This is a genomic window from Sphingomonas guangdongensis (genome assembly GCF_900199185.1).
GTDB lineage: Bacteria > Pseudomonadota > Alphaproteobacteria > Sphingomonadales > Sphingomonadaceae > Sphingomonas > Sphingomonas guangdongensis.
In genome coordinates, this window is record NZ_OBMI01000003.1 from 333354 (window position 1) to 779254 (window position 445901).

Genomic DNA, 445901 nt, shown 5'->3' on the forward strand with positions numbered 1-445901 from the left:
CCTATGAGGTGCTGCGGGCGGCCGAAGAGCGGCGGGAGTGGAAGCCGGCGTGAAGGATCACGTCCGCGCCGACTGGACGGGCGCGATCCTGGTGTGCGGCAAATGCTCCAAGAAGCTCGGCGGCGGCTTCGGGCCGAAGGGTCGCACCCCGCTCGGCAAGGCACTGCGCCAGCTCTTGGGGCTCAAGCGATCGCGCAAGGCTGGGCTCGGCGTGGTCGAGGTTGGCTGCTTGAAGGTGTGTCCGAAGGGCGCGGTAACGCTGGTCGATACAGGGGCGCCTACCCGCTGGCATCTGGTCCCTGCCGGAATGCCGGTCGAGCAGCTCGCCCGCGACCTGGGGATCGCTCAGACGTAGCGGGCGGCCGTCTCGCGAATGAGCCCGATCATGTTGGGGATGCCCTGCGTCCGGTTGGAGCTGAGCTGTTTCTGCAGGTCGAACGGCGCCAATGCGTCGGTGACGTCGGTCGCAAGGATGTCGCGCGGCGCGCGGTCCTGCACGGCGGTCAGCACCAGTGCGATGATGCCCTTGGTGATGGCGGCGTTGCTGTCGGCCAGGAAGTGGAGGGTGCCGTCATCCCGCACCGTTGGATAGACCCATACCGCTGCGGAACAGCCCCGGACCAGCGTGGCGTCGGTCTTCAGCGCCTCCGGCATCGGCTCCAGCGCCCGACCGAGATCGATCAGCAGGCGGTAGCGGTCGTCAGGGTCGAGGAAGCCGTACTCGTCGGCGATGTCGGACAGCGTTGCCATACCCGACCCGCTACCGGCACGGCCCTTACAGGTCCACCCCGGCGGCGATCGCCTCCAGCTTGCGGATGCGCTCGCGCAGGTCCGCCATCTCGATCCGGTTGCCGGCGCTGGCGACCGGGCCGGCCGGCGTGCGCTCCTGCCGGTCGGCCTCCAGCTGCTCGCGCTTGAGCTGCAACCACCCGCGCCATCCCGACAGACTCGCCGCGGTGACGATGCCGAGGCCGGCGAGCCCGGCCGAGGCAATTGTGATGTAGAGGTTAGGATCGGTCATGATGCTCACTCCTCAGTTCTCGCGGGGACCGCGCAGCTTCTCGATCTCGCGATCGAGGCGCAGGCTGCCCTCGTTGTCGGTGACCACGCGCTCCAGCACCTGGATGCGCTCGCGCAGGTCGGCGATCTCGCCTTTCAGGCGGTGGTTTTCGGCCGACACCGCGGCGTCGTCGCGAACGCTGTACCCGCGCTCGCCATGCGGGCCGTACTTGCGGTGCCGGATGCCCCTCTTCGCCTTGATGATGCTGCTGAACATCACGATCGCGACGATCAGGACCACCATGAATTGACCACCGGTCATGTTCTCAACTCCCCTTTGTCTCGTTGCCGGCTATTCGGCGGGCAGCAGGGCTGCCTCGCGGGCGGCGCGGCGGCGCGGGCGGTCACGGCGCTCGGTGATGAAGCAGCCGATTCCGGCCACCGCCACCATGACGGCGATGAAGATGGTCATCGATGTTGTCCTTGTGTCTGCTTTGTCGGGGCGGAGAGCTGTCCGCCGCAGTATTTCGTCAGTTCAGCGGGCGGAGATCGCTCCGCTCGTCCCGCAGCCGCTCGATCTGATCGGCGACCGCGATCCCGCGATCCGTCACGATCCGCTCCAGCACCTGTACCCGCTGCTCCAGCCGCTCGGTGTGCGCCGCGTACTGCGCCGCCTTCTCCGCGGTCTGAGCATTGAGCGCCGCTGCCATCACTTCCTTGTGCTTGAGCCAGCGCTTGAACATCTCGCTACCGATCCCGAGGATTACCGGCAGTCCGACAACCACGAAGGCGAGCATGAAGATGGTGAAGCCGTTCATCGTGCAGGTTCCTTCCAGGCTCAGCGCAAGGCGTCGATCTCGCGGGCGGTGCGGGCGGCGGGATCGGTTGCGATCCGTTCCAGCACCGCGATCCGCTCCTCCAGTCGGCTGACCTGGCCGACCAGCCGCTCGTTCTCCGACGTCAGCAGCCGGACGGTGCGATCGGTCTCCGGGCTGCTCTTGTGCGACAGGCCGCTCCACTCGTTCTCGACCGGATAGCCGTGGCGGGCGCGGATCCAGTTGTTCACGAGCCAACCGACGGTCGAGATCGCGACGATTGCGATGACGAAGCCGGGTCCGTGCCAGTCCATCGTTCAGGTCCCTTTCGCGTGCAGGCTGCGGCTCAGCGCAGCGCCTCGATTTCGTCTGCCAGTCGCGTGTTGCGGCTGGTGTAGTGGGTTTCGATGTCGGCCAGGCGCCGGTCGAGCTCGCGGAACTTCGAGCGGACCTCCGCCGTGCTGCGCTTCGGGTTTGATCGCACGCCCTGCCAGAACTTCTGGTCCTCCGGCGTGTCGTAGAGACCCGACGGCTTGGGCGGCGCCAGCATCCCTGCTGCGACGTAGGCGATGATGGTCAGGCCGCTCACCGCGACCGTCAGGACGACCAGTCCGACGCGGATCACCGTGGTGTCGATCCCCGTGTAATCGGCAATCCCGGCGCAGACGCCCATCCACTTTCCATTGGCCTTGTCGGTGTAGAATTTCGTGCGGCTGGCGGACATCTCAGTTCCTCCGGGAATATTGGTAGTCGATCTCGCTGACGCTGGCCGACGGGGTGGGTGCCGAGAGCTGGCGAAAGTCGGGGTTGTCGGCAGCGACGATGCGCTCCACCGTCTGCACCCGCTCCTCCATCCGCCGCGCGAAGTGGTAGAGCTCGTCGAGAAGCTTCTCGTCCTCGTCGGTAATCTTCGGCGCCTGCTTCCACTTCGTGACGTAGTGGAAGATGAGCCAGGGCAGTCCGATGAAGATCGAGACGATCGCGATGACCGGGATCAGCTCACCCATCTCAACCCTCCTTGCTCAGGCGGGCCTTCAGCGCGGCGAGTTCGGCGTCGACGCGGTCGCTGGAGCGTAGATCGGCGATCTCGTCCTCCAGCGTCCGCACCGCACCCAGCCCGGCGGCCTCGGCGCGGCCCTCCGCCTCGTCGACCTTCCGCTCCAGCACATCGAAGCGGGAGAAGGCCTCCGCCGTCTTCGGTCCCGCGTACATGTCACGCAGGCGGAAGCGGTTGTTCGCACTCTCCAGCCGGGTCTCGACCGAGTTCTGGCGGGCGCGTGCTTCGCTCAGCTTCTTCTGGAGCTTGGCGATGTCGCCCTCCGACGCGCGCAGCGCATCCTCCAGCACCGCGATCTCCGCATTCAGCTGGTCGCACATGTCGGTCGCCTTCTGGCGCTCAACCAGCGCCGCCTTGGCGAGGTCCTCACGGTTCTTGGACAGTGCGAGCTCGGCCTTCTCGGTCCAGCTGGCCTGCAGCGCCTCCAGCTTGGTGACGTGGCGGCGCATCTCCTTCTGGTCGGCGATGGTGCGGGCGGCCGACGCGCGGACCTCTACCAGCGTGTCCTCCATCTCGGAGATGATCATGCGGACCATCTTGGCCGGATCCTCGGCCCGATCGAGCAGGTCGGTGACGTTGGCTGCGATGATGTCCCGCGTCCGGGAAAAGATGCCCATGGAAGTCGAACTCCTTCACTCTCTCATCTGGTTGCCGGGGCGGGGCGAGGGATTCCGCCCCGGCGCGCCGACCAGGGGAGATCGGCGTATGCCAGAGACTATGCACAGGCCGTGCCAATCTCACCAACGGCGGTTTTCCCACCTTTTCTAAGATGCCGCGGTGTGGTCACGCTTTGGGGCTTGCCAACCTTTGGTGGATTGCGCCAATCCTCCGCGCCATGGAGCGCACGACCCAGGTCATCGGCCAATCAAGTGTCTTCCTCGATGCGCTGGAGCGGGCGAGCCGCGCTGCGGCACTCGACCGCCCGGTGCTGGTGATCGGGGAGCGCGGCACCGGCAAGGAGCTGGTGGCGGAGCGGCTCCACCGCCTCTCGCCGCGCTGGGACCAGCCGCTGGTCGTCATGAACTGCGCGGCGCTTCCGGAAACGCTGATCGAGGCCGAGCTGTTCGGGCACGAGGCCGGCGCCTTCACCGGCGCGACCAAGGCGCGTGCCGGACGGTTCGAGGAGGCGCACGGGGGCACGCTGTTCCTCGACGAACTCGGCACGCTGTCGTCGGCGGCACAGGAGCGGCTGCTGCGCGCGGTGGAATATGGCGAGGTCACCCGGATCGGCGCGTCGCGTCCCATGCGGGTCGACGTCCGGATCGTCGCCGCCACCAACGAGCATCTGCCAGAGCGGGTGGAGAAGGGCACGTTTCGCGCCGACCTGCTCGACCGTTTGAGTTTCGAGGTGGTGACGCTGCCGCCGCTCCGGGCACGACCGAGCGACATTCTGGTCCTGGCCGACTTCTTCGGGCGCCGCATGGCGTCGGAGGTCGGGCGCGACAGTTGGGTCGGCTTCGGCCCCAACGCGATCGACGCGCTGTCAGAATACCGTTGGCCGGGGAACGTCCGCGAGCTGCGCAATGTGGTGGAGCGCGCCGTCTATCGCTGGGAACAGCCCGGACCGATCGACGCGATCGAGATCGATCCGTTCGCCTCCCCGCATCGCCCGGGTGCGGCCTCGAAGCCGCTCGCGAGCGAGCCGCCGCGTGCGGGAAGCAACGTGCCGACCGAGGAGCCGGTGGTCGCGTGCGAGGAGGGGCCGTCCGACTTCAAGGCGCGCGTCGCCCGCTTCGAGCGCGAGCTGCTCAGCCGCAGCCTGGCCGAGCATCGCTTCAACCAGCGCGCCGCCGCCCAGGCGCTCGGCCTCAGCTACGACCAGCTGCGTCACGCGCTGCGCCGCCACGAGTTGATCTAGCGCAGCTTCTGAACCATCTGGCTCCCGCGACGTTTGCCGCGCAAGGGAGACTGACATGACACATCCGCGTCGTACCGTGATCGCCGGCATCGGCGCGCTTGTCACGGCGGCAGGGTTGCGACTCAACCTCGTCCCCGGCGCGCTCGCCGCGCAACGCAAATCCAAGGAGAAGACAATGGCCTTCGAACTGCCGCCGCTGCCCTACGCCTATGACGCGCTGGAGCCGACGATCGACAAGGAGACCATGACGCTCCACCACGACAAGCACCACAAGGCCTATACCGACAAGCTGAACGAGGGCGTCGCCGCGGACAGCAAGCTTGCCGGCAAGTCGATCGAGGAAATTCTGGCCAACGTCTCCAGCCAGCCCGCGCTGATCCGCAACAACGGCGGCGGCTACTGGAACCACGACTTCTTCTGGAAATCGATGAAGGGCGGCGGATCGCAGCCGTCGGGCGCGCTGAAGTCTGCGATCGAGGCCAAGTGGGGCTCGGTCGACGCGATGAAGGAGAAGTTCAACGCGGCCGGCGTCGGCCAGTTCGGGTCGGGCTGGGTGTGGCTGATCGTCGGCCAGAACGGCGAGCTGGAGATCACCTCGACCCCGAACCAGGACAACCCGCTGATGGACGTCGCGCAGGTGAAGGGCACGCCGATCCTGGGTAACGACGTGTGGGAGCACGCCTACTACATCACCTACCGGAACGTTCGTCCGGACTATCTAAAGGCGTGGTGGAACGTCGTCGACTGGGATGTCGCGAACCAGCGCTACGAGGCGGCGAAGAAGTAAGGTGAGCGGGCGGGTGGCTCAGGTCACCCGCCCCCGTGCTCCCGCCCAGGCGGGAGCCTAGAGCCGCGAACGGCTCGCTTGGATACCCTGAGCTCTCGCCTATGCGGGATAACCATAATTGACGTATCGGATTACTGCTCCGGCGGTACCTCGACCGGCGCTTCCGCCATCAGCCCGTGTCGAAGCAGCATGGGGATGTTCGCAAAGGCGAAGATCAGCGTCGCCGGGGTGACCGCCCATAGCTTGAAGGCGGTCCAGCGGGTCAGGTCGTCGCCCGGCGCCATCGTCCGCCACGCGACCTCGTTCACCACCGCCATCACAACAAAGAACACCGCCCAGTTGCGCGTCAGCTTGCGCCAGCCGGTCGCGTCCAGGCCGGGGTAGGCTGCCTCCAGCATCATCTTTAGCGTCGGTCGCCCGCTCGCCAGCCCATAGCCGAGCACGGCGGCGAACATGGCGTAGACCAGCGTCGGCTTTACCTTGATGAAGGTGGTGTCGTGAAACCACAAGGTCAGCGCGCCGAAGACGATCACCAGCCCGCCCGAGAGCCACAGCATCGGCGAGATGTGGCGCAATCGCACCCACGACACCGCCATCGCGGCCAGGATCGCGACCATGAACGCCGCGGTTGCGATCAGCGCGCGCGCGATCTGCGGCCCGCCCGCGAGCTGGTTGGCTGCGAAGAACACGGCGATCGGGCCGATGTCGATCGCCAGGCGAAAGAGGGTGGAGGGTTCTTTCTTCATGCAAAAGCATCCGTTCGTGCTGAGTAGCGGCTGAGCTCGTCGAAGCCGCGTATCGAAGTACCGTCTGCCCCGAAGTCCTTCGATACGCCGTTTCGACCACGCCCAACGGCTACTCAGGACGAATGGAGCGGGGCTAGAGCAGCTCCTCCACCCCCGCGATGATCCGCGCGACTTCCATCGCGTCGAACGGGCGAAGGTCGTCGACCTTCTCGCCGACCCCGATCGCATGGATCGGCAGGCCGTATCTCTCCGCCGCCGCCACGAGGACACCGCCGCGCGCGGTACCGTCGAGCTTGGTCATGACCAGGCCGGTCACGCCCGCCACCTCCTTGAACACCTCGATCTGGCTTAGCGCGTTCTGACCCGTCGTTGCGTCGAGCACGAGCACCACGTCGTGCGGCGCCTCCGGATTGAGGCGGCCGAGCACGCGACGGATCTTGGCGAGCTCGTCCATCAGCTCGCGCTTGTTCTGCAGGCGTCCGGCGGTGTCGACGATCAGGACATCGATGCCCTCCGCGGTCGCCCGCTTCACCGCCTCGTAGACGATGCCGGCCGCATCGCCGCCCTCTGCCCCGCTGACGATGGGAACCCCGATCCGCTCGGCCCAGGTGCGCAGCTGGCCGATCGCGGCGGCGCGGAACGTGTCGCCGGCCGCGACCATCACGCCATAATCCTGCTCCAGCAGCAGGTTGGCGAGCTTGGCGATGGTGGTGGTCTTGCCCGATCCGTTGACGCCGATGACGAGGATCACTTGCGGCCGCGGGAAGGCGTCGACCTCCAGCGGTTCGGCGACGGGCGAGAGCGCGCGGGCGACCTCCTCCGCGACGACCAGGCGGATGCCGAGCTCCTCCATGTTGCGTTCGAACTGGCCTTCCGCCAGCCGGTGGCGGACGCGCGCGGCGGTCTCCGGCCCCAGGTCGGAGGCGATCAGCGCTTCCTCGATCTCGTCGAGCGTCGCCTCATCGAGCCGCGCGCCGCCGAGGCCGGCGAGGTTGCCGGCGAGCCGGTCGGAGGTGCGCTTGAAGCCGCCGAGCAGCCGCTGGTGCCAGGAAGGGGTCGTGCTCATGCGGGTGTTCCGATCAGGGTGGTGCCGTCGCTCGCGCTCACGTCCACGTCGACGAGCGTGCCGATAGGAGAAGAGGTTGCGAGCGCGACGGGCGCGAAGTTGGCGGCGTGGCCGCGCGTGCCGGGTGCCTCGACCAGCACCTGCTGACGCGTGCCGATCAGGCTGCTGAGCCAATGGCGGCGGGCTACGTCGGCGCGGTCGCGCAGCTCGGCGGCGCGCGTCTTCACCACCTCACGCGGCACTTGCGGCATCCGCGTGGCGGGCGTGCCCTCGCGGGGCGAGTAGGGGAAGATGTGGGCGTGGACGATTTGCGCGTCGGCGATCAGGGCGGCGGTGTTGGCGTGAGCCGCGTCGCTCTCGGTCGGGAAGCCCGCGATCAGGTCCGCCCCGATCGCGATTGCCGGCCGCCTAGCGCGGAGCCGCTCGACCAGCGCGACCGACTGTGCGCGGCTGTGCCGGCGCTTCATGCGCTTCAGGATCAGGTCGTCGCCGGCCTGGAGCGACAGGTGGACGTGCGGCGCAATCCGCGGCTCACCGGTCACGAGGTCGAACAGGCGGTCGTCGATCTCGATCCCGTCCAGCGAGGAGAGACGCAGTCGGGGCAGGTCGGGCACGAGCCGCAGGATGCGCTCGACCAGCAGGCCGAGCGTCGGCGCACCCGGCAGGTCGGCGCCGTAGCTGGTCAGGTCCACCCCGGTCAGCACGACTTCGCGGTGACCCGCTGCAACCAGCTCCTGCACGCGCTCCACCACCGAGCCGGCCGGGACGGATCGACTGGCGCCCCGACCAGTCGGAATGATGCAGAAGGTGCACGCGTGGTCGCAGCCGTTCTGCACCTCCACCAGCGCGCGGGCGTGACCGGCGAACCGCGCTGGCGGCGCGGGGGCAGGCGCGTCCCAGGCTGCGGGCGTGAGTTTCTCCAGGTTGGTGACCACGCGGTCGACCTCCGGCAGCGCGGCGAGGCCGGCCGGGTCGATGGTCGCGGCGCAGCCGGTAACCACCAGCTCGGCGCCCGGCCGCTCGCGCCGCGCCCGGCGGATCGCGGCACGGGACGCCTTCAGCGCCTCCGCGGTCACCGCACAGCTGTTCACCACTGTCACGTCGCGGGAACCCAGCAACGCGCGGATGTGTTCGCTTTCGGCGATGTTGAGCCGGCAGCCGAGCGTGATCACGCGAGGGCCGACATGAGGGGCAGACATGGTCGAGCACTTAGGATCAGGTACCGGCGAAGTCTATGACGCGGCGCAGGCGGTGCTGGACTTCTGGTTTAAGGAGGTGCCCCCGGACAAGCAGTTCGCCAGGGACGAGGCGCTAGACCAGGAGATCAACCGGCGCTTCGGCCAGTGGCGGGACGATGTCTTTGCAAACGACGCGCTCGGCTGGCGCAGCGAGCCGGAGACGCTGCTTGCGGCCATCATCCTGCTCGACCAGTTCTCCCGCAACATCTACCGCGGCAGCGCCAGGGCGTTCGAGGCCGATCCGCTCGCGGAGTCACTCGCGCACGAGGGGATCGAGCGCGGCTGGGACCGGACGCTGCCGCCCGAGCAGGCGGCGTTCCTGCTCATGCCGCTGATGCATGCCGAGCACGTCGACGCCCAGGCGCTGAGCGTCGCCAAGTTCGAGGAGCTCGGGATCGAGGAGAACCTCCATTTCGCGCGCGAGCATGCCGCGGTGTTCGAGCGGTTCGGGCGCTTTCCGGGACGTAACGAGGCGCTCGGGCGGGGATCGACGCCGGAGGAGGAAGACTATCTGAGCCAGCCCGGCGCCGGCTGGTAGCACCGCCGACGGGCGGGTTGCGAAATCGGCAACCTGCGCGTATAAGCGCGCCCACGTTCCTGCGGGATACGTGACGCATCTGCCGCTCCGAGGGGCGACGCCGGCCGACGAGGTTTCGTCCGCCGGCGTTTTTCGCGTTACGTGGTCGCGGGGCAAAGGAGTTAGTGCATGTTCGACAGTCTGAGCGACCGGCTGGGAGGCGTCTTCGACCGTTTGCGCGGCCGTGGCGCGCTGACGGAGGCGGACGTGCGCGCGGCGATGCGCGAGGTGCGCGTCGCGCTGCTGGAGGCCGACGTCGCGCTGCCGGTCGCCCGTCAGTTCGTCGACGAGGTGACGGAGAAGGCGGTCGGCCAGAATGTCCTGCGCTCGATCACGCCGGGGCAGCAGGTCGTCAAGATCGTCAACGACGCGCTCGTCGCGATGCTCGGGTCGGAGAACGCGGGCCTCGCCATCGACGTGACGCCGCCTGCGGTCGTGATGCTGGTCGGCCTGCAGGGCTCGGGCAAGACGACCACAACGGCGAAGCTCGCCAAACTGCTGTCGGGCCGAGACCGCAAGAAGGTGCTGATGGCGTCGCTCGACGTCAACCGCCCGGCCGCGCAGGAGCAGCTGGCGGTGCTGGGCACCCAGATCGAGGTCGCGACGCTGCCGATCGTCGCCGGGCAGCAGCCGGTCGACATCGCGCGGCGGGCGCTGTCGGCGGCGAAGCTGCAGGGCTTCGACGTGCTGATGCTCGACACCGCGGGTCGCCTCCACGTCGATCAGGCGCTGATGGATGAGATGCGGGCGGTGTCCGACATCGCCTCGCCGGCGGAGACGCTGCTCGTCGTCGACTCGCTGACCGGCCAGGATGCGGTGAACGTCGCGACCAACTTCTCTCAGCAGGTGCCGCTGACCGGCGTCATCCTGACCCGCATGGACGGCGATGCGCGCGGTGGCGCCGCGCTGTCGATGCGCGCGGTCACCGGCAAGCCGATCAAGTTCGCCGGCGTCGGCGAGAAGCTCGACGCGCTGGAGCCGTTCCACCCCGGCCGGGTCGCCGGGCGCATCCTCGGCATGGGCGACGTCGTCAGCCTGGTCGAGAAGGCGGCGCAGTCGATCGAGACCGAGGACGCCGAGCGGATGGCCGCGCGGCTGGAGAAGGGCAAGTTCGACCTGAACGACCTTCGCGCGCAGCTCGCGCAGATGCGCCGCATGGGCGGTTTGGGCGCACTCGCGGGCATGATCCCGGGCATGAAGAAGGCGCAGGCCGCGATGGCGGCAGGCGCGGTAGACGAGAAGATCCTGCTCCGCATGGACGCGATGATCGGTTCGATGACGGTGAAGGAGCGCGCCAAGCCGGAGCTGATCAGCGCCAAGCGCAAGATCCGCGTGGCGAAGGGCAGCGGGACGACCGTGCAGGACGTCAACAAGCTGCTCAAGATGCACCAGGAAATGGCCACCGCGATGAAGCGCATCAAGAAGATGGGTGGCATGAAGGGAATGATGTCCTTGCTCGGCAAGGGCGGCATGGGCGGGCTCGGCAACGCACTCGGCGGTGCGGGCCTGGGCGACATGATGGGCAAGCTCGACGGCCCCGGCGGGCTGCCGGGACTCGGCGGCGGCGGGATGCCGCAGCTGCCCCCCGGTTTCGAGAACTTCGTCAAGAAGAAGTGACACACGCGCCGCCCCGCGGAGGCCGGGGCCGCCACATGGCAGGCGCTCAATCGAACAAACCGTCCGGCCTCCGCCGGGCACCTGATTAGAGAAGAAGGACTTATATCATGGCAACCAGCATTCGCCTGTCGCGCGGCGGCTCCAAGAAGCGCCCTTACTACCGCATCGTCGTCGCCGACGCGCGCTCCCCGCGTGACGGCAAGTTCATCGAGAAGATCGGCACCTACAACCCGCTGCTCGCCAAGGACGATGCGAACCGCATCGTGCTCGACAGCGACCGTGCCAAGCACTGGCTCAGCGTCGGCGCGCAGCCGACCGACCGCGTTGCCCGCTTCCTCGATGTGGCCGGCGTGAAGGAGCGCGCGGCGCGCAACAACCCCAAGAAGGCGGAGCCGGGCGAGAAGGCCAAGGAGCGCGCCGAGGAGCGGGCCGAGAAGCTGAAGGCGCAGCAGGAGGCCGAGGCAGCCGCGTCGGCTGCGCCGGCAGAAGAGGCTCCGGCGGCCGAGACCGATGCTCCGGCCGAGGCGACCGCCGAGCAGTGAGGCGGAGCCGGCCTGTGGTGCGTTGGACTCCCGACACGATCAGGAGGACTGCGCACCATGACCGCTTCCATGCCCCCCGAGACCCCGGTTAATGACCAGGACGACGCCGAGAACGAAGGCGTCTCGGCCACAGAGCCCGCCGAAGGGGCCGACGACGCCCCCGCAGGAGACGACGGCTCGCCCGAGCAGTGACGCGCCCGCGTCGACGGTCACCATGGCGGTGATCGTCGGCGCGCACGGCATCGCGGGCGAGGTGCGGCTGAAGGTCTTCGCCGAGGACCTGTCGTCGTACCGTAGCTTCAACGGCGGTACGCTGACTCTGCTGTCCGCCCGCGCGGGCAGCAACGGCACCATCGCGCGCTTCGCCGAGGTGGGTGACCGGAGCGCCGCGGAGGCGCTGCGCGGGACCGAGCTGACGCTGCCGCGCGATGCGCTGCCGCCGCTTGGCGAGGGCGAATACTACCACGCCGACCTGCTCGGCCTCGCCGCGGTCGGCGAGGACGGCGCCCCGATCGGCCGGGTCGTTGCGGTCGACAACTTCGGTGCCGGCGACGTGATCGAGATCGAGCGCGCGGGCGGCGGTCGGTTCATGGTGCCGATGACCGAGGCTGCCGTGCCCAGGTGGGGCGGGGGCGAGTTGGTCGTGGCTGAGGGTTGGGCAGATTAACCTCAAGCAGAACGTGCAGAGTATCAAGCCATCCCGTTCGTGCTGAGTAGAGGCTGAGTAGCTGCGCAGCAGCGTAGCGAAGGCTCGTATCGAAGCATCCTTCGATACGCCGCTTCGACTTCGCTCAGCGGCTACTCAGGACGAACGGTGTGGGCGCTTGCGAGGATGCCCTCCTCCAAGCAAAACGCCGTCACCCCGGGCTTGATCCGGGATGCATCTCACCACAAGCGCTGTCGCCAGCGGGGACATGGATCCCGGATCAAGTCCGGGATGACGATGTTGGTGGATCACTCCGCCGCGATCGCCAGCCCCTCGTCGACATCCGGCTCATCCTCCGCCGCCACACCCTTCTCCAGCCGCGCCTCGTCGGCCGCGAGCGCATCCGCGTCGTCGGCGGTGATTCCGAACCGAGCCGCCACGTCGGGCGCGAACCGAAGCAGGTCGGGACGGAGGCGCAGCAGGCTCAGGTCCTTGGACTTGCCCTCCATCATCACGTCGAAGAACAGCCCGTCGGCCATTCGCATGAAGGTCGCGAACTCGAACGGGTTGGTGAAATCCGCGTGCCCGGTCCAGATCGGCGGGCGCAGCACCGTCTTGATCCGCGCCGTCGCCTTGACCGGCGCCTTCAGCAGCTCGCCCTTCTTCGCCTTGCCCGTTCCAGCCTTGGCAGCGGCGCGCTGCTTAGGTGTGATCTTCTGCTTCACTTCGCGGAGTTCGGTTCGCGGCGAGGAGAAGTGCATCTTTGGCCGTACGCCGGCCGGCCAGGTCGCCAGGAAGCGCTCCAGCGTCTCGCGCATATCGAGCCGCTCGGGGTTGAGGCACCAGAAATGCTGGTAGTCGAACACCAGCCGCACGCCCGTTCGCTCGTGTATCCACAGCGCGTCGGCGGCGGAGAAGCGGATGTCGTCGTTCTCCAGCACCAGTCGGCGGCGGACGTGCTCCGGGCACTGCTCCCACCCCTCGATCCAGCGCGCGCGGCTCGCCTCATGGTCGTCGTAGACGCCCCCGACATGGGTGATCATCACCGCTTCGTCGTCCAGCTCCATGCGGTCGAGCATCTCGGCCTGACTCGCCAGGTCCCAGATGCTCTTCTTCGTCAGCTCCGGGTTTGGCGCGTTCAGCAGCACATACTGCGACGGGTGGAACGACAGGCGGATGTCGTACGCCTTCGCCTTCGCCCCGAACGTGCGCAGCTCCGCATCGCTCTCCGCCACCATGTTGTGGAACTGCGGCATGTCCGGGTGGGTCGCGTAGGGCGCGATGTCCGAGGACAGCCGGTACATGTCGAGCTTCTCGGCGTGCAGATAGTCGAGCACCTTGTCGAGATACTCGAGCGAGCATTTGAGGTGCGGGTTCTTCTGCCAGCGCCGGGTGTCCTGCGTCTTCATGCCCTGCTTGCCCATCACCTTGACGGGGAAGCCCAGGCGGAGCGGGCGGCTGTTGTCGGTCATGCGGGCACCTGAGCTTGGGGGACGCCGATCGAGGCGGCGAAGTGGTTCCAGTCGGAAAGGCGGAGCGCGCCGCCGGTGGCCTGGGCGTGGCCGTTGCCGAATCGGTCGTCGGCGCCGGGCGGGCGGTGGTCGGCCAGGAAGGCGATCAGGTCGCGACCGCTCGCCGAGCGCGTCGCGAAATGGACCCAACCGGCGCGGTAGCCACGGTTGGCGGCGATCACGATCTTGTCCTTCAGCCGCCCGCGCCACTGCTGCGCGATCAGCGGGTGGATCTGGCAGGCGGAGTCGAGCGGCACGAGCGCGACGTCACCGGCGACGATGGGTGCGGCGCGCTTTGCCACGTCCATCTCGGCGCGCACCTCGGCACGGGCGGCGTGGAGCGCCTGTGCGTCGGCGCTCTCGCCCTTGGTGATCGCTTTCGGTCCGTCGCTTTCGAGCAGCAGGCGGAGCGCCGGCGCGGCGTCCGCGGCCGCGGTACGGCGCGGGGCGTTGAGGAGCACAACCGCATCCTTGAGCGCGGTCTTGCCGAAGCGCTGTTGCGCGTCCGCCAGTTCGGGAAAGCCACGATCGTCGGCCATGTCGCCGATCAGCCCGATCGCGGCGAGCCACAGCAGCGATTCGTCGGGCGCCAGCGCCTGCACCGCCCACCACGCGATCAGCGCAGTGGTCGGCTCGGGCTCAAGGCCATTGCCGCTGAGCGTGATCGCGTCATCCGGTGCACCGGTCGGCACGTGATGGTCGATGATCACGGTGGGACAGCCGGGCAGGACCGGATCGGCGCGGGTGCCGAGATCGGCGACGATCAGCCCGCCGGGATCGTGCTCGCGCAGCCGCGCGGTGACTGCCGGATCCCACGGGGTCTCGCCCTTGCCGACCAGCACCGGAGTCGCCCGCCAGCTCGCGGCGGTGAGTGCCCGGACGAGGATCGCTGCCGCCGACAGTCCGTCCGCATCGAAGTGGCAGAGCACAACAACCGGACGCGTCCGATCGAACGCCGCAAGGCCGTCTTCAAACGCAGCACGCGCGGCCGCGCGCGGATCATCGACATGGGCGAGGCGACCGAGCATCAGGGGACAACGCCCGCGCGGTCCGCCGGCTCCCTAGCCGATCAATCGGGTCGTCGTGACGTAGAGCGTCGCGATGTCGCAGTCGGCCGCCCAGGCGAGTCCGGTGCTCTCCGCCTCGTCGATGCTGTCGAAGCGCAGTTCGGAGACGAGCGCGACCGACTCGTCGGGGCCGAGCAGCGACCCGGTCAGCGCGAAGCTGCCGTCGGGCTGTTCATCGATACTGATGCAGTCGCTCTCCACCGGGGCACGTTCGCCGACCGGCAGCTTGATGATCTCCACGGCAGCCAACTCCTTGTCGTGTCGGCAGCGAAACGCTCGTGGATCAGGACAGTTGCGCGCGCGTCGCGGTGAGCGGATCACTGGCGGTCGGCACCGCGGGGATGTCGATCAGCACCAGCGACATGTTGTCGCTGCCGTCGCGGTCGAAGGCGCCGGCCATCAGCGTCGCGGCGAGCGGCTCCAGCGCGCGCGCGTCGAGGTCGGCGGCGTCCAGCGATCGGGAGAGTCCGTCCGAACACAGCAGGAAGCGATCGCCCGGCGCACAGGCGACGATGTGCCGCTCGATCTCGCAGGCGGTATCGACGCCGAGCGCGCGGGTGACGACGTTCGCCTGTGGGTGGCGCTCCGCGGCGGCGGGAGTGAGCAGGCCGGCGTCGACCAGCTCCTGAACCAGGCTGTGGTCGCGGGTGAGCTGTTCCACGGCGGCGCCGAAGCGGTATGCGCGGCTGTCGCCTGCCCAGGCGAGATGCGCCCGGCCCTGGTGCAGGCAGAGCGTGATCACCGTCGCTCCGGCCTGCTCGCCGGCGGCCGCGTTCTGGCCGAGGATGGCGGCGTTGGCGCGCAGCAGCGCCGCGATCACGGCATCTGGCGAGACAGCACCGCCACCGACCGCCAGTTCACGCAGCGCGTCGATCACCGACTGCGCCGCGCGGTCGCCGCCGCGGTGCCCGCCCATGCCGTCGACCACCGCCCACAGCCCGCGTTCCGGACAGTCGAAGACGCGGTCCTCGTTGATCGTCCGCACCCGCCCGACGTGGCTTCGCGCGACCGAGCGGACGCCTGTCGGCAGATCGGAAGCAAGCGTGCTCACCGATCGATCTCGGACTCGGCGCGGTCATAGGCAGCGGTGAAGGCCCGGTCGAGCGAGCCTGGCTCCCCCTCCAGCTGGCGGGTCAGGTCGGCGTGCCGCGCCGCGACCTCTTCGGCTTGCGCCGCGACCTTGCTCTTCAGCAGCGACGCGCGAGCCGCTGCCGCCTTGTCCAGGTCAGCGGGCTCGAAGGTCGAGATCGCAGCGCGCAGCGAGCCTTGCAGCCCGGCGAAGGTCGCGATCAGGTGACGCTTGATGTCGCGGAACGAGGCCTGCAGCGCGGCCGGGCCGGACAGGAAGGTGCTGGAGCCGGCGAGCAGCAGGTCGACCGCCAGGCGCTGGGTCGGTGCCCATTTGAACGGATTGTTGTCGGCGCCGCCGATGGTGGTGCGGGCCAGGTCGTACTGGCTGCGCGCCCGGTCCCGTTCCGTCATCAGGTCGCCGATGCCGAGCACCATCTGCCGGTACACCGCGCCCGCCCGGCGCATGACCTCCGCCGGTTCCTCGCTGGCGAGCAGGGAAGCGTCCAGCCCCGCACCCTCGCAGAAGGCGTCGAGCAGCGTGCCGGCCGTCGTCGAGGGCGGCGGTGCGGGCGGCGCGTCGCTCCAGTCGCTCGGCACTGCGGCCGATCGACCGAGCGGCGGCGTGAGCACCATGGTCCGCGCCATGTCGGCGGGCGCATCGCCGTGCGGCGCATGATTGGCGCGCAGGCGGAAGCGACCGAACCGCAGGGTTGAGGGCACCGCGACCGGAGTGGCGAGCGCGTCGGGAAAGCGCTCCCCGCTGCCGGCGTCGAACACGCCGTTGGTGCCGAGCGCACGCAGCGACAACCCGCCATCGACGATGCTCAGCTCGCAGTGCGCGCGCGACAACTCGTAATCCGGATCGGGGATCGACCAGTCGGCGGCGCTGTCGCGGCCGATCTTGATCGTGCCTTCGCGCAGGAGGCGGGCGTCGATCGGCTGCACCTCATCGGCGCGATCGAAGAGCTGAAGCAGGTACAGGGGACTTCTCCCTTACGCGGCGGCGCGCGTGGGGCGCGCGATGCGGGTCGCCAGCACATTCTCGACTGCGGCGGGCGGTGCGGCCTCGACGCGCGCCTCGATCGTGGCGGCGGCGCGGTTGAAGGCGTCGAAGGCAGCGCCGAACTCGTCACGGCGGCGATGGGAGATGCGCAGCGCGAAGCCGCTGCGTGCGGCATCATCGAGCGCGCCGCGCAGCCGGGCGAGCGGCCGGGCGACCATCGCACCGCTGAGGTAGCCGATCACGAGCACCACCAGCATGACGATCCCGGCGAGGATCAGCAGCGAGGTGCGTGCCGCATCCATCGCGGCGTCGAGCGCCGTTCGCTTCATGACCAGATCGACCGTACCGAAGTTCGCACCGGCATAGGTGATCGGCTGGACGAAACGGATGCCCGCACCATGGCCGACGTCGCGTGCGGCGGTGGCCGGCCGTGCGCCGGAAAGCGCCGGCTCACCGTACGGACGGGCGTAGCGGGTGCCGACGAGGCGCGGGGTCGAGGCCGCGCGAACGACGCCCGCGGCATCGACGACGACCAGATCGCGGATGGTGTTGTCGCGCGCCGCTGCCGCTGCGAATGCCTGGAGCGCGGACCAGTCCTGCTGTTCCGCCGGCAGCCCGGCATTGTCGGCGGCAAGCACCGCGGCGTTCTGCGTGACGAAGGTCGCTGTGGTCGATCCGGCCGCAATCGCCAGGCGCTCCAGTGCGTCCTTCTCGCGCTGCAACCCGAACAGGATGCAGGCAGAGAGCGCGAGCGCGGTGACCAGCGCGAGCGCCGCTGGCAGCTTGACCCGTAGCGGAAGTCCGCGGCGCCCGATCGGCGCCTCGGCCTGCGCCGCGATCTCGCGCGCGAGTGCCGCCTCCAGCGCCAGACCATCGGCGAAGCGCGCTTCCGGCTTCTTGGCGAGCAGCTTATCGATGATGAAGCGCATGCCTGGCGGACAATCGGCGGCCGAGCGGTCGATCGGCTCGACCTTCTCCTGCGCGATCTGGATCGCGAGCGTGGCGATGGAGGTGCCCGGGAAGGCGACCTTGCCCGTCACCATCTCGTAGAGCACGACCCCCAGCGAGAACAGGTCGGAGCGGTGATCGACGGGCAGGCCGAGCGCCTGCTCGGGGCTCATGTACCGTGGCGTGCCGATCAGCTGTCCGACCTGGGTGCGGCCAAGCTGCTTCTCCGCGCCGCCCTGGTCGAGGTCGCCGACCCGCGCGACGCCGAAGTCGAGGAGCTTGGCGGTGCGCCCGTCCGCGGACACCAGGATGTTCGACGGCTTAACGTCGCGGTGCACCACGCCGCCGGCGTGCGCATAGGCGAGCGCGCTGGCGAGCTGGCGCCCGATCTCCAGCACGCGTTCATAGGGCAGGCGGCCGTTCGCCTGGAGCAGCGCATCGAGCGGTTGTCCCTCGATCAGCTCCATTGCGATGTAGGGCGCGCCTTCTGCCTCCCCAACGTCATAGATGGTTGCGATGTTGGGGTGGCTCAGCACGCCGGCCGCCCGCGCCTCGCGCAGGAAGCGTGCGCCGAGCTCCGGATCGCGCGAGTATTCGGGCTTGAGCACCTTGATCGCGACGGTGCGCCCGATGCCGGGATCGTGCGCGCGGTACACGTCCGCCATCGCGCCCTCACCCAAGCGGCCGTCGATCCTGTACCGTCCCAACATCGTCTTCAACGCGGCCTCTCCCGGCGCAAGTCCAGCCCGCCGTGTAGCGTCAATGACTTAACGCATTGCTGCACGGCTAAGCATTCAGCGTCGTGCGCGGACCGTCGCCGCGATCCGCTCGGCGCGGGCCAGGTCGCGGGCGACCAGCGGATTTCCCGGGTCGGCGGCGGCGGCGCGGCGCAGCAGGCCAACCGCCTGCTCGACCTTGCCGCTGTTGAGCGCGGCGAGGCCGGCGGTCCGCAGCTGGCGCGACAGCGCCGGATTGGCAGCGCGAGGACCCGGCTTTGCGGCGACCGGCGGCTTGGGCGCAGCGGCCTTGGGCGCCGGGCGCGTGGCCGGACGATCGGGCGAGCGGGAAGGGGCGGGATCCGCGCGGCGGACGGGATCGGGTCGCGGAGCGGTTCCCGGGATACGCAGGACCTGGCCGGGCGTCAGCGCAAAGGGCGCGGTCAGCTTGTTGTAGCGACCGAGCTGATACGCCTTCAGCCGGTTGCCGAGCAGTCGCTGGGCGAGTGCGGGAACGGTGTCGCCCGCCTTCACCGTGTAGGGATAGCTGGTCGGGCCGAGCAGTTCCTCCGGATCGCGCTCGATCGAATCGCGCAGCAGGAGGGCGGAAGCGTTCAGCGGCTCGCGCTTCAAGAGCTGGCGTAGCAGCTTGCGCGCGTCATCCACGTCACCGGCGATCAGGAGCGCCTGGACCTGGTCGACACCGCTCTCCGCCGTCGGCGCGGACGGTGCGGGCAGGTTGCCCGGCCGCTCGGGCTTGCCCGAACAGGCAGCGACGCTCAGCGCCAGCACGGCGACGGTCGCGCGCAGGTAGGATGTCATGCGGTAAGCCTCTCGATGATGCGGCCGTGATCGAGGCCGGTGGTCAGCAGCGCCTCCAGCGCCGCCGTGTCGCGCACGCGCGCGACGAAACTCTCGCCGTCGCCCGGGTGGCCGAAATAATAGCCCTGGAAATGATGGCAGCCGTGCCGGCGCAGCCACGCATATTCGGCGTGGGTCTCGACGCCCTCGGCCAGCACGCGGATGCCGAGCCCGCGGCCGAGCGCGATGATGCTCTGGCAGATCGCCTGGCTGTCGCCGCGGCTGTCGACGTCCGTCACGAACTCGCGGTCGATCTTGATCTTGTCGAAAGCGAGCGTGCGCAGCGAACTGAAGCCCGAGTAGCCGGTGCCGAAATCGTCCACCGCCAGCTTCACGCCGAGCTGGCGGAGCGCGCCAAAGACGCGGCGGCAATGATCGGTGTCGCTGGTGGCGATGCTTTCCGTCAACTCGAGCTCGAGCTGGTTCGCGCCCACGCCGTGGCTCTGGAGCGTGCGCGCGACCAGGAGCGGCAGGTCGTCGCCCTCCAGCTGAAGGCTGGAAACGTTGACCGCGACGCGCAGCCGGCCGAACCCGAGCCGTCGCCACTCGGCCGCCTCGCGCACGGCGGCGTTCAGCACCCAGGTGCCGATCTCCCCCGCCAGGCCAAGTTCCTCCAGGATCGGCACGAACTCGGCCGGCGACACGGTGCCGCGAACCGGGTGGTGCCAGCGCAGCAGTGCCTCCGCACCGCCGATCGTGCCCTGCGCGGCGTCCACCAGCGGCTGGAAGTGCAGTCGAAGCTCGCGCCGGTCGACCGCGTGGCGGATGTCCTGCTCGAGCACGAAGCGGTCACGCGCCAGGCTGGTCTGGTCGGTCGGTCGCGCAGCGGCCGGGCTTGGCGCGCTGCCCGGCACCACGCTGAACGATGCGATGGTGCGCGCGATGAACGCCGTGGGGGAAAGCTCCTCCGTCTCCGCAAAGCGGGCTAGGCGGACGGCAACCTGCGGGATGATCTGGGTATCGCCGTCAACGAGCACGTCGCCGAGGGCGTAGGCGATCGCGTCCAGTTCGGCCCAGGCCGCATCTTCGCTCAGCGCCGGGCCGAACCATAGGCCGATGTGGCCGCGGTCGATCTGCGCCACGAACCGCCCGCGTGGCAGCATCGCGCCTAGCCGCGCGGCGGAGGCCGCGAAGATGCGGTCGGCGAGCTGGGGATCAAAGGCGGTAAGCCGGTCGAAGTCGCTGAACACGAGGGCGCCGAGCAGGCCGCTGCGATCCTCCTCGATCCGAGCCACCAGCGCCTCGCGGACGGGCAGGCCGCTGACCGGATGCTGCTCGACCAGTCGGTGGCGGACGGCGTCGAGCTGCTGTTCGAGCAGGGGCCCGCCGGTCGTATCCGCAGGCCGCTGCACCACCATCATCCATCCAGCCAGGAGCGCGGTGGTGCACAGCGCGACGATCAGGGAAACGGACGGCGCAAGAAGCAGTGCCGCAATCAGCGCGATTGACCCGACCAGTGGCGGTATGCACCGGTCCGCGGCCAACTGCCTGATTGTCAACGCCTTACGCATGGTGACGCGGCGTAGCGCCTAAGTGATACCGGGCGGTTAAGGCCCGCGGCGCGCCGCTTCAGATGGAGGGCGTCTCGCAAATCAGCCGCTGGACCTCGGCCCGAAGGGCGTCGACGCGGTAGGGCTTCTGCAGGAAGGAACCTTCGTCCGGGATCTGTTCGCGCGTCGGCAGCGTGTCGCCAGACGTCAGTAAGATGCGGATGTCAGGCCAGCGCTGACGGACCAGCTCGGCGAGTGCCAGACCGTCCATGCTGCCGGGCATGCGGATGTCCGTGAAGAGCAGGTGAACCTCGCCGCCGCCCTCCAATAGCTTGACCGCCTCGTCGGCGGTCTCGGCCTCCACCACCGTGTAGCCGGCATCGCTCAACGCGTCCGAGCCGATCAGGCGGACGAGCATCTCGTCTTCAACCAGGAGGACCACGCGATCTTGCTTCGTTGACACGGCATTGACTTCAATCAAGCTGCAGGGACTGTCATAACCAGCCTGGTCCGGCCCGGTTCCTGGTAAAGCGACAGGATCAGCCGCGGGTGCGCGAGCGGTCCGACATGGCGAGCGCTTGCTCCACCGCCGGCAGCATCGCATCGACGACGGCCCCGATCGCGCGCGCGTTGGGGTGAATGCCGTCGATCAGGACCATGGCCGGGTGACCCAGGATGCCCGGCGGGAAGAAGGAGTGCCGCACGGCCCCGTGGGCCAGCGCCAGGTCGGCGTGGATCGTGGCATAGCCGCGGGCGCGGGCGCGCAGCACGGGCGGCGGATCGACATGGGCGAGCAGCACCGGAATGCCGCAGCGGCCGAACTCACCCAGGATTTCGCCCAATTGCGCGCGCGTGCGCGCCGGCGGCACACCGCGCAGCACGTCGTTGGGGCCGAGCTGCACGATCGCAAGATCAGGCCGCGCCGCCAGCGTGCTGAGGACGCCGGGCAATCGTCGAACCGCATCACCGGTGGTGTCGCCCGATCGGCCCGCGTTGATGACCCGCGCCTGCGGAAGGTTAGCACGAAGCCGCTGCTCGAGCCGGGCGGGGAAGCTCTGGTCGGCGGGCAGGCCGTAGCCCGCGATCAGGCTGTCGCCGAACGCCAGGATCAGCGGGTCGGAAGGCGTCATCGGCTTCTATATGGGAGCGGGATCGCGGTTCTGCAGCGCCAGCACAGCGTCGAGCAGCGGCACCTGGCTCGGCAGCATGTGGGTGCGGGCGTCGTCGGCCGCGAACCAGCGCGCTTCCTCCACCTCCGGGAAGTCGCGTAGCTGGCCGCTCCTGGGTGGCCACTCGAGCGAAAAATGGTTGCTGCGCACCGCCGCCACGTCGATGTCCTGCGTGCCGGTGAACGCCTCCACCCGCTTGCCGCCGGCCTGACGAATCGTGGCGAGCGGCGTTAGAGCGCAAGTGAGGGGGACGCCGAGCTCCTCCTCCACCTCGCGCCGAGCGGCCATCTCGCTCGTCTCGCCGAAATCAATGCCGCCCTTCGGGATCTGCCACGCACCGACGTCCTTGCCGCGCCAGAACGGACCGCCCGGCCTGACCAGCAGCACCTGAGATCCACTTTCGTGATGTCGAGTGAGCAGGACGCCCGCGCTGTGGTTTGCTCGTGATTTGGCCGTCATGACGCGCTGAACGCGCGGACGGGGTATCGGCTGCCGATCTGTTTCGCAACTTAGCGGAGGTGCGACGCGAGTTTTGCTATTATTCGCTTCCGACCGCACCGGGGCGACGGTAAGGCCGGCGCGCTCACCTTGTCCGACGCGGCCTGTGGCATGAGATAGGACCGATGAACCAAGCCCACCGCCAGCCGCTCTCCGGCACGCCTCACCATTATTTCGATACGCGCACCGCGGTCGAGGCGATCCGCTCCGGTGCCTATGATACGCTCCCCTATGTGTCGCGGGTGCTCGCCGAGCAATTGGTGCGCCGCTGCGATCCCGCGCTGCTGCCGGCCGCGCTGGAGCAGATTGTCGAGCGCCGGCAGGATCTCGACTTCCCGTGGTACCCGGCGCGAGTTGTGTGCCACGACATCCTCGGCCAGACGGCGCTGGTCGACCTGGCGGGCCTGCGTGACGCGATCGCGGCGGAAGGTGGCGACCCGGCCAAGGTCAATCCGGTCGTGCCGACGCAGCTAATTGTCGACCACAGCCTCGCCGTGGAGCACGGTGGCTTCGATCCCGACGCGATCGCCCGCAACCGGGAGATTGAGGATCGCCGCAACGCCGACCGCTTCCACTTCATCGAGTGGACCAAGCGCGCATTCGACAACGTCGATGTGGTGCCGGCCGGCAACGGCATCATGCACCAGATCAACCTGGAGAAGATGTCGCCGGTCATCCAGGTCCAGGACGGCGTCGCGTTCCCGGATACCTGCGTCGGCACCGACAGCCACACGCCGCACGTCGATGCGCTGGGCGTCATCGCGATCGGCGTCGGCGGGCTGGAGGCGGAGACGGTGATGCTGGGCCGCCCCTCCATGATGCGGCTGCCGGATATCGTCGGGGTTGAACTGACCGGCCGTCGCACGCCCGGCATCACCGCGACTGACATTGTGCTGGCGCTGACCGAGTTCCTGCGGACCGAGCGCGTGGTCGGGGCATGGCTGGAGTTCTACGGCGAGGGCGCGGACAGCCTGTCGATCGGCGACCGCGCGACGATCAGCAACATGTGCCCGGAATACGGCGCGACCGCCGCCATGTTCCACATCGATTCGCAGACGATCGACTACCTCCTGCTCACCGGTCGAGACCCGGAGCAGGTGCGGCTGGTCGAGACCTATGCCAAGACGGCCGGCCTCTGGGGCGATCAGCTTCGCACCGCCGAGTACCCGCGCGTGCTCCGCTTCGACCTGTCGAGCGTCGAGCGGACCATGGCTGGCCCGTCCAACCCGCACCGTCGCCTGCCGACCAGCGCGCTCCACGAGCGCGGCATTGCCAAAGACCTGGAGGGTGCGCGGGCGCAGGAGCGTGAGGGGCTGATGCCCGATGGCGCGGTGATCATCGCCGCGATCACCAGCTGCACCAACACCTCCAACCCGCGCAACGTCGTCGCGGCCGGGCTGGTCGCCAAGAAGGCGAACGCGTTCGGGCTCACCCGCAAGCCGTGGGTCAAGACCAGCTTCGCGCCGGGATCGCGCGTGCCGAGCCTGTACCTGGAGGAGGCGGACCTCTTGCGCGAGCTGGAGCAGCTCGGCTTCGGCATCGTCGGCTTCGCCTGCACGACCTGCAACGGCATGTCGGGTGCGCTCGACCCCGTCATCCAGCAGGAGATCGTCGATCGCGATCTCTACACGGTCGCCGTGCTGTCGGGGAACCGCAACTTCGACGGGCGCATCCATCCTTACGCCAAGCAGGCGTTCCTCGCCTCGCCCCCGCTGGTCGTCGCCTACGCGATCGCGGGCACGGTGCGGTTCGATATCGAAAAGGATGTGCTCGGCACCACGCCCGACGGTCGCGAGATCCGGCTCAAGGACCTGTGGCCGACCGACGAGGAGATCGACGCAATCGTCTCCGAGCACGTCCATGCCGAGCAGTTCCGCAACATCTACGAACCGATGTTCGCGCGCTCGCTGCACGGTGGCGCGCCGGTCAGTCCCTTGTACGACTGGCGACCGCAGTCGACCTACATCCGCCGCCCGCCGTACTGGGACACGGAGGGGCTGGGCGCGCTCGCTGCCAGCCCACGGACGCTCAAGGGCATGCGCCCGCTCGCGATCCTGCCGGACAATATTACGACCGACCACCTGTCGCCCTCCAACGCGATTCTGCCGACATCCGCGGCGGGTGAGTATCTGACGTCCATGGGCGTGCCGGAGGAGGACTATAACAGCTACGCCACCCATCGCGGCGACCACCTGACCGCGATGCGCGCGACCTTCGCCAATCCGCAGCTCGTCAACGAGATGGCAGTGGTCGACGGCGCGGTGCAGAAGGGCAGCCTGGCCCGCGTCGAGCCCGACGGCACGGTGATGCGGATGTGGGAGGCGATCGAAACCTACCTGGGTCGCCGCCAGCCGCTGATCATCATCGCCGGCGCCGACTACGGCCAGGGATCGTCGCGCGACTGGGCGGCGAAGGGCGTGCGCCTGGCCGGCGTCGAGGCGATCGTCGCGGAGGGCTTCGAGCGTATCCACCGCACCAACCTGATTGGCATGGGCGTGCTGCCGTGCGAGTTCACCCACGGCACGACGCGGCTCGGCCTCAAGCTCGACGGCACCGAGACCTACGATGTCATCGGCACGCCCGCGCCCCGCGCGGAGCTGACGCTGGTGATCAACCGCAAGGACGGACGGCAAGAGCAGGTGCCGGTCACCTGCCGGCTCGACACGGCGGAGGAGGTGTCGATCTACACCGCCGGCGGCGTGCTCCAGCGCTTCGCGGAGGACTTTCTCGCGAGCGAGGCAGCGGCCGCGTGATGCACGCGTCTGTCACCCCGGCGCAGGCCGGGGTCCAGCAACGGGCCGCTCGCAACTGGGCCCCGGCCTTCGCCGGGGTGGCGGTGAGATGAAACAAACCCGCATCCCCGCCACCTACATGCGCGGCGGCACCAGCAAGGGCGTCTTCTTCCGCCTCGAGGACCTGCCCGATCGCTGCCGCGAGCCCGGCCGGGCCCGCGACCGCCTGTTCCAGCGCGTGATCGGCAGCCCCGACCCGTACGCCGCGCACATCGACGGCATGGGCGGCGCGACCTCCTCCACCAGCAAGTGCGTGATCGTCTCGCCCGCGAGCGTGCCCGACCACGACGTCGATTACCTCTACGGTCAGGTCGCGATCGGCGAGGATGCGGTCGACTGGTCGAGCAACTGCGGCAACCTATCGACCGCGGCGGGGGCCTTCGCGATCCACGCCGGCTACGTCGATGCCGGCCGGGACGGGGTGCGCACGGTGCGCATCTGGCAGGCGAACATCGGCAAGACGATCGTCGCCCACGTGCCGGTGGAGAACGGCACGGTGCAGGAGCTCGGCGACTTCGAGCTCGACGGCGTGACCTTCTCCGCCGCGGAGATCGTGCTGGAGTTCGCCGACCCGGCCGCGGGCGAGGGCGCGCTGTTCCCGACCGGCAACCTCGTCGACACGATTGAGGGCCCCGATGGCCCGGTACAGGCCACGCTGATCAACGCCGGCATCCCCGCGGTGTTCGTCCGCGCGCGCGACATCGGCTACACCGGCACCGAACTGCGCGAGGCGATCAACGGTGATCCGGCCGCGCTGGACCGGTTCGAGGCCCTACGCACCGCCGGCGCCGCCGCGATGGGAATCGACAAGACCGGCCGCGCGCCCGCCATCGCCTTCGTCGCGGCCCCCGCCGGTCACGTCACCTCCAGCGGCAAGCAGGTGGCGGCGGGCGAGATCGACCTGCTCGTCCGCGCGCTGTCGATGGGCAAGCTCCACCACGCGATGATGGGCACCGCCTCCGTCGCGATCGCGACCGCGGCGGCCGTGCCGGGCACGCTGGTCAATGAAGCGGCGGGCGGAGGCGCGCGAACCGCGGTCCGCTTCGGCCATCCCTCCGGCGCGCTCCAGGTCGGGGCGGAGGCGCGGCAAGTGGACGGCCGCTGGACCGTCACCAAGGCGATCATGAGCCGCAGCGCGCGCATCCTGATGGAGGGATGGGTGCGCGTGCCGGAGGATAGTTTCTGACGAGCCACCACCCGTCACCCCGGCGCTGAGCCGGGATCCCGCTTCTTCAAGAGCGGACGGGAGAGACAACAGCGGGACCCCGGATCAAGTCCGGGGTGACGAAGGAGAGAAAAGTGACCGACACGACCACGCCGACTTTCAAGCCCAAAAAGTCCGTCGCCCTCTCGGGCGTCACCGCGGGCAACACGGCGCTCTGCACGGTCGGGCGCACCGGCAACGACCTCCACTATCGCGGCTACGACATCCTCGACTTCGCGGAAACGGCCGAGTTCGAGGAGATCGCCCACCTGCTCGTTCACGGCTGGCTCCCCAACCAGGCCGAGCTGACCGCCTACAAGGCGAAGCTGAAGGCACTCCGCGGCCTGCCGCTCGCCGTCAAGGAGGCGCTCGCCGCCATTCCCGCCAACGCCCACCCGATGGACGTGATGCGCACCGGCGTCTCCGCGCTCGGCTGCGCGCTGCCCGAGAAGGACGACCATGCCACGCCGGGCGCACGCGACATCGCCGACCGGCTGATGGCGTCGCTCGGCTCGATGCTGCTCTACTGGTATCACCTGTCGAACAACGGCCGCGAGATCGAGGTGGAGACCGACGACGACAGCATCGGCGGCCACTTCCTCCACCTGCTCCACGGCGAGCGCCCGAGCGACAGCTGGGTGCGCGCGATGCACACCTCGCTGATTCTCTACGCCGAGCATGAGTTCAACGCCTCCACCTTCACCGCGCGCGTCATCGCCGGCACCGGCAGCGACATGCACTCGGCGATCACCGGCGCGATCGGCGCGCTGCGCGGCCCCAAGCACGGCGGCGCCAATGAGGTCGCGTTCGAAATCCAGAAGCGCTACCGCAACCCCGACGAAGCCGAGGCGGACATCCGCCGCCGGGTGCAGGCCAAGGAGGTCGTGATCGGCTTCGGTCACCCGGTCTACACCGTCAGCGACCCGCGCAACGTCGTCATCAAGCGCGTTGCCAAGCAGCTGTCGGACGAGGCGGGCAGCACCAAGATGTACGACATCGCCGACCGGCTCGAGTCGGTGATGATGGACGCCAAGAAGATGTTCCCGAACCTCGACTGGTTCTCGGCCGTCTCCTATCACCTGATGGGCGTGCCGACCGCGATGTTCACGCCCCTGTTCGTCATCGCCCGCACCAGCGGCTGGGCCGCCCACGTCATCGAACAGCGCGAGGATAACAAGATCATCCGCCCGAGCGCGAATTACGTCGGGCCGGAGGATCAGACGTGGGTGCCGCTGGCGGAGCGGGGGTGAGGTTAGTGGCGTTCGAACCGTTCAGCTTTAGCGATCGCTGGTACGACAAGGTTGGGAGGGGAACCGTCAGTCTGAGGACGTTCGCGATCTTGTGCGCTGCCGTCGCCGTATTGCTGATCGGATCGCACCTGCTGTGACATGCCGAACGACCGTCACGTGCGTCCCCACTGCCTTCTTCTCGTCACCCCGGGCTTGACCCGACGTCCCGCTGTTGTCGCACCGAATGAGTTACGAACGCGGCGGCTGGGTCTACATCATGGCCGATCGCTACCGCGGCACCATGTACGTCGGCGTCACCGCTAACCTCGCCGCCCGCATCCTCCAGCACCGGACCGGCACCGGTTCGGACTTCTGCGCCCGCTACGGCCTCACGCGGATGGTCTGGGCCGAGCCCGGCGACACGATGGAGGCCTGCATCGAGCACGAAAAGCGCGTCAAACGCTGGCGGCGCGAGTGGAAGTTTTCGCTGATCGAGCGTAGCAATCCGGAGTGGACCGACATCAGCGGCTCGATCGTCTGAAGAAGCGGGACCCCGGATCAAGTCCGGGGTGACGAGCTGCCAAAACTAAGGAGCCCCATGCCCTATCTCCTCGCCTCCGACCTCCCTACCGAACCCGCCGGCAAGCGCTTCCGCGCCGCGCTCGCGCGTCCCGGCATCTATCAGCTGCCCGGCGCCCATAACGGCCAGGCCGCGATCCAGGCGCGCAACGCCGGGTTCGACGGGCTGTACCTCTCCGGCGCGTCGATGACCGCCAGCATGGGCCTGCCCGATCTCGGCATCATTACGGTCGACGAGGTCGCCTTCTTCATCCGCCAGATCGTCCGCGCCTCGGGCCTGCCGCTCTTGGTCGACGGCGACACTGGCTACGGCGAGGCGCTCAACGTCATGCACATGGTCCGCACCTTCGAGGATGCGGGCGCGGGAGCGGTGCACCTGGAGGACCAGATTCTGCCCAAGAAGTGCGGGCACCTGAACGGCAAGAGCCTGGTCGCGCCGATGGACATGGCGGCGAAGGTCGCGGCGGCGAAGAAGGCCGCGCGAGACCTGGTGATCATCGCCCGCACCGACGCGGTTGGGGTCGACGGCTTCGACGCGGCGGTGGAGCGCGCTAAGCTGTATGTGGAGGCGGGCGCCGACGCGATCTTCCCCGAAGGGCTGACCAGCCGCGAGATGTTTGCGCGCTTCCACGCCGCGATGCCTGACGTGCCGCTGCTCGCCAACATGACCGAGTTCGGCAAGACCCCGTTCTTCACCGCGGCCGAATTTGAGGCGATGGGCTACAAGCTGGTGATCTGGCCCGTCTCGTCACTGCGCGTCGCCAACAAGGCGCAAGGAGAGCTCTACGCGTCGATCAAGGCGGAGGGCGGCACCCACAAGATGATCGACCGCATGCAGACCCGCCAGGAGCTGTACGACACGATTGGGCTGCACGACTTCGAGGAGCTGGACGCCAGCATCGTGCGGACCATCGTACCGCAGGGCATGCCGCAGGACGCCTAGCTCAGAACAGCGCCTGCCAGGCCGCGCGAACCCCGATCACCACGGTCGATCCACCGATCGGCGCCAGCAGCGAGAAGAGCAGAAAGGCGAGGATGAGCCGGGTCAGGTTCCGCTCCTCCGCCTGGCTCAGCTTCGGCGGCCTGGCCGGCGGCGGCGGCGTCCAGCGCGGCGGCGGGGTCTGGTCGCGGAAGTCCATGAACATGGGCGTTCATTCCTCGGCCGGTGGGCAGCGCGCCCGCGATGCGCTATGCGCGCGCGCATGACAAGCGTCGATCGTCCCGTCCTGACCCCGCCCGATGGCCACAAGAAGGTCCTGCTTCACTCCTGCTGTGCGCCGTGCTCGGGCGAGGTGATGGAGGCGATGACGGCGAGCGGCATCGACTACACGATCTTCTTCTACAATCCGAACATCCACCCCAAGGAAGAGTATCTGCTGCGCAAGGAGGAGAACATCCGCTTCGCCGAAGCGCACGGGGTGCCGTTCGTCGACGCCGACTACGACACCGCCAACTGGTTCAAGCGGGCGAAGGGCATGGAGTGGGAGCCGGAGCGGGGCGCGCGCTGCACCATGTGCTTCGACATGCGCTTCGAGCGCACCGCGCTCCACGCGCACGAGCACGGCTTTCCGGTCATCACCTCGTCGCTCGGCATCAGCCGGTGGAAGGACATGAACCAGATCAACGGATCGGGCGAGCGCGCGGCCAGCCACTACCCGGACCTCAGCTACTGGACGTTCAACTGGCGAAAGGGCGGGGGGGCCGCGCGGATGATCGAGATCTCCAAGCGCGAGCGCTTCTACCAGCAGGAATATTGCGGCTGCGTCTACTCGCTCCGGGACTCGAACGCCCACCGCGTCAGCCAAGGCCGGCCCGAGATCGCGATCGGCCAGCTCTACTACGGCGACGACACACCCGATCGCTGAGCCGCCTCGGCCGCGAGTCGGCGCAGATAGCGCTGGTGGTCGGCCGCGGTGCCCACGAAACGCTTCAGGCGCGCCAGCCGCTCGGGCGGCAGGTCGCGCTCCTCCTTGACCAATTGATCCGCCATCGCCGCCGCGTTGAAAGGGGGAACGCCGGCGCGCTCCAGGTTGGCGGCGCGGCGTACCGAGTCGCCGCTGCACAAAAGCAGGATCCAGCCCGCGCCATTGCGCTCGAACAGCGCCCGGCCGCCATAGTCGCCCTGCGTCCAGTCGGCGATCGCGTGATCGCCCGACAGAACCACCGGACCGACGTCGATCGGCAGCAGCGGACTGCCGAAATGGAGCTCGGTCGCCTCGCGCACTTTGGCGTCGTCCACCACCGGGTTGGAAATGCCGCAGCCTGCGAGCAGCAGCGCGAGCACCACGGCGCTACGCAATGATCAGTCGCCGGAGCTGCGCCACCGCCTCCCGCTCCGGCGCGGCGGCGTCCATCGCGCCCGCGTAGCGCCCGTTCCGGTCGAACAGCATAATGCGGGCGGTGTGATCGATCGTATAGTCGCCGTTCGGCAGCGGCACGCGCTCGACGTAGACGCGGTACGCCTTCTCCGCGGCCGCGAGCTGCGCCGGCGTACCTGTCAGCCCGATCGCCGGCACGTCGAACATCGACAGGAAGCTCGCGATATCGGCCGGCTTGTCGTGCTCGGGGTCGACCGAGACGAAGACCGTGTTTAGCCGCGTGGCCTCCGGCCCCAGCCGCTTGTGCAACAGCGCGAGCCTGGCCAGCGCGGTCGGGCACACGTCCGGGCAGCGCGCGAAGCCGAAGAAGATGGCGTAGGGCTTGCCGCGCAGGCTCCGGTCGGTGACCGTTCGGCCGTTCGTATCGGTGAGGGTGAAGGCGCCGCCGGGCTCCGTCTGGACGGCTGCCGGCGGCGCACTGCCCGAACATGCCGCCAGCGGCGCCAAGGCGAGCAGGGCGGGGAGGCGGATCACGGCCTGGGTCCGCTCGCGCCCGCGGCAAGCACGCGGAGCATGACGGTGACCGGCCGCGCCTCCTGGAAGCGGAAGGTGACGGGCACGCGCTCGCCCACGGCCAGCGGCGCCTTCAACCCGACCAGCATCAGGTGGTTGCCGCCGGGTGCCAGCCGAACGGTCCCGCCCGACGGTATCGCGATGCCCCCGGTAATCTGGCGCATCCGCATGACGCCGCCCGCCATGGACATGCTGTGGATCTCGACTCGCGCCGCGCGGGGGGAGGTGACGCCGACTAACCGGTCGGCGCGCCGTCCTTCGTTGCGGATCGTCGCATACCCCGCGCCGGTCGCTGCGCGTGGCGCGGTCGCGCGCGACCAGCCGTTGCTTACCCGCAGCTGCGCGGTCGCCGGCAGCGCGGCGGTGAGTGCGACGGCGATCAGGGCGGGTCGGAGCATGGCGACCGGGTACGCCGGTCCACCCGGTGCTGTCACTCGGACAGATTGTCCTACCCTTCGCGAGCACGCTCCGCCTAGAAGCGTGGCGGAGAGAGGAAGCGGCGATGAGCGAGATGGAGGCGGCCCGGTCCTGGCTGTTCGTGCCCGGCGACAGCGAGCGCAAGATGGCGAAGGCCTTGGCGAGCGAGGCCGACATCGTCCTGCTCGACCTGGAGGACGCCGTTGCAGAGGCTGCCAAGCCGGCGGCGAGAAGTGCGGTGCGCACGTTCCTGGCCGACAATGCGGCCGCCGGCGCGCGCCTGTGGGTGCGGATCAATCCGCTGGACGGCGCGCACGCGCTCGCCGATCTGGCCGCGGTGATTTCGGGGGCGCCGGGCGGCATCATGCTGCCCAAGGCGAACGGCCGCGCCGATGTCGAGCGGCTCGATCACTATCTGTCCGCGCTTGAGGCGGCGAACGGGCTCACGCTCGGGCAGACGCGGGTGATCGCGCTGGTCACCGAAACGGCGGCGGCGATGTTCCGGACCGGCGACTATCGCCGCGCGCCGCGGCTCGCCGCCCTGACCTGGGGTGCGGAGGACCTGGCCGACGCGATCGGCGCGAGCACCAACCGGGACGCGAACGGCGCCTACGGCTTCACCTACGAGCTCGCGCGGAGCCTATGCCTGCTCGGCGCGGCGGCGGCGGGTCTTGCGGCGGTCGAGACGATCCACGGCGACTTCCGCGACCTCGCCGGGCTGGAGGCGCGCGCACACAAGGTGCGGGCGGATGGCTTTACGGGAATGCTCGCCATCCACCCGGACCAGGTCCCGGTCATCAACCGCGCCTTCGCGCCCGACCCCGCCGAGGTCGCCGAGGCGGAGGAGATCGTCGCGCTGTTCGCGGCGCAGCCGGGCGTCGGCGCGATCGGCTACAAGGGCGGCATGCTCGACCGCCCGCACCTGTCGCGGGCCGAGCGGGTGCTGGCGCGCGCCAGCCGAAGCTGACGCGCGCCGCCCGAGATCAGAAGGTCAGGCGAACGCCGAGCGCGTAGCGCGGGCCATAGGTCTCGTAGGTGATCACCCGCTCCGGATAGATCGAGTAGTTGTAGGTCTTCTCGTTGAAGATGTTCAGCCCTTGCGCGAACACCGTCACATTGGGTGTGACCGCGTAGTTGATGCTCGCGTCCGCGATGCCGTAGGCGGCGACGTTGACCGGCTGGCCGCGGTTGCCGCGCTCGGTCAGCTCGTACGCCTCGCGGTAATTGTACGCGAGCCGCATCTGGAGCGGACCCTTTTCGTAGAAGCCGACGATGTTGTAGGTGTTGCCTTCCTCGCCGACGAAGCTCGCGTTGCCCTGAACGCCGAAGCCGTCGAACGGTGCGGGCAGGCCGGTGAAGGTGTACTGGCCGCCGATCTCGACCCCGCGGATGCGGTCGTCACCGATGTTCTCCGGCCGCGTCCGGCGGAAGTCGAAACCGAGGATCTGGATGGTGCTCGTGACCGACTCGGTCAGGTTCTTCAAATCCTTCTGGAACCCGGCGATGCTGATGTAGCTCGACCGGTCGATGTACCAGGTCAGCGCCACGTCGTAGTTCCAGCCGATCAGCGGCAGCAGCCCGGGGTTGCCGTCGGTGATCTGGCGCTCGCGCTCGCGCGCGTTGATGTTGCGGATGAGCAGCAGGTCGGAGAGCGTTGCGCGGGTCAGCGTGCGCGCGGCCGCGGCCTGGAAGATGACGTCGTCGACCACGTCGATCTTGAAGTTGGCGCTCGGCAGCCACTCGTCATACTCGCCGGTCTCGCGCAGCGGCTGCGCGGGCGACAGGTTGACCACCGGGTCGCCCCCGGTCGGCGGGGTCACGATGCTGATGATCTCCTGACCGAACCCGGTCGAGGTCACGTCGGTGCGGGTATAGCGCAGCCCGATGTTGCCCGACCAGTTGCGCGTCCCGAACTCGCCCCCGAACGACGCCTGGGCGAAGGCGCTGTAGGTCTTCTCGCGCGCCGTGCCGCTGTTGCCCGGCACCGGGATCACGTTCAGCGTCCCGCCGTTCGCCGCGAGCGCGGCGCGTACGGCGGTAGGATTAGTCGTTTGGTTGATCGCGGCATCGGTCAGGAGGAAGGCGGCGATGTCGCCGGCCGAGTAGGCGGGAAAGCCGCCCGGGAACATGTTGGTCCCGAAGAAGCTGCCCGGTTCCGCGATCGCGCCGAACAGGTTCTGCGGCACGCGCACGCCGTTGAAGGCGTTCTGGAGCGCGTCGGGCGTCTTGGTCGACTCGCGGCCCTTCTCTCGGTCCGAGAAGTTCAGGCCAACGCTGATCCCGCGCAGCAGCCCGTCGGTCGACTCGTACTTGGCCTGGGTGTTCACCTGAAACACTTCGTCGCTGACGCTTACGCCCTCATAGGTGATGTAGCCGAGCCGGGCGTTGGTCGTGTCGAGGAAGTTGCCGAGATTGGAGTAGACCGGCAGGTTGTTCGGGCTGAGGCTGAACTGCGCGGTCCTTGGCGAGTAGCCGACGGCGGACAAGTTCGATTCGAACCATGCCTGGTTGCCACCGGTATCGTCGGACGCCTTCGACCAGGACACGTCGACGAAGCCGGAAAAGCCGTTGCCCGGCTTCCATTCCAGGTTTCCGCCGACCTGATAGGTCTCGGCCAGGCGCGGACGCACCTGATTGGTGATGAACGGACCGGACGCGATGCCGGTGAAGCTGGTCACGCTGTTGTTGCCGTTCACCGTCGCGGCGGTGATGTCGCCCGGACCGCCGTAGACGAAGAACACCTTGTTGTCGTCGTTGACGTCGAGCTTCGAGTAGAGCCCGTCCACCGTCAGCTGCAGCGTGTCGGTCGCCTTCCACTGCAGCGTCGCGAGGCCGGACAGGCGCTCACGCGTGGTGCTGTTGACGCCGTACTCGGTGTAGGTCGGGAGCGACACGCCGGTGAACTCGGCAGGGCCGGTGCGGTCCAGATTGAGGTTCTGGTTGGCCTCCCAGCCGTCGGTGAAGATGCGGCGTCCCTCGATCTGGCGATCGATGTAGGAGAAGGCGGCAAGGACGCCGAAGGTGTCGTCGGCGAAGGTGGTGCTGAAAAGACCCGATACCTGCGGCGAGATCTTCCCGCGCAGCTTGTCGTAGTTGCCCTGCGCCGAAAGCGTGGCGCGGGTCTCGCCGAAGTCGAAGGGGCGGGCGGTGTACATGTCGACGGTGGAGGCGATGCCGCCCTCGAACTGAGCGGCGGTCGGCGTCTTCGAGATGTCCACCCGGTTGATCAGCTCGGCCGGAAGGATGTCGAACGAGAATTCGCGGCCCTGGTTCTCCGTCGCGAGCACGCGGCCGTTGTAGAGCGCGGTGCTGAACGCCGGGCCGAGGCCGCGAACGGTAATGAACTGCCCCTCGCCATTGTCGCGGCTGATGGTCACGCCCGGAATGCGCTGGATCGCCTCCGCGATGTTCTGGTCGGGCAGCTTTCCGATGTCGTCCGCGACGATCGAGTCGACGATGTTGGGGGCGGAGCGCTTGATGTCGGTGGCGCGGCGCAGACTCTCGCGCAGGCCGGTGACGACGATGTCCTCGCCGCCCTCCTCGGCGATCGGTGTGCCAGTCTCGGTCTGTCCGGCCGCAGGCTCCGCGGGCTGATCCTTGATCTGCGCATCCTGCGGCTCGGCGCGGCGTTCCTGCGCTGCGGCACCGGATGCGGCCAGTCCAACGAAGATAGTCGCCAGCCCGGTCATGCAGACTCGAGACCACCGTGCACTCATGACACCTCTCCCCAGCAAGAGTCCGGCTTCATCTGTAGCGAAGCCTCAGACTCGGAAGTGGCTGCGTTTAACGATCAACCACTAGCTAGGCAATGGCCGAGCCACCGGCGTCGAACAGCAGGGCGCGGGCGGGATCGGCGTGGAGGGTGAGGGTGCCGGGCAGTACCACCTTGTGATGGCCATCGAGCTTGGCGCGGAACTCGGTTCCGCCTGCGATCGTGCCGTAGAGGAAGGTCGAGTGGCCGAGCGCCTCGACTGCGTCGACCTGCATCGGCAGCGTGATCCCGCCGGCGAGCGGCTCGATGCGGAAGTGCTCCGGGCGCAAGCCGACGGTCAGCCGGTCGCCAGACCGGAGCGTGCCCGCAGGCACCGCGAAGCGCACGCCGCCGGCCAGCGCGATAACGGCCGACGCGCCGTCGGCATCGACGACGCTCGCCTCGAGCAGGTTGATCCGCGGGCTGCCGATGAAGCTTGCCGTGAACACGTTCGCAGGCCGCTCGTAGACCTGGAGCGGCGTGCCGACCTGCGCGATCCGGCCGGCGTCTAGCACCACCAGCCGGTCGGCCAGCGTCATCGCCTCGACCTGGTCATGCGTCACGTAGATCATGGTCGCACTCAGCCGCTTGTGGAGGGCGGCGAGCTCGTGCCGCATGCGGACACGCAGGTCGGTGTCGAGGTTGGAGAGCGGCTCGTCGAACAGGAACAGCGTCGGATCGCGCACGATCGCGCGGCCGATCGCGACCCGCTGGCGTTGCCCGCCGGAGAGCTGCGCGGGCAGCCGGTCGAGCAGTGCGTCGAGCTCCAGGATGGCGGCGGCGTGCGCGACCTGCCGCGCGATCTCGGGCTTGGGCGTGCGGATGTTGCGCAGGCCAAAGCTGAGGTTCTCGCGCACCGTCATGTGCGGGTAGAGCGCGTAGGACTGGAACACCATGGCGACCCCGCGCTGCGCAGCGGGCACGCGGGTGACGTCGCGGTCGCCGATGACGATGGCGCCGGAGGTGACATCCTCCAGCCCTGCGATCATCCGGAGCACGGTCGACTTGCCGCAGCCCGACGAGCCGACGAGCACCACGAACTCGCCGGCCGCCACCTCCAGGTCGATCCCGCGGATCGTCTCGGTGCCGTCGTACGACTTGCGGAGGCCGGCGAGGGTAAGCGCGCTCATCGCGGTGCGTCGGCGGGCGCGGGACCGCTGCTGTCACCGACCACGAACTCGGCGTCGATCGACACCGTCCGGACCTCGCGCCCATCCGGCATGAGCAGCATCTCGGCGGCGCGGCGACCCTTCTCCACCGCATTCTGGCGGACGGTGGTGAGCTGCAGTGGGCTGGGGGCGCCACCCGGCGGATCGATTCCGTCGAAGCCGGTGACCGAGAGTTGCGTCGGCACCGCCCGGCCGAGCGCCGTCGCGCCGGTGACGGCTCCGTGCGCGAGCCGGTCGGAGAAGCAGACCAGCGCGGTGAGCTCGGGCCGGCGGCGGAGCAGCCAACTGGCCGCGCGCGCGCCGCCGTCCTCGCTGTTGACCGTCTCGCATACCAGCACCGCGGCGCGCGGCACCCCCGCCGCGTCGATCGCGTCGCGACAGCCCTCGATCCGCTCATGAACGACGTGGCTCTCGTCCGAGAAGTCGTCGGCGAGCGAGCCGATCTCGCCATTCCCCTCCTCCCGCGGGAAGGTAACGATGGCGATGTGCCGGTGCCCCAGCGCAAGCAGGTGATCGACCACCGCGCGCATCGCCGCGCGATCGTTGGTCAGGATGCTCGACAGGTCGGGGGCGTCGAAGTCGACCACCACGGTCGGAAGCCCGCGCGCGAGCGCCGCGCGGATCGTCGGATGGCTGCGGTAAGGCGCGTTCAGGATGAACCCGTCGACGATCGCCGCCAGCTGGTCGCGCTGCGCGGGCCGCTTGTCCTGCAGCGGGATCAGGACGATGTTTGCGCCCTCCTCCTCGCACACCGACGAGATGCCGCGCAGAAAGGCGATGTCGTGCGGGTCGGTGAAGGCGTAGCTTAGCTGATCGTTGAACAGCACACCGATCGCGCCGCAGCGCCCGGTCCTGAGGGATCGTGCGGCGGGGTTCGGCCCCTCGTAATTGACGGATTGCGCATGCGCGATGATGCGCTCGCGCAGCGCCTTCGATACCTTGGCGGGGTTGTTGTACGCATTGGACACGGAGGTGTGGGTCACGCCCAGGTCCGACGCGATCGATTTCAACGTGGCGCGCTTGATCCGTGCCATGACCCTCTCCCGTCCTCTAGCTTCAAGTCCTTAGCGGCGCGGGTTGACACGCACAACCAGCGATGTTTATCGATAAACCGTCACGAGAACTCTCGGGCACGAGGAGGGCGATCCGCTTCTGATGGCACGCGTAACAACAGCCCTGCTCGGCGGTTTTCTGGCGTTTGCCCTGGCCGTGCCCGCGCCGGCGGCTGCCGGACAGGTCCGCGCACCTGCGGCGACCAGCGGCGTTGTCAGGCAGCGAGTAAACCTGGCACACTTCGACCATCTCTTCGCCGAGGCGACGGTCGAGGGCGAGCGCGTGGGCGTGCTTCGGATCTACAGCGAGGCCCCCGACTACCGCTTCGCGATCGAACCGCGGGAGGGCGACGCCTGCGTCGACGATGTCGCCCGCGGCATGGTGCTGCTCGCGGCAATGCCGAGGCTGGACCCGGCACGGTTGCGGCAGCTCGACCTGCTGACCCGCTTCGTGCTGCGGCTGCAGGCGGACAACGGTTATTTCCACAACTTCGTCTGGAACGACGGGCGGATCAACCGCGAGTACCGGACCTCGCTCGCCGAGCTGAACTGGTGGTCGCTGCGCGCGCTGTGGGGCCTGGAGGCGGCGTTGCAGAAGCTGCCGGCGGACTCCACCACGGCGCGACGGGCCCGGCAAGCGGCGGACCGGCTGGTTGCAAACCTCAAGCGTGACCTGCCAACCGCGAACACAGCGACCGCGACGTTCGATGGAGTCGATGTGCCCGGATGGCTGCCGTTCGGATCGGGCGCCGACGCCGCGTCGACCGCACTGCTCGCGCTGGTGCCGCACTACCAGCGGACCCGCGACGCGGGCACGCGGGCGCTAATCGTCCGGCTGGGGGAGGGGCTCGTCAGGATGCAGGCCGGCGACGCCCAGACCTTCCCGCACGGCGCGCATCTGAGTTGGCGCAACCAGTGGCATGGCTGGGGCAATGCACAGGCCTATGCGCTGCTGCGCGCCGGGGCGTTGCTCGGCCGCCCGGACTTCACGAAGAGCGCGCTCGCGGAGGTGGATGGTTTTTACCCGTACCTCCTGCGCACCGGCATGCTCTCCAGCTTCACGCTTGCGAAGACGGGCGGGCGGAGCGAGCCTCGCGATGTGCAGCGCTTCCCCCAGATCGCCTACGGGATCAGCCCGATGGTGCTCGCCGCGAACGAGGCGTTCCGCGTCACCGGCGAGCGCCGCTACCGCGACCTGGCGCACGATCTCGCGCGCTGGTTCGCGGGAAGCAATGACGTCAAGCGGCCGATGTACGATCCGGCGACCGGCCGCGCGTACGACGGCATCGTCGCGGCCGGTCGCGTCAACAGGAACTCCGGCGCGGAGTCGACGATCGAGGCATTGTTCGCGCTGACGGTGCTGCAGGGCACCCCGCTGCCGTGATCGCACGGCGCGACCTGCTGCGCTTGGGCGCCGCCGCCGCGCTGCTGGCGGGCTGCGCCCCGACGAAGAGCGAGCGGCGCGACGACCGTATCCGGCTGTGGGTTGCGCCCAATGCCGCGGAGGAAAGCTTCTGGAAGATCGCGGTGGCGCGCTGGAACGCGGCTGGGCGCGGGTTGCCCGTCAGCTTCACGACTATCCCCACTGCGGGCAACTCCGAGGACACGGTGCTGTCGGCACTGGTCGCGGGGACGGAGCCCGATCTTTCGACCAACATCTTCTCGGGCTTCGCGGTGCAGCTCGCGACGCTCGGCCAGGTCGAGGACCTCGCCGCCATGCCCGGCTATGCCGACCTGATCGCGCGCCGGCACATGGCCGCGATCATGCCCGGCTGGACGCAGAACGGCCGGGTACCCGCGATGCCGATCTACTCCAGCCCGACGCTGCTGTGGTGGCGCGCGGACATCCTGGAGGCGAACGGTCTTGGCGCGCCGCCCGAAACCTACGAGCAGGTCTACGCCTTCTCCGATCGGTACGGGGCGGGGCGGCGTGCGCGCTATGGGATGCAGGTGATCGCCGGGCGCGCGTGGCAGGATCGTTGGTTCGACTTCATCCCCTTCTACTACGCCGCATCGGGCGGGCGGCCCTATCTCGACGCCACCCGCGCGCTCTACGCCAACGCGGCGGGCCTGCAGGTCGCGACGTTCATGAACCGGATGTTCCGTCAGGGCTGGACCGCGCTCGACTTCGACGCGGAGGAGCCGCTCGTCTCCGGGCTGGCCGCGGGTGCCGTGCGCGGGCCGTGGGATGTCGAGCGTTTCGCCAACATCTATCCCGAGACGCTGGCGCGCATCGCGGTCGGACCGATGGTCGCCGCGACGCCGAGCAGCGGCCCGGCCGCGACCTTCTCCGACAGCAAGGGCGTCGTCATCTTCCGCTCCAGCCGGGTCAAGCGGCAAGCGTTCGACTTCCTAAGCTGGGTGCTCGGCGACGAGGCGCTGAATCTGCTCTGGCTCCAGCAGACCGGCCTGTCGCCGGCGCGCGCTGACCTGCTGGAGAACTCCCGGTTCGCGCCCTATTACCGCCGCAGCGCGCTTGGCCGCGCCTACGCGGAGCATGTCGCGAGCGCGCGGCCGCCGGCACTGTCGGAGTACACGATCGACGTGCAGAAGATCATGAGCTCGCAGCTGATCGAACCGGTAATGACCGGCCAGCGCGCGCCCGCCGCCGCGCTGCGCGACGCGGTCGCCGCGACCGACCGGATGCTGGAGGCACAGGCGTGATCCGCCGGGCCGCGATTTCCCGCGAGGCGATCGTCGGGCTGACGCTCGTCGGCGTCTACCTCGCCTATACCGCGGTGTTCTGGGCCTATCCGTTCTTCTGGCTCGCCAAGCTGTCGGTCACCCAGTGGCGTTTCTTCGACGATCCGGTGTTCGTGGGCGCGCGCAATCTCGTCCGGATCGTCCAAGACCCGCAGTTCCTCGGCTCGCTTTGGAACGTCGTCCGCTTTCTCGCCTTCTACCTGCCGCTCGCCTTCGGGGGATCGCTGCTGGTCGCCTTCGGGTTGCAGCAGGTCGGGCGCGGCCGCGCCTTCGTCGCACTCTGCTTCCTGCTGTCGAACGTGTCGTCGGGCGTGGCGCTCAGTCTCGTGTTCCTGAAGATCTTCAGCACGACCGGGCCGCTCAACAACACGCTCTACGACGCGGTCGGCATTCGCATCCCGTGGACCAATCACCCGACGCTGGCGATGCTGGCGATCGCGCTGGTGGTCGCGTGGAAGTTCGTCGGCTACTACGGCCTGATCGTCTATTCCGGGCTGCTGACGGTGCCCAAGGAGCTCTATGACGCCGCTCGGCTCGACCACGCGGGCGTATGGCGGCGGCTGGTCAACATCACGCTCCCGATGCTCAACCCGCAGCTGATGATGGTGCTGACCTTTGCGATCCTTGTCTCGTTCGGACTGTTCACCGAACCGTTCCTGATCACCGGCGGCGGTCCCGCCGACAGCACGGTGCCGCCGCAGATGGTGATCTACGAGACCGCGTTCCGCCGTCTGCAGCCGAGCCACGCCGCGACCATGAGCATCATCATCTCGCTAGCGTCGTACCTGCTGGTGGTGCTCGCGCGGCGGCTGTTCGAGCGCAAGGTGGTGATCGCGTGACGCCGCGCCTGCGCCGCCTGTTACAGGCCAAGACGCCGGGCGGCTGGGTCGCGACGATCGGCATCTACGCGCTCGCGCTCACCTGGCTCTATCCCTTCGTGTGGATGGTGGCGGCGTCGCTCAAGCCGACCGCGCAGATCTACAACACCGCGCTGTTCGCCGGCGACTGGACGCTGGATAACTTCCGCTTCCTCTTCGCGACCGCCGACAAGCTCGACCGTCCGTTCCTCCAGGCGCTCGGCATTTCGGCGCTGGTGACTGGCACGGTCACGGTGTCGGTGCTGATCACCTCCGCCTTCATCGCCTACGCGCTCGCGCGGCTACGCTTCCCCGGCCGCAAGCTGTTCAACGACTTTCTGCTGCTCCAGATGGTCATCCCGACCGCCATGTTCATCCTGCCATTGTTCGTGCTGGTGAAGGAGCTCGGGCTGCTCAACTCGCTCTCCGCGCTGATCCTGCCCTCGGCGATGTCGGGGTGGGGCATCTTCATGATGTCGCAGTCGTTCCGCGCGCTGCCGGAAGAGTATTTCGACGCCGCCCGGCTCGACCGCGCGAGCCTGTGGCAGACGGTGACCCGGATCGTGGTGCCGCTCAACACCTCCATCATCGCGATCGTCGCGCTGTTCACCTTCACCGGCACCTGGGACAATTTCCTGTGGCCACTGATCGCGATCTCGGACGCGGAGCGGATGCCGCTCTCCGTTCTGCTCGCGACCTTCAGCAAGCAGTACGGCGGCTATGCCGGTCCGGTCATGGCCGGCGCGGTGCTCCAGACGCTGCCGCTCGCGCTGCTCTTTCTCCTGTTCCGACGCCAGTTCCTCCAGGGCATGGCGCTCAGCCTCAAGTGAGTAACCCGATGACCACCCCACCCGATCTGCTGCGGCGCTTTCCCGGCAACCCGCTGATCACCCCGGAGCAGGTGCGGCCGAGCCGTCCCGACTGGCGGGTAGACTGCGCCTTCAACGCCGGGGTCGCCCAGGCCGGCGGCGAGACGATCATGCTGCTGCGGGTGGCGGAGAGCGTGCCCGTCGCGGATGCCGGTACCGTCTGCGTCCCCCTGCTCGAGGCGGACGGGGCGGTCTGGCGCTGCACCACCAAGACGCTGCGCACCGACGATCCCGACTACGACTTCGCCGACCCGCGCATGATCGCGCTGCGGGCGGACCCGGCGCAGGTCTATCTGACCTCGCTGTCGCACCTGCGCCTCGCGCGCAGCAGCAACGGCACCGACTTCACGATCGACGACGAGCCGTTCCTTTTCCCCACCACCCGCTACGAACGGTTCGGGTGCGAGGATGCGCGGCTGACCGAGATCGAAGGTCGCTACTACATCAACTACACCGCCGTATCCGAACTTGGCATCGCGACCGCGCTCGCGGTCACCGACGACTTCGCCGGCGTCGAGCGGCTCGGGCTCATCTTCTCGCCCGACAATCGCGACGTGTGCCTGTTTCCGCGGCGGATCGGCGGCCACTACTGGTGCCTTCACCGCCCCGCGCCACGACACCTCGGCACGCCCGAAATCTGGATCGCGCGGTCGCCCGACCTGCTCCACTGGGGCCATCACGAGCGCCTCGCCGGCGCAGTGCCGGGCGGGTGGGAAGCGAGCAAGATCGGCGGCGGCGCGCCGATGCTGGAGACCGATCGCGGCTGGCTGCAGATCTACCACGGCGTCGACGCCGACCAGCGCTACAGCCTGGGGGCGCTGCTGCTCGACCGCGACGATCCACGGATCGTTCGCGCGCGCCTGGCGCCGCCGCTTGCGCAGCCGAGCGAGCCGTACGAGCTGACCGGCTTCTTCGGCAACGTGCTGTTCAGCTGCGGTGCCGTCATCGTCGGCGACGAGCTGCGCGTCTACTACGGCGCGGCCGACCAAGTGATGGCGCTCGGCACCGTGCCGGTTACCGAGCTTTGGGCGGCGATGGGCGTCTAGCCCAGCCGCGCCACCGATCACCGACCTCAGGAGACCATTGTGACCCGCGAGAGCATCCCCCGTGTCGAGACGCTGTTCGACGCCTGGTCCGCGACCGCCGAGCCGACACCGCCGACCGGCAAGCTGCACTTCGCAGGCGTCGGCGACCGCGACGTCTACAACATCACCGCACCCTTCTGGTCCGCCGGGCGGCGGGTGATCGGCGGCCGCGTCGAGGCGCGCGACAGCGAACACAGCACCGTGATCTTCTTCGAGGAGGACGGTGAGCGCTGGTTGCCGATCGCGGACGCGCCGCGCTTCGCGCTCCAGGATCCCTTCGTCACCCAGATCGGCGACGAGCTGGTGTTCGGCGGTGTCGAGGTCGATTTCACCCCTGCCGAGCCGGTCTGGCACACCGTCTTCTACCGCGGGCGCGACCTGTTCGAGCTCCGGCCCTTCTTCGCCGGGCCGGTCGGCATGAAGGACATCCGCCTCTGCGCGCTCGCCGACGGCCGGGTCGCCGTGTTCACCCGACCGCGCGGGGCGAAGGGCGGGCGCGGGACGATCGGCTATACGGAGGTGGATACGCTCGACGCACTGTCGATCGCGGCAATCGAGGCGGCGCCGATGCTGGAGGGAATGTTCCATCCGCTCGACTGGGGCGGCGCCAACGAGGCGCATCTGCTCAGCACCGGCGAGATCGGCGTGATCGCGCACGCCGCCTTCTTCGATCAGGACATTCTCTACGGCATGCGGCGCTACTATGCCGTGGCCTTCGTCTTCGATCCCGCCGCCCGGGCGTGGCGCGACTATCGCATCATCGCCGCGCGCGGCCAGTTCGCCCCCGGCGCCGCCAAGCGGCCCGACCTGATCGACGTCGTGTTCTCCTCCGGGATCGAGCAGGCAGCCGGATCGACCCGGCTCTATGCCGGAACGTCGGACGCGGAGGCGCAGTGGGTGGAGATCGACTATCCCTTCGACGCGCCGCTCGCGCGCGGGCTGTCCCGGGCGGCGGCGCAGCCGACGGACGTCCGGCTCAGGGCCTAGTCAGGTCCGCGAACTGCCGCCGCAGATAGTCGAGCTTCGGATCGATATAGCGGCGGCAGAACGGCCGGTCGGGATCGGTACGGTAGTAGTTGCGGTAGCGCTCCTCGGAGGCTTGGAAGCCGGCAAGGGGAAGCACGAGCGTGCGGGGCGCTTCGTCGCGCTCGGCGGCAACGGCGGCGATGACCTCCCTGGCCACCGTCGACTGCGTCGCGTCGAAAATGTAGACCGCGCTGCGGTACCGCCCGCCCGGCGAGTAGGTGCCGCTGCCCGAGTGGGTGCGCAGGTGCACCTCGACCAGCGTCGCCAGGCTGATCGCCGCGGGATCGAAGTGCGCGACCACGCCTTCCGACCACGCGTCCCACGGCGAGGTCGAGGACAGAAAGCCCTGGTCGACCTGATCGACGCCCTTCAGCGCCTGGAACACGCCCTCCGTGCACCAGTGGCAGCCGCCGCCGAGTCCGATCCGCTCGACGGTCACCGCCAGCCGAGCGCGGGCGCGACATGGGTCAGGATGCTCTCGATCACATGCGCGTTATGATCGACGCCGAGCTGGTTCGGGACGGTCAGCAGCAGCGTGTCGGCCTCCGCGATCGCCTGGTCGCCGCGCAACTGATCGATGAGGCGATCGGGCTCGTCGGCGTAGGTACGCCCGAACACCGCGCGCATGTTGTCGATCACGCCGATGTGGTCGCCACTCTCCCCCCGGCCGAAATAGTCGCGGTCGGTTTGATTGGTGATCGCAAAGATCGAGCGCGAGACCGACACCCGCGGCTGGCGCGTGTGCCCGGCCGCGGCCCATGCTTCCCGGTACAACCGGATCTGGCGCGCCTGCTGGATGTGGAGCGGCTCGCCCGACTCGTCCTGCTTGAGCGTCGAGCTCTGGAGGTTCATGCCGCGCTGAGCTGCCCAGACGGCAGTGGCGTTCGATGCGGAACCCCACCAGATCCGGTCGCGCAGGCCCGAGGCGTGCGGCTCCAGCCGGAGCAGGCCCGGCGGGTTGGGGAACATCGGTCGGGCGTTCGGCTGAGCGAAGCCTTTGCCCGCCAGCAGATCGAAGAACTGCTCGCCGTGGCGGCGACCCATGTCGGCGTCGCTCTCGCCCGCGGCCGGCGCATAGCCGAAGTGGCGCCAGCCCTCGATCACCTGCTCGGGCGAGCCGCGGCTGATCCCGAGCTGGAGCCGGCCGCCGCTGATCAGGTCGGCCGCACCCGCATCCTCCACCATGTAGAAGGGATTTTCGTAGCGCATGTCGATCACCCCCGTTCCGATCTCGATCCTACGGGTGCGGGCACCGACCGCGGCGAGGAGCGGAAACGGGGAAGCGAGCTGCCGCGCGAAATGATGCACGCGGTAGTAGGCGCCGTCCGCGCCCAGCTCCTCCGCGGCGACCGCGAGATCGATCGACTGGAGGAGCACGTCGGCGGCCGAGCGCGTGGCGGAGTAGGGCGTATCCGACCAGTGGCCGAACGAGAGAAAGCCGATGTTTTTCATGGGCTGAGAGATGGGCGCCTTTCGCTCGAACAGTAAGCGCCGGCCGTAAAACGGATCGTTTCGTCCCGCCGTGGCACGGCGCGTTCGCGTACCGATGCTTCGATAGGTGCCTATGCTGCTTGGGCTCGACAGGACTGTCTTCGGATCGTCATATCCGCTCCCTAACGCAGATCATCCGACCCGCGGTCCCGCGGGTGATCGCACCTCGTCGATGGAGCCGTCCGATGGCCAACTTCACTGCCGGAAATCTCGTTGTCTATCGCGTCGGCACCGGAACGGGCGCGCTGTCCAACGCAGCGACCGCGGTTTTCCTCGACGAATACACGGTCACCGGTACGCTGGTGCAGTCGATCGCGCTTCCCGACACCGCTACCGCCACCGTCAACGCCCTCACGCAGAGCGGGACCGCGACTTCCAACGGGCTCCTGACGCTGAGCGCCGACGGTCGGTACCTGCTGCTTGGGGGCTATGACGCAAGCGTAGGCACGACCGGCGTGACCAGCTCTGCCGCGACAACGGTCTCGCGCACGATCGCCCGGGTCGGCGCGGACGGGATCGCGGACACCAGCACCTCGCTGACCGACGCGTTCACCGGCGACAACTTCCGCGGCGTCGCCAGCCTGAACGGCAGCAGCTTCTACGTGTCCGGCACCGGCGGCACCGGCACCAACGGCGTACGCCTGGCCGAGTTCGGCGCGAGCACGTCGACGTCGATCGCGACCACGCCGATCACCAACATTCGTGCGATCGATATCTTCGACGGGCAGGTCTATGTCAGCGCAAGCTCCGGCGCGATCCGGATCGGCACGGTGGGTACGGGAACGCCGACGACCGGCGGTCAGACGATCACCAACTTGCTTGGGTACCCGACGTCGGGCGGCTCGCCGTATGAGTTCTTCTTCGCTGACCTGACGACCACAGTCGCCGGCGTCGACACGCTCTACGTGGCCGATGATGCCGCCGGGCTGTCCAAATACTCGCTGGTCGGCGGCAGCTGGACGCTGAACGGCACGATCGCGGGTGCGATCCGCGGGCTGGCCGGGGCGACCAGCGGCGGTACGCAGGTGTCGCTCTATGCGACCACCGCGACGGCGGCGGGCGTTCCGCAGCAGATCGTCTCCTACCTCGACACCTCGGGCTACAACGGCGCACTGAGCGGCTCGTCGACCGTGGTCGCGACGGCCACCGCCAACACCGCGCTGCGCGGCATCGCCTTCGCACCGCAAGCGGCGAATGCAGGGGCGACGCTCAGCGTCAACGACGTTACCGTGGCGGAGGGGAATGCGGGCTCGACGCTGCTGACCTTCACCATCACCTCCAGCGTCGCGGCGAGTGCGGGCGGGATCCAGGTGAACTTCGCGACGGCGGACGGGACCGCGCTGGCCGGCAGCGACTATGTCGCGACCAGCGGCACCGCCAGCATCGCGGCGGGCGCGAACAGCACGACCGTTTCGGTGACGGTCAACGGCGACACGGACGTCGAGGGCAACGAGACGCTTTTCCTCAACCTGTCCTCGCCGGTGAATGCGACGATCGCCGACGCGCAAGGGGTCGGCACGATCCAGACAGACGACACGACCATCGCGATCAGCGACGTGTCGATCGTGGAGGGCGATGCGGGCACCCGCACGCTGGTCTTCACGGTCACCGCCAGCGCTCCGGCACCGGCGGGCGGGATCAGCTTCACGGCCGCGACCGCGGATGGCACGGCGACAGGGGGCAGCGACTATGTCGCGCTCAGCACGACGGCCACCATCGCTGCAGGCGCGACCAGCACGACCGTGCGGGTGACGCTGAACAGCGACACGGCCATCGAAGGCAACGAGACGGTGCTGGTCAACCTCAGCAACGCGACCGGCGCGGTGATCGCGGACGGGCAGGGCGTCGGCACGATCGTCAACGACGATGCCGGGGCGACCGTCGGCGGCATCCTGATCAACGCGGCCTCGCCGTCGCTGCAGGGAGCCAGCATCACGCCGACCGCGACCAACGCGATCGCGCTGACCCGGCTCGGGGCGAGCACCGTTCTCGGTGCGGAGGGTGCCGAGTCGATCGCCTATGAGTCCAATGGGACGAGCACGCGGCTGTACGTCACCAATGCCCGCACGGGCGCGGAGCGCGTCGACGTGTTCACCGTCGGCGCCGACGGCACGCTGACCGCGGCCGGCAGCATCGCGCTCGGCGGTCTGGTCAACTACGGTAACGTCAACTCGGTCGCGGTGCGCGGCGGCGTCGTCGCGGTCGCCTACAACGCGGCGGCCGGCGACCAGCCCGGCTATGTCGCGCTGTTCGACGCGACCACGCTCGCCGCGCGCGGCGCGCCGATCCAGGTCGGCGTGCTCCCCGACCAGGTGACCTTCAGCGCCGACGGCTCCCGCGTGCTCGTCGCCAACGAGGCGCAGAACACCGCGACGGTCTCCACCCCGGGCTCGATCAGCATCATCGACGTCGCGACCGGCGCGGTCACCAACACGATCGACTTCGCCGCCCTGAACGGCAGCGAGGCGATCCTGCGCGGACGCGGGCTGCCGATCCTGCCAGGCCAGCTCGCCAGCACCGACATCGAGCCCGAGTACATCAGCGTCATCGGCACCAAGGCCTATGTGACGCTGCAGGAGGTCAATGCCGTCGCGATCGTCGACCTGACGACCAACAGCATCACCGCGATCCAGCCGCTCGGCGGAGTCGATCACTCGCTTGCCGGCAACATGTTCGACCCGAGCGACCGTGATGGCGCGGGCAGCACCGCCGCGATCAACTTGGTCAACGCGCCGGTTACCAGCCTGCTACAGCCGGACGCGATCGCGACCTATACCGTGGGCGGTGTCACCTACTTCGTCACCGCGAACGAGGGCGACGCGCGCGCGCTGGCGCCGAACGACGCGGACGTCGGTGAGGTGGTGCGCCTCAGCAGTGCCGGTTACGTGCTCGATCCGACCGCTTTCCCCAACGCTGCGGCGCTCAAGGCCGATGCCTCGCTCGGGCGCCTGAACGTGCTGACCACGATCGGTGACACGGACGGGGACGGCGACTTCGACCAGATCTACAACATCGGCGGGCGCGGCTTTTCGATCTTCCGCGACAACGGCGACGGTACCGTCACCAAGGTGCGCGAGAGCGGCGGCGAGTTCGAGGCGATCCTGGCGCGCGACTATGCCTCCGTGTTCAACGTCAACCAGTCGCTGGCCGCCAGCTCGCTCGACACCCGCTCCGACGACAAGGGGCCGGAGCCGGAGGGCGTGACGATCGGTGCGGTGGGCGACCGCACCTACGCCTTCATTGCGCTGGAGCGGGTCGGTGGCGTGATGATCTACGACATCACGAATCCGGCTGCGGCAAGCTTCGTCGGCTTCACGCCCGCCACCGCGAACGACTTGGGGCCGGAGACTCTGGTCTTCATCCCGGCCGCTCAGAGCCCGACCGGCACCGCGCTGCTCGCCACCGCCAACGAGGTGTCGGGCACGGTGACGCTGTACCGCGTCGCGGTGCCCCAGAACGGCAGCCTGTCGATTGCGCCGGCGAGCGGCGCCGAGGGGAACAGCGGCACGGGCGCCATCACCTTCACCGTCTCCCGCTCGGGCGGCACGGACGGTGCGGTGTCGGCCAGCTACACCGTGACCAACGGCAACACCGACGCCGCCGACTTCGGCGGCACGCTGCCGAGCGGCACCGTCACCTTTGCCGCCGGGGCGAGCACCGCCACCATCACCATCCCGGTGACGGGCGACACGGCGTTCGAGCCGGACGAGACCTTCACGGTGACGCTGTCGGCACCGCAGGGCGGGGCGACGATCGCTGCGGCGAGCGCAACCGGCACGATCACCAACGACGATGCCGCGCCGACGCTCTCGATCGGCAACGCAACGGTGGTGGAGGGTGACAGCGGCACCACGACGCTGGTCTACACCGTGACGTCCAGCGCGCCGGCGGGCGCGGGCGGGATCGGCTTCTCGATCGCGACCGGCGGCGGCACCGCGACCGCCGGCACCGACTATGTCGCGCAGGCCACCACCGGCCAGATTGCCGCGGGCCAGTCCAGCACGACCTTCTCCGTCGTCGTGAACGGCGACACCACCTATGAGCAGGCGGAGACGGTCGTCGTCACGATCTCCAATCCGACCAACGCCACCATCACGACCGCCCAGGGCACCGGCACGATCACCAACGACGATCCCGTGCCGACCAGCGGGCGGATCTTCGCTGAGAATTTCACCGGCTTCACCGCCGCCGGCTTCGCGCCGACACCGGGTGTCGGGCAGCTCGACTCCGATGTCTGGCGTGTCGTCGGGCTGAGCGATAACACCAATCCGGCCTATGGCTTCACCGCGGCGACGGGTGACTTCGCGCGCGGCACGATCGCGGGCACCGCCGATCCGCTCACCGCCGGCGTCTACTCGCCCTCCACCAACGGCGCGCTCGTCGTTCAGCCGACCGGCGCCGAGATCGACGTCGGCGGCTTCATCGAGGCGCGCATCCAGAACACCAGCGGGCTGACCGCGACCAGCTTCACCGTCGCGTTCGATTGGGCGTTCCGCAACAGCGGCGCGCGCTCGAGCAACCTCCAGCTCTCCTACTCGACCGACGGCACCAACTTCACGGTCGCGCCGGACACCAGTTTCGCGACTCCCGCGACCGCCGACGCGTCGATCGCCACCAGCTTCACGCTGACCCCGGAGGCGGCGACGCTCACCGGGCTGACGGTCGGTGACGGCGGCTTCCTGTTCCTGCGCTGGACGCACCTCAACTCGAGCGGCGGGGGCAACCGGGACGAGGTCGGGATCGACAATCTGACCGTCGACGCGACGCTCAGCACCGACGGCGTCTTCGTGATCAACGACGTGAGCGCGGCCGAGGGTAACGGCGGCACCACGCTGGTTACGCTCACCGTCACCCGCACCAGCGGGACCGGCGCGGCGACGATCGATTTTGCCACCGCGAACGGCACCGCGACCGCCGGCAGCGACTATGTCGCGCAGTCGGGGACGCTCAGCTTCGCCGACGGCGAGACGTCGCGTACCATTACCATCAGCGTGACCGGAGACCTCGCCAACGAGGCGGCCGAGACGCTGTTCGTCAACTTCAGCAACCCGGTCGGCGCGACCCTGCCCGACGCCCAGGCGCGCGTCACGATCACCAACGACGACACCGGCCCGGTCGCGATCTACGACATTCAGGGTGCCGGGCACCGCTCGGGCTTCGTCGGGGCGAGCGTCACCACCACCGGCGTGGTCACCGCGATCGATGACAACGGCTTCTACATTCAGGATCCGACCGGCGACGGCAATATCGCGACGTCCGACGGCATCTTCGTGTTTACCGCGAACCGGCCTGCGCTCACCGTCGGGAATGCGGTAAGCGTCACGGGGACGGTCAGTGAGTTCACCAGCACCACCGCCGGCAGCCTGTCGCTGACCCAAATTACCGCTCCGACGATCCAAGTGACGGCGCAGAGCGTCGCGTTGCCCGCGGCGGTGGTGATTTCCGGCAACGGCACGGGCGATCGCACCCCGCCGACCGCCAACATCGACGATGACGGACTGACCAGCTTCGATCCGGTAATGGACGGACTCGACTTCTACGAGTCGCTTGAGGGCATGCTGGTCACGGTCCAGACGCCGCTGGTCGTCGGCAACACAAACGACTTCGGCGAAACCTACGTCGTCGCATCCGGCGGCGCGGGCGCGACCGGAATCAACAGCCACAGCGGGATCACGCTCGGCGCCGGCGACAACAACCCCGAGAAGATCCAGATCGACGACGATGCCGGCATCTTCGCGGGCTACACGCCCGGGCACACCCAGGGCGACCTGCTCGGCAACGTCACCGGCGTGCTCAACTACGCCTTTGCCGAGTACGAACTGCTGGTGACGGCGCCGGTCACGGTCACGACCGATGTCACCCAGGTGCGTGAGACCACCAACCTCGTCGGCGACGCCTTCAACTTCACCTATGCGAGCTTCAACGTCGAGAATCTCGCGCCGGTGCCCGACAGCACCAATCCCGAGCGCGACACGCAGCCGGAGGTCGACCTCGCCTTCACCCGCCACGCGACGGAGATCGTCACGGCGCTGAAGTCACCCGACATCATCGGCCTGCAGGAGATCCAGGACGCCGATGGCGCCGGCGCAGGCGCGAACCTGTCGGGCGCCGCATCGGCGCAGAAGCTGATCGACGCGATCGTCGCGGCGGGTGGACCGCGCTACACCTATGTCGAGGTCGCGCCCACGGTCGCCAACTCGACCGGCGGCCAGGCCAACGGCAACATCCGCAACGGGTACCTCTACAACGACGCGCGGGTCGACTATGTCGCCGGCTCGGCCCGGCTGCTGGAGGATCCGGCCTACAACGGGTCGCGTCGGCCGCTGCTGGCTGACTTCAGCTTCAACGGTCAGGTGTTCACCGCCGCCAACGTCCACGCGACCTCGCGCGGGGGCTCCGACCCGCTGTTCGGCGCGACCCAGCCGCCGGTCCAGGCCGGTGAGAGCTCCCGGAACGCGCAGGCGGCGGCGCTCAAGGCCTATATCGACGGCCAGCTCGCGCTCGATCCTGCCAAGAAGTTTGTGGTCAACGGCGACTTCAACGGCTTCCCGTACGAGACCGCCGTGCAGACGCTGACCGGTGACGGCCGGATCGTCGATCTCTACCAGACGCTCGCCCCGGCCGAGCGCTACTCCTACTATTTCGGCGGCAACTACCAGGCCTTCGACTATGTCATGGTGTCGAGCAGCCTAGCCGCGAACACCAGCTTCGACGTGGTCCACTACAACGCCGGCTTCACCGACGGCCTGTCGGCGACCGACCATGACCAGGCGGTGGCACGCATCCAGCTGGTCGCGGCGGCTTCGGCTGGAAACGATACAGTGGCGGGCGGAACCGGCACCGAGATCTTCAACCTCTCGGCCGGCGGCAGCGATACGGTGAGCGGGGGCGGCGGCTCCGATGGCTTCTTCTTCGGTGCGGCCCTCGACAGTGGCGACCGGATCACCGCAGCCGCGGGCGGCGACGACCAGGTGATCGTGCAGGGCAACTACACCGGCGCGACCGCGATCAACCTTGCCGGTCAGGTGTTCACCGGTGTCGACACGCTGGCGATCCAGCCCGGCAACGACACGCGCTTCGGCGACACCTCGGGCGCGCTCTACAGCTACGACGTCTCGATCGCGGACGCCAATATCGCCAACGACGCCACGCTGATCGTCAACGCCAACCGGCTGCGCGCCGGGGAGACGCTGTCGTTCAACGGATCGGCGGAGACTGGCGGTGCGATCTGGTTCTACGCCGGGGCAGGCAACGACACGCTGGTCGGCGGCGGCGGCGCGGATCGCTTCTACGGCCGGGCCGGCAGCGACACGCTGACCGGCAATGGCGGCGGCGATACCTTCTTCTACCTCGCGGCGAGCGAGTCGGCGGCAGGCTCGCTCGACCGGATCACCGACTTCACGGCCGGCGACCTGATCAACGTGGCCGGCATCGATGCAATTGCCGGCAGTGCGGGCGTCAACGACACCTTCACCTTCATCGGCGCGGGCGCGTTTACAGGCGCCGGCCAGCTCCGGGCGGTCAACACCGGCGGCGCGAACTGGACGGTGGAGGCCGACATCGACGGCGATCTGGTCGCCGATCTGATCATTTCGGTGACCACCACCGGCGGTCACGCGTTGGTGGCCGGCGACTTCATTCTTTAGGAGGATCTTATGAACGACCTGAACCGCATGGGCGTCGCCCGGCCGGCACGCACGCCTTGGCAGCGTCCGAGCGTCAGCACCATCGCGCTGCGCGAGGCACGCAATGCGCCGACCCCGATCAATGCGGACGCGTCCGGCACCTTCGGTTCCTGATCAGCGTCTACGATCGGTCCGCGCCGGAACCGCGAAGTTCGGTCAGCGGACTGGCAGCTCGAAGGGACCGGCGGGCAGCGCCGCGGCGTCGACCAAGTTGACCCGCGGCGTATCGGCCCAGGCGTAGCGTACGCGGGTCACCGGCTGGCCATCGCCGGCGATCGTCACCTCCGCACCGCCGGCACGGGCGACCGCGTAGCGGCAGGTTCCGGCGGCAGCGCCGCACAGCTCGAACCCCAGCGCGGTTGCACCACTTTCCGTGCGCAGCGCGCCGTCCACATCGGCAAAGCGGACGACCACCTGGCCGTTCGTAACAAACGTGGCGCTGGTCGCGCGCGGGCCGGACGGTGCGACCGGGTCGCGATAGACGAGGCGGCGCATCGCGCGGGCGAGCCGGCGGCCGACCTCCGCCTTCTCGCCGGGGTGGATGTCGTACGCGTCGCCCAGGTCGAGCGTGATCGCCACGGCGGCGTTGCCGTCGCTCTCCGCCACCTGTCGCTGCGCGTCCCGGACGTAGGCGGTGCCGCTCTCCCCGGGCGCGGTCGCGGGCCGGCCGAACGGCGCCAGCGAGACTAGCGCAAAGGGCAGGTCGGCGCGGCCGAACTGCCGTCTCCAGTCGGCCATCAACGCGCGGAGCCGCGTGGTATAGCCCGGCATCCCCGTGTCCGATTCACCCTGGTACCAGGCAACGCCCGCGAACGCCGTCGGCCCGAGCGGCGCGATCATGGCATTGTGGAGCGTGCCTGAACTGGTCGTGTCGCCCCACGGCACCGGCGGCGTGGTACCGGGATCCTTGTCGACGACCGCGTAGCGCCAACCTGTGCCGAGCGGGATACTCGAGCCGTCGGCAAAGGTCAGCTTCATCGCGTCCGCCGGGCCGGCGAGGCCGCCGTGCGAGTAGGCGTTCTGGTTGTTGACGACCAGGACGTTGCGGCCCGGCACCAGCATGCCCGCGGGGACGGGATAGACGCGCGGCTGCCAGTTGCTGGTCCCGCCGACCGGCTTTCCGTTGAGCCAAGTCTGATCGACATCGTCGATCAGCCCGAGCTGGAGCGTGGCCGCCTGGCGCGCCTGTTCGGGCGTCAGCGTCACCTCCAGTCGATACCAGAGCATGCCCTTGTAGGTGGCGAATTTCGGATCCGGCCACGTCTCGTAGAAGCCGATGCTCGGCACCGGCGTCCAGTCGAGCGTCGCGCCGGGCTGCCACGGCTCACGACCCGGCGCATCACCGGACTTCTCGCGCCACCACGCCTGCCAGCGCTGCGCCGCCACCTGGACGGCGGCGGCGGGGTCGCGGGCGTAGAGCTTCAGCAGGTCGGCCTCGGCCGCGCGACCGGCGGCGCGCTGGGCGGCGTCGCTCATCCAGGCGGTGATCTGCGATCCGCCCCAGCTCGAATGCACCGCCCCGATCGGCACCTTGGCGGTGCGACGCAGTTCCTGCGCCATGTAGAAGCACGCCGCCGAGAAGTTGGGGGAAGTCTGCGGCCCGGCCGCTACCCACTGCGGCTGCTGCGCGAAGCGCGCGAGCGGCGTCAGCCCGGTGTTCTTTTCTATTGTCAGCAGGCGGAGCTGATCGTCGCCCGGTGCGCCTTGCACCGCGCCGGCGTTCTGCGACTGCGCGACCGTCATCTCCATGTTGCTCTGGCCCGAGCACAGATAGACGTCGCCGACCAGCAGGTCGCGGAGCACGCTGACGCCGCTCCGGGCGGACACGATCAGGTCAAACGGACCGCCAGCCGGCAGCGGCGGCAGCGCTACTCGGAAGACGCCGTCCGCGCCCGCCCGGGCGGACCCGCTCGCCGGGCCGAGCACGACGCTGACGGTCTCGCCCGGTTGGGCCGTCCCGGCCACGACGATCGCCTGGTCGCGCTGCACGACGGCCCTGTCCGACAGGGCACCGGCAACCCTGGGTGCCGCAAGGGTCGGCGTCGCGCTCGCCAGGATCACTGCGCCGACCAGTAACTTCATGCCGCCTCTCCCATTCTGCCTTACTGCTACCCGGATCGACGGCGGCGAGGGAAGGGGGCGGATGAGGCTGTCAGCGCGGCGCGTCGCCCGCGATCGTCACGCGCTCCATGCGGCGCCGGGCCGGCCAGTAGTCCGCGACCGGATAGTGCTGGGTCGAGCGATTGTCCCAGATCGCGACCGCATTTGGCGTCCAGCGGAAGCGGACCTGGTACTCGGGCGTCTTGAACTGGTCGAGCAAGTGGCGGAGCAACGCCGAACCCTCCGCCTCGTCCATGTCGTCGATGTGGGAGGTGAAGCTCGCGTTGACGAACAGCACGCGCGCGCCGGTCTCCGGATGGATGCGGACGATCGGGTGATGCTGCGGCGGGAACTCGGCCGCCATCGCCGCGCGTCGCTCGGGTGCGATGCGGTCGCCGAAGTCGAAGAGCAGGTCGTGGGTGGCGGTGCGCTCGTCGATCAAAGCCTTCACCTCGTCCGACAGGCCGGCATAGGCCGCCGCGGCATCGCACCACAGGGTGTCGCCCCCGATCGCTGGCAGCTCGCGCGCGCGCAGTACTGCGCCAAGGCTCGGGCAGGCGCGGAAGGTCACGTCCGAGTGCCATTTGTCGAGCGTGCGGAAGCGGCGATCTCCATCGGCGTCTTCGACCCGCCCCTCTGCGCCGCGAATATCGAGGATTTCCGGATAGCCGGGAACATGGGCGATGACCGGGTGCCCCTCGAGCGGACCGAAGACGCGGCCGAGCGCCAGGTGCTGCTCGTGGGTGAGGTCCATGTCGCGGAGGAACAGCACCTTGTGCTGGTTGAGCAGCGCGCGCAGCGTCGCGGCGATGTCGGGATCGACCGTGTCGCCGATCCGCACACCCCGCACCTCCGCCCCCAGCACGGGACCGCAGGGTTCGACGGTCAGCTCCTGTCGCTCCACCGCCAACGCCGTCGCCATCACCATCTCCTTCGCGGCGCCTTCAAGCACCGGTCGGCTGCCGGCGCGACATCGTCGCGCTTGCGCCGCGCGCAGAAAAGCTATCGGGCAGGGTCATGTTCCGCTGCTGGCGCATCATAGCGATTGCGCGCGGCGCGAAACGCCGCGCCATTGTCGATGATCCACGTCCATAGCGGCATGGTGCCGACGAGCAGTCCGCGGCCGAGCGGCGTCAGCGCGTAATCGACGCGCGGGGGGACCTCGCCATGATCGCGGCGGGTGATAAGGCCATCGCGTTCGAGCTGGCGGAGCGAGCGGGTCAACATGCGCTGTGTCACGCCGGGCAGCTGTCGCGAAAGCTCTGCATGGCGAAGCGTGCCCCCGGTGCCGAGCGCGTAGACGATCCCGAGCGACCAGCGGTTGCCCGCATGCGCCAGCACGTCTCGCTTCAGCCCGTCATCCTCGTCGCTGAGCGCGTTGCAAAGTGCGCGTGAACGCTCGATCGCGAGGGTAAAGTCGGGATCAGCGGGCGGGATCATCGATGTGCCTTCTTCTGCGATGCGAGCCTCCTGCTCATCTTGCATGCCTGTGAGGAGGAAGTGATGACGGGATTGAACGGAAGCAAGACGGGCACGCTGGTGATCGGCGCGGGCGAGTTGGGGCAGGCGGTGATCGACGGCCTGCGCGAACGCGGTTCGGGGGCCGCAGGATCGCTGAGCGTGCTGCTCCGTCCACCGGTTGCTGGCATCGAGTCCGATGCCGCGGAGCGTTGTCGCGCGACGGGCGTGGCGGTGGTCTACCGCGATCTGGCCGTCGCCTCTCGCGACGAGCTCGCCGCGACCTTTGCTCCCTTCCAGACGATTATCTGCTGCACCGGCTTCGTCGGCGGCGCGGGCACGCAACGGAAGATCACTGCGGCAGTGCTCCAGGCCGGGGTTCCCCGCTACGTGCCTTGGCAGTTCGGCGTCGACTATGACGTGGTAGGACGCGGGAGCGGGCAGGAGGTGTGGGACGAGCAGGCCGACGTCCGCGCCATGCTCCGCGCGCAGGACGCGACAAGCTGGATCATCGTCTCGACCGGCATGTTCACGAGCTTCCTGTTCGAGGACGCGTTCGGCGTTGTCGATCTGGGCGCTGGCATCGTGCGCGCGCTCGGCAGCTGGGACAATCGACTGACCGTCACCACCCCGGGCGACATCGGCCGGCTCACCGCCGCCATCCTGGCGCACCAGCCGCCGATCATGGATCAGGTCGTCTATGTTGCCGGGGACACCTTCAGCTATGCCGAGCTTGCCGTCATGATCGAGACGCATCTCGGCCGGCCGGTCGCACGCGTACTGCTCGACGACGCCCGGCTGCGCGGCGATCTTGAAACACAGCCAGGCGACGTCATGGCCAAATATAGGCTCGGGTTCGCCCGCGACACGGGCGTCGCGTGGGACAAGGCCGATACCTTCAACGCAGCGCTTGATCTGGACGTGACCGACCTGCCGAGGTGGCTGTCGCAGCGATCCGCTGGCGGCTGAGCAATACGCCAGGTCAGGCGCTCGCCGCCTCCAGGTAGCGCTCGAGAGCGTCGCTGCCGCCGACCTGCTCGTCCCCGATTAAGACGACGGGGGTGGTCGCCACGCCAAACCGCTCCTTGGCGTCCTCCACCTCCTCGCGGGTGCGCAGCACCTGGTCGTCGATGGTGTAACCGTGCTCCTCGAGCAGCGACTTGGCGTGGACACCGAAGGGGCACTCGTGGTCGGGCAGGACCATGCGGTAGAGCGTTGCGGTGCGGTCGTCGGCCATCAAGCTATCCTCCGGTCGCGGCGGTCGCGCGCGCGATGTCGTCTAAGCGTGAGGCACCCGGATCGGTTCCGACCCGGACAGATGCTCGCTGCCGCTTGCGCGCATCCCGCGGCTGGGGGAAGGCGCGCCGATGACGACCAGCGATCTCGCCGACCTCCTGATTGCGCAGCTGCTGAAGCGGGAGGGCGGAACCAAGCGTCGCTGGCGACAGGTGGTAGGCGCGGTCCGCTGGCACGATCCCGCGACCCACCCGCACTGCAACTGGTCGCTCGAGCCGGGCGGCAGCGCGCGGGAGAGCGAGGCGGTCGAGACGCTGCTGGACGAGCTCCGGCTACGCCACCCGATAGTGACGCAGGGCTAGCGCCGGATCGGCTGCTGTTCCGCCAGCAGGTTGCGGATGGTGGTGGCGGCGACGCCGGCCTCTCCCATCGCGTGGCTGATCTGATCGAGGCCCTTGACCACGTCGCCCGCCGCGAAGAGCCCGGGGATGGAGGTGCGCTGGTGATCGTCGACCTCCAGACAGCCCTCGTCGGTCGCGCGGGCACCGGCCGCGACCGCGAGTTCGGAACGGATGACCGAGCCGAGCGCGGGATAGACGCTGTCGAAGCGTTGCTCGCCCGCGGCCGTGTTCACGACGATCTCGTCCCCGTCGACCCGGATCGGCGTGCAGGGACCGTCGAGCCGCACGATCCCGGCATCGTCCAGCGCCGCGCGGCAGCTGTCGGACAGGTCGTGCGCGCCGCCGTCCGCGATCAGCGTCACGTCGCGGGTGTAGCCGCGCAGGAATAGCGCCTCGCGCATGCCGTGGTCGCCAGTGCCGATCACGCCGACGCGTTTATCCGTCACCTCGTACCCGTCGCAGATCGGGCAGTAGCGGATCAGCCCGCGCCCGAGCGCCTCGGCATGGACGAGCTCGTCCATGTCCGGCCGGTTGTTGATGACGCCGGTGGCGAGCAGCACGGTGCGCGCGGCGAAGCTCCGCCCGTCCGCGTCCACGACGAAGCCGCCGTCCTGCGGCTGGATGCGGGTGACCTTTACCGCCTCTCGCCGCGCGCCGTACTTCTCGGCCTGCGCGAGCATCAGCCGCAGGAGCTCGGTCCCGGCGATCCCGTCGGGGTAGCCGGCGTGGTTGTGGGTGCAGGGGATCGACGCCGCGCGGCTCGATCCGCAATCGAACAGCCGAATGGAAAGGTGGAAGCGCGCGAGATAGATGGCGGCGGTCAGCCCCGCCGGTCCTGCGCCCACGATGATGCAGTCGTCCGCGTCCATGCCCTGCGCAAAGCCGCGACTCGCGCACCGGTTCCGCTTGGCGGCCTGAGCGGCGCTGGTTATCGCTGGGCGGAGGCTGGGAGACGCGAGCATGAAGCGATTGATGATGGCGGCGGCACTAGCTGCGCTGGTGCCGGGAGAGGCATGGGCGCAGGCAGCGCCGACGTCGGTGGCGACGCTCGCGCCGCAGGTCGACACGATCTTTGCCGACTGGATGCGCGCGCAGCACGTTCCCGGGCTGGTCTACGGCATCGTCAAGGATGGTCGCCTCGTGCTGGTCAAGGGGCTCGGCACGCAGGACCAGGACGCGCGCGCGCCGGTCACCGCCGACAGCCGCTTCCGCATCGCATCGATGTCAAAGGCGTTCACGGCGCTCGCCATCCTGAAGCTGCGCGACGCGGGCAAGCTGTCGCTGGAGGCGCCGGCAGAGACCTACGTCCCCGAGCTGAAGGGCTGGGCCTATCCGACCAGCGACAGCCCGCGCGTCACGGTGCGTGACCTGCTCCACCACACCGCCGGCTTCGTCGAGGACAATCCCTGGGGTGACCGGCAACAGCCGCTGCCGGAGGCGGAGTTCACCGCGATGCTGCGCAGGGGACCGGTGTTCGCGACGACCCCGGGCACGCGGATGGAGTATTCGAATCTCGGCTACGCGATCCTCGGCCGCATCGTCTCCAACGTCTCCGGCACCCGCTACCAGGATTATATCTCACGCGAGATCATGGCGCCGCTCGGCATGAGGGCTACCGGGTACGACGTGCTCAAGTCGCCGAAGGGTGCCCGCGCGATCGGCTATCGCTGGCAGGACGAGGCATGGGTGCGCGAGCCCGACATGGCGGACGGGGCGTATGGCGCCATGGGGGGCGTCGAGACGACCGCCAATGACTACTGGCGCTGGGTGTCGTTCCTGCTTGCCGCCTGGCCGGCACGCGACGGCGTCGACAGCGGACCGGTGAAGCGCGCGACCGTGCGCGAGATTGTGGAGGGCGCGGGCTTCGCGAGCGCGTCGAACCGCAGCGCCGCGGCGGGTACGCCGTGCCGGCAGGCGGGCAGCTACGCGATGGGCTGGCGGGTAATCGACGATTGCGACCTGGGACGGATCGTCACGCACACGGGCGGCTATCCCGGCTACGGCTCGGTTGTCATGCTGCTGCCGGACGCGGGCCTTGGCGTGTTCGCCTTCTCCAGCCGCACCTACGGCGCGCCATCGCTTCCGGCGCTTCAGTCGCTGCTCGCGATGAAGGCGGCGGGAGCGGTGACGGACCGCCCGATCCCCGTCTCTGCCGAACTCGCCCGCGCCTATGAGGTAGCGAAGACGGTGTGGACGAGTGGCGATCCGGCCCGCGCGACGCTGGCGGTCAACGTGCCGCTCGACCGCGATCTCGCGCGGCGCAGGCGAGAGATCGTCGACGCCAAGTCGCGGGTCGGCGTCTGCGCGATGAACGAGGCCGTTCGCCCGATCTCCGCACTGGAGGGGACATGGGAGTGGACCTGCGCCACTGGCCGCATCCAGGGTCGGGTGCAGCGCTCGCCACTGCCCGACGGCAGCCTGCAAGTGATCGACTTCCGCCCGGTCGGCTGATGACCTTCAACGCCAGCGTCCTGACCCTTTACCCGGAGATGTTTCCCGGGCCGCTCGGCACGTCGATCGCGGGGCGGGCACTGCGGGAAGGCGCATGGGCGCTCGATACGGTGCAGATCCGCGACTTCGCGACCGACAAGCACCGCTCGGTCGACGATACGCCGGCCGGCGGGGGCGCGGGGATGGTGCTGCGCGCTGACGTGCTCGCCGCCGCAGTGGACAGCATCTGCGGCGGGGTTCCGATGCTCGCCATGAGCCCGCGCGGCAAGCCGCTGACCCAGGCACGGGTGCGGGAGATCGCGGCCGGGCCGGGCGTCGCGGTTCTCTGCGGCCGCTTCGAAGGCTTCGACGAAAGGATCTTCGAGGGTCGCGCGGTCGAGCCGGTGTCGATCGGCGACTACATCCTCTCGGGCGGGGAGATGGGCGCCTTGGTGCTGCTCGATGCTTGCATTCGGCTGCTTCCCGGCGTAATGGGCGCGCCTTCCAGCGGAGTCGAGGAAAGCTTCGAAAGCGGCCTCCTCGAATATCCGCACTATACCCGACCAGTCACATGGGAAGGGCGCACGATCCCCGAAGTGCTGCGATCGGGGGATCATGCGAGGATCGCGGCCTGGCGCAAGCAGATGGCCGAGACCGACACACGGCTACGGAGGCCGGACCTGTGGGAGCGCCATGTCGGCGCTCGGGTCAAGCCTCCCTCTGGCGCGCGGCACCCGTCAGAGGACGAACAGTTATGAACCTGATCCAGACGCTCGAAGCCGAGCAGATCGCCAAGTTCAACCAGGCCAAGAGCCTGCCCGAGTTCCGCGCGGGCGACACCGTGCGCGTCGGCGTCCGCGTCGTCGAGGGCGAGCGGACGCGCGTTCAGGCTTATGAGGGCGTGTGCATCGCGCGCTCCAACAAGGGCATGGGCAGCAACTTCACCGTGCGCAAGATCAGCTTCGGCGAGGGCGTGGAGCGCGTCTTCCCGCTGTATTCGCCTAACATCGATTCGATCGAGGTCGTGCGCCGCGGTGTCGTGCGCCGCGCCAAGCTCTATTATCTGCGCGGCCGGACCGGCAAGTCGGCGCGCATCGCCGAGCGCCGCGACCAGCGTCCGGCCAAGGGCGAGGTCGCCGCGGCCGAGTAAAGGCTTTACGCTTCATGTCTTGGAAGGCGGTCGCTCCAGTGCAGCGGCCGCCTTTTTTGGTTGCGGGCTGACGCCGGTGTGTTAAGTTGATGCAACACTCGGGGGAGCGCATGACAGCAACGACGATCGACACGGCGGTGACGTCGTCCAAGGAGCCGGACGGCGCGCCGCGGGTCGCCAACCTGGACATTCTTCGCGGGCTCGCGATCCTCGGCATCCTGTTCATGAACATCAACGACATGGGTCAGTCGATGACCGCGTCGTTCGGCGACATCCGCCATCTCGGCTGGACCACCGCCGACCAGGTCGCCTGGGCGATCCGCGAGGTGCTGGCGAACGGGACCGCGCGCGGGCTGCTCCAGCTGCTCTTCGGCGTCGGCATGGTGATCCTGACCGATCGCGCGGCCGGCGCCGCGGCGACGCGCTGGCAGCTGCTGCGCGGCTACTGGTGGCGCAACCTGGTGCTGTTCGTGCTGGGGGTCGCCCACATGTACCTGCTGCTGTGGCCCGGCGACATCCTTCACACCTATGCTTTGGCGGCGATGGTCGCCGTGCTGTTCCGCCGGCTGCGGCCGCGCTGGCTCCTCACGGTCGGTCTGATCTTCGCGGTCCTCCAACTCGTCGGAGGCGGGTTCTTCGGCTATTACCGCACGGTGCAGCTGGAGCGTTCGGTTGCGACCGCGCAGGCCGAGCAGCGTGCCGGCCGGACGCTGTCGGCCGAGCAGAAAAAGGAGCTGGCGGCGGCGGCCAAGTCGGAGAAGGCATCGGCCCAGCGCGACGCCGAACGGGCGCAAAAGATCGCGACCGAGGACAAGGGCCGTCTGGGCTCCGCGCGCGACTGGGCGTTGGCGCAGACCAACGTGTCGCTGACCCGCTTCCCGACCTTTGAAGAGATCTTTTCCGTCTGGGAGTCGCTCTCCTTCATGCTGATCGGCGCGGCGCTGTGGAAGCTCGGCATCCTGGGCGGCGCGCGCTCGCGCGGCTTCTACGTCAGGCTGGCCGCGGTCGCCTATCTGATCGGCGTGCCGCTGCGCGCGATCGGCGCGTGGGAGCAGATGCAGTTCGGCGACGGGCCGTACCTCTACTGGGCGACCAACGAAGTCGCTCGGCTCGCGATGACTCTTGGCCACGTCGGGCTGGTCTACGCGCTGCTGGCGAGCGCGCGAGGGATGCGGCTGCTGCGGCCGTTCGAGGCGGCGGGACGGACCGCGCTCACCATCTACATCGCGCAGACCCTGATCTGCCTGTGGGTGCTCTATCCGCCGTTCGGTCTGCACCTCTACCGCGAGCAGGGCTGGGCGGCGCTGATGCTGACCGCGCTCGCGCTCAACGCCGCGCTGTTGTGGGGCGCCAACTGGTGGGTGCGGCACTACCGCATCGCGCCGGTCGAGTGGCTGTGGCGCTCGATCGTGGAAGGGCGCCGTCTTCCGTTCCGCAAGCGGGCGCCGCTAGGCAAGGGGAGCCTGCCGTTGCCGGCCTGACAAAATCGTTACAATGCGGCAACAATGTGGTAGGCGTAGCGATCATCACTCCGGGGGGAGAGACAAGGATGACCAGCACCAGCATGACGACCGCGGCCGAGCCTGATGGCGCGCCGCGGGTAGCCAGCCTCGATATCCTGCGCGGGATCGCGATCCTGGGCATCCTGTTCATGAACATCAACGCCATGGGCGGCGCCATGGAATCGGGGTGGGAGGATCTCTGGCGCTACGGTCACAGCCGGGCGGACGAGGTCGCCTACTTTCTGCGCATGACGCTCGCCGACGGCACCGCGCGGTGCCTGCTCGAGATGCTGTTCGGCGCCGGCATGGTGATCCTGACCGATCGCGCCGCCGCTGCCGCCGAAGCGTCGGGGCGGAGCGGGCGGCTGTGGCGGATCGGGCACCGGCTGTTCGGGCCATTGGCGGTGCTCAGGGCCTATTACTGGCGCAACTTCGTCCTGTTCCTGTTCGGCGTCGCGCACATCTTCATCCTGCTGTGGGCGGGCGACATCCTCCACACCTATGGCTTCGCGGCAATGATCGCGGTGCTGTTCCGCAAGCTCGGGCCGAAGATGCTGCTGGCGCTCGGGCTGACCATGGCGCTGCTCCAGCTGGGCGGGGGCGCCTACAGCTACGTCGATCGCACCGCGGAACTGCAGCAGGTCGCCGCGATCGAAGCCAAGCAGAAGGCCGGCACCGCCCTGACCGCGCCTGAGCGCAAGATGCTCGCCGACGTCAAGGATCGCAAGGTGAAGCGCGACAAGCGCGAGGCGGACGCGAATGCGCGCATGGCAAAGGAGGATGTCGCTCGCTCGGCCGAGACCGGCACGTTCCTCAGTTGGGCGGGCGCGGCGTGGTCGATCACCGGCTTCATCCAGGCGAAGGGGCTGGAAATCCTCTTCGTGTGGGAGGCGGCGGCGACGATGCTGGTCGGCGCCGCGCTGTTCCGCTGGGGCGTGCTGCAGGGCGCGCGGTCCAGCCGCTTCTACATTATCACGCTGATCCTCGCCTACGGCTTCGGCCTGTCGACGCGCGGGATCGGAGCGGTCGAAGAGATCATCGGTCACGTTGGTCCGTCGATCACGTGGGCGACGATGGAGGTGGCGCGGCTCGCGACCACGCTCGGCCACGTCGCGCTGGTTCACCTGCTGCTCCGCACGGTCGCGGGCACACGCGCGCTGAAGCCGTTCGAGGCGGCGGGGCGGACCGCGCTGAGCGTCTATATTGCCCAGACGATGGTCTGTCTGTGGGTGCTCTATCCGCCGTTCATGCTGGGCCTGTACGGGCAGCAGGGGTGGGCGGCATGGATGCTGACCGCGCTCGCCGTCAACGCCGCCCTGCTCTGGGGTGCCAATGTGTGGGTCCGCCACTACTCGATCGCACCGGTCGAGTGGGCGTGGCGCTCCATCGTCGCCTGGCGGCGGCTGCCGTTCCGCCGCCGCGACGTGCCGTCGGTGGGTCCGGCGGTGCCGGCCGCGGCATGAGGCTTGGCGTGGGGGCGGGTCGCCGATAGACCCGCCCCATGCTTCGCACCCTAGCCGCGGCGCTCGCCGCCTCTGCCGCCGTCCTCATGACCGTTCCCGCCCACGCCGACGACCTGACGCTCGAACGTGTCTTCGCGAGCCCCGATCTCGCCGGCGAGCAGCCGCGCGCGCTGCGCCTGTCACCGGACGGGAAGCTCATCACCTCGCTCCGCCCGCGCGCGGACGAGAAGGACCGCTACGACCTGTGGGCGATGAACACCGCGACCGGCCAGTGGCGGATGCTGGTCGACAGCAAGAAGGTCGGCACCGGCGCGGAGCTATCCGAAGCGGAGAAGATGCAGCGTGAGCGGGCGCGGATCGGCGGGCAGCGCGGGATCGTCGCCTACCAGTGGTCGTCCGACGGCCGCTCGATCCTGGTGCCGCTCGACGGTGACCTCTACCTCGCCACCCTCGACGGCAAGGTGACGCGGCTGACCAACACGCCCGGTGGCGAGCTCAACCCGCTGGTCAGCCCGAAGGGCAACCTGCTGTCGTTCGTGCGCGACCAGAACCTCTACGTGTCCGACCTGAATGGCGGTCAGCCACGCAAGATCACGCCGGACGGCGCCGGCACGGTGCACTGGGGCGAGGCGGAGTTCGTCGCGCAGGAGGAAATGGATCGCTCGACCGGTTACTGGTGGTCGCCCGACGAGCGCTACATCGCGGTCGAGCGCTTCGACGAGGCGCCGGTCGGCACCGTCACGCGCGCCGCGATCGGCGCGGACGGCACCAAGGTGTTCGAGCAGCGCTACCCGGCCGCGGGCACGCCCAACGTGCTGGTCGACCTCTACGTCATGCGCCCCGACGGCACCGGATCGGTCAAGGTCGACATGGGGACGGACCGCGACATCTATCTCGCGCGGGTCAAGTGGATGCCGGACGGTTCCGCGCTGCTGGTCCAGCGCCAGAGTCGTGATCAGACACGGCTGGACGTGCTCAAGGTCGACCCGACGACCGGCAAGTCGAGCGTGCTGTTCAGCGAGCAGGCGGGCGCGAAGAGCTGGGTCAACCTGTCCAACACGTTGTCCGTGCTGAAGGACGGGAGCCTGATCTGGTGGTCGGAGCGGGACGGTCACGGTCACCTGTACCGCTACGCCGCGAACAAGTGGACGCAGCTGACCAAGGGACCGTGGGAGGTGGCGGAGCTGACCGGCGTCGACGAGGACGGCGGTCGGTTGTTCTTCACCGCCAACAAGGACGACGTGCTGGAGCGGCACCTGTACTCGATGCCGCTGAGGGGCGGTGCGATCACGCGCCTGACCGAGGCTGGCTACTGGAACGCGGCGAGCGCCGACACCAACGCCAGCCGCTTCATCGTCTCACGCTCCAGTCCGACTCAGCCGACCCAGATCTATCTGGCGGACGCTACCGGCAACCGAGTGTCGTGGCTGAACGAGAATGCGTTGAAGCCAGGTCACCCCTACCAGCCCTATCTCTCCAGCCACGCCGAGACGAAGTTCGGCGAGCTCAAGACCGCCGATGGCGCAACTCTGCACTGGGAAATGCTGACGCCGCGGCTGGAGCCCGGCCGCCGCTACCCCGTGTTCTTCGAGCATTACGGCGGCCCGCACAGCCAGACGGTCAGCCGTAATTGGGGCAATCCGCTGCACCAGTATCTGGTCGACCGCGGCTACGTCGTGTTCATGATCGACAATCGCGGGTCGGCCAATCGCGGCAAGGCCTTCGAGGACGCGATCTGGCACGCCATGGGCTCGATCGAAGTGCGCGACCAGCTGGCCGGTGCCGAGTATCTGAAGTCGTTGCCCTTCGTCGATCGGAAGCGGATCGCGACCTATGGCTGGTCGTACGGCGGGTACATGACGCTGAAGATGCTGGAGGCGAACCCGGGCGTGTACGCGGCCGGCATCTCCGGTGCGCCGGTCACGCGATGGGAACTGTACGACACTCATTATACCGAGCGTTACATGGGCGCGGACCCGAAGGGACGCGATGCGAAGGCGTACGCGGCATCGGCCGCGATCGAGGACGGGCCGAAGATCGCCGATCCGCTGCTGCTGATCCACGGCATGGCCGACGACAACGTCGTGCTCGACAACTCGACCGCGTTTGCGGCCAGGCTGCAGTCGGCAAACACGCCGTTCGAGATGATGATGTACCCCGGCAAGACCCACTCGGCCGGCCGGGACATCCACGTCTGGACGACGATCCTCGGTTTTCTCGATAGGACGGTCGGGGCCGGCCCCAAGTAGCGCTTGGCTTGTGTAGCCAGGTCGGGACCCCTAGTCGGCCGTTGTAACTCCATCGCCACCCCGGCGCAGGCCGGGGTCCAGAGCGCAAGCGCCATCGCTCGTGACTCTGGATCCCGGCCTGCGCCGGGGTGGCAGAAGAAGGCTAGGACAGATGGGCTATCGGATCGTGGTCGCGGGCGCGACGGGGAATGTCGGGCGCGAGGTGCTGGCGATCCTGGCCGAGCGCGAGTTCCCGGCGGACGAGATTGCGGTGCTCGCCTCCGCCCGCAGCCAGGGCGACGAGGTCGACTATGGCGAGACCGGCCGCAAGCTGAAGATCCAGAATATCGAGCATTTCGATCCCGCCGGCTGGGACATGGCGATCTTCGCGATCGGGTCGGAGGCGACCAAGCTCCACGCGCCGCGCTTCGCGGCGGCGGGCTGCACGGTGATCGACAATTCGTCGCTGTACCGGATGGACCCGGACGTGCCGCTGATCGTGCCGGAGGTGAATCCGGAGGCGATCGACGGCTATCGGGCCAAGAACATCATCGCCAACCCCAATTGCTCCACCGCGCAGATGGTCGTCGCGCTAAAGCCGATCCATGACGCCGCGCGGATCACCCGCGTGGTGGTCGCGACCTACCAGTCCGTCTCGGGCGCAGGAAAGGCGGGGATGGACGAGCTGTTCGAGCAGAGCCGCAACATCTTCGTCGGCGACAGCGCGGAGCCGAAGAAATTCACCAAGCAGATCGCCTTTAATGTGATCCCACACATCGACAGCTTCCTGGACGACGGGTCGACCAAGGAGGAGTGGAAGATGGTGGTCGAGACCAAGAAGATACTCGATCCCAAGATCAAGGTGATCGCGACCTGCGTGCGCGTCCCCGTCTTCGTCGGCCATTCGGAGGCGATCACGATCGAGATGGCCGAGGAACTGTCGGCCGAGGACGCGCAGAAGATCCTGCGCGAGGCGCCGGGCGTCATGCTGGTCGATAAGCGCGAGGATGGCGGCTACGTGACGCCGGTGGAGGCCGTCGGCGACTACGCGACCTATGTCAGCCGCGTCCGCGACGACCCCACGGTGGAGAACGGCCTGGCGCTGTGGTGCGTCAGCGACAACCTGCGCAAGGGCGCTGCACTCAACGCCGTGCAGATCGCCGAGCTGCTCGGGCGGCGCCACCTGAAGAAGGCGGCGTGATCGCGGGCGGGGCACCGATCGCGCATCCGCCCGTTCCCTGAACCATGGACGAGACTCCCCTCATCACCACGCTCAAGTGGATCGCCACCGGCACCGGCGTGACAGCCGCCTTCATGGTTTCGCTCGACAGTGGCCGCCGCGTTACTGGCTGGGGGTTCGTGATCTTCGTCTTCTCGGCGGTCTGCTGGATCAGCGGCGCGGTGCTGACCGAGGACTGGGCGCTCACCTCCCAGAACTCGGTGCTGCTCGGGATCAACCTGTTCGGCGTCTACCGCTACCTCATCCGCAAGAAGGATGTCTGACGCCGCGCTCTGGGGCGCGCTGCTCGGCCTGCTCGGGCTAGTGTTGGGAAGCTTCATCGCGACGGTGGTTGTCCGCTTCCCCGGTGGGCGCTCGGCGCTGGTCGGGCGGTCGGCATGTGACGGCTGCGCGCGACCGCTGCGCGGCTGGGAACTGGTGCCGCTGCTGAGCTGGGTGGTGCTGCGGGGCCGCTGCAGCAGGTGCGGCGCCGGCATCGCCGCCCTCCATCCCGCGGTGGAGTTGGCCGGCCTGGTTATCGGCGGCGGGGCCGGGTTGCTCGCGCCGGGGGTCGCCGGGGTCGCGGGGGCATGCTTCGGCTGGTTGCTGCTTCTGCTCGGCGCGATCGATGGGGTGGCGTATCGGCTGCCCGATCCGCTGACGCTGCTGCTCGCGCTCGCCGGCCTCGTCGCCGGCCTGTTCGACGTTCCGCCGCCGCTAGCCGATCGCCTGATCGGCGGCGTTGCCGGCTATGCGAGCCTCTGGATCGTCGCGGTCCTCTACCGACGCATGCGGGGCCGGGACGGCCTGGGCGGCGGCGACCCGAAGCTGTTCGCGGGCATCGGCCTGTGGCTCGGCTGGCGGGCGCTGCCGTCGGTGCTGCTCGTCGCCAGCATCGCAGGGCTTGCCGTGGCGCTTGCGCGGCGGCAGTCGATGGATGACCGGCTGCCCTTCGGAACACTGCTCGCACTCGGCGCGACGCTGACCTGGGCCTGGCGGACAGGAGGGGGCGGGTGGTGACGAGATTGCGGCTGCAGGACTTCCTGCCCTATCGCCTGTCGATCGCGTCCAATCTGGCCTCCGACGCCATCGCCGATACCTATCGCGCGCTGTTCGGACTGCGGATCCCCGAGTGGCGGCTCGTCGCGCTGCTGGCCGAGAGCGACGGCCTCACCCAGCAGGCGCTCGGGCAGGCGTCTCGGATGGACAAGGTGACGGTCAGCCGCGCGGCGATCGCTCTGGCCGAGCGCGGGCTGGTCGAACGGGCGCCGCACCTCGGTGACAAGCGCTCCCACCTCCTGGCGCTCACGCCCAGCGGTCGCGCCCTCTATGCGGAGGTCGCCCCGAAGGCGCTGGAGATGGAGGCGCGGCTGTTTGCCGGCTTCACCCGTGAGGAGCTGACGGCGTTCCGCGCGATGCTGGCCCGCGTGGAGCAGGCGGCGCTGACCGTCGATGCCGAGCATGACCTCGATCTATCCGATTGAGCGAACCGAGGTTTTTAGCGGCATGAGGGAGCCTTCTTCCGGTCGGCTCGTTTGTAGCGGAACCGGAACAGTCCGAACAAGCGGGCGCACGGCATCAGGGGGCGCTCTTGCGGCGTAGCGGTTGGGGTTCAAGGTTGCCGTTGCTGGCCGGCGTAGCGTTGCTGCCGCTGACGGCGAGTGCCCAAGTCAATACGCCGAAGCCAGGGCAGGGTGCACCGTCGAGCCTGCCGACGCCGGCGACGCCGTCTGCTGCCACGCCCGGCTCTGACCCGACCACGACGGCACCGTCGCAGGACAGGCCGATCGTGCCGGATGCGCAGTTCGATCAGGAGGTGCCGACGCTCTCCGACGATCTCACCGCCCCGCTCGAGCCGATCGAGGGCTTCACCGCGCCCGCGCCAGCGCCATCCGGGGCTCAGCCACCGGTGCCGGTGGCTCAGCCACCGGTGCCGGTGGCCGCCGATCCCGAGCTTGCCCAGCCGCTGACGCCGCTCGGCAGCTTCGATGCGACCCCGGTGGAGGTCGCCGGTGTTGACGATGGCGAGCCGGTCGAGATCAAGTACGAGACCCGCGTGGTCGGCCTGGACGAGGTCAAGCTCACCGACCGCTTCGAGGCGCTCTCGGCGCTGAAGAAGGATGATGACGCGCCGAACGCCGCAGTCGTCTCCGCCCGCGCGCGTGAGGACGAGCAGCTGGCGGTGCGCCTGCTGCGCGCGGTCGGCTATTATGACGGCACGGCCACGGCGGCTATCGAGCAATTGCCGGGCACGCCGGGCCGGGTGCGTGCGACGATCACCGCGGTGCCGGGCACGCTCTACACGCTGGGATCTGTCAACGTGCGCGCGGCGCCGACTGTCCCACCGACCCTGATCCGCGACTCGCTGCCGCTCAGGGTCGGCGAGGCGATTGACGCCGAGCGGATCCAGGCAGCCGAAGCGAACGTCAGCCTGCAGCTGCCGCAGCGCGGCTACGCCTTCGCCGAGGTGGGGCAACGTGACGTGCTGCTCGACGAGCAGAGCTTCAGGGGCGACTACACCCTGCCGGTCGAGACGGGGCCGCGTGGCAGCTTCGGCCAGATCCTGACCAAGGGCGATCCGGTGTTCGCGGTCGACCACATCGAGGTGTTGCGCCGCTACAAGCCGGGCGAGCTGTACGATATCCGCAAGGTCGACGACCTGCGCCAGGCGTTGGTCGGGACCAGCCTGTTCTCCTCTGTCGCCGTCGAACCGCAGCGGACCGGTCGGGCCGGCCCGGACGGGACGGAGGCGGTCGACCTGCTGGTCACCCAGAACAAGGGCCCGGCGCGGACGCTGGCGGGCGAGATTGGCTACGGCACCGGCCAGGGCATCCGGCTGGAGGGCAGCTGGACCCACCGCAACCTGTTCCCGCCCGAAGGCGCGCTGATCGTGTCCGGCGTCGCGGGCACGCAGGAGCAGGGGCTCGGCGTCACCTTCCGCCGCTCCAACGCTGGGCGGCGTGACCGCACGGTGACGCTGACTGCTGCTGCCAACCGCTCGAACTACGACGCGTTCGAGGCGTTCACGGGCACGCTGTCCGGCCGCATCAGCTACGACTCGACTCCGATCTGGCAGAAGCGCTGGACCTATTATTACGGGCTGGAGCTCGTCGGGACGAACGAAGATACATACGACTTCGCGCGCGCCGATCGCGTACGGCGGACCTTCGGCATCGCCGCCGCCCCGCTGTTCCTCGGCTACGATACGTCGGACGATCTGCTCAATCCGACCCGCGGCTTCCGCCTGAAGCTCAACCTGTCGCCGGAGGCATCGGTCCAGGGATCGGCCCGGCCCTATGTCCGCTCGATCGTGGAGGGGACGGCCTACTTCCCCGTCACCGGGAGCCTGGTGCTGGCCGGCCGCATTCGCGGGGGCGCAATCAACGGCATCGGTCGCGACGACCTCGCACCATCGCGCCGCTACTATGGCGGCGGCGGCGGATCGGTGCGCGGCTTCGGGTTCCAGGAACTCGGCCCGCGGGGCGAGGAGCCGAACCCCGATTTCGACCCGACCGATCCGGAAGAGGAGGACTCGCCAACGCGGTTCCGGCCGATCGGCGGGCGCAGCTTCAACGAATTCGCGCTGGAGGCACGCTACCGGTTCGGCAACTTCGGCGTGGTGCCGTTCGTCGATGTGGGTCAGGTGTATGAGAGCGAGCTGCCCAAGGGCTCGGACCTGCGGGTCGGGCTCGGCCTCGGCGGGCGATTCTACACGAACTTCGGGCCGTTCCGGATCGACGTCGCGACTCCCCTCAATCGCCGCGAAGGTGAATCCAAGGTCGCGCTGTACCTCTCGATCGGCCAGGCCTTCTGATGGCGGACGAAGCGACCGACGCGCCGCAGGCGACGACCACCGTCGTGGTCGAGCGCCGCCCGCTGTGGCAGCGCATCGCCAAGTGGGTGCTGATTGCGCTGGCCGGGTTGATTCTGCTCGCGATCGTGCTGGTGCTCGGCATCAACACGCAGCCGGGTCGCCGCTTCCTGGTCGACCGGATCAACGGCTACACGCTCGCCAACGGCATCAACGTGCGCATCGGCCGAATCGACGGGTCGATCTACGGCGCCATGACGCTGCGCGACGTTCGCGTGCAGGACACCCGTGGCACCTTCCTGACCTCGCCCGAGCTCAGGGTCGACTGGCGGCCGTTCGCGTTCGTTCGGAACCACGTCGACGTGCGTTCGCTTACGACGCCCCTCATCAGCATGAGCCGCACTCCGGTGCTGAAGGAGACGCCACCCGGCGATCCGAACGCGCCGCTGCTGCCCGATATCGACATCGACGTGAACCGGCTGGCGATCGACCGCATCGACTTGGCTCCTGCGGTCAGCGGGGCGCGGCGGATCGCGCGCTTCGCCGGCAGCGTCCACATCGCCGATCGCCGCGCGCAGATCGTGGCGAGCGGCGGCACGATCGCGGCGGCCGGGGTAGCGGGTGGCGACCGGGTGACGCTGCGGCTCGATGCGGTGCCCGACGACAACCGGTTCGACGTCGACCTGAAGCTCGCGGCACCCGCGAACGGGTTCGTCGCCGGCATGGCGGGGCTCAAGCAGCCGCTGACGCTTACGGTTGATGGTCGCGGCGACTGGGCGCGCTGGAGCGGACGCGCCGTGTCGACGCTCGGTGGCGGCGAACTCGCCAACCTCGGCATCGAGGCGCGCAACGGCACCTTCAAGGTGCGCGGCGCGACCCGGCCGGGGCTGTACCTGCAGGGTCCAGTCGAGCGGCTCACCGCGCCGCGGCTCGACGTTGCCATCGACGCGGCCGTCGCCGAGCGACTGGTCGACACCAAGCTGCAGCTGCGTTCGAGCGCGCTGCAGGTGCTCGGCGACGGCAAGATCGACCTGGCCAAAAGCCGCTTCGGCAACTTCAAGCTGGATGCCGCGCTGCTCACGCCGGGTGCGATCGCACCGAACCTCAGCGGCCGCTCGGTTCGCGCATCGGTGGCGCTCGACGGCGCGTTCGCAACCCCGGTTGTCGACTACAAGCTCAGCGCCGACGCAGTCGCGTTCGGTGCGATGGGCGTCGAGGGACTCTATGCCGAGGGGCGCGCGCGGGTGAACGCCGACCGCATCCTGGTGCCGGTCGCGGCCCGCGCGCGGCGCGTCACCGGGCTCAACGCCGCCGCCGGCGGGCTGCTGACCAACGTGCGGATCGATGGCGACCTGGCGATCAACGGCGGGACGGAGATCCTGTCCGACAACCTCCGCCTGCGCTCCGACCGGATCGACGCAACCGCGATCATCGCCGCCAATCTTGCCACCGGTCGCTACGCCGGCGCGCTAAAGGGCCGCGTCAACGACTACCGGGTCGAGGGTTTCGGCATCGTCAACCTCCAGACCGACGCCAGCCTCTACACCGCGCCTAACGGCGGCTTTGGTATCCGCGGCCGGGTGGTCGCGCGGACGTCGCGGATCTTCAACACTGGCGCGCGCGACTTTCTGGGCGGGAACGCCATCGCGCGGGTCGATCTCGACTATGATCCGCGCGGCGTGATCAATTTCTCCGGCCTGCGGGTCACCGCGCCGCAGTTTCGGGTGACGAACGGCTTTGGCCGTTACGATCCGGCGGGACCGCTCCTCGTCAACGCCGACGCCTACTCCACTCAGTACGGCCCTGTGTCAGCGCGTGTAACGGGGACGCTCGCTAACCCCGTCGCGGTGATCCGCGCCGCGCGCCCGAACCTGGGCGTCGGGCTGAACAACGTCCAGGCGACGATCCGCGGCAACGGCACCCGGTACGCGATCGTTGCGCGCGGCGGGTCGAACTACGGGCCGTTCAGCGCCGATCTGCTGCTGAGCGTCGGCGCCCCGCTCACCGCCGACATCCGTAACGCGCGGTTCGCCGGCATCGACTTCCGCGGGCGGGTGCAACAGACTGCCGCCGGGCCTTTCGCGGGCCGGCTCGCATTTAACGGCTCGGGGGTCAACGGATCGGTCGCGCTCGCGTCGCAGGGCGGGGTACAGCGCGCCGACGTGAACGCGCGGGCGGTGAACGCGGTGATCCCCGGCACCGCCGGCCTGACGATTGGTCGCGCGATCATTGTCGGTAGCGCCGTGCTCTATCCGAATGCTCCCGCGATCACCGGTGACGCACAGATCGCCAACCTCAAGATGGGCGAATTCCTGCTTCGTGCCGCGCGGGCAAAGGTCAACTATCGCGGCGGCAACGGCACGGCGCAGGCTTTTGCGGAAGGATCGTCGGGCGTTCCGTTCCGCGTCGGCGCGAACGTCCGGTTCACGCCGCGGCTGTGGCTCGCGGCGCTTCGTGGCCAGGCGAGCGGGATCAATTTCCGCACCGCCAACCCAGCTCGGATCGAGCCGGTCGCCGGCGGCTATCGTCTCCAGCCAACCCGCATCGACTTCGATCAGGGCTCGATCCGGCTGGCCGGTGCCTATGGCAGCACGACGCAGCTGCTCGCCCGGCTCGATCGCCTCGATCTCGCGATCGCCAACGCCTTTGTGCCCGGCCTTGGCCTCGGCGGCACGGCGACCGGCAGCATCGACTATCGCCAGGCGGGCGCCGCCTTCCCGAGCGCGCAGCTGCGGCTGAACGTCGCGAACTTCACGCGCTCCAGCCTTGCGTCGGTGTCGACCCCGGTGAACATCGTCGCCGCGGGCGCGCTCGGCAACGACGGTGGCGACGTCCGGGCGCTGATCAAGCGTGGCACGACCACCGTCGGGCGCGTGCTCGCGACGCTGCGCCCGGTCGGTCCGGGGGCGGGCAGCTGGACCAGCCGCCTCGCCGCGGCGCCGCTCGGCGGCGGTATCCGCTACAACGGGCCGGCCGGTGTGCTGTTCTCGCTCGCGGGTCTGTCGGGGCAGCAGCTGAGCGGACCGATCGGGGTGGCGGCGGACTTCGGCGGTCGGCTCTCGGCACCGCGCCTCGCCGGCGTCGTCCGTGCCTCCAACCTCACCTACGAGAATGAGGTCTACGGCACGCGGTTGACCAACATGCGGATCAACGGCCGCTTCACCAACGACCGCTTCGAGCTGGTCGAGCTTGCCGCGCGGGCTGGCGACGGGACTGTCAACGCCGCGGGCTCGGTCGGCCTGGCGGCGGACAGCGGCTTCCCGATCGACATCCGCGCGCGATTGAACGACGCGCGGCTGGCGCGCAGCGACGCACTCGGCGCGACCGCAACGGGTGAGATCCGCGTGACCAATTCGGCGCAGGCCGGTGGGCTGATCGAGGGCGAGATACGCCTGCCCGAAGTTCGCTACCAGATCGTCACGCAGGGGGCCGCCGACGTGCCCGAGCTGACCGGCGTCCGCCGCAGGAGCGACGCCGCGCGTGCCGCAGCAAACGCGGAGCAAGCCGGTGCCGCGCCGCCGGGCCTGTTCCGCTTGGCGTTGCGCATCCGCGCCGACAACCGCCTGTTCGTTTCCGGCATGGGGCTTGAGTCGGAGTGGGAGGCCGACCTGCGCGTCGGCGGGACGTCGGCGGCGCCGCAGGTCAGCGGTCAGGTCCGGATCGTCCGCGGCACCTACAGCTTTGCGGGTAAGCGCTTCGACGTGACGCGCGGGCTGGTTCAGTTCCAGGGCAACCAGCTGACCAACCCGACGCTCGACATCGCCGCCACGACGACCACGCAGGGGATCACCGCGACGATCGCGATCGGCGGCCGCGCGCAGGCGCCGCAGCTGACCTTCACGTCCACGCCCAACCTGCCGCAGGACGAAGTGCTCTCGCGGCTGCTGTTCGGCAGTTCGGTCACCAATCTCTCGGCGACCGAGGCGATCCAGCTCGCCTCTGCCCTCAACTCGCTGCGCGGCTCAAGCGGAGGCGGGCTCAACCCGCTCGGCAAGCTGCGCTCCGCGACCGGCATCGACCGGCTGCGGATCCTGGGCGGCGACGAGGCGACCGGACGGGGCACCGCGCTTGCCGCCGGCCAGTATCTGACCGACGACATCTATGTGGAGATCATCACCGACGCGCGCGGCTTCACGGCGACCCAGCTCGAGATCGCGCTGACCAGGGCATTGAGCCTGCTTTCTTCGACCGGATCGTTCGGCGGATCGAACGTCAACCTGCGCTACTCGCGCGACTATTGACGCTGGCGCCTCCCGCTACTTACTTGCCTGTAAGTAGCGGGAGGGTCGCGTGACCGAGCATCTGGATGTCCTGATCGTCGGTGCCGGACTGTCCGGGATCGGCGCGGCCTACCACCTGCAGACGCTCTGCCCCGACCGAAGCTACGCGGTGCCGGAGGCGCGCGCGGCGAGCGGCGGTACGTGGGACCTGTTCCGCTATCCCGGGATCCGCAGCGATTCGGACATGCATACGCTCGGCTACCGCTTTCAGCCGTGGCGCGAGGCGAGGGCGATCGCCGACGGACCGTCGATCCTGCGCTACATTCGTGACACCGCGGTGGAGCACGGCATCGACGCGCACATCCGCTACCACCACCGGGTTGTTGCCGCCGCCTGGGAGAGCAGCACCGCGCGCTGGACGGTGACGGTCGAGCGCGGGCCGGATCGCGCGCGCGTGACGCTAACCTGCGGCTTTCTGTATCTGTGCCCGGGCTATTACGACTATGAGCGCGGCCATGCTCCCACCTTCCCGGGGCAGGAGCGGTTCGCCGGCCGCATCATTCACCCGCAGTTCTGGCCGAAAGATCTCGACGTCGGCGGAAAGCGCGTGATCGTGATCGGCAGTGGCGCAACCGCCGTCTCGCTGGTCCCGGAGCTCGCGAGGACGGCCGCGCACGTCACCATGCTCCAGCGCTCACCCTCCTACGTCGTCGCGCGGCCGAGCGGCGACAGGATCGCGCAGGCGCTGCGCCGGGTACTGCCGGCGGGACTGGCCTATGCCGCGACCCGTTGGAAGAACGTGCTGCTCGGCGGCTTCTTCTACCGCCAGATGCGCCGGTATCCTGCGGCGGCGCGGAAGCGGCTGATCGGCTGGGTGCGTGATCACCTGGGTCCCGACTACGACGTCGACCGCCACTTCTCGCCGCGCTACGATCCCTGGGATCAGCGACTGTGCCTGGTGCCCGACGCCGACCTGTTCACCGCGATCCGGGGAGGCCGCGCGAGCGTCGTTACGGGCACGATCGACCGTTTCGAGGCAGAGGGAGTCGTGCTCGCCTCCGGGCAGACGATACCTGCCGACGTGGTGGTGACCGCGACCGGATTGTCGCTGAAGCTGCTCGGCGGCATCGCGCTCAGCGTCGACGGGGCGCCGGTCGAACCGGCCCGGCACTATCTCTACAAGGGGATGATGGTGTCCGACGTGCCGAACCTCGCGCTCGCGTTCGGCTACACCAACGCGTCCTGGACACTGAAGGCGGACCTTACCAGCGCCTATGTCTGCCGCCTGCTCAACACGATGCGGGCGCGCGGCCTGCGGCAGGCAACGCCGCGGATCGCGGATCCGACGGCGATCGGAGACGAGCCGTTCCTCGATTTCACCTCCGGCTACGTCGAGCGCGCGCGGCACCTGCTCCCGAAGCAGGGCGCGCGGGCACCGTGGCGCCTGCACCAGAGCTACGCCCGCGACCTGCTGCTGCTCCGCTTCGGCTCGGTCGATGACGAGATGGAGTTCACCAACCCCGAGCCGGCGCGGACGGCCGCTTAGAAGCTCGCGAGCGCCGCCTCCGCCGCCGCGATCCCTGTCGCGAGTGCGCCATGGGCGGTGGAGAAGTCGGCGGTCGAACAGGCCTCGCCCGCGAAGAACAGCCGATCGTCGAGCGGGCGGGCGAGCATGTCTCGCGCGTCGTGCTGCCCAGGCAGCGCATGGCTGTACGATCCCCCGACGTAGGTCGTGCGTGCCCAGGCCGAACCCGCGATCAGCCGCAGGCGAGGGCGCATCGCGCTGCCGAGCAGCGCCACCAGCTCGTCGATTGCGAACGCCGCGGCGCCGTTCAGCCCTTCGCGCTCCAGCGCCTCGGCGCTGCAGCCGCCGTAGAAACACTCGATCACCGGCCGGCCAAACGGGCGCAGATAGTAGCTGCCCGTGTTCGCGCTGCGGGGATTGCCGAGCAGGTGCTTGTCGGCAGCAATGTCGTCCGGCTCGTCCAAGGCCAGGAACAGCTTGTCGGCAAGGCCAAGCGGCAGCATCGCGGCCGCGTGGCGATGCTGATCGAGTGCGGCCGGCCAGCGGATCGCGTCCGACGCGAGCACCGTCGTCGACACGGTAACGATGACGCGTGCCGCCTCGATGGTGCCGCGCGGTGTGTCGAGCCGGACGGTTCCGCCACTCAGGTCGAGCGCGGTCACCGGACACGCGAGCACCAGCGGCACCGGCGGCAGCGAGCCCGCGACCAGCGTGCCGTAGCCGCCCGGCAGCCGCCAGTTCACCTCGCTCGCCGCGTCGTCGTACGCCAGATAGTCGCGGACGCTCAGCGCCGACAGGTTGGCGCCGTTGATGTAGCCAGACAGCGCATCGATGAAGCCGTTCCACACGCCGCCTGGCTCCAGCGCGTCGGCAGCGCGGTCGCTGGCGAAGGGCGCGCTGCGAAGTCGCTGCTCGAACGCGTCATAGGCCTGGCCGGCGGCAGCCTGGTCCGCGGGCGCGAAGCCCAGGTCGCGGTACTGCTCTCCCCAGCTGTTCGGGCTGCGGTCGATCGCGTGCCCTGCCGCCTCCGCGACCGCGACCCACGGGTTGCGCTCGGCCGAATGCAGCCAGCCGCAGCCCATATCGTGCGGGTGACCATCGAGCGTCACGGTATGCGCGCGCCCGCCAACCCGGTCGCTCGCCTCGATCAGCAGGATGGATTGGCCGCTTGCCGCGAGCGTCCGGGCGGCGCCGACCCCGGCGGCTCCCGCCCCAATGATGGCGACGTCGACGTGCGTCACAACGCCCGGTCGTGCGCCTCCGGCGTGTCGCTCAGCCGCTGCGCCTCGGCAGCGGCGTCGGCGGCACCGGCATCATGCGGCACTGGCGCGTCGGCGGGCGTGTTCGGGGTCCTGGCGCCCTGCGGCGCGGCGGCGGCGTCGGCAGCCCCGCCGGGGTCACCGCCGTCCGGTGTCGCTTCGGCGGCGATTACGCCGGCGGCAGTCACATCGTCACGGACGTCGTCGGGCAGGTCGTCCGGCGCATTGTTCGGCTGGTCGGTCGGCATCGCTGATCTCCTCAGGTCGCGGGAACGCGCGAGCGCAGCAGTGCGCTCCGCAGGCAGTCGCACACGATCTCGTCGCGCTGGTTGTGGAGCTGGTGGCGAAAGGTCACGATGCCCTGTCCCGGCCGCGATCGGGACGGGCGAAGTTCCACCACCTCCGTGCGCGCGCGCAGCGTATCGCCGATGAAGACGGGGTGCGGCATAGTCACCTTGTCGTAGCCCAGATTGGCGACCAGCGTGCCGAGCGTGGTGTCGCCGACCGACAGTCCCACCATCAGCGCAAAGGTGAAGGTGCCGTTGACGAGGATGCGGCCGAACTCCGACGCGCGTGCCGCCTCCGCATCGAGGTGAAGCGGCTGGGTATTGTGCGTCATGGTCGAGAACAGGAGGTTGTCCGTCTCGGTCACCGTGCGCCTGAGGTCGTGGGTCAGCGTGTCGCCGACCTGCCATTCATCGAAGAAGCGTCCCGCCACCGTCCAACCCGCGCTGTCTGACGCGTAAGTCTATGCGGCAGCTCAGCGGGTGGGGCAATCGGTCGTGCGCTGCGTCCAGGTGAGATTGAGCACCTTCCACCCCGCGCCATCGCGGACCAGGTCGATGTGGTCGGTGCCGCAGTGGCTCAGCTTGCCGTCGCTCGTGAAGACGTAGGGGCTCCAGACCATCGCGATGTCGCCGTCGATCTCCACGGCGGGGCCGGTCAGGCGTTCCTCCAGCCGCTCGGTACCGGCGGGCAGGCGCGCGACGAACTCGGGCCAGCTGCGGTTCGCCACCGTCTTCGTGCCGTCCGCGCGAGTGACGACCGCCGTCGCGCGGCCCTCCGGGCGCGTCTGCGCGAGCAGCGCGGCGCCGTCGCGGGCCGTGAGTGCTGCGAACATGCGCTCGATCGGTGCGAGCACCGCCGCGGTCTCGAAATCGGGCGGCGGCAGCGGCTCGGCCCGCGGCAGCGGCTGCACCGGCGTGACCTGGGCAAGGAGAAGGGCGAGGAGCATGACGGTCCTTTATTGTTGGTTGCCAGACTGGTGCGGGCAGCGGCCGATCACTCCTTCGGCACGGTTGATACGGTTGGTGGCGGCGGCGTCCGGCGGGCCGGGTCCGCCGGCGTGACCTCGGCCGGCCCGCTCATCGGCACAGCCGCCGCCGGATCGCTGCGGCGCCGCACGCCGGTCAGCGGATCAGGTTCGGCGGGTGCCGTGGGCAGCGCCGCGGCGATCCCCTTCAGAGCGGAGCCAGGGGTCGCGTCATAGCTGAAGCTGGTCGGCGGCGGTGCCGCCATGGTGATCGACAGCTGCGCCTTCATGCACTGGGTCGGCTCCGGACGCTTGAACTCCTGGCAGTTCCACAACGCCTTCTCGAAGCCGAAGGCCTGGTCGCGCAGGTAGCTGAACGACATCGCCCGCTGCTGGACGGGCGTGACCGGCAGCGCAGCGGGGGTCGCCGCCTTGCTGGTCCACGCCATGAACTTGCAGTAGGGCCGCTCGCCGCACGCCCGAGCCGCCAATGCCGGAAAGGTCTCCGCCGCCTGCCGCTGATCGAGCGTCACAAGGAAGGTGTTGGTGTCGGCAGCGAGCTCCTTCGGCAGCGCGGCGTCCCCCAGCAGCGCCGGATCGAGCGTCGCGGTCAGCAGCCCGGCCGCTTCCGCGCCGCTGCGATGCGCCTCCGACAGCCGCGCAAGCTGCGGTACGACCGGCTCCGTCCCCGTATAGCGATCGCGGAACGCGCCGGGCGTTCCCCACCAGCCGGTCCAACGAAAGAAGAGGTGGGTATGCACCTCCGTGATCTTGTCGAGGCTGGAGCTCCAGTAGGGCACCACCCAGTCGGTGTGATAGTGGGTCGCGTGACCGACCCGGCGATCGACCTGCCCGGTGAGCGCCGCGCGTGCGATCGCACGCGCCCGGCCCCATGCCTCCGGCCGCACCGCGCGCAGGATCGCGCCGTCGCAGGTGAAGGTGAACTGGCAGCCGGTTCGACGCTCCGCGCCCTGGAAAACCACTGCGCAGACGCTGTTGGGAAAGGCCGGATGACGGACACGGTTGAGCACGACCTGTGCGACTGCGCGCTCCCCCGTCGGATCGTCGCCCGCTTCGTAGAGGACCGCCGCGGCCAGGCAGTCGAGCGCGCGCGCGCGGTTCGCCTCATCGCCGAAGAACGCGAACGGCCGCGCCGCGGGGTTCGGCGCGGTCGAAAAGGGGATGGAGGCGTTGAACGCGCGCGCGTCGGTCGGGGCGAGGTCCTGGAACGCGATCGGCTCGACGGGCGGCAGCTCCGCCGGCGGCACCACGCGCTGCGGGCGAACGACCCGACGGGCAGTGGGGATCACGTCGGGCGCGCGGGACACGATCAGCACGGGCACGAGGATCGCGAGTGCGGCGAGCAGCAGGAGGATCGCGCCGATCCAGCGCGGCTGAGTGGGGGATGGTTGCGTCATGCAGCGGGGGTCGCGGGTGTCGCAGCGGCGGCGGGCACCGGCGATCAGAGGCTCCGGGTGGTCAGATCGGGCGCGCCATAGCGCAAAGCCGGGCAGAGGTGAAATCGCGTGCGACTACCCGAGGATCAGCGCGGCTCACTTTCCTTGGTGAGCTGTCCGGCCGAGATCCGCCAGCCATCGGCGGCGTGGACGGCGACCAGGATCATCGCGCGTTGAAAGCCGGGTAGCGGCTTGCCATCGGCGAGGAAGTCCATGTGGAAGAATACGGTGGCGACATCCGGCGTGACGCCATGCACTTCCGCTTCACCGCGACGGGCGATGGTCGAGCGGGCGGCCCAGCCATTGGCGCCGTGCACCTTGCCGAACTCGCCGACGATCGCCTGCCGTCCATGGGTCCGCTCTTCCGCCACGGGCACCCAGATCGCATCGGGCGTGTAGAGCGGAGCGAAGCTTGCGGGGTCATGGCTGTTCCACGCGGCCACGAAGCGATCGGCAAGCTGCTCGGGTCGCGTGACCGGAGCCGCGGTCGGTGCTGCACCGGCAAGCAGGAAGGCAGTGAGGCCGAAGACCATGATGCGCTGCGCTCCTCCGCGATTGATCAGGCCGGCCAGAACCCCGTCGCCTCGCACACGTCCGCCGCATCGGCGACCGCGGCACGGCAGCTCTGGTCCGCGCAGACGGCGTTGGTGCGCTGATAGCGCCGCGTGCAACTTTCACCGGGACGGGCAGCAAGCCGCGGTAGGACCGCTGTGAGTGGCTGCGATAGAGGCGCCGGGCGCAGGATCGCCGGCGCGGGGACCGCCATAGTCACGCTGGGCGATCCACGCTGTTCGACGAGTGGCGTGGCTGGCGACCGGCCGAAGGCGGCCGGCCAGACGGTCAGCAGCGTCAGCATGGTGCCGACGCAAATCGCGGCGTAACGCATGGGTCCCCACCCTGATCGCGGAACGGCGCCGAATCACTGTCCCGTGAGTAGGCAGCCTAGCAGCGGCGTAGCCGGCTTCAATCGCCAGCGCGGCTGTGCGCGCCTGTCCGCCGCGCACAGCCTTCGCTTGGCCGCAGATCAGTTCTCCGGCAGGAAGTCGGGCACCGACAGGTAGCGCTCACCCGTGTCGTAGTTAAATCCGAGCACGCGCGCGCCGTCGGGCAGGTCCGGCAGCTTCTGGAGGATCGCGGCGAGCGTCGCGCCGGACGAGATGCCGACCAGCATGCCCTCCTCGCGCGCCGCCCGGCGAGCCATGTCCTTTGCGACATTCGCATCGACCTTGATGGTCCCGTCGATCGCCTGAGTATGCAGGTTCTTGGGCACGAACCCCGCGCCGATCCCCTGGATCGGGTGCGGGCCCGGCTGCCCGCCGGAGATGACCGGCGACAGCTCGGGCTCGACCGCGAAGACCTTCAGGTCCGGCCACTCCTGCTTCAGCGTCTCGGCGACGCCGGTGATGTGGCCGCCGGTGCCGACACCGGTGATGATCACGTCGATCGGCGCGTCGCGGAAGTCGGCCAGGATCTCCTGCGCCGTGGTGTGGACGTGGACGTCGATGTTGGCCGGGTTCTCGAACTGCTGCGGCATCCACGCACCGGGCGTCTGCTCGATGATCTCCAGCGCGCGTTCGATCGCGCCCTTCATCCCCTTCTCGCGCGGGGTGAGGTCGAAGGTCGCGCCGTAGGCGAGCATCAGGCGGCGACGCTCCAGGCTCATGCTCTCCGGCATGACCAGGATCAGCTTGTAGCCCTTCACTGCCGCGACCATCGCGAGACCAACGCCGGTGTTGCCGCTGGTCGGCTCGACGATGGTGCCGCCCGGCTGGAGGTCGCCCGATGCTTCCGCCGCCTCCACCATCGCGAGCGCGATGCGATCCTTGATCGACCCGCCGGGGTTGGCGCGCTCGGACTTGATCCACACCTCCGAGTCCGGGAAGAGGCGGGCCATGCGGACGTGCGGCGTGTTTCCGATAGTCTGCAGGATCGAGTCGGCTTTCATGGCGCCTTCCTTTCGGGATCGTTCGGAGCAGGATTGGGGACGGTTTCGTCGCGCATCAAGGGGGCGGGCGGCGGATCGAAGGTGCGGGCGCGGCGGAGCTCGGGAAACAGCCGCGCCCAGGTGAGGGTGACGAGGATCGCGCCGACGCCGCCAGCGACGACGGCGGCGACCGGACCGATCAGCGCGGCGAGGAAGCCGGACTCGGCTTCGCCCAGCTCGTTCGATCCCGACACGAAGAGGGTCGACACCGCGCCCACGCGCCCGCGCATCTCGTCAGGGGTATGGAGCTGGATCAGCGAGGAGCGGACATAGACCGACACCATGTCCGACGCGCCGACAACGAACAGGCAGGCGAGCGCGAAGACGACCGCCGGTGCGGTGTCGCTGCCGACCGCGCCCGAACCAAGGAGCGGCAGGAACAGCGGCGCGGACAGTCCGAACAGGGCAGAGGCTACGCCGAAGATCACGACGGCGCCGAGCATCTTGACCCCGACGTTGGTCTTGAGCGGTCGCCAGCCGAACACCAGCGCCATGGCGACCGCGCCGAGCGCGGGCGCCGCGCGCAGGTGACCCAATCCCTCTGCTCCGACCTTCAGGATATCGCGGGCGTAGACCGGCAGCATCGCGGTCGCTCCGCCGAGCAGCACCGCGAACAGATCCAGGCTGATCGCGCCGAGCACCAGCCGATTGCGACGTACGTAGTGCAGCCCGTCGACCATCTGCACCCACGGACTGGCGCTCGCGCTCACGATGGTGCTGCGCGCTACCGGAGAGATCAGGAGAAGCATCAGCAGTGCGAAGCTGAACAGGCAACCCGAGACGAGATACGGCAGCCACGAGTTCGCCGCGTAGAGGTAGCCGCCGAGCGCCGGGCCCAGCACCGAGGCGGATTGCCACGCGACCGCGCTGATCGCGATAGCGGTCGGCAGCACCGCCTTGGGCACCAGATTGGGTGCGAGTGCGGAGAGTGCGGGCCCGGCAAAGGCGCGCGCGACACCGAGCAGCGCGGCGATGCCGAACAGATGGGGGAGCGCGATCGTGCCGCTCCACGTCAGCCAGGCAAGGCTGAGCGCGCAGCCGGCCTCCAGCAGCACTGCCGCCCGCGCGATCCAGCGGCGGTCAAGCCGGTCGGCGACCCAGCCGGCGAACAGCGACAGGAACAACAGCGGCACGAACTGCGCGACGCCGATCATCCCGAGCTGAAAGGCGGCTTCCTTCACGCTCATCGTCGCGCGGGCGAGGTCATAGACCTGCCAGCCGATCACGATCACCATGGCCATCTGGCCGAGCGTGGTTGCAAACCGCGCCAGCCAATAGGCGCGGTAGTTGTGGATGGTAAAGGGATGGGGCGTCGCACTCATCTGCGACGCCCCTTAGGCAGTGTCACGCAAGCGGCGCAACAAGACCTGTGTTATCGACCAAGAAAGGTCAGCAGGTCCTTGGTCAGGCGGTCCGACGCCGTCACGTTCAATCCGTGCGGCTCGCCGTCATACTCGATCAGCTGCGACCGGCTGATCCCCTTGGCGGCCAACCGCGCGGTGGCGTCGATCGGGACGGTCTGATCCTTGGTGCCGTGAATGATCAGCGTCGGCACGTTGAAGTGAGCGAGATCCGAGCGGAAGTCGGTGTGACCGAACGCCTGCGCCGCTGCTAGCGTCGGGTGGAGCCCGGCGAGCAGCGCGGTGGTCGTGGACTGATCGAGCACGTCGTCGCTGACCGGGCTGCTGATGTAGCCGACGCCGTAGAACTGCGGAAAGAAGGTGTGGCGGAAGAACTTGGCGCGATCCTGCTTGATGCCGTCGGCGATCTGCTCAAACTGGGTCTCCGGCACGCCCTCGGGATGGTCGTCGGTCTTCAGCATGTAGGGCACGACGGAAGCGACCAGCACCGCGCTCGCGACGCCTTCGCCGCCGTGCCGCGACATGTAGCGGGCGACCTCGCCGCCACCCATCGAGAAGCCGACCAGCGTCACGTCGCTGGTCGCGCCCGTCGCCTTCATGACGTCGGCGAGATCGTCGGCGAGGGTGTCGTAGTCGTAGCCGCTCCACGGCTGCCCCGAGCGGCCGAACCCGCGCCGGTCATAGGCAATCGCGCGGAATCCGTTCTCCGCCAACGCAAGCGCCTGCGCGTCCCAGCTGTCGGCCGAGAGCGGCCAGCCGTGGATCAGGATGACCGGCGGTCCGCTGCCCCAATCCTTCACGTACAGGTCGGTGCCGTCGCGCGTCTTGACATAGGGCATGGTTAGTCTCCTGAGGGAACGTCCGCGGCAACGGACGGCGGGTTGCTCCGTTCCCCGGTCAATCGTACAAAGCCGTTCTGCTTCGTGGCGGAACGGGCCTTCGCAAGCTTCGTTCTTGCTGCGATGCAGCATAGAAGGTAAAGCGAAGTTGATGTATCGTTCAACTTCCCCGGATGAGGACGCCGCCGTGCCAACAGGCCCGGTTCCGAAGGTATTTGAGGCAATCGTGAAGCGGTTGTGCCTCAATGCCACCTGGAACCGCGACAAGGTCGTGCTGGCGCCGCACGTCGTCTACACCCGTCACGGCGACCTGTTCGTCGATGCGATCACGGTTGCTCGCAACGGCATGCTCCCGCGCGAGGAGAAGCTCGGCACCTACAAGCTCGCCGGGCTGGGCGATCTAAGGCTGACCGGCCGTGCCTTCACCAGGAGCGCCTTGTTCGAGCCGGAGGCCGAGAAGTACGACGGCGTCACGCTGATCGCGGTGGAATAGCGCGCGGCGGGACGGCAGCGGTCTGGACAGGAGCCGCTCGCCCGTGTTCTCCTTCCGAGGGACGGGACGGGTGAAGGGACCGATGCTCGGCCCGAGCCTTCGCTCGCTCGCGGCGACCGTCGCAGCCGTAGCGCTCGCGGGTGAGGTGCTGTTCTTCCTGGCTCACCTGCGGGCGACCGGCTCGCTCCGCACCGTGGTGTGGCTGCTGCTCGCCTATCTGACCGACTGGTCCAACCTGCTGGTCGCTGCCGTGTGCGCCAATTGAGCGATCCGGTCGCGCTGGCTGGATGGCGCCCGCTGGTCGTTGGCCGCTGTCACCGCCATCACGCTGGTCGCGGTGGTGTTCGGCGCACTGGGCGGCTGTTTGGTAGTGCTGCAGCAGGGCGCCAGCACCACGATAGCGCACGATCGCCTTTGCCGCGGCCGACCGGCGGCTTGCCAGTAGCGGCGCCTAATCGACGGGCCGCGGACCCTCCATCGTGTAGACCGATCCCTGCTGCCGCGCCCAGAACTGGTCAGCGACGGGCTGGTCGCGCGCGTACAGCGGCTGCCGCTCGGTGCGCGCCGCAAGATTGGCACGATACGCATCGACATCGGAGAGCGCCCACCGCGCCAGTCCGGCCCCGCTCGCGGTCACGCCGGCGAGGGTCAGCAACGCCAGCGCCACCCGCCGCAGCGTCGCGTCGAGCTCGACGGCGCTCGCGCGAGTGCGGCGGCGCCGGGCGGTCATGCGTGCAGCGCCTTCGCCAGCTGCTCCTTCGACATCTTCGATCGGCCCGGAATATCGCGCTTTTTCGCTGCTTCGTACAGCTCTGCCTTGCTGCGGTGATCGCGGAAAGGCGCGGCCTTGTCGGCAACATCCTTCGGCTGCTTGCTGTGCTGCTTGCCCTTCTTTGTATCGGCGCGCTTCTTGGCCGTCGTGCGGGCGTACTCCTTGTCGGTCAGCGCCTCGCGCGCCTTCTTGGGCAGGTAGCGTTCGTGCGTGTCGCCGCTCTTCTTGCCCGACTTGGTACCCCAATCCTCCTCGCTCCACTGGTGGAGCGAGTTGTCGGCGTCCTTCTCGCCCTTGTAGCCGCCGCCCTGCTTCTTGTACTCCGCGACCGCCATCTGCGCCTTGCGGGCGGACCATTCGCCCTTCTCGCCGCCCTTGTCGCCGGCGATGATCTTCTTCTTCACCTTCTCCCACAGCTTGGGGTCGGTGCGCTCGGCGGTCTCGGACATGGGCAGATTCTCCGCCTGCCCGAACGGTGAGAAAGGCAGGCGAGTTCCGCCATCTCAGCCAGCGGTGACGAAGCTGTCCATCACCCGCTTGCGCCCGGCCTGCTCGAACTCAATCTCCAGCTTGTTGCCCTCCATCTCGGCGATGGTGCCATAGCCGAACTTTTGGTGGAACACGCGCTGCCCAAGCGTCAGGTCGCTGCGCCCGGCATTGCCGATGCTGACGGCAGAGCGGGTCGCCTCCTTCACGCGGGCGGGCTCGCGAGTGAAGGTGCGGGTGGTGAAGCTGCCGCCGGGGTTCTTGAGGTCGACGCCCGCCGCGCGCTGCCAGCCGGGCCCGCGGCCGGTCCCGCGCGCCACGTCGGCGAACGGATCGGCGCGCTCGCTCCAGTTGGCGCGCCACAGGCTCTCGCCGCCGGACATGGTCGTCTCCTCGTCGATGTGCGGCTTGGGCAGCTCGGCGACGAAGCGCGACGGGATGGAGGAATTCCACTGGCCGTAGATGCGGCGGTTGGCGGCGTGGAGGATGACCGCGCGGCGGCGCGCACGGGTGATCGCGACATAGGCGAGGCGGCGCTCCTCCTCGAGGCTTGCGGTGCCGCCCTCGTCCAGCGCACGCTGCGAGGGAAACAGCCCTTCTTCCCAGCCGGCCAGGAACACCGTGTCGAATTCCAGCCCCTTGGCGGCGTGGATCGTCATGATCGTCACCTTGGCGCCGCCGTCGTTGCCCTCATTGTCCATGACGAGGCTGACGTGCTCCAGGAACGCGCCGAGCGACTCATACTCCTCCATCGCTCGGACGAGCTCGTTCAGGTTCTCCAGCCGTCCCGCCGCCTCGGCCGAGCGATCGGCCTGTAGCATGGCGGTGTAGCCGCTCTCGTCGAGCAACTGCCGCGCGAGTTCCGGATGCGGCAGGTCGTTCGCCTTCTGCCGCCACGAGGCGAAATCGCCGACCAGGGCGCCGAGCGACTTTCGGGCAGCCCCGGTCAGCTCGTCGGTGTCGAGGATGCGCGCCGCCGCTTCGGAGAGCGGGACGCTCAGCGCCCGGGACAGCTGATGGAGGCGCGCGACCGCCTTGTCGCCCAAACCGCGCTTGGGCACGTTGACGATCCGCTCGAACGCCAAGTCGTCGGCCGGCTGCGCAACGACGCGGAGGTAGGCGAGCGCGTCGCGGATCTCCGCGCGCTCGTAGAAGCGGAAGCCGCCGATGATCCGGTACGGCATGCCGATCGCGATGAAGCGGTCCTCGAACTCGCGGGTCTGATGCTGGGCGCGGACCAGGATCGCGATGTCGTCGAGGCTCTTGCCGGCAATCTGGCAACCCTCGATCTCGGTCCCAACGCGGCGGGCCTCCTCCGGGCCATCCCAGACGCCGATGACCTTGACCTTCTCGCCGTCGGCATGCTCGGTCCACAGCGTCTTGCCGAGCCGTCCGCCGTTGTTGGCGATCACGCCGGATGCGGCGGCGAGGATGTGCGGGGTGGAGCGGTAGTTCTGCTCCAACCGGATCACCGCGGCGCCGGGGAAGTCGCGCTCGAACTTCAGGATGTTCTCCACCTGCGCGCCGCGCCATGAATAGATCGACTGGTCGTCGTCGCCGACGCAGGCGATGTTCTTGCGCTCCTGCGCGAGCAGGCGAAGCCACAGGTACTGGACGCTGTTGGTGTCCTGATACTCGTCGACCATGATGTAGCGGAAACGCTGCTGATACTGCTCCAGCACCGCGCGGTCGGTCCGCAGGATCGTCAGCGTGTGGAGCAGCAGGTCGCCGAAGTCGCAGGCGTTGAGCGCGCGCAAACGGTCCTGGTACGCCTGGTAGAGCTGCTGACCCTTGCCGTTCGCGTAGAGCTCGCTCTCGCCCGCATCGAGGTCCCTGGGGGTCAGCCCCTTGTTCTTCCAGCTGTCGATGAACCCGGCGAGGCTCCGCGCGGGAAAGCGCTTCTCGTCGACGCTCGCTTCCGAGATCAGCGTCTTCAAGAGGCGCAGCTGATCGTCGGTGTCGAGGATCGAGAAGTTGGACTGGAGCCCGACCGCCTCGGCATGGCGGCGCAGCATCTTGGCGCCGATCGCGTGAAAGGTGCCGAGCCACGGCATGCCCTCCACCGCGTCGCCGACGTGGCGACGGACGCGCTCGCGCATCTCTCGCGCGGCCTTGTTGGTGAAGGTGACGGACAGGATCTCGGAAGGGTAGGCGCGGCGTGTGTAGAGCAGGTGCGCCAGCCGCGCGGTCAACGCCGCGGTCTTGCCCGTGCCCGCGCCCGCCAGCACCAGGACCGGGCCGTCCGTGGTCAGCACCGCCTCGCGCTGGGGTGCGTTCAGGCCGCGCAGGTAGGGCGGTTCGTCGTCGTGGGCTGGCGCGGTCATCGGCGAACAGTTAGGGAACGGGAAAGGGCAAGGCAACCGGGAGAGCAGCGATGGCGGTGACGGGCGGGTGCATGTGCGGGGCGATCCGCTACCGTGCCGAAGGCGAGCCGGTGCACAACGCGCTGTGCCACTGCACCGACTGCCGCCGCGCGGCCGGCGCGCCGATCGTCGGCTGGGCGCTGTTCCCGGTCGCGGCGGTTGAGATCACCGGCACGCCCGTCACCTACAACTCGTCGGGCGACGTGGAGCGGCAGTTCTGCGGGACGTGCGGGACCGGGCTGTTCTTCCGGTCGGCCAGCGTCTTTCCGGGGCAGGTCGACATCCAGACCGGCACCTTCGACGATCCGGATGCACTCGCGCCCGGCGCGTGCATCCAGACGGCGGACGCGCCGGCGTGGCTCGCGACGATGGCGGAGCTCCCGACCTTCCCGCGCTATCCGGGCGTGTAGCGCGTCAGAAGCGGAACGCGACGCGCCCGACCAGGCGGTCGCCGCTGTGGCGCAGGTCGGCGAGCGGCAGGCCGGGGCCGCGCTGGTCGATGTCGGTGCCGACATAATCGACGCCGATCAGCAGGGGGCCGGTAATGTGCTCCACCCCGACCCGCCAGTCGGTATAGTCGCCCGCGGGACGAAGCCGTGCCGCGCGGAACGGATCGTCGGTGCTGCCGGTCGTGCGCCCGACCGCGGCGGAGACGGTGAAGGGCGTGGCTGGAATGCCAAGCGACGCGCCCGCGTTCAGGTATAGATTGTCGCCGCCGATCGCGTGCTGATCCGGCGCGTAGGTCGCGCGCGCCGTGACGCGGGCCGGGCCGAGCAAATAACCCGCCCCGACCGCGACCTCGCCGTAGTCGGCCCCGATCGCCGAGCCGGCGAAGAAGTGTCCGATTGCTCGCGCCTCCAGCTGGAGCGGGCCGACGTCGGCGATGTAGCCGCCCTCCACATCAACGACCGCCTCGGCACCCGCGTGACGCGCGCTGTCGCGGGTCGCCGCGACCCGTGCGCCGAGCGCGAGCGCGCCGCGGTCGAGCCGGATGCTTGCCGCCGGGGCGACGCGCCCCTCGCTCCAGCTGATCCCGCGGCGGCTCTCGTCGCTCGCCACCTCCGCCTCGATCGTGGGGCCGGACTGGCCGAGGGCAGGGGCGGCGAACGCCACGGCCGACAGACACATCAACGAGGCACGACTAACCACCAAACCCACGCGCGGAACCTTCCAGCTCGGCGATCAGCACCGCCCGGTCCTGTGCCGCAACGGCGAGGCGGTGGCGCTCGATCGCATCCTGGCGCGCTGCTATCTCCTCGGCGATGCTCTGGCGAACATTGTCGCACCAGCCGTGGCGAACGCCGGACAGCACGTCGGCCGGCGGCCAGTCGCGCGCCAGCCGCGCGCCGCCCGCGCCGCGAGCATCGCGTGAGACGGTGGCGGTCGCCGTCCAGTGACAGCGCAGCGTCGGTGCGACGCCCGGCGGGGTCGCCGCGCCGACCTGGCGATAACGGACCGCAGTCGCGCTGCGATACGTCGCCTCCACCGAGCCGCCCGCGTGCGGCACCGCGACGCTGTGGCTCTCGGCTGGGCCCGACGCTGCGAGCCCGATGGCGATGATGGGAATCATGTCCTGCTCCTGTATGTAATCGTCGGTTCTGCGACCGACTGCGCGTCCGATCTTTGGGCAGGCCTCATCCCCGCAAGCGCCCGAACCGTTAGGAATTGTTGCGGGGCGCGCGTCGGCGTGGCTAGATGGGCGGTGCAAGGGGGATCGGCCGAATGAGTGTCCTGAGACACCGTCGCGTGCTGCTGGCCAGTTTCGTCGGGACGGCCATCGAGTTCTACGACTTCTATATCTACGCAACCGCCGCCAGCCTGGTGTTCGGCGCGATCTTCTTTCCGGCGAGCGATCCCGGGCTGCAGCAGATGGCGGCGTTCGCGACGCTGGCGGTCGCCTTCTTCGCGCGGCCGGTCGGAGCGGCGTTCTTCGGGCACTTCGGCGACCGGATCGGGCGCAAGTCGACCCTGGTCGCGTCGCTGCTGACGATGGGCGTGTCGACCACGCTGGTCGCCTTCCTCCCAACCTATCAGAATGCCGGCTGGATCGCACCGGCCGCGCTGTGCGTGCTGCGCTTCGGCCAGGGTTTCGGCCTGGGCGGGGAGTGGGGCGGGGCGGCGCTGCTCGCGGTGGAGAATGCGCCGCCGGGCTGGCGCGCGCGGTTCGGCGCGGCACCGCAGATGGGGGCGCCGGCGGGCTTCATCGCGGCGAACGGCCTGTTCCTGCTGCTCGGCCTGTGGCTCACCCCCGAGCAGTTCGCGGGCTGGGGCTGGCGCATCCCGTTCCTGATCAGCGCGCTGCTGGTCGCCGTGGGCCTGTGGATCCGCCTTAAGCTGACCGAGACGCCCGAGTTCGCCCAGTCGCTGAAGGAAGCGCCGCCGCCCGCGGTGCCGCTGGCGGAGCTGGTGCGCCAACACGGCGGAATGCTGGTCGGCGGGACGGTCGGGGCGATCGCCTGCTTCGCGACCTATTACGTCGGCACCGCCTTCCTGCTCGGCTACGGCACCAAGTCGCTCGGCTTCACCATGCAGCAGTTCCTCTCGCTCCAGCTCGGGGCGATCCTGTTCATGGGCGTCGGCATCTACCTCGCGGCGTGGGCCGCCGACCGGCACTTCGACGAGCGGCGCGTGCTCGCGGGCGGGTGCGTCGCGACCATCCTGCTCGGCTTCACGATCGCGCCGCTGATGCAGGCGGGGCTGGGCGGCGCCTTTGTCTTCCTGTCGGCCACGCTGCTCGCAATGGGGTTCGTCTACGGACCGCTCGGCGCCTGGCTGCCGGGACTGTTCCCGCCGCGAGTGCGCTACACCGGCGCGTCGATGACCTTCAACATCGCCGGCGTGCTCGGCGGCGGGCTGACGCCGCTGATCGCGCAAGCGCTCGCGCTGCGCGGCGGCCTGGCGCCCGTCGGCCTGTATCTGAGCGGCATCACCGCCGTCAGCCTCGTCGCGCTGCTCGCGTTGCGCCCACGCCCTGTCGCCCCCGTTCCGATGGAAGGACCCTGACCGATGTTCCTGCTGCCGATCGCCCTCATCGCCGCGCCCGTTCAGGCGGCTCCCGCTCCCGCGACCGAGATCGCCGCGGCGGTGCGCGCCGACTACCAGAAGAGCCTGGGATCGCTGTTCGACTGGTTCCACCGCAACCCTGAACTGAGCTTCAAGGAAGTGAACACGGCCGCGCGGATGGCGAAGGAGCTGCGCGCAGCGGGCGCGACGGTGACGGAGAAGGTCGGCGGCACCGGCGTCGTCGCGATCCTGAAGAACGGAACCGGGCCGACCGTGCTGATCCGCGCCGACATGGACGGGCTGCCGGTCAGGGAAGCCTCCGGCCTCCCCAACATGTCGGTGGCGCGGCAGGTAGGGGTCGACGGGGTCGAGAATCCGGTGATGCACGCCTGCGGGCACGACACCCACATCACCGCGCTGGTCGCGACCGCGCGGCGGCTACAAGCGATGAAGGATCGCTGGAAGGGCACGGTGGTGATGATCGTGCAGCCGGCCGAGGAGCGGGTCGGCGGCGCCAAGGCGATGGTCGCCGATGGGCTCTACACCCGCTTCCCCAAGCCCGACTACGCGCTTGCGTTCCACGTCAGCGCGCAGCAGCCGACCGGCACCGTGTCCGCCTCCACGGGCATCCAGTATTCGTCGTCGGACTCGGTGGAGATCGACGTGCCGGGCGTCGGCGCGCACGGCGCCTCGCCGCACGCGGGCAAGGACCCCGTGTACATGGCCAGCCAGCTCGTCATCGCGCTCCAGGGGCTGATCAGCCGCGAGCGCCCGCCGCTCTCGCCCGGTGTGATCACGGTCGGCTCGTTCCACTCGGGCGCCAAGCACAACATCATCTCCGACATGGCGAAGCTGCAGGTGACGGTGCGCGCCAACGACGAGAAGACGCGCGCGCAACTGATCGCCGGGATCAAGCGCGTGGCGGAGAGCGTCGGGCGGCTGAACGGCATGCCGGACGACAAGCTGCCCAAGGTAACGGTGAGCGAGGGCACGCCGACGACGATCAACGACGCCGCGCTCGCCACCCGCCTGAACGCAGCCATGGTCCGCTCGCTCGGCGCCGACGCGGTGACCCCGTTCGAGCAGAACGGGATGGGGGCGGAGGACTTCGCCTACCTCGTCCAGCCCGACAGCGGCGTGAAGGGCTACTACTTCGCGGTCGGCGGGACGCCCAAGGCGGCGCTGGATGCCGCGGCCGCCGGCGGGCCGCCGGTCGCGTCGCACCACAGCGCACTCTTCAAGGTGGAGGCGGAGCCGACGATCGTGACCGGCGCCACTGCGATGACGGTGGCAACGCTGGAGTTGCTCGGCGGTGGAGCGGCGCGCTAGCCGACCATCCTGAGCAGCGTCAGCTTGGCCTTGCCATAGACCCGCTCGGCGTCGACCGCGAAGCCGGTGACCGCGACATCCTCGGTCTTGGCAGTCTCGATGCTGACCCAGGTCGCGGGCGACGTCCAGCCGAGCCGCGCGAGCTTGTCGAGCGCGACGTTGCCGGCGCCCGAGCCGTAAGGCGGATCCATCAGGATCACGTCGAGCGGCGCGCGTGCCGGCCCGAGCGCGAGCACAGAGGAGGCGCGGACGTCGGCGGCCCGGGTGCCGAGCTTCGCGACGTTGGCCCTGAGCGCGTCGATCGCCGCGCGGTCCTGCTCGACGAACAGGCAGGAGCCCGCGCCGCGCGACAGCGCCTCCAGCCCGAGCGCGCCCGAGCCGGCGAAGAAGTCTCCGACCGCCAGCCCCTCAAAGCTGCCGATCCGGCTGGCGAGTATGGAGAACAGCGCTTCCCGCGTGCGATCGGCGGTCGGGCGCGTCGCCGCGCCCGCGGGGGCGACAAGCGGCCGTCCGCGCCACTCGCCGGCGATGATCCTCACGAGCGCGGTCGCCGCGGCTTGGTTGGGCGCGCCTTCGGCTTCGCTTTCGCCCAGCCAACGCCCTTCTTGGGTCGCGGCGCGCGAGCCGTAGGCTCGCCGGCGACCGGGCGCGTGTCGAGTTCCTCACGCACCTCCGGCTTGCGGACCGGACCACGCGCCCGGCTGGCCGAAGGCGCGGCACCCCCGGATTTTTGAAGTGTAGCCGCCGTGGCTGGGCGAGGCGGACGCTCGGGCCGCGCCGATGCCTTCTGTGTCCCAGCGGATGGTCTTGCAGGGCGCGGCGTCGGCGTGGCCGGACGCGGCGCGCGTTCGCGCGGCGGCTGCTCGGGCCTGCTGCGCGGCAAGCGCGCCGGTGCGCCGCCCTGCACCGCGATCGGCTGCTCCCGCGCGACTTCTTTTGCGCGACCACGGCCCAGGCTCTGCCGGAACGCGACCAGGTCGTGCTGGCGCACCTCGCCAATCGCGCCCTCGGGCAGGTCGGCGAGGACGAACGGGCCGTAACGGGTGCGGATCAGTCGACTGACGCGCAGCCCCAGGAACTCGAGCACGCGGCGCACCTCGCGGTTCTTGCCCTCGGTCAGGATCATCTCGATCCAGACGTTCGCGCCGGTCCGCCGCTCCAGGTTGGCGTCGATCGGACCGTAGCGGACGCCCTCGATCTCGACGCCTTCGATCAGCGATTCGAGCTGCTCCTGCGTCACCGCGCCATAGGCGCGCGCACGATAAGCGCGCTCGACGCCGGTCGAGGGCAGCTCCAGCTGGCGCTTGAGCTCGCCGTCGGTGGTCATCAGCAGCAGCCCCTCCGTGTTGAGGTCGAGGCGGCCGACCGGCATCAGCCGCGGCAGGTCGGGCGGCAGCCGATCGTAGATCGTGGCGCGACCGCCCGGATCGCGCGCCGCGGTCAGCACGCCGGCGGGCTTGTGGAACAGGAACAAGCGGGCGAGGGCGGCCGCCTGCACCGCCTCGCCATCCACGGTGACGCCGTGGAGCGAGGTCAGCAGCGTCGCGGGCGTATCGATCACCGACCCGTTGACCGCGATGCGTCCTTCGGCGATCATCCGCTCGATATCGCGGCGAGAGGCGACTCCGGCGCGCGCCAGCAGCTTGGCGATCCGCTGCGGCTCTCGTGATCCTGTTTGTTGCACGTTCGGGGCCTTAGCGCGGCGACACGGGGCAGACAAAAATTCTTTGCGTCACCACCTTGGGTCAAGCGTTACGGGGTCGTCAGGATCGCTTCGTGTGTCGGGAGCGGCGGAGGAGTCGTCGATGTTGTTCGGGAAGAAGGAACGCCGGATCAGCCGCATCCTGATCGTCGAGGACGAACCGCTGGTCGCGTTCGACACCGAGCATTTCCTCTCGAGCGAGGGGTTCGAGATTGTCGCGACGCTCGACACGGTGGCGGATGCGCAGGCGGTGATCGGAACCGGTGTCCCGATCGACCTGGTGCTGGTCGACGTCAACCTGTCGGACGGCAGCGGGGTCGAGGTTGCGCGGCTCGCGCACGGTCGCGGGATAAAGGTGTTGTTCGTGACCGGCACCTGCCCGGGCGACGCCCGCGCGCTCGCGGCAGGATGCCTCGCCAAACCCTATCCGCAGCGCGACCTGCTCGCCGCCGTCGGTGCGATCGAAAAGGTGCTGGCGGGCAAGGCACCCAAGCGCCTGCCGCAGAGCTTCAGCCTGTTCCTCGCCGCCGCCTGACGCGTCGCCCCTTTCGCGTCCGCCAATTTCCGCTACCGTCGCCGGCTTTGGCGGGGAGCGCGCATGAGTGAAGCGACGGTGCGGGGACGGTGGGGCGGCGTCCGCCCTTATTTTGAGGCGGCGCCGCTCGCGACCTTCTTTCTCGGCATCTCGTCGGGACTGTGCTTCACGCTCATCGGCGCGACGCTGACCAGCCGCCTGGCGCAGAGCGACATCGACAAGAAGACGATCACCGCCTTCACGCTCGCGTTCCTCGTCTACAATCTGAAGCCGCTGTGGGCGTGGCTGGTCGACGGCGTGCGACTGCCCGTCATCGGCCGGCTCGGCCAGCGCGTATCCTGGCTGCTGTTCGCGGGCGGGCTGGTGATTGCGGCGGTCGCGAACCTGGCGCGGGTCGATCCGGCGACGCAGCTCGGCGCGACGGTGACCGCCGCGATCCTGGTCGGCATCGCGGGTGCCACCTACGACATCGTCATCGACGCCTACCGGATCGAGATCCTGAAGCCCTATCAGCTCGGCGTCGGATCGGGGATGATCCAGTACGGCTGGCGCGTCGGATCGGTCCTGGTCGGCGCGATTGCGCTGGTGCTCGCCGCGCGGGTCGGGTGGAACGCCGCCTATTTGATCTGTGCCGTCTTCGCGCTGCCGGCCATGGTCGTGGCGCTGCTCTTTGGGGAACCGGAGCGGCACCGCCCCCCGACCGAGCGGCGCGGCATGGGTGAGATCGCCGCGTCCATCATCGGGCCGTTCACTGAGTTCTTCCGCCGCGCCGGCGCCGGCCTCGTCCTCGTCTTCATCCTTATCCACAAGATCGGGGACACGCTGGGGCAGCTGGTGCTGCGCCTGCTGCTCGACGACCTCGGCTTCACCAACGACGAGATCGCGCTTTACGACGTCGGAGTCGGCTTCTGGGCTTATCTGATCGGCATCTTCATTGGCGGCGCACTCTACGCGCAGCTCGGGCTTAAGCGGTCGGTGCTGATCAGCCTGCTGCTGATGGCGGTGTCGAACGCCAGCTTCGCGCTGCTGGCTGGCGCCGGGCATTATCCGCTCGGGCTTGCCGGGACGATGGCGTTCGAGAACATCGCGAGCGGGATCGGCAGCGTGACGGTGGTTGCCTACTTCTCCGCGTTGTGCGACCTGCGCTTCACCGCTGCCCAGTACGCCCTGATCTCGTCCGCCGCGAGCATTGTCGGCCGCTTCATGAACGTCGCCGTCGCGAGCGATCTGGTGGACGCGTTCGGCTGGGCGGGCTTCTACTGGATCACGACGCTGGTCGCGTTCCCGGGCGTGCTGCTGTTCTGGTGGATGAGCCGCTCCGGCCTGATCGACCGTTCGATCGGCACGGCGGGCACGGCGGGGGAGGGCGACGCTCGCGCCGGTACCTCAGCCTAGCGGCAGCCCGAGGTCGGCGCACGCGGTTGCGAGCGCCGCTGCAGTGGCGAGCGGGCCGCTGGCGTCGCGCACCGCCAGCAGATCGGCGAGGAGCAGCCCGGCCGCAGCCTCGTTGGTCAGGCAGCGCGTCAGCACCGCGACCAGCGCCGCTTCGGACGCGGTCATCCTGGGGCAGCACCACGGCGCGATCTGGATCGGCCGCGACGATACCTCGGACAGCTCGAGCATGAGGGTGCGCAGCAGCGTCAGCGGGCGGCGGAAATCCTGACCGAAGCCGGTCAGGAACGCGTGCGCGGCCGCCGCATCATCCAGCCCGTGCGCGCCCATCTGCCGCACGCCGAAGATCACTAGCCGAAGCGCGGCGTCGTCGGGCTGCACGTGCGGCAGGGTGGCGGTGAGACGGTCGTGCGATAACATGGGGCGGTCTCCGCTTCGGACCGCAACATCGTCGTACAACGTCTAATGATAGTCAATCGCAACAAAGGTCAGTCAGGGCGCTCGTCGTTCTGACGGAGCGCTTCGCCGGCGAGATAGAGCGATCCGAGGATGGCGACTGATCCCGCCGGACGCTGCGCCACGGCGTGGAGCGCCGCCGGCAGGTCTGTCGCCACGTCCGATTCGATCCCGAGCGATCGGCCGAGCGCCGCTAGGCTCGCCGGCGCGTGGTGATCATGATCGGGGACCGGAACGGCGGTCAGCGAGGCGGCTTGCGGCGCGATCGGTGCGAGGAATCCGGCCGCGTCCTTGTTGGCGAGCATGCCGAGGATCAGGTGCAAGGGCTCGGCGGTCGTCTCTGCCAGCGCGGCGGCAACCGCCGCGGCGGCGGCCGGATTGTGTCCGCCGTCCAGCCACACCGCGGTACCCGCCGGCACCAGATCGACGAGCGGACCCGGCGACAAGCGCTGCATCCTGGCCGGCCAGCGAGCGGCAAGGGCAGCCGCCTTCATCGCTTGTTGCGATACCGGGACCCGGTCCTGCGACCGTAGCATCGCGACCGCCAGCGCCAGGTTCCCGACCTGGTGCTCGCCATGGAGCGCCGGCCACGCGGTCATGAACGTGCCCGATCCCGCCGGCCAGTCGTGGAAGACCTTGGCCAGCGTGGCGTTCGCCCCGTGGCCCCAGTCGGTGCCATGGACGCGGATCGGCGCGCCGGCGGCCATGGCGACGCGGCCGACCACGTCGTTGACTTCGTCGCCATAGTCGAGCGTCACCAGCGGCCGTCCGGGCTTCGCGATGCCCGCCTTCTCGCGCGCGATCGCGTCGATCGTGTTGCCGAGGAACGCCTGGTGGTCGATTCCGAGCTGCGCGATCCCGCACGCCGCCGGATTGACGACGATGTTGGTCGCGTCGAGCCGCCCGCCGAGCCCAACCTCGATCACGCACGCGTCGGCCGGCACCTCGGCGAAGGCCAGAAAGGCGGCGGCGGTGGTGACCTCGAAGAAGCTCGCGCCGAGGTCCCCGGCGATGTCGAGGACACGCGCGAGGAGCGGCGCCAGCGCGGCATCCTCGATCAGCGTGCCCGCCATTCGGATCCGCTCGTTGAACCGGACGAGATGGGGCGAGGTATAGGCGTGGACTCCATACCCTTCCGCCTCCAGCGCGGCGCGAAGGAAGGCGCAGGTCGATCCCTTGCCGTTGGTTCCGGCAACGTGGAACACCGGCGGCAGGCGTCGCTCCGGGTTGCCCAGCCGGTCGCACAACGCCTGGATGCGGGAGAGCCCAAGCACGTCGGCCCCCGGCGACAGCGCGGTCAGCCGATCGAGCTGTGCCTGCACGGCCGGATCAGTGGATCGCGCGTGATCCATGCCCCGGCGCTCAGGCGGCCTTTCGCTCCGTGCAGAGGAAGGCGGCAAGGCGGCCGAGCGTTTCCTTCAGCTCGCGGCGATGCGTCACCATGTCGATCAGGCCGTGGTCGCGGTAGTATTCGCTCGTCTGGAAGTCGTCGGGCAGCTTTTCGCGAATGGTGTTCTCGATCACGCGTCGGCCGGTGAAGGCGAGCGTCGCGCGCGGCTCCGCGATCTGGACGTCGCCCAGCATCGCATAGGCCGCCATCACCCCGCCGGAGGTCGGATCGGTCAGCACGACGATGTAGGGCAGGCCGGCGTCATGCAGCATCTCGATCGCCACGGTGCTGCGCGGCATCTGCATGAGCGACAGGATGCCTTCCTGCATGCGCGCGCCGCCGCTCGCGGTGAAAACGATGAAAGGCGCGTTCTCGCGAATCGCCGCCTCGCACCCCGCGACGAACGCCTCGCCGACCGCCTGGCCCATGGAGCCGCCCATGAAGGCGAAGTCTTGCACGCCGATCACCGCCCGATGACCGTCGATGGTGCCGACCGCGTTGACGAAGGCGTCCTGCTCGCCCGTCTGCGCGCGCGCCGCCTTCAGCCGGTCGGCATAGCGCTTCGAATCACGGAACCTCAGCGGATCTTCCGGCACCTTTGGGCTCGGCAGCGTCCGCCAGGAACCCGCATCGAAATGGTATTCGAAGCGCAGCCGCGGCCCGATCCGCTCATGATGCTCGCACTTGGGGCAGACGTGGAGGTTTTCCTCCAGCTCCTTCACGAACACCATCTGCCCGCAGCCCTTGCACTTGTGCCACAGGTTGTCGGGGGTCTCGCGCTTGGCGGCGAACGGGATCGCGTTGCGGACGCGGTCGAGCCAGCTCATGCTGCTTGGTCCTTGGTTGCGCCGCGCACCGCGGCGGAAAGGGTTGCTACATAGGCGCGGACCGGCTCGGCGGCGGCTGCACCATGCTGCGCGACCAGATCGACGATTGCCGAGCCGACGACGACGCCGTCGGCGACGCGCGCGACCTCGGCGGCTTGTGCGGGCGTGCGGATGCCGAAGCCGACCGCGACGGGCAGGTCGGTCGACGCCTTCAGTCGCGCGACCGCGTCCGCGATCGACGCCTGTGCGGCCTGCTGCAAGCCGGTGATGCCGGCGACGGAGACGTAGTAGAGGAAGCCGCCTGCGCCCGCGAGCACCGCGGGCAGGCGGCGCGCATCGGTGGTGGGCGTGGCGAGCCGGATCGATGCGACGCCGGCCCCGCGCAACGCGACGCCGAGCGCGTCGTCTTCCTCGGGCGGCACGTCGACGCAGATCACGCCGTCGACACCAGCTTCAGCGCAGGCGGTGGCGAACCAGTCGGGTCCGCGCCGCAGCATCGGATTGGCATAGCCCATCAGCACCAGCGGCACGCTCGGATGCCGCGCTCGAAAGTCGCGTGCGAGCGCGAACACCTGCGCGGTGGTGATGCCCGCCGCCAGGCTGCGGATGTTCGCCGCCTGGATCGCGGGGCCGTCGGCCATCGGGTCGGTGAACGGCATCCCGAGTTCGATCACGTCGGCGCCGCCCGCGACCATCGCGTCGAGGATCGCTGGGGTGGCGGCGACACTCGGATCGCCGGCGGTGACGAAGGTGACGAGCGCCGGCCCCCTGGTGAACGCCGCGGACAGCCGTGTCATCGCCGCAGCCGCCGGCGCCACTGGCGCGACCAGACGATGGCGATGCTGACCAGGATGACCGCGACGAGTTCGCGCCAGGTGAAGGCCAGCACCCGCCCGTCCGGCATGATGCGGCTGATCACGAAGCCGAGCCCGACCAGGATCAGCACGAGCGCTGCGACCGACAGGATCGCCTTGATCGACTGCGGCATCAGATCGCGACTCCCAGCGCGTGGGCGACGGTGAAGATGTCCTTGTCGCCGCGTCCGCACAGGTTGGCGAGGATCACCTTGTCGCGCGGCATCGCCTTCGCGCGGGGCGCAACGGCGGCGATGGCGTGGCTCGGCTCCAGCGCAGGGATGATTCCCTCCGTCCGGCACAGCAGCTGGAATGCGTCGAGCGCCTCCGTGTCGGTGACGGCCGTGTACTCGACTCGACCGATCTCCTTCAGCCAGGCGTGCTCGGGGCCGATCCCCGGATAGTCGAGCCCCGCGGAAATCGAGTGCGCCTCCGTGATCTGCCCGTCGTCGTCCTGGAGCAGGTAGGTGCGGTTGCCGTGGAGCACGCCCGGCACGCCGCCGGCCAGGCTCGCGGCATGCTTGGCGTCCAGTCCTTCGCCAGCCGCCTCGACGCCGAGCATCGCGACCTCGGCATCGTCGAGGAACGGGTGGAACAGCCCGATCGCGTTGGACCCGCCGCCGATCGCCGCGACCAGCACGTCCGGAAGCCGACCGGTGCGCGCCAGCATCTGCGCGCGCGCCTCGCGCCCGATCACCGACTGGAAGTCGCGGACCAGCTCCGGATAGGGGTGCGGGCCGGCCGCGGTGCCGATGATGTAGAAGGTGTCGTGGACGTTCGCGACCCAGTCGCGCAGCGCCTCGTTCATCGCATCCTTCAGCGTACCCGCGCCGCTCGCGACGGGGCGGACCTCCGCACCCAGCAGCTTCATGCGGAACACGTTCGGCTGCTGCCGCTCGACGTCCTTCGCGCCCATGAAGATGGTGCAGGGCAGGCCGAAACGTGCGCAGACGGTCGCGGTCGCGACGCCGTGCTGGCCCGCACCCGTTTCCGCGATGATCCGGGTCTTGCCCATGCGGCGCGCGAGCAGGATCTGGCCGACGCAATTATTGATCTTGTGCGCGCCGGTGTGGTTGAGTTCGTCGCGCTTGAACCAGACCTCTGCGCCCATGCCCTCCGGCGCGGACGCCCGCAGCGCCTCCGTCAGCCGCTCGGCATAGTAGAGCGGGCTCGGACGGCCGACGTAATGTTCCAGGAGGTCGTCGAACTCGGCCGCGAACGCCGGATCGGCCTGCGCCGCGCGATACGCTTGCTCCAGCTCCAGGATGAGCGGCATCAGCGTCTCGGCGACGTAGCGTCCGCCGAACGCGCCGAAGTGGCCCCGCTCGTCTGGTTGGGCGCGATAGGAATTGAGTGCATTCATCGTCATTCAGCCCGTTGCGGCAGCCGCTTGGAGGAAGGCGGCGACCTTGTCCACATCCTTGACCCCGGGTGCGCTTTCCACCCCGGATGACACGTCGACCAGCGGCGCCCCGGTGCGGGCGATCGCTTCCGCCACATTGGCCGGATCGAGTCCGCCGGAGAGGGCCCACGGCAGCGGGTGAACGAACCCGTCCAGCACTGCCCAGTCGAAGCGCAACCCCATTCCGCCGGGGAGCGCGGCGTCATCCGGCGTTTTCGCGTCGTAGAGCAGCCGATCGGCCGCGCCAACGTAGCCGCGCGCGGCCTGGAGGTCGGCGCGCACCTTGACGGGCACCGCCGCCCAGGTGTCGAGCTCCGTCAGCCGGCGCAAGTGCGCGACCTTGCCCGGTGCGGTCTTGTGGAGCTGGATCGTGGCGAGCCTACCCGCCTGCGCCGCCTGCTCGACCAGCTGCTCGTCCGGGTCGACGAACACGCCGACAATGCCGACGTGGGAGGGCACCCGTGCTGCAAGCGCCGCCGCGCAATCCCAATCGACATGGCGCGGGCTGGGCGGGAAGAAGACCAGCCCGACGTGCGACGCGCCGCCGCGCACCGCCGCGTCGACTGCCGCTTCGCTGGTCACGCCACAAATCTTAACCGCTGCCATGCGATCGTCGCCTACCGACGATTGCGTGCGGGCGAAAGGGCGGCGGTGAGAAGCGGACGCAGGCAGATGAGGTTCGGCGAAGCACCGGTCAGCGGCGCGGAACGCTGGGCGATCGGCCATCTGATCGGCTGGCGGATCCTGGCGACGGCCGCGATCGGGCTGATCGCCTCGCGCGCGATCCTCGGCTGGCTCCACGTGCAAGGCATCTATGGGGTCGCCGCGCATGTCGCGACCTTCCTCGTCATGAACGCGCTGTTCTTCGGCGTCTGCGCCAAGGCATGGTTCCGGGCCGAGCTGCCGATCGCGCCCGCCGGCTGGCGCGAGGGGCCGCGAGCGCGCATCGCGGTCGCGCTGCTGATCGTGAAGGCGAGCCTGTGGGCGCTGCTGCCGCTCGAAGTGCAGCTCTTCATCTCGTTTCTGATCGCGGCCGCACGCCTCTAAGGCCGTGGCTAGCGGAGCGCTTTCTCCAGCACCACCATCTCGAGCGGCGGGTCGAGCGGGATTGGGAACGCGCGCCGCTCGCCAGTGAGTTGGTAGCCGCGACGCTCGTAATAGGCGATCAGTTCCGTGCGGACGTCGATCACCGTCATCTCGATCCGCTCGGCGCCGAAGCTGGCGGCGGCCAGCGCCTCACCCTCGTCGAGGAGCAGCCGGCCGATCCCCGCCGCCTGATGCGCCGGATCGACGCAGAGCAGCCCGAGGTACGCGCGGTCATCACTCAAATCCGTGACCTGAACGCAGCCGATCAGCCGATCCTCCGTTTCGACGACGAGCAGCCTCGCGGCCTCGTCTTCGAGAATGGTTTCCAGCGTCGCAAGATCGATCCGTGCGCCCTCGATCAGGTCGGCCTCGTGGGTCCAGCCGCCGCGCGCCGCCTCGCCGCGGTACGCACGTTCAATCACGAGGTGGAGGTCGGGCAGGTCCTCCGCCTCAGCCAGGCGGATGCAGTATTCGGTGTCGTCCACCCGCCTCACATAGCGCAGGTCAGGCGGGGAACAAGCCGGGCACGACGCCGCGGGCCCCGATCAGAGCGTCGCCTCGATCGCCCGGGCGGCGGCGTCCGGATCGTCGGCCTGGGTGATCGGACGCCCGATCACCAGGATCGATGCGCCCGCGTCGAGCGCCGCGCGCGGCGTCACCACACGCTTCTGATCGCCGACGTGGCCGTTCGCCGGCCGCACGCCCGGCACCACGAAGAAGCCATCCCGCCACGTCCTGCGCGCGGCGGCGACCTCCTCGCCCGAGCAGACGATGCCGTCGATCCCCGCCGACCGGGCGAGCTCGGTCAGGCGGACGACCTGCTCGTGCGGGTCCGGTGCCAGCCCGATGGAGGACAGGTCCTGCGCGTCGAGGCTGGTCAGCATCGTCACCGCGACCACCTTGGTGCCCTCTGGTGCTGCCGCCTTGGCGTCCTCCAGCATCGCGCGACCGCCGGTGGCATGAACGGTCAGGATCGCGGGTTCGAGCGGGCGCAGCGCCTGGATCGCCTTGGCGACCGTGTTCGGAATGTCGTGGAACTTGAGGTCGAGGAAGACCGGCAGGCCGACCTCCGCCATCTCGCGCACCCCGGCGCGACCGTTCGCCATGAAGAATTCCAGGCCCAGCTTGATGCCCCCGACATGGTGGCGAACCCGGGTCGCAAGCGTCTTCGCGCGGGCGAGGTCCGGCGTGTCGAGTGCAACGTAGACGCGCGTCGTCACGGCCGGGGATCGTCGATCAGCGGCGGCGCCGCCGAAGGCGGCGGCAACGGTGCGCCATCCGCGGGCCACACGGTGCCGGTCGATGGAGTCGGGGGAGGGGTGGCAACGGCGAGGCGCAGGTCCTGCACCGCGCGCTCGCTCGACTGCAGCCGCTGCTTCAATCGCCAGCGCACCGCCTGATGCCAGAAATAGGTCGGGAGCAGCCCGGCGAGGAAGCAGATCAGCAGCAGCAGCGGCAGGTTGATGTCGATCAGCAGCCCGCCCCACAGGCGGACCGAGACCACGTCCCAGTTGTTGAACGCGAAGCCCACCGCGAGCGCCACGGTGAACACGACCAGCAAGGTCTTCAGGAACTGCATGGGGGCAGCTTATGCAGTTCGGGCGGCCTTGGCCACCCCGGCCCGGTCAGCCGAGCTCGGCGCGCAGCTGATCGAACAGGCCCGAGACGGCCGTGAGCCGTTCCTCCTCCGCATCAAGGATCGCGAGGAAGGCCAGCCGCTTGATCGCGGCGACCCGGCCCGGCTTCAGCCGGCTGCCCGACGGCATGGTCGACACCACGACGTCGATCAGCCGGTCGGCACCGTGCAGCCGTCCCCAAAGATAGTCGTTCTCACGGTAGGCGCGGCTGAAGAATGCCCCGAAATTGTGGAACTTCGTGCCCTTGAGGGTGGCCGCCGCGCCACCGGCGCGGATCGCGGTAGCGTCGTCGGGCGAGATGCGGTCGACCTTGACCGGATCGAATTCGTCCAGGCCCTCGCCCTGCAGCACCGGCAAGGTCGCGATGTCGAAATAAGGAAAGCCCAGATAGGCCAGCAGCAGCGGCCGGCGAAGCTCGCGCGGCAGCTGCGAGAGGGCGGCGGAGAGGCGGGCGTCGACCTGCGTATCGATCGCGGGCAGGTCGGTTGCGGTCGCTAGTCTCGCGAGCAGCGGGGCGGCGTCGTTGCCGAACTCGCGGATGGCGGGACGCAGGTCGTGCAGACGGTCGGGGCGCTGCAGCTCCAGATAGTCGGCAAGCGAGGCGTAGATCGCCTCCCGCGCCGGTGCGAGCGCCGCCTCGTTCACGCCCTCGTCCATCTCCGACAATCGTCGTGCGAGCAGGCGCAGGCGCCGGATGCGGAACGGCAGGTCGTGATCGCGCAGGAACGCGATCATGTCGGACTTGGGCGACTTCTCGGCCGCTGCCTCGGCGGTGATGCCCTGCCGTGCCAGCGTGTCCGTGATGCAGCGGTTGAGCCGGCGGCGGTGCTCCGCGTTGCTCTCCCCGACGGCGTGCTGGAGCAGGCGGACGATCTCGCTCACCACATCTACCAGCTTCAGGCGGGCGTAGGCGGAATAGGCGAAGCCCGCGTCGCGTGCGGCGGCGATCTGCGCGCGGCGGCGCCAGGCGGAGAGGCGCGCCGGTGTCGGATAGTCGAGGAAGAGGGTGTAGCCGAACTGGCGGACGACGTGCTCCTCCACCTCGTCGCGCAGCCCGGCCAGCATCGCGCGGAGCCGCTCGATCCGCTCGGTGCGCGCCTCGATCGCCTCCAGATTGTCACGGATCGGCTGCGCACGCGGCAGCTCGGAGACCGCGCCGATGATGGTCTGGAGAAATCCAGGTGCCTCCGCTTTCGCGACGCCCAGGTTGAAGTGGTAGCCGGGGACCGGATCGATGTAGACGAAGCGCCGGTCGATCTGGCGCTTGGCGGGGCGATCGCGGAGTGCATCCAGCGCCGGGCGGAACGGCGCGTTGGCGAGCACCGATCCGTCGATCAGCACCGCGTCCTGCGCCCCGTTGATCGCCGCGTGACGCGGCAGCACCCGGGCGAGAAACGGGTCGCGGGTCGGCCAGGTGGTCCCGCGTTCCGCCACCACCTCGTCGATCTCGCCGAGGGTGACGGGCGGGAATGCACCGGGGAAGCTGGAGGTGGCGCGCGCGGCGAGCGCCAGCTCGACCGGCTCGCCGATGTTGGCCGGCCCGCCGCCCGCGTCCCGAAAGGGAAAGATCAGGCGATGCTCGGTCTCGACCACCTCATCTGGCGAGTGGAGCCGCAGCCGCTCCGGATGGCCGCGGAAGTCGGTCACCGTCACGAAAAGGTCGAGCGGCTGGCCCGGCGGAAGCAGCCGCTCGCCCGAGGGCTCGCGCGCCATCGCATCGATCGCGTCCAGGACCATGTGGGTCAGCCGCTTGCCCCCGAACGGCGGCTCGAACCAGCGCGAGCGTACGAACCGGCGCAGCTTGCGACCGACCTCCTCGCGGGTGTCGGCATCGACCGACGGGTCGGTGTTGCCGCGGTCGGCGAGCAGCCACGCGAGCGGCGTCGCCCACAGCTTGGAAAAACGGTCCGGCGCCGCATCGGGGGAGAGCAAAGCCTCGATATCGGCATAGTCGAGCCACAGCCGGGTCAGCGGCTCGAGCGACTGGCCGCTCGCGATCGCCTGGGCCAGGAAGATGCCGTTGATCCCGCCCGCGCTCGCGCCCGCGATGATGTCGACCAGCACCCGCACGCGGGTGTTGCTCGCTTCCGCAATCTCGCCGAGCAGCAGTTCGTATACTGCCTCCGTGCCGCCGGTGCTCGGATCGCTCTCGTGGAACGCACGGGACGCGCGGGCGAGGCGCCAGATTTCTCCGGTGATCCCGTGCATGTAGACGGCCAAGCTGATCCCGCCGTAGCAGACGAGCGCCAACCGCAGTTCCTTGTCGCGCACGCCCGCTCAGCCAATCTCGAGCGTCGCCCAGACGGGCAGGTGGTCGGATGCGGTGCGCGCGGCCAGGCTGGCGTGAACGCCGCAGGCGACGATCCGGCACTCGCGCGACACCAGGATGCGGTCGAGCCGGGCAATCGGGCGACGGGCGTGAAAGCTGGGACCGGTCTCCGCACTCGTGAAGTCGCGGCAGAAATCGCGCAGGCAGCCGCCCTGCCGGCTCCACTCGTTGAGATCGCCCATCATCACGGTCGGGTAGGCGTCGGCAGCGGAGGCGACATGGTGCAGGATTGCGCCCGCCTGTCGCCGCCGCCACAGCCCGGACAGATCAAGGTGCATACCCAGCACGCGCAGCATGATGCCACGAACGCGGACGTCGGCCATCACCGCGCCGCGCGGCTCCAGCGCGGGAAGGTGGATCGGCTCGCGATCGACGATCAGCGCATCCTTGCGCACCAGGAGCGCATTGCCGTGCCAGCCCATGCTGTGCGCCCGCACGCCGAACGGCACCGCCTTCCAAGGCGAGTGTTCCTCCAGCAGGTGGAGCGGAATGACGCCCGCGCGCGCACCGAATCGTCGATCCGCCTCCTGGAGCGCGATCACATCCGCGTCGATCTCGCGCAGCACCTCCAGCGTCCGCTCGGGACGGCGACGACGATCGGTGCCGATCGCCTTTCGCATGTTGTAGCTCGCGACGGTGATCCGCCGGCCGGGGTCGCTCATCCGACGCAGTATCAGCCGGGCGGGGGCGTTTGTCGACGTGCCTCTCTGGCGGCCGCGACCAGGCTGGCGGCGGTCGCCTCCGCCGAGTCCGGAGTCATGGTGACGGCAAGCCCGTTTGGCCCGTCGAGCATCACGGTACCCTGTTCGGCGGTTGCCACGCCGCCGCCTTTCACCGGGACCGGTTGGTTGATCATACAAGACTCCACGCCACGTGAAGCGTCGAACGGATTGCCCGCCGTGTGGTTTCACGCGGGCGTGCCGCGCGGCAGCAGCATGACCGCGGCAAGCCCGCCGCCCTCCCGATTGGCGAGGGTCAGCGTTCCGCCGGCTTCCTCGACGATCGCGCGCGCGAGCGCCAGACCGAGCCCGATGCCACCCGTTCCGCGATTGCGGGAAGTCTCGACGCGGATAAAGGCGTCGAAGACCGTGTCGAGCCGGTCGGCCGGGATCCCGGGCCCGCGATCGAGCACGGCCACGCGGGCGCCACCGTTCGCAGCTCCGCTCACGCTCACCTCGGCGGCACCGGCGTACTTGACCGCATTCTCGATGAGGTTGCGGACCGCGCGACGCATCAGCAGCGGCCGCAAGCGAACCGGCAGCCGTGCGACGTCGTCCAGCGTCACGTCCGCGCCCAGGTCGCGGAAGTCGTCCACCACCGCATCGACCAGCGCCGCCAGGTCGACCTCGACCGGCGGCTCGCTCGATCGTCCGAGCCGAGCGAGCGACAGTATGTCCTCCAGCGTCCGCGCAATCTCGTCGATGATGTCGGCCATGCGGGCGCGGTCGCCCTCGTCCTCGACCGATTCGATCCGCACCCTGAGCGCGGCGAGCGGCGTGCGAAGATCGTGCCCGATCGCGCCCAGCATCCGGTCCTTCTCGTCCAGCATCGCGGTCACCCGGGTGCCGAGCGCATTGTAGGCGGCGATCACCGACCGGACGTCCTCCGGTCCTTCCTCCCTGACCGGCGCTGCATCGCTGCCGGGTCGGAAGCCGCGCGCCGCGGCGGCCAGCGAGCGGAGCGGGCGGGCAATGCGGTGGCCGATCCAGAAGACGGCGAGCAGGACGATGCCGTACAAGATCAGCGTCTGGGCGATAAGCTGCGCCACTACGCCGCGATCGGCCCGCACCCAGGGCACGCTGAGCGTCAGCCAGCCGCGCCCGGGCTGCTCGACCGCCACGAGCAGTTCCTGCATGCCTTCACGCCGGCGAACCCCGCGAGCGACCATCGAACGGCGCCGTGCCGTATCGCGCGACATCGGCTGCAACGCCGTTTCGACTCGTGAAAAGCGTAGTCCGGCGTCGCTCAGCCCGCTGCGGATCGCCTCCTCCGCCTGGCGCACCTCTGGCCGCCCGGCCGGGATCGGCGAAGTCCGGCTCAACCGGACGCGGTTGCGCGGGCGATCCGCGGGAAGGTTTCGTCCGGCGTCGAGCCGCTCGCTCGCGTCGATCAGCCGGACGATCGCGGGGTTGGTGGCGCTCGCCAGGCGCAGCTGACGCCGCTCACGCAGCAGCAGGGCGAAGTTGATTGCCTGCGCGACGAACAGCGCGATCGCGACCAGCAGGGCGATCTGGCCCGGCAGGCTGGTCGGCCAGCGCCGCCGCATCAGAGCCGGGTTACCTCGGCCGCCAGCGTGTAGCCGCCGCCCCATACGGTCTTGATCAGCGTCGGGTTGCGGACGTCCGCCTCCACCTTCTTGCGCAGGCGGCTGACCTGATTGTCGATTGCGCGGTCGAACGCCGCTGCCTCACGCCCCTGGGTGAGATCGAGCAGCTGGTCGCGGGTCAGCACCTGGCGCGGGCGAGTGACCAGCGCCAGCAGCAGGTTGTACTCGCCCGTGGAAAGCGGCACGGACACGCCCTCCCGGTCGACCAGCGCGCGCTCGCCGGTCTTCAGCACCCACCCGGCGAACGCGAAGCTGCCGCTATCGGGAGCGTGCTGACGCGCGCCGCCCCCCGCCATGCGGCGCAGCACCACCTTGATCCGCGCCGCCAGCTCGCGGGGAGAGAAGGGCTTCACGACGTAATCGTCCGCGCCCATTTCCAGCCCGACGATCCGGTCGGTCTCCTCCGTCTTGGCGGTGAGCAGGATGACCGGGGTCTCGCTGGTCGCACGGATGTGCCGGCACAGCGACAGGCCGTCCTCGCCCGGCATCATCACGTCGAGGATGACGAGGTCGATCGCATAGGCGGTGAGGCGGGTGCGGGCGGCCTCCGCATCCCCGACCTGGGTAACGCGAAAGCCCTGCTTGGTGAGATACTGCGCGAGCGGCTCGCGGATCGAGCGCTCGTCGTCGACCAGCAGGAGGTGCGGTTGCTCGGCGGACATGTCCATCGCGGTACCCTCAATATCGTGGTAGAACCAGCGCCGGGACCGGAGAAACCGCCCCGGCGCTCGGGCCTCAGCTGCCACTTGGCGCCGGTGTTGCCGCAGGTGCGTCACCGCGGTTGCGCATCGCTGCCAGCTCCGCCCGCTCAAGGAAGCCGTCGTTGTTGCGATCGAGGCGCGAGAAGCGCGCGGCGGTACGCTGGTCAAAGGACGCGCGGTCGGGCGCGGCCGTGTCGGGCCTCGCGCCCATCCGTTGCCAGCGACGCTCGGCGCCGGTGGCGAACTCGGCCCGGCTCAGCTTGCCGTCGCCATCGGAGTCCAGTCGCTGGAGCGCGCCTGCCATGCGCCGGCCGCGATCCGGACGCCCGGCCCGCCGCTCGTCGCGGGACAGCGAGCCGTTCCGATCGGTGTCGATCCGCGCAAACCGAGCTTCGGCGCGCGCCACGAACTCGGCACGGCTGACGGCTCCGTCGCCGTTGGCATCGGCTCGTACCCGGGGGGAGGTTTGCTGTGCCGTGGCGGCAACGCCGCCAACAATGGTGCCGATCGCAACTGCGGCTGCCAAGAGGTACTTCATGGTCGTCATCTCCGTCGATACGGCGGGCAATGCGCCCACCCCGACGACCTGTGTCGCCGCGGACGGTCGCGACGCTATGTCGCGGGAGCCTTTACTTTGTCGCGAAGTGTCGCAGCGCTTCAACCAAAGATCGCGACCGCCTGCATGGCGTGGACGACGGGGACGCCGCCGGCGTTCCACAGCGTCATGTGCTGGCTGCTGTGCCCGGCGACCGCCCGCTCGGTTCGCGTCTCCATCAGCCACCAACCGTCGTGCGTCGTCGGAGCGGGGTGGAGCAGATTGACCATCCAGGTCAGCGACGACATCGCGCTGGCACCGCGATTGAGCCGGAAGGCGGCGGGCGGCAGCGCGTCGGCGATCGTCATCACCGCGACCTCGGCGTCGAGTCCCCGCCACTCGTTCAGCCGCACCCAGCGGCGCCAACCTGCCGCCATCGGCGCCGACGGTCCGAACTCCAGGTTGCGGGTGAAGTGCCCGTCAGGACCGTGGCCGGTCTCGATCGGCAGCGGGTCGGTTGCCGGAGGGAGTGTGTCGTGGGCGAGGTTGCCGCCGAGATCGGCCATGAAGACGAAGGTCGCGCGATAGCCGAGCCCCGCCTCGCTGCTGATCTCCACTTCCACGAAGGCGGCATTGCGCCCCCGCCGCAGCCGCCGCGCGCGCGCCTTGACCACGCCCGCGAGCGGCCCGACGAAGGCGACCAGCGCGGATCGGAGCGGCGGCAGATCGGCCTCCGACGCCTTGGCGACCTGAAGTGCCAGCGCCGTGGAGAGCCCACCGAAGGCGGTGCGGCCCTGCAGCCAGTCGGCGGGGATCGTCGCCGACCAGCCGTGATCGTCCTGAACGGCTGCGGCAAGGAATCCGGCAACCGACGTCACGCGAGCACGCGCGCGTCGAACAGCCCGAACATCACGGTCGAGGCGTAGAAGGCGACCGCGCGCTCGCGCGGCATGGTGCCGGCCCATTTTCGCATGTCGAATGCCGCGTTCTGGAGCGCCATCAGCGCCTGGCTGGCGACCAGCGGGTCGACCGCGTGCACCGATCCTTCCGCGATGCCGTCGGCGATCATCCCGGCGAAGCGCCGCGCGATCCGGTTTGAGCGGTCGATCATCACTTCCCGCTCGCCCGCCGGGAGGCCGGAGAGCGCCGTCGTCCGCAGCAGCGGCCCGCGTTCGGAGAACTGGACGTCGAGCAGGGTCGCGACAACGTCCGACAGCATCTGCCACACGCTGCCCGAGCCGTCGTGCGCGCGCGCCTGGGCATCGGCGATGATGTCGAAGCTCCGGCGGTAGCATTCGGCGACCAGCTCGTCCTTGGCGTCGAGATGGTGGTAGAAGCTGCCCTTGGTAACGTTCAGCTCACGCGCGATCTTCTGGACGGAGGCGCCGCGGTAACCGAGCTGGTTGATCAGGGTGGTCGCCGCACGCAGGAAGGCGGCGCGGCCGGGTTCGCGCTCATCATCGTCGAGCGTCAGCAGGTGCGGCGCCCAGCGCGCGCCGGGCGCCGCCAGGCCGCCGCGGAACACGTCCATCAGCCGCGCCTCGACGCGCGGGTACTCGTCGAGCTCGTAGCGGGTCAGCCAGGCGGAGAGCCAGAAGGTGTTCTCCAGAAGCACATGGGCGCGGGCACCGTTCAGGTCCTTGGCCGCACGCTCGGCCGGGTCGCCCCATAACAGGCGCGTATTGCGGAACACGCGCTGCCACCCGGCCATCAGCTTGCCGCGGAACGGCTCCTCCATCGCGCGCAGGTCGGACAGAACGGCAAAGGCGGTCTCCTCGCCGCGCTGAATGCGCGCCAGCCGGTCGAAGTTGATCCGGAGGTAGCGGGCGACGCGCGCTTCCGGCGTCGGCTCGATCATGGCCTCGTCGAGCATCGCCTGAAGGCTGGCGAGCGTATGCTCGAAGCAGGCGGAGGCGAGATCCTCCTTGCGCCGAAAGTAATAGGTGACGCTGGTGGTGTTGAGCCCGACCCGGCTCGCCACGTCGGCAAAGGTCATGCCCTTCGCGCTCTGGTCGTTGATCGCCTCCGCCGCGGCCGCCAGGATCGCGTCACGCTTGGCCGCGAACCGCTTGGTGGATCGGGAAGCGGGGTCGGTCGGGTCAGACGAGGCAGGCATCGCCCGCGATCGTAGCGGCAGGCGTTTCGAAGGCAAAGTGGGTTTCGCCGGCTCAGCCTCAACAAGGACAAAGGCGCGAACTCACCGCTTTACCGAAAAACCGGTATGCCCTAACCAGCGCGGAGGAGAGTTGGAGAGGTGCCTCAGTGGACTTCACGCTGAACGAGCGCGAGACCTATTTCCGCGACCGGGTGCGCGCCTTCATCGCCGCCGAGATCGCCCCGCGCAACCACGAGTATCACCAGCAGCAGCGGGTGGGAGAGCGCTGGAAGGTGCTCCCGGTGATTGAGGATGTTAAGGAGCGCGCCCGCGCCGCCGGCCTGTGGAACTTCTTCATGCCGCCTCACTCGGGCCAGACCCCTGTCGACGACAGCTTCGCGTTCGAGGGTACGCAGCTCAGCAACCTCGAATATGCGCTCTGCGCGGAGGAGATGGGGCGGATCGGCTGGGCGAGCGAGTGCTTCAACTGCTCCGCCCCTGACACCGGCAACATGGAGGTGCTCCACCGCTACGGCACGCGCGAGCAGAAGGAACGCTGGCTGCGCCCGCTGATGGACGGGGCGATCCGCTCCGCCTTCCTGATGACCGAGCCGGCCGTTGCCTCGTCCGACGCGACGAACATCGAGACCAGCATCGTCCGCGACGGCGACGACTACCTTATCAATGGGCGCAAATGGTGGTCGTCGGGGGTGGGCGATCCGCGCTGTGCGGTCGCGATCGTGATGGGGAAGACCGATCCGGACGCCCGCAAGCACGCACAACAGAGTATGATCCTGGTGCCACTCGACACACCTGGTGTGCGGATCGAGCGGATGCTGTCGGTCTACGGCTATGACCACGCGCCGCACGGCCATGGCGAGGTGGTGCTGGCGGACGTGCGGGTCCCTGCCGCGAACCTGCTGCTGGGCGAAGGCCGCGGGTTTGAGATCGCACAGGGACGGTTGGGCCCCGGGCGCATCCATCATTGCATGCGCACGATCGGGGTCGCGGAGTCCGCGATCGAGGCAATGGCGAAGCGGCTGCTCTCACGCGTCGCGTTCGGCAAACGGATCGCCGACCATTCGATCTGGGAACAGCGGATCGCCCGCGCGCGGATCGACATCGAAATGACGCGCCTGCTCTGCCTCAAAGCCGCCGACATGATGGACAAGGCGGGGAACAAGTCGGCGCAGCTGGAGATCGCCATGATCAAGGTCGCAGCGCCGACGATGGCGCTGCAGATCCTGGACGATGCGGTACAGGCGCACGGCGGTGGCGGTGTGTCCGACGACTTTCACCTGGCGCACGACTGGGCCGCGATACGCACGCTGCGCTTCGCCGACGGCCCCGACGAGGTCCATAACCGTGCGATCGCTCGGGCGGAGTTCGGGAAACATGCCGATCCCCAACTGACGCGGTAGGCGAACGGATGGGACCCATCTTCAATCCTGTCCTCGTGCTTGCGGGCTTGTTCTGCTGGTGCGCAGCGCTGTTCTTCGGGCGAACAAAGCGGACCCGGGAACGGCTTGCATTAGGGGGACTGCTCGCGTTCGCGCTGTTCGCTGCAAGCAGCATCACTGACGGCGGCTTTGATCTGTAGGAGGTACGGTGAGGGCAGCTGTCCTGTTCGAAGCCAAGACGCCGCTCCAGATCGAGGAGGTGAGCGTCGCAACGCCGCGCGCGCACGAGGTGCTGATCCGCACCGCCGCGGTCGGGGTCTGCCGATCGGACCTTCACTTCGTCGACGGCGCCTATCCGCATCCCGTGCCGACCATTCCGGGCCACGAGGCGGCGGGGGTTGTCGAGGCGGTCGGCAGTGAGGTCACGACGCTCCGCGCCGGCGACCACGTCGTCACCTGCCTCAGCGTCTATTGCGGCAGCTGCGAGTTCTGTGTCACCGGCCGGCTCTACCTGTGCCTCGGCGCGGGCACCCGTCGCGGCAAGGCGGTGGCGCCGCGCCTCATGCTCGGCGACAAGCCCGTCGCGCAGATGCTCAACCTGTCCGCCTTCGCCGAGCAGATGCTGGTGCACGAGCATGCCTGCGTGGCAATCGACCGCGACATGCCGCTCGATCGCGCGGCGCTGATCGGGTGCGCGGTGACGACGGGGGCTGGAGCGGTGTTCCACTGCTGCGACCTGTCACCCGGCGAGACGGTGGCGGTGGTCGGCTGCGGCGGGATCGGCCTCGCTGCCGTGAACGCTGCCCGGATCGCTGGCGCCAGCAGGATCATCGCGATCGATCCGGTGCCAGAAAAGCGCATCCTGGCTGAGCACTTGGGCGCAACCCACAGCGTTGACGCGCTAAGCGACACCGCCGCCGACGAGGTGGTGGAGCTCACCCGCGGCGGCGTCCACCACGCCATCGAGGCGGTTGGCCGCCCGCAGTCCGCCGCCACCGCGGTCAAGGTGCTGCGCCGCGGCGGTACCGCGACGATCCTCGGCATGATGCCGCTGAAGGAGCAGGTCGGGCTGTCGGCGATGGACCTGCTCGCGGGCAAGAAGCTGCAGGGCGGCCTGATGGGCGGCAATCGATTCCCGGTCGATATTCCGCGGCTAGTCGACTTCTACCTGCGCGGGCTGCTCGACCTCGACAGCATCATCGGCGAACGGCTGCCGCTCGAGCGGATCAACCACGCCTTCGACGAGCTGCGCCGCGGCGACGCAACCCGCAGCGTGGTGGTGTTCGCGTGAGCGACGTGCCGCAAACGGTGGAGGTGGCCGACAAGGACCGGCTCGACATGGCGGCGCTGACTGCGTGGATGCACGCCAACGTGCCCGGCTTCACGGGGCCGCTCACCTACGCCAAGTTCGCGGGCGGGCAGTCGAACCCGACGTATCGCCTAGACAGCCCGTCAGGCGCCTATGTGCTGCGCCGAAAACCGTTCGGCGCGCTGCTGCCGTCCGCCCACGCGGTCGATCGCGAGTACCGGCTGCTCGTCGGACTTCACCCGACCGGCTTCCCGGTCGCGCGACCATTCGGCCTCTGCACCGACCCGGCTGTGATCGGGGCGATGTTCTACGTCATGGACTATGCCGGCGGGCGCAATCTGTGGAACGGCACGCTGCCGCAGCAGTCGCCGGCCGAGCGTACAGCGCTCTACAACGCGATGTGCGACACGCTCGCCGACCTGCATGCCGTTGATCCCGCCGCCGCGGGGCTCGGCGACTATGGCAAGCCCGGCAACTACTTCGAGCGGCAGGTCGCCCGCTGGACCAAGCAGTACCGGGCGTCGGAGACCGAGCATATGCCCGAGGTCGAGCGGCTGATCGCCTTCTTGCCCGCGACGTTGCCGCCGCAGGAGCGCACCAGCATCGTCCACGGCGACTACCGGATCGACAACCTGATCTTCGCGCCCGACCGGCCGCAGGTCATCGCGGTGCTCGACTGGGAGCTCTCCACGCTCGGCGATCCGCTCGCCGACTTCAGCTACTTTCTTATGAACTGGGTGACGCCGCCGGAGGGTCGCGCGGGGATCGCTGGCTGCGACGGTGCGGACACCGGCATCCCGACGATGGCCGAGATGGTCGAGCGCTACTGCGGGCGCACCGGCCGCGCGGGCGTTCCCGACCTCGACTGGTACTTCGCCTACAACCTCTTTCGCCTGACCGGGATCGTTCAGGGTGTGAAGAAGCGGATCGTCGATGGCACGGCCTCCAGCGCGCAGGCGGCGGCGACCGCGGCGCGGGTCGGACCGCTCGCCGCCGCGGCGTGGTACTTCGCGGAGCGCGCCGGCGCATGACCGCGCGCTTTGCGGGCCGGACGGTGATCGTCACCGGCGCCGCGTCGGGAATCGGCCGCGCCGCCGCGCAACTGTTCGCGCAGGACGGAGCCCGGGTCGTCTGCGCCGACGTGAGCGAGGAAGTGGCCGCGACCGCCGCGGCGATCGGCGAGGCGGCCAGCCCGCTTCGGGTCGACGCGGGCCACGAGGCCGACGTGGTCCGGATGGTGGATCACGCGATCGCCTGGACCGGGCGGCTCGACGTCATGGTCGCGAACGCCGGCATCTCGGGCGGTCTCGCCACCATCTTCGATACCGATGTGGCGCTGTTCACGGAGGTGCTGCGCGTCAACCTCCTCGGGCCGTTCCTCGCGATTAAGCACGCCGCGCCGCGCGTTGCCGAGGCGGGCGGCGGTGCGATCGTGCTGACCGCGAGCGTCGCGGGGCTGCGCTCGGGCGCGGGTTCACCTGCCTATTCGGCGTCGAAGGCGGGGGTGATCAATCTGGCGCAGGTCGCCGCGCAGCAGCTGTCGGGATCGAACGTCCGGGTCAATGCGATCTGCCCGGGTCTGACGGAAACCGGCATGACCCGGCCGACCTTCGATTACGCGCGCGAGGTCGGGAAGGCGGATCGGCTCGGTCGCCTCAATCCCCTGCGCCGGGGTGGTCAGCCGGAAGAGCTGGCGGAAGTCGTCACCTTTCTCGCATCCGACGCCGCGAGCTACGTCAACGGCCAGGCGATCGTCGTCGACGGCGGGCTATCGTCGAGCCATCCGATCACGCGCCAGGAGTACGGCAAGACCACGGTGTGACTTGAGCGCGTCATCTCATGAGCGCATAGCTCGCTCATGATCGCGCTGCTGCTGATGGCCCAGGCGGCCGTTGTTCAAGTTCCTCACACCCCACCGGCACCGCCGGTCCCGCCGCCGATAGGCACGTCACCCCCGTCGATCGGCCCGTCGCTTATCGATTTCCGTGCCGGACCGGTGCGGTGCGCCGGGCAGGAGGTTGCCGCAACCGCGCCGATCCGGCCGATACCGGCGCTCGGCACCGTCCGAACGGAGACGACGATCGCGCCGTTCGCGATCGAGTTCGACATCGGCGCGGACGGTCGGACCCGTTCGATCAGGCCTGCCACCCGACCGCAGCCCACGCCCTTCATCGCAACGGACGACCTGCAACCGGCCGTCGCCGCCGCCCGCTTCGCCCCAGGGTTCCCCCGTACCCGCTGCAACGTCCAGTTCGAGGTCGTCGCCGTGCCCGTCGAGCAAGCGCCCATCGCGCTGATACACCGCTACTATTCACTGCCGCATCAGCGTGGCTACGGGGAGCAGGCGGTCGAGCGGCGCATCCGCGATGAGCTCGCGACGTGCAATGCCGGCGGGCCACCGGTTATGCTGCTGCGCGCGTTTCCCGATTTCGAGCGCATACCGCAAGCGCCGGGCGCCCTGTCGATGACGATGGTTGGGTTCGACATCGGTCGCGATGGCCGCCCAACTCGGGTTCGAACGGAGACCAGCGACGGCAACCCGGCGCTTGATGCGGCAGGACGGTCGGCGGTTGCGCAATCCCGCTTCCGCGCCGGGGCGGCCAGGACCGGCTGCACCTATCCCTACCACCGCCGTCAGACGGAGCCGGTCGCGGCTCCCTCGCTTCCAGAGCTGGCCAGCTATCGTCCGGCCGGTTCTACGTGCGAGGCACTGGACGAAGACTGGACGCTACCGCCCCGCATGACCTTTCCCGCACCGTTCGGGCGTCGCGCGATCGAAGGGGTAGCCGTGGTCCGCTACGATGTCGCACCCTGGGGCCAGACCGGCAACGTCGTCGTCCTCGCGAGCGAACCAGCCGCCGCCTTCGGCACGGAGGCGCAACGCATCGTGCAGCAGGCACGGCGCGCGCCGAGCGCGACCGGCGCCACCGGCTGCGTCGAGCGAGTCGTCTTCAAGCTGCCGGGACGCGGGACCGACGCGCCGGTCGACTGACCGCTAGCGCCGCCGCATCAATCCTTCCTGCGCGGTGCTCGCGACCAGTCGCCCGTCGCGCGTGAAGATGCGGCCGCGATTAAAGCCGCGGGCGTGGCCGGACCAGGGGCTGTCGGTCGTGTAGAGCAGCCATTCGTCGGCGCGAAACGGCTCATGCAGCCACACCGCGTGGTCGAGGCTCGCGGTCTGGATGCGGTCGGTCAGCCAGCTCACCCCGTGCGGCAGCATCGCGGTCCCGAGCAGCGCGAAGTCGGACGCGTAGCTGAGCGCGGCGCGGTGCAGGACCGGATCATCGGGCAGCGTGCCGCACACCCGAAACCAGCTGTGCCACACCGGCGCCGCCGGTTCCGGGTGCATCAGCAGCCGCGGCGAGACGGGGCGCAGTTCGATGGGACGGGCGCGGAGCAGGAAGGGGCGGAGCTTTTCCGGCAGCTCGTCGACCTGCTGCTGGCGCAGCGCACGTTCGGACAGCAGATCCTCAGGCGGCGGCACGTCGGGCATCGCGTCCTGATGGTGCAGGCCATCCTCCGGCACCTGAAACGACGCTGCCATATTGAGGATCGGTCGGCCGCGCTGCATTGCGATCACGCGCCGCGTCGCGAAGCTGCGCCCGTCGAAGTCGCGCACCACGCGGAAGATGATCGGCAGCTCCTCCTCCCCCGCGCGCATAAAATAGGCGTGGAGCGAGTGTGCGACCTTGTCGTCCTCGACCGAACGCTGCGCCGCCTGCAGCGCCTGCGCGATCACCTGCCCGCCGAAGACGCGGCCGACCCCGCCCGGCTGGCGCGCGCCGCGATACAGGTCGGTGTCGATCGCCTCGACGTCGAGCAGCGCGACGAGCTCGGCAACCAGTTCGTCAGGCGTGCGGTCCGGGTAATGTGCCATGGGGCGCCTGTGGCCCCCGCCGGCGCTGCCGGTCAATATCCGCTCTTGCGGGCGAGCAGGTCGGCGTGGAAGTTCGCGTCGCCGAACATTTCCGCGAGCACGCGCGCGCGCTTCATGTAGAAGCCGATGTCGTACTCGTCGGTCATGCCGATCCCGCCGTGCATCTGGATGCCTTCCTGCACCGCCAGCGTGGTTGCGAGCCCGGTCATCGCCTTCGCGACCGAAACGGCTCCGTCCGCACGATCGTCGCCGGTATCGAGCAGCTGCGCCGCCTTCAGGACCGCGGCCCGCGCGACCTCCATCTCGGCGTAGAGGTGCGCCGCGCGGTGCTGGAGCGCCTGGAAGCTGCCGATCGCGACGCCGAACTGCTTGCGTTCCTTCAGGTAGCCGACCGTCATGTCCATCGCGCCGCCGCCGACGCCCAGCAGCTCGGCCGAGGCCCCCGTGCGTCCCGCGGAGAGTAACCGGTTAAGCGGCGCCCAGCCGCCGTCCACCTCGCCGATCACCGCGTCGGCATCGACCTGCACATTGTCGAACGTGACGCGGGCGGCGATGCTTGAGTCGGCGAGGCGCTCCGGGCTGGCCGTCAGGCCGGCGGCATCCTTCTCGACGGCGAACAGCGTCACGCCGTCCTGCTCGCTCGCGGCACCGCCCGTGCGGGCGGCCACGATCAGCAAGTCGGCGACGTGGCCGTGAGTCACGAATTGCTTGGCGCCGGACAGGGTGAAGCCGTTGCCGCTGCGGGTCGCGGTCATGACGATGTCGGTGCGATGCTTCGCGCCCTCGTCGATCGCGAGCGCGGCAACCGTCTCACCGGCGACGATACCGGGGTACCAGCGCGCGGCGTGGGCCGTGCCCTTCAACGCCTCAACCGCCGCGACCGCAGTGGTGAGAAAAGGGGAGGGCGACAGGTTCCGGCCGATCTCCTCCAGCACGATGCCCGCCTCGACATGGCCGAGCCCGAGCCCGCCCGCGTCCTCCGGCACGAGGATGCCGGTGAAGCCCATCTCCGCGAACTGCTTCCACAGGTCTCGGCTGAAGCCGGTCGGGTCGTTGCTGTCCCGCAGGCTCCGCAGGTGGCTGACCGGCGCGGCCTCGGCGACGAAGTCCTTCGTCGTGTCGCGGAGCATTGCCTGTTCGTCGTTGAGGAAAAGGGGCATTTCACGTCCGTTCGTCATCCAGGCGACGGCCGGGATCCAAGGTCCCGAACGACACCGCTTGTGGCTCCGGACTCCGGCCTTCGGGCCCCGTCAAAGTAGTAGTTTGACGGGGAGCCCTGCGCCGGAGTGACGGCTTAAGAAGGCAGTTCCAGGATCCGCTTGGCAATGATGTTGAGCTGCACCTCGCTGGTGCCGCCCTCGATCGAGTTGGCCTTGGTGCGCAGCCACTGGCGCGCCGCGGCGCCGCCGCGCGAGGCTTCGCTCTCCCATTCGAGCGCGTCCGACCCGCGCGTCGCCATGATCAGCTCGTGGCGCGCCTTGTTCAGCTCGGTGCCGTAATACTTCATCGTGCTCGGCTGCGCGGGGTGCGCGCGGCCGGCCTTGAGCTCGTCGATGAAGCGCTCCGACATCGCCGTGAACGCCCGCGCCCGGACCTCAAAGGTCGCGATCTGCGCGCGGAGCAGCGGATCGGCGAGGCGACCGTCGGCGTCGAGGCCGATCGTGGCGATTGCGCCCTCGATCAGCGGATTGCCGCCGGTGCCGCCCAGGCCCATGCCCGAGATCATCTCACGCTCGTGGCCGAGCAGATACTTCGCGACGTCCCAACCCTTGTTAAGCTCGTGGACCAGGTTCTCCTTGGGCACCTTCACATTGTCGAAGAAGGTCTCGCAGAAGGGGGAATAGCCGCTGATCAGCAGGATCGGCTTGGTCGACACGCCCTCGCTCGCCATGTTAAACAGGACGAAGCTGATGCCTCCCTGCTTCGACTTTTTGGACGTGCGGACCAGGCAGAAGATCCAGTCGGCTTTGTCGGCGTAGCTGGTCCATACTTTCTGCCCGTTGACCACGAAGTGGTCGCCCGCGTCCTCGGCCCAGGCCTGCAGCCCCGCCAGATCGGAGCCCGCGTTCGGCTCCGAATAGCCCTGACACCAGCGGATCTCGCCGCGCGCGATCTTCGGCAGGTGCTCGAGCTTCTGCGCCTCGCTCCCATACTTCAGCAGCGCCGGGCCGAGCATCGAGATCCCGAAGCTGTTGAGCGGGTTGCGACAGCGCAGGCGCGCTATCTCCTCGCGCAGAATCTTGGTTTCGGCGGCCGACAGCCCGCCGCCGCCGTACTCCTTCGGCCAGTCGGGCACGGTCCAGCCTCGCGCAGCCATGCGGTCCATCCACGCCTTCTGATCGGGCGACAGCATCGACTGATCGCGCCCACCCCAAACGGCGTCCTTCTCCGAACGCACCGGTTCGCGCATCGAGGGCGGGCAGTTCTCCTCCAGCCAGGCGCGGGTGTCAGCGCGGAAGGTGTCGAGGTCAGTCATGGCATCCTCTCTCACGCCGTTCGTGCTGAGTAGGGGCTGAGCGAAGTCGAAGACCCGTATCGAAGTACTGACACCTATCCTTCGATACGCCGGTTCGACTTGGCTCAGCGGCTACTCAGGACAAACGGAACTACTTGTTGAACCGCTCGCCCTTCTCCGCCTTGTCGCGGAGGAGCTTCGACACCTCGAACCCGTGCTTCTCCAGCCCGGCGACGATCGTCTTCAGCCCGACCGTGTCCGCCCAGAACATCGGACCGCCGCGGTACGGCGGCCAGCCGTAGCCGTAGATCCAAACCACATCGATGTCCGACGCACGCTGCGCCTTGCCTTCCTCCAGGATGCGGGCGCCCTCATTCACCATGGTGTAGAGCGTGCGCTCGACAACCTCCTCGTCGGTGATCTCGTGCTGCGGCGTGTTGGTCTTCGCGCGAAAGTCGTCGATGATCTCGGTGACTCGCGGGGAGGGCGAGGGGGTGCGCTTCTCATCATAGTCGTAGAAGCCGGCGCCGGTCTTCTGCCCCCAACGGTTCTCGGCGGCGAGCGCGTCGCGGATGTTCTCGATCCGGCTAGGATCACGGTGCCAGCCGATGTCGACGCCCGCCAGGTCGGCCATCTGGAACGGACCCATGGGCATGCCGAAGTCGACGTGGACCTTATCGACCTGCGCCGGCGTCGCGCCCTCGTGGAGCAGCTTCATCGCCTCCATCTGGCGCGGGATCAGCATGCGATTGCCGATGAAGCCGTAACAGACGCCCGCCACCACCGCGACCTTCCGGATTTTCTTGGCGAGGTCCATCACCGTCGCGAGCACGTCGGGCGCGGTCGCGTCGCCACGCACCACCTCCAACAACTTCATGACGTTGGCGGGCGAGAAGAAGTGCATGCCGACCACGTCGCCGCGTCGCTTGGTCACGCTCGCGATCTCGTTTATGTCGAGGTAGCTGGTGTTGGAGGCGAGGATCGCGCCCGGCTTGGCGATGCCGTCCAGACGCGTGAAGATGTCCTTCTTGACACCCATCTCCTCATACACCGCCTCGATGATGAGGTCGCACTCGCCGAGTGCGTCGAAGTCGAGCGTGGGGGTGAGCAGGCCCATCGCCTGCTCGACCTGCTCTGGCTTCAAGCGACCCTTGGCGGCGCTCGCCTCGTAGTTCTTGCGCATCACGCCGGCGCCGCGGTCGAGCGCCTCCTGCTTCATCTCCACGATCGTCACCGGGATGCCGGCGGACAGGAAGTTCATGGATATACCGCCGCCCATGGTGCCGGCGCCGATCACGCCGACCCGCTTGATCGGGCGCAGCGTCGTGTCCTCGGGCACGTCGTCGATCTTGGACGCCTTGCGCTCGGCGAAGAAGATGTGGCGCTGCGCGGCAGACTGCACGCCCATGATCAGCTTCATGAAGCTCTGCCGCTCGCGCTGGACACCCTCGACGTAGGGGAGGGCCGCGGTCGCCTCGATCACATCGATGATCTCAGCGGGCGCGTCGTAGCCGCGGAAGCGCTTGGCGTTGGCGGCGCGGAACGTGTCAAACACGCCCGGTTCGACGGTCATCGGCTTCTCGCTGGCGCGTGGCAGCGGGCGAGTATCGGCGACGTCGCGGGCGAAGGCGACCGCGTCGGCCAGCAGACTGTCCTCGCCCGCGAGCCGGTCGACCAGCCCGGCAGCCTGCGCCCTAGTGGCCGGGATCGATGCGCCCTTCGTCGCGAGTTCCAGCGCGACCTCGACGCCCGCCACACGCGGCAGGCGCTGGGTGCCTCCGGCGCCGGGCAGGATGCCGAGCTTGACCTCGGGCAAGCCGAGCTTCGCGGACGACACCGCGATCCGGTAGTGACAGCCGAGCGCCACTTCGCAGCCGCCGCCCAGCGCCGTGCCGTGGATCGCCGCCACGATTGGCTTGTCCGCTGCCTCAATCTGGTCGACCAGGGTTGGCAGCATCGGCTCCTGCATCGGCTTGCCGAACTCGCTGATGTCGGCGCCGGCGAAGAAGGTGCGGCCGGCGCACGCGATCACCATCGCAGTCACGTCAGGGTCGGCGAGCCCCTGCTCAACCGCGGCGGCCAGCCCCTGGCGCACGGCGGCGCCAAGCGCGTTCACCGGCGGGTTGTTCGACGTAATGACAAGGACGCTGCCGTCCTTCGCCGTCGTGATCGGATCGGTCATGCATTCCCCTCACAGCCTTGGCGCGACCCATACCCCCGTTTCGAAACATTGCCCCGACCCGAGGTGGGTAGATGCGCGACTCTATCGCCTTGAGCGCGGGTGTAATCAACTCTAAACCGGTCACACAACCGGCCTTTGCGCCCAAACCCTATATTCAACTGGAGAGCAACACCGTGGCCGACGAACCGCTTATCCCGCTCGATCCGGCCTGGCCGCACCTGTCGCTTGAGCAGGTCCGCGCGGCACTCTGCGCGCCGGGGCAGATGTTCGAGATGGAGACGGTGGCGGTGAATGGTGTGCCCACCCGCGTGTGGAAGAACGCGCCGGCCAACCTCCAGCTAATGATCCAGCTCGCCCGCGGCTTCGGCACGCAGCCGTTCGCCGTCTACGAGGAGGAGCGCGTCAGCTACGAGGCGCTGTACCGTGCAGTAGCGGCGCTGGCGCGCCGGCTGCAGGCGATGGGTGTGGGAAAAGGGGATCGCGTCGCGCTCGCGATGCGCAACCTGCCTGAGTGGCCGGTGATCTTCTTCGCCACCGTGTCGATCGGCGCGATCCTGGTGCCGCTCAACGCTTGGTGGGCGAGCGGCGAGCTCGAGTACGGGATCAACGATTCGGGCGCTCGCCTCCTGTTCGTCGATGCGGAACGTCACCGCCGATTGGCGGACTGCTACGACCGACTGAACGGCGTCGAGCGGGTGGTCGCCTCACGGCTGAGCGAGGAGCCGGGCGGCAAGGCGGTGTCGCTTGAATCGCTGATCGGCGCTGCCGGCGACTGGAATGGCCTCGCTGACGAGGGCTTGCCGGAGGTGGCGATCGCGCCCGACGACGACGCCACCATCTTCTACACCAGCGGCACCACCGGATCGCCGAAAGGCGCGCTCGGCACCCACCGCAATCTCGCTACCAACATCCTCTCGTCGGCTTATACCGCAACGCGGGCTGTGCTTCGCCGCGGCGAGCCGGTGCCGCCGCCCTCGCCCAAGGTGGCGCTGCTCGTCATTCCGCTGTTCCACGTCACCGCGTGCAGCGCAATGATGACGGTGGCGATCGCGACCGGCAGCACGCTGGTCTTCATGCGCAAGTGGGAGCCGGAAGCGGCGATGCAGCTGATCGAACGCGAGCGGGTGACGCTCACCGGCGGCGTCCCGACCATCGCGTGGCAGCTGATCGAGCATCCCGCGCGCGCCAGATACGACCTTTCTTCGCTGGAGGCGATTTCCTACGGCGGCGCCCCGTCCGCGCCCGAGCTGGTCAAGCGCATCCACCAGGAGTTCGGCGCGCTGCCCGGCAACGGCTGGGGCATGACGGAGACCATGGCGACCGTCACCCAGCACATGGCCGAAGATTATCTGAACCGCCCGACCAGCGCCGGCCCGCCGGTTGCGACCGCCGACCTGAAGATCATGGACCTGGACGGGACCCGCGAGCTGCCGGTCGGGGAGGTCGGCGAGCTGTGGGCGCGCGGGCCGATGGTCGTGAAGGGCTATTGGAACAAGCCGGAAGCGACCGCCGCCACCTTTGTCGACGGCTGGGTCCGAACCGGCGACCTCGCGCGGCTGGACGAGGAGGGCTTCCTCTACATCGTCGACCGCGCCAAGGACATGATCATCCGCGGTGGCGAGAACATCTACTCGTCGGAGGTGGAGGATGTCCTCTACGCTCACCCGGCGGTCACCGACGCGGCGCTGGTCGGTATTCCCCACCGCTCGCTGGGGGAGGAGCCGGCGGCGGTCGTCCACCTGGCGCCCGGCCATCAAGTGAGCGAGGCGGAGCTCCAAGACTGGGTCCGTGCGCGGCTCGCCGGCTTCAAGGTGCCCGTTGCGATCCGTTTCAGCGACACGGTCCTGCCGCGTAACGCCAACGGCAAGATCCTGAAGACCGAGCTGAAGACGATGTTCGCGGACCGAATCGCGGCGTAACTCCACGCAGTCGGTCGTGCTGAGCTTCTGGGAGCACGTTCGCGCTGCGCATGCCCTCCGACAAGCTCAGGATGCGCTGATCACAGCGTGATCTCGTATTCGATTGGCTTGAAGCTTCCGTTGTTGGACTGAAGCGCCGAGCAGGCGGTCAGGCCGATGATCAGGTCCATCTTCGCCACGAACGCTATCCGATCGCCCGCGCGGCTGCGTGGCGGGTCGACGCTGATCGCGCCGGTCGCCCCGTCCACCGCGACGTTCATGAAGCAGTTGAATGCGGTCGGGATCGCGTCGGGGTGGATGCCCCACGGCGCCAGGGCCGCGGCCAGGTTCCCGAAGCAGCCGCGATGCGGGTCGGTGTCGCCGTAGATGATGCGGAACGTGTCCTTGGAACACGGCGTCAGCAGAAAGTCGTGACGCCCGACCGTATCGTCGAGGATCTCCAGCATGACCTTGCTGCGGTTAGAGTAGAGCGGGTCGCCGGTCGTCAGGTAGATGCGGCTGGCGTAGTCGAGCGTGCGCCCCGACGAGATCACCTCCGCAGGGTCGGCCAGGTTGTAGGCCAGCAGGTCGGCGACCTGCTCGCCGCGCGGATCGTAGACGGTCAGCGTCTCGCCCGCCTTCAGCTCAAACCCCGCGCCTGATCGCGGCGCGATCTCATGCCGCATCGTCGACCGCCCGGCGTCCGCTGAACGGGCAGCGCCAGCCGTCCTCGACCGCCCGGCCGCTGTACTGGCGCGCCTCGGAGATCGATCCGTGGCGCGCCAGCATCGGGTTCTCCGATCCCGCCAGCGCCACGTCGCGGGTGAGGATCGAGTCGCGTAGCTTCTCGTACCTGCCTTCTGCCCGCAGCCGCTCGAACTGGTCGTGGAGGTTGAAGACGAGTGCCGGGACATGGAAGCGCCGCGCCGGGCGGCTGGCGGCGGGGTGGAGCCCGACCACAAAGAATCCTTCGCCCGCAAAGCTCAGCGAGAAATGGGGATCGTCGGGATCGTCGCTGACCCGCGGATCGGGCTCCTGGCCAAGCCAGTCATCCTTCTGCGACAAGGAGCCGAGGCGAGCCCAAAGATGCTTCTCGAACGTGGCCTCGTCGTCCGGAACCCCGCCCTCGAACAGCAGCACAAACGAGCGGAATAGTTCCGGGTTGTCGCGGTAATCGCCCACGAACCGGTACAGCGCGGAATAGATGCGCAGGTCGTCCCACGCGGAGGTGAGGTCGCGCGCAACCACGAAGCGCATATTGCCTCGCGAAAGCGCCGACTTGGCGCCCACGCAGGGGAAAGCGGGATCGCGAATGAATTGCTGGAACTCGATGGCGAGCGGATGGTCTTGCTGGAACTGAGCGGGCAACATGGCCGCTATATCGTTCGCCCGGCGGATTCGTTGCGTCCTCCCGCCATGACTCTAACGTGGATCAATGACTATCGTTGATCCCCGGCCTGCGGGAGATTGCCGGATGAAGAGTGGATTGTTCCTACGCGGGCGGCGGCGGCAGCAGCTGAGCGGGGAGGAGCAGCGTGCGCTGGAAGACGCGATCAGCGACGTGAAGCGGGTACCCGCGCGCACCCTGCTGGTGCGGGCAAACGATCAGCTGCAGCAGAGCATGCTCCTGCTATCCGGCTTCGCCTGCCGCTACATGGATGATCGCACCGGTCAGCGGCAGCTGCTGTCCGTGCACGTTCCCGGCGATTTCCTGGACCTCCACGGCTTTCCGCTCGTGCGACTCGACCACGACATCGCGACGCTGACCGCGGTCGAGATCGCAACCGTCCCGCACGCCCGCCTGATGCAGCTTGTGCAGCGCTTCCCGCACCTCGCGCGGCTGCTATGGTTCAGCACGCTGCTGGATGCCGCCATGCACCGCGAGTGGATCTTCCGGCTCGGCCGCCTCGACGCCGCCGGGCGGGTCGCGCACCTGCTCTGCGAGACGCATGAGCGGCTGCGCGCGGTCGGGATGGCGGCGGACGACAGCTTCGATTTCCCCCTCACCCAGCAGGACATCGGCGAGGCGTGCGGCCTCACCAGCGTCCACGCCAACCGGACGGTCGCCCGGCTGCGCACCGAAGGTCTGGCGACGGTCGCGCGCCGCAAGGTCCAGGTCCATGATCAGGCGCAGCTGCTCCGCCTGGCGGAGTTCGCCCCCGACTATCTCTACCTGGACGACCTCGGCGGCGAAGCGGTGGAAGCCTAGGAGCGCGTTCGCTCGACCGCCGCACGCCAGCCCGCGAGCCGCGCGATGCGTGTCTCCTCGGTCATGCGCGCCTCGAAACGCTCAACCGCCCCCCGCATCGCGGCCGCCTCCTCCAGCGTCCGGAACAATCCGCACCCGACGCCCGCCAGCATCGCTGCGCCGAGCGCCGTCGTCTCCACGAAGGCCGGCCGCTCGACCGGCAGGGCCAGCACGTCGGCCAGGTCCTGCGCCATCCAGTCGTTGGCGACCATGCCGCCGTCGATCCTGAGCGTTGCCCAGTCGGCGCCGTCGGCGGCGAAGGCGCGCTTCAGGTCGGCCGCCTGGTGCGCCATCGCCTCCAGCCCGGCCCGGACGATGTGCGCGCGCGTTGCAGCAAAGCTGAGCCCGGACAGCGTGCCGCGCGCGTCCGGGTCCCACCAGGGCGCACCAAGCCCGGCCAGCGCCGGAACCAGGTACACGCCCGCGGTGTCGGAAACGCTGCGCGCCAGCGCCTCGCTCTCCGGCGCGGCGTCGAGCAGGCCGAGCGCGTCGCGCAGCCACTGCATCAGGCTGCCGGCGACGAACACCGATCCCTCCAGCGCATACGCCCGGCGCCCGCCGATCTGCCACGCGACGGACGCGAGCAGGCGGTGCTGCGACACGGGGACGCGCGTGCCGAACTGGGTCAGCACGAACGCGCCGGTGCCGAACGTCGCCTTGGTGTCGCCGGGGTCGAGGCAGGCCTGGCCGATGGTCGCCGCCTGCTGGTCGCCCGCCAGGCCGCAGATCGGGATCGATCCGCCGAACAGCGTCGTCCGCCCGACCTCACCTGCGCTGTCGACGATCGTGCCGAGGCTCGCACGTGGCACGTCGAACAGCGCCAGCAGCCCGTCGTCCCACTGCCCGCTGCCGAGCCCCATCAGCAGCGTGCGCGACGCGTTGGTGGCATCGGTGACGTGGACGCCGCCGGTCAGATTCGAGACGAGCCAGCTCTCCACCGTCCCGATCGCGAGCGCGTCCCCCGCCTCGCCAAGTGCGGGCCAGTGCGCGCGCGCCCAGGCGATCTTGGTGCCGGAAAAGTAGGGGTCGAGCAGCAGCCCGGTACGCGCCTGCACGCCCGGTTCTTCCCCGGCCTCCTTCAGCCGGCGACACAGCGCGGCGGTACGGCGGTCCTGCCACACGATCGCGGGGGCGAGCGGCTCACCGGACCGCTTGTTCCAGAAAACCACCGTCTCGCGCTGGTTGGCGATCCCGATCCCGGCGACGCGCTCAGGCCCGCCCACCGCGGCGATCACCGTCGCGACGCACGCCTGCGACTTTGCCCAGATCTCCGCCGCGTCATGCTCGACGTGGCCGGGCGCCGGATAGGACTGGGTTAGCGGCAGCGCTTCGGCGGCCAGCAGCGTGCCGGTCGGCGCAAAGGCCATCGCCCGCGTCGACGTCGTCCCCGCGTCGATGACCAGCAGCACCTCTCCCATCACCGCCGACACTATCCGGGATTACACGTCGGGGGAATAAGCGTAGGATCGCCGGATCACGGGAGGGCAGGGGCAAATGGATCAACCGCGGACCGGGCAGATGAGCATCGACGAGGAGCCGGCGACCGCGGAGGAGCTGCGCCGTGATCGGCTGCTCGCCGCACTGACGCTCATCGCCGGGGCCGGACTGCTGCTCGCCATGCCGTTCGCGCTGCAGGCCGGGGCGACCTTCTTCCTGCCGACCACGGCCGCGATCGTGATCTCGATTGCGATGGTGCCGATGCTGGAGTGGATGGAGCGGCGCCGGGTGCCCTCCGGCCTGGCGGCGCTGCTGTGCGTGCTGCTGTTCCTCGCGGCGGTGAACGTGGCGCTCGCCTCCATCGTCGTGCCCGCATGGCAGTGGGTCCGCATCCTTCCCGAGCGGATCGACCAAATCCAGACCAACCTCTCGCCGCTGATCGACCTTTATTCCAATCTGGAGCGGTTCGTGAACAAGACGCTGCGCCAGATGGCGTCGGCGCCGCAGCGGCAGCAGGTCGCCCCGGTGGCGCCGCCGCGCTCGATCGTGGAGCTGTTCGCGACCTCCGCGCCGTCCGCGTTCATCGAGATGTTCTTCGCGGTGCTGGTGATCTACTTCTTCCTCGCCGGCTGGACCCGGACGCGCCGGGCGGCGATCACGCGGCGCTCCAGCTTCGGCGGCGCGATGGCGACCGCGCGCGTGATCCAGGACGTGGTCGACGACACGTCGGCCTATCTCGGCACGATTACGCTGATCAACCTGACCCTCGGGCTGATCGTCGCGGCGCTGCTCTACCTCATCGACATGCCGACGCCGCTGATGTGGGGCGGGATCGTCGCGCTGCTAAATTACATTCCCTATTTCGGGCCAATCCTGGCGGCGGCGCTGCTCGCGCTGGGCGGGCTCATGACGTTCAACGACATCTGGTGGGCGCTGCTGCCCGCCGCGATCATGGCGATCGCGCATCTGATCGAGGCGAACGCGATCACCCCGTTCGTGGTCGGTCACCGCCTGACGATCAGCCCGATCCTGATCCTCATCTCCTTGAGCTTCTGGGGCTGGGTGTGGGGCACGCCCGGCGCGCTGCTGGCCGTGCCGCTGCTCATCATCATCCAGACGGTGCTGGGCGCGGCGGGCAAGCCGGACATCGCCGGCTTCCTGTTCGAGCACGGCACGCTGGTGAAGGATCCGCGCGACACGGTGCCGCTCCACGCCATCCGGCGCGAAAATGATGCGGATGCGTAATTTGTGGAAAGGGCGTGTTGACACCCCCGGAGGCCCCATCTAACAGCCGCGCTCTCGCAAGCGAGCGGGTGTAGCTCAGTTGGTTAGAGCGCCGGCCTGTCACGCCGGAGGTCGCGGGTTCGAGCCCCGTCACTCGCGCCACTTGTCCCCTAGGACGATGGCTTTTTCCGCCGCTTGCGCTGCCCGGACTCAGCCGCGCCAGCGCCCCGTTTCCATCCACCGGAGCGCCGGCCCGAGCGGCAGGATCCAGATGATCCCGGCAATCAGGTAGATCAGCGCCTGGACCAGCGCCGGCAGGCTGCCGACCACGCGCGAGAAGCTTGCGATGACCACAATCCAAGCGGTCAGATAGGCTAGGATGCCGAGCGCGCCGGCGGGCTTGCGCCAGCTCGGCGTCACTGAACCATCCCGCGCTCGGTCACGACAGCGTGTAGCGGCACGTCCCACGCCTCCGTCTCGAGCTGGAGCAGGTGCTGCGCCGACCACGCGACGCCCAGCCGCCAGGCGTCGGGAAAGCGAGCAAAGGCGCGGTCATAGTGACCGGCACCCTGGCCCAGGCGGTTGAGCCGATCATCGAAGGCGACCAGCGGGGTCAGGATGATGTCGGGCGCGACCTCCGGCGCGGCGGCGTCCGGCTGGCGCAGCCCGAGGGCACCGACCGGCAGCGGATCGGCTTCGCGCCACAGCAGGAAGCGCAGCGGCGCGGTCCGGCTCTCCACGTGCGGGAGGACCAGTGTGCAACCGGCGAGCCGCGCGGCCGCGGCAAGCGGGGCCGGATCGGCCTCGCTCCCGACCGCAATATAGGAGGCAACCACGCTGTCGGCGGTCAAACGGTCGAGGAAGACCGCCGGCGGCGCGATCATCGCGTCGCAGGTCATGGCGAAGGCGTCCCGCTCGGCCCGCATCCGCGCGCGCAGAATCCGCTTCTCGTCGCTCACAACAGGGAAGGACCAGGTGGGGTGGCGGGACCACCATGGCCGTTTGCCGGGTTATCCACTGACGCACGGTACGTCAGGTGGGGACCATGTGCTTTGGACCAGGATCCTAGCAGGGACAGCCCCCTTGGATGATGAATAGCCTCAGGGATAATAAGGGCTCGTACCGGGCAGTGCCCGCCGTTTGACAACTTAGGCAGGCGCCACGTCTTTCTCAAGGGCGGTCGCGAGGCTCTCCAGCCGTCCCGCGATTCGTTCCAGGACGGCGGCGCTGACCCCGCCACCCGGCGCGCGTTCCGCCTCGGCGAGCTGGTCGGCGAGCAGCAGCGCGACGAACAGCATCATGCGCTCGCCTCCCGGCGCACCGGCGGCGCGCGCGGCGTTCGCTGCATGCGCGTCGAGCCGGCGGCCGAGCGCCTCCAGCGACGCTTCCTCGCCGTCGCGGCAGGCGACCTGGTGGGCGCGCTCGCCCACCCTCAGCGTGACCATCGCCATTACGCTTCCTCCGCCAGGATCAGGGCGTCGAGCGTCGCGATCGCCTCCGCGACGCGCGTGCGCAGCGCGTCGTTGCGGGCCTCGCTGGCGCTCAGAAGGTCGCGGTAGCGCGAGGCGGCCGCCTCGATGCGGGCAAGCGCGCTGTCGATCCGGTCGAGCGCGTCGGTGGGCGGTGCATCCGTCATCGACCCCGATTAGCACGGCTTGCGGACCGGACAAGCCGCGGCCCGCCCGGTTGACGCGGGGAGGCGACGATGCGCAAAGGCGCCGTCGCGCGACGACTCCGTTGCTCCGCGCCAATGGTTTTTTCCGGGATGCCCCGGCCGACATGCGCGCGGCCTGCGTGTCCTCGCCACGCTGACAGGAGAACAGGCATGACGAAGGTTGCGATCAACGGGTTCGGACGGATCGGTCGACTGGTCGCCCGCGCGATCCTGGAGCGGCCCGACTGCGGGCTGGAGCTCGTCACGATCAACGACCTCGCCGATGCCAAGTCGAACGCGTGGCTGTTCAGCCGCGACAGCGTCCACGGCAAGTACCCGGGCGCCGTCTCGGCGGAGGGCAGCGACCTGGTCATCGACGGCAAGCACATCAAGGTGACGGCCGAGCGTGATCCCGCCAACCTGCCGCACGCGGCGAACGGGGTCGAGCTGGTGCTGGAGTGCACCGGCTTCTTCACCGACCGCGCCGCGTGCGAGAAGCACCTGGCGGCGGGTGCCAAGAAGGTGCTGATCTCCGCGCCCGGCAAGAACGTCGACCTGACCGTCGTTTACGGCGTCAACCACGACAAGCTGGAGGCTGGGCACACGATCGTGTCCAACGCCTCGTGCACCACCAACTGCCTGGCGCCGGTCGCCAAGGTGCTGAACGACGCAATCGGGATCGAGCGCGGGCTGATGACCACGATTCACGCCTACACCAACGACCAAAAGATCCTGGACCAGATCCACCCGGATCTGCGCCGCGCGCGCGCCGCGGCCATGAACATCATCCCGACCACCACCGGTGCCGCGCGTGCGGTGGGCGAGGTGCTGCCCGAGCTGAAGGGCAAGCTCGACGGCTCCGCGGTACGCGTGCCGGTGCCGGACGGCAGCCTGGTCGACCTGACCTTCACGCCCAAGCGCGACACCACCAAGGAGGAGGTCAACGGCCTGCTCAAGGCGGCGGCCGAGGGCGCGATGCAGGGCGTGCTCTTCTACAGCGAGGACCCGCTGGTCTCGATCGACATCGTCCACACGCCGGCGTCGTCGACAGTCGACAGCCTGGAGACGGCCGTGCTCGACGGCAAGCTGGTGCGGGTCGTCAGCTGGTACGACAATGAGTGGGGCTTCTCCAACCGCATGGTCGACACGGCTGGTGTCATGGCGAAGCTGGGGTAAGTCCGGTCCATGCACCCACGCCGTTGGTGTCGAGTAGGAGTCGAGCGCAGTCGAGAGCCCGTATGGAGACAGGGCTGTTCTCGATCCGCCATCTCGACAAGCTCGACGGCTACTCGAACCGAACGGAGGTGCTAGGGATGGGCACCCTGATCGGCATCGCACGCCACGCGCGCCCGAAGGCGGCGATGGAGCTGGTCGATCACGTCCGCGTCACGCGCGAGGCGGGGATCGCCGGCGACTTCCGCGGCGCGATGCGGGGCAAGCCGTACAAGCGGCAGGTGACGCTGCTCGAGCGCGGGGACTGGGACGCGGCGATGGCGGAGGTGGGGCACACGCTGCCCTGGCAGGAGCGGCGATCCAACCTGCTGGTCGAGGGTGTGGACCTCCCGCAGGTGCCGGGCGTGCGGCTGCGGATCGGGGCCGACCTGGTGCTGGAGATCACGCGCGAGACCGATCCATGCGAGCGGATGGAGGCGCTGGCCGAAGGATTGCGTGCCGCGCTGCTGCCGGACTGGCGCGGCGGCGTGTGCGCGATGGTCGTAGAGCCCGGCACGATCGCGATCGGGGATGCCATTGTGGTCCTTTCCCAATCCGTTCGTGCTGAGTAGGGACTAAGCCCAAGGCGAAGGCCCGTATCGAAGTACTGCAACCTGCGGGTTTTTCGATACACCGTTTCGACTTCGCTCAACGGCTACTCAGGACGAACGGAGTGTTTGTGGCGCGACCCTTCAAGACGCTGGACGACATGGGCGAGATCGCCGGCAAGCGCGTGCTGGTGCGCGAGGACCTGAACGTGCCGATGGCGGACGGCAAGGTCACCGACGACACCCGCCTGCGCGCGACCTTCGCGACGGTGACCGAGCTGTCGGATCGCGGCGCGGTCGTGCTGGTGCTGGCGCACTTCGGCCGGCCCAAGGTGCCCTCGCCCGAGCACTCGCTGGCGCTGGTGACCAAGCCGTACGAGGCGGTGCTCGGCCGCCCGGTGCGCTACATCGACTGGGAAGCCACGGAGGCGGTCGACACGCTTCAGCCCGGCGACATCGGCCTGCTGGAGAACACCCGCTTCTTCGGCGGCGAGGAGCGCAACGATCCGGCCGTCGTGGAGCGGTTCGCGGCGCTCGGCGACCTCTACGTCAACGATGCCTTCTCCGCCGCACATCGTGCCCACGCTTCGACCGAGGGCCTCGCCCACAAGCTGCCGGCGTTCGCGGGGCGGGCGATGGAGGCGGAGCTCGATGCGCTCAACAAGGCGCTCGGCAGCCCGGAGCACCCGGTTGCCGCGGTGGTCGGCGGCGCCAAGGTGTCGACCAAGCTCGACGTGCTGAAGCAGATGGTGAGCAAGGTCGATCACCTGATCATCGGCGGCGGCATGGCCAACACCTTCCTGGCGGCGCGCGGGGTGAACGTCGGCAAGAGCCTGGCCGAGCACGACCTGACCGGCACGGCCGAGGAAATCCTGGAGGCGGCCGAGCGCGCCAACTGCACCGTGCATCTGCCCTATGACGTGGTGGTCGCGACCGAGTTCCGCGCCAACCCGCCGGTGCGCACCGTCAACGTCCACGAGGTCGCCGCCGACGAGATGATCCTCGACATCGGCCCGGCCGCGACCGAGGCGCTGGCCGACGTGCTGAAGACCTGTCGCACACTGGTGTGGAACGGCCCGCTCGGCGCCTTCGAGACGCCGCCGTTCGACACTGCCACCGTTGCGCTCGCGCGAACGGCGGCGGCGCTCACCAAGGAGGGGTCGCTCGTGTCTGTCGCCGGCGGCGGCGACACGGTGGCGGCGCTCAACCAGGCCGGGGTGGCGGATGCCTTCACTTTCGTGTCGACGGCGGGCGGCGCCTTCCTGGAGTGGATGGAGGGCAAGGACCTGCCCGGCGTCGCGGCTCTGATGCGCGCCGACTAAACGGCCGGCGCCTTCTCGTTCAGCAGCGGTATGACGTGCCCGTTGAGCTCGTCCAGCGAGAAGGCGCCGGCCGCCGCGTAGCGAATCCGGCCGCTGCGATCGATGATGATGTTATACGGCACGGCAGTGACCGCGCCGTACGGTCCCTTGATCGATCGTGCGGACGGGATCGCCATGGCGGCGAATAGCGGCTTCAGCCGGTAGAGCGGCAGCGAGTCCTCCGTCGTGATCGCGTAGACGCTCAGGCCATGCTTGCGGGCCGCGCGATAGTAGGTGTCGAGGAGCGGCAATTCGGTGCGGCACGGCACGCACCAGGTCGCCCAGAAGTTGATGATGACGACTTGCCCGCGCAGCGCGTCGCGGGTGACTTGCGTCCCGTTCATCAGCTTGAGCGTGAAATCCGGCGCGAGCTTGTCGACCTGGATGGAGCGCGGCGCCTTCTCCTCGACCGGTGTCGCGCCGAGCGAAGCCAGCGCTACCATCGCGGCAACGATCCTGATCGCGCTCGTCATCCTGCTCTTGCCCCCATTTGCCCCGGACGGAACAGAACACAGCGATTTCCATGCGGCAAGCGCTACGCGCGGACGGTGATGAACCTGAGGCGGGACTCGCCGGCGCGCACCTCCGCGTTGCGGGGCAGGTTGACGGGTTCGCCGTCGAACAGCGCCGGGATGGTTCGGCGCGCGGCGAGGCGAAGCGCGGTGACGTCGGCACGGGAAACCGCCGGATCATGCCGCCAGTCATCGGTAAGCCAGGCAGCGCCGAGCCGCAGCAGCGAGAGCAGCCGGGTGGCGGTGATCGCCGCCGCCTCGAAGTGCTCAGCGTCGCCGGGCACCGCGATCAGCGCCTGGTGCGCGCCGCCGAGCCGCTCGGTGCCGAGGACGCGGACCCGGCGGCGGCGACTGAAGCTGCGCTGCCAGGCGAGCCGCGCCGCCGCTACCATCCGGCGCAGCCGGCCGTGGCGAGCGGCCTCGCGCGCGCTGCCCCACTGCGCCGCGGGACCGATGATTGCGGCGACGAAGGCACGGTGCGGGCCGGCCTCGACCAGCGGCAGGCGGCGCGTCCGCTCCTGCTCGTGCGCCGCGGCGATGATCGTCGCCGCGTCCGCGTCGCCGTGCAGCACGCGCGCCAGCATGTTCATGGTGCCGCCCGGCAGGATCAACGCCGTCCCTTCGAAACGATCAAGTGCGCAGGCGGCGGCATTGATCGTGCCGTCGCCCGCGAACAGCACCACCGTGTCCACTCCTGCCGCCGCCAGCGCGGCTGCGTCCGGCAGCGCCTCCACCGGGAACAGCGTGCGCCCGACGAGCGCCAGCCCGCGCTCATGCATGATCGCCTCGATCGCGTCGCAATGCGCGTCCGACGTAGAACCGGAGCCAGGATTGGTGATGAGCCAGATTTGCTGCACCCGCGGCGTGTAGCCGGTTTGCGGATCGGCGGACAGCCATGCTGCGGTGCAGCTTGCGTGTTGCGATCTTGAACCGTCCCGCTATGTTAAACGCGTTAAACGGAGACGATGATGCTCGGCGTTCGGCTCGACGATGAACTGGAAGCGCGGTTGGCCGCCGTTGCGCGCAGCCAAGGTCGCAGCAAGAGCGACATCGCGCGCGACGCGGTGCGGCGCTACGTCGAGCTGCACGATGCTGCCTTCCGGGCGGAGGCCCGGCGCCAGTCGGAGCGAGCGGCGGCGCGCGACGACGCGGCCGACTGGGCGTTCTTCGACGCGGTCGAGGCGGCGGACGGCCGGTGGAGATAGTCCGCGGCGCGCTGGTGCTGGTCGAGGGACCGGACATGCTTGCCACGAAGCGGCGGCCGTTCCTGGTCATCCAGTCCGACCTGTTCAACGAGGCGCACGCCTCCGTCACGCTCTGCCCAGTCAGCAGCCTGGTCGGCGGGGAGGCACTGTTCCGCGTGCCGATCGCGCCGTCGCCGGAGCTCGGCCTGTCGGTCGAGAGCGAGGCGCAGGTCGACAAAATCAAGACGCTGCGCCGCACGCGCATCATCCGCGTGCTCGGTCACGCGCCCGCAACGATCATGGAACAGGTCGATCAGGCGCTCCGGCGCTGGCTCGCGCTCTGACAACGAGAACCCCGAGGAGGATACGCATGAACACCGACGAGATGACCGCGAAGATCGCAGGCGGGCAGGGCTTCATCGCCGCGCTTGATCAGTCCGGCGGCTCCACCCCCAAGGCGCTCCTGGGCTACGGTGTCGGGGAGGATGCGTGGAGCAGCGAGGCTGAGATGTACGCGCTGATCCACGACATGCGCAGCCGGATCATCACGGCGCCCTCCTTCACCGGCGACAAGGTGATCGGCGCGATCCTGTTCGAGCGGACGATGGACGGCCAGGTCGCCGGCAAGACCGCGCCCCAGGCGCTGATCGACCGCGGCGTCGTGCCGTTCATCAAGATCGACAAGGGGCTTGAGGCCGAGGCCGACGGCGTCCAGCTCATGAAGCCGATCGACGGCCTCGATGCGCTGCTCGACCGTGCCAAGGAACTGGGCGTGTTCGGGACCAAGGAGCGCTCGGTCATCAACCTCGCCAACAAGGACGGAATCGCCCGGATCGTGTCGCAGCAGTTCGTGATCGCCGATCAGGTGATCGCCGCCGGACTGGTCCCGATCCTGGAGCCCGAGATCAACATCAAGTCGCCCGAGCGCGGGGCCGCCGACCTGATCCTGCGCGACGAGCTCCTGGCGCAGCTCGACGATGATGCGGACGGGCCGCTGGTCATGCTGAAGCTATCGATTCCGGAGGTGCCGAACAGCTTCGACGTGCTGGTCGATCATCCGCGCGTGCTCCGCGTCGTGGCGCTGTCGGGCGGCTATGCGCGACCGGAGGCGTGCGCCGAGCTGGCCAAGAACCGGGGCATGATCGCAAGCTTCAGTCGCGCGCTGCTGGAGGATCTGCGCCATGGCATGTCGGACGAGGAGTTCGACCGCGCGCTGGGCGCCGCGATCGACGAGATCTACGCGGCGTCCGTCAACAAGGCGGCCTGAGACCACACGCGGGCATCGTGAAAGGGGCGGTACGCGTCCGGCTTGATCGGGCGTGTACCGCTTGTGGCTTCCTCGACGGCTTGGCGGCGCCCCGGCACCGGGGTAGGGCGCCGCATGACCGATGAAGACGATCCGCTAGGCCCCCTCGACCCTGATTTCGCCGCGCAGTTCGTGCGCGACGATCGCCGGCCGCCATGCCAGCTCTACCTGATCTCGCCGCTCCAGGTCGGCGGTGGCTTCCCCGACCGGCTCCGGCGCGCGGTCGGAGCAGGGCCGGTCGCGGCGTTCCAGTTCCGGGTCAAGGACGTCGACCAGCACGAGGCGGCACGGCTCGCCGACCCGCTCCGTCGGATCTGCGCGGACGCCGACATCGCCTTCATCGTCAACGATTCGATCAGCCTTGCCAAGCGGGTCGGCGCCGACGGCGTGCACCTGGGTCAAGGGGACGATGACCCGCGGGAAGCGCGCGCGGTGCTGGGCCCGCAGGCGCAGATCGGCGTCACCTGTCACGACAGCCGCCACCTGGCGATGGAGGCCGGCGACGCGGGTGCGGACTATGTCGCCTTTGGGGCCTTCTACCCGACCGGTACGAAGGAGACGCGGCATCGGCCCGAGCCGGTGATCCTGTCGTGGTGGCACGCCCTGTTCGAGCTGCCGTGCGTCGCCATCGGCGGGATCACGCCCGCCAACGCCGCGCCGCTGGTCGCGGCCGGCGCCGACTTCCTGGCGGTCTCCGGCGCGGTGTGGAACGGCGACGAGGTAGCCGCGGTGCGGGCGTTCGGCGAGGTGCTGGCGTAAGCACACGGCCACAGGAAACCCCATCCGGCTCCGGGCGTTAGCAACAGGAACGTAGGCGTAACGGAGTTGAGCGATGCGGTGGACGACGCTGGTCTTGGTGGGAACCGTTCTGGCCGGGGCGGCTCCCCCGCCGCCTGCGGCCAGGCCGGCGGGTGCGGCCGCTGCCTTGCCGAGCGTCGACCGCGACATCCTCCACGTCCAGGTAATCCTCGACAAGCTCGGCTTCGGGCCCGGTGTCCTCACCGGGCGGATGAACGCAGTGACCAAGGCGGCACTGCGCGGCTTTCAGGAGAGCCGCGGCCTCGACACCACCGGCGCGATCGATGCCGCCACGCTCCGCGGGCTGTACCAGTACCGGGCGTGGCGTCCGACCAAGACGATTGTGCTGACGCCGGGGATGCTCGCCGGGCCGTATCTCGGCACCATTCCCAAGGATTATGAGCAGCAGTCGAAGCTTCCGGCGCTCTCCTACCGCTCGCCGCTCGAGAAGCTGGCCGAGATGTTCCATACCACGCCGCAGGTGCTGGTCGCGCTCAACAGTCGCGAGACGCCGCTGCGGCCGGGCACGCAGGTCGTCTTCCCCAATGCGCTGCCGGTCTCGCGCAACTACACGATCGACGATGCGAAGTGGCGCTCGACCGTCGCCAATCTCAACGTCGATGCGCAGCAGCCGGCCGCCGACCACGTCGTGGTCGACGAGTCGGAAGGCGTGCTGAAGGTTTTTGACAAGGACGACAAGCTGGTCGCGCAGTTCAGCGCCACCATGGGCTCGGCCAAGTTCCCGCTGCCGATCGGCACGTGGGAGATCAAGGGCAGCGCCTACAACCCCGACTGGAAGTTCGATCCGGACCTGATCGCCAACACCAAGCCCGGGGCCAAGGAAGCGGTGGTGCCGCCCGGGCCCAACAATCCGGTCGGCGTCGTGTGGATGGACCTGTCCAAGGAGCATTACGGCATCCACGGCACGTCCGAGCCGCAGAACATCGGCCAGACGGAGTCGAACGGGTGCATCCGCCTGACCAACTGGGACGCTGCGCGGCTGGCGCTGATGATCAAGCCCGGCACGAAGGCGGTGTTCCGGGCGTGAGCTGGGCCACATCGCTCGGGCGCTTCCGCCGCGTCCGCCCGTCGGCGGCAACGCGGGCGGGCGTCGGGCGACCGCGCGGGCGACGGCGGCGGAATCTGCTGCTCTACCTGCTCGCGTTCGTGATCATGCTGCTGGTCGCGGCCGGGTCGCTGGTCCGCTTTACCGGGCCGCAGCAGCCAAGCGTGGTCGCCGACGTGATCGCCCGCGCGAAGGCGCCGCGTGCCGCTCCGCCAAGCGGGCTGACAATCCCGGTCGCGGGCGTGCGTGCCGACGCGCTGGCCGACAGCTGGGGCCAGGCCCGTGAGGGCGGCGCGCGCGCGCATCAGGGAATCGACATCATGGCGCCGCGCGGCGTGCCCGTGGTCGCCGCCAGTGCCGGCACGGTGGAGCGGCTGTTCACGAGCGGCGCGGGCGGCACCACCGTGTACGTCCGCTCGCCCGATCGGCGCTGGACCTATTACTACGCGCACCTCGCCGCCTACGCTCCCGGTCTGGCGGAGGGCGCCGCCGTGCGCGCCGGGCAGCAGCTCGGCTATGTGGGAGACACCGGCAACGCAGGTCCCGGCAACTACCACCTTCACTTCGGCATGTCGCGGATGCGCCTGGGCGATGGCTGGTGGGAGGGGGAGGCGGTCAATCCCTTTCCCCTGCTTGTCGGAGGCGCGAGGCGGAGCTAAGGGGCGCGGCCATCGGGACGCGGGCACGCGTCTCCTCGCTCTTTCCAGCAGGTAAGCTCCCCATGAAGATCAGCGGCGTCGATATCCGTCCCGGCAACATCATCGAGTATGAGGGCGGCATCTGGCGTGCCGTGAAGATCCAGCACACCCAGCCCGGCAAGGGCGGGGCGTACATGCAGGTCGAGCTGAAGAATCTGCGCGACGGCCGCAAGAACAATGTCCGCTTCCGCTCGGCGGAGACGGTGGAGCGGGTCCGGCTCGACACCAAGGATTTCCAGTTCCTGTTTGCCGACGGCGACAACCTGGTGTTCATGGACAAGGACACCTACGACCAGACCAGCCTGCCGCGCGACCTGCTCGGCGACGCCGCCGCGTTCCTGCAGGACGGCATGGACGTGGTGATGGAGCTCTACGACGAGGAGCCGATCAGCGTCCAGCTGCCCGACACGATCGAGGCGGTGATCGTGGAGGCCGATGCGGTGGTGAAGGGCCAGACCGCCTCGTCGAGCTACAAGCCCGCGGTGCTGGAGAACGGCGTCCGCGTGATGGTGCCGCCGCACATCGCCGCCGGCACGAAGATCGTGGTCGACGTTTACGAGCAGACCTATGTCAGGCGAGCCGACTGAGCCGCGATAGCCGAGCTATCGCGCACAGCCGGACGACCCGGCCGGCGGGCTTAGCCCGACCGACGACGCGGGCTTTGCCCGCGGCCCGACAAGCAACAAGCCCGAGGATGGGCCAGGAACAGAACATGGCAGCCCAATCCGGCCTCATCACCGTCATGGAGCGCGCGGTCCGCAAGGCGGCACCGCGCCTGCGCCGTGACTTTGGTGAGGTCCAGAACCTGCAGGTCAGCCGCAAGGGGCCGGCCGATTTCGTCTCCGTCGCCGACAAGCGCGCGGAAGAAGCGATCGTCGAGGAGCTGCGTCGCGCCCGGCCAGACTGGGGCCTGCTGCTGGAGGAGGGCGGCGAGGTGAAGGGTGATCCCGACCTGCCGCGCTGGATCGTCGACCCGCTCGACGGCACCAGCAACTTCCTGCACGGCATCCCCCACTTTGCGATCTCGATCGCTGTCGAGGACCCGCGCGGCGCCGGCGGGCGGCCCGAGATCACGCACGGCATGGTCTACCAGCCGCTGACCGACGAGGGCTTCTGGGCGGAGAAGGGCCGCGGCGCGTGGGTCCAGGGCAACCGGCTGCGCGTGTCGTCGCGCCGCGATCTGGCGGACTCGCTTGTCGCAACCGGCATCCCCTTCCTGGGTCACGGGAACTTCGCCGAGTGGAGCCGCATCTTCGGCGCAGTCGCACCCGAAGTGGCCGGCATTCGCCGCTTCGGCGCCGCCGCGCTCGACCTCGCCTGGGTCGCCGCGGGCCGCTTCGACGCGTTCTGGGAGAGCGACCTGAAGCTGTGGGACATTGCGGCCGGCTACCTGCTGGTCAAGGAAGCCGGCGGCTTCGTCACCGACTATCGCGGCGCCGACCGCGCACTCGAGAAGTGCGAGGTACTCGCCGCCAACGACCAGCTCCACTCGCGCCTCCACAAGCTGGTCGCATCCGCGCTGCGGTGAGCCTGCTAAGTCGTTGAATTGTTGCACCCCTGCGGCTTGTTGCAGGGGGCACTACCCCCATCTGCAGCGCGACGATCCGGTATGGTACGCAACGATTTGCGAGTCATTCTCACGGGGTCAAACCCTTGCCCGGTGTAGGGTAGGGGTCTAGAGCCCGCGTCATCCTTTTGTTCGCACTTGCGAGAGCGCCTTTGGTCGACCTGTCGCACTATCTGCCGATCCTCATGTTCCTCGGGATCGCACTGCTTCTCTCCGGCGCTTTCGTGGTGCTGCCGATGGTCGCCGCGCGCTTCACCGGTGCCCACAAGCCGACGCCGGAGAAGCTGACGGAGTATGAGTGTGGCTTCCCCGCCTTCGAGGACAGCCGTTCGCAGTTCGACGTGCGGTTCTACCTCGTCGCGATCCTGTTCATCGTCTTCGATCTGGAGGCGGCGTTCATCTATCCCTGGGCCGTGACCGTCTTCGATCTCGGCTGGGTCGCCTGGGGATCGATGATGATCTTTATCGCCGAGCTAGCGCTCGGTCTCGTCTACGCATGGAAGAAGGGAGCGCTGGATTGGGAGTAGATCTCGACGCCGCGCCGCAGAAGCCGCTCGGCGGCAGCATCTCGCTCGATCGGGCGCCGGCCCCGGGCACGCTGCCTGACCAGGGTTTCTTCAACGACCTGAACGGCGAACTCAACGACAAGGGCTTCCTGGTCACCTCGACCGAGGAGCTGTTCCAGTGGGCGCGCACCGGCAGCCTGTGGTGGATGACCTTCGGGCTCGCCTGCTGCGCGGTGGAAATGATTCACGTCAACATGCCGCGCTACGACCTGGAGCGCTTCGGCGCGGCCCCGCGTGCGTCGCCGCGCCAGTCGGACGTGATGATCGTCGCAGGAACCCTCTGCAACAAGATGGCTCCGGCGCTGCGCCGCGTCTACGACCAGATGTCTGAGCCCAAGTACGTGATCTCGATGGGATCGTGTGCGAACGGCGGCGGCTATTATCACTACAGCTACAGCGTCGTGCGCGGCTGCGACCGGGTGGTCCCGGTCGACATCTACGTGCCCGGCTGCCCGCCGACTGCCGAGGCGCTGCTGTACGGGATCATGCAGCTGCAACGTAAGATCCGCCGCATCGGCACGGTGGAGCGGTGAGGGCGCCCGCCCCCCGCTACGCCGCCAACGACGGCGTGATCGAGCATGCGGCCGCTGCGCTCGGCGACCTCCTGGTCGAGGCGAGCGACCTAGTCGGCGAGGTCTCGCTGACCGTGCCGCGTGAGCGGCTGGTGGACGTGATGACGCGGCTGCGCGATACGCCGGGCCTGGAGTACCAGCAGCTGATGGAGATCGCGGGCGTCGACTATCCGTCGCGGCCCGAACGGTTCGACGTCGTCTACTGCCTGCTGTCGCTCACCCGCAACCATCGCATCCGCGTGCGCGTGACGACGGACGAGGAGCAGCCGGTGCCGTCGGTGACCGGTATCTGGCCGGTCGCCGGGTGGCTGGAGCGCGAAGTGTACGACATGTACGGCGTGCTGTTCTCCGGCAACGCTGACTTGCGCCGCATCCTGACCGATTACGGCTTTCGCGGGCATCCGTTCCGCAAGGACTTCCCGCTCTCGGGGTATGTCGAGATGCGCTATTCCGAGGAGGAGAAGCGGGTCGTCTATCAGCCGGTCAGCCTGGCGCAGGACTTCCGCAACTTCGACTTCATGAGCCCGTGGGAAGGCGCGGAATACGTCCTGCCAGGCGACGAGAAGGCGCCGACGCCGGCACCTGCCGCGACCCCGCCGACGCCCAAGACCGCCGAGCCCTCGACCAATGTCGCGGCCCAGCCGCAGGCGAAGGGCGCGCAGTCGCCGGTCACCGCCGACCAGTTGCGGAAGGCCGATGCCGAGGCGGCGGAGAAGGCGAAGGCCGACGTCGACAAGCCGAAGGTGAGCGAGGACACGGGCGATACCGGCGCGGGCAAGCCGCACCCCGACGATGGTCCTGCGCCCGCCGATCCCGATGTGGTGCCCACGAAGGGCGAGGGACAGAACCAATGAGCGAGTTTCTCGACGAACTGGAGGGCCGTACCGACGCGGCCGATCCGACGTCCGGCGACGCCGAAATCCAGAACTACACGATCAATTTCGGGCCGCAGCATCCCGCGGCGCACGGTGTGTTGCGCCTCGTGCTGGAGCTCGACGGTGAGATCATCGAGCGGATCGACCCGCACGTCGGACTGCTTCACCGCGGCACCGAGAAGCTGATCGAGTACAAGACCTATCAGCAGGCGCTGCCCTACTTCGACCGGCTCGATTACTGCTCGCCGATGTGCATGGAGCACAGCTACGTGCTCGCGGTCGAGAAGCTGCTCGACCTGGAGGTGCCGCTCCGCGCCCAGTACCTCCGCGTGTTCTTCGCCGAGCTGACCCGCATCATGAACCACATGCTGAACCTCGGTTCGCACGTGATGGACGTGGGCGCGATGACCCCGAACCTGTGGCTGTTCGAGATCCGCGAAGACTGCATGGGCTTCTACGAGCGGGCGTCGGGCGCGCGCATGCACGCGAACTACTTCCGCGTGGGCGGCGTTCACCAGGACGTGCCGCTGAAGCTGCTCACCGACATCTCCGACTGGCTCGACACGCGCCTGCCGCGGCTGTTCGAAGACGCGATCAGCCTGGTTGCCGAGAACCGCATCTTCAAGCAGCGCAACGTCGACATCGCGATCGTGAGCCGTGACGACGCGATCCGGTGGGGCTTTTCCGGCCCGATGATCCGCGGCGCCGGCATTCCGTGGGACATCCGCAAGTCGCAGCCGTACGACGTCTACGACCGGATGGAGTTCGATGTGCCGGTCGGAACCCGCGGCGACTGCTACGACCGGTTCATGGTGCGCGTGGAGGAGGTCCGTCAGTCGGCGCGGATCATGAAGCAGTGCCTGGCCGAGATGCCGGAAGGCCCGGTCATGACCACCGACCGCAAGGTCGGCCCGCCCAAGCGCGGCGAGATGAAGCGGTCGATGGAAGCGCTGATCCACCACTTCAAGCTCTACACCGAGGGCTACCACGTCCCCGCGGGCGAAGTGTACGTCGCGACGGAGAGCCCCAAGGGCGAGTTCGGCGTGTACCTGGTCAGCGACGGCACCAACAAGCCGTACCGCTGCAAGATTCGTCCGACCGCGTTCAGCCACCTTCAGGCAATGGACTTCATGAGCCGCGGGCACATGCTGGCCGACACCACCGCGATCCTCGGCGCGCTCGACATCGTGTTCGGGGAGTGTGACCGGTGAGCGAGCCCGTCAGCACCGACCTGATCTACGCCGTGCTGCAGAAGATGCAGGGTGACTTGGCCGAGCTAAAGTTCGACATGCGTGATCTGAAAATCCGGGTGACCGCTGCCGAAGAGCATATCGGCAGCCTGGTGATCGCGGTGTCGGGCACCAACAACCGCCTTGATCGCCTGACTGACCGTATTGAACGGATCGAGGCGCGGCTTGACCTCACGGATGCACACTGATGGCTGACGCACCGCAGATCCCCGACGAGGCAGAGGTCCGCGCTCGCTGGAACGGGTTCGCTTGGACGGACGAGAACCAGCGCCGCGCGAACGAGATCCTGGCGCGCTATCCCAAGGGCCGCGAGCAGTCCGCGTCGATCCCGTTCCTCGACCTGGCGCAGCGGCAGGTGGGGGCGGAGACCGGCACGCAAGGGTGGCTGCCGATCCCGGTGATCGAGTTCGTTGCGCGCCAGATCGGCGTTGCCTACATCCGCGTGTACGAGGTTGCGACCTTCTACACGATGTTCAACCTGGCGCCGGTCGGCCGCTACCATGTGCAGGTGTGCGGAACGACGCCGTGCCTGCTGCGCGGGTCAGACGACGTGCTGGCGGCGTGCAAGAACAAGGGCCTGAACAAGGGCAAGACGACGCCCGACGGCCTGTTCACGCTGACCGAAGTCGAGTGCCTGGGCAGCTGTGCCTCGGCGCCGATGGTCCAGATCAACGACGACAATTACGAGGACCTCGACTACGATCGCACCATGGCGATCCTGAACGCGCTGGAAGCGGGCGAGAACCCGAAGGCCGGCACGCAGGAACCAGGTCGCCACACCGTCGAGCCATACGGCGGCGTGACCACGCTCACCGCGATGGTGGACGAGAATCACGATTACCGGTCGGAGTGGGCAGCGTGAGCAAGAACACGCTCGTCACGATTTTGGCCGTGATCGGTGCGGTTGTCGTACTTGGCTGGGTGCTGAAGCTCAGCTTCAAGCTGCTGGGCCTCCTGATCGGCGGCGCCATCGTCATTGCGATCCTGGCCGGCGGCCAGAAGCTCTTGGGGAACGGCAAGTGAGCCTCGCGGACAAGGACCGGATCTTCACCAACCTCTACGGTTTCCAGCCGTGGAACATCGACGCTGCGATCGGGCGCGGTGACTGGGACAACACCAAGGACCTGCTGGCGCTCGGCCCCGACACGATCATCGACCGGATCAAGGCGTCCGGCCTGCGCGGGCGCGGCGGGGCAGGGTTCCCGACCGGCATGAAGTGGAGCTTCATGCCCAAGGAACCGCGGCCCGACCGGCCGAGCTTTCTGGTCATCAACGCCGACGAGTCCGAGCCGGGATCGTGCAAGGACCGCGAGATCATCCGCCACGATCCGCACAAGCTGATCGAGGGAGCGCTGGTCGCCGGCTTTGCGATGCGCGCGCGGGCAGCGTATATCTACATACGCGGCGAGTATATCCGCGAGGCTGAGGTGCTGTTTGCGGCGATCGCGGAGGCGTACGACCGCGGGCTGATCGGCAAGAACGCGTGCGGCTCGGGCTACGACTTCGACGTGTTCTGCCACCGGGGCGCGGGCGCCTACATCTGCGGTGAGGAAACCGCGATGCTGGAGAGCCTCGAGGGCAAGAAGGGCCAGCCGCGCCTCAAGCCGCCGTTCCCGGCCGGCGCGGGGCTGTACGGCTGCCCGACCACCGTCAACAATGTCGAGAGCATCGCGGTCGCCCCGACCATCCTGCGTCGCGGGCCGGAGTGGTTTGCCTCCTTCGGCAACGAGGGGAACAAGGGCACCAAGCTGTTCCAGATCAGCGGCCACGTCGAGCGCCCGACGGTCGTCGAGGAGGCGATGTCGATCCCGTTTCGCGAGCTGATCGAGAAGCATTGCGGCGGCATCCGCGGCGGATGGGACAATCTGCTGGCGGTGATCCCGGGCGGATCGTCGGTGCCGCTCGTGCCTGCGGCGCAGATCATGGACGCGCCGATGGATTTCGACGGGCTCAAGGCGCTCGGCTCCGGCCTCGGCACCGCGGCGATCATCGTCATGGACAAGTCCACCGACATCGTCCGCGCGATCAGCCGCCTGTCCTACTTCTACAAGCACGAGAGCTGCGGCCAGTGCACGCCGTGCCGCGAGGGAACGGGCTGGATGTGGCGGGTGATGGAGCGGCTCCGCACTGGCGACGCGGACATCAGCGAGATCGACACGCTGCACCAAGTGACAAAGCAGGTCGAGGGCCACACGATCTGCGCGCTCGGCGATGCGGCGGCATGGCCGATCCAGGGCCTGATCCGCCACTTCCGCCCCGAGCTGGAGCGTCGCATCACCGAGCGCCAGGGCACCGGTGGCATGGCGCCGATGCAGGAGGCGGCGGAGTGAGACGGGTCTCCACGCTGCTGCTGGAGGTGGCGCTGCTGCTCTCGGCGGTGGCGGCGCTGTTCTATCTGGTGCGGATGATCCTGGCGCCATTCATGCGGCACGACTGGTTCTGGGGCGGGGCGGTCGCGTCTGTCGCAGGGCCGGTGCTGATCGCCGCTGCATTGCGGCTGCTCGGTGAGGACCCCGCGCGAGCACTCCTGCGAGATGGGGAGATTCCCAGATGATCGCCTTGTTCATTGCCTTGGCGGCGACGGCAACGACGCCACAGGGTAAGCTGATTCCGAAGCAGGTCGTCGTGGCCGAATTCGGCGACTGCTTGGTCAGGACGGCTCCGCGTGCGACCGGTCGACTGCTGATGACGCCGCTCGGCAGCAGCGAGGAAGCGCGGCTGGCGCATGAGGTTTCGCGGGCTGGACGAACCTGCCTCGGCGGTCGTCCGGGGCTGTCGCTGCGGACCGGTGCGATCCGCGGAGCAATCGCGGAGGCAGCGCTGGCGCGCGACGGGGCGGTAGCGGCGCGGGCTCGCGCGCTCACGGCGACGGTCGCCGATCGACCCGCGCGGGCGAACGGCCGCGCCTTCGTCATCGCCTATGCGACCTGTCTCGTACACAGCGACCCCGCCCGCTCGCTGACGCAGCTCGGGCAGGCGATCGCCAGCCAGGAGGAGCGCGCGGCCTTTCTCGGCTTCGGCGACGCCCTGACGCGGTGCATGCCGGAAAAGGTCCGCTACAACGTCGACGTCACCGACGTGCGCAATCACATTGCGGCCGTGCTCTACCAGGATGCGCGCGGTCGAACGGAAGCCGACAATGCCTAAGCTGAAAGTAGACGGGATCGAGGTAGAGGTACCGCAGGGAGCGACCGTGCTCCAGGCGTGCGAGGCGGCGGGCAAGGAGATCCCGCGCTTCTGCTACCATGAACGGCTGTCGATCGCCGGCAACTGCCGGATGTGCCTGGTCGAGGTGAAGCCGGGGCCGCCGAAGCCTCAAGCGTCGTGCGCGCTGCCCGCCGCCGACAACCAGGAGATCCGCACCGACTCCGCGATGGTGAAGGCGGCGCGCGAGGGCGTGATGGAGTTCCTGCTCATCAATCACCCGCTCGACTGCCCGATCTGCGACCAGGGCGGCGAGTGCGACCTCCAGGACCAGTCGATGGCCTATGGCCGCGGCCATTCGCGCTACACCGAGAACAAGCGCGCGGTGACCGAGAAGTACATGGGCCCGATCGTCAAGACGGTCATGACCCGCTGCATCCAGTGCACCCGCTGCGTCCGCTTCGCGGAGGAAGTCGCGGGCGTCGAGGACATCGGCGCGCTGTACCGCGGCGAGAACATGCAGATCACCTCCTACCTGGAGCACGCCGTCCAGTCCGAGCTGTCGGGCAATGTCGTGGACCTGTGCCCGGTCGGGGCGCTCACCTCCAAGCCCTATTCGTTCGAGGCGCGGCCGTGGGAGCTGAAGAAGACCATGGCGATCGACGTCATGGATGCGGTCGGGACCAACATCCGGCTCGACGCGCGCGGGCGTCAGGTGCTGCGCGCGCTGCCGCGGATCAACGAGGACGTGAATGAGGAGTGGGCGCACGACAAGACGCGCCACGCCGTCGACGGGCTGATCCGCCGCCGGCTCGACCGGCCGTTCGTGCGGCGTGACGGCAAGCTCCACCCTGCGACATGGGACGAGGCGTTCGACGCGATCGCGGCGGTCGCCAGAGAGGCCGGCAGCAGCGTCGCCGCCGTCCACGGCGACCAGGTCGACTGCGAGACGATTTTCGCCGCCAAGGCGCTGCTGAAGGAGCTCGGCTCCCCGCTTCACGAGGGGCGGCAGACCGGGATGGACTATGACGTCTCCAGCCTCTCGGCCGTCAACTTCAACACGACCATCGCCGGGATCGAGGACGCGGACGCGATCCTGCTGGTCGGCACCAACCTCCGCTGGGAAGCGCCGCTGGTGAACACCCGCGTGCGCAAGGCGATCAAGCGCGGTGCCAAGGTGTTCGCGATCGGGCCGGAGACGGACCTGACCTACAAGGCCGAGTGGCTCGGGACCGACCTGTCGCTGCTCGGCGACCTGCCGGAAGCGGCGGCAAAGGCGTTCGCGGATGCCAAGGCGCCGGCGGTGATCGTCGGCGGTGCGGCACTGAAGGGCGGCCACGGCGCGGCGCTGGCGCTCGCGGACAAGCTCAACCTCGTACGGACGCTGGAGGACGGGACGGCCTGGAACGGCTTCAACGTGCTCCACATGGCGGCATCGCGGATGGGATCGCTGCTGCTCGGCTTCACCAGCAAGGGCGGGGTCGGGGAGCTGGTCGCTGCTGAGCCCAAGCTCGTCTTCTTCCTCGGCGCGGACGAGGTCGATCACCAGGCCTTCGGATCGGCGTTCAAGGTGTTCATCGGTCACCACGGGGACGCGGGCGCGCACCACGCCGACGTGATCCTGCCGGGGGCGGCGTTCAGCGAGAAGCCGGGCACCTACGTCAACCTGGAGGGGCGCGTGCAGCGCGGCGATCGCGCGGTGTTCCCGCCGGGTGACGCGCGCGAGGACTGGGCGATCCTGCGCGCGCTGAGCGAACGGATCGGCCATACGCTGCCGTTCGACAGCTTTGCCGAGCTGCGCGCCGCGATGTTCAGCGACACGCCGGCGCTTGCGCAGGAAGGGCTGGCGACGCTCGAGTGGAACCCGCCGGCGCTCGACGCGGCCGCGAGCGGCGCCATCAGTGGCTATCCGATCACCGACTTCTACCTGACCAACGCGATCTGCCGCGCGTCGCCGACGATGCAGCGCTGCTCGGCCGAGATCGTCCATGGTCAGGATTTCGCGGAGGCGGCGGAGTGAGCCGCAACGTTGTCATCCCAGCGCAGGCTGGGATCGCGTGCCGCACGGGCGCGCCCTTTCACGAAGCGACCCCAGCATTCGCCGGGGTGACGGAAATGTGCAGATGACGTCTTTCTTCGAGAACTCGGTCGGCATGCCCTACGGCTGGGCGTGGTTCACCGCGACACTGATCGGCATCCTGGTCATTGCACTGCCGCTGATGCTGGCGGTCGCGATGATCATCTACGCCGATCGCAAGATCTGGGCGGCAATGGCGCTGCGGCGCGGACCGAATGTCGTCGGCCCGTTTGGCCTGCTCCAGTCCTTTGCCGACGGGCTGAAGGTCTTCCTGCAAGAAACGATTGTCCCCTCGTCGGCCAATCGCGGGCTGTTCCTGCTGGCGCCGGTCATCACCTTCACCGTCGCGCTGATCGTGTGGGCGGTGGTGCCGTTCGCGCCGGGCGCTGTGGTCGCGAACATCAACGTCGGCCTGCTCTACGTGCTCGCGGCGTCCAGCCTCGGCGTCTACGGCATCATCATCGCTGGCTGGGCGTCCAATTCCAAATACCCGTTCTTCTCCGCGCTCCGCGCCGCGGCGCAAATGGTCAGCTACGAGGTCGCCATCGGCTTCGTCCTGATCTCGGTCGTGCTCTGGGCGGGCAGCTTCAACCTGTCGGAGATCGTAACGGCGCAGACCGGGCACGTCTTCGGACTGCTGAACGGCTTCGGCTTCAATCCGCTGCTGTTCCCGATGGCCGTCGTCTTCCTGATCTCCTCCATGGCGGAGACGCAGCGCGCGCCGTTCGATCTGACCGAGGCGGAGTCGGAGCTCGTCGCGGGGTATCAAACCGAATACAGCTCGATGAGCTTTGCGCTGTTCTGGCTCGGCGAATACGCCAACGTGCTGCTGATGTGCACGCTGAATGCCACGCTGTTCTGGGGCGGGTGGCTGCCGCCGCTCGACTGGGCACCGCTCTACTACGTGCCGGGGATCATCTGGCTCTTCGTCAAGATCCTGCTGTTTTTCTTCATCTTCAGCTGGGTGAAGGCGACGGTGCCGCGGTACCGCTATGACCAGCTGATGCGGCTGGGCTGGAAGGTGTTCCTGCCGCTCTCGCTCACCTTCGTGTTCCTGGTTTCAGGATACCTCATGCTTCAGCGGGTGCCGCTATGAGTCTTGCCCAAGTCGTCCGGTCGTTCACGCTGTGGGAGTTCATCAAGGCGCACGCGCTGACGCTGCGCTACTTCTTCAAGCCCAAGGCGACGATCAACTACCCGTTCGAGAAAAACCCGCTGTCGCCGCGGTTCCGCGGCGAACACGCGCTGCGCCGCTATCCGAACGGCGAGGAGCGCTGCATCGCGTGCAAGCTGTGCGAGGCGGTGTGCCCGGCCTTGGCGATCACGATCGAGGCGGAGCCCCGCGACGACGGCAGCCGCCGCACGACGCGCTACGACATCGACATGACCAAGTGCATCTACTGCGGACTGTGCCAGGAGGCATGCCCGGTGGACGCGATCGTCGAGGGTCCGAACCTCGATTTCTCGACCGAGACGCGCGAGGAACTGATCTACGACAAGGCCAAGCTGCTCGAGAACGGCGATCGCTGGGAGCGGAGCCTCGCGGCGAACCTTGCCGCCGACGCACCCTACCGGTAAGCGCCGCGGCAACAGTGGGGAACGCCATGAAGTATCGATCGAGGCTGCTCGGCTCCGGCACGGGCACCGGCGCCTTTGGCGCCTTCGCACAGGCGGCGCGGCGGACGCCGGCCGTTGTCGACGCGAACGGCCGCGCGCTGAGCCCGTGTTGTGCGGCGGGCACGTGCGACGGGGACGCGCACCAGTGATCCAGGCTATCGCCTTTTACCTGTTCGCGGGCGTGGTGATCCTGTCGGCAGGCCTCACCATCTCGTCGCGCAACCCGGTGCACAGCGTGCTGTGGCTGATCCTCGCCTTCTTCAACGCGGCGGGGCTGATGGTGCTGTGCGGTGCCGAGTTCATCGCGATGCTTCTGGTCATCGTCTATGTCGGCGCGGTTGCCGTGCTGTTCCTGTTCGTCGTCATGATGCTCGACATCGACTTCGCCGAGTTGCGCGCCGGGTTCGTCCGCTACGCCCCGGTCGGGGTCGCGCTGGCGCTCGCGTTGGCGGCGGAGGTGGTGATCGGCTTCTTCGGCTACACCGCCGGTGGGGTCGAATTGGCGGTCAAGGCCGCTCCGCTCGACCCGACCATTCCGAACATCGAGGGAATCGGGCGCCTGCTCTACTCGCGCTACCTGTTCGTGTTCGAGGGTGCCGGGCTCGTCCTGCTGGTCGCAATGATCGGTGCGATCGTGCTCACTTACCGCGAGCGGGGCGGTGTGCGCCGCCAGTCGATCAGCAGCCAGGTCAACCGCCGCGCCAAGGATTCGACCCGCAACATGCAGCCGGCGGTCGGCCAGGGGGTGGAGCTGTGATTGGATTGACCCACTACCTGGTGGTCGCCGCCATCCTGTTCGGGATGGGGGTGTTCGGCATCATCGCCAACCGCAAGAACCTGATCCTGATCCTGATGGCGATCGAACTGATCCTGCTCGCGGTGAACATCAACCTGGTCGCCTTCTCCGCCTATCTCGGCGATCTGGTCGGACAGGTGTTCGCGATGTTCGTCCTGACCGTCGCCGCCGGCGAGGCGGCGATCGGGCTGGCGATCCTGGTGATCTACTTCCGCGGCCGTGCGACCATCTCGGTCGACGACGTCAACCGCATGAAGGGGTGAGCGGATGATCCAGCTGATCGTCTTTCTGCCGCTCCTCGCGGCCGTCGTCGCAGGGCTCGCCAACCGCGCATTCGGCACCGCGCTGCCGAAGCTTGTGACGACGGGTGCGCTGTTCGTCGCCTGCGCGCTGTCGTGGCCGATCTTCATCGGGTTCCTGACCGGCACGGCTGAGGCGGGCGTCACACCCGTCTCCAACTGGGTGACGTCGGGCACGATGGTGTTCGACTGGGCACTGCGCGTCGATGCGCTCACCGCGGTCATGCTGGTCGTGATCACGTCGGTGTCTGCGCTCGTCCACCTCTATTCCTGGGGGTACATGAGCGAGGACCCGGATCAGCCGCGGTTCTTCGCCTATCTGTCGCTGTTCACCTTTGCGATGCTGATGCTGGTGACGGCAGACAACCTCGTACAGATGTTCTTCGGCTGGGAGGGCGTCGGTCTCGCCTCCTACCTCCTGATCGGCTTCTGGTTCCGCAAGCCGTCGGCCAACGCCGCCGCGATCAAGGCATTCGTGGTCAATCGTGTCGGCGACCTGGGCTTCATGCTCGGCATCTTCGGCACCTATCTGGTGTTCGGCACCGTCTCGATCCCCGCAATCCTTGAGGCGGCACCTGGCATGGCCGGATCGACGATCGGCTTCCTCGGCGCACGCTTCGACACGATGACGGTGCTGTGCCTGCTGCTGTTCGTCGGTGCGATGGGCAAGTCGGCGCAGCTCGGGCTTCACACCTGGCTGCCGGACGCGATGGAGGGTCCGACCCCGGTATCGGCGCTGATCCACGCCGCGACCATGGTGACCGCCGGCGTGTTCATGGTGTGCCGCCTGTCGCCGATGTTCGAGACGAGCCCGACGGCGCTCGGCGTCGTAACCTTTGTCGGCGCCGCGACCTGCCTGTTCGCGGCGACGGTCGGCACCGTCCAGAACGACATCAAGCGGGTGATCGCTTATTCGACCTGCAGCCAACTCGGCTACATGTTCTTCGCCGCCGGCGTCGGCGCGTACGGCGCGGCGATGTTCCACCTGTCTACCCACGCCTTCTTCAAGGCGCTGCTGTTCCTCGGCGCCGGCTCGGTCATCCACGCGATGCACCATGAGCAGGACATGCGCTTCTACGGCGGGCTCCGCCGCTCGATCCCGGTGACCTTCACGGCCATGCTCCTAGGCACGCTGGCGATCACCGGCGTCGGCATCTACGAAGTTGGCGGGTTCGCGGGCTATCACTCGAAGGACGCGATCATCGAGGTCGCTTGGGCGGCGGGTCCGGGCGGGCAGATGGCATCGGTGGTCGGCATGGTCGCCGCGCTGCTGACCAGCTTCTATTCCTGGCGGCTGATGTTCCTGACCTTCTGGGGCAAGCCCCGCTGGATCAACAGCGAGCACATTCAGCACGCGGTGCACGACGCTCATAACCACGGTCACGATCACGGCCACCACGAGGGCGCTGACGCGGCCCACGGGCACCACGGCGAGGCGGCCGAAGAGGGCGCGGGCGCCACTCCTGACACCCATGCGCCGGGCGCGCACGAGGTGACCGACGGCACCGGTGGCTACCACCCGCACGAGAGCCCGTGGTCGATGCGCCTGCCGCTGATCGTCCTGTCGATCGGCGCGGTCGTGGCGGGCTTCGTCTTCTTCCCGTTCTTCATCGAACCCGAGTCCAACCGCTTCTGGCAGGGCTCGATCGCGTTCAACGAGCATCTGATGCACGCGATGCATGAAGTGCCGCTGCTGGTGAAGCTGTCGGCGACAATCGTGATGCTGACCGGGCTGCTGATCGCCTGGGCAAGCTACATCCGCTCGCCCGGCTTCCCGGCGAAGTTCGCCGACACCTTCCGCGTGCTCTACGACTTCCTGCTCAACAAGTGGTACTTCGACGAGCTGTACAATGCCGTGTTCGTCCGGCCGGCGTTCGCCGTCGGCCGCTTCTTCTGGAAGCGCGGTGACGAGGGCACGATCGACCGCTTCGGTCCCAACGGATCGGCAGCGCTGGTCGGGCTGGGCAGCCGCGTCGCGGGCCGTGTCCAGACCGGATATCTCTACACCTATGCCTTCGTCATGCTGCTCGGCCTGACCGCGGCCGTCACCTGGGCGATCACGCGATGACCGGCTTTCCGATCCTCTCCGTCATGCTGGCGGTGCCGCTCGTCGCGGCGATCGCGTGCCTGTTCCTTGACGCGCGCACCGCCCGCTGGCTGGCGCTGGCGGCGACGCTGGTCGATCTGGCGCTCGGCATTCTCCTTTGGGCCAACTTCGACGTCGCCGGCCCGGCCGCACAGTGGCAGTTCACCGAATATCACGAGCTGTTCCCGCGCTTCGCCTATGCGCTCGGGATCGACGGTTTTGCGCTGCTGCTGATCATGCTGTCGGTGTTCCTGATGCCGATCTGCATCGGGGCCTCCTGGGAAGCGATCACCGAGCGCGTGCCCGAGTATATGGCCGCCTTCCTGCTGACGGAGGTGCTGATGATCGGCACCTTTGCCGCGCAGGACCTGCTGCTGTTCTACATCTTCTTCGAGGCCGGCCTCATTCCGATGTATCTGATCATCGGCATCTGGGGCGGCGCGAACCGGATCTACGCCAGCTACAAGTTCTTCCTCTACACGCTGCTCGGCTCGATCGTGATGCTGATCGCGATGCTGTGGATGGCGAGCCCGCTCGGCGCCAACACCACCTACATTCCGGACCTGATGAGTCATGACTTCCCGGTCGGGGCGCAATATTGGCTGTGGCTCGCCTTCTTCGCGTCGTTCGCGGTCAAGATGCCGATGTGGCCGGTCCACACCTGGCTCCCCGACGCGCACGTCCAGGCGCCGACCGCGGGATCGGTGATCCTCGCGGGCGTGCTTCTGAAGCTCGGTGGCTACGGCTTCCTGCGGTTCAGCCTTCCGATGTTCCCGGAAGCGTCGGCCGCGCTCGCATGGCTGGTGCTGGTGCTCTCGGCAGTGGCGGTAGTCTACACCAGCCTGGTCGCGCTGGTGCAGTCGGACATGAAGAAGCTGATCGCCTATTCCTCGGTCGCGCACATGGCGATCGTCACCATCGGCCTGTTCGCCTTCAACCAGCAGGGGATCGAGGGTGCGATGATCGTGATGCTCAGCCACGGGCTGGTGTCGGGCGCGCTGTTCCTGTGCGTAGGCGTCATCTACGATCGGCTGCACACCCGTGAGATCAGTCGCTACGGGGGCCTGAGCATCAACATGCCGCGCTACGCGGTGCTGTTCCTGCTGTTCACCATGGCGTCGATCGGCCTGCCGGGCACCAGCGGGTTCGTTGGCGAGTTCCTGAGCCTTGCCGGCACCTACCAGATCAACACCTGGATCACGCTGGTGTGCACCACCGGCATCATCCTGGGTGCCGCCTACATGCTCTATCTCTACCGCCGTGTGGCATACGGCGACATCGTCCACGACGACGTGCGCTCGATGACCGACCTGTCGGGTCGGGAGATCGCGCTGCTGGCGCCGGTCGCCGCGGTGGTGCTGTGGATGGGCGTCTATCCGGAGAGCTTTCTGGCGCCGATGCGCGCCGACGTCGCGACGCTGCTCGCCCGCGTCGAGCGGACCAAGCCGGTAAGTGACTCCAAGCCGACCCCGGGCAACCCTGCCTTGGCCGCCGCCCATGGTGCCGCCGCCCACGCTACTGCCGCGTCGGGAGGGGCGCACTGATGAACGGTTCGTCTGACCTGGTACTGATCCTTCCCGAACTGGTGCTGACCGTCGGCGCGCTGGTGCTGATGCTTGTCGCCGCCTGGGGCGGTCAGGCGTCGACGCGCGCGGTCAGCTGGGCCTCGGTCGCGGTGCTGATAGGTGCCGGGATCGCGCTCGCCGGTCCCGCCAGCAGCGGGGCGGACGCATTCGACGGCCTGTTCCGCGCCGACGCGTTCGCCGCCTATGCGAAGGTGCTGATCTACGTCGCGACTGCGGTGTCGATCATCGTCGCGCCCGCCTTCTTTGCCCGCACCAGCGGAGACGATCTCCGGCCCGAATACCCGGTGCTGATGCTGCTCGCGGCGGTCGGCATGGGGATGATGGTGTCGGCGGGCGACATGCTGGTGCTCTACGTCGGGCTCGAGCTTCAGAGCCTCGCGGCCTACGTGCTGGCGAGCTTCATGCGGCGCGACACCCGCTCGGCGGAGGCGGGCCTCAAGTATTTCGTGCTCGGCGCGCTCGCGAGCGGGATCCTGCTCTACGGCATCAGCCTGGTGTATGGCTTTTCGGGCTCGACCGAGTTCGACCTGATCGCCGCTGCCTATGACGCGACGCCGGGCACTGGGCTGCTGATCGGGCTGGTCTTCGTGTTCGCCGGCATCGCCTTCAAGATCGCGGCGGTGCCGTTCCACATGTGGACGCCCGACGTGTATGAGGGCGCTCCCACCCCGGTCGTGGTAAGCTTTGCGACCGCGCAGAAGGTCGCGGCGGTGGCGCTCGCGCTCCGTGTCGCGCTCGACGCGATGGGGCCGGCGCTGCTGCAATGGCAGCAGATCGTCATCTTCGCCTCGCTCGCGTCGATCCTGTTCGGCGCGGTGGCGGCGATCGGGCAGACCAACATCAAGCGGCTGCTTGCTTATTCCTCGATCAACAACGTCGGCTTCGCGCTGATGGGGCTGGGCGCGGGGACGAGCGAGGGCGCGGCCGCCGTGCTAAGCTACATGACGGTCTACGTGGTGATGACGCTCGGCAGCTTCCTGGTGGTGCTGCAGATGCGCGGCGCCGATGGCGAGCCGATCGAGAGCATCGCAAGCCTGTCCGGACTGTCGCGAACGCGCCCCGGCCTCGCCGCGGCCTTCGCCATGTTCATGTTCTCGCTGGCCGGCATCCCGCCGCTGCTCGGCTTTTATCCGAAGCTGGCGGTGTTCTGGGCGGCCACCGACGCCGGGCTGTTCGGCTTCGCAGTGGCGGGTGCGGTTGGATCGGTGGTCGGCGCCTATTACTATCTCAAGATCATCAAGACGATGTACTTCGATCCGCCCGCCAATGAGATCGTCGGGCGCGATGCGTCGAGCACGCTCGACTACGGCCTGATCGCGGTCGCGGCGCTGGTCATCTCGCCGCTCGGCTACCTGCTGATCAAGCCGCTGGCTCCGGTCACCGCGGCGGCGGCGAGCGCGCTGTTCTGAAAGACCTGGCGACGGTCGCCGCGACCGGATCGACCAACGCCGACGTCCTCACCGCCGCGCGGGCGGGTGCGCGGGAGGGATGGTGGCTCCGCGCCGATCGCCAGGAGGGCGGGCGCGGGCGGCATGGCCGCCATTGGGTGTCGCCCAAGGGCAATCTCTACGCGACGACGCTCGTGCGGCACCGCGCCGTCGATCCGCCGGCGGCCGGACTGGCGCTGGTCGCCGCCGTTGCCCTGCACGAAACGATCGCCGTCCACGGTGTCACGGCCACGATCAAGTGGCCGAACGACCTGCTGGTCGGTGGCGCCAAGCTGTCGGGCATCCTGCTCGAGCGGGAAGGGGAGGCGGTGGCGGTCGGCTTCGGCGTGAATTGCGCTCACGCACCCGACCTGCCGGGACGCGCGACGACCAGCCTTGCCGCCCAGGGCTGCCTCGTCACGCCGGCGACGCTGGTGGAGACGCTGGCCGAGCTGTTCGCGCGCTGGCTCGCTCGCTGGCGGATGGAGCGTCTCGCACCCGTGCGGCAGGCGTGGCTCGCCAGCGCGCACCCATCCGGCACTGCACTGTCGGCGCTCCTGCCGGACGGCACGGTGGTCGACGGGCTCTTTGTCGGGCTGGACGGCGGCGGCGCGCTCAACCTCCGCTTGGCCGACGGCACCACCCGTGTCATTCACGCCGCCGACGTGTCCCTCCTCTGAAGGCGCCCCATGCTGCTCGCGATCGATGCCGGCAACACCAATGTCGTCTTCGCCGTCATGGACGGTCGGCAAGTTCGGGCGCGGTGGCGGATCGCGACCGATCCCCGGCGTACGGCCGACGAGTATGTCGTCTGGCTGAGCCAGTTGCTCGCGCTGGAGGGGATCGAGCGCGCGGCGGTTACGGAGGTGGTGATCGGCACGGTGGTGCCGCGCGCGCTCCACAACCTGCGCACACTCAGCATCAAGTATTTCGGCGGCGAGCCGATCGTCGCGGGCGCCGACGGCTGGCCGCTGGTGCTCGACGTCGACGAGCCGCAGAGCCTGGGCGCCGACCGCGCGCTCAACGCCATCGCCGCGCACGCGGCCTACAGCGGCGACCTGATCGTGGTCGATTTCGGCACCGCGACCACCTTCGACGTCGTTGATTACACCGGCGCGTACAAGGGCGGGATCATCGCTCCGGGTATCAACCTCAGCCTCGACGCGCTGGTGACCGCCGCCGCCAAGCTGCCGCGGATCGCGATCGAGGCGCCGGAAGATACCCGCGTGATCGGCCGCAACACGGTCGACCAGATGCACATCGGCATCTTCTGGGGCTATGTCGCCATGCTGGAAGGGCTGATCGCGCGGTTGAAGGCCGAGATCGGCCGCCCGGCGCGGGTCATCGCGACCGGCGGCCTGGCCGTGCTGTTCGAGCAGCATACCGACTGCTTCGACGCGGTGGCGCACGACCTGACCCTCACGGGACTGGCGATGATGGCGGAGCGCACCCATATGGCGAGGTGAGCGGCGGGCGTCCTGCCCGGGCCTAGAATTCTCACCGCCACCAGGCGGTTCAAGCGGCGCCGGGCGTATCACGCAGGTGCCTTCACTCTACAGAAAGTACCAAGTGACCAATCCCAAGAACGAATTGCTCTTCGTCGCGCTCGGCGGCTCGGGCGAGATCGGCATGAACGTCAATCTTTACGGCTGCAACGGCAAGTGGCTGATGGTCGATTGCGGCGTCACCTTCGCCGATCCCGATTACCCCGGCGTCGACGTGCTGCTGCCCGACCTCTCCTTCGTCGAGGAGCGGCTGGGCGACCTGCTCGGCATCGTCATCACGCACGGGCACGAAGATCATATCGGTGCGCTGCCCTACCTCGCCGCCGACCTGGGGGTGCCGATCTACGCGACGCCGTTCACCGCCGGCCTGATCCGCGAGAAGCTGGAGGAGGAGGGCGTTGCGAACGACGTCAAGCTGAAGCTGGTGCGGGAGAACGAGCCGTTCCAGCTCGGGCCGTTCGACCTGTCCTATGTTCCGCTCGCACACTCGATCCCGGAGGGGAACGCGATCCTGATCGGCACGCCGCACGGTCGCATCCTGCACACCGGCGACTGGAAGATCGACGAGGAGAGCGCGATCGGCGGTGCGTCGACGGAGGCGGAGCTGACCGCGATCGGCGACAAGGGCGTGTTCGCGCTGGTGTGCGACTCCACCAACGTCTTCAACCCGGAAGCGTCGGGCACCGAGGCGCAGGTGCGCGAGGGCTTGGACGCGGTGATCGGCAAGGCGAAGGGCCGCGTGCTCGTCACCACCTTTGCCTCCAACGTCGCGCGGCTGGAGACGCTGGGACAGGTCGCGCGCGACACCGGTCGGCAGCTGGTGGTCGCGGGGCGCTCGCTCGACCGCATCGTCCGCGTGGCCAAGGCGGTCGGCTATTTGAAGAACTTTCCGCAGACGGTCGACTGGGACGCCGCGCAGAAGCTGCCGCGCGACAAGGTGCTGATCGTCGCGACCGGCGGTCAGGGCGAGCCGCGCGCCGCGCTCGGCCGCATCTCGGAGGGCACGCACCCGCTGAAGCTCGACCGCGGCGACTCGGTGGTGTTCTCGTCCCGCCAGATCCCGGGCAATGAGACCGCGATCGGCGCGATTCAGAACCGCCTTGCCGCGGCGGGAGTGGAGATCGTGACGGAGCGGCAGGCCTTCGTCCACGTTTCCGGCCACCCGGGCCGTCCCGAGCTGGAGCAGATGTATCGTTGGATCCGTCCGGAGCTGGTGATGCCGGTTCACGGCGAGATGCGGCACCTGTCGGAGCACGCCCGCTTCGCGATCGCGAGCGGCGTACCCGGCGCGGTCATCCAGAAGGATGGTGACATCATCCGCCTGGCGCCCGGCACGCCGCAGAAGATTGGCGAGGCCACGGTCGGTCGGCTCGCGGTCGACGGCGACGTGATCCTGCCGGCCGACGGCCAGACGCTCAACGAACGCCGCAAGCTCGCCCTCTACGGCCAGATCTCGGTTGCAGCGGCGATCCGCAAGGACGGTTCGCTGATCGGCGAGCCGGAGGTGCGGCTCCAGGGTGTGCCGGTCGAGGAGGACCGCGATCCATTCCTCGACGAGGCGATCGATGCCGCCGAGGAGGCGATCAGAAGCATCCGCGGCAAGGATCGCGATAAGCTGCGCGAGGCGATCCGCCTGGGCGTCCGCCGCGTCGCGACCCGCTGGACCGGCAAGAAGCCGATCGTCGATGTCCTGCTGATCGAGGCGTGAGCGCGGCCGGCGGTTAGGCCGGCTGCCCGCCGCCGCCGGTCGCGCCGAAGATCTGTCCGGTCGAGAAGCTCATGCCCGGGTCGGCCGCGGCGACGTACAGCCCCGCGATCTCCGCTGGCTGTCCCGGCCGGCCGAGCGGCGCGGTGCGGCCGAAGCTCTGCTGCTTCTCGGGCGTCGCGCCGCCCGACACCTGAAGCGGCGTCCAGAAGGGGCCTGGTGCGACCGCGTTGACGCGGATGCCCTTCGGCGCAAGCTGCTTGGCGAGGCTCTTGGTCAGGTTCAGCACCGCCGCGCGGGTCATGGCATAGTCCATGATGTCGGCCGACGGGTCGCTCGCCTGTTCCGACGAGGTGAAGACGATCACGCCGCCGGCCTGCATCCGCGCAACCGCCGCCTTGGTCAGCCAGAACGGCGCATAGACGTTGGTCTTCATGGTCGCGTCGAAATCCTCCGACGTGATCGCCGCAATTTCCGGCCGGGTCTGCTGACGCGCGGCGTTGTTGACCAGGATGTCTAGTCCGCCGAGCTCGCGCGCGGCGCGCTCGATCAGCTGGCGGCAGAAACTCTCCTCGCGCAGGTCGCCGGGGATCGCCACGGCCTTGCGCCCAGCCTCGCGGATGAGCGCCACGACCTCGCGGGCGTCCGGCTCCTCGGCGGGCAGGTAGTTGATTGCGACGTCAGCACCCTCGCGCGCGTAGGCGATCGCGGCGGCACGGCCGATCCCGCTGTCGCCGCCGGTGATCAGCGCGCGCTTTCCGGCCAGGCGGCCGGACCCGCGATAGCTCTTCTCGCCACTGTCGGGACGCGGGTTCATCTTGGACTGAAGCCCCGGCCAGGGCTGGCGCTGCACGGGGAAGGGCGGCTTGGGATAGGCGGCCGCCTGCGGTGTCGTCGGCGCTTGCGGGGGCGGCGGCGTCTCCTGCGCGAGTGCCGGCACCGCGCTGGCGGCGGCGGCGAGGCCGGCAGCGGTGACGATCGTGCGGCGGGTCGGATCGATGTCGGTCATGGCGCGCTCCGGCAGGGGTTCGCCGGTCAACCAGCCATGGCGGAGCGTTGTTCCCGCTCAGCGCCCCTTTGTACGGGCGGCGAGATAGGCGTGGAGCACGCGAATGTCGCTTTCCGGCATGGCGGCGAGCCGCTGGCGCGACGCCTTTGACATCTCGCCGACCTCGCGCCCGCCCGGCGCCTTGCCGGTGCGCAGCAGGGTGCGGAAGCCATCAAGCGTGTAGCTCGCCGCGACGGCGAGGTCGGGCGGGTCGCCGGGCTGCGGATCGCGCAGACCCTTGAGGTCGGGCTCATGGCAGCCCGCGCACTGCGTCCGGGCGATGTAGCGGCCGCGCTCCAGCGCCGGGCCAAGCGCGGGCGGCGGCGCGGCGAGCGCCGCAGCCAGCGTGTCCGCGGCCGGCTTCAACCGCCCGGCGGCGACGGCCTTGTGCCAGCGGGCGCGGGCCTGCACGCGCGGATGCGCCACTCCGCTCGGCTTGGCGGTCCGCAGCCACGCGATCAGGTCCTGCATGTCGCGGTCGTTCATCACCGCATAGGGCGCGGCGTCCATATACCACAGCTTGCTGCCATCGGGCCGGATGCCGGTCCGCAGGGTCCGCTCGAGCGCCGCGTCCGAATAGCGCGGCAGCGTCTGCGACAGGTTGCTGCTCCACAAGGTTGCGATGGTCGGATCGTCGACGATGACCTTGCCCGCGAGCCGCGCGCCGTGGCAGTCGGTGCAGCCGAGCGCGCGCGCGATGCCCGCGCCCCGTGCAGCGGACCCGCGCGGTGCCGCGGCGATCAAGACAGGTACGGTGAGCGTGAGCAGCACGCCCGCGACGATCCCTAACCGCATACAGGCCCCCTGTGTCGATCAGGGTCGAGGCGAACCGCTAAATTGTCAATGGTCGCAGCTGCCTCGCTCGGCTAGGCGGGCGCGATGAAGTGGCAATCAGCGCTCGCCATCTACTTCCTGTTCTGGACCTTCTGCGTCTTCCTGGTGCTGCCGTTCGGCGTCCGCACGACGGAGGAGGCTGGCGGCACGCGCGTGCCGGGTCAGGCCGACAGTGCGCCGCACCACTTCCCCGCCGGCCGCATCGCGGTCCGCGTCACGGTAGTGGCGACGATCGCCTTTGCGCTGTTCTACCTGAACTACACCTATGGCTGGATCACGCCCGAGATGCTCGACTGGATTCGGTAGGATTTTTCCTCGTTCCACTATTGTTCCTGTGGAACAGATGCGATACATGGATGCTCTAGCGATTGAACGGCGGGCGATCATGCCCTAGCGATGGAGCTTCCCAATGGCAGCGAACCTGAAGGTCATCGACAGCGGCATGGCGACGGCGAACACGGATAGGCAGAAGGCGCTCGACGCCGCCCTGGCGCAGATCGATCGCGCCTTTGGCAAGGGCTCTGCGATGAAGCTCGGTCAGAAGGAGGCGATGCAGGTCGAGGCGATCTCGACCGGGTCGCTCGGGCTCGACATCGCACTCGGGGTCGGCGGCTTGCCGCGCGGGCGCGTGATCGAGGTCTACGGGCCGGAAAGCTCGGGCAAGACGACGCTGGCGCTCCATGTCATCGCGGAGGCGCAGAAGAACGGCGGCACTGCCGCGTTCGTCGACGCCGAGCACGCGCTCGACCCGGTTTATGCCAAGAAGCTCGGCGTCAACATTGACGAGCTGATTGTGTCGCAGCCCGACACGGGTGAGCAGGCGCTGGAGATCACCGACACGCTGGTGCGCTCGAACGCGATCGACGTGCTGGTGGTCGATTCGGTCGCGGCGCTGGTGCCGCGCGCGGAGATCGAGGGCGAAATGGGCGACAGCCACGTCGGCCTGCAGGCGCGGCTCATGTCGCAGTCGCTGCGCAAGCTGACGGGTTCGATCAGCCGCTCGCGCTGCATGGTGATCTTCATCAACCAGCTCCGCATGAAGATCGGCGTGATGTACGGCAACCCGGAGACGACGACCGGCGGCAACGCGCTGAAGTTTTACGCCTCCGTCCGGCTCGATATTCGCCGGACCGGACAGATCAAGGACCGCGAGGACATCGTCGGCAACGCGACCCGCGTGAAGGTGGTCAAGAACAAGGTCGCTCCGCCGTTCAAGCAGGTCGAGTTCGACATCATGTACGGAGAGGGCATCTCCAAGATCGGCGAGGTGCTCGACCTGGGCGTCAAGGCCGGGCTCGTGGAGAAGTCGGGCGCGTGGTTCTCCTACGACTCGGTCCGGATCGGGCAGGGACGCGAGAACGCCAAGACATTCCTCAGAGAGAATACCGAACTGGCTGACCGGCTAGAGCGCGCGATCCGGGCGCGGACCGACAAGGTCGCCGAGGAGATGATGACCGGTCCGGACGCCGACGACGATCTCTGACCGGATCGATGCACCGTTGAAGACGAGGAGCCCGCCGGTCGCTCGGTGGGCTTTTTCGTGTGCGTTGGTCGACGTCGACGACGCTGCTGCCGCCGCCTACGGTCTCGAAGGCGGAGGTGCGGATGACGAGCGGCGCGGAGTGGCAGGGGCCGGTCGGGCAGAGTTGGGCCGACGAGTGGCAGCGCACAGAGCGCGCGATGGCGGGCATCGGAGACGTGCTGGATGCCGAGATTGCGCGTGTTGCACCCGTCGCGGGTCGCGCGCTCGACATCGGCTGCGGCGTGGGCAGTACCTCGCTGGCACTCACCCGGTCTGCGCCTGCGCTGGAGGTGGTCGGCGTCGACCTGTCGGCGGCGCTGGTGCGGGTCGCGCGGGAGCGTGCCGCGGCGGCAGCGGCGCTGACCTTTGAAGCAGGCGACGCGATCGGCGTTGCGGAACGGCTCGCGCCGAACGACCTTATCGTGTCTCGTCACGGCGTGATGTTCTTCGACGACCCTGCCGGTGCCTTTGCGAGGCTCCGCGCCGCGGCGCGTCCAGGCGCGCCACTCGTCTTCTCCTGTTTCCGAAGGCGCGAGGAGAACGAGTGGGCTCGCGTCCTCGACGCGGCGGCAGGCGTGGTGCCGCTGGAGGCGAGTGGCCCCGGTCCCTTCAGCCTCGCAGATCATACCGCCACGACGGACGTCTTGTCTCACGCCGGCTGGTCCGACGTGACTGCCGTCCCCCACGACGTCGGTTACGTTCTGGGCGACGGCAGTGAGCCGGTCGAGGAAGCGCTTGCCTTCACCCGGCGGATTGGCCCGGCGGCGCGAGTGATCGCGGAGGCGGGTGCTGCCGACCGTAGTCGGATCGAGGATCGGTTGCGCGCCGCCTTCGCTTCCCGCGTCACGGGCGGTCGAGTAAGCCTGTCCGCCAGCGTGTGGATCTGGACCGCGCGCGCCGGAGACGCGCCATGACCCTGATCGTCCACCACCTGGAGAACTCCCGCTCCCAGCGCGTGCTGTGGCTGCTCGAGGAGCTCGGGCTTTCGTACGAGGTCAGGCGGTACGAGCGGAACAAGGCGACGATGCTCGCCCCGCCGGACCTTCGCCGCATCCACCCGCTCGGAAAGTCGCCGGTGATTGAGGACGGCGAGCGCGTCGTCGCGGAGACGGGCGCGATCGTCGAGTATCTGGTGGAGCGCGGCGATGGGCGGTTCGGGCCGCCGGCTCACCGGGAGGAGGCGCTGCGCTACCGCTACTTCCTCCACTATGCTGAAGGCTCGCTGATGCCGCCGCTGCTCGTCAAGCTGGTGCTCGGGCGCGTGCCGCTGCTGGGCCGCCGTGCGCAGGCGAGAATTCAGCCGATGATCGACGTTCACCTAGACCATGTCGAGGCGGAGCTGGCGAGCCGCCCCTGGTTCGCCGGCAGCGAGATGAGTGCGGCCGACATCATGATGAGCTTTCCGCTGGAGGCGGCGCGCGCCCGCGGCGGGCTGGACAGCAATCGTCCGGCGACGATCGCCTGGCTTCAGCGCATCCATGCGCGTCCCGCCTATCAGCGTGCGCTGGCGGTCGGTGGCCCCTACGCCTACGCCTGAACGGCGCGCTCAGACCCGATCGAAGCTGTCGACGTCGCGTGCCGGCCCGCCGCCGCTCGGCGCGACTCGCGCGGTCACGTCCGGGCTCTCCGCCGGATCGAGCCGCCGCGCCTCCCACTTGGCGATGACGGTCGCCGCCACCGCATTGCCCACGACGTTGGTCGCCGACCGCCCCATGTCGAGGAAATGGTCAATCGCGATGATCAGCAGCAGTCCCGCCTCCGGGATGTCGAAGAAGGATAGCGTGCCGGCGATCACCACCAGGCTGGCGCGCGGCACGCCGGCGATCCCCTTGGACGTGATCATCAGGATCAGCAGCATGGTGATCTGCTGCCCGAGCGTCATGTCGATGCCGTAGGCCTGCGCGATGAACATGGTCGCGAAGGTCATGTAGATCATCGATCCATCGAGGTTGAACGAGTAGCCGAGCGGCAGCACGAAGCTGGCGATCCGCGGCGGCACGCCGAACCTGTCGAGCGCCTCCAGCGTGCGCGGATAGGCGGCCTCCGACGAAGCGGTGGTGAAGGCGAGCAGCAGCGGATCGCGGATATAGCGAACGAGCTCGCCGGTACGTGGGCCGACGATCACCCGGCAGATCGCGATCAGCAGCACCCATAGCAGCGCCATGCCGATGTAGAAGGTGAGCATGAAGTAGCCCAGGCTTCCAAGGATCTCCGGGCCCCGCTCGGCGATGGTGCCGGTCACCGCCGCGAAGACCGCAAAGGGAGCGAACCGCATCACGTAGTTGGTGACCTGCAGCATGACCTGCACGAGCGATTCGATGCCGCGAACCAGCGGCGCCGCCTTGTCCCCGACGGCGGTGATCGCGACCCCGATGAAGACGGAAAAGACGACGATCTGCAGGATCTCATTATTCGCCATCGCCTCGATCCCGGAGGCGGGAAAGATGTGGCTGACGAACTGCTTGAAGTCGAACGCCGCCTTGTCGACGCCGCTTGCCGCATCGGCGGGCGGGATCGGGATGTCGAGCCCGACCCCCGGCTGGAACAGGTTGACCAGGATCAGGCCGAGCGTGAGTGACATCAGGCTCGCGCCGATGAACCACAGGATCGATCGCCCACCGACCCGCCCGAGTGCGGCGGTGTCGCCCATGTGCGCGATCCCGACCACCAGCGTCGAGAAGACGAGTGGCGCGATGATCATCTTGATCAGCCGCAGGAACACGGTGGTGACGATCGACAGATAGTAGGCGACGCTGGTCAGCGTCGCGCTGCCCGGGCCGCCATTGTCGGCGTAGATGGCGTTCAGGATCAGTCCGGTGGCGATGCCGAGCACCAGTGCGGCGATGATGTAGTAGGTCAGGCGCTTGGCCACGCAGCGGGTCCCTCTCAGTTGACGGGGACAGGACCCGATTGCGGGGGCCGGGTCAAGCGCGGGAGCGCTTCGCTGTCATCCTCACCTGCGCCGGCATGACCGGCGGGATCAGCTCAGCGATCGCCGAAACGAACGCGCGTCACCGTGCCACGCGGCGATCGCGCGGCGCGCCTCGGCCTGCGCCGCCGCGCGGCGGCCGAGCGCCGAAAGCGCGCGGGCGCGCACCGCCACCGTCATCGGGTCGGCGGGCAGGACCGCCAGCACTCTGTCCGCCTCAACCAAGGCCTTCTCGGGTCGGCGCAAGCCCAGCAGCGCTTCCGCCATGCTGCGCCGCACCGGGTACCACCAGAGCGGCGGGTCGGCGAAGTTGGTGAAGGTCGCCTCCTCCTGCAGCCTGGCCGCCCGCGTGAACGCGGCCAGCGCGAGCTTCGGCTTGCCCTCGATGGTCGCGGCACGGCCGGTCAACACCAGCTGGGCGATGCGCGCCATCTGCGCCGCCACGCCGGCGGCCGGGTCAGACGTCTTCGCGAAGGACGTTGCGATCGCGGCGGCTTCCGCACGCACCGCCGCGGCATTGCCGAGCCGCGCCTGCGCCTCGCCGCGGGCATATTGCCAATAGGCGGTAAGATACGGCAGCGTGGGACTCGGCAGCGCCAGAACCGCGGCGGGATCGGCGTAGCGGCCGTGCGCGGCATAGCCCATGCCGGCCACCATCTGGCGGAACGCGCGATCACCGGTCGCCGTGCCCGCGCGGCGCACCAGCGGCTCGGCGAGGAAAAGCGCGGCCTCGGCATCGCCCGCCATCATCGCGCCGCCGATGCCGAAATGAACGTTGTGCGCGTGGTAGCGGACGTCCCAGACCGCGTCGGGCGTGGTGGGGGCGAGCCGCGCCGCCTCCGCCTGACCGAGCCTCGCCGCCTCCGCCTGACCGAGCCTCGCCGCCGCGACATTCGCCCGCGCCGCGTCCTGGTACCGGCCGGTCCAGTAGTAGGTGTGCCCAGGCATGTGGAGCAGGTGGCTGGCGGCCGGTGCGAGTGCGGCGAGGCGGTCGGCGTAGCGTGATGCACGCCCCGGCTGGCGGACGATCTCGGTCGCATGGATGTAGAAGTGGATGGCGGGCGTATAGTCCGGATCGCGCGCCAGCACGCCTTCCAGCAGCGCGATCGAGCGGTCGATCTCCGGGCGCTTCAACGACGCGCCCTCGAGCGACGCGATCAGCCACGCGTCGGCGGCGAGCGTGTCGAGCGCGTTGCTGCCCGGATGCGCGCGCACGACGGCGTCGAGCGCCCGGGCGTAGGCAAGGTTAGCGGACGCGTCCTTCGCGTCGGGCTGGTAGCGCAGCACCAGCGCGTCCGCGAGCGCGCGCTCGAGCACGGAGCCGTCCGCGGCCAGCCGCCGTGCCGATTGTGCGCGGGCGAGCAGCGCCGTCTTCTCCGCCGCCGACTTGCCGTAGTTGATCGTCGGTCCGCCCGCCCAGGCCTCTCCCCACACGCACATCGCGCAGGCCGGATCGCGCCTGACCGCCTCCTTCATCGCGGCGATCGAAGCATCATGGGCGAAGGCGGCGCCGAGCTGCATGCCGTTGTCGAAGAATGCCTGCGCCGCGGGGACGCGGGTGGCGATCGCCCAGCCGCCCTTGCCGAAGCCGCTTAGCAGCTCGGGCGTGGCGGTCCGCACCGTGTCACCGCCGCAGATGGCCGCTGGCATATCGGTCGCGGGCGCCGGTGGCGCGTCCTGCGCACCGAGGCCGGTGAGCAGCGGCAGCAGCATCGCGGTGACGATCAGGCGCATGGTCCAGGACTCCCCCAAGCCACCGCAAGCTTAGCACAGGCGACGTGTCCCGGCGATGCTTGAGTGCGGCCCGGTGCTCGCCTAAGCCGCAGGCCATGACCTCGACCAACGATATCCGCCGCAGCTTCCTCGACTATTTCGCGCGGGCCGAGCACCAGATCGTGCCGTCGGCGCCGCTGGTGCCGCAGAACGACCCGACGCTGATGTTCGTCAACGCCGGCATGGTGCCGTTTAAGAACGTGTTCACGGGGCTAGAGAGCCGGCCCTACTCGACCGCGACGTCCAGCCAGAAGTGCGTGCGCGCGGGCGGCAAGCACAACGACCTGGACAATGTCGGCTACACCGCGCGGCATCACACCTTCTTCGAGATGCTCGGCAACTTCTCGTTCGGCGATTACTTCAAGGAACAGGCGATCACCCACGCCTGGACCCTGCTGACCAAGGAGTGGGGGCTGCCGGCGGAGAAGCTGACCGCCACCGTCTACCACACCGACGATCAGGCATTCGATCTGTGGCGCAAGATCGCGGGCCTGCCCGAAGAGCGGATTATCCGCATCGCGACCAAGGACAATTTCTGGGCGATGGGATCGGACGGACCGTGCGGGCCGTGCTCGGAAATCTTCTACGACCACGGCGACCACATCTGGGGCGGCCCTCCGGGGAGTCCGGAGGAGGACGGCGACCGCTTCGTCGAGATCTGGAACCTGGTCTTCATGCAGTTCGTGCAGGAGGCCGATCAGATCGTCGGTGATCTGCCGCGCCCGTCGATCGACACCGGCATGGGCCTGGAGCGCGTGGCCGCGGTGCTGCAGGGCGTCCACGACAACTACGATACCGACACGTTCAAGGCGCTGATCGCGGAGAGCGGCGCGCTGACCGCGACCGCGACGACCGGCGACAATCAGGCGAGCCACCGCGTCATCGCCGATCACCTGCGCTCGGCAGGCTTCCTGGTCGCGGACGGCGTGCTGCCGGCGAACGAAGGGCGCGGCTATGTGCTCCGCCGCATCATGCGCCGCGCGATGCGGCACGCGCACCTGCTGGGCGCAAAGGAGCCGCTGATGCACCGCCTGGTGCCGAGCCTGGTCGCGGAGATGGGCGGCGCCTTCCCCGAGCTCGTCCGCGCGCAGCCGCTGATCGAGGCAACGCTGCTGCAGGAGGAGACCCGCTTCCGCCGGACGCTCGCGAACGGCCTCAAGCTGCTCGACGAGGCGACCGGCGACCTGGGCGAGGGCAGCACGCTGCCCGGCGCGACCGCGTTCAAGCTCTACGACACCTTCGGCTTTCCCTACGACCTCACCGAGGACGCGCTCCGCCCGCAGGAGATCGCGGTCGACCGCGCCGGCTTCGATGCCGCGATGGCCGAGCAGAAGGCCGCTGCGCGGGCCGCGTGGAAGGGTTCGGGGGCGAAGGCGTCCGACGACATCTGGTTCGACATCGCCGAGGACGGCGCGACCGAGTTCACCGGCTACGCCAACGACACCGGCGAAGGCCAGGTGATCGCGCTGGTCAGGGACGGCGCGCGCGTCGACAGCGCGAGCCAAGGCGATACGGTCGAGGTGCTGGTCAACCAGACACCCTTCTATGCCGAGAGCGGCGGGCAGGTGGGTGACGCCGGCACGATCGCCGGCGACGGTGTCAAGGCGACCGTCACCGACACGCAGAAGCATGTCGGCAAGCTCCACGGCCATGTCGCGACGATCGACACGGGCACGCTGAAGGTCGGCGACACCGTCAAGCTGTCGATCGACCTCGACCGGCGGCGCGCGATCCGGGCCAATCACTCGGCGACGCACCTGCTTCATGCCGCCCTTCGTGAACGCTTGGGCACGCACGTCGCGCAGAAGGGGTCGCTGGTGGCGCCGGAGCGGCTCCGCTTCGACGTGTCGCACCCGTCCGCCATGTCGAGCGCCGACCTGGCGCTGGTCGAGGCCGACGTGAACGCGCAGGTCCGCGCCAACACGCCCGTCTCCACGCGGCTGATGACCCCCGAGGACGCGATAGCGGAGGGCGCAATGGCGCTGTTCGGCGAAAAGTACGGCGACGAGGTCCGCGTCGTGTCGATGGGCACGGAGGACGGCGGCCGCACCTACTCGGTCGAGCTGTGCGGCGGCACCCACGTCGGCGCGCTGGGCGAGATCGGGCTGCTCAAGATCGTCGGGGAGGGCGCGGTGAGCTCGGGCGTGCGCCGGGTCGAGGCGCTGACGGGCGAGGCGGCGCGCCGCTACCTGGCGGCACGCGACGACAAGCTGAAGGAAGCGGCCGCCGCGCTGAAGGCGACTCCGGACGAGGTGCCCGCACGCGTTGCGGCACTGCTCGAGGAGCGGCGGCGGCTGGAGCGCGAGCTCGCCGAGGCGAAGAAGGCGCTGGCGATGGGCGGCGGCACTGCCGGGGCACCGGCCGGACCGGAGCAGGTCGGCGACGTCGCTTTCATCGGCCAGGTGCTCGACGGCTTCGAGGCGAAGGGGCTGCGCGGCGCGGTGGACGAGGCCAAGGCGCGGCTCGGCTCGGGCGTGGCGGCGCTGGTCGCCACCAACGACGGGCGGGCAACGGTGGCGGTCGGGGTGACCGATGACCTGGTCGGTCGCGTGAGCGCGGTAGAGTTGGTCAAGGCAGCCGTCGCCGCGCTCGGCGGGCAGGGCGGCGGCGGCCGGCCCGACATGGCTCAGGGCGGCGGGCCCGAGGCGGGGAAGGCGCCGGACGCGCTCGCGGCGGTCCGGACCGCGCTGATCGGCGAGAAGGCCGCGAACTAGGCGATTACTCTGCAGAGCGGCGGTCGCGGCGATAACCGCGACCGCCGCCTCAACTCACTGCGCCGGCTGCGCTGGTGCCGCCGGCTGCGCGGCGCTGAGCGCCTGGGCGAACTGCTCGGCGGTGAAGCCGATCACGACGCCGCCCTGCGGATCGACCGCGAAGATGTTGCGCGGCAGCGACACGTCCTGCCCGGCGGCGGTGGTCAGGACGATGCTGTCCGCGGCGACCGCCTTGATCTTGCCTGCCTCGGCGGCGCCGTTGCGGGTCTTGACCGCGGCACCCGTCACCAACGCCGCCGCCGTCTTGGCCGCCTGCTCCGCGTAGAAGCCGTCGAGTTGCGCCTTGGTCAGCGCGATGATCGGACCCTTCGGCCCCGGCGTCATCGACGTGAGCGGATACGGTGCCTTGTTGGTGCCGGTGTTGATGATCGCGGTGCCCTCTGCGATCGTCTCGATGGTGCCGACGGGTGCGCCAGCCGTGTCGACCACGGTCGCGCCGACCGCGGGCTGGACTGGCTGACCGGCCGCGGCGGGCGCGCCGGACTGCGGCGTCGCGGCGGGCGTCGCAGGCGTCACTTGGGCTTGTGCTCCCGTGGCCGTGAGTGCGGTCGCGAGGGCAAGGGTTATGAACGGCATGGGTGATCCTTTCCGATGTGGTTGCGAAACGAACGCGCAACCGCCGCGGCAGGTTTCCCCGCGTTTTATCCAAAGCGTTGATCGGTCGTGACGTCATGGCGTCACGTCGGCCTGACGCAGACGGCGGATGCGCGGATCACGGTCCAGGTTCGCGTCCTGGCGGATCATCTGGCGCATCTCGTCGCGCTTCTCGTGGATGGAGGCGATCACCGGTCCCATCGCGACACCGATGTCGACCAGCACTGCCTCCGACAGCTGGAGCGAGCTCTCCAGCGTCTCCGGGACCGCGTCCGTCACGCCCGCCTTGTACAGCTCGCTCGCGTGGGCGCCGTCGCGGGCGCGGGCGATGATCGGCAGCGTCGGCAGCCAGCCGCGCACACGCCGGGCGAGCGCCACCGTCAGTACCGGATCATCCATCGTCAGGATCAGCGCGTCCGCGTGACCCAGCCGCAGCCGATCGACCAGTTCGCTGCGCGCCACGTCGCCGAAGATCACCGGATAGCCGGCGCGCTTCGCCTCGTTCACCACGTCGATGTCGGCCTCCACCGCCACGAACGGCTTGCCGTGCACGGCCAGCATGTCGGCAACGGTGCGTCCGACCCGGCCGAAGCCGATGATGACGGTACCGGGCCGGTCGGCGTCCACGTCCGGGTCGGCGATGCGCTCCTGCCGGTCGATCCGGCGCGCGACCGCCTGGCCCGCCTTGGCGAGCAGCGGCGTGATGGTGAGACCGATCGCGGTGACCGTCGTCCAGAAGGCAGCCGTCGATGGCAGGATCAGCCCGGCGGCGAGCGCCGCGGCGAGCACGATCAGCGTGGTCTCGGACGGGCTCGACATCAGCACGCCGGCCTCCGCCGCGGTGCCCGTACGCGTGCCCGTGAACTTGAGCAGCGCGGTGGTGACCCCCGCCTTCACCGCCATGACCGCGATGATCGCGGCGAGCAGCTGACCCCAGTTCGCGAGCACCAGCGAAAGATCGAGCCGCATCCCGATGGTGAGCAGGAAGACGCCGAGCGCCAGGCCCTTGAAGGGCTCGGTCATGACCTCGACCTCGCGGGCGTACTCGGTCTCGGCGATCAGCACGCCGGCCAGCAGCGCGCCGACGATCGGCGACAAACCGGCCGCTGCGGTGGTGAGGCTCGCGACGATCACGACCAGCAGGCTGGCAGCGAGGAACAGCTCCGGGCTTTTGGTGCGCGCGGCCTGGGCGAACAGCCGCGGAAGGACGAAGCGCCCGGCCGCGAACAGCGCCGCGACCGCGATCGCGCCGCGCAGCGCGACGTTCCAGATCCCCTCCCACCCGCCGGCCGCGGTCGGTGCCATGGCGCCCAGCGCAAAAATGATGGGGACGAGCGCCAGATCCTCGAACAGCAGCATGGCAAAGGCCGGCCGCCCGACCCGGCTCGCCGCCCCGACCAGCGGCAGAACGAGCGCGGTGGAGGAGAGCGACAGCGCGAGCCCCAGCCCGATCGCACCGCCCCACGCCTGACCGATCAGGTGCAGGCCGATCGCGATCAGCACCGCCGATCCGAACAGCTCGACCGCGCCCAGCCCGAACACCAGCCGCCGCATCGTCCAGAGCCGCTTCAACGATAGTTCCAGCCCGATCGAGAACAGCAGCAGGATGATCCCGAACTCGGCGAACGGCTCGATCGATGCGGGATTGCTGATCGTCAGATAGTAGAGCCACGGCACCTGCGGCACGAGCCCGCCGAGCGCGGCCGGACCGACCAGCACGCCGACCAGGATGAAGCCGATGACCGGGCTGATCCGAAAGCGGGCAAAGGCGGGTATGACGATCCCGGCCGCACCCAGGATGACGAGCGCGTCCGAGAAGCCGCTGTTGTGCAGGTTGAGCGCCATGCCAGGCACCATAGGGTCCGCCGCACGGCTTTGTCATGACGCAATGGCGATGGCCGCGCATTGTTGTAGAGAGCGCCGTCCATCCGGAGAGCAGTTCCATGAAGACCCGTGCCGCCGTCGCCTTTGCGCCCAAGCAACCGCTGGAGATCGTCGAGCTCGATCTGGACGGCCCCCGCACCGGCGAGGTGCTCGTCGAGATCATGGCGACCGGCATCTGCCACACCGACGCCTACACGCTCGACGGCTTGGACAGCGAGGGGCTGTTCCCCTCCGTGCTCGGCCACGAGGGTGCTGGCATTGTGCGGGAGGTCGGGGCCGGCGTGACCAGCGTGGCGCCCGGCGACCACGTCATTCCGCTCTACACGCCCGAGTGCCGCCAGTGTAAGTCGTGCCTGTCGGGCAAGACCAACCTGTGCACCGCGATCCGCGCGACGCAGGGCAGGGGGCTGATGCCCGACGGTACCACCCGCTTCAGCCACAAGGGGCAGCCGATCTTCCACTACATGGGCTGCTCGACCTTCTCGAACTTCACCGTGCTGCCCGAGATCGCGGTCGCGAAGATCAGGACGGACGCGCCGTTCAAGACGAGCTGCTACATCGGCTGCGGCGTGACCACCGGCGTCGGCGCGGTCGTCAACACCGCCAAGGTCCAGGTCGGCGAGAACGTCGTGGTGTTCGGGCTGGGCGGGATCGGGCTCAACGTCATTCAGGGCGCGCGGCTAGCGGGTGCGGCGCGGATCATCGGGGTCGACATCAACCCGGAGCGTGAGGCGTGGGGCCGCCAGTTCGGGATGACCGACTTCCTCGACAGTCGTGGGCTCAGCCGCGAGGAGACGGTCGCCCGCGTGCTGGAGCTGACCGACGGCGGCGCGGACTACAGCTTCGATGCGACCGGCAACACGGAGGTGATGCGCACCGCGTTGGAGGCGTGCCACCGCGGCTGGGGAACGTCGATCATCATCGGCGTGGCGGAGGCGGGCAAGGAGATCGCGACCCGTCCCTTCCAGCTCGTTACCGGTCGCAACTGGCGCGGCACCGCCTTTGGTGGTGCCAAGGGCCGGACCGATGTGCCCAAGATCGTCGACTGGTACATGGAGGGCAAGATCGCGATCGATCCGATGATCACGCACGTGCTGAGCCTGGACGAGATCAACCGCGGCTTCGACCTGATGCACGCGGGCGAGAGCATTCGCTCGGTAGTGGTCTACTGATGGACAAGGTGAACCTTGCGGACAAGTTCGCGACCTTCGCCGACCACTGGGCGCCGCGGCTGGTCGCCAGCTACAACGGCAACGACGTCCGTATCGTGAAGGTCGAGGGCGAATTCGTCTGGCACGCCCATGCCGATACCGACGATTTCTTCCTGGTGCTGGACGGCGAGCTCGACATCGAGCTGCGCGACCGCACCGTAACGCTGGGGCCGGGCGAGCTGTTTGTGGTACCACGCGGCGTCGAGCACCGCCCCGTTGCGCGACGCGGCGAGGTCAGGATGATCAACATCGAACCCGGCGGCACCAACAACGTCCGCGAGGGATCGCCGCAGCAGCCGGTGGTGGCGGCGTAAAGGAGGAGAGTTGATGTTCAGTCACGTAATGCTCGGCACCGACGACATGACGGCGAGCCGCGCCTTCTACGATGCGACGCTGGGGGCGCTCGGCGCCCGACCCGGTCGCGAGGACCCGAAGGGGCGCGTCGTCTACCTGCACGACGGTGCCATGTTCATGCTGACTCGCCCAATCAACGGCGAGCCGGCCTGCCACGCAAATGGCGGCACGGTCGGGTTCCGCTGCGCCAGTGCCGAGCAGGTCGCAGCCTGGCACGCGGCCGGCGTTGCCCACGGCGGCACCGCGATTGAGGACCCGCCCGGCGAGCGGCAAGGCCCGTTCGGCGCGGTGCACCTCGCCTATCTGCGCGATCCTGCCGGCAACAAGCTGTGCGCGGCGTTCCGGCCCGCGTGATGGAGACGGTTGCCACTGCGAAGTCGCACGGCGGCGTCCAGGGCGTCTACCGGCACCCATCCACGGCGACCGGCACCGACATGACCTTTGCCGTGTACGTGCCCCCGCACGCGCCCGGCACGCGCCTGCCTGTGCTGTGGTACCTGTCCGGGCTGACCTGCACCCACGCCAACGTCACCGACAAGGGCGAGTACCGCCGGGCGTGCGCGGAGGCCGGGATCATCTTCGTCGCGCTGGACACATCGCCGCGTGGCGAGGGCGTGGCCGACGATCCGGCCTGGGACATGGGGCAGGGCGCCGGTTTCTACGTCGATGCGACGCAGGCGCCCTGGACGCCGCACTTCGCGATGTGGCGGTACGTGACGGAGGAGTTGCCGGCGCTCGTCGCCGGGGCGTTCCCGGTCGACATGGCGCGGCAGGGGATCACCGGCCACTCGATGGGCGGCCACGGCGCGCTGACGATCGCGCTGACCTGTCCGGAGCGTTTCCGATCGGCCAGTGCGTTCGCGCCGATCGTCGCGCCGTCGCAGGTGCCGTGGGGTGCGAAGGCGCTCGGCGGCTACCTGGGTGCGGACCGTGCGGCGTGGCGCCGGCATGATGCGGTGGCGCTGATCGAGGATGGCGCGCGGCTGCCCGAGCTGCTGGTTGACCAGGGCGCGGCGGACGCGTTCCTTGCCGAGCAGTTGCGGCCCGAATTGCTGGCTGCGGCGTGCGCGGCGGCTGGAATCCCGCTGACGCTTAGAATGCAGCCGGGCTACGATCACAGCTACAATTTCGTCTCGACCTTCATGGCCGATCACGTCGCCTGGCACGCCGCGCGGCTGCGCTGAGGCTAGGAAGAGGATGGCGGCGCGGTGAGGCGCCGCCACCTGACATGGCTTACTGCCAGCTGCCCATCTTGGTCTCCAGGTTGACGCGGACCGCTTCGAAGAACTGCTCCGTCGTCATCCACGGCTGCGCCGGGCCGATCAGGATCGCCAGATCCTTGGTCATCTTGCCCGCTTCCACGGTCTCGATGCAGACCTGCTCCAGCGTCTCCGCGAAGCGCGTGACCTCGGGCGTGTCGTCGAACTTGCCGCGGTACTTGAGGCCGCCGGTCCACGCGAAGATCGAGGCGATCGGGTTGGTGGAGGTGGCCTTGCCCTGCTGGTGCTGGCGATAGTGGCGGGTCACGGTGCCGTGCGCCGCCTCGGCCTCGATCGTCTTGCCGTCCGGCGTCATCAGCACGGAGGTCATCAGCCCGAGGCTGCCGAACCCCTGCGCGACCTGGTCCGACTGGACGTCGCCGTCATAGTTCTTGCACGCCCACACGAACTCGCCGTGCCACTTGAGCGCGGAAGCGACCATGTCGTCGATCAGGCGGTGCTGGTACTCGATCCCGGCCGTCTTGAACTGGTCGGCGAACTCGGTCTCGAACACCTCCTGGAAGATGTCCTTGAAGCGGCCGTCATAGGCCTTGAGGATCGTGTTCTTGGTGCTGAGATACACCGGCCAGCCGCGGCCGAGGCCGTAGTTCATGCTGGCGCGGGCGAAATCGCGGATCGACTCGTCCAGATTGTACATCCCCATCGCGACCCCGGCAGCCGGGAAATTGAAGACTTCCTCTTCGATCGTCTCGCCGTTGGCGCCTTCCCACTTCATGGTGAGCTTGCCGGCGCCCGGCACCTTGAAATCGGTCGCCTTGTACTGGTCGCCAAAGGCGTGGCGCCCGACCACGATCGGGTGGGTCCAGCCGGGGATCAGGCGGGGCACGTTCTTGATGACGATCGGCTCGCGGAAGACGACGCCACCCAGGATGTTGCGGATCGTGCCGTTCGGCGACTTCCACATCTTCTTGAGGTTGAACTCCTCGACGCGGGCCTCGTCGGGGGTGATGGTGGCGCACTTCACGCCGACCCCGTACTTCTTGATAGCGTTGGCGCTATCGATCGTGATCTGGTCGCCGGTCTGGTCGCGCTTCTCGACACCCAGGTCGTAGTAGTCGAGCTCGATGTCGAGATACGGCTTGATCAGGCGCTCGCGGATCCACTCCCAGATGATCCGCGTCATCTCGTCGCCGTCGATCTCCACGACGGGCGTCTTCACCTTGATCCTGGTCGCCATGCTGTTCTTGTCCTGCCTGAGAGTGCGTGGCTGAGGCTCCTACGAGCGCGCGCGCGCCCGATCAACCGCCGCCGCGGCGTTGCCCTGCGGCAAGCGGTGGGGTAGGTGCGGTCGGATGACTTCGCTCGACAAGCCGCCCGTCGTCACGACGACGGTCAAGTGGCGGTTCCCCGGGGTGCACCCCGAAGGCCGCAAGTACGTCTGGATCGCCGGCGGAATCACGCTGCTGCTCACGATCGTCAGCAAGGTACTGTTCTGGCCCATGGTCGGCGTGACGATCTGGGTCGCGACCTTCTTTCGCGATCCTGTCCGCACCACGCCGCAGGGCGAGGGGCTGATCGTCTCCCCCGCCGACGGGCTGGTCACCATGATCGAGCGGGTGCCGCTGCCGCCCGAGCTCGCGGGCCCCAATGCGCTCGGAAGCGAGCCGCTGGTGCGCGTTTCCATCTTCATGTCGGTATTCGACGTCCACATCAACCGCACCCCGATCTCCGGCACGATCCGCCAGGTCGTCTACATCAGCGGCAAGTTCCTGAACGCGGACCTCGACAAGGCGAGCGAGGAGAACGAGCGCCAGCACTTCGTGGTGGAGGGAGGCGACGGCACCCGCGTCGGCTTCACCCAGATCGCGGGACTGGTCGCGCGCCGGATCGTCACCTTTGCCAAGGTCGGCGACATCGTCGCGGTCGGCCAGCGCATCGGCCTGATCCGTTTCGGCAGTCGCGTCGACGTGTACCTGCCCGAGGGATCTGAGCCGCAGGTGGCGCTTGGCCAGCGAGCGATCGCGGGAGAGACGATCATCGGCCGTCCCGGTGTGGCAAGGGCGGTCGGCGTTGCCCAGTGATCCGGTCCGCGACGCACCTCGCTTCGCGCGGCTGCGGCGGCGTCGCGCTGGTGGCGAGCACGGCATCCCGCTGCGCGCGGTCGCCCCGAACGCCGTCACCGCGCTGGCGCTCTGTTCCGGCCTGACCGCGATCCGCTATGCGATCGGGGGCGAGTGGGAGCGGGCGGTCGCCTTCATCATGGCGGCGGGCGTGCTCGACGGCATCGACGGCCGTGTCGCGCGCATGCTCCATGGCGAAAGCCGGTTCGGCGCGGAGCTCGACTCACTGTCCGACGCGATCAGCTTCGGCGTGTCGCCCGCGCTGGTGCTCTACCTTTGGTCGCTCATGTACGCGCCGCGGGTCGGGTGGATCTGCGCGCTGGTCTATGCGGTGTTCTGCGCGCTCCGGCTTGCACGGTTCAATGCGCGGATCGACGTCGCGGACCAGCCGCACAAGTCGGCCGGCTTCCTGACCGGCATTCCGGCGCCGGCCGGAGCGGGGCTGGCGCTGCTCCCGCTCTACCTGTCGTTCTTCGTTGAGGAACCGCTGCTGCGCTCCCCATGGCTGGTCGCGCCCTGGATCGCGCTGATCGCGACGCTGATGGTGTCGAGCTTCGCGACGTTCAGCTGGTCGTCGCTGAAGCTGCGCCGCAACATCCGGTTCGAGGCGATTGTTGTGGTTGTTGCGGTCGGTGCAGCGCTTATCTCGGCGCCATGGCAGACCTTGAGCGTCGTCTGTCTGCTCTACCTCGCGACCTTGCCGCTCAGCATCCGGTCGTACGCCCGGGTCAGGCGGCAGCGCGCCGCGCCGCTGGCGAGTACGCCGCTCGGGGCGTGACGTTGCGCACACGGCTGCGCCCCGGCACCAGCGCGGGCGCAAGCGGCGTCACTACCGGACCGTTCAGCAGCAGGTCGGCGATGCGATGAGCTTCCGGCCACGCCGTTGCGACGAGCGTCCAGACCGCTGCCGCGAAAGCCGCACCGAACACGATAAACGAGATAACCGACATCACCTTGGCTCCCAAGCCTGGATCAATTTCCACTTGATCCAATGATTCCAGACGCTTGTTCGGCAGCTGAGTTCCCGTCTGTACGGAAGCTCGCGCTTGTTCACGCCTGAGTTCCCTTATGTTCTGTCTACGTTCCGGTTGTCAATCCTGTTTTGTTCCGAAAACCCGGCTTGATCCGGCAGCCGGGTTCGTCTAAGGGGCGCGCCTCAACCCGCATGGGAAGCACATATACCGGTGCCCGGTGGCGCTTTGAGCGCCTGAAACCTGGTCATCGCTTCCCAGAGGCTCAACCGGAAGGAGATATCCCTATGGCGGCACCCGTCGTCACCATGCAGGCCCTGCTCGAGTCGGGCGCACACTTCGGCCACCAGACCCATCGCTGGAATCCGAAGATGAAGCCGTACATTTTCGGCGACCGCAACGGCGTCCACATCCTCGACCTGTCGCAGACCGTGCCGCTTTTCGCGCGCGCGCTGGAGTTCGTGTCGTCAACGGTGGCGAGCGGCGGCAAGGTGCTGTTCGTCGGCACCAAGCGCCAGGCGCAGGAGCCGATTGCCGAGGCCGCGAAGCGCGCCGGGCAGTTCTACGTCAACCACCGCTGGCTGGGCGGCATGCTCACCAACTGGAAGACGATCTCGGGTTCGATCAAGCGCTTCAAGGCGCTGGACGAGCAGCTCTCGGGCGACACCGCGGGTCTCACCAAGAAGGAAGTGCTGCAGCTGACGCGTGAGCGCGACAAGCTGGAGCTGTCGCTCGGCGGCATCAAGGACATGGGCGGCGTGCCCGACATCATGTTCGTGATTGACGCCAACAAGGAAGAGCTCGCGATCAAGGAAGCCAACACGCTCGGCATCCCGGTCGTCGCGATCCTCGATTCGAACGTCAGCCCGGACGGCATCGCCTTTCCGGTGCCGGCGAACGATGACGCGAGCCGCGCCATCCGCCTGTACTGCGAGGCGATCGCGATCGCCGCCACCCGTGGCAACCAGCAGGGCCAGCAGAACCGCGGCGTCGATATCGGCGCGATGGATGCCCCGCCGTCGGAGGAGGCCCTGTCGGCCGACCCGATCGTCGAGCAGGCGTCCGCACCGATGGACGAGCAGCAGCAGGCCGAGGGCGAGCAGCCCGTCAGCGCCTGACGCCGCGTCGCGAGACGGTAACACCGGCGGGGCAGGGCGCATGACATCGCCCCGTCCCGCCGACTTGTATCAAGACTAGAGGAACCAAGAACATGGCCGAGATCACTGCCGCTGCCGTGAAGGACCTGCGCGAGAAGAGCGGCGCGGGCATGATGGACTGCAAGAAGGCGCTGGCGGAGACCGGCGGCGACATCAACGCCGCCGTCGACTGGCTGCGCACCAAGGGCCTGGCCGCCGCCGCCAAGAAGTCCAGCCGCACCGCGGCCGAGGGGCTGATCGGCGTCGCCGTCGCCGGCACCAAGGGCGCGGCGGTCGAGGTCAACTCCGAAACCGACTTCGTCGCGAAGAACGAGCGCTTCCAGGACTTCGTGCGCGAGGTGACGCAGGTCGCCCTCGCCGAGGGCGACGACATCGCCGCGATCAAGGCGGCCAAGATGTCGGGCGGCACGACGGTCGAGGACACGCTCACCAACAACATCGCGACGATCGGTGAGAACCAGACGCTGCGCCGTGCCAAGCGCCTTGAGGTGACGCAGGGTGCGGTGATCCCGTACGTCCACAATGCGGCGGCATCGGGCCTGGGCAAGATCGGCGTGCTGGTTGCGCTCGAATCGGACGCAGGCGTCGACGTGCTCGAGCCGCTCGGCAAGCAGGTCGCGCAGCACATCGCGGCGGCCTTCCCGCTGGCGCTCGACGAGACCGGTCTCGACCCCGAGATCCTGGAGCGGGAGCGCGCGATCGCGACCGAGAAGGCACAGGAGAGCGGCAAGCCGGCCGACATCATCGCCAAGATGGTCGAAGGCGGCGTCAAGAAGTTCGCCAAGGAGAACGCGCTGCTGAGCCAGCCGATCGTCCACGACGGCAAGACCCCGGTCGCCGACGTGGTCGCGAAGGCCGCCAAGGATGCCGGCACGACGATCGTGCTGAAGGACTATGTCCGATTCCAGCTCGGCGAGGGCATCGAGAAGGAAGAAAGCGACTTCGCCGCCGAGGTTGCGGCCACCGCCGGTCTCACCAAGTAGGATCGGCCGGGCCGCGCGATCGACGCGTGGGCGGAAGCAGTTGGCAAGGCGGCGCGGCCCTACTAGGGTCCGCGCCGCTTTCCCGTTCATCGTACGAGTAACGCCGCCCCATGAGCACGCCCCGCTACAAGCGCATTCTGCTGAAGCTCTCGGGCGAGGTGCTGATGGGGGAGGGCGGGCTTGCGATCGATCCGGCGGTGACCGCGCGGGTCGCGGGCGAGATCGCGGACGCACGCGGCGCCGGGCACGAGCTGTGCGTCGTGGTCGGCGGCGGCAACATCTTTCGCGGGCTCTCCGCTGCCGCCAAGGGGATCGAGCGGGCGACCGCCGACTACATGGGGATGCTCGCGACCGTGATGAACGCGCTCGCGGTCCAGAACGCGCTGGAGCAGATTGGGGTGGAGACGCGGGTTCAGTCGGCGATCCCGATGGCAAGCGTCTGCGAACCCTTCATCCGGCGGCGCGCCGAGCGTCACCTGGCGAAGGGTCGCGTGGTGATCTTCGCGGCCGGTGTCGGATCGCCGTTCTTCACGACCGACAGCGGGGCGGCGCTGCGCGCGGCCGAGATGAAGTGCGATGCGCTGTTCAAGGGCACCTCGGTTGACGGCGTCTACGATGCCGACCCGAAGAAGGTCGCGACTGCCACCCGTTATGAAACAGTCACTTACGACAGCGTGCTGTCGCAGAACCTGAAGGTCATGGACGCGAGCGCGATTGCGCTGTGCCGTGACAACGACATCCCGATCGTCGTCTTCAACATTCGCGACCACGGCAATCTCGCCGCGGTGCTGCGCGGTGAGGGCGTGTCGACGACGGTCACGAACCGGAACTGAGAGGATCTCCATGCCTGCCTATGACAAGTCCGACCTGGAGCGCCGCATGGCGGGCGCCGTCGAGGCGCTGAAGCACGACCTGGTCGGGCTGCGCACCGGTCGCGCGTCGACCACGCTGCTCGATCCGGTCACCGTCGAGGTGTACGGCGCGCAGATGCCGATCAACCAGGTCGCGAGCGTCTCCGCCCCCGAGCCGCGGATGCTGTCGGTGCAGGTGTGGGACAAGTCCAACGTCGGCCCGGTCGACAAGGCGATCCGCTCGGCCGGGCTGGGGCTCAACCCGATCGTCGACGGCCAGACGCTGCGCTTGCCGATTCCCGACTTGACGGAGGAGCGCCGCAAGGAGCTCGCCAAGCTCGCCAACCAATATGCGGAGAAGGCCCGGATCGCGGCACGCAACGTTCGCCGCGACGGCATGGACAGCCTCAAGACCGACGAGAAGAAGGGTGTGTTCGGCGAGGATGATCGCAAGCGTCACGAGGGCGAGGTCCAGAAGCTGACGGACGCGACCATCGCCGACATCGACGCCGCCGCCGCCGCCAAGGAGAAGGAAATCCTTGGAAAGTGATGCGCGAACGGCGCGACGCGCTGTTCAGGTCGTGCCGGGGGCATGACCGGCGCATCACTCCCGGAGTAACGATCGCGTGACCGCCCCCCTGCACGTCGCGATCATCATGGACGGCAACGGTCGCTGGGCGAAGGCACGCATGCTGCCGCGAATCGCCGGGCATCGCCGCGGGGTTGAAGCGGTGCGCCGGGTCGTGCGCGCGGCGGCCGACCTCAACATCGGCACGCTGACGCTCTACGCCTTCTCGTCGGAGAACTGGCGGCGTCCGGCCGACGAGGTTTCCGACCTGATGGGGCTGCTTCGGCGCTTCATCCAGAGCGACATCGACGAGCTTGTCGGGGAGGGCGTCCGGCTCGCGGTGATCGGCGACTATCGTGCGCTCGCGCCCGATCTGGTGGCCCTCATCGACGATGCGATCGCCCGCACGCTCGCCAACGACGGGCCGCTGCTGGTGATCGCGCTCAACTACGGGGCGCAGGCCGAGATCGCAGCCACCGCGCGCCGGCTGGCGAGGCAGGTGGCGAGCGGCGAGCTCGCGGCGGAGGCGATCGACGAGCGGGTGTTCGAGGGCGCGCTGCCGTCCGGCGGGCTGCCGCCGGTCGACCTGCTGATCCGGACCTCGGGCGAGCAGCGCCTGTCCAACTTCCTGCTGTGGCAGGCGGCCTATGCCGAGCTGCTGTTCGTCGACACCCTGTGGCCGGACTTCGGGCCCGACGAGCTGGCCGGAGCGGTGAGGGCGTTCGGCGCGCGCCAGCGGCGCTTCGGCGGGTTGTAGATGGGCGACCTTCCCAAGCGCGCCTTGAGCGGCGCGATCCTGATCGCGGTGGCCCTGGCGGCGCTGTGGCTGGGCGGGATCGCCTTCTGGCTGCTGGTGGTGGTGGCCGCGCTGCTGATGATGGCAGAGTGGTCGGAACTGCACGGCGTCGATGCCCGGACCAAGCGGGTGGGGCAGCTCGCCATCTCGGTCCCGCTCGCGATCCTGGCGCCGATCGCGTCGGGACCGACCTTTCTCGTGCTCGGCCTGGTGGCCGGCGCCGGCTTCTTCATCGCCGCGACCACCCGGCGGAGCGAACTCGGCTGGGGTACGGCCTATGTCGGGCTGCCCGCGCTCGCGCTGGTGCTGCTGCGTGCGCAGGATAATGGCCTGTTGCTGGCGAGCTGGGCACTGGCGCTGGTGTGGGCGACCGACATTGGGGCCTATTTCGCCGGCCGCAGCATTGGCGGTGCGAAGCTGGCGCCGCGCATCAGTCCCAACAAGACCTGGGCCGGGCTGATCGGCGGGGTCGTGGCGGCGACGCTGTTCGCCTTTGCGCTGCACGTGTGGGCAGGGCTGCCCTTCCGGCTGGTCATGGCGACGCCGGTACTCGCGGTCACCGCGCAGGCCGGCGACCTCTACGAGAGCTGGCTCAAGCGTCGCGCGGGCGTCAAGGACTCAGGGAGCCTGCTGCCGGGGCACGGCGGGGTGCTGGATCGGCTCGACGGGCTGGTACCGGTGGCGGTGCTCGCGGCCCTGCTGGTCGAGGTGCCGCGGTGGCTGTGAAGCGCGTCACGATCCTGGGTGCGACCGGATCGGTCGGCACGTCGACGCTCGACCTGATCGAGCGCGAGCCTGATGCCTTCGAGGTGATTGCGCTCACCGCCAACTGCGACGTGGAGAAGCTCGCTGCCGCCGCGATCCGGACTCACGCCCGCCGCGCGGCCGTCGCCGACCAGCGCTGCCTGCCTGCGCTGGAGGCGGCGCTGGCCGGCACCGGGATCGAGGCCACGGGCGGTGCGGATGCGGTTTGCGAGGCCGCCGCGATGGACGCCGACTGGACGATGGCCGCGATCGTCGGCTGCGCCGGGCTGAAGCCGGTGATGGCCGCGCTGGAGCAGGGCCGCACCGTGGCGCTCGCCAACAAGGAGGCGCTGGTTTCCGCCGGTGACGTCATGACGGCGGCGTCGCAGGCGAGTGGCGCGACGCTGCTCCCAGTCGATTCCGAGCACAACGCGATCTTCCAGTGCCTGGAGCCGGCCAACCGCACCCGGGTCCGGCGTATCATCCTGACTGCGAGCGGCGGACCCTTCCGGGACTGGCCGATCGAGCGGATGGCGACGATCAGCCCGGCTCAGGCAGTGGCACACCCGAACTGGTCGATGGGCGCCAAGATCTCCGTCGACAGTGCGACCATGATGAACAAGGGCCTGGAGCTGATCGAGGCGCATCACCTGTTCGGCGTCGCCCCGGCGCAGCTGGAGGCGATCGTCCACCGCCAGTCGGTGATCCACTCCATGGTCGAATATGTCGACGGATCGACGCTGGCGCAGCTCGGCCCACCCGACATGCGGGTCCCGATCGCGCACGCGCTCGCCTGGCCGGCGCGGATGGCGACGCCGATGGCACCGCTCGACCTGGCGGCAATCGGACGGCTCGACTTCGAGGCAGCGGATCCGGAGCGCTTCCCCGCGCTGGCGCTCGCCAAGTCGGCCATGGAAGCGGGCGGCGCACGCCCGGCGATCCTCAACGCGGCGAACGAGGTCGCGGTCGCCGCCTTTCTCGACAATCGGATCGGCTTCCTCCAAATTGCCGCAATTGTCCAAGATACGCTGGAGGCATATGATCCGGGTGCGCCGGACAGTCTTGATGCCGTGCTGGACGTCGATGCGGGGGCGCGACGGATCGCCGCGGATCGCGTAGCGGCCAGTGGCCACAGGATTGCCCCGTGATCGAAGCTCCCGGACTGCTCCTTACCGTTATCGCCTTCGCGCTCGTGCTGGGGCCGCTCGTGTTCGTGCACGAGCTCGGCCATTATCTCGCCGGGCGCTGGTTCGGGGTAAAGGCTGAGGCGTTCTCCATCGGCTTCGGGCACGAGGTCGCCGGCTTCACCGACAAGCGCGGCACACGCTGGAAGTTCGGCTGGCTGCCGCTCGGCGGCTACGTCAAGTTTGCGGGCGACATGGGGCCGGCGAGCCAGCCCACCGCCGAGTGGCTGCAACTGCCCGCCGCGGAGCGCGCGCAGACGTTTCAGGCGAAGCCCGTTTGGCAGCGCGCGATCATCGTCGCGGCGGGCCCGGCGATCAACTTGGCTCTCGCGGTGCTGATCCTCGCCGGCTTCGCCTACGCCTACGGCCAGAGCACCACCCCGCCGGTCATCGGGCTGGTAGCGGAAGACAGCGCGGCGTCGCGTGCCGGCCTGACCCACGGTGACCGGATCACGAGCATCGGCGACAAGTCGGTCGCGCGCTTCGACGACCTGCGGCTCTATGCCGCGATGCGCCCGAACGAGACGGTGCCGCTGACGATCGTGCGGGACGGGCAGACGCGCACCCTGCCGCTCACGATCGGGCAGCTGCGCGAGGCGGATCGCTTCGGCAACCAGTTCCGGGTCGGGCGGATCGGCATCGGTCCGGCGGCGCCGGTCTGGTCTCCGGTCGGCCTGCTGGAGGCGCCCGTAGTCGGCGTGCGGCGGACCGGCGAGATCATCGGCATGATGGTCGACACGATCGCGCAGATCGTCACCGGACGCCGCTCGGTGGAGGAGCTCGGCGGACCGTTGCGGATCGCGCAGGTCTCCGGCCAGCAGCTGGCGATCGGCTGGCCGGAGTTCGTGTCGCTAATCGCACTCATTTCGATTAACTTGGGGTTCATCAACCTCTTGCCAGTTCCGATGCTCGACGGCGGACACCTGTTCTTCTACGCGATCGAGGCGGTCCGGCGCCGGCCGGTCGGCGCGCGAGCGCAGGAGTGGGCCTTCCGTGGCGGGTTGGCCGCGATCCTGGCGCTCATGCTGCTGGTGACGATCAACGATCTCGGCGCCTTCGGCCTGTGGCGCGGCATCGCGTCCTTGATCGGCTGACGCGGTTCGGGCAGGGCGACGCGCGGGGCGCGCGGATCATTTCTCAAGTTGGCGTTTGGGGTGGGTTGGTGAAGTCAGTGAAGGCGAACAAGACGTCCGCGCGTGCGGCTGCGGTGCTGATGACGGGCACGATCCTGTCCGGGCTGCCGCTGACGGCGCAGGCGCAGACCGCGCCTGGCGCGCCGCCCGTCCGCCGTACGACGGCACCGACGCAGGCGGCGCCCGCCCGGACGACCCCCGCCACCGCGCCAGCCCAGGCGCCCGCCGCCACGCCTGCCGTGACTCCAGGACCGACGGGGACCGTCCGCTCGATCCGGGTCGAGGGATCGCAGCGCGTGGAGCAGGACACGGTGCTGTCCTACACCAAGCTGCGCGTCGGCCAGCCATACAGCAACGAGATCGTCGACCAGGCGATCAAGGACCTGCTCGCCTCCGACCTGCTCGCCGACGTGTCGATCGCGGGCGTGGAAACGGGCGACCTCGTGATCCGCATCCGCGAGAACCCAATCATCAACCGCGTGGTGCTGGAGGGTAACAAGCGGCTCAAGAACGACAAGATCGAGAAGGAGCTGAAGCTCCGCCCGCGCCAGATCTTCACCCGGACCGCCGTCCGCGCGGACGTCGCGCGCATCGTCGAGCTCTACCGTCGCCAGGGCCGCTTCGCCGCGATCGTCGAGCCGAAGATGGTCAGCCTCGACCAGAACCGCGTCGACGTGATCTTTGAGATCCGGGAAGGGCCGAAGTCGAAGGTCCGTCAGATCAACATCATCGGCAACGAGGTGTTCGACGACGGCGAGCTCCGCAAGGAGATGGCGACCAAGGAAGCGCGGCTGCTGACGCTGCTGTCCTCCAACACCAGCTACGATCAGGACCGTCTGGCGTACGACCAGCAGAAGCTGCGCCAGTTCTACCTGACCAACGGCTACGCCGACTTCCGCGTGATCTCGGCCGTCGCCGAGCTGACGCCGGACAAGCGCGACTTCATCATCACCTACGTGGTGGAGGAGGGGCCGCGCTACAAGTTCGGCGAGGTGACCGTCGACAGCGCGATCCGCGACTTCAACAACACGACGCTCGCCGCCTCGCTGCCGATGAAGAAGGGCGACTGGTACGACGCGAAGAAGGTCGAGGACTCGGTCGATCAATTGCAGGAGGCGGCGGGCCTGTTCGGCTACGCCTTCTCCGAGGTTGATCCCGAGTTCCAGCGCGACCGTGACTCGCTCACCATGACGCTGAACTTCAACATCAAGGAAGCGAACCGCACCTATATCGAGCGGATCGACATCACCGGGAACACGCAGACCCAGGACAAGATCGTCCGCCGCGAGATGCGGGTGGCCGAAGGCGACGCCTTTAACACCTTCCTGGTCAAGCGTTCGACCGACCGCATCAACTCGCTCGGCTATTTCCAGGACAAGTTCGAGATCGAGCAGAAGCCCGGCTCGGCGCCTGACCGGATCGTGCTCGCGGCGAACGTCGAGGAGAAGGCGACGGGCGAGCTCTCGCTCTCCGCCGGTTTCTCGAGCCTCGAACGTTTTATCCTCCAGGCGTCGATCCGCCAGCGCAACTTTCGCGGCAAGGGGCAGGATCTGCGCGCGTCGGTCAACTACTCGAGCTATTCCAAGTCGGTGGAGCTCGGCTTCACCGAGCCGTACCTGTTCGACAAGAACATCGCGCTCGGCGGCACGATCTTCCGGCGCGACTACAACGCGTTCCAGTTCCTCGGCAACGATCGCCAAACGACCTACTCGCAGGTGTCGACCGGCTTTCAGATCGCGGCCGGCATCCCGCTAACCGAATATTGGACGCTCTCGGCGCGGTACAATCTGACCCAGGACGAGGTCGGGCTCGACCAGTCCACCTTCTTCACCAACGGCGTGTGCGACCCGCTCCGTGCCGGCCGCTACCTGTGCGACGCGCTCGGCAATCGCCTGACCTCCTCGGTCGGCTTTGGCGTGACCTACGACAGCCTCAACAGCCGACTGCGCCCGACGGCCGGCCAGCGGCTGTCGCTGGGCGTCGACTTCGCGGGTCTCGGCGGCGACGTGAAGTACGTCCGCGGACGCGCGGAAGGCTCCAAGTTCTGGGGGCTCGGCAGCGGCTTCATCTTCTCGGTCCTGGCCGAGGGAGGGTACATCCACAGCCTGGAGGACAGCCGCGGCGAGGGCATCGATCGGATCCGAATCACCGATCGCTTCTACCTGGGCGAGCCGCAGTTCCGCGGGTTCGACATCCGCGGCGTCGGCCCGCGCATCCAGCGGATCCAGTACACCGGCGATGCCGCCAGCGGCACGCAGGCGCTCGTCACTGACCGCGATCAGATCATTGATGACCCGCTGGGCGGCCGGGCCTATTACCTCGGCCGCGCCGAGCTGGAGATTCCGCTCGGCGCCGGTGCCCGCGAACTCGGGCTGCGGCCGTCGATCTACGTCCAGGCCGGCGCGTTGTTCGGCGTGACCCAGCCGCGCGCGACGCTTCAGTTCCCGCAGGCGCGCAACGCCGACGGGTCGCTCCGTTTCAACGCGGACGGCTCGCCGACGCTGCTGCCGTTCACCCAGTATCTGAAGGACAATCAGGGGCGGCAGCTCTACATCGTCAACAATTCGGACTCGACCATCGCGACGACGACCTGCTCGGTCGGTACCTCGCCGACCAACGGTGGCCCGTGCGTCGGCAGCCAGATCAACACGCCCGCGACCAGCGAGACCCCGGCCTTCTTCGAGCGGTTCACCGGCGACTCGGCCAAGCCGCGCCTGTCGATCGGCATCGGCGTGAACTGGAACTCGCCATTCGGCCCGCTCCGCATCGATCTCGCCCGCGCGCTGCTGACCCAGCCGGGCGACGACACCAAGCTTTTGACCTTCAACGTAGGGACCCAGTTCTGATGACTTCTCTCAAGATGATGATGCTCGCCGCGGCGGGCACGATCGCCCTCGCCGCGCCGGCGTCGGCACAGGTGAACGGGATCGCCGTCGCCAATCCGGAAGCGGCCGTGGCCCGCTCCAGCGCGTGGACCGCGGCCCAGAGCCAGATCCAGACGCAGTACAAGACCCAGCTCGATCAGGCGAACGCGCGTCGCACCGCGATCGAGAACGAGCTGCGGCCGCTCTACACTGCGTTCGAGACCGCGCGCGCGGCACCCAACGCCAACGAGGCGGCGCTGCGCACCCAGGCGCAGACCATCCAGACCCGCCAGCAGGCCGGTGAGCAGGAACTGCAGCGGCTGACCGCCCCGGCATCGCGGGCGCAGGCCTATGCGCTGGAGCAGATCCAGCGTCAGATCGGTGCCGCGGTGCAGGCTGCGGTCGCGCGCAAGAACGTGCAGATGCTGCTCCGCCCCGACGCGGCGCTGTTCGCGCAGCCGGCGACCGACATTACCGCCGACATCACGACCGAGCTGAACCGTCTGGTGCCGAGCGTCAGCATCGCCGTGCCGGCCAACTGGCAGCCCGGTCAGCAGCAGGCCGGTGCCGCGGGTGCGCCTGCGACCACCCCGGCGCGGCCAGCGACCACCACGCCCGCTCGGCCGAACACCGGCCGATGAGCGAAGTGCCGGCGGCGGCGCCCGCCATCGGCCCGCTCGACTGGAGCCGGGTGATGGCGGCGCTGCCGCACCGCTATCCCATGCTGTTGGTCGACCGGGTCGAGGAGCTCGTTCCCGACCAGTCGATCGCCGCGATCAAGGCGGTGACGATCAACGAAGGCTTTTTCCAGGGCCACTTCCCTGGCCGCCCGATCATGCCGGGCGTGCTGATCGTGGAGGCGCTGGCGCAGGCCGCTGGCGTGCTCGCGGTTGAGAGTCTGGGGCTCGCGGGCACGGGCAAGCTCGTCTACTTCATGGCGATCGACGAGGCGAAGTTTCGCAAGCCGGTCGAACCCGGCGTGCTGCTCCGGCTTGAGGTTGCCTTCGTCCAGAAGCGCGCGACCGTCTGCAAGTTTGCGGGCGTCGCCAAGGTCGACGGCCAGGTGGTCGCGCAGGCGAATTTCACCGCCATGATCGCCGACCCGCCTGCGACGACCTGACCGCAATCGAACACTTTGACTTATCAACGCGCAGCGGCTAACCGCGCGCGCTTCCAGGCTGGTCGGAACCAGCCGCACCCAGGAGCATAATCATGAAGGCCGAGACTCACCCCGACTACCACATGATCAAGGTCCAGATGACCGACGGCACCGTGTTCGAGACCCGCTCCACCTGGGGCAAGGAAGGCGACACGATGCAGCTCGACATCGATCCGCTGGCGCACCCGGCCTGGACTGGTGGTCGCGGCCAGATGCTTGACCAGGGTGGTCAGGTTGCCCGCTTCAACAAGCGCTTCGGCGGCCTCTCGCTCGGCAAGAAGTAAGGCTAACTTTGCTTTAACCTTAGAGGACGTAGCTTCCGCGCATGATCACATCCGCGGAGCCCGTCCTGTTCGCCGCCGAGTTTGAGCCGGCCCACTATCTCGGCCGGCGGCGCGCGCCGCGGCGGCCGGTCTCGCTGGATGCGAGGCTCGGCCGCGGCGGGCTCGACCGCACCTTGTGCAAGGTGACGGACGTGTCGATCCACGGCGCGCGGCTGCAGACCTACTCCGCGATCAAGCGCGGCAGTGACATTTGGCTGACCCTGCCCGGCGTAGGTCAGGTCAGCGCTACCGTGCGCTGGTCCGACGATTTCGAGGCCGGCTGCGAGTTCCACGAACCGCTCAGCAACGCAGCGCTGCGCACCCTCATCGACCTGTAGCCTCATCCTGGCGCACCGCGTCTCTCACGGCGCTTGCACCGAACGGTAAGACTCGGCAGCTTATCAGGCATTCACTTGGCTGAGGGGCGGTGGATGCTGGCGTGGTTCTCCGGGGGCGCGGTTCTGATGGCACTCGCGGTGCCCGGCGGAGGCAGGCCGGCGCTGCCGCTGCAGGCTCGCCAGCCGCTTGTGCTACCCGCCAACTTCACGCTCAATCCGGTCCGCAGCAGGCTGGCGGTGATGCCGCCGCTGGTCGCGCGCTACTCGCCCCGTCTCGAGGGTGCCAGCCGGTCGGCGCGCGATCCGGCCCAGTTCGCCGCATTGCGGGCGATGCCCGTGGACCGCGGCGGCTTTCGCGGATCGCCGATCAACGCCAAGCTCGAGTGGAAGCTGTCGGGCGACCTCGGCGGCATCGACAGCCAGCTCGGCGTCTCCGGCGTCCCCCGCCTGATCAGCCGCGCGCTGCTGCGCTGACCCACGCCTGTCCCGAGCGCTGGCGGAAGAGGTGGGATTCGAACCCACGGTGAGCGTGAACCCACGGCGGTTTTCAAGACCGCTGCCTTAAACCACTCGGCCACTCTTCCCTGTTCCGCCGCTTAAGCCGGCCGCGATCATCTGTGCAAGGCCCGGGACGATTACGCCTTCGCGCGCCCGAACGGCTGTGGCATCAGCGCTGCCATGTGGGGAAAGCGTATGCGGCGGCGGTCGGGGGCCCTTGGGCTCGGAATGGTTCTCATCGCCGCAGCCGTCCCGGCCTGCGCGCAGGAGGAGGACGGGTTCCAGGCGTTCCTGCGCGGTCTCCGGCCGCGAGCGCTGGCCGAGGGGATCCGGCCGACGACATATGACAGCGTCGCAGCCTCGCTCACCTTCAACCCGCGCGTGGTGGCACTCGACCGGCAGCAGCCCGAGAGTGCCCCGAATGCGCCGATCCCCAACTTTGCGCCCTACCGCGTGCAGCACGTCGATGCGGCCAGGATCACGCGCGGTCGCGCCGCATACCTGCGCGAACGGCCGCGGCTCGCGCGTATCGAGGCGGAGACCGGCGTGCCGGAGGAGATCATGGTCGCGATCTGGGGCCATGAGACCAATTACGGCAGCTACACCGGCGACTTCGACCTGCCGCGCAGCCTGGCGAGCCTCGCTTATGAGGGGCGTCGCCGCGACCTGTTCACCGGCGAATATCTGGCAACGCTCAAGATGATCGATCGCGGTGTGCCGCGCGACCGGCTCAAGGGAAGCTGGGCGGGGGCCTTCGGCTATCCGCAGTTCCTTCCCTCCGTCTACCTCCGCCTGGCGCGCGATGGTGACGGCGACGGCCGGGCCGACATCTGGTCGAACCCGGCCGACACGCTCGCCTCCATCGCCAACTACTTCGTGGACGCCGGGTGGCGTCCGGGCCAGCCCTGGGGCTTCGCCGTCAGCGTACCGGCCAGCTTCGATCGTGGCACGCTTCGAACCCGAACGCTCAGCCCGCGCTGTCCCCGCGTGCACGAACGGCACAGCCGCTGGCGCACGATGGCGGAGTGGCGCGCCGCCGGGATCGTGCCGCAGGGTCGCGGCTGGCCCGCCGACACGGTACTCGCCAGCCTGATCGAACCCGACGGTCCCGGCCGCACCGCCTATCTGTTGACCGGCAATTACCGCGTGATCCTCGATTATAACTGCTCGAATTTCTACGCGCTTTCGGTAGGACTGCTCGCCGATGAAATCGCCCGCTGACCTGTTTGCGCTCCTGATCGCCGCGTCGCCTGCACAGGGCGGCGTTGTCGCCTTTCAGGGCGTGGTCGGCCCGCAGGAGCCGCAAGCCGCCGGCCCGCGCGGATCGTCCGAGCCGATAGCCGGCGAGCGCAGGATCGACCTGGTGGACCGCGCCACCGTCATGTCGACGCCCGGTGTCGTGGTGGTCGCACCGGGACTGGCGCCCGGCGAGATCGCCGAAGTGACCAGTCTGGACAGCGGCCGCACGATCCTGGCGCGGGTGGAGGCGGGCACAACGCTGGCGATCTCAAGCGAGGCCGCAGCGGCGCTGGGGCTGGAGGGGCCGCGCATCCCCGTACGGGTGCGACGTACCGTTGCGCCGCCGCAGGAAGCATCCGCGCTGCTGCGGGGGGAAGCCGCGCCCGCGCGCCCGGACGCGCCGCCCGCGCTGCTGACGGCGCTCCGTCGCCGACTGGCTCCTCCGGTCGAGACCTCGCCGGCGCGTGCCGCGCCTCCGCGTTCGAGAAAGCGGCCGGGTCCCGTCCAGCCCGCGACCGCGGCCAGGTCGACCGCGGTTCCGCGCTCGGGTCCCGGCGTCCAAGTCGCGGCGCTCTCCGATGCGGCGCGGGCGCGGGCGCTCGCGACCGAGCTCGGCGGGCAGGTCGTGAGCGGGGGTGGTCTGCACCGCGTGCAACTCGGCCCGTTCGCGACGCCCGCGCTGGCACAGGCGGCCCGTGCCACCGCGGCCCGCCGCGGCTATCCCGATGCCCGTCTCATTACCGTTGTTGGTCAGTAAGTTAGTACCGGAACATGACACCCATGCTGAAGCCTGTCGCCACCATTGCCGCCGCCACTGCGGTGCTGCTCTCCTCGACTGCCGCCGCGCCGCCGTTCCAGACACCGGCGCCGGTTGCCTATCTGGAGGACCTGTTGACCGGCGCGGTGCTGTACGCAAAGGACGCCGATCGCCGGATGCCGCCCGCGTCGATGGCCAAGATGATGACGGCCTATGTCGCTTTCGACCTGATCAAGAAGGGCGAACTGAAGCTCGCCGACACCGCGACCGTCCGCCCGGAAACGTGGCAGCGCTGGCATGGGCCGCAGGCCGGCTCCACCATGTTCCTGTCACCGAACGAGCAGGTCAGCGTCGAGAACCTGCTGAACGGCATCATTGTCCTGTCGGGCAACGACGCCTGCGTCGTGCTGGCGGAGAAGATCGCGGGGACGGAGGAAGCCTTTGTCGCGCTGATGAACCGCAAGGCCGCCGAGCTGGGCCTGAGGAACAGCAATTTCGGCACGTCTAACGGGTGGCCTGACGGCGGCGTCACCTATGTGACCGCGCGTGATCTGGCGCGGCTCGCCGATGCGACGATCAAGCAGCATCCGCAGCTCTACAAGAAGTTCTACAGCCGTCGTGAGTTCACCTGGGGCAAGACGCTCGGTGCCGGTGCCGACATCACGCAAGGAAACCGCGATCCGCTGCTCGGGCGGGTGGCCGGCGCCGACGGACTCAAGACCGGGCACACGGAGGAGGCGGGCTACGGCTTCACCGGCTCGGCGGAGCAGGGCGGCCGCCGGCTGGTGATGGTCGTCGCCGGGCTCACCAGCTTCAACCAGCGTCGCGAGGAGTCGGTGCGCTTCATGGAGTGGGGCTTCAACGCGTGGAGCGCGAAGCCGATCGTTGCCAAGGGCAAGCGCGTGGCGACCGCCGCCGTACAGCTTGGCGATGCGGGTGAGGTCGGCCTTGTCGCGCCGCAGCCGCTCGCGATCACGATCCCGAAGGGCAGCTCGCCCGACCTGCAGGCGCGCGTCGTCTATCAGGGCCCGATCAAGGCGCCGATCAAGGCCGGCCAGCACGTCGCCGATCTGGTCGTGACCACCAGCGGCGGGCCGGCGCAGACCTTGCCGCTCGTCGCAGAGGCGGACGTGGGTGAGGCCGGCTTCTTCGGCCGCGCCTGGGCGGGCCTCACCTCCTTCTTCGCGTGACGCCCGGCCGCTTCCTGACGCTGGAGGGAGGCGAGGGCGCGGGCAAGTCCACTCAGCTGCGGCGGCTCGCCGCGGTGCTGGCGGATCGCGGGCTGGACGTGGTGGTCACTCGCGAGCCCGGCGGCAGCGAGGGCGCGGAGGCGATCCGGTCGTTGCTGATGGACGGCGCGGCCGACCGCTGGAGTGCCCGCGCGGAGGCGCTGCTCTTTGCAGCGGCACGGGCCGACCATATCGAGAGGCTGATCCGGCCGGCGCTCGACCGCGGCGCCTGGGTGCTGTGCGACCGCTACGTCGATTCGACCCGTGCCTATCAAGGGGCGCAGGGCATCGACGACGCGGCGATTATGTCCCTCCACCGCTTCGGATCGCAAGGACTGCTGCCCGACCGCACCCTTGTGCTGCGGATCGATGTGGAGGAGGGCGCCCGACGGGCCGAGGCGCGCGACGCGGGTGCGCTCGACCGGTTCGCGCAGCGCGGGCGCGACTTTCACGAGAGCGTCGCAGCGGCCTTCGCCCGGATCGCGGCCGGCGAGCCGGAGAGGGTCCGCCTGATCGATGCGAGCGCCACGCCGCAGGTCGTCACCGACCGACTGCTGGCGGCGATCTCCGATCTGCTGCCATGACGTCACTGGTCGGTAATGGCATGGCAAGGGCCGCCTTTGACGCGGCGCTCGCGCACGGTGCGCTCCATCATGCCTGGCTGATTGCCGGGCCTGAGGGGGTGGGCAAGGCGCGCTTTGCGCTCGATGCGGCAACGCGGATGCTGGCGCAGGCGTCCGGGGCGGCCGAACGGACGCAGGCGATGATCGCGGCCGGCTCGCACCCCGACCTGCGAGTCCTGACCCGCAAGCCCAAGGACGAGAACAAGCCGGACAGCGACCTCGCGCGGTCCATCAAGATCGATCAGGTTCGCGCGCTTCAGCCGCTGCTCGCCACCAAGCCGTCGATGTCGGAGCGGCGTGTCATCGTGATCGATGCCGTCGACGATCTGGAACGGCCCGGCGCCTCCAACGCCCTGCTGAAGAACCTGGAAGAGCCGCCCGCGGGCACGATCTTCCTGCTCGTCAGTCACGCGCCAGGCCGATTGCTGCCGACGATCCGCTCGCGCTGTCGCCTGCTCCGCTTCGATCCACTCAGCGACGAAGAGGTCCGGGAGGTCCTAGCCGGGCAGGTTCCGGACGCCACGCCAGCCGAGATCGCCGCGCTGGTCCGCGCCGCCGGTGGCTCACCGGGGCGCGCGCTCCGCTTCGCAGGGCTCCAACTCGCGGTGCTGGAAGACGATCTTGCGGCAATTGCGCGCGACGGCGATCCGTCGAACCGGCGGCGCGTCAAGCTTGCCAAGGCGCTTGGTACGAAGGCGGCGCAACCACGTTACGAGGCGTTCCTCGAGCGGGTGCCCGCCTTTATCGCCGAACAGGCGGGGCGGCTGACCGGGCCGGCGCTGCGCGACGCGCTGGAGGCGTACGATGCCGCGCGGGGTCTGGCGGCGGTGTCGCTCGCCCAGTCGCTCGATGCCGGGACCACCGCGTTCGAGCTTGGCGGGCTGGTGGCGCGACTGGCGAAGCGCAGCTGAAGCGGGTAGGGCCGACGCATGGCCGATCCCTATTACATCACGACCGCGATCCACTATCCGAACGGCCGCCCGCACATCGGCCACGCCTATGAGATGATCGCCGCCGACGCGATCGCGCGCTTCCATCGGCAGACCGGCCGCCCGGTCAGATTCCAGACCGGGACGGACGAGCATGGGCTGAAGATGGTCAAGACCGCGCGCGACCGCGGCATAGCCGTGCGCGCGCTTGCCGATGAGATGTCGAGCTATTTTAACGAGATGGCCGATGTTTTGAACATCAGCTATGATCGTTTTATCCGGACGGTCGAACCGGATCACTACCGTGCGAGCCAGGCGATCTGGGCGGCGATGGCCGAAGCGGGTGACCTTTACCTCGATCGCTACGAAGGGTGGTACTCGGTGCGCGACGAGGCCTTTTACGAGGAGAAGGAGCTGGTCGCCGGCCCCGACGGGACCAGGCTATCGCCGCAGGGCACGCCGGTCGAATGGACTGCGGAAGAGACGTGGTTCTTCCGCCTGTCGCGCCACCAGCAGCCGCTGCTCGACTTCTACGCCGCCAACCCGGACTTCATCCGTCCGGAGAGCCGCCGCAACGAGATCCTGCGCTTCGTTGAGGGTGGGCTCGCCGACCTGTCCGTCTCCCGCACCAGCTTCGACTGGGGCGTGCCGGTGGAGGGATCGCCGGGGCACGTCATGTACGTCTGGGTCGATGCGCTGACCAACTATCTGACCGGCGCGGGCTACCCCGATGATCCGGCGGCGATCGAGCGCTGGTGGCCGGCGGACCTGCACCTGATCGGCAAGGACATCGTCCGCTTTCACGCGGTCTACTGGCCGGCGTTCCTGATGTCCGCCGCGCTGCCGCTGCCCAAGCAGGTATTCGGGCACGGGTTCCTGCTCAATCGCGGCGAAAAGATGTCGAAGTCGGTCGGCAACGTCGTCGACCCGATGGAGCTTGCCCGCCTTTACGGGGTCGACGCACTCCGCTACTTCCTGCTCCGGGACGTCAGCTTCGGGCAGGACGGCACCTTCTCGGACGAGGCGATCGTGACGCGCGCTAACGCCGATCTCGCCAACAGCTTCGGCAACCTCGCGCAGCGCACGCTCGCCTTCATCGCCAAGAACCTGGACGGGCGGCTGGACGACCTGGGCCGCGCTGATCCGGCGGACGCGGCGCTGCTCGGCGAGGTGAAGTCGGCCGCCGACGACTTCGCGGCGGCTTTCACCGACCTGGCGCTCAGCCAGGGGATCGAGGCGTGGATGCGCGGTGTGTTCGCGTGCAATGCCTATATCGACACGCAGGCGCCCTGGACGCTCCGCAAGACCGATCCCGAGCGGATGCGCGCCGTGCTGGCGACGCTGGTGCGGGCCATCCGCGATCTCGCCATCGTGATCCTGCCGGTGGTGCCGGATGCAGCTGGCCGCATCCTCGATCAGCTGGGCGTGGAGACGCGCGACCACGCGGCGCTCCGCGATGCTTGGAACGCCACGGCGATCGCACTCGACCCGCCGAGCCCGGTCTTCCCGCGGCTGGAGCTGGCCGCCGCATGAAGCTCGCCGACAGTCACTGCCACCTGAACTACAAGGGGCTGGCCGAGCGGCAGCAGGAGGTGCTGGCGTCGGCGCGCGGAGCGGGGGTCACCGCCATGCTCAACATCGCGACGCGCGAGTCCGAATGGGATGACGTGCTCGCAACAGCAAAGGCCGAGCCGGACGTCTGGGCAACCGTCGGGATCCACCCGCATGAGGCCGACGCGCACGCCCATGTCGACACGGCCAAGCTGGTCGAGCGCGCGCAGCATCCGCGCGTCGTCGGCATCGGTGAGAGTGGGCTAGATTATTACTACGACCACTCGGACCGCGAACGGCAGCAGGGCAGCTTCCGCGCGCACCTCGCCGCTTGTCGCGAGACCGGCCTGCCAATCGTCGTCCACACGCGCGACGCCGAGGACGATACCCTGATGATCCTGCGCGAGGAGCTGGGCAGGGGGCCGTTTCCCGGCGTGCTGCACTGCTTCACCGGCAGCGACGCGCTGGCCGACGCGGCGCTCGAGCTGGGCTTCTACATCTCCCTCTCGGGCATCGTGACGTTCAAGAGTGCACGCGCACTGCAGGACACGGCCAGGCGCCTGCCGATCGACCGATTGCTGATCGAGACGGATGCGCCGTTCCTCGCGCCTGTGCCGAACCGCGGCAAGCCCGGGGAGCCCGCGTTCGTCGCCGACACCTGCCGCTTCCTCGCCGATCTGCGCGGGGAGGGTGCCAATGAACTGGCGGAGCGGACCCGGCTGAACTTCCACACGCTGTTTGAAAAGACGCTGGCATGCGCCTGATTTTGCTTGGTTGCGGCACCTCGTCTGGTGTGCCGCGGATCGGCAATGATTGGGGGCAGTGCGATCCGGCCGAGCCGCGGAATCGGCGCACGCGGGTGTCGATCATCGTGGAGACGGAAACGACGCGGGTGCTGGTCGATACCGGACCTGACATGCGCGAGCAGTTGCTCGCCGCCGACATCGCGACGGTCGACGCGATCATCTGGACGCACGACCACGCCGATCATTGTCACGGCATCGACGATGTCCGGCAGCTGTTTCATGCGAGCGGCAGGCCGATTCGCGGTCTCGCACGCCAGGCGACGCTGGACACGCTCCATGACCGGTTCCGCTACGCAGTCGAGGGGCGCAACGGCTATCCCGCGACGATCGCCGCCGAAGTGCTTGCGGACGAGGTCCACGTCGGCGACCTGCAGATAGAGGTCGTCGATCAGCCGCACGGCAGCATCACATCGGCAGGGCTGCGGTTCACACACGGTCAACGTTCGATCGTCTATGCCACTGACTTCAATGAACTTACGTCATCGATGCGCGACCTTTACAGCGGTGCCGACGTCCTCGTGATCGATGCGCTCCGACGCGCCCCGCATCCGACACATCCGACCCTCGACCAGGCGCTCCGCTGGAGTGCCGAATTGCGGGCAGGCCGGTCCATCCTGACCCACATGGACCAGTCGATGGATTACCGGAGCCTCTGCGCCACGCTGCCGACAGGGGTCGAGCCGGGCTATGACGGCATGGTCGTCACCCTGTGAGCGATGACAATGCCACGGTGCTGTGGCTCGTCGGCGCGCTGGTGCTGGCACTGAGCGCGCTGACCGCGCGGCGACTGTCGATCGGCGCCGTCATCCGCTCGCTGCTCGGCTGGCTCGTCATCGGCGCGCTCGCGTGGCTCGTCATCACCAATCGCGACGGGTTGGAGCGGCTGGCGAGCAGTGTCGGCGAACGCGCCGGGATCGGCACGACCGAGATGCAGGGCGACACCGTCCGCATCACCATGAGTCCGGACGGGCACTTCTGGGCGCGCGTACGACTGAACGGCTATACCCAGCGCATGCTGGTCGACAGCGGTGCGACGATCACCGCGATCTCGGCCGAAACCGCACGCAACGCCGGGATCGAAGCGATCGGCGGAGGTCTGCCGGTACTGATCAACACCGCCAACGGCTCGATCACCGCCCAACGCGGCCGCGCCGAGACGGTGACGCTCGGCACGCTGGAGACGCGCGACCTGTCGGTCGTGATCTCGCCGGCGTTCGGCAACGTCAACGTGCTCGGCATGAACTACCTGTCGCGATTGGGGTCGTGGCGGGTGGAGGGACGGACGTTGATCCTCGAGCCCAAGCCCAATGCTACTAATCGGTAGTTTACATAATGTATATTATCGAACTGACGTCTAGATCAAGCAGGAGCCCTCTCTGATGATCGAGCAACTGGTATCGATCATGGCCAGACTGCGCGATCCGGAGCGCGGCTGCGAGTGGGACGTCGCGCAGACCTTCGCGACGATCGCCCCGTACACGATTGAGGAAGCCTATGAGGTCGCCGATGCGATAGCCCGCGACGATGTGGCCGACCTCAAGGACGAACTCGGCGACCTGCTGCTCCAGGTCGTCTTCCACAGCCGGATCGCCGAGGAAGCCGGCGCCTTCACCCTGGCGGACGTGATCGCGGCGATCAGCGACAAGATGGAACGGCGCCATCCGCACATCTTCGGCGATGCTGCAGTCGGCGGGCATCACTTGTGGGAGCAGATCAAGGCCGAGGAGCGCGCTGCCAAGGCGGACGCGAGCGCCGTCGGCGGGGTCGCGCTCGGCTTGCCCGCACTGCTGCGCGCCGAGAAGCTGCAGAAGCGCGCCGCGCGCGCCGGTTTCGACTGGCCCGACGCGAGCGGTGCCCGAGCCAAGATCGACGAGGAACTGGCGGAAGTCGCAGCGGCCGGCAGCGACGCCGAGCGCGACGACGAGGTCGGCGACCTGCTGTTCGCGGTGGTCAACTGGGCGCGCAAGCTTGGCGTTGATCCCGAAGCCGCTCTACGCGGCGCCAACGCCAAGTTTGAGCGCCGCTTCCGCGGCATGGAGGCGCTCGCCGACAACGTCGCGGCACTTACCCTCGATGAGCAGGAAGCACTCTGGCAGCAGGTGAAGCGCGACGAGCGCGCCTAGCGCATCGGTTCAGCCGGCGCGCGTCATGAAGCGCTCGTAATCGGCGGGGGCGAGCCGCACCTGATAATGGGTCCGCTCGCCGTCGACTGCCTGCTCCAGCACCTCGCCGTGCGCGTGGAGCCAGGCCGCGCCCGCCCCGTCGCCGGCGTCCAGCGCGATCGCGTAGCGCTGGTGCCCGGCCGTCAGACGCGCGGCAACCGTCTCGATCAGCGTGTCGACCCCCTCGCCCGTCAGCGCCGAGATCACCACGACGTCCTCGCGTCGCTGCGCATCGGCGACGAGGTCCAATCGTAGGTCACCGGCAAGCAGGTCGAGCTTGTTCCAGGCCTCCAGCCGCGGCGTTCCCTCGCCCACGCCGATCTCGGCGAGCACCGCCTCGACATCGGCGCGCTGCGCCGCGCTGTCGGGGTGCGCCACGTCGCGGACGTGGATCAGCAGGTCGGCCGAGATGACCTCCTCCAGCGTCGCCTTGAACGCCGCGACCAGCTGCGTCGGCAGGTCGGACACGAACCCCACCGTGTCGGACAGGATCGCCTTGTCGATGCCGGGCAGGCTGATCTGGCGAAGCGTCGGATCGAGGGTGGCGAACAAGAGGTTCTCCGCCATGACGTCGGCCCCGGTCAGGCGATTGAAAAGTGTCGACTTTCCGGCATTGGTGTAGCCGACGAGCGCGATCACCGGCCAGGGTGCCCGCTGGCGCCGGTCACGATGAAGCCCGCGGGTTCGGGTCACTCCATCGAGTTCGCGGCGCAACCTCGCCATGCGGTCGCGGATCAGCCGGCGGTCAGCCTCGATCTGCGTCTCGCCGGGGCCGCCGAGGAAGCCGAAGCCCCCGCGCTGCCGCTCCAGGTGGGTCCAGCTCCTGACCAGTCGCCCGGCCTGGTAGTCCAGGTGCGCGAGCTCGACCTGCAACCGGCCCTCCGCCGTGCGCGCGCGCTCGCCGAAGATCTCCAGGATCAGCCCGGTCCGATCGATCACCTTGCAGCCAAGCCCGGTCTCCAGATTGCGCTGCTGTACCGGGGTGAGGCTCGCGTCGAACACCGCGAGGCCGATCCCCTCCTCTTTCACAAACTCGGCGAGCTGTTCCATCTGGCCGCTGCCGATCAGCGTCGCCGGCTTGGCCGCGCGGACGCGAAACGCGACCTTGCGGCACACCTCGACTCCGATGGCGAGCGCGAGCCCCGCCGTCTCCTCCAGCCGCGCCTCGGCGTCGCGGGTCGCGCCGCCCTGATCGGGCAGGACGACGATCGCGCGGGCGCCGCGGGCGAAATCCTCGACATCGCGGTCGAACCCGCCGCTGGCCTCGCTCATCTCAGGCGTCGCCTGCCGCCTGCTCGTCGGCGAGGTTCAGCGGATGCGCCGGCTGGACGGTCGAGACCGCGTGCTTGTAGACGAGCTGCGACATGCCCTCGCGCTGCAGCAGCATGCAGAACAGGTCGAACGCGACGATCCCGCCCTGGAGCATGACGCCGTTGACCAGGAACATCGTCACATTCTCTTCCTGACGACGAACCGCATTCAGGAAGATTTCCTGCAGTCCCGGGTTCTTGCTGCCGTTTTCGCCAATGGAATCGACGATCCCTTCCACGTCCAGCGGTCCCGACGGCATGATGGTCGAGATCGCGTGCTTGTAGATCAGCTGCGACTGCCCGTCGCGGCGGAGCAGGACGGAGAAATTGTCGAACCAGGTGACGATGCCCTGGAGCTTCACGCCCTTGACCAGGAACATGGTGACGGGCGTCTTGGATTTGCGCAGCGCGTTCAGGAACAGGTCCTGGAGCGAGGTCTGCTTGTCGGCCATCGATGGCTCCTTCGGTTCTTGGCGGGATCTGTCCCGCGATGCGCCGCTGTCCGGCGTCGATCGCCGCGCATCACCTCGATGCCGGCGATGTGAAGGTAGGAGCACGAAAGACGCGCGTCTAGGTCACCCGCGACCTAGTCCTCCCGCGTCTCCGTAATCCCGAGCAGCTTCAGCTTGCGATGAAGCGCGGAGCGTTCCATGCCGATGAAGCTCGCCGTGCGGCTGATGTTGCCGGAGAACCGCCGGATCTGGACGCGCAGATACTCGCGTTCGAAGCTCTCGCGCGCCTCGCGCAGCGGCGAGCCCATGATCGCGGTGGTGGCGCGGCCGTCACTCTCGCCGCTGCCTAGTACTTCAGGCGGCAGCAGGTCGACGTCGATCCGGCCGATCCGGTTGCCGGGCGCCAGGATGACGGTGCGCTCCACCACGTTGCGGAGCTGGCGGACGTTGCCCGGCCACTCGTAGCTTTGCAGCGCCACCATCGCGTCGGGCGCGACTTCCGGCGTGGGCACCCGCCGCTCACTCGCGTAGTGGGCAACGAAATGCTCGACCAGCGGCGGGATGTCCTCGCGCCGCTCGGTGAGCGACGGCAGGTGCACGGGCACCACGTTGAGGCGGTAGTAGAGATCCTCGCGGAAGCGCCCTTCGGCAATCTCCGCGGTCAGGTCCCGCCCGGTGGCGGACACCACGCGCACGTCGACCTTCACCACGCGGGTGCCGCCGACGCGGGTGAAGCTCTGGTCGGTCAGGACGCGCAGGATGCGCGCCTGGGTGGCGATCGGCATATCCGCGATCTCGTCCAGGAACAGCGTGCCGCCGTGGGCCTGCTCCAGCAGCCCGGGCCGAACGAGGTCGCCCCCCTCCTCCACCCCGAACAGCTCTTCCTCGACCCGCTCGGGCGTCATGCGCGCCGCGCTCACGATCACGAACGGCGCCTGCGCGCGGCCGCTCCAGCCGTGGAGCAGCCGCGCCGCCACCTCCTTGCCCACGCCCGCCGCGCCGGTGATCAGCACACGGCTGCCGGTCGCGGCGACCCGCTTCAGCGTCGCGCGCACGCCGTTGATCGCGTTGGAGCTGCCGGTCAGGTCGTCCTCGCGGGCGACGGAGGCGCGGAGCGACGCGACCTCGCGGCGCAGCCGCTCCGTCTCGGTGGCGCGCTCCACCAGCAGCAGCAGCCGCTCCGCCTCGAACGGCTTCTCGATGAAGTCGGACGCGCCCCGGCGGATCGCGGCGACCGCGGTGTCGAGATTGCCGTGGCCGGAGATCACCAGCACGGGGACGGAGGGATCGCGCCGCTTGATCTCGTCGAGCAGGTCGAGCCCGTCCAGCCGGGAGCCCTGTAACCATACGTCGAGCAGCACCAGGCTCGGACGCCGCGCCGCGATCGCTTCCAGCGCGGCATCGCTATCGGCGGCGCTGCGGGTCTCGTACCCCTCATCTTCCAGCACACCCGCGACCAGTTCGCGGATGTCGTGTTCGTCGTCGACAACAAGTATATCGATGGTCATGAAATCGTCCGGCTTCGGGTCAGCATGGCGGGGCTGGGATCATTGGCGGGGTCGCTCGACAGGTCGGGCTCGGCCAGCTTGGCAAGCACGGCCGCGTCGAAGGTGAGCGAGACGACGGTACCGCCGCCGTCGCGGTCGGCAAAGGCGATGGTGCCGAAATGCTCGTCGATGATCTTCTTGACGATGGCGAGGCCGAGGCCGGTGCCGCGCGCCCGGGTGGTCATGTACGGCTCGACGATCCGGTCGCGCTCGACCGGCAGCCCGACCCCGTTGTCCGCGATCCTGACGGCCACCGTCCGGCCCTCCCCGCCCTCGATCACGATCGTCACCTCACCCGGCGACAGTTCCTCGCCGGTCCGCGCCTCGATCGCCTCCACGGCATTCTTGACGAGGTTTGTCAGTGCCTGGCCGAGCTGGCGCCGGTCGCACACGAGGCCGGGCACCGGGTCCTGGTAGAACAGCGCGAAGCGGATGCCCGGGTGCGCGACCTCGTGGAGGAACAGCGCCTGGCGAGCGAGGTCGACCAGCTGCTCCTCGCGGAAGACGGGCTTGGGCATGCGGGCAAAGGAGGAGAACTCGTCCACCATCCGGCGCAGGTCGCCGACCTGGCGGACGATCGTCTCCGTCAGGCGGGCAAAGGTCGTATCGCCTTCCTCCACCAGCTTGCCGTAGCGGCGCTGGAGCCGCTCGGCGGCGAGCTGGATGGGGGTGAGCGGATTCTTGATCTCGTGCGCGATCCGGCGTGCGACGTCCGACCAGGCGGCGCGGCGCTGATCCGTCAACTGCTGGGTGATGTCGTCGAAGGTCAGGACGTGCCCGCCCTCGTCCCGGGTGATCTTGACCGCGAGTGTCCGGGCCTCGCCGCCCGTCGCGATCTGGACGATGCCGTCGCGGGCACCGCTCAGCAGCAGCTGGTCCAGCTCGGGCGAGACCTCGGCGAGCGGCTGGCCGGTGAGCGACCGTCCGCCGGGCGCGACCAGCGCCTGGGCCGAGCTGTTCAGCAGCCGCACGCGGCGATCCGCTTCCACCGCGACCACGCCCGCGCTGACGCCGGAGAGCACCGCCTCGATCAGCACGCGGCGGCTTTCCGCCTCAGCCGTCGCCTCGACCAGCGCGCCGGTCTGCTCGCCCAGCCGCTCGGTCATGCGGTTGAAGGCGGTGGCGAGCGTGCCGACCTCATCACGCGTACGCGGCGCCGGCACCCGCGCCGACAGGTCGCCACCCGCCACCCGCCGCGCCGCGTCCACCAGCTCGCCGACCGGACGGACCAGCCGATCGGCGACTGCGAGCGCGACGAATACGGCGAGGCCGACGATCAGCAACGATACCGCGAGCAGCGCGGCGTTGAACTGCAGCTGGAGCGAGCGCGAGCGACTGACCAGCGTGCGATAGTCCGCGAGCACGGCCTCGGCCCGTCGCGACTGTGCCGCCATCTCCCCCGTATCGGTCACCCGAGCGCCGTAGAGGTAGAGATTGGGCTGGCTGCCGACGCGCGTGATCGACCAGATGCGGTCGCCGGTCGTGTTGGTCACGCTCCGTGTCGTGCGGGTGAGTTGGCCGATGACCTGGGGATTGATCTCGCTGGTCAGATCACGATCGTACGGATTGACGAGCGCGATCGACAGCACCTCACCACGCGGTGAGATCGAGAAGAGAAGCCCTTCCGACAAGTTGCGGAAATAAACCTGCGAGAAGAGGAAGCGGGCGAACTCCGGATTGTCGAGGGTAGTCTGCTGCAACGCCTCGTTGATGTCGCTCGCCATTGTGATGGTCTCGCGATCGACCCCGGCGATGATCTGACGGTAGCTCTGCGTCGCGAGCGCGTTGGCGTTCTCCAGCATCCCGCGTGCGCGGTCGGACGACCAGAACTCCACCCCGTACTGAAAGAGCAGCGAGGCGAAGATGGTGACGAGCAGCGTCGGAACGCTCGCCAGCACGGAAAAGAGCGCCACCAGGCGGACATGGAGCCGCCCCTCCCCGCCGACCGGCGAGCGCTGGGCGCGGCGAATCGCGATCCGGCGACCGATCAGCACCAGCAGCGCGATGCCGGGGATCAGGTTGGCGGTCAGCAGCAGTGCCACGAGCGGCGGGGTGAGCAGCCGGGTCGGCTGGCTGGTGCCCGAGATCACGCGCCAACTGACGATCGCGATGACGACCGCAACGGCGAGGACGATGACCTCCAGCGCCGGCGTGACCGACCGACGGCGGGCTGGCGCCCCGCCCTCGGTCATCGGCACTGCGGCAACGGTCATCGTGGCACGGTTACACGCAGAGTGTTGCAGGGAAAACACATATTTTGGTTCGTCAGCGTGCCCCGCGCCCGGTCTGCCGTACCTCCTCGGTCATGATGCCCCACTCGTCGAGGCGCTTGCGCAGCGTGTTGCGGTTGATTCCGAGCGCGCGGGCGGCGCGGAGCTGGTTGCCGCCGTGCCGGGCGAGCATGGCCGCGATCAGCGGCCGTTCCACCTCCGCTATGACCCGGTCGTAGAGCGTGCCGTCGTCGAGCGCCGCCGGCGCTTCCCGCGCCAGCGCGTCGAGCCGGGCGAGCACCGCGGCCGCGATCCCGGGATCGTCGGCGGGCACCGGCGCTGCCGCCTGCCCCAGCAGCCGCGCGATCTCCGCCGCGCCGATCCACTCGTCGCGGCTGAGCGCGGCGAGGCGACGCATCAAATTCTCCAGCTCGCGGACGTTGCCCGGCCAGTCGTGCGCGCGCAGCGCCGCCACCGCATCGTCGTCGAGCAGCTTGCGCGGCAGGCCGTCGGCAACCGCGCGCTCCAGGAAATGCCGCGCGAGCAGCGCCACGTCGTCGCGCCGCTCGCGCAACGCCGGCAGCGCGACCGGCACAACGTTCAGGCGGTAGAACAGATCCTCGCGAAAGCTGCCGCTTGCGACCTGCGCGGCCAGATCCTTGTTGGTCGCGGCGACGATGCGGACGTCGGCGCGGATGGTGCGGGCGCCGCCCACGGTCGTGAACTCGCCCGACTGCAGCACGCGCAGCAGCCGGGTCTGCGCGTCCGTCGGCATGTCCCCGATCTCGTCCAGGAACAGCGTGCCGCCCGCCGCCTGCTCGAACTTGCCGGCGACGCGGGCCTGCGCGCCGGTGAAGGCGCCGCGCTCGTGCCCGAACAGCTCGGCCTCGATCAGGTCGCGGGGAATCGCCGCCATGTTGAGCGCGACGAACGGTGCCCGCCGGCGCGGGCCCAGATCGTGGATCGCGCGGGCGACCAGTTCCTTGCCGGTGCCGGACTCACCGGAGATCAGCACGGTTAGATCGTTGGAGACGACCCGCGCGATCACCCGGTACACATCCTGCATGGCGGGCGACCGGCCGATCAGCGGCAGGTTCTCGTCGCTCGGCGCCAGGACGTCGCCGGGGCCGCGCCTCAGCCCCGCCATCGCCGCCCCGACGGCGGCGGTCAGCGTGTCGAGGTCGAACGGCTTGGGCAGATACTCGAACGCGCCCGCCTCCGTCGCCCGCACGGCGGTGGAGAGCGTGTTCTGTGCCGACAGCACCACCACCGGCAGGCGCGGGTGCTCGGCCAGCAGCGCGGGGACGAACTGAAGTCCGTCACCGTCCGGCAGCACCACGTCGGTGATGAGCACATCCGGCGCGCCACGGCGGAGCGCCGCGCGCAACTCGGCGAGGCTGCCGGCAAGCGTGACGTCGTAGCTCTTGCGGCGCAGCGCCTGCGACACGACGGTGCGGATCGCCGCGTCGTCGTCGCACACCAGGACCCTGCCCGACGTCATGCGGCCCGCGGCAGCAGCAGGCGGAACACAGTCACGGGCGGCTCTCCTTCGCGTGAGTAGGTGACGAGCCCGCCCATGTCGCGCACCAGCTTGTCGACCAGCGGCAGGCCGAGGCCCTGCCCCTCGGCCTTGCCGGACACGAACGGCTCGAACAGGTGATCGGCAATGTCCGCCGGCGCGCCCGGGCCGGTATCGATCACGGAGAGCTCGATCGGCAGCGGGCGGCGCGGGCGACCCTGACCGGGGCTGGCCGACATGCCGTGGCGATAGGCGGTGGCGAGCACCACCCGCCCGTCGGGCACCCCCGCCAGCGCCTCGCAGGCATTCTTCAGCAGGTTGATGACGATCTGGGTAAAGGCATCGCGGTCGATCATCGCCGGCGGGAGCGACGGATCGAAGCGCTCCTCGATCGGCACGCCGCGCGCGAAGCCGGCCTCCGCGATCCGCCGCGCGTGGCCGAGCAGCGGGTAGACGTTCTCGGCCGACAGACGCGGCGGGCGCGTGTCGGTGAAATCCTGCATCCGGTCGATCAGCGCGGCGACCCGGTCGACCTCGCTGGTGATCAGCCCGGTCAGCTCGGCCGCGTCGTCCAGTCCCTCGCTCAGCAGCTGCGCCGCGCCGCGAATGCCAGACAGCGGGTTCTTGATTTCATGCGCAAGCATCGCGGCGGCGCCGATCGCCGCCCGCGCCCCGCCCGACCGGTCGGGCGCGTGGCCGCGCGGGTGCTGGCGCAAGGTCACGATCGTCCAGCCCGAACGATCGGGCACGTCGCACTCGATCAGGTCGACTCGCGCCCGGCCGATCCGCCCGATCCCCACGTCGGCGTCGTAGGCGGCGAAGGTGCGGCCGCCGCGCCGCTCGGCCCAGCTGCTCGGATAGCGGACCAGCAGGTCGACGTCCTGGCCGATCATGGCGCGCTCGGAAAAGTTGAGCAGCGTCTCCGATGCGGCGTTCGCGTGCGCGATCTTGCCGGCCGGATCGACCACCAGGGTCGCGACCGGCAGCGCCGAGAACAGCTCGGCGAACCCGGGCCCGGCCGCGCTCACGCCGCTGCGCGCGTGGTCCAGGGCGCGTAGAATTCGGCCAGCATCGCCTTCACCACGTCCGGGTCCGGCACCTGGTTGACACGGTTGCGGAACTCGGCGGAACCGTGAAGGCCGCGCGTGTACCAGCCGAGGTGCTTGCGCGCCATGTTGACGCCCGTCTCCCTGCCGTAGAGCGTCAACATGTCGTCGTAGTGCGCTGTGATCGTTCGATATTGTTCGTCGATCGACGGATCGGCCCGCGGTGTCTGGTCAGCAAGCGAGTCCATGACCTGGCGGAGCAGCCAGGGCCGGCCATAGGCGCCGCGCCCGATCATGACGCCGTCCGCGCCAGACTGCGCGAGGGCCGCGTGCGCATCAGCCGGTGAGCAGATGTCGCCGTTGACGATCACGGGCACGCCCACCGCTTCCTTCACCCGTGCGACGAACCCCCAGTCGGCGCTTCCCTTGTACATCTGGTTGCGGGTGCGGCCGTGGACCGTGACCATCCGGCAGCCGAGATCCTCCGCGATATGGGCGAGTTCGGGCGCGTTGAGGCTCGCGTGATCCCAGCCCATCCGCATCTTGAGCGTGACCGGCACGCTCACTGCGTTCACCACCGCCCGGATCAACTCGGCGGCGAGCGGCAGGTCGCGCATCAGCGCGGAGCCGGCGTCGCCGTTGGTCACCTTGCGGACCGGACAGCCCATGTTGATGTCGACGATCGCGGCGCCGCGATCCTCCGACAGCCTGGCCGCCTCCGCCATCTCATAGGGTGTGCAGCCGACGAGCTGCATGGAGACGGGGTCCTCGATCGGATCCCAGGCGAACTTCTGCAGCGACTGACGGGTCTCGCGGATCGCGGCCTGGCTCGCAACCATCTCCGTGACGTTCAGGCCGGAACCGTAGCGGCGCACCACCCGCCGGAACGGCAGGTCGGTCACGCCGGTCATGGGCGCGAGCAGCACGGGTGTGTCGATCCGGACCGGACCGATCTGAAGCGGAGCGAGCATCACGGGTTCTGCCTGAAAAACAGGCACGCCATAGGAGGAAAGACGCCGAGCGGCAAGGCTGGCGGCGGCGCCCCGCGTCGGCTAGGCGGCGGACGTGACTGCCACTGCTCGAACCGCTGCCCTGATCGTCGCCGCCGGCCGCGGCGAGCGCATGGGCGGCGCTGTGCCGAAGCAGTTCGCGCCGCTGGGCCGCTCCACGGTGCTCGCCCACGCGGTCGCCGCTTTCCAGGCGCACGGCGGCATCGATCAGGTACTGGTGGTGATCGGTGCCGGTCACGAGGCGCAGGTGCCCGCGGGCGTCCGAGCCGTGATCGGCGGGATCGAGCGGCGTGACTCCGTGCGCGCGGGCCTCGCCGCGCTCGACTGCACCCACGTGCTGATCCACGACGCCGCGCGCCCGCTGCTTCCCGCGCCGGTGATCGATCGCCTGCTCGCCGCGCTCGGCACGGCGGCGGGCGCAGTGCCGGTGCTGCCGGTTGCGGATACGCTGGCGCACGGTGATGCGCTGCTCGGCGCGGTGGTGCCACGGGCCGGCCTGCTGCGCGTGCAGACGCCGCAGGCGTTCCGCTACGACGCGATCGTCGCGGCGCACGAAGCGTGGGACGATGCCGCAACGCCGACCGACGATGCCCAGGTCGCGCGGGCGGCAGGATACGACGTCGTGACGGTAGAAGGCGATAACGCGTTGGAAAAGCTGACCTACCCGCAGGATTTCGCCGCCGCCGAGGCGCGTCTGGCCGCTCGCCTGGTGTCGCGCAGTGCGACCGGCTTCGACGTCCACCGGCTGGAGGCGGGCGAGGAGCTGTGGCTCGGCGGCGTGCTGATCCCGCACGACCGCGGGCTCTCCGGTCACAGCGACGCCGATGTCGCGCTCCACGCGATCACCGATGCGCTGCTCGGCACGATCGGCGCGGGCGACATCGGCACCCACTTTCCGCCGAGCGATCCGCAGTGGCGCGGCGCCGCCTCCGACCAGTTTCTGGCCCACGCCGCATCGCTGGTCCGGGCGGAAGGCGGCGTGATCGACTTCGTCGACCTGACGCTGATCTGCGAGGCACCCAAGATCGGGCCGCACCGTGCCACCATACGGAGCCGGATCGCCGCGATCCTCGGGGTTCCGGAGCAGGCGGTGAGCATCAAGGCGACCACGTCGGAGCGGCTCGGCTTCACCGGTCGTGGCGAGGGGATCGCCGCGCAGGCGATCGCCACCGTTCGCGTGCCGGGCGCGTAGGCGATGGTGCGCGGCGCCCTTCCGATTGTCCTGCTGGCGCTCGGCCTTGCGCCGGCCGCGTCAGCGCAGACCGCATCGTGCTTGCCTGTGCGGGAGGCGGAGGCGCTGGTGCTTAATCTGGGTCCGACCTTGATCGATGCGACGGTGACGACCTGTACGCCCGCCCTGCCGGCGGGCGCCTATCTCAGGCGCTCCGGCGCGACGCTGTCCGCCAGGTTCGCCCGGCAGAATGACGCGTCGTGGCCGCTCGCCAAGGAGGCGCTCCGCAAGATTGTCGGCCCGAGCGGCGCGTCGCTGCTCGACAGCGAGATCGCGCGGTCGGTCGTACCGGCGATGGTCGCGCCGCTCGTCACGCAGGAGATCAAGGCAAAGGACTGCCCGGTGATCGATCGGCTGCTCGGCCAGCTCGATCCGCTTCCGGCCGCTAATACCGCCGCGCTGCTGGTCACCGTCATGCAGCTTGCCCAGGCCGAGCAGCGCACCCGCCCGGGTCAGCCGCGCATCTGCCCGCCCGGAGAAACACGATGACCGATCGTCTGGAAACGCTGCTCCCGGCCGATGTCGTCGCGCTGGCGACGCGGGTGGTGGAGGCGAACCGCGCCGCCGGGCGCCGGATCGCGGTGGCGGAGAGCTGCACGGCCGGGCTGGTGTCAGCCGCCATCACGGAGGTAGCGGGCTCCTCCGACGTGTTCGAGGGCGGCTTCGTCACCTACTCCAACGAGGCCAAGGCCAAGCTGCTGAAGGTAAGCGGTGAGGTGCTGGAGACGTTCGGCGCGGTATCGGTCGCGACCGCGTGGCAGATGGCGCAGGGCGCGCTCCGGCTCTCGGACGCAGACGTCGCGGTTGCGATCACCGGGATCGCGGGCCCGGGCGGCGGATCGGACAAGAAGCCGGTCGGGACGGTCGTCTTCGCCCGCGCCGAGCGAGGCGCCGATCCGAACCACATCGTCGCCGACCGCAAGCAGTTCGACGACAACGGGCGCGGCGGGATCCGGCTTCAGGCGGTGTTCTGCGCGCTCGAGCTGCTGCTGCCGGAGGCGGCCCCGCCCGCCCCGTAGAGCGCGCGGGCGCGGTCCTCGAACGCGCCGATCATCTTGCGGAGCGCGCGGTCGAAGACCTGGCCTGCCAGCATCTCGAACATGCGATTGCGGAACGCGAAGTCGACCGCGAAGTCGACGAAGCAGCCGCCCTGCCCGTCGCTGCGGAACACCCAGTCATTGGTGAGGTGCGACAGCGGCCCTTCCAGATAGTCGACGTGGATACGCTCGGGCCGCGTCTTCTGCACGCGGGAGGTGAAGCTCTCGCGCAGCCCCTTGAAGCCGACGATCAGGTCGGCGACCATCTCCGTCTCGCCGTTCGATCTGACCCGGACCGCGCTCACCCAGGGCAGGAACTCGCCGTAGCGGCCGACATCGGCGACCAGGTCGAACATCTGCTCCGGCGAGTAGGGAAGCTGCCGGGTCTCAGCGTGCTTGGGCAAGCTTCGCCTCGCGCGCCGCGCGCATCCTCGCGAAATCGTCGCCGGCGTGGTAGCTCGAGCGGGTGAGCGGCGACGAGGCGACCAGCAGGAAGCCCTTCGCGCGGGCGATCGCGGCATAGGCGTCGAACGCGGCCGGGGTCACGAAGTCCTGCACCTTGGCATGGCGCGGCGTCGGCTGCAGGTACTGGCCCATCGTCAGAAAGTCGATGTCGGCGCTGCGCATGTCGTCCATCACCTGATGGACCTCCAGCCGCTCCTCGCCCAGCCCCAGCATGATGCCCGACTTGGTGAAGATCGACGGATCCAGCTTCTTGACGCTCTCCAGCAGGCGGATCGACGCGTAATAGCGCGCCCCCGGCCGGATCGTCGGGTAGAGCCGCGGCACCGTCTCCAGATTGTGGTTGTAGACGTCGGGCCGCGCCGCGACGATCGCCTCAACCGCCGCCTCGTGCTTGTTGCGGAAATCGGGCGTCAGGATCTCGATCGTCGTGGTCGGGTTGGCGCGGCGGATCGCCTCGATCACCCGGACGAACTGCCTGGCGCCGCCATCGGGCAGGTCGTCACGGTCGACGGAGGTGACGACGATGTGCTCCAGCCCCATCTGCGCCGCCGCATCGGCGACGTTCTGCGGCTCCATCGGATCGACGGCGCGCGGCATGCCGGTCTTCACGTTGCAGAAGGCGCAGGCGCGGGTGCAGGTGTCGCCCAGGATCATGACCGTCGCGTGCTTCTTCGACCAGCACTCGCCAATGTTGGGGCAGGCTGCCTCCTCGCACACGGTGGTCAGGCTCTTTGACCGCATCAACGCGCGGGTCGCGGCGAAACCGGCGGAGGTCGGCGCCTTGACCCGAATCCAGTCGGGCTTGCGCTGGCGCGCTTCCGACCCGGCCGGCCGGGCGAGCGGACTCATCTCGTTCATGGCCGCCAGATAGCCAGTGACGTCACCGTAAACAATGGTTGCTGGCACCGCCGGCGGTCTGGCGGCGTTTGTCGGTCCTGCTCTAGACGCCCCCCAACCCATCAACCGACGAGGATCTGTCATGACCGGTTTCACCAAGCTGATCGACGGCTACTACAAGTTCCGCGGGACCGAGTGGCTGGAGGAGCGTGAGCGCTGGAGCGAGCTCGCGACCGGCCAGTCGCCCAAGGTCATGATCATCTCCTGCTCGGACAGCCGCGTCGATCCGGCGACGATCTTCGGCTCGCGCCCGGGCGAAGTGTTCGTGGTCCGCAACGTCGCCGCGCTGGTTCCGCCCTTTGATCCGTCGGGCGGCCTCCACGGCGTGTCGGCGGCGATCGAGTTCGCCGTCACCAAGCTGAAGGTCGAGGAGATCGTGGTGCTCGGCCACGGCGCGTGCGGCGGCGTCAACGCGGCGCTCACCAAGAGCCTCAAGGACTCGAAGCCGGGCGAGGGCGGGTTCGTTGCCGAGTGGATCAAGCTGCTCGACGGCGCCCGCGACAAGGTGCTGGCGGAGCACGGCGCCACCGACAAGGGTCAGGCCGCGCTGGAGCAGGAAGGCGTCCGCGTCTCGATCGAGAACCTCAAGACCTTTCCCTTCATCCAGAAGGCGCTCGACGACGGCACGCTCAACATCCACGGCGCGGTGTTCGCGATCGCGGACGGCAAGCTGCGGGTGCTCGACGAAGAGAACCACTTCACGCCCGCCTGACCGCGCGGCGGTGGCGCCGTCTCAGGCGCGGCGCCACCGCCACAGGAGCAAGGGCCGGCAGAGCAGCAGGCCCGCGAGGAAGCCGCCGATATGCGCGGCCGCGGCGATCGGCATGCCGGCCTGGACGCTGAGCAGCCCGATCGCGAGGTTGAGCACCGTCCACGCGGCGAGCAGCCACAGGACGTGGAGCAGCCAGCCGGGCACCGGCCCGATGTCGCGGGTGCGGGCGCGGCCGTAGAGCAGCGCATAGGCGCCGACGAGGGCCGAGGCCGCCCCGCTCGCGCCGATCATCGGCACGCTCGAGTGCGGCCCGGCCGCCCACTGCGCCGCGCAGGCGGCATAGGCCCCGACGAGGTACAGCACGAGCGCGCCGCCCGACCCGGTGACGCGCTCCACCGCCATGCCGCAGAAGATCAGCGTGATGAGGTTAAAGGCGAGGTGCATGACCCCGCCGTGGATCAGCGTCGCGGTGAGCGGGGTCAGCAGCCACGAAACCAGGCCGGCACCGTCGCCGGCGGCGAGCAGCGTCGCGCGCAGCGGCATGAACCCGCCGGCGACCGCCGCCTGATCCTCCAGCCCGCCGATGCTGATCGCGGCACTGACCAGTGCGGTCAGCACCGCCAGCGCCAGCGTGGCCGGCGCCACGCGCGCCGCCTGCCGTCCGATCAAATGAACTCGATTCTGCTCACGAGATAGTAGCGGTCGCCCGCCGGCACCGACACCTCCACCTCGTCGTCGACGCGGCGGCCGATCAGCGCGCGGCCGAGCGGCGAATTGTAGCTGATCCGCCCGGTCTTGGCGTCCGCCTCGGTCTGGCCGACGATCTGGTAGCGGACCGGCTTGTCGTCCTCATCCATCAGCGTCACGGTCGCGCCGAACACGATCTTGTCGCCCGACAGCTCGGTCGGATCGATGATCTGCGCGCGGCTCAGCTTGTCCTCGATGTCGGCGATCGACGCCTCGATCTGGCCCTGCCGCTCCTTGGCGGCGTGATACTCGGCGTTCTCCGACAGGTCGCCGTGCGCGCGCGCTTCCTCGATCGCATCGACGATCTGCGGGCGCTCTTCCTTCAGGCGCTTCAGGTCGGCGTGGAGCTTCTCGTAGCCCTCGGCCAGCATCGGCATCTTCTCGACCGTCGCCATTTCTTGCTTGTCCTCTACGCCCCTAGCCCCAGACGACCTCCCTGAAAGGCCGCCCGCACAAACAACCGAAAATGTCGGGGATCAGCTGTGCGACTGCGAATAATAAGCCTGCAGCGGGCGCACTTCAAGGGAGGTGGTCGCGGCCTGCGCGATCGAGCGTGCCGCCGCGACACTGGCTGAGGCGGTCGTGAAGTACGGCACCTTCTGCGAAAGCGACGACTTGCGGATCTCCTGGCTGTCCTTCAGCGACTGCCAGCCCTCCGTCGTGTTGAAAACGAGCGCGATGTCGCCGTCGACGATCCGGTCGACGATGTTGGGGCGCCCCTGCGCCACCTTCAGCACCGTCTCCACCGTCACGCCGTTCGCGCGGAGGTAGTCGGCGGTGCCGCTGGTCGCCACGATCGTGAAGCCCTGCTCGGCGAGCAGCTTGGCGGCGGGCAGGATCACCGGCTTGTCGCTCGGCTTGACGCTGACGAACACCGTGCCGCCGGTCGGCAACACGGTACCGGCGCCCAGCTGCGCCTTCATGAAGGCGGTGGCGACGTCGCGATCGATGCCCATCACCTCGCCGGTCGACTTCATCTCCGGCGACAGCACCGGATCGACGCCGGGGAAGCGGTTGAACGGGAACACCGCTTCCTTGACCGCGATGTGCCCGTCGATGCGGTTGATCTTCGGCAGGTTCGCGAGCTTCTCGCCCGCCATCACCCGCGCCGCGATCTTGGCGATCGGGCTGCCGACCGCCTTGGCGACGAAGGGCACGGTGCGGCTGGCGCGCGGATTGACCTCGATCAGGTAGACGATGCCGTCCTTGACCGCGAACTGGATGTTCATCAGGCCGACCACGCCCAGCGCGCGGGCGAGTGCGTCGGCCTGCCGCTCGATCTCCGCGACGGTCGCCGCGTCCAGGCTGTACGGCGGCAGCGTGCAGGCGCTGTCGCCCGAGTGGACGCCCGCCTCCTCGATGTGCTGCATGACGCCCGCGACCACCACGTCGGTACCGTCGCAGATCGCGTCCACGTCGACCTCGATCGCGTCACGCAGGTAGCTGTCGATCAGGACCGGCGACGTGCCGGACACCTGCACCGCGGTCTGGATATAGTCGTCGAGCTGCGCAGGCCCGTCGACTACCTCCATCGCGCGGCCCCCGAGCACGTAGCTCGGCCGCATCAGCACGGGGTAGCCGATCCGCTCCGCCACCGCGATTGCCTCGTCCCGGCTGCGCGCGATGCCGTTGGCAGGCTGGGTCAGCCCCAGCTTGGCAACGAGTGCCGCGAACCGCTCGCGGTCCTCGGCCAGGTCGATCGCGTCCGGGCTGGTGCCGAGGATCGGGATGCCCGCGTCCTCCAGCGCCTGCGCGAGATTGAGCGGGGTCTGCCCGCCGAACTGGACGATGACGCCGACCAGTTGCCCACGGCTCTGCTCGACGTGGAGGATCTCCAGCACGTCCTCGGCCGTCAGCGGCTCGAAATAGAGCCGGTCGCTGGTGTCATAGTCGGTGCTGACCGTTTCCGGGTTGCAGTTGACCATGATCGTTTCGTAGCCCGCGTCCGCCAGCGCGAAGCAGGCGTGGCAGCAGCAGTAATCGAACTCGATCCCCTGCCCGATCCGGTTCGGCCCGCCGCCCAGGATGACGATCTTGCGCCGGTCGGAGGGCTGCGCCTCGTTCTCCGGCTCACCGAATGACGGCGCCTCGTAGGTCGAGTACATGTAGGGCGTCTTGGCGTCGAACTCGGCGGCGCAGGTGTCGATGCGCTTGAACACGGGCCGGACGCCGAGCTTGTGACGCAGCGCGCGCACCTCGGCCTCGTTGGTGCCGCCGGTCATCGCTTTGGCGAGCTCGTGGATCAGCCCGCCGCGCGCCTGATAACGGTCGCGCAGCCCCGCGGAGGTGAGCGCGAGATAGGCGAGCCGCTTGTCGCTGAACCCCATCGACTTCAACCGGCGCATCCCGGCCGCGTCCTGCGGCAGGCCGTTCTCGATCACGCCCTGCTCGGCCGCGATGATCTCGGCGATCCGCTCGAGGAACCAGGGATCGAACTTGGCGATCGCGTGGACCTCCGCGACCGTGAAGCCTTCGCGCAGCGCCTGCGCCGCGACCAGCAGCCGGTCAGGCGTCGCGACCGCGAGCGCCGCCTCGATCTCCGCGCGGGGGCGCCCGGCGAGGCGATCGACTGTGTTGAATCCGGAGAGACCCGTCTCGAGCCCCCGCAGCGCCTTCTGCATCGATTCGTGAATGTTGCGGCCGATCGCCATCACCTCGCCGACCGACTTCATCGCGGTCGACAGCACCGCCTCCGCGCCCTTGAACTTCTCGAACGCGAAGCGCGGGATCTTGGTCACCACATAATCGATGGTGGGCTCAAACGCGGCCGGGGTGGCCCCCGTGATGTCGTTCTCGATCTCGTCGAGCGTGTAGCCGACCGCGAGCTTCGCCGCGACCTTGGCGATCGGGAAGCCGGTCGCCTTGGAGGCGAGCGCGGAGGATCGCGACACGCGCGGGTTCATCTCGATGACGATCAGGCGGCCGTCCTTCGGATTGACCGCGAACTGGACGTTGGAGCCGCCCGTCTCCACCCCGATCTCGCGCAGCACCGCGATGCTCGCGTTGCGCATGATCTGATATTCCTTGTCCGTCAGCGTCAGCGCCGGCGCGACGGTGATGGAGTCGCCGGTGTGGACGCCCATCGGATCGATGTTCTCGATCGAACAGACGATGATGGCGTTGTCCGCGCGGTCGCGGACCACCTCCATCTCATACTCCTTCCAGCCGAGCAGCGATTCCTCGATCAGCACCTCGGTAGTGGGTGATGCGTCCAGCCCCTTGCGGACGATGTCCAGGAACTCCTCGCGGTTGTAGGCGACGCCGCCGCCCGTACCGCCGAGCGTGAAGGACGGGCGGATGATCGCAGGGAGCCCGACCTTCTCCAGTCCCTCCAGCGCCTCCGCCTCGGTATGAGCAATGGCCGAGCGGGCGGACTCGAGCCCGATCTTGTCCATCGCCGCCTTGAACTTCTGGCGATCCTCGGCCTTGTCGATCGCCTCGGCATCCGCGCCGATCATCTGCACGCCGTACTGGTCCAGCGTGCCGTCGCGCTGGAGCGCCAGCGCGGTGTTGAGCGCGGTCTGCCCACCCATCGTCGGCAGCACCGCGTCCGGGCGCTCCTTGGCGATGATCTTGGCGACGATCTCCGGCGTGATCGGCTCGACATAGGTCGCGTCGGCCAGGTCCGGATCGGTCATGATCGTCGCCGGATTGGAGTTCACCAGGACGATCCGGTAGCCCTCCTCCTTCAGCGCCTTGATCGCCTGCGTGCCCGAATAATCGAACTCGCACGCCTGCCCGATAACGATCGGCCCCGCGCCGATGACGAGGATGGAGGAGATGTCGGTGCGTTTGGGCATCTACTTCTTTTCTTTGGGTAGGACTTCGTTGCCGATGAAGCCGAACTTGAAGCCGAGTTGCTCCGTGTCGATTGCTGCCATGGCGTAGAAGAGGCACTCGGCGGCGGGCTGCATCGGAACAGTCAGGAAGTCGCGTCTGACCGACACCAAGCCCGGATATTGCTCCTCGAAAGCCGTACCCGGCTTGATCCCGCAAAAAGCTTCGACCTTGGCGATCGCAGACGAGGCTGGCTCACCTGGGGAGAAGCTTGGCATACGGTCGAGCATACCTTGCTGAGCAAACCAGGCGCGAGCAACAGCACGCCCGTCTGCGCGACCTACTTCATCATCGAAGGTACGATATAGCTGATCTAGCTGACCATCCTCGAAGCTCACGTCTGCCTTGCCCCAAGCTGCCTGACGGATGCACGAAAAACGCGATACATCGACCTTTGCCGATCGATTGATCGTTACGATCGTTGATTGAAGCTCATCGTCGTAGCGGATCGCCACGTCCTTTCCGGTCAAGCCGCACGGCCGCAGCTCGGCTACGACTGGCGACTGTACCGTCGCGTCAATCACCGGAGTCCCCCTACGAACCGCTCGAACAGATAGAAGCTGTCCTGTGGCCCCGGGCTCGCCTCCGGGTGGTACTGCACGCTGAACGCAACTCGATCCGTAAGTTCCAGCCCCGCGTTGCTGCCGTCGAACAGCGACACATGCGTCTCGCGGGCGTTGGCGGGCAGGCTCTCGCGCTCCACCGCAAAGCCGTGGTTCATCGACGTGATCTCGACCGCGCCGTCGCTCAGCCGCTTGACCGGGTGGTTGGCGCCGCGGTGGCCCTGGAACATCTTGGTGGTGCGCGCGCCGACCGCGAGGCCGAGCAGCTGGTGGCCGAGGCAGATGCCGAACAGCGGCTTGTCCGTCTCCAGCAGCTGGCGGATCACCGGCACCGCATACTCGCCGGTCGCGGCGGGATCGCCCGGGCCGTTCGACAGGAAGATGCCGTCGGGGGCGAGCGCCATGATCTGGTCGTAGGTCGCGGTCGCCGGTACCACCGACACCTTCGCTCCAGCCTCAACAAGGTTGCGGAAGATGTTGTGTTTGCTACCATAATCTATCGCGACGACGTGCGGGCGGCCGGAATCGGCAGCATCACTTTCGCCTAACTTTTCGTGGTAGCCGAAGCCGAGCCGCCACACCCCGCCGTCCCAGCCGCCGTGGGTCTCGCGGGTCACGGCCTTCGCCAGGTCCATGCCCTCCAGCCCCGGCCAGGCCCGCGCCATGTCGAGCAGCTGCGCGACGTCGAACACCCCGTCCGGCGAGTGGGCGATGACGCCGTTCGGTGCCCCGCCCTCCCGGATGCGGCGGGTCAGCGCGCGGGTGTCGATGCCCGCCAGGCCGATCCGCGCGTGCTTCTTCATCCAGTGCGTCAGGTGCTCGGCCGAGCGGAAGTTGCTGGGCTCGGTCACGTCCTCGCGGACGATCATGCCGAGCGCGTGGGGCTGGTCCGCCTCCACGTCGTCGGGGTTCGCCCCGACGTTGCCGATGTGGGGAAAGGTGAAGCAGATCATCTGGCCCGCGAACGACGGGTCGGTCATGATCTCCTGGTACCCGGTCATCGCGGTGTGGAAGCAGACCTCTCCCACCGCCTGCCCCTCGGCCCCGAACCCGCGGCCCCAGACGACGTCTCCACTGGCGAGAACGAGAACTCCGGTGGCACCTTCAGGCACGGCAAGGGGATCGGCGGCGGCCATGGTCGGGCGGTCACTCCAGTGCAGGTTCAGCTATGTCGCTAAGCCGCCGCCGCTAGGCCCCCTCGCCCCTCCCGTCAACCGGCGCTAGAGCCCGACGCCATGATTCGAGATGACATCAAAGCCGCCCAGATCGCCGCCATGAAGAGCGGCGACAAGGACGCCCGCGCCGCCATCGGCCTGATCCAGGCCGCCATCAAGAACCGCGACATCGAGGCGCGCACCGGTAAGGCCCCGGACAGCGACGACGCGCTGGTCGTCGAGGTGCTGCAGAAGATGGTCAAGCAGCGCCGCGAATCGATCGACATGTACGAGAAGGGCGGCCGCCCCGAACTCGCCGCGGCGGAGGCGAACGAGGTCGCGGTGATCGAGCGCTTCCTGCCGCAGACCCTCTCCGACGACGAGACCCGCGCCGCGATCGAGGCGATCAAGGGCGAGCTGGGTGCGAGCGGCATGAAGGACATGGGCCGCGTCATGGCCGAGCTGAAGGGCCGCCACGCCGCCGTGCTCGACATGAGCAAGGCGAGCGGGCTGGTAAAGGCGGCGCTCAGTTGATGGTTCGTGCCGGGTTGGCCGTGGCCGCGCTGTTAGCCGCGGCCCCGGCGCTGGCAGAAGACGACGTTCAGGCCTGGAGCGCCGCAACTGCGACAGTAACTGTTAGCGACAGGGTGGTGGTTTGGCTGGAGGGGCAGGCACGCACGTCGAACGACGTGTCGCGGCTCAATCAGGTGCTGCTGCGGCCCGGCGTCGGTTACCGCGTGTCGCCGACCACCACGCTGTTCGTCGGCTATGCGCACGTGTTCACCAATCCGCCGGGCCCCGCACGCACCAACGAGCACCGGGTCTGGCAGCAGGCGACCTTCCGAATCGCTGGTGATGGCAAGGGCGTGACGCTCTCCGGCCGCTCCCGGCTCGAGCAGCGCTCGCTGGTGCAGGGTGAGGACACGGGTGTGCGCTTCCGGCAATTGCTGCGGCTGACTGCGCCTGTGGGGGACCAGGGGGTACAGGCGGTCGGCTGGTCCGAGCTGTTCCTGGGACTGAACCGGACCGATTGGGGCCAACCGACCGGCTTTGACCGGGCGCGAAACTTCGCCGGCCTTTCCGTTCCGCTGTCGCGCACGCTCCGCGCAGAACCTGGTTACATGTACGAGCCCATCCGTCAGCGCGGGGCGGATCGGCACAACCACATTGCGAGTGTCACGCTCAATCTGACATTGTGACGCGGTGAGTCTCACCCCCGCCTTCCTCGACGAACTTCGCCATCGCACCCTGCTCTCGGGCCTGATCGGCCGCACCACCAAGCTCCAGCGCGCCGGGCGGGAGTTCCGGGCGTGCTGCCCGTTCCATGACGAGAAGACCCCGTCCTTCTACGTGAACGACGACAAGGGCTTCTATCACTGCTTCGGCTGCGGAGCGCATGGCGACGCGATCCGGTGGATGACCGACCAGCGCGGGCTGCCCTTCATGGATGCGGTGAAGGAACTCGCGCAGGCCGCGGGCATGGAGGTACCGGCCGCCGACAAGCGCTCCGCCGAGCGGGCGGAGAAGGCGCGCGGGCTACACGAAGCGATGGCGGACGCCACCGCCTGGTTCACCGAGCAACTGCACGGCATCGCCGGCGCGGAGGCGCGGGGCGTGCTGGAGAAGCGCGGGATCTCGGCCGAGACCGCCCGTAGCTTCGCGCTCGGTTTCGCACCCGATTCGCGCGGCAAGCTGAAGGAGGCGCTGAAGAGCTACGGCGACGCGATACTGGTCGAGGCCGGGCTGCTCATCGCCGTGGACGAGAAGGCGCCCTACGACCGCTTCCGCGGGCGCTTGATGATCCCGATCCGCGATCCCCGCGGACGCCCTGTAGCGTTCGGTGGCCGCATCATCGGCGCAGGCGAGCCAAAATATCTCAACTCGCCCGAGACCCCGCTCTTCGACAAGGGGCGGACGCTCTACAACCTCGACCGGGCGCTGCCCGCCGCCCGCAAGTCGGGTCGCGTCATCGCGGTCGAGGGCTACCTGGACGTGATCGCGCTCGCGCAGGCGGGCATCGCGGAGGCCGTCGCCCCGCTCGGCACCGCCCTCACCGAGCATCAGCTCGAGCGGCTGTGGCGCATCGCCGACGTGCCAATCCTGTGTTTCGACGGTGACGCCGCCGGGCAGAAGGCGGCGATCCGCGCCGCCACGCGCGCGCTGCCGCTGCTCGCGCCGGGGCGGAGCCTATCGTTCGTCACCCTGCCGGATGGGCTCGATCCCGACGACCTCGTCCGCCAGCGGGGGGCGGCCGCAATGGAGGCGCTGCTCGCCGCCGCCGAGCCGCTGGTCGACCGCCTGTGGGCGCATGAGCTCGCGGCCGAGCCGGTCGACACGCCCGAGCAGCGCGCCGGGCTGAAGGCGCGGCTGGCCGCGCTCGCCGGCACGATCGGCGACGGGAACGTCAAGTACGAGTATACCGCCGAGTTCCGCCGGCGCGCCGACGCGCAGTTCGCCCCCGCGCCCCGCGCCTTCGTGCCGCGCGTGGCCCGGAAGCCGGGGCAGAAATGGACTCCTCCGCCCGAGCCGCCCTCCCCGAGCGCCCGTGCGCTCAACGCCAGCGGGATCGATCCCGTGCTCGCCAAGGCGGTGATCGCCGGACTGATCCGGCACCCGGCGGAGATCGCGCGCCACATGGAGGTGCTCGGATCGCTCAAGCGGGCGGGCGGCTCGCTCGGCCGGCTGTTCGAGGCGGTGATCGACGTTGCCCTTGAAGATCAGGTGCTTGATAGCACGCACCTCCTCACCATATTGGCGCGGTCCGGCTTCGATACCATTGCCACCGATCTGCTTCGTGCCGACTCGCTGCCGTTCAGCTTTACGCAGCGTGACGCGGATGAGAGCCGCGTCCGCGCCGATCTGGACGAGGCGATCGCGGTGCTGGTTGCCCGCCCGGCGGTCGACGCAGCGCTTGCGGAGGCGACTGCGGCGGTGGCGGCGCGGTGCGACGAGGATGCCTTTGCCGCGCAGGTTGCGCTGGTGAAGGAGCGTCAGGGCTTGGAAGCGCGGCTTGCAAATCTGATGTTGGACGACAAAGAGCAGTAGGCACGTACTCGAGGGACTTTGATGGCGAAGGCTAATCTGGCGGACGCGACGGACACGCAGGAAACGGGCGACGCGCCGCTGATCGACCTCAACGAGGGCACGATCAAGAAGCTGTTCGCGCGGGCGAAGAAGCGCGGCTACATAACCTACGACCAGCTGAACGAGATGCTGCCGCAGGACCAGCTGTCCTCCGAGCAGATCGAGGACGTGATGGCCGCGCTCAACGACATGGGTGTGAACGTCGTCGAGAACGAGGACGCGGGCGAGGACGCAGAGCCGGAGGACGATTCGGTCGACGAAGCGGAGGCGAATGAGGACGGCAGCGACGCCGCCCCCGCCTTCGAGGTCGCCAAGAAGAAGGAGACGGTTGATCGCACCGACGATCCCGTCCGGATGTACCTGCGTGAGATGGGGGCGGTCGAGCTTCTGTCGCGTGAGGGCGAGATCGCGATCGCCAAGCGGATCGAGGCCGGTCGAGACACGATGATCCTGGGCCTGTGCGAATCGCCGATCACCTTCAACGCGATCATCGCATGGTCAACCGCGCTCAACGAAGGCACGATGCAGCTTCGCGAGATCCTTGATCTCGACGCGATGCTTTCCAAGGATCCCGCACCCGAGTCGCTCAGCGACGAGGAGGAAGGCGACGGCGAGATCTCCGAGAAGACCGCCGGTCCCTCCTTCAAAGAGGAGGACGAGCCGGAGGAGGTTGCCGAGGAGGATGACGAGGAGTCGATGACGGAGCGGCGCGCGCCGCGGCCATCGGACGACGAAGAGGAGGACAACACCCTCAGCCTCGCGCAGATGGAGGAAACGCTCAAGCCGGCCGCGCTGGAGAAGTTCGCCAACATCACCGCCCTCTACAAGAAGTTCTCCAAGGTGCAGGAGCAGCGGCTGGGCGCGATGGCGGCCGGCGGCGAGCTGGCGGGTGCCGAGGAGCGCAAGTACCAGAAGCTGCGCGAGGAGCTGACCGCAGAGGTCGAGAGCGTCCAGTTCCACAACGCCAAGATCGAGTACCTCGTCGACCAGCTCTACAGCTACAACCGGCGCCTGACCGCGCTTGGTGGCCAGATGCTGCGCTTGGCTGAGCGCCACAAGGTGCCGCGCAAGTCGTTCTTGGATGCCTACGTCGATCACGAGCTCGACGAGAACTTCCTCAGCGCCAACGCCAAGAACGACAAGAAGTGGGCTGCCTTTGCGGCGAGCGAGGGCGCCGCGGTCGACCGGATACGCGTCGAGATCGCGGAGATCGCGCAGCAGACCGGCATGGCGCTTGCTGAGTTCCGCCGCATCGTCAACATGGTGCAGAAGGGCGAGCGCGAGGCACGCATCGCCAAGAAGGAGATGGTCGAGGCGAACCTGCGCCTAGTGATCTCCATTGCCAAGAAGTACACCAATCGCGGCTTGCAGTTCCTGGATCTGATCCAGGAGGGCAACATCGGCCTAATGAAGGCGGTCGACAAGTTCGAGTATCGCCGCGGCTACAAGTTCTCGACTTATGCGACCTGGTGGATCCGCCAGGCGATCACGCGGTCGATCGCCGACCAGGCACGGACGATCCGAATCCCGGTCCACATGATTGAGACGATCAACAAGCTGGTCCGCACCAGCCGCCAGTTCCTCCACGAGCAGGGCCGCGAGCCCACGCCCGAGGAGATGGCGGAGCGCCTGAGCATGCCGCTCGAGAAGGTGCGCAAGGTGATGAAGATCGCCAAGGAGCCGATCTCCCTCGAAACGCCGATCGGCGACGAGGAGGACAGCCACCTGGGCGACTTCATCGAGGACAAGAACGCCGTCATTCCGGTCGACGCTGCGATCCAGGCCAATTTGAAAGAAACGGTCACGCGGGTCCTTGCCAGCCTCACCCCGCGCGAGGAGCGCGTGCTGCGGATGCGGTTCGGGATTGGGATGAACACCGATCACACGCTGGAAGAGGTCGGTCAGCAGTTCTCGGTGACCCGCGAGCGTATCCGCCAGATCGAGGCGAAGGCGCTCAGGAAGCTCAAGCACCCGAGCCGCAGCCGCAAGATGCGCTCCTTCCTCGACCAGTAAGCGGCATTCGATCGACAGGGCCGTGGCGGGCGACCGCCGCGGCCCTTCGCGTATCAGCGTGTCTCCCTGTAGGCAGGCACGGTCGGCGCGATCGGATCGAGGCGCACCCAGAGCGCGATGCCGAGCGCGACGCTCAGCAGCACGGCGGCACTTCTCCTCGACCACTGCGGTGAGGCGGCGGCGGGCACGAGCGGCAGGAGCAGCACCATGCTGATCGCGAGCGGCAGCGCGGCGATCATGGGCAGCCCGGGGCCGACCGCCTGCATCACGAAGAAGCCGAAACCGAGCATGTAGCCGACGCCGAGCGCGGCGGCGGCCACCAGCGCCGCGGTGCCCCCGGCCCTGCTCCACCGCGCGATGGCCAGCGCAATACCGCCGAGCATGAGCGGTACCACGATGACGTAGGAAGCGGTCGGCGCCAGCGCCTGCGCGACCACGCCGAGCACCAGCAGCGGCAGCGCCGCGCCGATCGCGGTCGCAACGCTCCCCGCCAGCCAGCGGTGCACTAGCAGGGCCGCGCCGACGCAGACCAGCAGCGCCTGCACCTGCAGGCGCGGGATGGCGGCGAGCCGGTCGTAGTAGTTGACGCGCCCCCACCCGCCCGACACGCCGTTGACGAGGTAGAGCAGCACGGCCGCGAGCAGGATCAGCACGACGATTGCGCCCGCCCCGCGCGCGATCGGGCCGATCCGCGCCTGCCCGCGTCCGGCGATCGCGTAGCCGGCACAGGCGACCGCCAGCAGCAACCAGCCGAGCGCCGTCGGGTAGCTGACGAGCGCGATCCCGTACGCGTCATAGAAGGTGCGGTCCGCTGCCGGGCCAGGCAGCGTCGCGGCGTTGAGCAGTCCGCGGGTCAGATCGAGCACCTGGCGGCCGAGGTCCTGGAGCGCGCCCTGGTCGAGCCGCTCGGGCGTGGCCAGCGGCGAGTGGTAGAGCGCCGGGCGGCCGATGAAGGCGAAGTTATATCCGGGCACGCCGCGGCGCTTGGCGATCGTATAGTCCGTCGAGTTCGGCAGCCGCTGGTAGATGAAGGTGCTGAGCGAGGTCGCGACCGGCCGGCGGACATGGGCGGCGAACAGCGTCATCATGCCGCCGCTCGCCGCACCCGTCTCGAACATCGTCGCGCGCCCACCACCGCCGCGGGTCTCCAGGTTGACGATCGCACCGATCGGCGGATGCGGCCGCGCGAAGAAGGTTCGGGCACCTTGCAGCCCGAGTTCCTCCGCATCGGTCATCAGCACGATTAGGCTGCGCGCGGGCACGCCGTCGCCGCGCAGTGCGCGCACCACCTCCAGGATCGCCGCGACGCCCGCCGCATCGTCGGCGGCACCCGGCGAGCCCCAGACGCTGTCGTGGTGCGCCATTAACAGAATGGCTGGTGCGCCGGGATCGCGACCGGCAAGCGTGGCGACCAGGTTGACGATCGGCGGTGTCGCCGGCGCGCCGCTCCACCGCGCGAGCCGCTCCCGTCCCCTCGCGTCGAGCGTTCCACGCTGTTCTTCTACCCGGAGCCCGAGTGCGCGCAGCCGTCGCGCGAGATAAGTGCGCACCGCGGCGTTGGCGACACTGCCGGTCGGACGCGGCGCCCCAGCGACCACGCGCACGTCCGCCATCGCGCGCGCGGCGGAGAAGCTACGCGCGGGCGCATCGCTGCCGACCGGCCGCGGCGGCGTGGTGGCAAGCACGGCGAGGAGGATCGCTCCCGTGAGCGCAAGCAGCAAGGCTGATGCGCCGGATGGCGAAACGGCGCTCTGGCGCTTCGAAAGCGCGGGCTCAGGCAGCGGCCGGGACCGTACCGTGCGGACGCGCCCCCGCCCGCCGCCCGAACGGCAGCGCGCGTCCGGATGCGAGCGAGCGCCAGGCCCACTCGGCCGGCGCCAGGTCGAACCGCCTTACCCACGAGACCGCGAGCGCGAGCAGCATCGCATCGACGATCGCCGCGGTCAGCATGAGCCCAGCCCAGCCCTGACGCGCGAGCAGGCCTAAGCCCCAGCCCGGATAGATGACCCACAGGCAGATGATCGTCTGGAGCAGGTAGATCGAAAGCGCCGTCCGCCCGGCCGCCGACAGCGGTCGCAGGAGCGCGCCACCCTTCGTCGTCGTCAGCAGAAAGAGGATCAGCCCGACGTGGCCGAGCGTCATGGCGATCCGCGTCCACTCGTTGAACGCCCAGAGGATCGTCACCGTGTCGTCGACCCGTCCGGCAACGATCGTCGAGATGACCCGCACCGGCAGCGCCAGCCCGTACCAGCCGAGCGCCATTCGTGCGTAGTAGCGCGGCGAACGCCGGCCCTGGAGAATGTCGAGCTTGAACAGCGCCGCGCCGAGAAGGATCACGCCGAGTGAGGTCGTGTAGTTCATCAGGATGCCGCGCCAGCGCTGGTAGCGGCTCAGCCACTCCCCGCGCATCACGCGCGCTTGCCCCGCCAGGTTGCTCCGCCGTACCGCGACCTCTTCCGCGTGTTCGCGCCGGCCGTCGGCCAGCTGACGGTGCCACCCCTCCAGCCCTTCGAGAGCCTTCTTCTGCTCGGCGGTCGGCTCCCGGCCGGCCTCAAGCGCGCGCCGAGCCGCTGCAACGTCGCGGTTGCCGCGGATCGCGCCGCTTGTGCCCATGAAGCTCATGAAGGTGCCGTAGCCGCTCAGCACCAGCGCCAAGAGGATCAGCCAGCGCGGGCGGAGCCGCCTGAGCGGATAGGCGAGCATCGCGCAGAGCGCGTAGACGTGCAGGATGTCGCCCGCCCACAGCAGCACCCAGACGTGGAACAGGCCAAAGGCAAGCAGCACAGCGTTTCGCCAGTAGAAGCGCGCGGCGGCGGACCAGCGGGCGCCGCCCGCGGCGACCCGGTCGGTCAGGATCACGACCCCCGCCCCGAACAGCAGCTGGAGCAGCCCGCGCGCCGTGCCGGTCGCCAGCACCTCCCGCACGCCCCACGCGGCGCGATCGAGCGCGCTCCAGCCGAGTAGGTTAGGCTGCGACGAGTGCGCCGCCGCCCAGGTGCCGCCCATCTGCGCGATGTTCATGAACAGGATGCCGAGGATCGCGACCCCGCGCAGCACGTCAAGCGCCGCGATCCGAGACGTGCCGTCGATTCTGGCGTCTGCCGCTGCGTCGTCCCCCATCGTTCCCGCTCCCCCCAAAGCCGAACGATGCGAGCCTATCAGGTCCACGCGCCTCCGCAACCTGGGTGAAGACGCCATAAACCGGGTCTTTACGTGCTTCGGTATAGGTGTCGGACACAGGGTGTGGCGGGCGCGGCCGGTGCCGCTGCACGACCCAATCGCGAGCTGAGGTGCCATGGCGTTCGGAACAGTACAAGACGCACGGTATGGCGAGGCCTGGGACGCGCTGACTACTCTGGTCGCCGATGAGGGGACGGCCAGGCAGCCCCACGCCGCCGCGCTGATCGCGCCGGGTGCGGCGGGGCGCGACCTGGCGGATGCGGTCCACTGCTTGTGCATGCTCCACGGCCGTCACCCGGGCATCGTCGAGTTCGCCGCCGACCGCGCCGCGCACCCCGTCGCGGCGGCATGGATGGCGGAGGCGGTCGCCGCCTTCGCCGCCGAGCGGGCGAGGCTGGTCCGGGTGGTCGCGCACGCCGGGCCGCTGCCCTCCACGCCCGGCCAGGCTGAGACCGAAGCCGCGATCGCGGCGCAGCGCCACGCGCTCGACATGATTGCGGCATCCGACCGTTCGGGCTGCCCGCTCGGCGCGACCATGGCGCTGATGCTCGACTGGCCATCTATCCGCCGAGTACTGGACGCCGTCGCCGAGCGACTCGGGCTTGAGGTCGAGCCGCCACGCCTGCCGGTGATCGGCGACGCCGCGACCGTCGTCTCGACGCTCGCGGCGACCCCCGCGTTCGAACGCGCGATGCTGTTCGGCGCGCAGCAGACGCTCGCGCAGCACCGCGCGCTGTGGCACCTCCTTGAGGCTCGCAGCGACGCGCGCACTCACGCCTGATCACCTTGGCGGCGGCACCGCCGACCGCTACGGCTGTGGCTCCGGCGGGAGAGCAGGTGTGCGGTTCGAGGGTACGAAGAACTATGTCGCGACCGATGACCTGAAGGTCGCGGTCAACGCCGCCGTCACGCTCCGGCGGCCGCTGCTGGTGAAGGGCGAGCCCGGCACCGGCAAGACGGTGCTGGCGCAGGAGATCGCCGCGGCGGTCGGCGCGCCGCTGATCGAGTGGAACGTCAAGTCGACCACCAAGGCGCAGCAGGGATTGTACGAGTATGACGCGGTCGCAAGGCTGCGCGACGGCCAACTCGGCGACCCGCGGGTCCACGACATCGGCAACTACATCCGCCGCGGCAAGCTGTGGGACGCTTTCACCGCGCCGCAGCTTCCCGTGCTGCTGATCGACGAGATCGACAAGGCCGACATCGAGTTTCCAAACGACCTACTCCAGGAGCTCGATCGCATGGAGTTCCACGTCTACGAGACGGGGGAGACGGTGCGCGCCGCCGAACGGCCGATCGTGGTGATCACCAGCAACAACGAAAAGGAGCTGCCCGACGCTTTCCTGCGCCGCTGCTTCTTCCACTACATCAAGTTTCCGGACCGCGAGACGATGCAGGCGATCGTCGACGTGCACTTCCCCGGCATCCAAAAACTGCTGGTCACCCGCGCGATGGAGGTCTTCTACGAGCTGCGCGAGGTGCCGGGCCTCAAGAAGAAGCCGTCGACCTCCGAGCTGCTCGACTGGCTGAAGCTGCTGCTCCACCAGGACTTGCCGCTGGAAGTGCTCCAGAACCGGGATCCGACCAAGGCAATTCCGCCGCTGCATGGCGCGCTGCTGAAGAACGAGGCGGACGTGATGATGTTCGAGCGGTTGGCCTTCATGGCGCGGCGGCCCACGGGACGATAGCGGACCTTCTTCGTCACACCGGCTCAGGTCCGGGGTGACGACTTGATGGTGGCTAGCGGTTAACCACGTCGCGTGCATGATGCGTGCGTGACGCCGCCCCCTCCCCGCTGGCTCTGGCCCGTCGTCTGCCTGATCGCCGCCCTCGCCGCGGCCCTGCGCATCGCCGCGGCGCAGGGCGGGTTGTGGCTCGACGAGGCCTGGTCGGCGGTGTTCGCGCGCGACGTCGGCGCGCCCGCGGGCGTGTTCCTCCGTATCCACCACGACAACAACCACCATCTGAACACGCTGTGGTTGCAGCTGGTCGGCTTCCATGCCGCGCCGGTGCTCCAGCGCGGACTGTCGATCGCGAGCGGCGCAGCGACCGTGCTGGTCGCCGCCGCATTCGCGGCGCGGCGCGGCAGCGTGGCGGCGATCGTCACGGCCGTCCTGTTCGCGGTATCGCCGATCCTCGTCACCTACGGCAGCGAGGCACGCGGCTACGCACCCATGGTGCTGGCGCTGCTCGGTGCGGTTCTGCTGATCGATCGCTGGCTGGCGGATCGGCGGGAGCCCCCGCTCGCGGTGGCGCTTGCCGTGCTGTTCCTGTTCGGACTGCTGGCGCAGCTGACCTTTGCCTTTTCGATCCCGGCGCTCGGCGGCTGGGTGGTGCTGCGGATCTGGCGCGAGGGTGGCCCTGCTGCCGCATTGCGCGATGCAGCCAGATTGCTGATCCTGCCGCTGCTGACCGCCGCGGCGACGCTCGCAAGCGTGCTGATCCTCCTGCCGGGTGCCGGCGGGTTCCAGATGGGCGCGTTCACGCCGTTCACGCTGACGGAGCTCGGCCATGGCTACGGTACCATGCTCGCCTACGCCTTGGGCTTGCCGCTGCCGGCCGCGGCGGTGATTGCGGCGGCCGGCGTCGCGGCGGCCGTGCTGGTGCGCGATCCCGTGATTGCGTCGCGTCGGCCCTTCTACCTGCTGGCGATCGTCGCGGCACCGCTGGCTATGGCGACGCTTCGGCTCGGAAACACGGGGATGCCGCGCTACCACCTGCTCGCGGCCGTCGCGCTGCTGCTGCTCGGCGGTGATCTCGCGGCGATCGCGCGGTTGCGGCGTGCGCGCCTGCTCGCCATCGGCTCGCTCGCGTTCGTCACGGCAGCTTCTCTGCTCGGCGCCGTGCGGCTCGTGGCGGACCAGCGCGCCGATCCTGGCCGCGCGCTTGCCATTATGGCCGTGACCACGCCGCAGGACCTGTCGGTCGCGCTCGATCGCGAGCGGGCGTCCGCGGTGATCGAGGCTGCCGCCGCGGCTCATGGCGCACCTGTCAGGTTCGATCGCTGCGGGCGCTGGCTGTTCGTCGACCGCGACGGGACCGAGCCTTTCGCCGCGCGCCCGGTCCGCTGCGGCCGCTACTACTCGCCGGTCACGGAAGCACACCCGACCGGGCTGTCGGGTACGCACTGGCGGCTCTACCGTCGCCTGTGACGTTGCGCGCACGCGCGCGGGCAGGCATGCCGGCGCCATGTTCCTCGCCTTCCTCGACGCGCTCCGCTCGGCCGGAATCCCGGCGAGCCTCAAGGAGCACCTGCTGCTGCTCGATGCGCTCGACCAAGAAGTGATCGAGGAGACACCGGAGGCCTTCTACTATCTCGCACGCGCCACTTTCGTGAAGGATGAGGGGCTGCTCGACCGCTTCGATCAGGTGTTCGCGCGGGTGTTCCGCGGCGCGCTCGCCGGACAAGCTCTGCCCGGGGCCGAGATCCCAGACGCATGGCTACGCGCCGTCGCGCAGAAGTATCTCTCGCCAGAGGAGATGGCGCGGATCGAGTCGCTCGGCAGCTGGGACGAGATCATGGATACGCTGAAGCAGCGCCTGTCCGAGCAGCAGGGCCGACACCAGGGCGGCAACAAGTGGATCGGCACCGGCGGCACCAGCCCGTACGGCAACGCCGGTTACAACCCCGAGGGAGTCCGCATCGGCGGCGAGAGCGTCCACAAGCGCGCGCTGAAGGTCTGGGAAGCGCGCGAGTTCCGCAATTTCGATTCCACCCGCGAACTCGGCACGCGCAACATCAAGGTGGCCTTGCGCCGCCTGCGCCGTTTCGCGCGCGAGGGCGCCGCCGACGAGCTCGACATCGCGGGCACGATCGACGGCACCGCGCGGCGAGGCTGGCTTGACGTCCGGATGCGCCCCGAACGCCACAACGCGGTCAAGCTGCTGCTGCTGCTCGACGTCGGCGGATCGATGGACCCGTTCGTGACGCTGGTGGAGGAGCTGTTCTCCGCCGCCACCACCGAGTTCAAGAACCTGGAGTTCTTCTACTTCCACAATTGCCCGTACGAAGGGCTGTGGAAGGACAATCGCCGTCGCCATGCCGAGCGGACGCCGACCGCGGACGTCCTCCACAAGTTCGGACACGACTACAAGCTGGTGTTCGTCGGCGACGCGGCGATGAGCCCGTACGAGATTACCCATTCCGGCGGATCGGTCGAACACATGAACGAGGAGTCGGGAGCAACCTGGCTCGGGCGACTGACGGCGACCTACCCGGCGGCGGCGTGGCTAAATCCGATGCCGGAACAGTACTGGCAACAAGGCCAGTCGATCGGGATCATCCGCGGCTTGATGAACGATCGCATGTACCCGCTGACGCTCGCCGGGCTGGACGACGCGATGCGCGAGCTGTCGCGCAAGCGCTAGACGAGTTTACAGCCGGTCGACGGCCCGCCGCAGCTTGCGCAGGGTCTCGGGATCGCCGACCGGGGCGCTCGCCGCCTCCCCCGCCATCGCCATCAGCCGCACCGCACCGAAACTCGCCGCCAGCCCCTTCAGCCGCAGCGCCGCGTCCTTCCAGGTCGCGGCATCCTCCGTCCGGGTCAGCGTCTGCAGTCCGGCCTTGGCGCTCTCGAGAAAGGCGAGGCGCAGCTCGGCGATCAGCACGGGTTCGTCGCCCACCGCCGCCGCCAGGGTCGCATCGATTGCACCGGGATCATAAGCCATGACCTGTGGGTACCGGCGACGTACTTACCAACAGGTTGCGGCGAGCCGCTCTATCGTTGCCGGCCAAACGTGGTACTGTCCCGAAATGAACGGGGGTTCGCGCATTCACGGCTTGCGTCCGGCATCGGACGCCGAAAGCGACATCGATTCGGGGCCGATCGCCATCGACCCGGTAATGGAGGAGGCCGTCTTCGTCTATGACGAGCCGACGCCGCGCTTCGGCTGGCTGATCCCGACCGTCGGCGTGGTCGCCTCGCTGGCTTGGATCGCGACCATGCTGTGGTTTGCGCGAAACGCCTTTCCGCTGCCGCCGGTCGCCTTTGTCCAGTTCGCCGCGGCGCTGTGCGTCGTGCCGACGCTGGTCACCGTGCTGTGCCTGCTCGCGCTCAGGACCAGCCGGGCGGAGGCGCGGCGCTTCGGCGCGACGGCGCGCGCGATGCGGGCGGAGGCGGCGGCGCTGGAGCAGACGGTGCAGCTGCTCGGCCAGCGGATCGAGGCCAATCGCCGCGCGCTGTCCGAACAGGCGCAGTCGCTGGTTGCGATCGGCGAGGCGGCCTCCGATCGCCTCCGCGCCGCGACCGGCGAGCTCTCGGCGGAGGCGCGCGTGCTCGACACCGTTGCCGCTTCGCTGGTCCGCTCCGCCGAGCAGACCGAGGCGAGCCTCGTCACCGTCTTCGACGCGCTCCCCAAGGCGCAAGCGGATACCGCCGCGCTAACCAGCGGCCTAACCTCACTCGGCCTGGCGGCGGGCGAGCGCGCGGCCGAGCTCAATGCGGCGCTCGCCGGGCTGGCGGAGCGCGGGCGGGTGGCGGACGAGGTTGCGGGTACGGCGGCTGCCAAGCTCGGCGCGCACATCGCGCGGATGGAGAGCTCCAGCGACAATGCCGCCCACCGGCTGGAAGCGGCGGCCGCGGAGATGTCGAGCGCGATAGACGGTGTGCTCGACCGCGCGGCGCAGGCGGTCGATGAGTCGCGAAAGGGGATCGCCGCACAGGGCGAGGCGATGCTTGCCATGCTGTCGGCGAGCCAGGCCGCGCTCGAGAAGTCAGGCCGTGACGGTGCGGAGGCGCTGGGCGAGCGACTGGTCGCCGTCGAGGGTGCAATCGAGCGCATCGCGTTTCGGCTGAACGACGAGCAGGGCCGCACCGATACGCTGTTCGAGACGCTGGCAGTCGGGGTCGAGGGCGCATCGGACCAGCTCGACCGGCTCCACACGGAGGGCGTCGCCAAGAGCCAGGCGCTCGCCGCCGCGATCAGCGCCCTCACCTCCTCCGCCGAGGCGATGACGGAAACGATGCGGGTCGGCGACGGCACGGCGCGGACGCTGATCGGTACGGCCGAGAACCTGCTGCTCGCGCTCGACAGCTCGGCGCGCGAGATCGACGAGACGCTCCCCGACGCGCTGCTGCGGCTCGATGCGCGGATCGCGGAGAGCCGGCGCCTGGTCGGCACTGCGAAACCCGAGCTGCTGTCGCTCGTGACCGCGGCGGAGAGCACCCATGTCGCGGTGGAGGCAGTCGCCAGCCTGGTCACGGCCGAGCGCGAGAAGCTCGCCGACATCACCCAGACTCTGACGGAAGCGCTGGACGTCGGGCAGGACAAGGCGGCGACGATGGACGCGGTGGTCGGCGACGCGATCGCCAAGACCCGCCGCTTCGCCGAAGATGCAGCGCCGCAGCTGGTCGAGGCCCTGACCCGTATCCGCGAGACCGCGGAGCGGGCCGCGAACGGCGCGCGTGCCGTGCTAGTCGACGTCATTCCGGACGCCGCCGCGTCGATTGAGGCGGCAAGCACCGATGCCGTCCGCCGCGCCTTCGCCCGCGCGCTGCCGCAGCCCTTGCACGAACTCGCCGGCGCCTCGGAAGAGGCGGTCACCGCCGCGACCCGCGCGTCCGAGCGCCTGGCGCACCAGCTGATGACGATCGCCGAGTCGACCGCCGCGATCGAGCAGCGCCTCGACGCCGAGCGGGCCGAGCGGGAAGCGAGCAACCAGGACAATTTCGCGCGGCGCGTTTCGCTCCTGATCGAGGCGCTCAACTCGGCCTCGATCGACATCAGCAAGACCTTCTCGCACGAGGTCACCGACAGCGCCTGGTCGGCCTACCTGAAGGGGGACCGGGGCGTCTTCACCCGCCGCGCAGTGCGCCTGCTCGACACCGCACAGGCGCGCGAGATCGCCCGGCTACACGAGGAGGACCCGACCTTCCGCGAGCATGTCAATCGCTACATCCACGATTTTGAAGCGATGCTGCGCCAGATCTTGGCGCTCCGCGATGGCTCACCGCTCGGCGTCACGCTTCTATCTTCGGACATGGGCAAGCTCTATGTGGCGCTCGCCCAGGCGATCGAGCGGCTGCGGACCTGACCGCGGCGGCGCCGAAGCGCCGTCAGGTTCAGCCCTGGAGCTTGCTCAGCGCCTTCTCGACACCGTCCATCGTGAACGGCTTGGGCAGGAGCGGTCGATCACGGTGATCGTCGGCGACCGTGTCGCCGGACCCGCCGGTCGCGAGCAGGAACGGAATGTCGGCGGCCGCCAACGCATCGGCGATCGGCCAGCTCTGCTCCCCACCGCGCAGGTTGACGTCCAGGATCGCGGCGTCAATGCCGCCCTCCCCGACCAGCCGCAGCGCATCGGCGACGCTGTCGGCGGTACCGGCGACCTGCTTGTCGAGCGCGTCGAGGAAATCCTCTAGCATCATGGCGATCAGGGGCTCGTCCTCGACGATGAGGATGCGCTCGGGAAAGGACATGGGTTCGCCCTTTAGGCGATCAGCTTGAGCTACGCCAACTCATTTCGTGCCGAGAACATCACGCGCCGCTTCGGCAAGTTGCTGCACGGAAAAGGGTTTCGGCAGGAAAGCGACGTTGTCGAGATCGATCGAGCGGCGCAGCTGCTCCTCGGCGTAGCCCGACATGAACAGGACCGGCAGGTCCGGGAAGCGCTTGCGTACCTCTCGCACCATGGTCGGGCCGTCCATCGTCGGCATGACCACGTCGGAAATCAGCAGGTCCGGCGCCGCCGCGCCGCTCATCAGCTCGAGCGCCGCCTCGCCATTCTCGGCGGTCAGCACGGTGTATCCCTGCCGGCTGAGCGCCCGCTCGGCCACCGCGCGGACCATGTCCTCGTCCTCCACCAGCAGAACGGTGCCCGTGCCCCAGGTGTCGCCCTGGCGCGCGCGCACCGGTGCCAGCGCCGGTGGTGCGATCCCGCCCGCGTGCACGGGCAGGTAGATGGTGAAGGCGGCGCCTGATCCGTGAAGGTTCTCGGCAAAGATGTAGCCGCCCGACTGCTTGATGATTCCATATACGGTCGAGAGGCCGAGCCCCGTGCCCTTGCCGACCTCCTTGGTGGTGAAGAACGGTTCGAAGATCTTCGGCAGCACGTCGGCCGGAATGCCGGTGCCGGTGTCGGAGACGCGAAGCGCCGTATAGTCGCCGACCGGCAGCACGTCGTCGTCCATCGCGCGGACCTGCGCGGCGCTCACCGCCTTTGTCTCGATGGTGAGCGTGCCGCCGCCGTTCGGATTGACGCTCAGCATTGCGTCACGGGCATTGACCGCCAGGTTGACGACGACCTGCTCGAGCTGCCCGGGATCCGCCCGCACCGCACCCAAATTGCGGCCGTGCTGGACGACCAGGCTCACCGTTTCGCCCAGCAGTCGTTTCAGCAGGTTCGACACCTCGGAGATGACGTCGGGCAGCTGCAGGACCTGCGGGCGGAGCGTCTGCTGGCGCGAGAAAGCGAGTAATTGCCGGGTCAGCCCCGCGGCACGGTTCGAGTTGGTCTTGATCTGCTGGATATCGTCATAGTCGCTGTCACCCGGTGTGTGACGCATCAGCATGAGGTCGCAGTGGCCGATGATCGCGGTCAGGATATTGTTGAAGTCGTGCGCGACGCCGCCGGCGAGCTGGCCGACCGCCTGCATCTTGGTCGCCTGCGCGACCTGCCGCTTCAGCTTGCCCTCTTCCGAGCTGTCCTTGACGCTCATCAGCACGGCGGCGTCGCCGAGCCCGCGTGCGCCGGTCAGGCGGATCTGGACCGGCTCCTCCGCGCGTGCGGCGAAGCGGACGGTCAGCTGAGTGGTGAAGCCGCCGCCGCCTGCGAAGCGGCGGATCGCATCGGCGAGCGCGCCCTTGTCCTCACGCACCACCAGATCGCCGGGATAGAGCGGCGGCGATCCAGCCTCTACCCCGGCTGCGGTCGTGAAGGCATCGTTCATGTGCACGAACCGTCCGTCGCGGTCGACCAGCGCGAGCGGCGCCGGGAGCAGCGCGACCAGCGAGCGGACGTGGCTCGCGGCGCTGGAGCCGATCGCGGGCATGGCGATGGTCGGCTCGTCGTCGAGCAGCGCGACCAGGATCGGCGCTTCCTCCTCTTCGACAAAGGGCACCTGGAGCAGGCGCAGCGGATTGCCGGACAGCCCCTCCCGCTCGAACCGGACGACCCCCGCGCTGTCGGTTATCAGAAATCGGGCGAAATCGCGGCCCTCGATCGCGGCATCCTCCTGCCCCATGGCGCGCGCCCGGAACACGCGGTTGGCGGCCTTGACGCGCCCGTCGGCGGTCAGCAGCGCGGTCATGATCCCAGCACCACCCAGCCGATCGCCCTGCGCGCCCGCGACGAGCGCCGCGACCTTGGTCGTGGCGACGCCGGTGTCCTCCGCCTTGAAGCGCCAGAGCAGCAGGTCGTCGCCGATCCGGGTGACGCTGGCATCGACCGCCATGCCGCGCACGGTGAGGTCGCAGCGTGCCGCGCCGTCGCGCCAGGCGGCGCGCCCGGTCATGCCGAGCCGTGCGGCCTCCGTCTCGCCGATGTCGATGTTGGGCGGTGTCGGAAAACCGCCGAACAGTGCCTCGTACCGGTCGTTGGCGCACGCGATCCGGCCGCCGCGATCGGTGATCGCGAGCGCATCGGCGCTGGCCAGCGCGACCGCGTGCGCCACGCTCCAGTCCGGCTCCGCCGAGATGGGGATCCGGGTCGGAAGCAGTCGCCGCGCGGCGACGATGCCGCCGAGCAGCACCAGCGCGGCGGCCGCGAACCCAGCGGCAATTGCTGTGTCACCGACCTGCCAGAGGATCAGCACCGCCGCCGCCACGCCCGCGCCCGCCGCTATCGCGGCGGGATGCCGGGCGAGCCGGAGAAGACGGTCGTCGGCGGGTTGGGGAAGCGTGGCCATGTGACGCCATGATCGCCTGCGCCCGCGGGCGTCAAGCGGATCACGCGTCATACCAGCGGAAGCTGGGATCGTTCGCGATCAGCGTGCGTCCGATACCCAAACGATCCCAGCGTTCGCTGGAGTGACGGACACCGATTCACCAAATTCGGACGCGCTCCGCGTCGCTCAGGTACAGCTTCTGCCCCGGTGCGGGCTTGAACGCCGTGTACCAGGGATCGAGATTGCGGACCACCCAGACGCGCTGCTGCGACGGCGAGTGCGGATCGGTGAGCAACTGGTTGCGCAGCGCCGCCTCGCGGTAATTGCGCCGCCACACCTGAGCCCAGCCGAGATAGAAGCGCTGGTCGCCGGTGAAGCCGTCGATGACCGGCGCGGGCTTTCCGCCGAGCGACGCCTTATACGCGTCATGGGCGGCACTGAGTCCTGCGAGGTCGGCGGTGTTCTCGCCCAGCGTCAATCCGCCTTTCACGTGAAAGCCGGGTAGCGGCTCATAGGCGTCGTACTGCGCGACGAGCCGGTCGGTCCGCGTCTTGAAGGCAGCGACGTCGGCGGGCGTCCACCACTGTGTCAGCTTGCCGGTGATGTCGTACTTGGATCCCTGATCGTCGAAGTGGTGGCTGATCTCATGCCCGATCACCGCGCCGATCCCGCCGTAGTTGACCGCCGGGTCGGCCTTTGGATCGAAGAACGGCGGCTGGAGGATCGCAGCGGGAAAGGTGATCGCGACCAGCGTCGGGTTGGCCTGCGCGTTCACGGTCATCGGGGTCATGCCCCATTCCCAGCGGTAGACGGGCTTGCCGAGCTTGGCGCGATTGTAGTCGGTGCTCCACTGCGCGCTGCGGACCTGATTGCCAAAGGCATCGCCCGGCCTGATCTCGAGCGCGGCATAGTCGCGCCACTTGTCGGGATAACCGATCCGCGGGGTGAACGCGTCGAGTTTGGCGACTGCCTGGGTGCGGGTCGCTGGCGTCATCCAGTCGAGCTTGGCAACCCTCGCCTTCATGGCGGCGATCACGTTCTTGACCAGCACATCGGCCGCGGCCTTTGTCTCCGGCGGGAAATAGCGCGCGACGTAGAGTTGGGCGATGTCGTCGGTCAGCGCGCCGGAGGTGAAGCCGACCGCGCGCTTCCAGCGCTCCTGCTGTTGCGGCGTGCCGGAGATGGCGGTGCCGAAGAAGGCGAAGCGCTCGTCATCGAAGGCCTTGGGCAGCACGGCCGCGTAGCCGTCGAGCGAGCGAAGCAGCAGCTGATCTCTCAAAACCGCGATCGGCGCCGCCCCGATCAGCGTCGCCATCCCGGTGAGCGCACTCGGCTGACGCACGATCAGAGTCTCGGTGGGAAGCTTCGAGCCGGTCAGGAAGGCCGCGAAGTCGAACCCGGGCGCGGTGCGGACCAGCTCCGCAACGCTCATCTTGTTGTAGCCCTTGTCGGCGTCGCGGCTCTGAATGCGGGTCCAGTGGACCTTGGCGATCTCGGTCTCGAACGCGACGATCGCGGCGGCACGCGCCTCCGCGTTGAGCTCACCGGCAAGCGTGAACATCTTGGCGATGTGGGCCTGATACGCCGCCTTCACCGCCGCGAGCTTCGGATCGGCGCTCAGGTAATAGTCGCGGTCAGGCATGCCGAGCCCACCCTGGCTCATGGTGACGGTGTAGTTGTTCGGGTCCTTGGCATCGGGCGAGACGCCGACGTTGAACGGCACCGACACGCCGTTGCGATCGGCCTCGGCAAGCAGGCGGATATAGGCGGCCTTGTCGCCGACCTGCTTAATGCGGTCGAGCCACGGCTTCACCGGGGCGAGGCCCTTCGCCTCAATCGCGGCGGTGTCGAGGTACGCGTTGTAGGCTGCGCCGATCTTGGACCCGAGCTTCTTCGCCTCCGCCTCGATGATGCCGCGGGTGCGCAGCTCCGACTGATCGGAGAGCGCGTTGAACATGCCGTACGACGCCTTGTCGGCCGGGATCGCCGTCCGCTCCAGCCAGCTGCCGTTCGCAAACTCGTTGAAGTCGTCGCCCGGCTGCGCGGTGCGATCCATCCCCGCTTCGTCGAAGCCGAAGCGGCCGTACTGCGGACCAGAACGAGCGCTGATTTGCGCGGGCTCCGATTGCGCCGCGAGCATGGAGGCGCTGGCGGCGATCGCCAGCGCGGAAACGAGGCCAAGGGTCTTTAGGCGCATGAGGTCAGGTCCTTACCAGATACGGACGCGATCGGCGGGGGCGAGAAAGGCGGCATCGCCGGGCTTGGCACCGAAGGCCGCGTACCAGGCGTCCAGGTTGCGGACCATCGCCACGCGCTGCGGGCCCGGCGAGTGCGGATCGGAGACGAGCTGCTGACGCAGTGCGGGCTCGCGCGTCTTGGTGCGCCAGACCTGCGCCCAGCCGAGAAAGAAGCGCTGGTCGCCGGTCAGCCCATTGATCACCGGCGCGGGCCGGCCGTTCAGCGACTTCTGGTAGGCGGCATAGGCGACCGTTAGGCCGGCCAGGTCGGCGATGTTCTCGCCCAACGTCAGCGCGCCATTGACCTTCTGACCGGGCAGCGGCTCGAACGCGCTGTACTGCGCGACCAGCTTGTCGGTGAAGGTCTTGAAGCGCTCGACATCCTGCGGCGTCCACCAGTCGGCGAGCTTGCCGGTCGGATCGAACTTGCGGCCTTGATCGTCGAAGTGGTGGCTGATCTCGTGCCCGATCACCGCGCCGATCCCGCCGTAGTTGACCGCCGGGTCGGCCTTTGGATCGAAGAAGGGAGGCTGCAGGATCGCGGCCGGAAACACGATCTCGTTCATCGGCGGGTTGGCATAGGCGTTGATCGTCATCGGCGTCATAAACCACTCGCCGCGGTCGATCGGCTTGCCGAGCTTGTTCAGGCCCCGCTTGAACTCGAACGCGTTCGCCCGCGCCACGTTACCCACCAGGTCGTCGCGCGCGACCGTCACCGACGAATAGTCGCGCCATGTGTCGGGATAGCCGATCTTGGGCGTGAAGGCCGCTAGCTTGGCCTTGGCCTTCACCTTCGTCTCCGGCGCCATCCACTCGAGCCGGTCGAGCCGGTCCGCCATGGCTGCGGTGACATTGCGGACGAGCTGGTCGATCGCCGCCTTCGATTCCGGCGGAAAGTAGCGGGCGACATAGACCTGTCCGACTTCTTCGCCGAGGCTGCCGCTCACCTGGGCGACCGCGCGCTTCCACCGCGGCTGCTGCTGCGGCGTGCCGGCGAGCACGGTGCCGAAGAAGGCGAAGTCCGCCTCGTCGAACGCCTTTGGGAGGTAGGATGCAGACCCCTTCAGCACCCGAAGCAGGTAATAGTCCTTCAGTACGGCGAGCGGCGCCGCGGCAAAGGCGGCCGCCTCCCCCGTGACGGCACTCGGCTGACGCACGACGTAACTCGGCTGCGGCGCCAGCCCGAGCCCCTGCTGCCACGCCGCCCAGGGGTAGCCCGGCGCCCTCGCGGTTAGGTCGGCAAAGGTCCACTTGTTGTAGGTTTTGTCCGCGTCACGGCTCTCCACGCGCGTCCAGTGGGCGGTCGCGATCGACTTCTCGAAGCCGAACACCGCCGCCGCCCGCGCCTCTCCGTCCGGCTCACCGGCGAGCTTCAGCAGTTTGGCAAGGTAGGCCTGGTACGCGGTCCGGACGGTCGCGAACTTCGGATCGTCCTTTAGGTAGTAATCGCGGTCGGGGAGCGACAAGCCCGACTGGCTGATCCCGACGATGTAGGTGTCGGGCGCCTTCAGGTCCTGCCCGACGCCGGTGCCGATCAGGCCGCCCATCCCCAACGCCTGCTGGCGTGCAGCCTCGCGCACCAGCACGTCCTTTGTCCGGGCGGCCTTCAGCGCATCGATCCACGGCTTGACCGGCGCGATCCCTCGCGCCTCGATCCCGGCCTCGTCCATGTAGCTGGCGTAGAAATCGCCGACCTTGCTGCCGGGCTTGGCGGCCGCTTCGGTCAGGATGGTCCGGGTCTGCTCGAGCGAGCGGTCGATCAGCTTGTGGAACATGCCGTATGACGCACGGTCGGCGGGGATCTCCGTCGTCTTGTCCCAAGTGCCGCTCGCATAGTCGTAGAAACTGGTGCCCGGCGCGACGCTGCGGTCCATGCCCGCGGTATCGAAGCCAAAGCTGCCGATCTCGGGCTTGCTCGCCGGCGCCGCCGTCGGCGCGTTTTGAGCGTAGGTGGCACTCGTAAACATGGTGCCGGCAGACAGGAAAGCGACCAGGGCGGAGAACCGCATCACCGAACCTTTCGACAAGGAAGAGCGTGCCGGCCCCGATTGGGGCGGATGGTTCCTGCTTATCGTGCGGCCGTTGATCGTCAATCCGGTAAGAAACTGAACCGGTTACTGTGCTCCGTCGGCCACGATGCGCGCGTGGCGCCGCGCCCATTTGCGCGCGATCCAGAGCCGCCAGCCGAGCGCGGCGGCCGCGTAGCCGACGATCGCGCCGACCACGGTCACGGTCAGCAACCCGACCGCGAGCGCCGGACCCGCCTCGGCATAAAGCCACTGAATCCAGCCCATGTTCGCCGCGACCTTGTTCGCGAGCGGCGATCCCGGCACCGCCGCATCGAGCCGCAGGAGCTTGCGCCCAACCCAATAGGCCGCGACCCACAGCGGCGGCGTGGTCAGCGGATTGGTGATGAAGGTGGTGAGCGCAGCCGCGGGGATGTTGGCGCGCAGCGGCAGCGCGAAGACAGCCGATGCCGGGATCTGCCCCATCGGAACCAGGATGCCCGTGACCATCCCGAGCGCGACGCCGCGCGGCACACTGCGCCGAGTGAAACGCCACAGCGCCGGGGCGAGCACCCGGTGAGCAACCGGTCGCAGCCAGCGGTTGCCCTCAAGGCTCTCGCGCGTCGGCATGTTCCGCTGAGCCCAGCGGGTCAGCCGTGCCCAGGTGCCGCGCTCAGCCACGATCGCGGAGGAGCCGTCCCTGCTCACGCTTCCAGTCGCGTTCCTTGATGGTGTCGCGCTTGTCATGCGCCTTCTTGCCCCGTGCGAGTGCGAGCTCGACCTTGGCCCGCCCGCGGCTGTTGAAATAAACCGACAGCGGGACGAGCGTCATGCCGTCACGCGCCACCGCGCCGTGCAGCTTGTTTATCTCGCGCTCATGAAGGAGCAATTTACGCGGGCGCTTGGGCTCGTGGTTGAAGCGGTTTCCGTGACTGAACTCAGGAATGTTCGCATTGACCAGCCAAGCCTGCTCGTCGCGCACCTCCGCATAGGCCTCCGCGATCGAGCCCTCGCCGAAGCGCAGCGACTTTACCTCGGTACCGGTCAGCGCGATGCCGGCCTCAAACGTGTCCTCGACGAAATACTCGAAGCGAGCGCGCCGATTCTCGGCAACGACCTTGGTCTTTTCAAACTGGGGAGGCTTGGGACGCGACATGGGAGAGGCGATGTAGGGGCAAACGTCGCGCCGCGAAAGGCGCGGCCGTCACTCGCCTGCGTCCGACTCGTCAGTAAAAATGACAAAGGCCGTCGGTCCTGCGACCGACGGCCTCTGCAGATAGGGTTCGGCTAGCAATTAATCGCTGTCACCATCGTCGTCGTCCACCACCTCGGTGATGCCGTACACGACCAAGCCACCGCCAAGGATGAGCAGCACGAGCGGGAGACCCGCGAGCGCCTTGCTCTTACCCGCCTTGGTGTTGGCGCGGACCGACGCGGCGGTGTTCTTGAGCGAGAGCTTCTGCGCGGCCTCAGCAGCCAGGACCGGCTGAGCCGACACGGTTGCAATGGCGGCCGCAGCCATCAGGGTCTTTGCAAAGGACATTGTCGGTCTCCACCTTTTTGCTGCCACGCAACATATTCACATCCAGCATGGCCGCCAACCCACTAAATGATCGATAGTTCCGAAAGACCGGTGAGTTGAAGCGCGTGGTCGACGGTCGCCCGGCTGGCCTGCGATGGCGGCGTCATCGGCAGGCGCAGGCCGGCCGGGAAGTCGGGCCGGACCTGGCTCAGCGCATATTTGACCGGCCCCGGAGAGGCGTCACTGAAGAGCGCGATGTGGAGGGGATAAAGGCGGTCGTGGATTGCCCGCGCCGTCGCGAAGTCACCGGCAGCACACGCCGCCTGGAAGTCCGCGCACAGCCGCGGCGCGACGTTTGCGGTGACGGAGATGCAGCCGCGACCCCCCGTCGCGTTGAAGGCGAGCGCCAGGTCGTCGTTACCCGACAACTGGCAGAAGTCCTCGCCCGCGCCGGCCCGATGCGCCGACACGCGGGTGATGTCTCCGGTCGCATCCTTGATCGCGACGACGCTCGCGATCTCCGTCGCCAGCCGGATCACGGTCGCGGGCTGGATGTCGGTCACCGTCCGGGTAGGCACGTTGTAGAGGACGATCGGCAGCGCAACGGCATCGGCGATCGCGCGGAAGTGGGCGACGATCCCGTCCTGGTTCGGCCGATTGTAGTAGGGCGGCACCATCAGCGCCGCGTCCGCGCCTGCATCGCGAGCGGCGCGAATGTTCTGGATCGCGACCTGCGTATCGTTGGAGCCCGCGCCCGCGATGACGGGGACGCGACCGCGCGCCTGCTCCACGCAGACCCGGACCGCGCCGAAGTGCTCGGCGAAACTGAGCGTGGCCGACTCGCCGGTCGTGCCGCACGGCACCAGCGCGCTCGACCCCTCGGCAATCTGCCATTCAACCAAGTCGCGGTATGATTGCTCATCGAAGAAACCGTCCTTGAACGGCGTGACGAGCGCGGGGATGGAGCCGGTGAACATAGCGACGAACAGCCTTTCCCGCGCGATTTTGCGGGTGGCGGATAGGGCGAGCGAGCGTAGAATGTCCAGCATGTTGGGGTGGGTCTTGAGGAGCGGCGGACTGATCGCCGGCGCGTCGGGCGTGGCGGTTGCCGCGACGATGGCGCATGCGCCGATCGCGTCGCGGGTCGCCTGGGTCGGGGCGCAGGTCGCCCCAAGCTTCACGCCCGCGCCGGTGGCGACCGCTCAGCCAGCGCAGAGCCAGCCGGTCGTAACCGATCCGCTCCTCAACACCGTCGAGCAATGGAAGCGGCTGCAGAACAGCGACAACCTGCCTTTTGCGGAATATGCGAGCTTCCTGCTGGCGCATCCCGGCTGGCCGGGCGAGCGCAGCCGGCGCGCGGCGGCAGAGACGGTCGGCGATACCTACCCGCCCTCGCCCGCGCTCGTCGCGCAGTTCTTTGAACGCTACCCGCCGCTGACGGCGGCCGGGCGGATCCGTCACGCCGTCGCACTTCAGCAACTGGGGCAGCCCGCCCGCGCCGCCGAGCAGGCGCGCGCCGCGTGGCGGATGGGGGTGCTGCGCTCCGCCGACGAGGCGCGCGTGCTTGCCAGCTTTCCGGCCGCGCTCACGGCAGCCGATCACGACGCACGCATCGACATGCTGTTGTGGCAGGGCGCGACCAGCGCGGCCACCCGGCAGATGGCGTTCGCGAGTGCGATCCGCCGCCCGGTTCTGGAGGCGCGACTGGCGCTCCGCACCAACGCCGCCGACGCGGCGGCGCGGAGCGCGGCGCTGGAAGCGACCGCCGCGACCGACGCAGGGTTCGTGGCCGACCGCGCCGCTTGGCTGCGTCAGAACGGCGCGAGCGCGAGCGCTCGCGCGCTGCTCGCCCGGCCGCGAACGCTGGCTGCGCCGCCCGCCGCGCCGGAAAAGTGGTTCGAGGTTCTGCTGACCAATGCTCGGGCGGCGACGGCGGATAACCAGCACCTTACCGCGTACGACATCGCGCGCCAGGTGGATGACGTTTACCCGGTCGGGACAGATATCGCGCTACGGCCGCTTGGCGAGCGCGACGATTACACCAGCCTCGTCTGGCTGGCGGGTACCACCGCGATGCAGCGGCTCGCTCGACCGCGGGACGCGATCGGGCAGTTCGATCGCTACGCGCGCGGATCACGCACACCGACCACCCAGTCGAAGGGGCTGTATTGGGCGGGCCGGGCTGCGGAAGCGGCCGGCCATGCGACGCTCGCCCGCTCCTACCTGTCCCGCGCGGCCGGGTACGGCGACCTCTACTACGGCCAGCTCGCGGCCGAACGACTTCGCCAGCCGCTGCGAGCGCCCGCCGCGGCCGCTGCCCAGCCGATCGATCCGGGTGCACGTGCCGCCTTCGGCAACCGCGAAGTGGTCCGTGCCGCTCGGCTGCTCGGGACGCTCGGCCGGCGGCAGGAGCAGGGCCTGTTCCTGCGCCAGATCGCGGCGGACGCCACGACCGCGAGCGACCATGCGCTCGCCGGTGAGCTCGCGCGGACGATCAACCGTCCCGATCTCGGTGTGCTGGTCGGCAAGAGCGCGCTAGAGAACGGCCTCAGCGACTATACCGTCGCGGGTTATCCCAGCGTTACCGTGCCCGCAGCCGCGCAGGATAGCTGGACCATGGTCCACGCCATCGCGCGGCAGGAGAGCCAGTTTGATCGTGCCGCGGTCAGCCACGCCGGCGCGCGGGGCCTGATGCAGCTGATGCCCGGCACTGCGCGCGAGGTCGCGGGCAAGCTCGGCCTCGGTTATGACGCGTCGGCGCTGACGGTCGACACCAACTACAACATCCAGCTGGGCTCGCATTATTTCGAGAAGATGCTGAGCCTGTACGGCAGCTACCCGCTCGCCGTCGCCGCCTACAATGCCGGGCCGGGCAACGTGAACAAGTGGCTGCGCGCGAACGGCGACCCGCGCACCCCCGGGGTCGACATGGTCGACTGGGTGGAGCGTATCCCGATCTTCGAAACCAAGAACTACGTTCAACGAGTACTCGAGAACGCGGTCGTCTATGATCTGCTCAACCCGGCACGGTCGCGCTCGCGCGCGCCGAACAATCTCAGCTGGTACCTCGGCAAGAACCAGCCCGGCTGACAAGTGATGGATTGCCCGAACTACATCACGCCGACTGGCTATGCCGCGTTGCGCGCCGAGTACGAGGCACTGTTCGCGACCGAGCGGCCGGCGCTAGTCGACACCATCGCCTGGGCAGCCGGGAACGGCGACCGGTCTGAGAACGGCGACTATATCTACGGTCGCAAGCGGCTGCGCGAGATCGACCGGCGGCTGGGCTGGCTATCCAAGCGGATGAAGGCCGCCAAGGTGGTCGATCCCGCGCAGCAGGCCGATCGCACCCGCGTCTGGTTCGGCGCCTGTGTCACCGTCGCCGACAAGGACGATGTCGAACGCACGCTGACCCTGGTCGGCGACGACGAGGCGGACGCGGGCGCGGGCCGGATCGGCTGGAACGCGCCGATCGCCCGCGCGCTGCGCGGCGCGGCGATGGGTGATGTGCGGCGGGTCACGCTGCCGGCCGGTGAACGCGAATATGAGGTAATTGCCATCGTCTACCCGGCGGGCTGACGGAACGGCGGCCGCCGGCTGCCCGTTGGTGCGGTCAAGGAGACAAACCATGGCCGACACCCGCACCGACACCGCCCGCGCCCACGACGACAGCGACATCATCGATCAGGCGGTGGGCGACTCCGAACCGGACGCCGTTGCCGGCACCGCTGGCGGTGACCTCGCCCGCGACATCGGCTCCCGCGATGAGGGCGATCAGGTGAGCGAGCCCGACACCCACACCCGCGTCACCGGCGAGAACGCCCGCGACGGCGACGGTTTCGACGCCGGCTGAGCAGTCGCGGGTGGCGTCGTCTTCACCGCGGCGATAGGCTCGCGCGATGAACGACGACACGCCCAGCCGCAACATCGCGCTCCTGATCGACGCGGACAACGCGTCTTGGCACGCGATCGACCCGGTGCTGACGGTGCTGGCCGAGCTCGGCACCGTCAACATCCGCCGCGTCTACGGCAACTGGACCAAGCCCGCGCTGAAGGGCTGGCGCGACATGACGGTCAAGCACGGGATCGAGCCGCAGCAGCAGTTCGACCTGACCAAGGGCAAGAACGCGACCGACATGAAGATGACGATCGACGCGATGGACCTGCTGTTCCGCGGGCACGTCGAGGGGTTCGGGATCATGTCGTCCGACAGCGACTTCATGCCGCTCGCCATGCGGATCCGCCAGGACGGCCTGCCCGTCTACGCCTTCGGCAGTGCGAAGACGCCCGAAGCTTTTAAGCAGGCCTGCACCCGCTTTATCGACGTAGACAAGCTCCGGAGCGAGGCAGCCCCCGCTCCGCCCCCGGCCAACGTCGAGGTGCCGCTCGCCGAGTCGCTGCCCGCCTCGGCCAGTCGCCCCAAGTCCTCGGGCGCGGTCGACGCCGAACTGCTGAAGCTGCTCATCGACAGCTATGATTCGGTGAAGCGGGACGAGCGCGGCTTCGTCAGCTTGCAGGCAATGGGGCAGCTCGCTGCCAACCGGTCGAGCTTCGACGCCCGCAACTACGGCTACAAGCGCCTGTCCGACCTGATCGAGGCAGTGCCGAACTTCCAGACGGAGCGACGCGAAGGCGGTCGCGTCTGGGTCAAGCGGGTGCGATAGCACCGCCTGGCGTGCGGCGGGCACAACTCACGCCCAACCTCCACCGCGCTGCGACGAATCACGTGGCCTGCCCCTCGCCTCCCGGCTTGGCGAGGCGCACCGTCGCGGTGGCGCGCGGATCGGACCGCGGCCGTGTGGGAGTAAGATCGATGGGGGTCATGCAGCGGGTGGTGGTCAGCGGGCGCGTCCGCCAGGTCGGCTATCGCGACTGGATCACCCGCCAGGCCTATCGGTTGGGGATCACCGGCTGGATCCGCGCGCGATCGGACACCAGCGTCGAGATGCTGGCGGAGGGCGATGCGGCGGCGCTGGAGGCCTTTCTCGCGGCGAGCCGCCAGGGTCCGATGCTCGCACGGGTCGAGGATGTGGTCGCGCAGCCCGCCGACGATCGCGCGGTCCGCGGCTTCACCAAACGCCTGCCGCTCTAGCGTCACTCAGCAACGATTATTGTTGCAGCCGGAGCGCTTGCCGCGCGTTGTTCAGTAGCGTTCGCGTCGATCAGTGTGTGAAGACGATGGCGCCTGTGGAGTGTGCCGTGTCGTCGTTGCCCGATATTCCGACCGAACTCGATCGATCCTACTTCTACCATCGCGCCAAGACCCAGATCGAACTGGCCGAACGTGCCGAGAGCGAAGACGCCGTTGCCGCGCACCTCGCGATGGCGGAGCGCTACCTGGAGCTGTGCGACGCTGAAAGGATGATTGCCGACACGCGCGCGGGGAGGTGAAACTTACCTCTAACCGTCACCCCGGCCTTGAGCCCGGGTCCACGGTTCAGCGAACGCCGCCCCATCGGCTTCAGCCGAAGCTCAAGTTTGAGAGTGCCTCCGGATCAAGTCCGGGGTGACGAAGTACGCTTCCGTGCTCCCGCATAAGCGGGAGCCCAGAGTTACAAGCTACAGCGCGTCTGACCCTTGGCTTCCGCCTTCGCGGGAGCACATCAGCTCAGCGCGTCAGCTTCTTGTACGCAAGCGCCGTCGGACGGTCGGCGGCATCTCCAAGCCGCCGCCGCTTGTCCTCCTCGTACGCCTCGAAGTTGCCTTCGAACCACTCGACGTGGCTGTTGCCCTCGAACGCCAGGATGTGCGTCGCGAGTCGGTCGAGGAAGAAGCGGTCGTGGCTGATGACAACGGCGCAGCCGGCAAAGTTCTCGATCGCCTCTTCAAGCGCGCCGAGCGTCTCGACGTCTAGGTCATTGGTCGGCTCGTCGAGCAGCAGCACGTTGCCGCCGCGCTTCAGCATCTTAGCGATGTTGACCCGGTTGCGCTCGCCGCCCGACAGCTTGCCGACGTTCTTCTGCTGATCCTGGCCCTTGAAGTTGAAGGCCCCGACATAGGCCCGGGTCGACTGGTCGTGCCCATTGACCTTCATGTAGTCGAGCCCGTCCGAAATCTCCTGCCAGACGTTGTTCTTGTCATCCAGGTGATCGCGGCTCTGATCGACGTAGCCCAAGCGGACGGTCGAGCCCATCTCGATGGTGCCGGTATCTGGCTGCTCCTGCCCGGTGATGAGCTTGAACAGCGTCGACTTGCCGGCCCCGTTCGGCCCGATCACGCCGACGATGCCGCCCGCGGGCAGCGTGAAGGACAGGTTCTCGAACAGCAGCTTGTCGCCGTATGCCTTGCTGATGTTCTCGACCTCGATCACCTTGCCGCCCAGCCGCTCGGGCACCTGAATGACGATCTGCGCCTTGCCCGGCGTGCGGTTCTGCTGCGCCTCCACGAGTTGTTCGAACTTTGCGATACGCGCCTTCGACTTCGTCTGACGCGCCTTTGCACCCTGGCGGATCCATTCGAGCTCGTTGCGGATCGCCGCCTGGCGGCCGGACTCCTCGCGCTCCTCTTGCTCCAGCCGCTTCGACTTCTTCTCGAGGTAGGTCGAGTAGTTGCCCTCGTAAGGGAAGTACTTGCCGCGATCGATCTCCAAAATCCAGCCGACGACATTGTCGAGGAAGTAGCGATCGTGGGTGATCATCAGGACTGCGCCCGCATACTCCTTCAAGTGATTTTCCAGCCACTTGACGCTCTCCGCGTCCAGGTGGTTGGTCGGCTCGTCGAGCAGCAGGATCGACGGCTTCTGGATCAGCAGGCGGGTAAGCGCCACGCGCCGGCGCTCACCGCCGGAAAGATTGTCGACCGGCCAGTCCGACGGTGGGCAGCGCAGCGCCTCCATCGCGACCTCCAGCTGGTTGTCGAGCGTCCAGCCGTCGACCGCATCGATCTTGCCCTGGAGCTCGCCCATCTCCTCCATCAGCGCGTCGAAGTCGGTGTCGTCCTGCGGGTCGCCCATCTCGGCCGAGATCGCGTTGAAGCGATCGACCATGTCGGCGACCTCGCGGGCACCGTCCTTGACGTTCTCCAGCACCGACTTGGACGCGTCGAGCTGCGGCTCCTGCTCCAGATAGCCGACCGTGATGTTCTCGCCCGGCCACGCCTCGCCCGTGAACTCCTTGTCGACACCGGCCATGATCTTCATCAGCGTCGACTTGCCGGCGCCGTTCGGGCCGACGATGCCGATCTTCGCACCCTGGTAGAACTGCAGGTTTATGTTGTTCAGCACCGGCTTCGCGGCACCGGGGAAGGTCTTGGTCATGTCCTTCATGACAAAGGCGTATTGGGCGGCCATGGGGCTCCAAGCTCCGAGTGGTACAGGTTTGGGGAGAGTTGCCCCGCGATTTAGGGCCGGTCGTGGGCGTTGGCAACGCGGGAGCGGCGCGGTAGCGATGGGGGAGATGACCCACCGCATGCTAGCCGCCGCTGCCGCGGCCCTCGCCCTCCCCACCGCTGCCGTGGCACAAGTGCCCGCCGCCGCACCGGTCACGATCGATCCGGCGGTCGCCAAGGCGCGTGATGCCGCACTGGAGGGCGACACGCTCGCCTGGGAGATCGTTGAGGAGCTGACGACCGAAGTCGGACCACGCCTAGCGGGCACGGAGAAGGAGGCGCAGGCACGCGCTTGGGCCGTCCGCAAGCTCAAGGCGCTCGGCTTCTCCAACGTCCGCGTCGATTCGTTCGAGGTGCAGGTCTGGGTTCGCGGCGAGGAGCGCGGGGAGATCGTCACGCCCTTCGCGCAGCCGTTGGTTCTGACAGCGCTCGGCAACTCAGGGGCGACGCCGCCTGAGGGGCTGACCGCGCCCGTCGTGTTCTTCCCAACAATTGCCAATCTGCAGGCGGCGCCCGCCGGTAGCCTTCGCGGCAAGATCGCTTTCGTCAGCCACGCCATGACTCGCACGCAGGATGGGTCAAGCTACGGTGCTTATGGCACCGCGCGGCGGATCGGTCCGGCTGTCGCAGCCGAGAAGGGCGCGGTCGCCGTCCTGATCCGCTCGATCGGAACCGACTCACACCGAATGCCGCACACTGGAGGCACTAACTTCCCAACCGGCATGACCCCGATCCCCGCCGCCGCGCTTTCGATCCCTGATGCCGAGCAGCTGGAGCGGGTACTCCAGCGCGGCAAGCCGGTCAGCGTCAAGCTTCTCCTCACCCCACGTCAGACGGGCTTGCGCTCGTCTGGCAACGTCATCGCAGAAGTGCCCGGGCGTGATCCGAGCGCGGGCACAATCGTGATCGGCGGTCACCTCGACAGCTGGGACCTGGCGACTGGCGCAATCGACGACGGTGCCGGTGTCGCAATTACCACCGCCGCCGCCAAGCGGATCATGAGCATGGGCCGACCCCGCCGCACGATCCGCGTCGTTTGGTTTGGATCAGAAGAGATCGGGCTCTTCGGCGGGAATCATTACGCGCTGACCCACAAGGGCGAGCGCCATGCCACCGTGTCGGAGTCGGACTTTGGCGCTGGTCGCATCTGGCAGTTCAGGACCACCCTCCCAGCCGCTGCCAAGCCGGTGCTGGAGAGACTAACCGTCGCACTCGCGCCACTTGGCGTGCCGCTCAGCACCGCGACCGCGAACGGCGGTCCTGATGGCGGACCGCTGGCACGGACGGGCGTGGCGGCGATCGACCTGCAGCAGGACGGCACCGACTATTTCGACCTGCATCACACACCAGACGACACGTTGGACAAGATCGACAAGGGCGCGCTGCGACAGAATGTGGCGGCGTGGACGGCGATGCTGGGGGTCGTCGCGAACGCCCCGGAGACGATCGGCGCCGCCGATCCGATACGCTGACGGTGCCGTAACAAGGCCCGGCTACGCGTGCATTTGCCGATTGACGCGCTGCAACGAAGCCTTATTGCGGCAGCTTCGCGTCGGCATTGGGGCCGGTCTCGCGAACGAATTTGCTTGGGAGCAAGAGATGAAGAAGGTCCTCATGGTCGCTGCCGCCGCCGGCCTGATGTCGCTCGCCGCGTGCAACTCGCAGCAGGCTGAGCAGAACGAGTCGAACGCCGAGATGATGGCCGACAACATCGAGGCGCAGGCTGACAACCTCGAGGATCAGGCCGACGCAGCGACCAACGACGTTGCTGAAGAGGCGCTGGAGAACGCTGCCGACAACGCCGAAGCCGCGGCCGCGAACGTCGAAGAGAACGCCGACAACGAGACCGACCTGCCGAACTGAGGCAGCCGTCGCGCCGCTTGCAACGGCGGCTGATCGGGTAGGAGGGCGCTTTCCGCGAGGAAGGCGCCCTTTCTCGTTGGAAAACGTCCTGCCGCCGCGGCGCAGGACGGGACCCTGTCTGTCACGACTAATCGCACCGGCAGCTCCGGCTCAGACAGACATGGATGCCGGCTCAAGTCCGGGATGACGAAAGCACGACGCTGCATCGGACGAACACACCGACAAGCGTCACCCTGACTGAACTGGGCCCACAACTGACGTGGTGCCTGCACTTGATGCAGGCTTGCGTCAGTACTCCGCGCCGCCCCCGCCGTAGACGTCACCGACATAATCGCTGAAGCGCGTGATCTGCGGTTCGAACTTCATGGTGACCTTGCCGGTGGCGCCGTGGCGCTGCTTGGCGACGATCAGCTCGGCGAGGCCGTGGACCCGGTCCATCTGTTGCGCCCAGGCGGAATGGTCGTCGAACACGCGGGCATCGTCGCCGTCGTTCGGGATCTTAGGCTCGCGCGCGGCGAGGTAATAGTCCTCGCGGTAGACGAACCAAACCATGTCGGCGTCCTGCTCGATCGAGCCCGATTCGCGCAGGTCGGAGAGCATCGGCCGCTTGTCCTCGCGCTGCTCCACCGCGCGACTGAGCTGCGACAGGGCGATCACCGGCACGTTGATGTCCTTGGCAAGCGTCTTCAGCCCGCGGCTGATCTCGGAAATCTCCTGCACGCGCCCGTCGCCCGAGCTCTTGGCCGATCCGGTCAGCAGCTGGAGGTAGTCGACCACCACCAGGCCGATCTGGTTGTTCTGTCGCCGCTGCAGCCGCCGGACGCGGGTGTGCAGCCCCCCGATCGACAGTCCGGCAGTATCGTCGATGAACAGTGGCAGGTTCTCGAGATCAGCGGCCGCCGCGGCGAGTTGCGCGAACTCCTGCTTGCTGATCTTGCCCATGCGGAGCGCTTCCGAGCTGATCCGCGACTGTTCCGCCAGCACGCGGGTGGCGAGCTGGTCGGCAGACATTTCTAGGCTAAAGAAGGCGACCTTTGCCCCCACCGACTTCTGCGGAGGAATGCCGAGCCGAATGTCGTCCATCCAGCGCTTGGCCGCGTTGAAGGCGATGTTGGTCGCGAGCGACGTCTTGCCCATGCCGGGCCGCCCGGCGAGGATGATGAGGTCGCTGTGGTGCAGGCCGCCGACCTTCGCGTTGATCGAATCGAGCCCGGTGGTGACGCCGGACAGCCCGCCGCCCGCGTTCAGCGCCTTCTCCGCCAGCCGCACGGCCTCGGTCGTCGCCTGTGCGAAGGTCTTGACCGTGTTGGCGGCGCCGCCGTCGGCCGCGACCTGGAACAGCAGCTCCTCCGCCGCCTCGATCTGCGCGCGCGGGTTCACCTCCTCGCGCGTGTCCATCGCCTTGTCGACCAGGGTGCGCCCGACCGTCACCAGCGCCCGCAGCATCGCAAGGTCGTAGATCTGCTGCGCGAACTGCTTGGCGCCGATCAGGCCCGCGCCACTCCCGGTCAGCTGCGCAAGGTACGCCGGCCCGCCCAGCGCGCGCATCCCCTCATCCCCGTCGAACATGGGGCGCAGCGTGACCGGGGTCGCCAGCATGTCGTTCTGACGCAGCGAACGCACCGCGGAGAAGATGCGACCGTGCAGCGGCTCGAAGAAATGCTCCGGCTCCAGCCGGTCAAGCACATCGTCGGCCAGGCGATTATCGATCATCATCGCACCGAGCAGCGCGCCTTCCGCCTCGATGTTCTGTGGCAGCTGGGGTGCGTCGCTCGGCGATGCGGTCGAGTCGGCGGGTCGGATCAGGGTGGCCATCGCTCCCCTTCCCCCGGCACAGGCCGTCGCGCAACGCCCGGTGCCGGTGAAAGCTGTGGAAGCCGGGCGAGCCGTTGATTAGCAACGCCAAAATCCGCATGGGCGGAATCGTGGCCGATCCGCGCATCATCGACGTCGAGCTCGACGAGCGAACCATCCTGCGGCGCTCGGCCGACATCGAGCAGGAGCGCCGGGTTGCGGTCACGGACCTGCTAAAGGGCAACAGCTTTGCGCCCGAGCGGCCGCAAGCGGACGGCTATGCCGGCCCGTACCGCATCAAGCTGTCGGTCGAGGAAGGGCGGCTGGCGCTGGCGATCCACCGCGCCGACGATACGCACCTGGAAACCCTGGTGCTCTCGCTCGGCCGCTTCCGCCGCCCGATCCGCGACTATTTCGCGATCTGCGACAGCTACTTCCAGGCGGTGCGGCAGTCCACGCCGCAGCAGATCGAGACAGTCGACATGGCCCGCCGCGGCATCCACAACGAGGCGGCCGAGCTGCTGCGCGAGCGGCTGGCGGGCAAGGTCGCGATCGACTTCGACACGGCGCGCCGCCTGTTCACGCTGATCTGCGTCCTCCACATCAAGGGCTGACCATGCGTATCGATCCATCCGCGCTGATCGCCGCCGCACGCGCGGCCGCCCGACATGCGCACGCTCCATACTCCCGCTTCGCGGTCGGTGCGGCGGTGCTGCTCGCTGACGGCACGGTCGTGACCGGCGCCAATTTCGAGAATGCGAGCTACGGCTTGTCGCTGTGCGCGGAGACGGTGGCACTCGCGACCGTGAGTGCGCGCGGGCAATTGCGCGAGGTCGTCGCGCTGGCGGTGATCGGCGGCGGCATGGATGCGGCCGGCGTCGCGGCGGGAACGGCGGTAGTGAACCCGTGCGGCCGCTGCCGTCAGATCATCAACGAGGCCGCGCAGCTGAGCGGGCGCGACCTGCCGGTGTTCTGCGGCGCGGCGGAGGGTGACGCGATGCGGACGTATAAGCTGTCGGACCTGCTGCCCGACGCGTTCGGGCCCAAGGACCTGGGCATCGCCTGAACCTCACCCCGGCGCAGGGTGGGGTCATGTCTGCTTGAGATTGAACGAGACGGCACCTCAACCGGCCAGAGACATGGATGTCAGCCTGCGCTGGCCTGACAGCGGCCGCTTGCACCCGCCCCCACTCCGGTGCAGCAGGACGCCATGACCATCCTATCCGACCGTTGGATCCGCCAGGCCGCGCAGGAGCGCGCCATGATCGAGCCGTTCGTGGAGGCGCAGCGGCGCGAGGGCTGCATCAGCTACGGCCTGTCCTCCTACGGCTATGACGCGCGCGTCGCCGACGAGTTCAAGATCTTCACCAACGTCGATTCGGCGACCGTCGACCCGAAGGACTTCGCCGCCAACAGCTTCGTCGACCGCAAGACCGACGTCTGCATCATTCCACCCAACAGCTTCGCGCTCGCCCGCACCGTTGAGTACTTCCGCGTGCCGCGTGACGTGCTCGTCATCTGCCTCGGCAAGTCGACCTACGCGCGATGCGGCATCATCGTGAATGTGACGCCGCTCGAACCCGAGTGGGAGGGACACGTCACGCTCGAGTTCTCCAACACGACACCGCTCCCGGCCAAGATCTACGCCAACGAGGGCGCGTGCCAGTTTCTGTTCCTGCAGGGCGAGCAGCCGTGCGAGACGAGCTACGCCGACCGCGCGGGCAAGTACATGGGACAGCGAGGGGTCACCCTGCCGCGGCTTTGAGGCCACGGCTTGGCAAAAGGGTGGGCGCGACCACTGACGGGATCGTACATGAACCCGCGCAGCTCCTGCGCGCACCCGCAGGCGCCCTATCGTCGCGGCCTATCGCTCTGCCGCCGCGCGGTCTCGCGCTTTGATCACGCAGAAGCCGCCGTCGAGGTGACTGCCCGGGCACGCGCCGTTCATCACTGAACCAACACCGGCGAGGCGTACAGGCGCGACTGCCGGACCGATCCCGCGACCGTACACATAGGCGCCGCACCGCTTGGCTCCTCGATCACCGCGCGGAGATCGCGACAGACCGCTGTCATCTCGGCAGCGGGCACCTGCGTCGCACAGGCATTGAAGGCGATCAGATACTTCGCCGCTGAGTACCCCGGTAACGGATGGTGCCTGACAGCGTCACCGATGCGGACAGCCCGGCCAGCAGCATGGCCGCCGTTTTCCGTCGCGCAAGCTTTCGACACCCCAGTTGATGCGCTTGGCTCTGGTCTCCGCCTTTTTTGCGTAGGTCACCCAGCAGATCCACTCGTTGCGCGCGATCGGGCTTATGTCGCGCCAGGTTGAGAGTGCGGCGGGCTCACGCCCGAGCTGAGCGGCGAAGTCGTCGGGTAGATCATGGACGATGCCACCGGGCGGCGCCAAGGCCAACGATGATGTAGGGTCGACCATGAGCGAAGCGTAGCAGCGGAGGGCGAGAACGCCAGTGCAGGTTGGCCGGCGAGCGTTGCTCGCCGGCAGTTTGATACTAGCGGGCGGCAGTCTGCACGCCGCTCAGCCGGTCCAGGCCGCGTCGGGCGATGGCATGGGCGCTCGCCGTTCGGCCGCGGCTCAGATCCATGACGAGATCGGGTTGGGTCAACACCCGGCGGTAGAGGGTGACCGCGTCACCGGCACGACCGCTCGTCGCGTAGAGCGCCGCCAGGTTCAGGAGCACCTCCGGGCGATCGGACCGAATCCGCTGCTCGGCAAGCAGCAGCCGCTCCGCCGCGTCGTAATCGCCTGACAGCAGCGCGGTGCGCGCGCGGGCAACGGGTTCACTCTGCGCAGCGGCTGCCGGACCGGTGATCACGGCGGCGACGGCGCAGAGGACAACAGGGATGCGGAATTGCATGACACTCTCCTTTGTTACGTTTTGATGACGTAAAGGTGTCACTTTTGTTTCAGCGACGCAAGCGGCTTCTGCCCCTCGCTGGGTGTAACTGACCGCCCAAAAGGAGGCATGACGATTCGGCCGAAAGACGTGCCCAGCGGTCGTGCGTTGATCGGCGATCACGTCTGACCACGGCACCAGCGATCGCGGATAAGCTGCCGAGTACAGTACGCGTAAGCTGGCTCTGCGCGGCATGAGCGCGACTGGCTCCGCTATGTCGATATTGGCTCGGGAGCTTGCGTGGCCACGCTCGCCGGTCTCAGACTACCGAAGCAGAACCGCCGGGTGTTCACCGACACGTTGGACAAAAAAAAGGGGCGGCCGAAGCCGCCCCTTCCAAACGCCTTGCCTGATCGTTTGATCAGAAAGCCTGGCGATACTGCTCGTTGCCGACAAAGCCGAGCTTGGTCACGTTCGCCCGCTTGATCACCGCGAGAACGTTGTCGACTACTTCGTAGCGCGCCTGCGGATCGGGCTGAAAGTGCAGCTCCGGCTCCGGGTTCATCACAACCGTACGGTCGAGATACTGGCGCAGGGTCACGTCGGTCACCGGCGAGCCGTTCCAGAAGATCTGGCCCTGTTGATCGATCGAGACCTTGTTCTTGTCTGGCTCGATCGGATTCTGCGGGTTGCTGTTCGAGTTCTGCGGCAAGTCGACCTTTACCGCGTGCGTCTGGATCGGGATCGTGATGATGAACATGATGAGGAGCACGAGCATGACGTCGATCAACGGCGTCGTGTTCATGTCCATCATCGGCTCGCCGTCTTCCTTGCCGCCGCTCATTGCCATGACAGTTACTCCTTTGAGCCGTAGTTACTCCGCGCCGGCGCCGCCGGGCGGGGGCTCCGAAATGAAACCGACCTTGATGAAGCCGGCTTGCTGCATCGTGAACACCGTGCCGCCGATGCAGCGATAGGGGGTGCTGACGTCGCCGCGGATGTGGACCTCGGGAATGTCGTCCGGCGTGATGTTAGCGCCGAGCCGGTCGACCACGCCCTTTAGCTTGGCCGTGCCGCGATCGAGCAGTTCCTGCGACGTCACCGGCGACGTTCCCCAGGCGACCTGGCAGTTCTGGCCGTTACCGGTGACGGAGAGCAAAACGTTCTCCGGCTTGGTCGTCGTGACCTCGTAGCGAACTTTGGGAAGTTCGAGCGGCACCGACTGAATAACGACGGGAACCGCGATCAGGAAGATGATCAGGAGCACCAGCATGACGTCGACGAGCGGCGTCGTGTTGATGTCCGACATCGGGGTGTCGGCACTGGAGTCGCCAACGCTCATCGCCATAGCGAAATCATCCTATTCTTGCACTGGGATATCGGGTGGACATAGCACGATCGCCGCGTCCACCCGCCATCCGGATCGTCTTACGCGCGGGTCTGAACGCCACCGGTCGTGCCGGCGGTCGTCGTCGGTGCAGCCGGCTTCGGCGCAGCCGGCTTGGCGGTGGTGGCCGCCGCACCCTTGCCCGCGACGACCGGGCGAACCTTGCCCTCGGAGGCGAGGAAGCCGAGCACGTCGTTCGAGAAGGCCGACAGGTCCTCCGCGATCGCCTTGTTGCGGCGCTGCAGCCAGTTGTAGGCGAGCACCGCCGGCACCGCGACGACGAGGCCGAGCGCGGTCATGATGAGCGCCTCACCGACCGGGCCGGCGACCGCGTCGATCGATGCCTGACCGGCCGCGCCGATCTTGATCAGTGCGCGGTAGATGCCGATCACGGTGCCGAACAGCCCGATGAACGGCGCGGTCGCGCCAACCGTCGCCAGGAAGGCGAGGCCGCTTCCGAGCTGCGAGTTGATCGCCGCCTCCGAGCGGGCGAGCGAGCCGTGCAGCCAGTCGTGCGCCTCGACCGGGTCGGTCAGCAGCTTGTGCTGCTCCTGTGCGGCCAGACCGTCGTCGACGATCTGGCGATAGGCCGAGTTCTTCTCGAGCTTGGCCGCGCCCTCACGCAGGTTGTTCGACTGCCAGAAGCCGGCGCGAACGCGCTTGGTCTGGTTGATGATCTTCTGCTGCTCGAACAGCTTCACGAACATGATGAAGAGCGAGAAGAACAGGAACACCACCAGGATGATGAACACCGACCAGGCGATAACACCGCCCTGCTCGAGTGCTTCCCAGAGGCCGTACGGGTTTTCGGCGGCCGGCGCAGCGCCCGCAGCGAGAATGGTGGTCAACATGCTGGTTTATCCTCTTAACTGACTGACTGCTTGATCAAGGGGCAGATACAACGGGCTTACCGGTCGGTTGGCAACTTCCACACCACGCGCCGCGAAGCGGTCGAGGCGATCGGATTGCCGGCCTGATCGAGTGCGGGCGAGTAGCGGCCGCGTCGGGTAATCGCCGAGCACGCCGCGCGGTCGAGCGCCGCGGAACCCGACGACGACGTAACGCGGCAGTTTTCCACGCGACCGGATGTGCTGATCGTCCACGCGATCGCGGTGGTGCCTTCCTCCTCCGCGCGGATCGACGACGGCGGGTAATCGTCCGTGCTGATCCAATCGGCTGGATTGCCCTTCGCACCCGCGGCCTTGTTGATCACCGGCGCCGGGGGCGCAGGCGGTGCGGGCGGAGCCGGTGGCGCGGGCGGAGCCGGCGGCGACGGCGGATAGGGCGGTGGGATGACGTTCGTCGACTGGATCACCACCGGCGGCGGCGCAGTCTGCACGATCGGCGGCGGCGTGACCACCGGCGGCGGCGTCATCGGCTGGTCCGGTGGCGGTGGTGGCGGTGGCACCTCCTCCGGCGGAGGCGGCGGCTCCTCGACCTCAAAGGTTGTCAGTTTCTCCTGCGCCTTCTTCACATATTGATAGGCGAGGCCGGTGACGAATGCATAGCCAAGGACCGCGCACATCAGCGCGACGATGACGAGCGCCACCACCCTGCTACCACCCGTACTCCTGTCAGCGTAGGCCATTCAGCAACCCAACTCCCTCATGACTGACTGAGGCGGACACCCGATCGGAACCTTTCCGGTCACCTGCATCGCTGCCCACCTTCTGCCTTGGTGCGGTGTTCACCACGGCAGGGCGCTGTGTCTCTATCACGCCGTTCCAGTGACGCAAACGCTTTGTCGGACGCAACAAACGTGCAAACGCCTCCCACCAATTTTATTTCTGTAACACCCCGACCTTTCGCCGTATCGCCGTGGGACATGTCCAAGCCTATGTTCACCTTTATTTCCGCCGCTATGCTGGTCGCTCCTGCTGCCCCGATTGCGTCACAAACCGCGCAGATCGTGGCCGAATCGGGGCAGCCGGGATTGCCTTACGCGACTGTCGCCGACCGCATGCTCGCCGCCCCCGCCGTCGTCGATGCGACCGTGCGATCGGCAAGCCGGCTGAAGCCCGCGGAGACGCCGGGGCTCGCTGCGGGCCAGGCGCGCTTCTACGTCGTGGCCGATGTCACCGCGCTGATTCGCGGTGCCGCGGGCTTTCCCGCGCGGGTCAGCTACCTGGTCGACGTGCCGCTCGATTCCCGCGGGCGGGTGCCGCGGCTGCGCAAGCAGCGCGTGATCCTATTCGCGCGCCCTGTCGCCGCGCGCCCGGGCGAGATCCAGCTCGTGACCCCCGATGCGCAGCAGCCGTGGACGCCCGGTCTCGACACGTTGGTGCGCCGGATCGCGCAGGAGTTGGTGGCAGCGGACGCGCCGCCCGCGATCACCGGCGTCGGCAACGCCTTCCACGTGCCCGGCACGCTGCCTGGCGAAGGCGAAACCCAGGTGTTCCTGACCACACCTGACGCACGCCCGGTCTCGATCTCCGTCCTGCGGCGTCCGGGCGAGCAGCCGCGCTGGGCGGTCGCGCTCAGCGAGATCGTCGACGAGGCCGCGGCCCCGCCGCCCCGCGACACGCTGTTGTGGTATCGGCTCGCCTGTGGACTGCCGCCGGCGCTGCCGGATCGGTCGCTCGCCGCGCTCGAGCCGCGCGACGCCGAGGTCGCGCGCGAGGACTATCGCTTCGTTCTGGCGCAGCTCGGACCCTGCGGTCGCTAGGTCAGCGCGCCAGGTGAACGAAGTCGCGGCGGAAGCTCTCCAGATGCGCACCGCCGTCGACGAAGATCGTCTGACCGGTGACCGCACCCGCGGCGGCAAGCCAGGCGACCGCGTCGGCGACCTCGTCCGGAGTCGCCAGCCGCGCGAGCGGCATCATCGCAAACAGGCCTTCCATCTGCTCGGGCGCATAATCGTCGGTCGGAATGACCAACCCGGGCGCGACCGCATTGACGCGGACGTGCGGCGCAAGCGCCCGGGCGAGCGTGCGGGTCGCCTCGCCTAGTGCCTGCTTGGAGAGCGTATAGGCTTGCTGATCGATCGGGGGGTTGAGGATCCGCTGGTCGAGGATGTTGACCACCGCGGCGCCGCCCGCCCCCGCCCCCTGCGCCACCGCCAATGCCAGCGCATAGGGTGCGGCAAGGTTGACGCCGACATGGGCCATCACCTCGGCGAAAGCAGCGCCGTCAGCGTCGAGCGCAGCGAAGCGCGACGCGTTGTTGACCAGTAGCGTGATCGGCTGGCCGAAATGCGCGGTCACTCGCGCGGGCAGGTCCGTGACGGCCGACTCCTCCGCGAGGTCGGCGATGAACAGCTGGTGCGGTACGCCCACCAGCCGATCGGCGAGCCAGCGCTCGAGCACTGCCTCGTGCCCCGAATGAAGCGCGATGCCGTAGCCTGCCGTCGCCAGCCGCGCGGCGATGTGCGCCCCGAGCCGGCGGCAGCTCCCCGTGACGAGCGCGAGCGGCGGCATCGTCAGCGCCGGTGCCGGACCAGCGTCATGCCGATCGCCTCGCCGGCTTCGGCGATCGCGAGCTTGACGATGCGCACCTGGACGCGCCGGACCCGGGAATCCTGGAGGAACAGCGTCTCCGCGATGTGATCGGCAACCGCCTCGATCAGCGTGAAGTGCACGCCTGTCGGGATCCCGGCGGTCGCGGCATGGCGCAGGTCGAGGTAGCTCTTGGAGGCATCAAGCGGGGTCTCGGGATCGAACCGGTCCGGGCAGTCGAGCTCGACGTCGAGCGAGATGCGCAGCGGCTGCGGCAGGTGCGTCTCTTCCGAATACACCCCCGTCAGCACCATGGTCTCAAGGTCGTATACCTGCAGCGTCAGCGTGTCGTCCAAGAGCGTCTCGGCATTGTTGAAGGGATTGGTGCCCGGTTAGCAGATCACCGCCGGAGCGAAAGCCTTGCGCGGCGCGCGCCACCGCCTACAGCGCGTCCGCCGATGTCCACCGACGCCACCCTGCTCCCCCTCGCTCAAGCATCCGCCGAGGACGTCGAGTCGCTGCTCGATGCCGCGTTCGGTCCCGATCGTCGGGCGCGCACCGCCTATCGGCTGCGCGCCGGCACCCGGCCGATCAACGAAGCGAGCTTCGCGGCGATCGACAACCGCGGCGCGCTGATCGGTTCGATCCAGTGCTGGCCGGTCAGCTTCGCGGGCGACGACGGCGGGGTGACGGCAATGATCCTGGTCGGGCCAGTCGCGGTGCACCCGTCGGCGCAGCGCGCAGGCCTTGGCCGCCGGCTGGTGGCGGCCGCACTCGTGGCGATCGGGGCTGCGGACGTCGCCGGGGCGGATGCGCTGATGCTGATCGGCGACCCCGATTATTACGGACGCTTCTTCGGCTTCTCGGCCGAGCGAACGGGCGCCTGGCGCCTCCCCGGACCGTTCGAGCCACACCGCCTGCTCGCGCGCGGCACCGCGGTTCCGGCCGGTCCGGGCATGGTGCAGGCCCGCCTTCCCGCGCTCGCGCGGTAGCTTGTTCCGGTGGCGAAGCGGCCTAGGTTGGAGCCGGTCATGACCAGCGCTCCCCGCGACACGTCGCGCGACCGGCGGATCGAGGATCCGACCAACCTCTATCTGATCCATCCCGCCGCCCACGCGCTGCTGCCGCTGGCGCTACGCTGGCGGGTGTCGGCGAACGCCGTGTCGGCGTGCGGCCTGGTTCTCGGCGCCGCGGCGGCATGGCTGTTCTATCGATGGCGGCTGCCTGGCGCCGCTACGCTGGGCCTGGCGGCAGGAGCGGCGTGGCTGATCGCTGACGGGCTCGACGGCATGGTCGCCCGCGCGACTCGTACCGCCAGCGCGCTTGGGCGCGCCCTTGACGGCATGGTCGACCACGGCGTCTTTGCGCTGCTCTACGTGGCGCTCGCCGCCTCGCTCGGCACGGTGGAGGCGTGGCTGCTGGCGGTGGCGGCGGGCATCGCGCACGCGGTCCAATCGGCAGTGTTCGAGGGGGAGCGCGCCCGCTTCCACCGGCGGGTCGCGGGCCGCGGCTTCGTTCCCTACCCACCCAGCAGCAACCCGCTGGTCTCGCTCCATAACTGGGTATCCACCGCGCTCGACCGACGCGCTGCCGCGTTCGAAAAGCTGCTTGCCGCGTCGCGCAACCCGGCGCGGGTCGGCCAGGACTATGGCTCGCGCGCGGCGCCCGTCATACGCGCCATGGCGCTGCTGAGCGCCAACATGCGACTGCTGGCGCTCTGGCTTGCTTGCGTGCTCGGCAATCCGCGGCTGTTCTGGTGGATCGAGCTCGTGCCGATGACGCTCATCCTTATTCTTACACTTTCGTGGCACCGTCGCGTCGAAGCGATGACAGTGCGATTGCATCGCGCCTAGAAGCTACTAGGTTGCGCCACCATCATCTAAGCCGCGCCCGTTCATGAGGGCGCTTCGATCAGGATCGCGCCACTACATGACCAGCATCAACGTCGCCGTCGTCGGCATTGGCAATTGTGCCAGTTCGCTCGTGCAGGGTCTGGCGCACTATCGTCAGGGCGCAAACGACCGGATCGGCCTGATGCACTGGGAGATGGGGGGCTACACGCCCGCGGACATCAACGTGGTCGCCGCCTGGGACATCGACGCGCGCAAGGTGGGCGAGGATGTTGCCCGCGCGATCTTCGCCAAGCCGAACTGCACCGCGATCTTCTGCGCCGACGTGCCCGACACCGGGACCACCGTGGCCATGGGCCGCGTGCTCGATGGTGTCGCCGAGCACATGGCCGAGCATGACGAGCACCGGACCTTTGTCGTCGCCGACGTCGCGGAGGCGACCAAGGAGAGCGTGGTCGAGACCCTGCGGGCGGCGAAGGTCGACGTGCTGATGAACTACCTGCCGGTCGGCAGCCAGGAGGCGACCGAGTTCTACGCCGAGTGCGCGCTGGAAGCCGGCGTCGCCTTCGTCAACAACATTCCGGTCTTCATCGCGAGTGACCCGGCCTGGGCGCAGCGCTTTACCGACGCGGGCGTGCCGATCGTCGGAGACGACATCAAGGCGCAGCTCGGCGCGACCATCGTGCACCGCGTGCTGACCGACCTGTTCGCGAAGCGGGGGGTGGCGCTCGACCGAACCTATCAGCTGAACACCGGCGGCAACACCGACTTCCTCAACATGTCGAACCGCAAGCGGCTCAAGTCCAAGAAGATCTCCAAGACCGAGGCGGTCCAGTCCGTCGCCGAGCACCGGCTGGACGATGAGAACATCCACATCGGTCCCAGCGACTATGTGCCGTGGCAGAACGATAACAAGATCTGCTTCCTTCGCATGGAAGGTCGCATGTTCGGCGGCGTGCCGATGAACCTGGAACTGCGCCTATCGGTCGAGGATTCGCCCAACTCAGCCGGCGTCGCGATCGACATGATCCGTTGCGCCAAGATCGCGGTGGATCGCGGGCTCTCCGGTCCAGTTCATCCGGCGTCCGCCTATTTCTGCAAGCACCCGCCGATCCAGATGACCGACGATCAGGCACAGGCAGCGGTCGAGGACTTCATCCAGGCGGCCTGACGAAATGCCGATCACGAGCGCGATCCTGCTCGCCGCCGGCTATGGTAGCCGGCTGAGCAGCATCGCGCCGTCCAAGCCGCTCTGCCCAGTCGCGGGCGCTTCGCTCCTCGATCACGCGCTGCAACGGCTCCACCAGGCGGGCATGACCAGAGTGATCGTCGTGCTCGGCCACGAAGCCGGGCGGGTCGAGCTCCACCTCGCGGCCCGCCCGCGCCCACTCGCGATCGAGACGGTGCGGCTGTCGGACTGGAGTCTGCCAAACGGCGTGTCGGCGTTAGCCGCCGCGCCCCTGCTTGACGGGCCTGCGCTGCTTGCGATGTGCGACCACCTGGTCGATCCGGCCCTCTACGCGCGGGTCGCACAGGCGGGTGCCGGTGCCGGCCTGACGCTCGGGATCGACCGGCGGCTCGATCACGCCTGGATCGATCCCGACGACGTGACCCGGGTCGCGACACGGGACGGCGCAATCGTCGCGATCGGCAAGGGCCTTGCGGCGTATGACTGCTTCGACACCGGGGTCTTCGCGGTCGATCGGCCCTTCTTCGACGTGCTAGGCACCCTTCACGCGCCGTCGATCTCCGATGCAGTGACCGCACTGGCGGTGCAGGGCTGCGCCCATACAGTGAACTGCAGCGACATCGCCTGGATCGACGTCGACGACCCCCGCTCGCTTGCGCAAGCGGAGGCCTGGCTCGCCGCGGCCTGAGCGGCCGCGCTCCACTCACATGTTGGCGGCGGTTGGCCGCACGATGATCTCGTTCACGTCGACGCCGTCGGGCTGCCCCAGCGCGAAGCGGATCGCGCGGGCGATCGCATCGGGCGTGAGCGACTTCTGCCGCCAATCCTTCAGCGCAGAGGCAATCGCCGGATCGGTGATGTCGTTGCCGAGCTCGGTCGCGACCACGCCCGGCGAGATGATCGTCGCACGAACCTCGTCATGCTCCTGGCGCAGACCTTCCGTGATCGCCCACACCGCATATTTGGTCGCGCAGTAGACGGCGCCACTCGGCACCACCAGATGCGCGCCGATCGACGCGACGTTGACTACGTGACCACCGCCCTGCGCGACGAATCGCGGCAGAACCGCCGCGATCCCGTTCAGCACACCACGGATGTTGACGTCGATCATGCGGTTCCACTCGTCCTGCTTCAGCGCGGCAAGCGGTGACAGCGGCATGATCCCAGCGTTGTTGACCAGCGCGTCGATGCGACCGAACCGCGCCTCCGCAGCAGCGGCGAACGCCGTGAAGCTCGCTGCATCCGTCACGTCGAGCGCCTGCCACGCGACCTCGCCGCCGAGTTCGGTCGCCAGTGCCTCCAGCCGATCGGTCCGGCGCGCGCCAATGAACAGCCGTGCGCCGGCCTTGGCGAGCTCGCGTACCGTCGCCTCCCCGATCCCGCTCGACGCACCGCTGATCAGCACCGTCTTGTTGAGAGAGTCCGTCATTCGATTGCTCCTGTGTTCAAGCCTCGCTGGGCTGCGTCGTAGATGGGCGCTGACGCCGCCGGAGCGTAAGAGCGATTGCCCGAATATCTTGCACGATCCTCCACAGCTGGATGACTGGCGCTTGCCTGCTGCTCGTCCGCCGAGGCACAGCAGCGTCCATGTTCAGCATCGACCACCTCGCCGCGCTCGTCGCCAAGCATGTACCGCGAACGGGGATGAAAGCGACTGCGATCGCCCACGTGTCGCTGTTCCGCGCGGATGAGCCGACCACGCCGGTCCCGGCGGTCTATGAGGCGTCGGTTTGCCTGATCGCCCAGGGATCGAAGCATGTCTCGCTCGGGGATCGTACGCTTACCTATGATCCGGCGCACTACCTGCTGGTGTCCGTCGATCTCCCGCTTGTCGGGCATGTCACCGTCGCGAGCGCGGACGCGCCCTATCTCTGCTGCAAGATCGACATCGACCAGGCGGTGCTGGCCGATCTGATTCTCGCTGAGAGATCGCGCGCGCCGAGTATCGACCTGCCGCCGCTGGCCGCCTGCCAGCGCGACGACGATCTGACCGACGCCGCCTGCCGCCTGCTGCGGCTGCTCGACCGGCCGGAGAGCATCGCCGCGCTCGCGCCGCTGATCGAGCGAGAGATCCTCTACCGCCTGCTGACCGGGCCGCACGGCGCTTCGCTCCGCGCCATGGCGGTGGCCGACAGCCGCCTCAATCAGGTGAGCCGCGCCGTGGCGACGATCCGCGAGCGGTACGACCGGCGGCTCCGGATCGACGACATCGCGGCGGCCGCCGGAATGAGCGCTTCATCGCTCCACGAGCACTTCAAGGCCGTGACCCGCCTGACGCCGCTCGAGTACCAGAAGCAGCTCCGCCTGCACGAAGCGCGGCGGCTGATGCTCGCGGAGGGGGCGAGTGCCGGCCATGCCGGCTACAGTGTCGGCTACGACAGCGCATCGCAGTTCACCCGCGAGTACGCGCGCCTATTCGGCGCCCCACCCCGCCGCGACATCGCGCGACTGCAGGAGAGCGGCGGCATAACGACGCCGCTGTGATGATTACCGTTGGGAAAGTGGCGCGCCCGGAACGATTCGAACGTCCGACCCTCAGATTCGTAGCGCGATAAGGCGCCTTCCAGCGACGTCCCAGAACGTCTCTTTCTGGTGCGAATACAACAACTTGAACGTTCCGTGCGTTCCCTGTATGTTCTAGGGTATCAGCACCCATTTGTTACCTAAGGTAACGGCATGGTGGCCGGAACGAACCAGGATCATAGCTATGCCCAGCAAAGCTGTAGGTCTCACGGATGCCAAGATCCGCGGCCTTTCCCCGCCCTCTACCGGCCAAGTGGAACTGCTCGATCAACTCGTTGGCGGACTTCGTGTCCGGGTCGGCGCGTCCGGAGGCAAAACCTTCATCCTGCGCAAGCGCGTTGGAGGCTCTGTTCGGAACGTTACCTTAGGCCGCTTCTCGGATGCGTTCACGCTGGCCGACGCCCGCAAGAAGGCTCGATCGTTGCTGATCGATCTTGAATCCGGAAAGGGTTTGCCCCAGCCGACCAGTAGCGCCGGTGGCGCTGTCGGACGCCTCACCTTCTCCGTACTCTGGGGGCAATACCTCGAGCGTGCTGTACGGGGTAAAAAGAAGAGCGCCTCTGAGATTGAACGCATCGGAAAGAAGTTCATCCTCCCACGTTTTGGCGATCGGCTTGCCGACACGATCACCCGCTCGGAGGTGACCGCGCTGGTCGAAGACGTCACCTACCGAGACGCGAACAACCCGACGCCAAGAGCGGGGTTGGGAGTGCACCAACAGCTGAGCTCATTCTTCACCTGGGCCATGCCGAAGCTGGAAAAGCTACCAGCCAACCCCTGTCGCGATGCGGGTCGCCCTGCCCTGCCAAAGGCTCGGGACCGCTTCCTCTCAGATGCAGAAATCCGGGTTTTCTGGCAGGCGTGCGACGCTATGGGATGGCCGTTCGGACCTGGCTTCAAGCTGCTCCTCTTAACCGGTCAACGTCGCGGAGAGGTGTTCGACGCAGCTCGTTCCGAGTTTGACGGCGACACCTGGGTCATCCCAGCCGCTCGAGCAAAGAACGGCAAAGCTCACATCGTGCCGCTTACCAAAGCCGCCAAGGCATTGATCGAAGACCTTCCGGTGATGGATGGCTCGAGCAAGCTCTTTCCCGTCGCAGGTAATCCCGACGCTTCGGTCAACGGCTTCAGCAAAGGGCATCCGCGCCTCCTCCGGGAGATGGCCAAGATCATGAAGGTAGACGCGGTGAATCACTTCATCCTGCATGATCTGCGACGCACGGTCGCAACAGGCATGCAGCGCCTAGGAGTACCGATGCCCGTTACCGAAGCCGTGCTAAACCATATCAGCGGCTCTCGATCAGGTATCGCCGGCGTCTACCAACGCTACGATTACCAGCGGGAGAAACGAGAGGCGCTGGAGGGCTGGACTGGCGAGCTCGAGCGGATTGTGGGCGGGTTAACGCCGACTTAACCTCGCGACTCTGTACTTGAAGCTGCTGACCGCCAGTCCTCAACCAACCGAAATCGATAGCATTGATTATGTAAAATCTGGTCGTGGTTTACGCTGTTAATTGGCCTCGCTTGGCTTCGAGCTGGGTCGAGTGAGCCAGCGCGGCGAGAGCTTCATCACTTCGCAAGCATCGGAAATAGTCAATTCTTTTAGGCAGTTCAGTTGTGAGACCTACGGCGCAATCGCGATGCTGGACAGGTCCATCGCAGTATTGATCGGCACCCCGGCTTCCTTTCGCTCTGAATAGCGATCGACCAGTTGCACAGTATGCGCGCGCAGCAGCACCGTGAACCGCACCAGCTCCTCCATCACATCGACGATCCGGTCATAGTAGCTCGATGGCTTCATCCGTCCGTCGTCATCGAACTCATTGAACGCCTTGGCGACGCTCGACTGGTTCGGGATCGTCACCATCCGCATCCAGCGACCCAGCACGCGCAGCGTGTTGACGCTGTTGAACGACTGCGATCCGGCCGACACCTGCATGACCGCGAGCGTCCGCCCCTGCGTCGGGCGCATCCCGCCCATCGACAGCGGCAGATGGTCGATCTGCAATTTCATGATGCCGGTGATCTGCCCGTGACGTTCCGGGCTGCACCACACCTGACCCTCCGACCATAGAGACAGCTCGCGCAGCTCATGGACGGCCGGATGGTCGTCGCCGGCATGTTGGTCGGGCAGCGGCAGGGCCGATGGATCGAAGATGCGCGTCTCGCAGCCGAAGAACCGGAGCAGGCGCGCCGCTTCCTCGACACACAGCCGGGAGAAGGACCGTTCGCGCAGCGAACCATAGAGCAGAAGGATACGCGGCGCGGAATCGAGCGGGCCAAGCCCCAGCGCCGGCCGCTGGATGGCATAGGCGGGATCGAGTGCCGGCAGGGTATCGGGATCGGCAAGCGTGCGGAGCGGCATCAGAGAGCTTTCACGAGATAGGCGGCCGACGCCGGGCATAGCGCGGTAAACTCGCGCGATGCGGCGACGGCCGGGGGAGCAGCGCCGCGATCTGCGTCGGCATAGCCAAGCGCCCGGAAGAATGGCGCGGCCGTCGTCGTCAGCAGATGGAGGCGACGCACCCCGAAGTCGCGCGCCTGTCGTTCGAGGGTGGCGACCAACGCCCGCCCCAGGCCATGCCCGCGGCGATCGGCAAGGATGACGATCGAGCGGAGCAGGCGGTCAGCCCCTTCCCCCTCCAGGCCGCCATAGCCGACGAGGCTATCGGCCTCGAACCGGAAGAACAGGCGGCCAGGGTCGGCGAGGTCGGCGCTCGGTAGGCTCGCAGCGTTGAGGAACCATGCCAACCCGGCCAGCTCGGCGGGTTCGAGTGTCGTGATGGTCAGTCCCATCACGCGAGGCTGATCCGGATCGCGAGCGCCGCGAGCGTGATGAGCAACACCGGCACGGTGAGCGTGACGCCAACACGGAAGTAATAGCCCCATCCGATCCGCACGCCCTTCTGTCCAAGGACGTGGAGCCACAGCAGCGTCGCGAGCGAACCGATCGGCGTCAGCTTGGGGCCGAGATCGCAGCCGATCACGTTGGCGTAGATCATCGCTTCCCTGATCGCGCCCGTGGCGTGGGTGGCGTCGATCGAGAGCGCGCCTACCAGCACGGTCGGCATGTTGTTCATCACCGACGACAGGACGGCCGCGATCACGCCCGTACCCAGCGCCGCGCCCCACACGCCCCCTTGCGCCGTGCGATCGAGCAGCGCCGCCAGATGATCGGTCAGGCCGGCGTTCCGCAGGCCGTAGACGACGAGATACATGCCGAGCGAGAAGATCACGACCTGCCAGGGTGCGCCGCGCAGCACCTTGGCCGTTGAGATCACCTGGCCCCGCCCCGCGATCACCAGCAGCAGGATCGCGCCGGCAGCGGCCACGGCGCTGACCGGCACGCCGAGCGGTTCGAGCAGGAAGAAGCCGGCGAGCAGCAGCGCGAGAACGATCCATCCGGCGCGGAAGGTCGCGGCATCGCGGATCGCGTCGCGCGGCGCGCGCAGCGCTCCCACGTCATAGTCGGTCGGTATGTCGCGCCGGAAGAACAGCAGCAGCGCGCCCAGCGTCGCGGCGATCGACACGAGGTCGACCGGTACCATCACGGCCGCGTATTCGCCGAACCCGATCTTGAAGAAATCGGCCGACACGATGTTGACGAGGTTCGACACGACCAGCGGCAGGCTGGCGGTGTCGGCGATGAACCCGGCGGCCATGACGAACGCCAGCGTCGCCTTGTCCTTGAAGCCGAGCGCCCGCAGCATGGCGATGACGATCGGCGTCAGGATCAGCGCCGCGCCGTCGTTGGCGAACAGCGCGGATACCGCCGCGCCGAGCAGCACGATCAGGACGAACAGCCGACGACCATGCCCCCGGCCCCAGCGGGCGACGTGGAGCGCGGCCCATTCGAAGAACCCGGCTTCATCGAGCAGCAGGCTGATGACGATGATCGCGACGAACGCAGCGGTCGCATTCCAGACGATGCCCCACACCACCGGCACGTCGGACAGCGTGACCACCCCCGCGAGCAGCGCCACGACGGCCCCGCCCATCGCGCTCCACCCGATGCCGAGTCCCTTGGGTTGCCAGATGACGAGCGCGATCGTCGCGACGAAGATCAGGACGGCAAGGAGCATCAGGCGACGCGCTGGCCCGAAGCATCGACCACCTTCTCCCCGTCTTCCTTCGCGAACGCGCCGAGCTGATCGCTTGGCAGCAGATCAAGCACGGCATCGGACGGCCGACAGAGCTTCACGCCGAGCGGCGAGACAACCAGCGGCCGGTTGATGAGGATCGGATGCGCCATCATCGCATCCACCAGCGCGTCGTCGGACAGCGACGTGTCGCCCAGGCCCAAATCGGCATAGGGCGTCCCCTTCTCGCGCAGCAGCTCACGCGGCCTCATGCCGGCGCGGTCGATCAACTCGACTAGCAGCGCGCGTGCGGGTGGGGTTTTCAGATATTCGACCACATGCGGCTCGATGCCGGCATTGCGGATCATCGCCAGCGTGTTGCGCGACGTGCCGCACTCGGGGTTGTGATAGATGACGATATCGACGGCCACGGGATGTCCTTTCAGCAGCAGGGGGCGAGTTCGGCGACGAGCGGCGCGCACAGCTCCGCATTGCCGGCGCAGCAATCCTTGACGAGGAACAGCGTCAGCGCGCGCAGGCCGTCCAGATCGGCACGGTAGATGATCGAGCGGCTATGCCGTTCGGAGCGGACCAGACCCGCACGGGCGAGGATTCCGAGATGCGCCGACATGGTGTTCTGCGGCACGTCGAGCTGGCGGGCGATATCGCCTGCGGCCATGCCGTCCGGTTCGTGCCGCACCAGCAGGCGGAACACGTCGAGGCGGGTGCCCTGTGCGAGTGCGCCCAGCGCAGTGATAGCCGAGTCGTTTTCCATATATCCAGCATAGCGGATATATGGCGTTGGTCTAGTGTGCGTTGCCTCTCAACATTGCGGGAGACCTGCGCTGATGGCCTATAACCGCAGGCCGAGGCGTGGACCAAGGCATACCAGGCCGAGATAGAGCAGGATGGTAAGGAGGCACCCCGCGCCCAGCGCTAGCCAGAATGGTACGTTGCGCCCGAGCAACGCGGGGATCAGCAGGAACATCGGTAACGATGGCAGCACGAACCAGAAAGTCGCCCCGGCGTGAGACGCCATCAGCACCCGATCTTGGGTGTCGCGCCACAGCCAGATCATTCCCAGCACAGAGACTAACGGCAACGATGCGACAAGTGCGCCGACGCCGGGACTGCGCTTGGCGATCTCCGAAACCGCCGCGATAATCGCACCGGAGATCATTGCCTTGATGACGACATAGAGCATACCGGTTGTGACTTTCGATCGCCGAGATGGCTAGCGATGAAGGTGCTGGTCATCCTCACAGGCTTGCGATGGCGCTTCGGTCTGGATCGTCGAATGTTCGATCCCGAACCTCTCGTCGAGTGTTCTGGTCACTGCAACCCTGACGCTATCGGGATCGACGCCCTCGCCGAGCGTCACATGGGCGGTGCAATTGATCTCGTCCGAAGCCATCGACCAGACGTGCAGGTCATGAACGCCGGCGACACCCGGAATGGCGGCGATCGTTGAACGGATCTCCGGCAGCTTCAACCCGCCGGGGACACCTTCCAGCAGCACGTTGATCGTTCCCTTGAGCAGAACCCAGGTGCGCGGCAGCACCCACAGGCCGATGCCGATGGCGATGACTGGATCGACCCACGTCCAGCCCGTGAACCGTATCGCGAGGGCACCAAGGATGACGCCGACCGAGCCGATCATGTCGGCCCATACTTCCAGGTAGGCGCCTTTGACGTTGAAGCTTTCGTCCTTGCCGGCGGTCAGCAGACGCATCGATACGAAGTTCACGACGAGGCCAATGACCGCGACGATCAACATGCCGGTCGACTGAATCGACTGCGGCTCGCGGAAGCGCTGGATCGCCTCGTAAAGGATATACATGGCGACGACGAACAGCAGGATCGCATTGAAGGTCGCGGCGAGGATTTCCAGTCGTTTGTAGCCGAACGTCCGCTTGTCGTCGGCAGCCTTCTTGCCGAGATGGATCGCCATCAACGCGATGACCAGACCGGCGACGTCGGTCATCATATGGGCTGCGTCGGACAGCAGCGCGAGGCTGTTGAACACGAAGGCGCCGACCACCTCTGCCACGAGATAGGTCGCCGTCAGGGCAAGCGCCCATCTGAGCATCTTGGCGTTGGCGCCGGCCGTATGGTCGTGGCTGTGCCCGGCTTCGCCGTGATCGTGTGCCATTATCGCGTCCCCTTCTTTGTGGCTTGCCGTTCGGCGAGCCAGGCCTGCATCTTCACGATTTCGGCCTGTTGGGTCCGGATCACCTCCTCCGCCATCGCGCGCACCTTCGGATCGGTGCCGTTGGCAAGCTCGGCGCGAGCCATATCGACCGCACCTTCATGGTGCGGGATCATGCCCCGAAGGAAGTCGGTATCAGGATCGCCGGTCGACGGCATCGCCATGCCGGCCGTGCCGTGCGCTCGATCCGTGGATGGCATCGGTCGCACCGGACTCGTTCGATCCGAACTGGCCCGCCGGCTTGCCGCCGGAACACGCAGACAGGGCAATCGCAGCGGCCAGAAAGGACCATCGCGCCGTGGTGATCGACATTTTCTTCTCCTTACGGGATGGATCGCGGCGCACATCGACACCGCTCAAGGTCAGGCCGGTCACATCGCGATCTCCTCGATGAGCAGCAGTGCGAGAAAGCCGACGAAGAACATCGCGCTGATGAGCGGAGAGTCCGGTTTCTCGTGCGCCTCGACCAGCAGCTCCTCGGTGACGAGGTAGAGCAGCGCCATCAGGCCGAAACTCAGGAATCCCGTGATCCACACCGGCGACAGCAGCGCCACGGGCTGCACGACGAGTGCGCCGATCGGCACCAGCAGCGCAAGCGCGCAGGTTAGGCCGATCGCCTTCATCTTGCGATACCGGCTCGTCAGATCATTGGTGAGCGTCAGGGCCAGGAACAGCACTTCGAGCGTCAGCGCGACCGCCAGCAACGTGCCCGCCTTCTCGCCGGCGATGAAGGCCAGACCCAGAACCAGGCCGTCAATAGCAAGATCGAGCCCGATCGCGGCGAGCAGCGCCACGGGGCCGTCAAACCGGCCTTCCGCCGCCTTGAGGCCCAGCATTACCGCGACGCCGATCGCACCGCCGATCAGCGTCGCAGCCGGCGATCCCCCGTGCATCACCAGCGGCAGGATTTCGGTCGCCGCCGCGGCAAATACGACGCCGGCTGCAAGGTGCTGCATGGCGGCGACCAGCCTCTCGCCGGGTGTGCGCCACCCGGCGAGAAGCGCGCCGATCATGATCGCGATCATGGGGATCAGTGCGAACTTGAGCGCCGCCATCGTCAGTCCCCCCTGCCAGACGCGATCATGCGGGTTGCGGCAGCGGCGCGCCGTCGTCCGCCCTATCCGCGTCGTCGACCTTGACCGCTTGCTGCCCGAACCGGGCGTAAAGCGTCGGCAGCACGAACAGCGTCAGCAGCGTCGCCGAGATCAGGCCGCCGATGACGACGGTCGCGAGCGGCTTCTGCACTTCCGCGCCGGCTCCGCTGGCGAATGCCATCGGTACGAAGCCGAGACTGGCGACCAGCGCGGTCATGACGACCGGGCGCAATCGCTGGAGCGCGCCCGTCCGCGCCGCTTCGGCCCGGTCCATGCCCGACCGGATCAGCTCCTGCACCGAACTAACCATGACGAGGCCGTTGAGGACCGCGATACCCGACAATGCGATGAATCCCACCGCGGCCGAGATCGAGAAGTCCATGCCGCGAACGAACAGCAGCAGCACGCCTCCCACCAGCGCGAAGGGCACGCCGGTGAAGACGATCGCCGCATCGCGTACCGATCCCAAGGCCCCGTAGAGGAGCAGCAGGATCAGCACGAAGCACGCCGGCACCACGAGTTTGAGCCGCTGGCTGGCGGATTCGAGATTCTCGAACTGGCCGCCCCATTCGAGATAGCTGCCCGCCGGCAGGCGCACGCCGGCGACCGCCGCCTGCGCATCCGCGACCACGCTGCCGACGTCGCGTCCGCGGACGTTCGCCTGGACGACGACGCGGCGCTTGCCGTTCTCGCGGCTGATCTGGTTCGGCCCGTCGACGACGCCGATATCGGCGACGCTGGACAGCGGCACATAGCCACCGCCGGCGACCGGCACCTGCACCTGTTCGAGCAGCCCCAGGTCGGCGCGCTCGGCGTCCGACAGGCGGATGACCACCGGAAAGCGCCGGTCTCCCTCGAAGATCATGCCGGACTCGCGACCGCCGAGCGTGGCGGTGATGGTGTCCTGCACATCCTGCGCGGTGACGCCGACCCGTGCCATCGCGTCGCGGTTGACGCGAATGTCGAGCATGGGAAGTCCCGTCGTCTGTTCGACCTTCACGTCAGCCGCTCCTTGCGTCCGGCGAAGGATGCCGGCGATCTGTTCGGCGGTGCGGTTCATGGAGGCGAAGTCGTCGCCGAACACCTTCACCGCGATGTCGCCGCGCACGCCGGCGATCAGCTCGTTGAACCGCATCTGGATTGGCTGCGTGATCTCATAGGCGTTGCCCGGGAACTGCGCGAGCTTCGTCTCCAGCCGCTCGACCAGCGCGGCCTTCTCCAGTTTGGGGTCGGGCCATTCCGCATGCGGCTTCAGGATGACGAACATGTCGGTCGCGTTGGGCGGCATCGGGTCCGAAGCCAGCTCGGCCGTGCCCGTCTTGGAGAAGACGAACCGCACCTCGGGTTGCTTCGAGACCATGCGCTCGATCGGCACCTGCATCGCCTGGCTCTGCTGCACCGATGTCGCCGGAATGCGCAGCGCCTGGATGAGCAGGTCGCCCTCGTCGAGCTGGGGGAGGAACACCTGTCCCAGCGTCGTGAAGGCAAGCGCCGCGGCGACGAGGCTGACGACGCCGGCGCCGATGGTGATCGACGGTCGCTTCATCGCCTTCTCAAGGCCCGGTTCGTAGCGCTGCTTCAGCCACGAGATGATCCGCCCGTCCTCCTCGTTCACCCTCCGCGACAGCCAGATGGCGATCGCCGCAGGCACGAAGGTCAGCGACAGGACGAACGCGAACAGCAGCGCGATGATGACGGTGAGCGCCATCGGCACGAACGTCTTGCCCTCGACGCCGGTCAGCGTCAGCAAGGGCACATAGACGAGGATGATGATTGCCTGCCCGTACACGGACGGACGGATCATCTCGCGCGCCGCGGTCGCGACCGCCTCCAACCGCTCCTTGACGCTCAGCAGGCGACCTTCGTGATGCTGTTGCTCGGCGAGACGCCGCAACGCATTCTCGACGATGATGACGGCACCATCGACGATCAGCCCGAAGTCCAGCGCGCCGAGCGACATGAGGTTCGCCGAAACCCCCAGCCGTAACATTCCGAACCCGGTCAGCATCATCGTGACCGGGATGACCGCCGCGGCGATCAGCGCGGCGCGGAAGTTGCCGAGCAACAGGAACAGCACGACGATGACGAGCAGTGCGCCTTCGCCGAGATTCTTCGCCACCGTCTTGATGGTGGAATTGACCAGGGCTGTGCGATCGAGGACCGGCTGCACCACTACGTCGGGTGGCAGCGAGGCGTTGATCGACTTCAACCGATCGGCGACCGCGGTCGCGACGTTGCGGCTGTTCTGTCCGATCCGCATCACCGCGGTGCCGACGACGACCTCCGTGCCGTTCTCCGACGCCGATCCCATGCGGATCGCCTGACCCGTCTTAGGGTCAGGACTCATTGGTCATAGCCAGAAGATGACGGTGGCCGCGAGGGCGACGGCAGAGAAGAAGACGGTTGGGCAGCGGTCGTAGCGAGTTGCGACGCGGCGCCAATCCTTCAGACGGCCGAACATGATCTCGATGCGGCTGCGGCGCCGGTAGCGGCGCTTGTCGTATCTGACCGGCTCGTTGCGCGATCTGCGGCCCGGGATGCAGGGCTGGATGCCTTTGGCTTCCAGGGCGTCTCTGAACCAATCGGCATCATAACCACGGTCGCCAAGCAGCCACTGTGCTTTCGGCAGATCGTCGAGCAAGGCTGCCGCGCCGGTGTAGTCGCTGACCTGCCCGGCGGTCATGAAGAAGCTCAAGGGCCGCCCGTCCGCATCGCTGACGGCGTGCAGTTTGGTGTTCATGCCGCCTTTCGTGCGGCCGATCAGACGGCCGAGATCCCCTTTTTTACCCGCAGACTCGATGCCGTGCGGTGTGCCTTCAGGTAGGTCGCGTCGATCATGACGGTCTTCGGCACGGCCTCCGCTGCCGCGAGACCTTCCATCATTCGCAGGAAAATACCCCTCTCGCTCCACCGCTTCCAGCGATTGTAGAGCGTCTTGTGCGGCCCATAGTCCTTCGGTGCATCACACCAGCGTAGCCCGTTGCGATTGACGAAAATGATGCCGCTGAGCACCCGCCGATCATCGACCCGAGGCTTGCCATGGCTCTTGGGAAAGAACGGTTGCAGACGCGCCATCTGCTCATCCGTCAGCCAGTACAGGTCGCTCATCCACTCTCTCCTCACGGAGCCTGAATCAGATCGCGCCTCCCACATCAATGGGTCCTGACCCTAGGGACGATCAAGCAGTAAGCGAGGCCTGCCGCCGGCCCGTGCTCTACTGCGCTGGCGTGTGCCACGCCGCTCCGCGGAACCCCGTCGCCGGGTTTCCGCCCGTGCGGGTGACGATCAGACTAGGCCACAAAGGGCCGCCCTCGCGGGCAGGCGTTGCTCATGCGGGGAACCGCTCCAATGCTTGAGCGCGGTTCTCCCGCCGCCGTCCTGATCGGCCGTTGGGGCATGGCGCTGTCCCTTGTCGTCGGCGCCGTCCTGGCCGGTCGCCTCATCCGTGCTTTCCCCTACCTGCTCCCCAACCGCCTTCCCGGCCTGGTCCTCTACGAGCTGGGGCCAGCGCTGATCCTCGGGGTGGCGATCGGGGCCGCCATCGCCATCACGCACGACTTGCGCCCCGGCATCCGGGCGCGGCTCGCGCTGTTCGCGCTCGCCGCGCTGGTCGCCGGCGCCGTCACGCTGGCCGTCGAGTTTGACGCAGCCTTGCAAGGACGTTGGCTATGAGGAAGCAGCAACGGTTCGTCGCCATCGAAGGGCCGGTCTCGTATATCATCGGTTTTCACGACACGACCGACGTAAGCGTGACCCAACACACGACCCACCGCGCAGACCCCGCCGTGCCCATTTCGCATCCCGGTGATACGATCCACCGGACCGGCCTGACCCGCGCGGAGACGCATACCTTCGTGAATACCTCCCGCGAGTTCGCGATGCTGTTCGAGGTCAACGGCCACACGCTCAAGCTGTGCGCGAGCGACTATATCGCCTTGGCCGTCGGCGACCGCGTTCGTGCCGTATGCGAGCCCATTCCGGACTGCCCCATGCTGGTCCGCGACTGGCATAATCAGACGCGGGGCATCCGCTTGCGCGACCTTCCCACCCCGCTCGCCAGCGTCGCGACGGAGATCTGCTTCAGCCTGATCCTGCTCGTCATCGGCTTGGGAGCGGTCTTCCTGTCGGGCGATGACGGGGACGCGCGCACCTTCACGCTGATCGGATGCGGCCTCGTCGCCTTTGCCGCGCTATGCGCCCTATCGGCCAATCGTGGCGCAGCGCGCACCGCCCGAACCCACGCCGAACTGGATCGCCTTACACGACGATGAGGTGTGCCACGTGGCACACCTATCTGCGCGGTGCGCCGCAACCTACTTCTTGGCAGGCGCCGGAGGCGGCGGCGGCGGTGGTGGGGCGACCGGAGCCCGTGGCGCCGGAACAACGCCCGTTTGAGGCTGCGACACGCCCCCCGGCGGCAACGGCGCGCGTGGCGGCGGCGCTATCCCCCTCGATCCGCCCGATCGGGATGGCGGCGGTGCTGGCGGAGGGGCTGGCTTCTCGCTCATTGATACTGACCACGTTCGCTGTGACAAAAGAGAACAAACATAGAAGAGCGGCGGGAAATGACCATAGCGCGAACCCGTTGAGACGTTCGGACCAAGCCGCTACCGGCGGGATATCGTCGTAGAGGGCAGCTCGCCGCGCATCGACCGCCTTACGCGCCGTCGCGAAGCTCACCGTCAGGGCAAGAAGCCCCAAAACATCGATCGCCCATCCGGCAACCAAGGCATACGGCCACACCGCCTTGGCAAGCGGAACCGCGCTTCCTACAAATGACACAGAAGCGGCAAATAGCGCCGTGTGTGCAAGTGCAACAAAGCTGTCGCGTGCAGCTTCGTTTTGAGCATGGGCGGTATCCAGAGCTTGCAGCTCATGCTTAAAGTCGTCGGGCGTTCGCTGATTCATTATCGAAATAGAACCATAATGGAGGATGTTGGAAATGGCTGATAAGAAAGTGCTCTTCATCGCGTTCGCCATCGAGGATGAACGGCAGCGTGACTTCCTCAAAGGGCAGTCGCTCCATCCGCGGCAGCCATTCGAGTTTATCGATATGTCGGTGAAGGAGCCATACGACAAAGACTGGAAGGATCGTGTCCGCACGCGGATCAAGCGCTCGCATGGTGTGATCGTTCTGGTCAGCAAGAACTCGGCAGCCTCGACGGGCCAGAAGTGGGAAATCCAGTGCGCCCAGGAAGAGGGCAAGCCGATCCAAGGCATCTACGCCTATAAGGATGATCGCGCCTCGATCGCGGGCGTCAGCACCGTTGCCTGGAGCGACGCCAACATCACCAACTTCATCGATTCACTCTGAGCCGGAGGCGACGGTGCGCAAGGCCCTGATCGTCGGTATCGACCATTACGAGAAAATCGGGAACCTCAGCGGGTGCGTGAACGACGCGCACTCGGTGAAGGCCATGCTCGAGCGCCACGCCGACGGCACCGTCAACTTCGCTACACCTAAGCTCCTGACCGGCACCGGTCCCGGCGATCTGGTCGATCGCGAGGAGCTGAAGGCGGCTGTCCGCGAACTCTATGCCGACGACGCGGACATCGCCCTGTTCTACTTCGCCGGGCATGGCTTCATCGAGGACACCGGCGGCTACCTCTGCACCAGCGACAGCCGCAGCGGCGACGATGGCCTGCCGCTTTCAGACATCATGACGCTCGCTGCCAATTCCGGGGCGAAGAACAAGATCATCATCCTCGATAGCTGCCATAGTGGCGCTGCCGGGGAACGTCCCACCCATCCCGCTGCGGAAATCCGCGACGGCATGACCATCCTCACAGCGTCCACCGCCGAGCAATATGCGATGGAGGTCGAAGGGGGCGGTGCCGGCGTGTTCACCAGCCTGTTCGTCGACGCGCTCGGCGGCGCCGCCGCCAACCTGCTGGGCGACGTCACGCCGGGCAGCGTCTATGCTCATATCGACCAGTCGCTTGGGCCGTGGAAGCAGCGCCCGGTGTTCAAGACGAATGTCAAAACCTTCGTGTCGCTGCGCAAGGCGGCACCCCCGATCGCGCTGACCGATCTTCAGGCGCTGGCGAAGCATTTTCCGACCGCCACTTACCAATTCCCTCTCGATCCGGCATTTGAGCCCGAGCGGTCGGAGGAGCAGAAGAACGACCCCTCCATTCCACCGCCGGACCCGGAGAAAACCGCGATATTCGCGGTGCTCCAACGGTATGTGAGGGTCAACCTCGTGCGCCCCGTCGATGCACCGCATATGTGGCACGCAGCGATGGGCAGCAAAGCCTGCGAGCTGACTGTATTGGGCGAGCATTATCGAAGTCTGGTGGAAAGCGGGCTGATCTAACATGGCAAAGCCTCTCGCCGCTGACGCCCGTAAGACCTTGGTCGAACGCCTCGCCGCGATCGAACATGAGCGCTGGTCGCATTGGCAGCGCTACATGCACGGCAAGGCGACCAAACAGGAGGACGGCTCGTTGCTGATCCCCGCCGATCTTGTCGAACGCTGGGAAAAGCAGATTGCGACCGACTATGCCGATCTTCCCGCCGATGAGCAGGAGAGCGACAAGGAGCAGGTGGAGCGATACCTGCCCATCATTGAGGACGCCTTTCGCTCAGGGGAGTAATCAGCGTCCGTTCTTGACAACACCAGGCTCATCGCTCATATCTGTTGACGGACGCGGCTCACGGGCTGCCCCAATTCCGAGGCCCACGCTTAGCGTGGGCTTTCGCGATTCTGGGGACCTGCATGCTGTATTTCGCTTATCTCGACGAGTTTGGCCACATCGGCCCGTATGTCGCGCGCGACGATCCCGCCTACAATGACAGTCCCGTTTTCGGGCTCGGGGGCATGATCCTCCCCTACTCATCCGTGCGGCAATTCTCGACCTGGTTCTACCAGCTCAAATGCAACATGCTGGCTTGGGAGATCGGGCAAAGCGGCCAGCATCCCGCGACATGGGAGAAGAAGGGCTCGGCCCTCTTCACCAGCATGAACGTCGAGAAATACCGGCAGGTTCGCACGGCGGCCAATCGCATCCTCAACAAGATCCGCGCAAGCGGCGGGCATGTCTTCTACGTTGGCCTCGAGAAGAACCGCCCCGTCGCGGAGTTTAAGGCGCAGGCGCTTTACCTCACGGTCCTGGGCGAGGCGATGAAGCGCCTCAACCAATATGCCGATCAGAACGACGCCGATATGGTCATCGTCATGGACGAGCATCAGGATCGCGACGCCATCCTGACTCGCGCGAGCCAAGCCATGTATGGTGGCCCCTCCCCCCGGCGTCGCATCATCGAGCCGCCCTTCCAAGTCGAGAGCGAACGCTACCAGACATGCCAGTGCGCCGACTGGCTATGTGGTCTGGTCGGCCGCGTCGGCGCCTATCAGGCGCGCCCCGACGAATGGGCTGACATGGCTTGGTCGCAGACCTACTTTCAGGACCGGCTCGACGCGGCATCGGTGCGAAGCTCGATCCGCCTGCAAACGGCCGCTACCGAGGTCGAAACGGTGGAAGCCCTACCCGCCGTCGTCGATACAGGTCTCGCACAGCCTGCACCGGGCAACGACGACACGCCGGCCTGACTCCGGCGGGTCAATCCGCCGGCATATCACTCGGCCGGGTCGGACGCATCGTTCCAGCGATGAAGAGGGGTGTGCCACGTGGCACAGCTACGCCAGCAAGGAACTGGTTCCCGAGCTGGGGCCGCGTTCGTCAGCTCGACGATCCAGCCACCCGTGTACGTGGGATCTATACGCCGCTTCGCAAAGCCATTCCCGTAAGGAGGACAAATGCCCGCAGGCCCTGGAACATCTTCCTCACCGCGTGAACTCGTCACCAAGGCGTTTGACTCCGCCTTCGTGATCGCCACCATATTAGCGGCCATCTATTTTGCCGGGTGGACCTACAGACAGGCCTATTTCGGCCGTTTTGCCATCGATCCGACCAATCTTGGCGGTTCGAACATTGCAGTTGCGGTGGAGGGCCTCGGTGCCATTATCACCACAACCGGCGCGTGGCTTACAGCGATCCTGCCGCTGCTGATCGTGACGGCGCTTACTTTGATTGCCGGCAAGCTCTTCGACCGCGCCAGGGCTGCATCGCATAGGCCGCCGTTTTTTGATCCTCTGACATTGTTTATGGCTCGGGTGGGGTGCGGGACCATTGTCATCCTCATTGTGGTCGCCGCTGGCCATGTTGCAGGTACGATCCGAGCGAAAGACCGCATAGGTAACATCACCCGAGGGGAGGTGTGGATTTACCATCTCGAAGGAAAGCAGGTGTCAGGTATCACGCTGGGGCAATCCAACGACATGACATGGGTTCTCACCAAAGAGGGTGTGCGGCCCCTCAAAACGGCAGAGATCCAGCTTATAGATGGCGCTCTATTCAACAGGGTTGCTACAGAACGCTAACGTCTAGGATCAGCGTGAAGCCGGGTGCGACCCTGCAAGCACCGCTCCTTTCGCTCTCTGCGCCGACCAAGCCGCCGTACCGCCGTCTCGGCCCTATTGGGTGACGATCCTCGCGTGAAAGGTGTGCCACGTGGCACACCTGATCGAAGCGCCTAGGGCGCGGCGTAAGCCCGTTCGCGCCGCTGCCCTCCCCCGGAGGCCATCCAGCGCCGGGGAACACCAAGGGCGGCTGCCCTTTCGTTCCCGAACGACAATCGACCGCCCGTGTAATCCGCCAAGCGTGGCACTCGACGCCCTGCAGGGCGTCGGCCACGCTAGGGCGGCTCGCCCGCGCCAGCGGTAGATTCTCGCCCTCCCTCCCCATCCCGTTCCTCGCCGGAAAGGCAGAGCCGGTTGCTGTTGCGACCGGCTTTCAGCCTCAGAGGAAAGGAAGACAATCATGGGACGGATCACCGACAACCGGGCCGACATCTATCAGGAAATCACCGATCAGATGATCGCCATGATCGAGGCGGGCACCCGGCCTTGGTCGAAATCGTGGAACGGCAGCACCGCACCCACCATCCCGCTGCGCTCGACGGGGGTTCCCTATCGCGGCATCAACGTCCTGACCCTTTGGGTTGCCGCCATGACGAAGGGCTATGCTTCCCCGCATTGGCTGACCTTCAAGCAGGCGCTCGCGCTCGGCGGCTGCGTCCGCAAGGGCGAGAAGGGCTCAACCGTCGTCTATGCCAACAAGATCGAGGTGAACGCCGACAGCAAGGCACAGGAGGGCGCAGAGCGAGGCGAGGATGGCAAGCGTCAGGTGGCGTTCCTCAAGCGCTACACCGTCTTCAATGCCGAGCAGATCGACGGCATCGAGGCGAAATATCCTGCCCCCTTGCCCGTCATCACCGCGACCAATCCCGACCAGCGCGACGCCGAACTGGACACGCTCTTTGCCCGCGTGCCCGTCACCCTCAAGCACTTCGGTTCCCAGCCCTATTATCAGCCGAGCGGCGATCATGTCGTCATGCCGCAGTTTGCCGACTTCCACACCAGCGACGACTATTATTCGACCCTAGCGCACGAGCTTTGCCATGCGACGGGGCACGTTGACCGCCTTGCCCGCCCCTCCCTCATTTCCACGAAGCGCGAGGACTATGCTCGCGAGGAACTGGTCGCCGAGCTTGGGGCCGCGTTCGTCAGCGCCACCATCGGCATCAAGCTCCACGATCGCGAGGACCACGCCGCCTATCTGGCGAACTGGCTTCAAGCGCTCCGCAACGACAAGAAGTGCATCTTCACCGCCGCACGGCTCGCGCAGGACGCGTCCGACTGGCTGTTGAGCCGCATGGCGGTCGAGACAGCGCCCGAACTGGAGGCGGCGGCGTGACCGCCGCCGACGATCCCGGCCCCGACGGGGGCCGGGGCGTGGCGGCGCGCATTGTCTTTGACCCGAGCGTCGCCACGGTGAGCGAGGAGGAGTTTAACGAGCTGGTCGCGATCATGCGCGATGGCCCAAATGCGAAGCCGCTGACCCCCGAAGCGCAATGGCGGCGCGACTATCACAAGGCGATGTTCCACCGCCGCCTTGTCGGCGTACAACCCGACCTGTTCGGCGGGAAGCCGGTAACGCATATGTACAAGGCCGCCCCCGGGCCAGTCAGCGACTGGAAACCGGAACCGGTCGAGGAGAAGCTGTCCCGGATCGCGCGCGATCCCCAAGCGACGTTCGGCATCGGCCGACCGGCTCTTTCGCCGGAGGAACTGGCCGTCGTCATCGACGGCGCAGCCAATTGGCTGCGGATCGCGCAGCGGGTCCGGATTGCGGGCGCTTTCGCATCCTATGACGGGCGCGCGGAACGCCGCATCGGTCGGAAAGGCGTGATCTGGCGCTTGTGCAGCCCGGTGTTTGCAGGCCACACCTATGTTTATCTCGATCCGACCGGCGCCGAGCGGGTAGAGAAGATCGTGATGGTGGAGCTGCGCGACGTCGAGCCGATCGATGATGCGCTGTTGGTCCCCGTCCCCTTCCACGCTTGAAGGAGCAGAAGCGAATAGTCATGAGCCCACCCCAACGCCGCCCCGCAATCCGGGCTGTCAGCTTCGAGGACGTTGGCGAGGCCATTGCCCGCCTGATCGTCGTCGCCGGGTCCGATACCGGCCAAGCCTCGCGTGCGGCCGACTTCCTGTTGGCATGGTGGGACGGCAGTGCATGGGGCCATTTTCCGGTCCTTCACCTCTGCAATTGCGATCCCGGCATCTCGGAAGACATGCTCATCGTCATGGCGCATCTGGCGGCCGAGCCGTCCGTCTATCCCGATGCTTGGGGCTACCGCGACGCGATGGCGGCGCTGGTCGAGCAGTGGCGGCCCGCATGACCCCGCTGCGCACCGCCATCGACATCATGACGGGCTTGCCCATCGATCGCGATACACGCCGCGCGCGGCTACTCGCCGCGCGCCGCAAGCCGGTCGGAAGCATCCCCCGGCGCGGCATCCTGTCCGGCCATTGGGATCGTGGCAATGTCGTCGGCGCGTTCCGGGGAGGACGCGGCAGCTTTATCGCGGACTAGCTGCGAAATCGCGCGCCGCTTCCCCGCCAAGCGAGCAAGCGGCGCGCTGGTTTGAGGTCAGGCGGTGAGGTGCTGGTAGAGGATCGTGCCGCCGATGAGGATGAGCGTCAGCCCGCCCAGCATCTCTGCATAGCGGCCGATATACCGTCCCGCGTGCTTGCCGAGCATGACGCCGATCGTGGCGACGACCGTGGTGATCCCGCCAATGATGAGGCACGCGGTCAGGATATTGACCTGCATGACCGCGAGACTGACACCCACCGCCGTTGCATCGATGCTGGTGGCGAGCGCGGTAACGACCAGTCGCCACACGCCGGTCTGAGCGCGCTGACCCGCGTCCACGTCGCTTTTCGTCGCTGCATGGATCATATGCCCGCCGACGCCGAAAAGCAGGAAGAAGGCTATCCAATGATCGACTGCCGCGATCCAAGTGCTCAGCGCCAGGCCGATCGCCCAGCCAATCGCCGGCGTGATCGCCTCGAAGAAGCCGAACACGGCGCCGACACGTAAGGCATCGCGCCAACGATTGCGCTGATTGGTCGCACCCTTCCCCACCGCCGCAGCGAAGGCGTCGACCGACAAGCTGGCGCCAAGAGCGCCGAGCGTTAGCAAACCCGTCATTGATATACGTCCAAGGGCCGTCAACCGAACGACGCAATCCACCTCCGGCCACGAGAGAGGTAGCGCATCGTTGGTCTCGCCGGGCAGATCAAAATCTGCTGCCATCGCCACGAACCGGAAGGTTCAAGGATGTTGACGATGGCCCCGCAACAGCGGGTAGCTACTCCCCAAGAGTGAGACGCCCGTATCCCCTGGGGGGCATATGTACAAGCCGAATCCGATCAACCCTGTCCGATTAGGCGATCACCAGTATTTGGATATCGCCCGGAACTGCTCCACCGCCACCTTTGTCCCCTCGCCCTCTTCGGCGTGAACCAAGCAGTGATCGATATGATCGTTGATGAGCGCGCGCTTGGCGCTGGCGATCGCGTTCTCCACCGCCTGAAGCTGCTGCGCGATATCGACGCACGGCCGTTGCTCTTCGATCATCCCGACGATGCTTTTCAGGTGCCCGGTCGCACGGTTGAGCCGCTTGATGATCGCGGGATGATTGGAATGATCGTAATGGGCCATGTCACCCTATAAGACAAACGGACGAACTTTGTCGAGCAACCCCCCGGGGGGATAGACTCTATCCCCATGGGGGGATATGGACCTGCCCGAACTTCACGTCCGATCGGTCGCGACCGCCGGGCTTGCCGGGACGCACCATGACCTCTTTCGCCGAACTCGTTCAACAGGGCAGCTCCAATCTCTGGCTGTTCATCCCGACCGCGCTGCTGCTCGGTGCGCTGCACGGGCTGGAGCCCGGCCATTCCAAGACCATGATGGCTGCGTTTATTATCGCAGTGCGTGGCACTGTTGGCCAAGCCGTCCTGCTCGGCCTGTGCGCGGCGCTTTCGCACACCGCGATCGTGTGGGGCATCGCGCTTGGCGGGCAATATCTCGGGCGCGGCATCAACACCGAAACGACCGAGCCTTACCTCCTGCTCGGCTCGGCCGTCATCGTTCTTGGCATCGGTCTATGGATGATTTGGCGCACGCGTGCCGATCAGAAGGCCGAAGCCGCGCACGATCACCACCACCATCACGGCGAGGACGAGATCCGCACGATCGACACCGGCCACGGCATGATGCGTCTGGAGATTTTCGAGGATGGCGTGCCGCCGCGCTGGCGGGCGAGCTTTGCCAAGGGTGGCTGGAAAGCGGCGGATGTTATCCTCACAACGGATCGCGGCGAAGGCCGTTCGCAGACATTCCGCTTCGTCGATCGGGGCGATTACATCGAAAGCGTCGAGGAGATCCCGGAACCGCACGCCTTCAACGCGCGCGTCTCGCTGGGCCACGGCGGCCACAGCCATGACTACGACCTCACATTCGCCGAACACGGGCACGATCACGGCCACGGGCATGATGGACTGAAGGTCACGGGCGACGATGCCTACATGAACGCGCATGAGCGCGCCCACGCCGCCGATATCAGCCGCCGGTTCGCCGATCGTCAGGTAACGACCGGCCAGATCGCGCTGTTCGGCCTGACGGGCGGGCTGATCCCCTGCCCCGCAGCCGTCACCGTCCTCCTGCTCTGCCTCCAGCTCAAGCGTCTCGCGCTCGGTGTCGTGCTGGTGAGCGCGTTCAGCGTCGGCCTTGCCGTGACGATGGTCAGCGCCGGCGTCATCGCATCGCTCAGCGTCACGCACATCCGCAAGCGCTGGTCAGGGTTCGGCGACTTCGCGCGCAAGGCGCCTTATGCGTCGGCGGGCCTGATGCTCGTGATCGCGGGCTACATGGCCTATTCCGGCTTGCAAGGCCTCAGTCGGATCGGCGCGATCTGATGCGATCGCCTTGCGTCGATCTATGTGGTTTCGATGCCCGCACCGGATGGTGCCGGGGGTGTGGCCGCACGCGCGACGAGGTCCGGCGTTGGCGTAACCTGCGACCTGGTGATGCACGCCGCGTCATGAGCGACCTGCCACACCGCTTGGCAAAGCTGACCGACCGTTCCGCAAAGGGGGGCACGTCCTGATGTCGTGTCTCGCCGCCAAGGCGCTGGTATAATGTCGAGCAGGCTGAAATAGCGTGAACGCTCGAATTGACCGGCAAGTGATTTCCTTGCCCCGTTTTTTGCGTCGGCTTACGCTGCAAATGATGGCGGTGCAGCGTTCCTCTGTTGCGATCCTAGGAGTCGTGTTGGCGCTGGCCGCTGTCCTCGGGCTTGTCGCAGTATCGGGATGGCATAGCGCCATGGTTCACGATCACGGCCCGGTTCAAGTCGCCATGGTCGATACCCATTCTGATGACGATCACGACCATGCGGTTATGATCGATCATGACGATCAGGCTCCGGCAAAGCAGGCCGACGGCGACGGGCCAGCTCACCTTCTTGCCCACGCCGCAGGCCACTGGGTTGCTTTCGATGGCGCGAGGGCTGCGCCGGTTGCGGCCATCGTCGCCGCTCGCGTGTGGTCGATATTAACTCCATCGCTCCCCAGCGGGATCGACCCATCTAAGCTTCTGCGTCCGCCTCGCGGTTGAGTCTCGCCGACGCCGCGCGCGTCGACTGACTACCCTAGAGGATCATGCACTATGAACGGCAGTTTTCGCCGGTCGCGCACCGTTGCGCTGACCGGCGCCTTTGCGGCGCTATCGCCCGTAGGTGCGGCGTGGTCGCAGACCGCACCCCCCTTTGCACAGCTTCTAAATCAGACGCGTGATGTGCCGCGCGTCCTGGCGCTAGAAGCAGACGTCGCCCGAGCACGCGGCTTGGCATTACAAGCGCGCGCCCGACCGAACCCCTCGATCAATGTCTATGCAGAGAATTTCGTGGGCGACCACGATCGCAATGCGCGCAATCAACAACAGACGACTTTCCAGGTCGATCAGCCTGTCGAACTGGGCGGCAAGCGATCCGCTCGGATCGCCGCCGGTGAAGCCGGGATCGTTGCGGCAAAGGCGCGCGATCGTGACGGCCGTCTCGTCTTTGCGACTGAGCTGGCGCGCGCTTATGCTGGTGCCGAAATCGCCGATCGTCGCATCACCATCGCCGAAGAAGAGGTTAAACAGGCGACCGATGTCTTGAGGGTTGCCCGCGCTTTGGTCGGCGCCGGCAAGGAAGCCCGTCTCCGGCAAGTGCAGGCCGAAACCGAACTGAACACGCTTCAGGCCGACCTCGAAAACGCGCGCGCTTTCAAGACGGTCGCGCTGGCACGTCTTTCGGCGCTCGCCGGTATGACCACCCCCTTCACCGGTCTTTCGGAGTCACTCCTCGATCGGCTCGATGCCAAGCCGGCTTTCGGTCCCATTGACGCGATGCAGGCGACGACGGTGCGGGTCGCGGAAGCCGAACAAGACGCCGCTGCGCGGGCGGTGACGGTGCAACAGCGCCTCGCCATTCCGAACGTCACTGCGCAGCTTGGAGTGCGTCAACTCCGCGTCGCGAGCGGCCCTGCCCTAGTCGCCGGCATATCGGTCCCGCTCCCCTTCTTCGATCGCAACCAGGGCAACATCGCGGCGGCACGCGCTGAGCTGCAAGGAGCAGAAGCGCGCGCCGCCGCGGCCCGGCTCGAAGCCGAGGCCGGGACACGCGCCGGTCTAGCGCTGGTCGAGGCAGCCGACGCTCGTGCCGCTGCCGCGCAGCGGACTTTGACAACCGCCGAAGAAGGCTACCGCCTCGCCCGCATCGCTTACGAGGCAGGTAAAAGCCCGCTGATCGAACTGCTCGCCGCACGTCAAAATCTCGGAGTCGCCCGCGGCCTCATCCTCGATGCCGCCGCAGCGCGCCTCGACGCCCGCGCCAATCTCGCCCGTCTGCAGGGCCTCACCATCACCGGAGAAGCGGTGCAATGACCGATAAAACTCGCCTCTACACCGGCGCCGCCATTGGCCTGGTCGCTGCCGCCGCGCTTGGATTCGGCGCTGCGCGCCTCACCCAATCGCCCGCCCCTGCCCCTGCTCCTACGGAGGCCGCAGCGCCAGCCAAGCCGTCGAACACGGTCGCGATGACGCAGCAGGCACTTTCGGCATCGCAGATCACTGTAGCCCCGGCGGCCTCCGGCGAGCTGGACGCCGCGATCCTTGCCTCCGCTACGGTCGAGGCGACGCCCGACGCCGAGGCGGTGCTGACCGCGCGCGCACCGGGCACGGTCAGCCGTATCATGGTCCGCATCGGCGATCTTGTGCGAGCCGGCCAGACGCTCGCTCTGGTCGAGAGCCGCGATGCTTCGCAGATCGCAGCCGATCGCTCGGCCGCGTCCGCGCGCGTCACTCTCGCCGCTCGCCAGCTCGAACGCGAACGCGGTTTGCTTGCCCAGGGCGTCACCCCCCGCGCTGACTATGAAGCCGCACAAGCCAATCTGGCGGTCGCCCAGGCCGATGCCCGGCGCGCTAGCGCCGCCGCAGGCGCTGCCCGCGTATCAGGTGACGGCCGATCGGTTGCGGTCGTCAGCCCCGTCTCGGGGCGCGTCACCAATGCTGGTGCCAATCTCGGCCAGTTCGTCGCGGCTGAAACCGAGCTGTTCCGCGTCGCCGACCCGCGCCGGCTTCAGATCACGGCTAGCGTTCCCCCCGCCGATGCAGGCCGGGTCCGAGAAGGTGACAGGGTGGAGTTGACCACCACCGATGGCCGCAAGATCGAGGGCCGCGTACGTTCGTCGACCGGCGTCGTCGATCCGCAATCGCGGACCGCGACCGTCGTCATCACGCCGACCTCTGGCGGCAGCACACTCGCCCCGGGCCAGCTTGTGCAGGCTCGTATCCTCGCCAGCGGCGGGGCCGCCAAGAGTGGCGTGATGGTGCCGCAAGACGCGGTGCAGACGCTTGGCAGCGATACCGTAGTGTTCGTCCGCACCGGCCAAGGCTTCCGCGCACAGCCGGTTCAGGTCGGCAGCCGATCAGGCGGGATGGTGGCGATCACCGGCGGCCTCGCCGCCGGCACGCAGATCGCCACCACCAACGCTTTTCTCCTCAAAGCGGAGATCGAGAAGGAGTCGGCGGAATGATCGGCCGCATCCTCTCCCTTTCGGTCCGGATGCGATGGCTTGTCGCCGTCCTGACCCTCGTCGTCATTGGCTTTGGTTTATGGCAGATCACCAAGCTGCCGATTGACGCTGTGCCCGACGTCACCAACCGACAGGTCCAGATCAGCACATTCGCCCCGACGCTTGGGCCGGTCGACATCGAAAAGCAGGTGACGTTCCCGGTGGAAACGGCGCTGGCCGGAATCCCAGGGCTTGAGATGACCCGCTCCATCTCGCGCAACGGCTTCAGCCAGGTAACGGCGGTCTTCACCGACCGCACCGACATTTACTTCGCGCGCCAGCAGGTGACGGAACGGCTCGCACAATCGCGCGACAGCCTGCCTTCCAACGCGCAGCCGATCCTAGCACCGCTCAGCACCGGGCTCGGCGAGATTTTCTTCTATTCGGTCGCCTTCCGTCACCCCGACGGCAAGGGCTTGAAGACGGTCGATGGGAAGCCGGGCTGGCAGTCGGACGGCAGCTATCTCACGCCCGAGGGCGAACGCCTGACCACCGAGCTGGCGAAGGCGGCATATCTCCGCACGGTGCAGGATTGGATCATCCGCCCACAGATGCGCGCCGTGCGCGGCGTCGCCGGGGTTGATTCCAACGGCGGCTATGTGAAGCAATATCTGATCGAGCCAAACCTGAACGCGCTCGTTAGCTATGGGCTGTCGGTGACGGAGTTGGCGGACGCGATGGAGCGGGCCAATCTCTCTGCCGGCTCCAATTACGTCCGCCGTGCCGGCGAGAGCTTCCTTGTCCGCGCCGATGCTCGCCTCAAATCGATCGATGACATTCAGGAAGCCGTCGTGGCAACCCGGAACGGCGTTCCCATCCGCGTCAAGGACGTGGGCCAGGTCGTGATCGGCGGTGCGGTCCGCACCGGATCCGGCAGTCGCATGGGATCGGAAGCGGTCATCTCGACCGTGCTGATGCTGGTGGGCGACAACAGCCGCATCGTCGCGACCGATGCCGCCGAGAAGCTGACGCAGATCAACAAGGCGCTGCCGCCCGACGTGTTCGCCGAGCCGGTCTACAACCGGTCCAAGCTGGTCAACGCGACGATCGCGACGGTCGAAAAGAACCTCACAGAAGGCGCGCTGCTCGTCATCGTCGTGCTGTTCCTGCTGCTCGGCAACATCCGCGCCGCGCTCATCACCGCTGCGGTCATCCCGATCACTATGCTGATGACGGCCGCCGGCATGAACGGGCTGGGCGTATCGGGCAACCTGATGAGCCTTGGAGCGCTCGACTTCGGGCTGATCGTCGACGGCGCCGTCATCATCGTCGAGAATGCGCTTCGCCGCCTCGCCGAGCGCCAGGAGCATGAAGGCCGGCTTCTCACCCGCGACGAGCGGATGGAGGAAACGACACTCGCGGCCAAGGAGATGGTGCGGCCGACCGTTTATGGTCAGCTCATCATCTTCCTCGTCTTCGTGCCGCTGCTCACCTTCCAGGGCGTTGAGGGCAAGACGTTCGCGCCGATGGCGATCACGTTGATGGTGGCGCTCGCCTCCGCTTTCGTCCTGTCGCTGACCTTCGTTCCCGCGATGATCGCGATCGTCGTCAAGGGCCGGGTCAGCGAGACGGAAGTGAAGCCGATCCGCTGGTTCAAGGAACGCTACGCCCCCGTGCTGGGCAGGGGCGTAGCTCGGCCGATGCCCTTCATTCTGGGCGGTGTCGGCGTGTTCGTCGCGGCAGTGCTGAGCTTTGGCTTGCTCGGCGAGGAGTTCATGCCGCAGCTCGACGAGAAGGACATAACCGTCACCAACTTCCGCGTGCCATCGGCGTCGATCGATCAGTCGACACAGATGCAGCTTCAGATCGAGAATGCATTGAAGACGCTGCCGGAGGTGGCGCTGGTCTTCTCTAAGAACGGCAACGCCGATCTCGGCACCGATCCGATGCCGCCCAATGCGTCGGATACCTATGTGATTCCAAAGCCAGAGGACGAGTGGCCGGCGGAGGTTAAGAGCAAGGAGGACATCCTTCGCCGCATCGAGGAGCGGATGAAACCGCTGATCGGCAACCGAACAGAGATTCAGCAACCGATCCAGATGCGCTTCAACGAGCTGATCGCCGGCGTTCGCGCCGACGTCGCGATCAAACTCTACGGCGATGACCTCGACGCGATGAGCGAACAGGCGCGGCGCATCGCTTCCGTCATGCGCACCATCCCGGGCGCTGGTGACGTGAGTGCCGAACAGACGTCCGGCGCGCCGACCTTCGACGTGCAGATCGATCGGCAAGCGGCGGGCCGTTATGGCCTGTCGGTTGAGGAGGTGGCGAACACGGTCTCGGCTGCGCTTGGCGGGCGCGAGGCCGGGTTGTTGTTCGAGGGAGACCGGCGGTTCGACGTCGTGGTCCGCCTCCCCGATGCGCAACGGGATGACCTTGAGACACTGGGGTCGATCCCGGTGATGCTGCCCACTGCCGAGGGTCAGGTGGCGCGCTCGATCCCGCTCAGCCAGGTCGCCCGGTTCAACTACACGCAGGGGTTGAACCAGGTTAGTCGCGAGAATGGCAAGCGGATGGTGGTCGTGCAGATCAACGTCCGCGGGCGCGATCTTGGCGGGTTCGTCGACGAAGCACAGGCGAGGATCGGCCAGATGCAGCTTCCCGCCGGCATGTATACTGAGTGGGGCGGCACCTTCGAGAGCCTGCAATCGGCTCGGTTGCGCCTGCTGATCGTCGTGCCGATCTGCTTTATCGCGATCTATGCCCTGCTCTACATGGCGCTCGGCAGCTTCGTGTCGGCGGCGATCGTGTTCTCGGCGGTGCCGATGGCGCTCGCAGGGGGCGTGTTTGCGCTGCTGCTGCGCGGTATCCCCTTCTCGATCACCGCAGCGGTCGGGTTCATAGCCCTATCGGGCGTTGCCGTCCTCAACGGCCTCGTGATGATGAGTGCGATCGGAAAGTATCGCGAAGACGGTGCGGCCGACGACGATGCGATCGTGGGCGGCGCAATGGAGCGCGTCCGTCCGGTGCTGATGACCGCGCTGGTCGCGTCTCTTGGCTTCGTGCCGATGGCGCTTGCGACCGGCACAGGAGCAGAAGTGCAACGCCCACTCGCAACGGTCGTCATCGGGGGGCTTATAACATCGACAATCCTGACCCTTCTTGTCCTGCCAGCCATCACAGCGTTGTCCATGCGATTGAGAGGCTCAAAGGCACAAGGTTCGACTGTCGGCACCACAAAGGCCCAGATTTGAGTCTACATGCGCACGTTCTGGTATCGTTGACCGGCATCAAGTTCAGTGTCGGTTCAAGTAGAAGCCCTAATATCAAATACGCCGTCGTTCGATCCTATCGTCCGATGGTAGGAGAGTAGACATGCGTAAGACATTTTGGATTGCAGCGGGGCTGCTGGCTTCGTTGGTCCCTGGTACTGCGATGGCGCAGCACCATGGTGGCCGTCATTCCACAGGTCATGGTAGCTACGGCGGACATGGACGTGTGGTCGTGTCAAATCACGGCTATGGCTATGCGCAGCCCTATTATGGTGGCGGCTATTATGCCGACTCTCCGCGATACCAGTCTCGCCACTACGTGCGCGATCGGCACTATGATCGTCATTCCCGTCCGAGGCATTACCGCCGCCATCATTGACGGCGGTAAGGCTTCGGGCCGCTACTTGCGGGTTTCGCGCCGGGCAAGCCACGCCCGCATCTCGGCGATCTCGCGCCGCTGCGTCGCCACTACTTCGGCTGCAAGCCGGCGAACAGCGGGATCGCGCCCGTACCTCAATTCTATCTCGGCCATCGCGATCGCGCCTTCATGATGGGGGATCATCGCGCGCATGAAGTCGGCGTCGGCATCACCAGTGAAGGCCACGTCCATAGCGCCATGCATCTTGGCGTTCGCGGCCCGGTAGGCTCTGGTTGCGGGCGTGTCGGCCCGCTTTCCCGCATCAGCTCCCCGGGTCACGCTCGTACCGTGTTGAGCGTGCTGTGCGCTCGCAGCAGGTGGCGTCAGTCCAGCGGCCGTTGCGACCATCAGCGCGAGCGTGCCGTTAATTCCGATCATCACGTTCCTTCTCCAGTGTAGCATCATGTCCGCGCTGGCGTCCGGCTCTGGCCGGAGGTTGCCGGCGCGCAGCCGCATCGAGCTCGGCCACGGCCTGGGCCGCGGCCTCGCAGTCGCTGCCGGTTTCCTGGCCCCGCTCGCAGCGGGTGACAACCAGCCTCGCCTCTTCCGCGTGGAAACGGAAATAGCCAGCATCCCGTGGTTTAATCAGTCCGCATCCAGTCAGAGCGATGGTCGCGACAGCGGCAATGAGCGCGCGTTCCTTGAGGTTTGTCATTCTGTTCACCCGCTCGTTGTTCATGGAAATCACAAAGCGATGCCAAAGCGCCGGAGTGCGAGAACCATCGCGATATAGAGCAGGACGGTCAGGCAGCATCCGGCGGCCAAGGCTGGCCAAAAGCCAATTCCGTGACGCAAAAGGACTGGTATCAGTAGGAATAGCGGCAGCGAGGGGAGTACGAACCAGAAGGTCGCCTGCGCATGGGCCGCCATGTTCATCGCATCAGGCCGGTCGTGCCACAGCCATATCATGCCAAGGACCGAGACGACCGGTAGCGACGCAATCAGCGCTCCGAACCCGGGATAGCGCTTCGCCACTTCCGACGCTGCCGCGATTAGTATGCCCGAGACGATGGCCTTGACTGCAAGATAGTACATAGGATGCTTCGCTTACCTTGTGGCGGTGGATCTTGATGATGCGGCCCAGCGCCACTTCCCCCCGTTGCGACGCCATGCGCGAAACCCGATGCGGTAAAGCCTCCCGATCCACTTGATGAGAATGAACGTGGTTCCTCGCGGGACCAGGCCAAGGGCACTGGCGTAGCGCGTGACGAAGACCAGCATCGAAGCTGCCGTAAGCCAAAGTCCGGCGGGAAAAACGGGAGACGAGCCATTGACATTCATCAATGGCGATCCCCGGATCGCCCGAAGGTCGCGACCCGCCAGAGATACCAAATGACGGCCAGCAAGAGCACGGCGTTGCTGACCGGTTCGATGACGCTCGCCACCTGATTATAGCGTTCGCCCAGCTCGTAGCCGGCTAGCACGAGGATCACGGTCCATATTGCCGAGCCGGCAAGCGTGGAAAGCAGGAACGGACCGAGGGGCATTCCGCTGACCCCTGCTGGCACCGAAATCAACGTCCGGACTCCCGGGACCATTCGTCCGAACAGAACCGCCCAACGGCCATAGCGGTCGAACCAGCGATCGACATGATCGATCTCGTCCGCCGTCAACGTCAGCCATCGACCGTGGCGAGAAGCAAAGCGCTTCAACCGATCGATGCCGATCCAGCGCCCGACATAGTACCATAGGATCGCTCCTGCGGCCGATCCGAGGGTGCCAGCGATAACGACCACCCACAGCGAGCCGCGCCCCTGCGCGGCCGTGTAGCCCGCAAGGGGCAGGATCACTTCCGATGGAATCGGCGGAAAGACGTTCTCGGCCAGCATCAGCAGGAAGACGCCAAAGCCGCCGAGTGCCGATAGGATCGATGTTATGATGTCGAACACAAGACAGCCTCGTCAGATGATCCAATAGAAGATGGCGCAGAACACGAGGATGAGGGCGAGGACCGATCCTACGATCGCGTTTTCCAGTCGCGGGCACTCGACGTTCCTGATCCGCGCGGCGACCTGCCAAGCGGGGCGGATCGGACACCGCCACGACCCAGCGACAATTCGATCCAATTCCGCGTCCGACAGCCCGAAGAATGCTTTGGCTTCACGGCGCGATCGACCCGCCAGCCCCATCACACGCAGCACCACATCGTCCCATGCGACATCGATCGCGCTCGGCCGATCGATCATCGGGCCGCGCGCGTCACCGCCTGCCCAAGAGGGAGGCAGCAGGCCGATGATCTGGTGAGGATTGCGCTCCAACAGCGTCGCCCAGCGCAGCAAGCGGTGTTGGCGGTCCCGCGCCGGGATAGTCCGCGCCGGCGCCCAACGTCGGGTGAGGGCTTGCACTGGATGTGTCCATCGGCTCGCCTGAGAGGTCGTCATGGACTTGCCGGAGTACAGGCGTCGCCATTGGTAGCGCGCTTGAGCGGACGAGAACAGCGCAGGGTCAGGAAGGTGGTGCAGCTCAGGATGAAGGCGATATCGTATAGGCCGTAGCCGACGGCCGCCCCGAGCGCGCCAGTCGCCCACAGGCTGGCCGCTGTTGCCGTACCCGAGGCTTTGCTACCCTTCTTCAGGATCGCGCCGCCCCCAATGAAACCGACGCCTGTAATCAGACCTTCGAGCAACCTGGCCTGCGCCGGGGACGTGCGGCCGAGGATCGCGATGCCTACCAGCACGAAGCCGCAACTGGCGATGGCAACCAACGGGAATGTGCGGATGCCTGCGCTACGGGCGTCCTTCTCGCGATCCCAGCCAACCGGAAGGGCAAGCGCGTAGGCGACGGCGAGACTGATGATATGGGTGGTTATCTCCCACCATGAGCTTTGAAACATGCCGGCCTGCCTGTTCTACGCGATCGCTCCAAATCGGAGGTTAAAAACGAATGTTGGGCCGAGCGCCTTGAAGGCGCTCGTGATTAAGGCGAGGATCGTGAACATCTGCGAACCTACCGGTGCAGACATGCGATGATGGCGGCCACGACGGCGGCGGTTTCCGCAACGTCGCGCACCCTGACCGTGTCGAGGCCGATCTCGACGGCGGGATAGTCATTTCCACCGGGGAAGATCGCATCGCCGATGAACAACATGCCGTCGAGCGGCACGCCGCTTTCGGCGCTCAGGCGCTTCAGGCCGTAGCCTTTGTCGACCCCTGCCCTCGTCACGTCGATCGATGTCGTACCGCCAAGATTGATCGAGAGGCCCGGCAGCACTGCGCGCAAGGTCGCCTGCAATGCAGTGCGTTTTTTCCGATCCCGGTCCCATCCCTCCTTTTCCTTCAGCGGCGCCGCCTGCCCCAGCCCCGAAAAGGTAATCTGGCTGCCGCGATCCTCGATCCGCTCGCCCCATATGCGTTCATCGGCGAGGCCGGCATCGGCCAGCGCCCGGTCGAAGGCCGCGCGGATCTTCGCCTTCTCCGCATCGTCGAACAGCTCGGCATAGACCACGCACCAAGCCCCATCGATGAAGCGATAGAGCTTGGTGCCGGTGGTCGGCATCAACCAGAGGCGGTCGAGCGCTGCGTCCGCAGGCAAGCGCGACGCGACCTGCTTTTCGAATTGTGGCCAGTCCCCGCCCGAGATCACCGCCACATCGGTAACGGCGAGCAACCGGGCGATGATCGCGGCCATATCCTCCGATAACGGGCGTTTGCTCTCCGCGAGCGTGCCGTCGAGGTCGAAAGCGACCAGCCACTTCATGCCGCGTTCCCCGCCGGGTCGCGGTAGGCGAGCAGCCGGAGCGCGTTGATGACGACGAGCAGTGTCGATCCCTCATGGACCGCCACCGCTGGCCCGATGCCGAGGCCGAGGATGGTGGCAGGCACGAGGAAGGCGACGACGCCCAGGCTGACGAACACGTTCTGACGGATGATGCCGCGCGTATGACGGCTCAGGCCGACCGCGAACGGCAAGTGCGCCAGGTCGTCGGCCATCAGCGCTACGTCGGCCGTCTCGAGCGCTACGTCCGACCCCGCCGCGCCCATTGCGATGCCGACCGTGGCGCTCGCCATCGCGGGCGCGTCGTTCACGCCGTCGCCGACCATCGCGACCTTGTCCTCGCCGGCAAGCTTCTTGATTGCGGCCACCTTGTCTTCGGGCATGAGGTCGCCCCACGCCTCATCGATTCCGACATCGTTGGCGATCGCTTCGGCGACCTTCTGGTGATCGCCGGAGATCATTATCATCCGCGACACACCCATCTCGTGCAGCCGGCGCAGCGCGGTCTTGGCCGCTTCGCGGGGCGTGTCCATCAGGCCGATCGCGCCTAGGTCGCGGTCTCCCTTGCGGACGACCATCGTCGTGCGGCCGTTCTCGCGCAGCTTCGCGATCGCGTCCTGCGCCCCCTGCCCCAGCGCCGGTATGCCCTCGCCCCCAAACATCTCGGCCTTGCCGATCCACACCGTCTCGCCATCCACGCTCGCGGTGACGCCACGACCGGTCAGGCTCTTGAGGTCGCCAGCGGTGGGCAACGGGCGCCCATTCAGGCGTTCGCGGCCGTCGTTGACGATCGCTTGGGCCAGCGGGTGATCGCTCAGCGCCTCGACAGCGACGGCCAGCGACAGCAGCTCGCCTTCGTCGGTGCCGTCGACGGGCACGACATCGGTGATGCGCGGGCGCCCTTCGGTCAGCGTGCCGGTCTTGTCGAAGGCGATCGCCTTCAACGAGCCGAGGTTTTCGAGCGGCGCACCGCCCTTCACCAGCACACCGCCACGTGCCGCGCGCGCGACGCCGGACAGGACCGCGCTCGGCGTCGCGATCGCGAGCGCGCAAGGGCTCGCTGCGACCAGTACCGCCATCGCGCGATAGAAGCTGTCGCGGAACGGCTCGTCGATGACCACCCAGGCGAACAGCAGCAGCACCGACAGGATCAGGACGGCGGGCACGAAGATGCGCTCGAACCGATCGGTGAAGCGCTGCGTCGGCGACTTCTGCGTCTCCGCCTCGCTCACCATCTTCACCACCTTGGCGAGCGCGGACTCGTTGGATCGGCGCGTCACCTCGATCTCGATCGCGCCGCCGCCATTGATCGTGCCGGCAAAGACGCGGCTCTCCGCCTCGACCGCATCGGGCTTGGCGCGGGCGGCTGCCGCGTCCGCGACCGGCACCTTGTCGACCGGGATGCTCTCGCCGGTCACCGGGGCTTGGTTGATCGCGCTCGTGCCCGTGATGACGAAACCATCGGCGGGAAGGCGTTCGTTTGGTCGGACGATAGCAATATCCCCGACAACCATCTCCTCGACCGGGATTTCGCTGGTCTGCCCGTCACGTCGCACGGTCGCGGTTTCGGGCGCGAGCTTCGCCAGCGCCTCGATCGCCTTCTTGGCGCGTCCCATCGCGTAATGCTCAAGCGCATGGCCAAGGCTGAACAGGAACAGCAGCAGCGCGCCTTCGGCCCATGCGCCCAGCGCAGCGGCGCCGGCGGCAGCAACCAACATCAGCGTGTCGATCTCGAACTTCTTCAGCCGAAGATTGTCGATTGCCTCGCGCAGCGTGAAGAACCCGCCGAAGAAATAGGCTGCGATGTAGCAGGCGGTCGGCAGCCAGTCCGGTGCACCGGTGGCCAGCTTCTCGATCGCGTAGCCAATTCCCAGCAGCGCGCCGCAAGCGAGCGCAAAGATCAACTCGGTGTTGGGACCAAGAAAATCGGCATGGCTATGGTCGTGACCGTCGCCAGGACCGTGTTTCTCCTCGCCCGCCCCGTGCCCACCGGGACCATGGTCATGGCCGGCATGGTCGTCGGCGGCGACCCGCTTGCCCACCCGGACCTTCAACTTGCGAAGCGCCGAACGCACCTCCTCTTCGGTGGTCTCGCGGCGGTCATATTCAACCCGGACAGACCCACTGGTACTGGCACTCGCCTGCACCACGCCCGGCAGCGCGCATAGCGCGTCACTGACGGTGCGCGCCCGACGCTCGTGGCTGATCCCCGTCACCTGCCAGATCGCATGGCCGTAGCGTTCGGTGATTTCGGCGCCCGCGGCGCGCACCATCTCGCGCAAGCGCGGCAGCGGCAGCTTGGCAGCGTCGAAATGGATGCACAGGGCCGCCGGCGTGTCGCCGTCGAGGCAGATCACATGCGCCCGCTCGACGCCTTCGCGCTTTGACAGGGTTGATACGAGACGGTCCAGGCAAGCGTCGGCCGCGTCAGGAAGGTCCGGCAACAATACTGGAATATCGAGTTCGAGCTTGTCGTTCATGACGACCTCCTTTCGCTTTTCTTGGTTTCGGCGCGCGCGTCGCGCAGGATTTCGACACCGCCCTTGATGGCGATGATGGCGGTAGCGAAGCCGACCAGAAGGTCCGGCCAGTTGGTGCCCAGCCACAGCACCAGCACGCCCGCGATCAGGATGCCGCCATTGGAAATGAAGTCATTGAAGCTGAAGGTGGTGGCGGCCCGTAGGTTAACGTCCGGATCCTTGAGCCGCTGGAGCAGCCGCAGGCAGAGGTAGTTTACGACGCCGGCGATCGCCGACATGACCATCATGGTCGGTCCGATCGGCTCGCTCCCCTGCACATAGCGTCGCCCGACATCGATCAGGATGCCGCCCGCAAAGATCAGCAGCATTACCCCCGATGCGATCGCGGCGCGCGTCTTCCACGTCTTACCGTGGGTCAGCGCGACGAGGCTGAGAGCGTAAACGGCGGTGTCGGACAGATTGTCGACGCCGTTGGCGATGAGCGCACTTGAATCGGCGAACGCGCCGGATACGAAAAAGCCCGCTGCGATTGCTGCGTTCAGCAGCAGCACGATCCAGAGCGTGCGACGCTCCTGCGTGCCCGCGTTGTCGTTGCTCGCATTCATCCCATGATCTCCTCGAGCGTCAGGAGGGCGAGGAACCCTACGAAGAACATCGAGCTGATGAGCGGGGTGTCAGGCTTCTCGTGCGCCTCAACCAGCAGCTCTTCCGTGACGAGGTAGAGCAGCGCCATCAGCCCAAAGCTCAGGAAGCCAGCGACCATTACCGGCGAGAGCGTGGCGACAGGAACGGCAGCGAGCGCGCCGATCGGCAGCAGCAGCGCCAAGGCCGAGACGATCACGATGATGCGCAGGCGCGAGCGATAGGTTTCCGCCAGCTCGTTGGTCAGTGTCAGACCCAGGAAGAGCACTTCGAGTGTCAGCGCGATCGTCAGCAGAAATCCCGCCTTCTCGCCCGCGACGAACGCAAGGCCGAGCACCAGGCCATCGACCAGGATGTCGATGCCGATCGCGGCGAGCAGCGCCATCGGCCCCTTGAAGCGGGCCTCGAAAGCCTTGAGACCCAGCATCGTTACGACGCCCGCCGCCCCGCCGATCAACGTCGCGCTGGGCGAAGCCTCATGCTTGACCTGCGGCAGGATTTCAGTCGCTGCCGCCGCGAACACGACGCCGGCAGCAAGATGCTGTAGCCCCGCCACGAGGCCAGGATTTAACTTTGTGCGGCTCGCGATGATCGCGCCGATTACGACCGCCAGCACAGGCGCAAGCGTGTAAAGCAGTGCCTGCATATCCTATGATCCCTCCGGGGTTCGGTGACAGACGTGGATTTTCCCGCGCCGCATGAAGGCGATCGCCCCGCCCGCCACGACCGCCCGTGACTGGTTGCCGCGAAATTCATCACCGGTTCGCTGGGCGCGCAGGATCTCGGTCCTGCCCTTCGGCAGCCAGGTGACGGCCATCTTCAGGCCGTCGTCGATGAAGTCGACATCGGCGCGGGTGCCGTCGTCGCAATACATGATGCGCTGCGCGATCAGCCTTGGCGTCACACGCTTGTCATGAGCCGGTTCGACAGGTTCGCTCGGAGCCGGGTTGCACGCCCCTACAATCACGCCGGTGACGAGAACGGCGCCAACGCGCGCGATCGTGAGCCCGGGCAGATGCAGCAAGGCGCGCATGCCCATCACCACAGCACCCCGTGATCAGGTGTCAGCGGCTCGGGGGCCGGAAGTCCCGCGGTTTGGAGAAGGTCGATCTCGATCGTGCGGCACATGGCCGTGAGCGGGACATCGTGGACGCTATTGGCGAACGGATCGGTCAGATCCTCGCCGATGCTCAGCACCGCGAGGAAGACGAGTCCGATCAGCGTCGATCCGATCGGCGTGGCAAGGCCCAGGGATTCGACCAGCGCGATCGGGAGCAGCACGCAGAACACACGCGTGAAGAGGTTCGGGAAGAACCGAAAGCCATTGGGCAGCGGCGTGTTCTTGATCCGCTCCATGCCGCCCTGCGCATTGGCGATGTCGATCAGGACGCGCTCCACAGTTGCCTGCTGGATCTCGGTGATCCGACCTTCCGCGAGCGCGTCAGCGTAAATGCCCGATATGTCCTCCAAGAGCGCATTGGCAGGGTTCAGGCGAGTGACCGCCATATCGGCGACCTCCGTTCCGGCGACCCGGGCAATTTCTTCATAGGGCGACTGTCGGCGAAGCTGGCAGCGCATCGAGTGCGCAAAGGCGATCTGCCTCAGGATGATGTGGTGCCGTATCTCACTGCCCTCGGGTTCCCCCTTGGTCAGGCTGCGCGTGATCCGGGCCAGACTGCGCGAGGAATTGATGAGCGCGCCCCAAAGAGTTCGCGCTTCCCACCAGCGTGCATAAGCGGCGTTGGTCCGAAACCCCATGAAGAGCGCGATGGCAGTGCCGAACAGCGCCGTCGGCAAAGGCGGTTCCTTGATCGGGGTCATCATGTGGAATGCCGTCACCGCCACGTCCCACACGAACAGGATCGTGAGGGGCTTCCAAACCTCGACAATAATCTGCGTAAATCGTGGCCTTGTGCCGACAATCATACCAATACCGCCTTAGTTATCTCCGCGATCGTCATCCGATCGGCATGTTCATGATGTCTCGATATGCAGACAGCAGCTTGTTCCGGACTTGCAGCGTCGCCTCGAACGTAATGGATGCACGGCTCTGGATGAGCGCGACGGTCGCAATGTCGGTGGTTTCGCCCCGTTCATATGCTTCGGTGACGACATCCTCCTGCTCCTGGGTCTCGTTGACCTTCGCCACCACGGCATTGAGGGTGTCGGCAAAGGTTGAGGCTGGAGCGGTCGGCGTCACGCCGGGCGGTGCCGTCGGCTGCGCCTCGCGCAAGGCGCGGCTTCGCGCGATCACTTCGGCGCGAATGGCCATCACATTCGAGATCGACGTGTCAGACATCGTTTCTCTCCCGTTGCAGTGCGACGTGTCGGAAGACAGGACGGTTCATCGGGTGCCCTCCCGTTCGCAGGTCCGCGTGCGGCCTTCGCCTTCCACGATGGTGAGCTGCGACCCCTTGAAGGTCGCGGTGGCTGTCTCGCCGACATATTGGAGGCCCTGCGCTGGCGCGGTCAGCGTCATGGGCACGGCGCTGCTGGAGCGCCGCAAATCGATCTGCAGGCCGTTGTCCTTGTAGTCGACGAACAGCGGTTCCCCGTCGGAACAGCGATAGGGATGGCGCCCCATTTCCCCGGTCGCCACGGCGCTGTCGGACGAATGGATTTGCTGCTCCGTTGGCGGGGCTGGCGGCTTGCTTTCCGTGCAAGCCGCCAGCCCGATAACGAGGATGAGGGCGGGCAGAACCCGCTTCAACGGCGTCATCGCGCCTTCCTCCTGTACCGGGAGGGGACGCGCTGACGATTGATCCCACGGGCAGGCTGACCCACCCGCCAGCGCAGATAGGTTGCGAGGCGATCGTCAGCCTCGATCATCAGGGACCGCAGGCGACGCAACATCATCGCCGCGAACGGCAAAGACAGCGCCCCGCGCAGCGTGCAGCTATGTGTTAGCCTGGTGCCACCGTCGTCCCCTGCCAGCTCGTACCGCTCTTCGAGCGTGAACAGATAAGGGATGCCGCAGGACCAAGCGAAGGCGTGCGGCTTATCGAATCGATCAATCCGTGCTGGCGTCCGAATTGGTCGGGTGATGCCCTGGATCGCGAAGGTACATTCCGTCTCGCCAAGCTGGCACGGGTTGTCGAGGAATACGAGCGGACTCCAAGCCCGACGATGATCCGGATCGGTGATCGCCGACCAGATCCGCAGTGGCCCGCCGTGAAGCATTGAGCTGGTTATGGTGCGAGGCATATCCCCATCTCCCAGAGATGAGCGGGGCGATCGCGGATCGCCCCGCTCACCCTTCAGGCCAAGTCGTTCACGAAGGTCTGACCGTGGTCGTCCCCTTCATGCTCCTCATTGTAGTGCTCGGGCTTCTCGATCACTTTCTGCCCGAACCGGGCGTAGAGCGTCGGCAGCACGAACAGCGTCAGCAGCGTTGCCGAGATCAGGCCGCCGATGACGACGGTCGCCAATGGCTTCTGCACCTCCGCGCCCGCGCCTTCGCCAAGCGCCATCGGCACGAAGCCGAGGCTGGCGACGAGCGCGGTCATGACGACGGGCCGCAGACGCTGCATTGCGCCGACATGGGCCGCCTCTTCGCGCGATAGCCCCGACCGGATCAGGTCCTGGATCGAGCTGACCATCACGAGGCCGTTGAGGACCGCGATGCCCGACAAGGCGATGAAGCCAACCGCCGCCGAGATCGAGAAGTCCATGCCCCGCAGGAACAGCAGCAGAACGCCGCCCACCAGCGCGAAGGGCACGCCGGTGAAGACGATCGCGGCATCGCGGACCGATCCCAATGCCCCGTAGAGGAGCAACAGGATCAGGATGAAGCAGGCCGGAATGACCAGCTTCAGACGTTCGCTTGCCGATTGCAGGTTCTCGAACTGGCCGCCCCATTCGAGATAGGCACCAGCGGGCAGCCGAACCTGGCTACCGATCGCCGCCTGCGCGTCCGCAACGACACTGCCGACGTCGCGACCGCGCACATTGGCTTGCACCACCACGCGACGCTTCCCGTTCTCGCGGCTGATCTGGTTGGGACCATCGACCACCTTGATGTCGGCGACGCTCGAAAGCGGCACATAGCCACCCCCCGCCAACGGCACCTGCACCTGTTCGAGAAGGCCGATGTCCGCCCGTTGCGCTTCAGAGAGCCGTATCACGACCGGAAAGCGCCGATCGCCCTCGAAGATCTGGCCCGAGGTGCGCCCGCCGATTGTCGCGGTGACGATGTCCTGCACATCTTGGGCAGTGACGCCCAGACGCGCCATTGCGTCGCGATTGACGCGAATGTCGAGCATGGGCAGGCCCGTCGTTTGCTCGACCTTCACGTCCGCTGCGCCCTGCGTCTTGCGCAGCACCGCAGCAACCTGCTCGGCCGTCCGGTTCATTTGTGTGAAGTCGTCGCCGAATACCTTCACCGCGATATCGCCGCGAACGCCGGCGATCAGCTCGTTGAAGCGCATCTGGATGGGCTGGGTGATCTCATAGGCATTGCCCGGGAACTTCGCGAGATTACCCTCGATCCGACTTACCAGCTCCTCCTTGGGAAGGTCGGGGTTCGGCCAGTCCTTCCGCGGCTTCAGGATGACGAACATGTCGGTCGCGTTCGGCGGCATCGGGTCGGCCGCCAGCTCGGCGGTGCCCGTCTTTGAATAGACGAACGCCACCTCCGGTTGCTTCGACATCATCCTCTCGATCGGCACCTGCATCGCCTGACTCTGCTGGACCGACGTTGCCGGGATGCGGAGCGACTGGATGAGCAGATCGCCTTCATCGAGCTGCGGCAGGAACACCGAGCCGAGCGTGGTGAAGGCAAGCGCCGCCACCACAAGGCTGCCGACACCCGCCCCGATCGTCAGGGTCGGGCGCTTCATCGCCCGGTCGAGACCGGGTTCGTAGCGCTTCTTCAGCCATGTGATGATGCGGCCGTCCTTCTCCTCCACCTTTTTGGACAGCCAGATCGCGATCATGGCGGGGACGAAGGTGAGCGACAGGATGAAGGCGAAGCCGAGCGCGATGATGACGGTGAGCGCCATCGGCACGAACGTCTTGCCCTCCACGCCGGTCAGCGTGAGTAGCGGCACGTAGACGAGGATGATGATCGCCTGTCCGTAGACCGAGGGCCGGATCATCTCGCGCGCGGCGGCTGCCACGGTCGCGAGCCTTTCCTTGACGCTCAGCAATCGGCCTTCATGATGCTGTTGCTCGGCAAGCCTTCGCAGCGCGTTTTCAACGATGATGACGGCGCCGTCGACGATCAGACCGAAGTCCAAAGCCCCAAGGCTCATCAGATTGGCCGAGACCCCAGCGCGCAGCATACCAAAGCCTGTCAGCATCATGGTGATCGGGATGACCAACGCCGCGATCAGGGCCGCACGGAAGTTGCCGAGCAGCAGGAAGAGCACGACGATGACCAGCACCGCGCCTTCGGACAGGTTTTTCGCGACCGTCTTGATCGTCGAATTGACCAGCTCGGTGCGGTTCAGCACCGGCTGAATTACGACGTCAGGAGGCAGCGAAGCGTTGATCGTCTTCAGTTTCTCAGCGACCGCGGTCGACACGATGCGGCTGTTCTCGCCGATCCGCATGATCGCCGTGCCGACGACGACTTCGGTACCGTTCTCCGATGCCGAACCCATGCGGATCGCCTGACCCGTCTTCACAGTCGCAACTTGTTCTACCGTGATCGGCACGCCGTTACGTGTCGCGATCACGGTCCTGGCCAACTCGCTGGCATTGCGAACGAGCGCATCCGAGCGAACAGCCAGACCTTCGCCATTGCGATTGACGAAGCCACCGCCGACGCTGGTGTTATTGCGCTCCAGCGCATTTCCCAGGTCCGTCAGCGTGATGCCGAGCGAGGCCAGCTTCTGCACGTCGGGCACGACGAGGAACTGCTTGGCGTAACCGCCAATCGAGTCGACACCGGCGAGGCCCGGTGTGGTCTTCAGAAGCGGCGTCACGATCCAGTCCTGCGCGGTGCGCAGGTAGGTCGCCTTGTCCTCTTCGGTCGTCAGTCGCTCGCCCTCTGGCGTGATGTAGCTGCCATCGGGCTGTTGGCCCGGTTCACCGGGCTTGTGCTTGTCGTCCTCGCGATGATCGAGACGAACGGTGTACATGTACACCTCGCCCAGGCCTGTCGCGATCGGACCCATTTCAGGGTTCACGCCGTCGGGCAGATTCTCTTGCACGCCCCGCAGACGCTCGCCCACCTGCTGGCGGGCGAAATAGATGTCCGTCGCGTCCGAAAAGACCGCCGTGATCTGCGCGAAGCCGTTGCGGCTCAACGAGCGCGTATATTCCAGGCCGGGGGTGCCGGCGAGCGCGGTTTCGATTGGAAACGACACCTGCTTCTCGACCAGCTCGGGCGAGAGGGCAGGCGCGCGGACGTTGATCTGGACCTGATTGTTGGTGATGTCCGGCACCGCGTCGATCGGTAGCCGGTAGAGGGAAAAGGCGCCGATGGCGGCGACGATGACGGTGAGGAGCAGGACTAGCCAGCGCTTCTCGACCGCCCAGGTTACGATACGGGCGATCATGGCTTAATCCTCGTGGCTCGCTTCGCCCTTGCCGATCTCGGCCTTGAGCGTGAAACTTCCGGTGGTGGCGATCTGTTCGTTGCCGGTCAGGCCCGACCGGACGATCACCGTGTCGCCCGACGCATCGCCGAGCTGGACCGGGGTCGCCTTGAAGCCGGTGGGCGTGCGCACGAACACGACCGACTTGCCCTCGAAACTCTGGACCGCCGTCGTCGGCACGCGGACCGCCCCGCTCCCGCCGCTGCCCGTGAGCTGCACGGCTGCCGTCACAGGCTCGCCGACCCGCCATTCGCCACCGCGATTGTCGAGGGTGGCGAGCGCAGGCACGAGCCGCGTCTGCGGATCAAGCGCCGGCGACACGAAGGTCACGCGGGCGGTCGCCTGACGGCCTGCCGCCTTCACCAGCACCGTATTGCCGGGACGCACCCGGCCCGCATCCTCGGGCTTGAGATTAAGCGCGATCGACACCTGGCTCAGGTTGGCGATGCGATAGAGTTCGGCATCCGCCGCGACCGTTTGTCCCAGCGTCACGGGGCGCGCAATGATCTGGCCCGAGATCGGCGCGGCAATGCCGAGCCGGTTGAGCCCGCCGCCGCCGACACCCGCCGCCGAAACCATGCTCTGCGCCTGCGTCAGGGCGATCCGCGCCTCCGTCGCCGCTGTGCGGGCGGCGATCAGATCCTGTTCAGGGGAGACTCTCTGCGCGAACAGCCGCTGTTCGCGCGCGAGGTTCGAATTAGCGAGCTGAAGCCGCGCCCGCGCCGCCTCGACCTCGCCCTTGATCTGCGCCGCCTCGCGGCTTTCGATGACCGCAATGGTCTGGCCGCGTCCGACCGATTGGCCGAGGTTACGGGTGAGCGCGACCACGCGTCCCGCAATTGCGGCCGAGACGACCTGCGTTCCCTGTGGGTCGCCCTCGATGATCGCGGGCAGCTCGATCGTCCCGGCCCCGCCGATGATCGGCCGTCCGACCTGGACGCCCGCTGTGGCGATCTGGTCGGCACCCAATGTGACGACGCCTTCACCGGCATGACCGCCTTCAGCACCGCCCTTTTCCGTGCCCGCTGCCGTCTCATTGGCAGCTGCGCCTTCGGCAGTTGCCTCGTTTCCGCCATCCTTGCCGCCGCAGGCAGCCAAGAGCAGGGCGAGCGACGCCGCGCCCGCGAGATAAAAGCTCTTCATCACTGATTCCCCCCATTGGGCGCACGAGCGGTCAGTCGCTCCACTTGCGCGCGGGCATTCTGGTAATTGGCAAGCGCGTCGATCGCGGCGACCCGCGTTTCGGCGAGCGTGCGTTCAGCATCGAGCAATTCGAGCTGGCCGAACTTGCCCTCGCGATAGCCGATCCGCGCGATGCGGGCGGCCTCCTGTGCAGCCGCCAGCGCCGGCCCCGACGCCGCACGAGCCGTCGTTGCGGCATTGGCCGCCTGCGCCTGCGCGTCCGTGATCGCCTGTTCGATGTCGAGCGCGGTCACGCGGCGCTGCGCATCCGCCTGGGTCCGCTGCGCGGTCGCCTGCGCAATCGCGGCGCGACCATTGTTGAACACCGGGATCGGGATCGACACGCTGAACACCGCCGCCATGTCGTTGGTCGCTTCCAGGCGGCGGATCGACGGCCCGACGTTCAGGTCAGGCACGCGATTGGCGCGCGCGAGCCGCACGCCGGCTTCGGCAATGGAGAAATCCGCGTTGGCTGCCGCCAGCGCGAGTGTGCCGGTCGTGTTGACCGGTGCCAACGGCCCATAGACGTTCACATCGGGAAGGCGATCGAGCAGCGTGTCATCGAGCAGGCCGTCGATCGGCCGTCCGATCCGACGCGCCAGATTGGCGCGGGCCGCCTCGGCCAAGCGAAGCTGCCGCTCCACATTGGCGTCGGCATTGATACGCGCGACATCCGCGCGCTGTTGCTCGAGTGGCGATGCCCGCCCTGCCTGCACGCGAACGCTCGCGGCCCGCAGCGCATCGCTGGCGATCCGGGCCTGATCGCGGGCTGTCATTACCCGGCGATCGGCCGCGACCGCTTCGACATAGAGCTGCGTTACCTGAAGCCGGACATCCGCCGCGATGATCGCGGCCTGGATCTCGGCCCGGGACAATTGCGCATTGGCGACCGCGACGCGGGCGCCGCGCTTGCCGCCTAGCTCGATCGGGATCGCAAAGCCGACCGTGGTTTCCGCGCTGCGGACCCCCCGATACGGCCCGGAGCCGATGACATTCTCGACTTGGCCTTGAACCACCGGATTGGGCCGCAAGCCGGCGACTGTGCGACCTGCACGGGCCGCGTCGATTCCAGCTGTCGCCGCTTCCGCAGCAGGGGCCGAACCGCCCGCTGCACTGACCGCTTGGTCAAGCGTGTAGACCGGCGCATCCTGCGCAACAGGCGCGGACGGTCCGACCTGCGCCTGCGCCATCGTGGCGCAAGACGCTGCGGCCAGCATGGCCGCGAGGATACGATTCATGAAAATAGGACTCCTGACGATGATCGACAGGGGCGCGCCAACGCACGCCCAAATCGGACGTCAGGCTTGGGGGGGCCTCAAATGGACCATGCCGGTGCGGCCGTCGAGCGACGCAGAGGCGGAGATTGTCGGCTTGGGCACTGTGAGGACGGGGGTATATTCCATCGTCGTGCGCGCAGGCGCGCCGACGTCGTGTCCGTGACAATAATTGTGATGATGCGGGACATTCTTGTCCGAGTCCGATGGCACCTGATCGATGTCACCGGCGGTATGGACCGTGAACTCAACGCCCGCGATGCTTCCCCCCGCCAGATCGGCGGCATGGGCCATGCCGGAGAAGCTGGTCAGGACCAGCATCAGGCATGTCAGGAAAGGCAAAAAGGCTCGCACTAGCTTGCCTCTATCACGGAAGGGTTTTCATGTCATTGCACTAATTCGAACCAAGGGTCACTGAGCCGGAACCCGAGCGGGATCGGTCGCGCCCGTTCCAGGCGAACCCGACCGCAATGGCGACCGCCATCAGGAGTTGCGCCAGCACCGATTGCCAAGTGGGAAACACGCCGAGCATCGACAGCCGTGGCACGTCCGCGAGCGGTGCGATGTTGATAAGGCCGGCTTCCTGGAGCGCGGCGACGCCTTTACCCGCCAGCACGACGGTCAGGACCGCCATGAGCCAGGAGCTATAGCGGAAGAACTGCGCGATCGGCAGCTTGCGACTGTAGCGAAGCATGGCCCAAGCGATCAGGCTGAGCAGTCCAATCGCCGACCCGGCCCCCGCGAGAAGCATCCCGTTGTCACCTTGCGCCGAAAGCGCGGCATAGAACAGGATCGTCTCGAAGACCTCGCGATAAACTACGACGAACGCCAGCCCGAACAGGAACCAGCCCGACCCGCCCGAGAGCGCCCGCGACATCTTCTCGCGAATATAGCGCTGCCACTGATCGGCCTGCGCCTTGCCGTGCATCCAAATCCCGACCGAGAGCAGCACGACCGCGGCGAACAGCGAGCCAAACCCTTCCGTCAGCTCCCGGCTCGCACCGCTGATCCCGATCGCATAGGTGGCGACCGCCCAGGTGATCCCGCCCGCGATGATCGCGCTGACCCAGCCGCCATGCACGTACCGCAGCGCCTCGCCGCGCTCGGCTTTACGCAGGAACGCGATCATGGCGACAACGATGAGCAGGGCTTCGAGCCCTTCACGCAGCAGGATCGTGAACGCGCCCAGGAACGTGGACGCTTCGGTGGCGGCATCAGGCGCGAGCGCCGCTTCCGCATCGTCGAAAAGGCCGCCCAGTACTGCGACCTTCTCCGCGAGATCATCGGGCGACGCGCCCCGGTCGATCGAGGCGCGGAACTCCCCCATCGCGCCCTCGATTCGACCCATCAGCGTCGCGTCGCGCGCGGTGAGTGTTGGCTCGATCGGCTCGAACCCATCGAGATAGGCCGACAGCGCCAGCTCTTTCGCCATGCGCGCATCGCCGCGCCGCGCAGCCGCCACGCTTTCGGCGAGTTTGGCGCGGGCGACCGCGAGCGAGCCGGGAGCCTGTTGTATCACCTGTTCGGGATGACGACGCAGGAACGCGAGCACGGCGTCAGCCTTGGCGTCGCCGATCGCCGCGCCGAGCGCGGCCGGGGTGAGCGCGACCAGGGTTTTCAGGTCCGGAATGCGCCGGCGAAGGGTCGGGTCGGATTTCCAAAGCCGCTCGCCTTCGCGCGCCTGCGCATCCGTGAAGGCGAAGCTCCCGGCTCGGAATGCTAACGCCCAGCGCTGATCGTTGGGCAGATCGGCGAAGCTCTGCATCGCGGTCCCGTCGATGCCTTGCGTCACCACCTGATAGAGCGCGAACACGCTGCGCTGGCGCGCGCGCTCGGCATCGGTGAAAGCAATCGGGGGCGTAGCGAGCTTGGCGGCGTCAGGGCCACGGCCGTTGCCCGTCATCCCGTGGCAGGACGCGCAGGATTGTCGGAACAGTGCATCGCTGGAGACGAGGTTCGGAGCCTTATCGGGCGCGAGCGGCACCGGGTAGGCGCGCAGCAGATCGGCCGCGAGCCCGTGCGCCAGTGTTGCCACCTGTTCAGTCGATCCCTTTTCCGCGATTACCGCTTGGAGGTTGGCGGCCCGCTGAATGAGGGCTTGGCGCTCCGGCTTCGCCGGCAGGCCTTGAAGCCGTGTCGAGACCGACGCGGCAAACTCATTCATTTCGGCGTATTCCGACGCGCTCTTGATCCGACCGTTCGCGACCGCGCCTCCATAATCGACGGCCATATAGTCGAGCAGCCGCCATGCGGTTTGCACGTCGCCGGGTTCGGCGAATGCCGCAGCAGGGATCAGCAGCGCAGCGAGCGCGGCGAGCAGCCGCAGCGAGAGCATTGCCCGGATCAAGGTGAGCAGACGCACTACCGCTCTCCCAGTTCGCGCCGAGCGCCAGTGACGATTTCATAAGCGGAGTGGAGGAACAGGAGGGCGATGAGGCCGGCGACGGCGAGGTCCGGCCAGGCGCTTCCTGTCCACGCCACCAGACCGGCCGCGGCGATCACCGCGACATTGGCGAGCGCGTCGTTGCGGCTGAACAGCCAGATCGCGCGAACATTGGCGTCCCCTTCCCGGAAACGCGCAAGCACCAAGGCGGACACGACATTGATCGCGAGCGCGACAACGCCGATTGTGCCCATCAGTTCGGCATCCGGCGCGGTTGCGTTCAGGGCGCGCCAAATCGCGAAACCGATTACGCCCACGCCAAGCGCACCGAGAAACAACCCCTGCGTCAGCGCGACCTTTGCCCTCGCCCGTGCGGACCAGGCAAGCGCGAGAAGACCGATAAGGCTGATCGACCCGTCCCCGAGAAAATCGAGGGAATCCGCTTTCAGCGCTTGGCTATCGGCGATGAACCCGCCGAACAGCTCGGCGACTCCGAAGCCGAGGTTGAGCACCACGACGGTCAGCAGCGCACGGCGATAGGCCGGATCGGTTTGCGCGCGCGCGGGCTCCCCGTGGCACCCGCAGCTTTCGGTAGAAGCATTCATGCGGCCTTCCTTACCACCTCCAGTCGCTGTAGAAGCAAGCGAAATGTGCGACACGTTCGCATAAGCAAGGATGGCATGATGAAGCCGGTGATGATTGGGCAGCTCGCCAGCGAGACCTCGACGAAGGTGACGACGATCCGCTTTTATGAGTCGATCGGGTTGCTCCGATCCGCCCCTCGCACGGCGTCGGGTCGCAGAACCTACGATGCCAGTGACATTGAGCGTTTGCACTTCATCCGCAACGGTCGCCGGCTTGGCTTCTCCGTCGACGAGATCCGTTCGTTGATGGGGCTGGCGCAGAACCCGGACCAGGATTGTGGTGCCGCCTCAGCTATCGCTGCTCAGCACCTCAAGGATGTGGAGGAGAGACTGGCGCAACTCGCGGTGTTGCGGGATGAGTTGGCAATGCTCAGCCAGAGCTGCACCAAGGCGCGCATGGCCGATTGTCGGATCATGAAGGCGATCGGCAAAGGCCACCCTCAAGCCGATCAATAATAATCGGCCAGCCTGAGCTCGCGCACATCACCCGAGGCCATCGTCAGCTTTACGAGGGTGCCAGCAGGCCGGGAGCGCACTTGCCAGAGCTCCCCACGCGTATAGTTCGCATCGATCGAATGGCCGTTCACCGCCACGATCCGGTCGCCGACCGCCCAGCCAGCCTTTTCCGCGGGACTGTTCGCCGCCACATGAACAACGGTGAGCGCCGTTGGTGAGGCTGCGAGGCCAAGGCCGCTCCGGTCCTTCAGCATCGGCAGGCGACGACGAGGACCGAGTGGCCGGAGCCACACGAATCCGGCGGTCACGTCGAACACCACGTCGAATTGAGCGATCAGCGGTAGGCCGACATTGCCAACCGTGCTGGTGGAGAGCCAAGCTCTCATCCCGAGTGTGGGGACGTTCGAGACGCCAAGCCCTTCGATGTTGATGTTCTGGATCGTGAAAGCATCGTTGATACGCACACCATCGACGCCGCCGATCGCCGCGGTCGAGACGAGCTTCCCGTTCAACAGCCCTTGATCGCGGGCATAGGCCGACGAGAGCATCAGCGCGGCCGAGCTGCCAAGATCGATCATCAAGGGCACGGGAGACAGGCCCTCGACGGAGGCCCGGATGAACAGCTCCTGCTTGGCACCGCGTCCGAGCGCGACAGCGCGCCAGTCGGGGCCGGCGAGAAACGTGCCTGACTTGACGACCGCCATACGCCTGTTCGCGAAATCGAGCGCGATGCAGCTGCCCGTGAACATATCGGCACCGAGGAGAACGTCGATCGGTCGTCCGAAGGCCGCCGACACTGAACTCAGATCACCAACAACGGCAAAGGGTAAGCGACGGGTTTCGCGGGCGAGCTGTACGTCGATGTCGCGGACCAGCAGCACCGGGGCCTTGGCGCTCAGCCCGCTAATCATGCGCCGCTCACCATTGTTCAAGCCGAGCTTCGCCGCGAGCGCCGTGCTCATGATCGACGCGCCGCTGCCACTGTCGAGCACCGCCCGCGCCGGCACTCCGCGCACTTGTGCCGAAACAAGGAGGGTATCACCCGTGCCGACTTCCAGCGGCTCCCATTCGAGGTGAGCCGCGCCGAAGTTCCACGAGGCCGCAGACCGGGAAGTCTGTCGCGCGAGCGTTGGAGAACCGAGCACCAAGCCGGTTCCACAGGCCACCAACCGCGCCACTAATGAGCGTCGAGACATACCGATTGCTTCAACACGGGCCGTCAAAAAGCCACCTCCAGCCCCCCGTCCGCAGGAGAGCAAATTGCGGTTACATGCTCTAGCAACTGGAGGAGCAAGGGTTTTTGAAGCGCCCGAAATGCTATCCTGTTCAAATGCCCTCTCGAAAATGAGCAGTTGAGGCAGGTCAGGAACCGGTCGAATAAGACCGAAGTAGGCAATTTCGCTTGCGCGACCTTGGCGAGCAGGACCCCAGTTCACGAAGAAACGTGAAGCTATCGCCTCACCCGCAGCAGCCCGCCACAGTCCCGTTTGCTTTCGCTTCCTGGATCGGAGGGCATGGGACATCGCCAAATGAGCAGAACACGCAGCAGTCGCCAGCCAGGGGCCGCAGCACCACCGCGCAATGCCGGCAATCATAGAAGAATTGGCAGGCGTTGGTGGGCATCCTTTCGGTGGCCACCCCGCCGCATTTGGGACAGGTCAGGGTTGAGGTGAGCTGCATCAGGAAAGCGCGTTCATCAGCGGCGCTTCTAGGAGGTCCCAGGCGAACGCGATAAGCGTCAGAACCGTTCCAATCGCGAGCAGGATAGGTGTCGCGCGCGAGGGCAGCGGCATTGTGCAGGACCGGTCCCCAGCACAGGACCTCCGCCGCTGCGCGTAGGCCCACCACCCAGCAGCCAAGCCGATGAGGGAGGTCGCCGTTAGCGGCCACCGTAGTGGTATCAGCGCGGCGAAGTTGCTGGACAGGCCCGCCCCCAGGCCGAGCGCCGCGAGTGCGAGGGGCAGGACGCAGCATGACGCCGCAGCTAGAACAGCGGCTAAGCTCGCAAGCGCGCCGAGGGCGGATAGCCCCGTGTCGGCGCGACGTCGTGACGTTGGTGCGCCTAGGGGTTCACGCGGGATGGTCTCTTGGTTCATCTATCGCCTCTAGCGGGTTAGCCCGTTATGCATCCTGTAGTGACTACAGGAGCAAGCAATATATGCGCGTTGAGGAAAGCATCACGATCGGCGAGCTGTCTCGCCGGACTGGCGTGAATATCGAGACGATCCGGTACTTCGAGCGCGTTGGTGTTCTCGCAACGCCACCCCGCACAAGCGGCGGGCGGCGGGTATATGGGACCGGTCACGTCCGCGCACTTGGGTTCGTCCGTCGCGCGCGCGAACTCGGCTTCTCCCCGGCCGAGGTGCGCGCGATCCTGTCTCTTGGCGGTTCTGCGCAGGCGTCATGCAGTGAGGTCCGCGAGATCGCGGCTCACCATCTAGAGCGTGTGCGCGCTAAGATGGAGGATCTGGCGCAACTAGAAAGCCTGCTGGCTGCGACCATCGACCGTTGCGAAGGCGACGGGGCGGCGAGGTGCGCCGTGATCGACTTGCTGAACCAACATTCGACTGCGTAGATGTCGCATCGCACCCCGTACTCGCGCAAACGGTCGATAACGGAGCCGATCACCATCACCACGGCACGCGGCCCTAGCCACCTATGTGGACGTTGCGCATCACGAAGCCGCTTTTCGGAAGCGCTGGCAGCCTGGCGAAATCGATGCTCAGGTCTTGGTCCGGTACGTCATAGCGCATCGCGTTGACGAGGAGGTGTGCCGCCACCTTCATGATCGCGAGGACGATCCATTCGCCGGGACAGCGATGGCCGAGATAGTGATCGCCGCCGCCCTGCGGAATGAAGTTGAAGGAGTCTTCGTCCCAAGCCCTGAAACGCTCAGGGCGAAACTCCTGGGGGTCGGCCCAGGTCGCTGCGTCGTGATTGCTCCCATAAAGGTCTAGCACCACTTGACGCCCTTCCGGAAAGGCCATCCCCTCCCACTCGAAATCTTGGCTCGCGCGCGCCACCACAGCGGGAAAGAAGGGATAGAATCGGCGGACCTCTTGGACGAAGAGCTCGGCATAGTCCGGCTGCTGAACCAAGGCCGCCCTGATCCCTGAACAGGTTTGCAGCGCGTGGGCGACGAAGGTGATGTACACTGCGATCGCGACGGTCGGGCGAAGGACATTTACCAGTTCGACCGCTGCGACGTGCGGCGAAAGAAGATCGTCGTGCCGGTCGCGATGCCAGGCTATCGCGTAAGCCGCGGTCCCCGAGCCCGAGCCGATGCTCCCGGCCCGAATGCCTTCAATGATCCGCTTCGCCCATGCGTCGACGCGACGACGGGCCAGCCGTGACCAAAGATGCCTTGGGCTCGCCGAGCCGGCGGCGTCGAACAGCGCCCGCAGCTCGCCCGCGCGGTTGCCGGCTTCATCGTCCGGAAGAGGAACTCCCGCCCAAGCGCATACCGCTCGCGTCAGCGGCTCATGCAACTCGTCATAGAAGACGATCTCTCCTTTGCGCGTCCAGCCCGGCACCGCCCTGCGCCACTCGGCCTCGAACAATTGCGCCAGCGCCCGCACGCGCTCTGGTGTCATCAGGCCCATGAACATCTGCTTGCGGTGCCGATGGGTCTCGCCGTCCAGACCCTGAACGCCGCCTTGGCCCAGCAGTGTCTTCTGAATAGCGACCGGCATGGCACCTTCGCGCTCGAAGCGGGTCGTATCGTAGAAGATTTCGGCGGCCTTGGCCCCCTTAAGGCAGTTGGTCTTTTTCAGCAGGAAACGGGATTCAAAAGCGTTTGCGCCTAGGCGCTGGCACTGCCTGGAGATGAACCGATAGGGATCGGCGAGGAGAGAAAGGGTTTCGTCCGGGCCTTTCGTGTGTGGTGTCTTAGGCATGACCGGTCCGGTGATTGTTGGGTCTCCTTTGATTAACTCGGAGGAATATCACGGGTTGCAGGCTCACGACAGGTGACGAACGAGGACGATCAGGGCGGAGCAGGCGCGGCCGAGGCGTTCGAGGCCATGCGCGGCGAGCTGGCGCTGCGCCGTGGAGGGCTTGGCGGCCGAGCGCGGCGATCGACATACCCGACCATACCGAGACGCTTGGCGTGCTCCAGCAGAACGTGAACACGGCAGGCGAGAACGTCGCGCGCATCGGCCAATTCCTGAAAGCGGCCCCGGCGCTGGCGATGACGCCGGAGCAGATGGCGCAGCGCATCGCCGCGGCGGGCAGCGCCGCCCGGCGCGAGGATCAGGCGGCGCTCGCCAAGGCGGGCGAGGACAAGGCCCGCATCATGGCCGATCTTCGCGCCATCGCCGGGTCCGCATGGACACGCGCCGACCAGAAGAATCGGCAGCTATGGTTTGCCCTGGGTGGGGTGGCGGCCGGCATCCTCGCATGGGCGATCGTGCCGGGCCTGGTCGCGCGCGAGATCGCACCGGCGAGCTGGCAATGGCCCGAGCGCATGGCGGCGCGGACGCTCGACTTGCCCCGCTGGGAAGCCGGGCAGCGTATGATCCAGAGCGCCAGTCCCACCGCGTTCCGCGCCATCGTCGGGGCCGACAGGATCGTGACGGCCAACCGCGCGGCGATCGAGGGGTGCGGCAAAGCCGCAGCGCGAAACGCGTGAAACGGTGCGACGCACGATCACGCTCAAGTGGAGTAAAAGTTAGCCGCGCAAGTTATTCAGCCAAGCGTTCGATGATCGGACAATCAGGCCGATCATCGCCATGACAGGCTTGGGCGAGCCCGGTAAGCGAGCGGCGCATGGCGTCCAAGACGCGGACCTTGCGGCCCAGTTCGGCAGCGCGGGCTTCCGCCAGCGTCTTCACTTCCGCGCTCGACCGATCGCGATCCGACCACAGCCCCAGCAGCGTGCGGATTTCCTCGATCGGGAACCCCAGGTCGCGCGCGTTGGCGATAAATCGCAGCCGATGAACGTCAGCGTCGGCGTAGTCCCGGTAGTTCCCGCGCCGTGGCGGCGCGGGCACCAAACCAATCTTTTCATAGTGGCGGATCATGCGTTGGGAGACGCCGCTGGCGTCCGACGCCGCTCCGATGTTCACAGCTTTACCGCGTTGAGCCGCAGTGCGTTCAGGACCACGGTGAAGGACGAGAGCGCCATCGCTGCACCGGCCAGCATCGGCGACAGCAGGATACCGGCAACCGGGTAAAGCACGCCGGCCGCAACCGGCACGCCGATTCCGTTGAACAAGAACGAGAAGAACAGGTTTTGGCGGATATTTCGCATCGTCGCGCGAGCGAGCTTGCGGGCGCGCACGATCGCCGAGAGATCGCCGCGCGTGAGCGTCATGCCGGCGCTTTCGATCGCCACGTCTGTTCCCGTTCCCATCGCCAAGCCGACATCCGCGGCGGCGAGCGCCGGGGCGTCGTTGATCCCATCGCCCGCCATTGCGACCCTTGCGCCGCTCGCTTTCAGCTCGCCGATGATACGCGCCTTGTCTTCCGGCAGCAGATCGGCGCGCACGTCATCAAGACCGCCCACGGCGCGCGCGACAGCATCGGCCGTCCCACGATTGTCGCCGGTGAGCATGACGACCCGCAGGCCCTCCTTGCGAAGCGCGGCAATAGCGTCGCGCGCCGATGCGCGCACCGGATCGGCGACTGCGAGCAGACCGGCGAGCGCCCCGTCGATCGCGACGAGGATGATGCCCGCGCCTTCGCCACGGTGACGATCGGCCGCGGCGTCGACCGGCTTGAGATCAGCGCCGATCCGGCTCATTTGCACCGCATTGCCAATCACGACCGAGCGGCCGCCCACCGTGGCGCTGACACCCAGCCCGGTTTGCGAGGCAAAGTCCGCGACTGTGCCGAGCTGCAATCCTCGTTCTTTGGCGGCAACGACGATTGCGTGCGCGAGCGGATGTTCGGATTGGCCTTCGACGGCCGCGGCAAGCGCGAGCATGTCGTTCTCTCCGACCGCGCTGACCGTCTCGACCGCGATCAGCTTGGGCTTGCCTTCCGTGAGCGTACCCGTCTTGTCGATGACAAGGGTATCGACCTTTTCCAGCCCCTGTAAGGCTTCCGCGTTCTTCACCAGCACGCCGGCCTGAGCGCCGCGTCCCGTGCCGACCATGATCGACATGGGCGTGGCGAGCCCGAGCGCGCACGGGCAGGCGATCACCAGCACTGCGATGGCGTTAAGCAGGGCATGGCCCATGCGCGGCTCAGGGCCGACCAGCGACCAAGTGATGAAGGTCGCAATCGAGATCAGCACGACGAGCGGCACGAACCATCCTGAAACCCGATCGGCGACCGCCTGTATCGGGGCGCGGCTTCGCTGCGCTTCCGCGACCATGCGGACGATACGCGCGAGCATCGTGTCCGAACCAACCGCGCGGGCTTCCATCACCAGGCTGCCCGTCCCGTTGACGGTGCCCCCGGTAACGATCGCCTCGACTTCCTTGAGGACCGGCGCGGGTTCGCCGGTGAGCATGGCTTCGTCGACCGACGAACGACCCTCGACCACGACGCCATCGACCGGGATGGCTTCACCGGGGCGGACCCGCAGCCGGTCACCGGTTGCCACGTCGGCAAGCCCGACTTCTTCTTCAGAACCGTCAGGCTGCAAGCGTCGCGCCGTCTTGGGGGCGAGATCCATGAGAGCGCGGATCGCGCGCCCTGTCGCCGCCCTAGCGCGCAGTTCGAGCACTTGCCCGAGCAGCACCAGTGTCACCACGACGCCGGCCGCCTCGTAATAGACGGGAACCATGCTCCCATGCGTGCGGAAGGTCGCTGGGAAGATGCCCGGCGCGAGCGTCGCGACCACGCTATAGAGGAAGGCGGCACCTACGCCGATCGCGATCAGTGTGAACATATTGAGATGGCGGGTACGAAGCGATGTCCACCCCCGCTCGAAAAACGGCCAGCCCGCCCACAGCACGATCGGCGCGGTGAGTGCGAGCTGGACCCAAGGCGAGGCCGCAGGGCTAACCACATGCAGGCCTAACATTTCCGCGAACATCGAGACGACGAGCAGCGGGATCGTGAGCGCGCCCGCCACCCACAGTCGGCGCGTGAAGTCGACCAGCTCAGGGTTGGGAGTATCGTCGAGCGACGGTTCTTCGGGTTCGAGCGCCATGCCGCAGATTGGGCAATTTCCCGGCCCTTCCTGGCGAATTTGCGGGTGCATCGGGCACGTCCACATCGCCCCCGGCGTCGCCATCGGCTCCGGTTTCGGCTTATCGCTCAGATAGGCGTCAGGATTGGCGACAAACTTGCTCCGGCACCCTGCGCTACAGAAATGATAGGCATGACCAGCGTGCTCGGCATGGTGTGTCGTTTTTGCGGGATCGACCGTCATGCCGCACACCGCGTCGATCACTGCTGCTGCGGCATCGTTGTCCTTACTGCCCGAGCAGCAGCCGCCCGCTTCGGTGTGATGATGTTCGTGCTCGATCTTTGCGGGAGCGGCCGAGCCGCCCCCGCAACAGGATGAGGGCGTGGAGACCGATTCAGGCGCAGGCTTCGAACAGCCGCAACGCCCGGCTTGGGAATGGTAATGAGGGTCGTTCATGGCAAGACTCCTTCGACCCGAGAGCATGTAGGGTATGACACCGTGTTAGGGTCAAGGCCCTGTCGGCACCGCTGGCGTGTATGTTGAATCTACGCGCGGGAGCGGCGTTGCCCTCATATTGCGGGGGCCAGCTCTACACCCTCGACGCCATAAGGGCCGCAGCTTAGGTCTATTACTAGCTCGCCAAACGCGGGCCGGGGGCAATCGGGGACATATGGCAGCGCAGATCGACAGTCTTTCTACTGGCACCGACCATGACGGCCTGGTGCGCCGCTTAATTGCCCGCTGGCGTGACGATCAGGGCGCGACCTATCGGAGCTGGTTTCTTTGGGACGAGCGGTTGAAGAACTTCCGATCAATCCGGCGCGGCATCACCCAGGTTGTCGGCGAGATCGAGCGCGGCACGTTCGGCGTCGCCTACCGCGGATCGTCGCTCGAAACCGTCGTCCATTCCGTCGCCGAGCAGCGGCAAATCTTCAAGGGCGCGGACCATGCGTTCCTCTGGAAGCCGAAGCTCCGCATCCCCGACATTTACGAGAGCCCCGACAATCAGCGCGCGTTCGGCCGCTTGCTCGACGCCTGTTCCTGTTGCGACACGGCCGAGGAGATCATCAGCCATATCCACGCGATCGACCGTTTGAAGATCAAGGGGCTGGGTCCGGCGGTCGCCAACCTCCTCTACTTCCTTCACCCGACGCTGGTGCCGCCCTTCAACACCGCAATCGTTAAGGGCTACAACGCGCTGACGGGGGCGAATGTGAAGCTCGGGAGCTGGGAGCATTTTCTGGCGATGCGGACCGGCATCCTCGATCTCAACGACCGCTTCCGCGAGCTGCTATCGAATGATTTAGGCGCGATCGGCGGTCTGTTGTTCGACATCGGCTCCGATCGCTATCCGGCTCCGCCCCTCGACGTGAGCGGCGCGACGCTGGCGAGCTGGGGGCAGCGGCTTGAGGCGGCGCGCGAGGAAGCGCGCACGCTCAGCAAGGCCGCTCAGCGCGAGGGCGAGAACGAGCGCACCCATACCGAAATCCAGGCATGGCTTCGCGATCTAGGGTTGGCGCTCGGCTATGACGTATGGATCGCCGCGAACGACCGCAGCCGCGCCTTCGACGGATCACCCTTGGGCGCAGGATGCCTTGAGCGCCTGCCCGACACGATCGCGACGTCGAAGGGCGCTGACTCGATCCGGCTGATCGACGTGCTGTGGCTTGAGAAGGCCGGCGATCATGTCGCCGCGGCGTTCGAGGTGGAGCATTCGACCTCGATCTATTCGGGCATCGTCAGGATGCTCGACCTGGCCTTGAGCGGTGGCGACCTTCACGCGACCGCGGGGCTGTTCCTTGTCGCGCCCGACGCGCGCGAGACGGACGTTCGCGCGCAGTTGCAGCGGCCCGCGTTCAGCCGCGTAGCCGACCTCGACATATCCTACCTGCCCTATGGCGAGCTGGAGAAGAACCGGGAGGCCATCGCGCGGTTCGGATCGGGACTGAAAGCGATCAAGGCCGTTTCCAGCAAGCTCGCCTAGCCCGCTCCGCGCAAGGGATGATCCGGAGAGCCGCGTATCCTCTAGCATGTAGAGGAGTGCTGCCGTGACGATGCCATCCCCGGCCCCCTGGCTCGACGCCGTGCTGATCGGGTGGTTCGTGCTGACCGCCCTTTCGGTCGCTTACGTCGCGTGGGATGCCTTCACCCGCAACCCCGAGCTGCGCGTGATGAAATGGGGGTGGCTGTTGGTCACGCTCTATGGTGGCCCGATCATGGCCGCGGCCTATGTCCTGTCCTGCCAGGAGCCGGCGAACGAGCGGCACGAGGATTTCGTTCGACCGCTCTGGAAGCAGGCGTTCGGCTCGGCCATCCATTGCATGGCGGGCGATGCAACCGGCGTCATCGCCGCAGCCGCGATCACCACGGCGCTCGGCCTGCCGATGTGGCAGGACGTGATCGCGGAATATGTGTTCGGCTTCGCGTTCGGACTGCTGATTTTCCAGGCGCTTTTCATGCGCGACATGGCGGGCGGTTCCTATTGGGGCGCGCTTCGCATGTCGTTCATCCCCGAATGGCTGTCGATGAATGCCGTCATGGCCGGCATGATCCCGACGATGGTGGTGTTGATGAGCCGCGACATGGCCGCGATGCACGCCAGCTCGCTCCGCTTTTGGGGCGTCATGTCGCTGGCGACACTCGTCGGGTTCGCAGTCGCCTATCCGATCAACCTTTGGCTGGTTGGCGTGCGCTTGAAGCACGGCATGGGCACGGTGCGCGCGCTGGGGCATGGCGGACACGAAGTCGGCGCGGACCGGCAATCGGCCACGCCGATGCCGGACATGGGACACGACGCAATGGCAGGGATGAGCGGCATGGCGGCCGGCGCGCGCGTGACCGGACCTCAGATCGCCGCGATGACAGTGTTGACGCTCATCATGCTTGGCGCGGGCATCATCGTTGCGACGCTGTTCGGTCGGTGGGCCATGTAACTTGCCGCGAACGACGGAGATCGCGGCAAGGGGTGATCGCGCGGCGCGCGTATCTAGGAACAGGCGGGGGCTCATACGGAGATAATGCGATGCACCAGATCGACCCCGGCATGAAGGCGTGCATGGACGCCTGCCACGAATGCCATGTGACCTGTCTTCACATGGCGATGAACCATTGCCTCGAAATGGGCGGCCAGCACGCCGCGCCCGAGCATATGAAGATCATGGCCGACTGCGCGCAAATTTGCGCGGTTGCGATCGACTTCATGGCGCGCAAGTCCGCCCACCATCAGCATATCTGCCGCGAGTGTGCCGAGATCTGCCGGGCTTGCGCAGCGAGCTGCGAGGCCCTGGGCGGCATGGAGGATTGCGTGGCAGCGTGCCGGAAGTGCGCCGATTCCTGCGATCGGATGGCGGCATAGCGGGGCTTGCGCGGGCGGTCGCCCGCCCGCGCAGCTATCTGCATATCAACGGCCCATGCTCGCGATCACAGCGAACAGCTCGGCCGTGAACTTGGTCAGGAGCTCGGTCGCTGCGCTCCCGAAAATCACCAAACATACGCCTAGCGCGATCAGCTTAGGCACGAAGCTCAGCGTCTGTTCGCTAATCGACGTCGCCGCCTGGATGATGCTGATTATCAGCCCGACGATCATCATCGGCACGAGCAGCACCACGCAGATCAGGCCGGCCACGGCCAGCATCCTCCCCGTCTCGTCGAGCAGGATCGACTGATCCATCAGGCGCGGCCCCGTGAACGGCCGGGGACCGCGAGGGCTCCCCGGCCGCGCATCACATCGCCGATGCAGGCGGCGCGAGCGTCCCGAGCCAGGCGATCAGCCCGAGAACCGCGATGACACAGGCGGTTTCGATCGCCAGACTTGTCCGCAGCGCGCCGAGGGCGCCCTTGTGATCGTCCGCTGCGATCGACCGCTCGAATGCCGGCGTGAGCCGGAAGCGGTTGAGCGAGGCGAGCCCTAGCATGGCGACGAACAGCGCCAGCTTTGCGATCAGGAGCTGACCATAGAGCGTCGCAGGAAGCGTGGCGAGGTTGCCGATCCCGACCAGCATCCAGCCGTTGACCAGGCCGGTGACGAGGATCGTGCCGACCACAACCGTCCCGATCGCGCCGAACCCGTGCAGCGCGCGGTGCGTCAGCCCCAGATGCGCCGCGTCTACGCGCGCCGCGGGTCGGGAGACGAGCAGGAGCAGCCCCAGTAGTGCGCCAACCCAAGCGCCCGAGGCGATCAGATGGAGAATGTCGACGATGAGGTGGACCCAGCCCATCACGGCTTCGTCCATCGCGCCGTGTCCGGTCCACGCCAGCGTTGCGAGTGCCACGGCCGAGCAGAGCGCGACGATGCTCAGCCAGATGCCGCGCCCGCCCGCGACCAGCGCTGCCAGCGCCGCGAGGGCCACCATGACCATGCGCAGCTTCCATGCTGCTCCGATCGCAGAGCCGGTGAGCAGCGCGCCGACTGCTTCACGGTCGATCGGCCAGGCCGGCGTTCCGGCCATTGAGGAGGCCATCAGCACGACCCAGGCGCCTGAAAACAACAGGCTCAGGCCAGCGCTGGCGATGAACCAGGGACGCAGCGCGAGCGCGTCGCCGCGCTCGCGCGCCCGCAGCCCATAAAGGCTGAATGCGGCAAGGCCGAACAGCGCAGCCAGCGTCACGTAGAGCGCGAAGCGGACGCCGATAAGCGACCAGTCCCCCATCGCCTCACTTCACCGCGAAGACGTAGGTTCCTGCGACCTTGTGGGTGTCGGTCGAGACGACATTCCACGCGACGCTATACCGACCCGATGGGAGCGGCGATTTCGGGGTGATGACGAGGGTCCGGCCATCGGACGAGAGCGCGGAGGCGCTGGCCATCTTCATGGCTGCCATGCCGGGCATCGCTGCCATCGTGAGATCGGCCTTGGAGAAGGCTGGCATCAGCTTCTCGCTGAAATGAAGTTCGATACGAGCGGGCTTCGCGACCGTCGCATTGGCGGCCGGCGATGCCGACACCAGCTTAGGATGGGCGTTCGCCGTTCCGGCGAACATGACGAGAGCGGCAGCAGCAGTCAGAACGGATAGGCGGCGCATAGGGGGCCTTTCGACAGGAGGGTTCCTGTCCTTCATTACGCGCCCCGATCGACCACCCCTCACGGATGGATTTGAGGGATGGGCGCGTCGCTTGCGTAATCCATGCTAGAGGGGTGGAGTGAACGACATGGACCTCGACGCAGTATTGATGAGGCTGGCGCAAGCACCCGTGCCCGCGAGCCTTGATGGCATGGAAGATCGCGTGCTGGCGCGGGTCGCCGCACGTCCAGCGGCGCGCGCCGGCTTAGGCGTTGGGGCAATGACGATCGCTGCAGCGCTCGTCATGGGCATCTTCGGTGCCGGTGTGCCCGCGAAGGAAGCCAGCGCGGCTTCGCTATCGCCCTTGGGGCCGGTGTCGCCGCTCGCGCCCTCCACGCTGCTCGTCGGCGTGCAATGAGCGGCCGCATCCGCCTTCTGCTTGGCATTGTCGCGTGCTTCATCGCCGCGATCATCGGTGTGTTCGTGGGGCGGGCGCTACTTCCGCCACGTGCCCAGCCCGGCTCGGAGCTGCACGACGTGCTGCATCATAAGCTGGCGCTGGACGCCAACCAGGAAGCGCGACTTGAAGTGCTGGAGCAGCGTTTCGCCGTGCAGCGGCGCGCATTCGAGCTGGAATTGCGGGCGAACAATGCCCGGCTCGCTGAAGCGATCGAGGCCGAGCATGGCAACGGGCCGCGCGTCGCCGCAGCGGTCGACCAGAGCCACGCCGTCATGGGCGAGCTCCAGAAAGCGACGCTGGCGCACATCTTCGCCATGCGCCAGCTCTTGCGGCCCAATCAGACCGGCCAGTTCGATCAGGCCGTGGTGAAGGCGCTCACCGACGACGCACGTTGAGGTTCGGCGCGTGAGCCTCGACTGGACCACGCTTACGGACGGCGAGCTGGCGACCCTCAGCATCGCCGGGCGCGAAGCCGCCTTCGCCGAGATCATGCGCCGCCATCGGCAGTCAATCTTCCGCATGGTGCGCGCGTGCGTCGGCGAGGCCGACGAGGCGCTGGACCTTCTGCAGGAGACCTTCGTCGCGGCGCATCAGGCCCTGCCCCGCTACGACGGCGATCGATCGATGCGCGCGTGGCTATCGACGATCGCGATCAACAAGTGCCGCGATTGGGGGCGCAAGCGCACCGTGCGGCGCTTTCTGGCGTTCGCCGCACCGATCGGCCCGGAAGCCGAAGCCATTGCAGACGACCAGGTGGCGATCGACGACGCGACGGGCGACCGACAGGAACTCGACCGCGTGACGCGCGCCATTGCGGGCTTGCCGACCGCATTGAAGGAATCCTTGGTGCTGCGCACGATCGAGGGGTTGAGCCAGGCTGAAACCGCGGCAGTGTTGTCGATCAGCGAAAAGGCGGTAGAAACCCGCCTCTATCGCGCGCGATCGAAGTTGCTGGAGCGATTGGGCGGGCGCTGAGGGATAGCGCCCTGAGCTGCGTATCAAGGCTAGAGGGACACTCCCGTTCGAGAGCCTTGAGGACCGTATGAGCCGCACTATCGATCGCCGCCAGATGCTTCGCGGCGCCGCCCTTGCTGGCGGTGGCATGGCGCTGACCGCCTATATGCCCGCGTGGGCGCAGCCTGTCTCGGGCGGGATCGTCAAACCGCTGCCGACCGTCTCGGGCACTGACATCGCGCTGACGATCGACAGTTTCAGACTTCCCGTCGACGGCAAGTCGACGCCCGCAATCGGCGTCAACGGCACGGTGCCGGCCCCTCTCATTCGCTTGAAGGAGGGGCAAAAGGTCCGCCTCTCCGTCACCAACAATCTCGACGAGGACAGTTCGATCCACTGGCATGGGCTGCTCGTGCCGTTCGCGATGGACGGCGTGCCCGGCATCAGCTTCCCCGGCATCAAGGCGCGCTCGACCTTCATCTACGAGTTCCCGATCATCCAGTCGGGCACCTACTGGTATCACAGCCATTCCGGCGAGCAGGAGCAGGGCGGACTTTACGGGCCGATCGTGATCGACCCGGCCGGTGCCGATCCGATCGCGTTCGACCGCGAGCATGTGATCGTGCTGTCCGACCACAGCCAGATGACCGGCGAGCAGATTTTCCGGAAGCTGAAGCAGATGGGCGGCGCCTATTTCAACTATCAGCGGCCGACCCTCGCGGGCTTGCTCGCGGGTCGGGAAATGCCGCTCAAGGACCGGATCGAGTGGGGAAAGATGCGAATGGACCCCGCCGACATCGCCGACGTCACCGGCTCGACCTATACCTTCCTGGTCAACGGCTACGGGCCGTATGACAACTGGACGGGGCTGTTCAAGCCGGGCGAGCGGGTCCGCTTGCGGATCATCAACGCCGCGGCGCAGACCAACTTCAACGTCCGCATCCCCGACCTGCCGATGACCGTCGTGCAGGCCGATGGGCAGAATGTCCGTCCGGTGAAGATCGACGAGTTCCAGATCGGCGTTGCCGAGACGTTCGACGTGATCGTGACGCCCGAGGACCGGGCCTACAGCTTCGTCTCCGAGGCTATCGATCGCTCCGGCATGGGCCGGGCGACGCTCGCCCCGCGTGAGGGGATGGTCGCCCCGGTCCCGCCGCTTCGTCCGCGCACGCTGCTGACCATGACCGATATGGGCATGGACATGGGGAGCATGGGCGGGATGCAGGGCATGTCCGGCATGAAGGACGAGAGCCCGGTCGCCACGCGCGGGCCGGACCCCACCTTGATGCAGAACGCCTCGCGCAATCTTTGGAAGCTGACGGGCTGGAAGGGGCCGACCGATCACGGGACGGTCGCGGCAGGCGCAGCGATGGCGGGCATGTCCGGCATGTCGGGCATGGACCACAGCCAGATGGGCGGCGCTGTAATGCCCGGGATGGACCATAGCCAAATGGCAGCGGGCGGTGCTGGCATGGCCGGCATGGACCATAGTGCCATGTCGGGCGGATCGGGCCAGGCTGGCGGCATGGCCGGGATGGACCACGGGTCGGGTGGCGGCATGAACATGAACATGCGCGACCCGAAGAATGCGCCGGGCGTGAAGATGGGGCCGGGCGTGCAGACCATCTCCCCGATGCCGAAGGACCGTAGCGGTGAACCGCCCCAGGGTCTGGAGGGCCTGGATCACCGCGTCCTCACCTATCGCGACCTCGTTTCGCTCGCGCCCAACCCCGACGTGCGCGCGCCGTCGCGTCAGTTCGAGATCCATCTGACCGGTAACATGGAGCGCTACATGTGGGGCTTCGACGGGCAGAAGCTGAGCGATCCCGCCGACCCCATCCCGTTCCGCAAAGGCGAGCGGGCGCGGGTGACGTTGGTCAACGATACGATGATGCCGCACCCCATCCATCTCCACGGCCATTTCTTCGAGCTGGTGACGGGGCACGGCAATCATGCGCCGCGCAAGCACACCGTCAACGTGCCGCCTGGAGGCAAGATGACCTTTGATCTGACCGCCGATGCACCCGGCGATTGGGCGTTCCACTGTCACAATCTCTACCACATGACCGCAGGCATGATGCGCGTCGTCACCGTTCGCCCGTTCGCGGGAGAGGCGGCATGAACCGGCTGACCGCGGCGCTCGCCGCCGCCACCATGCTCGGCATCGCCGGTCCTGTCGCCGCTCAGTCGATGCAGGGCATGGATCATTCGGCAATGCCGGGCATGACCATGCCGATGCCTGCGAAAAAGAAGCCGGTGGTGAAGCCCACGGCCAAAGGCAAGCCGGCCAAGACTAGGTCAGCTCCTGCGAGGCGACCATCAGCTTCGACGACGAAACGCCGCGCCGCGCCAACGGCCGGCATGAATGGTATGGATCACGGGACCATGCCGGGCATGGATCACTCGTCTATGCCCGGCATGGACCATGCGGCTCCGCAGGGCTCACAGCAGGGCATGGAAGCCATGCCGGGGATGCAGATGCCCGGAAACGGCCAAACGGTCCCTCAGGGCTCCCAGCAGCCGATGCAGGGCATGGACCATTCGGCGATGCCGGGGATGACCATGCCAGCCGACCAGCACAGCGGCCACGACATGCAGGGCATGTCGGGAATGGCCGGAATGCCAGGCATGGCGGCCGATGGGGTGCAGCAGACTGGCACCGCGCTTCCCGCAGGAAACGCCCCCGCCCCGCCCCTGCCGACCGACCATGCGGCCGACAGCGTTTACGGCGCGGACGCGATGGCGATGGGTCGCCATCACCTTCAGCAGCATCACGGCGGTCAAAACTTCAGCCAGGTGCTATTGAACCTCGCTGAGTATCAATTCCGCAACGGTCGTGACGGCTATCGCTGGGATGGCGAGGCGTGGTTCGGGGGTGACATCAACCGCCTCTTCATCAAGTCTGAGGGCGAGGGAGCCTTCCGCGAGGGCATCGAGAGCGCCGAGGTGCAGGCGCTCTATAGCCGGACCATTGGCCCTTATTTCAATCTACAAGCGGGTGTCCGCCAGGATTTGGGGCCGTCCCCGAAACGCACCTATGCGACCGTCGGGCTGGAGGGGCTGGCACCGGGCTTCTTCGAGCTAGAGGGCGCGGTATTCCTGTCCAACAAGGGCGACCTGCTAGGGCGGCTTGAGGGCTATTACGACCAGCGCATCACCCAGCGGCTGATCCTGCAACCGCGCGCCGAGCTCAATTTCGCTGCGCAGGACGTGCCGGAAAACCGGATCGGATCGGGCCTATCCAACGCCGAGCTTGGATTGCGGCTGCGTTATGAGATCCGGCGCGAGTTCGCCCCCTATGTCGGCGTGTCATGGGATCGCCGCTTCGGCGACACCGCCCGCTACGCGCGCGCCGATGGGGATCGCGCAACGTCCAAGAGCATCGTCGCCGGCGTTCGTGTCTGGTTCTGATCGATGGAGGAACAGATGGCTCAAGACGGCAGGCGCTCGATAAGGCAGCACTTCCCGAGCCTGCCGTTCGTAGGCGCCCTGGCGATCGTCCTGGCGCTGGGCGCAGCCGCGTTTATCTACCTTGGCGTGTATAACATCGCGGCCGACGAACCGCACACGCCGGCGGTCTATTCAATGCTCGAACGCCTGCGCGATCGGTCGATTGAGGCACGCGCGCGCGGCATAACACCCCCGGCCGATCTGGCATCGGCGCAGCGCGTGTCAGTCGGCGCGGGCCTTTACGGAGAAATGTGTTCCGGTTGCCATCTCGGCCCCGGCGTCGAGAAATCCGAGATGAGCCAGGGCCTCTATCCACAGGCGCCGGAACTCGCGCGCGCTCAAGATCTCACCCCCGCCCAGCAATTCTGGATCATCAAGCACGGGGTGAAGCTCAGCGCCATGCCGGCATGGGGCAAGACGCATCCCGACCCCCTAATTTGGAATATGGTCGCGTTCGTCCGCAAGCTCCCCGGCATGACGCCCGAACAGTATAAGGCACTGGTCGCGAGCGCCCCGGCCGATCACGACGAGATGATGAAGGACATGCCGGGTATGAAGTGACCCCGGCGACGAGGTTGAGGGAGGAGTGGTTCTGAAAAGCGCGAAACTGAGGCTGCATCTACTCGCGAGCCGCACGCACAAATGGCTCGCGATCATCATCGGCGCGCAGCTCCTGCTATGGTTCGCAAGCGGCGCCCTGATGAGCTTCCTGCCGATCGATCGGGTGCATGGCGATCACCTCGTTGACCGCAAAGCCGCGGCGCCCCTTCCCCGCGGCAGCACGTTCGCCCCACCATCGGCGATCGTAGGCGCAGCAGATGCGCCCATCGAGGCCATCACCTATCGCATGTGGCTTGGCCGCCCGGTCGCCGAGGTCGCGACAGCCAAGGGAACGCGCCTGTTCGACGCCGCGACGGGCCAAGCGCTGCCAGCACCAACGGCTCGTGAGGCCGAGGAGATCGCGCGTTTGGCATGGCGTGGCGGTGCTCGACCAGCGGCGAAGGTAGAGCGGATCGAGCGCGCCAGCCCCGAATATCGCGGCACGCTCCCCGCCTGGCGCGTCGCGTTCGCCGACCTCGATTCCACCCGCGTCTTTGTCGCGGCCGACACCGGTCGGATCTCGGCTGTCCGAACCGGCACTTGGCGGCTCTACGACTTCTTCTGGGGCCTTCACATCATGGATTGGACGAATCACGAGAACTTCAACACGCCCTGGCTGCTCGCCTTCGCGATCGGTGGGCTTGCGCTTTGGTTAGGGGGGGCAGTGCTTCTCTACATGCGATGGCCCAAAACGCGGCGTCGCAACATCGTGATCGAGGCATAATATACGCGGCTCAGGAGCGTAGCCCTCGGAAATAAAGTCCTGTTTCCTGACAATTTCTCGCGCGTTCTAGCACCCCGGGTGAGGGATAGCCGCCTCGCACGCGTAGAAGTCTTAGAACCCAGGGAGATCAATAATGCGCTTCGCACCAACATTCGCAGCTTTGGCGCTGCTCGCCACGCCCGCCCTCGCGCAGCAGAGCGGCGGAATGCAGGGCATGAACCACGGTCAGATGGCCGGCATGAACCACGACGACATGGCGGGCATGATGGCCGGCAATCCCTACGGCCAGGCCGAGATGGACATGCATCAGAAGATGATGGCGGCCAAGCAGGGCGACGCGGCCGAAATGTGGACGCGCAAGATGATCGAGCATCACCGAGGCGCCATCGCCATGTCGCGCGTTGCGGTGCGTGACGCGCGCGACGCCGAGACCAAGCGCATGGCGCAGATGACGATCACGAAACAGGAAAAGGATATTGCCGAGCTGCAGGCGTGGCTCAGCAAGCACGGCAAGCGCCCGCAATAAGGGAGCGCTGCCCCGCCCTGTCGATCCCCCTACCCCCCGGCAGGGCGGGGATTTCCTTTTAGGAGCTGATGATGAAGAATGGTGTTCGTGGCGCCGTCGCCGCCTTGCTAATGACCATCCCAGCGGTCGCATCGGCCGCGGCCGACATCGCCATGCACCGCGATCCGGGTTGCGGCTGTTGCGAGAAATGGGCGGCGCAGGTGCGTCAGCAGTTCGGCCGCAAGGTCCAGATCATCGACGATGATCGCCGTGAGGTGCTGCAGCGTAAGATCGGCCTGCCCGCTGACCTCGCGTCCTGCCATACCGCGATCATCGACGGCATGGCGTTTGAGGGACATGTCCCGATCGCGGACATGAAGCGCGCGCTGGCCCAGCATCCTAAAGGCGTGCGCGGCTTGGCCGTGGCCGGAATGCCGATGGGCTCACCGGGCATGGAGGTGCCCGGCATGAGAACCCAGCCCTATGACGTCATTGCGTTCGGTGCCGCTGGCCGGCGTGTCTTTGCTAGCCACGGCGCCTAAACGACAGGTTGTCTTGTGAGCGGCAAATCTTCCCCGGCGCTTCATGCCGGCACTACGGCACCCGGCAAACCACCCGTATTGACCTCGGCGTTGACAATTGGGATAGTATCCGGGTGTTGAAAGCTCGTCTTTCTCTCTTGCTTCTTGTTGGAGCGTTGCTTGGCCTTTTGGGCCAAGGAATTGCGTATGCGGCCGGCCCATCGCTCTCACCCAAGATGGCGATGAGCCATGTCACCCCATCCCGCATGGATTGCGCGGGTATGGCGACCCCGGATCCGTCATCGGAACACCCATGCAAAGGACTGACGCTGGCGTGTATCGCCCAAATGGGATGCGTTGTTCCCATGACGTTTGAGGAGCCGGCAAGAGTGCTGAAGCGCTCGATCGCATCTCAAATCGTTATCTGGCCTGCCAGCCGGGCACTTGCCGGCCTCAACGTCGCTCCCGAGCCCGAACCGCCTACCGTTTGATCGAGTCAAGCCGTGTCAGGCTGCAGCCGTTCGCCGGTTGCGGCTCTGCCGATTTTAAATCTCGATCAAATTGGAAAGTGACATGAAAACGTTCATCTTGGCGGTATTTGCCGCTAGCCTCGCCGCGTCGGCAGCGACGGCGGCCACATCTGAAAATAAAAGCAATGGTCATTGGGAGTGGCGTTCCAATTACCAGCCGGGCCCGCGGGCGCCGCTTCAAGCCCCACGTCGCGTATGGGTTACGGACGTTCCCCAGTCGAGCGCCTGCGTGTGCCCGATGATGGAACGCGGTCGCGACGCCTGCATGTCAATGAAGGGCGGCCAGTCAACTTAAGCTGGCGAGCCTGAACAGGTGCCGGGCTCCGATCAACCATTTGGAGCCCGGCCATCATTATGACATGAAGGGACTAGAGGGATGCGCGCATCCATGATGCTCGCGGTCGCCGCGCTCACGACGAGCGCCGCGCACGCGCAGACACTTACCTATGACCAAGCGCTGCGCGATGCGGTTGCCAACGCCCCGGGAGCGGTTGCCGGTCGCGCGGGGGTCAGCGCCGCCCAAGCCGATGCACGTGCGGCGGGAAGCCTTCCGGACCCCCGTGTGTCGATCGGAATCGAGAATTATCCTGTCTCTGGGCCACCCGCCTTCTCCCTATCCAGAGACGACATGACGATGGGGCGTGTCGGTTTCCAACAGGACCTACCCAACCTTGCCAAGCGTCATGCCGCGCAAGCGCAGGCACGCGCCGTGATCGCAACGGCAGAAGCATCGCAAGCGACCAAGCTCCGGGAGGTGCGATTGGGAGCGGGGCAGGCATGGATCGACCTTGCTTATGCCGAGCGTCGACTAGCTGCCCTCGACACCGTTCTGCTATTCCTTCGATCTCTCCCTTCCGCTGCGCGGGCCGCCGTGACGACCGGTTCGGTCCGCCCTGGTCAGACACTGACGACCGATCAGGAGATCGCGGCACTCGACGACCGCCGCGACGAGTTGATGGCCGCCGTTGCGCGCGCCCGCGCGATGCTGGCTCGCTGGACCGGCGTATCGGCGCCCGAGATTGCCGGCGATATGCCCGCGATCGATCTGGCTCCGGCGCGGCTGCGGGACGCGCTCAGCCTTCACTCCGACATGGTTCTCGCCGAGGCCGGTATTCAGCGCGCCCAGGCCGACGTGGATGCGGCGCGAGCGGAGAAGCGACCCGATTGGGGGGTAGAGGTAGCTTATCAACGCCGTGACCCCCGGTATGGCGACATGGTGTCGGCGGGAGTTTCGATGAGCCTGCCGCTGTTCGCTCGATCGCGTCAGAACCCGCGCATCGAAGCCCGCAAATCCGCACAGGCGCAGGCCGAGGCCGCGCGCGAAGAAACCCGGCGCACATTGGCAGCCGATCTGGAGGCCGCGCTGGCGGACCACCAAATGCATCACAGCCAATGGCAGCGCGCGCGCGACGTGCTCCTTCCGCTCGCTCGGAAGCGAGCCGATCTGGAGATAGCGAGCTACTCTGCCGGTCGCGCGAGTCTTGCGGATGCCATCGAAGCCAAGACCGCGCTCGCCGACGCCGAGCTGACCGTGCTCGACCGTGAGGCGCTCGTCGCCGCAGACTCTGTCCGCCTCACCATTACCTTCGGGAGCGCCGATCGATGAGCGACACTACCATTACCCGCGCCCGCCTTGTCACCGCGGTAAGCGCGCTGGTGCTGGTCGCAGGGGGCGTGGGCTTCGGGCTCGCGAAACTTGGCACGTCCTCGGCTGCCGATCAAACGGCATCCCCAGCCCCGCAGAAGAAGATCCTCTACTGGTATGATCCGATGATCCCGGGGGAGCGGCACGACGGCCCGGGTCTCTCGTCGATGAGGATGAAACTGATCCCCCGCTATGCCGACGAGGGCGCAGGCGGTAGCGCCGCACCGGGCGTAGCGATCGATCCGGCCAGCCTCCAGCGGCTCGGCGCGCGGATCGTCACGGTCGAACGCGGATCGTTGTCAAACTCGGCCTCGGCAACCGGCAGCATCGAGTTCAATGACCGCAACGTTGCGGTCGTGCAGGCACGCAGCGGCGGCTTCGTTCAGCGCGTCTATGCGCGCGCGCCAGGCGATGTCGTGCCGGCAGGCGCCCCGCTCGCCGATATCCTTGTGCCCGAATGGGCGGGCGCGCAGGCGGAGTATCTCGCCGTGCGCCGCACCGGGGATGCCGGGCTCACGCGGGCGGCACGAGAGCGCCTGTTGCTTCTCGGGATGCCCGCCGGATCGATTGCATCGGCGGAGTGGCGCGGCCGACCGCAAGGTGTGACGACGATCAGCACGCCCGTGGGGGGCGTCATCAAGACGCTCGGCGTCCGACAGGGGATGACGGTCGCGCAAGGACAGACACTGGCGGAGGTGAACGGCCTCGCCACCGTGTGGCTGAACGCGGCTGTCCCTGAGGCCCTCGCAGGAAACCTGCGGATCGGCACGCCCGTCATCGCCACGCTGGCGGCTTTCCCGGGCGAAAGCTTCAGGGGCCGCATCGCTGCGATCCTGCCCCAGGCCGAGGCAGCGAGCCGCACGCTCACAATCCGCGTCGAGCTCCCCAACCGTGCCGGCCGGTTGCGCCCCGGTATGTTCGCCAGCGTGGCGCTCGACCAGGGGAGCCGCGATGCACTCCTTGTTCCGAGTGAGGCCGTGATCCGGACCGGCCGGCGCACACTCGTCATGTTGGCAGGGCCGGGTGGACGCTTTCGACCCGCCGAGGTTCGCACTGGCGCAGAAGGCGGCGGCAAAACCGAGATAGTCGCCGGCCTGACCGAGGGTGAGAAGGTTGTCGCGTCGGGCCAGTTCCTGATCGACTCCGAAGCGAGCCTCGCTGGCCTCGATGCGCGTCCGATTGGTGTCGAAGCGTCACCCGCAACAAAGCCGGCCGTGAAACCCACCGCGTCGATCTACGAGACGGTCGGCAGCATCGAGGCGATCGATCGCAGTTCCGTCACCCTGTCCCATCAGCCCGTTCCGGCGATCGGCTGGCCGGCCATGACAATGACGTTCCGCGTCGCCGATCCCGCGTTGGTGCGTGGGTATCGCAAGGGTGAGCGGGTGCGGTTCGGCTTTGATCAACCCGCCGATGGTCCAACGCTGCGCCGCATGACGCGCGAGGCTGGGCGATGATTGCCGCGATCATCCGCTGGTCGGTCGCGAACCGCTTCCTCGTCGTCCTGGCGGCCATCGCGCTCGCCATGGCCGGGGTGTTCGCAATGCGTGCCACCCCCGTCGATGCGCTCCCCGACCTGTCCGACACGCAGGTCATCATCCGCACGAGCTGGCCGGGCCAAGCCCCGCAGATCGTCGAGAACCAGGTGACGTATCCGCTCACCACGACGATGCTGTCCGTGCCTGGCGCGAAAACCGTGCGCGGCTATTCGTTCTTCGGCGACAGCTACGTCTATGTCCTCTTCGAGGATGGGACCGACCTCTATTGGGCGCGCTCACGCGTGCTGGAGTATCTGAGCCAGGTGCAGGGACGGCTTCCCCAAGGCGCGCAGGCCGCGCTGGGTCCTGATGCGACGGGGGTCGGCTGGGTCTATGAATACACGCTGTTGGACCGCACCGGCCGCCGTGACCTGTCGCAGCTCCGATCCTTGCAGGACTGGTTCCTACGTTATGAACTGAAAACGCTGCCCGGCGTTGCGGAGGTGGCGAGCATCGGCGGAATGGTGAAGCAATATCAGGTGCTGCTCGACCCGACGCGGCTCGCCGCATTCGGTGTCACGCACACTCAGGCCGTCGATGCCATTCGCCGCGCCAATCAGGAGGCCGGCGGGTCCGTCCTCGAGCTGGGCGAAGCCGAATATATGGTGCGCGCGTCAGGTTACTTGCGCACCGTCGACGATTTCCGCGCGATCCCGCTCAAGGTCGCCGGTGCCGGCGTCCCCGTTACCTTGGGCGACGTCGCGTCGATCCAGATCGGCCCCGAGATGCGCCGCGGCATCGCCGAGCTGAACGGCGAAGGCGAGGTCGCGGGCGGAGTCGTCATCCTGCGTCAGGGCAAGAATGCACGGCAGACGATCGAAGCCGTCAAGGCCAAGCTCGCGGAACTGAAAGCGAGCCTTCCCCCCGGCGTCGAGATCGTCACCACCTATGACCGCTCGCAATTGATCGACCGCGCGGTGGAGAATTTGACGGGCAAGCTGATCGAGGAGTTCGTCGTCGTCGCGATCATCTGCGGGTTGTTTCTGTGGCATGTCCGGTCTGCGCTGGTCGCGATCGTCACCTTGCCTCTGGGGGTGCTCGCGGCCTTGCTCGTCATGCGTGTGCAGGGGGTGAACGCCAACATCATGTCTTTGGGCGGTATCGCCATCGCGATCGGCGCGATGGTCGATGCCGCGATCGTGATGATCGAGAACGCGCACAAGCGGATCGAGCGATGGGAACACGACCATCCGGGCGTGGCGCTGGCGGGCGAGGAACGCTGGCGCGTCATCACCGAGGCCGCGGCCGAGGTCGGGCCGGCGCTGTTCTTCAGCCTCGTCATCATCACGCTGTCGTTCGTGCCGGTGTTCACGCTCGAAGCGCAGGAGGGACGGCTGTTCGCCCCGCTCGCCTTCACCAAGAGCTATGCGATGGCGGCAGCGGCGATCCTGTCGGTAACGCTCGTGCCGGTCCTGATGGGATGGCTGATCCGGGGACGCATTCCGGCCGAGAACGACAACATTATCAACCGCGTGCTCACCCGTGCCTATCGCCCGGCGCTCGACCGCGTGTTGGCGCGGCCTTGGGCGGCGATCGGCATCGCCGCCCTGGTACTGGCGACGACGGCATGGCCGCTGACCCGATTGGGTGGCGAGTTCATCCCGACGATGGATGAGGGCGATCTGCTCTACATGCCGTCCGCGCTTCCCGGCCTTTCGGCCGCGAGCGCCTCGGCCCTGCTCCAGCGCACAGACCGGCTGATAAAAACCGTTCCCGAGGTCAAAACCGTGTTCGGCAAAGCCGGACGCGCCGAGACCGCGACCGACCCGGCACCGCTCGAGATGTTCGAGACGACCATCCAATTCAAGCCGCGCGATCAATGGCGCGCGGGGATGACGCCGGCAAAGCTGGTGGAGGAGCTGGACCGCACAGTGCGCGTGCCCGGCCTCACGAACGTATGGGTGCCTCCGATCCGCAATCGGATCGATATGCTCGCGACCGGCATCAAGAGTCCCATCGGGGTGAAAGTGTCGGGGTCCAACCTCTCCGAGCTGGACCGCATCGCCGGCAGCATCGAACGTGTCGCCAGGACCGTGCCGGGCGTCAGCTCGGCATTGGCAGAACGGTTGACCGGAGGCCGCTATGTCGATGTCGATATCGATCGGGTGACCGCGGGGCGCTACGGTCTCAACATCGCCGATGTGCAGGAGATTGTGTCCGGCGCGATCGGCGGCGAGACGATCGGCCAGACGGTGGAGGGCCTTGCCCGCTACCCGATCAGCGTCCGCTACCCCCGCGAGCTGCGTGACAGTCTGGAGGGACTGCGAACTCTCCCAATCGTCACCGCATCGGGTCAGCAGATCACACTCGGCACCGTCGCATCCGTGTCGATCGCGGAAGGTCCACCGATGCTCAAGACGGAAAATGGTCGACTCTCGACATGGGTCTATGTCGACGTGCGCGGGCGCGACCTGGCCTCCACGGTCGCCGATCTGCGCCGTGCTGTTGGCAAAGATGTTCGGCTCAGCCCCGGCGTCTCGATCGCCTATTCCGGACAATTCGAGTATCTGCAGCGTGCCGAGGCTCGGTTGATGCTCGTCGTGCCGGCGACACTCGCGATCATCTTCCTTCTCCTCTACCTTACCTTCGGTCGCCTCGACGAGGCGGCGCTTATCATGGGCACACTGCCCTTCGCGCTGACCGGCGGCATCTGGACATTATGGCTGCTCGGCTATGCGCAATCGGTCGCCACAGGTGTCGGGTTCATCGCGCTCGCCGGCGTGTCGGCGGAGTTCGGCGTCGTCATGCTGATCTACCTGAAACACGCATTGGCCGAGCGCGGGCCGTCACCGTCGGGCGAGCAAGTATCGGAAGCGATCAGGGAGGGCGCGCTGTTGCGGGTACGTCCCAAGGCGATGACCGTCGCTGTCATCGTCGCCGGGCTGTTCCCCGTGCTGATCGGGCATGGCGCCGGATCGGAGGTGATGAGCCGGATCGCCGCGCCGATGATCGGTGGAATGCTGACCGCCCCTTTCCTCTCCATGTTCATCCTGCCAGCCGCCTACTTGCTCTTGCGGCGGCGAGCTTCAACCCGCCCCGAAAGGAAGATCTGATGAAAGCCACTTTCTCCATGCGCGCCGCATTCATGCTACTAGTCACGCCGATCGCAGCGAGCGCTCTTGCTCAAGGCAGCAGGCCGGCTGCATCGGCTGTAAAATCCGGCAGCGGATCGGGGACGATCACTGCCGTCGACGCGAAAGGTGGAACCGTAACCATCAAGCACGGCCCGATCCCGACGATCGGCTGGCCCGCAATGACGATGACCTTCCGGGCATCCCCCCCGACCCTGCTCAAGGGACTGCGGTCGGGGCAGCGGGTCGCATTCACCGCCAAGGCGAAGGGTATGACGGCAGAAGTTACGGCGATCAGCCCGCATTGACGACGCGTGCCGACCTTCGCGTCAGTGCGCCATCGCCAGCACGGGCGGCGCAGCGATCATCCACAGCGCCATCGCGACCATCATCAGGTTTTCGGTGAGCGAGATGAAGCCGAGCGGCACGTTGCTGTCCCCGCCCACGCACGCGCATTTCAGCTCACGCTTGTCGATGTAGACGGCCTTGAACACCGACACCGCGCCGATCGTACCGATAACGAGCGCGACGGGCACCGACAGCCAGGTCAACGCGCCGGCTGCCATCAGGACGCCCGCCGCTCCTTCCGCGTAGGGATAGACATAGGAATAGGGCACCCAGCGCTTCGCGAGCAGATCGTAGTTGAGGAACATGCTCGAGAAGCTCTCGACGTTCTGGAGCTTGAGCATCGCCAGAGCGCACATCGAGAACGCGATGAACCATTCACCCGCCCGCACCGTGAAGGGCGTGCCGAGTACCGCATAGCTGGCGGCGAGCGCCATCAGCGCCGTCATCGCGAACACGGCAATCACCGGGCGATAGGTGACGGCCTTGGGGTCGCGGACCATCTTGCCGAAGAAGCGGCGCAGATCGTCATAGCCGCCGACCCGCTCCCCGGCGATAAAGATCTGCGGGGTCGTCTTGACGCCGTGCTTCGCCTTGAAAGCGTCGGTTTCTTCCCGCGTCATCAGCCAATGGTCATCGACCGCATAGCCTTCCCGGCGCAGAAGATCCTTCGCCTTCAGCCCGAAAGGGCAGGTATGTTCCGGCATCACCATCCGGTAGATCGTCGCCTGTTTGGCGGGGGCGCTCGCCATGCCGCTTCTCCAATATCCTCGCCCCGCCTATATAGGGTCCGTACCATAGTACGGAGTCAAGGCATGACCGGCATGACGATCGCGGCGCTCGCGCGCGAGGGCGGCGTCGGCGTCGAAACGGTGCGCTACTATCAGCGTCGCGGTTTGCTGGACGAGCCAGACCGGCCGACCGGGGCTGGCGCCGGAGGCGGCATCCGGCGCTACGGCACCGATGACGCCCGCCGCCTTCGCTTCATCCGCTCGGCGCAGGCAGCCGGTTTCACGCTCGAGCAGATCGGTGAGCTTCTGGCGCTGGATGCGACCGACGATCGCGCGCGTGCGCGCCAGCTCGCCCATGAGCAGATGGCGGCGCTGGATGCGAAGATCGCCGAGCTTGAACAGGCGCGTGCTTCGCTGCGTCGGCTTGCCAGCGAGTGCGGCTCGGGATCGGCAGGGCCGTGCCCAATCCTGACAGCGTTCGATTCACCGACTGAGTGATCTTTGATTAGCTCCCAGGCGGTCAGCAGGAGATTTCGGATCAGGCAAATAGATCGCCGATCGCACGCATACGGAAGGCGTTGATCCACCGACGTCGGCGATGCTCGCTGGCGTCGTGGCGCATGTGGCACCGCTGGCAGAGTGCAGCGAGGTTGCGTGGTCGGTTATCGCTCGGATCATGGTTCAGATGCGCGCTAGCAAGAACCACGCGCGTGATCCGCACTTGTGAAGGTGGATCAATGCCGACGAAGCCAGGTTGCGCGCATAAGAGGGCGTCGGGCGGCGGCAGGCGGCGAACGCACCTGCCCTGCCCGTTGCGCCACCTGCTTATGTCCTCATCCCACCAAACACCATCGCCCAGATGCAGCACATGACGACCATGCGGGCGCTGACAATGTTCGCAGCGTCCTTTGGCGCGGCCAAACCGGATGAAGGCAGATAGTTCACGCCAGTCAATCGGGTAGAGCCAGCGATGTTCACGCGCGATTGGCATAACAATTCTATGATTCAGTATCGTGGAGAACGAAAGCAGAAAACAGCAGTGACTCAACTTATCCATTACGGCTAGGTCACTAAGCGATTAGCTGACTTGGCTACTCAAGGAATGGTGTCAAAACCGTTCGGTTGTGACACTGGTTAGGAAGCCGAGCGATCAGCTGCCAAGCATTTTTCCGTCAATCTCCTGACCATAATAGTCCCCTTTGGGGTGAAACTGCTTACGTGCGCTCTCGACAGTCCCGGTCTGCCGCGGATCGCGGGGTCGCTCGCGACTATCGACATAGGCGGCGACATCCCACGCCTGCTGATCCGTCAGCGTGTTGCCCTCACCATAAGGCATGTTGGCCTTGATGAACCCGGCAGCCGACGCCAGCCCGGTCATGCCCGCACCCCAATTGTAGGAGCGCGCTCCCCACAGCGGCGGGATAGTATAGCTGCCGTCCGGGTTCGCCTGCCCTTGGCCGTTCGCACCGTGGCATGATGCGCACTGGCCGGCGAACACAATCGCGCCGCGAACCGGATCGTGCCCGATCGGGGTTGTGGCGAGCTTTATGAACCCGCGACCGGGCAGCGGCTTGCCGGATGGCGCGCCGGTCGCGAGCCAGGCGAAATAGCTCTGGAGATCGCGGTAGATATCGTCGCCATAGGGCGGCGGGGCGCCGGCTTTCGAGGCGGGCGCGTTCATCGAGTAGAGGAAGCAGTCGCGGATGCGATCCTCCATCGTGTTCACCCGGCCGTTCTTCGCGCGATAAGCTGGGTAGCTGACCCAGGCCGCCCACATCGGGGACGCATCGGCCTTCCGCCCGGCATCGAGGTGACAGTTGCTGCACGTCAGGCCGTTGCCGACGTACTGGCCGGCATGAGCCGCGCTCGCGGTGAAGATCAGTCGACCGCGCCGGATCGCGTCGCCGTCCGGCCCGGCGGGGATGGTGCTTTCCGCCGGTGGCGAAAAGGCGGCGTCCGCTGCTACCTCGACGGGTGCCTGCACGGGCGCGTCAGACTGCCCTACCTTGTAGGTGACGACGAGGACGAGCAGCGCGGCGGTAATGGCGAAGATGATACGCTGGGCATCGCCATCATCACCGGGCGTTGGCGGCGTTGGTTCGGTCATTTGCCCGCGCCGAAGTGGTTGAGCGGCACCTTGAGGAACGCTGTGCCGCACGCCTCCGGCTCCGGCAGGCGACCGCCGCGGATGTTCACCTGGAGCGCGGCAAGCATCAGGTCCGGCAGCGGCAGGGTTGCGTCGCGCTTCTCGCGGGTGGCGACGAACTCGGCCTCACCGATGCCGTTGTGCACATGGATGTTGTCACGACGCTGGTCCGCCACGGTCGATCGTCCAAAGACTTCGCGCCCGTCCTTGCCGTAGTCGTGGCCGACATAGGTCGCGGTGCTGGGCGGCAGTTCGAGGATCGCCCGGATCGAGCGCCACAGCGCGCGCGCGTTGCCGCCTGGAAAGTCAGCCCGACTGGTGCCGCTGTCGGGCACCATCAGCGTGTCGTGGACGAACGCCGCGTCGCCGACGACGTAGGTGATCGAGGCGAGCGTGTGGCCGGGCGACAGCATGACGTGCGCGTCGAGCGAGCCGATCCTGAACTGCTCGCCATCGGCGAACAGGCGATCCCACTGGCTACCATCGACGGGCAGGTCGGGCAGGCAGTAGATGTCCTGCCAGAGCTTCTGCACCTCCACGACCTTGGTGCCGATCGCGGTTTTGCCCCCTGTCTTTTCCGCGAGATACGGCGCGGCCGAGAAGTGATCGGCATGGGGATGGGTATCGAGCACCCATTCCACAGTAAGTCCCTTGGCGCGGACATATTCGAGGATCATATCGGCATTGTCGGTTGCGGTCGCACCGGCACGGGGATCGAAGTCGAGGACCGGATCGATAATCGCGGCGGTCTTCGTGGCTTCGTCGACCACGACATACTGGAAGCTGCCGGTGCGCTCGTCATGGAGCGACGCAACCGTCATGCCCTTGTGATTATACTCGATCATGTTTCGTATCCTCTCGCATCGTCAGCTTTCTTCCCGCGCACGCGCGAACAGCCGTTGGAAATCGCTGGCGTCGATCGCGCCCATCACCAGCATGGGACCGGCAAGATAACCCGGGGTGCCCGCCAGTCCGATCGAATAGGCTTCCTGTCCGTTCGCCCGCAGGCGGGCTGCGACAGCGTCCGCGTGGGCGGCAAGCCAGGTCATCGCGCGCAGCCAATCGCCGCCAGCGCGCATCACGACGTCCCGCAACACGTCGTCGTCGATCGTGCGGCTGTCCGTCATCAACGCACGATGGACGGTCGGGTAAACTCCCTGTTCGGCGCACGCGAGCGCCACGCTTGCGGCACGTTCGGATGGCGGACCGAAGATGGGCCAATCCTTGTAGATGACCCGCACCTTGCCGTCGCGTTGCACAGCCTCTTCCAGGGCGGAAAATCCATGACGGCAGGCCGGGCAACGATAGTCGGTGAACACGGCAAGCCGGAGCGTAGCATCGGCAGGTCCGTCCTCGGGCGAGCCGTTACCGGCAAGGATCAGGTCGGCGGTCGGCCCGACGTCGCGCCCGATCGGGGCGGTACGCCGTAGAACCTGCCCGACTGCCCAACCACCCACGACCACCGCGCCCAAGCCGGCAAGCTGTCTCCGATTGAGCGGCCCGGGCATGGTCAGCGCGCCGCTGGTTTTTTGCGCGCTTCCGCGACGAGACGACGCAACGTCGGGAGATCGACAGCACCGGCGACGACCTGCGAGCCGACGATCAGCGCTGGTGTTCCGTTGAAACCGATCGCCTGGGCGATGCTATCGGTGCGCGTAAGCAGCGCGTCGATTTCGGCGCCACGGTTCTTCAAATCGCGTTGCAGACGGGGCCAGTCGACCTTGGCTTTGGCAGCCGCTGCCTTGACGCCCGCGCTGTCGAGCCGCGCCGGCGAGGTCATCAGGGCCTCGTGAAAGGCGGCATGCCTGCCCTGCCATTGGCTCGCGACAGCCGCGCGTGACGCCTCACGCGAGGCAGGTCCGAAGATCGGCCAGTCCCGGTACACGACCCGTACCTTCGGGTCGGAGCGAAGCAGGGCGTTCAGCACCGGCTCCATGCGACGGCAATAGGGGCAGTTATAGTCGAAAAACTCGACAACCGTGACGTCGTAGGTCCTGCCGGCGCGCTTGGGAGCCACGGGATCGTCAACGACCGCCTTGCGCGACAGATCGGGCTGCTGGGCCATGAGAGGCGTGATCGGCGCGGCGAAGGCAAGCGCGGCCAGGAGGCCCCGAGACAACAGGTTGCGACGATTCATCGGTGTTTCCTTGCTAATTCGATTCCATCGGCGAGCGCAGCGCGTGACAATTCACCGAGCTGGAGCTGTACGATCGTGCCGTCGCCCGCAACGAAGGCCGTTGCGGGATACCCCGCCACCTTCAGGGCTTGAGAAAGGCCACGATCGGGGTCGAGCGCGACATGGCGCGCTCCGATATTTTCACGGCCGAGAAAACCGCTGACGATCGCTTGCGCCTCGCCCTGATCGGCAAGAAGGATCGGGACCTCGCCAGGGCGCGACGCAACCGCATCGAGCATCGGCAGCTCACGCCGACACGGACCGCACCATGTCGCCCACAGGTTGACCACGAAGGGCCTGCCACGGAAGCGATCGAGTGGAAGCGGCGCGCCGGACGGGGTTGTCAGGTTGAGATGATAGGGGAACGGGCCGTAGGTCACGGGAGGGATCAGCGCCTGAAGCGAGAACCAGAGGCCACCCGCAACAGCCAACGCTCCCCAGCCTGCCGCCAGCGCGCTTGAGCGGCCAAGCCGGATCGCCAGCATCGCCGCAGCGCCCAGAAGCCCTGCAACGGGGGAAAAGCCACCCTGCCACACGGCAAGGATGGACAGCGGAGCGCCGGTGTAGCTCGACCAATGCGCTGCGACGTAACCGATCCGTGCCGTGACCAGTCCAGCGACGATGGCGCTGGTGGAGACCGTCGATACGCGAGGGAAGCGGAACCGACCGGCCAGTGTCGTGAGGCCAAGGAACACGACGATGCACAGCACGGCAAGCCCGCGATCGACGGCCAGCATCAGCGGCCCGATGGCAATCGCACCCGCCATCAGAGAAACGCGGCCGCGCTTTTCCAGAGCATGTAGGCCGCCACCACGAAGATCAGGACGGCGAAGACCGTGGTGAGCGTGCCGCCCGTACCGAGGCGCTTCGCGATGCGCGTGCCGATCAAGCCGCCGACAACTCCACCGGCGATGAACACGAAAGCCAGCGGCCAGTCCACCAGACCCGAAAATGCGTAATTGGCGGCCGTCGTCAGCCCGAACGCGGTGACGGCGATCAATGACGTGCCGACGGCGTTCAGGATCGGCATGCCCGTCGATCCGATCAGGCCGGGGACGATCAGAAAGCCCCCGCCGATGCCGAAGAAGCCCGAGAACAGACCGGTGCCGAGGCCGTAGCCCAGCACCTTCGGCGCCTTTTCCCGGTTGCACTCCGCCCCCGGGTTGCCCGTGTCACCGCGCCCGCGCAGCATCAGGACGCCGACGACGACCATGACCAGTGCGAACAGGAACAGGAGCTTGCCGCCGTCGACGGCCTTGCCCGCGGTAGAGCCGAACAGGGCGCCGATGACGCCGGCGGTCGCATACATGCCGCCACAGCGCCATTTGACGTTATGCGCCCTTGCATGGCCGATCAGCCCCGTGGCGGCGTTAGCCGCGACGGCGAACGCGCTCGTGCCGATGGCGAGATGGGCGTCGGGCACGCGCACCAGATAGACCATGAGTGGGACGGCGAGGATCGAGCCGCCCCCGCCGACAAGCCCGAGGGTAAAGCCCACCAGGCTGCCGGATAACGCACCCAGCAGATACTGGATCGGTTCGAGGGTCATGCCGCTTTGCCGATCTTATGCGGAGCCGCCATCCATTCATGGCCTTTCAGCATGCCTTGCCAGTAAATCGGGGGCAGCATCCGCTCCTTCAGGAACCAGGCAGCGCGCGTCGGGCGCGTGCCGTTCAGCAGCCACGACGGAAAGCTGGGGAGCAGTTTTCCACCATAGCCGAACTCGGCGAGGACGATCTTGCCGCGCTCGACGGTGAGCGGGCACGACCCATAGCCGTCATAGTCGACAACAGGAGGCTTGCCTTCGAGTGCGGCGAGCGCGTTGACCGCCACCACGGGTGCCTGCTTGCGGGCTGCCGCAGCCGTCTTCGCATTGCTCGTCCCCGCAGCATCGCCCAAGGCAAAGACGTTGTCGTATCGCTTGTGGCGCAGCGTCGCCTCATCGACCTCGACGAAGCCGTTTGCCGCCGCGAGCGAACTTTTGGCAACGACGTCATGCGACACCTGCGGCGGCACGACGTGGAGCATGTCGAACCCGCGCTCGATCCGCTCGCTGACACCGTTCTGCTTGCGCTCGAAGGTGGCAATACGCCGATCGGCGTCGACCGCGACGAGGTTGGATTCGAGCTTGAGGTTGATCCTATACTTCTCGACATATTCCATCAGCGCAGGGACATAGGTCGCGACGCCGAACAGCGCCGCACCGGCGTTGTGAAATTCGACGTCGATCGCGGGGAGAACACCGCGTTCGCGCCAGATGTCGCAGGACAGGTACATCGCCTTTTGAGGCGCGCCGGCGCACTTGATCGGCATCGGCGGTTGCGAGAACAGCGCGCGTCCCCGCTGCAATTCCTGGACAAGCTGGTAGGTGTAGGGCGCCAGATCGTAGCGGTAGTTGGACGTGACCCCGTTGCGGCCCAACGCTTCGGTAAGCCCCGCGATCTTCTCCCACGCCAAACGCAGGCCGGGGGCGACGATCAGGACACGATAGGCGATCGTATCCCCGTCGCCCAGGGTGATCGCCTGACGCTCGGGGTCGATGGTGATCGCCGGCAGCCGGATCCATTCGACGCCCTTGGGCATGACATCGGCTTCGGCCTTGCGGGTCTGTTCGGGGGTGAAAACGCCTGCCCCGACTAACGTCCAACCGGGCTGGTAATAATGGTCCCGGGCCGCATCGACGACCGCGATCGACACCTTGGCGTTACGTTTCAGGATGCTGGCGGCGGTTGCGATGCCCGCAGCTCCGCCTCCGATGATGACGATGTCGTAGGTCATTTGCCGGTTCTTTCGGACCGGCGAGCGAGCGCCGGCTTCAGATCGGCCAGGTCGTACCCGGCTGCCTTGGCCTGACCGACGATCGTTTCGGGATCGGCATGACTCGCCTCCGCCAGCGCCCATAGGGTAGCCGCCCGCGTGCCGCTTCGGCAGAAGCCGAGCGTCGGTCCCGGCAGCGCAGTCAGCGCTTCCTTCATCCGGTCCGCATCGGCATCGGTCGCCTTGCCCGGCACGATCGGGACATGGGCGAACGCAAGGCCGTGTTCTTCGGCGATCCGGGCCATCTCGTGTGCGCTCGGCTGTCCCTGCTCCTCGCCATTTGGCCGGCTCGAAACGATCGAGCGAAACCCCGCCTGTGCGGCGGCAGCGACATCATCCCGGGTGAGCTGGGGAGCAGCCGAGAAGGACGGTGTGATCTTCTTGAAGGCCATGTAATGTCTCCTGTCCGGTCACGCCGAACGGCGTGGGATGAGTGCGAAGCGGTGGATGGCTGCGCCGAGCGCCATTGCAGCGGTGAAGAGCAGCGCGGGGGCAGGCTGGATCGCGAGCGCGGCGATGGCGGGGCCGGGGCACAGGCCGACAAGGCCCCAGCCTATGCCGAACAGGGCGGCACCGCCGAGGAGGCGCGCGTCGATCGGCGACGTGGCCGGCGTATGGAATTGCTCCGCGACGATCGGCGTAGAGCGTCCACGCACGATGAGCCAGGCTATCGCCATCGGCAGGATCGCTCCCGCCATGACGAATGCCAGGGTCGGGTCCCAGGCACCGGCGACGTCGAGAAACGCCCGTACCCGCGCAGGATCGATCATGCCGGACACGGCGAGGCCGGCGCCGAACAGCGTGCCGCTGACGAGCGAAAGAAGGCTCTGGCGCATCACGATACCACTCCCGCGAGACGCATGAGGGTCACGGTGGCGATGCCGGTCGCCATGAACGTGCCGGTCGCGACGATGGACCGCGGCGACAGGCGCGACAGGCCGCAGACGCCGTGACCGCTGGTGCACCCCGCGCCGAGCCGCGTCCCGATCCCGACGATCAGCCCGGCGACGGCGATCAGCCCGAGCGACGTCGGGAAGCGAGCTTCCACATTCACATTGGCTGCGGTCAGCGCCGCGCCCAGGGGCAGCCCCGCCGTGAAAAGCAAGGCCATCATCCAAGGCGCTCCCCCTTCAGAGAGAGCGAGGACACGCGCGAACATGCCGCTGACCCCGGCGATGCGGCCGTTGCCCAGCAACATGATCGCCGCAGCGAACCCGATCATCAGGCCGCCGATGAAGCCGGCAAGCGGCATGGCATGGGGAAATCCGGGCATCACAGCGTATCCAGTGGAATCTTGAGGTAGCGGGTGCCGTTGACTTCCGGCTCCGGCAGATGGCCGCCGCGCATATTGACCTGCACCGATGGCAGGATGAGCTTGGGCATCGACAAGGTGGCGTCCCGACTGGTGCGCATCGCGACGAAGTTGTCTTCGTCCACCCCCTCATGAACGTGGACGTTGCCGACGCGCTGCGCGCCCACGGTCGTCTCCCAGACATACCGGTCGCGCCCCGCAGCCTTGTAGTCGTGGCACAGGAACAGCCGCGTCTCGTCGGGCAACTGCATCAGTCGACGGATCGAGCGGAATAGCTGGCGCGCATCACCACCGGGGAAGTCTGCGCGTGCGGTGCCGTAGTCCGGCATGAACAGGGTATCGCCGGTGAAGACTGCGTCGCCGATGACATAGGCCATATCGGCGGGGGTGTGCCCCGGCACATGCAGCGCGATGGCCTCGATGTCGCCGATCGTAAAACGGTCGCCATCGTCGAACAGGTGGTCGAACTCGGAGCCGTCCCGTTCGAAGTCGGTGCCGGCGTTGAAAATCTTGCCGAAGACGTTCTGCACGCGAATGATGTCGCGGCCGATCGCGAGCTGACCGCCCAGCGCCTTTTGCAGATAGGGCGCCGCAGACAGGTGGTCGGCATGAGCATGGGTTTCGAGCAGCCAGTCGACCGAAAGGCCGTGCTCCCGCACATAAGCGATTACCGCATCCGCCGACGCCGTATTGGTGCGACCGGCCGCAGCGTCGAAGTTCAGGACACTGTCAACGATCGCCGCCTTTCGCGTGGCGGGGTCCCAGACGACGTAGGTCGCGGTGTTGGTCGGCTCGTCGAAGAACGAGTGAACGACCGGCGCTACCGCCGCCTTCGCACGTTCAATCTGCGCAACTGCCTCATTCAACGCCGATTCCACGATCGCCTCCAATTATTGATTTCATGGTTTATGTAGTTGTGTAATCCGCTTGCGTCAACGGGCTGCCCGTGCCATCTGAAAAGCATGGAAACGATGGATGCAGACGTACCGCGCTCGTTGCGCATCGGGGACGCGGCCCCGAATTTCACCGCCCGCACGACGCAGGGCGCGATGTCGCTCGATCAGTATCGTGGTCGTTGGGTCGTGTTCTTTTCGCACCCGGCTGATTTCACGCCGGTCTGCACCAGCGAGTTCGTGGCCCTGGCGAAGGCCGCACCGCAATTCGAGGAGCTCGACTGCGCCTTGCTCGGGCTGTCGGTTGACAGCCTGTATTCGCATGTCGCCTGGTTGCGCGCGATCAAGGATGTCTTCGGTGTAGAGGTGCCGTTCCCGGTCGTGGAAGACCCGTCGATGGCGGTGGGTTACGCCTATGGCATGCTTGACGAACAGGCCGGCGACGCCTCGGCCGTGCGCGCGACCTATTTCATCGATCCTGAGGGCATCATCCGTGCGCTCAACTGGTATCCGATGAACGTCGGGCGATCGGTCGACGAGATGCTCCGCACGGTGAGGGCATTGCAGCGATCGGCCGATGGGCAGGCCTATACGCCGGCCGACTGGCAGCCGGGTGACGACGTCCTGCTCCCGCCCGCCTTGCCGTGCAGCGCCGGTGCCGACTGGTTTCATCAGTTGAAGGCCGATCGATGACGGCGATCCATCAATCCCGCGCGATCGCCGATGCGGCGGTCGAAAAGCTGCGCGTGTTCGCTCAACCCCAGCGCCTCATGATCCTGTCCTATCTGCTGGGCGGTGAGCGGCAGGTTGCGGACATAGAGGCTGCGACCGGCGTGACCCAGCCGGCCCTCAGCCAGCAGCTTGCCGAGCTGCGCCGCGCCGAGCTGGTGAAGACGAGACGCGAGGCAAAGCAGGTCCATTACCGGCTCGCCGATGACGCAGCCGCAATGTGCGTGCGCACGCTCGAGGCGATATTCGGCGCCGATGATCTAGCCGTGCATGAGGCAGCGCCCGCTTCCCGACCGTCGCGAGCGCGCGGGGCGTCGGCTGCCACGCGGCCGCAAAATATAGGCGCAGCCGTATTTGCGAGGGTCGGATAATCATTCCGGTTTCGAAAGGACAAACCAGATGCGGCTTCCCGCTATCGCAGTTGCAGGATGCTTGGCCGTCATGAGCAGTGCCGGGTCAGCAGGCGTCACCGCGCAACAACCCGTGATTGCCGGCTATGGCAGGATCACGCCGGTAGAAGGCGCGGTTGAGCGGCCGGACCACTCGCTGCGATATCGTGTGCTGTTCAGTGTGACGAAGGCGGCGTCATCTCCCGACAAGGTCAATCCCTCGCTGGAGAAGGTCGCACGCTTCCTGAACCTGCTCGGGGCGGACGGCGTGCGGCCGGCACAGGGAGATGTGATCGTGATCGTCCACGGGCCGGCGACACCGATTATTGCCGATGATGAGGCATATGCGACGAAAACCGGTGCCACGACGAACCCCAATCTTGCCTTGATAGCGGCGCTAAGGCGGGCAGGCGTGTCCGTTCGAGTGTGCAGCCAGGCTTTAGTCGGGAATGGGATCGCTCCGGTCACGGTCGATAAGGCTATCGAAGTCGATGTCTCGGCTCTCACCACAATGGCGACATTGCAGATACGTGGTTGGGCGCTGATCCCTGACTGATCGTACCGAACTTCCTGTTTTATCATTCCAGTCCGTAACGCGGCCGGTGTCACAACCGTCCGGTTGTGACACCTGCGTAGCACCCCAGCTTTTCCGCGGGTCTACAGGTGTCGGAACCCCGTGTCAGAATGGCAGGTTGGAAGCGACTATGCGCGATTATCCTGCGGTGATACCCAGGATGCCGCTCTGCTGCTCCACGCGGAGACCAATCCGCGGTGGGGTTCGGTCTGCCACGACCCGCAGGTAAAACATGTACGGTACTCAACTAGTCTTCTGCGGCTGAGCGGCCCTTGAGCGGTGGAGCGCGGTCACGCGCTTGACGTGGGCGATGCTGCACCCGGCGAGCTCCGCGGTCTTCGCGATGCTCATGCCCGCCTCGCGCAGACCTACGATGCGCCGGTGGTGGGCGAGGTCCGGCTTGCGGCCGGTGTACCGCCCCGCCCGCTTGGCAATCTCGATGCCCTCGCGTTGCCGCTCGCGCCGGGTCTCGTAGTCATCCCGCGCCGTCTGCAGCGCGACCCGCAGCAGCATGTCCTGCACCGCCTCCAGCACGATGCGCGCCACGCCTGCGCTATCAGCTACCAAGTCCGACAGGTCCACAATGCCCGGCACCGCCAGCCGAGCCCCCCTGCCCCGGATAGCATCCACCAGCAGTTCCGCTTCCTGCAGAGGCAGGCGGCTGATGCGGTCGATCTTCTCGGCCACCACCACCTCGCCCGGCTGCAGGTCCGCCACCATGCGCAGCAGCTCCGGCCGGTCCGGTCGCGCGCCCGACGCCTTCTCCCGGTATACGGCCGCGACATAAAAGCCGGCCGCCCGCGCACCAGCCACAATGCTCTCCTGCCGCGTCAGGTCCTGCTCGTCCGTGCTTACCCGCAAATACACCCGCGCCGCCCTAACCTCGCTGCCTGCCACCTGCTCATCACTCCTACTTGGCGTTGTTGGGTATACCCGGATGAGCTACGCAGTGGGACGGCAGCTCAGAGCCGATCGTGCCGATGCTGCCGAGCTTAGCCAAGCAAGCCGAACCTAGCGAGCTAGGCTGCTATCTCGATCGGCGATCGTCAGTGCACGCTTGCTCGGGCCAACTCGGCCAAAGCGCTGATCACGACCACCCAGCGCGCGGCGGCGGTCGAGCTTTCCTTCTCCCGCACCTCCTCCAGATAGCCGTCTGCCCAGGCGATCGCCTCGGACAGGCCGAGATCCCGGCGCAGATCGATCGCGATCGCCCACGCCTCCTCAAGGATCGGTTGTACCGCTCGGCCACTTGGAGCGTCGTTCCCTAGCTTGTTATGGCCCTCGACGGCGAGAGAAGCGGGATCAGTCATCAGGGTAGATCTCGTCTGGCCAGAACTCGACCGTCCCCGAATTCGGCGGTGTGGCACCAGTCGCATGAGCAGGCGGCAGAACGGGATGATCGCCGTCGAACGCGATCCGAACGGCGGCACCGGCTGACGTGGCAGCCTGGAAAATCACCTCGACTGGACGGCCATTGCGCAGCATGCCACCAATCCAGGGAGCGCGGTCCGCGGTCAGATAGCCGATCTGGACATTCCGACTGCTGAACACCGCAATCGCATGCGGGTCCGCCGGGTTCTTCGGCTCAGGAACCAGCTCGATCGGTTCGCCGGGCCCGCAAAGCAGGATCTCGAAGCGCCGGTTGCCGCCATCCGCATTGGGATGGTTCGCGCCGACGACGTGCAGGCTCATCTGCTTCATGCTGTCACCTGTGACCGGGCTGTCCCGATCAGCTCAGCGTGCGACCGAACCATAGCACCCGTCCCACGATGTCGATCCGGCTGGGATTGATGTCCTGCCAGCTCGGATAGTCGGGATTGTCGCTCCTGATCGAGATGCCGCGACCCGAGGGCTGCCGCGCCAGCCGCTTGACCATCAGGCTATCGTCCAGCCGCAGGACGTAGATGCCGTCGCGTAGCCGGCTCACCCCATCCTTGCGATCAACGAGCACATCGTCACCATCGGCGAGCGTCGGAGCCATCGAATCGCCCTTCACCTGAATGATCGACAGGCCATCGGCCGAGCCTTTGGTTCGCTCGCGGAGCCAGCGCGGATCGAAGCCGATCGACGTCCGGCGCGCCTCGCCAAAGTCGGCAGCCCCGTAGCCGGCCGACGCATAGACATCGAGCACCGGCACCTGCTGCAGCGTTGGCTTCTCCCACTCCTGAGGACCGCCGAGCACCGTCTCCTTCACCCCGAAATAGCTGGCAAGAAGGCGACGGTCCTTCTCGTCGAGCCGCTTGGGCGTACCTCGTTTGATGAACTGCTGGATGTATGCGGGATTGCGGCCGAGCATGCGCGACAGCGCGGCATACTCCTCCTTGCGCTCTTCAATGAGCCGTTGGAGCGCCTCGCGCGGGTGTTCGATCGTGGCGATCATCATAGGGGATTTCCTACAGCACCGGGACAACGGTATAGAACAGAACGGGAACGGAGTAAAGCGAGTCGCGACGCATGGACGGGGATCTGCTACCGAGGATCGAGACTTTTCTGGCACGGGTGGGCCTCAGCCCGACCCGGTTCGGCCGCATCGTCGTCCACGATCCTCGGTTCGTATTCGACCTGCGGGCCGGCCGCCGGCCACGTCGGCGCGTTCACGCGCATGTGCATGCCTGGCTGCTGCAGAACGGGGCGTGAGGCGGGACGCTCCAAAAACTCGCGCATGTCAGAGGCTCCCCACTCGCCAAGCCGACAAGACCTTGCGCACATAGGCTGGCGTCTCGCTGTTGGCGGGAATGCCGCGCGCCCGGATGACAGCCGCAGGCCCGGCGTTGTAAGCGGCCAACGCCAGTGTCACCGACCCGAACTTGTCGAGCATGGCTCTCAAGAAGCGAGCCCCACCATCGACGTTCATGCGAGCGTCCAATGGATCGAGCACCCCAAGCGCTCGTGCGGTCGCGGGCATCAGCTGCGCCAATCCCATGGCACCAGCGCGACTGACCACGCCAGGCTGGTAAGCTGATTCCACCGCGACCAATGCATCGAGCAAACCGTTCGGCAGCGCGTGGCGAAGCTCGGCGGCACGGATGAAGGCGAGGAATCGGTCGCGTCCTTTCGGTGGCGCGGCTCTCGTCGCAGACACGGACATGACCTTGGGATCGGCTGGCGCGGTCGAAGACCATTGCGCTGCGGTCGTCCGGTGCTCGATCAGCGCGAAGACGGCAGCTGAAGCATCGTTCGCCTCGGCTGAACTCGGTTCCGGGTTGGCTTGCTGCGCCAGTGCAGGTGAGGCCCAGGCCAGCAGCGCTGCCGCCGCGGGGAAAAAGGTTCGGATCATCATCGCCTCGCATCAAGTATTTTCCTCTTCCTCGGATTAGAACATAGTGCGAACATGGTGCTGTAGGAAAGCGCTTAGCCCGAGGGAGCGGAGGCGGCGGCGCGGGGCGCGTCACAGACAGCGAGAGCCCTCATGACCTTCCACAATCCACACCTCGCCAGCGGTGCCGACAGCGGCCGCACCATCGTCGAGGCGCTCGGCGGCCATTGGACGCCCCGAGGCGGCATGTGTCGGTGCCCGGCACACTCCGACACCACGCCGTCTCTCAGCGTCCGCCCGGGTCGCAGACGCCTGCTGTTCCACTGCTTCGCCGGCTGCGAGACTCGCGATGTGCTCGACGCGATTGCAGCGCTCCGCCTTCCCGGCGGTGCGCGCGTGGTGTTTGGCACCGACGAGCCAATCGACACACGAAAGCCCGCAGTGGAGCGGCTCTGGTCCGAGGCACGCCCGCTCCGTGACAGCCCTGCATCGCGCTATCTGGCGGGACGCGGGCTCATCGGGACCTCGGCGCTTCGTTTCCATCCGCGCACACCGCAAGGGCGGCAGCCGCTCACACGGTTTCTGCCGGCGATGATCGCGGCAGTGACTGACGAGAGCGGGCTCGTCGCCGTGCACCGGACGTTCCTCAGTCGGGATGGACTATCCCTCTCCTCCCGCCAGCCGGCACGTGCCGCGCTGGGTTCACTCGGCAGCGGTCTCGTCCGCCTCGTGTCGGCGAGCAATCGCCTCGGCTTGGCGGAAGGTATCGAAACCGCCCTCTCCGCCTCCCGACTCTTTGGCGTGCCCTGCTGGGCCACGCTCGGAGCCGAACGCTTCAAGCGGATCACCCTTCCCGCGTCGGTCACGGAGATCATCCTGTTTCTCGACCATGATGCCGCCGGGCACCAAGCCGAGACGGTGGCGCGCGAGCGCTTCGCCGACCGGCAAATCGAGGCCCGCTACCCGGCCCAGCCCGGTGCGGACTGGAACGATGTCCTGCGCGCACCTCCACGGGGCAGGATGACGACCGGACGATAGAGGGGAGGAGATCGGACACTTCGTGCCCCGACGTCGGCGCTGGAGCCGGCCGGGCCGGAGTCTCTGCCATGACCGCTGCCGCGCTTCGCCTCGAAGCTCCTGCCGATCCCGTCCTCGCCGTCGCGCATCGCCTTGGCGACTTCCTCCAGGCCGGCGAGACGATCGACGCCCGCCTGCTGCGCGACCTACTTGCCTCCGCGACAGGCCGCTCCGCCGCCGATGGCGGCTGGTCGATGCGCCACGCCTACGATGCGCTCGAACTCGCGCAAGTGCTCTGGCTGGCGTCAGCCGGTGCGGGCATGGACCTTTCCAGCCCGTCGGTCGCGCTGGACGCTCTGATCGATCTGGGCCGCCGACTGCCGACACAGACGGTGCGCACCGAAGACCAGCTCGCCTTCCAGCAATTCTCCACCCCTGCCCCGATCGCGTGGGCGATGAGCGTGGCGGCACAACTCCGCTCCTCCGACACCGTGCTCGAACCCTCCGCCGGCACCGGATTGCTCGTCTGGCCCGCGGCGAAGCTCGGCGCCGCCCTCGTGCTCAACGAGATCGATTCTGGTCGCCGACACTGCCTCGAACTGGCCTTTCCACAGGCCCGGATCAGTGATCACGACGGCGAACTCTTGGACGATCTGCTGCCGGTCGACGTCCAAGCCGACATTCTCCTGATCAACCCGCCCTTTGCGCGCTCCATTGGCCGCCCGGTCGACCGGCATGCGGCCGCTCGGCACCTGCACGCCAGCCTCCGCCGCCTCAAGAGCGGCGGCCGCGCGGTCGCGATCATGCCGAGCTGGTTCGACCGCCAGATGCTTGGATCGGAAGCGACCATCCGCCTCGACGCGGTCCTGCCCCGCGGCCTGTACGTGAAGCACGGAACCGGCATCGCCGTCCGCCTGCTCGTGCTCGACAAGGTTCCGGCTCCAGATAAGGGCCAAGCCGAGCTGGAGATGACCGGCCTCCCAGCGTTGCTGGACGCTATCCAACACCTGCCTGCTCGCGCTGGCCCGAGTGACCCGCTGCCGCGTACTCCGAGCGCGCGGCTGTCTCTGTTCCGCCGCCCGTCACAAACCTCGGTGGCGCCGCGCCCCCAGCCGGGCGCAGCCGAGCCCGACGGTGAACAGCCTATCGAGGTGGTGACCCTCGATGATCCCGCACCCGAAGGCGAGCCGGCCGGCATCTACATGGCATGGCGCCCCAGCCGTCTGGTGCTGCCAGGGGCCGCAGAGCATCCCACGCCTTTGGTCGAGTCCGTCGCCATGGGATCAATCGCGGCCCCCAAGCCGGCCTACCAGCCTCGCCTGCCCTCCAGCGTCGTGCGACAGGCCCTCCTATCGGCCGCGCAGCTCGAGACGCTCGTCTATGCCGGCGGTGCCTTCGAGCGCGACCTGCCCGGCCGCTTCGTCGCGGACGAGGCCGGCACCGACCTTAAGATAGCGGAGGACGGGACCACCTATCGACAGGGCTTCTTCCTCGGTGACGGCACCGGTGCCGGCAAGGGCCGGCAGATCGCCGGCATCATCCGCGATCAGAGTGCCCGCGGGCCCAGGCGGCACATCTGGCTCAGCAAGAACGAGGCACTGCTCGAGGACGCGCGGCGCGACTGGAGCGCGCTCGGCGGCATGAGCCTCGACGTGCAGCCGCTGTCGCAGTGGAAGCTCGGCACGCCCATTACGCTCGACCAGGGCATCCTCTTCGTCACCTACCCGACGCTCCGCTCGGGACGGGAGGAGGTCACCCGTCTCCAGCAGATCCTCGACTGGGCGGGCGAAAGCTTCGAGGGCGTAATCGCGTTCGACGAGGCGCACGCGCTCGCCAACGCCGCCGGAGGCGAGGGTTCGCGCGGTCGCATCAAGGGCTCGGAACAGGGCCTCGCTGGTTTGCGGCTCCAGAACCGCCTACCCCGCGCCCGCGTCCTCTATGTCTCGGCGACGGGCGCATCGGACGTCGCCAACCTGAGCTATGCCAGCCGGCTCGGCCTGTGGGGCCCCGGCACCGCCTTTGCCACCCGCGAGGCGTTCATCACCGGTGTCCGCGCCGGCGGCATTGCCGCCATGGAGCTCGTCGCGCGCGACCTGAAGGCGCTCGGCCTCTACACCGCGCGGGCGCTCTCGTTCGCCGGTGTCGAGTATGATCTGCTGGAGCATGCGCTCACCCCCGAGCAGGTCCGCGTCTACGACGCCTACGCCGAGGCCTGGGCGATCATCCATCGCAATCTTGGCGCAGCGCTCGAGGCGACCCGCGTGGTCGACAGCGCGTCGGGCTCGACCCTCAACGCCAATGCCAAGTCGTCCGCGCTCTCCCGCTTCGAGAGCGTCAAGCAGCGCTTCTTCGCCCAGCTGCTGCTCTCGGCCAAGCTGCCGAGCCTGCTGTCGGCGATCGCCACCGATCTCGAGAACGGGAACGCGGTCGTGGTGCAGCTCGTCTCGACGTCCGAAGCCATGCTCGACCGCCGGCTCGCCGACCTCGATCCAGCCGAGCGCGAGACGCTCGAGATCGACCTTTCGCCGCGCGAATATGTCGTCGACTATCTGGTCCGCGCTTTCCCAACGCGGCAGATGCGGGTCTTCACCGATCCTGACGGCAACGTCCGCTCCGAACCCATGGTCGATGACCAGGGCCATCCCGTTCACTGCCGGGCGGCGATCGAGGCCCGCGACAGCATGGTCGAGCAGCTCTGTGCGCTGCCGCCGGTCGCGACCGCCCTCGACGCCATTCTTGAGCGGTTCGGCACGGACCGTGTCGCCGAGGTGACCGGCCGCACCCGCCGGCTCGTGCTCGACCGCGCCGGTCAGCAGCGGCTCGAACGCCGAACGCCGCGCAGCAACCTTGCTGAAGCGCAGGCCTTCATGGACGGCACCAAGAAGCTGCTTGTCTTCAGCGATGCGGGCGGCACCGGCAGGAGCTATCATGCATGCCTGAAGGCCAAGAACCAGGCGCGGCGTGTCCACTATCTGCTCGAACCCGGCTGGCGCGCCGATGCGGCCATTCAGGGGCTCGGGCGGACTCATCGGAGCGCGCAGGCGTCCGCCCCCTTGTTCCGGCCGGTCACCACCGACGTGCGCGGCGAACGCCGGTTCATCTCGACCATCGCGCGGCGGCTGGATGCGCTTGGCGCGCTGACCCGGGGGCAACGGCAGACCGGCGGCCAGAACCTCTTCAACCCGGCCGACAACCTCGAGAACGACTATGCCAAGGACGCGCTCACGAATTGGTATCGGTTGCTGTTCGCCGGCAAGCTCCAGTCGATCACCTGCGCGGACTTCCAGGATCGATCCGGCCTCGCGCTGGAAGCAGAAGGCGGCGGCTTGCGCGACGATCTGCCGCCGATCCAGCGCTGGCTTAACCGGCTCCTCGCCTTTCCGATCGCGCTCCAGAATGCAATCTTCGAGGAGTATCTCGGGCTCGTCGAGGCACGGGTCGCCGCGGCACGCGAAGCCGGAACCCTCGATGTCGGTGTCGAGACGCTCCTCGTCGAGACACTGACGGTCAGCGATGATCGTATCCTGCGGACCGATCCGTCGAGCGGCGCGACGAGCCATCTCCTCACCCTCAATCTCGAACGGCGGCCCCGGCCGCTACGACTGAAGGCGGTCCTGCGGCTCGCCGGGCGCGAAGGCGCTTGCCTCCTCGTCAACGATCGCTCGGGCCGCGCGGCGGTACGCCTTCATGCCCGGAGCCTTCTCACCGAGGACGGGCTGCCGCTCCGGCGCTACGAGCTGGTCCGGCCCCTCCGCCGCGAGCATATCGGCCATGGTCAGTTCGAGGAAACACACTGGCGCCCCACCAACAGCACGGCCTTCGCCGCAGCATGGAACGCTGAGGTCGAGGAGGCGACGGCATCAACCCACACCGAGACGATGCATCTCGCGACCGGATTGCTCCTGCCGATCTGGGATGCTCTGCCCAATGACCATGTCCAGGTGCTGCGGGTCGTCGACGAGAAGGGCCGGTCGTTCCTCGGCAGGCCCGTTCCCGCGGCCGCCGTCTCTGAGCTGGGTCGCCGGTTCGGTCTCGACCTCGACGGCGCCGTTCCGGTTCCCGCCTTGGTGTCGGGAGTGCTGGAGACCGGCCGGTCCTGTGCCATCCCCGGCACGCTCTCGGTCCAGCTGAAGCGCTCGCTGGTGGGTGGCGAACGGCGGCTCGAACTCGCCGGCTTCGATCCTGCCCGCCTCGGCGAACTCAAGGCGCTCGGCTGCTTCACCGAGATCATCCGCTATCAGACCCGATTATTCGTCCCCGTGACCCGGGCAGCGGAGGTCGTCGAGCGCCTGTCCATCGGCCAGTGAGCAGTCGACACGACGACGCTCATCCTCTATTTAGGTGGTACCACTAGAAAGGATTGGTGATGGAGCGGGCGATCACAGCGAGCGACGCGAACCAGCGCTTCTCCGAACTGCTCCGCGAGGTGCAGGAGGGCGAGAGCTTCGTCGTCACCTCGCGCGGTCGCCCCGTCGCCAAGGTCACGCCGGTTGACGATTTCGAGCGGCAAGGCCCCGAGATCGACGCTTTGCTCGACTTCCTCTCTGCCCTGCCCCGCCGCAGCGGCCAGGGCTGGCGACGCGAGGATCTGTACGAGTGAGCCGTGTCGCGTTCGACACCAACGTCCTGGCCTATATCGCCGGGGTCGATCGCCATCCTGACGATGCGGCAAAGATCGACGCCAGCCGCGCGCTCCTGAGTCAACTACGGGGGCGGGCCTCGCTGATCGCCCCGGTCCAGGTCCTCGGCGAGCTCTACGTTGTCCTGAACCGATCGGGTGCCTCCCGCGAGGAAGCGCGTGAGACGGTGCTGCGCATGACCCGAGCATTCGGGACAGCGGACAGCAACAGCTCGGCCTTTCTCTCGGCGCTCGATCTCTCCAGCGCCCACCAGCTGCAGCTCTGGGACGCGCTGATCCTCAACGCCGCCGCCGAGGCAGGATGCGCGCTGCTCCTCTCCGAGGACATGTCGAGCGGCTTCGCGTGGCGCGGCACTGTCGTGATCAACCCCTTCGCCGCATCGCTCGACGAACGCCTCAGCCGCCTGATCGCCTGATCGCCTGATCGGGCATTCCCCGAACCGTTTGAGAGAGGAGGACGCGTCGGATGGCGCGAGCCGGCGTGAGCGCACGCGGGCTCGTCACCAGGAGTGAAGACGATGATCCAGACTATCCCGCTTGCCAAGCTCGTGCCCTCCAAGCGCAATGTCCGCCGCCGAAGCGATGCCGCCGCCGACGCCCAGCTCCGTGCCGACATCGAAGCGCGCGGCCTGCTCCAGAACCTGATCGTGACTGCCAACAAGAAGCCGCGCGGCACCTTCGCGGTCGAGGCCGGTGGCCGTCGCCATGCCGCGCTGAAGGCGCTTGCCGAGGAGGGCAAGCTCGCCGCCGACTTCGCGGTGCCCTGCCTCGTGCTCGACGATCTCGGCAGCGCGGTGGCCGAAGCGAGCCTGGCCGAGAACTTCCAGAAGCTGGCGCTGAACCCGGCGGACGAATGCCTCGCCTTCCAGCATTTCATCGAACAGGGTTCGGACGTCGACGGCGTGGCCCGCCGGTTCGGCGTTACCGTGCGGTTCGTCGAAGGCCGCCTCCGGCTCGCGAGCCTCGCGCCGGTCGTGTTCCAGGCACTCGCCGACGGCGTGATCACTCTCGACATCGCCAAGGCCTATGCCTCGACTCCCGACCGGGAGCGCCAGGCGCATGTCTTCGACCAGATGAGCCGTGGCTATGGCGGGGCGCACCCGGACAGCATCCGGCGCATGATGACGCAGGCGACCGTCTCCGCCGCCGATCCGCGCGCCCGGCTTGTCGGCGAGGACGCCTACCTCGCAGCGGGCGGCCGCATCGACCGCGATCTCTTCGCCGACGACACCTCTACCCGCTGGCTCGACATCGCCATCCTCGAACGGCTCGCCAACGAGAAGATGGACGAGGCCGCCGCGACGCTCGCCGCTGAAACCGGCTATGCCTGGATCCGCCCAACGCTCGACCGCTATGTCGACTGGCAGCAGACCGAAGGTCTCGAGCGGGTCGAGCTCGAGCCCGCGGCGCTGACCGACAGCGAGCAGGAGCAGGTTGCAACGCTTGAGGCTCAGGCAGCGGACAAGATCGCCCTGCTGGAAGACGAGGCGAGCAGCGACGAGGACCGTGCACAGGCCGAAGTCGAGCTCGAGACCATCGAGAAGGCGGTCGAGGCGATCACCGACAAGCCGCCGGTGCTCGACGAGGCGCTTCGACCCCAGATCGGCGCCTTCCTCGTCCTCGGCCCCGACGGCACGCCGCGGCTGCACCAGACGCTCTACGTCGAGCGGACGCCGCAGGAAGAGAATGGGCCCGACGATGCCGATCACGAGGCGGGCGAGCCTGCCCCTCGGGCCGTCGGTCTCTCGCAGCGACTGACCGACGAGCTTGCCATCCAGCGCCGCGATATCCTCGCGGTCCATGTCGCGGCCGATCCCGACTTCGCGCTCGATCTCGCGATCTTCCTGATGGTCGACCGCAAGCCCGGCCACGGAGTGGAGCGGTACGGCTCGTCGCTCAGCGCCCGGCCGCCGCAGGAGCCGGTGATCGGGCTCAAGACACCCGAAGCGCCCGCCACCCTCGCCCGGGTGGAAGCCGGCCAGGCGCTCGATCGCGGCTGGACCACTCTCGATAGCGCCGAGGCGCGGTTCGACGCCTTTCGCGCGCTCGGGCCCGACGAACGAGCGGCGTGGCTCGGCCACGCGGTTGCCGACAGTCTCGAGGCGAGCGTTGCGGGCACGGGCACTGGCGGCTGCCGCTTCCACGATCATCTGGGCCATCTGCTCGACATCGACGTCGCCGCCTGGTGGCGGCCAACCGCGGCAAACTTCTTCGACAAGGTCACCAAGCCCGTCATGTTCGACGCTCTTGTCGAGATCGACGGACCCGCACTTGCCGCGCGCTACGGCAATGCCAAGAAGGCCGACCTCGCCGCCGCCTGCGAGAAGATCTGTGCTGGCGACTTCATCGGCGAGGTCAGCACCAAACAGGCGGCACGGGCGTGGCTGCCGGCCGCAATGCGCTTCGCACCCGAACTTGCCCGGCAAGCTGAAGGCGATCCGGCCACGCTGCCGGACGAAGCGGACGCCAGCGCGACCGAGCTCGATCATGCCAGCGACGTGATCGACCGCGACGCTGCCTGAGCGGCACGCGGCATTCTGGGGCGGCCTCCACCGGAGGTCGCCCCTTTGTCTTCGGCTTCGCGAGAGAGGGGAGACGGCTGTCGCCGGGGCGAGCCGATCCGGCTCGTGATCGAAAGGAGCCGCGCGATGCGCCACAGCCGATCCACCCCGCCGACCAGCCCCGCCGAGACAATTACCAACGTTATAATCGAACGCCTGAAGGCCGGCGTCAGGCCCTGGCGCCAACCCTGGACCGGCGGTCCTGTCTCCCGGCCGTTGCGCGTCTGCGGAACGCCGTATCGAGGGGTCAACGTCATCTGGCTCTGGATGGCGGCACAAGCACGCGGCTTCGGCTCGCCGACCTGGATGACCTACCACCAGGCAGAGCTGCTCGGAGCCCAGGTGCGCAAGGGCGAGCGCGGCACGATCGCCATCTTCTACAGAAGCTATACCAAGGAGATTGAGGATCCCGCGACGGGCGAGCGCGAAGACGAGGCGCGCCGCGTGCTGAAGAGCTTTACCGTCTTCAACGTCGACCAGATCGAGGGGCTGCCCGAGCGGTTCCGGCCCGAGCCCTCGGCCTTGCCCGAGCCGAGCGCGCGTGACCGCGAGCTCGACGCCTTCTTCGCTGCCATCCCGGCGTCGCTGCGCCACGGCGGCGGCGAGGCCTATTACATGCCCTCGACCGACCAGATCACCATGCCGGAGGTGTCGCAGTTCCGGACGCGCGACCTCTACCGGTCGACGCTGGCGCATGAGCTTGCGCACTGGACCGGGCACCGAAGCCGGCTGGACCGCTCGCTGAGTGGTCGCTTCGGGAGCGACGCTTACGCCGTCGAGGAACTGGTCGCCGAGCTCGCCTCGGCGATGATCGGCGCCGAACTTGGGCTGCCAGTCGACCATCTCGACGATCATGCGAGCTACCTCGGCAGCTGGCTCAAGGTCCTCAAGACCGATGCCCGCGCGATCCTAACCGCGGCCGCGAAGGCCGAGGAGGCCTCCGCCTATCTGCTGAAGCTCGGCGGCGCCGAGCGCCCCGCCGAGCTCTCGCTCGCCGCCTGACCCGCGCCCTCTCGGCGGCCCGCAGCGCTCGCCGCTGTACCTCCTCTCCTCAGGAGATTTCCTCATGACCTACGACGTCGGCTACCGCTTCGCGCAGGCGCTCGATCCGAGCGGCCTCGACACCATCGCTGCCTGCCTCCACGCCATCCAGGCCGCTGCCAAGGACTGCCGGAACGCCGGCAAGCCGTTCGAGTCCGACCCTGCCGTGGTGCTGCTCGCCCAGCACCTTGGAGCTGTCGCGACGACCACGATGCCGGATCGGCCGGCCCTTCGCACGCTCTGCGGCGATGCTTTGGCCGAGATCGCGCGCACCCCGCTGCTCACCCTGCTCGCGGCGCGCGGCGTCGACCATGACGCTGACGCCAAGCGGACCTTCCACACGGAAGCACGACGGGCGCTGAAGCGGCTTGCCGACGCGCTGCACCTCGAGCGCGGCCGATACGACATTCGCGTCTGTGCTGGCGGTCCAGCGGTGTCGGGCGAGGTCATCCTCCACGGGGACGAGCTCTACTGCCAGGTCTCGATCGGCGGCTTCGGGCCGGGCGAGATCCTGTTCCGCCGCTGCCGCGGCCGGTCCGACTATGTCGGCGAGCGCAACCATTGGGCTCGCATGACCGAGCTGGTCGACCACGTTCGGCTGGCGGCACGGATTGCGCGCGAGATCGGGCTGGCATGCTTGCCTGAAAGCCAGCCGAGGCTCGTCGCCTGAGAGCCGGATACGAGGTCCGGCCAGTGCCGCGGTGCGGGCGCGAGAGGCCCTCTACCCGCCGGCGATCCAGGCGCAACCCGCCCGCCTGCGGCCCGTGTTGCCTCGCCTGGGCTGGCGCCCTCGCGAGGCGGCCCGCGCCAGCCTTGTCGGGGGGTGGCGCCCGGCCCTGATGCCGCCGGGTGGGAGGGCACGCGTCGCCGCAGATCCGCGGCGTCTGACAGGAGACCTCTCATGCCGACCACCCTTGCCGCCCAGCTCGCTGCGCTCGAACTCGGGCATCTCTCGATCGCCAGCGATCCCGGGGCGCGTCTCCTCGCCCGACCCGAGCCGGAAGCAATCGACCAGACGCTCGCAGCCGTCTGGTCAGACCTGTTCGCGCTGTTCACCGACACCATCCTCGAGGACCAGGCCGAGGAGCTCGGCTGGGGTTTCGTGAACCTCTTCCATCGCGCCGCTGCCAAGGCCTCGACCCGCATCGACCGGGCGACCGACGAGATCCGGCTGCTGCTCGCGACCAACGACGGCTCGGAGGTCCACACCGCTGAACTCGAACAGCAGGTCGAGCGCGCGCAAGCGGCCGAAGGCGAGATGCTGGCGCTGGAGGCACTCCGCGAAACGGCGGCCGCGCTCTACCTCGCCGAGACCGGATCGTCCTGGAAGCCGGCCGGCGGCTCGCGGCTCAGCCACGATGCGCTGAGCACCTCCGCTGTGGTCCAGGGACGCGAGTTCCTGAAGGCCCGCGCCGAAGGCAAGCGCCGGGCCGCGATGCCCGAGGGCACGCCCGTCGTCTTTGCCGGCGGGCGGCTGAGCTTCGGCAGCGCGGACGATGCCAAGGCCTATGGCGATGCAATCTGGCGCACGCTCGACCGGGTGCGCGCCAATGTCGCGGACATGGTCCTCGTCCATGGGGGCGACGGCAAGGGTGCCGACCGGCTCGCGGCGTCATGGGCCGAGCGTCACAAGGTGCCGCAGATCGCGTTCAGCCTCGACACCCGGCTCGGCGCCCGGGCAGGCTTCCGCCGCAACGAGCAGATGCTCGGGTTGAAACCGCGCTACGTCGTCGCTTTTGCCGGCAACGGCGTGCTGGAGCGGCTCGTCATCCAGGCCAAGGAGCGCGGGATTGCCGTCGTCGACCGGCGTGGTCCGCTCGGCACCAACCCCAAGCACCACGCCCGTACCTCGGGCGAAGCGGTCGCGGCTTGAACCCTTTCGGGCGCCGCTTCGGCGGCGCCCTTCTTCGCGGCTGCAGGCTATGCCGCTTTCTGCTCCGGGGTCGACGACGAGCTCTTCTCGCTCTCGCCGATCGCGAGCCGGCCACTCTCGGACAGCGCATAGAGCCCCTTCTCCACGCGCTCGAACCAGCCATAAACGTTGCGCAGCAGGATAGCGCCCGCATCCTCCGCGAGCCCGCGCAGCTCCCTCGGGCGCTTCGGTCCATCCCGCATCGCCTCGGCGCACGCGATCGTGCGCTGGCGATACGCCGTCATGATCGGCTGGCGGGTCGATCCACCCTGGGTCGGGTCGCCCTTCCGACGGCGATGCTCGGCCACCAGCCGCCGTCGCTGCGGCAGGTTGGGACGCGGTCGGTAGGTCGCAGGCTCGGCGAGCACGGTGACCGTGCCGAGCCGCAGGTCGACCGCGAGCAGGCCCAGCCCCAGCAACCGGCAGAGCCGATGCACCCGGCGGTCCTGGTCGCGGCCGCGGCGCGTGGCCGACACCGCGACATAGACGATGTCGGACGAGCGCGTCCGTTCGACCGCCTGCAGCAGCAGCTCCAGCGAGAAGGACAGCTTGAGCTCGGTGACGACCACGAGCGGCGGCTCGCCAGGTGCCAGCCCAACGATGTCGCAGCCGCAGATCTCTCCCTTCACCTCGAACCCATGACGCTCGAGGAAGCGCTTGATCGGCGCATAGAGCGCGGTCTCGCTGACAGGCTTGATCAGGGACATTCCGTCCTCACTAGCTCGCTCCCTTGCCGCCTCAAACCGCTCGCCTGTGGGCGCCGCTCCGCTGCAGGGTGGCCTGTCGTTCACGCTTGCGTAAGAGCATCGGCGATGATCCCGCTTCTGCTCCTCGCCAGCGTCGTCGCCCCCGGCGCCACCTTCACCTGCACACCCGTCGCGGTCTGGGACGGGGACGGTCCGATCTGGTGTGCGGAAGGGCCGCGCATTCGGCTGGAAGGCATCGCCGCCCGCGAGATGGACGAGACCTGCCGGCCAGGACATCCCTGTCCTCGCGCCAGCGGTCGCGCCGCACGCGACCATCTCGTCGCCCTTCTGGGCGGGGTCCGCGGCACGCTCCGCACCGGGCACATCGTGGTCCGTGGTTCCCCTCTCACCTGCGTGTCGAACGGCTCCGCGAAGGGCAGTCGGACCGGCGCCTTGTGCCGTTCACCCGACGTCGGCGACCTCTCCTGCGCGATGGTCCGGGACGGCTATGCGCTGGCGTGGGCCCGCTACGGCGGAAACCGTCTGTGTCGATCGGCGCGAACCTCCAGTACCAGACGTTAGCACTTTCGGGCGCCCGCGATCCGGCCGGGTCAGGACCATTCCCATCGACTGCTCACCCCTATGGCGGGCGCGAGCGCAGGCAACCCTTCCCGACCAGGCCCGTGTTGCTCCGGCTTCGCCTCCGCTGCCCGCGCCAGCCTGGTCTCCCAGGGTTCCCCTCCCGGCCCTGCGGGCCGCTCGGTGTCTCCGCCCGGCTGCCTCGCCATGGCCGGGGCTCCGTCGATCGGGACGGTCCCGACGATCCGAAAGGAGCAAGCGCCATGACCAACACCGTTCTTCTCGTCGGCAATCTCGGCACCGATCCCGAGACCCGCTCCACCCGCGGCGAGACCCGTGTCACCACCCTCAGCCTCGGCACCAGCCGGCCCAAGCGCGATCACGAGGGCAAGACCTTCAAGGATGCGAACGGCTATACCGCCAAGGAGACCGAGTGGCACCGCATCACCTGCTTCAACGGCCTCGGCAAGACGGTCGCGCAATACGCGACCAAAGGTATGCTGGTGTCGGTGCGCGGCCGCATCCACTACAGCAAGTGGACCGATCGCGAGGGGGTCGAGCGTTACGGCTGCGAGATCATCGCCGAGGATGTCCAGTTCCTCAGCCGCGGCAAGTCGGCGAGCGGCGGCGAGCCTTCCGGTCAGAACGACATCGACGACGACCTGCCCTTCTGACGGCCCGGAATACGCCCCGGCGGCACCGCCGCCGGGGCGCCTTCGTCATGCCTGGCGAGGGCTGCCGAAGTGCCGCGTGACGATCGCATCGAGGCGGCGGGTCAGCAGGCCGGCGAGCGCCAGGGCGTCCCGCTCGGCGTCGAACGGATCGCGCTGGCAGGCTGAGACGATCGCATCGCGCAGCCAGTAGCTGGTCGCCGGATCAGCAAGGATCGCGATGACCTCGGCCACATCGCTCATCGGCTCACGGGTGATCGGGTCAGGCATTGCCCTCCCCCTTCACCGGCGGGTGAACCATGCCCGCTTGCGATCGCATTTTGCCGGGAGCGGGTTCGCCGCCGTTCCCCTCGAGCGCGAGTCGGATCGCCTGTCTCAGGCCTTCGGCGCCGAGCGCACCGCCGCCGGCATCGAGCGCGATCAGCCCCAGTTCGAGCGCGGCAGCACGCCGCAGCTCCTCGCGCCGGCTCTCGAGCAGGCGCTGTTCTTCGTCATGTCGGGTGAGCGCATCTAGCGCGCTCGGCTTCTTCTTGGCCACGACCATTCTCCTGTCGGTCGAAGCCCCTTCCGATTCTCTCTTCGCCTAGCTGCGTACCTGTAGGAAAGGGACTTCTGCGGGCGACCGGAGCAGGTCCTCCCCTCCAGCGTGCCGCATCCAATCGGCCGCCGCGGGCATCGAGCCCGCGCCGGCCGAGCTCTTCTACTCGCTCGACATGGAGAAGCATGACAGCGGCGAAGACCGGGCCTCAAGGACGACGGGGCCCCACCATTTTTCCGGCCGATCGAGGTTCGCGCTCCACCGCCGGCGTCAGCACGCGGCCGGAAAAATCGTGACCCCCATCGCCGCTGGCGCGGCCGCGCGCGAGCGCGCGGTCCCTGACCCCCGATCTTCCCCGCTGTCCCTCAGCCGCCGTCTTTCACTTGAATATTGAGAGGACGGACGATGACCTTCTACAGCCCGATCACCACCACCGCCGCTGCTGCTGCTGCTGCTGCGGAGCACGACGCCTATATGGCCGCCTACGCCAGGGCCGCCGCAAGGGCGCCCTACAGCTACTTCGACCAGCACATCATCCGCACCGACGATGGCTGCTACTGGGTCGCTGACGAGGGTGACTACGAAACCCTGATGCAGGACCTGGTGGACCGGATCGTCCACACCGTGGCTGCCGGCCGCAGCGACGAATCATAAGCCGGCGAGAGGGGCAACCACGCCTCTCTCGCTTTGCTCGTCCAGAGCAGCGTCCCTCTCCCTGAGCACGCCTGCCGCGTCCTTTACCGACTGATCACACCCCGTTTCCCGAGCCAAGGTTCGCGTCGGCGATCCCACCGGGCACCCCGATCAAGACCCGGTCGTCAGTCCATCCATCCCGACCGCAGCACTTCGACGATATGGCGCAAAGGGAGCACACCCTATGCGGCAAGCCCGCAGGACAAGCACTTGAAGAACCTCGCCAAAACCGGTCTCACGGGCAGACACATTTCGTGGTTCCTTGTGGGACGGACAGTAAACCGTTGATTTCGCTTGCTGGAGCCGCCGAGCTGGCACGAGCGAAAGCGTTTTCCTACAGCCCCCGTCCGCTGCTAGATCGACCCTGCCTTGCGACGCGCGACCATGCTCCTCCGGCTCATCGGAGATGTGCATGTCGTACCATCATTTCATCACCGTTCGCATGAGCGGCGCGATGCGCGCTGAGCTCGATCACCTTGTCGCAACCCGCAACACCGACATCGGCAAGCTCGTGCGCGAACTGCTTGCCCGCGAACTCAGGGGCGCGCCCGACCGGATCAGCGAGGCGCTCGGACAGCTCCTATTCGTGGCGATCGCGCTCGACGAGCTGCTCGCCGTTCATCCCGATCCCGATCTGCGCGCGACCGTGATCCGGTTGTGGCGCGAGGCGACCTCCGAGGAGGGCCGGTTCCATGCGGCATAAGCTCGTCAACTTCACCCGCGGCAGCCAGCTGATCGGGCATTTCGGCTTCATGTTCGCGGCCGGCCTCAAGGGCCCTGCCCTAGTCGCGGCGGCTGTGTTCGGCGGCCTTATCTGGTGGCGCGTGAACGGCGCCCTGAGCGACGCCGAGAGCTATCTGAGCTGGATGCGGATCTACGTCGCCGGCTACACCTGGTTCGAGTTCGATCCCGGCAAGCCGGTCAACCTGGCCCGCGACGGTGCGCCGATCCTCGTGCCGATCGCACGTGCCGCCACGCACCCGTTGATGGCCACAGCCTGGGCCAAGTGCATGGTCGCGGTCCGCGGCGGGGCGGTGCTCGCCGCCTTGATCACGGTGCCGGCGACCATCGCCTTTGCCTGGGCGGCGGCCTGGTTCGGACGACGCTCGAAAGAGAGCCGCCACGAGCGCGGCGCGACGCTGGCAACCCTGCCGGCCCTGGTGACCGAGATCGAGGCACATAACCGGTCCGAGCGCGCGGTCGAGTATCGCCGCATCCTCGGCCCCGGCTGGCGGCTTTCCTCAGCTGCCGAACGCCAGGCGGCCAACCTCTACCAGCCCTACACGCTCGCTGGCGTGCCCTTCCCATGGCGGCTCGAGCAGAGCCACGTCATGCTGATCGGCACGACCGGCACCGGCAAGACCGTCTGCCTGCGCGACCTGCTCGGCCAGGTGCGGGCGCGCCGCCACCGCGCGGTGATCTTCGACCTGACCGGGGCCTTTATCGAGGCATTCTTCGACCCGACACGCGACGTCATCCTCAATCCGCTCGATGCCCGCTGCCCGCAATGGTCGGTCTTCGAGGACTGCGTCGACGAGGCGGGCTTCACCGCGGCGGCGGAAGCACTGGTCCCTCATGACGGCGGCGGTGCCGAGCAGTTCTGGGTGCTCGCTGCGCGCATGCTGTTCGTCGAGATGTGCCTCAAGCTGGTCGCGGAAGGCCGGGCAACCAACCTCGCGCTGTCGACCGAACTCATGACCGCCAGCCTCGCCCATGTGCACCAGCTTATGCAGGGCACGGTGGCCGACCCGCTGACCGCGCCCGAGGCGGCGCGGATGGCGGAGTCGATCCGCGCCGTCTTCAACGCCAACGCGAAGGCGCTGCGGATGCTGCCCGTGGATGGTCCCCGCTTCTCGGTTCGCCGCTGGGTCGAGGGCGAGGGCTGCCCCGGCAGCTTCCTCTTCGTCTCGGCGCGCTACGTCGACATGGCGGTGGCCTCCCGGCTGCTCACCGTCTGGATGGACACGGCCATGAACACGCTCATGGCGGGACCTCGCAGCCCCGACCTGAAGCTCTGGTTCCTATTCGACGAGCTCGGCGCGCTACACCGCCTGCCGGCGCTCGAAAAAGGCCTCCAGACCGCCCGCAACTACGGCGGCGCGATCGTCGCGGGCGTCCACGCTTACGCCAAGCTCAAGGAGACCTATGGCGACAACATGGCGATGACGCTCGCCGCGCTCGCCCGCACCAAGCTCGTGCTCGCCACCGCCGACCGCGAGTCCGCCACCTGGTGCTCCGACTTCATCGGTCACCGCCAGTACCGCGAGATGGAGGAGGGTTATAGCTACGGCTACAACAACGCGCGCGACGCGGTGAGCCTTACGCCTCGTCGCCAGATTGAGCCGCTTCTTCTACCCGACCAGCTGATGAACCTGCCGCGCCTTCAAGGCTACCTGAAGTTCCCCGACGGCTTCCCGGCAGCACCCATCCGGCTCGACTATGTCGGCTTCACCGGCATCGCTGCGCCGTTCGAGCCGCGGCTGCCGCTCGCGCCCGGTCCTGCCATCGCACCATCGTCCGCGCGAGCAAGCGACGCAGCCGGCGAAGCGCCGCCGGGCGCCAACGACCAGGGTCCAGGTCCGCGGAACGCGCGCGAGGAGGACGCCTCGGCAGGAAGAGATCTGCGCGGCAAGGACGCCGACCAACCCGGGCCCCGTGCCGCCGATCCAGCCGATCGCCACTGCAACCCGGCGCTTATCCGCTCGACCGGGGCGGTATCCGAGGTGCCGTCTTCGCCAGACGGCCAGAGTTTGGACGAGCCGTCGACCGCGGCTCGCCCGGCAATGGCGAAGCCACCCGGCTCGGGCGGAAAGACGGTCGAGCCGTCCACGGAGCCAGGCGAAGGATCAAGGGCTGAGCGCGCGGGTCGATCAGGCAGGTTCGATCCCGGCCGGAGCGTGCGCCCCCTGCCCTCGCCTGAGAACATCACCCGTCGTGAGCTTCGGGAAGGGATCGCGCCTTCCGAGGACAGGTCGACCGACCAACCTGACCTCGGCTTCTGACCCTCATGTTGTCGGTCGCGAGCGTCAGGTCGGCAAAGGGCGCCGCCGGTTATTTCGCGGCCGACAACTACTATGCGGCCACCGAGCCAGAGGCTGCCGGCGAATGGGTCGGCAAGGGTGCGGCCGCGCTGGGCCTCACCGCCAAAGTCGACCAGGCCGTGTTCGAGGCGCTCCTCAAAGGAACACTCCCGAACGGCGCACAGGTCGGCGTCGCCGACCGCCATAGTGCGGGCGTGGATCTCACCTTCTCGCTCCCCAAGAGCTGGTCGCTGCTGGCCCTTGTCGGCGGCGATCGGCGGATCATCGAAGCCTATCGCGCGGCGGTTAAGGACACGCTCGCCTGGGCCGAGCGCAATGCGGCCGAGACCCGGATGGAGGTGCGCGGGACCGAGAAAGTGGTGCCGACCGGCAACCTGGTGGCGGCCCTTTTCGAGCACAACACCAGCCGCGCGCATGACCCGCAGGCGCATCTCCACGCGGTGGTCGCCAACGTTACGCAAGGGCCCGACGGCAAGTGGCGGGCGCTCCACAACGGCAAGCTGTGGCAGCTGAACACGCTCCTCAACGCCGTTGCGATGGCCGGCTTCCGCGAGCGTGTGGAGGCGCTGGGCTACACGCTCGGCGACCGCTCTAAGCACGGCAATTTCGAAGCGGCCGGGCTTACGCGCAACATGCTGATGGCGTTCAGCACACGCCGGCAGCAGATCCTCGCCAAGGTTGCCGAACTGGGCAATCGCAGCCCCGCCGCGTTCGACGCCGCGACGCTGATGACCCGCCCCCGCAAGGACGCGGTCCAGAACCACGCCGCGTTCTACACCGCCTGGCGCGCGAGCGCCGCCGAGGCCGGCATCGATCTCCAGGGGCTCATCGCCGCTGCCGATCGCGGGGCTGCCGTGGACATGTCGCCCTGGTCACGCCTCGCCGCCTTTGTCGGCCAGACGGCAGCACGGGGCCGCGAACTGGTCCAGGCTGTCCAGCAGAAGCTCGGCATCGAGAAATCCGACCGGTATCTGCCCCGCTACACAAAGGCAATGAGCGCCACCGAGGTCGCTGCAACACACGCCGTCGCCTCGGCTGTCCGGCACCTGGAAGAGCGCGAGGCAGCATTCGCGAAGACCGACATCTTGAAGGCCGCGCTCGACACTGGCCTGCCGGTCGGGATCGACGCTATCGAGCGGCGCGTCGAGGCGCTGCTCGCTACAGGCCAGCTCGTTGCCGGCACCGGCCGGCGCGACCAGATCGTCACTACGGCACGGGCGATCGAGACCGAGCGCGCGATGCTGGCAGCGGTGGAATTGGGCCGCGGCGGCGGCGCGTGCTACGTCGCGGCAGACGTCGCGGCGGCCAGGCTGGACGACGCTGCCCAGGCGCGATCCGGTATCACCCTCAACCCCGGACAGCATGCTGCCGGCGTCATGCTGCTGAACTCGAAAGATCGGATCGTCGCAATCCAGGGTGTTGCCGGCGCCGGCAAGAGCAGCGTGCTCGCGCCCGTTGCAGATCTCATTCGCCAGACCGGCAAATCGGTCCTCGGCCTCGCGGTCCAGAACACCCTGGTCCAGATGCTCCAGCGCGAAACCGGCATCGAGTCCATGACCGTGGCGCGTTTCCTGAAGGCGCATGAAGGGCTGCTCTCACCAAATCCGGATCGGGTCCGGCTCGCCAGCGCGCGTGCCAGCCTGGGCGGTGCCGCCCTGCTCGTCGACGAGGCGTCGATGCTGTCGAATGGCGATCACCTGAAGCTCGTCCAGCTCGCCAACCTGATCGGGATCGGCCGCATGGCGTTTGTCGGCGACGCGCGGCAGCTGGGCGCGGTCGATGCCGGCAAGCCCTTCTCGGTGATGCAGCAGGCGGGCGCCCCGACGGCGCAGATGAGCCAGAATCTGCGGGCGCGCGGAGAGGCAGTCCGTATCGCCGCTGCCGCCGCGCAGATCGGGGCGATCGATCGCGCCATGGAAGCGCTCGAGTCCTGCACCATCGAGGCGCCGGAGCGCGCCAGCGCGGAAGCCGCCGAGCGCTGGCTAGCCCTGGCACCGGCTGACCGCGAGCGAACCGCGATCTACGCTTCGGGTCGCCGGCTGCGCGCCGAGGTCAACGAGAAAGTCCAACAAGGGCTGGTCGATCGTGGCGATATCGGGACCGACAAGCTCGCGGTGACGGTGCTGGACCGGGTCAGCGTCACCGGAGAGGAGCTGCGTTACCCGCACAGCTATGCCGAAGGCATGGTGGTCGAGATCAGCCGCGCCCAGGTGGCTCAGCGGCTCCCCCGCGCCCGCGCCGTGGTCGAACGGGTCGACGCCGGCCGCGGCACCGTCACGCTCCGGCTCTCGGGCGGCGCAGAACGTACGTTCCGGCCCGATCGGCTGCGGATCAGGGCGGGCGAGAGCCCGCTCCAGCTCTACGAGGCAAAGGCGCTCGAACTGCACGAGCGGGACCGGATCCGCTGGACGGCAAACGACCATGATCGTGGCCTGTTCAATGCCGACCAGGCGCGGATCACCGCGATCGCGTCAGGCAAGGTGATGCTGGAGACGAGCCAGGGCCGCAGCGTCACGTTGAAGCCGAACGATCCCATGCTCCAGCGTCTAGACCTCGCCTACGCGCTCAACGCCCATATGGCGCAGGGGCTGACATCGGACCGGGGCATCGCGGTCATCGAGACGCGGGACACCAAGCTGGTCAACCAGCAGACCTTCCTGGTGACCGTCACCCGGCTACGAGATTCGCTGACGCTCGTCGTCGACAATGCCGTCCGGCTCGAACGCCAGCTCGTCCGCAATGCCGGCGGAAAGACATCCGCGCTGGAGACCAGCGGCAAGGTTCTCCCTGCAAGCCCCGAGCCGGCGCGGCAAGCGACGCGCAACGCAAAGCCGGAGAAGGCCCCCGATCTCGAGCCGGGACGCACCAAGCCCTATGACATCGGCATCTGATCCGGCTCTCCGGCTCTGCGAAATCGATCCGGGCGTGGCGAAAGGATGCGCTCTAAGTATGTTGCCGGTCCATGCCGATGACCGAGGACCAAGAACGATGGGCCGAGGCGCTTGCTATCGAGCAGCTCCATGGCGAGCGCGCCAAGGCTTGGGTCGCCGAGCGGATTGCGGTGTTCCGGGAGGCAGGCGACAGCAAGGGAGTGGAGCGTTTCTCCATCCTCGCCGCGTGTCTGGACCAGCTTCAGTTCGGTCCGGCTCGCGGCCAATGAGATGAGCATGACGAGGCGATCGACCGATCCCCTGAACCAGCCTGCCGCCTGCTCGTTCGGACCTGATGTCGTCGCTCAAGATTGCGTCCTCGGCCGAAGCTTCAGCCCCACCGCCGGTGACGCCGGACGGCCGCTACATCGTCGTGCGAGGCCGGCTCTGGCGACGTACCAATCCTGATCTCGACGCTGAGCAGCGGCGAGCGCTCACGGCCGAACTGATGAACGCTCGCCGGGCGGTCGGTGCAGCCCTGAAGGGCCGCGACGACGCCGCGCTCGCGGCGGCGCGGACACGGGTGAATGAAGCGAAGATTGCTCTCGGCGAGCGTGGACCCGTCTGGTGGAGCGACAGCACGCCTGACCAGAGCCGGCGTATGGCGCGGAACACCAGCTATGCCGACTGGTACGAAGCCCTCGGGCGCACGGCATGAGCGACGCCGAGGCGCTGGGTCTGCCGCCCGAGGCGTTCGCCAAGCAGGACGGCGGGGCCGACTTCGACTTTTATGGGCCTCCCCGCCTTGTCACACATATCGATGAGGCGGCAGTCGAGGCCCTGACCCGACACTATGCCTCGCGACTGAAATCAGGCGATCGCGTCCTCGACCTCATGTCGAGCTGGGTGAGCCACCTGCCGCCCGGCGTGGATCTCGAGGTCGTCGGACACGGCATGAACGCGGAGGAGCTCGCCGCCAATCCGCGCCTCGGCCGATGGTTCGTCCAGGACCTCAACCGGGATGCTGTCCTGCCGGAGGCGGACGAGGCGTTCGACGCGGTACTGGTGTGCGTCGCCGTACAATATCTCCAGCACCCTCTTGCGGTGTTTCGCGAAATCCGGCGGGTGCTGAAGCCGGACGGCGTGGCAATCGCCAGCTTCTCGAACCGGTGCTTTCCGACCAAGGCGGTCGCGATCTGGCGCGCGCTCGACATGAACGGACAGGCGGCGCTCATCCGTCTCTACCTGGAAAAAGCCGGCTTCCAGGATGTCCAGGCGCATCTGCTCGCGGACGGGCGGTCGGGCGATCCGCTGATCGCAGTCGAGGCGCGCAGCTGAGCTCAGCCGAAGCGGATGGCGTCCTCCAGCCCGGCAGCCTTGCCCGCCATGCCGGGCCTTCCTCGAGCTGCCGCACCGCCTCGAACCGCCCGCGCTCCGCACGGTAGCGGACGATCTCGTATCCGTGCCCCTTGAGCTGCGGCAACGCGTCGATCTCGTCCGCCGATGCCGTGTTGATGTCGATCATGCCTTGTTGCTCCACAGCCGCGTGAGCGGACCTCTGTTGCCCTCGGCCGGGTCGGCCTGCGGCAGCGGTACGGCGGCGATGCGCGCGAGCGTTGCCGTGTCTGCCGCCCGGCGGCAGACATCCCAATCCTGTCCTTCCGGGTAGGCGCCCACCAACAGGAAGTCGTCGCTGGCCCTGATCCGGCAATGCCCAGTGCCCGCCGGCAGCACGAGAAGATCGCCCGCCTCGATCCGCACCTGTCGGCCGCCCTCCCCGCCGAGCATCAGCTCGGCCGAGCCGTTGGTGCAGGCCAATGCTTCGTGCGCCGTGGAGTGGTAGTGGTGGTAGGGGTAGACGCCGTCGCGCCAGTCCGGACGCCAGTCATTCCGGCGAAGCGTCGCCTCGATCGCTTCCGGATCGCCAACGGGCACGATGCCGCGATAGACCAGCACCGGCAGCGCCGAATTGTTCGGCACCCAGCCATTCGGGCCCAGCATCAGGGTGTCGGGCTCGCTCACAGGTTCGCCTGCTCGGCGGACGGCAGGTCCGCGTCGGGTGGGTAATAGAGGCCGGCGCACTCCTCGCGGAGGCAGCCGCCCTCGATTACGATGTCGTCGCGATAGGCGTCCGCGATGAAAGACAGCGTGTCGACATGCCGCGCCTCGAAATACATCGGGTGCACGTCCTCGCGCCCGGCGCCGTAGACGACGCGGCCAACCTTGGACCAGATCGAAGCCATGGTGCACATGCCGCAGGGCTGCAGCGTCGAGTAGAGCGTCGCTCCGCGCAGCTCGAGCTCGCCCGTGTCCTCGCAGGCGCGGCGGATCGCCATCATCTCGGCATGCGCGGTGGCGTCCGGCAGTTCTTGGGTCTGGTTGCGCTCGCCCGCGATCTCGCGCCCTTCGAGCACGATCACCGAGCCGAGCGGCGAAGTGGATGGGTCCGAGCCCTCCGAGCGGGCGATCTCGATCGCCCGGCGCATCCAGCGCTCGTCATCCTCGTTCATCGACACCTCCGCTCTCCCCAACGTCGGGCGGCGGCAGATGGTCCGACAGGCGGGGTGGCACGTTGTGCGCCCATGAAGACGATCCGCTTCCCCGACGGCACGACCGTCCCCGCGCTGGGCCAAGGCACCTGGATGATGGCCGAGGATCCGAGCCGCCGCCGCCAAGAGATCGCCGCGCTGCGCGAGGGCGTCGAGCTCGGCCTCACCCTGATCGACACGGCCGAAATGTATGCCGACGGCGAGTCCGAGCGGCTCGTCGGCGAGGCTATCACTGGCATGCGCGACCGCGTCTTTCTCATCAGCAAGGCCTATCCGCAGAACGCCTCCGCCAAGCGGCTGCCGCGCGCGTGCGAGGCGAGCCTCGAGCGGCTCGGCACCGACCGGCTCGACCTCTACCTGCTGCACTGGCGCGGCAGCGTGCCGTTGGCCGAGACGGTCGAGGCGATGGAGCGGCTGGTCGCAGCCGGCAAGATCGTCCGGTGGGGCGTCAGCAATCTCGACGCCAATGACTTGGAAGAGTTGGTCGCCGCCGGTGGTGAGCGATGCCAGACCGACCAGATCCTCTACAATCTGACCCGCCGCGGGCCCGAGCACGACCTGATCCCATGGCTTGCCGAGCGACGCATGCCGGTAATGGCCTACAGCCCCGTCGAGCAGGGACGCCTGCTCGCCCATCGCGGACTGGCCGCCATCGCGCGTGAGCGTGGCGTAACGCCAGCGCAGGTGGCGCTTGCCTGGCTGCTGGCGCGAGATGGGGTCATCGCCATTCCCAAGGCGGGATCGGCGGCCCACGTTCGCGAGAACCGCGCCGCGGCGGACCTGGACCTCTCCGACACCGATCTCGCGCGGCTGGACGACGTCTTCCCGCGGCCGCGCGGGCCCGTGCCGCTGGAAATGCTCTAACCGCCCGCGGGCTCGAAGTCGTGGACGGTGCCGGGCTGCGCCGCCATGAAGCGCCGTGGCGGCAGGCCGGCTGCCGACAGCGCGGAGGCGAGCGCCAGACGCGGTGCGTCGCGCGCCTCGTCGGTGAGCTGGAACGTGCCCCAGTGGATGCCGAGCGCCTGGCCGGCATCCACGTCCTTGAAGATGCGGACAGCCTCCGCCGGATTGACGTGCTGCGCGCTCATGAACCAGCGCGGCTCGTAGGCACCGATCGGGATCAGCGCCACGTCCGGCCCGCCGAGCCGCTCGCGCATCTCCCTGAAGATCACGCCGTCACCGTAGCCCGTATCACCCGCGAACCAGATTGAGCCGGCGGGTGTGGTCAGATGATGGCCGGCCCACAAGGCCATGCGCACGTCGGTCGGCCAGCGGTTCGCCCAATGATAAGCTGGCGTCAGCGTGGTCGCGATCCCCTCGCCGAGCGACATCCGGTCCCACCAGTCGCCGACGATGCAGCGTGCCTCAGGAACAGCGGCGCGGACGATGGCATCGTTGCCGAGCGGCATGGCCATCAGCGGCGCATGATCCGCCTGGAGCCGGCGGAGCGTCGCGACATCGAGATGGTCGTAGTGGCAGTGGCTGAGGAGCACGGCATCGATCGGCGGCAGGTCCTCGAACGCGATCCCCGGCGCGGTCACCCGCTTGGGCCCGGCGAAGGCGAAGGGGCTGGCGCGCTCGGACCAGACCGGATCAGTGAGGATGTTCCTGCCCGCCGACTGGATCAACAGCGAGGCATGCCCGACCATGATGATCCGGGGGCCTGTGACCCGCGCCTCCGGCTTGGCCGGGGTGACCGGCACCGAGGTCGGCCACTTGGCGGCACCGCCAGCCAGCTTCCAGCGCAGCATGGCGGTGAGGCCGCGATCGGTCGATGGCTGACCCGGATTGAAGAAGCGGACGCCGTCGAAATGGTCGGTGGGCAGTCCCTGATAGTAACGATTGCGCGCCATCGGCTTCACCTAGCGTCCGAAGACGCCAGGCGCGACCGGGTGAGCACCGTAAGCCCTGGTCAGGACGCAGGGACGTCCGGATCTGGGTTGCGCTGCCACACTTGCTCGGCAAGCAGGGTCGCAAAGCCGAGCCAGCCCACGAAGGGCAGGCCGAGCGCCGCCGCCGGTCGATCGACCTTCGCGACCGCGGCGATATAGCCCGCTCCCGTCGCGATCATGGCGCCGGATGCGAGCGCGCTGACGCCAAGCTCACGCTTGCGGAAGAAGAGCTCGGTCCAGCCGCCGATCATTCCGGTGTTGAGCAGCCACAAGGCCACGCCCAGGGTGCGACCATCGCTTGGCCGGCGGCGGAGCAGTCGATAGCCGCCGATCGCCAGCCCGCTCTCCACGATCGGCCAGACAGCACCGAACACAGGATCGGGCGGCGTGAAGGCGGGCTTGTCGAGCCGCTTGTACCAGCGCCGGATGTTCGGGTGGGATGGGCCAGGCGCGTTGCGACGTCCGAGCAGCGCGCTGACCCCCATCGCGGCCGCCACGATCGAAGCAGCGGCCAGAGGTGAGAGGCCGGCCTTCCCGTCGCGAACCGCCGCCCGGCTCATGCCGCGAGATACCGTTCGAGATCGTCGCTCCCGCCAATGCGCTCGCCATCGATGAACACCTGCGGCGTCGTATCGACGCCCTGTTCCTCCTCGAAGGCGTCCACCTCCTCGCGCGAGGACAGGATGCGGTCGTCGACCTCGAACCCCGCCCCTTCCAGCATCTCCTTGGCGCGCACGCCAAACGGACAGGTGTGGTCCGGCAGGATCATGCGGTACAGGATCGCAACATTCTTGTCGGCCATGTGGGACACTCCCTGGCGGACCGTGACGCCCGCAGCATTCGTATAGCGAAGCGTTGCCGATGCCGTTCCGTCGCTCAGCGGTAGAATGATCCTGAAGCGGCGCAGCAGATCACATGTTCCTCGTTCGTTCGCGCGCTGCTAAGGCGCCCGGCGATGGAAGGCCGTTCGACTCGCAAGATCATCCATGTCGACATGGATGCCTTCTTCGCGTCCGTGGAGCAGCGCGACGATCCGGCCCTGCGCGGGCGGCCGGTCGCGGTCGGCTATGCGGCGGCGCGCGGCGTCGTCGCGGCGGCCAGCTACGAGGCGCGGGGGTTCGGGGTGCGCTCAGCCCTGCCTTCGGTCACGGCACTTCGGCGTTGTCCCGACCTCGTCTTCGTGCCGCCGCGCTTCGACGTCTACAAGGCCGTCTCGCGTCAGATCCATGCGATCTTCGCCGAGTACACCGACCTCATCCAGCCGCTGTCGCTCGACGAGGCCTATCTCGACGTGACCGGCAACCGTGCCGGGCTGCCGACGGCCTGGGCCACCGCCAAGGCCATCCGGGCGCGCATCCTCGAGGAGACCGGCCTGACTGCGTCGGCCGGCATCAGCTACAACAAGTTCCTGGCCAAGCTCGCGTCGGACCACCGCAAGCCCAACGGCCAGTTCGCCGTCACGCCCGACATGGGCGCTGCCTGGGTCGAGACTTTACCCGTCGCGCGCTTCCACGGCGTCGGACCGGTGACGGCGGCCAAGATGAAGCGGCTCGGCATTGAGACCGGTGCCGACCTCCGCGCTAAGCCGCTCGCCTTCCTCGAAGAGCACTTCGGCAGTTCGGCCGGCTGGTACCATGCGATCGCCCGCGGCGAGGATCATCGCCCGGTCAACCCGAACCGCGCCCGCAAGTCGTCGGGTTCGGAGACCACGTTCGATCGCGACCTGACCGAACCGGCCGAGATCGAGACCGGCGTATTACGCATGGCGGACGATGTCTGGAACTGGTGCGAGAACGCCCAGGCCTTTGGCCGCACTGTCACCGTCAAGATCAAGTTCCAGGACTTCCGCCAGATCACCCGCAGCCGCAGCCATGCAGGCGCGGTGACCGATCGGGATCAGCTTCACCGTACAAGCCTTGACCTCGTCCGCTCGATCTACCCGCCCGAAACCGGCATCCGCCTGGTCGGGGTGACCGTCTCCAACTTCGAGGCACCCGTGCGCGACGACGGGCCGGCCCTGCCCCTATTTGGCGCGGGACCGGACTCACGCGGCGCTTCGATGATGGTGGAGGCTCGCTGATGGGCCGGCGGTCGGGGAGCGCCGACCTGCCGCTCCATGGCGGGCGCGTACCCGCCTGGCTTGGCCAGCGCATGACCCGGCTCGGCGCGGTGATCGCGCAAGCGATCGTGCTCGAATATGGCCGGGACGAACTGCTGCGTCGTCTCGCCCACCCCTTCTGGTTCCAGTCTTTTGGCGCGGTAATGGGCATGGACTGGCACTCGTCGGGGATCACGACGAGCGTACTCGGAGCCCTCAAGCGCGGCCTTGCCCCTCTCTCGAGCGAGCTCGGCCTGCACGTGTGCGGCGGTCGCGGGCGGCACAGCCGCGCGACCCCCGCAGAGCTTGTCGCGGTGGGAGAGCGCGTCGGTCTCGATGGCGAGGCGCTCGCGCGTTCCAGTCGGCTGGTCGCGAAGGTCGACAGCGCCGCGGTGCAGGATGGGTTCGACCTCTATCTCCACGGCTTCATCGTCGCTGACGACGGTCGCTGGGTGGTAGTGCAGCAGGGCATGAACGACGGCCGGAAGCAGGCTCGCCGTTATCACTGGCTCTCCGAGGGACTGGAGAGCTTCGTCGACGCGCCCCATGCCGCGGTCGAAGGCGCCAATCAGGGTCAGATCGTTAACCTGACCGACCGGCGCGCCGCCGCCTCGCGCGAACGCCAGCTCGATCTGCTCCGAAATGCGGGACCCGATGGAATCGTCCGCGAGCTTGCTCGGCTCAAACCCGCCTACGGCAAAGCATCTGCGCCGGCCGCGCAGGCGATGTTGCCGCACCTCGTCATGCCCGATCATCATGAGGTCCGTGCCGAGGACGTGATCGAGCGTCGACTGCATGGCGCGCTTGCCGCGGCCGCCGATCGTGGGCCTGAGGACTTCGCCGAACTGCTGCTGGTGCCCGGCATCGGCGCCCGCACCGTTCGTTCGCTGGCGATGGTGGCGGAGGTGGTTCATGGCACACCGTGTCGGTTCAGCGACCCTGCCCGCTTCAGCCTCGCCCATGGCGGCAAGGACCGTCATCCCTACCCGGTCCCGACCCGCGTCTATGACCGGACGATCGCGGTCATGAAGGGTGCGGTCGCGGCCGCGAAGCTCGGCCAGGACGAGAAGCTGGCGGCGATCCGGCGTCTCGACCAGCAGGCGAGACGGCTGGAGGTCACCGCGACCGGCCCATCGGTCGAAGCGCTGATCGCGGAGGAGCGCAGCCGATCGCACGCCTTCGGTGGTCGCAGCGTATTCGGCTGGGAGCCGCCGGGACCGGTACACGCCGACGAGAGCGCGGCTTGATGGCCATGGCGGACTTGTTCGATACCCCGACGCTGCCTGGGCTCGCGTCGCAGGACGATCTCGTCAGCGAGGCCGAGGAGCGGGTGCTGATTGCGGCGATCGACGCTACCGCATTGTCGCCCTTCCGGTTTCAAGGCTGGACCGGCAAGCGGCTGACCAGCTCCTATGGCTGGCGATATGACTTCGACGCGGGACGGCTTGAGCAGGGCGAGCCGCTACCCGATTGGCTGCTGCCGATCCGGGATCGCGCGGCTGCCTTCGCCGGGTTACCTGTCGAGGATCTCGTCCAGGCGCTGCTGATCCGCTACGATCCGGGCGCGGGCATCGGCTGGCATCGTGATCGGCCGGCCTTCGAGCATGTGGTCGGGCTGTCGCTCGGCGCACTGGCGACGATGCGCTTCCGCCGCCGGGTCGGCACGCGTTTCGAGCGCGTCGGCATGCCGCTGCCGCCCCGCGGTGCCTATCACCTCAGTGGCGAGGCGCGCCGTAACTGGGAACACAGCATCGCCGAAATGGACCGAACGCGCTGGTCGATCACGTTCCGCAGCCTGCGCGCGCGATCGTCCTAACCCGCGTCGTCGATCTCAGGATCGGTGCTGGCGCCCTTTGGCGCCGCGTCGGGCAAGCGCGCGGCAAGCGAGCCGATATTGTCTCCTCGGACCTCGATCATCGAAACCCCGTCGACGATCACCGCGTGTTGGGGGATCAGGATCGCGTCCTGCTGGTGCGCCGGATCGAGTGCGAGCCACGCGCGTACCGCCTTCTCAAGGCTGGTGACTTCGACAAGTTCTTCCTGGCCACGCGGCACGTTCTCGAGCGCAGCGCTCATCCGCCACTCGATGTCGGGCGATGCCACATCGCCCCAGCTTGCTTCGGCCATGGTCGTCCCTTCCGTCAACGCCTGCGCATTGTCCGCAAGTCGAGCGCAAGGACGGGCACGAAGTTCCCTCAAGCTCCGTCTAGCTCTGAACGGGCCAGCAACAGCGCTGCGGGCTCCAGACCAGCCTCGCTGCCCCTTCAACGTAACTGGCTGTCCTTGCTGCCCCGCCGATTGATGCCGGACGCCTTCGGCTTGGCATCACGAAGCGATTGACACGCGACGCACGTGCGAACGCCCGGGAGGACAATCCGACGACGCTCGGGGATCGGCTCGCCGCATTCAACACAGTGGGTTTCACTTTCGCCCGTCGGCATGCCAGCCCGGGCGGCGAGGATGGCATCCGCGACCGAGTCGTCGATCTGATCCTGGACGGCACCGTCCCGCGTCCAACCGCCCGCCATCATCTGCTCCGTCTTCGATTGTCATCCGAAATGGGGTGAGCAGGCGCTGTTTTCAGCCTTTCCGGCGCTGGGCAGCACCAGCAGAACACCGTGTCGGGCTGATCCCGGCCAGATTCTTTTACGCTCCGTGGGTTGACCGACGTCGCCGCCATGCGGAACATAAGAGGAACACGAGAGTCGATTCCGCCTGATGTCTGCCGCCGCTTCCAGCTCCGAAATCGTGACACGCCTTCGCGAGAGCGTTGCCGATGCGCGCCCGCGGCAGGTTGCAGCCCTTCCCTTTGGCTTGCCCGAGATCGACCGCCGGCTGGCCGACCATGGGCTGGACGGGGCCGCCCTGCACGACATCGCGCCCGCGGCCCCGTCGCTCAGCGACGACGCCGCAGCGACGCTCTTCATCGCCGGCATCGCCGCGCGCCTGGCAGCGGCCGCCAACAGCCGCGTGCTGTGGGTGGTGAGCCGGTTCGACCTCTACGCGCCGGGGCTTGAGCAAGCAGGATTGCCGCCCGGACGCATCCTCTTTGCCGAAGGACGCGAGGACAAGGACGTGCTGGCGCTGATGGAGGATGGCCTGCGTCACGGCGCACTTGCCGCAGTCGTAGGCGAGGTCCGTCGCGCCGACATGACCGCGAGCCGCCGGCTCCAGCTCGCTGCTGACGCGGGCAGGACGCCCGCCTTGCTGTCGCGCCGGTGGCGCCGACAGGGTGTCTGTCCCCTGTTCGAGCTGTCGGCGGCGACGACGCGTTGGCGGATCGGCTGTGCGCCATCCGAACGGCTGCCCGCGCCTGGCGTCGGCCGTGCCCGCTGGACGGTAGAGCTCGTCCGCCAGCGGAATGGCAATCCCTTTTCCCTTCTCGTCGAGGCCTCAGATGACACGGGTCGCCTCGCTCTACCTGCCGGCGCTCAGCATCGAGCGGCTCCGGCGGCTGGAGCGACCGCGCGCGCAGCCTGAGCCGCGTGCCCTCTCCCCCTTGCCCGTCGACGACGACCCCGGCGCCTGCTCGGTGCCGCGGGGCGGCAACTGGCGGCCGGGTGCACGCTGGGCGCGCGAGGGCACGCGCGATCGCTTGGGCGTGGCGGCCGAGGCGACCGCGCTCCCGCTCCATCAGCAACCGACCATGCGCGAACTCGGGCGCCGGTCGGAAGCCGCCGAGCATCCGTTCAAAGGGCGGCAGCATGCGCCGCTCGCCGCGACCGTATCCACGGCAGAACGGGCGGGAGCGCCCGCACCGCCGCTGATCCTGGCGCACCAGACCGGCAATCAACAGCTGATCGCGGCGGCTTGCCCGGCGGCCCTCGCGCTCGGCCTGGTGCCGGGCATGGCGGTGACCCAGGCGCGGGCGCTCGTGCCAGGGCTCGACATCCGCGCGTTGGATCCCGCCGCCGACGCGGCCGTTCTGGATCGGCTCGCTTACCACGCGGTGCGGCACTGGACGCCGACCGTGGCCATCAGCGGGCCGGTTGGGCTCTGGCTCGACCTGACCGGCGTCACCCACCTGTTCGGCGGTGAGGTGCGGTTCTGCGAGCGCCTGCTCGGCTTCTGCCGGCGGCTCGGGCTGACGGCGCGGGTCGCGGTCGCGGGCAGTCTCGGGGCGGCGCACGCGCTGGCACGGTTTGGCGGCCAGCCGATCGAGCGGATCGAGGCCGGCCGCGAGGCGCAGGCACTCGCTGGTCTGCCGCTCGCGGCGCTTCGCCTGACGCCCGAGGCGCTGGCCGCGGCGACCCGCTTCGGGCTGGAGCGCGTCGGCGACCTGCTACCACTCCCGCGCGGTCCGCTCGCCCGGCGGCTTGGCCTCGCCAGCGTCCGCCGGCTCGACGAGGCGCTCGGGCGTCTGGCTGAGCCGATCGTCCCGGTCGTGGCACACGAGGTTCCGGTCGCAACGCTACGACTGCTCGAGCCGATCGGGACCGCGGAGGCGATCGAGCAGGTCATCCGCGATCTGCTTGCCGACATGGTCGAGCAGCTGCGGACACGGGGCCTCGGCGCGCGGACGCTGGTGCTGGCACTCGATCGCGTCGACGGCAGCGAGCAGCGGCTGACCATCGGCACGGTGCGTGCCACCCGCGATGCGGCTCACCTCGCGCGCCTCTTTCATCTCCGCATCGAACGCGTCGACCCTGGCCTCGGCATCGAGACGATGCGGCTGGCGGCCCTCCGGACCGAGCCGCTCGGCGCAACCCCGCTTGGGGGCACGCTCGCGGGCGACGTCGGACCTGCCGACCTCTCGACCCTTGTCGACCAACTCGCGGGCCGGGCGGGGCCGGAGGCGCTGTTCACGGTCGGCGCGGTCGAAAGCGACGTGCCCGAGCGCGCGACCGTCCGCGTCGAACCGATGGCGAGCCCTCAGGGCTGGCCGGCGTGGAAGCGGCCCGTCCGGCTGCTGCGCCGGCCCGAGCCGCTATCCGGCGTGGTGGCACTGCTGCCCGACCATCCTCCGCGCCGCTTCACCTGGCGCGGGCGTGTCCATGCCGTGGTCGCGGGCGACGGCCCGGAACGCATCCATGGCGAGTGGTGGCGGCGCGACGGCGAGGTCTGGGCGGTGCGCGATTATTTCCGCGTCGAGGATGAGGCAGGCGCGCGCTTCTGGCTGTTCCGGCGCGGTGACGGTGTCCATGGCGCGACCGGCGATCTTAGCTGGTACATCCACGGCCTGTTCGGATGACTCTAGATCTCCGCTCCGATCGGTGCCGTGTATCGCTCGTCCACCACATCGCCCGTGTTGAGCACGCCGGCCGGTTCGAAGATCATCACCTCGGCCTCCTCATCGGCGGCTGTCCGGTGCTCCACGCTGCGCGGTACGATCACAAACTCGCCGGGCCCGAGATCCGCGATGTGGGTTCGGAACTCGACCCGGAAACGGCCGCGATGGACGAGGAACATCTCGTCCACGTCGGCGTGCGTGTGCCAGGGGAACACGCCCTCGGCCTTGACGAGCTTCACCTCCTGTCCGTTGAGACGGCCGACAATCTTGGGCCGCCATTGTTCATCGATGCGCGCGAAGCCCGCCGCCACATTGACCGTATCCATGCCCGCCTCCTGATCGGCCCGCCATACCAAGCCGGCAGGTCGGCGTCATGACCGGCTATGTGGAGCTGCAGGTCACGAGCCACTTCTCGTTCCTGCGCGGCGCCTCGTCGCCCGACGAGTTGTTCGCCGCCGCCGCCCTGCTCGGACACACGGCGCTGGGCGTCACCGACCTCGGTAGCGTCGCCGGCGTGGTTCGCGCCTGGGAGGCGCAGAAGGCGACCGGGGTCCGGCTGATCGCGGGCGCGCGGCTCCTGCTGGACGATGGCCGCGACCTGCTGCTCTACCCGACTGACCGCCCTGCCTGGTCGCGCCTGAGCCGGCTGCTCACGCTCGGCAAGTCCCGCGCCGGCAAGGGCGGTTGCACGCTTGGATGGAGCGATGTCGCGGCACGCGCCGAGGGGCTGATCGCGATCCTGCTGCCCGACCTGCCCGGCGAGACCACCGCCCGCCACCTGGAGGAGCTCGGGGAGGCGTTCGGCACCCGCGGCTACTGCTCGCTGGCACTGCGCCGCCGACCAGACGACGCGATGCGGCTGCACGAACTCGCCGCCCAGGCAACGGCCGCCGGCGTGCGCGCGGTCGCAACCGGCGACGTGCTCTACCACGCGCCCGAGGCGCGCCTCCTGCAGGACGTGGTCACCGCCATCCGCGAGAAGTGCACCGTCGACACGCTCGGGCATCGCCGCGAGCGGCATGCCGATCGCCACCTCAAGTCGCCACAGGAGATGGAGCGTCGCTTCGCCGCCTTCCCCGACGCGATCGCCGCGACGGCCGACATCGCGAGGGCGTGTCGCTTCGATCTCGGCGAACTCAGCTACCAGTACCCACACGAGGAGGTGGTCGAGGGACTGACGGCGCAAGGCGCGCTCGAGCAGCTGACCCGCGAGGCGGCTGGGCGGATGTTCCCAGACGGCGTGCCGCTCCCCTACCAGAAACAGATCGCCCATGAGCTGCGGTTGATCGGCGACCTTGGCTACGCGCCCTACTTCCTGACCGTGAACAGCATCGTCGCGGAGAGCCGTCGGCGCGGCATTCTCTGCCAGGGGCGCGGTTCGGCGGCGAACAGCTGCGTCTGCTTTGTGCTCGGCGTCACCAGCATCGACCCCATCAAGCACGAGCTATTATTCGAACGCTTCGTCTCGGGCGAGCGCCGCGAGCCGCCCGACATCGACGTCGACTTCGAGCATGAGCGCCGTGAGGAGATCATCCAGTGGATCTACGAGACCTACGGCCGTGACCGATCCGCGCTGACCGCGGTCGTGACCCGCTATCGCGCCCGCGGTGCGGTCCGCGAGGTCGGCAAAGCGCTCGGCCTGCCCGAAGACCTTACCAAGGCGCTCGCCGGTTTGGTCTGGGGCTGGAGCCAGGAAGGTGTCGGCGAGAAGCAGGTCAACGAGCTCGGGGTGAACATGGCGGATCGCCGGCTGCGGCTGGCGCTCGACCTCGCCCGCAAGCTGATTGGCGTACCCCGCCACCTGTCCCAACATCCCGGCGGGTTCGTGCTGACCCATGACCGGCTCGACGACCTCGTGCCGATCGAGCCCGCGGCGATGGTCGACCGGCAGGTGATCGAGTGGGACAAGGACGATATCGACGCCTTGAAGTTCATGAAGGTCGACGTGCTGGGCTTGGGCATGCTCGGCTGCATGAACCGGGCCTTCAACCTGCTCGACGAGGCCAAGGACATCCGGGTCGGCATGGCTGACCTCCAGGATGACGACCCGGACGTCTACGCGATGATCCAGAAGGCGGACACGCTCGGCGTCTTCCAGATCGAAAGCCGAGCGCAGATGTCGATGCTGCCGCGGATGAAGCCGCGGCGCTTCTACGATCTCGTGATCGAGGTCGCGATCGTGCGCCCTGGTCCCATCCAAGGCGACATGGTCCACCCTTATCTCCGCCGCCGCGAGGGGATCGAGAAGCCCGACTACCCCCGTCCCGAGCTGCGCGCGGTGCTCGAGAAGACACTCGGCGTGCCGCTCTTCCAGGAGCAGGCGATGAAGGTCGCGATCGTCGGTGCCGGCTTCACGCCTTCCGAGGCCGATCAGCTCAGGCGCGCGATGGCGACGTTCAAGTTCACTGGTGGGGTAAGCCACTTCTTCGAGAAGCTGGTCGGCGGGATGGTCGAGCGCGGCTATCCGCGCGACTTCGCCGAGCGCACGTTCAAGCAGATCGAGGGGTTCGGTTCCTACGGCTTCCCCGAGAGCCACGCCGCCAGCTTCGCCAAGATCGCCTACGCCTCGTGCTGGATGAAGTATCATCATCCCGACGTCTTCTGTTGCGCGCTCCTCAATGCGCAGCCGATGGGCTTCTACGCGCCCGCCCAGGTGGTGCGTGATGCCCGCGAGCATGGCGTCGAGGTCCGCCCGGCCTGCATCAACACCAGCCGCTGGGATTGCACGCTCGAGCCGACCCGCGGGCGCTACCTCGCCGTGCGCCTCGGGCTCAGGCAGGTCCGCGGGCTCGCCAACGTCCATGGCGCCGCGATCGTCGCCGCGCGGGGCGAAACGCCGTTTCAGTCGGTCGAGGAGGTCTGGCGCCGCGCCGGCGTGCCCCGCGCCGCGATCGAACGGCTGGCCGAAGCTGACGCTTTCCACGCGCTGGGCGAGGATCGGCGGCAGGGTTTGTGGAAGGTGCGCGGGCTCGGCGAGGCGCCGCTGCCGCTGTTTGCCGCCGCCGACGAGCGCGAGGCGGCGTTCAGCCCGGAGGGACTGGAGCCGACCGTCGCGCTCAAGCCGATGTCGGACGGACGCGAGGTCGTCGAGGATTATCGGGCGCTGCAGTTGTCGCTGCGCGCCCATCCGCTCGCCTTCCTCCGCGACGATCTCACCCGGCGCGGGGTCAAGCGCTGCGCCGATCTCGCGACCATCCGCGACGGGCGCCATGTCGAGGTCGCCGGCATCATCCTCGTCCGCCAGAAGCCTGGGTCCGCCAAGGGCGTGCTGTTCATCACCATCGAGGACGAGAGCGGGATCGCCAACGGCATCCTCTGGCCTGACCGGTTCGAGGCGCAGCGCCGCACCGTCATGTCCGCTGCGATGATCGGGATGAAGGGCCGCGTCCAGAAGGAGGGCGAGGTCATCCATGTCATCTGCGATCGGATCGTCGACTATGGCGACCTGCTCTCCAGGGTCGGACAGATGGACTTCCCGCACGCGACCGGCCGCGGCGACGGCGCCCGCCATGCAGGTTCGCCCGATCGTGGCGACGCAGGCTGGAAGCCGTCCCCTCGCGACAGCTACTGGCCGCCGCATGCCGCCGGCCTGGATCCCGAGGAGGTCGTGCGGGTCAAGACGCGCGACTTCCGGTGAGCAATGGCAAGTCTGCCGCGCCATCAGCGCGTAATCATTTCCCTGTCGCTCCACATTCTTCGCGCCGCCATGGTTCGCTCGGGCGAGATGCGGGTCGACGCGGTCGAGGTCCGGCTGGCGCTGCGCTGCCTGCTGCCGCACTGCCCCGAACGCTGGCCACTCGAGCTGTTCTGGGACGCGGCCAGCCAAGACAACGAGATCGGCCGCGCCCAGGGTACCACCGCCGCATTCAACGGCATCGTCCGGCAGCTGCGGCTGGCAGGCCGGCATGAAGACTGAACCGGGTCAGGTAACCCCGTCGCCGGGTCGGGCCGACGACGCCATCGATCATGTCGGGCGCAAGCTGCGGACGCTCGAACAATGCGCGCTCCATCGCCGAACCTTCCGGCTGACGTGTCCGGCCTGCGGCCACGTCCGTCTCCTCGATGCGATCCCGCTCTGGTGGCTGTTCGTGAGGCGTGGCTGGGACGATGGCCTGCCGCAGGCGATCCGGCGTTTATGCTGCCAGCCCTGCCGAGACGGCGGTTGCGTTGTTCGGCCCCGCTTCGTCGTTACCCGCGAGCAACCCGAAGGGCCGCAACCGCCCTACCCCGACCGCCATGAGTGGAAGAGGGTTGTGTCGCGCTACCGCTCGTGATCGGATCGCCGCCATGTGCAACCTGTACAATCTCAAGGTCGAGCGCTGGGAGTATCTCGACTATTTCCGGGCCGGCGAGGACGCCTGCAACGAGCTCGAGGTCACCAAGGATTACGCCGCCCCCGGCAAGCCCGGCTATGTGGTGCGCATGGACGCCGGGCAGCGCGTGCTCAGCACCATGAAGTGGGGGTTCCCGACCCGGAAGCCGCGCAAGCGGCCGGCGCGCAAAGGCGAGATGCCCTTCCTGCATGACTGGTGGACCAACTGCCGCAATCTTTCGAGCAACATGTGGCGGCCCTGGCTGCTCAAGCCCGAGCATCGCTGCCTCGTGCCTTTCTCGCGCTTTGCCGAACCGAAGGCCGTCGCCGATCGCAGCGGGCCGGGCGACACGAACTGGTGGTTCACCGTCGCGGACCAGCCAGAGCCCTGCTTTGCGGGCGTCTGGAAGATCGATCAGGATCACGACCGCGTCTATGCCTTCTGTACGACCGAGCCGAATGCACTTGTTGCACCCAAGCACCCCAAGGCCATGCCGGTCATCCTCATGGCGGAAGATCATGAACGCTGGCTCACGGCACCAGCCGAGGAGGCGCTACCCCTCGTGTCGGCCTATCCGTCGCAGCTGATGAGCGCGGCCTGACGCTGCCGCTCTACACCCGATGGATCGGTACTGGCCGCCACGCCCCGCCGCGGTCTGACTGGCTTAGCGAACCGCGCCGGACATGGTATGTTCCGGACGATGAACCTCATGACGAGCATGCGAACCGAGGTAGAAGGCGCTGCGGCCGCAGAACCAAGCGTCGACTTCGTCGTCGTCGATGTCGAGACCGCCTGTTCGCGCGTCAGCAGCATCTGCCAGATCGGCATCGTCGGCTTTCGGGACGGACGGGAGGTGTTCGCCTATGAGACCCTCGTCGATCCCTGCGACGAGTTCTCGCCCTTCAACACGCGCATCCACGGCATCAGCTGCGATCACGTCGTGGGCAAGCCGACATTCGGCCACATCCATGAGCTCGTTGACGGTCACCTCGCCGGCCGGGTCACGGTCGCGCACTCGAACTTCGACAAGGGCGCGCTTGCGGCCGCCTGCCGCTTTCATGACCGGCGCACGATCGAAACGACGTGGCTGGATAGCGTGCGGGTGGCGAAGCGCGCCTGGCCCGACTTGCCAAGCCATCGGCTTAACGTGCTGACCCGCTTCCTGGGCGTACGGCACAAGCACCATGACGCGCTCAGCGACGCCCGGGCAGCGGGAATGGTGATCGTCAGGGCGATCGACCATACCGGGATCGACCTCGCGGGTTGGCTGAAGCCGGCGAACCCGCGGGGTGGCCCGGCGCCGAAGCCGGCGGCAGATGGCTGCCTCGAAGGCGAACGAGCATTTGTTCTCGGACAAGCTCGTGACGGTCCGCTGGCAGTTCGCTTGGCAGAGCTGGGTGCGCGCGTCGTCGCCTCGGTCGGCACGACGACGACGATGCTCGTCGTCAGCGATGATCAACCGTACGGCAGGTTCGTCGAGGCGAGCGCTCCATATCGAAAGGCAGAAGAGCTCCGAGGCGCCGGCGCTGCTCTGCGCATACTCGGCGAGAGTGAAATCGGGGACATGCAGGGCACTTGATCGGAAGCCGTCTGCCGGGCGATCGGCTGCTTCTCAAAACTCAAGACTGAGGGTCGAGAAGGCGGGGTGCATTCGAGAAAGGTTTTTGAGACGCTCTTTCCCTCTGCCGCGGCGTCTCATCGAGCCGACTATCAAAACCGATCGTGGGTGTTGAAAAAGTCCTACTGAAGGCTGCCGATCGTCTGTCGAAATCGCCTTTTTAGATTATGCGAGAGGTTTGCTTATCCGGTTCCACCTGAGACATCAGGAGCCACCTTGGGGTCGGGATCCTGTGCCTTGCCGGTTGCGGGTGCCGCTTTCTGGCTCGGCATAGCGGTGAGATAAGCAACGATCGCGTCAACGTCCTTCTCGGCCACCGGCGCCTTGTACACCTCACGCATCTTGGTGACGGTCGCCTTCCACTGGTCCGCCGACAGCGCAGGCTGAGTTAGCGCCATGCTGGCCGAGTGGCACGAAGTGCAGTTGGCGTTGATGACGTCGGCGTGCGGACCATCGGGGTAGGTAGCGTCATCGACCGGCAGGTCGACGCTGGTCGAGGCGAGCGAAAAGCCGCGGGCTGAGACGCTGGTGGGCGGTGCCGGCTCGGATGTCTCGGAGATCGGGGCAGGCGCCTTGCGGCTGCTCGGCGCCCCGATCGAGACGAGGATAATGCCGGTCAGGCCGATCAGGCCAGCGGCCATGATGCCGGGAGACGGGGTCTTCATGCTACTCGCTCCTCAGGCCGCGATGATGGTGGTGGTCTCGATATTGCCGCGCATGAACCCGCCCGGGTTCCAGATCGGCTTCATCGGCTGGGCGACACCGTTGGTGTTCCAGCAGCGCACCATGATCGGGTTGGCACCGCGTCGCAGCGGCACGCGACCATCCCACCGACGGAAGCTGTACCTGCCCTCGTCCGCTCCGAGCGTCGTCCTGTACCAGGTGCGGCCTCCGTCCGACGATACATCGACCTTGGCGACGCCGCAGTCGCCGCCCATCGCGATGCCGCCGACCGGGATCGATGCCTCATAGGCTATCGTCTGGCCATCGGGCAGGCTGGTCATCCAGCTGCGCGGGATCATGCGGTTGATGGGGACAGTCGGGAAGTCTCTGGCGCCGGGCGCGACATTCGCGCCCGGCGTCGCGGGGATCTTGTAGGCCTTGGCCATCCAATACTGGTCGTCGGGGCCGGGCAGTACCTCGATCGAGTTCAGCATCTTGACCCAATAGGTCGAGTACCAGCCCGGCACGATCAGCCGGCAGGGAAAGCCATTGAGGAGCGGCAGCTGCTCGCCGTTCATGCCGAAGGCGATCATCACTTCGCCGTCGCGGGCATGGTCGATGTCGAGCGCCTTCTCAAAGTCAGGGGCGCCCGCCACGACCGGTTGATCGAGCGCACCGAAGCGCACCTGCACCGCGCCTGTCTTGACCCCGGCGAGGTCGAGCACGTCGCGCAGGCGCACACCGAGCCATTTGGCATTGCCCATCGCGCCGTTGCCCCATTGCGCGCCGGCAACACGTGGCTGGAACAGCCCACGGCTGTTTCCCGAGCATTGGTTGACCGCCGCCATCTCGACCCGCGGCAGGCGCAGCAGCTGGGCGAGGCTGATCGACAGCGGCCGGTTGACGTGGCCGAAGACGTTGAGGCGGAAAGTCTCGACATCGATCGAGGTCGGGATATCGGCCCAGTGCCAGCGGACGAAGAACTGGTCGTTGGGCGTGAACACCGACTTGTCGAACACGTCCATCGGCGTTTCCAGCAAAGGCGGATGGACACGCTGGAGGATCATGCTGCCCTTGCCGGGAAAGGCGCTGGTCATCGGCCGTTCGGCATTGCCGCCAGGCAGCTTCAGGTCGACGAGCTGCTGTGCCAGCGCAGGTGCTGCGGCAAGGCCGGCGCTGCCGAGCGCGGCATGCCTGAGAAAGCGGCGACGGCTGGTCTCACTCGCCAGCCCGGCGTCGAAATTGTCCATGACAAGGCTCTCCTGTGGCCAGCCACGCTGGCGGATCGAAGGGGCGTTCTGCAAGTGATCGAACCGACTGATCCGATCACCACGGCGGATCAGTTCGGGGTGGCGATGCAGGGCGAGACGAACAGGTTGCCCCGCCATGCGCCAGCCAGCGTCTTGGCACCGACCAGCAGCCACATCGCCGCAAGCGCGACTGTCAGCACCGTGCCAGCTATGCCGAAGAAGCCGAGGTTCAGCGTCGTGCCGAGGCGGAAGGTGGCGACGGTGTAGACGCCGAGCGGAAAGGTATAGCCCCACCAGCCCAGGTTGAACGGCACACCAGCGCGCCAGTAGCGGATGGTGATAAGCGTCGCGAGCGCCAGCCACCACAGGCCGAAACCCCACAGGCAGAGCCCGGCGACAACGCCGATCCCCTGCGCGACGGTGCCGACGCCGGCTAGCCCGTGCGCGGTGAGGATCGCCGGCGCATCCGCGCCGAGCACCAGCATGCCCAGAGCACCCGTGCCGATCGGCCCCAGCGCCAGCCAGGAGGATGCCGCCATGCTTTCATGCGGCAACTTGTGGAGTGCCATGCGCAGGATGAGGATGGCGAGGATGCCAAACGCGACCGGCACTGAATAGGCCCACAGCACATAGGAGGTCGCAAGCGTGACTAGCTGCGCGTGGGGATCGGCCAGATGCGGCGCGAGCAGCCCGCCGCTGGCACCCGCCACTTCGGCAGCGACGACCGGCAGCAGCCATACCGCGGTCATGCCGTCCAGGCTATGCTCGTGGCGGGTGAACATCAGGTACGGGATCAGCACGCCGCAGGCGAGCGACATGGCGACGTCGATCCACCACAAGACCTGCGCGACCGGTACGATGCCATTCCCGAACCGCGCGATGCCGAAGGCGAGGCAGCCGTTGATGATTGTCGCCAGCCCCATCGGGATGGTCCCGATGAACATTGACACGGTGTTGTGCCCGAAGATGCGCCGCGCCTCATGCCCGAACATCACCCAGCGCGCGCCATAGAGGCCGGCGAACAGCGCGAAGAGTGCGATGTTGAAGAACCACAACACCTCGCCGAATGGCTTCAGCGAGGGTCCAATGCCGGGTACCTGCGGCAGTGCGAGCGCGAGGATGCCCGTGCCCATCGTCGCGGCGAACCAGTTGGGCGTGAACTGGCGGATCATCTCGCGGGGGTGATCGAGCCGGCTGAGCGGCTTGAGGCCGCTCAGAACGGAGTGCGTGTCGGCAGTCATGCGACCTGCTCCTTGATGAGGTCCGTCAGCGCGTCGGCCGCGCGGGTGCGATAGCGTTCCTTGTGGCGCAGCGCGTGAAAGGCGCGGTCGGGCAGCCCGAGCGGCAGCTCGACAAGGTCACCGGCCTTGAGCGCACGAGCTACGACCAATCGCGACAAGACGGCAACGCCGGCACCGGCCTCGACCGCGGTACGCACCGCCTCGTTGGACGGCAGCGTCATCGCTATCGTCAGCTGGGCCGGATCAAACCCGCGCGTTCGCAGCACGTCCTCGAAGGTCGAGCGCGTACCGGATCCCAGCTCACGGACGATCCAGCGTTCAGTGCGCAGCCAGGCCTCGTCGACACGTTCGGCGTCCTCGCGGCCGACCAGCACCATCGGATCACGCCCGACAGTCCAGTGGGCGAGTGCCGGTTCGTCCACCTCGCCCTCGACAAAGCCGAGTTCCGCCGCGCCGCTCAGGACCTGCGCTGCCGCACCTTCGGTGTTGTCGATCGCGAGCTCAACCGCGATCTGCGGGTGGCGTTCGTGGAAGGCGGCGAGCTTTGCCGGCAACCAGTAGCTCGCGATCGTCTGGCTGGCGACGATCCGCAATGAACCACGGGCAAGCCCGGCATAGTCCGCCAGCATCGTCTCGGCATGCGCTGCCCGCCCCAGCACCGCGCGCGCTTCCTCCAGAAAGCCGCGGCCTGCTTCGGTCAGCTGGATGCCACGCCCGACGCGGTGAAACAGAGGAACCCCGTAGCGCGCTTCGAGGGCAGCAATCGCGCCGGAGGCAGCAGACTGCGTGACGTTCAGCACCTCCGCTGCCTTGGTGACGTGTTCGCGCTCCGCGACACCGACGAATATTCTGAGCTGCTCCAGGGTCATGCAGCTTATATCGCGCAATCTGATCGATACGACCAACCGTTTGATCTGCTCATTCCAATCTGGATATCGGAACGATCGGCAGCCTTTCGTCTGTGATGGTCTTGAAGACTTGAAGCGATCCGCGCGCTTGCGGCGTTTGTTCGTCCATGACCGATATGATCGAGCGCAAATCCGATCCCTACAACGCCGAGCCGACGCCCAGTGCGTTGATCGAGCGGTTCCTGACGCCGCAGGCGCTGTTCTACGTGCGCAGCCACGGGCCAGTGCCGGATCTGCCCGCCAATCATCGGATCGAGGTGAGCGGGACGGGCATGGCGAGCCGCTCTTTCTCGGTAGAGGAACTGAAAGCTACGTTTTCCACGCACTCGGTGACAGCCGTGCTCCAATGCGCGGGTAACCGGCGCACGGACCTCCAGCAGGTCGGCAAGACGTCGGGCGATCCTTGGGATGTCGGCGCGATTGGCAATGCGGAGTGGACCGGCGTACGCCTGGCCGATGTGCTCGATGCAGTTGGCGCGCCTGATGCGTCCAACCTGTTCGTGGCGTTCACCGGCGCCGACGAGGTGGACGTGGAGGGCGAAGAAGCCTTGTTCGGGGTCTCGATCGCCATGGACAAGGCGCGGCAACCCGACGTCCTCATTGCCTGGGCGATGAACGGCGAGCCGCTGACGCCCGAACATGGCGCCCCGCTCCGCATGGTGGTGCCGGGCTATGCAGGCGTGCGCAGCGCCAAATGGCTGACACGGATCGAGGTGCGAGACACGCCTTCCGACGCACCGATCCAGGCGCACGACTACAAGCTGTTTCCCGCCGATGTGACGAGCGACACCGTCGACTGGAGCCAGGGTCTGACGATCAACGCCATGCCGCTCAACGCCGCGATCTGCGTGCCCGGCTCTGGCGAAAGCCTGCCGGCCGGGGAGGTGCGGATCGAGGGCTATGCCATCGCCTATGATCGCCGCGTCTCTCGGGTCGAAGTGTCGGTAAACGGTGGTCGCGAGTGGCAACAGGCGACGTTCGCCGATGATCCGGAGACGCACTGGGGTTGGCGGCGCTGGACCCTCGACGCCACGCTTGCCAAAGGTCGCCAGCACCTTGTCGTGCGCGCCTTCGACGGGGCTGGACAGGGACAGCCCGAACGGCCGGACACGATGTGGAACTTCGCCGGATATCTGTGCACCGCCTGGCATCACGTCCACGTGCTGGTCGAATGATCGAAGCGTCAGCGGCATCGGACATCGGCTTCTGGATCGATGCGATCGGGCGGCTGGTGGTGGCGACCGCGGCCGGGATGGTGCTCGGCTGGGAACGCTCGCGCGAGAACCGGCAGATCATGGGCTTGCGAACGCTGGGTCTGGTCGGTCTGGCGAGCTGCATCGCCGTGCAGGCGGTCGTGCATAGTGGCCTGCCAAATGTAAACGCCGACGCCGCAGGGCGGGCGATGCAGGGCATTCTGACAGGCGTCGGTTTCATCGGTGCCGGCGCGGTGCTGCGGGTCGGCCAGGGTCAGGAAGTGCATGGATTGGCGACCGCCGCGTGCATCTGGGTGACGGCCACGATCGGCGCGGCAGCGGGGTTGGCAGTGTGGCCGCTCATCATCGGCGGGGTGAGCCTTGCAATGCTCGTCCTGTTCGTCGGTGCGCCGCTGGAACGCCGCATCCGCGAGCGGGCTCGCCGGACGCCGGCCGAGGCCGACAGGAAGGACGTCGAGCGCAAGCCGTGATCCCGCTGGATCGCCCGGTGCCTGTCGGCGTCGGGAAGCGGCAAGGTGCAATCAGGACACCAGCGCCGCATCGGCCTGGCGCCGGACCTCGTCGGCGATCGGATGCAACTCGGCCGCGGGTCGCTCGCCCACCACACTATAGCCGATCCCATCAACCGCCCATGTGACCCGGCCCATGGTCCCGCTGGACGTGCTGGTCATGCTCGCGGTCTTGTCGATCTGCATAGGCCTCGTCAGCACCGCGAGTTTCGACGCTTGCGGTCCGTCGTAGAGGAGCAGTGCCGCAGGGCCGTGAGGCGTCGCGACCAATCGCCCCCCGCCATAGCGATAGCCGGCTGTGCTGAGGTCCGGGATGGTGACGCGCTCACCCAGTCGGGCGGAGGTCCACCGGATCAGCATGGCGCGCTGGTCGGGGCCGATTTCCGCCGGTCGTATCCGGTCGGCGGCATAGACACGGAAATTGTCACTCGCCTCGTTGGCCAGCGCCGCGATGCCCGCGCGGGGTTCACCGCTCCACCGCGCGCTCGACCAGCCCCCGCCAAACCCCAACGCCAGCAGAAGTGACGCGGCAATGGCGAGTTGCCAACGCGGTTGCCTTTGCCGTCCCCTGATCGCTGCCACGCGCATCGTCGCCGGAATGGGTTCGTCCGCGATCGTGGTGAACAGGGATGCAAGGGCTCGCGCCTGCTCCGCCTGCTCCCGCAAACGGGCATGCAGATCCGGCTGGCCTTTAAGGTAGGCGTCAACCAGGCGCTGCCGCTCGGGCGACAACCTGCCATCGATCCATGCGGCCAGATCGTCCTCGCCGATCGGGCTGGTCATTGCACGCTCCTCAATCGCGGCCGTTCACCCTCCCGGAGGAGTGTCGCCAGACGGTCGCGCCCCCGCGATATGCGCGACATCACCGTGCCCAGCGGCACGCCGACGACGGCAGCGACCTCCGCATAGGGCAGACCCTCGACCGATACGAGGAGCAGCACCGTTCGCTGCTCTTCAGGCAACGCATCAAGCGCGCGCAGCAGGTCGCGGTGGTGCAGGCCTGTGTCCTGATCGGCCGGACGGCCGAGCGCGGCGTCATCCACGAGGTGGAGCGGAACCGCCGTGCCTCGCCGGCTACGCTGCCGCTGATGGTCGACCAACAGATTGTGCAGGATCGCGTAGACCCATGGGCGAACCTCCACCCCGCGCCGCTGTCGCCATCGCCCGACCGCGCGCTCGAGGCAATCCTGCACCACGTCGTCCGCCATCGCCCGATCGCGCAGCCACGACCGGGCATAGCGGCGCAGGCCGGGGATCAGGGGTTCGATCGCGGCGGCAAGAGGGTCCATTTCAGTCGCGCTGCACCTGCACGATGCGTCCAGGCGCGCCGTTCACCACCTCCGCCACCGCCAGAAAGCGGCGGGGCGTCGCGGTGCTGCCCTGAACGATCTGCCGGATCGGACCCGATGCGTTGACGATCGCCGCACCTGCCGGGTTGCTCATGAAGTTCGCAAGCGGCTCTAACGCACCACTGCCGTCCGCATTGGCGGTCAGCACGAGCATGTAAGGCTTTTTGGGCTGCAAACCGGTAACGGCACTTTGCACGACCTGAATGATGCCCTGGTCGAAGAGGGTGATGCTGCTTGCTGTACCTTTGCCGCCGATCGGCCCCATGGTCAGATGCAACGCCTTGCCGGCCGTGCCGAGCGGCTGGAGATTGTCGGTGCCGGGGCCTGTCGGAACTGCGTTCGACACATAGGCGATCGCCTGCGGTGCCTGTCCGACCGGCACGGTGGCAACGACCGTGTTGCCAGCGGTGTCGATCGCGGCGAGCTCATCGGCATTCTCCAGCCCGACGTAGATGCGCCGGCCGTCGCCCGATGGCCAGACACCGTGCGGCATCTTGCCGACCGGGATGGTGGCGACGGGCGCGAAGTCGGATGTGCGGAACACCTTCACCGCATTCTCTCCGCCGACCGTCACATAGGCGAACTGCCCCTTGGCCGTGCGGGCGAAGTTGACATGGTTGGTGATCGGCCCGGTATCCAGCACCTTCAGGATCGCGAAGGGTGGTCTCGCATCGAATGCGACCGTCTTGCCGATGTCCTTCAGCGTGAACCACACCTGCTTGCCGTCCGGCGTCGCGGCAATATTGGGACAGAACGGGCTTGGCTGTGCCACCTGTCCGACCTGCGCGTGGGTCGCGACATCGAACACGGCCAGCACCGGATTGAACGACGAACAGACATAGCCGTACCGGCCATCGGGAGAGAAGATCGTCATGCCCGGACCACCGGGCGTCTTGATGCGCCCCGTCTCCTTGTACGTCGTAGGGTCGAGCACGGCGATATAGTCCTCGCCGCGTACCGTAACCCACACCTCCTTGCCGTTTGGCGTGAAGAACGCCTCGTGCGGACTGCGCCCGACATAGGTCGTGTGCTTGACGGTGTTGGTGGCGGTGTCGATCCACGACACGGCGTTCGATCCGATCGACACGACCGCCAAGGTCTTCCCGTCCGGCGAGAAGCCGAGGCCGTGGACCAGCACCTGTCCCTTGTAGAGCGGCGAAAAGTTCATCGGCTGGGGATCGCCCAGCTTGATGACGCCGAGCAGCCGGTTGTCGGCCGGGTCCGTCACCGACACCGTGTTGGAGAATTGTTCGGACGCATAGACGCGGTCGCGGTGGCTGACGGGTACGTCCCTGGCGTTCCATGGCGCCTGCTGGGCCATGGCGATCCCCGGTGCGGCGCTCATCAGCAAGGCGGCCGAGCGCAGGATGGTCCGGATCATGTCAGTGCTCCATATGGCTGTGGTGGTCGCCGCCCTGCGTCGGGGCTGGCGTCGAAGGGGGTAGCGGCTGACCGATCGCCAGCTTCATGGCGGCGATCTCCTGCTGCTGATCAATGATGATCTCCTGCGCGATGCGCTTGAGCTGCTCGTTGTGGCCGTAGCGAAGCTCCGCCACCGCCATATCGATGGCACCCTGATGATGCGGAAGCATCATCGTGACGAAGTCGCGGTCGACGTCGCCGGACGGCTTGACCATCATGCCCGCCATCATCCGGTCCATCGCGGCAGCCACCATGCTGGCGTAACCACCGGCAGGGGCGGCCGCGACTGCGCCTGTGAGCAGGGCCGAAGCAGTCAGACCGAGCATCCAATATCGTCTACGCATAAGCCTCCGGCGCATCAGTCCTGAAAGCATAGACGACGCTCGTCCGGGTTTATTCCATGGGTGAGCCGGTTATCAGCCTTCCCGATTGGGAACCTCCAACGGGACGACCGTCACCGGCAGAAAAATCCGCTGTATCCCCGCCGGGGCTTTCCCAAAATATGTTCCCGAAATATGAGTCCCGAAATTCGCTGTTTGAGATGGGATAACGGGACTCATGCTGGTTGGTTATGCGCGTGTCTCGACCTCCGATCAGGACCTGACGCTACAAACCGATGCGCTGACCAAGGCAGGGTGCGAAAAGCTGTTCACCGACAAGGTGAGCGGTGCGAAGCTGAACCGTCCCGGTCTGACCGAAGCTCTCAATTTCGTGCGGGCCGGTGACACGTTGGTGATATGGAAGCTCGATCGCCTTGGCCGTTCGATCGGGGGCCTGATCGAACTGGCGGCCGACCTGTCCGCTCGCAAGATTGATTTCCGATCGCTGACGGACGGGTTCGACACGGCCACCCCATCGGGCCGGCTGCTGTTCCACATTCTCGCCTCGGTCGCGGAGATGGAGCGCGAACTGATAAAGGAACGGACGATTGCCGGTTTGGCAGCGGCACGGGCAAAGGGCGGCACGGGTGGAGGCCGCAAGTCCGTAATGACGCCCGACATGCTCGACACCGCCCGCAAGCTGCTCAAGGCCGGCGACAAACCAGCGAAGGTCGCAAAGCTGCTACAGGTCGGCCGTTCCACCTTCTATCGCCATTTCCCTGCGGCCGAACGCGAACCCGGCTAATCGGTGTCAGAAGATTGTCGCGTAGTAGGATTGCTCGAACCGGCCCCGGCTGATCCGAGCCATGTGGTCAATCCGCTCCGGGGGCGGGCGGCGGGTCCGTGCCGGTCGTGCGTCAGGACGGGCCAATAGCACGAGATTGGCAATGACCGCGCCCAACAGAAACTCTTCCTCGGCACCGCGCAGGCCGCGAAGGTGCAAACGGGTCAGCCCTCGCTTGCCTTTGGCATCGGCAAACACCCGCTCGACACCCCGGCGTAGCCGCATCGACCGCTTGAATAGCGGCGTTTGCATCTCGCCGCGCACCAGCTCACGCACGTCCTCATGTTCGCTGTGCGTGACCGACCTGTTGCTGCCTGCGGTGCATTTCCGTTTGAGGTGACAGGCGCGGCAATCGGCAGGACTGGCGCTGTATCGGAGAAAGCCCGCCCGACGATCGGCACCGCGAAAGGGCAGTATCTTCCCAGCGGGGCAGACATAGCGGTCCTGCTCCCGCTCATAGCGGAAGGCTTCGCGGGGGAATTTACCCTTGGTCTGTTCGGATCGTTCCAGCACCGGGATATGCGGGATGGTGCCGCGATCGGTGACGAACGCCAGAAACGCGGCGCTGCCATCGGCGGTGTCGGCCGCGACACGCTTTGGCCGGTAGCCGAACCGATCGTCGGCCCGTGCCAGCATGGTCCGCCCCGCATCGACTTCCGCCGCGAAGCGGGCGGGACTGGCCTCCACGTCAATCGCCACCCCTCCCGGCGTGTCGATCAGGACATTGAAGGCATAGCCGAACCGGCCCCGCGCCGTGCGCGCTGACCATGCCGACGCCGGATCGGTGCGTGACACCTCGGCCGGCTTTCCACGCGGTACGCCATGTTCCTGCGGTGGAGCATTGGCCTGATCCGCCAGCCATTCACAAACCGGGCGGGAAAGCCGGGGCGCGGCCATGTCGGCGTCCCGCATCTTGCGCTGCCAACTTGCATCGGCCGCGACGAACGAAGCGTCGACTGCGGCATCCTTGTGGACGATCATTCCCGCGTTGGCGCTGCGCCGCACGGTCTGCTCGAACAGGATGCGGAAGATGCCGGCATCGCGAAAGCGGCCATGCCGGTTCTTGCTGAACGTCGAGTGGTGCGGCACGGGCGCATCGGGCGGCAATCGGCAGAACCAGCGATAGGCGAGGTTGAAGCGGACTTCCTCGCACAGCCGGCGCTCCGACGTGATGCCATACAGGCGAGCGATCAGCGCCATGCGGACCAGCAATTCGGGCGCGATCGAGGGACGCCCACGGCGGCTGTAGTGCGGCGCGAGCGCATCGCGCAGTTCACCCAGGTCGATCAGCCCGTCTATCCTGCGTAGGATGTGATCGGCGGGGATCATTACTCCCAGCGCCCGCCAACTTGCGCCCTTGCCGCCTCGCTGTTGCTCACCCATCATGGCCGCTGCTCCTGATGTGTCGAAGCCGGGAACCCGTTAGGAACGCGATCGGATCACCCCGCCTTTTTCAACAGCCCCGGCCGTTTTACGAACAGTTTGAGCCTGATGTCGCGGGTGAGCTCGCCGATCGTTGCCCGAAAATGGCTGCTCGTTCACGGATCCGACAGACGGGAACCATGCCGCAGCCCAAGGCGTTGAGCGCCTTGGGCGAGGTCCTTACGACGGGGACGTCCGATTAGATGGGGGAAACGACATGCGCGCACTATGCTGGCACGGTAAGGGCGATGTCCGTGTCGACACCGTCGCGGATCCCGAGATCAAGCACCCGCGCGATGCGATCATCAAAGTAACCGCCTGCGCGATCTGCGGGTCGGACCTTCACCTGCTGGATGGCTACCAGCCCACCATGGAGGCCGGCGACATCCTCGGCCACGAGAACATGGGCGAGGTCGTGGCGCTCGGGTCCGAGGTCACCAACCTCAAGATCGGGGACCGGGTGGTGGTGCCGTTCACGATCAGCTGCGGCGATTGCTGGTTCTGCAAGAAGGGTCTGTTTGCGGCCTGCGATCGGACCAATCCGAACGCCGAGATGGCCGCCAAGGCGATGGGCCATTCGCCCGCCGGGCTGTTCGGCTTCAGCCACATGCTGGGCGGCTACTGCGGCGGTCAGGCGGAGTATCTCCGCGTGCCGATGGCGGATGTCGGTCCGATCAAGATTCCCGACAACGTTACCGACGAGCAGGCCCTCTTCCTATCGGATATCTTCCCGACCGGCTACATGGCCGCCGAGAATGCGCAGATCGAGCATGGCGACACCGTCGCGATCTGGGGCTGCGGTCCGGTCGGCCAGTTCGCCATCCGCTCCGCGCTGATGATGGGCGCCGGCCGCGTGATCGCGATCGACGAGGTGCCCGAGCGACTCGCCATGGCGGAGGCCGGTGGCGCTGAGACGATTAACTTCGCCGAAACCGATGTCTATGACGAGCTGCAGGCGCGAACCAAGGGCCGGGGCCCCGACAGCTGCATCGATGCTGTCGGCTGCGAGGCGGCCGCGCACGGGGCGGCGGACGCGGTCATGGACAAGGTGAAGGCAAGCATGATGCTCGCCACTGATCGCGTCCACGTCCTGCGGCAGGCGATCATGAGCTGCCGCAAGGGCGGCACGGTCTCCGTGCCCGGCGTCTACGTCGGGATGGGTGACAAGCTTCCGATCGGTGCAGCGATGAACAAAGGACTAACGATCAAGCTCGGCCAAACCCACGTGCAGCGCTATACTAGACCGTTGCTGGAAAAAATCGTCGCGGGCGCGATCGACCCCAGCTTCGTGATCACCCACCCGGCCAGTCTTGAAGACGCGCCAGAAATGTACGCTAAATTCCGCGACAAGGAAGAAGGTGTGATCAAGGTTGTTATGCGCCCGCACGGTTGATTGGCGGAATAACCGGAAACAGGGCGCTTATCGATGCCGATCGACACCGCCGCTTTGGAGCACGTGTAGCGGCGGTGTCGATCAGCTTGCGACCAAGTATGTCGGCAGACCTAGGGTCAGGACTCGTTGACCATAGCGAACAGCGATGGCCGACGCACCAGGAAGCGAAGCGCCACTTGGCGTGCGGTCGCGCCGTGGCTGGCCGCGATCTCCTCCAGCACGCGCCCGCCAGGGGTGCGCGGGCCGGGGAAGTCGCCTTGGCCGAACGGGCTGTCGGCGCCCGGCCGCGCGAACTTCCCATGATTTAGGCCCAGGACGCCTTCCGTGGAGCTCGAGGCGCTACCATCGGAACAAGGAGAGAAAAGATGCACAAGGCACTGTTCGTAGGCATTGAAGCCGGGCCGACCCACCAGGAAGATGCCGCTGAATTCCTCCGGGGTGCGCTGGAGCCGGTCGAGCATGAGCAGGACACGCGGCACTGGTACGCGCTGCGCTTTGGCCCCGCCGACTTCGCCATCTTCGATACCTTCCCCGGCAATGCCGGCCGGCTGAAGCATCTGTTCGGCACGGTCGGCCGGGCGCTGGTGGTGAAGACCTTCACCATCCTCAACGGATTGCCGGAGATCGAGCCGGCCGACATCCTCGCCCTCAAGGTGCCGGCGGCGGACGCCCTGCCGCGCTTGGCCCTGCATGTTCCGCTTGAAGCACGGGACGGTGCGGAGGAAGAGGTTGCCCGCTTCCTCCAAGGAGCCCGATCGGCCGTGGAGCGGGAGCCTGGCACCCTGTCGTGGTACGCTCTGCGTCTCGGAAAGACTCGGTTCGCCATCCTCGATACCTTCGCCGACGAGGCAGGGCGCGAGACGCATCTGTCGGGCGAAATCGGCACGGCGCTATCCGGAAGCGCTGCTTCGCTGTTCGCCGAGCCTCCCCAGATCCACCGCGCACAAATCTTGGCGTTCAAGATTGCATCCGCTGGTGATGAGGAGAGGACGAGCAGGAACACGTCGGTCGCGCGGCCGCTTGAGAGAGGGACAGTCTGATGGACACGAAGCAGAAGGTGCTCGTTGGAGCGGCCGTCGCCAGCACCGCGGCAGCCGGGGCCGCGTTCGCGTTCAAGTCCGCGGGCACGGATTCGAAGCTCACCAAGGCCCCTTGTCCGCCGTCAGCACCAATGGCACAGATTTGAGGTTGTGATTTAAGGAGGATCTGGGCTTCGTCGTAGTGACGAAGGAACGAAGATGAAGCCCAGATCCTCCAACGTAAAATCGCCCGCCAAGGCCTCAGCAGAGCGGGTAGTGAACCGTGGATTTGAGGGATGCACCTGAAGCCGTCTCTCGTGACCGTGCTGCGCAACCACGACTTCAAGAACGACTGGAACCCAGACATCTACGTCCGCCACCGCGACAACGAGCAGATCTTCATCCAGGCGATGGGCTATGACACCCTGATCGCCCATGCGAAGAAGCGCAATCAGGCCTTCTTCAGCGTCCTGTTCGGCGAGTAGACGCTCACCGGCTAATGACCTTACCTACGGCTTTACGGCTGCATGCACCGCCGTTGACCGTCATAAGGTCAGCGTCGGCCGGTTGGTAAGGTTCCTTGCTACTGGAACAGGGACAGGAAGTCGGCCTGGCCGGCGACCAACGCCACGCGATCGCGGACATCGGCTCGATCAAGGGAGAGGCGCCTTAGGTCGCCGCTATGCTGATGGGTGAGCGACGACCTGCGGTGGAATACCGCTGACGCTTCGCCTGAGGGTTGCTGACGTGGCCTGACGACCACGGCCGGGACGAAAGCTGCGCCACCAGCAATGGAGGAACAGACGATGACCCTTTATACTCCCATCATGGCGTTCGGCGACCGCGTGAAGACGCTCCGCAAGGAGCGGGCGATGACCCAGGAGGATCTGGCCGGACGGTCAGGCCTGGCGCTTGCGACGATCCAGCGCGCGGAGCGGGGCGAGCGGCTCTCGGCCGACACGATCGCGTCGCTAGCGGCCGCGTTCGATCTCCATGCGACCGACCTGACATCGTCGGAGCAGGCTCAGGACGATCAGCCCTATCTGCCGCTGGAGACGATCCGCAGCGGACGCCAGCTCGTTGGCCTGATCGGGCGGAGCGAATCCCTCGACTTCGGCTTCGTCGAGCTGAGCGATCTCGGCCAGGCGGAACTCGTCGAACAGCTTCAGGCATGGTGTTCGCCGCTCGGCCCGAGCCGCATTCCGGCCGGTGCCGTCGGGCAGGTGAAGCTGGAACTCGAAGCCCTGCAGCTTCTCAACGCCATGACCAAGCACGGTCTGACCGTCACCGGCGCCACCTTCACCGTCACGGCCTACGAAGTAGATGACGATTGTGGCGCCGGACAGCCCGTGCTCATGGGGCAATGCGACTACGTCTGCGCGGTGCTGCGCGTGGGTACGCGGGACGAACTCATCGACCGGGCCTATGTCATGGACGGCCTGGGCAAATGGGAGAATCCCGGCCAGGAAGTTGTCTTCCCGGCGCAGCCCGACACCCTGGAAGACTGGCTGCGCGACCTGGGAACTGCCTAGGCAGGCCGTACACGGCTGGGCGGCGAGCGCGCTCGGCGACGGTCCCGCTCAGCTGGTTGATGGAGCTGGTCGTGGAGCCGACGCCGTCGGGCTGAGCTGCGGGGTCTTGGCTGGCTCTTTCATGGAAGCGAATTGCAGCTCCCCCATGAGCCTGCTTCACCGGCAGCATGATCACCTTGCTCGCGGGTTCGAACGCCCTTCGCCATGTCGGGCTAAAAGCCTATCTGCAGGCGTCGCGCGACCATGCTATTGCGCTCTCGGATCTGACCCTCGTCGAGATGCGCAAGTCGAAGGCGCTGGCGACATCGCGCGAGTCGGTCCGGATCGCCGCGCAGTTCCCGACCCAGCTGTTCGTGCTCCGCCGCACCGACCAGATCCTCGATGAACATGTGACGTGCGAAGCAGCGACACACGCGCTGTTCGATTATGACGAAACGATACAGTTCGCGGCCTTGTGCCGGCGTCTGCAGACGCTCCCTCCGCCGCCGGGCTTAGCGGAAGAGATGGCCGAGCATGAGGCGAATGCGCGCCTGATCATGTCACGGCTCGCCGACCAAGTGGCCGAGCTGGAGCCGGGCCTCGTCAACGCCGCCCGGGATTTCACGCAGGCGGAGCTGACGCAGATCCGCACCGTGCAGCACATCGAGGATAGCACCCGCCGCAAGCTCCTCGACCTACTCAAGCAGACCACCGGCAGCTTCATCCTGCAGAACCAGGATCCGGGCCGGCGCGCACCGATGCTGCTGCGCGACGCCATGGGCCTGTTCGCCTTCCGTTACTCGCTCTGCATGCTGCTCTACTACATGGAGTGGGTCCGCGTCGGCCGGACGGTGGGAAAGAACCTGCCGCGGCGGGTCAACGATGTCGTCGACATGCAGATCGCGGCGATGGGGACCTTCTTCAACGGTGTCCTCAGCGCCGACGACAATCTGCAGATCGTGTCCAACACGGCGCGCCGGGTCCTGCGCGGGTTCGGCGCCTATGTCGGAACGGACTGGCGGCCTCCGCAGCCGCCGGACACGGACGATGGCGCATCGCCCGATGCACGCGCCGCCGATCCGCGCTAACTCTCCGTCATGCGCTTTCTCGCCAACGGCCCCTCGATCCCCGACGATCTGCTGATCGCGCGTGATGCCGGCGACGTCATCTTCTTCTGCGGGGCGGGCGTCTCGCGTCACCGCGCCGGCCTTCCCGACTTCCTCAAACTCGGCGGCGACGTCATCGACATCCTCGGCGCAGGCGAGAAGAGCCTCGCTCGCAAGCTCTTCCTGCGCATCAAGGCGCTCGATCCGATCGACGGGGTCGGCGGCCTGATCGCGACCGACCGCATCTTCAGCCTGCTCGAGCGCGAGTTCGAGCAGCGAGACGTCCAAAGGGCGGTTGCGCGGGCGATCAAGCCGGCCGACGATGCCGACGCCAGTGCGCACCGGACGCTGATCGATCTATCGCGCGGACGCGACGGCACGGTCCGGCTGGTCACCACCAACTTCGACCTTTTGTTCGAGGCCGCCGCGCCCGGCATTGCCTGCTCGGGGCCGCCGGCGCTGCCCGATCCGCGCAGCGCCGAGTTCGGCGGAATCGTCCATCTCCACGGCCGCGTAAACGGCGACTATTCCGGACCGGGGGACGAGGAGTTCATCGTTTCCAGTGCGGACTTCGGCCGCGCCTACCTGTCGGACGGCTGGGCCACACGGTTCATGCAGTCGCTGCTGGCGCGCTTCCAGATCGTCTTCGTCGGCTACGGTGCCGACGATCCGCCCGTCCAATATCTGCTCGAGGCGCTCAACCTCCACGCGGGCAACCGCAGCCGGCTGTTCGCCTTTCAGCCGGGCAGCAATGCGGACGACGCCGCGCTTTGGGAACATCGCGGCGTGCGGGCGATCCCGTTCAACAACAGCCAGAATTTCGATCCCCTGTGGGACAGTCTCGGCGCCTGGGCCGAACGCGCGCGCGACGTCGACGGCTGGTATGCCGGTCTTCTGGAGAGGGCCGCCGTGGGGCCGGCCGCGCTCGATCCGCATGTGCGCGGGCAGATCGCGCACATGCTCTCGACCCGCGAGGGCGCGCGGCGCGTCAGCATCGCCGAACCGCCGCTTCCTGCATCCTGGCTGCTAGCGCTCGATCCGCGCCAGCGCTTCGACAAGCCCGGTCCGGTCGACCCCTATGGCGAGTCGGGCGAGCGCATCGATCCGTATGAGAGCCTAGCGCTCGACTTCGACACGCCACCGCAGCCGGTCGACGAGGGCGACGACCTGCGCGACCGGCCGGTCCCAGAAGGATCGTGGAGCGCCTTCGCGCCGACCCGCTTCGATCAGGACGATGCTCAGGACGCGAGCTTCGGTGACTTCTGCGGCGATAAGGTGACGGCGACCGGCGCGCTCAGCACGCGCCTCGGCCATCTCGCGATCTGGTTCCACAGCGTCGCCCACCAGCCGATCGCGCTCTGGTGGGCGGCCGCGCGCGGCCCGCTTCACCCGCGCACCGTCGACATGATCCAGGCTTGGCTGCGGCAAGATCCCGATCGCTGGCCCGACGACATCCGGCGCGGCTGGCGCTTCCTGATCGCCAGCTGGTCCGATCGCCGGGTCGATCCGAACCACGGCTATTACGAGCTCAGCACCCGCGTCGCCCGCGACGGCTGGTCGCAATCGCTGGTGCGCGACTATGCGGCACTGTTCCGCCCGCGTCTCAAGGTGGATCGCAAGTTCGGCATTCCACACCCCCTATCGTGGACCGAAAACGATCGGCCCAATCCTCTGCTCTCCTACGACGTCGACTATCCGCATCCCTACGAGCTGCTGGAACTTCCCAACGAGCAGCTTGGCTATGCGGTCACGCGCTTTCGCGAGAACCTCGACCTCGCTCGCTCGCTCGAAGTCGAGATCTCTGGGCACGATCACGTCTATTTGGAGACGACGCGCTCCGACGACGGAGCCGCGCCGATCGCTTACGACAGCTTCGGCCTCACCGGCCCGATCGCGCTCTTCCTGCAGCTGATGGACCGGCTCGCTGGGATCGCGCCGGTCCAGGCCAGAGCCGAGATCGCGGGCTGGCCCGCCGATGACCAGCATATCTTCGGGCGACTGCGGATCTGGGCCGCGAGCAGGCCGATCACCGACGCAGCCGAGGCGGCGGACATCCTGCTCGGCTTTCCCGACGACATTTTCTGGGGCTCGGAGCATCAGCGCGATCTGCTCTATGCGATCCGCGATCGCTGGCCCGACTTCTCCGTCGAGGACCGGGCGCGCTTCGAGCGGCGGCTGCGCACCACCACCTATCCGTGGTCGGACGACACCCGCAGCGGCAAGGCCCGCCCAGAAGCGCACTATCGCCTTGACCGGCTGCACTGGTTGGCAGGCCAGGGCGTGGAATTCTCGTTCGATGTCGCGGCGGAAATGGCCGCGCTGCGGCCGCTCGCCGTGAATTGGTCGGAGCGCTCGGGCGCGGAAGCCGCAGACTCGCACGCTCCAGTCGTGCGCACCGTCAATACCGACCGCAACCCGCGCGGGCTCGAGCAGCTGCCGATCGGACAGATCCTCGATCGGGCGCGCCAGGCCGGCCAGTCCGACTTCTTCGATTTCGTCGAGCGTCGGCCGTTCACCGGCCTGGCCGAGGCAAAGCCAGCCAGGGCGTTGGCGGCGCTCGTCCACGCCGCGCGCCAGGGCGACGTTCCGGTCTCGTTCTGGTCGGCCTTCCTCTATGCCGAGAAGCGCAAGACCGATCCGGTGCGGCTCGCCCGCGCGATCGGTGGCAGGCTCGCGGCCTTGCCGCCCGCGTCGCTCAGCAGCATCGCCCATCCGGTCGCCGATTGGCTGCAGGGGCTCGGCGAGCGCCTGTTCGGCGAGCTCGCGCCGGTGCTCGACCTGCTATGGCCGCCGCTCATCGCCGCGCTGCCGCTCCGCAACGACGATCGCAAGCACAGGGTCGACAGCAGCTGGGCCAATGATGCGCTGAACGCGCCGGCGGGCAAGCTCGCCAGCCTGTTGATGAAGGACCCCGCCACCAAAGGGCGCGAGCTCGGCCAAGGCTTTCCCGAGGAATGGACCGCGCGGCTCGAGCAGCTCCTCGCCCTCCCCGGCGACATGCGGCGCCATGCCCTGGTCATGCTCGGTTTCCAGATCAACTGGTTGTTCGCCATCGCCCCCGACTGGGTTTCGGCACATCTGCTCAACGTGGTCGACGACGGGGGCGACGACGGCGACGCGCTCTGGGACGGAATCCTGTGGGCTGCACGCGCGCCGCGCCGCGCCCTCTACGAGCAGTTGAAGCCCGGACTTCTCGCGCGAGCCATGTCTCCGGTACGGCGGCGCGCGGAGGCGAACGTCATCGCCGGTTTCCTGCTGATCGGGTGGGGCGGCAACGCCGATGCCGATCCACCCGAGCAGCTCGTCACAAGCGCCGAGCTGCGCGAAATCCTGGTCGAAGGCGACGATGACCTGCGCGGCCAGGTCCTCTGGCATCTCGAACACTGGTCGGCGGACCCCGAAGGTCAGTGGCGCGCGCGCCTGGTACCGTTCCTGACCGACGTGTGGCCCAACCATCGCACCGTGCGCACACCGGCAATGTCGACCCGCCTCGTCGATCTCGCCATGGCGAGCGGCGACCTGTTCCCGGAGGTCGTGCAGGCGATCCTGCCGCGGCTGGTGGCGGTGCGCGGCGGCATGCTGCGCGGGTTCATGCTCCAGTCCGAGGCTGAGCAACATCCTGCACTGATCTACCCCGCCGCCATGCTCGATCTTCTCTGGGCGATCCTGGCCGAGGACGCGACGCTCTGGCCTTACAAGATGGAGGAAACGCTCGACGTTCTTGCCGATGCACCGGAGACCCGAGCCGATCCACGCTTGTCGGAACTGCGTCGGCGGCGCGCCGGCTGATCCCGGCTGCGGCACTATCGCGTAAGCGAGCGCAAACCGGAACCATAGAAAAACAGCTTACGCCTGCGATCCGCTAAGCGGAACACACGACGGGCCGGCATTCAGTCGCCTCTTCGCATCTCCATGCGAAATCGGACACTTAGAATGGTGGAGCCGAGGGACATCGAACCTCTGACCGCCGAATGCCATTGCGATGGTCAGCTTCCCGGCCATTCGCCGGCCGGGTTGCGTGACTCAAATTTGAACAAACGGGCGAAATGCCTTAGCTATCGCTTTGAGGCGGCCAGTCCGGTTTCCCCCACAGTGCGGACCTTCTGCTCTCGCCCTTTGTGCCGGGGACGGCTACGGAAGCAGGGGCCGGGTCCGAGTTATGCGGCTGGCTACGGCATGGGTGGCGCTAAGGCGCCTTGAGAGGAGGCATGCCGTAGACGGGGAATGAGCCTGTCGGTTTGGAGAGAGCGCTGCTATGATGAGTGCCCGAACGGACAGGTGCTACATGCCGGACCCGAATTTTTCCGATTTGACCACAAGCGGCGATCGGCTTCGGGCGACGGAGAATGATCGAGCTTGGCAGGAAGCAGCCAACTCAAAGCATCACCTCCGAGGCTTGCAAGAGTTCGACAGAGCGTTGGCGAATAACCGGCTAACTAGCTACTTCGCTAAGAAGATGTGGAGTGACCCGCTCGCACGTCTGTTTTTAATGTTTGGCGCCGTAATAATTCTTGTTGGTTGGACGTATTTGGCCTTTCAGTGAGCCCGTATAGAGACTTAGTGGTCTCTCGCGGCCTTGGCCGCTTCTCGCGAAATCGATCCCGCTCCTTGTGTTCGCAACTCAAGTTCGGCGTGCCGACGCGAAATGATCTTTTCACCTTGTTGCTGGACCGATCGAACCTCCGGCAGCAGGTCCGTCGTGCTCGGTGAATTGCTACGGGAAAGGTGAACGCCCACCTGCCGAGCGTCCGCCTCTCGTCCCGCGATTCTAGACGTGCTCGGCGAAGAAAGGCCGGTCGCAGTTGGGCTTGCCAGACGCTCCTGGACGTCTCTTCGCATCGTCTCCGAGGCTCGGGAGATGTACCGAGTCACGAGCAGGTCCCGCTCGCTGCTGATCTGCGAGTCTGAAGAAGCCCAATGCGTGGCGTTTGCCGGATCGAAGGATCGATACACAAGCGGGGTGCCGAAAATCTCTTCTCGCGCAAACCGGAGAAATGAGTCGCTGGTGTTGATTGAGCCTTGCACTCCGTTTCCATCGGAGGTCGACCAACGTTCCTCGACCCTACGCGCCTCCTCGAAAAACTTCCTGGCTTCGGCGCTTCTAGTAAAGGCCTCGGACATACTCGAGCTTATACCCGATGTACTCGAGTTAACATCAGAGCGCCCGCTGGTCACCATTGAACGATTGAAAGAGTCCCTATTTTGTGACCAGCCATGCGTCTGAGACCATTGGTGCAACGCATCGTCGATGCGAGCGTCATCTCTCGAAACAGACGCCAGGTCGCTGTCGCTCCACCTTTTCGACTTGCCACCGCTGAGGTTGGCACTGGCCCCGATACGAGCGGCCCCGAAGTTTGCGCCAAGGCCGCCTTCCACAGAAGCGGAGCCAGACACAAAACTTTCGACTGCGATGCTGTCAGCCACTTCCGCCCGCAGCCCGAACCGGCTCTGGAGCATGCGCGAGGCCTGATCTACCTCGCTAAACGTCGAAGAGATGTTCGCTCGATCCTCATTACCGTAGCTGTCGGAAACGGAGCGGTCGGTGCTCATGGCATGGCGGAACTCCTGGAACCGGGTCACCGCAGTACTGGTGCTCTGGACCGCTTGATTGGACAGGGTCTCACCACGGCTCCGCGTCTCCGAGGCAACCTTCGCAGCCTCGGCGGCAACGGACTGGGTTACCTGCGGCATGAAGGGCAGCTTGGAGACGGGCACGTCGAGTAGTTGATTGCCCGCAAAGCTGGTCGCGAGCGTGCCCGTGTCGTTGAACGCGCGGGTCTGCGCGGCACCGTAGGTGAAGCTGGGCGCCTGGTTCCACTGGTCGTGTTGGCGGGTCTGCACCGTCTGGTTGTCGAAGCTCGAGTTGCCTAGCGCGATGTTGCCGGTCGACGCTTCCCGCGCGGCTTCCTCCGCAGCATTCTGCGACGGGTTCAGGTAGCTGGTCGCCTGGCTCGAGATCGCCATCGCGCCGCGCGCGATGCCGCCCGCGAGGAACGGGATCGAGGCGACAAGATATCCCGCGAGCAGGCCGATGTCGTCGTTGGCCTCGGTCATCCCGGTGAAACTCGCCAGCGTCAGACCGCTGCCGCTGCTGGCACTCGCCACCTCGGCGGCCCCTTTGAACATCATCACCATGTGTAGGATGACGTAGAGCGGTCCCCAAGCCGCGAGATAGAAGAAGCCGGTCAGGTAGCCCTTCAGGGCGTACGGCCCGCTTCGCGGCATCAGGAACAACGGGAAAAGCACCGGGAAGAGCGCGTAGAAGACCACCGTCAGGACGATGTTGAGGACAGGCACCCACTTCATCGCGGCGTGCGCGATCGAGCCGTAGGTCCGCTCGGTCTGAATGTCGGCGCGGGTCTGGGCATAGACGTCGACGCTGCCGGTGCCGCTGGTGCCCGCCGCGCTGTGCATGGCCTGCTGCATGGCATTAATCGTGAGCGACTGCCGCAGGATGGTGCTGGCGGACGCGGAGACGCCGGTCAGGTACTGGTAGGCGACCGGCAGGTCGGCGAAGAGCTTGGCGCGGGCGAGGTCCGCCGTCTGCTTCGGGTAGAGTTGCCTGCCGAAGACGCGGCCGAGATCATCGACCATGCCGTTCCATTGGCCGCTGAGCGTCCCGTACGCCTCGCGGCAGGTCTGGATGCTTGAGGTCACCGCGCCTGAGCCGTCGCGCGTCAGGAACCGCTGTGCACGCGCCTGACTGCCGGGCGCGATCGCGTTCCAGAGATCGGGTGCCTTCGCCAGCGTCTCCATCGAGTAGCGGCCGAGCAGCACGTCATAGAAGACGCATTGCTTGAAATGCTCGTCGAGATTGGCCGCGAACTCGGGATCGTTGATCCTGAGGCTCCGGGTGGCCTCGAACAGCCGCGAGCCGTAGATCATGCCGTTGCGGCTGTAGTCGAGATCGCCCGGCAGGCCGAAGACCAGCTCGGACGATCGAATGAGATAGTCGCCGACCTGGCTCGTGAAGCTGGCCATCATCGCCAGTCCGATCGGGACGTTGGCGACCTGCGCGGGCGCAAGGCTCGGGTTGATGCGATCGGTGACGTGCACGTCGAGCCGCGGCACCATCAGCACCATGTACATGAGCGTCGCCTGGAGAAACCAGTGCAGCCACGCCTTCCAGTCAAGGTTGAAGGCGACGATCAGGACGGAATAGGCCAGCCCCATGACCATCACGACCTGGAGCAGGCTTTTGTAGCCCCCTGCCCCGGTCCAGGCCGCGACCGCGTTGAGGACGGCGACGATGTACTCGCCGCCGCCGATCGTGAAGAGCTCGACCGTGCCCATCTCGTGCTGATCCCGAAGCTTAGTTGAGGCCGTGCGCGGCGACGCCGCGAGACCAGTCGAGGGACGCCGCCATGCCCGGCGACATTGAATTGGCGAGCACGTTCTCGAGGAACTGCGTCTTCTGAATGATCGCCATGATCGCGGTCACGCGTGCCTGCGTCGTCTGCTGGCGATCGGCGAGCGTGGTCCGCGCCGTGTTGATCTGCGCCGTCCAGGCCCCGAGCTTCGCCTCGTCGGCGGCGATGAAGGTCGCCCTCGACTTGCCCACCTCGCTGACCAGTTGGTCGAGGATGGCGTAAAGCAAGTCGATCGAGGCGATCTCGGCCAAAGTCGAGCGATCGTCGCTCGATAGCCCGCGGGCATAGGCCGCCTGCACGGTCAGGATCTTGTAGAGCGGGATCGAGGAGATCTGGAGCAGCTCCTTCTGCTCGGGGCTGATCGCGGTGTCGCTGCGGATTGCCTCCACCATCCCGTCGATCAGTGCAGTGACGCGGGGCCGGAGCGCCTTGGCGGCTGGGACCGACAAAGGCGCGAATGTCGGGTTGAGGCACTGATCCTCAGTGTCGCAGTGGTAGACCTGCACCTCGCCTGCGCTGGTGCCGTCGAGGAGGGCCGTTACGAGCGTGGACGTCGTGTCACCGGTCAGCGGCTGAAAGCGGCCCGGATCACTGTCGGTCGGCGGCACGTAGATGATCGTGCCAACCATGGTCATGACGTACTCGGCGAGGTCGCGATCGAAGCTGCCGCCTGAGTTGAAGAACTTGGACCCGCGGAGCACGTGCCAGGTGTAGTTGCGCGGCACCGCGCTGTTCACCGCATCCCATTTGGACGGGTCGGCACCGTTGATGGTCGAGCTCCGCTCGCCCTTGCTGCCGCAGCCGTGCTTGGCGGCGGCATAGTCCGAGAAGATGCCGTCGGAGTTGCCGATCGCCTCGCAGATCGCCTTGTCGGCGAGGTCGCCCTTCGGCCACACGGACCCGACCAGGGCCTGGGCGGCCTCGCAGCTCGAAATGTTGAGATTGTTCATGAGCTGCGCCTTCTGGGCGAACTCATCCATCACCTTCGAGCATTCGGGGCAGACGGTGTCGATCGCGAGCTTGAAGGCGAAGCCGACCGCATTGTTCGCGACCGCCTTCAGCATGGCGACGATCTCGCTCGAGTTGATGAACGAGAAGGATCCCGCGAACAGGTCAATCCCGCCGCAGCCGGCACGGGCCGAGGGCAGCTGCAGGTTGGCGAGGTTGGTCGTCTTCTGGGGAAAGCGCGTCCAGACGTTGCCGAGGCTGTAATAGCCCGCCGACTGGCCCTGAAAGGCGCTCGGCCCGGTCACGTTGGCAGCGCCGCCTGCGTCCGCCACGAACTTGTCCATAGCGCCGCCGACGTCGGCCGCTGCGGGGGCAGCCGGCAGGACCAGCGGCACCACGGCGCCGGCGAGGCTCAGCGAGCAGGCCAGCGTGCCGGCAATGCGCCCGCAGCGGCTGAGCGCAGCGCCCGTTGTGTCGAGCGCGGAACGGGCGAGCGCACGCAGGCGCGCGCCAACGGACGCTGGGTCAATAGTCACTGCCGGCCTTTCGCTGGGTGAGGAGGAAGATGCGCTCCATCAGCTCGTCGGCAGCGATGATGCCGTAGCCGATGGGAATCGCGGTCTTGGTCGCGCTGTCGAACAGGACCACGGCGGGCGTGATCTTGGCGGTCAGGCCCATCGCCGAGCGCTGGTTGGTCTCCACCGTGTAGCGCGGGAAGGTCTCGGACGGGCCGCCGTCGGTCGAGATCGCGCGAACGGTCAGGTGATGCGTGTCGGCGACCGCCTTCACGATCGGGGACATGACCCGGCACGCCCCGCAGCTCTGCGCGAAGAAGTAGAACAGCCCGTATCGCCGGCCAAGGCGGTCGAGCGCCTGGTCGCGCTCGACCTTGCGGGCATCGGACCATTGCTGCTTCGCGACCGTCCCGACCGGCCGCTGCAGCGTGTAGTCGAGCTCCGGCGTCTGCCAGAGCGCGCGCTGCCAGACGTCGCCGAACAGCGAGGCGCGGTCGAGCTGGGCTCGCTGGAAGCGGATATAAGCCGTGACATTGTCAGGCGTCGGCTCGAGGATCGCGCGCGCCTTGAGCTCGCGCAGCTCGGCGGTGATCGCGTCAAGCTTTTCCGCCGCGGTCGGTGCCGAGGGCACCGGCGCGGCCGCCGTATCGGGCTCCTCCACCTTGGGCCGCTCGCAGTAGAACCAAGTTCCGAGATGGCGATCCTGGCAGTAGAAGCGGTCGCCGATCTGAACCAAACGCGCCGGGTCCGGCGGGGTCTGGGCCGGGGCCGATGCGGCAACCACGAGGCTGAGCGTCGTCAACAGGTGGCGGCAGAAGCGAGCGAGTTTCATCGGCCGCCTCCGTTCACCGCATAATAGTCTGCGATCTTCTGCTGCAGGGTGACGACCGTGCCGAGCTCATCGGGGAGCTTGGCTGCGTCCTGGAACTCGGCATAGACTTCGGAGAAGTCCATGCGGCTGAGGTCGAGCCGGGCGAACTCGTCGATCGTGAAACCCTGGCAGCTCTCCTTCTTCGGACTGCCCCACGGCTTGTTGATCTGGGCCCTGCCCTGCTCTTGGAGGATGCGGCTGAGCTTCGACTCGAAGCAGCAATAGGTCTTCTTTTTGGTGACGCAGATCCCGAAGACGCTGTCCGAGCAGTAGCTGCCGACATAGTGGCAGAGCCCCTGGGCGTCGCGTTGATGCAGCAGGACCTCCTCGCGATCGCAGCCCAGCGTCACCAGCAGCTGCGAATAAGGGATCAGCGGGAAGGCCTTACCCGCGCAGCAGTTCAGAATGCCGAACACCTTGGAGTGGCAGGTATCGCGCTCGCCCTTGAACAGCGTCAGCTTGGCGGGATCGAACTCCTTGCCGGCTTGGCTCGCGGCATTGAGCGCCACCGCGGCGTCCTTGAACTCGTCATTGGACTGGCGGTTGATCGTCTCGCACTCGCCGTTGACGCAGTAGATGTCCCCGTCGCAGACATATTGCTTGGCTGGCGCGGGCCCGTCCGGGACCGTGCAGCTGTAGATCCGCTCGCGCGTCGGACACGGCGCTTCGTCGGTCAGGCACTCCTCGCGCGCGAACCGGCAGTCCTTGTTCGCCTCCAGCGCATCGCAGTTCTGCGCCGGTACGGCCTTGTGGCATTCGTAGGTCCGCTGCCACGCCCAGCACGGCTTGGTCACCGAGACGCCATCGATCACCCGCGTCACGGGATCGCTCGAGGTGCAGATATCCGCCGTGCTCGTGCAGCCGCTGTCGCCGGCGAGGCTCGCGCAGGCGCCCTCGTCGCGGCGTTCGGCGACGGTGCTCTGGGTCTCGGTCCCGCGAAGTGACCCGCCGGGTACCGGCGCGTCGCAGAGCAGTTCCTCGACTGGCTCGCCGGGCTCGGTGCAATATTGGTAGGGCGGCTTGCTGTAGCCCTGCAGGCAGCGTCCTTCGTGCGAACCGGTGCGCTGGCACGAGGCCTGCTCGAACAGGCTGCAATCATCGACGCGGTTGAAGCCGGCGTTGAAGTCGCTGCACCAGTAACGATAGCCGGTCTTCTTAGTCACAGAAACGACCAGCGGGATCGTGCAGCTCGCCGTCCGCTGTTCCAGCGCGACCCCGTCGTTGCAGGTGGCCTCATAGGTGCCGCTGGCACCGGTCGAGGGGGGCAGCTCCCGGCAGCTGCCCTGGCCGCCGCCGACGCTCATGCCGCTCACATAGGTCGCGGGATCGTCGGAGATGGCGCGTCCGCGCGCGATCGTCGCCTCGATTTCCTCGATGGCCACGCGCGGCCGGCCGTCGAGCGAGGAGCGGACGGTCGCATAGCCTTCATTGCTCGACGCCGCCGAGGTTGCCTGGGCGGCGATCGCGTCGGGATCGTCGAACAGCGGCGATTGCGAGGGCGTGCCGGCGAAGCCCGGCACGCGATCGGCGGTGGGCGCCGTCTTTGCCGCGTCCTGCGCCTTGCCGAGCGCATCGCTGCCGAACGCCTTGCCGTCGGCGCGTGCGGCCTCGGTCTGGCTCTGCCCGAGCGCTCCGCCTGCGCCGAGCCCGGCGGCGAACAGGGCGAGCGCGAGCCCCAGGCTGGTGCGGGCCGGGCTCACTGCGCCTCTCCCAGCCGGGCACGGTAGACCGCCGCGATGCGGGCACCGGGACCGTTCCCGCGGGCGAAGGTGTCGAGCGCGTGTGCCAGCGTGACATTGCCGTCCATGCGATCATGCGGCGGCAGCGTCGTGCGGCAATCGAACCCGTCACACAGGTCGAAGTCGGTGGCGGTCACAACATAAGCCGGTACGGCCTCCACGTCGAAGGCGCGGAACAGCCGCGGGTCAATACCCACTGCCGCCTTGACCTCACCGGGCGGCAGCACCTTGGCGAGCGCGGTAGTGAACGTCCTGGCCGAGTTGCCTGGCAAGCCGCGGAACACGACCACGCCGCCTGCCCTGCTGACGTCGGCGATCATCGCTTGGAGCGAGGCCGAGGGCATCGAGAGGCTGGCGAACGCGAGCAGCCGCGGCGCGTCCTCCGGCGCCATCTGCTTGCCCGAAGCGGCGACCATGCCGTCGAAGTCGAAGGTCGCGGCTGGATCACCGCTGGTCTTGGTCGAGGCGTAGCGGGCGGCGACAGCGCGGGCCGAGGCCGCATTGTCGGCGGCGTCCCGGCGGAGCGCCTCGCCGCGCCGGGCGACGACATTGGTGAGCGCTTCGGCTTCCTGCGGCGAGAGCTTGGCGCGCGCGCGTACCTTGGCGAGATCGAGCCCGTCGACGGTCTGGGCGCCGGAGGTGGCGGCGAGGCCGAGCAGCAAGCCGGTAAAGGCGGCGGTGCCGGCGACGAAGAGGTGACGCCGCATCACAGCACGCAGCAGTTGCGTTTGCGCCAGACGAGATAGCCCATATCTTCTCCGATTGCGGGATAGACCTGGCCGGCTGACATGAAGGTGGTCGACGCGCCGATCGGCGCGCAGGCGTAGCGCCCGCCGGTCTGGGGATTGGGGTTGGTGGCCTGGAAGCGATATTGCTGCTTCCGCATCACCGGCATGAGGTAGCTGCCGCACAGGCCCTTGCTGCCCATCGTGCCCCAGGCGACGAGCTCGCGGTGGAGCTTGTAGGCGAAGCGGGCGAGCGCGAGCCGCGAAGCCTGCACATGACCGATCGAGGCGGCAACGTTGCCGTTGAGCGGATACATCGTACCCTGGCAGCCTGCGCACCAGAACAGGGGATCGGTCGGCAGCTTGGCGGTGGCCGCGACGCAGTCGGCCGCGCAGGCCGCAAGCGCCAGCGGGTTGGCGAACAGCACCGCCTCGGGGTTGATGATCGCGGTCAGCTCGGAGTCCTGCCAGAGCGGATCGACCTCGGTGATGTAGAGGATGTCGATCGAACCGGTCTCGAGGCAGAGGAAATCCGCCACGATGTTCATCCAGTAGATGAGCGGATAGGCGTACCAGTGGACGTGCCAGCCGCTGGTGTTCTGCGCCTTGCCGCCGACGGCGCTCGGCCCGGCGATCGTCTTGAAGCCGATGTCGAAGCCGGGGTCGAGCTTGAGCCCGCCAAGGTTCACGAAGCACCACGGCTTCATGCTGACGTCGGCGAGCCGGACCGGCTCCCAGAACCCCATCGCGATCCCGACCCGAAGGCCGCACGCGCAGACCGGCAGGGTCGGATTGTCGGTGTCGGGACGGCCAGCGAGCGACGGCCAGATGTTGAGCCCGCCCACCGACATCGGGAACAGGCAGCTCCAGCACACGTCGGTGATCGGGTTGACGAAGCGGCCGGTGCACTTGCCGGGCGTCCCCTCCGCCCGCGCCGGTGACGCGAGCGCGAGGCCGACAATGGCGAGCAGCGCGACAAGCGCAGCCAGACCGAAGCGACGGTGGCGACGCGCGGCCGCATGGCGCTCTCGCGATGCGGCAAACCAGTCGCGATTGCTCATCGCGCTCACTTGTGATCTCCTTTGTTTCCCCGGAGCACCAGCTCACTGACCGCGAGCGTGCGCCCCTGCTGCTCGACCACGGCCGGCACGGCGCGGATGCCGAAATGGCGGGTAAGCGTGCCCTTCTGGTCGAAGTAGAAGCGGCGCTGCTCGGCCTTCATCAAGGCGAACGGCGAGCCCGACACCAGGATCAGCTTGGCGTTGAGCGCCGTCGGGGCACCCATCGCCCAGGCAACCTGCCCCTCATCGTCGCCGTCGAGGAAGACGAGCCGCTGGCGGAGCGGCACGGTATCGAGCGGGTTCACACGGGTGCCGGCGGCGACGACGACGCGGCCACGCCCATCGCGCAGATCCGCATTGACGGTGATGGTGGGATCGAACGTCCAGCGCCGCTCCTCGGCGGCATGGCCGATGCCCGACACCGGCGCCGGCCGGCGGACCTGGACGGCGGTCCGCTCTGCGAGTTGGCGATTGGCGCGATCGATCTCGCCCGAAGCCTGCATGGCGGTCAGCCGCTTCTGGATGACCGAGAGCAGGTCGGCCTCGACCACCGGAAACAGCGCGCCCTGCTGGCCATAGTCGCGGGCGAGCGCCGGCGCGGCCGCGGCGAGGCAGGCGACAAACGGGATGAGGTGGAGGCGCCGGCTCACAGGATCGGCTCCCCCGTGCCGAGGACCTGGTGGCGGCAGACCCAGCCGATCAGGGCATAGCGGCTGTCGAAGCTGTCCTTGTTGGGCGTCGCGACAAAATAGCAGCCGCGCGGGATCGTGCCGGTCGGGCCAAGCTTGAGCGGCTCGCCGCGCAGCGTCCTGGGCTTGGCGAGCGCGACCGCATGGCCGTTGACGAAGAACAGCCGACCGCGCCGGGTCACCTCATCGCCGGCAACGCCATAGATGATCTTGCCGAACGGCTGGTGATCGCGCCCGAAGTGACGCTCGAGGAGCGGGCTCGCCGGCGGATCGAAGAAGACATGCTCGCCGCGGCCGGGCAGCCGGCGGCGGTCGACGAGGAAGGCCCAGTTGGGCAGGCTCGTGCTCTGATTGACCAGGAGGACGTGACCGTCGCTCCAGTCGGCAAGCGCGGCATAGGCGGTGCCGCTCACGCCCAGTAGCGCGAGCGTCGCCCAGCGGCGCGCCCGCGCCGGCGACCAGAAGCGCGGATCGGCATCAGCGCGGCTCATGGTCAGCCTCCACGGCCTTCGTGACGCGGGCCCGCACGTCGTCGGTCCGATCCTCGACCGAGCGGCCGAGCGTCGCCTCGGAAACGAGCACGGTCGTGCCACCTGCCCCCATGTCGGCGACCGCCTTGTTGATCGCGGCGAGATAGGTCGCGGTGCGGCGCCCCGACTGTTCGGGCGTGCCGCCGTTGCGCGCTTCCGCCGCGACGAAGTCCTCGACCAGCCGCGACAGGCTCACCGCGACGATGCGGCGGTGCTGCAGCTCGAGCAGCGAGCGGGTCGCCCACGCCGTCCAGATCAGGGCCGCGATGAGGGCGATCCCGAGCAGCACGCGGGTCACGGGCCAGCCCGCAATGGTGCGCGAGGTGGTGACGGCAGGCTCAGCCATGCCGGCCTCCCCGCACGAGCTCGCGGCGCAGGCGTGTGGCGAAGCCGGGCAGCCGGGCGATCAGGAACAGGCCGACGACGCCGAGGAACAGCACCAGCACCTGGCCATCGAAACGCGCCCGCGCCGCCGGATCAGCGAAGAGGTAGTGCGTCGACAGGTTCTGGAGGTGCGCGAAGAAGCGTAACGGACGCCCGTCCGCGGCGACGATGACGAAGGCGAACACCGCACCCAGCGCCGCCAGCACCGTGCCGGCGAGCCAGAGGGTGACGCTGAGCGTGACGTGGCAGGCGTCGGCGAGGATGCGGCCAGCGCGGGCGAGCCGCGGGCGAAGGCTGGGAAAGCGGTCAGCCATGATGCGGCTCCGGCGGGAGGGGTTCGGTCTCCCCGCGCGACACCGCCTCGATCGCCTCGGCGATCGTCTGCCCTCGAGCGTGGCGCCGCTCGATCGCGGCATAGGTGTCGGGCGAGGAGGAGAAGACGGTGGCGGAGAAGGGATCGAGCACGAGTCGGCCGATCGCCTGGCATTCGGGGCCGCGGATGAAGACCTCCGAATACTCGCTGCCGGAGCGCTTGAGCGACCGGATCAGCCCCTCGGTGCGGTCATCCATGTCGAGCCGGGCAGACTTGCGGAGGTCGGCGATCGTCTCCGGCTTCTGCTGGAGGACCAGCATCCAGTCCGAGTTCTCGAGCGCCGCGGTCGCGCCGTCCGACTTGTAAAAGTCGTTCAACGACTGCGTCGCGGTGCAGAGCGCGCCACCATATTTGCGGGCGGTCCGGGCATAGGTCTCGACGAAGTCGGACATCGACCCGCCCTTGAGCATCGCCCAGGCCTCATCGATCAGCAGCAGCTTCTTCACCGACCGCGGTGAGCGGGTCATGGCCTGGCCGGTCATGAACATGATCGCGGTCAGCACGACCGAGCGCAGCTCCTCGCGCGTGGCGAGGTCGGACATCTCGAAGACCGTGAAGTCAGCCTCGAGGCGTAGCGTCGCCTCGCCGTTGAAGAATCCGCCATAGGTGCCGCCCGCGCGGAACGGTCCCATGGCGATGGCAAGGTTGGCGGCGTCGGCATTGCCCGTCGCTTCGAGCGCAAGCGCGACCGCCTCGACCGACCCCGCCCTGCCCTGCTCTTCCCACACCCGATTGACCGCCTGGTCGATCAGGCCGCGCTCGGTGTCGGTCAGCCGGTCGATGAAGCGCGCCATCTGTCCGACAATGGCTTTCAGCATCGCCATGCAGTCGAGGCGGTAATCCTCGTCGTCGACCACGCGCTCGGCATCGATCATCGAGAAGGGATTTAGGCAGAAGCCGCTCGCCAGCGTGAACTCGATGAAACGGCCGCCCTGGAGACGGCAGCTGTTCATGAAGCTACGGCCGTCGTCGATCACCACGACCTTGGCGCCGGCGCCGCACAGGCTCGCGCACATCTCCTGGAGCAGCACCGACTTGCCCGAGCCCGACTTGCCGAGGATCGCGACATTGTGGTTGCCCGCGCCATTCTCGAACGGCGACCAGAAGAAGGGCTGCCCCCGTCGGCCTAGGAACAGCAGGTGCGGCACCGCGCCGCCGAGATACTCACCCTGCACCGGCGCGATGTTGGCGGCCGTGGTCGACAGCATCGTCCGCATGCGCCGGCAGCGCTCGAGATCGGCGGCGAGCCCGTCGGCGAGCGTCAGCGGCATCGCCGCGAGCAGGCCCTGGACCTGCAGGTAGCGCTCGTCGGCCAAGTCCCAGCCCGCCGCTTTGTAGAGCGACTTGACCATCCGCTCGTTCCGGTCGCCGTCGCCTGCCGGCGAGAAGGTGGTCACGCCATAGAAGGCGCGGACCAGCCGCCGGCCCTCTTGCAGCTGCGCCTGGACTTCGCGCCATTCGGCCGCCTGCTCGCGCAGCTTGGGCACGTAGCGGGCCGACTTGCCTTCGGAGAGGCTGGTCGTGCGCAGGAACTTCATGCCCGCGCGCGTCGAGGCCGCCTCCTGGTCGGGATAGACGAGGCAGAGGATCGTGCCGGCCGGGCACGGATAGCGGAGCTTGTCGGTGAACAGGTCGCCAATCAGCCGCGCCGTCTCCCACGGCGTCCAGCGCGCGGGCATGTTGCGGACGCCGAAATGCCGCACGTCGAACCGGTCGGGGTAGATTTCGCCGATCTCGGGCGCCTCGCCGTCGCTGGCGCCGGTCGGCCGGAAGCGCTCGGTCCGGAGCAGCATCCGGCTCTCCTCGACGGTGAGCTCGATGTCGCGCCGGATCGCCTGGTCGGCAATCGGGTCGAGCGGGTTGTAGTCGATGGCGTCGTCGCCGCTCGCCGTGGTTGGCGAGGTCAGGTCGTCGACGAAGGCGATGAGCTCGACCGGGCCGACATCGAGCGAGGGCACGTCGAGCGAGCGCAGCACGCCGACCAGGTTCTCGCGAACCGCGATAAGCTCGTCCTTGGTGGTGCTGCTGCTCGAAGGCACGCCGACTGAGACGAGCAGTTGGTGATGGCGCGCATGGAAGGGCGCGCCCCCCGACCCGCTGGTCCAGACAAGGTCGTAGAGGCACTGCGTACGCGCCCGCGCGATCTGCTCGTAGACGCCGCCGCGCGCGTAGCGGGGCGCGAACCAGGGCGCGATGTTGCGGCTGATCCTCGGACTTGCCCAGTGGACAATCTGGACGCAGGCGCCCGCCGGCAGGCCTTCGGACAGGAACTGGCCAAGAAGGTCGCCGACGCGCTCGTCGGCGCCGACCAACGGCGCCACGTTGAGGATGAAGCCGGTCGAGCGCGCGTTGAGGTAAAGCCGGGTCTGCGGCTCGTACACGCGGTACGGCAGGAAGCTCGACAGCATGTCGAGGCCGAGCACCGGGCGATCGCCCTCGCTCTCCTCGGCATCGCCGAACAGGCCCTTGAGCAGCGTGCCCGTGAGCGTCTTGAAGGAGAGGCTCATCGCGGCTGCTCCTGGCCAACGGGCGCGCTGAAAGGACTGCCCTCCATTTCTGGCGTGACCGGGCCGACCGGCCTGAGCGTGGTGCCAAGCCGCGACAGCTTCCGAGCTGCGAGCGCGTTCAGCCTCGCTTGGGCCGCCCCCGGGTCGCCCTGCGGCAGAATAACCTTGCCGGCGGGTAGCGCCGACGTGGTCGGCCCGAAGCGCTTTGCCGCAGGCGCAGGCACGGTGGCTGGCGGCTTGGTACCGATCCGGTGCCCGGCGCGAGCGGCGGCGATCGCCGCGGCGCTGGGCGCCGCGGGATCATGGATGCGCGCCGTCGAAGCGGCCGCGCTGAACGGTTGAGGGGCTTGAGCGGGAGGAGACTCAAGCCCCTCGATCACCGGTGCCGAAGCACCAGCGACCACCTCGCGCAGGGAGGAAGGGGCGGGACTGCGCGAGAACTCGGAAATGGATGTGGGCTCAGCGACCGAGGCGAAGGTCCAGGCGGGCTGCTCGACGACGGCGTGGACCGTCGCGGCATCGTGCAGCACGCCAGCCTCGTCGACATGCGCCGGCAGGAGGATGGTCAGCATGCGCTCGCCGGTACGGACCGCGACGCTGCCGCCCTTCCCGCTCGCGCCCTGCCGGCGCGGGCCGACCATAGGTGCCGACGCGCCCTCCTCGTCGACACTGCCGATCGCGGCAGCGTCGATCTTGGTCATGGGCGCGCAGGTCCCGGCCGGCGCGCGGCAGGTGAAGTCGCCCTTCACGGTGCCGCCAAGCGTGGTGCAGCCGCTCGCGCCAAGCGCGGTTGTGAGCAGCAGGGCGAGGGTGGCGGCGCGGCTCATGCCCGGCCTCCCGCGACAAAGGCTTTGAGCTGGTCTGCGGTGTGGAAGCCCTGCAGGACCGCGCCATCGCTACGGATGATCACCGGCGTGCCGCCAAAGCCACGCGCTTTGGCGAACGCCTCATTGGCGTCGAGCCCGGAGGTGTCGCACTTGGCGCCGGGCGTGACCGGCCGACCGTCATAGGCAGCGTGAACCGCCGCCTGCTGGTCGCCGGCGCAAAGCACGGCCTCGGCAAGCTTGCGGCTTTCCGCGCCGAAAATCGAGATCGGCCGCTCCTCGACCCGGGCGCCCATCTTCACGAGCTCGCTCGAGAGCTTGCGGCAATAGCCGCAGTGGAAGTCGCTGAGCACGACCAGCTTGGGACCGGTCGCCGGACCCCAATGGATTGCACCCTTCGCGGGCAGCTGGCCGAGGTCGACCTTCGCGGCCGCAGGCGATGCCGCCTCCGGCTGCTCGTCCCCGTCGCTGTCGCGCTTGCCGGCGGCACCGGCGGCGAGCAGGTCGGGATTGAGCTCGAGCAACCGCGCGGCGGTAACGTCGCTGCGCGTCTCCATATCGTAGAGCCGCCCGATCATCAGGTAGCGCGCGGTCCGGTCGACATAGAAGAGCGTGGTGCCGGCGACGACTTCGCACAGCCCGCCGAAGCGGCTGCAGTCGATCGCACCGATCCGCGTCTTGGGCAGGCGCAGCTTGAGCGCTTCTCGAACCAGGTCCGTGTCGACGTGCACCGAGGCGATCGGGGCGGCCTGGACGCTCTTGGCGACCACGCCCGCCCCCATGCCGAGCGTTAGCGAGGCGGACGCCAGCAAGGTCCAGAAGGGAACGCCCTCCATTCGGCGCATCTTGGCCAGCTCGCGGCCAAGTCGAGTGTCAGCAGAATTCATTGAGAGTCCCTCACATAGACGCCATCGAGGAAGACGATCTCGACATCGATGCCGGTCGGCATCTCCACGACTGGCTGATATTGTTCGGCGCGCTCGATCAGATATTTGGAGACCGTGTCCGACGCGTCGGCGACGCCTTGACCGAGGCCGCCCTGGACGATGTCGCCGCCCGAGAGCTGCTGGCGCTTGCCGTCGACCCCGGTGGTGATGCCGGAGAAGACGCTGTTCGCATTAGCCGAGAAGCCACGCCCGAAGCCGCCGACGATGCCGGCGAGCAGCGCCTGGCTGACAAGACTGCCCTCGCGGCTGACGACCCGGCCGCGCACCCCGGTTTTGCCGGCGAAGCTGATGAAGCCCTTGACCTCGCTGACCGCGACCCGGCCACCCGGCTGGTCGCAGGTCATCTTCTGGAGCTTGACGTAGACCTTCTCGGCCGAGAGATCGCCGCGCGCCGCGCCGTTGACGACGCAGCCCTGGAGGCGGGTGGTGAGTAGCTTGCCGTCCTTGACGACCGAGCGCGCCGGGCCGGTGATCCGCAGCACGACGGGCAGCGGATCGGTCTGGCTCGCGACGCCCGCGGAGGCGTCGACGCCGACGATGACGCGCGCCGGGGCATAGCTGTTCGGCGGCAGATAATCGGGGCTGTCCTCGACCTCGATCGCGGGTGCCGTCGGCCGCCCTGCCCTGAGGCCCGTCTTGCCCGCCGCGCCAATTTCGCCGGCACCGCCGGTGAACGAAACTGTCTTCACCTGCCGCTCCGCGGCGGCCGGCAGCGCCGCACCCGAAGGACCGGCACCATTGTTCGGGTCGAGCGGCGAGCCCGACGGGATCGACGGATCACGCACGGCGACCGGCGGCGGGACAGCCGCCTGCGTCTGCGCGCGGGTGAGCTCGCCGCGCAGCGTGCTGTTCTCCTGCGTCAGCGCGTCGATTGTCTTGGTACCGTCGCTCTTGAGCGCCTGGTTCTCCGCCGAGAGCGCATCAAGCTTGGCCTGCACCTCGGGGGCGACCGCCTTGCTCTCCTCAAGCGCCTTCAGCTGGCGCGCCTGCGCATCCAGCCGGTTGCCATAGATAGCGACGAACTCCTTCTGGCTGAGGTCCCGATTAACGATGCCGTCGGTCTCGATTTTCTGCGGCGCGTCCGCGGCCGGCGTGTGATCGCCGGTGCCGCCGAACACGAACCAGAGCGCGAGCATCGCCGCGGAACCCCCACCGCCGAGAAGCAGCATGCGCTGGCGTGCGCGGGTCTTCGCGTTGAGCGCGCCCAAAGCCGTGACGCTTTCCTGCGCCGGGCTGGACGGAGGGGTGGCCTGCTCGCTCATGCGCCGGCACTCCCGTCGAGCACGACGTAGAGCGTCGTCGCCTGCTGGGCGCCGAGCTCGCGATCGGCGACGCTCACCGCGAGACTGCCGGCCGGGGTGAGCTGCGCCGGATCGATGGTGACAGGCTTGGCGCCGCGATTGTCGATCCGCAGCACGCGCCCCGTGAGCGCGGCACCGCGATACTCGGCGACGAGGCGTACGGTGAGGTCACCGACACGGGCCGGGGCGGCGGCGACCTGCCGCATCGTATAGCCGTCCGGCGCGCTGTTCGCGGCCATGGCCTGCACCAGGCGCACCGCGGCGTCTCGGGGGGTCGCCTTCGCTTCCCAGGCCTGGGCCCGCTCACCAGCGATCGCGGGATTGGTGACGAAGATCTGCTCGGCCTCGGGTCCGCCGACGCTGCACGCGAACTTGTAGACATAGCCCTTGCGGGTCGTGGCGAAGAAGCTCAGCCGGCCCGGCGCGAAGCCCTCGGGCACCGACAGGTAGATGTCGCCCCGGACCGGCTCGTTGGTGACGGTGAAATCGTTGTACGGGTAGCCGGTCGTGATCTTGCTGACGCTGGCAAAGGCATCGCCGACCAGGCTGATCCGCGTCAGCTCATGATTCGAGACGACGCAGTCGACCTGCGCATTGTCGGCAGCCTGCCGATACTGGTCGGCCCACGCCGGGGTGGCGGCGAGCGCGATGGCAGCGCCGATCAGAGCCATGCCGAACGGCTTCAGGCTGATGTCGCGCGGTCGGGACGTGCCGGCCGCAAAGGTGGCGGCGCCGGCTCCGAGTAGGCAGGCGGGTGTCGCGGCGATCATTGGAGCGCCTCCTTGTGATCTTGGATGAGCGCGAAGCTCGAGAGCGAGAGGCGCAGCCCCACGTAGGTCCAGCCAAACCGGAACCGCTTCTTCTCGCTGGCGATGACCTGGCCGCCGACGAAGGTCTTGAGGTCGCCTTCGACGGTGGAGCTCAGGCCCTTCGGATCCACGGTCATGCCGGTGATCACGAAGGCCTGGGCGAGGTCGGAACCGCGCTGCTCGGTGACGATCTTGACCAGCTCGGCCTTGAGCGCCCCGTAGGCAGACGGGTCGGCCACCTTCAGGATCTGCTCCATCCAGTAATCAAGCCCGGTCGGCGACCGATTGAGCAGCATCAGCGCCACATCGCGCGTCACCAGCTCGAGATAGTCGGCCGACACGCCCGACGAGCTGATCGCCAGCTGCCGGGTCGTTACCGGCTGCAGGATCACTTCGCGGTCGCGGCTGCTGAGCGCCGTCAGCAATGCGAAATTCGCCAGGAACGACGCGGCGGCCGCGACGACCAGGACCTTGCGCTGGCGGAGCAGCGACTGGCTGCGCTGATGCGCGATATCGGACAGCATGGAGCCCCTCCCCTCAGCCGGCGAGCCGGCGGCAGTGGGAGGGCGGCGTGGCGCGAAGCCTGACGAAGCTTGCCCCCAGGTACCAGTAGGCCGCGTGGATGATCCAGGAACTGGCCCGGCCAGCCTTGGCCTTGCGAAGCGCGAACCACGCTCCTCCGGCACCCACGAGACCCAGAAGGATGTGCTGGGAGAAGATGCCCCAGGCGAACGGCGCCGCGAGCCCCAGGAATTCGTCCAGGGTCCAAAGGCCGATGAGCTCCGGATCGTCGAGCCGCCGGGGGACAAGGTACTTGTCAGTCATGTGCGCTACGCCGCCCTCGCCGCCGCGATCAGATGATCGCGGTCACGGTGGAGGTGACGATCGGCACGCCCGTGCCGACGCCGATGCCGACGGCGACGGGGATCGCCACCTGCCCGAGCGTGAACCGGCCGGACGCCATGCCGATGATGCCGCCGGCCAGGCTGAGCACAGCGATGATCTTGCCGCCCGAGCCCTCCAGAAAGTCGGTGAACTTGGTGAGCGCCGGACCGAAGGTCGTGTCGGCGCCGGCATAGGCCGCGCTCGCCACGGCCATGAGGCCGATCGCCGGGATGAGATAGTCGCTGGCCCGGCCGAGGCCGGCACGGGTCAGCGGGAGCTTGAGGCTGTGCATCGAGAGCGTCTCCGAGAAGGTGTTCGCCGCGGCCGCATCCCGACCGCACAGCCACCTTCACGCCGGCTCGGGCCGACGCTCAACGAAAAGGAACATCAGGAGAACGGTCAGCCGATTGGTCGCGAAATCCGCGACACCGATCGCGTCCGGAGTGTGAAGTTTCCTAGCTTCGCGCGATGCCGCTCGCGCTGAATGACAAGGCACACGCGGTCGCTGGCGACAGCCGTCGCGAATCGCCTTCCGGCTTCATTCCTTGCACTTCCGGTGAGAGGCCGGCGCCGTAAGCGACGCGACTCTGCCAATTGCGAGTTCCGCAAATGGCTAGGATGTTCCTGTTTTGTTTTCCTACAGCCTCCGCGATTGATACCGTGCGTGCGAATCAGCCCTTGGAGTTGGAGTCGTGACCACCAGCAGCCCGGCAGCCCTGTCCTCGATACCGCTGCACATCATCGTTGGAGACCTCGTCGATCAGAGCGGGCTCAGCCAGCGCGACCTGGCGGCCAGGGTCGGCCTGTCGAAGGATCAGATCTGTCGTACGCTGAAGGGCACGCGGCATCTCAGCCTCGAGGAAGCAGGATCGATGCTCTCCGCCGCCGGCCTACCGGCGCGCGGTGCCCTCACCCTCGCCCTCTTCGATCGCCGCGATCTCGCCAGCGAATGGTCACGGTCCGGCATGGCGGCGTTTCTGGAGACACTCGTCGCCGCGCTGCCGGACGCGCTAGCGGCCGAGCTCGCCGAAAGCAGCGATCGCGTCGATCCGCGTTGGGGTCCGGCGGTAGCGAAGTTCGTGGCACAGCGGATTGCAAGCCACATCGATGAACTGATCGAGCGAGAGGCGAAGCTTGGCGAGTTTAGGCAGACCGGCGTTCTGCGCGGCTAACCACCTCGACGAAGGTCGCGCTGAACGCATAGCTGGTGAAGGTCGCGCGCTTGCAGCGGTGCGCGCCGATCAGCTCGAGAGAGCGGCCTCACGGCAGCCCCCCGGAGCCCGGTCGCAACTCCTCGACGTCGAAGTCGCGCGCGCCGATCTCCCCGGTACCATTCAGCATGTCGCCCGCCAGCGCCCGCTTCCGTTCGAGCAGCTCGTCCAGCTTCACGTCAAAGGTCGTGAAGTCATCGGCGGCGACCGTCGGATAGTAAACGAACACGTCACGCCGCTGGCCGATGCGGTACGCTCGATCGGTCGCCTGGTCCTCCTTCGCCGGGTTCCAGGTGCGGGTGAAGTGGATCACGTGGTTGGCGGCCTGCATGTTGACTCCGAAGCCGACCGCCACCGGCGACAGGATGATCACACCAAATCCTGGTGCCTCCTGAAAGGCCCGGATCCGCTTCTGCCGGCTGTCCGCCGCTCCGGCTGCCGCCGAGGTGTCACCGTTGATGACATCGACGGGGATCGCGAACGCCTCGCGAATGTAGTGACGCAATAGCCTCTGAACGGCCTTGAACTCGCAGAAGACGATGGCCTTCTCGCCACGCTCCCTGACCTCGGCGAGCGCCGACAGCAGCCAGTCGAGCTTAGGTGACCGGGCGCGATAGGCGTCAACGGCGTCGTAGGCGCCCGCCTCCTCTGTCTGCGCCGGGTCCGAGCAGATAAGCCGCAGCCGGTGCAGCAGACCAAGGTGCGCGCCTGGCCGCCCCGCCTCGCGACGGAAGCCCTCGATCGCGCCGACGTAGAGTCCGCGCTGCGGGACGCTCATCGGCAGGCGTCGGCTCGCCTCGTCGACGAGCTTGGCCTTGAGATCGGCCGCCACCTCCGACTTCATGCGCCGCAGGATCTGCGGCTCGATGAGCGTCCTGAGCTCCTCCAGCTTCGCGCGGTCCGCGTCGCCCTCCGCCTCGATCGGCCGACGGTAGGTGCTCCCGAACTCGTTCAACGCGCCCAGTAGTCCGGGCTGCACGAAATCGAAGAGGCACCAGAGATCGACGAGGCTGTTCTCGACGGGGGTGCCTGTGCAGGCGATCCGGAACGACGCGTGCTGCTTCTTCGCCGCGCGAGTCATGGCCGCATTCGGGTTCTTGATCTTCTGCGCCTCGTCGCAGACCATGATCGACCAGCGCTCGCGGGCGAAGGAGAACTCCAGGTCGCGCAGGGTCTCGTAGGTTGTCAGCACCACGTCTGCGTCGCCGCACCAGTCGGGCCGCAGGAAGCGGACGAGCCCCTCTCTACGGAGCTGCTCGTCGACTGACGACTTGCCCACCCTCAACCCGGACAGCGTGTCGCCGTAAGCCGTCAGGATCTTCAGTGATCCGGGCAGCAGGAACTTCTCGGCCTCCTCCCGCCAGTTCTCGAGAAGAGTCAGGGGCGCGACGACGAGCGCGGGAGGTGTGGCGGGATCGTCCTCCCTCGCGCGCGCCATGAGACTGAGGATCTGGAGCGTCTTGCCCAGCCCCATGTCGTCGGCGAGCAGGGCGCCGCGGCACCGGTCGGGCGCAAGGCCGAACAGGTGCTGCATCCATGCGAGCCCCTTCAGCTGATGGTCCTTCAGGCGGACCTCCTCGCGCAGACCTGCGGGAAGGCGTGGTGGCCCGGCTGGCGCCGACAGGGCGGCCAGCCGCTCCTCCCGATAGTCCACCTGCTCTATGTTGGCCTTCAGGATGAGCGTGGGCCGCTTTCGGCTCGGAGACGCACGCGCGGGATCGAGCGTGCCCGCCTCCGCCTCCACGCGGACGCGGCCGAACGCCTTGAGGATTGCCTCGGCTTCGCGCACCGGCATCGGCACGGGGCAACCCGGCACTTGGACGGCAGCGGCTCTAGTCCGACGAGCCTCCTCCACATCCGTACGCAGTCGCTCCGCCACATCGTCGGTCAGTGGTGCGGAGCCGGGCTCGCCGGTCGCCGGATCGTTCCAGCCGATGATCGGCACGATGTTATCAGGAAACCAGCCCGCGTCGTCGCTCTTGCGCGCGATGTGTGGCGAGTAGAACGGCCGCTCCTCCCCGATGCCGTCCACACGGTCCGAGTAGCCAGAGAGATCGTAGATCTGCCCATGGCTGATCAGGGACGCCGCACGTCGGCCAACTGCGCGCCGCAACGCCGCGCAGTGCAACCTGCTGTCACCGTCGAGTTCGAACTCGAAGTCGTCCCACGAGCAAAGCTGCAGCCCACGAGCGAGATGGTCCTCGACGCGCGCCACGAACTCGAGCGCGTCCTCGTCGCTCAGCGAGATTTCGCTCGTCTCGATCCGCTCGCCCGTTCCGGAAGTGACCAGCAGCCCGAGCGCGCCGTCGCCGTGCGTCTCGGACGTGATCGCCGCGAACCGGTCGAAGGAGATGCCGGCCTCCTCCTTGGCCGCCTCGAACGCCTCCTGGTCGATGACCTCGGCGGCATCCGGACCAAGGGCTGCGATGGGATTGACCAGGAAGGCCTGCGCGCGCTCGCCCGCGACGCGGCGCCCAGGCATGCGCTTCAGCTCCCGCAGCACCGTCCCGACCGCGGGCGACACCATGACCTGGACCACGCCATCCGGCGTGACGAGATCGTAGCGATCCCTGACTTGAGCGGAGCGATCAAAGGCCTGGAGCCAGTGCGTGGGCGCGCCCTCGAACCAGGGCTCGACTTCGACAAGGCCGAGCCGATCCGACCGCCGGAGTGCGATCTGGAGGCGATCAGGCGTCAGCACGACGGTGCGGAAGAGGAAGTCGTCGAGCGCCGCGCCGACCGCAAGCGCTTCGGCGCGAATGGCGCCCCAGGCAAGCCGCTGCGCGCCCTCCCCCCGCTCGTCGGGTCCACGTCGGCCGAAGGATGCGACCCGGTCCACTAGCCGCCATGCCGCCGGCGGCAGCAGATGTGGTACGCCATCGATCTCCAGCGTTCCGCCGTGCAGCCTGGCACCGTGGATGATGCGCCCGTCGCCATCGAGCCAGCCATCGATCGCGACGGCGAAGCCGCTGTCGGTCAGCGATCCCCTGCTGGCCAGACGCGGCGCGGCGAGAACCGACTCCGGAAGGTTCAGGACGGCAAGGTCCGCAGTCCGCGCCGTGTCGTCGAGGATCGTGTAGAGCTCGCGCCAGCCGATGCGGCGACCTTCCTCCACGGTCGTGGCGAGCCCCTCGTCCTCCAGTTCCTCCAGCAGGGCCGCAGCGGCAACCCCGGTAGAAGGCGGGACGCAATCAGCCGGAAAGATCAGTCCTTCCGGTTCTACACGATAGCCTGGTGTACCCATCACCGGCTCTGGTGCGACCGGCGCCGAAGCCTTGGGTCTCCGCCGCCAGATCACGACTTGAGGTACCAGGCGCCCCGGCGGGCGGACCAGGCGAACCCGCGGCTGCGCAGGCCATCGGCGGCGGGGCCACGCTCCGGCGCATATGCCCACAGGGAGCCACCCTTGTCGCGCAGGTCGGCGGACTTGACCCTGTGCTCGGCGAGAAAAGCGTGCAGGTCTCGCGTGCCATGCGGCTCCGGTGCCACTTGCCGCGCCTCCTGGGGCCGGGCCCATGCGGGCGAGACGGCGCTCGGGATGGGGATCGGCGCGGGACGGATCGGAGGAGCCGCCATCGGCGAGGAGGAAGTCGAACGACCGGTGGTTGATGCCTTGTCGGCGCGGCCGAGGACCTCTGCCAGCCTCCGCTCGAACTTCCGCTCCCACCTCTCGCCGCCGTCGGTGTGGGTGATGCGCGCCACATGCGACGGGTGCTTCAGCGCCGTCCTGTTGCCCGCGATGGACGGACGGCGAAGGTCGAACGGAGCGGCCGCCGCGTCGAAGGCGTACATCGCATTGCCGTGCTCGCCGAATTCGACCACGACGTGTCCAGCCAGTCGCATGATGAAGGCGTTGTTTCGTGCGACGCCACCGTTGTCGAGGCGCAGGAGCTTGCCCGCCATCGCCTTGCGCAGCGCGCGGAAGTCTGCGCTCGGGTTGGTGTAGGCCGCCTCGCCGAGCGCGAAGTGCATGTCGTCGATCCGGTCGACGTAGCGCTTCCAGAATGCCACCCGCCGCTGGTCGTTCAGCTTGTCCTCGGACAAGAGCGAGAAGAACTTCTCGATCAGCGACAGCTTGAGCCAGGACGAAACCATCTGGCGCGTCTCCGCCTCGACCCTCGTCCACTGCGTGTCGTTGCGCTCCAGCCAGGGATTGCCCCAGCGAGCGACCGACAGGTCTCGAAGCTCCGCTTCCACTTCGAGCGGGCGACACCTCGCCCATCGATCGAGCACACGCACAAGCGCGTCGTCCGCCAGGAGGTCGTGCTCCGCGACGAGAGCGACCACTCTCGGCATCACCCGCCGCAGCGCCCGGTCGTCGTGCTTGACCGCGGCATCGATCTGGGCCTCGAAGATGCGCCTGGTCAGCCAGGAGGAGTCGCCCATCGACAAGTCGCGCCGGAGCGGTTCCAGGAGCTTCGCATCGCCTTCGAGCAGCGCCGCTCCGTAGCGATCGCAGGGCCGCTCCCCGAGCAGGTTCGCGTGCTCGTCGATGGTGGACAGCCAATCGGGCATGCTGCCCGACCGCTCGAGCGAAGGCAGGTTGTCGTTCAGGTAGTCGCGCAGCATGGTCCAGTTGCGGCGCCCCGCTTCCGTCGCGCGGCCGGGATCGTAGCGGACGTACCCGTCCAGCAGCCCGCGCCAGCACCGCCGGTAGGGTCGGCGCATATCGCGGAACTCGTCCACGCCGTCGATCAGACCGGGAAACCGTTCGCGGTCCTCGATCAGCGCGGGGTCCCGCCCGTCGCGGAGCGTGGTCCCCCAGCATACCAGGCGCGCCGCGCGGACGTCGGGCAGCGTGCCGCTCCGGCGAAACAGCGAGACCTGCTCGCGCACGCGGTCGGGCGCCGCTCCGGCACCCGCACCCGCCCCGCCTAGCATGGCCTTGAGCTGACGAACTTCGGATCTGAGCGCCGTCAGGTCGGGATCGGGCATGCTGCTGAGGGCGGCCTCTGCGACCGAACGCATCCGCTCGGCCAGCTTGACCGAACGCGGGCTCAGAGGGCGCATTGGCCGAACTCGCCCTGGTAGCCGGCTGCCGCTGAGGCGGCGGGTTCCTCCACTCCGAAGAACTCGAGGCGGAGCTCGATTCGACGGCTCGCATCGAGGGACTCTCGCGCCGAGTTCGACGAGTAGCCGCCGACGAGGAACAGCCGACGGACCTCCTCCAGCTCGGAGCGGGACATCGCCCGCTCGTCAGGACCTGGCCGCGCCATCAGCGCGCACAGCACCCGCTGACTCCGCTGGAGGCTGAGATTGAGATTGTAGAGGTAGCTTCCGCGCCGGTCGGTGAAGCCCTCGACGACGATGCGCTTGAGCCAGCGCCGTCCCGCCTTGTCCCGCGCGATCGCGAGCACTTCGGGGACGAAGGCGCGCAGCAACCGCTCCTGCTCGGCGCTCAGCGTATGGCTCGACGTGTCGAAGCGGGCGCGGTCGCCGAAGTCGATGACCGCCCGGTTCCGGTCGACGTGCACCCCAGGCTGATGCTCGGCCGCCTTCTCTATGCGTCCGAGCAGTTGCTCGATGGCGTCCTGCCTCTGGCTCTCAAGGCGCTCCCGCTCCGAGATCGTCCTCGTGACGGCGAGCAGCGCCACGCTCATGACGAGCAGGAACAGCACCATGAGCGCCGTCATCAGGTCGGCGAAGGAGATCCAGAAGGGCTTCTCGCCCTCGTCGCGCCCGCGCGTCGCGGTGGCATGGCGCTGTCCGAACACCTAGGTCAGGCCGCACGCCGGCCGGCCTGCGGCAGCGCCAACTCGAGCTCCTGGATCGCCTCCCTGAGCAGTCCGGTCGCCTGCGACAGCTCTGCATGGAACTGCCGGTTGGCGTCCACCACCGTGCCCCGCATGCCCTCGGAGAACTTCTCGTGCGAGGTGGCGATCACCTGCGCCACCTCGTCGAGGAAGCCGTCCGCCTCGACCTGGGCCGCGGCAAGCCGCTGGGTCGCCCCCTCGATTCTCGTGAGAACGTCCGCCGTGAGCGACGCCTCCCTCGACGCGCTCTCCACCGTGGCGCGCAGCCCCTCGACCATGGTTCCGACCGCGTCCCGCGCGCTTCGGTAGTCGGCCACAACCGAGTCGAGGCTGCGGGCCGCGCCGGCCACGCTTCCCGCCGCGTCGGCGAGGCCGGTCGTCACGGAGGCTATGCGGGAGAAGCCGTCCGCCGCCTCGCGTCCCGAAGTCTCGAAGCGTCCGGCGGCGGCCAGGAGGGTGTCGGCGCCTCCGTTTAGCCGAGAGAAGGCGTCGGACGTCACGAGCTCGATCCGGGAAACCATCTCCCGCACGGCGGCGAGCATGGTGTCCACGTTCGTCGTCAACACGCCGACGCTCTCCCCCATGCCGGCGACCTGCCGGGCGGCGGTCTCCGACCTGCGGCCATCGTCCTCGGCCTGTCGCCGCGACCGCTCCTCCGCGGTGCGCTCGATGCCGGCGACGGCCTCGCCGAGCCGGCGGCCGAGTTCGTCCAGCATCTCCTCGAGGCGGGACCGGGTCTGCTCCTGCGCCGCCCCTTGGCCGGAGCGCATCTCGGACAGTGCGGTGCGCAACTCGTCGGTGATCGCCGCCTGTCGCGCCTCGGCGGCCTCGACCGCCTCCATCAGCTTGGCCGACATCGCGTCCGTGGCCCTGGTGCCGGCCGCTTCCATGCCGGCGGTCAGATCCTGGAGCCGCGCCACCGCCGTCTGCATCGCATCGACCGTCCGCTGCTGCATGTCACCAATGCCGGAAAGCTGGCTTCCGAACATGCCTTCGAGCCGGTCGCTGAAGCTGGCGAGCACGTCGGTGAGTAGCTGAGTGACGGCGGACGACTGATCCTGGCTGACGCGTCCGACGGCACCCGCGATCTGATCGAGCGGCTCCCTCAACGCGTCGGTGAGCGCACTGGCGATCGAGGTGCCGAGTTCTCCCGACCGCTGAGTCGTCGCCGCGATCTGCCGCTCAGCGAGGTCGGTCAGGATCTCCTTCAGGTCTGAGACCAGAGCGTCCTTGAGGATCCGGGTCTGGCTGGCTGACTCCTCGGACGAGGAGACGAGGCGCGCGAGGTACTCCTCTCCGGCTCCTGCCTCGTAGGTGGCGTCGATCGCGTGGGCGAGCCTACCGACCTTTCCGTACAGGCTGTTCAGCCGATACTTCTCCAGCACGGTCGCGACCATCGCGAGCAGGATCGCGAAGGCGGAGACCGCAAAGGCTTCGCTGACCCCGTGCAGGAGCGAGGTGAGGCTGTTGCGTACCACGCCTGCGTCCTCGGAGATGCGGAACAGCCACAATCCCTTCAGCAGCCCGAAGAAGGTGCCGATGATGCCTACGCCGGTGAAGATGCCCGGCAGGTGCTTGAAGAACTCGGCGTGGACCCGACCGTCGACCACGGAATGCGGCGAGAAGTAGACCTCGGCAGGCACCGTCGATCGCACCGCGCGCACCGCGAACTCGCCCGTGGACGGATCGATCTCCCGCTGCGAGTGCAGCGTCTCACCGTACTCCTGCCAGATGGCGGCAAGCCGCTCGTCGCCGGCGAAGCAGGAGGCGAGTTCCAATTGACCGGCGGCGCGCGCCGCGTCGACCTTCCGGATCACATCCTCGAGCGAGCCGTCCAGCTTTTTCGCGGGAAGGTGGAAGTGGCGCACGAACGCGTAGGCGAACGTCAGGAGCACGATCGCGACGAGGACCGGCACGACCGGTAAATCCGACAAGGCCATCT

General features: G+C 67.7%; 465 protein-coding genes, 2 tRNA genes, 2 pseudogenes and 1 riboswitch (1 of these 470 only partly in view). Of the genes and pseudogenes, 234 read left to right on the forward strand and 235 right to left on the reverse strand.

The window, feature by feature from the left end; genetic code table 11:
- Together CRO12_RS13630 and CRO12_RS13635 are read left to right on the forward strand one after the other, a co-directional pair.
- Positions 1-53 carry the 3' end of a J domain-containing protein gene (locus tag CRO12_RS13630; protein ID WP_097065074.1) on the forward strand. It extends 484 nt beyond the left edge of the window, so only the last 53 of its 537 coding nucleotides appear in the window; its start codon lies off the left edge, out of view; its stop codon occupies positions 51-53.
- Positions 50-355, forward strand: coding sequence for a hypothetical protein (locus CRO12_RS13635; protein WP_097065075.1), 306 nt, complete (start codon positions 50-52; stop codon positions 353-355). Before CRO12_RS13630 ends, CRO12_RS13635 begins: the two co-directional genes overlap by 4 nt.
- Here CRO12_RS13635 and CRO12_RS13640 read toward each other — a convergent pair.
- The 8 genes from CRO12_RS13640 to pspA form a co-directional block, all read right to left on the reverse strand.
- On the reverse strand, positions 346-750 hold the full coding sequence (locus CRO12_RS13640) for a SufE family protein (RefSeq protein WP_097064615.1): 405 nt from the start codon (positions 748-750) through the stop codon (positions 346-348). The genes CRO12_RS13635 and CRO12_RS13640 overlap by 10 nt on opposite strands.
- A 25-nt stretch (positions 751-775) precedes the next feature.
- Entirely contained in the window at positions 776-1021 is a 246-nt protein-coding gene (locus CRO12_RS13645) for a hypothetical protein (RefSeq protein ID WP_097065076.1), read from the reverse strand.
- 12 nt (positions 1022-1033) lie between these two features.
- A complete protein-coding gene (locus CRO12_RS13650) occupies positions 1034-1321 on the reverse strand; it encodes a hypothetical protein (protein ID WP_245858523.1) in 288 nt (95 codons plus the stop codon).
- 208 nt (positions 1322-1529) lie between these two features.
- On the reverse strand, positions 1530-1817 hold the full coding sequence (locus tag CRO12_RS13655; protein ID WP_097064616.1) for a hypothetical protein: 288 nt from the start codon (positions 1815-1817) through the stop codon (positions 1530-1532).
- 20 nt (positions 1818-1837) lie between these two features.
- Positions 1838-2128 (reverse strand): hypothetical protein, encoded by a 291-nt coding sequence (locus tag CRO12_RS13660; protein ID WP_097064617.1) that lies wholly within the window; start codon positions 2126-2128, stop codon positions 1838-1840.
- A gap of 32 nt (positions 2129-2160) precedes the next feature.
- Positions 2161-2538: an envelope stress response membrane protein PspC gene (pspC, locus tag CRO12_RS13665; RefSeq protein WP_097064618.1), complete on the reverse strand. Its 378-nt coding sequence runs from the start codon at positions 2536-2538 to the stop codon at positions 2161-2163.
- Position 2539: 1 nt separating this feature from the next.
- Positions 2540-2821 (reverse strand): envelope stress response membrane protein PspB, encoded by a 282-nt coding sequence (gene pspB / locus CRO12_RS13670; protein ID WP_097064619.1) that lies wholly within the window; start codon positions 2819-2821, stop codon positions 2540-2542.
- A gap of 1 nt (position 2822) precedes the next feature.
- On the reverse strand, positions 2823-3488 hold the full coding sequence (pspA, locus tag CRO12_RS13675; protein ID WP_097064620.1) for a phage shock protein PspA: 666 nt from the start codon (positions 3486-3488) through the stop codon (positions 2823-2825).
- A 218-nt stretch (positions 3489-3706) separates the two neighbouring features.
- Here pspA and pspF point away from each other — a divergent pair, with 218 nt between their 5' ends.
- Positions 3707-4729 carry a phage shock protein operon transcriptional activator gene (pspF, locus tag CRO12_RS13680; protein ID WP_097064621.1) on the forward strand — a complete coding sequence of 341 codons (1023 nt, stop codon included), beginning with the start codon at positions 3707-3709 and terminating at the stop codon, positions 4727-4729.
- Between the two features lie 175 nt (positions 4730-4904).
- Positions 4905-5516, forward strand: a complete 612-nt coding sequence (locus CRO12_RS13685; protein WP_097065078.1) for a superoxide dismutase — start codon at positions 4905-4907, stop codon at positions 5514-5516.
- Positions 5517-5647: 131 nt separating this feature from the next.
- Here the strand turns inward: CRO12_RS13685 and CRO12_RS13690 are convergent, their stop codons facing one another.
- The 3 genes from CRO12_RS13690 to CRO12_RS13700 all read right to left on the reverse strand — a co-directional run bounded on the left by CRO12_RS13690 (position 5648) and on the right by CRO12_RS13700 (position 8527).
- Positions 5648-6262 (reverse strand): septation protein A, encoded by a 615-nt coding sequence (locus CRO12_RS13690; RefSeq protein ID WP_097064622.1) that lies wholly within the window; start codon positions 6260-6262, stop codon positions 5648-5650.
- A gap of 133 nt (positions 6263-6395) precedes the next feature.
- Positions 6396-7328, reverse strand: coding sequence for a signal recognition particle-docking protein FtsY (gene ftsY, locus CRO12_RS13695; RefSeq protein ID WP_097064623.1), 933 nt, complete (start codon positions 7326-7328; stop codon positions 6396-6398).
- Positions 7325-8527 (reverse strand): MiaB/RimO family radical SAM methylthiotransferase, encoded by a 1203-nt coding sequence (locus tag CRO12_RS13700; protein ID WP_097064624.1) that lies wholly within the window; start codon positions 8525-8527, stop codon positions 7325-7327. The genes ftsY and CRO12_RS13700 overlap by 4 nt, the downstream gene beginning before the upstream one ends.
- On the opposite strand from CRO12_RS13700, the gene CRO12_RS13705 reads away from it, so the two are divergent.
- The 5 genes from CRO12_RS13705 to rimM all read left to right on the forward strand — a co-directional run bounded on the left by CRO12_RS13705 (position 8526) and on the right by rimM (position 11969).
- Positions 8526-9104: a DUF924 family protein gene (locus CRO12_RS13705; protein ID WP_097064625.1), complete on the forward strand. Its 579-nt coding sequence runs from the start codon at positions 8526-8528 to the stop codon at positions 9102-9104. The two genes, CRO12_RS13700 and CRO12_RS13705, sit on opposite strands and share 2 nt — an antisense overlap.
- Before the next feature lie 168 nt (positions 9105-9272).
- Positions 9273-10760 carry a signal recognition particle protein gene (gene ffh / locus CRO12_RS13710; RefSeq protein ID WP_097064626.1) on the forward strand — a complete coding sequence of 496 codons (1488 nt, stop codon included), beginning with the start codon at positions 9273-9275 and terminating at the stop codon, positions 10758-10760.
- A 107-nt stretch (positions 10761-10867) separates the two neighbouring features.
- The gene (gene rpsP / locus CRO12_RS13715; protein ID WP_097064627.1) at positions 10868-11302 is read left to right on the forward strand and encodes a 30S ribosomal protein S16; all 435 of its coding nucleotides are present in this window, start codon (positions 10868-10870) and stop codon (positions 11300-11302) included.
- Positions 11303-11359: 57 nt separating this feature from the next.
- A complete protein-coding gene (locus CRO12_RS18480; RefSeq protein WP_281253420.1) occupies positions 11360-11494 on the forward strand; it encodes a hypothetical protein in 135 nt (44 codons plus the stop codon).
- A gap of 22 nt (positions 11495-11516) precedes the next feature.
- A complete protein-coding gene (rimM, locus tag CRO12_RS13720) occupies positions 11517-11969 on the forward strand; it encodes a ribosome maturation factor RimM (RefSeq protein WP_245858525.1) in 453 nt (150 codons plus the stop codon).
- Between the two features lie 287 nt (positions 11970-12256).
- On the opposite strand, the gene uvsE is transcribed toward rimM, so the two are convergent.
- From uvsE to CRO12_RS13775, 11 genes are all read right to left on the reverse strand, one after another.
- A complete protein-coding gene (gene uvsE / locus CRO12_RS13725; protein WP_097064629.1) occupies positions 12257-13420 on the reverse strand; it encodes a UV DNA damage repair endonuclease UvsE in 1164 nt (387 codons plus the stop codon).
- A complete protein-coding gene (locus tag CRO12_RS13730; RefSeq protein WP_097064630.1) occupies positions 13417-14487 on the reverse strand; it encodes a single-stranded-DNA-specific exonuclease RecJ family protein in 1071 nt (356 codons plus the stop codon). Before CRO12_RS13730 ends, uvsE begins: the two co-directional genes overlap by 4 nt.
- 33 nt (positions 14488-14520) lie before the next feature.
- Positions 14521-14766: a hypothetical protein gene (locus CRO12_RS13735; RefSeq protein WP_097064631.1), complete on the reverse strand. Its 246-nt coding sequence runs from the start codon at positions 14764-14766 to the stop codon at positions 14521-14523.
- A gap of 43 nt (positions 14767-14809) precedes the next feature.
- On the reverse strand, positions 14810-15577 hold the full coding sequence (locus CRO12_RS13740; protein WP_097064632.1) for a PP2C family protein-serine/threonine phosphatase: 768 nt from the start codon (positions 15575-15577) through the stop codon (positions 14810-14812).
- Entirely contained in the window at positions 15574-16542 is a 969-nt protein-coding gene (locus tag CRO12_RS13745; RefSeq protein WP_245858526.1) for a type VI secretion system-associated FHA domain protein, read from the reverse strand. Before CRO12_RS13745 ends, CRO12_RS13740 begins: the two co-directional genes overlap by 4 nt.
- A gap of 48 nt (positions 16543-16590) precedes the next feature.
- Complete coding sequence (locus tag CRO12_RS13750) at positions 16591-18258, reverse strand: serine/threonine-protein kinase (RefSeq protein ID WP_097065079.1); 1668 nt, start codon at positions 18256-18258, stop codon at positions 16591-16593.
- Positions 18259-18342: 84 nt separating this feature from the next.
- Entirely contained in the window at positions 18343-19086 is a 744-nt protein-coding gene (locus tag CRO12_RS13755; protein ID WP_097064634.1) for a LysM peptidoglycan-binding domain-containing protein, read from the reverse strand.
- Positions 19083-20636, reverse strand: coding sequence for a putative bifunctional diguanylate cyclase/phosphodiesterase (locus CRO12_RS13760; protein ID WP_097064635.1), 1554 nt, complete (start codon positions 20634-20636; stop codon positions 19083-19085). The genes CRO12_RS13755 and CRO12_RS13760 overlap by 4 nt, the downstream gene beginning before the upstream one ends.
- Positions 20637-20694: 58 nt before the next feature.
- Complete coding sequence (locus tag CRO12_RS13765; RefSeq protein WP_245858527.1) at positions 20695-21096, reverse strand: response regulator; 402 nt, start codon at positions 21094-21096, stop codon at positions 20695-20697.
- 58 nt (positions 21097-21154) lie between these two features.
- On the reverse strand, positions 21155-21745 hold the full coding sequence (locus tag CRO12_RS13770) for a GDSL-type esterase/lipase family protein (protein ID WP_097064637.1): 591 nt from the start codon (positions 21743-21745) through the stop codon (positions 21155-21157).
- 6 nt (positions 21746-21751) lie between these two features.
- Positions 21752-22243 carry an NUDIX hydrolase gene (locus tag CRO12_RS13775; protein ID WP_097064638.1) on the reverse strand — a complete coding sequence of 164 codons (492 nt, stop codon included), beginning with the start codon at positions 22241-22243 and terminating at the stop codon, positions 21752-21754.
- Positions 22244-22407: 164 nt separating this feature from the next.
- Between CRO12_RS13775 and acnD the strand changes: the two genes are divergently transcribed.
- From acnD to prpB, 5 genes are all read left to right on the forward strand, one after another.
- Complete coding sequence (acnD, locus tag CRO12_RS13780; protein WP_097064639.1) at positions 22408-25035, forward strand: Fe/S-dependent 2-methylisocitrate dehydratase AcnD; 2628 nt, start codon at positions 22408-22410, stop codon at positions 25033-25035.
- An 88-nt stretch (positions 25036-25123) separates the two neighbouring features.
- Entirely contained in the window at positions 25124-26260 is a 1137-nt protein-coding gene (prpF, locus tag CRO12_RS13785; RefSeq protein WP_097064640.1) for a 2-methylaconitate cis-trans isomerase PrpF, read from the forward strand.
- Between the two features lie 113 nt (positions 26261-26373).
- Positions 26374-27528 (forward strand): bifunctional 2-methylcitrate synthase/citrate synthase, encoded by a 1155-nt coding sequence (gene prpC, locus CRO12_RS13790; RefSeq protein WP_218838902.1) that lies wholly within the window; start codon positions 26374-26376, stop codon positions 27526-27528.
- A 223-nt stretch (positions 27529-27751) separates the two neighbouring features.
- Positions 27752-28048 carry a GIY-YIG nuclease family protein gene (locus tag CRO12_RS13795; protein WP_097064642.1) on the forward strand — a complete coding sequence of 99 codons (297 nt, stop codon included), beginning with the start codon at positions 27752-27754 and terminating at the stop codon, positions 28046-28048.
- A gap of 57 nt (positions 28049-28105) precedes the next feature.
- Positions 28106-29029, forward strand: coding sequence for a methylisocitrate lyase (prpB, locus tag CRO12_RS13800; protein ID WP_097064643.1), 924 nt, complete (start codon positions 28106-28108; stop codon positions 29027-29029).
- Position 29030: 1 nt separating this feature from the next.
- Here the strand turns inward: prpB and CRO12_RS13805 are convergent, their stop codons facing one another.
- Positions 29031-29231 (reverse strand): hypothetical protein, encoded by a 201-nt coding sequence (locus CRO12_RS13805; RefSeq protein ID WP_097064644.1) that lies wholly within the window; start codon positions 29229-29231, stop codon positions 29031-29033.
- A gap of 57 nt (positions 29232-29288) precedes the next feature.
- Here CRO12_RS13805 and CRO12_RS13810 point away from each other — a divergent pair, with 57 nt between their 5' ends.
- A complete protein-coding gene (locus CRO12_RS13810) occupies positions 29289-29951 on the forward strand; it encodes an epoxyqueuosine reductase QueH (protein ID WP_097065080.1) in 663 nt (220 codons plus the stop codon).
- On the opposite strand, the gene CRO12_RS13815 is transcribed toward CRO12_RS13810, so the two are convergent.
- Genes CRO12_RS13815 through CRO12_RS13825 form a run of 3 tightly spaced genes read right to left on the reverse strand, consistent with a single transcriptional unit; the run spans position 29924 to position 31375 of the window.
- Positions 29924-30373 (reverse strand): copper uptake system-associated protein, encoded by a 450-nt coding sequence (locus tag CRO12_RS13815; protein WP_097064645.1) that lies wholly within the window; start codon positions 30371-30373, stop codon positions 29924-29926. The genes CRO12_RS13810 and CRO12_RS13815 overlap by 28 nt on opposite strands.
- Positions 30374-30377: 4 nt before the next feature.
- Positions 30378-30938, reverse strand: coding sequence for an SCO family protein (locus CRO12_RS13820; protein WP_097064646.1), 561 nt, complete (start codon positions 30936-30938; stop codon positions 30378-30380).
- Positions 30935-31375 (reverse strand): copper chaperone PCu(A)C, encoded by a 441-nt coding sequence (locus CRO12_RS13825; protein ID WP_097064647.1) that lies wholly within the window; start codon positions 31373-31375, stop codon positions 30935-30937. The genes CRO12_RS13820 and CRO12_RS13825 overlap by 4 nt, the downstream gene beginning before the upstream one ends.
- 104 nt (positions 31376-31479) lie before the next feature.
- Between CRO12_RS13825 and CRO12_RS13830 the strand changes: the two genes are divergently transcribed.
- A complete protein-coding gene (locus CRO12_RS13830) occupies positions 31480-32361 on the forward strand; it encodes an HpcH/HpaI aldolase/citrate lyase family protein (protein WP_097064648.1) in 882 nt (293 codons plus the stop codon).
- 16 nt (positions 32362-32377) lie between these two features.
- On the opposite strand, the gene CRO12_RS13835 is transcribed toward CRO12_RS13830, so the two are convergent.
- The 3 genes from CRO12_RS13835 to CRO12_RS13845 all read right to left on the reverse strand — a co-directional run bounded on the left by CRO12_RS13835 (position 32378) and on the right by CRO12_RS13845 (position 37348).
- On the reverse strand, positions 32378-35083 hold the full coding sequence (locus CRO12_RS13835) for a TonB-dependent receptor (protein WP_179641037.1): 2706 nt from the start codon (positions 35081-35083) through the stop codon (positions 32378-32380).
- Positions 35084-35195: 112 nt separating this feature from the next.
- Positions 35196-36275 carry an ABC transporter ATP-binding protein gene (locus tag CRO12_RS13840; RefSeq protein ID WP_097064650.1) on the reverse strand — a complete coding sequence of 360 codons (1080 nt, stop codon included), beginning with the start codon at positions 36273-36275 and terminating at the stop codon, positions 35196-35198.
- Positions 36272-37348, reverse strand: coding sequence for a LacI family DNA-binding transcriptional regulator (locus CRO12_RS13845; protein ID WP_097064651.1), 1077 nt, complete (start codon positions 37346-37348; stop codon positions 36272-36274). The genes CRO12_RS13840 and CRO12_RS13845 overlap by 4 nt, the downstream gene beginning before the upstream one ends.
- 121 nt (positions 37349-37469) lie before the next feature.
- Here CRO12_RS13845 and CRO12_RS13850 point away from each other — a divergent pair, with 121 nt between their 5' ends.
- Genes CRO12_RS13850 through CRO12_RS13875 form a run of 6 tightly spaced genes read left to right on the forward strand, consistent with a single transcriptional unit; the run spans position 37470 to position 43867 of the window.
- Positions 37470-38750: a hypothetical protein gene (locus CRO12_RS13850; protein ID WP_097064652.1), complete on the forward strand. Its 1281-nt coding sequence runs from the start codon at positions 37470-37472 to the stop codon at positions 38748-38750.
- Positions 38747-40030 (forward strand): extracellular solute-binding protein, encoded by a 1284-nt coding sequence (locus CRO12_RS13855; RefSeq protein WP_179641038.1) that lies wholly within the window; start codon positions 38747-38749, stop codon positions 40028-40030. The genes CRO12_RS13850 and CRO12_RS13855 overlap by 4 nt, the downstream gene beginning before the upstream one ends.
- On the forward strand, positions 40027-40908 hold the full coding sequence (locus CRO12_RS13860) for a carbohydrate ABC transporter permease (protein WP_218838903.1): 882 nt from the start codon (positions 40027-40029) through the stop codon (positions 40906-40908). The genes CRO12_RS13855 and CRO12_RS13860 overlap by 4 nt, the downstream gene beginning before the upstream one ends.
- Positions 40905-41756 (forward strand): carbohydrate ABC transporter permease, encoded by an 852-nt coding sequence (locus CRO12_RS13865; RefSeq protein ID WP_218838904.1) that lies wholly within the window; start codon positions 40905-40907, stop codon positions 41754-41756. Before CRO12_RS13860 ends, CRO12_RS13865 begins: the two co-directional genes overlap by 4 nt.
- An 8-nt stretch (positions 41757-41764) precedes the next feature.
- Entirely contained in the window at positions 41765-42841 is a 1077-nt protein-coding gene (locus CRO12_RS13870; protein WP_218838905.1) for a glycoside hydrolase family 130 protein, read from the forward strand.
- Between the two features lie 39 nt (positions 42842-42880).
- The gene (locus CRO12_RS13875; protein ID WP_097064654.1) at positions 42881-43867 is read left to right on the forward strand and encodes a DUF1861 family protein; all 987 of its coding nucleotides are present in this window, start codon (positions 42881-42883) and stop codon (positions 43865-43867) included.
- Here the strand turns inward: CRO12_RS13875 and CRO12_RS13880 are convergent.
- Positions 43857-44345, reverse strand: coding sequence for a peptide-methionine (S)-S-oxide reductase (locus CRO12_RS13880; protein ID WP_097064655.1), 489 nt, complete (start codon positions 44343-44345; stop codon positions 43857-43859). The two genes, CRO12_RS13875 and CRO12_RS13880, sit on opposite strands and share 11 nt — an antisense overlap.
- On the reverse strand, positions 44342-45358 hold the full coding sequence (locus tag CRO12_RS13885) for an LLM class flavin-dependent oxidoreductase (RefSeq protein ID WP_097064656.1): 1017 nt from the start codon (positions 45356-45358) through the stop codon (positions 44342-44344). Before CRO12_RS13885 ends, CRO12_RS13880 begins: the two co-directional genes overlap by 4 nt.
- A gap of 224 nt (positions 45359-45582) precedes the next feature.
- Between CRO12_RS13885 and CRO12_RS13890 the strand changes: the two genes are divergently transcribed.
- The gene (locus tag CRO12_RS13890; protein ID WP_097064657.1) at positions 45583-53043 is read left to right on the forward strand and encodes a choice-of-anchor I family protein; all 7461 of its coding nucleotides are present in this window, start codon (positions 45583-45585) and stop codon (positions 53041-53043) included.
- A 9-nt stretch (positions 53044-53052) separates the two neighbouring features.
- Positions 53053-53196 carry a hypothetical protein gene (locus tag CRO12_RS18050; protein ID WP_179641039.1) on the forward strand — a complete coding sequence of 48 codons (144 nt, stop codon included), beginning with the start codon at positions 53053-53055 and terminating at the stop codon, positions 53194-53196.
- 42 nt (positions 53197-53238) lie between these two features.
- Here CRO12_RS18050 and CRO12_RS13895 read toward each other — a convergent pair whose 3' ends face one another.
- From CRO12_RS13895 to CRO12_RS13905, 3 genes are all read right to left on the reverse strand, one after another.
- The gene (locus CRO12_RS13895; RefSeq protein WP_097064658.1) at positions 53239-55164 is read right to left on the reverse strand and encodes a sialate O-acetylesterase; all 1926 of its coding nucleotides are present in this window, start codon (positions 55162-55164) and stop codon (positions 53239-53241) included.
- Positions 55165-55234: 70 nt separating this feature from the next.
- On the reverse strand, positions 55235-56104 hold the full coding sequence (locus tag CRO12_RS13900) for a TauD/TfdA dioxygenase family protein (RefSeq protein ID WP_097065084.1): 870 nt from the start codon (positions 56102-56104) through the stop codon (positions 55235-55237).
- Between the two features lie 80 nt (positions 56105-56184).
- Positions 56185-56622: a winged helix-turn-helix transcriptional regulator gene (locus tag CRO12_RS13905; RefSeq protein WP_097064659.1), complete on the reverse strand. Its 438-nt coding sequence runs from the start codon at positions 56620-56622 to the stop codon at positions 56185-56187.
- Positions 56623-56685: 63 nt separating this feature from the next.
- On the opposite strand from CRO12_RS13905, the gene CRO12_RS13910 reads away from it, so the two are divergent.
- Entirely contained in the window at positions 56686-57609 is a 924-nt protein-coding gene (locus tag CRO12_RS13910) for an aromatic alcohol reductase (protein ID WP_097064660.1), read from the forward strand.
- A gap of 13 nt (positions 57610-57622) precedes the next feature.
- Here the strand turns inward: CRO12_RS13910 and CRO12_RS13915 are convergent, their stop codons facing one another.
- Positions 57623-57877 carry a glutaredoxin domain-containing protein gene (locus CRO12_RS13915; RefSeq protein ID WP_097064661.1) on the reverse strand — a complete coding sequence of 85 codons (255 nt, stop codon included), beginning with the start codon at positions 57875-57877 and terminating at the stop codon, positions 57623-57625.
- Positions 57878-58007: 130 nt separating this feature from the next.
- On the opposite strand from CRO12_RS13915, the gene CRO12_RS13920 reads away from it, so the two are divergent.
- The gene (locus CRO12_RS13920) at positions 58008-58238 is read left to right on the forward strand and encodes a hypothetical protein (protein WP_097064662.1); all 231 of its coding nucleotides are present in this window, start codon (positions 58008-58010) and stop codon (positions 58236-58238) included.
- Here CRO12_RS13920 and CRO12_RS13925 read toward each other — a convergent pair.
- The gene (locus CRO12_RS13925) at positions 58235-59146 is read right to left on the reverse strand and encodes an NAD(P)/FAD-dependent oxidoreductase (protein ID WP_097064663.1); all 912 of its coding nucleotides are present in this window, start codon (positions 59144-59146) and stop codon (positions 58235-58237) included. The genes CRO12_RS13920 and CRO12_RS13925 overlap by 4 nt on opposite strands.
- A 91-nt stretch (positions 59147-59237) precedes the next feature.
- Between CRO12_RS13925 and CRO12_RS13930 the strand changes: the two genes are divergently transcribed.
- From CRO12_RS13930 to CRO12_RS13990, 13 genes are all read left to right on the forward strand, one after another.
- Complete coding sequence (locus tag CRO12_RS13930; RefSeq protein ID WP_097064664.1) at positions 59238-60728, forward strand: serine hydrolase domain-containing protein; 1491 nt, start codon at positions 59238-59240, stop codon at positions 60726-60728.
- Positions 60728-61465: a tRNA (guanosine(37)-N1)-methyltransferase TrmD gene (trmD, locus tag CRO12_RS13935; protein ID WP_097064665.1), complete on the forward strand. Its 738-nt coding sequence runs from the start codon at positions 60728-60730 to the stop codon at positions 61463-61465. The genes CRO12_RS13930 and trmD overlap by 1 nt, the downstream gene beginning before the upstream one ends.
- Complete coding sequence (rplS, locus tag CRO12_RS13940) at positions 61462-61857, forward strand: 50S ribosomal protein L19 (protein ID WP_097064666.1); 396 nt, start codon at positions 61462-61464, stop codon at positions 61855-61857. Before trmD ends, rplS begins: the two co-directional genes overlap by 4 nt.
- A gap of 110 nt (positions 61858-61967) precedes the next feature.
- A complete protein-coding gene (locus CRO12_RS13945; RefSeq protein ID WP_097064667.1) occupies positions 61968-63338 on the forward strand; it encodes a DUF418 domain-containing protein in 1371 nt (456 codons plus the stop codon).
- Positions 63339-63406: 68 nt separating this feature from the next.
- Positions 63407-64822: a DUF418 domain-containing protein gene (locus CRO12_RS13950; RefSeq protein ID WP_097064668.1), complete on the forward strand. Its 1416-nt coding sequence runs from the start codon at positions 63407-63409 to the stop codon at positions 64820-64822.
- Positions 64823-64860: 38 nt separating this feature from the next.
- On the forward strand, positions 64861-67071 hold the full coding sequence (locus CRO12_RS13955; protein WP_097064669.1) for a S9 family peptidase: 2211 nt from the start codon (positions 64861-64863) through the stop codon (positions 67069-67071).
- A 151-nt stretch (positions 67072-67222) separates the two neighbouring features.
- Positions 67223-68251 carry an aspartate-semialdehyde dehydrogenase gene (locus CRO12_RS13960; RefSeq protein WP_097064670.1) on the forward strand — a complete coding sequence of 343 codons (1029 nt, stop codon included), beginning with the start codon at positions 67223-67225 and terminating at the stop codon, positions 68249-68251.
- 44 nt (positions 68252-68295) lie between these two features.
- The gene (locus tag CRO12_RS13965) at positions 68296-68553 is read left to right on the forward strand and encodes a hypothetical protein (protein ID WP_245858529.1); all 258 of its coding nucleotides are present in this window, start codon (positions 68296-68298) and stop codon (positions 68551-68553) included.
- Positions 68546-69289 (forward strand): prepilin peptidase, encoded by a 744-nt coding sequence (locus CRO12_RS13970; RefSeq protein ID WP_097064671.1) that lies wholly within the window; start codon positions 68546-68548, stop codon positions 69287-69289. The genes CRO12_RS13965 and CRO12_RS13970 overlap by 8 nt, the downstream gene beginning before the upstream one ends.
- The gene (locus tag CRO12_RS13975) at positions 69286-69753 is read left to right on the forward strand and encodes a MarR family winged helix-turn-helix transcriptional regulator (protein WP_179641072.1); all 468 of its coding nucleotides are present in this window, start codon (positions 69286-69288) and stop codon (positions 69751-69753) included. Before CRO12_RS13970 ends, CRO12_RS13975 begins: the two co-directional genes overlap by 4 nt.
- 158 nt (positions 69754-69911) lie before the next feature.
- Complete coding sequence (locus tag CRO12_RS13980) at positions 69912-72083, forward strand: autotransporter assembly complex protein TamA (RefSeq protein ID WP_425443028.1); 2172 nt, start codon at positions 69912-69914, stop codon at positions 72081-72083.
- The gene (locus tag CRO12_RS13985) at positions 72083-76321 is read left to right on the forward strand and encodes a translocation/assembly module TamB domain-containing protein (RefSeq protein WP_097064672.1); all 4239 of its coding nucleotides are present in this window, start codon (positions 72083-72085) and stop codon (positions 76319-76321) included. The genes CRO12_RS13980 and CRO12_RS13985 overlap by 1 nt, the downstream gene beginning before the upstream one ends.
- Before the next feature lie 49 nt (positions 76322-76370).
- Complete coding sequence (locus CRO12_RS13990) at positions 76371-77846, forward strand: flavin-containing monooxygenase (protein ID WP_179641040.1); 1476 nt, start codon at positions 76371-76373, stop codon at positions 77844-77846.
- Here the strand turns inward: CRO12_RS13990 and CRO12_RS13995 are convergent.
- The 10 genes from CRO12_RS13995 to CRO12_RS14040 all read right to left on the reverse strand — a co-directional run bounded on the left by CRO12_RS13995 (position 77843) and on the right by CRO12_RS14040 (position 85977).
- A complete protein-coding gene (locus CRO12_RS13995; RefSeq protein WP_097064673.1) occupies positions 77843-79066 on the reverse strand; it encodes a flavin monoamine oxidase family protein in 1224 nt (407 codons plus the stop codon). The two genes, CRO12_RS13990 and CRO12_RS13995, sit on opposite strands and share 4 nt — an antisense overlap.
- The gene (locus CRO12_RS14000; protein WP_097064674.1) at positions 79063-79332 is read right to left on the reverse strand and encodes a hypothetical protein; all 270 of its coding nucleotides are present in this window, start codon (positions 79330-79332) and stop codon (positions 79063-79065) included. Before CRO12_RS14000 ends, CRO12_RS13995 begins: the two co-directional genes overlap by 4 nt.
- 11 nt (positions 79333-79343) lie before the next feature.
- Positions 79344-79802 (reverse strand): MaoC family dehydratase, encoded by a 459-nt coding sequence (locus CRO12_RS14005; protein WP_097064675.1) that lies wholly within the window; start codon positions 79800-79802, stop codon positions 79344-79346.
- Between the two features lie 42 nt (positions 79803-79844).
- Entirely contained in the window at positions 79845-80318 is a 474-nt protein-coding gene (locus CRO12_RS14010) for a nuclear transport factor 2 family protein (RefSeq protein WP_097064676.1), read from the reverse strand.
- Between the two features lie 47 nt (positions 80319-80365).
- Entirely contained in the window at positions 80366-81754 is a 1389-nt protein-coding gene (locus CRO12_RS14015; protein ID WP_179641041.1) for a cell wall hydrolase, read from the reverse strand.
- Positions 81755-81879: 125 nt separating this feature from the next.
- Positions 81880-82326 (reverse strand): YybH family protein, encoded by a 447-nt coding sequence (locus tag CRO12_RS14020; protein WP_144033609.1) that lies wholly within the window; start codon positions 82324-82326, stop codon positions 81880-81882.
- Positions 82327-82352: 26 nt separating this feature from the next.
- The gene (locus CRO12_RS14025; RefSeq protein WP_097064678.1) at positions 82353-82679 is read right to left on the reverse strand and encodes a hypothetical protein; all 327 of its coding nucleotides are present in this window, start codon (positions 82677-82679) and stop codon (positions 82353-82355) included.
- A gap of 138 nt (positions 82680-82817) precedes the next feature.
- Positions 82818-83738, reverse strand: coding sequence for a cysteine synthase A (cysK, locus tag CRO12_RS14030; protein WP_097064679.1), 921 nt, complete (start codon positions 83736-83738; stop codon positions 82818-82820).
- On the reverse strand, positions 83735-85099 hold the full coding sequence (locus CRO12_RS14035) for an MFS transporter (RefSeq protein WP_097064680.1): 1365 nt from the start codon (positions 85097-85099) through the stop codon (positions 83735-83737). Before CRO12_RS14035 ends, cysK begins: the two co-directional genes overlap by 4 nt.
- Before the next feature lie 50 nt (positions 85100-85149).
- Positions 85150-85977, reverse strand: coding sequence for an alpha/beta fold hydrolase (locus CRO12_RS14040; protein WP_097064681.1), 828 nt, complete (start codon positions 85975-85977; stop codon positions 85150-85152).
- A gap of 226 nt (positions 85978-86203) precedes the next feature.
- Between CRO12_RS14040 and CRO12_RS14045 the strand changes: the two genes are divergently transcribed.
- Both CRO12_RS14045 and CRO12_RS14050 read left to right on the forward strand, forming a co-directional pair.
- The gene (locus CRO12_RS14045) at positions 86204-86470 is read left to right on the forward strand and encodes a hypothetical protein (RefSeq protein ID WP_342747246.1); all 267 of its coding nucleotides are present in this window, start codon (positions 86204-86206) and stop codon (positions 86468-86470) included.
- Between the two features lie 70 nt (positions 86471-86540).
- Positions 86541-86735 carry a hypothetical protein gene (locus CRO12_RS14050; protein WP_144033610.1) on the forward strand — a complete coding sequence of 65 codons (195 nt, stop codon included), beginning with the start codon at positions 86541-86543 and terminating at the stop codon, positions 86733-86735.
- 186 nt (positions 86736-86921) lie between these two features.
- On the opposite strand, the gene CRO12_RS14055 is transcribed toward CRO12_RS14050, so the two are convergent.
- The 3 genes from CRO12_RS14055 to CRO12_RS14065 are packed head-to-tail and all read right to left on the reverse strand — an operon-like array spanning position 86922 to position 90052.
- Positions 86922-87200 (reverse strand): hypothetical protein, encoded by a 279-nt coding sequence (locus CRO12_RS14055; RefSeq protein WP_097064684.1) that lies wholly within the window; start codon positions 87198-87200, stop codon positions 86922-86924.
- Positions 87197-87691 carry a hypothetical protein gene (locus CRO12_RS14060; protein WP_097064685.1) on the reverse strand — a complete coding sequence of 165 codons (495 nt, stop codon included), beginning with the start codon at positions 87689-87691 and terminating at the stop codon, positions 87197-87199. Before CRO12_RS14060 ends, CRO12_RS14055 begins: the two co-directional genes overlap by 4 nt.
- 54 nt (positions 87692-87745) lie before the next feature.
- Positions 87746-90052, reverse strand: a complete 2307-nt coding sequence (locus tag CRO12_RS14065; RefSeq protein WP_097064686.1) for an ATP-dependent helicase — start codon at positions 90050-90052, stop codon at positions 87746-87748.
- 50 nt (positions 90053-90102) lie between these two features.
- Between CRO12_RS14065 and CRO12_RS14070 the strand changes: the two genes are divergently transcribed.
- A complete protein-coding gene (locus CRO12_RS14070) occupies positions 90103-90501 on the forward strand; it encodes a GFA family protein (RefSeq protein ID WP_097064687.1) in 399 nt (132 codons plus the stop codon).
- A gap of 4 nt (positions 90502-90505) precedes the next feature.
- Here the strand turns inward: CRO12_RS14070 and CRO12_RS14075 are convergent, their stop codons facing one another.
- Complete coding sequence (locus tag CRO12_RS14075) at positions 90506-91204, reverse strand: TorF family putative porin (protein WP_245858530.1); 699 nt, start codon at positions 91202-91204, stop codon at positions 90506-90508.
- Between the two features lie 28 nt (positions 91205-91232).
- Positions 91233-91661 carry a hypothetical protein gene (locus CRO12_RS14080; protein ID WP_097064689.1) on the reverse strand — a complete coding sequence of 143 codons (429 nt, stop codon included), beginning with the start codon at positions 91659-91661 and terminating at the stop codon, positions 91233-91235.
- A gap of 152 nt (positions 91662-91813) precedes the next feature.
- Between CRO12_RS14080 and CRO12_RS14085 the strand changes: the two genes are divergently transcribed.
- The gene (locus CRO12_RS14085; RefSeq protein WP_097064690.1) at positions 91814-93094 is read left to right on the forward strand and encodes an MFS transporter; all 1281 of its coding nucleotides are present in this window, start codon (positions 91814-91816) and stop codon (positions 93092-93094) included.
- 3 nt (positions 93095-93097) lie between these two features.
- The gene (locus CRO12_RS14090; protein ID WP_097064691.1) at positions 93098-94423 is read left to right on the forward strand and encodes an amidohydrolase; all 1326 of its coding nucleotides are present in this window, start codon (positions 93098-93100) and stop codon (positions 94421-94423) included.
- On the opposite strand, the gene rsmD is transcribed toward CRO12_RS14090, so the two are convergent.
- Together rsmD and CRO12_RS14100 are read right to left on the reverse strand one after the other, a co-directional pair.
- The gene (gene rsmD, locus CRO12_RS14095; protein WP_097064692.1) at positions 94420-94962 is read right to left on the reverse strand and encodes a 16S rRNA (guanine(966)-N(2))-methyltransferase RsmD; all 543 of its coding nucleotides are present in this window, start codon (positions 94960-94962) and stop codon (positions 94420-94422) included. The genes CRO12_RS14090 and rsmD overlap by 4 nt on opposite strands.
- Positions 94959-96020, reverse strand: a complete 1062-nt coding sequence (locus CRO12_RS14100) for a pseudouridine synthase (RefSeq protein ID WP_245858576.1) — start codon at positions 96018-96020, stop codon at positions 94959-94961. Before CRO12_RS14100 ends, rsmD begins: the two co-directional genes overlap by 4 nt.
- 208 nt (positions 96021-96228) lie before the next feature.
- Between CRO12_RS14100 and CRO12_RS14105 the strand changes: the two genes are divergently transcribed.
- Entirely contained in the window at positions 96229-96660 is a 432-nt protein-coding gene (locus tag CRO12_RS14105) for a response regulator (protein ID WP_097065090.1), read from the forward strand.
- A 63-nt stretch (positions 96661-96723) separates the two neighbouring features.
- A complete protein-coding gene (locus tag CRO12_RS14110) occupies positions 96724-98055 on the forward strand; it encodes an AmpG family muropeptide MFS transporter (RefSeq protein ID WP_097064694.1) in 1332 nt (443 codons plus the stop codon).
- Here CRO12_RS14110 and CRO12_RS14115 read toward each other — a convergent pair.
- From CRO12_RS14115 to CRO12_RS14145, 7 genes are all read right to left on the reverse strand, one after another.
- Positions 98047-98472 (reverse strand): DUF6628 family protein, encoded by a 426-nt coding sequence (locus tag CRO12_RS14115; protein WP_097064695.1) that lies wholly within the window; start codon positions 98470-98472, stop codon positions 98047-98049. The genes CRO12_RS14110 and CRO12_RS14115 overlap by 9 nt on opposite strands.
- Positions 98473-98540: 68 nt before the next feature.
- Positions 98541-99860, reverse strand: a complete 1320-nt coding sequence (locus CRO12_RS14120) for a bifunctional folylpolyglutamate synthase/dihydrofolate synthase (RefSeq protein ID WP_097064696.1) — start codon at positions 99858-99860, stop codon at positions 98541-98543.
- Positions 99861-99870: 10 nt separating this feature from the next.
- Positions 99871-100725: an acetyl-CoA carboxylase, carboxyltransferase subunit beta gene (gene accD / locus CRO12_RS14125; protein WP_097064697.1), complete on the reverse strand. Its 855-nt coding sequence runs from the start codon at positions 100723-100725 to the stop codon at positions 99871-99873.
- Positions 100722-101522: a tryptophan synthase subunit alpha gene (gene trpA, locus CRO12_RS14130; protein WP_097065091.1), complete on the reverse strand. Its 801-nt coding sequence runs from the start codon at positions 101520-101522 to the stop codon at positions 100722-100724. The genes accD and trpA overlap by 4 nt, the downstream gene beginning before the upstream one ends.
- On the reverse strand, positions 101519-101713 hold the full coding sequence (locus tag CRO12_RS14135; RefSeq protein WP_097064698.1) for a hypothetical protein: 195 nt from the start codon (positions 101711-101713) through the stop codon (positions 101519-101521). The genes trpA and CRO12_RS14135 overlap by 4 nt, the downstream gene beginning before the upstream one ends.
- Positions 101713-102942, reverse strand: coding sequence for a tryptophan synthase subunit beta (trpB, locus tag CRO12_RS14140; protein ID WP_097065092.1), 1230 nt, complete (start codon positions 102940-102942; stop codon positions 101713-101715). The genes CRO12_RS14135 and trpB overlap by 1 nt, the downstream gene beginning before the upstream one ends.
- 6 nt (positions 102943-102948) lie before the next feature.
- Positions 102949-103587 carry a phosphoribosylanthranilate isomerase gene (locus CRO12_RS14145; protein ID WP_097064699.1) on the reverse strand — a complete coding sequence of 213 codons (639 nt, stop codon included), beginning with the start codon at positions 103585-103587 and terminating at the stop codon, positions 102949-102951.
- Positions 103588-103653: 66 nt separating this feature from the next.
- Between CRO12_RS14145 and CRO12_RS14150 the strand changes: the two genes are divergently transcribed.
- Positions 103654-104028: a hypothetical protein gene (locus tag CRO12_RS14150; protein WP_097064700.1), complete on the forward strand. Its 375-nt coding sequence runs from the start codon at positions 103654-103656 to the stop codon at positions 104026-104028.
- 8 nt (positions 104029-104036) lie between these two features.
- Here CRO12_RS14150 and CRO12_RS14155 read toward each other — a convergent pair whose 3' ends face one another.
- The 11 genes from CRO12_RS14155 to CRO12_RS14205 all read right to left on the reverse strand — a co-directional run bounded on the left by CRO12_RS14155 (position 104037) and on the right by CRO12_RS14205 (position 113711).
- Positions 104037-104552 (reverse strand): GNAT family N-acetyltransferase, encoded by a 516-nt coding sequence (locus CRO12_RS14155; protein WP_097064701.1) that lies wholly within the window; start codon positions 104550-104552, stop codon positions 104037-104039.
- A 60-nt stretch (positions 104553-104612) separates the two neighbouring features.
- The gene (gene pyrF, locus CRO12_RS14160) at positions 104613-105287 is read right to left on the reverse strand and encodes an orotidine-5'-phosphate decarboxylase (protein WP_097064702.1); all 675 of its coding nucleotides are present in this window, start codon (positions 105285-105287) and stop codon (positions 104613-104615) included.
- The gene (locus CRO12_RS14165) at positions 105284-105646 is read right to left on the reverse strand and encodes a lipopolysaccharide assembly protein LapA domain-containing protein (protein WP_097064703.1); all 363 of its coding nucleotides are present in this window, start codon (positions 105644-105646) and stop codon (positions 105284-105286) included. The genes pyrF and CRO12_RS14165 overlap by 4 nt, the downstream gene beginning before the upstream one ends.
- A 46-nt stretch (positions 105647-105692) precedes the next feature.
- Positions 105693-107975, reverse strand: a complete 2283-nt coding sequence (locus CRO12_RS14170) for a patatin-like protein (protein WP_097064704.1) — start codon at positions 107973-107975, stop codon at positions 105693-105695.
- Between the two features lie 6 nt (positions 107976-107981).
- On the reverse strand, positions 107982-108695 hold the full coding sequence (locus tag CRO12_RS14175) for an endonuclease/exonuclease/phosphatase family protein (RefSeq protein WP_097064705.1): 714 nt from the start codon (positions 108693-108695) through the stop codon (positions 107982-107984).
- Between the two features lie 11 nt (positions 108696-108706).
- Complete coding sequence (locus CRO12_RS14180) at positions 108707-108889, reverse strand: hypothetical protein (RefSeq protein ID WP_097064706.1); 183 nt, start codon at positions 108887-108889, stop codon at positions 108707-108709.
- A gap of 51 nt (positions 108890-108940) precedes the next feature.
- The gene (locus tag CRO12_RS14185; protein WP_097064707.1) at positions 108941-110299 is read right to left on the reverse strand and encodes a sensor histidine kinase; all 1359 of its coding nucleotides are present in this window, start codon (positions 110297-110299) and stop codon (positions 108941-108943) included.
- Positions 110299-111027 carry a response regulator gene (locus CRO12_RS14190; protein ID WP_179641042.1) on the reverse strand — a complete coding sequence of 243 codons (729 nt, stop codon included), beginning with the start codon at positions 111025-111027 and terminating at the stop codon, positions 110299-110301. The genes CRO12_RS14185 and CRO12_RS14190 overlap by 1 nt, the downstream gene beginning before the upstream one ends.
- A gap of 67 nt (positions 111028-111094) precedes the next feature.
- Entirely contained in the window at positions 111095-111598 is a 504-nt protein-coding gene (locus tag CRO12_RS14195; protein WP_179641043.1) for an EF-hand domain-containing protein, read from the reverse strand.
- 119 nt (positions 111599-111717) lie between these two features.
- On the reverse strand, positions 111718-112473 hold the full coding sequence (locus CRO12_RS14200) for a thioesterase family protein (RefSeq protein ID WP_097064709.1): 756 nt from the start codon (positions 112471-112473) through the stop codon (positions 111718-111720).
- Positions 112470-113711 (reverse strand): TetR/AcrR family transcriptional regulator, encoded by a 1242-nt coding sequence (locus tag CRO12_RS14205; protein WP_097064710.1) that lies wholly within the window; start codon positions 113709-113711, stop codon positions 112470-112472. The genes CRO12_RS14200 and CRO12_RS14205 overlap by 4 nt, the downstream gene beginning before the upstream one ends.
- A 146-nt stretch (positions 113712-113857) precedes the next feature.
- Between CRO12_RS14205 and CRO12_RS14210 the strand changes: the two genes are divergently transcribed.
- The 6 genes from CRO12_RS14210 to CRO12_RS14230 are packed head-to-tail and all read left to right on the forward strand — an operon-like array spanning position 113858 to position 119391.
- Positions 113858-115111, forward strand: a complete 1254-nt coding sequence (locus CRO12_RS14210; RefSeq protein WP_097064711.1) for an acyl-CoA dehydrogenase family protein — start codon at positions 113858-113860, stop codon at positions 115109-115111.
- Between the two features lie 8 nt (positions 115112-115119).
- Entirely contained in the window at positions 115120-115290 is a 171-nt protein-coding gene (locus CRO12_RS18055; RefSeq protein ID WP_179641044.1) for a hypothetical protein, read from the forward strand.
- Positions 115291-115298: 8 nt separating this feature from the next.
- Complete coding sequence (locus tag CRO12_RS14215) at positions 115299-116381, forward strand: Zn-dependent alcohol dehydrogenase (RefSeq protein ID WP_097064712.1); 1083 nt, start codon at positions 115299-115301, stop codon at positions 116379-116381.
- A 47-nt stretch (positions 116382-116428) separates the two neighbouring features.
- Positions 116429-117430, forward strand: coding sequence for a phosphotransferase family protein (locus tag CRO12_RS14220; RefSeq protein ID WP_425443036.1), 1002 nt, complete (start codon positions 116429-116431; stop codon positions 117428-117430).
- Positions 117427-118221 (forward strand): SDR family NAD(P)-dependent oxidoreductase, encoded by a 795-nt coding sequence (locus tag CRO12_RS14225; RefSeq protein WP_097064714.1) that lies wholly within the window; start codon positions 117427-117429, stop codon positions 118219-118221. Before CRO12_RS14220 ends, CRO12_RS14225 begins: the two co-directional genes overlap by 4 nt.
- Before the next feature lie 36 nt (positions 118222-118257).
- On the forward strand, positions 118258-119391 hold the full coding sequence (locus tag CRO12_RS14230) for an energy transducer TonB (RefSeq protein WP_097064715.1): 1134 nt from the start codon (positions 118258-118260) through the stop codon (positions 119389-119391).
- A 3-nt stretch (positions 119392-119394) separates the two neighbouring features.
- Here the strand turns inward: CRO12_RS14230 and CRO12_RS14235 are convergent, their stop codons facing one another.
- The 4 genes from CRO12_RS14235 to CRO12_RS14250 all read right to left on the reverse strand — a co-directional run bounded on the left by CRO12_RS14235 (position 119395) and on the right by CRO12_RS14250 (position 124913).
- Positions 119395-120276 carry an acyl-CoA thioesterase gene (locus CRO12_RS14235; protein ID WP_097064716.1) on the reverse strand — a complete coding sequence of 294 codons (882 nt, stop codon included), beginning with the start codon at positions 120274-120276 and terminating at the stop codon, positions 119395-119397.
- A gap of 32 nt (positions 120277-120308) precedes the next feature.
- The gene (locus CRO12_RS14240; protein WP_097064717.1) at positions 120309-121436 is read right to left on the reverse strand and encodes an acyl-CoA dehydrogenase family protein; all 1128 of its coding nucleotides are present in this window, start codon (positions 121434-121436) and stop codon (positions 120309-120311) included.
- 134 nt (positions 121437-121570) lie between these two features.
- Positions 121571-122752 (reverse strand): acyl-CoA dehydrogenase family protein, encoded by a 1182-nt coding sequence (locus tag CRO12_RS14245; RefSeq protein ID WP_097064718.1) that lies wholly within the window; start codon positions 122750-122752, stop codon positions 121571-121573.
- 130 nt (positions 122753-122882) lie between these two features.
- Positions 122883-124913 (reverse strand): 3-hydroxyacyl-CoA dehydrogenase NAD-binding domain-containing protein, encoded by a 2031-nt coding sequence (locus tag CRO12_RS14250; RefSeq protein WP_097064719.1) that lies wholly within the window; start codon positions 124911-124913, stop codon positions 122883-122885.
- Between the two features lie 173 nt (positions 124914-125086).
- Between CRO12_RS14250 and CRO12_RS14255 the strand changes: the two genes are divergently transcribed.
- On the forward strand, positions 125087-126832 hold the full coding sequence (locus CRO12_RS14255) for a class I adenylate-forming enzyme family protein (protein WP_245858531.1): 1746 nt from the start codon (positions 125087-125089) through the stop codon (positions 126830-126832).
- 80 nt (positions 126833-126912) lie between these two features.
- Here CRO12_RS14255 and CRO12_RS14260 read toward each other — a convergent pair whose 3' ends face one another.
- Together CRO12_RS14260 and gntA are read right to left on the reverse strand one after the other, a co-directional pair.
- Positions 126913-127497: a DUF1989 domain-containing protein gene (locus CRO12_RS14260; RefSeq protein ID WP_097064721.1), complete on the reverse strand. Its 585-nt coding sequence runs from the start codon at positions 127495-127497 to the stop codon at positions 126913-126915.
- A complete protein-coding gene (gntA, locus tag CRO12_RS14265) occupies positions 127487-128182 on the reverse strand; it encodes a guanitoxin biosynthesis heme-dependent pre-guanitoxin N-hydroxylase GntA (protein WP_097064722.1) in 696 nt (231 codons plus the stop codon). Before gntA ends, CRO12_RS14260 begins: the two co-directional genes overlap by 11 nt.
- A gap of 103 nt (positions 128183-128285) precedes the next feature.
- Between gntA and CRO12_RS14270 the strand changes: the two genes are divergently transcribed.
- Positions 128286-129020 carry a Crp/Fnr family transcriptional regulator gene (locus CRO12_RS14270; RefSeq protein WP_097064723.1) on the forward strand — a complete coding sequence of 245 codons (735 nt, stop codon included), beginning with the start codon at positions 128286-128288 and terminating at the stop codon, positions 129018-129020.
- Here CRO12_RS14270 and CRO12_RS14275 read toward each other — a convergent pair.
- A complete protein-coding gene (locus CRO12_RS14275) occupies positions 129017-130477 on the reverse strand; it encodes an FGGY family carbohydrate kinase (RefSeq protein ID WP_097064724.1) in 1461 nt (486 codons plus the stop codon). The genes CRO12_RS14270 and CRO12_RS14275 overlap by 4 nt on opposite strands.
- A 100-nt stretch (positions 130478-130577) precedes the next feature.
- Between CRO12_RS14275 and CRO12_RS14280 the strand changes: the two genes are divergently transcribed.
- Positions 130578-131741, forward strand: a complete 1164-nt coding sequence (locus tag CRO12_RS14280; RefSeq protein ID WP_245858532.1) for an AI-2E family transporter — start codon at positions 130578-130580, stop codon at positions 131739-131741.
- A gap of 64 nt (positions 131742-131805) precedes the next feature.
- Positions 131806-131882: transfer RNA gene (locus tag CRO12_RS14285), tRNA-Asp, on the forward strand.
- A 48-nt stretch (positions 131883-131930) separates the two neighbouring features.
- On the opposite strand, the gene CRO12_RS14290 is transcribed toward CRO12_RS14285, so the two are convergent.
- The 4 genes from CRO12_RS14290 to CRO12_RS14305 form a co-directional block, all read right to left on the reverse strand.
- Complete coding sequence (locus CRO12_RS14290; RefSeq protein WP_097064726.1) at positions 131931-132140, reverse strand: DUF2842 domain-containing protein; 210 nt, start codon at positions 132138-132140, stop codon at positions 131931-131933.
- Positions 132137-132679 carry a 5-formyltetrahydrofolate cyclo-ligase gene (locus CRO12_RS14295; protein WP_097064727.1) on the reverse strand — a complete coding sequence of 181 codons (543 nt, stop codon included), beginning with the start codon at positions 132677-132679 and terminating at the stop codon, positions 132137-132139. Before CRO12_RS14295 ends, CRO12_RS14290 begins: the two co-directional genes overlap by 4 nt.
- A gap of 189 nt (positions 132680-132868) precedes the next feature.
- Positions 132869-133171 carry a cell division protein ZapA gene (locus tag CRO12_RS14300; protein WP_097064728.1) on the reverse strand — a complete coding sequence of 101 codons (303 nt, stop codon included), beginning with the start codon at positions 133169-133171 and terminating at the stop codon, positions 132869-132871.
- Entirely contained in the window at positions 133171-133356 is a 186-nt protein-coding gene (locus CRO12_RS14305; protein WP_097064729.1) for a hypothetical protein, read from the reverse strand. The genes CRO12_RS14300 and CRO12_RS14305 overlap by 1 nt, the downstream gene beginning before the upstream one ends.
- A gap of 189 nt (positions 133357-133545) precedes the next feature.
- Here CRO12_RS14305 and gap point away from each other — a divergent pair, with 189 nt between their 5' ends.
- The 3 genes from gap to CRO12_RS14320 all read left to right on the forward strand — a co-directional run bounded on the left by gap (position 133546) and on the right by CRO12_RS14320 (position 136456).
- Entirely contained in the window at positions 133546-134550 is a 1005-nt protein-coding gene (gene gap, locus CRO12_RS14310; protein WP_097064730.1) for a type I glyceraldehyde-3-phosphate dehydrogenase, read from the forward strand.
- Between the two features lie 137 nt (positions 134551-134687).
- Positions 134688-135158 carry an MOSC domain-containing protein gene (locus CRO12_RS14315; RefSeq protein WP_179641073.1) on the forward strand — a complete coding sequence of 157 codons (471 nt, stop codon included), beginning with the start codon at positions 134688-134690 and terminating at the stop codon, positions 135156-135158.
- Positions 135159-135265: 107 nt separating this feature from the next.
- Complete coding sequence (locus CRO12_RS14320) at positions 135266-136456, forward strand: phosphoglycerate kinase (protein ID WP_245858533.1); 1191 nt, start codon at positions 135266-135268, stop codon at positions 136454-136456.
- Here the strand turns inward: CRO12_RS14320 and CRO12_RS14325 are convergent.
- Together CRO12_RS14325 and CRO12_RS14330 are read right to left on the reverse strand one after the other, a co-directional pair.
- A complete protein-coding gene (locus CRO12_RS14325) occupies positions 136453-136968 on the reverse strand; it encodes a TlpA family protein disulfide reductase (RefSeq protein WP_097064732.1) in 516 nt (171 codons plus the stop codon). The genes CRO12_RS14320 and CRO12_RS14325 overlap by 4 nt on opposite strands.
- A gap of 62 nt (positions 136969-137030) precedes the next feature.
- Positions 137031-137864: a diacylglycerol/lipid kinase family protein gene (locus CRO12_RS14330; RefSeq protein WP_179641045.1), complete on the reverse strand. Its 834-nt coding sequence runs from the start codon at positions 137862-137864 to the stop codon at positions 137031-137033.
- A 108-nt stretch (positions 137865-137972) separates the two neighbouring features.
- On the opposite strand from CRO12_RS14330, the gene CRO12_RS14335 reads away from it, so the two are divergent.
- From CRO12_RS14335 to CRO12_RS14470, 30 genes are all read left to right on the forward strand, one after another.
- The gene (locus CRO12_RS14335; protein WP_245858534.1) at positions 137973-138212 is read left to right on the forward strand and encodes a ribbon-helix-helix protein, CopG family; all 240 of its coding nucleotides are present in this window, start codon (positions 137973-137975) and stop codon (positions 138210-138212) included.
- The gene (locus CRO12_RS14340; protein WP_245858535.1) at positions 138203-138535 is read left to right on the forward strand and encodes a type II toxin-antitoxin system PemK/MazF family toxin; all 333 of its coding nucleotides are present in this window, start codon (positions 138203-138205) and stop codon (positions 138533-138535) included. Before CRO12_RS14335 ends, CRO12_RS14340 begins: the two co-directional genes overlap by 10 nt.
- Before the next feature lie 26 nt (positions 138536-138561).
- Complete coding sequence (locus tag CRO12_RS14345) at positions 138562-139458, forward strand: fructose bisphosphate aldolase (RefSeq protein WP_097064734.1); 897 nt, start codon at positions 138562-138564, stop codon at positions 139456-139458.
- A gap of 114 nt (positions 139459-139572) precedes the next feature.
- Entirely contained in the window at positions 139573-140256 is a 684-nt protein-coding gene (thiE, locus tag CRO12_RS14350; RefSeq protein WP_097064735.1) for a thiamine phosphate synthase, read from the forward strand.
- A gap of 73 nt (positions 140257-140329) precedes the next feature.
- Positions 140330-141343: a L,D-transpeptidase family protein gene (locus tag CRO12_RS14355; RefSeq protein WP_097064736.1), complete on the forward strand. Its 1014-nt coding sequence runs from the start codon at positions 140330-140332 to the stop codon at positions 141341-141343.
- Positions 141340-142020 carry a M23 family metallopeptidase gene (locus tag CRO12_RS14360; RefSeq protein WP_245858536.1) on the forward strand — a complete coding sequence of 227 codons (681 nt, stop codon included), beginning with the start codon at positions 141340-141342 and terminating at the stop codon, positions 142018-142020. The genes CRO12_RS14355 and CRO12_RS14360 overlap by 4 nt, the downstream gene beginning before the upstream one ends.
- A gap of 62 nt (positions 142021-142082) precedes the next feature.
- Complete coding sequence (efp, locus tag CRO12_RS14365) at positions 142083-142646, forward strand: elongation factor P (RefSeq protein ID WP_097064737.1); 564 nt, start codon at positions 142083-142085, stop codon at positions 142644-142646.
- Between the two features lie 125 nt (positions 142647-142771).
- Positions 142772-143587, forward strand: coding sequence for an inositol monophosphatase family protein (locus CRO12_RS14370; RefSeq protein ID WP_097064738.1), 816 nt, complete (start codon positions 142772-142774; stop codon positions 143585-143587).
- Positions 143588-143778: 191 nt separating this feature from the next.
- Positions 143779-144153 carry an NADH-quinone oxidoreductase subunit A gene (locus tag CRO12_RS14375; RefSeq protein WP_097064739.1) on the forward strand — a complete coding sequence of 125 codons (375 nt, stop codon included), beginning with the start codon at positions 143779-143781 and terminating at the stop codon, positions 144151-144153.
- Positions 144144-144725 carry a NuoB/complex I 20 kDa subunit family protein gene (locus tag CRO12_RS14380; RefSeq protein ID WP_179641046.1) on the forward strand — a complete coding sequence of 194 codons (582 nt, stop codon included), beginning with the start codon at positions 144144-144146 and terminating at the stop codon, positions 144723-144725. The genes CRO12_RS14375 and CRO12_RS14380 overlap by 10 nt, the downstream gene beginning before the upstream one ends.
- A complete protein-coding gene (locus tag CRO12_RS14385; protein WP_097064740.1) occupies positions 144722-145618 on the forward strand; it encodes an NADH-quinone oxidoreductase subunit C in 897 nt (298 codons plus the stop codon). Before CRO12_RS14380 ends, CRO12_RS14385 begins: the two co-directional genes overlap by 4 nt.
- Positions 145615-146850 (forward strand): NADH-quinone oxidoreductase subunit D, encoded by a 1236-nt coding sequence (locus CRO12_RS14390; protein ID WP_097064741.1) that lies wholly within the window; start codon positions 145615-145617, stop codon positions 146848-146850. Before CRO12_RS14385 ends, CRO12_RS14390 begins: the two co-directional genes overlap by 4 nt.
- A complete protein-coding gene (locus tag CRO12_RS14395; RefSeq protein ID WP_097064742.1) occupies positions 146847-147077 on the forward strand; it encodes a hypothetical protein in 231 nt (76 codons plus the stop codon). The genes CRO12_RS14390 and CRO12_RS14395 overlap by 4 nt, the downstream gene beginning before the upstream one ends.
- Positions 147077-147751: a complex I 24 kDa subunit family protein gene (locus tag CRO12_RS14400; protein ID WP_097064743.1), complete on the forward strand. Its 675-nt coding sequence runs from the start codon at positions 147077-147079 to the stop codon at positions 147749-147751. The genes CRO12_RS14395 and CRO12_RS14400 overlap by 1 nt, the downstream gene beginning before the upstream one ends.
- The gene (locus CRO12_RS18060; protein ID WP_179641047.1) at positions 147748-147912 is read left to right on the forward strand and encodes a hypothetical protein; all 165 of its coding nucleotides are present in this window, start codon (positions 147748-147750) and stop codon (positions 147910-147912) included. Before CRO12_RS14400 ends, CRO12_RS18060 begins: the two co-directional genes overlap by 4 nt.
- Positions 147909-149219, forward strand: a complete 1311-nt coding sequence (nuoF, locus tag CRO12_RS14405; protein ID WP_097064744.1) for an NADH-quinone oxidoreductase subunit NuoF — start codon at positions 147909-147911, stop codon at positions 149217-149219. Before CRO12_RS18060 ends, nuoF begins: the two co-directional genes overlap by 4 nt.
- A complete protein-coding gene (locus CRO12_RS14410) occupies positions 149216-149443 on the forward strand; it encodes a hypothetical protein (RefSeq protein ID WP_097064745.1) in 228 nt (75 codons plus the stop codon). The genes nuoF and CRO12_RS14410 overlap by 4 nt, the downstream gene beginning before the upstream one ends.
- A complete protein-coding gene (locus tag CRO12_RS14415) occupies positions 149440-150036 on the forward strand; it encodes a hypothetical protein (RefSeq protein WP_097064746.1) in 597 nt (198 codons plus the stop codon). The genes CRO12_RS14410 and CRO12_RS14415 overlap by 4 nt, the downstream gene beginning before the upstream one ends.
- On the forward strand, positions 150029-152053 hold the full coding sequence (gene nuoG, locus CRO12_RS14420; protein WP_097064747.1) for an NADH-quinone oxidoreductase subunit NuoG: 2025 nt from the start codon (positions 150029-150031) through the stop codon (positions 152051-152053). Before CRO12_RS14415 ends, nuoG begins: the two co-directional genes overlap by 8 nt.
- Before the next feature lie 103 nt (positions 152054-152156).
- Positions 152157-153206, forward strand: a complete 1050-nt coding sequence (gene nuoH / locus CRO12_RS14425) for an NADH-quinone oxidoreductase subunit NuoH (RefSeq protein ID WP_097064748.1) — start codon at positions 152157-152159, stop codon at positions 153204-153206.
- On the forward strand, positions 153203-153688 hold the full coding sequence (nuoI, locus tag CRO12_RS14430; RefSeq protein ID WP_097064749.1) for an NADH-quinone oxidoreductase subunit NuoI: 486 nt from the start codon (positions 153203-153205) through the stop codon (positions 153686-153688). Before nuoH ends, nuoI begins: the two co-directional genes overlap by 4 nt.
- Before the next feature lie 26 nt (positions 153689-153714).
- The gene (locus CRO12_RS18065) at positions 153715-153876 is read left to right on the forward strand and encodes a hypothetical protein (RefSeq protein WP_179641048.1); all 162 of its coding nucleotides are present in this window, start codon (positions 153715-153717) and stop codon (positions 153874-153876) included.
- Positions 153873-154484 (forward strand): NADH-quinone oxidoreductase subunit J, encoded by a 612-nt coding sequence (locus CRO12_RS14435; protein ID WP_097064750.1) that lies wholly within the window; start codon positions 153873-153875, stop codon positions 154482-154484. The genes CRO12_RS18065 and CRO12_RS14435 overlap by 4 nt, the downstream gene beginning before the upstream one ends.
- Entirely contained in the window at positions 154481-154786 is a 306-nt protein-coding gene (nuoK, locus tag CRO12_RS14440) for an NADH-quinone oxidoreductase subunit NuoK (RefSeq protein ID WP_097064751.1), read from the forward strand. The genes CRO12_RS14435 and nuoK overlap by 4 nt, the downstream gene beginning before the upstream one ends.
- 4 nt (positions 154787-154790) lie before the next feature.
- On the forward strand, positions 154791-156890 hold the full coding sequence (nuoL, locus tag CRO12_RS14445) for an NADH-quinone oxidoreductase subunit L (protein ID WP_097064752.1): 2100 nt from the start codon (positions 154791-154793) through the stop codon (positions 156888-156890).
- Positions 156887-158452, forward strand: coding sequence for an NADH-quinone oxidoreductase subunit M (locus CRO12_RS14450; RefSeq protein ID WP_097064753.1), 1566 nt, complete (start codon positions 156887-156889; stop codon positions 158450-158452). Before nuoL ends, CRO12_RS14450 begins: the two co-directional genes overlap by 4 nt.
- Positions 158452-159903, forward strand: a complete 1452-nt coding sequence (gene nuoN, locus CRO12_RS14455) for an NADH-quinone oxidoreductase subunit NuoN (RefSeq protein WP_097064754.1) — start codon at positions 158452-158454, stop codon at positions 159901-159903. The genes CRO12_RS14450 and nuoN overlap by 1 nt, the downstream gene beginning before the upstream one ends.
- Before the next feature lie 5 nt (positions 159904-159908).
- Positions 159909-160601 (forward strand): biotin--[acetyl-CoA-carboxylase] ligase, encoded by a 693-nt coding sequence (locus tag CRO12_RS14460; RefSeq protein ID WP_097064755.1) that lies wholly within the window; start codon positions 159909-159911, stop codon positions 160599-160601.
- A gap of 9 nt (positions 160602-160610) precedes the next feature.
- A complete protein-coding gene (locus CRO12_RS14465; protein ID WP_097064756.1) occupies positions 160611-161387 on the forward strand; it encodes a type III pantothenate kinase in 777 nt (258 codons plus the stop codon).
- Between the two features lie 163 nt (positions 161388-161550).
- Entirely contained in the window at positions 161551-163134 is a 1584-nt protein-coding gene (locus CRO12_RS14470; RefSeq protein WP_179641077.1) for a ribonuclease J, read from the forward strand.
- 13 nt (positions 163135-163147) lie between these two features.
- Here CRO12_RS14470 and CRO12_RS14475 read toward each other — a convergent pair whose 3' ends face one another.
- Entirely contained in the window at positions 163148-164140 is a 993-nt protein-coding gene (locus tag CRO12_RS14475) for an SDR family oxidoreductase (protein ID WP_097065099.1), read from the reverse strand.
- Positions 164141-164197: 57 nt separating this feature from the next.
- Complete coding sequence (locus CRO12_RS14480; RefSeq protein WP_097064758.1) at positions 164198-164974, reverse strand: c-type cytochrome; 777 nt, start codon at positions 164972-164974, stop codon at positions 164198-164200.
- Between the two features lie 84 nt (positions 164975-165058).
- Between CRO12_RS14480 and CRO12_RS14485 the strand changes: the two genes are divergently transcribed.
- The 4 genes from CRO12_RS14485 to CRO12_RS14500 all read left to right on the forward strand — a co-directional run bounded on the left by CRO12_RS14485 (position 165059) and on the right by CRO12_RS14500 (position 168072).
- Positions 165059-165319, forward strand: coding sequence for a DUF1467 family protein (locus tag CRO12_RS14485; RefSeq protein ID WP_097064759.1), 261 nt, complete (start codon positions 165059-165061; stop codon positions 165317-165319).
- A 103-nt stretch (positions 165320-165422) separates the two neighbouring features.
- The gene (recA, locus tag CRO12_RS14490) at positions 165423-166496 is read left to right on the forward strand and encodes a recombinase RecA (RefSeq protein WP_097064760.1); all 1074 of its coding nucleotides are present in this window, start codon (positions 165423-165425) and stop codon (positions 166494-166496) included.
- A 122-nt stretch (positions 166497-166618) separates the two neighbouring features.
- Positions 166619-167449 carry a class I SAM-dependent methyltransferase gene (locus tag CRO12_RS14495; protein WP_097065100.1) on the forward strand — a complete coding sequence of 277 codons (831 nt, stop codon included), beginning with the start codon at positions 166619-166621 and terminating at the stop codon, positions 167447-167449.
- On the forward strand, positions 167446-168072 hold the full coding sequence (locus tag CRO12_RS14500) for a glutathione S-transferase family protein (RefSeq protein WP_097064761.1): 627 nt from the start codon (positions 167446-167448) through the stop codon (positions 168070-168072). The genes CRO12_RS14495 and CRO12_RS14500 overlap by 4 nt, the downstream gene beginning before the upstream one ends.
- Positions 168073-168081: 9 nt before the next feature.
- On the opposite strand, the gene CRO12_RS14505 is transcribed toward CRO12_RS14500, so the two are convergent.
- Together CRO12_RS14505 and CRO12_RS14510 are read right to left on the reverse strand one after the other, a co-directional pair.
- Positions 168082-169407, reverse strand: coding sequence for a dicarboxylate/amino acid:cation symporter (locus CRO12_RS14505; protein ID WP_097064762.1), 1326 nt, complete (start codon positions 169405-169407; stop codon positions 168082-168084).
- A 108-nt stretch (positions 169408-169515) separates the two neighbouring features.
- On the reverse strand, positions 169516-171198 hold the full coding sequence (locus CRO12_RS14510; RefSeq protein WP_097064763.1) for a tetratricopeptide repeat protein: 1683 nt from the start codon (positions 171196-171198) through the stop codon (positions 169516-169518).
- Between the two features lie 95 nt (positions 171199-171293).
- On the opposite strand from CRO12_RS14510, the gene alaS reads away from it, so the two are divergent.
- Complete coding sequence (alaS, locus tag CRO12_RS14515) at positions 171294-173951, forward strand: alanine--tRNA ligase (protein ID WP_097064764.1); 2658 nt, start codon at positions 171294-171296, stop codon at positions 173949-173951.
- Positions 173952-174005: 54 nt separating this feature from the next.
- On the opposite strand, the gene CRO12_RS14520 is transcribed toward alaS, so the two are convergent.
- Both CRO12_RS14520 and CRO12_RS14525 read right to left on the reverse strand, forming a co-directional pair.
- Positions 174006-174587, reverse strand: a complete 582-nt coding sequence (locus CRO12_RS14520) for a hypothetical protein (RefSeq protein WP_144033611.1) — start codon at positions 174585-174587, stop codon at positions 174006-174008.
- 93 nt (positions 174588-174680) lie between these two features.
- A complete protein-coding gene (locus CRO12_RS14525) occupies positions 174681-176450 on the reverse strand; it encodes a cation:proton antiporter domain-containing protein (protein ID WP_097064766.1) in 1770 nt (589 codons plus the stop codon).
- A gap of 98 nt (positions 176451-176548) precedes the next feature.
- Here CRO12_RS14525 and CRO12_RS14530 point away from each other — a divergent pair, with 98 nt between their 5' ends.
- From CRO12_RS14530 to fghA, 4 genes are read left to right on the forward strand one after another with little or no spacing between them, the layout of a single operon-like run.
- Complete coding sequence (locus CRO12_RS14530; RefSeq protein ID WP_097064767.1) at positions 176549-177661, forward strand: S-(hydroxymethyl)glutathione dehydrogenase/class III alcohol dehydrogenase; 1113 nt, start codon at positions 176549-176551, stop codon at positions 177659-177661.
- Positions 177661-178014 (forward strand): cupin domain-containing protein, encoded by a 354-nt coding sequence (locus CRO12_RS14535; protein WP_245858537.1) that lies wholly within the window; start codon positions 177661-177663, stop codon positions 178012-178014. The genes CRO12_RS14530 and CRO12_RS14535 overlap by 1 nt, the downstream gene beginning before the upstream one ends.
- A gap of 13 nt (positions 178015-178027) precedes the next feature.
- Positions 178028-178408: a VOC family protein gene (locus CRO12_RS14540; RefSeq protein WP_097064768.1), complete on the forward strand. Its 381-nt coding sequence runs from the start codon at positions 178028-178030 to the stop codon at positions 178406-178408.
- Positions 178408-179238: an S-formylglutathione hydrolase gene (gene fghA, locus CRO12_RS14545; RefSeq protein ID WP_097065102.1), complete on the forward strand. Its 831-nt coding sequence runs from the start codon at positions 178408-178410 to the stop codon at positions 179236-179238. The genes CRO12_RS14540 and fghA overlap by 1 nt, the downstream gene beginning before the upstream one ends.
- A gap of 49 nt (positions 179239-179287) precedes the next feature.
- On the opposite strand, the gene CRO12_RS14550 is transcribed toward fghA, so the two are convergent.
- Complete coding sequence (locus tag CRO12_RS14550) at positions 179288-180511, reverse strand: NADP-dependent isocitrate dehydrogenase (protein ID WP_097064769.1); 1224 nt, start codon at positions 180509-180511, stop codon at positions 179288-179290.
- Between the two features lie 115 nt (positions 180512-180626).
- Between CRO12_RS14550 and CRO12_RS14555 the strand changes: the two genes are divergently transcribed.
- A complete protein-coding gene (locus CRO12_RS14555; RefSeq protein ID WP_097064770.1) occupies positions 180627-181355 on the forward strand; it encodes a phosphatidylserine decarboxylase in 729 nt (242 codons plus the stop codon).
- 31 nt (positions 181356-181386) lie between these two features.
- Positions 181387-182172, forward strand: coding sequence for a CDP-alcohol phosphatidyltransferase family protein (locus CRO12_RS14560; RefSeq protein ID WP_097065103.1), 786 nt, complete (start codon positions 181387-181389; stop codon positions 182170-182172).
- Here the strand turns inward: CRO12_RS14560 and CRO12_RS14565 are convergent.
- Entirely contained in the window at positions 182123-182344 is a 222-nt protein-coding gene (locus CRO12_RS14565) for a hypothetical protein (RefSeq protein ID WP_144033612.1), read from the reverse strand. The genes CRO12_RS14560 and CRO12_RS14565 overlap by 50 nt on opposite strands.
- Positions 182345-182652: 308 nt before the next feature.
- On the opposite strand from CRO12_RS14565, the gene rpsB reads away from it, so the two are divergent.
- From rpsB to CRO12_RS14635, 14 genes and pseudogenes are all read left to right on the forward strand, one after another.
- Entirely contained in the window at positions 182653-183483 is an 831-nt protein-coding gene (gene rpsB / locus CRO12_RS14570; protein WP_097064772.1) for a 30S ribosomal protein S2, read from the forward strand.
- A 92-nt stretch (positions 183484-183575) separates the two neighbouring features.
- The gene (gene tsf, locus CRO12_RS14575) at positions 183576-184505 is read left to right on the forward strand and encodes a translation elongation factor Ts (RefSeq protein WP_097064773.1); all 930 of its coding nucleotides are present in this window, start codon (positions 183576-183578) and stop codon (positions 184503-184505) included.
- Between the two features lie 110 nt (positions 184506-184615).
- Entirely contained in the window at positions 184616-185338 is a 723-nt protein-coding gene (pyrH, locus tag CRO12_RS14580; RefSeq protein WP_097064774.1) for a UMP kinase, read from the forward strand.
- A gap of 10 nt (positions 185339-185348) precedes the next feature.
- Positions 185349-185906, forward strand: coding sequence for a ribosome recycling factor (frr, locus tag CRO12_RS14585; RefSeq protein ID WP_097064775.1), 558 nt, complete (start codon positions 185349-185351; stop codon positions 185904-185906).
- 58 nt (positions 185907-185964) lie between these two features.
- Positions 185965-186681 (forward strand): annotated as a pseudogene (locus CRO12_RS14590) (isoprenyl transferase); the annotation flags it as partial.
- The gene (locus tag CRO12_RS14595) at positions 186682-187446 is read left to right on the forward strand and encodes a phosphatidate cytidylyltransferase (RefSeq protein WP_097064777.1); all 765 of its coding nucleotides are present in this window, start codon (positions 186682-186684) and stop codon (positions 187444-187446) included. It abuts the pseudogene before it with no gap.
- A complete protein-coding gene (locus CRO12_RS14600; protein ID WP_097064778.1) occupies positions 187443-188612 on the forward strand; it encodes a 1-deoxy-D-xylulose-5-phosphate reductoisomerase in 1170 nt (389 codons plus the stop codon). The genes CRO12_RS14595 and CRO12_RS14600 overlap by 4 nt, the downstream gene beginning before the upstream one ends.
- The gene (locus CRO12_RS14605) at positions 188609-189742 is read left to right on the forward strand and encodes a M50 family metallopeptidase (protein ID WP_097064779.1); all 1134 of its coding nucleotides are present in this window, start codon (positions 188609-188611) and stop codon (positions 189740-189742) included. Before CRO12_RS14600 ends, CRO12_RS14605 begins: the two co-directional genes overlap by 4 nt.
- Before the next feature lie 119 nt (positions 189743-189861).
- Complete coding sequence (bamA, locus tag CRO12_RS14610; protein WP_097065104.1) at positions 189862-192627, forward strand: outer membrane protein assembly factor BamA; 2766 nt, start codon at positions 189862-189864, stop codon at positions 192625-192627.
- On the forward strand, positions 192627-193286 hold the full coding sequence (locus tag CRO12_RS14615) for an OmpH family outer membrane protein (RefSeq protein ID WP_097064780.1): 660 nt from the start codon (positions 192627-192629) through the stop codon (positions 193284-193286). The genes bamA and CRO12_RS14615 overlap by 1 nt, the downstream gene beginning before the upstream one ends.
- Positions 193283-193765, forward strand: a complete 483-nt coding sequence (fabZ, locus tag CRO12_RS14620; RefSeq protein ID WP_097064781.1) for a 3-hydroxyacyl-ACP dehydratase FabZ — start codon at positions 193283-193285, stop codon at positions 193763-193765. Before CRO12_RS14615 ends, fabZ begins: the two co-directional genes overlap by 4 nt.
- Before the next feature lie 92 nt (positions 193766-193857).
- On the forward strand, positions 193858-194088 hold the full coding sequence (rpmE, locus tag CRO12_RS14625) for a 50S ribosomal protein L31 (protein ID WP_097064782.1): 231 nt from the start codon (positions 193858-193860) through the stop codon (positions 194086-194088).
- Between the two features lie 41 nt (positions 194089-194129).
- The gene (locus CRO12_RS14630; RefSeq protein ID WP_245858538.1) at positions 194130-194465 is read left to right on the forward strand and encodes a PilZ domain-containing protein; all 336 of its coding nucleotides are present in this window, start codon (positions 194130-194132) and stop codon (positions 194463-194465) included.
- A 93-nt stretch (positions 194466-194558) separates the two neighbouring features.
- Positions 194559-194939, forward strand: a complete 381-nt coding sequence (locus CRO12_RS14635; RefSeq protein ID WP_097064783.1) for a hypothetical protein — start codon at positions 194559-194561, stop codon at positions 194937-194939.
- A 20-nt stretch (positions 194940-194959) separates the two neighbouring features.
- Here CRO12_RS14635 and CRO12_RS14640 read toward each other — a convergent pair.
- Positions 194960-195049, reverse strand: a tRNA-Ser gene (locus CRO12_RS14640).
- A gap of 109 nt (positions 195050-195158) precedes the next feature.
- On the opposite strand from CRO12_RS14640, the gene CRO12_RS14645 reads away from it, so the two are divergent.
- The 10 genes from CRO12_RS14645 to mazG are packed head-to-tail and all read left to right on the forward strand — an operon-like array spanning position 195159 to position 204220.
- Entirely contained in the window at positions 195159-196184 is a 1026-nt protein-coding gene (locus tag CRO12_RS14645; RefSeq protein ID WP_097064784.1) for a lytic murein transglycosylase, read from the forward strand.
- The gene (locus CRO12_RS14650) at positions 196168-196959 is read left to right on the forward strand and encodes an SPOR domain-containing protein (protein WP_097064785.1); all 792 of its coding nucleotides are present in this window, start codon (positions 196168-196170) and stop codon (positions 196957-196959) included. The genes CRO12_RS14645 and CRO12_RS14650 overlap by 17 nt, the downstream gene beginning before the upstream one ends.
- Before the next feature lie 23 nt (positions 196960-196982).
- Entirely contained in the window at positions 196983-198149 is a 1167-nt protein-coding gene (locus CRO12_RS14655) for a D-alanyl-D-alanine carboxypeptidase family protein (protein ID WP_097064786.1), read from the forward strand.
- The gene (gene tmk / locus CRO12_RS14660) at positions 198146-198772 is read left to right on the forward strand and encodes a dTMP kinase (protein WP_097064787.1); all 627 of its coding nucleotides are present in this window, start codon (positions 198146-198148) and stop codon (positions 198770-198772) included. The genes CRO12_RS14655 and tmk overlap by 4 nt, the downstream gene beginning before the upstream one ends.
- Positions 198769-199722, forward strand: a complete 954-nt coding sequence (locus tag CRO12_RS14665) for a DNA polymerase III subunit delta' (protein WP_097064788.1) — start codon at positions 198769-198771, stop codon at positions 199720-199722. Before tmk ends, CRO12_RS14665 begins: the two co-directional genes overlap by 4 nt.
- An 18-nt stretch (positions 199723-199740) precedes the next feature.
- The gene (gene metG / locus CRO12_RS14670; protein WP_097064789.1) at positions 199741-201273 is read left to right on the forward strand and encodes a methionine--tRNA ligase; all 1533 of its coding nucleotides are present in this window, start codon (positions 199741-199743) and stop codon (positions 201271-201273) included.
- The gene (locus tag CRO12_RS14675) at positions 201270-202055 is read left to right on the forward strand and encodes a TatD family hydrolase (protein ID WP_097064790.1); all 786 of its coding nucleotides are present in this window, start codon (positions 201270-201272) and stop codon (positions 202053-202055) included. Before metG ends, CRO12_RS14675 begins: the two co-directional genes overlap by 4 nt.
- Positions 202046-202810, forward strand: a complete 765-nt coding sequence (locus CRO12_RS14680; protein ID WP_097064791.1) for an MBL fold metallo-hydrolase — start codon at positions 202046-202048, stop codon at positions 202808-202810. Before CRO12_RS14675 ends, CRO12_RS14680 begins: the two co-directional genes overlap by 10 nt.
- Positions 202807-203421 (forward strand): retropepsin-like aspartic protease family protein, encoded by a 615-nt coding sequence (locus CRO12_RS14685; protein ID WP_097064792.1) that lies wholly within the window; start codon positions 202807-202809, stop codon positions 203419-203421. Before CRO12_RS14680 ends, CRO12_RS14685 begins: the two co-directional genes overlap by 4 nt.
- 55 nt (positions 203422-203476) lie before the next feature.
- Entirely contained in the window at positions 203477-204220 is a 744-nt protein-coding gene (mazG, locus tag CRO12_RS14690; RefSeq protein WP_097064793.1) for a nucleoside triphosphate pyrophosphohydrolase, read from the forward strand.
- A 9-nt stretch (positions 204221-204229) separates the two neighbouring features.
- On the opposite strand, the gene hflX is transcribed toward mazG, so the two are convergent.
- The 7 genes from hflX to dusB are packed head-to-tail and all read right to left on the reverse strand — an operon-like array spanning position 204230 to position 213314.
- Positions 204230-205531: a GTPase HflX gene (gene hflX / locus CRO12_RS14695; RefSeq protein WP_097064794.1), complete on the reverse strand. Its 1302-nt coding sequence runs from the start codon at positions 205529-205531 to the stop codon at positions 204230-204232.
- A gap of 1 nt (position 205532) precedes the next feature.
- Entirely contained in the window at positions 205533-206126 is a 594-nt protein-coding gene (hfq, locus tag CRO12_RS14700; protein WP_281253422.1) for an RNA chaperone Hfq, read from the reverse strand.
- Positions 206127-206155: 29 nt separating this feature from the next.
- A complete protein-coding gene (gene ntrX / locus CRO12_RS14705) occupies positions 206156-207529 on the reverse strand; it encodes a nitrogen assimilation response regulator NtrX (RefSeq protein WP_097064796.1) in 1374 nt (457 codons plus the stop codon).
- On the reverse strand, positions 207526-209781 hold the full coding sequence (locus CRO12_RS14710; RefSeq protein ID WP_245858539.1) for a sensor histidine kinase: 2256 nt from the start codon (positions 209779-209781) through the stop codon (positions 207526-207528). Before CRO12_RS14710 ends, ntrX begins: the two co-directional genes overlap by 4 nt.
- Before the next feature lie 52 nt (positions 209782-209833).
- Entirely contained in the window at positions 209834-211279 is a 1446-nt protein-coding gene (gene ntrC / locus CRO12_RS14715) for a nitrogen regulation protein NR(I) (protein ID WP_097064797.1), read from the reverse strand.
- Positions 211276-212325 carry a two-component system sensor histidine kinase NtrB gene (locus CRO12_RS14720; protein WP_245858540.1) on the reverse strand — a complete coding sequence of 350 codons (1050 nt, stop codon included), beginning with the start codon at positions 212323-212325 and terminating at the stop codon, positions 211276-211278. The genes ntrC and CRO12_RS14720 overlap by 4 nt, the downstream gene beginning before the upstream one ends.
- Positions 212322-213314, reverse strand: a complete 993-nt coding sequence (gene dusB / locus CRO12_RS14725; protein ID WP_097064799.1) for a tRNA dihydrouridine synthase DusB — start codon at positions 213312-213314, stop codon at positions 212322-212324. Before dusB ends, CRO12_RS14720 begins: the two co-directional genes overlap by 4 nt.
- Positions 213315-213408: 94 nt before the next feature.
- On the opposite strand from dusB, the gene CRO12_RS14730 reads away from it, so the two are divergent.
- The 3 genes from CRO12_RS14730 to CRO12_RS14740 are packed head-to-tail and all read left to right on the forward strand — an operon-like array spanning position 213409 to position 215603.
- Positions 213409-214545: a bifunctional 2-C-methyl-D-erythritol 4-phosphate cytidylyltransferase/2-C-methyl-D-erythritol 2,4-cyclodiphosphate synthase gene (locus CRO12_RS14730; protein WP_097064800.1), complete on the forward strand. Its 1137-nt coding sequence runs from the start codon at positions 213409-213411 to the stop codon at positions 214543-214545.
- Positions 214546-214548: 3 nt separating this feature from the next.
- Complete coding sequence (locus tag CRO12_RS14735; RefSeq protein ID WP_097064801.1) at positions 214549-215073, forward strand: hypothetical protein; 525 nt, start codon at positions 214549-214551, stop codon at positions 215071-215073.
- Entirely contained in the window at positions 215070-215603 is a 534-nt protein-coding gene (locus CRO12_RS14740) for a CinA family protein (RefSeq protein WP_097064802.1), read from the forward strand. The genes CRO12_RS14735 and CRO12_RS14740 overlap by 4 nt, the downstream gene beginning before the upstream one ends.
- On the opposite strand, the gene CRO12_RS14745 is transcribed toward CRO12_RS14740, so the two are convergent.
- Together CRO12_RS14745 and lipA are read right to left on the reverse strand one after the other, a co-directional pair.
- Complete coding sequence (locus tag CRO12_RS14745) at positions 215543-216025, reverse strand: type II toxin-antitoxin system RatA family toxin (protein ID WP_097064803.1); 483 nt, start codon at positions 216023-216025, stop codon at positions 215543-215545. The two genes, CRO12_RS14740 and CRO12_RS14745, sit on opposite strands and share 61 nt — an antisense overlap.
- Positions 216009-216944: a lipoyl synthase gene (lipA, locus tag CRO12_RS14750; protein ID WP_097064804.1), complete on the reverse strand. Its 936-nt coding sequence runs from the start codon at positions 216942-216944 to the stop codon at positions 216009-216011. The genes CRO12_RS14745 and lipA overlap by 17 nt, the downstream gene beginning before the upstream one ends.
- Positions 216945-217065: 121 nt before the next feature.
- On the opposite strand from lipA, the gene CRO12_RS14755 reads away from it, so the two are divergent.
- Positions 217066-217695, forward strand: a complete 630-nt coding sequence (locus CRO12_RS14755) for a carbonic anhydrase (RefSeq protein WP_097064805.1) — start codon at positions 217066-217068, stop codon at positions 217693-217695.
- Between the two features lie 21 nt (positions 217696-217716).
- Here the strand turns inward: CRO12_RS14755 and CRO12_RS14760 are convergent, their stop codons facing one another.
- The 5 genes from CRO12_RS14760 to carA form a co-directional block, all read right to left on the reverse strand.
- The gene (locus tag CRO12_RS14760; RefSeq protein ID WP_245858541.1) at positions 217717-218340 is read right to left on the reverse strand and encodes a rhomboid family intramembrane serine protease; all 624 of its coding nucleotides are present in this window, start codon (positions 218338-218340) and stop codon (positions 217717-217719) included.
- Positions 218341-218360: 20 nt separating this feature from the next.
- Positions 218361-218837, reverse strand: a complete 477-nt coding sequence (gene greA / locus CRO12_RS14765; protein ID WP_097064806.1) for a transcription elongation factor GreA — start codon at positions 218835-218837, stop codon at positions 218361-218363.
- 81 nt (positions 218838-218918) lie between these two features.
- Positions 218919-222242, reverse strand: a complete 3324-nt coding sequence (carB, locus tag CRO12_RS14770; protein ID WP_097064807.1) for a carbamoyl-phosphate synthase large subunit — start codon at positions 222240-222242, stop codon at positions 218919-218921.
- Entirely contained in the window at positions 222243-222734 is a 492-nt protein-coding gene (locus CRO12_RS14775; protein WP_179641049.1) for a hypothetical protein, read from the reverse strand.
- A 65-nt stretch (positions 222735-222799) separates the two neighbouring features.
- Complete coding sequence (gene carA / locus CRO12_RS14780) at positions 222800-223978, reverse strand: glutamine-hydrolyzing carbamoyl-phosphate synthase small subunit (protein ID WP_097064809.1); 1179 nt, start codon at positions 223976-223978, stop codon at positions 222800-222802.
- 99 nt (positions 223979-224077) lie between these two features.
- Between carA and CRO12_RS14785 the strand changes: the two genes are divergently transcribed.
- From CRO12_RS14785 to rpoD, 4 genes are read left to right on the forward strand one after another with little or no spacing between them, the layout of a single operon-like run.
- Positions 224078-224530, forward strand: a complete 453-nt coding sequence (locus tag CRO12_RS14785; RefSeq protein WP_097064810.1) for a GatB/YqeY domain-containing protein — start codon at positions 224078-224080, stop codon at positions 224528-224530.
- Positions 224530-225195: a DUF2490 domain-containing protein gene (locus CRO12_RS14790; protein WP_097064811.1), complete on the forward strand. Its 666-nt coding sequence runs from the start codon at positions 224530-224532 to the stop codon at positions 225193-225195. The genes CRO12_RS14785 and CRO12_RS14790 overlap by 1 nt, the downstream gene beginning before the upstream one ends.
- 4 nt (positions 225196-225199) lie before the next feature.
- Positions 225200-227041: a DNA primase gene (gene dnaG, locus CRO12_RS14795; protein WP_097064812.1), complete on the forward strand. Its 1842-nt coding sequence runs from the start codon at positions 225200-225202 to the stop codon at positions 227039-227041.
- 21 nt (positions 227042-227062) lie between these two features.
- Positions 227063-229093, forward strand: a complete 2031-nt coding sequence (gene rpoD / locus CRO12_RS14800; protein WP_097064813.1) for an RNA polymerase sigma factor RpoD — start codon at positions 227063-227065, stop codon at positions 229091-229093.
- A 53-nt stretch (positions 229094-229146) separates the two neighbouring features.
- On the opposite strand, the gene CRO12_RS14805 is transcribed toward rpoD, so the two are convergent.
- Both CRO12_RS14805 and CRO12_RS14810 read right to left on the reverse strand, forming a co-directional pair.
- Entirely contained in the window at positions 229147-230814 is a 1668-nt protein-coding gene (locus tag CRO12_RS14805) for a M20/M25/M40 family metallo-hydrolase (protein ID WP_245858542.1), read from the reverse strand.
- Positions 230815-230866: 52 nt separating this feature from the next.
- Positions 230867-232213, reverse strand: coding sequence for a DUF418 domain-containing protein (locus tag CRO12_RS14810; RefSeq protein WP_179641051.1), 1347 nt, complete (start codon positions 232211-232213; stop codon positions 230867-230869).
- Positions 232214-232388: 175 nt separating this feature from the next.
- Here CRO12_RS14810 and CRO12_RS14815 point away from each other — a divergent pair, with 175 nt between their 5' ends.
- The 4 genes from CRO12_RS14815 (at position 232389) to CRO12_RS14830 (ending at position 236641) form a co-directional block, all read left to right on the forward strand.
- Positions 232389-233054 carry a DUF6975 family protein gene (locus CRO12_RS14815; RefSeq protein ID WP_097064816.1) on the forward strand — a complete coding sequence of 222 codons (666 nt, stop codon included), beginning with the start codon at positions 232389-232391 and terminating at the stop codon, positions 233052-233054.
- Positions 233055-233112: 58 nt separating this feature from the next.
- On the forward strand, positions 233113-233961 hold the full coding sequence (locus tag CRO12_RS14820; RefSeq protein ID WP_097064817.1) for an AAA family ATPase: 849 nt from the start codon (positions 233113-233115) through the stop codon (positions 233959-233961).
- An 87-nt stretch (positions 233962-234048) separates the two neighbouring features.
- Complete coding sequence (locus tag CRO12_RS14825) at positions 234049-235425, forward strand: hypothetical protein (RefSeq protein WP_179641052.1); 1377 nt, start codon at positions 234049-234051, stop codon at positions 235423-235425.
- A gap of 37 nt (positions 235426-235462) precedes the next feature.
- Positions 235463-236641 (forward strand): vWA domain-containing protein, encoded by a 1179-nt coding sequence (locus tag CRO12_RS14830; RefSeq protein WP_097064819.1) that lies wholly within the window; start codon positions 235463-235465, stop codon positions 236639-236641.
- 6 nt (positions 236642-236647) lie between these two features.
- On the opposite strand, the gene CRO12_RS14835 is transcribed toward CRO12_RS14830, so the two are convergent.
- Positions 236648-236941 carry an Hpt domain-containing protein gene (locus CRO12_RS14835; protein WP_097064820.1) on the reverse strand — a complete coding sequence of 98 codons (294 nt, stop codon included), beginning with the start codon at positions 236939-236941 and terminating at the stop codon, positions 236648-236650.
- 85 nt (positions 236942-237026) lie between these two features.
- Between CRO12_RS14835 and CRO12_RS14840 the strand changes: the two genes are divergently transcribed.
- A complete protein-coding gene (locus CRO12_RS14840; protein WP_097064821.1) occupies positions 237027-239306 on the forward strand; it encodes a hypothetical protein in 2280 nt (759 codons plus the stop codon).
- A gap of 28 nt (positions 239307-239334) precedes the next feature.
- On the opposite strand, the gene CRO12_RS14845 is transcribed toward CRO12_RS14840, so the two are convergent.
- The 8 genes from CRO12_RS14845 to dapA form a co-directional block, all read right to left on the reverse strand.
- Complete coding sequence (locus CRO12_RS14845) at positions 239335-239691, reverse strand: response regulator (protein WP_097064822.1); 357 nt, start codon at positions 239689-239691, stop codon at positions 239335-239337.
- A 39-nt stretch (positions 239692-239730) separates the two neighbouring features.
- Positions 239731-242118 carry a hybrid sensor histidine kinase/response regulator gene (locus tag CRO12_RS14850; protein WP_097064823.1) on the reverse strand — a complete coding sequence of 796 codons (2388 nt, stop codon included), beginning with the start codon at positions 242116-242118 and terminating at the stop codon, positions 239731-239733.
- A 136-nt stretch (positions 242119-242254) separates the two neighbouring features.
- Positions 242255-244294 (reverse strand): M13 family metallopeptidase, encoded by a 2040-nt coding sequence (locus CRO12_RS14855; protein WP_097064824.1) that lies wholly within the window; start codon positions 244292-244294, stop codon positions 242255-242257.
- A gap of 12 nt (positions 244295-244306) precedes the next feature.
- A complete protein-coding gene (locus CRO12_RS14860) occupies positions 244307-246343 on the reverse strand; it encodes a M13 family metallopeptidase (protein ID WP_097064825.1) in 2037 nt (678 codons plus the stop codon).
- A gap of 105 nt (positions 246344-246448) precedes the next feature.
- Entirely contained in the window at positions 246449-246970 is a 522-nt protein-coding gene (locus CRO12_RS14865) for a DUF2062 domain-containing protein (protein ID WP_245858581.1), read from the reverse strand.
- 43 nt (positions 246971-247013) lie between these two features.
- Entirely contained in the window at positions 247014-247496 is a 483-nt protein-coding gene (smpB, locus tag CRO12_RS14870; protein WP_097064827.1) for an SsrA-binding protein SmpB, read from the reverse strand.
- Between the two features lie 138 nt (positions 247497-247634).
- The gene (locus CRO12_RS14875; protein WP_097064828.1) at positions 247635-247883 is read right to left on the reverse strand and encodes a hypothetical protein; all 249 of its coding nucleotides are present in this window, start codon (positions 247881-247883) and stop codon (positions 247635-247637) included.
- Positions 247884-247945: 62 nt separating this feature from the next.
- The gene (gene dapA / locus CRO12_RS14880; protein WP_097065108.1) at positions 247946-248839 is read right to left on the reverse strand and encodes a 4-hydroxy-tetrahydrodipicolinate synthase; all 894 of its coding nucleotides are present in this window, start codon (positions 248837-248839) and stop codon (positions 247946-247948) included.
- Between the two features lie 70 nt (positions 248840-248909).
- Between dapA and CRO12_RS14885 the strand changes: the two genes are divergently transcribed.
- The 6 genes from CRO12_RS14885 to CRO12_RS14910 all read left to right on the forward strand — a co-directional run bounded on the left by CRO12_RS14885 (position 248910) and on the right by CRO12_RS14910 (position 253253).
- Positions 248910-250952 (forward strand): lytic transglycosylase domain-containing protein, encoded by a 2043-nt coding sequence (locus CRO12_RS14885; RefSeq protein ID WP_097064829.1) that lies wholly within the window; start codon positions 248910-248912, stop codon positions 250950-250952.
- Positions 250953-250958: 6 nt separating this feature from the next.
- Positions 250959-251441, forward strand: a complete 483-nt coding sequence (gene greB, locus CRO12_RS14890) for a transcription elongation factor GreB (protein ID WP_097064830.1) — start codon at positions 250959-250961, stop codon at positions 251439-251441.
- Positions 251442-251490: 49 nt separating this feature from the next.
- On the forward strand, positions 251491-251715 hold the full coding sequence (locus tag CRO12_RS14895) for a hypothetical protein (protein WP_097064831.1): 225 nt from the start codon (positions 251491-251493) through the stop codon (positions 251713-251715).
- A 46-nt stretch (positions 251716-251761) separates the two neighbouring features.
- The gene (locus CRO12_RS14900; protein ID WP_097064832.1) at positions 251762-252526 is read left to right on the forward strand and encodes an NYN domain-containing protein; all 765 of its coding nucleotides are present in this window, start codon (positions 251762-251764) and stop codon (positions 252524-252526) included.
- A 149-nt stretch (positions 252527-252675) separates the two neighbouring features.
- Positions 252676-252954 carry an acylphosphatase gene (locus tag CRO12_RS14905; RefSeq protein ID WP_218838906.1) on the forward strand — a complete coding sequence of 93 codons (279 nt, stop codon included), beginning with the start codon at positions 252676-252678 and terminating at the stop codon, positions 252952-252954.
- A 77-nt stretch (positions 252955-253031) separates the two neighbouring features.
- The gene (locus CRO12_RS14910; protein ID WP_425443029.1) at positions 253032-253253 is read left to right on the forward strand and encodes a hypothetical protein; all 222 of its coding nucleotides are present in this window, start codon (positions 253032-253034) and stop codon (positions 253251-253253) included.
- 217 nt (positions 253254-253470) lie between these two features.
- On the opposite strand, the gene ettA is transcribed toward CRO12_RS14910, so the two are convergent.
- Positions 253471-255150, reverse strand: a complete 1680-nt coding sequence (ettA, locus tag CRO12_RS14915; RefSeq protein ID WP_097064834.1) for an energy-dependent translational throttle protein EttA — start codon at positions 255148-255150, stop codon at positions 253471-253473.
- Positions 255151-255256: 106 nt separating this feature from the next.
- Between ettA and CRO12_RS14920 the strand changes: the two genes are divergently transcribed.
- Together CRO12_RS14920 and CRO12_RS14925 are read left to right on the forward strand one after the other, a co-directional pair.
- A complete protein-coding gene (locus CRO12_RS14920) occupies positions 255257-256660 on the forward strand; it encodes a M28 family peptidase (protein ID WP_097065110.1) in 1404 nt (467 codons plus the stop codon).
- A gap of 40 nt (positions 256661-256700) precedes the next feature.
- Positions 256701-257051, forward strand: a complete 351-nt coding sequence (locus tag CRO12_RS14925; protein ID WP_245858543.1) for a hypothetical protein — start codon at positions 256701-256703, stop codon at positions 257049-257051.
- A gap of 288 nt (positions 257052-257339) precedes the next feature.
- Here CRO12_RS14925 and CRO12_RS14930 read toward each other — a convergent pair whose 3' ends face one another.
- Complete coding sequence (locus CRO12_RS14930; protein ID WP_097064836.1) at positions 257340-258866, reverse strand: replicative DNA helicase; 1527 nt, start codon at positions 258864-258866, stop codon at positions 257340-257342.
- A 110-nt stretch (positions 258867-258976) separates the two neighbouring features.
- On the opposite strand from CRO12_RS14930, the gene CRO12_RS14935 reads away from it, so the two are divergent.
- The 3 genes from CRO12_RS14935 (at position 258977) to dcd (ending at position 260610) form a co-directional block, all read left to right on the forward strand.
- Positions 258977-259459: a UPF0262 family protein gene (locus tag CRO12_RS14935; protein WP_097065111.1), complete on the forward strand. Its 483-nt coding sequence runs from the start codon at positions 258977-258979 to the stop codon at positions 259457-259459.
- 2 nt (positions 259460-259461) lie between these two features.
- Positions 259462-259911 carry a cytidine deaminase gene (locus CRO12_RS14940; RefSeq protein WP_097064837.1) on the forward strand — a complete coding sequence of 150 codons (450 nt, stop codon included), beginning with the start codon at positions 259462-259464 and terminating at the stop codon, positions 259909-259911.
- Between the two features lie 144 nt (positions 259912-260055).
- Positions 260056-260610, forward strand: coding sequence for a dCTP deaminase (dcd, locus tag CRO12_RS14945; RefSeq protein WP_097064838.1), 555 nt, complete (start codon positions 260056-260058; stop codon positions 260608-260610).
- 399 nt (positions 260611-261009) lie between these two features.
- Here the strand turns inward: dcd and CRO12_RS14955 are convergent, their stop codons facing one another.
- The 6 genes from CRO12_RS14955 to CRO12_RS14980 form a co-directional block, all read right to left on the reverse strand.
- Positions 261010-261279 (reverse strand): YdeI/OmpD-associated family protein, encoded by a 270-nt coding sequence (locus CRO12_RS14955; RefSeq protein ID WP_097064839.1) that lies wholly within the window; start codon positions 261277-261279, stop codon positions 261010-261012.
- A 76-nt stretch (positions 261280-261355) separates the two neighbouring features.
- Positions 261356-261721 (reverse strand): hypothetical protein, encoded by a 366-nt coding sequence (locus CRO12_RS14960; protein ID WP_097064840.1) that lies wholly within the window; start codon positions 261719-261721, stop codon positions 261356-261358.
- Positions 261722-262121: 400 nt separating this feature from the next.
- Positions 262122-262550, reverse strand: coding sequence for an ExbD/TolR family protein (locus CRO12_RS14965; RefSeq protein ID WP_097064841.1), 429 nt, complete (start codon positions 262548-262550; stop codon positions 262122-262124).
- Between the two features lie 24 nt (positions 262551-262574).
- Positions 262575-263048: an ExbD/TolR family protein gene (locus CRO12_RS14970; RefSeq protein WP_097064842.1), complete on the reverse strand. Its 474-nt coding sequence runs from the start codon at positions 263046-263048 to the stop codon at positions 262575-262577.
- Between the two features lie 80 nt (positions 263049-263128).
- Positions 263129-263938, reverse strand: coding sequence for a MotA/TolQ/ExbB proton channel family protein (locus tag CRO12_RS14975; protein ID WP_097064843.1), 810 nt, complete (start codon positions 263936-263938; stop codon positions 263129-263131).
- A gap of 56 nt (positions 263939-263994) precedes the next feature.
- Entirely contained in the window at positions 263995-264675 is a 681-nt protein-coding gene (locus CRO12_RS14980) for an energy transducer TonB (RefSeq protein WP_097064844.1), read from the reverse strand.
- Positions 264676-264912: 237 nt separating this feature from the next.
- Between CRO12_RS14980 and CRO12_RS14985 the strand changes: the two genes are divergently transcribed.
- Positions 264913-265752 carry a hypothetical protein gene (locus CRO12_RS14985; protein WP_245858544.1) on the forward strand — a complete coding sequence of 280 codons (840 nt, stop codon included), beginning with the start codon at positions 264913-264915 and terminating at the stop codon, positions 265750-265752.
- A 1-nt stretch (position 265753) separates the two neighbouring features.
- Here CRO12_RS14985 and CRO12_RS14990 read toward each other — a convergent pair whose 3' ends face one another.
- Complete coding sequence (locus CRO12_RS14990; RefSeq protein WP_097064845.1) at positions 265754-266503, reverse strand: SDR family oxidoreductase; 750 nt, start codon at positions 266501-266503, stop codon at positions 265754-265756.
- A 2-nt stretch (positions 266504-266505) separates the two neighbouring features.
- Positions 266506-266877, reverse strand: a complete 372-nt coding sequence (locus CRO12_RS14995; RefSeq protein ID WP_097064846.1) for a dihydroneopterin aldolase — start codon at positions 266875-266877, stop codon at positions 266506-266508.
- Between the two features lie 102 nt (positions 266878-266979).
- Here CRO12_RS14995 and CRO12_RS15000 point away from each other — a divergent pair, with 102 nt between their 5' ends.
- The 4 genes from CRO12_RS15000 to CRO12_RS15015 all read left to right on the forward strand — a co-directional run bounded on the left by CRO12_RS15000 (position 266980) and on the right by CRO12_RS15015 (position 270248).
- Positions 266980-267513, forward strand: a complete 534-nt coding sequence (locus tag CRO12_RS15000) for a GNAT family N-acetyltransferase (RefSeq protein ID WP_097064847.1) — start codon at positions 266980-266982, stop codon at positions 267511-267513.
- 39 nt (positions 267514-267552) lie between these two features.
- Positions 267553-268374: a CDP-alcohol phosphatidyltransferase family protein gene (locus CRO12_RS15005; protein WP_097064848.1), complete on the forward strand. Its 822-nt coding sequence runs from the start codon at positions 267553-267555 to the stop codon at positions 268372-268374.
- A 76-nt stretch (positions 268375-268450) separates the two neighbouring features.
- A complete protein-coding gene (locus CRO12_RS15010; RefSeq protein ID WP_097064849.1) occupies positions 268451-269542 on the forward strand; it encodes an inositol-3-phosphate synthase in 1092 nt (363 codons plus the stop codon).
- 4 nt (positions 269543-269546) lie between these two features.
- Positions 269547-270248 (forward strand): phosphocholine cytidylyltransferase family protein, encoded by a 702-nt coding sequence (locus tag CRO12_RS15015; RefSeq protein WP_097064850.1) that lies wholly within the window; start codon positions 269547-269549, stop codon positions 270246-270248.
- A 15-nt stretch (positions 270249-270263) separates the two neighbouring features.
- On the opposite strand, the gene CRO12_RS15020 is transcribed toward CRO12_RS15015, so the two are convergent.
- A complete protein-coding gene (locus tag CRO12_RS15020) occupies positions 270264-270989 on the reverse strand; it encodes an SDR family oxidoreductase (protein ID WP_097064851.1) in 726 nt (241 codons plus the stop codon).
- Between the two features lie 158 nt (positions 270990-271147).
- Between CRO12_RS15020 and CRO12_RS15025 the strand changes: the two genes are divergently transcribed.
- Positions 271148-272044 carry an AraC family transcriptional regulator gene (locus CRO12_RS15025; RefSeq protein ID WP_097064852.1) on the forward strand — a complete coding sequence of 299 codons (897 nt, stop codon included), beginning with the start codon at positions 271148-271150 and terminating at the stop codon, positions 272042-272044.
- A 223-nt stretch (positions 272045-272267) separates the two neighbouring features.
- Positions 272268-273497, forward strand: coding sequence for a tyrosine-type recombinase/integrase (locus tag CRO12_RS15030; protein ID WP_097064853.1), 1230 nt, complete (start codon positions 272268-272270; stop codon positions 273495-273497).
- 210 nt (positions 273498-273707) lie between these two features.
- On the opposite strand, the gene arsH is transcribed toward CRO12_RS15030, so the two are convergent.
- From arsH to CRO12_RS15085, 12 genes and pseudogenes are all read right to left on the reverse strand, one after another.
- Positions 273708-274448 carry an arsenical resistance protein ArsH gene (gene arsH, locus CRO12_RS15035; protein WP_018251259.1) on the reverse strand — a complete coding sequence of 247 codons (741 nt, stop codon included), beginning with the start codon at positions 274446-274448 and terminating at the stop codon, positions 273708-273710.
- A complete protein-coding gene (gene arsN2 / locus CRO12_RS15040; protein ID WP_018251258.1) occupies positions 274448-274879 on the reverse strand; it encodes an arsenic resistance N-acetyltransferase ArsN2 in 432 nt (143 codons plus the stop codon). The genes arsH and arsN2 overlap by 1 nt, the downstream gene beginning before the upstream one ends.
- On the reverse strand, positions 274879-276165 hold the full coding sequence (locus CRO12_RS15045) for an arsenic transporter (protein ID WP_043061442.1): 1287 nt from the start codon (positions 276163-276165) through the stop codon (positions 274879-274881). The genes arsN2 and CRO12_RS15045 overlap by 1 nt, the downstream gene beginning before the upstream one ends.
- Positions 276165-276593: an arsenate reductase (glutaredoxin) gene (gene arsC, locus CRO12_RS15050; RefSeq protein ID WP_018251256.1), complete on the reverse strand. Its 429-nt coding sequence runs from the start codon at positions 276591-276593 to the stop codon at positions 276165-276167. The genes CRO12_RS15045 and arsC overlap by 1 nt, the downstream gene beginning before the upstream one ends.
- 11 nt (positions 276594-276604) lie before the next feature.
- On the reverse strand, positions 276605-276937 hold the full coding sequence (locus tag CRO12_RS15055) for an ArsR/SmtB family transcription factor (RefSeq protein WP_018251255.1): 333 nt from the start codon (positions 276935-276937) through the stop codon (positions 276605-276607).
- Positions 276938-277015: 78 nt separating this feature from the next.
- Complete coding sequence (locus CRO12_RS15060) at positions 277016-277366, reverse strand: DUF3147 family protein (protein ID WP_018251254.1); 351 nt, start codon at positions 277364-277366, stop codon at positions 277016-277018.
- Between the two features lie 30 nt (positions 277367-277396).
- Complete coding sequence (locus CRO12_RS15065; protein WP_018251253.1) at positions 277397-278314, reverse strand: cation diffusion facilitator family transporter; 918 nt, start codon at positions 278312-278314, stop codon at positions 277397-277399.
- A complete protein-coding gene (copM, locus tag CRO12_RS18380) occupies positions 278314-278571 on the reverse strand; it encodes a CopM family metallochaperone (RefSeq protein WP_231376782.1) in 258 nt (85 codons plus the stop codon). The genes CRO12_RS15065 and copM (CRO12_RS18380) overlap by 1 nt, the downstream gene beginning before the upstream one ends.
- Positions 278507-278746: a hypothetical protein gene (locus CRO12_RS18385; RefSeq protein ID WP_018251251.1), complete on the reverse strand. Its 240-nt coding sequence runs from the start codon at positions 278744-278746 to the stop codon at positions 278507-278509. Before CRO12_RS18385 ends, copM (CRO12_RS18380) begins: the two co-directional genes overlap by 65 nt.
- Positions 278743-279426, reverse strand: coding sequence for a ZIP family metal transporter (locus CRO12_RS15075; protein WP_018251250.1), 684 nt, complete (start codon positions 279424-279426; stop codon positions 278743-278745). The genes CRO12_RS18385 and CRO12_RS15075 overlap by 4 nt, the downstream gene beginning before the upstream one ends.
- A 25-nt stretch (positions 279427-279451) precedes the next feature.
- A pseudogene (locus CRO12_RS15080) lies at positions 279452-281797 on the reverse strand (efflux RND transporter permease subunit); the annotation flags it as partial.
- 18 nt (positions 281798-281815) lie between these two features.
- A protein-coding gene (locus tag CRO12_RS15085) for an IS5 family transposase (protein ID WP_096614366.1) occupies positions 281816-282573 on the reverse strand; the annotation gives its coding sequence in 2 pieces (ribosomal slippage) (positions 281816-282252 and positions 282252-282573; 759 coding nt in all).
- 240 nt (positions 282574-282813) lie between these two features.
- Here CRO12_RS15085 and CRO12_RS15090 point away from each other — a divergent pair.
- Both CRO12_RS15090 and CRO12_RS15095 read left to right on the forward strand, forming a co-directional pair.
- On the forward strand, positions 282814-283137 hold the full coding sequence (locus tag CRO12_RS15090) for a hypothetical protein (RefSeq protein WP_170172305.1): 324 nt from the start codon (positions 282814-282816) through the stop codon (positions 283135-283137).
- 77 nt (positions 283138-283214) lie between these two features.
- The gene (locus CRO12_RS15095) at positions 283215-283736 is read left to right on the forward strand and encodes a hypothetical protein (RefSeq protein WP_144033616.1); all 522 of its coding nucleotides are present in this window, start codon (positions 283215-283217) and stop codon (positions 283734-283736) included.
- Positions 283737-283755: 19 nt separating this feature from the next.
- Here the strand turns inward: CRO12_RS15095 and CRO12_RS17795 are convergent, their stop codons facing one another.
- Positions 283756-284433 (reverse strand): hypothetical protein, encoded by a 678-nt coding sequence (locus CRO12_RS17795; RefSeq protein WP_125972932.1) that lies wholly within the window; start codon positions 284431-284433, stop codon positions 283756-283758.
- Between CRO12_RS17795 and CRO12_RS15100 the strand changes: the two genes are divergently transcribed.
- From CRO12_RS15100 to CRO12_RS15140, 9 genes are all read left to right on the forward strand, one after another.
- Positions 284408-284779, forward strand: coding sequence for a TIR domain-containing protein (locus tag CRO12_RS15100; RefSeq protein ID WP_018251246.1), 372 nt, complete (start codon positions 284408-284410; stop codon positions 284777-284779). The genes CRO12_RS17795 and CRO12_RS15100 overlap by 26 nt on opposite strands.
- Positions 284780-284792: 13 nt before the next feature.
- Positions 284793-285782 (forward strand): caspase family protein, encoded by a 990-nt coding sequence (locus tag CRO12_RS15105; RefSeq protein ID WP_018251245.1) that lies wholly within the window; start codon positions 284793-284795, stop codon positions 285780-285782.
- A gap of 1 nt (position 285783) precedes the next feature.
- Positions 285784-286062, forward strand: coding sequence for a hypothetical protein (locus CRO12_RS15110; RefSeq protein ID WP_018251244.1), 279 nt, complete (start codon positions 285784-285786; stop codon positions 286060-286062).
- A gap of 122 nt (positions 286063-286184) precedes the next feature.
- Entirely contained in the window at positions 286185-287018 is an 834-nt protein-coding gene (locus CRO12_RS15115; protein ID WP_018251243.1) for a DUF3800 domain-containing protein, read from the forward strand.
- A 207-nt stretch (positions 287019-287225) separates the two neighbouring features.
- Positions 287226-287849 carry a hypothetical protein gene (locus CRO12_RS15120; protein WP_056432825.1) on the forward strand — a complete coding sequence of 208 codons (624 nt, stop codon included), beginning with the start codon at positions 287226-287228 and terminating at the stop codon, positions 287847-287849.
- Positions 287850-288288: 439 nt separating this feature from the next.
- Positions 288289-289224, forward strand: a complete 936-nt coding sequence (locus CRO12_RS15125) for an ArdC family protein (protein WP_042469543.1) — start codon at positions 288289-288291, stop codon at positions 289222-289224.
- Positions 289221-289874 carry a hypothetical protein gene (locus CRO12_RS15130; RefSeq protein WP_018251240.1) on the forward strand — a complete coding sequence of 218 codons (654 nt, stop codon included), beginning with the start codon at positions 289221-289223 and terminating at the stop codon, positions 289872-289874. Before CRO12_RS15125 ends, CRO12_RS15130 begins: the two co-directional genes overlap by 4 nt.
- Before the next feature lie 20 nt (positions 289875-289894).
- Positions 289895-290212, forward strand: a complete 318-nt coding sequence (locus CRO12_RS15135; protein ID WP_018251239.1) for a DUF7673 family protein — start codon at positions 289895-289897, stop codon at positions 290210-290212.
- Complete coding sequence (locus tag CRO12_RS15140; protein WP_018251238.1) at positions 290209-290406, forward strand: hypothetical protein; 198 nt, start codon at positions 290209-290211, stop codon at positions 290404-290406. The genes CRO12_RS15135 and CRO12_RS15140 overlap by 4 nt, the downstream gene beginning before the upstream one ends.
- Positions 290407-290463: 57 nt before the next feature.
- Here CRO12_RS15140 and CRO12_RS15145 read toward each other — a convergent pair whose 3' ends face one another.
- Both CRO12_RS15145 and CRO12_RS15150 read right to left on the reverse strand, forming a co-directional pair.
- Complete coding sequence (locus CRO12_RS15145) at positions 290464-291027, reverse strand: manganese efflux pump MntP (protein WP_018251237.1); 564 nt, start codon at positions 291025-291027, stop codon at positions 290464-290466.
- Between the two features lie 4 nt (positions 291028-291031).
- A riboswitch (yybP-ykoY riboswitch) is annotated at positions 291032-291202 on the reverse strand.
- 68 nt (positions 291203-291270) lie between these two features.
- Entirely contained in the window at positions 291271-291540 is a 270-nt protein-coding gene (locus CRO12_RS15150) for a metal-sensing transcriptional repressor (RefSeq protein ID WP_007406864.1), read from the reverse strand.
- A 137-nt stretch (positions 291541-291677) separates the two neighbouring features.
- Between CRO12_RS15150 and CRO12_RS15155 the strand changes: the two genes are divergently transcribed.
- The gene (locus CRO12_RS15155; protein ID WP_007406849.1) at positions 291678-292802 is read left to right on the forward strand and encodes a nickel/cobalt efflux transporter; all 1125 of its coding nucleotides are present in this window, start codon (positions 291678-291680) and stop codon (positions 292800-292802) included.
- A complete protein-coding gene (locus tag CRO12_RS15160) occupies positions 292802-292993 on the forward strand; it encodes a DUF1289 domain-containing protein (protein WP_037569978.1) in 192 nt (63 codons plus the stop codon). Before CRO12_RS15155 ends, CRO12_RS15160 begins: the two co-directional genes overlap by 1 nt.
- 152 nt (positions 292994-293145) lie before the next feature.
- On the opposite strand, the gene CRO12_RS15165 is transcribed toward CRO12_RS15160, so the two are convergent.
- The gene (locus CRO12_RS15165; RefSeq protein ID WP_043058994.1) at positions 293146-293358 is read right to left on the reverse strand and encodes a hypothetical protein; all 213 of its coding nucleotides are present in this window, start codon (positions 293356-293358) and stop codon (positions 293146-293148) included.
- Between the two features lie 195 nt (positions 293359-293553).
- Here CRO12_RS15165 and CRO12_RS15170 point away from each other — a divergent pair, with 195 nt between their 5' ends.
- From CRO12_RS15170 to CRO12_RS15180, 3 genes are read left to right on the forward strand one after another with little or no spacing between them, the layout of a single operon-like run.
- On the forward strand, positions 293554-294813 hold the full coding sequence (locus tag CRO12_RS15170) for a TolC family protein (protein ID WP_007406848.1): 1260 nt from the start codon (positions 293554-293556) through the stop codon (positions 294811-294813).
- Positions 294810-295964: an efflux RND transporter periplasmic adaptor subunit gene (locus tag CRO12_RS15175; RefSeq protein ID WP_007406857.1), complete on the forward strand. Its 1155-nt coding sequence runs from the start codon at positions 294810-294812 to the stop codon at positions 295962-295964. The genes CRO12_RS15170 and CRO12_RS15175 overlap by 4 nt, the downstream gene beginning before the upstream one ends.
- On the forward strand, positions 295961-299197 hold the full coding sequence (locus tag CRO12_RS15180; protein ID WP_018251231.1) for an efflux RND transporter permease subunit: 3237 nt from the start codon (positions 295961-295963) through the stop codon (positions 299195-299197). The genes CRO12_RS15175 and CRO12_RS15180 overlap by 4 nt, the downstream gene beginning before the upstream one ends.
- A 418-nt stretch (positions 299198-299615) precedes the next feature.
- Here the strand turns inward: CRO12_RS15180 and copM (CRO12_RS18390) are convergent, their stop codons facing one another.
- The 20 genes from copM (CRO12_RS18390) to CRO12_RS15285 form a co-directional block, all read right to left on the reverse strand.
- Complete coding sequence (gene copM / locus CRO12_RS18390; protein WP_018251230.1) at positions 299616-300089, reverse strand: CopM family metallochaperone; 474 nt, start codon at positions 300087-300089, stop codon at positions 299616-299618.
- 228 nt (positions 300090-300317) lie between these two features.
- Complete coding sequence (locus CRO12_RS15195; RefSeq protein ID WP_018251229.1) at positions 300318-300668, reverse strand: DUF3147 family protein; 351 nt, start codon at positions 300666-300668, stop codon at positions 300318-300320.
- 245 nt (positions 300669-300913) lie between these two features.
- A complete protein-coding gene (locus CRO12_RS15200) occupies positions 300914-301522 on the reverse strand; it encodes a DedA family protein (protein WP_007406854.1) in 609 nt (202 codons plus the stop codon).
- A gap of 12 nt (positions 301523-301534) precedes the next feature.
- Positions 301535-301912, reverse strand: a complete 378-nt coding sequence (locus CRO12_RS15205; RefSeq protein ID WP_007406863.1) for a hypothetical protein — start codon at positions 301910-301912, stop codon at positions 301535-301537.
- 98 nt (positions 301913-302010) lie between these two features.
- The gene (locus tag CRO12_RS15210; protein ID WP_018251228.1) at positions 302011-302466 is read right to left on the reverse strand and encodes an MgtC/SapB family protein; all 456 of its coding nucleotides are present in this window, start codon (positions 302464-302466) and stop codon (positions 302011-302013) included.
- 113 nt (positions 302467-302579) lie between these two features.
- Positions 302580-303329 carry an HAD-IIB family hydrolase gene (locus tag CRO12_RS15215; protein ID WP_007406852.1) on the reverse strand — a complete coding sequence of 250 codons (750 nt, stop codon included), beginning with the start codon at positions 303327-303329 and terminating at the stop codon, positions 302580-302582.
- A complete protein-coding gene (locus CRO12_RS15220) occupies positions 303326-305827 on the reverse strand; it encodes a heavy metal translocating P-type ATPase (RefSeq protein ID WP_007406838.1) in 2502 nt (833 codons plus the stop codon). Before CRO12_RS15220 ends, CRO12_RS15215 begins: the two co-directional genes overlap by 4 nt.
- Positions 305824-306432 (reverse strand): cation efflux transmembrane domain-containing protein, encoded by a 609-nt coding sequence (locus tag CRO12_RS15225; protein ID WP_007406859.1) that lies wholly within the window; start codon positions 306430-306432, stop codon positions 305824-305826. The genes CRO12_RS15220 and CRO12_RS15225 overlap by 4 nt, the downstream gene beginning before the upstream one ends.
- Complete coding sequence (locus CRO12_RS15230; RefSeq protein WP_007406853.1) at positions 306429-307115, reverse strand: ZIP family metal transporter; 687 nt, start codon at positions 307113-307115, stop codon at positions 306429-306431. The genes CRO12_RS15225 and CRO12_RS15230 overlap by 4 nt, the downstream gene beginning before the upstream one ends.
- A gap of 3 nt (positions 307116-307118) precedes the next feature.
- The gene (locus tag CRO12_RS15235) at positions 307119-307502 is read right to left on the reverse strand and encodes a hypothetical protein (RefSeq protein WP_007406861.1); all 384 of its coding nucleotides are present in this window, start codon (positions 307500-307502) and stop codon (positions 307119-307121) included.
- Between the two features lie 5 nt (positions 307503-307507).
- The gene (locus CRO12_RS15240) at positions 307508-308395 is read right to left on the reverse strand and encodes a bestrophin family protein (protein WP_007406841.1); all 888 of its coding nucleotides are present in this window, start codon (positions 308393-308395) and stop codon (positions 307508-307510) included.
- 31 nt (positions 308396-308426) lie between these two features.
- Complete coding sequence (gene fliE / locus CRO12_RS15245; RefSeq protein WP_007406845.1) at positions 308427-308768, reverse strand: flagellar hook-basal body complex protein FliE; 342 nt, start codon at positions 308766-308768, stop codon at positions 308427-308429.
- A 45-nt stretch (positions 308769-308813) separates the two neighbouring features.
- Positions 308814-309188 (reverse strand): hypothetical protein, encoded by a 375-nt coding sequence (locus CRO12_RS15250; RefSeq protein ID WP_007406844.1) that lies wholly within the window; start codon positions 309186-309188, stop codon positions 308814-308816.
- Positions 309185-309673 (reverse strand): SRPBCC family protein, encoded by a 489-nt coding sequence (locus CRO12_RS15255; protein WP_043060768.1) that lies wholly within the window; start codon positions 309671-309673, stop codon positions 309185-309187. Before CRO12_RS15255 ends, CRO12_RS15250 begins: the two co-directional genes overlap by 4 nt.
- 53 nt (positions 309674-309726) lie before the next feature.
- Positions 309727-312972 carry an efflux RND transporter permease subunit gene (locus tag CRO12_RS15260; protein ID WP_007406862.1) on the reverse strand — a complete coding sequence of 1082 codons (3246 nt, stop codon included), beginning with the start codon at positions 312970-312972 and terminating at the stop codon, positions 309727-309729.
- Positions 312973-312975: 3 nt separating this feature from the next.
- Positions 312976-314154: an efflux RND transporter periplasmic adaptor subunit gene (locus CRO12_RS15265; RefSeq protein WP_004212877.1), complete on the reverse strand. Its 1179-nt coding sequence runs from the start codon at positions 314152-314154 to the stop codon at positions 312976-312978.
- Entirely contained in the window at positions 314154-315431 is a 1278-nt protein-coding gene (locus CRO12_RS15270) for a TolC family protein (protein WP_013039111.1), read from the reverse strand. The genes CRO12_RS15265 and CRO12_RS15270 overlap by 1 nt, the downstream gene beginning before the upstream one ends.
- Positions 315432-315491: 60 nt before the next feature.
- Complete coding sequence (locus tag CRO12_RS15275) at positions 315492-315788, reverse strand: hypothetical protein (protein ID WP_007406840.1); 297 nt, start codon at positions 315786-315788, stop codon at positions 315492-315494.
- 73 nt (positions 315789-315861) lie between these two features.
- Positions 315862-317829, reverse strand: coding sequence for a cytochrome c/FTR1 family iron permease (locus CRO12_RS15280; protein ID WP_018251218.1), 1968 nt, complete (start codon positions 317827-317829; stop codon positions 315862-315864).
- Positions 317829-318455: a cation efflux transmembrane domain-containing protein gene (locus CRO12_RS15285; protein ID WP_004212870.1), complete on the reverse strand. Its 627-nt coding sequence runs from the start codon at positions 318453-318455 to the stop codon at positions 317829-317831. Before CRO12_RS15285 ends, CRO12_RS15280 begins: the two co-directional genes overlap by 1 nt.
- Before the next feature lie 78 nt (positions 318456-318533).
- On the opposite strand from CRO12_RS15285, the gene CRO12_RS15290 reads away from it, so the two are divergent.
- A complete protein-coding gene (locus tag CRO12_RS15290; protein WP_004212867.1) occupies positions 318534-318950 on the forward strand; it encodes a MerR family transcriptional regulator in 417 nt (138 codons plus the stop codon).
- On the opposite strand, the gene CRO12_RS15295 is transcribed toward CRO12_RS15290, so the two are convergent.
- The 3 genes from CRO12_RS15295 to CRO12_RS15305 form a co-directional block, all read right to left on the reverse strand.
- Positions 318944-320146 (reverse strand): aspartyl protease family protein, encoded by a 1203-nt coding sequence (locus CRO12_RS15295; RefSeq protein ID WP_081614886.1) that lies wholly within the window; start codon positions 320144-320146, stop codon positions 318944-318946. The two genes, CRO12_RS15290 and CRO12_RS15295, sit on opposite strands and share 7 nt — an antisense overlap.
- A 262-nt stretch (positions 320147-320408) precedes the next feature.
- Positions 320409-320630, reverse strand: a complete 222-nt coding sequence (locus CRO12_RS18485) for a GDCCVxC domain-containing (seleno)protein (protein WP_081609171.1) — start codon at positions 320628-320630, stop codon at positions 320409-320411.
- Entirely contained in the window at positions 320630-321046 is a 417-nt protein-coding gene (locus tag CRO12_RS15305; RefSeq protein WP_017980799.1) for a mercuric transporter MerT family protein, read from the reverse strand. Before CRO12_RS15305 ends, CRO12_RS18485 begins: the two co-directional genes overlap by 1 nt.
- Before the next feature lie 62 nt (positions 321047-321108).
- On the opposite strand from CRO12_RS15305, the gene CRO12_RS15310 reads away from it, so the two are divergent.
- Positions 321109-321525, forward strand: a complete 417-nt coding sequence (locus CRO12_RS15310; RefSeq protein ID WP_017980798.1) for a MerR family transcriptional regulator — start codon at positions 321109-321111, stop codon at positions 321523-321525.
- Positions 321526-321598: 73 nt separating this feature from the next.
- Here CRO12_RS15310 and CRO12_RS15315 read toward each other — a convergent pair whose 3' ends face one another.
- Positions 321599-322846: a cytochrome P450 gene (locus CRO12_RS15315; protein WP_017980797.1), complete on the reverse strand. Its 1248-nt coding sequence runs from the start codon at positions 322844-322846 to the stop codon at positions 321599-321601.
- A gap of 212 nt (positions 322847-323058) precedes the next feature.
- Here CRO12_RS15315 and CRO12_RS15320 point away from each other — a divergent pair, with 212 nt between their 5' ends.
- A complete protein-coding gene (locus CRO12_RS15320; protein ID WP_017980796.1) occupies positions 323059-323580 on the forward strand; it encodes a DUF6118 family protein in 522 nt (173 codons plus the stop codon).
- Between the two features lie 52 nt (positions 323581-323632).
- On the opposite strand, the gene cueR is transcribed toward CRO12_RS15320, so the two are convergent.
- On the reverse strand, positions 323633-324016 hold the full coding sequence (gene cueR / locus CRO12_RS15325) for a Cu(I)-responsive transcriptional regulator (RefSeq protein WP_017980795.1): 384 nt from the start codon (positions 324014-324016) through the stop codon (positions 323633-323635).
- Positions 324013-326370, reverse strand: coding sequence for a heavy metal translocating P-type ATPase (locus tag CRO12_RS15330; RefSeq protein WP_425443037.1), 2358 nt, complete (start codon positions 326368-326370; stop codon positions 324013-324015). Before CRO12_RS15330 ends, cueR begins: the two co-directional genes overlap by 4 nt.
- 331 nt (positions 326371-326701) lie before the next feature.
- Between CRO12_RS15330 and CRO12_RS15335 the strand changes: the two genes are divergently transcribed.
- The 3 genes from CRO12_RS15335 (at position 326702) to CRO12_RS15345 (ending at position 329386) form a co-directional block, all read left to right on the forward strand.
- Complete coding sequence (locus CRO12_RS15335) at positions 326702-328015, forward strand: hypothetical protein (RefSeq protein ID WP_017980793.1); 1314 nt, start codon at positions 326702-326704, stop codon at positions 328013-328015.
- 100 nt (positions 328016-328115) lie between these two features.
- Positions 328116-328964, forward strand: coding sequence for a DUF4396 domain-containing protein (locus CRO12_RS15340; RefSeq protein ID WP_018251216.1), 849 nt, complete (start codon positions 328116-328118; stop codon positions 328962-328964).
- A gap of 89 nt (positions 328965-329053) precedes the next feature.
- Positions 329054-329386: a four-helix bundle copper-binding protein gene (locus tag CRO12_RS15345; RefSeq protein ID WP_017980791.1), complete on the forward strand. Its 333-nt coding sequence runs from the start codon at positions 329054-329056 to the stop codon at positions 329384-329386.
- Positions 329387-329431: 45 nt separating this feature from the next.
- On the opposite strand, the gene CRO12_RS15350 is transcribed toward CRO12_RS15345, so the two are convergent.
- The 3 genes from CRO12_RS15350 to copC are packed head-to-tail and all read right to left on the reverse strand — an operon-like array spanning position 329432 to position 331053.
- Complete coding sequence (locus tag CRO12_RS15350; RefSeq protein WP_017980790.1) at positions 329432-329701, reverse strand: flagellar biosynthetic protein FliQ; 270 nt, start codon at positions 329699-329701, stop codon at positions 329432-329434.
- Between the two features lie 52 nt (positions 329702-329753).
- Positions 329754-330680 carry a copper homeostasis membrane protein CopD gene (gene copD, locus CRO12_RS15355; RefSeq protein WP_017980789.1) on the reverse strand — a complete coding sequence of 309 codons (927 nt, stop codon included), beginning with the start codon at positions 330678-330680 and terminating at the stop codon, positions 329754-329756.
- Between the two features lie 4 nt (positions 330681-330684).
- Positions 330685-331053, reverse strand: a complete 369-nt coding sequence (copC, locus tag CRO12_RS15360; protein ID WP_020486671.1) for a copper homeostasis periplasmic binding protein CopC — start codon at positions 331051-331053, stop codon at positions 330685-330687.
- Between the two features lie 127 nt (positions 331054-331180).
- Here copC and CRO12_RS15365 point away from each other — a divergent pair, with 127 nt between their 5' ends.
- The 13 genes from CRO12_RS15365 (at position 331181) to CRO12_RS15425 (ending at position 345338) form a co-directional block, all read left to right on the forward strand.
- Positions 331181-331450, forward strand: a complete 270-nt coding sequence (locus CRO12_RS15365; RefSeq protein ID WP_020486670.1) for a hypothetical protein — start codon at positions 331181-331183, stop codon at positions 331448-331450.
- Positions 331447-331887 (forward strand): periplasmic heavy metal sensor, encoded by a 441-nt coding sequence (locus CRO12_RS15370; RefSeq protein WP_017980786.1) that lies wholly within the window; start codon positions 331447-331449, stop codon positions 331885-331887. The genes CRO12_RS15365 and CRO12_RS15370 overlap by 4 nt, the downstream gene beginning before the upstream one ends.
- 10 nt (positions 331888-331897) lie before the next feature.
- Entirely contained in the window at positions 331898-332467 is a 570-nt protein-coding gene (locus tag CRO12_RS15375) for an RNA polymerase sigma factor (protein ID WP_018251214.1), read from the forward strand.
- Positions 332468-332534: 67 nt separating this feature from the next.
- The gene (locus tag CRO12_RS15380; RefSeq protein WP_018251213.1) at positions 332535-334568 is read left to right on the forward strand and encodes a copper resistance system multicopper oxidase; all 2034 of its coding nucleotides are present in this window, start codon (positions 332535-332537) and stop codon (positions 334566-334568) included.
- The gene (locus CRO12_RS15385) at positions 334565-335857 is read left to right on the forward strand and encodes a copper resistance protein B (RefSeq protein WP_043060765.1); all 1293 of its coding nucleotides are present in this window, start codon (positions 334565-334567) and stop codon (positions 335855-335857) included. Before CRO12_RS15380 ends, CRO12_RS15385 begins: the two co-directional genes overlap by 4 nt.
- Before the next feature lie 15 nt (positions 335858-335872).
- The gene (locus CRO12_RS15390; protein WP_024310687.1) at positions 335873-336457 is read left to right on the forward strand and encodes a c-type cytochrome; all 585 of its coding nucleotides are present in this window, start codon (positions 335873-335875) and stop codon (positions 336455-336457) included.
- A gap of 25 nt (positions 336458-336482) precedes the next feature.
- Positions 336483-337220, forward strand: a complete 738-nt coding sequence (locus tag CRO12_RS15395; protein WP_017980780.1) for a PepSY domain-containing protein — start codon at positions 336483-336485, stop codon at positions 337218-337220.
- A gap of 133 nt (positions 337221-337353) precedes the next feature.
- Positions 337354-337746, forward strand: a complete 393-nt coding sequence (locus CRO12_RS15400) for a DUF305 domain-containing protein (protein WP_042469554.1) — start codon at positions 337354-337356, stop codon at positions 337744-337746.
- Between the two features lie 68 nt (positions 337747-337814).
- On the forward strand, positions 337815-338267 hold the full coding sequence (locus CRO12_RS15405; protein ID WP_017980778.1) for a DUF411 domain-containing protein: 453 nt from the start codon (positions 337815-337817) through the stop codon (positions 338265-338267).
- An 897-nt stretch (positions 338268-339164) separates the two neighbouring features.
- Positions 339165-340382, forward strand: a complete 1218-nt coding sequence (locus CRO12_RS15410; protein WP_018251210.1) for a TolC family protein — start codon at positions 339165-339167, stop codon at positions 340380-340382.
- Positions 340379-341878, forward strand: coding sequence for an efflux RND transporter periplasmic adaptor subunit (locus tag CRO12_RS15415; protein WP_043060764.1), 1500 nt, complete (start codon positions 340379-340381; stop codon positions 341876-341878). The genes CRO12_RS15410 and CRO12_RS15415 overlap by 4 nt, the downstream gene beginning before the upstream one ends.
- Positions 341875-345012, forward strand: a complete 3138-nt coding sequence (locus CRO12_RS15420) for an efflux RND transporter permease subunit (RefSeq protein ID WP_018251208.1) — start codon at positions 341875-341877, stop codon at positions 345010-345012. Before CRO12_RS15415 ends, CRO12_RS15420 begins: the two co-directional genes overlap by 4 nt.
- A complete protein-coding gene (locus tag CRO12_RS15425) occupies positions 345012-345338 on the forward strand; it encodes a copper-binding protein (protein WP_017980774.1) in 327 nt (108 codons plus the stop codon). Before CRO12_RS15420 ends, CRO12_RS15425 begins: the two co-directional genes overlap by 1 nt.
- A gap of 21 nt (positions 345339-345359) precedes the next feature.
- Here the strand turns inward: CRO12_RS15425 and CRO12_RS15430 are convergent, their stop codons facing one another.
- Positions 345360-346127 carry a glutaredoxin family protein gene (locus CRO12_RS15430; protein ID WP_017980773.1) on the reverse strand — a complete coding sequence of 256 codons (768 nt, stop codon included), beginning with the start codon at positions 346125-346127 and terminating at the stop codon, positions 345360-345362.
- A gap of 72 nt (positions 346128-346199) precedes the next feature.
- On the opposite strand from CRO12_RS15430, the gene CRO12_RS15435 reads away from it, so the two are divergent.
- Positions 346200-346604 carry a MerR family DNA-binding protein gene (locus tag CRO12_RS15435; protein ID WP_101750172.1) on the forward strand — a complete coding sequence of 135 codons (405 nt, stop codon included), beginning with the start codon at positions 346200-346202 and terminating at the stop codon, positions 346602-346604.
- A 40-nt stretch (positions 346605-346644) separates the two neighbouring features.
- Here CRO12_RS15435 and CRO12_RS15440 read toward each other — a convergent pair whose 3' ends face one another.
- The 12 genes from CRO12_RS15440 to CRO12_RS15495 all read right to left on the reverse strand — a co-directional run bounded on the left by CRO12_RS15440 (position 346645) and on the right by CRO12_RS15495 (position 355423).
- Positions 346645-347097, reverse strand: coding sequence for a hypothetical protein (locus CRO12_RS15440; RefSeq protein WP_043060763.1), 453 nt, complete (start codon positions 347095-347097; stop codon positions 346645-346647).
- A 159-nt stretch (positions 347098-347256) separates the two neighbouring features.
- Positions 347257-348213, reverse strand: coding sequence for a c-type cytochrome (locus tag CRO12_RS15445; protein WP_018251203.1), 957 nt, complete (start codon positions 348211-348213; stop codon positions 347257-347259).
- Positions 348210-349097, reverse strand: coding sequence for an MBL fold metallo-hydrolase (locus tag CRO12_RS15450; protein WP_018251202.1), 888 nt, complete (start codon positions 349095-349097; stop codon positions 348210-348212). Before CRO12_RS15450 ends, CRO12_RS15445 begins: the two co-directional genes overlap by 4 nt.
- Before the next feature lie 21 nt (positions 349098-349118).
- Positions 349119-349760: a DsbA family protein gene (locus CRO12_RS15455; protein ID WP_026189135.1), complete on the reverse strand. Its 642-nt coding sequence runs from the start codon at positions 349758-349760 to the stop codon at positions 349119-349121.
- A gap of 2 nt (positions 349761-349762) precedes the next feature.
- Positions 349763-350389, reverse strand: coding sequence for a DsbA family protein (locus CRO12_RS15460; protein WP_056432835.1), 627 nt, complete (start codon positions 350387-350389; stop codon positions 349763-349765).
- The gene (locus CRO12_RS15465; RefSeq protein ID WP_018251199.1) at positions 350386-351195 is read right to left on the reverse strand and encodes a TlpA family protein disulfide reductase; all 810 of its coding nucleotides are present in this window, start codon (positions 351193-351195) and stop codon (positions 350386-350388) included. Before CRO12_RS15465 ends, CRO12_RS15460 begins: the two co-directional genes overlap by 4 nt.
- The gene (locus CRO12_RS15470; RefSeq protein WP_018251198.1) at positions 351195-351977 is read right to left on the reverse strand and encodes a sulfite exporter TauE/SafE family protein; all 783 of its coding nucleotides are present in this window, start codon (positions 351975-351977) and stop codon (positions 351195-351197) included. Before CRO12_RS15470 ends, CRO12_RS15465 begins: the two co-directional genes overlap by 1 nt.
- Entirely contained in the window at positions 351974-353206 is a 1233-nt protein-coding gene (locus tag CRO12_RS15475) for an NAD(P)/FAD-dependent oxidoreductase (protein WP_018251197.1), read from the reverse strand. Before CRO12_RS15475 ends, CRO12_RS15470 begins: the two co-directional genes overlap by 4 nt.
- A complete protein-coding gene (locus tag CRO12_RS15480; RefSeq protein ID WP_018251196.1) occupies positions 353203-353637 on the reverse strand; it encodes a protein tyrosine phosphatase family protein in 435 nt (144 codons plus the stop codon). The genes CRO12_RS15475 and CRO12_RS15480 overlap by 4 nt, the downstream gene beginning before the upstream one ends.
- Before the next feature lie 18 nt (positions 353638-353655).
- Complete coding sequence (locus CRO12_RS15485; RefSeq protein WP_018251195.1) at positions 353656-354081, reverse strand: DUF6691 family protein; 426 nt, start codon at positions 354079-354081, stop codon at positions 353656-353658.
- Entirely contained in the window at positions 354081-354518 is a 438-nt protein-coding gene (locus CRO12_RS15490; protein ID WP_170172224.1) for a YeeE/YedE family protein, read from the reverse strand. The genes CRO12_RS15485 and CRO12_RS15490 overlap by 1 nt, the downstream gene beginning before the upstream one ends.
- Entirely contained in the window at positions 354518-355423 is a 906-nt protein-coding gene (locus CRO12_RS15495; RefSeq protein ID WP_193568886.1) for an MBL fold metallo-hydrolase, read from the reverse strand. The genes CRO12_RS15490 and CRO12_RS15495 overlap by 1 nt, the downstream gene beginning before the upstream one ends.
- A 96-nt stretch (positions 355424-355519) precedes the next feature.
- Between CRO12_RS15495 and CRO12_RS15500 the strand changes: the two genes are divergently transcribed.
- The 3 genes from CRO12_RS15500 (at position 355520) to CRO12_RS15510 (ending at position 357124) form a co-directional block, all read left to right on the forward strand.
- On the forward strand, positions 355520-356143 hold the full coding sequence (locus CRO12_RS15500) for a peroxiredoxin (protein ID WP_018251192.1): 624 nt from the start codon (positions 355520-355522) through the stop codon (positions 356141-356143).
- Complete coding sequence (locus CRO12_RS15505; protein WP_018251191.1) at positions 356140-356550, forward strand: ArsR/SmtB family transcription factor; 411 nt, start codon at positions 356140-356142, stop codon at positions 356548-356550. The genes CRO12_RS15500 and CRO12_RS15505 overlap by 4 nt, the downstream gene beginning before the upstream one ends.
- 70 nt (positions 356551-356620) lie before the next feature.
- Entirely contained in the window at positions 356621-357124 is a 504-nt protein-coding gene (locus CRO12_RS15510) for a DsrE family protein (RefSeq protein ID WP_018251190.1), read from the forward strand.
- A 261-nt stretch (positions 357125-357385) separates the two neighbouring features.
- Here the strand turns inward: CRO12_RS15510 and CRO12_RS15515 are convergent, their stop codons facing one another.
- From CRO12_RS15515 to CRO12_RS15530, 4 genes are all read right to left on the reverse strand, one after another.
- On the reverse strand, positions 357386-358039 hold the full coding sequence (locus tag CRO12_RS15515) for a recombinase family protein (protein WP_056432838.1): 654 nt from the start codon (positions 358037-358039) through the stop codon (positions 357386-357388).
- 149 nt (positions 358040-358188) lie between these two features.
- A complete protein-coding gene (locus CRO12_RS15520; RefSeq protein WP_097064854.1) occupies positions 358189-358452 on the reverse strand; it encodes a hypothetical protein in 264 nt (87 codons plus the stop codon).
- Positions 358445-358843 carry an HIRAN domain-containing protein gene (locus CRO12_RS15525; RefSeq protein WP_097064855.1) on the reverse strand — a complete coding sequence of 133 codons (399 nt, stop codon included), beginning with the start codon at positions 358841-358843 and terminating at the stop codon, positions 358445-358447. The genes CRO12_RS15520 and CRO12_RS15525 overlap by 8 nt, the downstream gene beginning before the upstream one ends.
- A 28-nt stretch (positions 358844-358871) precedes the next feature.
- Complete coding sequence (locus CRO12_RS15530; protein ID WP_272695614.1) at positions 358872-359525, reverse strand: S24 family peptidase; 654 nt, start codon at positions 359523-359525, stop codon at positions 358872-358874.
- Between the two features lie 71 nt (positions 359526-359596).
- On the opposite strand from CRO12_RS15530, the gene CRO12_RS15535 reads away from it, so the two are divergent.
- Positions 359597-359779, forward strand: coding sequence for a hypothetical protein (locus CRO12_RS15535; protein ID WP_097064856.1), 183 nt, complete (start codon positions 359597-359599; stop codon positions 359777-359779).
- Positions 359780-359807: 28 nt separating this feature from the next.
- On the opposite strand, the gene CRO12_RS15540 is transcribed toward CRO12_RS15535, so the two are convergent.
- Positions 359808-360422, reverse strand: a complete 615-nt coding sequence (locus CRO12_RS15540) for a lytic transglycosylase domain-containing protein (RefSeq protein WP_097064857.1) — start codon at positions 360420-360422, stop codon at positions 359808-359810.
- 129 nt (positions 360423-360551) lie between these two features.
- Between CRO12_RS15540 and CRO12_RS15545 the strand changes: the two genes are divergently transcribed.
- The 8 genes from CRO12_RS15545 to CRO12_RS15580 all read left to right on the forward strand — a co-directional run bounded on the left by CRO12_RS15545 (position 360552) and on the right by CRO12_RS15580 (position 371529).
- Positions 360552-361436: a DUF7146 domain-containing protein gene (locus CRO12_RS15545; RefSeq protein ID WP_097064858.1), complete on the forward strand. Its 885-nt coding sequence runs from the start codon at positions 360552-360554 to the stop codon at positions 361434-361436.
- A gap of 68 nt (positions 361437-361504) precedes the next feature.
- Positions 361505-365722, forward strand: coding sequence for a strawberry notch-like NTP hydrolase domain-containing protein (locus tag CRO12_RS15550; RefSeq protein WP_097064859.1), 4218 nt, complete (start codon positions 361505-361507; stop codon positions 365720-365722).
- A 59-nt stretch (positions 365723-365781) separates the two neighbouring features.
- Positions 365782-366015, forward strand: a complete 234-nt coding sequence (locus tag CRO12_RS15555) for a type II toxin-antitoxin system Phd/YefM family antitoxin (protein ID WP_097064860.1) — start codon at positions 365782-365784, stop codon at positions 366013-366015.
- Positions 366012-366470 (forward strand): PIN domain-containing protein, encoded by a 459-nt coding sequence (locus tag CRO12_RS15560; protein WP_097064861.1) that lies wholly within the window; start codon positions 366012-366014, stop codon positions 366468-366470. Before CRO12_RS15555 ends, CRO12_RS15560 begins: the two co-directional genes overlap by 4 nt.
- Positions 366471-366572: 102 nt before the next feature.
- Positions 366573-368576, forward strand: a complete 2004-nt coding sequence (locus CRO12_RS15565) for a ParB/RepB/Spo0J family partition protein (RefSeq protein WP_097065114.1) — start codon at positions 366573-366575, stop codon at positions 368574-368576.
- 126 nt (positions 368577-368702) lie between these two features.
- A complete protein-coding gene (locus CRO12_RS15570) occupies positions 368703-369617 on the forward strand; it encodes an ArdC family protein (protein ID WP_097064862.1) in 915 nt (304 codons plus the stop codon).
- A 64-nt stretch (positions 369618-369681) separates the two neighbouring features.
- Entirely contained in the window at positions 369682-370326 is a 645-nt protein-coding gene (locus CRO12_RS15575; RefSeq protein ID WP_097064863.1) for a hypothetical protein, read from the forward strand.
- Positions 370327-370557: 231 nt separating this feature from the next.
- Complete coding sequence (locus CRO12_RS15580) at positions 370558-371529, forward strand: DUF2493 domain-containing protein (RefSeq protein WP_097064864.1); 972 nt, start codon at positions 370558-370560, stop codon at positions 371527-371529.
- Positions 371530-371576: 47 nt separating this feature from the next.
- On the opposite strand, the gene CRO12_RS15585 is transcribed toward CRO12_RS15580, so the two are convergent.
- A complete protein-coding gene (locus tag CRO12_RS15585; RefSeq protein WP_097064865.1) occupies positions 371577-372275 on the reverse strand; it encodes a DUF2161 family putative PD-(D/E)XK-type phosphodiesterase in 699 nt (232 codons plus the stop codon).
- 105 nt (positions 372276-372380) lie between these two features.
- Here CRO12_RS15585 and CRO12_RS15590 point away from each other — a divergent pair, with 105 nt between their 5' ends.
- Entirely contained in the window at positions 372381-372836 is a 456-nt protein-coding gene (locus CRO12_RS15590; protein WP_097064866.1) for a thermonuclease family protein, read from the forward strand.
- Between the two features lie 260 nt (positions 372837-373096).
- Positions 373097-373507 (forward strand): single-stranded DNA-binding protein, encoded by a 411-nt coding sequence (locus tag CRO12_RS15595; protein WP_096342226.1) that lies wholly within the window; start codon positions 373097-373099, stop codon positions 373505-373507.
- Positions 373508-373552: 45 nt separating this feature from the next.
- Here CRO12_RS15595 and CRO12_RS15600 read toward each other — a convergent pair whose 3' ends face one another.
- Together CRO12_RS15600 and CRO12_RS15605 are read right to left on the reverse strand one after the other, a co-directional pair.
- Positions 373553-373774 carry a hypothetical protein gene (locus CRO12_RS15600; protein ID WP_218838907.1) on the reverse strand — a complete coding sequence of 74 codons (222 nt, stop codon included), beginning with the start codon at positions 373772-373774 and terminating at the stop codon, positions 373553-373555.
- Complete coding sequence (locus CRO12_RS15605) at positions 373767-374042, reverse strand: DUF6437 family protein (protein ID WP_144033617.1); 276 nt, start codon at positions 374040-374042, stop codon at positions 373767-373769. Before CRO12_RS15605 ends, CRO12_RS15600 begins: the two co-directional genes overlap by 8 nt.
- Before the next feature lie 405 nt (positions 374043-374447).
- Between CRO12_RS15605 and CRO12_RS15610 the strand changes: the two genes are divergently transcribed.
- The 7 genes from CRO12_RS15610 to CRO12_RS15640 all read left to right on the forward strand — a co-directional run bounded on the left by CRO12_RS15610 (position 374448) and on the right by CRO12_RS15640 (position 381984).
- Positions 374448-374696 carry a hypothetical protein gene (locus CRO12_RS15610; protein ID WP_245858546.1) on the forward strand — a complete coding sequence of 83 codons (249 nt, stop codon included), beginning with the start codon at positions 374448-374450 and terminating at the stop codon, positions 374694-374696.
- A gap of 451 nt (positions 374697-375147) precedes the next feature.
- A complete protein-coding gene (locus tag CRO12_RS15615; protein WP_141395786.1) occupies positions 375148-375438 on the forward strand; it encodes a hypothetical protein in 291 nt (96 codons plus the stop codon).
- Positions 375428-377737 (forward strand): type IV secretion system DNA-binding domain-containing protein, encoded by a 2310-nt coding sequence (locus CRO12_RS15620; protein WP_097064868.1) that lies wholly within the window; start codon positions 375428-375430, stop codon positions 377735-377737. The genes CRO12_RS15615 and CRO12_RS15620 overlap by 11 nt, the downstream gene beginning before the upstream one ends.
- A 5-nt stretch (positions 377738-377742) precedes the next feature.
- The gene (mobF, locus tag CRO12_RS15625) at positions 377743-380667 is read left to right on the forward strand and encodes a MobF family relaxase (protein ID WP_097064869.1); all 2925 of its coding nucleotides are present in this window, start codon (positions 377743-377745) and stop codon (positions 380665-380667) included.
- Positions 380668-380738: 71 nt separating this feature from the next.
- Positions 380739-380936 (forward strand): DUF6961 family protein, encoded by a 198-nt coding sequence (locus CRO12_RS15630; RefSeq protein WP_144033618.1) that lies wholly within the window; start codon positions 380739-380741, stop codon positions 380934-380936.
- Between the two features lie 65 nt (positions 380937-381001).
- Positions 381002-381364 (forward strand): hypothetical protein, encoded by a 363-nt coding sequence (locus tag CRO12_RS15635; protein ID WP_097064871.1) that lies wholly within the window; start codon positions 381002-381004, stop codon positions 381362-381364.
- Complete coding sequence (locus CRO12_RS15640) at positions 381361-381984, forward strand: class I SAM-dependent methyltransferase (protein ID WP_097064872.1); 624 nt, start codon at positions 381361-381363, stop codon at positions 381982-381984. Before CRO12_RS15635 ends, CRO12_RS15640 begins: the two co-directional genes overlap by 4 nt.
- Here the strand turns inward: CRO12_RS15640 and CRO12_RS15645 are convergent.
- From CRO12_RS15645 to CRO12_RS15655, 3 genes are read right to left on the reverse strand one after another with little or no spacing between them, the layout of a single operon-like run.
- Positions 381878-382171, reverse strand: coding sequence for a helix-hairpin-helix domain-containing protein (locus tag CRO12_RS15645; protein WP_097064873.1), 294 nt, complete (start codon positions 382169-382171; stop codon positions 381878-381880). The two genes, CRO12_RS15640 and CRO12_RS15645, sit on opposite strands and share 107 nt — an antisense overlap.
- A complete protein-coding gene (locus CRO12_RS15650) occupies positions 382168-382668 on the reverse strand; it encodes a cupin domain-containing protein (protein ID WP_245858547.1) in 501 nt (166 codons plus the stop codon). The genes CRO12_RS15645 and CRO12_RS15650 overlap by 4 nt, the downstream gene beginning before the upstream one ends.
- Positions 382665-383156: a nucleoside deaminase gene (locus CRO12_RS15655; RefSeq protein WP_097064874.1), complete on the reverse strand. Its 492-nt coding sequence runs from the start codon at positions 383154-383156 to the stop codon at positions 382665-382667. Before CRO12_RS15655 ends, CRO12_RS15650 begins: the two co-directional genes overlap by 4 nt.
- 72 nt (positions 383157-383228) lie before the next feature.
- Between CRO12_RS15655 and CRO12_RS15660 the strand changes: the two genes are divergently transcribed.
- Positions 383229-384059 (forward strand): aldo/keto reductase, encoded by an 831-nt coding sequence (locus tag CRO12_RS15660; RefSeq protein WP_097064875.1) that lies wholly within the window; start codon positions 383229-383231, stop codon positions 384057-384059.
- On the opposite strand, the gene CRO12_RS15665 is transcribed toward CRO12_RS15660, so the two are convergent.
- Genes CRO12_RS15665 through CRO12_RS15675 form a run of 3 tightly spaced genes read right to left on the reverse strand, consistent with a single transcriptional unit; the run spans position 384056 to position 385889 of the window.
- Positions 384056-385048, reverse strand: coding sequence for an MBL fold metallo-hydrolase (locus CRO12_RS15665; RefSeq protein ID WP_097065118.1), 993 nt, complete (start codon positions 385046-385048; stop codon positions 384056-384058). The genes CRO12_RS15660 and CRO12_RS15665 overlap by 4 nt on opposite strands.
- A 59-nt stretch (positions 385049-385107) precedes the next feature.
- Positions 385108-385647, reverse strand: coding sequence for a TspO/MBR family protein (locus CRO12_RS15670; protein ID WP_097064876.1), 540 nt, complete (start codon positions 385645-385647; stop codon positions 385108-385110).
- Positions 385644-385889, reverse strand: coding sequence for a glutaredoxin domain-containing protein (locus tag CRO12_RS15675; protein WP_245858548.1), 246 nt, complete (start codon positions 385887-385889; stop codon positions 385644-385646). The genes CRO12_RS15670 and CRO12_RS15675 overlap by 4 nt, the downstream gene beginning before the upstream one ends.
- Positions 385890-386042: 153 nt before the next feature.
- On the opposite strand from CRO12_RS15675, the gene dinB reads away from it, so the two are divergent.
- Genes dinB through CRO12_RS15690 form a run of 3 tightly spaced genes read left to right on the forward strand, consistent with a single transcriptional unit; the run spans position 386043 to position 389001 of the window.
- The gene (gene dinB / locus CRO12_RS15680; protein WP_097064877.1) at positions 386043-387167 is read left to right on the forward strand and encodes a DNA polymerase IV; all 1125 of its coding nucleotides are present in this window, start codon (positions 386043-386045) and stop codon (positions 387165-387167) included.
- Positions 387167-388432 carry a DUF763 domain-containing protein gene (locus CRO12_RS15685; protein WP_097064878.1) on the forward strand — a complete coding sequence of 422 codons (1266 nt, stop codon included), beginning with the start codon at positions 387167-387169 and terminating at the stop codon, positions 388430-388432. The genes dinB and CRO12_RS15685 overlap by 1 nt, the downstream gene beginning before the upstream one ends.
- Before the next feature lie 5 nt (positions 388433-388437).
- A complete protein-coding gene (locus CRO12_RS15690) occupies positions 388438-389001 on the forward strand; it encodes an alpha-ketoglutarate-dependent dioxygenase AlkB (protein ID WP_097065120.1) in 564 nt (187 codons plus the stop codon).
- Here the strand turns inward: CRO12_RS15690 and CRO12_RS15695 are convergent.
- Together CRO12_RS15695 and CRO12_RS15700 are read right to left on the reverse strand one after the other, a co-directional pair.
- Entirely contained in the window at positions 388998-389312 is a 315-nt protein-coding gene (locus CRO12_RS15695) for a hypothetical protein (RefSeq protein WP_097064879.1), read from the reverse strand. The genes CRO12_RS15690 and CRO12_RS15695 overlap by 4 nt on opposite strands.
- Before the next feature lie 137 nt (positions 389313-389449).
- On the reverse strand, positions 389450-389713 hold the full coding sequence (locus tag CRO12_RS15700; RefSeq protein WP_097065121.1) for a DksA/TraR family C4-type zinc finger protein: 264 nt from the start codon (positions 389711-389713) through the stop codon (positions 389450-389452).
- A 220-nt stretch (positions 389714-389933) separates the two neighbouring features.
- Between CRO12_RS15700 and CRO12_RS15705 the strand changes: the two genes are divergently transcribed.
- Together CRO12_RS15705 and CRO12_RS15710 are read left to right on the forward strand one after the other, a co-directional pair.
- Positions 389934-390665, forward strand: coding sequence for an ImuA family protein (locus tag CRO12_RS15705; protein WP_097065122.1), 732 nt, complete (start codon positions 389934-389936; stop codon positions 390663-390665).
- On the forward strand, positions 390583-392376 hold the full coding sequence (locus CRO12_RS15710; RefSeq protein ID WP_097064880.1) for a Y-family DNA polymerase: 1794 nt from the start codon (positions 390583-390585) through the stop codon (positions 392374-392376). Before CRO12_RS15705 ends, CRO12_RS15710 begins: the two co-directional genes overlap by 83 nt.
- A 2-nt stretch (positions 392377-392378) precedes the next feature.
- On the opposite strand, the gene CRO12_RS15715 is transcribed toward CRO12_RS15710, so the two are convergent.
- The gene (locus CRO12_RS15715; RefSeq protein WP_097064881.1) at positions 392379-392741 is read right to left on the reverse strand and encodes a cupin domain-containing protein; all 363 of its coding nucleotides are present in this window, start codon (positions 392739-392741) and stop codon (positions 392379-392381) included.
- A gap of 47 nt (positions 392742-392788) precedes the next feature.
- Between CRO12_RS15715 and CRO12_RS15720 the strand changes: the two genes are divergently transcribed.
- The 5 genes from CRO12_RS15720 (at position 392789) to CRO12_RS15735 (ending at position 398307) form a co-directional block, all read left to right on the forward strand.
- The gene (locus tag CRO12_RS15720) at positions 392789-396052 is read left to right on the forward strand and encodes an error-prone DNA polymerase (protein WP_097064882.1); all 3264 of its coding nucleotides are present in this window, start codon (positions 392789-392791) and stop codon (positions 396050-396052) included.
- Between the two features lie 3 nt (positions 396053-396055).
- Positions 396056-396331, forward strand: a complete 276-nt coding sequence (locus CRO12_RS15725; RefSeq protein WP_097064883.1) for a hypothetical protein — start codon at positions 396056-396058, stop codon at positions 396329-396331.
- The gene (locus tag CRO12_RS18070; RefSeq protein WP_179641053.1) at positions 396321-396689 is read left to right on the forward strand and encodes a hypothetical protein; all 369 of its coding nucleotides are present in this window, start codon (positions 396321-396323) and stop codon (positions 396687-396689) included. The genes CRO12_RS15725 and CRO12_RS18070 overlap by 11 nt, the downstream gene beginning before the upstream one ends.
- A 13-nt stretch (positions 396690-396702) precedes the next feature.
- On the forward strand, positions 396703-397329 hold the full coding sequence (locus CRO12_RS15730; RefSeq protein ID WP_179641054.1) for an SOS response-associated peptidase family protein: 627 nt from the start codon (positions 396703-396705) through the stop codon (positions 397327-397329).
- Positions 397330-397428: 99 nt separating this feature from the next.
- Positions 397429-398307, forward strand: coding sequence for an exonuclease domain-containing protein (locus CRO12_RS15735; protein ID WP_272695657.1), 879 nt, complete (start codon positions 397429-397431; stop codon positions 398305-398307).
- Positions 398308-398528: 221 nt separating this feature from the next.
- On the opposite strand, the gene CRO12_RS15740 is transcribed toward CRO12_RS15735, so the two are convergent.
- The 4 genes from CRO12_RS15740 to CRO12_RS15755 all read right to left on the reverse strand — a co-directional run bounded on the left by CRO12_RS15740 (position 398529) and on the right by CRO12_RS15755 (position 402369).
- Positions 398529-399011: a c-type cytochrome gene (locus CRO12_RS15740; protein WP_021224435.1), complete on the reverse strand. Its 483-nt coding sequence runs from the start codon at positions 399009-399011 to the stop codon at positions 398529-398531.
- Positions 399012-399023: 12 nt separating this feature from the next.
- A complete protein-coding gene (locus CRO12_RS15745; RefSeq protein WP_097064885.1) occupies positions 399024-400259 on the reverse strand; it encodes a molybdopterin-dependent oxidoreductase in 1236 nt (411 codons plus the stop codon).
- 89 nt (positions 400260-400348) lie between these two features.
- Complete coding sequence (locus tag CRO12_RS15750; protein ID WP_097064886.1) at positions 400349-401500, reverse strand: TDT family transporter; 1152 nt, start codon at positions 401498-401500, stop codon at positions 400349-400351.
- Complete coding sequence (locus CRO12_RS15755; protein ID WP_058733710.1) at positions 401497-402369, reverse strand: LysR family transcriptional regulator; 873 nt, start codon at positions 402367-402369, stop codon at positions 401497-401499. The genes CRO12_RS15750 and CRO12_RS15755 overlap by 4 nt, the downstream gene beginning before the upstream one ends.
- Positions 402370-402515: 146 nt before the next feature.
- Between CRO12_RS15755 and CRO12_RS15760 the strand changes: the two genes are divergently transcribed.
- Complete coding sequence (locus CRO12_RS15760; RefSeq protein WP_097064887.1) at positions 402516-403583, forward strand: molybdopterin-dependent oxidoreductase; 1068 nt, start codon at positions 402516-402518, stop codon at positions 403581-403583.
- Positions 403580-404092: an MgtC/SapB family protein gene (locus CRO12_RS15765; protein ID WP_058733712.1), complete on the forward strand. Its 513-nt coding sequence runs from the start codon at positions 403580-403582 to the stop codon at positions 404090-404092. The genes CRO12_RS15760 and CRO12_RS15765 overlap by 4 nt, the downstream gene beginning before the upstream one ends.
- Before the next feature lie 51 nt (positions 404093-404143).
- Here CRO12_RS15765 and CRO12_RS15770 read toward each other — a convergent pair whose 3' ends face one another.
- The 4 genes from CRO12_RS15770 to CRO12_RS15785 are packed head-to-tail and all read right to left on the reverse strand — an operon-like array spanning position 404144 to position 407228.
- Positions 404144-404914, reverse strand: a complete 771-nt coding sequence (locus CRO12_RS15770) for an anti-sigma factor family protein (RefSeq protein WP_058733713.1) — start codon at positions 404912-404914, stop codon at positions 404144-404146.
- Entirely contained in the window at positions 404911-405420 is a 510-nt protein-coding gene (locus tag CRO12_RS15775) for an RNA polymerase sigma factor (RefSeq protein ID WP_088368483.1), read from the reverse strand. Before CRO12_RS15775 ends, CRO12_RS15770 begins: the two co-directional genes overlap by 4 nt.
- A 1-nt stretch (position 405421) precedes the next feature.
- Complete coding sequence (locus CRO12_RS15780) at positions 405422-406861, reverse strand: YncE family protein (protein WP_097064888.1); 1440 nt, start codon at positions 406859-406861, stop codon at positions 405422-405424.
- A gap of 1 nt (position 406862) precedes the next feature.
- Positions 406863-407228 carry a DUF305 domain-containing protein gene (locus CRO12_RS15785; protein ID WP_206379054.1) on the reverse strand — a complete coding sequence of 122 codons (366 nt, stop codon included), beginning with the start codon at positions 407226-407228 and terminating at the stop codon, positions 406863-406865.
- A gap of 232 nt (positions 407229-407460) precedes the next feature.
- Between CRO12_RS15785 and CRO12_RS15790 the strand changes: the two genes are divergently transcribed.
- A complete protein-coding gene (locus tag CRO12_RS15790; protein ID WP_004212894.1) occupies positions 407461-408027 on the forward strand; it encodes a recombinase family protein in 567 nt (188 codons plus the stop codon).
- 6 nt (positions 408028-408033) lie between these two features.
- Here CRO12_RS15790 and CRO12_RS15795 read toward each other — a convergent pair whose 3' ends face one another.
- Positions 408034-409452, reverse strand: coding sequence for a transposase (locus tag CRO12_RS15795; protein ID WP_097064889.1), 1419 nt, complete (start codon positions 409450-409452; stop codon positions 408034-408036).
- A 253-nt stretch (positions 409453-409705) separates the two neighbouring features.
- Between CRO12_RS15795 and CRO12_RS15800 the strand changes: the two genes are divergently transcribed.
- The 6 genes from CRO12_RS15800 (at position 409706) to CRO12_RS15830 (ending at position 418306) form a co-directional block, all read left to right on the forward strand.
- Positions 409706-410881: a zinc-dependent alcohol dehydrogenase gene (locus tag CRO12_RS15800; protein WP_035366856.1), complete on the forward strand. Its 1176-nt coding sequence runs from the start codon at positions 409706-409708 to the stop codon at positions 410879-410881.
- A gap of 365 nt (positions 410882-411246) precedes the next feature.
- Positions 411247-411921: a putative quinol monooxygenase gene (locus tag CRO12_RS15810; protein ID WP_010408781.1), complete on the forward strand. Its 675-nt coding sequence runs from the start codon at positions 411247-411249 to the stop codon at positions 411919-411921.
- Between the two features lie 275 nt (positions 411922-412196).
- Positions 412197-412385 carry a hypothetical protein gene (locus CRO12_RS18075; RefSeq protein WP_179641055.1) on the forward strand — a complete coding sequence of 63 codons (189 nt, stop codon included), beginning with the start codon at positions 412197-412199 and terminating at the stop codon, positions 412383-412385.
- A 342-nt stretch (positions 412386-412727) separates the two neighbouring features.
- Positions 412728-413432 (forward strand): helix-turn-helix domain-containing protein, encoded by a 705-nt coding sequence (locus tag CRO12_RS15820; RefSeq protein WP_179641056.1) that lies wholly within the window; start codon positions 412728-412730, stop codon positions 413430-413432.
- A gap of 167 nt (positions 413433-413599) precedes the next feature.
- Positions 413600-414499, forward strand: a complete 900-nt coding sequence (locus CRO12_RS15825) for a hypothetical protein (protein ID WP_097064891.1) — start codon at positions 413600-413602, stop codon at positions 414497-414499.
- Between the two features lie 9 nt (positions 414500-414508).
- Positions 414509-418306 carry an SIR2 family protein gene (locus tag CRO12_RS15830; protein ID WP_097064892.1) on the forward strand — a complete coding sequence of 1266 codons (3798 nt, stop codon included), beginning with the start codon at positions 414509-414511 and terminating at the stop codon, positions 418304-418306.
- Between the two features lie 768 nt (positions 418307-419074).
- Here the strand turns inward: CRO12_RS15830 and CRO12_RS15835 are convergent.
- The 18 genes from CRO12_RS15835 to CRO12_RS15920 all read right to left on the reverse strand — a co-directional run bounded on the left by CRO12_RS15835 (position 419075) and on the right by CRO12_RS15920 (position 437209).
- Entirely contained in the window at positions 419075-421810 is a 2736-nt protein-coding gene (locus CRO12_RS15835; RefSeq protein ID WP_097064893.1) for a conjugal transfer protein TraG N-terminal domain-containing protein, read from the reverse strand.
- Between the two features lie 19 nt (positions 421811-421829).
- Positions 421830-423179, reverse strand: coding sequence for a conjugal transfer protein TraH (locus tag CRO12_RS15840; RefSeq protein WP_097065124.1), 1350 nt, complete (start codon positions 423177-423179; stop codon positions 421830-421832).
- 181 nt (positions 423180-423360) lie between these two features.
- The gene (locus tag CRO12_RS15845; protein ID WP_097064894.1) at positions 423361-424182 is read right to left on the reverse strand and encodes a conjugal transfer protein TraF; all 822 of its coding nucleotides are present in this window, start codon (positions 424180-424182) and stop codon (positions 423361-423363) included.
- A complete protein-coding gene (locus CRO12_RS15850) occupies positions 424179-425921 on the reverse strand; it encodes a conjugal transfer protein TraN (RefSeq protein WP_245858549.1) in 1743 nt (580 codons plus the stop codon). Before CRO12_RS15850 ends, CRO12_RS15845 begins: the two co-directional genes overlap by 4 nt.
- On the reverse strand, positions 425918-426667 hold the full coding sequence (gene trbC / locus CRO12_RS15855) for a type-F conjugative transfer system pilin assembly protein TrbC (protein WP_097064895.1): 750 nt from the start codon (positions 426665-426667) through the stop codon (positions 425918-425920). Before trbC ends, CRO12_RS15850 begins: the two co-directional genes overlap by 4 nt.
- The gene (gene traU, locus CRO12_RS15860) at positions 426667-427755 is read right to left on the reverse strand and encodes a conjugal transfer pilus assembly protein TraU (protein WP_245858550.1); all 1089 of its coding nucleotides are present in this window, start codon (positions 427753-427755) and stop codon (positions 426667-426669) included. Before traU ends, trbC begins: the two co-directional genes overlap by 1 nt.
- On the reverse strand, positions 427752-428396 hold the full coding sequence (traW, locus tag CRO12_RS15865) for a type-F conjugative transfer system protein TraW (RefSeq protein ID WP_245858551.1): 645 nt from the start codon (positions 428394-428396) through the stop codon (positions 427752-427754). Before traW ends, traU begins: the two co-directional genes overlap by 4 nt.
- Positions 428393-428926: a S26 family signal peptidase gene (locus tag CRO12_RS15870; protein WP_097064896.1), complete on the reverse strand. Its 534-nt coding sequence runs from the start codon at positions 428924-428926 to the stop codon at positions 428393-428395. The genes traW and CRO12_RS15870 overlap by 4 nt, the downstream gene beginning before the upstream one ends.
- Positions 428913-429311: a TrbI F-type domain-containing protein gene (locus CRO12_RS15875; protein WP_097064897.1), complete on the reverse strand. Its 399-nt coding sequence runs from the start codon at positions 429309-429311 to the stop codon at positions 428913-428915. The genes CRO12_RS15870 and CRO12_RS15875 overlap by 14 nt, the downstream gene beginning before the upstream one ends.
- Positions 429304-429663: a hypothetical protein gene (locus CRO12_RS15880; protein WP_097064898.1), complete on the reverse strand. Its 360-nt coding sequence runs from the start codon at positions 429661-429663 to the stop codon at positions 429304-429306. The genes CRO12_RS15875 and CRO12_RS15880 overlap by 8 nt, the downstream gene beginning before the upstream one ends.
- Entirely contained in the window at positions 429656-432229 is a 2574-nt protein-coding gene (gene traC, locus CRO12_RS15885) for a type IV secretion system protein TraC (protein WP_097064899.1), read from the reverse strand. Before traC ends, CRO12_RS15880 begins: the two co-directional genes overlap by 8 nt.
- The gene (locus CRO12_RS15890) at positions 432226-433056 is read right to left on the reverse strand and encodes a TraV family lipoprotein (RefSeq protein WP_097064900.1); all 831 of its coding nucleotides are present in this window, start codon (positions 433054-433056) and stop codon (positions 432226-432228) included. Before CRO12_RS15890 ends, traC begins: the two co-directional genes overlap by 4 nt.
- Positions 433053-433889 (reverse strand): DsbC family protein, encoded by an 837-nt coding sequence (locus tag CRO12_RS15895; RefSeq protein WP_425443038.1) that lies wholly within the window; start codon positions 433887-433889, stop codon positions 433053-433055. The genes CRO12_RS15890 and CRO12_RS15895 overlap by 4 nt, the downstream gene beginning before the upstream one ends.
- Before the next feature lie 47 nt (positions 433890-433936).
- The gene (locus CRO12_RS15900) at positions 433937-435262 is read right to left on the reverse strand and encodes a TraB/TrbI/VirB10 family type IV secretion system protein (RefSeq protein WP_097064902.1); all 1326 of its coding nucleotides are present in this window, start codon (positions 435260-435262) and stop codon (positions 433937-433939) included.
- The gene (locus CRO12_RS15905; protein ID WP_179641057.1) at positions 435259-436071 is read right to left on the reverse strand and encodes a type-F conjugative transfer system secretin TraK; all 813 of its coding nucleotides are present in this window, start codon (positions 436069-436071) and stop codon (positions 435259-435261) included. Before CRO12_RS15905 ends, CRO12_RS15900 begins: the two co-directional genes overlap by 4 nt.
- Positions 436068-436634 (reverse strand): type IV conjugative transfer system protein TraE, encoded by a 567-nt coding sequence (locus tag CRO12_RS15910; RefSeq protein WP_097064903.1) that lies wholly within the window; start codon positions 436632-436634, stop codon positions 436068-436070. The genes CRO12_RS15905 and CRO12_RS15910 overlap by 4 nt, the downstream gene beginning before the upstream one ends.
- A 13-nt stretch (positions 436635-436647) precedes the next feature.
- Positions 436648-436935, reverse strand: coding sequence for a type IV conjugative transfer system protein TraL (gene traL / locus CRO12_RS15915; protein WP_097064904.1), 288 nt, complete (start codon positions 436933-436935; stop codon positions 436648-436650).
- A 28-nt stretch (positions 436936-436963) separates the two neighbouring features.
- Positions 436964-437209, reverse strand: a complete 246-nt coding sequence (locus tag CRO12_RS15920) for a hypothetical protein (protein ID WP_409314177.1) — start codon at positions 437207-437209, stop codon at positions 436964-436966.
- A 478-nt stretch (positions 437210-437687) separates the two neighbouring features.
- Between CRO12_RS15920 and CRO12_RS15925 the strand changes: the two genes are divergently transcribed.
- Positions 437688-438167: a helix-turn-helix domain-containing protein gene (locus CRO12_RS15925; RefSeq protein WP_097064905.1), complete on the forward strand. Its 480-nt coding sequence runs from the start codon at positions 437688-437690 to the stop codon at positions 438165-438167.
- An 88-nt stretch (positions 438168-438255) separates the two neighbouring features.
- Here the strand turns inward: CRO12_RS15925 and CRO12_RS15930 are convergent, their stop codons facing one another.
- Genes CRO12_RS15930 through zorA form a run of 4 tightly spaced genes read right to left on the reverse strand, consistent with a single transcriptional unit; the run spans position 438256 to position 445893 of the window.
- The gene (locus CRO12_RS15930; protein ID WP_144033620.1) at positions 438256-441450 is read right to left on the reverse strand and encodes a DEAD/DEAH box helicase; all 3195 of its coding nucleotides are present in this window, start codon (positions 441448-441450) and stop codon (positions 438256-438258) included.
- A gap of 50 nt (positions 441451-441500) precedes the next feature.
- Entirely contained in the window at positions 441501-443216 is a 1716-nt protein-coding gene (locus CRO12_RS15935) for an EH signature domain-containing protein (RefSeq protein ID WP_097064907.1), read from the reverse strand.
- Positions 443204-443920: an OmpA/MotB family protein gene (locus CRO12_RS15940; protein WP_245858552.1), complete on the reverse strand. Its 717-nt coding sequence runs from the start codon at positions 443918-443920 to the stop codon at positions 443204-443206. The genes CRO12_RS15935 and CRO12_RS15940 overlap by 13 nt, the downstream gene beginning before the upstream one ends.
- Positions 443921-443925: 5 nt before the next feature.
- The gene (zorA, locus tag CRO12_RS15945; protein ID WP_144033621.1) at positions 443926-445893 is read right to left on the reverse strand and encodes an anti-phage ZorAB system protein ZorA; all 1968 of its coding nucleotides are present in this window, start codon (positions 445891-445893) and stop codon (positions 443926-443928) included.
- Positions 445894-445901: the final 8 nt, after the last annotated feature.

Excerpts from the sequence above, each read along its gene's own strand:
- CRO12_RS13640 (WP_097064615.1), bottom strand. The coding sequence starts at position 750 with ATGGCAACGCTGTCCGACATCGCCGACGAGTACGGCTTCCTCGACCCT.
- CRO12_RS13645 (WP_097065076.1), bottom strand. The coding sequence starts at position 1,021 with ATGACCGATCCTAACCTCTACATCACAATTGCCTCGGCCGGGCTCGCC.
- CRO12_RS13650 (WP_245858523.1), bottom strand. The coding sequence starts at position 1,321 with ATGACCGGTGGTCAATTCATGGTGGTCCTGATCGTCGCGATCGTGATG.
- CRO12_RS13655 (WP_097064616.1), bottom strand. The coding sequence starts at position 1,817 with ATGAACGGCTTCACCATCTTCATGCTCGCCTTCGTGGTTGTCGGACTG.
- CRO12_RS13660 (WP_097064617.1), bottom strand. The coding sequence starts at position 2,128 with ATGGACTGGCACGGACCCGGCTTCGTCATCGCAATCGTCGCGATCTCG.
- pspC (WP_097064618.1), bottom strand. The coding sequence starts at position 2,538 with ATGTCCGCCAGCCGCACGAAATTCTACACCGACAAGGCCAATGGAAAG.
- pspB (WP_097064619.1), bottom strand. The coding sequence starts at position 2,821 with ATGGGTGAGCTGATCCCGGTCATCGCGATCGTCTCGATCTTCATCGGA.
- pspA (WP_097064620.1), bottom strand. The coding sequence starts at position 3,488 with ATGGGCATCTTTTCCCGGACGCGGGACATCATCGCAGCCAACGTCACC.
- pspF (WP_097064621.1), top strand. The coding sequence starts at position 3,707 with ATGGAGCGCACGACCCAGGTCATCGGCCAATCAAGTGTCTTCCTCGAT.
- CRO12_RS13685 (WP_097065078.1), top strand. The coding sequence starts at position 4,905 with ATGGCCTTCGAACTGCCGCCGCTGCCCTACGCCTATGACGCGCTGGAG.
- CRO12_RS13690 (WP_097064622.1), bottom strand. The coding sequence starts at position 6,262 with ATGAAGAAAGAACCCTCCACCCTCTTTCGCCTGGCGATCGACATCGGC.
- ftsY (WP_097064623.1), bottom strand. The coding sequence starts at position 7,328 with ATGAGCACGACCCCTTCCTGGCACCAGCGGCTGCTCGGCGGCTTCAAG.
- CRO12_RS13705 (WP_097064625.1), top strand. The coding sequence starts at position 8,526 with ATGGTCGAGCACTTAGGATCAGGTACCGGCGAAGTCTATGACGCGGCG.
- CRO12_RS13700 (WP_097064624.1), bottom strand. The coding sequence starts at position 8,527 with ATGTCTGCCCCTCATGTCGGCCCTCGCGTGATCACGCTCGGCTGCCGG.
- ffh (WP_097064626.1), top strand. The coding sequence starts at position 9,273 with ATGTTCGACAGTCTGAGCGACCGGCTGGGAGGCGTCTTCGACCGTTTG.
- rpsP (WP_097064627.1), top strand. The coding sequence starts at position 10,868 with ATGGCAACCAGCATTCGCCTGTCGCGCGGCGGCTCCAAGAAGCGCCCT.
- CRO12_RS18480 (WP_281253420.1), top strand. The coding sequence starts at position 11,360 with ATGACCGCTTCCATGCCCCCCGAGACCCCGGTTAATGACCAGGACGAC.
- rimM (WP_245858525.1), top strand. The coding sequence starts at position 11,517 with ATGGCGGTGATCGTCGGCGCGCACGGCATCGCGGGCGAGGTGCGGCTG.
- uvsE (WP_097064629.1), bottom strand. The coding sequence starts at position 13,420 with ATGACCGACAACAGCCGCCCGCTCCGCCTGGGCTTCCCCGTCAAGGTG.
- CRO12_RS13730 (WP_097064630.1), bottom strand. The coding sequence starts at position 14,487 with ATGCTCGGTCGCCTCGCCCATGTCGATGATCCGCGCGCGGCCGCGCGT.
- CRO12_RS13750 (WP_097065079.1), bottom strand. The coding sequence starts at position 18,258 with ATGTTGGGACGGTACAGGATCGACGGCCGCTTGGGTGAGGGCGCGATG.
- CRO12_RS13755 (WP_097064634.1), bottom strand. The coding sequence starts at position 19,086 with ATGACATCCTACCTGCGCGCGACCGTCGCCGTGCTGGCGCTGAGCGTC.
- CRO12_RS13760 (WP_097064635.1), bottom strand. The coding sequence starts at position 20,636 with ATGCGTAAGGCGTTGACAATCAGGCAGTTGGCCGCGGACCGGTGCATA.
- CRO12_RS13770 (WP_097064637.1), bottom strand. The coding sequence starts at position 21,745 with ATGACGCCTTCCGACCCGCTGATCCTGGCGTTCGGCGACAGCCTGATC.
- CRO12_RS13775 (WP_097064638.1), bottom strand. The coding sequence starts at position 22,243 with ATGACGGCCAAATCACGAGCAAACCACAGCGCGGGCGTCCTGCTCACT.
- acnD (WP_097064639.1), top strand. The coding sequence starts at position 22,408 with ATGAACCAAGCCCACCGCCAGCCGCTCTCCGGCACGCCTCACCATTAT.
- prpF (WP_097064640.1), top strand. The coding sequence starts at position 25,124 with ATGAAACAAACCCGCATCCCCGCCACCTACATGCGCGGCGGCACCAGC.
- CRO12_RS13795 (WP_097064642.1), top strand. The coding sequence starts at position 27,752 with ATGAGTTACGAACGCGGCGGCTGGGTCTACATCATGGCCGATCGCTAC.
- prpB (WP_097064643.1), top strand. The coding sequence starts at position 28,106 with ATGCCCTATCTCCTCGCCTCCGACCTCCCTACCGAACCCGCCGGCAAG.
- CRO12_RS13805 (WP_097064644.1), bottom strand. The coding sequence starts at position 29,231 with ATGTTCATGGACTTCCGCGACCAGACCCCGCCGCCGCGCTGGACGCCG.
- CRO12_RS13810 (WP_097065080.1), top strand. The coding sequence starts at position 29,289 with ATGACAAGCGTCGATCGTCCCGTCCTGACCCCGCCCGATGGCCACAAG.
- CRO12_RS13825 (WP_097064647.1), bottom strand. The coding sequence starts at position 31,375 with ATGCTCCGACCCGCCCTGATCGCCGTCGCACTCACCGCCGCGCTGCCG.
- CRO12_RS13830 (WP_097064648.1), top strand. The coding sequence starts at position 31,480 with ATGAGCGAGATGGAGGCGGCCCGGTCCTGGCTGTTCGTGCCCGGCGAC.
- CRO12_RS13835 (WP_179641037.1), bottom strand. The coding sequence starts at position 35,083 with ATGACCGGGCTGGCGACTATCTTCGTTGGACTGGCCGCATCCGGTGCC.
- CRO12_RS13840 (WP_097064650.1), bottom strand. The coding sequence starts at position 36,275 with ATGAGCGCGCTTACCCTCGCCGGCCTCCGCAAGTCGTACGACGGCACC.
- CRO12_RS13845 (WP_097064651.1), bottom strand. The coding sequence starts at position 37,348 with ATGGCACGGATCAAGCGCGCCACGTTGAAATCGATCGCGTCGGACCTG.
- CRO12_RS13850 (WP_097064652.1), top strand. The coding sequence starts at position 37,470 with ATGGCACGCGTAACAACAGCCCTGCTCGGCGGTTTTCTGGCGTTTGCC.
- CRO12_RS13870 (WP_218838905.1), top strand. The coding sequence starts at position 41,765 with ATGACCACCCCACCCGATCTGCTGCGGCGCTTTCCCGGCAACCCGCTG.
- CRO12_RS13885 (WP_097064656.1), bottom strand. The coding sequence starts at position 45,358 with ATGAAAAACATCGGCTTTCTCTCGTTCGGCCACTGGTCGGATACGCCC.
- CRO12_RS13890 (WP_097064657.1), top strand. The coding sequence starts at position 45,583 with ATGGCCAACTTCACTGCCGGAAATCTCGTTGTCTATCGCGTCGGCACC.
- CRO12_RS18050 (WP_179641039.1), top strand. The coding sequence starts at position 53,053 with ATGAACGACCTGAACCGCATGGGCGTCGCCCGGCCGGCACGCACGCCT.
- CRO12_RS13895 (WP_097064658.1), bottom strand. The coding sequence starts at position 55,164 with ATGAAGTTACTGGTCGGCGCAGTGATCCTGGCGAGCGCGACGCCGACC.
- CRO12_RS13900 (WP_097065084.1), bottom strand. The coding sequence starts at position 56,104 with ATGGCGACGGCGTTGGCGGTGGAGCGACAGGAGCTGACCGTCGAACCC.
- CRO12_RS13905 (WP_097064659.1), bottom strand. The coding sequence starts at position 56,622 with ATGATCCCGCCCGCTGATCCCGACTTTACCCTCGCGATCGAGCGTTCA.
- CRO12_RS13910 (WP_097064660.1), top strand. The coding sequence starts at position 56,686 with ATGACGGGATTGAACGGAAGCAAGACGGGCACGCTGGTGATCGGCGCG.
- CRO12_RS13915 (WP_097064661.1), bottom strand. The coding sequence starts at position 57,877 with ATGGCCGACGACCGCACCGCAACGCTCTACCGCATGGTCCTGCCCGAC.
- CRO12_RS13920 (WP_097064662.1), top strand. The coding sequence starts at position 58,008 with ATGACGACCAGCGATCTCGCCGACCTCCTGATTGCGCAGCTGCTGAAG.
- CRO12_RS13925 (WP_097064663.1), bottom strand. The coding sequence starts at position 59,146 with ATGGACGCGGACGACTGCATCATCGTGGGCGCAGGACCGGCGGGGCTG.
- CRO12_RS13930 (WP_097064664.1), top strand. The coding sequence starts at position 59,238 with ATGAAGCGATTGATGATGGCGGCGGCACTAGCTGCGCTGGTGCCGGGA.
- trmD (WP_097064665.1), top strand. The coding sequence starts at position 60,728 with ATGACCTTCAACGCCAGCGTCCTGACCCTTTACCCGGAGATGTTTCCC.
- rplS (WP_097064666.1), top strand. The coding sequence starts at position 61,462 with ATGAACCTGATCCAGACGCTCGAAGCCGAGCAGATCGCCAAGTTCAAC.
- CRO12_RS13945 (WP_097064667.1), top strand. The coding sequence starts at position 61,968 with ATGACAGCAACGACGATCGACACGGCGGTGACGTCGTCCAAGGAGCCG.
- CRO12_RS13950 (WP_097064668.1), top strand. The coding sequence starts at position 63,407 with ATGACCAGCACCAGCATGACGACCGCGGCCGAGCCTGATGGCGCGCCG.
- CRO12_RS13955 (WP_097064669.1), top strand. The coding sequence starts at position 64,861 with ATGCTTCGCACCCTAGCCGCGGCGCTCGCCGCCTCTGCCGCCGTCCTC.
- CRO12_RS13960 (WP_097064670.1), top strand. The coding sequence starts at position 67,223 with ATGGGCTATCGGATCGTGGTCGCGGGCGCGACGGGGAATGTCGGGCGC.
- CRO12_RS13965 (WP_245858529.1), top strand. The coding sequence starts at position 68,296 with ATGGACGAGACTCCCCTCATCACCACGCTCAAGTGGATCGCCACCGGC.
- CRO12_RS13970 (WP_097064671.1), top strand. The coding sequence starts at position 68,546 with ATGTCTGACGCCGCGCTCTGGGGCGCGCTGCTCGGCCTGCTCGGGCTA.
- CRO12_RS13985 (WP_097064672.1), top strand. The coding sequence starts at position 72,083 with ATGGCGGACGAAGCGACCGACGCGCCGCAGGCGACGACCACCGTCGTG.
- CRO12_RS14000 (WP_097064674.1), bottom strand. The coding sequence starts at position 79,332 with ATGCCGACCGACCAGCCGAACAATGCGCCGGACGACCTGCCCGACGAC.
- CRO12_RS14010 (WP_097064676.1), bottom strand. The coding sequence starts at position 80,318 with ATGCTCCTCGCCCTTCTCCTTGCCCAGGTCACGCCGGTGCAGCCGCTG.
- CRO12_RS14015 (WP_179641041.1), bottom strand. The coding sequence starts at position 81,754 with ATGACGCAACCATCCCCCACTCAGCCGCGCTGGATCGGCGCGATCCTC.
- CRO12_RS14020 (WP_144033609.1), bottom strand. The coding sequence starts at position 82,326 with ATGGTCTTCGGCCTCACTGCCTTCCTGCTTGCCGGTGCAGCACCGACC.
- CRO12_RS14025 (WP_097064678.1), bottom strand. The coding sequence starts at position 82,679 with ATGCGTTACGCCGCGATTTGCGTCGGCACCATGCTGACGCTGCTGACC.
- cysK (WP_097064679.1), bottom strand. The coding sequence starts at position 83,738 with ATGAAAGCCGACTCGATCCTGCAGACTATCGGAAACACGCCGCACGTC.
- CRO12_RS14035 (WP_097064680.1), bottom strand. The coding sequence starts at position 85,099 with ATGAGTGCGACGCCCCATCCCTTTACCATCCACAACTACCGCGCCTAT.
- CRO12_RS14040 (WP_097064681.1), bottom strand. The coding sequence starts at position 85,977 with ATGCCCTATGTCAAGACGCGCGACGGCACCGACCTGTACGTGAAGGAT.
- CRO12_RS14055 (WP_097064684.1), bottom strand. The coding sequence starts at position 87,200 with ATGACCGCCCGGCGCCGCCGCACTCGCGCGAGCGCCGTCGAGCTCGAC.
- CRO12_RS14060 (WP_097064685.1), bottom strand. The coding sequence starts at position 87,691 with ATGTCCGAGACCGCCGAGCGCACCGACCCCAAGCTGTGGGAGAAGGTG.
- CRO12_RS14065 (WP_097064686.1), bottom strand. The coding sequence starts at position 90,052 with ATGACCGCGCCAGCCCACGACGACGAACCGCCCTACCTGCGCGGCCTG.
- CRO12_RS14070 (WP_097064687.1), top strand. The coding sequence starts at position 90,103 with ATGGCGGTGACGGGCGGGTGCATGTGCGGGGCGATCCGCTACCGTGCC.
- CRO12_RS14080 (WP_097064689.1), bottom strand. The coding sequence starts at position 91,661 with ATGATTCCCATCATCGCCATCGGGCTCGCAGCGTCGGGCCCAGCCGAG.
- CRO12_RS14085 (WP_097064690.1), top strand. The coding sequence starts at position 91,814 with ATGAGTGTCCTGAGACACCGTCGCGTGCTGCTGGCCAGTTTCGTCGGG.
- CRO12_RS14090 (WP_097064691.1), top strand. The coding sequence starts at position 93,098 with ATGTTCCTGCTGCCGATCGCCCTCATCGCCGCGCCCGTTCAGGCGGCT.
- CRO12_RS14100 (WP_245858576.1), bottom strand. The coding sequence starts at position 96,020 with ATGATCGCCGAAGGACGCATCGCGGTCAACGGGTCGGTGATCGATACG.
- CRO12_RS14105 (WP_097065090.1), top strand. The coding sequence starts at position 96,229 with ATGTTGTTCGGGAAGAAGGAACGCCGGATCAGCCGCATCCTGATCGTC.
- CRO12_RS14110 (WP_097064694.1), top strand. The coding sequence starts at position 96,724 with ATGAGTGAAGCGACGGTGCGGGGACGGTGGGGCGGCGTCCGCCCTTAT.
- CRO12_RS14115 (WP_097064695.1), bottom strand. The coding sequence starts at position 98,472 with ATGTTATCGCACGACCGTCTCACCGCCACCCTGCCGCACGTGCAGCCC.
- CRO12_RS14120 (WP_097064696.1), bottom strand. The coding sequence starts at position 99,860 with ATGGATCACGCGCGATCCACTGATCCGGCCGTGCAGGCACAGCTCGAT.
- accD (WP_097064697.1), bottom strand. The coding sequence starts at position 100,725 with ATGAGCTGGCTCGACCGCGTCCGCAACGCGATCCCGTTCGCCGCCAAG.
- trpA (WP_097065091.1), bottom strand. The coding sequence starts at position 101,522 with ATGACACGGCTGTCCGCGGCGTTCACCAGGGGGCCGGCGCTCGTCACC.
- CRO12_RS14135 (WP_097064698.1), bottom strand. The coding sequence starts at position 101,713 with ATGCCGCAGTCGATCAAGGCGATCCTGTCGGTCGCAGCGCTCGTGCTG.
- trpB (WP_097065092.1), bottom strand. The coding sequence starts at position 102,942 with ATGAATGCACTCAATTCCTATCGCGCCCAACCAGACGAGCGGGGCCAC.
- CRO12_RS14145 (WP_097064699.1), bottom strand. The coding sequence starts at position 103,587 with ATGGCAGCGGTTAAGATTTGTGGCGTGACCAGCGAAGCGGCAGTCGAC.
- CRO12_RS14150 (WP_097064700.1), top strand. The coding sequence starts at position 103,654 with ATGAGGTTCGGCGAAGCACCGGTCAGCGGCGCGGAACGCTGGGCGATC.
- CRO12_RS14165 (WP_097064703.1), bottom strand. The coding sequence starts at position 105,646 with ATGCAGTTCCTGAAGACCTTGCTGGTCGTGTTCACCGTGGCGCTCGCG.
- CRO12_RS14175 (WP_097064705.1), bottom strand. The coding sequence starts at position 108,695 with ATGAGCGACCCCGGCCGGCGGATCACCGTCGCGAGCTACAACATGCGA.
- CRO12_RS14180 (WP_097064706.1), bottom strand. The coding sequence starts at position 108,889 with ATGATCAACCAACCGGTCCCGGTGAAAGGCGGCGGCGTGGCAACCGCC.
- CRO12_RS14185 (WP_097064707.1), bottom strand. The coding sequence starts at position 110,299 with ATGCGGCGGCGCTGGCCGACCAGCCTGCCGGGCCAGATCGCCCTGCTG.
- CRO12_RS14190 (WP_179641042.1), bottom strand. The coding sequence starts at position 111,027 with ATGGACATGTCCGCCGAGCAACCGCACCTCCTGCTGGTCGACGACGAG.
- CRO12_RS14195 (WP_179641043.1), bottom strand. The coding sequence starts at position 111,598 with ATGAAGTACCTCTTGGCAGCCGCAGTTGCGATCGGCACCATTGTTGGC.
- CRO12_RS14205 (WP_097064710.1), bottom strand. The coding sequence starts at position 113,711 with ATGCCTGCCTCGTCTGACCCGACCGACCCCGCTTCCCGATCCACCAAG.
- CRO12_RS18055 (WP_179641044.1), top strand. The coding sequence starts at position 115,120 with ATGGGACCCATCTTCAATCCTGTCCTCGTGCTTGCGGGCTTGTTCTGC.
- CRO12_RS14220 (WP_425443036.1), top strand. The coding sequence starts at position 116,429 with ATGGCGGCGCTGACTGCGTGGATGCACGCCAACGTGCCCGGCTTCACG.
- CRO12_RS14225 (WP_097064714.1), top strand. The coding sequence starts at position 117,427 with ATGACCGCGCGCTTTGCGGGCCGGACGGTGATCGTCACCGGCGCCGCG.
- CRO12_RS14230 (WP_097064715.1), top strand. The coding sequence starts at position 118,258 with ATGATCGCGCTGCTGCTGATGGCCCAGGCGGCCGTTGTTCAAGTTCCT.
- CRO12_RS14235 (WP_097064716.1), bottom strand. The coding sequence starts at position 120,276 with ATGGCACATTACCCGGACCGCACGCCTGACGAACTGGTTGCCGAGCTC.
- CRO12_RS14240 (WP_097064717.1), bottom strand. The coding sequence starts at position 121,436 with ATGCCCCTTTTCCTCAACGACGAACAGGCAATGCTCCGCGACACGACG.
- CRO12_RS14245 (WP_097064718.1), bottom strand. The coding sequence starts at position 122,752 with ATGACTGACCTCGACACCTTCCGCGCTGACACCCGCGCCTGGCTGGAG.
- CRO12_RS14250 (WP_097064719.1), bottom strand. The coding sequence starts at position 124,913 with ATGACCGATCCGATCACGACGGCGAAGGACGGCAGCGTCCTTGTCATT.
- CRO12_RS14260 (WP_097064721.1), bottom strand. The coding sequence starts at position 127,497 with ATGCGGCATGAGATCGCGCCGCGATCAGGCGCGGGGTTTGAGCTGAAG.
- gntA (WP_097064722.1), bottom strand. The coding sequence starts at position 128,182 with ATGTTGCCCGCTCAGTTCCAGCAAGACCATCCGCTCGCCATCGAGTTC.
- CRO12_RS14270 (WP_097064723.1), top strand. The coding sequence starts at position 128,286 with ATGAAGAGTGGATTGTTCCTACGCGGGCGGCGGCGGCAGCAGCTGAGC.
- CRO12_RS14275 (WP_097064724.1), bottom strand. The coding sequence starts at position 130,477 with ATGGGAGAGGTGCTGCTGGTCATCGACGCGGGGACGACGTCGACGCGG.
- CRO12_RS14280 (WP_245858532.1), top strand. The coding sequence starts at position 130,578 with ATGAGCATCGACGAGGAGCCGGCGACCGCGGAGGAGCTGCGCCGTGAT.
- CRO12_RS14300 (WP_097064728.1), bottom strand. The coding sequence starts at position 133,171 with ATGGCGATGGTCACGCTGAGGGTGGGCGAGCGCGCCCACCAGGTCGCC.
- CRO12_RS14305 (WP_097064729.1), bottom strand. The coding sequence starts at position 133,356 with ATGACGGATGCACCGCCCACCGACGCGCTCGACCGGATCGACAGCGCG.
- gap (WP_097064730.1), top strand. The coding sequence starts at position 133,546 with ATGACGAAGGTTGCGATCAACGGGTTCGGACGGATCGGTCGACTGGTC.
- CRO12_RS14315 (WP_179641073.1), top strand. The coding sequence starts at position 134,688 with ATGGGCACCCTGATCGGCATCGCACGCCACGCGCGCCCGAAGGCGGCG.
- CRO12_RS14325 (WP_097064732.1), bottom strand. The coding sequence starts at position 136,968 with ATGACGAGCGCGATCAGGATCGTTGCCGCGATGGTAGCGCTGGCTTCG.
- CRO12_RS14335 (WP_245858534.1), top strand. The coding sequence starts at position 137,973 with ATGATGCTCGGCGTTCGGCTCGACGATGAACTGGAAGCGCGGTTGGCC.
- CRO12_RS14345 (WP_097064734.1), top strand. The coding sequence starts at position 138,562 with ATGAACACCGACGAGATGACCGCGAAGATCGCAGGCGGGCAGGGCTTC.
- thiE (WP_097064735.1), top strand. The coding sequence starts at position 139,573 with ATGACCGATGAAGACGATCCGCTAGGCCCCCTCGACCCTGATTTCGCC.
- CRO12_RS14355 (WP_097064736.1), top strand. The coding sequence starts at position 140,330 with ATGCGGTGGACGACGCTGGTCTTGGTGGGAACCGTTCTGGCCGGGGCG.
- efp (WP_097064737.1), top strand. The coding sequence starts at position 142,083 with ATGAAGATCAGCGGCGTCGATATCCGTCCCGGCAACATCATCGAGTAT.
- CRO12_RS14370 (WP_097064738.1), top strand. The coding sequence starts at position 142,772 with ATGGCAGCCCAATCCGGCCTCATCACCGTCATGGAGCGCGCGGTCCGC.
- CRO12_RS14390 (WP_097064741.1), top strand. The coding sequence starts at position 145,615 with ATGAGCGAGTTTCTCGACGAACTGGAGGGCCGTACCGACGCGGCCGAT.
- CRO12_RS14400 (WP_097064743.1), top strand. The coding sequence starts at position 147,077 with ATGGCTGACGCACCGCAGATCCCCGACGAGGCAGAGGTCCGCGCTCGC.
- CRO12_RS14415 (WP_097064746.1), top strand. The coding sequence starts at position 149,440 with ATGATCGCCTTGTTCATTGCCTTGGCGGCGACGGCAACGACGCCACAG.
- nuoG (WP_097064747.1), top strand. The coding sequence starts at position 150,029 with ATGCCTAAGCTGAAAGTAGACGGGATCGAGGTAGAGGTACCGCAGGGA.
- nuoH (WP_097064748.1), top strand. The coding sequence starts at position 152,157 with ATGACGTCTTTCTTCGAGAACTCGGTCGGCATGCCCTACGGCTGGGCG.
- nuoI (WP_097064749.1), top strand. The coding sequence starts at position 153,203 with ATGAGTCTTGCCCAAGTCGTCCGGTCGTTCACGCTGTGGGAGTTCATC.
- CRO12_RS18065 (WP_179641048.1), top strand. The coding sequence starts at position 153,715 with ATGAAGTATCGATCGAGGCTGCTCGGCTCCGGCACGGGCACCGGCGCC.
- nuoL (WP_097064752.1), top strand. The coding sequence starts at position 154,791 with ATGATCCAGCTGATCGTCTTTCTGCCGCTCCTCGCGGCCGTCGTCGCA.
- CRO12_RS14450 (WP_097064753.1), top strand. The coding sequence starts at position 156,887 with ATGACCGGCTTTCCGATCCTCTCCGTCATGCTGGCGGTGCCGCTCGTC.
- nuoN (WP_097064754.1), top strand. The coding sequence starts at position 158,452 with ATGAACGGTTCGTCTGACCTGGTACTGATCCTTCCCGAACTGGTGCTG.
- CRO12_RS14465 (WP_097064756.1), top strand. The coding sequence starts at position 160,611 with ATGCTGCTCGCGATCGATGCCGGCAACACCAATGTCGTCTTCGCCGTC.
- CRO12_RS14470 (WP_179641077.1), top strand. The coding sequence starts at position 161,551 with ATGAACGTCAATCTTTACGGCTGCAACGGCAAGTGGCTGATGGTCGAT.
- CRO12_RS14475 (WP_097065099.1), bottom strand. The coding sequence starts at position 164,140 with ATGACCGACATCGATCCGACCCGCCGCACGATCGTCACCGCTGCCGGC.
- CRO12_RS14480 (WP_097064758.1), bottom strand. The coding sequence starts at position 164,974 with ATGCGGTTAGGGATCGTCGCGGGCGTGCTGCTCACGCTCACCGTACCT.
- CRO12_RS14485 (WP_097064759.1), top strand. The coding sequence starts at position 165,059 with ATGAAGTGGCAATCAGCGCTCGCCATCTACTTCCTGTTCTGGACCTTC.
- recA (WP_097064760.1), top strand. The coding sequence starts at position 165,423 with ATGGCAGCGAACCTGAAGGTCATCGACAGCGGCATGGCGACGGCGAAC.
- CRO12_RS14495 (WP_097065100.1), top strand. The coding sequence starts at position 166,619 with ATGACGAGCGGCGCGGAGTGGCAGGGGCCGGTCGGGCAGAGTTGGGCC.
- CRO12_RS14500 (WP_097064761.1), top strand. The coding sequence starts at position 167,446 with ATGACCCTGATCGTCCACCACCTGGAGAACTCCCGCTCCCAGCGCGTG.
- CRO12_RS14510 (WP_097064763.1), bottom strand. The coding sequence starts at position 171,198 with ATGCGCCTGATCGTCACCGCGATGCTGCTGCCGCTGCTCACCGGCCTC.
- alaS (WP_097064764.1), top strand. The coding sequence starts at position 171,294 with ATGACCTCGACCAACGATATCCGCCGCAGCTTCCTCGACTATTTCGCG.
- CRO12_RS14520 (WP_144033611.1), bottom strand. The coding sequence starts at position 174,587 with ATGCCGTTCATAACCCTTGCCCTCGCGACCGCACTCACGGCCACGGGA.
- CRO12_RS14525 (WP_097064766.1), bottom strand. The coding sequence starts at position 176,450 with ATGGCGCTCAACCTGCACAACAGCGGCTTCTCGGACGCGCTCGTCATC.
- CRO12_RS14530 (WP_097064767.1), top strand. The coding sequence starts at position 176,549 with ATGAAGACCCGTGCCGCCGTCGCCTTTGCGCCCAAGCAACCGCTGGAG.
- CRO12_RS14535 (WP_245858537.1), top strand. The coding sequence starts at position 177,661 with ATGGACAAGGTGAACCTTGCGGACAAGTTCGCGACCTTCGCCGACCAC.
- CRO12_RS14540 (WP_097064768.1), top strand. The coding sequence starts at position 178,028 with ATGTTCAGTCACGTAATGCTCGGCACCGACGACATGACGGCGAGCCGC.
- fghA (WP_097065102.1), top strand. The coding sequence starts at position 178,408 with ATGGAGACGGTTGCCACTGCGAAGTCGCACGGCGGCGTCCAGGGCGTC.
- CRO12_RS14550 (WP_097064769.1), bottom strand. The coding sequence starts at position 180,511 with ATGGCGACCAGGATCAAGGTGAAGACGCCCGTCGTGGAGATCGACGGC.
- CRO12_RS14555 (WP_097064770.1), top strand. The coding sequence starts at position 180,627 with ATGACTTCGCTCGACAAGCCGCCCGTCGTCACGACGACGGTCAAGTGG.
- CRO12_RS14565 (WP_144033612.1), bottom strand. The coding sequence starts at position 182,344 with ATGTCGGTTATCTCGTTTATCGTGTTCGGTGCGGCTTTCGCGGCAGCG.
- rpsB (WP_097064772.1), top strand. The coding sequence starts at position 182,653 with ATGGCGGCACCCGTCGTCACCATGCAGGCCCTGCTCGAGTCGGGCGCA.
- tsf (WP_097064773.1), top strand. The coding sequence starts at position 183,576 with ATGGCCGAGATCACTGCCGCTGCCGTGAAGGACCTGCGCGAGAAGAGC.
- pyrH (WP_097064774.1), top strand. The coding sequence starts at position 184,616 with ATGAGCACGCCCCGCTACAAGCGCATTCTGCTGAAGCTCTCGGGCGAG.
- frr (WP_097064775.1), top strand. The coding sequence starts at position 185,349 with ATGCCTGCCTATGACAAGTCCGACCTGGAGCGCCGCATGGCGGGCGCC.
- CRO12_RS14595 (WP_097064777.1), top strand. The coding sequence starts at position 186,682 with ATGGGCGACCTTCCCAAGCGCGCCTTGAGCGGCGCGATCCTGATCGCG.
- bamA (WP_097065104.1), top strand. The coding sequence starts at position 189,862 with ATGACGGGCACGATCCTGTCCGGGCTGCCGCTGACGGCGCAGGCGCAG.
- CRO12_RS14615 (WP_097064780.1), top strand. The coding sequence starts at position 192,627 with ATGACTTCTCTCAAGATGATGATGCTCGCCGCGGCGGGCACGATCGCC.
- fabZ (WP_097064781.1), top strand. The coding sequence starts at position 193,283 with ATGAGCGAAGTGCCGGCGGCGGCGCCCGCCATCGGCCCGCTCGACTGG.
- rpmE (WP_097064782.1), top strand. The coding sequence starts at position 193,858 with ATGAAGGCCGAGACTCACCCCGACTACCACATGATCAAGGTCCAGATG.
- CRO12_RS14630 (WP_245858538.1), top strand. The coding sequence starts at position 194,130 with ATGATCACATCCGCGGAGCCCGTCCTGTTCGCCGCCGAGTTTGAGCCG.
- CRO12_RS14635 (WP_097064783.1), top strand. The coding sequence starts at position 194,559 with ATGCTGGCGTGGTTCTCCGGGGGCGCGGTTCTGATGGCACTCGCGGTG.
- CRO12_RS14645 (WP_097064784.1), top strand. The coding sequence starts at position 195,159 with ATGCGGCGGCGGTCGGGGGCCCTTGGGCTCGGAATGGTTCTCATCGCC.
- CRO12_RS14650 (WP_097064785.1), top strand. The coding sequence starts at position 196,168 with ATGAAATCGCCCGCTGACCTGTTTGCGCTCCTGATCGCCGCGTCGCCT.
- CRO12_RS14655 (WP_097064786.1), top strand. The coding sequence starts at position 196,983 with ATGCTGAAGCCTGTCGCCACCATTGCCGCCGCCACTGCGGTGCTGCTC.
- CRO12_RS14665 (WP_097064788.1), top strand. The coding sequence starts at position 198,769 with ATGACGTCACTGGTCGGTAATGGCATGGCAAGGGCCGCCTTTGACGCG.
- metG (WP_097064789.1), top strand. The coding sequence starts at position 199,741 with ATGGCCGATCCCTATTACATCACGACCGCGATCCACTATCCGAACGGC.
- CRO12_RS14675 (WP_097064790.1), top strand. The coding sequence starts at position 201,270 with ATGAAGCTCGCCGACAGTCACTGCCACCTGAACTACAAGGGGCTGGCC.
- CRO12_RS14680 (WP_097064791.1), top strand. The coding sequence starts at position 202,046 with ATGCGCCTGATTTTGCTTGGTTGCGGCACCTCGTCTGGTGTGCCGCGG.
- mazG (WP_097064793.1), top strand. The coding sequence starts at position 203,477 with ATGATCGAGCAACTGGTATCGATCATGGCCAGACTGCGCGATCCGGAG.
- hflX (WP_097064794.1), bottom strand. The coding sequence starts at position 205,531 with ATGAGCGAGGCCAGCGGCGGGTTCGACCGCGATGTCGAGGATTTCGCC.
- ntrX (WP_097064796.1), bottom strand. The coding sequence starts at position 207,529 with ATGACCATCGATATACTTGTTGTCGACGACGAACACGACATCCGCGAA.
- CRO12_RS14710 (WP_245858539.1), bottom strand. The coding sequence starts at position 209,781 with ATGACCGTTGCCGCAGTGCCGATGACCGAGGGCGGGGCGCCAGCCCGC.
- ntrC (WP_097064797.1), bottom strand. The coding sequence starts at position 211,279 with ATGACGTCGGGCAGGGTCCTGGTGTGCGACGACGACGCGGCGATCCGC.
- dusB (WP_097064799.1), bottom strand. The coding sequence starts at position 213,314 with ATGCTCGCTCCGCTTCAGATCGGTCCGGTCCGGATCGACACACCCGTG.
- CRO12_RS14735 (WP_097064801.1), top strand. The coding sequence starts at position 214,549 with ATGGTGCGCGGCGCCCTTCCGATTGTCCTGCTGGCGCTCGGCCTTGCG.
- CRO12_RS14740 (WP_097064802.1), top strand. The coding sequence starts at position 215,070 with ATGACCGATCGTCTGGAAACGCTGCTCCCGGCCGATGTCGTCGCGCTG.
- lipA (WP_097064804.1), bottom strand. The coding sequence starts at position 216,944 with ATGAACGAGATGAGTCCGCTCGCCCGGCCGGCCGGGTCGGAAGCGCGC.
- CRO12_RS14755 (WP_097064805.1), top strand. The coding sequence starts at position 217,066 with ATGACCGGTTTCACCAAGCTGATCGACGGCTACTACAAGTTCCGCGGG.
- greA (WP_097064806.1), bottom strand. The coding sequence starts at position 218,837 with ATGGCGACGGTCGAGAAGATGCCGATGCTGGCCGAGGGCTACGAGAAG.
- carB (WP_097064807.1), bottom strand. The coding sequence starts at position 222,242 with ATGCCCAAACGCACCGACATCTCCTCCATCCTCGTCATCGGCGCGGGG.
- carA (WP_097064809.1), bottom strand. The coding sequence starts at position 223,978 with ATGGCCGCCGCCGATCCCCTTGCCGTGCCTGAAGGTGCCACCGGAGTT.
- CRO12_RS14785 (WP_097064810.1), top strand. The coding sequence starts at position 224,078 with ATGATTCGAGATGACATCAAAGCCGCCCAGATCGCCGCCATGAAGAGC.
- CRO12_RS14790 (WP_097064811.1), top strand. The coding sequence starts at position 224,530 with ATGGTTCGTGCCGGGTTGGCCGTGGCCGCGCTGTTAGCCGCGGCCCCG.
- rpoD (WP_097064813.1), top strand. The coding sequence starts at position 227,063 with ATGGCGAAGGCTAATCTGGCGGACGCGACGGACACGCAGGAAACGGGC.
- CRO12_RS14810 (WP_179641051.1), bottom strand. The coding sequence starts at position 232,213 with ATGGGGGACGACGCAGCGGCAGACGCCAGAATCGACGGCACGTCTCGG.
- CRO12_RS14815 (WP_097064816.1), top strand. The coding sequence starts at position 232,389 with ATGGCGTTCGGAACAGTACAAGACGCACGGTATGGCGAGGCCTGGGAC.
- CRO12_RS14830 (WP_097064819.1), top strand. The coding sequence starts at position 235,463 with ATGTTCCTCGCCTTCCTCGACGCGCTCCGCTCGGCCGGAATCCCGGCG.
- CRO12_RS14835 (WP_097064820.1), bottom strand. The coding sequence starts at position 236,941 with ATGGCTTATGATCCCGGTGCAATCGATGCGACCCTGGCGGCGGCGGTG.
- CRO12_RS14840 (WP_097064821.1), top strand. The coding sequence starts at position 237,027 with ATGAACGGGGGTTCGCGCATTCACGGCTTGCGTCCGGCATCGGACGCC.
- CRO12_RS14845 (WP_097064822.1), bottom strand. The coding sequence starts at position 239,691 with ATGTCCTTTCCCGAGCGCATCCTCATCGTCGAGGACGAGCCCCTGATC.
- CRO12_RS14850 (WP_097064823.1), bottom strand. The coding sequence starts at position 242,118 with ATGGCCACGCTTCCCCAACCCGCCGACGACCGTCTTCTCCGGCTCGCC.
- CRO12_RS14855 (WP_097064824.1), bottom strand. The coding sequence starts at position 244,294 with ATGCGCCTAAAGACCCTTGGCCTCGTTTCCGCGCTGGCGATCGCCGCC.
- CRO12_RS14860 (WP_097064825.1), bottom strand. The coding sequence starts at position 246,343 with ATGCGGTTCTCCGCCCTGGTCGCTTTCCTGTCTGCCGGCACCATGTTT.
- CRO12_RS14865 (WP_245858581.1), bottom strand. The coding sequence starts at position 246,970 with ATGCCGACGCGCGAGAGCCTTGAGGGCAACCGCTGGCTGCGACCGGTT.
- smpB (WP_097064827.1), bottom strand. The coding sequence starts at position 247,496 with ATGTCGCGTCCCAAGCCTCCCCAGTTTGAAAAGACCAAGGTCGTTGCC.
- CRO12_RS14875 (WP_097064828.1), bottom strand. The coding sequence starts at position 247,883 with ATGTCCTTTGCAAAGACCCTGATGGCTGCGGCCGCCATTGCAACCGTG.
- dapA (WP_097065108.1), bottom strand. The coding sequence starts at position 248,839 with ATGTTCACCGGCTCCATCCCCGCGCTCGTCACGCCGTTCAAGGACGGT.
- CRO12_RS14885 (WP_097064829.1), top strand. The coding sequence starts at position 248,910 with ATGTTGGGGTGGGTCTTGAGGAGCGGCGGACTGATCGCCGGCGCGTCG.
- greB (WP_097064830.1), top strand. The coding sequence starts at position 250,959 with ATGGATTGCCCGAACTACATCACGCCGACTGGCTATGCCGCGTTGCGC.
- CRO12_RS14895 (WP_097064831.1), top strand. The coding sequence starts at position 251,491 with ATGGCCGACACCCGCACCGACACCGCCCGCGCCCACGACGACAGCGAC.
- CRO12_RS14900 (WP_097064832.1), top strand. The coding sequence starts at position 251,762 with ATGAACGACGACACGCCCAGCCGCAACATCGCGCTCCTGATCGACGCG.
- CRO12_RS14905 (WP_218838906.1), top strand. The coding sequence starts at position 252,676 with ATGGGGGTCATGCAGCGGGTGGTGGTCAGCGGGCGCGTCCGCCAGGTC.
- ettA (WP_097064834.1), bottom strand. The coding sequence starts at position 255,150 with ATGGCCGCCCAATACGCCTTTGTCATGAAGGACATGACCAAGACCTTC.
- CRO12_RS14920 (WP_097065110.1), top strand. The coding sequence starts at position 255,257 with ATGACCCACCGCATGCTAGCCGCCGCTGCCGCGGCCCTCGCCCTCCCC.
- CRO12_RS14930 (WP_097064836.1), bottom strand. The coding sequence starts at position 258,866 with ATGGCCACCCTGATCCGACCCGCCGACTCGACCGCATCGCCGAGCGAC.
- CRO12_RS14940 (WP_097064837.1), top strand. The coding sequence starts at position 259,462 with ATGCGTATCGATCCATCCGCGCTGATCGCCGCCGCACGCGCGGCCGCC.
- dcd (WP_097064838.1), top strand. The coding sequence starts at position 260,056 with ATGACCATCCTATCCGACCGTTGGATCCGCCAGGCCGCGCAGGAGCGC.
- CRO12_RS14955 (WP_097064839.1), bottom strand. The coding sequence starts at position 261,279 with ATGGTCGACCCTACATCATCGTTGGCCTTGGCGCCGCCCGGTGGCATC.
- CRO12_RS14960 (WP_097064840.1), bottom strand. The coding sequence starts at position 261,721 with ATGCAATTCCGCATCCCTGTTGTCCTCTGCGCCGTCGCCGCCGTGATC.
- CRO12_RS14965 (WP_097064841.1), bottom strand. The coding sequence starts at position 262,550 with ATGGCAATGAGCGGCGGCAAGGAAGACGGCGAGCCGATGATGGACATG.
- CRO12_RS14970 (WP_097064842.1), bottom strand. The coding sequence starts at position 263,048 with ATGGCGATGAGCGTTGGCGACTCCAGTGCCGACACCCCGATGTCGGAC.
- CRO12_RS14975 (WP_097064843.1), bottom strand. The coding sequence starts at position 263,938 with ATGTTGACCACCATTCTCGCTGCGGGCGCTGCGCCGGCCGCCGAAAAC.
- CRO12_RS14980 (WP_097064844.1), bottom strand. The coding sequence starts at position 264,675 with ATGGCCTACGCTGACAGGAGTACGGGTGGTAGCAGGGTGGTGGCGCTC.
- CRO12_RS14985 (WP_245858544.1), top strand. The coding sequence starts at position 264,913 with ATGTCCAAGCCTATGTTCACCTTTATTTCCGCCGCTATGCTGGTCGCT.
- CRO12_RS14990 (WP_097064845.1), bottom strand. The coding sequence starts at position 266,503 with ATGCCGCCGCTCGCGCTCGTCACGGGGAGCTGCCGCCGGCTCGGGGCG.
- CRO12_RS15000 (WP_097064847.1), top strand. The coding sequence starts at position 266,980 with ATGTCCACCGACGCCACCCTGCTCCCCCTCGCTCAAGCATCCGCCGAG.
- CRO12_RS15005 (WP_097064848.1), top strand. The coding sequence starts at position 267,553 with ATGACCAGCGCTCCCCGCGACACGTCGCGCGACCGGCGGATCGAGGAT.
- CRO12_RS15010 (WP_097064849.1), top strand. The coding sequence starts at position 268,451 with ATGACCAGCATCAACGTCGCCGTCGTCGGCATTGGCAATTGTGCCAGT.
- CRO12_RS15015 (WP_097064850.1), top strand. The coding sequence starts at position 269,547 with ATGCCGATCACGAGCGCGATCCTGCTCGCCGCCGGCTATGGTAGCCGG.
- CRO12_RS15020 (WP_097064851.1), bottom strand. The coding sequence starts at position 270,989 with ATGACGGACTCTCTCAACAAGACGGTGCTGATCAGCGGTGCGTCGAGC.
- CRO12_RS15025 (WP_097064852.1), top strand. The coding sequence starts at position 271,148 with ATGTTCAGCATCGACCACCTCGCCGCGCTCGTCGCCAAGCATGTACCG.
- CRO12_RS15030 (WP_097064853.1), top strand. The coding sequence starts at position 272,268 with ATGCCCAGCAAAGCTGTAGGTCTCACGGATGCCAAGATCCGCGGCCTT.
- arsH (WP_018251259.1), bottom strand. The coding sequence starts at position 274,448 with ATGCCGCTCCGCACGCTTGCCGATCCCGATACCCTGCCGGCACTCGAT.
- arsN2 (WP_018251258.1), bottom strand. The coding sequence starts at position 274,879 with ATGGGACTGACCATCACGACACTCGAACCCGCCGAGCTGGCCGGGTTG.
- CRO12_RS15045 (WP_043061442.1), bottom strand. The coding sequence starts at position 276,165 with ATGCTCCTTGCCGTCCTGATCTTCGTCGCGACGATCGCGCTCGTCATC.
- CRO12_RS15055 (WP_018251255.1), bottom strand. The coding sequence starts at position 276,937 with ATGGAAAACGACTCGGCTATCACTGCGCTGGGCGCACTCGCACAGGGC.
- CRO12_RS15060 (WP_018251254.1), bottom strand. The coding sequence starts at position 277,366 with ATGCTCTATGTCGTCATCAAGGCAATGATCTCCGGTGCGATTATCGCG.
- CRO12_RS15065 (WP_018251253.1), bottom strand. The coding sequence starts at position 278,314 with ATGGCACACGATCACGGCGAAGCCGGGCACAGCCACGACCATACGGCC.
- copM (WP_231376782.1), bottom strand. The coding sequence starts at position 278,571 with ATGCCATCCACGGATCGAGCGCACGGCACGGCCGGCATGGCGATGCCG.
- CRO12_RS15075 (WP_018251250.1), bottom strand. The coding sequence starts at position 279,426 with ATGGCGGCGCTCAAGTTCGCACTGATCCCCATGATCGCGATCATGATC.
- CRO12_RS15090 (WP_170172305.1), top strand. The coding sequence starts at position 282,814 with ATGCTTGAGCGCGGTTCTCCCGCCGCCGTCCTGATCGGCCGTTGGGGC.
- CRO12_RS15100 (WP_018251246.1), top strand. The coding sequence starts at position 284,408 with ATGGCTGATAAGAAAGTGCTCTTCATCGCGTTCGCCATCGAGGATGAA.
- CRO12_RS17795 (WP_125972932.1), bottom strand. The coding sequence starts at position 284,433 with ATGAAGAGCACTTTCTTATCAGCCATTTCCAACATCCTCCATTATGGT.
- CRO12_RS15110 (WP_018251244.1), top strand. The coding sequence starts at position 285,784 with ATGGCAAAGCCTCTCGCCGCTGACGCCCGTAAGACCTTGGTCGAACGC.
- CRO12_RS15115 (WP_018251243.1), top strand. The coding sequence starts at position 286,185 with ATGCTGTATTTCGCTTATCTCGACGAGTTTGGCCACATCGGCCCGTAT.
- CRO12_RS15120 (WP_056432825.1), top strand. The coding sequence starts at position 287,226 with ATGCCCGCAGGCCCTGGAACATCTTCCTCACCGCGTGAACTCGTCACC.
- CRO12_RS15125 (WP_042469543.1), top strand. The coding sequence starts at position 288,289 with ATGGGACGGATCACCGACAACCGGGCCGACATCTATCAGGAAATCACC.
- CRO12_RS15135 (WP_018251239.1), top strand. The coding sequence starts at position 289,895 with ATGAGCCCACCCCAACGCCGCCCCGCAATCCGGGCTGTCAGCTTCGAG.
- CRO12_RS15140 (WP_018251238.1), top strand. The coding sequence starts at position 290,209 with ATGACCCCGCTGCGCACCGCCATCGACATCATGACGGGCTTGCCCATC.
- CRO12_RS15145 (WP_018251237.1), bottom strand. The coding sequence starts at position 291,027 with ATGACGGGTTTGCTAACGCTCGGCGCTCTTGGCGCCAGCTTGTCGGTC.
- CRO12_RS15150 (WP_007406864.1), bottom strand. The coding sequence starts at position 291,540 with ATGGCCCATTACGATCATTCCAATCATCCCGCGATCATCAAGCGGCTC.
- CRO12_RS15155 (WP_007406849.1), top strand. The coding sequence starts at position 291,678 with ATGACCTCTTTCGCCGAACTCGTTCAACAGGGCAGCTCCAATCTCTGG.
- CRO12_RS15160 (WP_037569978.1), top strand. The coding sequence starts at position 292,802 with ATGCGATCGCCTTGCGTCGATCTATGTGGTTTCGATGCCCGCACCGGA.
- CRO12_RS15170 (WP_007406848.1), top strand. The coding sequence starts at position 293,554 with ATGAACGGCAGTTTTCGCCGGTCGCGCACCGTTGCGCTGACCGGCGCC.
- CRO12_RS15175 (WP_007406857.1), top strand. The coding sequence starts at position 294,810 with ATGACCGATAAAACTCGCCTCTACACCGGCGCCGCCATTGGCCTGGTC.
- CRO12_RS15180 (WP_018251231.1), top strand. The coding sequence starts at position 295,961 with ATGATCGGCCGCATCCTCTCCCTTTCGGTCCGGATGCGATGGCTTGTC.
- copM (WP_018251230.1), bottom strand. The coding sequence starts at position 300,089 with ATGCGGCTGCGCGCCGGCAACCTCCGGCCAGAGCCGGACGCCAGCGCG.
- CRO12_RS15195 (WP_018251229.1), bottom strand. The coding sequence starts at position 300,668 with ATGTACTATCTTGCAGTCAAGGCCATCGTCTCGGGCATACTAATCGCG.
- CRO12_RS15210 (WP_018251228.1), bottom strand. The coding sequence starts at position 302,466 with ATGTTTCAAAGCTCATGGTGGGAGATAACCACCCATATCATCAGTCTC.
- CRO12_RS15215 (WP_007406852.1), bottom strand. The coding sequence starts at position 303,329 with ATGAAGTGGCTGGTCGCTTTCGACCTCGACGGCACGCTCGCGGAGAGC.
- CRO12_RS15220 (WP_007406838.1), bottom strand. The coding sequence starts at position 305,827 with ATGAACGACAAGCTCGAACTCGATATTCCAGTATTGTTGCCGGACCTT.
- CRO12_RS15225 (WP_007406859.1), bottom strand. The coding sequence starts at position 306,432 with ATGAATGCGAGCAACGACAACGCGGGCACGCAGGAGCGTCGCACGCTC.
- CRO12_RS15230 (WP_007406853.1), bottom strand. The coding sequence starts at position 307,115 with ATGCAGGCACTGCTTTACACGCTTGCGCCTGTGCTGGCGGTCGTAATC.
- CRO12_RS15235 (WP_007406861.1), bottom strand. The coding sequence starts at position 307,502 with ATGCGCGCCTTGCTGCATCTGCCCGGGCTCACGATCGCGCGCGTTGGC.
- CRO12_RS15240 (WP_007406841.1), bottom strand. The coding sequence starts at position 308,395 with ATGATTGTCGGCACAAGGCCACGATTTACGCAGATTATTGTCGAGGTT.
- fliE (WP_007406845.1), bottom strand. The coding sequence starts at position 308,768 with ATGTCTGACACGTCGATCTCGAATGTGATGGCCATTCGCGCCGAAGTG.
- CRO12_RS15250 (WP_007406844.1), bottom strand. The coding sequence starts at position 309,188 with ATGACGCCGTTGAAGCGGGTTCTGCCCGCCCTCATCCTCGTTATCGGG.
- CRO12_RS15255 (WP_043060768.1), bottom strand. The coding sequence starts at position 309,673 with ATGCCTCGCACCATAACCAGCTCAATGCTTCACGGCGGGCCACTGCGG.
- CRO12_RS15260 (WP_007406862.1), bottom strand. The coding sequence starts at position 312,972 with ATGATCGCCCGTATCGTAACCTGGGCGGTCGAGAAGCGCTGGCTAGTC.
- CRO12_RS15265 (WP_004212877.1), bottom strand. The coding sequence starts at position 314,154 with ATGAAGAGCTTTTATCTCGCGGGCGCGGCGTCGCTCGCCCTGCTCTTG.
- CRO12_RS15270 (WP_013039111.1), bottom strand. The coding sequence starts at position 315,431 with ATGAATCGTATCCTCGCGGCCATGCTGGCCGCAGCGTCTTGCGCCACG.
- CRO12_RS15275 (WP_007406840.1), bottom strand. The coding sequence starts at position 315,788 with ATGCTGGTCCTGACCAGCTTCTCCGGCATGGCCCATGCCGCCGATCTG.
- CRO12_RS15285 (WP_004212870.1), bottom strand. The coding sequence starts at position 318,455 with ATGAATGCTTCTACCGAAAGCTGCGGGTGCCACGGGGAGCCCGCGCGC.
- CRO12_RS15290 (WP_004212867.1), top strand. The coding sequence starts at position 318,534 with ATGAAGCCGGTGATGATTGGGCAGCTCGCCAGCGAGACCTCGACGAAG.
- CRO12_RS15295 (WP_081614886.1), bottom strand. The coding sequence starts at position 320,146 with ATGTCTCGACGCTCATTAGTGGCGCGGTTGGTGGCCTGTGGAACCGGC.
- CRO12_RS18485 (WP_081609171.1), bottom strand. The coding sequence starts at position 320,630 with ATGCAGCTCACCTCAACCCTGACCTGTCCCAAATGCGGCGGGGTGGCC.
- CRO12_RS15305 (WP_017980799.1), bottom strand. The coding sequence starts at position 321,046 with ATGAACCAAGAGACCATCCCGCGTGAACCCCTAGGCGCACCAACGTCA.
- CRO12_RS15310 (WP_017980798.1), top strand. The coding sequence starts at position 321,109 with ATGCGCGTTGAGGAAAGCATCACGATCGGCGAGCTGTCTCGCCGGACT.
- CRO12_RS15315 (WP_017980797.1), bottom strand. The coding sequence starts at position 322,846 with ATGCCTAAGACACCACACACGAAAGGCCCGGACGAAACCCTTTCTCTC.
- CRO12_RS15335 (WP_017980793.1), top strand. The coding sequence starts at position 326,702 with ATGGCAGCGCAGATCGACAGTCTTTCTACTGGCACCGACCATGACGGC.
- CRO12_RS15345 (WP_017980791.1), top strand. The coding sequence starts at position 329,054 with ATGCACCAGATCGACCCCGGCATGAAGGCGTGCATGGACGCCTGCCAC.
- CRO12_RS15350 (WP_017980790.1), bottom strand. The coding sequence starts at position 329,701 with ATGGATCAGTCGATCCTGCTCGACGAGACGGGGAGGATGCTGGCCGTG.
- copD (WP_017980789.1), bottom strand. The coding sequence starts at position 330,680 with ATGGGGGACTGGTCGCTTATCGGCGTCCGCTTCGCGCTCTACGTGACG.
- copC (WP_020486671.1), bottom strand. The coding sequence starts at position 331,053 with ATGCGCCGCCTATCCGTTCTGACTGCTGCTGCCGCTCTCGTCATGTTC.
- CRO12_RS15365 (WP_020486670.1), top strand. The coding sequence starts at position 331,181 with ATGGACCTCGACGCAGTATTGATGAGGCTGGCGCAAGCACCCGTGCCC.
- CRO12_RS15370 (WP_017980786.1), top strand. The coding sequence starts at position 331,447 with ATGAGCGGCCGCATCCGCCTTCTGCTTGGCATTGTCGCGTGCTTCATC.
- CRO12_RS15380 (WP_018251213.1), top strand. The coding sequence starts at position 332,535 with ATGAGCCGCACTATCGATCGCCGCCAGATGCTTCGCGGCGCCGCCCTT.
- CRO12_RS15385 (WP_043060765.1), top strand. The coding sequence starts at position 334,565 with ATGAACCGGCTGACCGCGGCGCTCGCCGCCGCCACCATGCTCGGCATC.
- CRO12_RS15390 (WP_024310687.1), top strand. The coding sequence starts at position 335,873 with ATGGCTCAAGACGGCAGGCGCTCGATAAGGCAGCACTTCCCGAGCCTG.
- CRO12_RS15400 (WP_042469554.1), top strand. The coding sequence starts at position 337,354 with ATGCGCTTCGCACCAACATTCGCAGCTTTGGCGCTGCTCGCCACGCCC.
- CRO12_RS15405 (WP_017980778.1), top strand. The coding sequence starts at position 337,815 with ATGATGAAGAATGGTGTTCGTGGCGCCGTCGCCGCCTTGCTAATGACC.
- CRO12_RS15410 (WP_018251210.1), top strand. The coding sequence starts at position 339,165 with ATGATGCTCGCGGTCGCCGCGCTCACGACGAGCGCCGCGCACGCGCAG.
- CRO12_RS15415 (WP_043060764.1), top strand. The coding sequence starts at position 340,379 with ATGAGCGACACTACCATTACCCGCGCCCGCCTTGTCACCGCGGTAAGC.
- CRO12_RS15420 (WP_018251208.1), top strand. The coding sequence starts at position 341,875 with ATGATTGCCGCGATCATCCGCTGGTCGGTCGCGAACCGCTTCCTCGTC.
- CRO12_RS15425 (WP_017980774.1), top strand. The coding sequence starts at position 345,012 with ATGAAAGCCACTTTCTCCATGCGCGCCGCATTCATGCTACTAGTCACG.
- CRO12_RS15430 (WP_017980773.1), bottom strand. The coding sequence starts at position 346,127 with ATGGCGAGCGCCCCCGCCAAACAGGCGACGATCTACCGGATGGTGATG.
- CRO12_RS15435 (WP_101750172.1), top strand. The coding sequence starts at position 346,200 with ATGACGATCGCGGCGCTCGCGCGCGAGGGCGGCGTCGGCGTCGAAACG.
- CRO12_RS15440 (WP_043060763.1), bottom strand. The coding sequence starts at position 347,097 with ATGCCAATCGCGCGTGAACATCGCTGGCTCTACCCGATTGACTGGCGT.
- CRO12_RS15445 (WP_018251203.1), bottom strand. The coding sequence starts at position 348,213 with ATGACCGAACCAACGCCGCCAACGCCCGGTGATGATGGCGATGCCCAG.
- CRO12_RS15450 (WP_018251202.1), bottom strand. The coding sequence starts at position 349,097 with ATGATCGAGTATAATCACAAGGGCATGACGGTTGCGTCGCTCCATGAC.
- CRO12_RS15455 (WP_026189135.1), bottom strand. The coding sequence starts at position 349,760 with ATGCCCGGGCCGCTCAATCGGAGACAGCTTGCCGGCTTGGGCGCGGTG.
- CRO12_RS15460 (WP_056432835.1), bottom strand. The coding sequence starts at position 350,389 with ATGAATCGTCGCAACCTGTTGTCTCGGGGCCTCCTGGCCGCGCTTGCC.
- CRO12_RS15465 (WP_018251199.1), bottom strand. The coding sequence starts at position 351,195 with ATGGCGGGTGCGATTGCCATCGGGCCGCTGATGCTGGCCGTCGATCGC.
- CRO12_RS15470 (WP_018251198.1), bottom strand. The coding sequence starts at position 351,977 with ATGACCCTCGAACCGATCCAGTATCTGCTGGGTGCGTTATCCGGCAGC.
- CRO12_RS15475 (WP_018251197.1), bottom strand. The coding sequence starts at position 353,206 with ATGACCTACGACATCGTCATCATCGGAGGCGGAGCTGCGGGCATCGCA.
- CRO12_RS15480 (WP_018251196.1), bottom strand. The coding sequence starts at position 353,637 with ATGGCCTTCAAGAAGATCACACCGTCCTTCTCGGCTGCTCCCCAGCTC.
- CRO12_RS15485 (WP_018251195.1), bottom strand. The coding sequence starts at position 354,081 with ATGCGCCAGAGCCTTCTTTCGCTCGTCAGCGGCACGCTGTTCGGCGCC.
- CRO12_RS15490 (WP_170172224.1), bottom strand. The coding sequence starts at position 354,518 with ATGCCCGGATTTCCCCATGCCATGCCGCTTGCCGGCTTCATCGGCGGC.
- CRO12_RS15500 (WP_018251192.1), top strand. The coding sequence starts at position 355,520 with ATGGAAACGATGGATGCAGACGTACCGCGCTCGTTGCGCATCGGGGAC.
- CRO12_RS15505 (WP_018251191.1), top strand. The coding sequence starts at position 356,140 with ATGACGGCGATCCATCAATCCCGCGCGATCGCCGATGCGGCGGTCGAA.
- CRO12_RS15510 (WP_018251190.1), top strand. The coding sequence starts at position 356,621 with ATGAGCAGTGCCGGGTCAGCAGGCGTCACCGCGCAACAACCCGTGATT.
- CRO12_RS15520 (WP_097064854.1), bottom strand. The coding sequence starts at position 358,452 with ATGACTGATCCCGCTTCTCTCGCCGTCGAGGGCCATAACAAGCTAGGG.
- CRO12_RS15525 (WP_097064855.1), bottom strand. The coding sequence starts at position 358,843 with ATGAAGCAGATGAGCCTGCACGTCGTCGGCGCGAACCATCCCAATGCG.
- CRO12_RS15530 (WP_272695614.1), bottom strand. The coding sequence starts at position 359,525 with ATGATGATCGCCACGATCGAACACCCGCGCGAGGCGCTCCAACGGCTC.
- CRO12_RS15535 (WP_097064856.1), top strand. The coding sequence starts at position 359,597 with ATGGACGGGGATCTGCTACCGAGGATCGAGACTTTTCTGGCACGGGTG.
- CRO12_RS15540 (WP_097064857.1), bottom strand. The coding sequence starts at position 360,422 with ATGATGATCCGAACCTTTTTCCCCGCGGCGGCAGCGCTGCTGGCCTGG.
- CRO12_RS15545 (WP_097064858.1), top strand. The coding sequence starts at position 360,552 with ATGACCTTCCACAATCCACACCTCGCCAGCGGTGCCGACAGCGGCCGC.
- CRO12_RS15550 (WP_097064859.1), top strand. The coding sequence starts at position 361,505 with ATGACCGCTGCCGCGCTTCGCCTCGAAGCTCCTGCCGATCCCGTCCTC.
- CRO12_RS15555 (WP_097064860.1), top strand. The coding sequence starts at position 365,782 with ATGGAGCGGGCGATCACAGCGAGCGACGCGAACCAGCGCTTCTCCGAA.
- CRO12_RS15565 (WP_097065114.1), top strand. The coding sequence starts at position 366,573 with ATGATCCAGACTATCCCGCTTGCCAAGCTCGTGCCCTCCAAGCGCAAT.
- CRO12_RS15570 (WP_097064862.1), top strand. The coding sequence starts at position 368,703 with ATGCGCCACAGCCGATCCACCCCGCCGACCAGCCCCGCCGAGACAATT.
- CRO12_RS15575 (WP_097064863.1), top strand. The coding sequence starts at position 369,682 with ATGACCTACGACGTCGGCTACCGCTTCGCGCAGGCGCTCGATCCGAGC.
- CRO12_RS15580 (WP_097064864.1), top strand. The coding sequence starts at position 370,558 with ATGCCGACCACCCTTGCCGCCCAGCTCGCTGCGCTCGAACTCGGGCAT.
- CRO12_RS15585 (WP_097064865.1), bottom strand. The coding sequence starts at position 372,275 with ATGTCCCTGATCAAGCCTGTCAGCGAGACCGCGCTCTATGCGCCGATC.
- CRO12_RS15590 (WP_097064866.1), top strand. The coding sequence starts at position 372,381 with ATGATCCCGCTTCTGCTCCTCGCCAGCGTCGTCGCCCCCGGCGCCACC.
- CRO12_RS15595 (WP_096342226.1), top strand. The coding sequence starts at position 373,097 with ATGACCAACACCGTTCTTCTCGTCGGCAATCTCGGCACCGATCCCGAG.
- CRO12_RS15600 (WP_218838907.1), bottom strand. The coding sequence starts at position 373,774 with ATGCCTGACCCGATCACCCGTGAGCCGATGAGCGATGTGGCCGAGGTC.
- CRO12_RS15610 (WP_245858546.1), top strand. The coding sequence starts at position 374,448 with ATGACCTTCTACAGCCCGATCACCACCACCGCCGCTGCTGCTGCTGCT.
- CRO12_RS15615 (WP_141395786.1), top strand. The coding sequence starts at position 375,148 with ATGTCGTACCATCATTTCATCACCGTTCGCATGAGCGGCGCGATGCGC.
- CRO12_RS15620 (WP_097064868.1), top strand. The coding sequence starts at position 375,428 with ATGCGGCATAAGCTCGTCAACTTCACCCGCGGCAGCCAGCTGATCGGG.
- mobF (WP_097064869.1), top strand. The coding sequence starts at position 377,743 with ATGTTGTCGGTCGCGAGCGTCAGGTCGGCAAAGGGCGCCGCCGGTTAT.
- CRO12_RS15630 (WP_144033618.1), top strand. The coding sequence starts at position 380,739 with ATGCCGATGACCGAGGACCAAGAACGATGGGCCGAGGCGCTTGCTATC.
- CRO12_RS15635 (WP_097064871.1), top strand. The coding sequence starts at position 381,002 with ATGTCGTCGCTCAAGATTGCGTCCTCGGCCGAAGCTTCAGCCCCACCG.
- CRO12_RS15640 (WP_097064872.1), top strand. The coding sequence starts at position 381,361 with ATGAGCGACGCCGAGGCGCTGGGTCTGCCGCCCGAGGCGTTCGCCAAG.
- CRO12_RS15645 (WP_097064873.1), bottom strand. The coding sequence starts at position 382,171 with ATGATCGACATCAACACGGCATCGGCGGACGAGATCGACGCGTTGCCG.
- CRO12_RS15655 (WP_097064874.1), bottom strand. The coding sequence starts at position 383,156 with ATGAACGAGGATGACGAGCGCTGGATGCGCCGGGCGATCGAGATCGCC.
- CRO12_RS15660 (WP_097064875.1), top strand. The coding sequence starts at position 383,229 with ATGAAGACGATCCGCTTCCCCGACGGCACGACCGTCCCCGCGCTGGGC.
- CRO12_RS15665 (WP_097065118.1), bottom strand. The coding sequence starts at position 385,048 with ATGGCGCGCAATCGTTACTATCAGGGACTGCCCACCGACCATTTCGAC.
- CRO12_RS15670 (WP_097064876.1), bottom strand. The coding sequence starts at position 385,647 with ATGAGCCGGGCGGCGGTTCGCGACGGGAAGGCCGGCCTCTCACCTCTG.
- CRO12_RS15675 (WP_245858548.1), bottom strand. The coding sequence starts at position 385,889 with ATGGCCGACAAGAATGTTGCGATCCTGTACCGCATGATCCTGCCGGAC.
- dinB (WP_097064877.1), top strand. The coding sequence starts at position 386,043 with ATGGAAGGCCGTTCGACTCGCAAGATCATCCATGTCGACATGGATGCC.
- CRO12_RS15685 (WP_097064878.1), top strand. The coding sequence starts at position 387,167 with ATGGGCCGGCGGTCGGGGAGCGCCGACCTGCCGCTCCATGGCGGGCGC.
- CRO12_RS15690 (WP_097065120.1), top strand. The coding sequence starts at position 388,438 with ATGGCGGACTTGTTCGATACCCCGACGCTGCCTGGGCTCGCGTCGCAG.
- CRO12_RS15695 (WP_097064879.1), bottom strand. The coding sequence starts at position 389,312 with ATGGCCGAAGCAAGCTGGGGCGATGTGGCATCGCCCGACATCGAGTGG.
- CRO12_RS15700 (WP_097065121.1), bottom strand. The coding sequence starts at position 389,713 with ATGGCGGGCGGTTGGACGCGGGACGGTGCCGTCCAGGATCAGATCGAC.
- CRO12_RS15710 (WP_097064880.1), top strand. The coding sequence starts at position 390,583 with ATGACACGGGTCGCCTCGCTCTACCTGCCGGCGCTCAGCATCGAGCGG.
- CRO12_RS15715 (WP_097064881.1), bottom strand. The coding sequence starts at position 392,741 with ATGGATACGGTCAATGTGGCGGCGGGCTTCGCGCGCATCGATGAACAA.
- CRO12_RS15720 (WP_097064882.1), top strand. The coding sequence starts at position 392,789 with ATGACCGGCTATGTGGAGCTGCAGGTCACGAGCCACTTCTCGTTCCTG.
- CRO12_RS15725 (WP_097064883.1), top strand. The coding sequence starts at position 396,056 with ATGGCAAGTCTGCCGCGCCATCAGCGCGTAATCATTTCCCTGTCGCTC.
- CRO12_RS18070 (WP_179641053.1), top strand. The coding sequence starts at position 396,321 with ATGAAGACTGAACCGGGTCAGGTAACCCCGTCGCCGGGTCGGGCCGAC.
- CRO12_RS15730 (WP_179641054.1), top strand. The coding sequence starts at position 396,703 with ATGTGCAACCTGTACAATCTCAAGGTCGAGCGCTGGGAGTATCTCGAC.
- CRO12_RS15735 (WP_272695657.1), top strand. The coding sequence starts at position 397,429 with ATGAACCTCATGACGAGCATGCGAACCGAGGTAGAAGGCGCTGCGGCC.
- CRO12_RS15740 (WP_021224435.1), bottom strand. The coding sequence starts at position 399,011 with ATGAAGACCCCGTCTCCCGGCATCATGGCCGCTGGCCTGATCGGCCTG.
- CRO12_RS15745 (WP_097064885.1), bottom strand. The coding sequence starts at position 400,259 with ATGGACAATTTCGACGCCGGGCTGGCGAGTGAGACCAGCCGTCGCCGC.
- CRO12_RS15750 (WP_097064886.1), bottom strand. The coding sequence starts at position 401,500 with ATGACTGCCGACACGCACTCCGTTCTGAGCGGCCTCAAGCCGCTCAGC.
- CRO12_RS15755 (WP_058733710.1), bottom strand. The coding sequence starts at position 402,369 with ATGACCCTGGAGCAGCTCAGAATATTCGTCGGTGTCGCGGAGCGCGAA.
- CRO12_RS15760 (WP_097064887.1), top strand. The coding sequence starts at position 402,516 with ATGACCGATATGATCGAGCGCAAATCCGATCCCTACAACGCCGAGCCG.
- CRO12_RS15765 (WP_058733712.1), top strand. The coding sequence starts at position 403,580 with ATGATCGAAGCGTCAGCGGCATCGGACATCGGCTTCTGGATCGATGCG.
- CRO12_RS15770 (WP_058733713.1), bottom strand. The coding sequence starts at position 404,914 with ATGACCAGCCCGATCGGCGAGGACGATCTGGCCGCATGGATCGATGGC.
- CRO12_RS15775 (WP_088368483.1), bottom strand. The coding sequence starts at position 405,420 with ATGGACCCTCTTGCCGCCGCGATCGAACCCCTGATCCCCGGCCTGCGC.
- CRO12_RS15780 (WP_097064888.1), bottom strand. The coding sequence starts at position 406,861 with ATGATCCGGACCATCCTGCGCTCGGCCGCCTTGCTGATGAGCGCCGCA.
- CRO12_RS15785 (WP_206379054.1), bottom strand. The coding sequence starts at position 407,228 with ATGCTCGGTCTGACTGCTTCGGCCCTGCTCACAGGCGCAGTCGCGGCC.
- CRO12_RS15790 (WP_004212894.1), top strand. The coding sequence starts at position 407,461 with ATGCTGGTTGGTTATGCGCGTGTCTCGACCTCCGATCAGGACCTGACG.
- CRO12_RS15795 (WP_097064889.1), bottom strand. The coding sequence starts at position 409,452 with ATGATGGGTGAGCAACAGCGAGGCGGCAAGGGCGCAAGTTGGCGGGCG.
- CRO12_RS15800 (WP_035366856.1), top strand. The coding sequence starts at position 409,706 with ATGCGCGCACTATGCTGGCACGGTAAGGGCGATGTCCGTGTCGACACC.
- CRO12_RS15810 (WP_010408781.1), top strand. The coding sequence starts at position 411,247 with ATGCACAAGGCACTGTTCGTAGGCATTGAAGCCGGGCCGACCCACCAG.
- CRO12_RS18075 (WP_179641055.1), top strand. The coding sequence starts at position 412,197 with ATGCACCTGAAGCCGTCTCTCGTGACCGTGCTGCGCAACCACGACTTC.
- CRO12_RS15820 (WP_179641056.1), top strand. The coding sequence starts at position 412,728 with ATGGCGTTCGGCGACCGCGTGAAGACGCTCCGCAAGGAGCGGGCGATG.
- CRO12_RS15825 (WP_097064891.1), top strand. The coding sequence starts at position 413,600 with ATGATCACCTTGCTCGCGGGTTCGAACGCCCTTCGCCATGTCGGGCTA.
- CRO12_RS15830 (WP_097064892.1), top strand. The coding sequence starts at position 414,509 with ATGCGCTTTCTCGCCAACGGCCCCTCGATCCCCGACGATCTGCTGATC.
- CRO12_RS15835 (WP_097064893.1), bottom strand. The coding sequence starts at position 421,810 with ATGGGCACGGTCGAGCTCTTCACGATCGGCGGCGGCGAGTACATCGTC.
- CRO12_RS15840 (WP_097065124.1), bottom strand. The coding sequence starts at position 423,179 with ATGGACAAGTTCGTGGCGGACGCAGGCGGCGCTGCCAACGTGACCGGG.
- CRO12_RS15845 (WP_097064894.1), bottom strand. The coding sequence starts at position 424,182 with ATGAAACTCGCTCGCTTCTGCCGCCACCTGTTGACGACGCTCAGCCTC.
- trbC (WP_097064895.1), bottom strand. The coding sequence starts at position 426,667 with ATGCGGCGTCACCTCTTCGTCGCCGGCACCGCCGCCTTTACCGGCTTG.
- CRO12_RS15870 (WP_097064896.1), bottom strand. The coding sequence starts at position 428,926 with ATGAGCCGCGCTGATGCCGATCCGCGCTTCTGGTCGCCGGCGCGGGCG.
- CRO12_RS15875 (WP_097064897.1), bottom strand. The coding sequence starts at position 429,311 with ATGGCTGAGCCTGCCGTCACCACCTCGCGCACCATTGCGGGCTGGCCC.
- CRO12_RS15880 (WP_097064898.1), bottom strand. The coding sequence starts at position 429,663 with ATGGCTGACCGCTTTCCCAGCCTTCGCCCGCGGCTCGCCCGCGCTGGC.
- traC (WP_097064899.1), bottom strand. The coding sequence starts at position 432,229 with ATGAGCCTCTCCTTCAAGACGCTCACGGGCACGCTGCTCAAGGGCCTG.
- CRO12_RS15890 (WP_097064900.1), bottom strand. The coding sequence starts at position 433,056 with ATGAGCCGCGCCGCCACCCTCGCCCTGCTGCTCACAACCGCGCTTGGC.
- CRO12_RS15895 (WP_425443038.1), bottom strand. The coding sequence starts at position 433,889 with ATGGAGGGCGTTCCCTTCTGGACCTTGCTGGCGTCCGCCTCGCTAACG.
- CRO12_RS15900 (WP_097064902.1), bottom strand. The coding sequence starts at position 435,262 with ATGAGCGAGCAGGCCACCCCTCCGTCCAGCCCGGCGCAGGAAAGCGTC.
- CRO12_RS15905 (WP_179641057.1), bottom strand. The coding sequence starts at position 436,071 with ATGATCGCCGCGACACCCGCCTGCCTACTCGGAGCCGGCGCCGCCACC.
- CRO12_RS15910 (WP_097064903.1), bottom strand. The coding sequence starts at position 436,634 with ATGCTGTCCGATATCGCGCATCAGCGCAGCCAGTCGCTGCTCCGCCAG.
- traL (WP_097064904.1), bottom strand. The coding sequence starts at position 436,935 with ATGACTGACAAGTACCTTGTCCCCCGGCGGCTCGACGATCCGGAGCTC.
- CRO12_RS15920 (WP_409314177.1), bottom strand. The coding sequence starts at position 437,209 with ATGGCCGTGGCGAGCGCGGCCTATGCCGGCGCCGACACGACCTTCGGT.
- CRO12_RS15930 (WP_144033620.1), bottom strand. The coding sequence starts at position 441,450 with ATGGGTACACCAGGCTATCGTGTAGAACCGGAAGGACTGATCTTTCCG.
- CRO12_RS15935 (WP_097064907.1), bottom strand. The coding sequence starts at position 443,216 with ATGCGCCCTCTGAGCCCGCGTTCGGTCAAGCTGGCCGAGCGGATGCGT.